This window comes from Thalassovita autumnalis, from assembly GCF_001458255.1.
GTDB lineage: Bacteria > Pseudomonadota > Alphaproteobacteria > Rhodobacterales > Rhodobacteraceae > Thalassobius > Thalassobius autumnalis.
This window is the reverse complement of sequence record NZ_CYSB01000025.1, coordinates 57672-427244: the sequence shown is the minus strand read 5'-3', so window position 1 is coordinate 427244 and position 369573 is coordinate 57672. Positions and strand designations below refer to the sequence as shown.

The 369573-nt window shown below is 59.8% G+C and carries 362 protein-coding genes, 4 tRNA genes and 1 pseudogene (1 of these 367 cut by a window edge); 167 read left to right on the top strand and 200 right to left on the bottom strand.

Annotation, left to right across the window (positions count from 1 at the left end; all coding sequences use genetic code 11):
- Nucleotides 1-713: AAA family ATPase (locus TL5118_RS20905; protein ID WP_082638145.1), on the top strand; the 713-nt coding region annotated here is incomplete at its 5' end.
- A 778-nt stretch (nucleotides 714-1491) separates the two neighbouring features.
- Here the strand turns inward: TL5118_RS20905 and TL5118_RS08085 are convergent.
- Genes TL5118_RS08085 through TL5118_RS08070 form a run of 4 tightly spaced genes read right to left on the bottom strand, consistent with a single transcriptional unit; the run spans nucleotide 1492 to nucleotide 5535 of the window.
- Nucleotides 1492-2544: a hypothetical protein gene (locus tag TL5118_RS08085; RefSeq protein ID WP_058243648.1), complete on the bottom strand. Its 1053-nt coding sequence runs from the start codon at nucleotides 2542-2544 to the stop codon at nucleotides 1492-1494.
- Nucleotides 2541-2951 carry a DUF4383 domain-containing protein gene (locus tag TL5118_RS08080; protein WP_058243649.1) on the bottom strand — a complete coding sequence of 137 codons (411 nt, stop codon included), beginning with the start codon at nucleotides 2949-2951 and terminating at the stop codon, nucleotides 2541-2543. The genes TL5118_RS08085 and TL5118_RS08080 overlap by 4 nt, the downstream gene beginning before the upstream one ends.
- Entirely contained in the window at nucleotides 2948-4432 is a 1485-nt protein-coding gene (locus TL5118_RS08075) for an FAD-binding oxidoreductase (protein WP_058243650.1), read from the bottom strand. Before TL5118_RS08075 ends, TL5118_RS08080 begins: the two co-directional genes overlap by 4 nt.
- Nucleotides 4429-5535 (bottom strand): alpha/beta fold hydrolase, encoded by a 1107-nt coding sequence (locus TL5118_RS08070; RefSeq protein WP_058243651.1) that lies wholly within the window; start codon nucleotides 5533-5535, stop codon nucleotides 4429-4431. The genes TL5118_RS08075 and TL5118_RS08070 overlap by 4 nt, the downstream gene beginning before the upstream one ends.
- 26 nt (nucleotides 5536-5561) lie before the next feature.
- Here TL5118_RS08070 and TL5118_RS08065 point away from each other — a divergent pair, with 26 nt between their 5' ends.
- The gene (locus tag TL5118_RS08065) at nucleotides 5562-5990 is read left to right on the top strand and encodes a hypothetical protein (RefSeq protein ID WP_179945285.1); all 429 of its coding nucleotides are present in this window, start codon (nucleotides 5562-5564) and stop codon (nucleotides 5988-5990) included.
- 494 nt (nucleotides 5991-6484) lie between these two features.
- Here TL5118_RS08065 and TL5118_RS08055 read toward each other — a convergent pair.
- A tRNA-Ser gene (locus TL5118_RS08055) sits at nucleotides 6485-6574 on the bottom strand.
- A gap of 279 nt (nucleotides 6575-6853) precedes the next feature.
- Here TL5118_RS08055 and TL5118_RS08050 point away from each other — a divergent pair.
- From TL5118_RS08050 to TL5118_RS08020, 7 genes are all read left to right on the top strand, one after another.
- A complete protein-coding gene (locus TL5118_RS08050) occupies nucleotides 6854-7708 on the top strand; it encodes a DUF2059 domain-containing protein (protein WP_106404193.1) in 855 nt (284 codons plus the stop codon).
- 236 nt (nucleotides 7709-7944) lie between these two features.
- Nucleotides 7945-8550, top strand: coding sequence for a 50S ribosomal protein L21 (locus TL5118_RS08045; protein ID WP_058243653.1), 606 nt, complete (start codon nucleotides 7945-7947; stop codon nucleotides 8548-8550).
- 22 nt (nucleotides 8551-8572) lie between these two features.
- Complete coding sequence (gene rpmA, locus TL5118_RS20890) at nucleotides 8573-8842, top strand: 50S ribosomal protein L27 (RefSeq protein ID WP_082626283.1); 270 nt, start codon at nucleotides 8573-8575, stop codon at nucleotides 8840-8842.
- Nucleotides 8843-9114: 272 nt separating this feature from the next.
- Complete coding sequence (locus TL5118_RS08035; RefSeq protein ID WP_058243655.1) at nucleotides 9115-9672, top strand: GNAT family N-acetyltransferase; 558 nt, start codon at nucleotides 9115-9117, stop codon at nucleotides 9670-9672.
- 60 nt (nucleotides 9673-9732) lie between these two features.
- Nucleotides 9733-10782 carry a GTPase ObgE gene (gene obgE / locus TL5118_RS08030; RefSeq protein ID WP_058243656.1) on the top strand — a complete coding sequence of 350 codons (1050 nt, stop codon included), beginning with the start codon at nucleotides 9733-9735 and terminating at the stop codon, nucleotides 10780-10782.
- Nucleotides 10770-11876 (top strand): glutamate 5-kinase, encoded by a 1107-nt coding sequence (gene proB, locus TL5118_RS08025; RefSeq protein ID WP_058243657.1) that lies wholly within the window; start codon nucleotides 10770-10772, stop codon nucleotides 11874-11876. The genes obgE and proB overlap by 13 nt, the downstream gene beginning before the upstream one ends.
- Before the next feature lie 59 nt (nucleotides 11877-11935).
- Nucleotides 11936-13198, top strand: a complete 1263-nt coding sequence (locus tag TL5118_RS08020) for a glutamate-5-semialdehyde dehydrogenase (RefSeq protein ID WP_058243658.1) — start codon at nucleotides 11936-11938, stop codon at nucleotides 13196-13198.
- A gap of 13 nt (nucleotides 13199-13211) precedes the next feature.
- Here the strand turns inward: TL5118_RS08020 and TL5118_RS08015 are convergent, their stop codons facing one another.
- On the bottom strand, nucleotides 13212-13703 hold the full coding sequence (locus TL5118_RS08015; protein WP_207383442.1) for a histidine phosphotransferase family protein: 492 nt from the start codon (nucleotides 13701-13703) through the stop codon (nucleotides 13212-13214).
- A 129-nt stretch (nucleotides 13704-13832) separates the two neighbouring features.
- Between TL5118_RS08015 and TL5118_RS08010 the strand changes: the two genes are divergently transcribed.
- The 3 genes from TL5118_RS08010 (at nucleotide 13833) to olsA (ending at nucleotide 15789) form a co-directional block, all read left to right on the top strand.
- Nucleotides 13833-14015, top strand: coding sequence for a DUF3553 domain-containing protein (locus TL5118_RS08010; RefSeq protein ID WP_058243660.1), 183 nt, complete (start codon nucleotides 13833-13835; stop codon nucleotides 14013-14015).
- Between the two features lie 161 nt (nucleotides 14016-14176).
- Nucleotides 14177-14950, top strand: a complete 774-nt coding sequence (gene olsB, locus TL5118_RS08005) for an L-ornithine N(alpha)-acyltransferase (protein ID WP_058243661.1) — start codon at nucleotides 14177-14179, stop codon at nucleotides 14948-14950.
- The gene (gene olsA, locus TL5118_RS08000; protein ID WP_370701671.1) at nucleotides 14947-15789 is read left to right on the top strand and encodes a lyso-ornithine lipid O-acyltransferase; all 843 of its coding nucleotides are present in this window, start codon (nucleotides 14947-14949) and stop codon (nucleotides 15787-15789) included. The genes olsB and olsA overlap by 4 nt, the downstream gene beginning before the upstream one ends.
- A gap of 50 nt (nucleotides 15790-15839) precedes the next feature.
- On the opposite strand, the gene mnmA is transcribed toward olsA, so the two are convergent.
- Entirely contained in the window at nucleotides 15840-16994 is a 1155-nt protein-coding gene (mnmA, locus tag TL5118_RS07995) for a tRNA 2-thiouridine(34) synthase MnmA (protein WP_058243663.1), read from the bottom strand.
- 135 nt (nucleotides 16995-17129) lie between these two features.
- On the opposite strand from mnmA, the gene sciP reads away from it, so the two are divergent.
- The 5 genes from sciP (at nucleotide 17130) to TL5118_RS21710 (ending at nucleotide 22993) form a co-directional block, all read left to right on the top strand.
- Entirely contained in the window at nucleotides 17130-17408 is a 279-nt protein-coding gene (sciP, locus tag TL5118_RS07990; protein ID WP_058243664.1) for a CtrA inhibitor SciP, read from the top strand.
- Between the two features lie 102 nt (nucleotides 17409-17510).
- Complete coding sequence (gene ctrA / locus TL5118_RS07985; protein ID WP_058243665.1) at nucleotides 17511-18239, top strand: response regulator transcription factor CtrA; 729 nt, start codon at nucleotides 17511-17513, stop codon at nucleotides 18237-18239.
- A gap of 83 nt (nucleotides 18240-18322) precedes the next feature.
- Nucleotides 18323-20665 (top strand): NAD-dependent DNA ligase LigA, encoded by a 2343-nt coding sequence (ligA, locus tag TL5118_RS07980; RefSeq protein ID WP_082626285.1) that lies wholly within the window; start codon nucleotides 18323-18325, stop codon nucleotides 20663-20665.
- A complete protein-coding gene (gene recG, locus TL5118_RS07975; protein WP_058243667.1) occupies nucleotides 20662-22752 on the top strand; it encodes an ATP-dependent DNA helicase RecG in 2091 nt (696 codons plus the stop codon). Before ligA ends, recG begins: the two co-directional genes overlap by 4 nt.
- A 118-nt stretch (nucleotides 22753-22870) precedes the next feature.
- Nucleotides 22871-22993 carry a hypothetical protein gene (locus tag TL5118_RS21710; protein ID WP_278044373.1) on the top strand — a complete coding sequence of 41 codons (123 nt, stop codon included), beginning with the start codon at nucleotides 22871-22873 and terminating at the stop codon, nucleotides 22991-22993.
- A gap of 287 nt (nucleotides 22994-23280) precedes the next feature.
- Here the strand turns inward: TL5118_RS21710 and TL5118_RS07970 are convergent, their stop codons facing one another.
- Nucleotides 23281-23733, bottom strand: a complete 453-nt coding sequence (locus tag TL5118_RS07970; RefSeq protein WP_058243668.1) for an iron-sulfur cluster assembly scaffold protein — start codon at nucleotides 23731-23733, stop codon at nucleotides 23281-23283.
- Between the two features lie 48 nt (nucleotides 23734-23781).
- On the opposite strand from TL5118_RS07970, the gene hisI reads away from it, so the two are divergent.
- The gene (gene hisI, locus TL5118_RS07965; protein WP_082626286.1) at nucleotides 23782-24159 is read left to right on the top strand and encodes a phosphoribosyl-AMP cyclohydrolase; all 378 of its coding nucleotides are present in this window, start codon (nucleotides 23782-23784) and stop codon (nucleotides 24157-24159) included.
- A gap of 86 nt (nucleotides 24160-24245) precedes the next feature.
- On the opposite strand, the gene gluQRS is transcribed toward hisI, so the two are convergent.
- The 4 genes from gluQRS to TL5118_RS07945 all read right to left on the bottom strand — a co-directional run bounded on the left by gluQRS (nucleotide 24246) and on the right by TL5118_RS07945 (nucleotide 28767).
- Complete coding sequence (gene gluQRS / locus TL5118_RS07960; protein ID WP_058243670.1) at nucleotides 24246-25097, bottom strand: tRNA glutamyl-Q(34) synthetase GluQRS; 852 nt, start codon at nucleotides 25095-25097, stop codon at nucleotides 24246-24248.
- A gap of 9 nt (nucleotides 25098-25106) precedes the next feature.
- The gene (gene trmFO / locus TL5118_RS07955) at nucleotides 25107-26450 is read right to left on the bottom strand and encodes a methylenetetrahydrofolate--tRNA-(uracil(54)-C(5))-methyltransferase (FADH(2)-oxidizing) TrmFO (protein ID WP_058243671.1); all 1344 of its coding nucleotides are present in this window, start codon (nucleotides 26448-26450) and stop codon (nucleotides 25107-25109) included.
- Nucleotides 26451-26510: 60 nt separating this feature from the next.
- Nucleotides 26511-27833: a cytochrome-c peroxidase gene (locus tag TL5118_RS07950; RefSeq protein ID WP_058243672.1), complete on the bottom strand. Its 1323-nt coding sequence runs from the start codon at nucleotides 27831-27833 to the stop codon at nucleotides 26511-26513.
- A gap of 148 nt (nucleotides 27834-27981) precedes the next feature.
- Nucleotides 27982-28767 (bottom strand): enoyl-CoA hydratase, encoded by a 786-nt coding sequence (locus TL5118_RS07945; protein ID WP_058243673.1) that lies wholly within the window; start codon nucleotides 28765-28767, stop codon nucleotides 27982-27984.
- A 68-nt stretch (nucleotides 28768-28835) separates the two neighbouring features.
- Here TL5118_RS07945 and TL5118_RS07940 point away from each other — a divergent pair, with 68 nt between their 5' ends.
- Complete coding sequence (locus TL5118_RS07940) at nucleotides 28836-29255, top strand: PaaI family thioesterase (RefSeq protein WP_058243674.1); 420 nt, start codon at nucleotides 28836-28838, stop codon at nucleotides 29253-29255.
- Between the two features lie 69 nt (nucleotides 29256-29324).
- Nucleotides 29325-29834, top strand: a complete 510-nt coding sequence (locus TL5118_RS07935; RefSeq protein WP_082626287.1) for a lysozyme inhibitor LprI family protein — start codon at nucleotides 29325-29327, stop codon at nucleotides 29832-29834.
- Nucleotides 29835-29917: 83 nt separating this feature from the next.
- Here the strand turns inward: TL5118_RS07935 and TL5118_RS07930 are convergent, their stop codons facing one another.
- Nucleotides 29918-30151: a DUF1127 domain-containing protein gene (locus tag TL5118_RS07930; protein WP_242601755.1), complete on the bottom strand. Its 234-nt coding sequence runs from the start codon at nucleotides 30149-30151 to the stop codon at nucleotides 29918-29920.
- A gap of 94 nt (nucleotides 30152-30245) precedes the next feature.
- On the opposite strand from TL5118_RS07930, the gene TL5118_RS07925 reads away from it, so the two are divergent.
- The 4 genes from TL5118_RS07925 to TL5118_RS21355 all read left to right on the top strand — a co-directional run bounded on the left by TL5118_RS07925 (nucleotide 30246) and on the right by TL5118_RS21355 (nucleotide 33210).
- A complete protein-coding gene (locus TL5118_RS07925; protein WP_058260777.1) occupies nucleotides 30246-31622 on the top strand; it encodes an aminotransferase-like domain-containing protein in 1377 nt (458 codons plus the stop codon).
- A gap of 172 nt (nucleotides 31623-31794) precedes the next feature.
- Entirely contained in the window at nucleotides 31795-32256 is a 462-nt protein-coding gene (rplM, locus tag TL5118_RS07920; protein ID WP_058243677.1) for a 50S ribosomal protein L13, read from the top strand.
- A 3-nt stretch (nucleotides 32257-32259) separates the two neighbouring features.
- The gene (gene rpsI, locus TL5118_RS07915) at nucleotides 32260-32751 is read left to right on the top strand and encodes a 30S ribosomal protein S9 (protein ID WP_058243678.1); all 492 of its coding nucleotides are present in this window, start codon (nucleotides 32260-32262) and stop codon (nucleotides 32749-32751) included.
- A gap of 315 nt (nucleotides 32752-33066) precedes the next feature.
- Complete coding sequence (locus tag TL5118_RS21355; protein WP_165590030.1) at nucleotides 33067-33210, top strand: hypothetical protein; 144 nt, start codon at nucleotides 33067-33069, stop codon at nucleotides 33208-33210.
- Here the strand turns inward: TL5118_RS21355 and TL5118_RS07910 are convergent.
- The 8 genes from TL5118_RS07910 to nagB form a co-directional block, all read right to left on the bottom strand.
- A complete protein-coding gene (locus TL5118_RS07910; protein WP_058243679.1) occupies nucleotides 33204-33821 on the bottom strand; it encodes a TetR/AcrR family transcriptional regulator in 618 nt (205 codons plus the stop codon). The two genes, TL5118_RS21355 and TL5118_RS07910, sit on opposite strands and share 7 nt — an antisense overlap.
- Complete coding sequence (gene ppk2 / locus TL5118_RS07905) at nucleotides 33814-34683, bottom strand: polyphosphate kinase 2 (protein ID WP_058243680.1); 870 nt, start codon at nucleotides 34681-34683, stop codon at nucleotides 33814-33816. The genes TL5118_RS07910 and ppk2 overlap by 8 nt, the downstream gene beginning before the upstream one ends.
- Before the next feature lie 61 nt (nucleotides 34684-34744).
- Nucleotides 34745-35695, bottom strand: a complete 951-nt coding sequence (locus TL5118_RS07900) for an alpha/beta fold hydrolase (RefSeq protein ID WP_058243681.1) — start codon at nucleotides 35693-35695, stop codon at nucleotides 34745-34747.
- Nucleotides 35688-36623: a homoserine O-acetyltransferase MetA gene (metA, locus tag TL5118_RS07895; RefSeq protein ID WP_058243682.1), complete on the bottom strand. Its 936-nt coding sequence runs from the start codon at nucleotides 36621-36623 to the stop codon at nucleotides 35688-35690. The genes TL5118_RS07900 and metA overlap by 8 nt, the downstream gene beginning before the upstream one ends.
- A 60-nt stretch (nucleotides 36624-36683) precedes the next feature.
- Nucleotides 36684-37544, bottom strand: coding sequence for a hypothetical protein (locus tag TL5118_RS07890; protein WP_058243683.1), 861 nt, complete (start codon nucleotides 37542-37544; stop codon nucleotides 36684-36686).
- A gap of 83 nt (nucleotides 37545-37627) precedes the next feature.
- Nucleotides 37628-37978: a phytanoyl-CoA dioxygenase family protein gene (locus TL5118_RS07885; protein WP_058243684.1), complete on the bottom strand. Its 351-nt coding sequence runs from the start codon at nucleotides 37976-37978 to the stop codon at nucleotides 37628-37630.
- Nucleotides 37965-39152 carry an N-acetylglucosamine-6-phosphate deacetylase gene (gene nagA, locus TL5118_RS07880; RefSeq protein ID WP_058243685.1) on the bottom strand — a complete coding sequence of 396 codons (1188 nt, stop codon included), beginning with the start codon at nucleotides 39150-39152 and terminating at the stop codon, nucleotides 37965-37967. Before nagA ends, TL5118_RS07885 begins: the two co-directional genes overlap by 14 nt.
- Entirely contained in the window at nucleotides 39142-39921 is a 780-nt protein-coding gene (nagB, locus tag TL5118_RS07875) for a glucosamine-6-phosphate deaminase (protein ID WP_058243686.1), read from the bottom strand. Before nagB ends, nagA begins: the two co-directional genes overlap by 11 nt.
- Nucleotides 39922-40061: 140 nt before the next feature.
- Here nagB and TL5118_RS07870 point away from each other — a divergent pair, with 140 nt between their 5' ends.
- From TL5118_RS07870 to TL5118_RS07860, 3 genes are read left to right on the top strand one after another with little or no spacing between them, the layout of a single operon-like run.
- A complete protein-coding gene (locus TL5118_RS07870) occupies nucleotides 40062-40802 on the top strand; it encodes an FCD domain-containing protein (RefSeq protein WP_058243687.1) in 741 nt (246 codons plus the stop codon).
- A 19-nt stretch (nucleotides 40803-40821) separates the two neighbouring features.
- Entirely contained in the window at nucleotides 40822-41502 is a 681-nt protein-coding gene (locus TL5118_RS07865; protein WP_058243688.1) for an N-acetylmannosamine-6-phosphate 2-epimerase, read from the top strand.
- Nucleotides 41495-42391, top strand: a complete 897-nt coding sequence (locus tag TL5118_RS07860; protein WP_082626289.1) for an ROK family protein — start codon at nucleotides 41495-41497, stop codon at nucleotides 42389-42391. The genes TL5118_RS07865 and TL5118_RS07860 overlap by 8 nt, the downstream gene beginning before the upstream one ends.
- Before the next feature lie 27 nt (nucleotides 42392-42418).
- Here TL5118_RS07860 and TL5118_RS07855 read toward each other — a convergent pair whose 3' ends face one another.
- The 11 genes from TL5118_RS07855 to TL5118_RS07805 form a co-directional block, all read right to left on the bottom strand.
- Nucleotides 42419-42940 (bottom strand): GFA family protein, encoded by a 522-nt coding sequence (locus TL5118_RS07855; protein WP_058243690.1) that lies wholly within the window; start codon nucleotides 42938-42940, stop codon nucleotides 42419-42421.
- Nucleotides 42941-43003: 63 nt separating this feature from the next.
- Complete coding sequence (locus TL5118_RS07850) at nucleotides 43004-43945, bottom strand: alpha/beta hydrolase (protein ID WP_058243691.1); 942 nt, start codon at nucleotides 43943-43945, stop codon at nucleotides 43004-43006.
- A complete protein-coding gene (locus TL5118_RS07845) occupies nucleotides 43933-44181 on the bottom strand; it encodes a hypothetical protein (RefSeq protein WP_058243692.1) in 249 nt (82 codons plus the stop codon). Before TL5118_RS07845 ends, TL5118_RS07850 begins: the two co-directional genes overlap by 13 nt.
- Nucleotides 44178-44363, bottom strand: a complete 186-nt coding sequence (locus TL5118_RS07840) for a sulfatase-like hydrolase/transferase (RefSeq protein WP_058243693.1) — start codon at nucleotides 44361-44363, stop codon at nucleotides 44178-44180. The genes TL5118_RS07845 and TL5118_RS07840 overlap by 4 nt, the downstream gene beginning before the upstream one ends.
- Nucleotides 44364-44430: 67 nt before the next feature.
- The gene (locus TL5118_RS07835; protein ID WP_058243694.1) at nucleotides 44431-45582 is read right to left on the bottom strand and encodes an N-acetylneuraminate epimerase; all 1152 of its coding nucleotides are present in this window, start codon (nucleotides 45580-45582) and stop codon (nucleotides 44431-44433) included.
- Between the two features lie 153 nt (nucleotides 45583-45735).
- Nucleotides 45736-46758, bottom strand: coding sequence for an ABC transporter ATP-binding protein (locus TL5118_RS07830; protein WP_058243695.1), 1023 nt, complete (start codon nucleotides 46756-46758; stop codon nucleotides 45736-45738).
- Nucleotides 46751-47755 (bottom strand): ABC transporter ATP-binding protein, encoded by a 1005-nt coding sequence (locus TL5118_RS07825; protein WP_058243696.1) that lies wholly within the window; start codon nucleotides 47753-47755, stop codon nucleotides 46751-46753. Before TL5118_RS07825 ends, TL5118_RS07830 begins: the two co-directional genes overlap by 8 nt.
- Before the next feature lie 5 nt (nucleotides 47756-47760).
- Nucleotides 47761-48675: an ABC transporter permease gene (locus TL5118_RS07820; protein ID WP_058243697.1), complete on the bottom strand. Its 915-nt coding sequence runs from the start codon at nucleotides 48673-48675 to the stop codon at nucleotides 47761-47763.
- A gap of 16 nt (nucleotides 48676-48691) precedes the next feature.
- Nucleotides 48692-49651 carry an ABC transporter permease gene (locus TL5118_RS07815; protein ID WP_058243698.1) on the bottom strand — a complete coding sequence of 320 codons (960 nt, stop codon included), beginning with the start codon at nucleotides 49649-49651 and terminating at the stop codon, nucleotides 48692-48694.
- 72 nt (nucleotides 49652-49723) lie between these two features.
- On the bottom strand, nucleotides 49724-51295 hold the full coding sequence (locus TL5118_RS07810; protein ID WP_058243699.1) for an ABC transporter substrate-binding protein: 1572 nt from the start codon (nucleotides 51293-51295) through the stop codon (nucleotides 49724-49726).
- The gene (locus TL5118_RS07805; protein ID WP_058243700.1) at nucleotides 51292-52041 is read right to left on the bottom strand and encodes an FCD domain-containing protein; all 750 of its coding nucleotides are present in this window, start codon (nucleotides 52039-52041) and stop codon (nucleotides 51292-51294) included. The genes TL5118_RS07810 and TL5118_RS07805 overlap by 4 nt, the downstream gene beginning before the upstream one ends.
- A 173-nt stretch (nucleotides 52042-52214) precedes the next feature.
- On the opposite strand from TL5118_RS07805, the gene TL5118_RS07800 reads away from it, so the two are divergent.
- From TL5118_RS07800 to TL5118_RS07790, 3 genes are read left to right on the top strand one after another with little or no spacing between them, the layout of a single operon-like run.
- The gene (locus TL5118_RS07800; RefSeq protein ID WP_058243701.1) at nucleotides 52215-53123 is read left to right on the top strand and encodes an N-acetylneuraminate lyase; all 909 of its coding nucleotides are present in this window, start codon (nucleotides 52215-52217) and stop codon (nucleotides 53121-53123) included.
- A gap of 15 nt (nucleotides 53124-53138) precedes the next feature.
- Nucleotides 53139-54563 (top strand): sulfatase family protein, encoded by a 1425-nt coding sequence (locus TL5118_RS07795; protein WP_058243702.1) that lies wholly within the window; start codon nucleotides 53139-53141, stop codon nucleotides 54561-54563.
- Nucleotides 54560-55444 (top strand): formylglycine-generating enzyme family protein, encoded by an 885-nt coding sequence (locus TL5118_RS07790; protein WP_058243703.1) that lies wholly within the window; start codon nucleotides 54560-54562, stop codon nucleotides 55442-55444. The genes TL5118_RS07795 and TL5118_RS07790 overlap by 4 nt, the downstream gene beginning before the upstream one ends.
- A gap of 12 nt (nucleotides 55445-55456) precedes the next feature.
- On the opposite strand, the gene TL5118_RS07785 is transcribed toward TL5118_RS07790, so the two are convergent.
- Nucleotides 55457-56206, bottom strand: a complete 750-nt coding sequence (locus tag TL5118_RS07785; protein ID WP_165590029.1) for a helix-turn-helix domain-containing protein — start codon at nucleotides 56204-56206, stop codon at nucleotides 55457-55459.
- 107 nt (nucleotides 56207-56313) lie between these two features.
- Between TL5118_RS07785 and TL5118_RS07780 the strand changes: the two genes are divergently transcribed.
- Nucleotides 56314-57087 carry a phytanoyl-CoA dioxygenase family protein gene (locus TL5118_RS07780; RefSeq protein ID WP_058243705.1) on the top strand — a complete coding sequence of 258 codons (774 nt, stop codon included), beginning with the start codon at nucleotides 56314-56316 and terminating at the stop codon, nucleotides 57085-57087.
- Nucleotides 57088-57149: 62 nt separating this feature from the next.
- Here TL5118_RS07780 and TL5118_RS07775 read toward each other — a convergent pair whose 3' ends face one another.
- The 4 genes from TL5118_RS07775 to guaA form a co-directional block, all read right to left on the bottom strand.
- Nucleotides 57150-58280 (bottom strand): OmpP1/FadL family transporter, encoded by a 1131-nt coding sequence (locus TL5118_RS07775; RefSeq protein WP_242601754.1) that lies wholly within the window; start codon nucleotides 58278-58280, stop codon nucleotides 57150-57152.
- Nucleotides 58281-58408: 128 nt separating this feature from the next.
- Nucleotides 58409-59278: a DMT family transporter gene (locus tag TL5118_RS07770; RefSeq protein WP_370701670.1), complete on the bottom strand. Its 870-nt coding sequence runs from the start codon at nucleotides 59276-59278 to the stop codon at nucleotides 58409-58411.
- A 37-nt stretch (nucleotides 59279-59315) separates the two neighbouring features.
- Entirely contained in the window at nucleotides 59316-60404 is a 1089-nt protein-coding gene (locus tag TL5118_RS07765; RefSeq protein WP_082626291.1) for a glycosyltransferase family 8 protein, read from the bottom strand.
- A gap of 134 nt (nucleotides 60405-60538) precedes the next feature.
- A complete protein-coding gene (guaA, locus tag TL5118_RS07760; RefSeq protein WP_058243708.1) occupies nucleotides 60539-62098 on the bottom strand; it encodes a glutamine-hydrolyzing GMP synthase in 1560 nt (519 codons plus the stop codon).
- Between the two features lie 236 nt (nucleotides 62099-62334).
- Here guaA and TL5118_RS07755 point away from each other — a divergent pair, with 236 nt between their 5' ends.
- Nucleotides 62335-63879, top strand: coding sequence for a trimethylamine methyltransferase family protein (locus TL5118_RS07755; protein WP_058243709.1), 1545 nt, complete (start codon nucleotides 62335-62337; stop codon nucleotides 63877-63879).
- Between the two features lies 1 nt (nucleotide 63880).
- Here the strand turns inward: TL5118_RS07755 and TL5118_RS07750 are convergent, their stop codons facing one another.
- Nucleotides 63881-64195, bottom strand: coding sequence for a DUF6477 family protein (locus TL5118_RS07750; protein ID WP_058243710.1), 315 nt, complete (start codon nucleotides 64193-64195; stop codon nucleotides 63881-63883).
- Nucleotides 64196-64430: 235 nt separating this feature from the next.
- On the opposite strand from TL5118_RS07750, the gene TL5118_RS07745 reads away from it, so the two are divergent.
- Nucleotides 64431-65585: a DUF6456 domain-containing protein gene (locus TL5118_RS07745; protein ID WP_058243711.1), complete on the top strand. Its 1155-nt coding sequence runs from the start codon at nucleotides 64431-64433 to the stop codon at nucleotides 65583-65585.
- Here TL5118_RS07745 and TL5118_RS07740 read toward each other — a convergent pair.
- On the bottom strand, nucleotides 65582-66274 hold the full coding sequence (locus TL5118_RS07740) for a VIT1/CCC1 transporter family protein (RefSeq protein WP_058243712.1): 693 nt from the start codon (nucleotides 66272-66274) through the stop codon (nucleotides 65582-65584). The two genes, TL5118_RS07745 and TL5118_RS07740, sit on opposite strands and share 4 nt — an antisense overlap.
- Nucleotides 66275-66402: 128 nt before the next feature.
- Nucleotides 66403-66954: a peroxiredoxin gene (locus tag TL5118_RS07735; RefSeq protein WP_058243713.1), complete on the bottom strand. Its 552-nt coding sequence runs from the start codon at nucleotides 66952-66954 to the stop codon at nucleotides 66403-66405.
- Nucleotides 66955-67254: 300 nt separating this feature from the next.
- Here TL5118_RS07735 and lipA point away from each other — a divergent pair, with 300 nt between their 5' ends.
- Nucleotides 67255-68208 (top strand): lipoyl synthase, encoded by a 954-nt coding sequence (lipA, locus tag TL5118_RS07730; protein WP_058243714.1) that lies wholly within the window; start codon nucleotides 67255-67257, stop codon nucleotides 68206-68208.
- Between the two features lie 45 nt (nucleotides 68209-68253).
- On the opposite strand, the gene TL5118_RS07725 is transcribed toward lipA, so the two are convergent.
- Both TL5118_RS07725 and TL5118_RS07720 read right to left on the bottom strand, forming a co-directional pair.
- Entirely contained in the window at nucleotides 68254-69144 is an 891-nt protein-coding gene (locus TL5118_RS07725; RefSeq protein WP_058243715.1) for a cytochrome c, read from the bottom strand.
- 6 nt (nucleotides 69145-69150) lie between these two features.
- Nucleotides 69151-69624, bottom strand: a complete 474-nt coding sequence (locus tag TL5118_RS07720) for a c-type cytochrome (protein WP_058243716.1) — start codon at nucleotides 69622-69624, stop codon at nucleotides 69151-69153.
- A 303-nt stretch (nucleotides 69625-69927) separates the two neighbouring features.
- Between TL5118_RS07720 and TL5118_RS07715 the strand changes: the two genes are divergently transcribed.
- Nucleotides 69928-70782, top strand: coding sequence for a LysR family transcriptional regulator (locus tag TL5118_RS07715; protein WP_058243717.1), 855 nt, complete (start codon nucleotides 69928-69930; stop codon nucleotides 70780-70782).
- Nucleotides 70783-70845: 63 nt separating this feature from the next.
- Here TL5118_RS07715 and hpt read toward each other — a convergent pair whose 3' ends face one another.
- Entirely contained in the window at nucleotides 70846-71397 is a 552-nt protein-coding gene (gene hpt / locus TL5118_RS07710) for a hypoxanthine phosphoribosyltransferase (RefSeq protein WP_058243718.1), read from the bottom strand.
- 80 nt (nucleotides 71398-71477) lie between these two features.
- On the opposite strand from hpt, the gene TL5118_RS07705 reads away from it, so the two are divergent.
- Complete coding sequence (locus TL5118_RS07705; protein WP_058243728.1) at nucleotides 71478-71927, top strand: type II toxin-antitoxin system RatA family toxin; 450 nt, start codon at nucleotides 71478-71480, stop codon at nucleotides 71925-71927.
- A gap of 71 nt (nucleotides 71928-71998) precedes the next feature.
- Nucleotides 71999-73327, top strand: a complete 1329-nt coding sequence (locus TL5118_RS07700; protein ID WP_242601753.1) for an MmgE/PrpD family protein — start codon at nucleotides 71999-72001, stop codon at nucleotides 73325-73327.
- 27 nt (nucleotides 73328-73354) lie between these two features.
- On the opposite strand, the gene TL5118_RS07695 is transcribed toward TL5118_RS07700, so the two are convergent.
- The 6 genes from TL5118_RS07695 to TL5118_RS07670 all read right to left on the bottom strand — a co-directional run bounded on the left by TL5118_RS07695 (nucleotide 73355) and on the right by TL5118_RS07670 (nucleotide 78597).
- Nucleotides 73355-73759 (bottom strand): hypothetical protein, encoded by a 405-nt coding sequence (locus TL5118_RS07695; protein WP_058243719.1) that lies wholly within the window; start codon nucleotides 73757-73759, stop codon nucleotides 73355-73357.
- A gap of 70 nt (nucleotides 73760-73829) precedes the next feature.
- Nucleotides 73830-74891: a hypothetical protein gene (locus tag TL5118_RS07690; protein WP_058260776.1), complete on the bottom strand. Its 1062-nt coding sequence runs from the start codon at nucleotides 74889-74891 to the stop codon at nucleotides 73830-73832.
- 240 nt (nucleotides 74892-75131) lie between these two features.
- The gene (locus TL5118_RS07685; RefSeq protein WP_058243721.1) at nucleotides 75132-76310 is read right to left on the bottom strand and encodes an ammonium transporter; all 1179 of its coding nucleotides are present in this window, start codon (nucleotides 76308-76310) and stop codon (nucleotides 75132-75134) included.
- A 151-nt stretch (nucleotides 76311-76461) separates the two neighbouring features.
- On the bottom strand, nucleotides 76462-76974 hold the full coding sequence (locus TL5118_RS07680) for a CinA family protein (protein ID WP_082626294.1): 513 nt from the start codon (nucleotides 76972-76974) through the stop codon (nucleotides 76462-76464).
- Nucleotides 76944-77435: a phosphatidylglycerophosphatase A family protein gene (locus TL5118_RS07675; RefSeq protein ID WP_058243722.1), complete on the bottom strand. Its 492-nt coding sequence runs from the start codon at nucleotides 77433-77435 to the stop codon at nucleotides 76944-76946. The genes TL5118_RS07680 and TL5118_RS07675 overlap by 31 nt, the downstream gene beginning before the upstream one ends.
- Nucleotide 77436: 1 nt before the next feature.
- On the bottom strand, nucleotides 77437-78597 hold the full coding sequence (locus tag TL5118_RS07670; protein ID WP_058243723.1) for a bifunctional 2-C-methyl-D-erythritol 4-phosphate cytidylyltransferase/2-C-methyl-D-erythritol 2,4-cyclodiphosphate synthase: 1161 nt from the start codon (nucleotides 78595-78597) through the stop codon (nucleotides 77437-77439).
- 229 nt (nucleotides 78598-78826) lie between these two features.
- On the opposite strand from TL5118_RS07670, the gene dusB reads away from it, so the two are divergent.
- The 5 genes from dusB (at nucleotide 78827) to ntrX (ending at nucleotide 86075) form a co-directional block, all read left to right on the top strand.
- Complete coding sequence (gene dusB / locus TL5118_RS07665) at nucleotides 78827-79810, top strand: tRNA dihydrouridine synthase DusB (protein WP_058242062.1); 984 nt, start codon at nucleotides 78827-78829, stop codon at nucleotides 79808-79810.
- Nucleotides 79807-80904, top strand: coding sequence for a two-component system sensor histidine kinase NtrB (locus tag TL5118_RS07660; protein WP_082626134.1), 1098 nt, complete (start codon nucleotides 79807-79809; stop codon nucleotides 80902-80904). The genes dusB and TL5118_RS07660 overlap by 4 nt, the downstream gene beginning before the upstream one ends.
- Before the next feature lie 3 nt (nucleotides 80905-80907).
- Nucleotides 80908-82275 (top strand): response regulator, encoded by a 1368-nt coding sequence (locus tag TL5118_RS07655; RefSeq protein ID WP_058242061.1) that lies wholly within the window; start codon nucleotides 80908-80910, stop codon nucleotides 82273-82275.
- 166 nt (nucleotides 82276-82441) lie between these two features.
- Complete coding sequence (locus TL5118_RS07650; RefSeq protein ID WP_242601752.1) at nucleotides 82442-84646, top strand: sensor histidine kinase NtrY-like; 2205 nt, start codon at nucleotides 82442-82444, stop codon at nucleotides 84644-84646.
- 16 nt (nucleotides 84647-84662) lie between these two features.
- A complete protein-coding gene (gene ntrX / locus TL5118_RS07645) occupies nucleotides 84663-86075 on the top strand; it encodes a nitrogen assimilation response regulator NtrX (RefSeq protein WP_058242059.1) in 1413 nt (470 codons plus the stop codon).
- A 36-nt stretch (nucleotides 86076-86111) separates the two neighbouring features.
- On the opposite strand, the gene TL5118_RS07640 is transcribed toward ntrX, so the two are convergent.
- Nucleotides 86112-86558, bottom strand: a complete 447-nt coding sequence (locus tag TL5118_RS07640; RefSeq protein WP_058242058.1) for a hypothetical protein — start codon at nucleotides 86556-86558, stop codon at nucleotides 86112-86114.
- 115 nt (nucleotides 86559-86673) lie between these two features.
- Between TL5118_RS07640 and trkA the strand changes: the two genes are divergently transcribed.
- The 4 genes from trkA (at nucleotide 86674) to hflX (ending at nucleotide 91250) form a co-directional block, all read left to right on the top strand.
- Nucleotides 86674-88050 (top strand): Trk system potassium transporter TrkA, encoded by a 1377-nt coding sequence (gene trkA, locus TL5118_RS07635; RefSeq protein WP_058242095.1) that lies wholly within the window; start codon nucleotides 86674-86676, stop codon nucleotides 88048-88050.
- A 56-nt stretch (nucleotides 88051-88106) separates the two neighbouring features.
- A complete protein-coding gene (locus TL5118_RS07630) occupies nucleotides 88107-89594 on the top strand; it encodes a TrkH family potassium uptake protein (protein WP_370701669.1) in 1488 nt (495 codons plus the stop codon).
- 141 nt (nucleotides 89595-89735) lie between these two features.
- Nucleotides 89736-89972 carry an RNA chaperone Hfq gene (gene hfq, locus TL5118_RS07625; protein ID WP_058242056.1) on the top strand — a complete coding sequence of 79 codons (237 nt, stop codon included), beginning with the start codon at nucleotides 89736-89738 and terminating at the stop codon, nucleotides 89970-89972.
- Nucleotides 89973-91250 (top strand): GTPase HflX, encoded by a 1278-nt coding sequence (gene hflX / locus TL5118_RS07620; protein WP_058242055.1) that lies wholly within the window; start codon nucleotides 89973-89975, stop codon nucleotides 91248-91250. It begins immediately after the preceding gene.
- Between the two features lie 151 nt (nucleotides 91251-91401).
- Here the strand turns inward: hflX and TL5118_RS07615 are convergent, their stop codons facing one another.
- A complete protein-coding gene (locus TL5118_RS07615; protein ID WP_058242054.1) occupies nucleotides 91402-93867 on the bottom strand; it encodes a penicillin acylase family protein in 2466 nt (821 codons plus the stop codon).
- Between the two features lie 74 nt (nucleotides 93868-93941).
- Here TL5118_RS07615 and TL5118_RS07610 point away from each other — a divergent pair.
- Nucleotides 93942-94820 (top strand): annotated as a pseudogene (locus TL5118_RS07610) (NAD(P)-dependent oxidoreductase); the annotation flags it as partial.
- 68 nt (nucleotides 94821-94888) lie between these two features.
- Here the strand turns inward: TL5118_RS07610 and TL5118_RS07605 are convergent.
- The 6 genes from TL5118_RS07605 to TL5118_RS07580 all read right to left on the bottom strand — a co-directional run bounded on the left by TL5118_RS07605 (nucleotide 94889) and on the right by TL5118_RS07580 (nucleotide 101064).
- Nucleotides 94889-95224, bottom strand: a complete 336-nt coding sequence (locus TL5118_RS07605) for a DMT family transporter (RefSeq protein ID WP_058242052.1) — start codon at nucleotides 95222-95224, stop codon at nucleotides 94889-94891.
- 15 nt (nucleotides 95225-95239) lie between these two features.
- On the bottom strand, nucleotides 95240-95857 hold the full coding sequence (locus TL5118_RS07600; RefSeq protein ID WP_058242051.1) for a YitT family protein: 618 nt from the start codon (nucleotides 95855-95857) through the stop codon (nucleotides 95240-95242).
- A 104-nt stretch (nucleotides 95858-95961) separates the two neighbouring features.
- Nucleotides 95962-97176 carry an NADP-dependent isocitrate dehydrogenase gene (locus tag TL5118_RS07595; protein WP_058242050.1) on the bottom strand — a complete coding sequence of 405 codons (1215 nt, stop codon included), beginning with the start codon at nucleotides 97174-97176 and terminating at the stop codon, nucleotides 95962-95964.
- 140 nt (nucleotides 97177-97316) lie between these two features.
- Nucleotides 97317-98552, bottom strand: a complete 1236-nt coding sequence (locus TL5118_RS07590) for a multidrug effflux MFS transporter (protein ID WP_058242049.1) — start codon at nucleotides 98550-98552, stop codon at nucleotides 97317-97319.
- Nucleotides 98553-98731: 179 nt separating this feature from the next.
- Nucleotides 98732-99427, bottom strand: a complete 696-nt coding sequence (locus TL5118_RS07585; RefSeq protein WP_058242094.1) for a DsbA family oxidoreductase — start codon at nucleotides 99425-99427, stop codon at nucleotides 98732-98734.
- Between the two features lie 119 nt (nucleotides 99428-99546).
- Entirely contained in the window at nucleotides 99547-101064 is a 1518-nt protein-coding gene (locus TL5118_RS07580) for a class I adenylate-forming enzyme family protein (protein WP_058242048.1), read from the bottom strand.
- A gap of 76 nt (nucleotides 101065-101140) precedes the next feature.
- Here TL5118_RS07580 and TL5118_RS07575 point away from each other — a divergent pair, with 76 nt between their 5' ends.
- Nucleotides 101141-101767 carry a helix-turn-helix domain-containing protein gene (locus TL5118_RS07575; RefSeq protein WP_058242047.1) on the top strand — a complete coding sequence of 209 codons (627 nt, stop codon included), beginning with the start codon at nucleotides 101141-101143 and terminating at the stop codon, nucleotides 101765-101767.
- A 97-nt stretch (nucleotides 101768-101864) separates the two neighbouring features.
- Here TL5118_RS07575 and TL5118_RS07570 read toward each other — a convergent pair whose 3' ends face one another.
- Nucleotides 101865-101978, bottom strand: coding sequence for a hypothetical protein (locus TL5118_RS07570; RefSeq protein ID WP_058242046.1), 114 nt, complete (start codon nucleotides 101976-101978; stop codon nucleotides 101865-101867).
- Nucleotides 101979-101983: 5 nt separating this feature from the next.
- Nucleotides 101984-103798: an extracellular solute-binding protein gene (locus TL5118_RS07565; protein ID WP_058242045.1), complete on the bottom strand. Its 1815-nt coding sequence runs from the start codon at nucleotides 103796-103798 to the stop codon at nucleotides 101984-101986.
- Nucleotides 103799-104145: 347 nt separating this feature from the next.
- Between TL5118_RS07565 and TL5118_RS07560 the strand changes: the two genes are divergently transcribed.
- Entirely contained in the window at nucleotides 104146-104916 is a 771-nt protein-coding gene (locus TL5118_RS07560) for a 3-hydroxybutyrate dehydrogenase (RefSeq protein ID WP_058242044.1), read from the top strand.
- Nucleotides 104917-104968: 52 nt separating this feature from the next.
- Nucleotides 104969-105994 carry a patatin-like phospholipase family protein gene (locus tag TL5118_RS07555; RefSeq protein ID WP_058242043.1) on the top strand — a complete coding sequence of 342 codons (1026 nt, stop codon included), beginning with the start codon at nucleotides 104969-104971 and terminating at the stop codon, nucleotides 105992-105994.
- Between the two features lie 19 nt (nucleotides 105995-106013).
- On the opposite strand, the gene TL5118_RS07550 is transcribed toward TL5118_RS07555, so the two are convergent.
- The 3 genes from TL5118_RS07550 to TL5118_RS07540 form a co-directional block, all read right to left on the bottom strand.
- The gene (locus tag TL5118_RS07550) at nucleotides 106014-106709 is read right to left on the bottom strand and encodes a DUF502 domain-containing protein (RefSeq protein ID WP_058242042.1); all 696 of its coding nucleotides are present in this window, start codon (nucleotides 106707-106709) and stop codon (nucleotides 106014-106016) included.
- Nucleotides 106710-106849: 140 nt separating this feature from the next.
- On the bottom strand, nucleotides 106850-107755 hold the full coding sequence (locus tag TL5118_RS07545; RefSeq protein ID WP_058242041.1) for a pseudouridine-5'-phosphate glycosidase: 906 nt from the start codon (nucleotides 107753-107755) through the stop codon (nucleotides 106850-106852).
- Nucleotides 107752-108657 carry a PfkB family carbohydrate kinase gene (locus tag TL5118_RS07540; RefSeq protein ID WP_058242040.1) on the bottom strand — a complete coding sequence of 302 codons (906 nt, stop codon included), beginning with the start codon at nucleotides 108655-108657 and terminating at the stop codon, nucleotides 107752-107754. The genes TL5118_RS07545 and TL5118_RS07540 overlap by 4 nt, the downstream gene beginning before the upstream one ends.
- A gap of 354 nt (nucleotides 108658-109011) precedes the next feature.
- Between TL5118_RS07540 and rpsB the strand changes: the two genes are divergently transcribed.
- Nucleotides 109012-109785, top strand: coding sequence for a 30S ribosomal protein S2 (gene rpsB / locus TL5118_RS07535; RefSeq protein ID WP_058242039.1), 774 nt, complete (start codon nucleotides 109012-109014; stop codon nucleotides 109783-109785).
- A gap of 78 nt (nucleotides 109786-109863) precedes the next feature.
- The gene (gene tsf, locus TL5118_RS07530) at nucleotides 109864-110742 is read left to right on the top strand and encodes a translation elongation factor Ts (RefSeq protein WP_058242038.1); all 879 of its coding nucleotides are present in this window, start codon (nucleotides 109864-109866) and stop codon (nucleotides 110740-110742) included.
- A gap of 97 nt (nucleotides 110743-110839) precedes the next feature.
- Here tsf and TL5118_RS07525 read toward each other — a convergent pair whose 3' ends face one another.
- Entirely contained in the window at nucleotides 110840-111628 is a 789-nt protein-coding gene (locus TL5118_RS07525) for an LEM-3-like GIY-YIG domain-containing protein (protein ID WP_058242037.1), read from the bottom strand.
- Between the two features lie 399 nt (nucleotides 111629-112027).
- A complete protein-coding gene (locus tag TL5118_RS07520) occupies nucleotides 112028-112783 on the bottom strand; it encodes a LuxR family transcriptional regulator (RefSeq protein ID WP_058242036.1) in 756 nt (251 codons plus the stop codon).
- Nucleotides 112784-113114: 331 nt separating this feature from the next.
- On the opposite strand from TL5118_RS07520, the gene TL5118_RS07515 reads away from it, so the two are divergent.
- On the top strand, nucleotides 113115-114461 hold the full coding sequence (locus TL5118_RS07515) for an ISNCY family transposase (RefSeq protein ID WP_058242035.1): 1347 nt from the start codon (nucleotides 113115-113117) through the stop codon (nucleotides 114459-114461).
- 69 nt (nucleotides 114462-114530) lie between these two features.
- On the opposite strand, the gene TL5118_RS07510 is transcribed toward TL5118_RS07515, so the two are convergent.
- Together TL5118_RS07510 and TL5118_RS07505 are read right to left on the bottom strand one after the other, a co-directional pair.
- Entirely contained in the window at nucleotides 114531-115256 is a 726-nt protein-coding gene (locus tag TL5118_RS07510; protein ID WP_058242034.1) for a hypothetical protein, read from the bottom strand.
- A 305-nt stretch (nucleotides 115257-115561) separates the two neighbouring features.
- The gene (locus TL5118_RS07505; protein WP_058242033.1) at nucleotides 115562-116782 is read right to left on the bottom strand and encodes an acyl-CoA dehydrogenase; all 1221 of its coding nucleotides are present in this window, start codon (nucleotides 116780-116782) and stop codon (nucleotides 115562-115564) included.
- A 108-nt stretch (nucleotides 116783-116890) separates the two neighbouring features.
- Here TL5118_RS07505 and TL5118_RS07500 point away from each other — a divergent pair, with 108 nt between their 5' ends.
- Nucleotides 116891-117799 carry a LysR family transcriptional regulator gene (locus TL5118_RS07500; RefSeq protein WP_058242032.1) on the top strand — a complete coding sequence of 303 codons (909 nt, stop codon included), beginning with the start codon at nucleotides 116891-116893 and terminating at the stop codon, nucleotides 117797-117799.
- A gap of 53 nt (nucleotides 117800-117852) precedes the next feature.
- On the opposite strand, the gene phoB is transcribed toward TL5118_RS07500, so the two are convergent.
- From phoB to TL5118_RS07445, 11 genes are all read right to left on the bottom strand, one after another.
- The gene (gene phoB / locus TL5118_RS07495; RefSeq protein WP_058242031.1) at nucleotides 117853-118542 is read right to left on the bottom strand and encodes a phosphate regulon transcriptional regulator PhoB; all 690 of its coding nucleotides are present in this window, start codon (nucleotides 118540-118542) and stop codon (nucleotides 117853-117855) included.
- Nucleotides 118543-118545: 3 nt separating this feature from the next.
- Nucleotides 118546-119280, bottom strand: coding sequence for a phosphate signaling complex protein PhoU (gene phoU, locus TL5118_RS07490; protein ID WP_058242030.1), 735 nt, complete (start codon nucleotides 119278-119280; stop codon nucleotides 118546-118548).
- Between the two features lie 12 nt (nucleotides 119281-119292).
- Complete coding sequence (pstB, locus tag TL5118_RS07485) at nucleotides 119293-120090, bottom strand: phosphate ABC transporter ATP-binding protein PstB (protein ID WP_058242029.1); 798 nt, start codon at nucleotides 120088-120090, stop codon at nucleotides 119293-119295.
- Between the two features lie 25 nt (nucleotides 120091-120115).
- Nucleotides 120116-121462 carry a phosphate ABC transporter permease PstA gene (pstA, locus tag TL5118_RS07480; RefSeq protein WP_058242028.1) on the bottom strand — a complete coding sequence of 449 codons (1347 nt, stop codon included), beginning with the start codon at nucleotides 121460-121462 and terminating at the stop codon, nucleotides 120116-120118.
- The gene (gene pstC, locus TL5118_RS07475; RefSeq protein ID WP_058242027.1) at nucleotides 121459-122943 is read right to left on the bottom strand and encodes a phosphate ABC transporter permease subunit PstC; all 1485 of its coding nucleotides are present in this window, start codon (nucleotides 122941-122943) and stop codon (nucleotides 121459-121461) included. Before pstC ends, pstA begins: the two co-directional genes overlap by 4 nt.
- Before the next feature lie 86 nt (nucleotides 122944-123029).
- Nucleotides 123030-124085 (bottom strand): substrate-binding domain-containing protein, encoded by a 1056-nt coding sequence (locus TL5118_RS07470; protein ID WP_058242026.1) that lies wholly within the window; start codon nucleotides 124083-124085, stop codon nucleotides 123030-123032.
- A 462-nt stretch (nucleotides 124086-124547) separates the two neighbouring features.
- On the bottom strand, nucleotides 124548-125585 hold the full coding sequence (locus TL5118_RS07465; RefSeq protein WP_058242025.1) for a substrate-binding domain-containing protein: 1038 nt from the start codon (nucleotides 125583-125585) through the stop codon (nucleotides 124548-124550).
- Between the two features lie 179 nt (nucleotides 125586-125764).
- Entirely contained in the window at nucleotides 125765-126820 is a 1056-nt protein-coding gene (locus tag TL5118_RS07460; RefSeq protein ID WP_058242024.1) for a sensor histidine kinase, read from the bottom strand.
- A 49-nt stretch (nucleotides 126821-126869) separates the two neighbouring features.
- Nucleotides 126870-127397: a gamma carbonic anhydrase family protein gene (locus TL5118_RS07455; protein ID WP_058242023.1), complete on the bottom strand. Its 528-nt coding sequence runs from the start codon at nucleotides 127395-127397 to the stop codon at nucleotides 126870-126872.
- Complete coding sequence (gene gmk / locus TL5118_RS07450; RefSeq protein ID WP_058242022.1) at nucleotides 127394-128044, bottom strand: guanylate kinase; 651 nt, start codon at nucleotides 128042-128044, stop codon at nucleotides 127394-127396. The genes TL5118_RS07455 and gmk overlap by 4 nt, the downstream gene beginning before the upstream one ends.
- A gap of 9 nt (nucleotides 128045-128053) precedes the next feature.
- Nucleotides 128054-128968 carry a YicC/YloC family endoribonuclease gene (locus TL5118_RS07445; protein ID WP_058242021.1) on the bottom strand — a complete coding sequence of 305 codons (915 nt, stop codon included), beginning with the start codon at nucleotides 128966-128968 and terminating at the stop codon, nucleotides 128054-128056.
- 252 nt (nucleotides 128969-129220) lie between these two features.
- On the opposite strand from TL5118_RS07445, the gene TL5118_RS07440 reads away from it, so the two are divergent.
- Entirely contained in the window at nucleotides 129221-129928 is a 708-nt protein-coding gene (locus TL5118_RS07440) for a PAS domain-containing protein (RefSeq protein ID WP_058242020.1), read from the top strand.
- A gap of 101 nt (nucleotides 129929-130029) precedes the next feature.
- Here TL5118_RS07440 and TL5118_RS07435 read toward each other — a convergent pair whose 3' ends face one another.
- A complete protein-coding gene (locus tag TL5118_RS07435; protein ID WP_058242019.1) occupies nucleotides 130030-131397 on the bottom strand; it encodes a class II 3-deoxy-7-phosphoheptulonate synthase in 1368 nt (455 codons plus the stop codon).
- 211 nt (nucleotides 131398-131608) lie between these two features.
- Between TL5118_RS07435 and TL5118_RS07430 the strand changes: the two genes are divergently transcribed.
- The gene (locus tag TL5118_RS07430; RefSeq protein ID WP_058242018.1) at nucleotides 131609-132613 is read left to right on the top strand and encodes a GlxA family transcriptional regulator; all 1005 of its coding nucleotides are present in this window, start codon (nucleotides 131609-131611) and stop codon (nucleotides 132611-132613) included.
- Nucleotides 132614-132625: 12 nt separating this feature from the next.
- Here the strand turns inward: TL5118_RS07430 and TL5118_RS07425 are convergent, their stop codons facing one another.
- Nucleotides 132626-133762, bottom strand: a complete 1137-nt coding sequence (locus TL5118_RS07425; RefSeq protein WP_058242093.1) for a PQQ-dependent sugar dehydrogenase — start codon at nucleotides 133760-133762, stop codon at nucleotides 132626-132628.
- 224 nt (nucleotides 133763-133986) lie between these two features.
- Between TL5118_RS07425 and TL5118_RS07420 the strand changes: the two genes are divergently transcribed.
- The 5 genes from TL5118_RS07420 to TL5118_RS07400 all read left to right on the top strand — a co-directional run bounded on the left by TL5118_RS07420 (nucleotide 133987) and on the right by TL5118_RS07400 (nucleotide 139299).
- Nucleotides 133987-135177, top strand: a complete 1191-nt coding sequence (locus TL5118_RS07420) for an ABC transporter substrate-binding protein (protein ID WP_058242017.1) — start codon at nucleotides 133987-133989, stop codon at nucleotides 135175-135177.
- A gap of 161 nt (nucleotides 135178-135338) precedes the next feature.
- Nucleotides 135339-136121, top strand: coding sequence for an ABC transporter ATP-binding protein (locus tag TL5118_RS07415; protein WP_058242016.1), 783 nt, complete (start codon nucleotides 135339-135341; stop codon nucleotides 136119-136121).
- Nucleotides 136118-136942: an ABC transporter ATP-binding protein gene (locus tag TL5118_RS07410; protein ID WP_082626133.1), complete on the top strand. Its 825-nt coding sequence runs from the start codon at nucleotides 136118-136120 to the stop codon at nucleotides 136940-136942. Before TL5118_RS07415 ends, TL5118_RS07410 begins: the two co-directional genes overlap by 4 nt.
- A 3-nt stretch (nucleotides 136943-136945) precedes the next feature.
- Entirely contained in the window at nucleotides 136946-137956 is a 1011-nt protein-coding gene (locus TL5118_RS07405) for a branched-chain amino acid ABC transporter permease (protein WP_058242015.1), read from the top strand.
- A complete protein-coding gene (locus TL5118_RS07400; RefSeq protein WP_058242014.1) occupies nucleotides 137953-139299 on the top strand; it encodes a branched-chain amino acid ABC transporter permease in 1347 nt (448 codons plus the stop codon). Before TL5118_RS07405 ends, TL5118_RS07400 begins: the two co-directional genes overlap by 4 nt.
- 223 nt (nucleotides 139300-139522) lie before the next feature.
- On the opposite strand, the gene TL5118_RS07395 is transcribed toward TL5118_RS07400, so the two are convergent.
- Nucleotides 139523-140545 carry a YeiH family protein gene (locus tag TL5118_RS07395; RefSeq protein ID WP_058242013.1) on the bottom strand — a complete coding sequence of 341 codons (1023 nt, stop codon included), beginning with the start codon at nucleotides 140543-140545 and terminating at the stop codon, nucleotides 139523-139525.
- 81 nt (nucleotides 140546-140626) lie between these two features.
- Between TL5118_RS07395 and TL5118_RS07390 the strand changes: the two genes are divergently transcribed.
- Nucleotides 140627-141505: a LysR family transcriptional regulator gene (locus tag TL5118_RS07390; protein WP_058242012.1), complete on the top strand. Its 879-nt coding sequence runs from the start codon at nucleotides 140627-140629 to the stop codon at nucleotides 141503-141505.
- Between the two features lie 12 nt (nucleotides 141506-141517).
- On the opposite strand, the gene TL5118_RS07385 is transcribed toward TL5118_RS07390, so the two are convergent.
- The gene (locus TL5118_RS07385) at nucleotides 141518-143068 is read right to left on the bottom strand and encodes a helicase HerA-like domain-containing protein (RefSeq protein WP_058242091.1); all 1551 of its coding nucleotides are present in this window, start codon (nucleotides 143066-143068) and stop codon (nucleotides 141518-141520) included.
- Nucleotides 143069-143537: 469 nt separating this feature from the next.
- Here TL5118_RS07385 and TL5118_RS07380 point away from each other — a divergent pair, with 469 nt between their 5' ends.
- Complete coding sequence (locus TL5118_RS07380; protein ID WP_058242011.1) at nucleotides 143538-144122, top strand: invasion associated locus B family protein; 585 nt, start codon at nucleotides 143538-143540, stop codon at nucleotides 144120-144122.
- An 81-nt stretch (nucleotides 144123-144203) separates the two neighbouring features.
- Here the strand turns inward: TL5118_RS07380 and TL5118_RS07375 are convergent, their stop codons facing one another.
- From TL5118_RS07375 to TL5118_RS07360, 4 genes are read right to left on the bottom strand one after another with little or no spacing between them, the layout of a single operon-like run.
- Nucleotides 144204-145412 carry a beta-ketoacyl-[acyl-carrier-protein] synthase family protein gene (locus tag TL5118_RS07375; protein WP_058242010.1) on the bottom strand — a complete coding sequence of 403 codons (1209 nt, stop codon included), beginning with the start codon at nucleotides 145410-145412 and terminating at the stop codon, nucleotides 144204-144206.
- A complete protein-coding gene (locus tag TL5118_RS07370) occupies nucleotides 145409-145669 on the bottom strand; it encodes an acyl carrier protein (RefSeq protein WP_058242009.1) in 261 nt (86 codons plus the stop codon). The genes TL5118_RS07375 and TL5118_RS07370 overlap by 4 nt, the downstream gene beginning before the upstream one ends.
- A gap of 32 nt (nucleotides 145670-145701) precedes the next feature.
- Complete coding sequence (gene lpxD, locus TL5118_RS07365) at nucleotides 145702-146793, bottom strand: UDP-3-O-(3-hydroxymyristoyl)glucosamine N-acyltransferase (RefSeq protein WP_058242008.1); 1092 nt, start codon at nucleotides 146791-146793, stop codon at nucleotides 145702-145704.
- A gap of 32 nt (nucleotides 146794-146825) precedes the next feature.
- Entirely contained in the window at nucleotides 146826-148451 is a 1626-nt protein-coding gene (locus TL5118_RS07360; RefSeq protein WP_058242007.1) for a L,D-transpeptidase family protein, read from the bottom strand.
- 321 nt (nucleotides 148452-148772) lie between these two features.
- On the opposite strand from TL5118_RS07360, the gene mepK reads away from it, so the two are divergent.
- The 3 genes from mepK to TL5118_RS07345 all read left to right on the top strand — a co-directional run bounded on the left by mepK (nucleotide 148773) and on the right by TL5118_RS07345 (nucleotide 155728).
- Nucleotides 148773-149333, top strand: coding sequence for a peptidoglycan L,D-endopeptidase MepK (mepK, locus tag TL5118_RS07355; RefSeq protein WP_058242006.1), 561 nt, complete (start codon nucleotides 148773-148775; stop codon nucleotides 149331-149333).
- Nucleotides 149334-149633: 300 nt separating this feature from the next.
- The gene (locus TL5118_RS07350) at nucleotides 149634-149870 is read left to right on the top strand and encodes a DUF7933 domain-containing protein (RefSeq protein WP_131727423.1); all 237 of its coding nucleotides are present in this window, start codon (nucleotides 149634-149636) and stop codon (nucleotides 149868-149870) included.
- Between the two features lie 113 nt (nucleotides 149871-149983).
- Nucleotides 149984-155728: a DUF7933 domain-containing protein gene (locus TL5118_RS07345; RefSeq protein ID WP_131727422.1), complete on the top strand. Its 5745-nt coding sequence runs from the start codon at nucleotides 149984-149986 to the stop codon at nucleotides 155726-155728.
- Between the two features lie 72 nt (nucleotides 155729-155800).
- On the opposite strand, the gene TL5118_RS07340 is transcribed toward TL5118_RS07345, so the two are convergent.
- The 14 genes from TL5118_RS07340 to iscR all read right to left on the bottom strand — a co-directional run bounded on the left by TL5118_RS07340 (nucleotide 155801) and on the right by iscR (nucleotide 165009).
- Nucleotides 155801-156022, bottom strand: coding sequence for a hypothetical protein (locus TL5118_RS07340; RefSeq protein ID WP_131727421.1), 222 nt, complete (start codon nucleotides 156020-156022; stop codon nucleotides 155801-155803).
- Nucleotides 156023-156049: 27 nt separating this feature from the next.
- A complete protein-coding gene (locus tag TL5118_RS07335; protein WP_058242002.1) occupies nucleotides 156050-156250 on the bottom strand; it encodes a hypothetical protein in 201 nt (66 codons plus the stop codon).
- Nucleotides 156251-156469: 219 nt separating this feature from the next.
- Nucleotides 156470-156546: transfer RNA gene (locus TL5118_RS07330), tRNA-Arg, on the bottom strand.
- 93 nt (nucleotides 156547-156639) lie between these two features.
- Nucleotides 156640-157860 carry a cysteine desulfurase gene (locus TL5118_RS07325; RefSeq protein ID WP_058242001.1) on the bottom strand — a complete coding sequence of 407 codons (1221 nt, stop codon included), beginning with the start codon at nucleotides 157858-157860 and terminating at the stop codon, nucleotides 156640-156642.
- Entirely contained in the window at nucleotides 157861-158439 is a 579-nt protein-coding gene (locus TL5118_RS07320; RefSeq protein WP_058242000.1) for a YIP1 family protein, read from the bottom strand.
- Nucleotides 158429-158923, bottom strand: coding sequence for a hypothetical protein (locus tag TL5118_RS07315; protein WP_058241999.1), 495 nt, complete (start codon nucleotides 158921-158923; stop codon nucleotides 158429-158431). The genes TL5118_RS07320 and TL5118_RS07315 overlap by 11 nt, the downstream gene beginning before the upstream one ends.
- Nucleotides 158923-160206: a Fe-S cluster assembly protein SufD gene (sufD, locus tag TL5118_RS07310; protein ID WP_058241998.1), complete on the bottom strand. Its 1284-nt coding sequence runs from the start codon at nucleotides 160204-160206 to the stop codon at nucleotides 158923-158925. Before sufD ends, TL5118_RS07315 begins: the two co-directional genes overlap by 1 nt.
- Nucleotides 160206-160961, bottom strand: coding sequence for a Fe-S cluster assembly ATPase SufC (gene sufC, locus TL5118_RS07305; protein WP_058241997.1), 756 nt, complete (start codon nucleotides 160959-160961; stop codon nucleotides 160206-160208). The genes sufD and sufC overlap by 1 nt, the downstream gene beginning before the upstream one ends.
- 85 nt (nucleotides 160962-161046) lie before the next feature.
- Complete coding sequence (locus TL5118_RS07300) at nucleotides 161047-161361, bottom strand: heavy metal-binding domain-containing protein (RefSeq protein WP_058241996.1); 315 nt, start codon at nucleotides 161359-161361, stop codon at nucleotides 161047-161049.
- A complete protein-coding gene (locus TL5118_RS21350; RefSeq protein ID WP_165590028.1) occupies nucleotides 161358-161528 on the bottom strand; it encodes a hypothetical protein in 171 nt (56 codons plus the stop codon). Before TL5118_RS21350 ends, TL5118_RS07300 begins: the two co-directional genes overlap by 4 nt.
- Nucleotides 161525-161932, bottom strand: a complete 408-nt coding sequence (locus TL5118_RS07295) for a hypothetical protein (protein ID WP_058241995.1) — start codon at nucleotides 161930-161932, stop codon at nucleotides 161525-161527. Before TL5118_RS07295 ends, TL5118_RS21350 begins: the two co-directional genes overlap by 4 nt.
- A 3-nt stretch (nucleotides 161933-161935) precedes the next feature.
- Nucleotides 161936-163471, bottom strand: a complete 1536-nt coding sequence (gene sufB, locus TL5118_RS07290; RefSeq protein WP_058241994.1) for a Fe-S cluster assembly protein SufB — start codon at nucleotides 163469-163471, stop codon at nucleotides 161936-161938.
- A 26-nt stretch (nucleotides 163472-163497) separates the two neighbouring features.
- The gene (locus TL5118_RS07285) at nucleotides 163498-164541 is read right to left on the bottom strand and encodes a cysteine desulfurase family protein (protein ID WP_058241993.1); all 1044 of its coding nucleotides are present in this window, start codon (nucleotides 164539-164541) and stop codon (nucleotides 163498-163500) included.
- Nucleotides 164542-164547: 6 nt separating this feature from the next.
- A complete protein-coding gene (iscR, locus tag TL5118_RS07280) occupies nucleotides 164548-165009 on the bottom strand; it encodes a Fe-S cluster assembly transcriptional regulator IscR (protein WP_058241992.1) in 462 nt (153 codons plus the stop codon).
- A 162-nt stretch (nucleotides 165010-165171) separates the two neighbouring features.
- Between iscR and TL5118_RS07275 the strand changes: the two genes are divergently transcribed.
- The 4 genes from TL5118_RS07275 to TL5118_RS07260 are packed head-to-tail and all read left to right on the top strand — an operon-like array spanning nucleotide 165172 to nucleotide 167672.
- Nucleotides 165172-165828, top strand: a complete 657-nt coding sequence (locus TL5118_RS07275) for an alpha/beta hydrolase (RefSeq protein WP_058241991.1) — start codon at nucleotides 165172-165174, stop codon at nucleotides 165826-165828.
- Nucleotides 165828-166067 (top strand): hypothetical protein, encoded by a 240-nt coding sequence (locus tag TL5118_RS07270; RefSeq protein ID WP_058241990.1) that lies wholly within the window; start codon nucleotides 165828-165830, stop codon nucleotides 166065-166067. Before TL5118_RS07275 ends, TL5118_RS07270 begins: the two co-directional genes overlap by 1 nt.
- On the top strand, nucleotides 166064-166531 hold the full coding sequence (locus TL5118_RS07265; protein WP_058241989.1) for a hypothetical protein: 468 nt from the start codon (nucleotides 166064-166066) through the stop codon (nucleotides 166529-166531). Before TL5118_RS07270 ends, TL5118_RS07265 begins: the two co-directional genes overlap by 4 nt.
- The gene (locus TL5118_RS07260; RefSeq protein WP_058241988.1) at nucleotides 166515-167672 is read left to right on the top strand and encodes an HD domain-containing protein; all 1158 of its coding nucleotides are present in this window, start codon (nucleotides 166515-166517) and stop codon (nucleotides 167670-167672) included. The genes TL5118_RS07265 and TL5118_RS07260 overlap by 17 nt, the downstream gene beginning before the upstream one ends.
- Before the next feature lie 29 nt (nucleotides 167673-167701).
- Here the strand turns inward: TL5118_RS07260 and mfd are convergent, their stop codons facing one another.
- A complete protein-coding gene (gene mfd / locus TL5118_RS07255) occupies nucleotides 167702-171181 on the bottom strand; it encodes a transcription-repair coupling factor (RefSeq protein ID WP_058241987.1) in 3480 nt (1159 codons plus the stop codon).
- A gap of 7 nt (nucleotides 171182-171188) precedes the next feature.
- Entirely contained in the window at nucleotides 171189-171761 is a 573-nt protein-coding gene (locus tag TL5118_RS07250; protein WP_058241986.1) for a hypothetical protein, read from the bottom strand.
- A 185-nt stretch (nucleotides 171762-171946) separates the two neighbouring features.
- Here TL5118_RS07250 and hemB point away from each other — a divergent pair, with 185 nt between their 5' ends.
- Together hemB and TL5118_RS07240 are read left to right on the top strand one after the other, a co-directional pair.
- Nucleotides 171947-172951, top strand: a complete 1005-nt coding sequence (gene hemB, locus TL5118_RS07245; protein ID WP_058241985.1) for a porphobilinogen synthase — start codon at nucleotides 171947-171949, stop codon at nucleotides 172949-172951.
- Between the two features lie 173 nt (nucleotides 172952-173124).
- Entirely contained in the window at nucleotides 173125-173682 is a 558-nt protein-coding gene (locus TL5118_RS07240; protein ID WP_058241984.1) for a lipid-binding SYLF domain-containing protein, read from the top strand.
- Nucleotides 173683-173738: 56 nt separating this feature from the next.
- Here the strand turns inward: TL5118_RS07240 and TL5118_RS07235 are convergent, their stop codons facing one another.
- Together TL5118_RS07235 and TL5118_RS07230 are read right to left on the bottom strand one after the other, a co-directional pair.
- Nucleotides 173739-174203, bottom strand: a complete 465-nt coding sequence (locus TL5118_RS07235) for a DNA polymerase III subunit chi (protein WP_058241983.1) — start codon at nucleotides 174201-174203, stop codon at nucleotides 173739-173741.
- A gap of 6 nt (nucleotides 174204-174209) precedes the next feature.
- Nucleotides 174210-175679, bottom strand: a complete 1470-nt coding sequence (locus TL5118_RS07230) for a leucyl aminopeptidase (RefSeq protein WP_058241982.1) — start codon at nucleotides 175677-175679, stop codon at nucleotides 174210-174212.
- A 128-nt stretch (nucleotides 175680-175807) separates the two neighbouring features.
- Here TL5118_RS07230 and lptF point away from each other — a divergent pair, with 128 nt between their 5' ends.
- The 6 genes from lptF to rsmA are packed head-to-tail and all read left to right on the top strand — an operon-like array spanning nucleotide 175808 to nucleotide 183259.
- A complete protein-coding gene (gene lptF, locus TL5118_RS07225; RefSeq protein WP_242601751.1) occupies nucleotides 175808-176947 on the top strand; it encodes an LPS export ABC transporter permease LptF in 1140 nt (379 codons plus the stop codon).
- Nucleotides 176944-178041, top strand: a complete 1098-nt coding sequence (lptG, locus tag TL5118_RS07220) for an LPS export ABC transporter permease LptG (protein ID WP_058241980.1) — start codon at nucleotides 176944-176946, stop codon at nucleotides 178039-178041. The genes lptF and lptG overlap by 4 nt, the downstream gene beginning before the upstream one ends.
- Nucleotides 178038-180200, top strand: coding sequence for an LPS-assembly protein LptD (locus tag TL5118_RS07215; RefSeq protein WP_082626131.1), 2163 nt, complete (start codon nucleotides 178038-178040; stop codon nucleotides 180198-180200). The genes lptG and TL5118_RS07215 overlap by 4 nt, the downstream gene beginning before the upstream one ends.
- Before the next feature lie 4 nt (nucleotides 180201-180204).
- Nucleotides 180205-181431 (top strand): peptidylprolyl isomerase, encoded by a 1227-nt coding sequence (locus TL5118_RS07210; protein WP_242601750.1) that lies wholly within the window; start codon nucleotides 180205-180207, stop codon nucleotides 181429-181431.
- Nucleotides 181431-182420, top strand: a complete 990-nt coding sequence (gene pdxA, locus TL5118_RS07205) for a 4-hydroxythreonine-4-phosphate dehydrogenase PdxA (protein WP_058241979.1) — start codon at nucleotides 181431-181433, stop codon at nucleotides 182418-182420. Before TL5118_RS07210 ends, pdxA begins: the two co-directional genes overlap by 1 nt.
- A complete protein-coding gene (gene rsmA, locus TL5118_RS07200) occupies nucleotides 182417-183259 on the top strand; it encodes a 16S rRNA (adenine(1518)-N(6)/adenine(1519)-N(6))-dimethyltransferase RsmA (protein WP_058241978.1) in 843 nt (280 codons plus the stop codon). Before pdxA ends, rsmA begins: the two co-directional genes overlap by 4 nt.
- Before the next feature lie 83 nt (nucleotides 183260-183342).
- On the opposite strand, the gene TL5118_RS07195 is transcribed toward rsmA, so the two are convergent.
- From TL5118_RS07195 to prfA, 3 genes are all read right to left on the bottom strand, one after another.
- On the bottom strand, nucleotides 183343-183945 hold the full coding sequence (locus TL5118_RS07195) for a DUF4167 domain-containing protein (RefSeq protein ID WP_058241977.1): 603 nt from the start codon (nucleotides 183943-183945) through the stop codon (nucleotides 183343-183345).
- A 245-nt stretch (nucleotides 183946-184190) separates the two neighbouring features.
- Nucleotides 184191-185024 (bottom strand): peptide chain release factor N(5)-glutamine methyltransferase, encoded by an 834-nt coding sequence (gene prmC, locus TL5118_RS07190; RefSeq protein WP_058241976.1) that lies wholly within the window; start codon nucleotides 185022-185024, stop codon nucleotides 184191-184193.
- Entirely contained in the window at nucleotides 185021-186070 is a 1050-nt protein-coding gene (prfA, locus tag TL5118_RS07185; RefSeq protein WP_058241975.1) for a peptide chain release factor 1, read from the bottom strand. Before prfA ends, prmC begins: the two co-directional genes overlap by 4 nt.
- 63 nt (nucleotides 186071-186133) lie before the next feature.
- Between prfA and TL5118_RS20885 the strand changes: the two genes are divergently transcribed.
- Nucleotides 186134-186436 carry a hypothetical protein gene (locus TL5118_RS20885; protein WP_082626130.1) on the top strand — a complete coding sequence of 101 codons (303 nt, stop codon included), beginning with the start codon at nucleotides 186134-186136 and terminating at the stop codon, nucleotides 186434-186436.
- Here TL5118_RS20885 and TL5118_RS07180 read toward each other — a convergent pair.
- The 3 genes from TL5118_RS07180 to TL5118_RS07170 form a co-directional block, all read right to left on the bottom strand.
- On the bottom strand, nucleotides 186380-186760 hold the full coding sequence (locus TL5118_RS07180) for a DUF1499 domain-containing protein (RefSeq protein WP_242601749.1): 381 nt from the start codon (nucleotides 186758-186760) through the stop codon (nucleotides 186380-186382). The genes TL5118_RS20885 and TL5118_RS07180 overlap by 57 nt on opposite strands.
- A 70-nt stretch (nucleotides 186761-186830) precedes the next feature.
- Nucleotides 186831-187799: an agmatinase gene (speB, locus tag TL5118_RS07175; protein WP_058241973.1), complete on the bottom strand. Its 969-nt coding sequence runs from the start codon at nucleotides 187797-187799 to the stop codon at nucleotides 186831-186833.
- 117 nt (nucleotides 187800-187916) lie between these two features.
- Nucleotides 187917-189086: a M20 aminoacylase family protein gene (locus TL5118_RS07170; protein WP_058241972.1), complete on the bottom strand. Its 1170-nt coding sequence runs from the start codon at nucleotides 189084-189086 to the stop codon at nucleotides 187917-187919.
- A 162-nt stretch (nucleotides 189087-189248) separates the two neighbouring features.
- Between TL5118_RS07170 and mazG the strand changes: the two genes are divergently transcribed.
- The 6 genes from mazG (at nucleotide 189249) to TL5118_RS07140 (ending at nucleotide 195220) form a co-directional block, all read left to right on the top strand.
- A complete protein-coding gene (mazG, locus tag TL5118_RS07165) occupies nucleotides 189249-190088 on the top strand; it encodes a nucleoside triphosphate pyrophosphohydrolase (protein ID WP_058241971.1) in 840 nt (279 codons plus the stop codon).
- A 79-nt stretch (nucleotides 190089-190167) separates the two neighbouring features.
- Nucleotides 190168-191184 (top strand): Fe(3+) ABC transporter substrate-binding protein, encoded by a 1017-nt coding sequence (locus tag TL5118_RS07160; protein WP_179945269.1) that lies wholly within the window; start codon nucleotides 190168-190170, stop codon nucleotides 191182-191184.
- 149 nt (nucleotides 191185-191333) lie between these two features.
- A complete protein-coding gene (locus TL5118_RS07155; RefSeq protein WP_058241970.1) occupies nucleotides 191334-192266 on the top strand; it encodes a LicD family protein in 933 nt (310 codons plus the stop codon).
- Nucleotides 192267-192371: 105 nt separating this feature from the next.
- Nucleotides 192372-193313, top strand: a complete 942-nt coding sequence (locus TL5118_RS07150) for a nucleoside hydrolase (protein ID WP_058241969.1) — start codon at nucleotides 192372-192374, stop codon at nucleotides 193311-193313.
- Nucleotides 193310-193756 (top strand): GNAT family N-acetyltransferase, encoded by a 447-nt coding sequence (locus TL5118_RS07145; protein ID WP_058241968.1) that lies wholly within the window; start codon nucleotides 193310-193312, stop codon nucleotides 193754-193756. The genes TL5118_RS07150 and TL5118_RS07145 overlap by 4 nt, the downstream gene beginning before the upstream one ends.
- A 45-nt stretch (nucleotides 193757-193801) precedes the next feature.
- Nucleotides 193802-195220: a protein adenylyltransferase SelO gene (locus tag TL5118_RS07140; RefSeq protein WP_058241967.1), complete on the top strand. Its 1419-nt coding sequence runs from the start codon at nucleotides 193802-193804 to the stop codon at nucleotides 195218-195220.
- Between the two features lie 20 nt (nucleotides 195221-195240).
- Here TL5118_RS07140 and TL5118_RS07135 read toward each other — a convergent pair whose 3' ends face one another.
- Nucleotides 195241-195822: a DUF2238 domain-containing protein gene (locus TL5118_RS07135; protein ID WP_503169807.1), complete on the bottom strand. Its 582-nt coding sequence runs from the start codon at nucleotides 195820-195822 to the stop codon at nucleotides 195241-195243.
- Here TL5118_RS07135 and TL5118_RS21605 point away from each other — a divergent pair.
- The 6 genes from TL5118_RS21605 (at nucleotide 195764) to TL5118_RS07110 (ending at nucleotide 200375) form a co-directional block, all read left to right on the top strand.
- On the top strand, nucleotides 195764-195931 hold the full coding sequence (locus tag TL5118_RS21605) for a hypothetical protein (protein ID WP_242601747.1): 168 nt from the start codon (nucleotides 195764-195766) through the stop codon (nucleotides 195929-195931). The genes TL5118_RS07135 and TL5118_RS21605 overlap by 59 nt on opposite strands.
- A complete protein-coding gene (locus tag TL5118_RS07130) occupies nucleotides 195931-196626 on the top strand; it encodes an endonuclease/exonuclease/phosphatase family protein (RefSeq protein WP_242601746.1) in 696 nt (231 codons plus the stop codon). Before TL5118_RS21605 ends, TL5118_RS07130 begins: the two co-directional genes overlap by 1 nt.
- 169 nt (nucleotides 196627-196795) lie before the next feature.
- Entirely contained in the window at nucleotides 196796-197215 is a 420-nt protein-coding gene (locus TL5118_RS07125; protein WP_058241964.1) for a Fur family transcriptional regulator, read from the top strand.
- Between the two features lie 76 nt (nucleotides 197216-197291).
- Nucleotides 197292-198179, top strand: a complete 888-nt coding sequence (locus tag TL5118_RS07120; RefSeq protein WP_058241963.1) for a DMT family transporter — start codon at nucleotides 197292-197294, stop codon at nucleotides 198177-198179.
- A gap of 201 nt (nucleotides 198180-198380) precedes the next feature.
- Entirely contained in the window at nucleotides 198381-199655 is a 1275-nt protein-coding gene (gene eno / locus TL5118_RS07115) for a phosphopyruvate hydratase (protein WP_058241962.1), read from the top strand.
- 249 nt (nucleotides 199656-199904) lie between these two features.
- Nucleotides 199905-200375, top strand: a complete 471-nt coding sequence (locus TL5118_RS07110) for an MEKHLA domain-containing protein (protein WP_058241961.1) — start codon at nucleotides 199905-199907, stop codon at nucleotides 200373-200375.
- Here TL5118_RS07110 and TL5118_RS07105 read toward each other — a convergent pair.
- Nucleotides 200369-201442, bottom strand: a complete 1074-nt coding sequence (locus TL5118_RS07105; RefSeq protein ID WP_058241960.1) for an NAD(P)/FAD-dependent oxidoreductase — start codon at nucleotides 201440-201442, stop codon at nucleotides 200369-200371. The genes TL5118_RS07110 and TL5118_RS07105 overlap by 7 nt on opposite strands.
- Before the next feature lie 45 nt (nucleotides 201443-201487).
- Between TL5118_RS07105 and TL5118_RS07100 the strand changes: the two genes are divergently transcribed.
- The gene (locus TL5118_RS07100; RefSeq protein ID WP_058241959.1) at nucleotides 201488-201916 is read left to right on the top strand and encodes a cupin domain-containing protein; all 429 of its coding nucleotides are present in this window, start codon (nucleotides 201488-201490) and stop codon (nucleotides 201914-201916) included.
- Nucleotides 201917-201995: 79 nt separating this feature from the next.
- A complete protein-coding gene (locus tag TL5118_RS07095) occupies nucleotides 201996-202448 on the top strand; it encodes a cupin domain-containing protein (protein ID WP_058241958.1) in 453 nt (150 codons plus the stop codon).
- 22 nt (nucleotides 202449-202470) lie between these two features.
- On the opposite strand, the gene pgi is transcribed toward TL5118_RS07095, so the two are convergent.
- From pgi to zwf, 3 genes are read right to left on the bottom strand one after another with little or no spacing between them, the layout of a single operon-like run.
- Nucleotides 202471-204069 (bottom strand): glucose-6-phosphate isomerase, encoded by a 1599-nt coding sequence (gene pgi / locus TL5118_RS07090; protein WP_058241957.1) that lies wholly within the window; start codon nucleotides 204067-204069, stop codon nucleotides 202471-202473.
- A 50-nt stretch (nucleotides 204070-204119) separates the two neighbouring features.
- Nucleotides 204120-204791 (bottom strand): 6-phosphogluconolactonase, encoded by a 672-nt coding sequence (gene pgl / locus TL5118_RS07085; protein ID WP_058241956.1) that lies wholly within the window; start codon nucleotides 204789-204791, stop codon nucleotides 204120-204122.
- Nucleotides 204788-206242: a glucose-6-phosphate dehydrogenase gene (gene zwf, locus TL5118_RS07080; protein ID WP_058241955.1), complete on the bottom strand. Its 1455-nt coding sequence runs from the start codon at nucleotides 206240-206242 to the stop codon at nucleotides 204788-204790. The genes pgl and zwf overlap by 4 nt, the downstream gene beginning before the upstream one ends.
- A gap of 228 nt (nucleotides 206243-206470) precedes the next feature.
- On the opposite strand from zwf, the gene TL5118_RS07075 reads away from it, so the two are divergent.
- On the top strand, nucleotides 206471-207424 hold the full coding sequence (locus TL5118_RS07075; protein WP_058241954.1) for a radical SAM protein: 954 nt from the start codon (nucleotides 206471-206473) through the stop codon (nucleotides 207422-207424).
- A 100-nt stretch (nucleotides 207425-207524) separates the two neighbouring features.
- Here the strand turns inward: TL5118_RS07075 and TL5118_RS07070 are convergent, their stop codons facing one another.
- Nucleotides 207525-208631 carry an anhydro-N-acetylmuramic acid kinase gene (locus TL5118_RS07070; protein WP_058260775.1) on the bottom strand — a complete coding sequence of 369 codons (1107 nt, stop codon included), beginning with the start codon at nucleotides 208629-208631 and terminating at the stop codon, nucleotides 207525-207527.
- Nucleotides 208632-208744: 113 nt separating this feature from the next.
- On the opposite strand from TL5118_RS07070, the gene tyrS reads away from it, so the two are divergent.
- Nucleotides 208745-209998 carry a tyrosine--tRNA ligase gene (tyrS, locus tag TL5118_RS07065; RefSeq protein WP_058241953.1) on the top strand — a complete coding sequence of 418 codons (1254 nt, stop codon included), beginning with the start codon at nucleotides 208745-208747 and terminating at the stop codon, nucleotides 209996-209998.
- 171 nt (nucleotides 209999-210169) lie between these two features.
- Here the strand turns inward: tyrS and TL5118_RS21170 are convergent, their stop codons facing one another.
- The 4 genes from TL5118_RS21170 to TL5118_RS07050 form a co-directional block, all read right to left on the bottom strand.
- Nucleotides 210170-210595 carry a hypothetical protein gene (locus TL5118_RS21170; protein WP_131727420.1) on the bottom strand — a complete coding sequence of 142 codons (426 nt, stop codon included), beginning with the start codon at nucleotides 210593-210595 and terminating at the stop codon, nucleotides 210170-210172.
- A gap of 144 nt (nucleotides 210596-210739) precedes the next feature.
- On the bottom strand, nucleotides 210740-212389 hold the full coding sequence (locus tag TL5118_RS07060) for a U32 family peptidase (RefSeq protein ID WP_058241952.1): 1650 nt from the start codon (nucleotides 212387-212389) through the stop codon (nucleotides 210740-210742).
- 110 nt (nucleotides 212390-212499) lie between these two features.
- Nucleotides 212500-213624, bottom strand: coding sequence for a 3-dehydroquinate synthase (gene aroB, locus TL5118_RS07055; RefSeq protein WP_058241951.1), 1125 nt, complete (start codon nucleotides 213622-213624; stop codon nucleotides 212500-212502).
- Nucleotides 213621-214190, bottom strand: a complete 570-nt coding sequence (locus TL5118_RS07050) for a shikimate kinase (RefSeq protein ID WP_278044372.1) — start codon at nucleotides 214188-214190, stop codon at nucleotides 213621-213623. The genes aroB and TL5118_RS07050 overlap by 4 nt, the downstream gene beginning before the upstream one ends.
- 98 nt (nucleotides 214191-214288) lie before the next feature.
- On the opposite strand from TL5118_RS07050, the gene TL5118_RS21345 reads away from it, so the two are divergent.
- The 5 genes from TL5118_RS21345 (at nucleotide 214289) to TL5118_RS07030 (ending at nucleotide 218920) form a co-directional block, all read left to right on the top strand.
- Nucleotides 214289-214438, top strand: a complete 150-nt coding sequence (locus TL5118_RS21345; protein WP_165590027.1) for a hypothetical protein — start codon at nucleotides 214289-214291, stop codon at nucleotides 214436-214438.
- Nucleotides 214428-215975 (top strand): hypothetical protein, encoded by a 1548-nt coding sequence (locus TL5118_RS07045; RefSeq protein WP_242601745.1) that lies wholly within the window; start codon nucleotides 214428-214430, stop codon nucleotides 215973-215975. The genes TL5118_RS21345 and TL5118_RS07045 overlap by 11 nt, the downstream gene beginning before the upstream one ends.
- Nucleotides 215975-216916: a site-specific tyrosine recombinase XerD gene (locus tag TL5118_RS07040; RefSeq protein WP_058241949.1), complete on the top strand. Its 942-nt coding sequence runs from the start codon at nucleotides 215975-215977 to the stop codon at nucleotides 216914-216916. The genes TL5118_RS07045 and TL5118_RS07040 overlap by 1 nt, the downstream gene beginning before the upstream one ends.
- 112 nt (nucleotides 216917-217028) lie before the next feature.
- Nucleotides 217029-218330: an HlyC/CorC family transporter gene (locus tag TL5118_RS07035; protein WP_058241948.1), complete on the top strand. Its 1302-nt coding sequence runs from the start codon at nucleotides 217029-217031 to the stop codon at nucleotides 218328-218330.
- Nucleotides 218327-218920 carry a nucleotidyltransferase family protein gene (locus TL5118_RS07030; protein WP_242601744.1) on the top strand — a complete coding sequence of 198 codons (594 nt, stop codon included), beginning with the start codon at nucleotides 218327-218329 and terminating at the stop codon, nucleotides 218918-218920. Before TL5118_RS07035 ends, TL5118_RS07030 begins: the two co-directional genes overlap by 4 nt.
- On the opposite strand, the gene TL5118_RS07025 is transcribed toward TL5118_RS07030, so the two are convergent.
- The 4 genes from TL5118_RS07025 to TL5118_RS07010 all read right to left on the bottom strand — a co-directional run bounded on the left by TL5118_RS07025 (nucleotide 218917) and on the right by TL5118_RS07010 (nucleotide 225561).
- Entirely contained in the window at nucleotides 218917-221628 is a 2712-nt protein-coding gene (locus TL5118_RS07025; protein WP_058241947.1) for a Hint domain-containing protein, read from the bottom strand. The two genes, TL5118_RS07030 and TL5118_RS07025, sit on opposite strands and share 4 nt — an antisense overlap.
- A 422-nt stretch (nucleotides 221629-222050) precedes the next feature.
- Nucleotides 222051-224318, bottom strand: a complete 2268-nt coding sequence (locus tag TL5118_RS07020) for a Hint domain-containing protein (protein WP_242601743.1) — start codon at nucleotides 224316-224318, stop codon at nucleotides 222051-222053.
- 846 nt (nucleotides 224319-225164) lie between these two features.
- Entirely contained in the window at nucleotides 225165-225347 is a 183-nt protein-coding gene (locus tag TL5118_RS07015) for a hypothetical protein (RefSeq protein WP_131727419.1), read from the bottom strand.
- Nucleotides 225348-225475: 128 nt separating this feature from the next.
- A tRNA-Leu gene (locus TL5118_RS07010) sits at nucleotides 225476-225561 on the bottom strand.
- Nucleotides 225562-225815: 254 nt separating this feature from the next.
- On the opposite strand from TL5118_RS07010, the gene TL5118_RS07005 reads away from it, so the two are divergent.
- The gene (locus TL5118_RS07005; protein ID WP_058241945.1) at nucleotides 225816-226394 is read left to right on the top strand and encodes a YqaA family protein; all 579 of its coding nucleotides are present in this window, start codon (nucleotides 225816-225818) and stop codon (nucleotides 226392-226394) included.
- Nucleotides 226391-226855, top strand: coding sequence for a disulfide bond formation protein B (locus TL5118_RS07000; RefSeq protein WP_370701668.1), 465 nt, complete (start codon nucleotides 226391-226393; stop codon nucleotides 226853-226855). Before TL5118_RS07005 ends, TL5118_RS07000 begins: the two co-directional genes overlap by 4 nt.
- A 107-nt stretch (nucleotides 226856-226962) precedes the next feature.
- On the opposite strand, the gene TL5118_RS06995 is transcribed toward TL5118_RS07000, so the two are convergent.
- The 6 genes from TL5118_RS06995 to pdxH all read right to left on the bottom strand — a co-directional run bounded on the left by TL5118_RS06995 (nucleotide 226963) and on the right by pdxH (nucleotide 234745).
- Nucleotides 226963-228411, bottom strand: coding sequence for a methyl-accepting chemotaxis protein (locus TL5118_RS06995; protein ID WP_082626128.1), 1449 nt, complete (start codon nucleotides 228409-228411; stop codon nucleotides 226963-226965).
- Nucleotides 228412-228640: 229 nt separating this feature from the next.
- Nucleotides 228641-232264, bottom strand: a complete 3624-nt coding sequence (locus TL5118_RS06990) for a vitamin B12-dependent ribonucleotide reductase (protein WP_058241944.1) — start codon at nucleotides 232262-232264, stop codon at nucleotides 228641-228643.
- Nucleotides 232265-232832: 568 nt separating this feature from the next.
- Nucleotides 232833-232909 (bottom strand) — tRNA-Pro (locus TL5118_RS06985).
- A 108-nt stretch (nucleotides 232910-233017) separates the two neighbouring features.
- Nucleotides 233018-233488, bottom strand: coding sequence for a DUF192 domain-containing protein (locus TL5118_RS06980; protein WP_058241943.1), 471 nt, complete (start codon nucleotides 233486-233488; stop codon nucleotides 233018-233020).
- A 1-nt stretch (nucleotide 233489) separates the two neighbouring features.
- A complete protein-coding gene (locus tag TL5118_RS06975) occupies nucleotides 233490-234059 on the bottom strand; it encodes a cold-shock protein (RefSeq protein ID WP_082626139.1) in 570 nt (189 codons plus the stop codon).
- Nucleotides 234060-234139: 80 nt separating this feature from the next.
- Entirely contained in the window at nucleotides 234140-234745 is a 606-nt protein-coding gene (gene pdxH, locus TL5118_RS06970; RefSeq protein ID WP_058241942.1) for a pyridoxamine 5'-phosphate oxidase, read from the bottom strand.
- 179 nt (nucleotides 234746-234924) lie between these two features.
- Here pdxH and fabI point away from each other — a divergent pair, with 179 nt between their 5' ends.
- From fabI to TL5118_RS06930, 8 genes are all read left to right on the top strand, one after another.
- Nucleotides 234925-235743, top strand: coding sequence for an enoyl-ACP reductase FabI (gene fabI, locus TL5118_RS06965; RefSeq protein WP_058242081.1), 819 nt, complete (start codon nucleotides 234925-234927; stop codon nucleotides 235741-235743).
- A gap of 33 nt (nucleotides 235744-235776) precedes the next feature.
- Nucleotides 235777-236385 (top strand): LysE family translocator, encoded by a 609-nt coding sequence (locus TL5118_RS06960; protein ID WP_058241941.1) that lies wholly within the window; start codon nucleotides 235777-235779, stop codon nucleotides 236383-236385.
- Between the two features lie 9 nt (nucleotides 236386-236394).
- Nucleotides 236395-237135, top strand: a complete 741-nt coding sequence (locus tag TL5118_RS06955) for a L,D-transpeptidase family protein (RefSeq protein ID WP_242601741.1) — start codon at nucleotides 236395-236397, stop codon at nucleotides 237133-237135.
- Nucleotides 237136-237294: 159 nt separating this feature from the next.
- Nucleotides 237295-237813: a xanthine phosphoribosyltransferase gene (gene gpt / locus TL5118_RS06950; RefSeq protein WP_058241940.1), complete on the top strand. Its 519-nt coding sequence runs from the start codon at nucleotides 237295-237297 to the stop codon at nucleotides 237811-237813.
- A 167-nt stretch (nucleotides 237814-237980) separates the two neighbouring features.
- Nucleotides 237981-239180 (top strand): aminotransferase, encoded by a 1200-nt coding sequence (locus TL5118_RS06945; protein WP_058241939.1) that lies wholly within the window; start codon nucleotides 237981-237983, stop codon nucleotides 239178-239180.
- Nucleotides 239181-239227: 47 nt separating this feature from the next.
- Nucleotides 239228-241066: a peptidylprolyl isomerase gene (locus TL5118_RS06940; RefSeq protein WP_058241938.1), complete on the top strand. Its 1839-nt coding sequence runs from the start codon at nucleotides 239228-239230 to the stop codon at nucleotides 241064-241066.
- Nucleotides 241067-241089: 23 nt separating this feature from the next.
- On the top strand, nucleotides 241090-242601 hold the full coding sequence (gene trpE, locus TL5118_RS06935) for an anthranilate synthase component I (RefSeq protein WP_058241937.1): 1512 nt from the start codon (nucleotides 241090-241092) through the stop codon (nucleotides 242599-242601).
- 74 nt (nucleotides 242602-242675) lie between these two features.
- Nucleotides 242676-243221, top strand: coding sequence for an rRNA large subunit pseudouridine synthase E (locus tag TL5118_RS06930; RefSeq protein ID WP_058241936.1), 546 nt, complete (start codon nucleotides 242676-242678; stop codon nucleotides 243219-243221).
- A gap of 10 nt (nucleotides 243222-243231) precedes the next feature.
- Here the strand turns inward: TL5118_RS06930 and TL5118_RS06925 are convergent, their stop codons facing one another.
- A complete protein-coding gene (locus TL5118_RS06925; protein ID WP_165590026.1) occupies nucleotides 243232-244833 on the bottom strand; it encodes a divergent polysaccharide deacetylase family protein in 1602 nt (533 codons plus the stop codon).
- Between the two features lie 141 nt (nucleotides 244834-244974).
- Here TL5118_RS06925 and TL5118_RS06920 point away from each other — a divergent pair, with 141 nt between their 5' ends.
- From TL5118_RS06920 to lexA, 6 genes are all read left to right on the top strand, one after another.
- A complete protein-coding gene (locus tag TL5118_RS06920) occupies nucleotides 244975-245556 on the top strand; it encodes an anthranilate synthase component II (protein WP_058242079.1) in 582 nt (193 codons plus the stop codon).
- Nucleotides 245553-246569, top strand: a complete 1017-nt coding sequence (gene trpD, locus TL5118_RS06915; protein ID WP_058241934.1) for an anthranilate phosphoribosyltransferase — start codon at nucleotides 245553-245555, stop codon at nucleotides 246567-246569. The genes TL5118_RS06920 and trpD overlap by 4 nt, the downstream gene beginning before the upstream one ends.
- A gap of 31 nt (nucleotides 246570-246600) precedes the next feature.
- Nucleotides 246601-247416 carry an indole-3-glycerol phosphate synthase TrpC gene (gene trpC / locus TL5118_RS06910; RefSeq protein WP_058241933.1) on the top strand — a complete coding sequence of 272 codons (816 nt, stop codon included), beginning with the start codon at nucleotides 246601-246603 and terminating at the stop codon, nucleotides 247414-247416.
- Nucleotides 247417-247431: 15 nt separating this feature from the next.
- On the top strand, nucleotides 247432-247938 hold the full coding sequence (moaC, locus tag TL5118_RS06905; RefSeq protein ID WP_058241932.1) for a cyclic pyranopterin monophosphate synthase MoaC: 507 nt from the start codon (nucleotides 247432-247434) through the stop codon (nucleotides 247936-247938).
- Nucleotides 247935-249107: a molybdopterin molybdotransferase MoeA gene (locus tag TL5118_RS06900; protein ID WP_058241931.1), complete on the top strand. Its 1173-nt coding sequence runs from the start codon at nucleotides 247935-247937 to the stop codon at nucleotides 249105-249107. The genes moaC and TL5118_RS06900 overlap by 4 nt, the downstream gene beginning before the upstream one ends.
- Before the next feature lie 91 nt (nucleotides 249108-249198).
- The gene (lexA, locus tag TL5118_RS06895) at nucleotides 249199-249897 is read left to right on the top strand and encodes a transcriptional repressor LexA (protein ID WP_058241930.1); all 699 of its coding nucleotides are present in this window, start codon (nucleotides 249199-249201) and stop codon (nucleotides 249895-249897) included.
- Between the two features lie 10 nt (nucleotides 249898-249907).
- On the opposite strand, the gene TL5118_RS06890 is transcribed toward lexA, so the two are convergent.
- Nucleotides 249908-251950, bottom strand: a complete 2043-nt coding sequence (locus tag TL5118_RS06890) for a ComEC/Rec2 family competence protein (protein WP_082626126.1) — start codon at nucleotides 251948-251950, stop codon at nucleotides 249908-249910.
- A gap of 79 nt (nucleotides 251951-252029) precedes the next feature.
- On the opposite strand from TL5118_RS06890, the gene gltX reads away from it, so the two are divergent.
- Together gltX and gltA are read left to right on the top strand one after the other, a co-directional pair.
- Nucleotides 252030-253430 (top strand): glutamate--tRNA ligase, encoded by a 1401-nt coding sequence (gene gltX, locus TL5118_RS06885; RefSeq protein WP_058241929.1) that lies wholly within the window; start codon nucleotides 252030-252032, stop codon nucleotides 253428-253430.
- A 105-nt stretch (nucleotides 253431-253535) separates the two neighbouring features.
- The gene (gene gltA, locus TL5118_RS06880; protein ID WP_058241928.1) at nucleotides 253536-254831 is read left to right on the top strand and encodes a citrate synthase; all 1296 of its coding nucleotides are present in this window, start codon (nucleotides 253536-253538) and stop codon (nucleotides 254829-254831) included.
- Nucleotides 254832-254898: 67 nt separating this feature from the next.
- On the opposite strand, the gene TL5118_RS06875 is transcribed toward gltA, so the two are convergent.
- From TL5118_RS06875 to TL5118_RS06830, 10 genes are all read right to left on the bottom strand, one after another.
- Nucleotides 254899-255318, bottom strand: a complete 420-nt coding sequence (locus TL5118_RS06875; RefSeq protein WP_058241927.1) for a hypothetical protein — start codon at nucleotides 255316-255318, stop codon at nucleotides 254899-254901.
- 186 nt (nucleotides 255319-255504) lie between these two features.
- Nucleotides 255505-255927: a hypothetical protein gene (locus TL5118_RS06870; protein WP_058241926.1), complete on the bottom strand. Its 423-nt coding sequence runs from the start codon at nucleotides 255925-255927 to the stop codon at nucleotides 255505-255507.
- 191 nt (nucleotides 255928-256118) lie between these two features.
- Nucleotides 256119-256898 (bottom strand): enoyl-CoA hydratase-related protein, encoded by a 780-nt coding sequence (locus TL5118_RS06865; RefSeq protein ID WP_058241925.1) that lies wholly within the window; start codon nucleotides 256896-256898, stop codon nucleotides 256119-256121.
- 65 nt (nucleotides 256899-256963) lie between these two features.
- On the bottom strand, nucleotides 256964-257434 hold the full coding sequence (locus tag TL5118_RS06860) for a cytochrome c-type biogenesis protein (protein WP_082626125.1): 471 nt from the start codon (nucleotides 257432-257434) through the stop codon (nucleotides 256964-256966).
- Nucleotides 257431-259392 (bottom strand): heme lyase CcmF/NrfE family subunit, encoded by a 1962-nt coding sequence (locus TL5118_RS06855; RefSeq protein WP_058242077.1) that lies wholly within the window; start codon nucleotides 259390-259392, stop codon nucleotides 257431-257433. The genes TL5118_RS06860 and TL5118_RS06855 overlap by 4 nt, the downstream gene beginning before the upstream one ends.
- 76 nt (nucleotides 259393-259468) lie before the next feature.
- Nucleotides 259469-260002 (bottom strand): holin family protein, encoded by a 534-nt coding sequence (locus TL5118_RS06850; RefSeq protein WP_058241923.1) that lies wholly within the window; start codon nucleotides 260000-260002, stop codon nucleotides 259469-259471.
- Nucleotides 259993-260604 (bottom strand): holin-associated N-acetylmuramidase, encoded by a 612-nt coding sequence (locus TL5118_RS06845; protein ID WP_058241922.1) that lies wholly within the window; start codon nucleotides 260602-260604, stop codon nucleotides 259993-259995. The genes TL5118_RS06850 and TL5118_RS06845 overlap by 10 nt, the downstream gene beginning before the upstream one ends.
- A gap of 82 nt (nucleotides 260605-260686) precedes the next feature.
- The gene (gene ccmE / locus TL5118_RS06840) at nucleotides 260687-261130 is read right to left on the bottom strand and encodes a cytochrome c maturation protein CcmE (RefSeq protein ID WP_058241921.1); all 444 of its coding nucleotides are present in this window, start codon (nucleotides 261128-261130) and stop codon (nucleotides 260687-260689) included.
- Nucleotides 261131-261278: 148 nt separating this feature from the next.
- Nucleotides 261279-262091: a glutamate racemase gene (murI, locus tag TL5118_RS06835; RefSeq protein ID WP_058241920.1), complete on the bottom strand. Its 813-nt coding sequence runs from the start codon at nucleotides 262089-262091 to the stop codon at nucleotides 261279-261281.
- 44 nt (nucleotides 262092-262135) lie between these two features.
- On the bottom strand, nucleotides 262136-263065 hold the full coding sequence (locus TL5118_RS06830; RefSeq protein WP_058241919.1) for a lysophospholipid acyltransferase family protein: 930 nt from the start codon (nucleotides 263063-263065) through the stop codon (nucleotides 262136-262138).
- 468 nt (nucleotides 263066-263533) lie between these two features.
- Between TL5118_RS06830 and TL5118_RS06825 the strand changes: the two genes are divergently transcribed.
- The 7 genes from TL5118_RS06825 (at nucleotide 263534) to TL5118_RS06795 (ending at nucleotide 269505) form a co-directional block, all read left to right on the top strand.
- Nucleotides 263534-264439 carry a LysR family transcriptional regulator gene (locus TL5118_RS06825; protein WP_058260774.1) on the top strand — a complete coding sequence of 302 codons (906 nt, stop codon included), beginning with the start codon at nucleotides 263534-263536 and terminating at the stop codon, nucleotides 264437-264439.
- Between the two features lie 422 nt (nucleotides 264440-264861).
- Nucleotides 264862-267021 (top strand): phosphoribosylformylglycinamidine synthase subunit PurL, encoded by a 2160-nt coding sequence (purL, locus tag TL5118_RS06820; RefSeq protein ID WP_058241917.1) that lies wholly within the window; start codon nucleotides 264862-264864, stop codon nucleotides 267019-267021.
- A gap of 73 nt (nucleotides 267022-267094) precedes the next feature.
- Nucleotides 267095-267547 (top strand): hypothetical protein, encoded by a 453-nt coding sequence (locus TL5118_RS06815; RefSeq protein ID WP_058242076.1) that lies wholly within the window; start codon nucleotides 267095-267097, stop codon nucleotides 267545-267547.
- Between the two features lie 142 nt (nucleotides 267548-267689).
- Complete coding sequence (locus tag TL5118_RS06810) at nucleotides 267690-267929, top strand: BolA/IbaG family iron-sulfur metabolism protein (RefSeq protein ID WP_058241916.1); 240 nt, start codon at nucleotides 267690-267692, stop codon at nucleotides 267927-267929.
- 169 nt (nucleotides 267930-268098) lie between these two features.
- Nucleotides 268099-268461: a Grx4 family monothiol glutaredoxin gene (gene grxD / locus TL5118_RS06805; protein ID WP_058242075.1), complete on the top strand. Its 363-nt coding sequence runs from the start codon at nucleotides 268099-268101 to the stop codon at nucleotides 268459-268461.
- 40 nt (nucleotides 268462-268501) lie between these two features.
- Nucleotides 268502-268873, top strand: a complete 372-nt coding sequence (locus tag TL5118_RS06800) for a hypothetical protein (protein ID WP_058241915.1) — start codon at nucleotides 268502-268504, stop codon at nucleotides 268871-268873.
- Nucleotides 268870-269505: a DedA family protein gene (locus TL5118_RS06795; protein ID WP_058241914.1), complete on the top strand. Its 636-nt coding sequence runs from the start codon at nucleotides 268870-268872 to the stop codon at nucleotides 269503-269505. Before TL5118_RS06800 ends, TL5118_RS06795 begins: the two co-directional genes overlap by 4 nt.
- Before the next feature lie 76 nt (nucleotides 269506-269581).
- Here TL5118_RS06795 and TL5118_RS06790 read toward each other — a convergent pair whose 3' ends face one another.
- Together TL5118_RS06790 and TL5118_RS06785 are read right to left on the bottom strand one after the other, a co-directional pair.
- Nucleotides 269582-269983, bottom strand: coding sequence for a cell division protein ZapA (locus TL5118_RS06790; protein WP_058241913.1), 402 nt, complete (start codon nucleotides 269981-269983; stop codon nucleotides 269582-269584).
- Entirely contained in the window at nucleotides 269983-270558 is a 576-nt protein-coding gene (locus tag TL5118_RS06785) for a hypothetical protein (protein ID WP_058241912.1), read from the bottom strand. Before TL5118_RS06785 ends, TL5118_RS06790 begins: the two co-directional genes overlap by 1 nt.
- Before the next feature lie 200 nt (nucleotides 270559-270758).
- Between TL5118_RS06785 and tkt the strand changes: the two genes are divergently transcribed.
- Together tkt and TL5118_RS06775 are read left to right on the top strand one after the other, a co-directional pair.
- Nucleotides 270759-272780, top strand: a complete 2022-nt coding sequence (gene tkt / locus TL5118_RS06780) for a transketolase (protein WP_058241911.1) — start codon at nucleotides 270759-270761, stop codon at nucleotides 272778-272780.
- 136 nt (nucleotides 272781-272916) lie between these two features.
- Complete coding sequence (locus TL5118_RS06775; protein ID WP_058260773.1) at nucleotides 272917-273333, top strand: hypothetical protein; 417 nt, start codon at nucleotides 272917-272919, stop codon at nucleotides 273331-273333.
- 99 nt (nucleotides 273334-273432) lie between these two features.
- Here the strand turns inward: TL5118_RS06775 and TL5118_RS06770 are convergent, their stop codons facing one another.
- Nucleotides 273433-274407 carry a DUF808 domain-containing protein gene (locus tag TL5118_RS06770; RefSeq protein WP_058241909.1) on the bottom strand — a complete coding sequence of 325 codons (975 nt, stop codon included), beginning with the start codon at nucleotides 274405-274407 and terminating at the stop codon, nucleotides 273433-273435.
- Nucleotides 274408-274630: 223 nt separating this feature from the next.
- Here TL5118_RS06770 and gap point away from each other — a divergent pair, with 223 nt between their 5' ends.
- Entirely contained in the window at nucleotides 274631-275695 is a 1065-nt protein-coding gene (gene gap / locus TL5118_RS06765) for a type I glyceraldehyde-3-phosphate dehydrogenase (protein WP_058241908.1), read from the top strand.
- Between the two features lie 25 nt (nucleotides 275696-275720).
- Nucleotides 275721-275864 carry a hypothetical protein gene (locus TL5118_RS21340; protein ID WP_058241907.1) on the top strand — a complete coding sequence of 48 codons (144 nt, stop codon included), beginning with the start codon at nucleotides 275721-275723 and terminating at the stop codon, nucleotides 275862-275864.
- A gap of 143 nt (nucleotides 275865-276007) precedes the next feature.
- Here the strand turns inward: TL5118_RS21340 and TL5118_RS06755 are convergent, their stop codons facing one another.
- The 4 genes from TL5118_RS06755 to TL5118_RS06740 form a co-directional block, all read right to left on the bottom strand.
- Complete coding sequence (locus TL5118_RS06755; RefSeq protein WP_058241906.1) at nucleotides 276008-276502, bottom strand: hypothetical protein; 495 nt, start codon at nucleotides 276500-276502, stop codon at nucleotides 276008-276010.
- Nucleotides 276503-276506: 4 nt separating this feature from the next.
- Nucleotides 276507-277001: a pantetheine-phosphate adenylyltransferase gene (gene coaD, locus TL5118_RS06750; protein ID WP_058241905.1), complete on the bottom strand. Its 495-nt coding sequence runs from the start codon at nucleotides 276999-277001 to the stop codon at nucleotides 276507-276509.
- 192 nt (nucleotides 277002-277193) lie between these two features.
- Complete coding sequence (locus tag TL5118_RS06745; protein WP_058241904.1) at nucleotides 277194-277628, bottom strand: CBS domain-containing protein; 435 nt, start codon at nucleotides 277626-277628, stop codon at nucleotides 277194-277196.
- Nucleotides 277629-277754: 126 nt separating this feature from the next.
- Nucleotides 277755-278660 carry a LysR family transcriptional regulator gene (locus TL5118_RS06740; RefSeq protein WP_058241903.1) on the bottom strand — a complete coding sequence of 302 codons (906 nt, stop codon included), beginning with the start codon at nucleotides 278658-278660 and terminating at the stop codon, nucleotides 277755-277757.
- A 169-nt stretch (nucleotides 278661-278829) separates the two neighbouring features.
- On the opposite strand from TL5118_RS06740, the gene TL5118_RS06735 reads away from it, so the two are divergent.
- The 10 genes from TL5118_RS06735 to TL5118_RS06690 all read left to right on the top strand — a co-directional run bounded on the left by TL5118_RS06735 (nucleotide 278830) and on the right by TL5118_RS06690 (nucleotide 286367).
- The gene (locus TL5118_RS06735; RefSeq protein ID WP_058241902.1) at nucleotides 278830-280329 is read left to right on the top strand and encodes a CoA-acylating methylmalonate-semialdehyde dehydrogenase; all 1500 of its coding nucleotides are present in this window, start codon (nucleotides 278830-278832) and stop codon (nucleotides 280327-280329) included.
- A gap of 69 nt (nucleotides 280330-280398) precedes the next feature.
- Entirely contained in the window at nucleotides 280399-280836 is a 438-nt protein-coding gene (locus TL5118_RS06730) for a hypothetical protein (RefSeq protein WP_058241901.1), read from the top strand.
- 73 nt (nucleotides 280837-280909) lie between these two features.
- Nucleotides 280910-281335, top strand: coding sequence for a hypothetical protein (locus TL5118_RS06725; RefSeq protein WP_058241900.1), 426 nt, complete (start codon nucleotides 280910-280912; stop codon nucleotides 281333-281335).
- Between the two features lie 37 nt (nucleotides 281336-281372).
- Nucleotides 281373-281792, top strand: coding sequence for a hypothetical protein (locus TL5118_RS06720; RefSeq protein ID WP_058241899.1), 420 nt, complete (start codon nucleotides 281373-281375; stop codon nucleotides 281790-281792).
- 84 nt (nucleotides 281793-281876) lie between these two features.
- Entirely contained in the window at nucleotides 281877-282329 is a 453-nt protein-coding gene (locus TL5118_RS06715; protein ID WP_131727418.1) for a hypothetical protein, read from the top strand.
- 59 nt (nucleotides 282330-282388) lie between these two features.
- A complete protein-coding gene (locus TL5118_RS06710) occupies nucleotides 282389-282826 on the top strand; it encodes a hypothetical protein (RefSeq protein WP_058241897.1) in 438 nt (145 codons plus the stop codon).
- A 148-nt stretch (nucleotides 282827-282974) separates the two neighbouring features.
- A complete protein-coding gene (locus TL5118_RS06705) occupies nucleotides 282975-284120 on the top strand; it encodes an acyl-CoA dehydrogenase family protein (RefSeq protein WP_058241896.1) in 1146 nt (381 codons plus the stop codon).
- 3 nt (nucleotides 284121-284123) lie between these two features.
- Nucleotides 284124-285155: an enoyl-CoA hydratase/isomerase family protein gene (locus tag TL5118_RS06700; RefSeq protein ID WP_058241895.1), complete on the top strand. Its 1032-nt coding sequence runs from the start codon at nucleotides 284124-284126 to the stop codon at nucleotides 285153-285155.
- 10 nt (nucleotides 285156-285165) lie between these two features.
- Nucleotides 285166-286038 carry a 3-hydroxyisobutyrate dehydrogenase gene (mmsB, locus tag TL5118_RS06695; protein WP_058241894.1) on the top strand — a complete coding sequence of 291 codons (873 nt, stop codon included), beginning with the start codon at nucleotides 285166-285168 and terminating at the stop codon, nucleotides 286036-286038.
- A 131-nt stretch (nucleotides 286039-286169) separates the two neighbouring features.
- The gene (locus TL5118_RS06690; protein WP_058241893.1) at nucleotides 286170-286367 is read left to right on the top strand and encodes a YgaP family membrane protein; all 198 of its coding nucleotides are present in this window, start codon (nucleotides 286170-286172) and stop codon (nucleotides 286365-286367) included.
- Nucleotides 286368-286419: 52 nt separating this feature from the next.
- Here TL5118_RS06690 and TL5118_RS06685 read toward each other — a convergent pair whose 3' ends face one another.
- The 3 genes from TL5118_RS06685 to uvrA all read right to left on the bottom strand — a co-directional run bounded on the left by TL5118_RS06685 (nucleotide 286420) and on the right by uvrA (nucleotide 290530).
- Nucleotides 286420-287121 (bottom strand): GIN domain-containing protein, encoded by a 702-nt coding sequence (locus tag TL5118_RS06685; RefSeq protein ID WP_058241892.1) that lies wholly within the window; start codon nucleotides 287119-287121, stop codon nucleotides 286420-286422.
- Nucleotides 287122-287222: 101 nt separating this feature from the next.
- Nucleotides 287223-287651 carry an NUDIX hydrolase gene (locus tag TL5118_RS06680; RefSeq protein WP_131727417.1) on the bottom strand — a complete coding sequence of 143 codons (429 nt, stop codon included), beginning with the start codon at nucleotides 287649-287651 and terminating at the stop codon, nucleotides 287223-287225.
- The gene (gene uvrA, locus TL5118_RS06675; RefSeq protein WP_058241891.1) at nucleotides 287648-290530 is read right to left on the bottom strand and encodes an excinuclease ABC subunit UvrA; all 2883 of its coding nucleotides are present in this window, start codon (nucleotides 290528-290530) and stop codon (nucleotides 287648-287650) included. The genes TL5118_RS06680 and uvrA overlap by 4 nt, the downstream gene beginning before the upstream one ends.
- 177 nt (nucleotides 290531-290707) lie before the next feature.
- Here uvrA and TL5118_RS06670 point away from each other — a divergent pair, with 177 nt between their 5' ends.
- Nucleotides 290708-293200, top strand: a complete 2493-nt coding sequence (locus TL5118_RS06670; RefSeq protein WP_058241890.1) for a vWA domain-containing protein — start codon at nucleotides 290708-290710, stop codon at nucleotides 293198-293200.
- 194 nt (nucleotides 293201-293394) lie between these two features.
- Complete coding sequence (locus TL5118_RS06665) at nucleotides 293395-293748, top strand: rhodanese-like domain-containing protein (RefSeq protein WP_165590025.1); 354 nt, start codon at nucleotides 293395-293397, stop codon at nucleotides 293746-293748.
- Between the two features lie 18 nt (nucleotides 293749-293766).
- Here TL5118_RS06665 and TL5118_RS06660 read toward each other — a convergent pair whose 3' ends face one another.
- The 6 genes from TL5118_RS06660 to TL5118_RS06635 all read right to left on the bottom strand — a co-directional run bounded on the left by TL5118_RS06660 (nucleotide 293767) and on the right by TL5118_RS06635 (nucleotide 303274).
- Complete coding sequence (locus TL5118_RS06660; protein ID WP_242601739.1) at nucleotides 293767-294984, bottom strand: MFS transporter; 1218 nt, start codon at nucleotides 294982-294984, stop codon at nucleotides 293767-293769.
- A gap of 128 nt (nucleotides 294985-295112) precedes the next feature.
- On the bottom strand, nucleotides 295113-296510 hold the full coding sequence (gene lpdA / locus TL5118_RS06655; RefSeq protein WP_058241888.1) for a dihydrolipoyl dehydrogenase: 1398 nt from the start codon (nucleotides 296508-296510) through the stop codon (nucleotides 295113-295115).
- A gap of 145 nt (nucleotides 296511-296655) precedes the next feature.
- Nucleotides 296656-297246 (bottom strand): DUF924 family protein, encoded by a 591-nt coding sequence (locus tag TL5118_RS06650; RefSeq protein WP_058242072.1) that lies wholly within the window; start codon nucleotides 297244-297246, stop codon nucleotides 296656-296658.
- 126 nt (nucleotides 297247-297372) lie between these two features.
- A complete protein-coding gene (locus tag TL5118_RS06645) occupies nucleotides 297373-298641 on the bottom strand; it encodes an MFS transporter (protein ID WP_058241887.1) in 1269 nt (422 codons plus the stop codon).
- 166 nt (nucleotides 298642-298807) lie between these two features.
- Nucleotides 298808-299860 (bottom strand): tRNA preQ1(34) S-adenosylmethionine ribosyltransferase-isomerase QueA, encoded by a 1053-nt coding sequence (gene queA / locus TL5118_RS06640; RefSeq protein WP_058241886.1) that lies wholly within the window; start codon nucleotides 299858-299860, stop codon nucleotides 298808-298810.
- A gap of 69 nt (nucleotides 299861-299929) precedes the next feature.
- A complete protein-coding gene (locus tag TL5118_RS06635) occupies nucleotides 299930-303274 on the bottom strand; it encodes a YhdP family protein (RefSeq protein ID WP_082626124.1) in 3345 nt (1114 codons plus the stop codon).
- 130 nt (nucleotides 303275-303404) lie between these two features.
- On the opposite strand from TL5118_RS06635, the gene TL5118_RS06630 reads away from it, so the two are divergent.
- The 5 genes from TL5118_RS06630 to TL5118_RS06610 all read left to right on the top strand — a co-directional run bounded on the left by TL5118_RS06630 (nucleotide 303405) and on the right by TL5118_RS06610 (nucleotide 307517).
- Nucleotides 303405-303860 carry a peroxiredoxin gene (locus TL5118_RS06630; RefSeq protein WP_058241885.1) on the top strand — a complete coding sequence of 152 codons (456 nt, stop codon included), beginning with the start codon at nucleotides 303405-303407 and terminating at the stop codon, nucleotides 303858-303860.
- Nucleotides 303861-303893: 33 nt separating this feature from the next.
- The gene (locus TL5118_RS06625) at nucleotides 303894-304730 is read left to right on the top strand and encodes a ferritin-like domain-containing protein (RefSeq protein WP_058241884.1); all 837 of its coding nucleotides are present in this window, start codon (nucleotides 303894-303896) and stop codon (nucleotides 304728-304730) included.
- 265 nt (nucleotides 304731-304995) lie between these two features.
- Complete coding sequence (locus TL5118_RS06620) at nucleotides 304996-306321, top strand: M23 family metallopeptidase (RefSeq protein ID WP_058241883.1); 1326 nt, start codon at nucleotides 304996-304998, stop codon at nucleotides 306319-306321.
- The gene (locus TL5118_RS06615) at nucleotides 306311-306787 is read left to right on the top strand and encodes a bactofilin family protein (protein ID WP_058241882.1); all 477 of its coding nucleotides are present in this window, start codon (nucleotides 306311-306313) and stop codon (nucleotides 306785-306787) included. Before TL5118_RS06620 ends, TL5118_RS06615 begins: the two co-directional genes overlap by 11 nt.
- A gap of 97 nt (nucleotides 306788-306884) precedes the next feature.
- The gene (locus tag TL5118_RS06610) at nucleotides 306885-307517 is read left to right on the top strand and encodes a hypothetical protein (protein ID WP_058241881.1); all 633 of its coding nucleotides are present in this window, start codon (nucleotides 306885-306887) and stop codon (nucleotides 307515-307517) included.
- Nucleotides 307518-307532: 15 nt separating this feature from the next.
- Here the strand turns inward: TL5118_RS06610 and TL5118_RS06605 are convergent, their stop codons facing one another.
- The 7 genes from TL5118_RS06605 to TL5118_RS06575 form a co-directional block, all read right to left on the bottom strand.
- Nucleotides 307533-308066, bottom strand: coding sequence for a DUF5946 family protein (locus TL5118_RS06605; protein ID WP_058241880.1), 534 nt, complete (start codon nucleotides 308064-308066; stop codon nucleotides 307533-307535).
- Between the two features lie 83 nt (nucleotides 308067-308149).
- Entirely contained in the window at nucleotides 308150-308587 is a 438-nt protein-coding gene (gene rpiB, locus TL5118_RS06600) for a ribose 5-phosphate isomerase B (RefSeq protein ID WP_058241879.1), read from the bottom strand.
- Between the two features lie 76 nt (nucleotides 308588-308663).
- Complete coding sequence (locus TL5118_RS06595; protein ID WP_058241878.1) at nucleotides 308664-309248, bottom strand: HNH endonuclease; 585 nt, start codon at nucleotides 309246-309248, stop codon at nucleotides 308664-308666.
- A 306-nt stretch (nucleotides 309249-309554) separates the two neighbouring features.
- Nucleotides 309555-310220, bottom strand: a complete 666-nt coding sequence (locus tag TL5118_RS06590; protein ID WP_058241877.1) for an alpha/beta hydrolase — start codon at nucleotides 310218-310220, stop codon at nucleotides 309555-309557.
- Nucleotides 310217-310849: a DNA-3-methyladenine glycosylase family protein gene (locus tag TL5118_RS06585; protein WP_058242070.1), complete on the bottom strand. Its 633-nt coding sequence runs from the start codon at nucleotides 310847-310849 to the stop codon at nucleotides 310217-310219. The genes TL5118_RS06590 and TL5118_RS06585 overlap by 4 nt, the downstream gene beginning before the upstream one ends.
- Before the next feature lie 14 nt (nucleotides 310850-310863).
- Complete coding sequence (locus TL5118_RS06580) at nucleotides 310864-311628, bottom strand: cobalt-precorrin-6A reductase (protein ID WP_058241876.1); 765 nt, start codon at nucleotides 311626-311628, stop codon at nucleotides 310864-310866.
- The gene (locus TL5118_RS06575; RefSeq protein WP_058241875.1) at nucleotides 311625-312683 is read right to left on the bottom strand and encodes a cobalt-precorrin-5B (C(1))-methyltransferase; all 1059 of its coding nucleotides are present in this window, start codon (nucleotides 312681-312683) and stop codon (nucleotides 311625-311627) included. Before TL5118_RS06575 ends, TL5118_RS06580 begins: the two co-directional genes overlap by 4 nt.
- An 88-nt stretch (nucleotides 312684-312771) precedes the next feature.
- Here TL5118_RS06575 and cobA point away from each other — a divergent pair, with 88 nt between their 5' ends.
- The 3 genes from cobA (at nucleotide 312772) to TL5118_RS06560 (ending at nucleotide 316347) form a co-directional block, all read left to right on the top strand.
- On the top strand, nucleotides 312772-313623 hold the full coding sequence (cobA, locus tag TL5118_RS06570) for a uroporphyrinogen-III C-methyltransferase (RefSeq protein WP_058241874.1): 852 nt from the start codon (nucleotides 312772-312774) through the stop codon (nucleotides 313621-313623).
- Entirely contained in the window at nucleotides 313620-314924 is a 1305-nt protein-coding gene (locus TL5118_RS06565; RefSeq protein WP_058241873.1) for a cobyrinic acid a,c-diamide synthase CobB, read from the top strand. Before cobA ends, TL5118_RS06565 begins: the two co-directional genes overlap by 4 nt.
- Before the next feature lie 178 nt (nucleotides 314925-315102).
- Nucleotides 315103-316347 carry an MFS transporter gene (locus TL5118_RS06560; protein WP_058241872.1) on the top strand — a complete coding sequence of 415 codons (1245 nt, stop codon included), beginning with the start codon at nucleotides 315103-315105 and terminating at the stop codon, nucleotides 316345-316347.
- Nucleotides 316348-316569: 222 nt separating this feature from the next.
- Here the strand turns inward: TL5118_RS06560 and TL5118_RS06555 are convergent, their stop codons facing one another.
- The 4 genes from TL5118_RS06555 to TL5118_RS06540 all read right to left on the bottom strand — a co-directional run bounded on the left by TL5118_RS06555 (nucleotide 316570) and on the right by TL5118_RS06540 (nucleotide 321896).
- Nucleotides 316570-317355 (bottom strand): phytoene/squalene synthase family protein, encoded by a 786-nt coding sequence (locus TL5118_RS06555; protein WP_058241871.1) that lies wholly within the window; start codon nucleotides 317353-317355, stop codon nucleotides 316570-316572.
- Between the two features lie 3 nt (nucleotides 317356-317358).
- Nucleotides 317359-318978, bottom strand: a complete 1620-nt coding sequence (gene cimA / locus TL5118_RS06550) for a citramalate synthase (RefSeq protein WP_058241870.1) — start codon at nucleotides 318976-318978, stop codon at nucleotides 317359-317361.
- Between the two features lie 123 nt (nucleotides 318979-319101).
- Complete coding sequence (cysS, locus tag TL5118_RS06545; RefSeq protein ID WP_058241869.1) at nucleotides 319102-320562, bottom strand: cysteine--tRNA ligase; 1461 nt, start codon at nucleotides 320560-320562, stop codon at nucleotides 319102-319104.
- 359 nt (nucleotides 320563-320921) lie between these two features.
- Complete coding sequence (locus TL5118_RS06540) at nucleotides 320922-321896, bottom strand: DUF3179 domain-containing protein (RefSeq protein ID WP_058241868.1); 975 nt, start codon at nucleotides 321894-321896, stop codon at nucleotides 320922-320924.
- A gap of 221 nt (nucleotides 321897-322117) precedes the next feature.
- Here TL5118_RS06540 and TL5118_RS06535 point away from each other — a divergent pair, with 221 nt between their 5' ends.
- Both TL5118_RS06535 and TL5118_RS06530 read left to right on the top strand, forming a co-directional pair.
- On the top strand, nucleotides 322118-322546 hold the full coding sequence (locus TL5118_RS06535) for a hypothetical protein (RefSeq protein WP_058241867.1): 429 nt from the start codon (nucleotides 322118-322120) through the stop codon (nucleotides 322544-322546).
- Between the two features lie 196 nt (nucleotides 322547-322742).
- A complete protein-coding gene (locus tag TL5118_RS06530) occupies nucleotides 322743-323102 on the top strand; it encodes a GFA family protein (protein WP_058241866.1) in 360 nt (119 codons plus the stop codon).
- A gap of 20 nt (nucleotides 323103-323122) precedes the next feature.
- Here TL5118_RS06530 and TL5118_RS06525 read toward each other — a convergent pair whose 3' ends face one another.
- From TL5118_RS06525 to TL5118_RS06515, 3 genes are all read right to left on the bottom strand, one after another.
- Complete coding sequence (locus tag TL5118_RS06525; RefSeq protein ID WP_082626137.1) at nucleotides 323123-323923, bottom strand: purine-nucleoside phosphorylase; 801 nt, start codon at nucleotides 323921-323923, stop codon at nucleotides 323123-323125.
- Nucleotides 323924-324071: 148 nt separating this feature from the next.
- Nucleotides 324072-324620, bottom strand: a complete 549-nt coding sequence (locus TL5118_RS06520) for a peptidylprolyl isomerase (protein ID WP_058241865.1) — start codon at nucleotides 324618-324620, stop codon at nucleotides 324072-324074.
- Nucleotides 324613-325119 carry a peptidylprolyl isomerase gene (locus TL5118_RS06515; protein ID WP_058241864.1) on the bottom strand — a complete coding sequence of 169 codons (507 nt, stop codon included), beginning with the start codon at nucleotides 325117-325119 and terminating at the stop codon, nucleotides 324613-324615. The genes TL5118_RS06520 and TL5118_RS06515 overlap by 8 nt, the downstream gene beginning before the upstream one ends.
- 137 nt (nucleotides 325120-325256) lie before the next feature.
- On the opposite strand from TL5118_RS06515, the gene TL5118_RS06510 reads away from it, so the two are divergent.
- The 7 genes from TL5118_RS06510 (at nucleotide 325257) to TL5118_RS06480 (ending at nucleotide 332729) form a co-directional block, all read left to right on the top strand.
- Complete coding sequence (locus TL5118_RS06510; RefSeq protein WP_058241863.1) at nucleotides 325257-326441, top strand: phosphoglycerate kinase; 1185 nt, start codon at nucleotides 325257-325259, stop codon at nucleotides 326439-326441.
- A gap of 212 nt (nucleotides 326442-326653) precedes the next feature.
- Complete coding sequence (locus TL5118_RS06505) at nucleotides 326654-327547, top strand: fructose bisphosphate aldolase (RefSeq protein WP_058241862.1); 894 nt, start codon at nucleotides 326654-326656, stop codon at nucleotides 327545-327547.
- Nucleotides 327548-327788: 241 nt separating this feature from the next.
- Complete coding sequence (locus TL5118_RS06500; protein ID WP_058241861.1) at nucleotides 327789-328295, top strand: GNAT family N-acetyltransferase; 507 nt, start codon at nucleotides 327789-327791, stop codon at nucleotides 328293-328295.
- A gap of 244 nt (nucleotides 328296-328539) precedes the next feature.
- Nucleotides 328540-328839, top strand: coding sequence for an FtsB family cell division protein (locus TL5118_RS06495; protein ID WP_058241860.1), 300 nt, complete (start codon nucleotides 328540-328542; stop codon nucleotides 328837-328839).
- Between the two features lie 174 nt (nucleotides 328840-329013).
- Complete coding sequence (gene pdhA / locus TL5118_RS06490; protein WP_058241859.1) at nucleotides 329014-330003, top strand: pyruvate dehydrogenase (acetyl-transferring) E1 component subunit alpha; 990 nt, start codon at nucleotides 329014-329016, stop codon at nucleotides 330001-330003.
- A 20-nt stretch (nucleotides 330004-330023) separates the two neighbouring features.
- On the top strand, nucleotides 330024-331403 hold the full coding sequence (locus tag TL5118_RS06485) for a pyruvate dehydrogenase complex E1 component subunit beta (protein ID WP_058241858.1): 1380 nt from the start codon (nucleotides 330024-330026) through the stop codon (nucleotides 331401-331403).
- Nucleotides 331404-331415: 12 nt separating this feature from the next.
- On the top strand, nucleotides 331416-332729 hold the full coding sequence (locus TL5118_RS06480; protein ID WP_058241857.1) for a pyruvate dehydrogenase complex dihydrolipoamide acetyltransferase: 1314 nt from the start codon (nucleotides 331416-331418) through the stop codon (nucleotides 332727-332729).
- A gap of 381 nt (nucleotides 332730-333110) precedes the next feature.
- On the opposite strand, the gene cysE is transcribed toward TL5118_RS06480, so the two are convergent.
- The 23 genes from cysE to fabD all read right to left on the bottom strand — a co-directional run bounded on the left by cysE (nucleotide 333111) and on the right by fabD (nucleotide 353416).
- A complete protein-coding gene (cysE, locus tag TL5118_RS06475; RefSeq protein ID WP_058241856.1) occupies nucleotides 333111-333914 on the bottom strand; it encodes a serine O-acetyltransferase in 804 nt (267 codons plus the stop codon).
- 129 nt (nucleotides 333915-334043) lie between these two features.
- Nucleotides 334044-337967 (bottom strand): baseplate multidomain protein megatron, encoded by a 3924-nt coding sequence (locus TL5118_RS06470; RefSeq protein WP_058241855.1) that lies wholly within the window; start codon nucleotides 337965-337967, stop codon nucleotides 334044-334046.
- Nucleotides 337968-337984: 17 nt separating this feature from the next.
- Nucleotides 337985-338434: an NlpC/P60 family protein gene (locus TL5118_RS06465; RefSeq protein ID WP_058241854.1), complete on the bottom strand. Its 450-nt coding sequence runs from the start codon at nucleotides 338432-338434 to the stop codon at nucleotides 337985-337987.
- Nucleotides 338431-339315: a phage/gene transfer agent baseplate hub protein gene (locus TL5118_RS06460; RefSeq protein ID WP_058241853.1), complete on the bottom strand. Its 885-nt coding sequence runs from the start codon at nucleotides 339313-339315 to the stop codon at nucleotides 338431-338433. The genes TL5118_RS06465 and TL5118_RS06460 overlap by 4 nt, the downstream gene beginning before the upstream one ends.
- Complete coding sequence (locus TL5118_RS06455) at nucleotides 339315-339947, bottom strand: DUF2460 domain-containing protein (RefSeq protein ID WP_058241852.1); 633 nt, start codon at nucleotides 339945-339947, stop codon at nucleotides 339315-339317. The genes TL5118_RS06460 and TL5118_RS06455 overlap by 1 nt, the downstream gene beginning before the upstream one ends.
- A gap of 13 nt (nucleotides 339948-339960) precedes the next feature.
- Complete coding sequence (locus tag TL5118_RS06450; protein WP_058241851.1) at nucleotides 339961-340605, bottom strand: RcGTA-type gene transfer agent tail tape measure protein; 645 nt, start codon at nucleotides 340603-340605, stop codon at nucleotides 339961-339963.
- A gap of 6 nt (nucleotides 340606-340611) precedes the next feature.
- Complete coding sequence (locus TL5118_RS06445; RefSeq protein WP_058241850.1) at nucleotides 340612-340860, bottom strand: rcc01693 family protein; 249 nt, start codon at nucleotides 340858-340860, stop codon at nucleotides 340612-340614.
- Nucleotides 340857-341192, bottom strand: coding sequence for a gene transfer agent family protein (locus TL5118_RS06440; protein WP_058241849.1), 336 nt, complete (start codon nucleotides 341190-341192; stop codon nucleotides 340857-340859). Before TL5118_RS06440 ends, TL5118_RS06445 begins: the two co-directional genes overlap by 4 nt.
- Nucleotides 341192-341608: a phage major tail protein, TP901-1 family gene (locus TL5118_RS06435; protein ID WP_058241848.1), complete on the bottom strand. Its 417-nt coding sequence runs from the start codon at nucleotides 341606-341608 to the stop codon at nucleotides 341192-341194. The genes TL5118_RS06440 and TL5118_RS06435 overlap by 1 nt, the downstream gene beginning before the upstream one ends.
- A 20-nt stretch (nucleotides 341609-341628) precedes the next feature.
- Nucleotides 341629-342036, bottom strand: a complete 408-nt coding sequence (locus TL5118_RS06430) for a DUF3168 domain-containing protein (protein ID WP_058241847.1) — start codon at nucleotides 342034-342036, stop codon at nucleotides 341629-341631.
- Nucleotides 342033-342359: a phage head closure protein gene (locus TL5118_RS06425; RefSeq protein ID WP_058241846.1), complete on the bottom strand. Its 327-nt coding sequence runs from the start codon at nucleotides 342357-342359 to the stop codon at nucleotides 342033-342035. Before TL5118_RS06425 ends, TL5118_RS06430 begins: the two co-directional genes overlap by 4 nt.
- Complete coding sequence (locus TL5118_RS06420; protein ID WP_058241845.1) at nucleotides 342356-342967, bottom strand: head-tail connector protein; 612 nt, start codon at nucleotides 342965-342967, stop codon at nucleotides 342356-342358. Before TL5118_RS06420 ends, TL5118_RS06425 begins: the two co-directional genes overlap by 4 nt.
- Nucleotides 342968-343059: 92 nt before the next feature.
- Complete coding sequence (locus TL5118_RS06415; protein ID WP_058241844.1) at nucleotides 343060-344244, bottom strand: phage major capsid protein; 1185 nt, start codon at nucleotides 344242-344244, stop codon at nucleotides 343060-343062.
- A 41-nt stretch (nucleotides 344245-344285) separates the two neighbouring features.
- The gene (locus TL5118_RS06410) at nucleotides 344286-344846 is read right to left on the bottom strand and encodes an HK97 family phage prohead protease (RefSeq protein ID WP_370701667.1); all 561 of its coding nucleotides are present in this window, start codon (nucleotides 344844-344846) and stop codon (nucleotides 344286-344288) included.
- 6 nt (nucleotides 344847-344852) lie between these two features.
- Nucleotides 344853-345074, bottom strand: a complete 222-nt coding sequence (locus TL5118_RS06405; protein ID WP_058241842.1) for a GTA head formation protein, RCAP_rcc01685 family — start codon at nucleotides 345072-345074, stop codon at nucleotides 344853-344855.
- On the bottom strand, nucleotides 345064-346308 hold the full coding sequence (locus TL5118_RS06400; RefSeq protein WP_058241841.1) for a phage portal protein: 1245 nt from the start codon (nucleotides 346306-346308) through the stop codon (nucleotides 345064-345066). Before TL5118_RS06400 ends, TL5118_RS06405 begins: the two co-directional genes overlap by 11 nt.
- Before the next feature lie 89 nt (nucleotides 346309-346397).
- Nucleotides 346398-347768, bottom strand: coding sequence for a DNA-packaging protein (locus TL5118_RS06395; RefSeq protein WP_082626122.1), 1371 nt, complete (start codon nucleotides 347766-347768; stop codon nucleotides 346398-346400).
- Nucleotides 347677-348033 carry a hypothetical protein gene (locus TL5118_RS06390; protein ID WP_058241840.1) on the bottom strand — a complete coding sequence of 119 codons (357 nt, stop codon included), beginning with the start codon at nucleotides 348031-348033 and terminating at the stop codon, nucleotides 347677-347679. Before TL5118_RS06390 ends, TL5118_RS06395 begins: the two co-directional genes overlap by 92 nt.
- Before the next feature lie 364 nt (nucleotides 348034-348397).
- Nucleotides 348398-349552: an endolytic transglycosylase MltG gene (mltG, locus tag TL5118_RS06385; protein WP_058241839.1), complete on the bottom strand. Its 1155-nt coding sequence runs from the start codon at nucleotides 349550-349552 to the stop codon at nucleotides 348398-348400.
- A gap of 1 nt (nucleotide 349553) precedes the next feature.
- Nucleotides 349554-350813, bottom strand: a complete 1260-nt coding sequence (fabF, locus tag TL5118_RS06380; protein ID WP_058241838.1) for a beta-ketoacyl-ACP synthase II — start codon at nucleotides 350811-350813, stop codon at nucleotides 349554-349556.
- A 331-nt stretch (nucleotides 350814-351144) separates the two neighbouring features.
- Nucleotides 351145-351378: an acyl carrier protein gene (locus TL5118_RS06375; protein ID WP_058241837.1), complete on the bottom strand. Its 234-nt coding sequence runs from the start codon at nucleotides 351376-351378 to the stop codon at nucleotides 351145-351147.
- 262 nt (nucleotides 351379-351640) lie between these two features.
- Nucleotides 351641-352378 (bottom strand): 3-oxoacyl-[acyl-carrier-protein] reductase, encoded by a 738-nt coding sequence (gene fabG / locus TL5118_RS06370; protein ID WP_058241836.1) that lies wholly within the window; start codon nucleotides 352376-352378, stop codon nucleotides 351641-351643.
- Nucleotides 352379-352474: 96 nt separating this feature from the next.
- Nucleotides 352475-353416 (bottom strand): ACP S-malonyltransferase, encoded by a 942-nt coding sequence (fabD, locus tag TL5118_RS06365; RefSeq protein WP_058241835.1) that lies wholly within the window; start codon nucleotides 353414-353416, stop codon nucleotides 352475-352477.
- A 243-nt stretch (nucleotides 353417-353659) separates the two neighbouring features.
- On the opposite strand from fabD, the gene TL5118_RS06360 reads away from it, so the two are divergent.
- A complete protein-coding gene (locus TL5118_RS06360; RefSeq protein ID WP_058241834.1) occupies nucleotides 353660-355111 on the top strand; it encodes a cytochrome b/b6 domain-containing protein in 1452 nt (483 codons plus the stop codon).
- 196 nt (nucleotides 355112-355307) lie between these two features.
- On the opposite strand, the gene TL5118_RS06355 is transcribed toward TL5118_RS06360, so the two are convergent.
- Both TL5118_RS06355 and TL5118_RS06350 read right to left on the bottom strand, forming a co-directional pair.
- Nucleotides 355308-355886, bottom strand: a complete 579-nt coding sequence (locus TL5118_RS06355) for a YceI family protein (protein ID WP_058241833.1) — start codon at nucleotides 355884-355886, stop codon at nucleotides 355308-355310.
- Between the two features lie 218 nt (nucleotides 355887-356104).
- On the bottom strand, nucleotides 356105-356674 hold the full coding sequence (locus tag TL5118_RS06350) for a hypothetical protein (protein ID WP_058241832.1): 570 nt from the start codon (nucleotides 356672-356674) through the stop codon (nucleotides 356105-356107).
- Nucleotides 356675-357004: 330 nt separating this feature from the next.
- On the opposite strand from TL5118_RS06350, the gene rpsF reads away from it, so the two are divergent.
- The 5 genes from rpsF (at nucleotide 357005) to TL5118_RS06325 (ending at nucleotide 360222) form a co-directional block, all read left to right on the top strand.
- Complete coding sequence (rpsF, locus tag TL5118_RS06345) at nucleotides 357005-357361, top strand: 30S ribosomal protein S6 (protein ID WP_058241831.1); 357 nt, start codon at nucleotides 357005-357007, stop codon at nucleotides 357359-357361.
- Between the two features lie 26 nt (nucleotides 357362-357387).
- The gene (gene rpsR / locus TL5118_RS06340; protein ID WP_008328567.1) at nucleotides 357388-357615 is read left to right on the top strand and encodes a 30S ribosomal protein S18; all 228 of its coding nucleotides are present in this window, start codon (nucleotides 357388-357390) and stop codon (nucleotides 357613-357615) included.
- An 11-nt stretch (nucleotides 357616-357626) separates the two neighbouring features.
- Nucleotides 357627-358244, top strand: a complete 618-nt coding sequence (gene rplI / locus TL5118_RS06335; RefSeq protein ID WP_058241830.1) for a 50S ribosomal protein L9 — start codon at nucleotides 357627-357629, stop codon at nucleotides 358242-358244.
- Between the two features lie 258 nt (nucleotides 358245-358502).
- Nucleotides 358503-359294 carry a LuxR family transcriptional regulator gene (locus TL5118_RS06330; protein WP_082626121.1) on the top strand — a complete coding sequence of 264 codons (792 nt, stop codon included), beginning with the start codon at nucleotides 358503-358505 and terminating at the stop codon, nucleotides 359292-359294.
- A 46-nt stretch (nucleotides 359295-359340) separates the two neighbouring features.
- Entirely contained in the window at nucleotides 359341-360222 is an 882-nt protein-coding gene (locus TL5118_RS06325) for an acyl-homoserine-lactone synthase (RefSeq protein WP_058241829.1), read from the top strand.
- A gap of 200 nt (nucleotides 360223-360422) precedes the next feature.
- Here the strand turns inward: TL5118_RS06325 and tig are convergent, their stop codons facing one another.
- Complete coding sequence (gene tig / locus TL5118_RS06320; protein WP_058241828.1) at nucleotides 360423-361757, bottom strand: trigger factor; 1335 nt, start codon at nucleotides 361755-361757, stop codon at nucleotides 360423-360425.
- Nucleotides 361758-361899: 142 nt separating this feature from the next.
- Nucleotides 361900-362451 (bottom strand): TetR/AcrR family transcriptional regulator, encoded by a 552-nt coding sequence (locus TL5118_RS06315; RefSeq protein ID WP_370701673.1) that lies wholly within the window; start codon nucleotides 362449-362451, stop codon nucleotides 361900-361902.
- 231 nt (nucleotides 362452-362682) lie between these two features.
- On the opposite strand from TL5118_RS06315, the gene TL5118_RS06310 reads away from it, so the two are divergent.
- The 3 genes from TL5118_RS06310 to TL5118_RS06305 all read left to right on the top strand — a co-directional run bounded on the left by TL5118_RS06310 (nucleotide 362683) and on the right by TL5118_RS06305 (nucleotide 366381).
- Nucleotides 362683-363897, top strand: a complete 1215-nt coding sequence (locus TL5118_RS06310) for a trimethylamine methyltransferase family protein (RefSeq protein WP_306345399.1) — start codon at nucleotides 362683-362685, stop codon at nucleotides 363895-363897.
- Nucleotides 363887-364261 carry a trimethylamine methyltransferase family protein gene (locus tag TL5118_RS21750; protein WP_306345398.1) on the top strand — a complete coding sequence of 125 codons (375 nt, stop codon included), beginning with the start codon at nucleotides 363887-363889 and terminating at the stop codon, nucleotides 364259-364261. Before TL5118_RS06310 ends, TL5118_RS21750 begins: the two co-directional genes overlap by 11 nt.
- A 74-nt stretch (nucleotides 364262-364335) precedes the next feature.
- Nucleotides 364336-366381 (top strand): NADH:flavin oxidoreductase, encoded by a 2046-nt coding sequence (locus TL5118_RS06305; protein ID WP_058241826.1) that lies wholly within the window; start codon nucleotides 364336-364338, stop codon nucleotides 366379-366381.
- Nucleotides 366382-366640: 259 nt separating this feature from the next.
- Here the strand turns inward: TL5118_RS06305 and TL5118_RS06300 are convergent, their stop codons facing one another.
- Both TL5118_RS06300 and TL5118_RS06295 read right to left on the bottom strand, forming a co-directional pair.
- Entirely contained in the window at nucleotides 366641-367414 is a 774-nt protein-coding gene (locus TL5118_RS06300; protein WP_058241825.1) for a hypothetical protein, read from the bottom strand.
- Nucleotides 367415-367512: 98 nt separating this feature from the next.
- A protein-coding gene (locus TL5118_RS06295) for a hypothetical protein (RefSeq protein ID WP_165590024.1) crosses the window boundary here: on the bottom strand, nucleotides 367513-369573 show its 3' portion. The gene runs 1365 nt beyond the window's last position; only the last 2061 of its 3426 coding nucleotides appear in the window; the start codon falls outside the window, past its right edge — the gene reads right to left on this strand; the stop codon is at nucleotides 367513-367515.

Genomic DNA, 369573 nt, shown 5'->3' with positions numbered 1-369573 from the left:
CCATGGAACTGGCGCCCCGAAAAAGCCTGAAACCGCCCCGATACCGGACGGATACGCTGGACGTCCAGCCCACATTGATAGTGTTGGATACCTTGGCAGACTTGTTCCCCGGGAATGAGAACGATCGCAGTCAAGCCAGACAGTTTATCGGCTTGCTGCGCGGACTTGCTATCCGGGGAGAATGTGCTGTTCTTTTGCTAGCTCATCCGAGCATGTCCGGCATGAGCTCTGGTTCAGGATCAGGTGGCAATACTGCTTGGAACAACTCGGTACGCGCTCGTCTATACCTTGATAGAGTTGTTATGAGCGACAGCGGTCATCGTTTTGAACCCAACCCAGATGTTCGCACTTTGAGCAACAAAAAGGCCAACTATGGCCGAACAGGCGCTGAATTGCAGCTCGTTTATGATGAAGGCGTCTTCAAAGTTCAACATCAGCCTACAGGTCTTGATGCTCTTGCGGCAGGGCAAAAAGCAGAGCGTGTGTTTTTGAAGCTGCTAGATGCATTTACGAAACAGGGCCGCAATGTATCAGCGAGTCCAAGTTCGACATATGCTCCGAAAGTGTTCGCTCAACACCCTGATGCAGAAAGCTGCACAAAACGCGCCTTAACATCGGCAATGGAGACGCTTTTCGCTGACAACAAAATCAAAGTGGTTGAGGATGGACCACCCTCCAAGCGTCGCAAATATATTGCACGAGCCACGGTTTGAAGGTGGTTAAATGGAGACTTTCCAAACGCCTTCCAACCCTCTTCCAACGGGGGTGGCAACGCGCTTCCAACCTGCTTCCAACCTATGCGCCTACCAACCCCCTTATACCCCCAAGGGGTTGGAACCCCGCCTTGGGGCGGGGAAACCCCAATACTCACCCACGCCGGGTGGCTATTTTGCGCTTCTATTCAGGCAAGTTGCAAGTGGTGAAGCCGAGTGCTTCCAAAACCACCTGGGCCTTAAACTGATCTGTAAAATTCCGGCGCTTCGCCATTTTCGTATCCCTTCATAGGTTTGGGATACAGCTTAGCTAACTGTCCAGTTTTCTGGGGCCACTTCACCTATTCGTGGACCGCAAACACCGAGAGAACATTTTGAAGACTCCACTTTCACCTGCGGCCTGACGGTTCGGAAGATTGGCTGTCCCCAACAAAATCGCGCAAGAGTTCTTAATTGCTTTTTATCATTAAGGGAAATTTGCAAGGCCTGCAGAACCTATCCGGCTTTGGGCTGCGGCAAGCAACCCGGCAAACCTGCCGGAAGGACAAGCCAAGCTCCGTTTCGGTACAACAAACGCGCGAAGCCAGTTTCATCCGAGGTCAGAGTGACAGATGCAATCGAAGTCGCCAAGATCGAAGAACTCTCCGGAATGTTTTCAAGAAGAATTTGAGAGGGGAACAACACCACATAGGCTGGAGCTCCGTCACTTACAAAAGCAACCACTGTCAGAACTCCGATCCACCCCATTAGGACGAAAGGGACGGCCATAAACACTGCTCTAATAGTCATGGATATGCTCCAATTGCTGACCACTGTCCTGCATGGCGCGCAGCGTTTCAGCCAAATTTACCACTTTTGTCATAACCAGATGGCGACTGTCACCGAATCCTTGCCGTAACCTGCTGAAGATCGCGCCGTCCATTGATGGCTCTTGGGCGAGCACCGTAAAGAGAATATCATCATTGCCCGCAATTTCGACGAAGGTCCCGCCTTCGGCGGCCCAATTCCGCAGAAGATGCGTCAGAGCACGGTAGCGTGGTGTTTCGACCTCGAAACCTTCTGCCCCAGCCGACAGTATGGTGACTTCCCCGGATGCCTCCAGCACGGCCTTGTCTACACCGCGTATGATCATGCGCAGTGTCAATTCATCCTGTCCAACCTGCGCCACAGCGTCCGCGATGACGTCGGCGTATGCGGCTTTGACGCCATATTCGACCCCCAAAGCAAAGCGTCTTTCCCGGTCTCGCCAAGCCGTGGTCGCCTTGGCTTTCAATTCGGTACGATCCTTACGGAATTGCCATTTATACCAGGGGACCTGTTGTAAAAACTCGGCATAGTTCTTTGCGTGAGTTGCAGACAAGTCATCCAGTGGCGCGCGCTCATTCCCCCTTAGCGCGGCAAAAAAACGACCAATCGTTTCCTCATAGGCCGCCTTCAACAAGAGTTCAGCCGTGAAACTAACCCCGATGACATAAACCAACTGTTTGGTTGGGCCGTCGATTTCTCCAAGAGCAGACGATGCCCTGCTCAGAGCACATAGCGAAGTCCAATAGCCACCAATCGCGCGAACAAACCTAAACTCATGCGGATCTCCACCAGCAACAACTTGTGCATAATCTTCGTAGGCATGCACAATGTCCCATTCCGGATAGGTCATCAAAGTTCTGGTTTCAGCGCGATGAAATTCCGGTGCGAGCAAGGCTTCATACGGCTCTGGCGCTGCAGATCCTTGGCACATGATTTCCACATAAGCGACTGGAGACAACAAGCCCAAGACAAAGACTAACCCAAGCAACAACAATTGCTTGGTATATCGCCAAAGCCGCTTCACCCGTTGCTTTCACTGCTGCGAAAACCTGCCCAAACAGCAACTCCGCCCAACGCCAAATGGGGCAAATTCGCCAGAAAGCGCGGAAGTGACCAATCTGTTCCAAGCGAGGTGTTTGTAAATATCCCCAAATCCAAGAACCCATACCCCGTAAAGATCCCAAAGATGCCATCACCAAGATAGGCGAGCCCGAAAATAATCAAAAATGCGCGCGCAGCGCGGTATGACAGTATTCCTGCCGCCAACGCCCAGAGCGCCGAAGCAACATGCAAAGCGTCATCATAGATGTCCAAGGCAAAGATGCCGAAAGCCAACCCGTTTTCATCCGTCAAACCAGGGATGTAATTGAGTGACGCCGCAAGCATCAGCGCGCCAAAATAGCCAAAGCATAGTTTCTGTATGTTATTCATAGCCGCCCCAAGTACTGGTCCCAAAGATTGTTCCTCAATACCAGATCAGGATCCAGATCCCGCTTGGCTATTGAGAATTCTTCAGCCCGCGGATAGGCCTTGGTCAGTTGGTCAAGCGTCGCATGAGGTCGGTACGGCAAGTAGTATGCGCCACCAATATCTACAATGCGATCAATCAAGTCACGCGTCATCCGGGCTTGATCGGCTTCACCTCGTTGGGTCAGTTCCTGACTGAATGACATCACTGCGGCAATCCGTGGAACTCTAGCGAACGACAAGACCGATTGATCGTCTTGCGCCACATATCTCAAAGTAACATTCAGAAATTCCTGGTAAGAAGCCGGTATCACCTCGCGACAAGCACCCAAGAAACCGTCAAACGCATCAAATCCAACAAAATGCTCATGCAGAATATCCGTCCGATCCGGGTTGCGATCGTCCAGTGTAACCACCGGTTCATTGATTAGCGAATTCCGGGTCACCTCGCCGCCGCCCAGTGCTGGGCCTACACTGGTTTCATTCCACCACCGAAAGGATTTTAGTGCCTCATTCCCCAATTGCGCGCGGTAAATACGGCTGGCGGCATGGGCCATCCACCCTGACCCAGCTGCAGCAGGCAGGTTCTCCTGGTCGTCAGTTTCGCGATAGGTGATCAATAGTGCCTTTTGGAAAAAGCTTTCCCTTTCCACATTCAATCGCCCGTAGGCCATCGTCACTTCGGGGTCTTCAATCGCCTTTTTGAAACTGGCTGCAAACTCACTGGCGTCCATCAAGTCGAAAGTCGGCACCAGACGGGAGTTTTTGACCATTTCCACCTCCATATCGACCACAACTCCGATCAGACCATACCCCCCCATTCCGAGGTTGAACAAATCAGCATTCTCTGTCGGAGAACAGGTAACCAAATCGCCTGAGGGCAAAACCATCCGAAGCGAACGAACGGTCGACCCCATAGGCCCGTAGGGCACTGGCCACCCGTGTGCGTTCACCGAATAAGTTGCAGCCAAACCAAAGTCGTTGTTGGACTGCATAACTTTGGGAGACCATCCTTTTGGGTCGAGCGCAGCAATCACGTCAGACCATCGTGCTCCTGCATGCGCGTGATAACTTTGGCTGGAACTGTCGATCTCTACACCCGAGTTTTCAAAGGTGATCGCGGTGCCATCGCGCGGGATCGCTTGCGCCCCCATGGAATGCCTGGCCGCGCCAACATTCAGCGGCCGTCCAGCCGCGCGCGCTTCTTTTAATTCACCGCGAATTCGGTCAACCAAAGCTTGATCACTTTCCGAAAAGCGCTGGTGCTTGTGGATCGGAGTCGCCGACAATCCGCTTGCATCGTTCAATATCTTTTCACCGGTGGGCGGTATGATCCGATTGGCACCCGCATATGTTGGAAGATCCGCTCTCAACAAATCTGAAAGCCCCCATCCGATGGCTCCTCCTGCTCCCAACAGGGTCGCGCGGCGTGTCAATTTTTTCATCTCTCACCCTCATTATTGTTCGCCTGTTGTATCAAATTTAAAGCTTTAAGTAGATTTGTTTGAAATGCCTCAGGGGCCTCGATTTGAGGAACGTGGCCCACCCCGTCCAAAACTAACAAATCAGCCCCATTAACAAGGCGAACAAGCTCTTCACCCTGTGATAACGGTGTCACGGTGTCCTCTCGCCCCCAGATGAAGACTATGGGGATCTCTAGGCTGCGCCAATTCTCTTCTCTAGTACTAAGCGCCTGGGCCGGTGATCGAAACAAATTTGGCATCCAGTCGGTCACAGCTTTTGTGTACCCCACTCGAACCATCGGAATTTGTAAAACTGTTACGATTTCCGGTGAGCTTGCTTCTTTAATGTGAATGAAACTTCGTAAGAAACTCTTCGTTAGTAATGGATTAGAAGCCGTGGCAGCCGTTATGTATTGCCGCAATATTTCACTTCGAAGCGGAAACGGAAGAAGATTTGGATCCTTGTGGCTTCCCAAGCCAATAGCCCCATTCACCACAATCATTCCGGATACCAGGTCGGGCCGCAATAAAACTGCTTCCGCCATTGGTCCCGCTCCGAACGAATGCGTCACAACTATTGGCCGTGTGCCAAGCTCCTCAAGAAGCGCGATGATCCGTTCGGCCTGCCGTGCGCGAGTATAGATCCTGTCGCTTGCATGTTCACTCCAGCCAAAAGGAGGTAAATCGAACGCAGTCGCACGATACCCTTGAGTTGCGGCTGTCTCTAATGTTGGCCGCCAAAGCGCAGACCACGCTCCGGTTCCATGAGCAAACAACAACTGTTTTTCTGCCTCAGTGTTGGTGTCGATTAGAAAAAACTTACCATCGCCAGTTGGAAGCAAATACCCATCAGCCGGGAGATTTTTGCCAAATCCCGTCACCTCTCGATTTGCCGCAGCCCAATTGAAATAGACAAGCGCCACCAAGAGCGCTGCGAACATGATGGCGCAAATACGCACAAGATACTTGAGAAGAATTTTAGCTACCGCGATCATAAAACTTGCCCCTAGGTCGGTCTCTTTGTCTAAACCGATATTTCCCAAGTAACGTCGTGTTGTGACGAGTTTGACCGTTTTGGTGGGCATTTTCAACTCTGACGGCGGCGTTGTCGATGAGATCGTTGATTTTGAGGGTTCCGCAAGCGCGCTTTTCGAGCTTTTCGTTGATTTTGGCCCATTTGGGCACGCGCCAAAAAGCCACAATGGCTTCTCTCAGCCTGCTCGATGGTGAAGCCGAGGCTTTGATGAGGAAAGCCATAGAGGCCGCTCTAGGAGGGGATACAGTGGCTCTCCGTCTGTGCCTTGAGCGGATCGCTCCGGTTCGCAAAGATGCGCCTGTTCAGTTTGCGCTGCCTGAGATGAGTTCAGCGGAGGATGCAGCCAAAGCAGCGGCGTCTGTTCTGGCTGCTGTGTCAGACGGAGAGCTAACGCCATCGGAGGGCGCTCATGTCATGTCATTGATTGAGACCTATCGCCGAACGCTTGAACTCTCGGAGCTGGAAGCACGCGTTATAGCGTTGGAGCAAGGCCATGCGGCTTAGCGGACGTGTCTCCAAGTTGGAGAAAAAGACCAGCGGCGCCAGCGGTATTGAGCATCCTTCGGTCATTTTGAGGACTTCGGTTTGGCAGGAGGATGATGGGGAACTCATGTCCGAACCTCATGCCGCCCATGTTCGCACGCCGACGGGGTGGGATTACTTGGCGCATGAGGAGGGCGAAAGCGCAGAGAACTTTAAGAATCGGATTGAGCAGATGACGCTCGATTATCGGCACGAGAACGCGCCGGCGCAGTTCCGCCCGCGCATGCGCACGCGTGCCATAGATCGCAGTTCTACGCCACTTTGTCTCGCTGATCGTCCCGCCGGACAGGCTTGCCTAGGAGCGACCCCGATGCGGCATGGGTATGGAATGTTTGATGGCTAGGCTGTTCCACAGAACGCCAATAAAATCCACCACACTTGTAGGGGTATTTGTAGGGGTAAATTTCTTAAAGTAATCGTAAGTCGTTGTTTTGGAAATATTAAATCGGGTAATTTGGCGGAGAGACAGGGATTCGAACCCTGGGTGGGCTTGCACCCACAACGGTTTTCGAGACCGCCCCGTTCGACCACTCCGGCACCTCTCCGTCCGCTGAGACCGTGGTCTTGGTGTGGGGCGGTTTAAGGAGAATTGCGGGGGGGGGCAAGAGGGATTTTCGACTTTTGTGAAACTTTTTCTGCAAACGTCCCGGTGGGGTGCTTGCGAGGACGGGGAGTGTCTATGGAGCGGGCTGGACCGGACTCAAATGAACGCAGGTGCGTGTCGTTATATAGAGTGGCTCAAGGCGGCGCTTGAGGCCTACGGGGTGTCTCGGCTAGGTTGGGCGGGATCCGCGTGACGTTGCGCGCTGTAGGAAGGACATGTTGTGCCCCAAGTGTTTACCTCAATTTCGCGATCCTGTGCCTCTGCGCTGATGGCGCTTTCTGCGATGGTCTTGCTGGGCAGTCCGGCGGCGGCGGGTCCGCGCGCGGCCGAGATCGACGCGCTGTTTGAGGCGCTCAACATGCCCGAAATGTTCACAATCCTGCAAGAAGAAGGCGAAGCCTACGGCGATGATCTGGCCGAGGAGATGCTGCCCGGCGGCACCGGGCCCGGTTGGCAGGCGGTGGTGCGGCGGCTGCATGATCCGGCCAGTCTGGAAGAGATCATGCGCGCGGCCTTTGAAGAAAGCTTTGGCAATGCCGAGATCGCACCGCTGCTGAGTTTCTTCCAAAGCGAAAGCGGCCAGCGCATCATTGAGCTGGAACTGGCGGCGCGCCGGGCCTTCATGGAAGAAGGCACCGAAGAAGCCGCCCGTGACCAGTTCCGCGGCGTGCAGGAACCCTATGAGGCGCATCTGGCGGCCATTGAGGCCTTCATCGTCGAAAACGAATTGGTGGAAATGAATGTGGTGGGGGCGCTCAACGCCAATATCATGTTCATGCGCGGCCTCATTCAGGGGGGCGCCATTGAGATGAGCGAAGAGGATGTGCTGTCTGATGTCTGGGCGCAGGAGCCGACAACGCGGATGGACACCCATGAATGGGTCTATTCCTTCCTGATGCTGGCTTATGAGCCGCTGAGCACCGAAGAGGTGCAGGCCTATGTGGCGCTGTCGCGCACACCGGAAGGGCAGGCATTGAACCGGGCGCTCTTTGCGGGGTTTGACCGGATGTATGGCACGGTGTCCATGTCTTTGGGGCTGGCCCTGGCGCGGCAGATGGAGGGCGAGTCCCTCTGAACCCGTTTTGGGCCCCGTTTGGAACCCAAGGAAAAAAGGGCTGAAACTGAGGTGGGGCGCGAATAAGTGTTGACTTATCCCCAAGATCCGACAATAAGCGCGATCCTAGGGCAGGGGGAACTCTGCCCTGTTTTGTTGTGATACAGCCCGAAAAGGGCGCGCAGTTCGCGGTGGCATCTGGCCAGAAACGCCCGGCAACGGGGACCATAGAACGCGGAAATCTGAAGGAAATGCAAATGTTTGCGGTTCTGAAAACCGGCGGCAAGCAGTACAAAGTTCAAGCGGGCGATATCCTCCGCGTGGAAAAATTGGCTGCCGACGCAGGTGAAACCATCCAGTTCAACGAGATTCTGATGCTGGGCGGCGACAACATGGTTGTTGGCGCACCGCTGGTAGACGACGCGGCTGTTCAGGCTGAAGTTGTTGACCAGATCAAAGGCGAAAAGCTGATCCACTTCGTGAAGCGTCGTCGTAAGCACAGCTCCAAGCGCACCAAAGGTCACCGTCAGAAACTGACCCTGATCAAAATCACCGACATCCTGGCCTCGGGCGCAGGCAAGTCGGGCGTGAAAGCTGCCATTGGTTCCGGTTCGGTTGCTGCTGCACCCGCCGCCGCTGCCAAGCCGGCCGCCAAAAAAGCTGCTGCACCCGCTGCACCGGCAGCCGCTGAAGCCGCCGCCGACGATCTGACCCAGATCACCGGTGTTGGCCCCGCAGCCGCCAAGAAGCTGGCCGAAGCCGGCATCACCACTTTCGCACAGCTGGCCGCTGTTGATGTCGACGCCGTTGACGTCAAAGTGAAACCCGAGTGGGTTGAACAAGCTGCCGAACTGGCGAAATAAGTAGAGCTCAAGGAGACACCTCATGGCACATAAAAAAGCTGGCGGTTCATCCCGTAACGGTCGCGACTCAGCTGGTCGCCGCCTTGGCGTAAAACTCTACGGTGGCCAGGCCGCCATTCCGGGCAACATCATCGTGCGTCAGCGCGGTACCAAGATGTGGCCGGGTGAAGGCGTCGGCATGGGCAAAGACCACACCATCTTTGCTACCGTCGAAGGTAAAGTCACTTTCCACAAAGGCCTGAAGAAACGCACCTTCGTTTCTGTCCTGCCAGTGGCGGAGGCTGCAGAGTAAGCCGATCGGTTTCGCTTTAAGAAAACGGGGGATCGGCAACAGCCGGTCCCCTTTCTCGTTTTGCGCCGCGAAGATTTTGGCGCAGGTCTTGCCGATCGGTTGTTTGCTCTGAAGAGTTTTGGCACCCTTTTCTTGTTTTGCGTGATCCGGGTTGCCATCTGTTTGACACGTCAGGGGGGTATGTTTGCCCTTTTCGCGAATTGGGACAACGGTTTGAGGAGACCGGACCAACCCAACCTGACGCAAGTTTGTTTGGAGGAGTATTTAGTACGATGCTCGACACCCAGCCGCTGCAGGCGGCAATTGAAACGGACCGGTTTGTTTTGCGCCCTCTGCGCAAGTCTGACAAAGGTCTGATTGAACTGAACAGCGCCGACCTGCGGGTTGCGCGCAACACCCGTACGATCCCGCATCCGCTGCCGCCGGGGGCCATCGATGCCTTTGTCGACCGCGCCATTGATGATGAGCGCAGCGAAGATCTGTGGGCGATTGACGGCACCCTCGTGGGCGGCTGTGAGGTCATGGGCCTCATCGGGCTGGAGCGGATGGACCGCAACCAGAGCCAGATCAGCTTCTGGGTGGCACCGCCGCATTGGAACAATGGCATCGCTTCGGCGGCCGTGGCTGCGATCCTGGAAGAAAACCCGCAAGAGGCGGAAACCATCTTTGCTGAGGTGTTTCAGGACAATCCGGCCTCAGCCCGGGTGCTGACCAACTGCGGTTTTGAATATCTGGGGGACGCGGAAACCTTCTCGGTTGCGCGCGGGGCCAATATGGCGACCTGGACCTACCTGAAAAAACTAAACGCCGACGATCAAAAACAGGCGTAAGCAAAGGGGGATGCGCAAAGCGTGTTGTGCATCCCGCGACCTTTGCGATAGGAGACAGACATGAAATTTCTTGATCTCGCAAAGGTCTATATTCGTTCGGGTTCCGGCGGCAACGGCTGTGTCAGCTTCCGCCGTGAGAAGTACATCGAATATGGCGGCCCCGATGGTGGCGATGGTGGTACAGGCGGTTCCGTCTGGGCTGAAACCGTGGACGGTTTGAACACGCTGATCGATTTTCGCTATCAGCAGCACTTCTTCGCCGACAATGGCCGCCCCGGTATGGGCAACCAGCGCACCGGCGCGGATGGCGGCGATATCATCCTGAAGGTGCCGGTGGGCACCGAGATCCTTGATGAGGATCAGGAAACCGTGATTGCCGACATGACCGAACTGGGCCAGCGTTTCCTGCTGGCCAAGGGTGGTAATGGCGGTTGGGGCAACCTGCACTTCAAATCCTCCACCAACCAGGCGCCGCGGCGGTCCAACCCCGGTCTGGAAGGGGTGGAGCGGACCCTGTGGCTGCGGCTGAAGCTGATTGCTGATGTGGGCCTGCTGGGCCTGCCCAACGCGGGCAAATCTACCTTCCTGTCGGCCACATCAAACGCGCGGCCGAAAGTGGCGGATTATCCGTTCACCACATTGCACCCGAACCTGGGCGTTGTGGGTGTGGATGGTGCTGAATTTGTGGTCGCCGATATTCCCGGTCTGATCGAAGGCGCCTCTGAAGGCCGTGGTCTGGGTGATCTGTTCCTGGGCCACGTGGAACGCTGTGCGGCGCTCCTGCATCTGGTGGATGGGTCTTCGGGCACATTGCTGGAAGATTACAAAACCATCATTGGTGAGATCGAAGCTTACGGCGAAGGTCTGGCGGACAAACCCCGCATCACCGTGCTGAACAAGATCGACACGCTGGATGACGAAGAACGCGCCTTCCTCAAAGAGGAGCTGGAGGCGGTCGTCGGTGGGCCCGTGATGATGATGTCCGGTGTCTCACACGAAGGCACAGAGGATGTGCTGCGGGCACTGCGGGCGCTGATCGATGACAACCGGCTGCGGATCAAACAGGAAAAACTAGCCCAAGAGGGTGAGGAAGAGCAGTGGCATCCCTAAAAGAGGCGAAGCGGCTGGTCATCAAGATTGGATCAGCGCTTCTCGTTGATCGCAAGACGGGCCAGCTGCGCGCTGATTGGGTGCAGGGACTGGCCGAAGATGTCGCCTGGCTGAAAGGGCAGGGCAAGGATGTGGTTCTTGTCTCCTCTGGCTCCATCGCTCTGGGGCGTGGTGTGCTGGGTCTGCCGGCCCGCGATCTGGCGCTGGAACAATCCCAGGCCGCTGCCGCTGTGGGCCAGATCCGTCTGGCCCGCGCTTATGAGGAGGTGCTGGCGCCCTTCGGCATCACCACCGCGCAGGTGCTGGTGACGCTGGAAGACAGCGCCGACCGCCGCCGCTACCTCAACAGCCGCGCCACTTTGGAACAGCTGGTCAGCCTGGGCGTGGTGCCGATCGTGAATGAAAACGATACCGTCGCCACAGATGAAATCCGCTACGGCGACAATGACCGCCTGGCCGCACAGGTCGCCGTGACCGTGGGTGCGGATCAGCTGATCCTGCTATCAGATGTAGATGGGTTCTACTCCGCCAACCCGCAGGTTGATCCCTCCGCACACCGCTATGACGTCATTGACACCATCACGCCTGAGATTGAGGCGATGGCGGGCGATGGCGTCTCCGGCCTGTCCAAGGGTGGCATGATTACCAAGCTGATGGCGGCAAAAACCGCGACCAAAGCGGGCTGCGCCATGGCGATCACCGAAGGCTCGGTCATTCGGCCGCTGCAGGCGCTGGAAAAGGGGGCAAATGCCACCTGGTTCACCGCTCTCGGCGATCCGCAACAGGCCCGCAAACGTTGGATCGCCTCGATGAAGCCCAAGGGCGACATCATGGTGGATGACGGCGCCGCACGGGCACTGGCCACCGGCAAAAGCCTGCTGCCGGCCGGTGTTTCCCTGGTCTCAGGCGCCTTTGGGCGTGGCGATCCGGTGGCGATCCTGGACAGCAAGGGCCACAAGCTGGGGCAGGGGCTGGCCCGCTATGATGCGGCTGAGGCGAGCAAGATCAAAGGCCACCGCTCCGAAGATATTGAGGCGCTCTTGGGCTACCCGGGCCGGGCGGCGCTGATCCACCGTGATGATATGGCGCTCTGAAGGCGGGCGCGCTAGCATAAGAACCCTGAAACCCTGTTTTGTAAAAACGGAATGATCTCATGAAAGACAGCGAAAACATCCCCGCAATGATGCAAGAGCTTGGCCAGCGCGCCAAGGCCGCCGCAGCGGAGCTGGGTTTCGCGCCAGCCGCGCAGCGCCAGCAGGCGCTGGAGGCCGCTGCCGATGCTGTCTGGGCCAACCGGGCCGAGATCATCGCCGCCAACGCCAAGGATCTGGAATTTGGCCGGGGCAAGGGCCTGTCAGACGCGATGATGGACCGGCTGATGCTGGATGAGGCGCGTATTCAGGGTATTGTTGATGGTCTGCGCAATGTTGCCGGTCAGGATGATCCCGTGGGTGAGGTGCTGGCCGAATGGGATCGTCCGTCGGGCCTCAACATCCGCCGTGTGCGCACGCCGCTGGGGGTGATCGGGGTGATCTACGAAAGCCGCCCCAATGTGACCGCGGATGCCGGGGCGCTGTGTCTGAAATCGGGCAATGCGGTGATCCTGCGTGGTGGCTCGGAAAGCTTCCACTCCTCTGGCATGATCCATTCCTGTCTGGTCGAGGGCCTGAAGGCCGCAGGCCTGCCCGAAGCTGCCATTCAGCTGGTGCCCACCCGTGACCGTGCGGCGGTGCAGGAACTACTGACCATGACCGACTACGTGGATGTGATCGTGCCCCGTGGTGGCAAAGGGCTGGTGGGACTTGTCCAGCGCGAAGCCCGCGTGCCGGTCTTTGCACATCTGGAAGGGATCGTGCACATCTACGTCGATAAGGCTGCAGACCCGCAAAAGGCGCTGTATGTGGTGCTGAACGCCAAAACCCGCCGCACCGGCATCTGTGGCGCTGCTGAATGTCTGCTGATCCACCGCGAGATTGCCGAAGGTCTGGGCGCCGATCTGATCCGCGCGCTGGTGGAGGCCGGGGTTGAGGTGCACGCCGGCGCTGGCCTGCAACTGGACGGCACGCTGGCCGCAACGGATGCTGATTGGGGCAAGGAGTTTCTCGACAGTATCATCGCCGCCAAAGTGGTTGAGGATGTTGACGGAGCCATCGCCCATATCCGCGCTTATTCCTCCAGCCACACCGACTGTGTGCTGACCGAAGATGACGCCGTGGCCGATCGTTTCTTTGAACGCCTCGACAGTGCGATCCTGATGCGCAACGCCTCCACCCAGTTTGCCGATGGCGGTGAATTTGGCATGGGGGCTGAGATCGGCATCGCCACCGGCAAGATGCACGCCCGTGGTCCTGTTGGCGCGGCGCAGCTGACCAGCTTCAAATACCTGGTGGTTGGCGACGGCACGACCCGGCCTTAACCGGCCCTAAGCGTTAAAACGTCAGGCTGGCACAGTCCTGTGAGGCGCTGACAACCGGGGTGCGCTGCATCTTTGCCAGCGCCTTGGGCAGCAGGGCAAATTGCACGTCTTTCGGGCTCAACCCGTCTTTGGTGCCCAGCACCAGAGAATCCCAGGTGCGGCCATCCCAACTGATGCGCCGCCCCTTGGCTGTCAGTATCCAGCGGCCGCAGTCCTGGGTGATGGAGATGTCACCGCCTAGCGGCAGGGTGGTTTCCAGACACATCAGCGCCAGGCAGACCGCCTGCACCTCGGTGCGCGGCGCGCTGTCGGGGCCCAGCCAATGATAGGTGATCCGCCCGCCACGCCCTAGATCACCCAGCAGGCCGCTGACCTCAATCGTGCCGATGATTTGCGCGGCACTGGCCTTACCAAAGGCCAGCCGGAAAAACCGGATCCGGGCGTTCACACTGTTCAGGCTTTCCTGCACCAGCTCCAGCTCAGGCGCGGTTCTGGGCGCGGTCATTTGCATCAGCTCCAGCCCGTTGCCAATGGCGCCAATAGGGCTGACAAGATCATGACAGATCCTTGACCCTATGAGTTGTGAAATCTCTTCGTTAAGATCCATGAAAAACTCCCCCGATAGGATCTTTCGATGACAAATATGACGTCTTTTCTTGAACCCGGCATGCGCGTGCGCCATCCGTCGCAGCCTGGATGGGGCATTGGTCAGGTCCAATCCAATATCGGCGGCAAAGTGACCGTCAATTTCCCCGAAGCAGGCAAGGTTGTGATCGATGGCAGCAGAATCGATTTGATGCCGGTCTTTGATGAATGAAGTTCGTTAGCAATTGGTAAACAAGCATAGAGTGAAACACCTTTCTTGCAAACAAGCTTGTGGCGGAGGCGTTGCCAAGCCGTGGGGGCTTGCCTACAACAGCGGCGGAAAGTCAGGGCGCTTTGGGCGCACACTGAGGTGGACAAAGGACGCAAGAAACAATGCATCAGCCTGAATTTTCGACAAAACTGGTCGAAAACGAGGAGGAGCTGCGCGCGGCACAACGGCTGCGTTACCGGGTCTTTGTAGAGGAACTGGGCGCTGGTGGCGCTGAGGTGGATCATGAGGCGCGGTTGGAAAAAGACCGCTTTGATCCGTTTTTCGATCACCTCATCCTGTTCGATCACGCCCGTCCCGGTGCCGAAGAGGACCAGGTTGTTGGCGTCTATCGCCTGCTGCGCGGGGATCAGGCTGCGGCGGCCGGACAGTTTTATTCCGAGGATGAATATGACCTCTCCGTTCTGAAAGCTTCGGGTCGTAAGTTGTTGGAATTAGGTCGATCCTGCCTGGATGTCGACTATCGCGGTGGTGCCGCGATGTATCATCTGTGGAATGCTCTGGCGGGGTATGTTCTGCGGCATGAGGTTGAGATCCTCTTTGGCGTGGCCAGTTTCCATGGCACGGACCTCGCGGCCTTGGCGCAGCCCTTGTCGATGCTGCATCACAACCACCTTGCGCCCGAGGATCTGCGCGTGCGGGCACAGGCTGGGCATTACGCCGCGATGGACCGGGTCGAACCAGCCGATCTGGATCGCCGCGCCGCTATGGTTCAGGTGCCGGCATTGATCAAAGCCTACTTGCGGCTTGGTGGCTTCGTGGGTGATGGCGCCTATGTGGATCATGCGTTTAACACCACCGATGTCTGTTTGATCATGGACACAGACCGTATGAACGCGAAGCAGAAAAGCATTTATACCAAAGAGGTTACCCGGTGAACGTAAAGTGGGATATGCCCGAGGAACCATCGGCGGGGCGGATTTCTGTCGCCGGGTGGATCCGGGTGCTGCTGCGCGGCCTGACCTTAGGTGTACTGGTGTTTGGCGGTCTGTTGATCCTCCTGCTGATCCGCCTGATTGAGCGGCCGATCTACGGGCTGCATCGCCCGCTGACGCCACATATCACCCAGTTCGTCTGTCGCAATGCGTTCCGCATCCTGCAGATGCCCCATAAGGTGCGTGGCGAACGGATGAGCCAGAAAGGCGCTGTGGTGGCCAACCATTCGTCCTGGCTGGATATTTTCACGCTGAACGCCCGCAAGCGGGTGTATTTCGTCTCCAAGGCTGAGGTGGCCGCTTGGCCCGGCATCGGTTGGTTGGCACGGGCCACGGGCACAGTCTTTATCCGCCGGGATCCCAAAGAGGCCAAACAACAGCAGCAGGTCTTTGAGGATCGTCTGCTTGCGGGACATAAGTTGTTGTTTTTTCCGGAGGGAACCTCCACTGACAGCTTGCGGGTTTTGCCATTTAAATCAACGCTCTTTCAGGCGTTCTTTCACGACCATCTGCGCCATGAAATGCATATCCAACCGGTCACGGTGATCTACCGCGCACCAGAGGGTGAGGAGCCGCGGTTTTATGGTTGGTGGGGCGATATGGATTTTGGCACGCATCTGCTCAAGACTTTGGCAGCGCGACGTCAAGGATCGGTGGAAGTGATCTATCATCCGCCCGTACGCGTCGATAGTTTTCCCAATCGCAAAAGCTTAGCCGCCCATGTTGAAGAGGTTGTGCGCTCAGGCATGCCCGAAGATCGGCAGGGGCTGCCCGTAAAATAAGTCACAAAAAAGCCGGGCGCAAACCCGGCTTTGTACATTTGATCAGTGGCTTACGCGCCGCGCCAGATCCAACCACCGCCAAAAATGCGGCTGCCTTCGCCCGCATAGAACACACAGGCCTGGCCGGGGCTCACACCTTCTTCGGGGGTCAGCAGTTCAACCTCAGCCTCGGTTTCCGAGATCGGACGAATGATCGCCTCCCGCGGCGGACGGGTGGAGCGGACCTTGACCTTTAGGTGCCATTCCTTGCGAGAGGTGAAGGCTTCGTCGCCCAACCAGTTGATTTCCCTGACAGGAATGGTGCGCGTGGCCAGCATCTCTTTGGGGCCGACAACCACATGTTTGTTGTCAACGTCCAGCTTCACTACATAAAGCGGCTCGCTGAGGCCGCCGATGCCCAGACCGCGACGCTGGCCGATGGTGTAATGGATCACACCGTTGTGTTCACCCAGCACCCGACCGTCCGCATGAACGATCTCGCCTGGTTCTGCCGCGCCGGGGCGCAGTTTTTCGATGACCGACGCGTAATTTCCGTTTGGTACGAAGCAGATATCCTGACTGTCGGGCTTATCAGCAACGGCCAGCCCGTATTTCGCCGCCAGTTCCCGCGTCGCGTCCTTGGAGGGCAGATGGCCCAGCGGGAAGCGCAGGTATGACAGCTGTTCAGGCGTTGTGGAGAATAGGAAATAGCTCTGATCGCGGTTGGCATCTTCGGCGCTGTGCAGCTCGGGACCGTTGGGGCCCATCATGCGCTGGATGTAGTGGCCGGTGGCCATACAATCGGCCTCCAGATCGCGTGCGGTTTCCAGCAGGTCCTTGAACTTAACCCGCTCATTGCAGCGAATGCAGGGCACAGGTGTTGCGCCGCCCAGGTAGCTGTCGGCAAATTCGTCAATTACCGCTTCCTGGAAGATGTTTTCGTAATCAAGCACATAGTGGGGGAAGTTCATCTCCTCCGCGACCCGCCGTGCATCATGAATGTCGATCCCTGCGCAGCAGGCACCTTTTTTGGCCAGTGCCGCGCCATGGTCATAAAGCTGCAGCGTCACGCCCACCACATCATAGCCCTCTTCCGCCAGTTGTGCAGCCACAACGGACGAATCCACGCCCCCCGACATGGCCACAACCACGCGGGTTTCAGAGGGGGGCTTGGCAAAGCCCAATGAGTTCAGCTCAGTGCTTGGGGCGGTGCTTTCATCCAGCATCGGTCGCGACTCCATAGGAAAGACTGCGAGAATATAGGAAAATTCTAAATAGTCTCAAGGGGGCGTTTCACCACCTGTTAAGACTGAGGCGAGAGACTCACGCCCACATCCGGTCTCAGCAGGAGGAGTGGTGTGATGTATCTTAAGAAATTGGGCGGGCCAAGGGCCGTGACCCTGCCAGATGGCAAACATATGACGCAGGCTGATCTGCCTCCGGTAACCACCACGCGATGGGTCGCCAGTCGCAAAGCGGCGGTGGTGCGTGGGGTGCTCTACGGGCTGATTTCGCGCGAAGAGGCGCTACAGCGATATGCGCTGTCAGATGAAGAATTTCAGGAGTGGGTTGCCGCGATGAGTCGGCATGGAATCGGCGCATTGAAAACCACCAGGTTGAAAAAATTTCGTCAGCCCTAGGTTGTTTTCTCGAGGCGGGTTTGTCGCTAACGGCTGGTTAACCTTTTTGGGTCACTATGGGCTGAGACGACTGTTTTTCCGCGCTGATTTTTGGAGACCATAATGCGTATATTGCTCGTGGAAGATGATCCAAGTACCTCCAAAAGCATCGAACTGATGCTGACACATGCCAACCTGAATATCTATACAACCGATCTGGGCGAAGAGGGCGTCGATCTGGCCAAGCTCTATGATTATGATCTGATCCTGCTGGATCTGGGGCTGCCTGATATGAACGGCCATGAGGTTTTGCGACAATTGCGCCTGGCACGGGTGGAAACGCCGATCCTGATCCTGTCGGGGGCGGATGACACGGAAAGCAAGATCAAAGGCTTCGGCTTTGGCGCTGATGATTACCTGACCAAACCCTTCCATCGTGAGGAACTGGTGGCGCGCATCCATGCGATCATTCGTCGCTCCAAGGGGCATTCGCAATCGGTGATCCGTACCGGCAAGGTGAATGTGAACCTTGACGCGAAAACGGTCGATGTGGCAGGCACCACGGTGCATCTGACCGGCAAGGAATATCAGATGCTTGAGCTGCTGTCGCTGCGCAAGGGCACCACCCTGACCAAGGAGATGTTTCTGAATCATCTTTATGGCGGTATGGATGAGCCTGAGTTGAAGATCATCGATGTGTTTATCTGCAAATTGCGTAAAAAGCTCAGCAAAGCCACAGATGGTGAGAATTACATCGAAACGGTTTGGGGTCGCGGCTATGTGCTGCGCGATCCTGATCCGTCGCTCGCGGCCTCGGATCCGCGGGTTGATCGGCTGGCCCTCGGCGCCTAGGCCCGCGCTGTGCGAAATTCTGCAGTCTGGGCCCCCTGACAGTCTGGACCTCCGCCGTCCCGCGCCCTATCACTTAGGAGAACATGGCGCGAACGTTGCGCCATTTGGCGGGGCAATTCTCCCCGAGGGAAGGCCCTCACCCGAGGGCGCAAAGTGGGGCGCATCAGGTGGCACAACGGGATCAGGAAAAAGCGGTCGCAGACCTTACAGCGGCGCAAGCCGAACAGGAATTGGCAAGGCTGGCCCAGCTTTTGGCAGCGGCAAATACGGCCTATCATGGCGCAGATCAGCCAGAGATCAGTGACGCCGAATATGATGCGCTGAAACGGCGAAATCAGGCGATTGAGGCGCGCTTCCCCGATCTGAAGCGGGCGGATTCACCTAGTGATCAGGTCGGTGCCGCGCCTGGGGACGGCTTTGGCAAGATCACCCATGTGGTGCGCATGTTGTCGCTGGGCAATGCTTTTGAGGATGGGGATGTAGACGATTTCGCCAGTTCAAGTGCTAAGTTTCTGGGCGCAAGCGTGGACAGCCTCAGCTTCACGGCTGAACCTAAAATCGATGGCCTGTCGCTGTCGCTTCGGTATGAACAGGGCCAGCTGGTGCAGGCAGCCACCCGCGGCGATGGCGAAACGGGCGAAAATGTCACCGCCAATGCCCTGACGATTGCAGACATCCCGCAGGTACTCAACGGGGCACCCGATGTGTTGGAGGTTCGCGGTGAGGTCTACATGAGCCACGCCGATTTCGCCGATCTGAACGCCCGCCAAGAAGCGCGCGGCGGCAAACGCTTTGCCAATCCTCGCAACGCGGCGGCGGGATCCTTGCGGCAGCTCAATGCCGAAATCACCCGGGATCGCCCGCTGAAGTTCTTCGCCTATGCCTGGGGGGATCTGTCTGCCCCGCTGGCCGAGACGCAATTTGGCGCGATTGAACGTTTGGCAGACCTTGGGTTTCAGACCAACCCGCTGACCAAACTTTGCGCCAGCCCGGAAGACCTGATTGCCCATTACCGGATGATCGAACAGCAGCGCGCTGATCTTGGTTATGACATCGATGGCGTGGTCTATAAGGTCAATGATCTGGATCTGCAGGCCCGGCTCGGGTTCCGATCCACCACGCCGCGATGGGCGATTGCGCATAAATTCCCGGCTGAATTGGCCTGGACCCATCTGGAGGCGATTGACATCCAGGTGGGCCGCACCGGTGCGCTGTCGCCGGTGGCCCGGCTGTCTCCGGTCACGGTGGGCGGCGTTGTGGTCTCCAACGCGACGCTGCACAACGAAGATTACATCCGTGGCATTGATTCCAAGGGCGAAGAAATCCGCGGCGGCAAAGATTTCCGCATCGGCGATTGGGTGCAGGTCTACCGCGCTGGCGATGTGATCCCGAAACTGGCGGATGTTGATCTGACAAAGCGTCCCGCTGATGCCCTGCCTTTTGCTTTCCCGCAGGTCTGCCCGATCTGTCAGTCGCCGGCGATCCGCGAAGAAGGGGATGCGGTGCGTTACTGCACGGGTGGCATGATCTGTGCGGCGCAAGCGGTTGAAAAGCTGAAGCATTTTGTCTCTCGCAAGGCGTTTGATATCGAAGGTCTTGGCGCCAAGCAGATTGAGATGTTTCATGGTGATGATGCGCTCTGGGTGCGGGAGCCGGCGGATATCTTCACCCTTGCAGAACGGGATCAGGCCACGCTCGCGCGGCTGAAAAACCGTGACGGCTGGGGTGATCAAAGCGCGAATAACCTTTTTCAAGCAATTGAAGAAAAACGAGAAATCCCCTTCGGGCGTATGTTGTTTGCGCTGGGGATCCGCCATGTTGGCGAAACCGCAGCCAAGGATCTGGCGCTGCATTTCATGTCGTTCGATAAGCTGGCCGATACGGCAGATCAGGCCCGCGCCGCAGCGCTGGCCTATCGGCAGGCGGATCTGGCGGAGGAGGCGGAACGCCTGGCCGCCAAATCCGAAGGGCGGCGCGCCCGCATCAAGGAAAGCCGCGACTTAGCCATGGCCGCCTGTGACGTGCCCGAGGCGGCAGCGACCGCCTGGAATGATCTGATCGCGATTGACGGCATCGGCGCCACGGTCGGCCTGTCGCTGACCGATGCTTTTGCAAACCCGGAGGAACGCGCCGCAATTGACCGGCTGGTGGCGCAATTGACCATCCAGTCGCCCGCAGCGCCCACGCAGGACAGCCCGGTTGCCGGCAAAACCGTGGTGTTCACCGGCAAGCTGGAGAAGATGACGCGGGATGAGGCTAAGGCTACGGCAGAAAACCTCGGCGCCAAAGTGGCCGGGTCTGTCAGCAAGAAAACCGATCTGCTGGTGGCGGGGCCCGGCGCGGGATCCAAGGCCAAAAAGGCGGCGGATCTGGGCATTGAAACCCTGGATGAAGACGGCTGGCTGGAGTTGATCAAAGGCCGATGAGCAGTCGCCCCGAACCCCTGTTTCCGCTGTTTGCGGATCTGGAAACGCTACAAGGTGTTGGCCCGAAAACGGCGCAACACCTTGGGGCGCTTCACATTTATCGGCCGCGCGATCTGATCTTCACGCTGCCGCATTCCGGCGTGGATCGCAGCCCGCGCGAAAGCGTCCAGGGCGCACTGCCGGGTGATGTGGTGACGGTTGAGGTGACAGTTGGCGCCCATAAGGCGCCGCGCAACCGGGGTGGGGCCTACCGCGTGACGGTCGAGGATGCGCAGGTTGCCTTTCAACTGGTGTTTTTCCACGCGCGCAGCAACTACCTGCAATCCATTCTGCCGGAGGGCGCACGACGGGTGATTTCCGGCAAGGTTGAGATGTTTGATGGCGTGGTGCAGATGGTGCACCCGGATCACATCCTACCGCTGGAGGAGGCGGCTGAAATCCCGGCGTTTGAACCGGTCTATCCGCTGACCGCAGGTGTGAGCCTGAAACAGATGACCAAGGCGGTGACCTCGGCCCTGAGCCGCGTGCCGAACCTGCCGGAATGGATTGATCCGGAACAGAAAAAGCGCGAAGGCTGGCCCGACTGGCACGCCGCTATCACCGCCGCTCATGGACCTGAACAGGCTGCAGATCTGGCTGCCACCGCACCGGCCCGGGTGCGGCTGGCCTATGATGAATTGATGGCGCATCAGCTGACGCTGGCCCTGGCCCGGTCGCAGCTGCGCAAGGCCAAGGGCATGGTGACGCGCGGCACCGGCGCCAAGCAGCGGCATGTGTTGGCCTCACTGCCCTATAAGCCCACCGGGGCGCAGACCCGGGCGATTGGCGAAATTCAGGCCGATATGGCGGCGTCAACCAAGATGAACAGGCTGCTGCAGGGCGACGTGGGCGCGGGCAAAACGCTGGTCGCCTTTATGGCGCTGCTGACTGCGGTGGAGGCCGGGGGGCAGGGCGTTATGATGGCCCCGACCGAAATTCTGGCGCGCCAGCATATGGAGGGGTTGCAGCCCCTGGCGGAAGAGGCCGGTGTGGTGCTGGAGCTGTTGACTGGCCGCGACAAGGGCAAAGAGCGCAAGGCGAAACTGGATGCATTGGCGCGCGGCGATATTCACATGCTGGTGGGCACCCATGCGGTGTTCCAGAAAGATGTTGAGTTTCAGGACCTTCGTCTTGCCGTGGTGGATGAACAGCATCGGTTTGGCGTGCGGCAACGGTTGGAGCTGGGCAAAAAGGGCGCTGCGGCGGATGTGCTGGTGATGACGGCAACGCCGATCCCACGCTCATTGGCGCTGGCGCAATACGGTGACATGGATGTCTCGGTGCTGGATGAGAAACCGCCGGGGCGTAAACCGATCAAGACCGCCATGGTCTCCACCACGCGGATGGAGGAGGTGGTAAACCACCTGCGCAACGCCGTTAGTGAAGGTAAACAGGCCTATTGGGTTTGCCCGCTGGTGGAGGAGAGTGAGGTCATGGACCTGACCGCGGCGGAGGAGCGGTTCAAACACCTGCGCGCTGTGCTTGGCGACGGTGTGGTGGGGCTGGTCCATGGTCAGATGCCACCCAGCGAAAAAGATGCCGCCATGGCCGATTTCGTGGCCGGTAAGACCAGCGTTCTGGTCGCAACCACGGTGATTGAGGTGGGGGTGAATGTGCCCAATGCCACCATCATGGTGATTGAGCGCGCCGAAAGTTTTGGTCTGGCCCAGCTGCACCAGCTGCGCGGCCGGGTGGGGCGCGGATCCGCGCAGTCGACCTGCCTGCTGCTCTATCAGGCGCCGCTGAATGAAACCGGTGAGAAACGCCTGACCTCCCTGCGGGAGACCGAAGATGGCTTCCGCATTGCTGAGGTTGATCTGGAAATGCGCGGCGCTGGGGATCTGATCGGGACGGCACAATCGGGGCTGCCGCGGTTCCGGGTGGCGGATCTGGAAACCCAGGCGCCGTTGATGGCGGTGGCGCAGAGCGATGCGCGTAAACTGCTGCATGATGATCCCACCCTGGAAAGCCCGCGCGGGCAGGCTGCGCGTGTTCTTTTGTGGCTGATGGAACAGGATCAGGCGATCCGTTTGATTTCAGTGGGTTAACCCTTTTGTTCCACTCCGCGGGGCATTTTGTTCACAAATGTTCTCAAAAAGTTCTTGCTTCGACTCGGGGTATATGAGAACAAATTAGCAACAAAGGTGAGGGAAGGGAGAACACGACATGATCCGCGATATCAAAGCCACCATCGAACGGTCCTCTGACACGCTGCTGGCGGATACGATTGGCGCTGCTGCGCTGGTTGTGATGTTTGTGATCGGTCTGCACCTGCCACTTCTGACCTGAGTTTCTGCCTGCCTGTTCGTGCCGGGCCCGCCGCACCATCTGTCCCCATGCGGTGCAACTGACCTGCCTGTCCTATTTAGGTCCTACGGGAGTGCCTCTTCCTGTTGCGGGATTCCGGAACTGCACACGATCAAGCGACTTTGCCGCCGCCATCCACCCGGATGTGCGGCGGTTTTTTTGTTCAAGGATGTTGCACGGGATAGGGCGCATTTGCCTTGGGCGCGGACATGAAAAAGGCGCCCGCCGGCGCCCTTCGCTTCACTGACATTGGGAATCTGACCCGCAGATCAGGCACAGCTGCGTTCCAGCGCTTGATCAAAAGCTTCCAGCGTGGCCTCCAGCACCAGCATGATCGAGGCGTGGCGGTTTTTGTAATCCCGTGCGGGGATCAGCACCTCCAACCCGTCAAAAGGCGCATCCGGCACCGGGCCTTCGTTTTTCAGCATCTCTTTCAACTGATCGCGGGCCTTTTCCACCATCGATCGGTCCGCACCGATGATAGCGCTGCCCACAACCGAGGCCGCGGCCTGACCCAAGGCGCAGGCTTTCACGTCCTGACCAAAGGCGGCGATTTTGCCGTCCTCCAGCTTGATCTCGACCGTCACGGTCGAGCCACAAAGCGGTGAGCGACGTTTGGCCGTGGCATCCGGCGCATCCAGCTCATCGATATGAGGAATATCGGCGGCCAGTTCCAAGATGCGGGCAGAATAGAGTTTGATCAGGTCGGTCTCGCCGGACATGTCTTTTCCTTTGCTTGCGTTCCTCATAGATAGGGGGCTGAACAGCAGATGCAAAAGGTTTTTCAAATGGCATTCGATCCCAAAGCGCTGAAATTCGATGACAAAGGTCTGATCCCGGCCATTGCACAGGATGCCGAGACCCATGAGGTTCTGATGATGGCCTGGATGAACGCGGAGTCGGTGGCCAAAACGCTGGAGACCGGCAAGGTCACCTATTGGTCACGCTCGCGCCAGAGCTTCTGGGTGAAGGGCGAAAGCTCGGGCCATGTGCAGGAGCTGGTGGATTTCCGCTATGACTGCGATCAGGACTGCATTTTGGTTCTGGTCAAACAGAAAGGCCCGGCCTGCCACACCAACCGCCGCAGCTGTTTCTACACCGCCGTGCGTGATGGCGAGACGGTGGAGTTGATGAGTCCGATGGGGTGATCCCGGGGGTAGGGTAAAGAGTGAGGGGCGTTGCCCCTCGCCGCTTTGCGGCTCACCCCAGAGTATTTTTGGATCATTGAAAGCCGCTAGAGCCCGACCATCTGGCGAATGTCCTGCGGGCTAGCGCCCTCGGCGCGGTAGGTGGCAATGGCGCGAGCATCGTCACGTTTGGCCAGGCGTTTTCCCTGATCGTCGCGGATCAGCCGGTGGTGGTGATAGCGCGGCGTTGGCAGGTTGAGCAGGCGCTGCAGCAACACGTGGATTTGTGTGGCCTCAAACAGGTCAGCGCCGCGCGTGACCTCTGTGATGCCTTGGGTGGCATCATCCAGCACTACGGAGAGGTGATAAGAGGTGCCCATGTCGCGCCGCGCCAGTACGATATCGCCCAGCGTGTCGGGCAAGGTGGCGAGCGCGATCTCATGCTGCGCCGGGTGCTCGCCCGTTTCTTCAAATCGCAGGGGGGCGGGGCCGAGGGCCTCAATCGCTTTGGCGAGATTGAGCCGCAGGGCTTGTTCTGGTATCTCGCCCGGGCGCGGCAGGGCGCGGCAGGTGCCGGGATAGATCAGACCGTCAGGGCCATAAGCGGGCTCAGCGCCTTCTTGCGGGGCGGAAACCGCGGCGAGGATATCGCGCCGATTGCACTGGCAGGGATAGAGCAGCCCGCGATCCCACAGGGTTTGCAGGGCGGCGCGGTATTGCGGCAGGCGATCGGATTGGCGCATCACCGGGGTGGGCCAGCTGAGGCCCAGCCAGTGCAGATCCTCATAGATCTGCGCCTCCCAGGCGGGGCGGGCGCGGCTTTGGTCGATATCTTCGATCCGCAACAGGAACTGCCCGCCGGCGGCCTGCGCCCGGTCAAAGGCCAGCAGCGCTGAATAGGCGTGACCCAGATGCAGCGGCCCTGTGGGGCTGGGGGCAAACCGGGTCACATAGGGCATTGGGTTACCTTAGCTTTGGCCGTCAAGCCATTCCTGGAAAACAACTTTGGCCCGGTCGGTGTAGGCTTTGTAGCGATCCTTGCGGCCGCGACGCCCGCCTTTCAGGCCTTCGACGGGGCGGAACAGGCCGAAGTTTACATTCATCGGCTGGAAGGTTTTGGCCTCGGCCCCGCCGGTGATGTGGTGGATCAGCGCGCCCATTGCGCTGTCTTGCGGTGCGGTCTGCAGATCCTTGCCCAGGATCTCGGCTGCGGCCAGACGACCGGCCAGGAGGCCCATCGCGGCGCTTTCCACATAGCCCTCAACCCCGGTGACCTGACCGGCGAAACGGATGTTTGGGCGCGATTTCAGCCGCATCTGGTCATCCAGCAACGTCGGTGAATTCAGGAAGGTGTTGCGGTGGATGCCGCCAAGGCGGGCAAAGCTGGCGTCCTGCAGCCCCGGGATCATCTTGAACACTTCGGTCTGGGCGCCGTATTTCATCTTGGTCTGGAAGCCAACGATGTTGAACAGCGTACCCAAAGCGTTGTCGCGGCGCAGCTGCACCACGGCGTAGGGTTTGTTGTCCGGATCATGCGGGTTGGTTAGACCGACCGGCTTCATCGGGCCAAAGCGCAGGGTTTCGCGGCCGCGTTCGGCCATCACCTCGATCGGCAGGCAGCCGTCGAAATAGCCGGCGGTTTCACCTTCGTGGAACTCGGTCTTGTCGGCCGCCATCAGCGCGTCGATGAAGGCCTCATACTGGTCTTTGGTCATCGGGCAGTTGAGGTAGGCTTTCTGCTCTTCCTCGGTTTCGCCCTTGTCGTAGCGCGATTGCATCCAGGCCACGTCCATGTTGATCGACTCGGCATAGACGATGGGGGCAATGGCATCAAAAAACGCCAGACGTTCTGATCCGGTTTCGGCCTGAATGGCCGCGCCTAAGGTGGCGGAGGTCAAGGGGCCAGTGGCAAAGATCCAAGTGCCGTCGTCGGGCAGCTCGGTGATCTCACCATATTCGACCGATACATTGGGGTGATCCATCAGCGCCTGGGTGACGCTTTCGGCAAAGGGATCGCGGTCCACGGCCAAGGCGCCACCGGCGGGCAAGCGGTGCTTTTCAGCCATCTGCATGATCAACCCGTTTGCAGCGCGCATTTCCCAATGCAAGAGGCCAACAGCGTTTTGTTCATGATCATCCGAACGGAAGGAGTTCGAACAGACCATTTCGCCAAGGTTGCCGGTCTGATGCGCGAAGGTTTCCACCTCAGGGCGCATCTCATGCAGAACCACCTCAACACCCATGTTGGCTGCCTGCCAGGCGGCCTCGGACCCGGCCATGCCGCCGCCGACGATATGCAATCTTTTATCCATGGGCGCGATGTAGGGCAGATTGATCGTTTTGGAAAGACCCGAAGGGTATCAGAGAGCGCCTCAAGGCTGATCTATCGCCAGGCCAGACGGGACGCTGTCTGGTACGCCAAGGCGGCCGTGTAGGGACGCCTCATCTGTCAGGGCGTCAAGGAAGGCGAGGATCGCGCGCATTTCCGCCTCCTCCAGATCAATGCCGGGCAGCTCATTGGCGGCTGCGATGTCCAGCAGCTCAACCTCATCATCAAGCGCGGCAAAGTCGTTGAGGGGCAGCGGATGCAGCCGCGCTTGCGCACGGTCATAGGTCATCAGGCTGTCGATGGGGCCCATATGGTGCAGCAGCATATGGGTGAGTGTGGAAAAGGCACCGGCATGGCCGTAGGGCGCGGTCTGAGTGACATTTCGCAGTGAGGGGGTGCGGAACCGGTAAAAATCTACCAGCGCGCCGGTCACCAGGTGGCGGCCTGTGTCACCGTAAGGCACCTCACCGCCTTTGCCCGGGCCAATTTGAGGGGTGCCGATGGCGTGAAAATCCTGATCGCTCTGCAACAGGCCCGAATGACACCCTGAGCAGCCCGCCTGCCCGTAAAACAGGGCCATGCCCTGTTGGGCCTGTGCGCTCATCGCGGTGTTATCACCTGCCAGATAGCGGTCAAACGGGCTGTTCACCGCCCGGAACTCATAGGCGATGAAGGCGGCGATGGCATTGGCGATGTCGGGCATTGTGATGGTGCCTGTGCCATTCAGGGCAGTGAAGCGTTGGCGGTATTCAGGGATTGCCGCCACCCGCGCCGCCAGAAGAGCCCAGGCTGCAAATGGATCGCTTTTGGCTACGGCATCAGCCACCGGGTTTTCGTCCGCTTGGCCCGCCATTTCCGCAGCGGACAGGACCGGTAGCATGGCCTGCGCGGCCAGAACGCTGTCGACAGGGCCGGGCAGCGGCCGGTCTGGAGGCATCTGAAACCCAAAAGGCGCCGCGGGATCGGTGGCAACGCGGCCATCATGGAACATGACAGTGACATCGCGTGCGCCAAGGTTCCACAGGGCAGGGGCGTTGCGTGGGATGCGAGCCGTCACTGTTTCGCCGTCGCGCAGCTGGCGGGCCGGGCCAAGGCCGATGCCGCCATCCCCGATCGAGAGAGACATGCCGTCAGAGGTGCCAAGGCTGGGATGGTGACACGTGGCGCAGGCGATCGTTTTATTGCCCGACAGCACAGGGTCATAGAACAGTTTCTGCCCAAGCAGCACTTCGGCTAGATCAGGTTCGGGGAAGGTTGCGTGGGTCGCCGGCCGAGGCAGATCGATAAGATCGCGCTCAGGCAGGTCGGCAGCCAGTGAGAAGCTGGCCGTGAGAGATGTGACGCCGATGGCGACCCAGGCTCGCATGATCAAGAAGCCAGATTTTGGCCTCAATTGAGGCAATAACAGGGGGAAATGCGGCAGGAAAGTGGTCACTTGGAAATAATCGATGTCAATTTTGGAAACATTCTATTGGTTTTCCTGTTGCTGTGCCTCTAGGTCGCGGGCTGCGATCTCACTGATCCCAATCGGGGCTGCGTTTTTCCAGAAAGGCCTGGATGCCCTCTTCGGTGTCGCGATACATCATGTTTTCGACCATCATTTCCCCTGTAAAGGCATAAGCCTCGGCAAGCCCCATTTCCAGCTGCCGGTAAAATGCTTCCTTGCCAATTTTAACCGCGGCGCCCAATTTGCTGGCAACCAATTCGGCCAGGGCGGTGGTTTCCGTGCTCAGCTGATCGGCGGGCACCACTTTGTTCACCAGCCCCAGTTCTGCCGCGCGTTCGGCGGAAATGAATTGGCCGGTTGTCAGCATCTCAAAGGCCTGTTTGCGGGGAATATTGCGGCTGAGCGCCACCATTGGGGTTGAACAGAACAGCCCGATGTTGACGCCATTGACGCCAAAACGTGTGCCTTCGGCCGCAATGGCCATGTCACAGGTGGCGACCAGCTGGCAGCCGGCGGCAGTGGCGATGCCGTGCACTTCGGCGATCACCGGCTGCGGCAGGCGCTGTATGGTTTGCATCATGGTGGCGCAGCGGGCAAAGAGATCGGCAAAATAGGCCTTGCCGCCATCCTCTGCCGCACGTCCCGCCGTCATCTGTTTCAGGTCATGCCCGGCGCAGAACGCCTTGCCCGCGCCGGCGATGACAACGGCGCGGATGCTGCGATCCTCGGCCAGGGTGTCCAGTTCGGATTGCAGGGCTGCCAGCATCTCATCACTCAGCGGATTGAGCTTCTCCGGCACATTCAGTGTCAGCCGCGCCACGGCTTTTGTGTCGCAACGTTCCAAAATCGGCATCTTGTTCTCCTCACCCTGTCACGGCAACTCTAGTCGGCAAGTTCACAAGTGGCCAGAGGAGGTGTGCCATGCCATTGCAAATGACCGCAGCGGAGTTGCAGAATTTTGTAGGCGAAGTTTTTCCACAGGTGAAAGATGACTTTGTCATCGAAGAGCTGGAGGAGATGCGGGTCAAGGTGCGGATGGTCATCGGTGAGCAGCATCTGCGCCCGGGCGGCACCGTTTCGGGGCCATCGATGTTCGCGCTGGCCGATGTGTCGGTCTATCTGGCGGTGATGGCGATGATCGGCCCCAAGGCGCTGGCGGTGACCACCAATTCGTCCCTCGATTTCATGCGCAAACCGGCTGCTGGCGTTGACCTGATTGCGGAGTGCCGTCTGCTGAAGCTGGGCAAAGTACTGGCGGTGGGCGATGTGCTGCTGTTTTCCGAAGGTATGGCAGCACCGGTTGCCCGCGCCGCCATGACCTATTCGATCCCGCCGCGGTGATTGTGTTGTAGTTGAGTTCAATCCAGGATAGTTATCATTTTCATATAGATAATTTTGGGTTGATTTTCAATGTTCGGAAAAACATCTTTCTTGGCCGTCGTCATGATTGCGTTCGGCTCACTTTCGCCGGCAAATGCCTTTGATGCCAGTCGGCATTTGAAACTTGCTAGCTGTGAGTTTGGCGATCCCACGAAGTTCGAAGACTGTGCGAAACTTGAGCGTGAGCGGTGTCAACGTGTCGTCGACAGGCTGAGTCTGTCGACTGCGGGTGGCTTATATGCGTGCGGTGATGAATACGGACAGCAGGCCGACATGCTACTGAATCGTCATTATAAAAAGGCTGTAGCGGTCGCGCGGGAGGCAGATCGTCAGTGGAATGGCCATGTCGAGCGCGAGCAGATGCTACGTGAAGCCCAGCGGAGTTGGATCGTCTATAGAGACAAGACCTGTGAGATTAATGCAAGTTGGCGCCGGATCATGGGGGGAATGGATAGTGTTATAGCTGACTGCGTCGCGGAGCTGAGCATCAAGCAAATTCAGGTGTTAAGCTCTAGCGTGCCATTCGACGAGCCTTGGTGATCTTGAGTCAAAGTTATATCAAACGAAAAAGAGGCCGAGGATCTCTCCTCGGCCCCAGTGACGTTCAAGCGCGGACGGGGATGTCAAGCACGCCAGAACGGGCGACGGGCCTCCGTATAAGCCGCGTCACGTGACAGACCGACATCCATAAGCAAGTGATCGGGCAGCGCACGAAGCGCTTTGCGCGTATGATGTCGGCGATGCCAAACGGTCAGCACAACAGCAAATTTCAAGGCAAGTTGCGCCACGATCGGGGCGGTGCGACCCAGATCATAGGTGATGACGGTGTGGACGGTCATTGTTTCGGCGTTTTGCATTGTATTGCCCTCAATTGTATTGACACAATATAACAAGATGGCTACAGGTGTTGTGATACAAATCTCGATACAATACGTCTAGGAAAACATTGTTATGGGTACAAATTGGGTGCCGGACCTGAGTCAATCCGGAAAATCCAAGTACAAAGCCCTCGCCAACGCGATCCGCGATGCGGTGGCCAATGATCTGTTGTCCAGCGGTGACAGGCTGCCCCCGGTGCGTGAGCTGGCCTATCAGATGTCCGTGACCCCGGGGACGGTGGCGCGGGCCTATTCGGTATTGACAGAAGAGGGCGTGCTGAGCGCCGGCGTGGGCCGCGGCACCTTTGTGGCTGAGGCGGCAACACGCAGCGATCCCTCCCATGAATGGCCGCAGATGCTGTCCCTGCGCAGCCCGCTGCTGCCGGATATGGGGCAGGGCGATATGATCCGCGATGCGATGCGCAAAACCGCTGACAATATCGGCGGGCGCGATCTGCTGAGCTACCCGACACGGGCCATGGATCTGCCCCTGCGCCGGGCCCTGCGCCGCTGGATGTCGGATCTGCCCATCGGGGCCTTCACCGCCGAAGAGCTGGTGCTGACCCATGGCGCACAAAACGCGATCACAACCGTGATGCAGACTGTGCTGACCGGGCCGGAGCCTGTGGTGGCGGTTGAGGATCTGACCTACACCGGGTTCCGGCGGGCGGCGGCCCTGTGCCGGGCGCGGGTGGTCAGCGTGCAAACGGATGAGGAGGGGCCGGTGGTGGCCCATCTGGAAAAGCTGGTGCGCGAAGAAGGCGTGCAGCTGTTTTGTACCTCCTCCGAGGTGAACAATCCCACGGTACGCTTCACCTCCGCCCGCCGTCGTCAGGAAATTGCCAAGCTGGCCCGCCGTCTGGGGCTGCATGTGCTGGATGACGATTGCTATTCGATCGGCAATCATACCGCCGAAAGCTACTATTCGCTGTTGCCGGAACTGGGCTGGTATGTGTCTTCGCTGTCCAAGGCGCTGTCGCCAGCCTTGCGGGTGGGTTATGTGCTGGCGCCGAAAGCCTACGTGCCGGATCTGGAGCGGACGGCGCATTTCAGCTCCTTCGGTTTGGCGCCGCCGCTGACCGATCTGGCGCTGCGCTTCATGGAGGATCAGCGCCTGCTGACTGTGGCCGCGAAGGTGCGGGCGCGGGTCAACGACCTGGTCCGGGTCGCGGTCAATCATCTGGGCGGATATGATGTGGCCTGGAATGAAGATGTGCCGCTTTTGTGGCTGCGGCTGCCCTATGGCTGGCGCACGGCACAGTTTGTCCACGCGGCGGAAAACAGCGGCGTTCTGGTGCGTAGCGCCGAAGAGTTCACCCTGCGTGACGGCAATCCGCCCCATGCGGTGCGCATCGCGGTCAACGGGATGGTCGATCCCGAGTGTTTTGAGGATGGCATCATCCGTCTGGTCAAGCTTTTGGACAATCCGCGCGAAGAAATCGGGGTCTGAGAGGGGTTTGCGGATGGGGTATTTTAATACCTATTTTGCAAAGCATTGATTTCAAACAATTAAATCATCATTAAGTCTGTTGACCGTGCAAATAGGCGCTGTATAACCCCGCAATCGAATTCGGAAATCGGGGTTTGCCCTATTTCCACCACTGAACAAGGGTACTCCCGCGATGAAAACCTTCTCTGCTACTCCGGCAGACATCGAGAAGAAATGGATCATCATCGACGCCGAAGGCGTGGTGCTGGGCCGTCTCGCTTCGATCGTCGCCATGCGTCTGCGTGGCAAGCACAAGCCGTCCTTCACTCCTCACATGGACATGGGCGACAACGTGATTGTCATCAACGCTGACAAGATCCAGCTGTCCGGCAACAAGCGTGCCGACAAAAAATACTACTGGCACACCGGTCACCCGGGCGGCATCAAGCACCGCACCGCGGGTCAGATCCTGGAAGGCGCCTATCCTGAGCGCGTTGTCACCGCAGCCGTCAAGCGCATGCTGCCGGGCAACCGCCTGAGCCGCAAGCAGATGACCAACCTGCGCGTCTACGCCGGTGCTGAGCACCCGCACGAAGCCCAAGCCCCCGAAGTTGTGGACGTGAAGTCCATGAACTCGAAGAACACCCGGAGCTAATCGATGACTGATCAAATCAATTCGCTCGAAGAGCTGGGCGCAGTTGCTGGCGACGTTGCCGAAGCAGCCGTTGAAGTAGAAGTAAACCGTGAGCCGGTTCGTGACGAACTTGGCCGCGCATATGCCACCGGTAAGCGTAAAGACGCTGTTGCCCGTGTTTGGATCAAGCCGGGTTCCGGCAAGGTCACCGTAAACGGCCGCGACATGAGCGTTTACTTCGCCCGTCCGGTTCTGCAGCTGATCCTGCGTCAGCCGTTCGAAGTTGCTGGCGTTGAAGGTGAGTTTGACGTGATCGCGACCGTTAAAGGTGGTGGTCTGACCGGTCAGGCTGGTGCGGTTAAGCACGGCATCTCCAAAGCGCTGCAGCTTTACGAACCGTCGCTGCGTGGCGCTCTGAAAGCCGCTGGCTTCCTGACCCGTGACTCGCGCGTTGTTGAGCGTAAGAAATACGGTAAGCGTAAAGCACGTCGTTCCTTCCAGTTCTCGAAGCGTTAATCTGCTTCCTGGAAGACAAGTTTCAAAGGGTCGCCTTCGGGCGGCCCTTTTTCGTTTGCGTGGCGGCTGCGATTGGGCTTTGTCGATAGCTGGTAGCTTTTTGCCTAAAATTTCAGGCTAATTTATCACGTTAAGCGCCTGTTTAGCTTGTGCCGCGCTCTTTAACCTGACCATTGCACCTATTCAGGGGCAGGAGGGCACGCATGTGCATGCTACCTGCAAATCGTGGGGCCGCTGTCTTAGTGGGATCATCTTGGTGCTACTCTTGGTGCTGGCAGTTCTGGCGCTGTTCGAAGTGGGGGCTGCCAATGGGCGGTGACCACCCTGTCGATCAGCTTTTATGGCGTGACGATTGTCGTCGCCGCTGAGATCGGCACGGCGCAGATCGTCACGGCAGAGAAAACATCAGAGATATTGGAGATTTTGCGGGCGCAGGCGGATCCCGGCAAGGATCACTGATCGCTGTCGATCAGCCCCAACCCCCGCAGGTAGATGCCGATGCCGGTTTCCAGCAGGTCGTCCGGCGGAAAGGGCGATTGGCTGCCGGGGGAGTTTCGGGCAAACAGTTCCACCACGCCGTGGCTCATCGCCCAGACATGGGCGGAAAACATGCTGGCGGGGGGGCGTTTTTCCGGCGGGATATGTTCCGACAGTTCAGTGGCTGCCCGTTCCATCACATCGCGGGCACGTTGCGCAACCGCCGCCAGTTCCGGGGTTTTGTTGACCGAGATTCCGCTTTCGAACATGGCGATGTAATGACCGGGATATTTGCGCGCAAAGGCCAGGTAAGCACGCCCCGTGGCCTCAAAAGCAGCCAGCGCTGAGGGTTGGCCGGACTCGTAGGCATATTGCATCACATCGGCAAAGATCTCATAGCCCTGACGCGCCGCTTCGGCGATCAGATCCTCACGTCCGGCAAAATGGCGATAGACCGCCGCCGGGGTGACGCCCGCAGTTTTTGCTGCCTCTGACAGGGTGAAGCCGGTGGGGCCTTTTTCCTCAATCAGATGCAGGGCCGCTTCGACCAGCGCCTGGCGCAGGTTGCCGTGATGATAGCCGCGTTTAGCCATCCCAGATCTCGGGGCCTCCACAAATCGATGTGTCCTGCGCGCCAAGTGCCTGCGTGTCCTTATGCGAATAGTCCAATCCGGCAAGGACATGGCGAATGGCGGCCAGTCGAGCCCGCTTTTTGTCATCCGAACGTATAATTGTCCACGGCGCAGTCACGCTATGGCTGCGATTTAGCGTTTCTTGGATGGCGCTTGTGTAGCTGTCCCAGCGTTTCAGCCCCTCAACATCGATCCAGCTGAGTTTCCACTGTTTCAACGGGTCGCCTTCGCGTTTCAGGAAACGGCGCAGCTGCTCGCCGCGCCCGACGTTCAACCAGAACTTCACCAGATGGATGCCGTCATCCACCAGCATGTTTTCAAAGGCACCGACCTGGGAAAAGAAATGTTCGCGCTGATCATCCGTGCAGAAGTCAAAGACCTTTTCGACAACGCCGCGATTGTACCAGCTGCGGTCAAAAAACGCGATTTGTCCGGCACTGGGCAGGTGATCGATGTAGCGCTGGAAATACCATTGGGTCTGTTCCACCTCAGTCGGCTTTGACAGGGCGACAACCTTCGCGCCCCGGGGATTGAGGTTTTCACGGAACCTTTTGATCGTGCCGCCCTTGCCGGCGGCGTCGCGTCCTTCAAACACAATTGCAATGCGCGCCCCGGTTTCGCGTGCCCAGCTTTGCATTTTGACCAGCTCAATCTGCAGCGCGGCCATCTCGGCCTCATAGGTTTTGCGCTTGATCTCTTCGCGGTAGGGGTAGCTTGGCGACAGGATGTCATCTTTGCCGGCGCGGCGCAGCTGCTCGCGGATCACTGCGGGGGCATCGGTCTGGTGATACTGGCTGATCGCGCCGTCAAAGGGCAGGGGCATCCGGGGCACTCCGGTCAAAGGACGAGGGTTTATGTCCCTGTAATATGGGGGCTTTGGCGGATTAGCGCAATCCGGCACGATGGGCGGCGCGGTGAATGATGCGCATCACATCTTCGCGCGCCACATGGTGGGGCATATGGCCGATGCCGCGCAGCAGGGTCAGGTTGGAGTCGACGATCTTCTTGGCCAGCGGCATGGCGTGAATATCGACCGAGACCGTGCGATCCGCCTCACCGTGTATGATTTCCGTCGGCGTGGTGATCGAGGCGTAAAGCGGTTCCAAGGCGGCCAGTTCGCGCACCAGATTGGCCCGGTGCAGCGCGTTGGTGCGCAGACACTTGCGGCGCAGGGTCAAGGGCGCGCCGATATGGCTGCCATACCCCAGCGGCGGGCGTTGCGGGGCAAAAACCTCAGCCAGTTCGCTTTGCACTTTGCTGTCGGGCAGGAAGGCGGTGATCAGCGGCGCGGAAAACTGGCTGAGCACCGGGTTGGAGTTCAGCCAGTAATGCAGAGGCATGCCGGGATCAAACGGGTAGGCCGGGGCGCCCAGCGTCACCAGCGCGGCCAGGCGGTTGGGAAACCGCGCAGCCCAGGCCAGCGCAACCGATCCGCCATAGGACTGGCCCACCACAATGGGCAGATGTGCACCAAGGGCGCCGGCAGCCTTTTTCAAAACACGCGCCTGTTCGACGATCGAGTTGTCGGAGGGCAAAATGTCCGTGTAGCCCATGCCAGGGCGATCCATCACCAAAACGCGGTAGCTGCTGGCCAGACGATCCGCCAGCGAATGGGTGAAATCGCGTGAATTGCCCGAAAGGCCGTGGATCAGCACCACATCCGGGCCGCTTTCGCCTTTGACAACCACATGAACCTTGCGGCCGTCGACGTCGATAAACTCTCCTTCAGGCGGAAAGTCTTTTTCCGCCTGAAGCTCTGCCGCGCTGGCGCGGATATGTGTCCATCCGCCCAGACCAGTCAGCAAAACAAGAAGAGTGGTTAGGGCGTCAGTCACGTCTCTCGCTGCCGATGTCGTCCATATTGAACGCGGTTGTCTGGTAAATCTGGTTGATCCAGTTGCCGTAAAGCAGATGCGCGTGGCTGCGCCAGCGGTTCTGCGGATCGCGGGAGGGATCATCCTCGGGGTAGTAGTTCATCGGCACGTTGATTTCGGTGCCCGCCTCCACGTCGCGGTCGTATTCTTCTTTCAGCGTGCCACTGTCATATTCGAAGTGGTTGAAGATATAGAGCGCCCGGTGTTTGGGATCCTCAATCAGGCAGGGGCCCACCTCATCACTGCCCAAAAGCGTCACGAGGTCCGACTTTCCGTCCACCTCGGACTGGCTGATTTCAGTCCAACGGCTGACCGGGATCACGCAGTCATCCGAAAACCCGCGCAGATAGGGCGAGGCCGGGGCGCGGTTTTGATGGCGGAAGCAACCAAAGGCCTTGTGGTCCAGCATATGTTTGGCGACACCGTTGAAATGGTGGATCATCGCCATGCCCCCCCAGCAAACGCCGAAGGTAGAATGCACATTGGTCTGGGTCCATTCAAAGACCTCAGTCAGTTCCTGCCAATAGGTGACCTCTTCAAACGGCAGATGCTCAATCGGCGCGCCGGTGATGATCAGCCCGTCAAACTTCTCACCCGAGGCTTTGACCTCGTCAAACGGGCGGTAGAAGCTGGCCATATGTTCGGCGGCGGTGTTTTTGGTCTGATGTTCACTCATCCGGATGAGTGTCAGCTCAATCTGCAACGGGGTGGCGCCGATCAGACGGGCAAACTGGTTCTCCGTCTGGATCTTTTTCGGCATCAGATTGAGCAGCCCGATTTTCAGCGGTCGGATGTCCTGCCGCATGGCCCGGTCGTCCGACATCACCATCACGCCTTCGCGCGAAAGCACGTCAAAGGCAGGCAGGTCGGCGGGCAGTTTAATCGGCATTTTATCCGGGCTCCTCTGGAAGCATTGGGTGATTACGAAAGTCGAAACCTAGGGTGGGTTTCAGCTGTGCTCAAGTGACTTTGCAATCAACATGCCGAAATCTTCAGCGGATTTGACCGTGGCCACCTCTTCCATGGTCAGCGTGATGCCCCAATTGCGCGCCATCGCCTCATAGCGCGGCTGACGGTGGGCCAGCGCCTGGGCATAGGTCCAGCGGATAAACTCATCAGGGTCGACCTGTTCCGGGGTCATTTTGAACAGGGTCAGATACTCGGTCCAGACCCGATCAAGGAAGGCCGCCTGATAGGACATCGGCTTGGGTGCACGATCAAAGCGGCGGATCAACTCATCGGTATGGGCCTCATCACCCTTCAGCCAGACCAGCAGGGTGTTGTTGGCAAGCGTCTTCAGGATCGGATCGTTGGGATCTTCGGGATCCACCCATTCACAGATCGACCCACCGGTGTCGCAGATGAAATGCGGATAGCCATAAAGCGCCTCAGCACGCTCAATGAAATAGGTGGTGTCCATCAGCGCCTTGATCTCGGCCTGACGGAACTGTTCCTGACGGCGGGTGTATTCCTCATAAGGCAGGCCGCCCTTGGCCGGATCGCCGGGTTTGCCCAGATAGGAAGACACCGGCGTCAGGTTCTCAAAGGTGATGTTGGAGCTGATATGGATCGAATCCGACATCAAGAGTTCCCGCAGGAACGGCACCTTCATAGCCTCACGTTTGGCGTTGTCGGCGATGTATTCGCCCATGTAGCGGGTGCCGATGCGGTAATCGATGGAGTAGTGAAACCAGTCGCCCTGATCGCGCAGAATGTTGGACAGGAAGGTTTTGCCCAACCCCGACATGCCAAAAAACAAGATGCGCTTCTGCGGCGCCTTCAGCCAATCGTTTGCACTGCGATAGATCATGTCTTTCCCCGTATTGCTGCTAGTGTCCTAGCTTTGGCCGCCTGAAGCGTCAATGTTTCAAAGGGGGAAGGCGGCGCCGGCCGCTAAAGGGCCGGTGCCTGTTGCAGCGGTGCCGAGGTTTTCAACATCCGCGCTGGGTCTGGACGACGTTGGAAAATCCGTTCTGTTGGGGGATCTGCGGGCGTTGGGAACAGATCCGTCACCTGCTGACGTGCCGCTGCGACCGGAACAGCGGCGACGATTTCCGAAAATTCGGGGTGGTCACCAAAGTTACAGAGCGATCCGGTGGCTTTGAATTTTTCCCTGTGCGCGGTGTCCAGACCGTCCAGCACAGGGGCAGTGATGCGGCGCAACCCGCTCAGGGTGTCTGGGCTGAGGAAGCCCGGGACGATGACATATCCATCGCGTTCAAAGCGGGTTTTAAGCTGCGACATGTGGGGTGTCCTGTGTCAGATGAAGCTGGCCATCGGCAAGCGTGCCAATGGCGTCAAGGTCTTGGTTGAGAAAGGTTAACGAAGCTGCTGCGCCCTGACGGATCTGGGCCAGATCCGGGCGGCCAATGGCGCGGGCGGGATTGCCAGCTGCCATGCGTAAGGCATCGGGCAGGGGAATGCCCACCTGCTGGACCATATTGCGCAGCGCCTCATCCATCGCCAGATGCGCCCCCGCCAGCGTTCCCTTGGCATCGCTCAACCGATTGCCATCGCGATGAATCTCCACACCATGGATCTGGAACTGCCTGGTCGTGCCGGCCAGCGTCAGCATGGCATCGGTGACCAGACACAGGTGATCGGGCATCAAACGCGCGGCAATGCCGACATTGGCAAAATCAACATGCACCCCATCTGCGATGATCCCGGCATAGAGCTGCCGGGCGGCCAAAACAGCGCCCACCACCCCCGGTTCACGGCTGGTCAGCGGGGACATGGCGTTCCACAGATGGGTGGCGCCGCGCAGGCCTTCGCGGATCGCGCCTTGCATCTCTGCATGGCTGGCGGCGGAATGTCCGGCGAAAACCGTTACGCCCGCATCGCTCAGGCGGCGGATCTGACCCGCCGCGGTGCATTCGGGCGCAAGCGTCAGCAAAAGCGTGCCGCAGGTGCCCTCAGCGGCGCTGGCCTGCAGAAACTGCATGTCCTCAGAACCAAGCGGGCGAATGCAGTGGGCTGGGTGAATGCCGGGGCGGTTGGGAGACAAAAACGGCCCCTCCAGATGCACACCGGCAATGCCCGGGGTGCCACCCGCGCGGGCCTCAGCCACGGCGGCGACGGCCTGTTGATAGCGGGTGCCCTCATCGGTGATGAAGGTCGGCAGGATATGGGCGCTGCCCCCCTGACGGGCGCCATGGGCAATATCCGCGACCGCTGCGGCGTCGGTCTGATCATTGAATTGCACGTCATTGGCGCCATTGATCTGAAGGTCGATAAACCCCGGCGCGGCGATGGCCACCTGCAGGTCCACATCGCCCTGACGGGGGGTGATCGCGGCGACGCGGCCCTGTTGCACCTCAATCACCACATCCTGCAGTGGTTCATTTGAACTGCCGTCATAAAGCTGCGCAGCGGCGATACGCAGATCCTTCGCGGGGCTTAGCGTGTTAGGCGGCATCTTCACGGCCCTCCGGGTGAACGGTGTGGTAATAATCAAGGTGCTGCAGCTCAGCGGCCGCGGCGGCATCCAGAACCACGGTGGTGTTCTGGTGCATCTGCAGGCTGGAGGCCGGGCAGGCCGCGCTCAGCGGGCCCTCGATCATCTGCGCTGCGGCTTTGGCTTTGCTGGGCCCGGTGGCCAGCAGCACGATTTCCCGCGCGTCCAAAATGGTGCCGATGCCCACGGTGATGGCGTATTTTGGCGGTTGCTCCCCCGCCGCAAAATAGCGCTTGTTGGCGGCAAGCGTGGCACTGGTCAGGGTTTTCACCCGGGTGCGCGACGCCAGTGAGGAGCTGGGTTCGTTAAACCCGATATGGCCATTGGGCCCCAGGCCCAAAAGCTGCAGATCAATCGGTCCGTTCGCCGCGATCAGCGCATCATACCGGGCGCTTTCAACATCTGCGTCTGGGGCGTCCCCCCTGGGCAGATGGGTGTGACCCGGTGCAAAATCCGTCTGTGCAAACAGCGTGTCCTGCATGAAGTGATGGTAGGAACAGGGATGATCCGGGGCCAGACCAACATATTCATCCAGGTTTAAGCTGAGGGTTTCGGCAAAAGACACCTGTCCGGTGCGGTAGGCGGTGACAAGCCTTTGATAGACCGGCGGCATCGTGCCCCCGGTTGCCAACCCCAGCCGGGCCTGCGGCTTGGCCCGGACGGTGGTGAGGATCTGCTGCGCCACGCGTTCTGCAGCGGCTTCGGAGGTTGGGAAGATCAGGATTTTCATTTGGTATTACCAAATCCTCTAATTTGGTGCGAAACTGATCTGCTATAGCGGATATTTGGCCAATCGCAAAAGATTTTTGGCAGGTACTTGACCGAATTCCACATTTTGGTATCTCCATATGCAAGAATTCGGAGGCCAAAATGGCAAATGTCGATGATATCACCCTCGCGCAGGCATCCACCGGTGCAGAACGCCTGGCGGAGACGCTGATGGAAGAGATCCGTTCAGGCGTGATTGCGGATGGCGCGCCCTTGCCGTCTGAACGGGATCTTTGCGCCCGGTTTGATGTGTCGCGCCCCTTGGTGCGGGCGGCGCTGATGCAGCTGCAGCTGCGCGGCTACGCCAGTCAGGAGGCCACCCGACGTCCACGTGCCTGCAAGCCAACCGTGGGCCGGGTCTTTGCGGCGGCGGGGGCAGGTCTGCGCGATGTTTTGGGCACGGTGGAGGCCACCGCCCATATGGACCAGATGCGCCAGTTCATTGAGGTTGGGGCGGTGCGCCAGGCCGCGCAGGAGGCTTCGAACCTGCAGCTGGCCCAGATCCACCGGGCGTTGGAACGGTGTTATGCGGCGTTGCAGGATGATGCGCGTTTTGCCCGGGCGGACGCGGATTTTCACCGGGCCATCGTGGCCGTGGTGCAAAACCCGATCCTGTTGGAACTGCACGACCGCTTTGTTTTTGACATGGTGGCCAGCCGCCCCACCGCGCCCGAACGGGTGGAGATGAACCGGCAAAGCTACGAAGAACACCGCCAGATCTATGAGGCGATTGCCGCCAGCAACCCTGAGGCCGCGATGGAGATTATGGATCGCCACCTGTCCCGCGCCTATCGCAGCCGGCTCAGTAAACCCGCGCGCCTGTCCCCAGACACCGCTGGATAACCCGAAAGAAAGCACACCAATGACTGTTTTGACCCAGTTGCGTCAGGGCCTTGTGGCCTCTTGCCAGCCCGTGGATGACGGCCCGATGGATGATCCCCGGATCACCGCGGCCATGGCCCTTGCGGCCGAAGCCGGCGGCGCAAATGGCCTGCGGATCGAAGGGCTGGACAATCTGGCCGCAACCCGGCCTATGACCAAACTGCCGATCATTGGCATTGTGAAACGCGACCTGGACGACTCCGAGGTGCGGATCACCCCGTTTTTGGAAGATGTAGCCGGGTTGGCGGATCTGGGCGCGGATATCATCGCCTATGATGCCACCCAACGCCCCCGCCCAGTGCCAACCGCAGACATCGTTGCGGCGATCAAAGCCGCGGGTAAGCTGGCGATGGCCGATGCGGCAACGCTGGCCGATGGCGTACAGGCGCTGGCGGAGGGGACAGATATCCTTGGCACCACCCTGTCGGGTTATGCTTATGAGATTGCGCCTGCCGGTGCCGGGCCGGATTATTCGCTGATCCGCGCCTACAAAGACCTAGGTGTCTTTGTCATGGCGGAGGGGCGTCTCAACACCCCCGCACGCGCGGAGGAGGCCATGCGGCAGGGCGCTGACTGTGTGACCGTCGGCAGCGCGATCACCCGGGTGGAGCATATCACCGGCTGGTTTGCCGCAGCGGTGGCGCGGGGCGCAGATGACTGAGGTGTCTCAGATAACCGCGCCGTCGGGCGTTGCTGTTGATTTTGGCGGTACCAAAATCTCAGCCACGCGGCTGGTCAATGGCGCGCCGCAGGACAGTTTGAAAGTTGCCACCGACGGTACCGCCTCCGCCGCAGAACAGGTGGCGGCGATCTGTGACTTGCTGGATCAGCTGGCGCTGCAGCCGCAGGAAGTGGTCGGCGTAGCGCTTGCAGGCCGTGTGGACCGGGAGGGCTGCTGGCATGCGCTGAACACCGAAACTCTCAGCGATGTGCAGGCCGTGCCGTTGCGCGCCATGCTGTCAGAGCGCCTGGCGCGTCCGGTCGCCGTGCAAAATGATGCGGTGGCGGCTGCGATTGGCGAATACCACTTCGGTGCCGGTCAGGGCTGTCGCGATTTCGCCTTCCTGACCGTCTCCACCGGTGTCGGCGGCGGGTTGGTGCTGGACGGCCGTCCCGTGATATCGGCGCGGGGGCTGGCGGGGCATGTGGGGTTCACCACCTCAACCCTTGGCGATCGCCGCTGTGGCACGGGGCGGATGAATACGGTGGAAAGCCGTGCCTCAGGGCGTGCGATCGCCCATTATGCCGCTGAAATGGGCCAGGATGGCCTGACCGCCAAGGATGTATTTGAAGCGCATCTTGCCGGCAAGGACTGGGCCAGCGAGTTGATTGCGACCAGCGCCCAAGCGGTGGCTGAACTGATTGGCAACCTGACCTCACTGCTGGATCTGGACCGGGTCGCAATTGGCGGCAGCATCGGCATGGCCGAGGGTTATCTGGATCAGGTCCGCGCCCATCTGGCGGCGGAGCCTGCAATTTTCCGACCTGACGTGGTGCCTGTCGCTTTAAGGGCTGAGGCAGCCCATGTGGGGGTTCTGACGCTGCGCTGATAGACACGAACCTCTAGCCAGAAGGCCCTAGAGCTCCCCGGCGCGGCGGATCTGATCCAGCGTTTCTGGAGCTAAGGGCGTGCCATCCGGGGCCAGGGCGTGACCTGAGAACACCGCCACATGTGCCGGGATCAGCGTGTCGTTCCGGGCCTCCTCGACAAAGATGTGTTTGGTGTTTTTCGCAGGCACATCCAGCCAATTGGGATCGTCCAACGTGCCACTGTAGAGCCCCGCCGCACCGCCAAACCGATCAAAGGTCTGATAAAGCTTGGTGCCGCAGGTGTCGCAGAAATGGATATGGATCGCCTCACCGCTTCCCGCGGAAATATGGGTGTACCGCTTCGGCGTGCCCTGCAGCAGGGCAATATCCGCAGCGGGCAGGGCGGGCTGTGTCATCTGCGCCGCCCCGGTGGAACGCTGGCAAAACCGGCAGTGGCAGATGGTCAGCCGCTCGGGCATTTTTGCAATCTCATAACGGATCGCACCGCAAAGGCAGCCGCCCTGCGCTGTGCTGGTCTTGATCGGATTTGCTTGGTGTGCCTCTGCCATATCTATACCCCCTTGATAACGTTCCGCTATTAGCGCGTCCCAAAGGGGCTGCGGCAAGCGGTTTTATCCGTGAAACGCCGTTTTCAACGCCGCCACATAGTCCCGCAACATCTGCCCGCCGATCACTGTGTTGACGCCCGCCACCTCACCGGCGTGGAACATGCCGGGATAACTGCGAAACGTGGCGGGCACGCCGGCCGCGTTCAGCCGTGCCGCATAATCGCGATCCTCATCATGGAAGAGGTCCACATCCCCCACCGGAATGAAGGCCGGGGGCAGGCCGCTGAGGTCAACGGCCCGCGCCGCCGCAGCCCCTGCCGGGGCCTCAGCCCGCGGGGTGCCGTTCAGATACATCTCCCAGGCGGACAGGCTGTCAGCCCGGCACCAGACCGGGTGATCCACCTCCTGGCCCGAGGCAGTGTCATGCAGGTTGTCGATCATCGGATAGAGCAGCAGCTGAAAACAGATCGGCAGGTTGCCATTGTCGCGATTGTGCAGGCACAGGCCCGCCGCCAAGCCACCCCCGGCACTGGCCCCGCCCACCGCGATGCGGCTGGGATCAATGTTGAGGCGCTGCGCATTGTCATGCGCCCATTTCAGCGCGGCAAAACTGTCCAGCATACCCGCCGGAAAGGGATGTTCGGGGGCCAGCCGGTAATCGACGGAAATCACGGTGCAGTTTGCCCCTTCGGCAAAAAGGGGCCCGTTCCAGGTATCCTCCCCATGGCCCATGATGTAGCCGCCGCCATGCAGCCAGATCAGGCAGGGTTTGGCACCGCCACCCGGCTGTTCCGGACCCTCAAAGATATAGAGGTCCACCGCGCCGTCTGGCCCCTCAATCACCTCTTTACGGGGCAGGGTGCTGCCCCCCATCGGGCGGCTGCCATAGCGTTCGGCAGAGCGTTTGCGGATCAACGCCATCGTGTCGCGCAGGATCGGGATCATCGGGTCATCCGCCACAAAGGTGGTCAGCAGCTCCGGGTCAACGCGGGTCAGTTGGCGCATTCAAGTTTCTCCAAATCGGTGATCCAGTCAGACAGCAGCGGATCCTGCGTCGACCGGAGGAAGTCTGTCAGCCCGGTGCGCAGGTCGTTCAAGTGAACGGCGGCAGCCGGGTCTGTTGCCAAGTTGTGGCATTCGCCGGGATCTTTTGCCAGATCAAAGAGTTCCTCACCCTGACCGCGGTGCCAGATGTATTTCAGCGCGCCGCGCTGGATCATGCGCCAATCGGTGACTTTCATCCAATCGCCCAGCGGGGTGTGCAGAGGGGGGATGGCGTGATGGTGTTTTCAAAACAGAGGCCCTCCGCCGCCAGCCGATCCAGATGCGGAGTTTTGCAGGGCGTCTGACCCAGAAACCCCAAGGTATCCGCGCGCTGCTGATCGGTCAGGATCAGCAGGATGTTGGGCTGTGTCTCTGGCATCGTTTCTAACCTGTTAACGCGCGCCGGCCATAAGTTGGCCGACGCAATTTCTTTTAGAAATGTGTGTTTAGTCGGTGAAGTTTACCTTTTCACCATCCCAGCTGATCAGGAAGCTCCCGGCGCGGGGTTTGCGATCACTGCCTTCGCCACCGACAACCAGCAGGCCATCATCCGTGGTGAATGTGGCGCCATAGGCCAGACCTTCGGGCAAGTCGTTAACCTGTTTCCAGGCCCCGTTGAGGCGCACGTAAACGTCATCATTCCAGGTTTTCGTCAGGCCCTGATGGCTGAACCACTGACCGGCAAAGGCATTGGCCCGCGCGCCGGGGAAGTTGGCGCCACCGGCTACGATCAATGCGCCGTTGGACCAGCCCGCATAGGGCGCGGCCAGACCTTCGGACAGATCATCGCCCGCCTTTGTCGGGATCGGGGCCACCTGTTGCCAGCTGGCGGTATCGCCGCTGAAGGAAACCTGTTTGATCTGTGGCGTGCGCAGGCCCGGTTTGATCTCCCCATTGATCAGCAGGATGTCATCGCCACTTTCGACAAGGGCGGCACCGGTGTTGGGTAAATAGGGATTGTCCCCCAGATCGGCCCATGAATTGGTTGAAATAGTGTAGACCAAGGTCTTGGAATTCCAGCGATAATCACTGGGTTTCATCCCCATGTAGTCATCTACGATCTTTTGCCACTTCTCAGGCTCTGCCTCCTTATCGGTGGTCAGAACATCGTTCAGATACTGATCAAACAGCTCTTTGTTGTAGCCGCCAAAGATGGCAATCCGGTCGTCATCCAGCGCGAACCCCGTGGCGCCCAGCAGGCCCGCAGGCGTCTGGGTGTCCAGCTTGGCCCAGCTGTTGGTGGCCAGATCGTAGGCATGTACATCGGTGAAAATGATCGGCGCCACGTCATCGGCATTGACCTTGCCGGAGCCCGAGAAGACGTAGAGTTTGCCGCCCGCCAGCGCCGAAGCTGCGCCAGATGGCACCGGGCCGGGGAAACTGGCCAGCACCTGCCAGCCAGCGACGGGATCCGCCAGATCCATCGAAAACAGCGCATCGCCGCCGGAACCAAGCCCGATCACCGCCGTGGTGCCGGATTGGCCAGACACGCCGTTTTTGATCGCGGTGGGCAGATCGGGCCAGCTGTTAGCCATGGCCCCGGTGGCGAGAAGGGAGAGGGTTGTTGCAGCAACCCCGCTCTTCAAATTTGCAAACATAATATCCTCCTTAGTTTGCAAGTGGTTAATCTAAATTCCTCACTTAAGTGGCACCCGTTGAACCGCGGGGTCGGGAGAGTGCGGCCGCAAGCGACCGCGCCCCCGGCCAGCGGGTGCCGATAAAACCTTTTTGGTATTTCGGGGGGCTGTGGCTTAGGCCTCAGCCAATTCCCCCGCGTAGTGGCAGGCGGCGAAATGTGGGGTGCCGCCCCGATCGTATTCTTTCAATTCCGGCACCTCGCTGCGGCAGCGGTCCGTTGCAAAACGGCAGCGCGGGTTGAACGGGCAGCCTTTGGGTGGGTTCATCGGCGACGGCACGTCGCCTTCCAGCACGATCCGCTCGGTCTTTTTGTCCAGATCCGCCACCGGGATCGCCGACAGCAGCGCCTGCGTGTAGGGGTGCAGCGTGTCGGCGTAGATATCCTCGGTCCGCGCCAGTTCCACGATGCGCCCCAGATACATCACCGCGATACGGTCGCAGATATATTCGGTCACGCTGAGGTCATGGGTGATGAAGATATAGGTGAGGTTGCGTTCCTTTTTGAGGTCCATCAGCAGCTTCAGCACCTGTGCCTGGATCGAAACATCCAGTGCCGAAACCGCCTCATCACAGACCACCAGCTCCGGATCGATACAGAGCGCGCGGGCAATGCCGATCCGCTGCCGCTGACCGCCGGAAAACTCATGCGGATAGCGATCCATATAATCGCGCCTGAGGTTCACTGCCTCCAGCAGATCGCCAATGATCTTGCGCCGCTCAGCCTTGGACTTCACACCATAGCGTTTCAGCGGATCCTCCAATGATCCAAAGATGGTAAACGCCGGGTTGAGCGAGGAATGCGGATCCTGAAAAACGATCTGTAACTCCTTGCGATAGTTGACCATTTCGCTATCTGGCAATCCGCGCAGCTGCACGTCACCTTCGGCGCCGTGGTAGGTGATCTCCCCACCGGTGGGGCGCACCAGTTGCAGGATCGACTTACCCAATGTGGTCTTGCCGCAGCCGGATTCCCCCACCAGCCCCAGCACCTCACCGCGTTTCACATCCAGGTTGATGCCATCCACGGCCTTTACATGGCCGGTGACCCTTTTGAAGATCCCCGAGCGGACGTCAAACCACGTTTGCACACCGCGCAGCGACAGGATGTTGTCCTGATGGTCCTGAGCCTCAGACATTGTCAAAGATCTCCTTGTAGCGGTGGCACATCACACGGTGGGTGTCGGTGATATAGTCTTCGGATTGGGGCTGCTGGCAGGCGGCGGTGGCGTAGTCACAGCGCGGTTCAAACTGGCAGCCGGGGGGGCGTTCATAAGGATCCGGCGTGGCGCCGCGGATCGATTTGATGTCCTGATCCTTGCCGCGGCCCAGGACGGGCACAGAATCCAGCAGGGCGCGGGTATAGGGGTGGCGCGGGGTGCGCAGCACCTCATCCACGGTGCCCGCTTCGACGATGTTGCCCATATACATGACGGCCACATCATCGGCCAATTCGGCAATCACCCCCATATCGTGGGTGATCAGCATGATGGCGGTGCCGTGCTCTTCTTTTAGCTGGTTCATCAGCCGGAAGATCTGCGCCTGAATGGTCACGTCCAGCGCTGTTGTCGGCTCATCCGCGATCAGGATTTTCGGCGCGCAGGACATGGCCATGGCAATCATCGCCCGCTGCCGCATCCCGCCCGAGTAATTATGCGGGAACTCCTTGGCGCGTTTTTCCGGCATGGGGATGCCCATGTCTGTCAGCAGATCCACCACCTTTTCGCCCCGCGCTTTGGGGCTGAGGTCGGTGTGATATTGCAGTGCCTCGGCGATCTGGAAGCCAACGGTGTAAACCGGGTTCAGCGCAGTCATCGGATCCTGAAAGATCATCGCGATGTCATCGCCGCGCAGCCGCCGCATTTCGGCGCCGTCACGTTCCAGCTGATCGATGCGAATTTCGCCTTCGGTCTCAGAGTGATAGGTGATCGATCCCTGCTCAATCCGGCTGAGCCGCGGCAGAAGCTGCATGATCGAGGAGGCGGTGACGGACTTGCCGCAGCCACTTTCCCCCACAATGCCTAGCGTCTTGCCTTTGCGGATGTCAAAGGACACGCCGTTGAGCGCCTTGTTGCAGCGGTTGTTGGTATAAAAGAAGGTCTGAAGATCCTTCACGGAGAGGGCGAGATCAGTCATGTCGCTTACCCTTGCAAAGTCGGATCGGTGGAGTCGCGCAGACCGTCACCAATGAAGTTCACACTCAGAACAAAGAGCGAGATCACGCTCCCCACAGGCAGCCAGAGCCACCAGTTGTTCTGCAGCACGCGCAGGTCCTGCGCCACGTTCAGGATGTTACCCCAGGTCGGCACCGACAGCGGCACGCCAAGGCCAAGGAAGCTGAGCCCCGCTTCGGCCAGAATGAACATGGCGGTCGACAGGGTTATGTTCACCATGATCGGGCCAAGGGCATTGGGCAGGATGTGTTTGTAGCAGATCTTGACCGTCGGCACGCCGAAGCTGCGCAGCGCCTGCACGTATTCCTCTTCGCGCAGGGACAGCATCTTGGCCCGTGCCATCCGGTACATCGGTGCCCAGCCAGTCAGCACAAAGATAATGATCAGGTTCATTAGGCTTTGACCTGCAATCGATACCAGCAGCAGCACCAGAATGATCTGCGGGAAGGACATGAAGATCTCGGAAATCCGCAGCGCCAGCGTATCAATCCAGCCGCCTTTGTAGCCGGTGTAACAGCCGATCCCAACACCAATTACCGCCGCCATCAGGGCGGAGCCAAGACCGACAAGGATCGAAATGCGGCCGCCGTATAGGATCCGGGCGAAAACATCACGGCCAGTGCGGTCGGTGCCAAGCAGGTGGTCCCAGCTGGGCGGTTTCAGCATGGCGCGCAGGTTGATTTTCTGCGGGTCATGTTCCGTGATCAGCGGCGCAAAGATCGACATCAGCAGGATCACCGAAAAGATCACCAGCCCCACCATCGCCAGACGGTTCGCCATCAGTTTCCGCAGGGCACGGCTGCCTTTGGCGGGCTTCAGCTGCCCGGCCTCTTCCATGGCGCGGATCTTGTCGAATTTCTTATCAAGAGCGGTTTGTTTCATGTCTTTATCCTCCGCCTCAGCCCAGTCGCACGCGTGGGTCAATCAGGGCGGTCAGCACGTCGACGATCAGGCTGGCCATCAGCACGGCAAAGACCGACAGCAGCGCAATCATCATCACCAGCGGGTAGTCAGAGCCGCGCACGGCGCCGATGAACTCGGACCCGATGCCGGGCCATTGGAAGACCTGTTCAATGATGACCGAACCACCAATCAGGGTCGGCAGGCGGAAACCGATCAGCACTACCACCGGGGTCAGGGCCACGCGGAAGCCGTGGATCAGGTTGATGCGCCAGGCCGGCAGGCCCTTGGCGCGGGCGGTGCGGATAAACTCGCGGCTGAGGCTGTCCAACATGGACGAGCGCGCATAGCGCATCACACCGGCGGTCATCATCAGCGACAGCACAATGCCCGGCAGCACGATGTGGGGCAGGCGGTCAAAGAACGTCTCATACCCGGGCAGCAAACGGCCACCGGCGGGCAGCCAGCCCAGGTTCAGGGCGAAAATCAGGATGGCCACAAGGCCAAAGAAAAACTCAGGGATCGACACACCCAGCATGCCAACAACGGTGAGCGCGTTATCGGTGCCCGAGCCGCGGCGCAGCGCCGACAAGGTGCCCAGCACACAGCCGATCAGGGTCGAAAACACCAGCGCAAAGACCGACAGTTCCAACGTCGCAGGCAGACGGTCCAGCACGATGGTCGAGATCGCAACGCCACCTGACAGTGAGTGGCCGAAGTTGCCCTGCACCACATTGGTCAGCCAGATCCAGTAACGTTCCAGGAAGGTCTTGTTCAGCCCCAGCGCTTCGCGCATTTCGGCAAACTGTTCCTCCGTCATCCGGGCGGCGGCTTCGGGATCGATCATATGAGAGACGGCGTCACCGGGCGTCAGTTCAAGGCCCAGATACACAAGAAAACTGATGACCAGCATCATCGGGATGGTGATCAGCAACCTGCGGATAATAAATGTCAGCATGAGGGTGCTCTTGGTCAGAGTGTCTCGCAGCCCCCCGTGAGGGGCTGCGAGGTGAGGTCTGTTTAGGCTAGCTTACTTGCTGGCGGCCTTCGGGAAGGCGTTCATGCGCAGCGAACGGGTGTAGGGGATGTCCGCAGGGACGATCCGCATGTGATCCATCGCTTCCAGCGAGGCCACATCGGCCACCGATTTGGTGAAACCAAAGTCCAGACGACCCGAGGCGGCGTTGGTCACAACGTTGCCGTCGTTTTCACCGCTGGGGAAGGCCACGATCTCATCGATGTTGGCTTCGCCGCCGTGATAGTCCGCGAAAGGCACAAAGCGCACATAGTCGTTCATCTGCACTTCGGCGATCTTATAGGGGCCCGAACCCACCGGGTTCTGCCAGAACGGATGCTGCTGGAACTCAGCCGGGTTCACGTCGCCCAGCAGGTGCTTGGGCAGCGGTGCAAACTGGCTGAAGGTCAAGAAGACGTTCGGATCCAGCTGGCTCATGTTCAGGGTGATCACGTCGCCTTCGACCGACATGCTCTCAATCGCTTCAAAGGTCGACTGGAACACAGCATTGATGCCCGGAACTTTCTTGGCGGTCTCAATCGACCACAGAACATCTTCGGCGGTCAGCGGCGCGCCGTCATGCCAGGTCAGCCCGTCCTTCAGGTCAAAGGTCACGGTCAGACCATCGTCAGAGACCGAGTAGTCTTCGGCCAGTTGGCCACCGGTTGGGGCCAGCGAACCATTGGCGGTCAGCAGACGGTCCAGTCCGATTTTCGAGAAGACATAGATGCCCGGGTTCAGCCAGGGATGTTCAAAGAACTGCGCCGGTGCGGTGTTGGTGTAGAGCACCTCTTTGCCGTTGGCGTCAGGTTCCACAGTCCATTTGGTGATGCCCCAGTCGTAGTTGAACTGGTCATTGCCATACTGGCCGCCGTTGCGGTTCATGCGGGCCGATTCATAGATGAACAGCTGCTGGTAGTAGAGCGGGATATCCGACAGTTTGGTGTTTTCAAAACGCTCAAAATCTTTGAAGGCGTCCTGCTGCACAGCCGGATCGGCTGAGGCATTGATGCGCGCGATCAGCGCGTCACGGTCTGCATCACCGGGCGCATAGGAGCTGCTGCCGGATTTGTAACCGTTGTAGTATTCCTGCAGCGCCAGTGCCGCTTTGGCCCCATAAGCGATGTCCCATTCAATGCCCGAGGTGTCTTCGGCGGTCGGCAGCTTGCTCAGCTGGCCACCCACGTCACCTTCTAGTTTGCGGTAGGTCATCTGAATGCCCACGTCACCCAGGTAAGCCTGCATCGCCACCATCAGGTCGGCGGTCAGCTGGTCCCCGTAGTAATAGACAACGTCCAGAACCTGGCTGTCATCCCAGCCGGCCTCTTTCAGCAGGGCGCGGGCCTTGTCAGGATTATAGCTATAGGCGTTCAGACCTTCGGCCTTGAAGCTGCCGTTGGGGATCATTGAATCCGCAACGATGGCTTTGCCTTCAAACAGGGTGTCCACGATGGTGTCCATGTCGATGGCGTAGGCGATGGCTTGGCGCACCCGTTCGTCCGACAGCTGGTTCACCCGCTCTGCATAGGCAAAGGTTGAGGTCATCCCAACCGCGGCCGCAATGGCCATCCCAAACAGCTTGTTCATTGTGCTTCCTCCTCTTGGATAGCAGACTTCAGTCGGGCACCTGCCTCCGGACCGTGCTCAAGCGCGATGCGGAAATAGGTGCCGTAGTTCCGTGTCAGGTGACGCGTCAGCGTTTCGACAGCCTTATCGGCGTTCTTATCCAGAATGGCCGAGACGATGGCCCGGTGTTCTGCGTTGCTGGCGCGGTTGCGTTCGGGGAAGTCTGGCAGGACCGCACGGTTCTTCATCAATTTCTCAACAAAGGTGTCGTGCAACGCGATGAAGATGGGGTTTCCCGGCACCTCAGCGAGGACCCGGTGAAACTGAACATCTGCATCGCGGAAGGCTTCGACGTCATCCAGACCTGCTTCACAGGCCTCGATTGCTTCGAGCATTTTGGCAATCTGCGCATTGGTGGCATGCACTGTTGTGTAGCGCAGCATGCTGGTTTCCAGAAACAGGCGGGCCTGTTCCAGATGGGCCAAACCTTCGCTCCCCGAGAAGAAGAACTGAGCCGCCTCACCAACCCCTTCCATCACTGTGGTCAGGGTCGGCAGGACAACACGCGGGCGTTTGCCTTTTTCCTGAGAGGTGAGGCCACGACCATGCAGGATGGTCAGAGCTTCACGCACAACATTGCGACCCACGCCGAAGCGTTCACAGAGATCCCGTTCCGGCGGCAGCATTTCCCCGGCGGCAAACTTGCCGGAATGCACCTCCGAAGACAGGTGATTTGCGATTTCTTGAGCCGTCATGTCCTCAGCCATTGCGTCCTCCTCGTGGCCAAAGGTTAGCCGCGATTCTAATTTGGTGTCTACTTTTTTCTTTTTGGTTGACCAAAAATAATTTTCGGACCACCAATGAGGTCGAGAATGAAGCATTTTGGTCCGAATCCCAAGTGGTTTCGTGACCAAATACCCGTGAAAACAAGGAAAAAGTAATGGATATCAACGGTTCAGTCTTTGCTGCCATGCTCACCCCGATGAATGACCAAGGGGATGTAGCGCCGGAAAATGTCGGAGTTTTGGTTGACCATATCCTGTCGCGTGGTGTCCACGGGCTCTATGCCTCGGGCTCCACAGGGGAAAGCGTGCTGCAATCACGCGAAGAACGCGCTGCGGTTTTGACAGCCTTGGCGGACCATGCTGCGGGGAAAACCACGCTGATCGCCCATGTCGGCGCCGCCTCCACCCGCGAAGCGGTGGCTTTGGCAGAACTGGCCGGCGAAAAGGGCTATGATGCGGTTTCCGCCGTGCCGCCCTATTATTACAAACACCGCTATGAGGACATCGTCGCCTATTACAAAGCGATCGCCGATGCCTCGGGGCTGCCGCTGATCATCTACAATATCCCGGCGCTTTCGGGCACCGATCTGTCGACCGACAAACTGCTGGAACTGATGGAAGATCCACGGATCGCCGGTGTGAAATACACCGCGCAGGACCTGTTCCAGTTTGGCGAGTTGAAGAAAGCCGCGCCTGAGAAAAAACTCTACTTCGGCACGGATGAGATGTTCATCGGCGCCGCCGCAGCAGGGGCAGATGGCGGCATCGGCTCCACCTATAACCTGATCGGGGACATTTACCTGGCCGTTGAAACCGCAATTGCCGCTGGCGACGTCGACCGGGCCCGGCGGGCACAGCGCATCGCCAATGACTTCATCGCGATTCTGCTGCGCGCCGGTGTGGTGCCGGGTCTGAAACATTGCCTCAACCAGCTGGGCGTGCCGGTTGGTTCGGTGCGGGCACCATTCTCACCGGTGTCTGTTGAAGCCGCGAAAGAACTGGACGCCTGGATGGCGTCGGTCAACCTGTCGCTGGATCGCGGTGCAGCCGCGATGCTGGACTAAGGGCAGGGGGATCAGATGGCAGTTCAGCGCCCCAATATCGTCTACCTGATGTTTGATCAGGCCAAGGCCTCGGCGATGTCCTTCATGGGCAACACTGAGATTGAGATGCCTTATTGTGATCACCTGGCCGCGTCTGGCTGGGTGTTCGATCAGGCCTATGCGGCGGCGCCGATCTGCACCCCCTCGCGCGCTTCGGTGCACACGGGCATGTTCCCGCAGGTGCATGGCGCGACCTGCCACCAAAACCGGGTGGCTTATAACCTGCCGCAACTGGCGGAGCTGTTGCAGGACGCAGGCTATTACACCGCGGCCCTGGGCCATTATGAGCCTGAGCGCAACCTTAGCCGCGGCTGGCATGAACAGGCGCCGATGCACGAACGCGGCCCGCTGTTTGACAGCTGGATCGCGCATATCAAATCGGGCCGCAAAGATGTGGCCTGGTCTTCGGGTGCGATTGACTGTGAGGCCAAGGATGGCAATTCGGCCCTTCTGACCGATCGCGCGCTACGCATGCTGGATCAGGCTGAGGCCACGGGCCGGCCGTTCTTCCTGCATCTGGCCTATGACGATCCGCATCCGCCCTATTTCGTGCCGCACCCCTATGACACCATGTATGACCCTGACAGCCTGACCCTGCCCGAGGCAGGCGATTCAGCTGATCTGCCCGCCTGGCAGGCCAAAGCCCGTGCAGATGTTGGCACAGAGCTGGGATCCGAGGCAGATTTTCGCAAAGTGCTGGCGGTCTATTACGGCATGATCCGCTACATCGATGATGAAATGGCACGGCTGCATAAGGCGCTGTCTGAAAAGGGGCTGCTGGAAAACACCTGGATCATCCTTGGCTCGGACCATGGTGATTATACCGGGGAGAAGGGGCTCTTTAACAAATCGGAATCCCTATATGGTTGTTTGCTGCACGTCCCCATGGTGATTGTGCCACCCGCCGGCGCCAAGGAGCCGGGACCGCGCCGCATTGAGGACTTGGTCAGCACGGTGGATCTGTTCCCAACCATCCTTGACATGGCGGGCATCACCGCGCCACGAAATCAGGGGCATTCGCTGCTGCCATGGGTGCGGGACGGGCATGAGGCGCCTCTTCGGGACGCCGTCTTTGCGCAGGTCGGCGACTATCACGGCTTCATCGGCACCAGCTGGCCCTCCGGCATGCCAAAGTCCGGTCGTCACCCCAGCCTGACCCATGCGATCCGCACCAAGACCCGCAGCTACATCAATGACCCGGACAATGGCGATGAGGCTTATGATCTTGCCGCCGACCCAAAGGAATTGCGCTGCCTGACAAATGACGGTCAGCCGGATCTGTCAGCAGAATTTGCAGCATTGCAGGATCAGCTTGCCGCCTTTGTGCAGGAGTGCGCGGATCTGAAGGAAGATCTGGGTGTCGTTGATGGCGATCGTGGATTTGTAAAGGGCTGGGAATGATCAAGACGGCGGGTATGGTGGCGCTGAAAGGCGGCATTTTCCAGATGGGCAGTAACCATCATTACCCTGAGGAGGCCCCGGCCCATATGGCCGAGGTGCGCCCCTTTGCCATCGATGAGGCCACGGTCACCAACGCCGAATTCCGCCGCTTTGTGCTGGACACCGGCTATGTCAGCGACGCTGAAAAGGCGATCCCGCAATGCGAAGCACCGGATCTGCCGCCTGAGGCGCGTGAACCCGGCGGTCTGGTGTTTACCATGACCGATCACCCGGTGCCCTTGGGGGATTTTCGCCAATGGTGGCGCTTTGTGCCGGGGGCCTGCTGGTATCAGCCTGAGGGTCCGGGCTCTGACCTGCTGGGCCGCTTGGATCATCCGGTGGTTCAGGTCTCACTCAATGATGCGATGGCCTATGCGGCCTGGGCGGGCAAGGCGCTGCCAACGGAAAAAGAGTGGGAGTTTGCTGCCCGCGATGGGGTCTCCACCGAATATCCATGGGGCGACCAACTGATGCCCAACGGGCGCCGTATGGCCAACATCTGGCACGGTGAATTTCCCCATAAAAACAGAAAGAAGGGTCGGTTTCTGTCCTGTGCGTCAAGGCAGGGACAGCGCAGCCGTTTTGGCCTTTACAACATGATCGGCAATGTGTGGGAATGGACGGTGACGCCCTATCGCAATGGGCATTCCCGGGCGCAATCTGGCGCCTGTTGCACCCCCAGCAGAACGGTTTTGCCGGGGCAAAGCTATGTCACCAAAGGCGGCTCCTTTCTCTGTGCGCCAAGCTATTGCCGCCGCTACCGCGCCGCCGCGCGCAGCCCGCAAGAGGTGCGGTCTACCACTAACCATCTTGGATTTCGCTGCGTTCTGCGGCCGACCTAAATTCTAGGCTAATCATGCCAGATGCCGATGGGCGCGACGATAGCGTCCCGGCGATTGACCATAGTGACGGCTGAAGGCGGCAGACAGGCTTTCGGCGTGGGCAAACCCAACCTGCGCAGCAACATCCGACAGGGTCAGTCCGGTGGTTGTCAGCAGCCGCGCGGCATGGCGCAATTTTAACCTTTGTAAATGACGCCCCGCCGGCGCGCCGTGTTGCGTCCGATGCTCGGCGCGGAAACTGCTTTCTGACAGGCCCGCCAGCGCGGCCACGTCCTGCAGGCTGCGGATCTCGGCCAGCTTCTCCGTTGCCTCTTGCCAGGCGCGATCAACGCGGCTGGGGGGATCGGTTTCGGCAGGTGGTGAAAACCCATCCAAAATGGCCCGTAACAGACGTTTCCGGATCTCCGCCGATGCGTTTTGGGCGGCGTGCCTGTGCAGCAGACGGATCATCGTTTGCAGATTGGCCCCGGCCACCAGCCCTGGACGCAGAAATCCGTGCGGACATGCCAGATCCGGCGCTGTCCAGTCGAAATGACAAATCGAGGCATCCGCCCCCTGCGAGCGCCCCTCAAAGGCAACATCCGGTGCGATCAGCACCCCGTCTGGAGCCTGAAGGGTCAGATTAGCCCCACCAATTCTGATCTGAACAGAGCCGCTATGGATCCACAACAGGTCAAAGAATGGCCAACAGGCCGGACCAATGCCGAACCGCCGGTCAAACCGCCCCAGATCCAGCCGCAATATGTTCAGGCCTGTGTCCACTATCCCCTCAGAGTTCATCGGATTTCCTATATTTTAGCCGATCTGCTCAATAGGGAAAGGGCTTTGGAGAACCTAGGCTGAGGCAGAACAGAAAAGGAAACCCCGAGATGAAAAATGACACCAAACAAGCCGAGAGACCTCTGAAATCTGACTTCGACAGGGATGGATATGTCCATGTCGATGCGCTGTACTCTGCGCCCGAAGTGGCTGAGATCCGGCGTCAATTGGATCGGTTTGTGCGTGAAAAAGTGCCCCAGATGCCCGAGGCGCAGGTCTATTATGAGGAGCGCGCCGACCGCAGCACGCTGAAACAGCTGCAGCAGATGTTTCACTATGACGATTGGTTTGCTGAGATGATGCTGAACGGCCCCGCGCGCCGGATCGCCGAGGAGGTTCTGCAGGATGAGGTTGTGCCGATCAACATGCAGTATTTCAACAAACCTGCGGGCATCGGCCAACCAACCCCGCCCCATCAGGATGGCGTGTTTTTCCACCTCACCCCGTGTGAGGCGGTGACCGGCTGGCTGGCGCTGGAAGAGGTCGATGCGGAAAACGGCTGCATCCACTATCTGCGGGGATCCCATAAGGGCGGGTTTCGCGATCATGGCCAGAGCGGAATGCTGGGCTTTTCACAAGGGATGACAGATTTCGGCACCGAAGCAGATCACGCCAACACGGTCAGTTTCCCGGGCCCCGCCGGCACCTTTCTGATGCATCATGCCAAAACGGTGCATTGGGCCGGCGCCAATAACTCACCCACACGGTCGCGTCAGGCGCTTGGCTTCATCTACTACGCCAAAAGCGCCCAGGTGGATGAGGCGGCAAAAGCGGCTTACCAAAAAGCGCTGGATGAACGGCTGAAAAAGGCGGCGAAGATCTAGACCTGGTAATAAAAAACGGGCGGGGCGTTAGCCCCACCCGATTCTTTTCGCGTCTAAACGCTTTAGAAGCTGTGGCTGATTTTCAGACCAATTGCTGTCGCGGTATTGTCGTCAAAATCGCCAAAGGTCTGGCCCAGAACGCTGGGGTTCTGCGTTTCAGCGTCACCCAGTTTCGCAAAGCGAATGCCGCCCGAGATCGCTGTGCCATCGGTGACCTGATACTTCAGACCCAGTGAGATCGAGGTGTAGCCATCGGTCGGACCAAGGTTGCTCGAGAATCCACCGGTCGACTTCTCATAGCCCAGCGTTACCGAGCCCGACAGTTTGTCGGTCAACTGGCGACCGATGCCAAGGCTGTAGGTGAAGGTATCGTTGTCGTAAGAAAGCAGAGGTGAATTGTCGAGGTTGGTCGGCGAAGCCACATAGGCCGTTGGCGAAATGTCGAAGGCAGTCCACTCAACCCAGCGAACCGACGCCATCAGCAACGTGCCTTCGGCAATGCCAGTTTGGAAATCAAAGTTAACCGACTGGGGGATAACCGTTTCCATTGGGCTGTCGAACACGCCGTTCTCAGTGGTGGTGAAGTTGTGCGTGATTGCCGAGTTGTAGGTCAGTGCTGCACGCAGCGCGATGTCCGGAATTTCGTAAGCCGCACCGATCAGGTAACCCCAATCACTCTCGTTCGTGGTTTCCATCTGATAGCCGTTGAACAACGTGACGTTGCCATTGGTCGTCACGTTGCGGGCACCAGCATGAACCGAGAAACGATCGCTGATGTCGTATTTCAGAACGGCGGTGATCCCGCGCGAGTCGATCGTTGCGTTGGAGCCGGTGTAGGCATATGGAGCCAAAGGATCTACATAGCTGTAGTCCACATCCGCGCCATACGGGCTATCGAGAATGATGGCCGCTGACAGTTTCTCATTAATGTCGGTTTTAAAGGCGAAACCCGGCAGGTTGTAGCTGCCCGTCATGTTCCCCGACGATTGGCCGAGACCCGGCACTACAACGACCGGACCGGGCCCAAAAAGATTATTTACCTGCTCGCCCGATACCTTAGGTTTGACGTGGCCAAAGCTGAACTCAACGTAGTTACCGTCTTCAAAAATCGGCGCAATACTTTGGCCCGACCGGTCGATCCCGCCCGCCTGTGCTGCTCCTGCCGTCAGAGCCAGTACTGCGGCTCCTACCATATAACGCTGCATGCATTCCTCCCCTTCACAAACTTGTGCGTCTGTCAGGCATAGCCAAGCAAGATTCCGCCTGTCAACGCAGCCCCAGCGTAAACTTGTCGCAGTTTGTGGAGAAAGCGATGCTGTGTCTATTTTGGGTTACGTGGCATTTCTGCACGGATGTTGAGGTAGTTCGCGCCAAAAATGACCGCCGCGCCCAGGAACACCCAAGGGTCCAATGCCTCGGCATAAAGCAGCATGCCGATCACCGCGATCAACGGCAGGCGAATGAAATCGATTGGCATGACAACCGTGGCCGGCGCCAGTTTCAGGGCGGTTGTCAGACAGAAATGCGCAACCAGCCCGGCAACAGCAATCAGCACCAGCCAGGGAACGGATTGGGCTGAGGGCAGGGCCACGTCACCGTCATAACCTGCTGCAATTATTCCAAAAACCGCCTGCATCAGCGTCAGATAGAACAGGATACAGGTGATGGTTTCGCTGCGCGTCAACTTGCGGGTGAAGACGGCGGAGCCGGCAAAACCAATGGCGGCAAGCGCGGCAGCCAATTGGCCAACATTCAGGCTGTCGGGGCTGGGGCGGGCGACGATCAGAATGCCGATGAAGCCGATCAGTGCCGCAATGCCACGTGTCCGGGTGATGCGTTCCCCCAGCACAATCGCAGACAGGGCGATGGCCCAAAGCGGCGATGTAAACTCCAGAGCAAAGACCTGTGCCAAAGGAATCACAGTCAACGCATAAAACCAGAGGTTCTGTCCGGCGAAGTGGCTGAAATTGCGAATGGCGTGGGTTCCCAAGTGACGCTTGGTCACGTCACCCAAGTGGCCCGTCGCCGTTGCCACGACCAGTACAATCGCGAAGCCTACGAAGCTGCGGTACATCATGATCTCGAAGGTATCGAGTTCAAAACTGATGGCGCGTCCCGCCACGGCCATGGATGAAAACGAGACAATCGCGCCCGACATCCACAAAATGGCGGCAAAGGTCTGGCTGATCATGCTGGTCGCCCCAAACGGGGCCCCGTGGCACGTGGGCTCAGGCGAATGTAGAGGTCCATTTGTGGCGTTCCTTTTCTGCAATCCGGCTGATTTTCTCTATCATCGGTGGAATGTCCATCCCGGTTTTTGCAGAAAAGGTGATGGCGGCTTGATACCAGGCCCCCAGCGCGCGTTTTTGGAGGGGACTCATCGGGCGTTGCAGAGGCTGGCTTTGCCAGGGTTTGAAGACGCTGCCGGCAAAATGATAAAGCGCCGGATTGTTCTGTGCCCTGCGGTAGGCCGCGCGGATTTTGCTGGGAACAGAAATGGCCCAAAGCCGATCCATATTGGCCAGATTGGCCAGCAGGTTCCAGCGGGCAGAAAGCAGCTGAATGGCGTCGCGCTGGGTGCCAAACAGATAGTTGAACCAATCCTGATCGCAATTGGTCCAGCCCTTGTGATCGTAGATCTGGCTGTAGGATTTGTAGCCATCCAGCTGCTCTGCCAAACCGGCCCGGCGCAGCGCGGGCATATCCACCAGCAACAGGCCGGCGTTGATGTATTGCGCCCTATGCAGGTCGTGTTTTTGCGTCGCGATCACTTGCCGGAACGGCCTTCTACAGGCCACACCAAGGGCGCCAAACCGCGACCAGAGGCCGATTTTATGGTGCAGGATTTCAAAACGCGTGTCCGGCACACCCGCCAGCAGCTTGCCCTCAAGGTCCAGATGGTAAAGCGGCGTCGGATCATCGACAAACAGCGTGTCCCCATCAACGTAGAGGGTTTTGACCTTGGTTGAGGCCAGCGCTGTCATCATCCAATGGGTATAGGGGCGGCCATGTTTCAGATGTGGGTGATCCTGCTGTGGCAGATCAGGGTTAATGTGTTGGGTGATCTGGGCGTCGGGGAACAGCGCACTCAGCGCTTTGATGCCGTGGCTCAGCTCCTCGGCGGGGGCATCTATGTGCACCACCACCGCCACCTTGCCGTGGGTCGCGACCAGCAGCGAATAGATCGAGATCAGCCCCTGCCGCACAAAGCCCGCGTTGAACGCATAGGTGACATGGGGGAAATGGCGACGTTGGCATCTGGTCCTGCTCCTCTGGGGACTGCATGACCGTAAAAATCCGTCGAGGGGGCTGACAATTAAACGTAGGGCCTAATCCGGGCCTATTAAACCGGGGTTTATGTTGCGATTGGGCATGCCGCAGAACGAAATCAGGCGGCGCCCGTTGGGGCGCCGCCTGCGAATTGTTTGCTCAACCAATATGTTAGCGTGGATTATTCCAGCTCAATGGTACCCGGCGGTTTTGAGGTAACGTCGTAGAACACGCGGTTCACGCCTTTCACCTCATTGATGATGCGGGTCATGGTTTCGCCCAGGAATTCGTGGCTGAACGGGTAGTAATCCGCAGTCATACCATCGACTGAGGTCACAGCGCGCAGGCCCACCGCATAGTCATAGGTGCGGCCATCGCCCATCACACCCACGGTGCGCATCGGCAAGATCGCGGCAAAGGCCTGCCAGATCTCGTCATACAGACCGTGCTTGCGGATCTGATCGATATAGACCGCATCTGCTTCGCGCAGGATATCCAGTTTGTCACGGGTGATCTCACCAGGGCAGCGGATCGCCAGACCCGGCCCGGGGAAGGGGTGGCGGCCGATGAAGCTGGCCGGCAGGCCCAACTCGCGGCCCAGCACGCGGACCTCATCCTTGAACAGACCACGCAGCGGTTCCACAAGTTTCAGGCCCATCTTCTCAGGCAGGCCGCCCACGTTGTGGTGCGATTTGATAGTGACCGAAGGACCACCAGAGAAGGAAACCGATTCAATCACGTCAGGGTACAGGGTGCCCTGTGCCAGGAACTCCGCCCCTTCGATCTGATCGGCGTATTTCTGGAACACGTCGATAAACAGCTTGCCGATGATCTTGCGCTTGGTTTCGGGGTCGCTGACGCCCTCCAACTCACCCAAGAACAGATCGCTTTCGTCGGCGTGGATCAGGTTCAGATTGTAGTTGTCGCGGAACATGGCGACGACTTCTTTGGCCTCATCCTTGCGCAGCAGACCGTGGTCAACAAAAACACAGGTCAGCTGATCGCCGATCGCTTCGTGCAGCAGGATCCCGGTGACCGAGCTGTCAACGCCGCCAGACAGGGCGCAGATGACCTTTTTGTCGCCGACCTGCGCGCGAATGTCTTCGATCATTTCCTGACGGTAGGCACCCATGGTCCAATCGCCCGAGAACCCTGCCAGTTTGACAAAGTTCTCATACAGCTTTGCACCTTTCGGGGTGTGGTGCACCTCGGGGTGGAACTGAACCGCGTAGAAATGACGTTTGGTGTCGGCGGTGATCGCGTAAGGCGCATTGGGGGAGGTGCCGTAGACCTCAAACCCCGGGGCGATTTCACTGACGTGATCGCCGTGGCTCATCCAGACCTGTTCGTCGCCGTCCGCGAACCAGCCATCCAGAATATCCAGGCTGTTTTCAGGGGTGACAAAGGCGCGGCCAAATTCGGCGGTGCCGTGGCCACTTTCGACCTTGCCGCCCAGCTGGTGCATCATCACCTGCTGACCGTAGCAGATTCCAAGGATCGGCACACCCAGCTCAAAGATCCCTTCAGGCGCGCGCGGGCTGCCCTCACGGGTGACGCTGTCAGGCCCACCGGAGAAGATCACGGCCTTTGGCGCCATGTCGCGCACAAAGTCGATGGTGACGTTCTGATAGGGGTGGATTTCGCAATAGACGTTCAGCTCGCGCAGGCGCCGTGCAATCAGCTGCGTGACCTGGCTGCCGAAGTCGATGATGAGAAGGCGGTCGTGTGATGTCTGGGTCATGTTTGCCTATTAGGTAAGAGGCGGCGCTGACGCAAGGGGGCGCGTGCTGCAAATGCACAATTGCCGCGTTTAAGGCGCTGATATATGTCGCGCTTTGGAATGAGATGCGGATTTCGCGGGGTTTCAATCGCCGCAATGTCGCTTTTGCGCCTTGGGTGACGTTCCCGGCATCAAGGGGGCGGGCAGGGCGCGTTACATCTTTGTCTAACGTTTGAACCAGCACTTGAGGGGGCGTCATGTCCGAAACAGGAACCCGCAGAAGAGCAAGAGGTGGCGGCGGTGCAGCCCGTCGGGCAGCGCGCAGCGCGGTATCGTTTGAAACCGCCAAATATATTGAGCGCAATATCCCCAACTTCGAGGTTCTGACCGAAGAAGCGCTGGAGATCATTGAGGCCAACGCCGAAACCATTCTGGAAGAGGTTGGCGTCAACTTCGTCAACAACCCCGCCGCGCTTGACCGATGGCGCGATGCCGGTGCCGATGTGCAGGGCGAACGGGTGCGGATCCCCAAAGGTCTGGCGCGCAAACTTTGCGCCACCGCGCCGTCGCAGTTCACCCAGCACGCCCGCAACCCTGAGCGTAACGTGGTGATCGGTGGCAACAATCTGGTGCTGGCCCCGGTCTATGGCCCGCCCTTCGTGCATGATGCGAAAGGGGGCCGCCGCTATGCGAAAATGGAAGATTTCCAGAACTTCGTGAAGCTGGGCTACATGTCGAAATGGCTGCACCATTCCGGCGGTACCGTCTGCGAACCCACGGATGTTGCGGTGAACAAACGTCACCTAGACATGCTGCACGCCCATATGACCCTGTCGGACAAGCCGTTCATGGGCTCGGTCACGGAACCCAGCCGGGCGCAGGACAGCGTGGAGATGTGTGAGATCCTGTTCGGCAAAGACTTCGTGCAGGAAAACACCGTGATGACCTCGCTCATCAACATCAACTCGCCGATGACCTTCGACGATGTGATGATGGGCGCGCTTGAGGTCTATGCGCAGAACAATCAGGCCTGCATCATCTCGCCCTTCATTGTGGGTGGTGCGATGGCGCCGGTTTCGGTTGCGGGCACGCTGACGCAGGTTCTGGCCGAAGGTCTGGCCGGCATTGCCTACAGCCAGCTGATCCGCCCCGGTGCGCCGGTGATCATGGGCGCCTTTGTGACCTCGATCGATATGAACTCGGGCGCGCCGACCTTCGGCACCCCTGAAGCCAGCCAGATCACCTATGGCGCCGGTCAGTTGGCCCGCCGTCTGGGTCTGCCTTATCGTTCCGCGGGATCTTTCTGTGGCTCTAAACTGCCGGATGCGCAGGCCGCATATGAAACCGCAAACAGCCTGAATATGGGGCTGCTGGCAGGTGTGAACTTCATGCTGCACGCCTGTGGCTGGCTGGAAGGTGGCCTTGCCGCTTCTTATGAGAAGTTTGTGATGGACGCCGATCAGCTGGGCGCGCTGCACAAGATGGCGCAGGGCGTTGCCATTGATGACAACGCGCAGGCCATGGATGCAATCCGTGAGGTCGGCCCGGGCGGCCACTTCCTGGGCTGCGCCCATACGCAGGCCAACTTCAAAACCGCCTTCTGGCGTTCGGACCTGTTGGATTACAAACCGTTTGAAACCTGGGCCGAAGAAGGCAGCCGTGACACCATGGCGCTGGCCTCCGCGCGGGTGGAGAAACTGCTGGCCGATTACCAGCAGCCGGCAATTGATCCGGCGGTGAATGAGGCGCTGAACAGCTATATCGCCAACAAAAAGGCCTCGATGCCGGATGTAATTGGCTGATCTAGGCCGGTTCCAACCGCTGAGAGATGTTTGGAGGCGCGCTTTGCAAAAGGCGCGCCTCTGCCATGAGGGCGGTCAGCACCGCAACATGATCGGCAATGCAGTAGTCATTTTGGGCCTGCTGCCGCCGCGCGTTCATCTCTGTTTCCAGATCCAGCAGTTTGGTTAACGCTTTTCGCGGCGTTGGGAGGCTGTCCTGACGCAATATTCGGCTGAGGTGACGTTCGCGCCGATAGGGTGGCAGCCCGTGCCGCGCCGCCGCGGTCAGCAGGCGTGGCCGCTTTAACGTCTTCAAAGCAATCGTTAATTCACACATGTTCCCTCTCCAATCAGGGGTAAGGCGGGCAGCCATACCACAGCTTTTAGGGGTGTTGCGCGCGACGCGAGCAGCGTGCGGCGCCTTTCAGCGTTGTTCACATTTTGGAAACAATGATGGAAACAGTTCTGATTTGTTAACCAATACTTAGATGTCTCACCTCTAGGTTGTGAATTTCACCAAAGGGTAAAGAAATGGTCCGTGCGGCTCGCCGTTTGGGCCAGAGGAGGGCGCAATGTCATGGAACGGGCCTGATCCCTCAGCGGATTGCCTCAACATGCCGGAATGGCTGCCGGTCGATGCTCAGCTCTATCTGGCGCATGTCGAACAGGGGCTCTCGATGCGGCGGCTGGCTCGGGAAAGGGGCTGCCATGCCTCAACCGTTATGCGGCAAATCCGCAAGCTGGAAAACCGCCGCGACGACGGGCTGATCGACCAAGCGCTGTGTCGTCTTGGTCGCCAAGTCACCAAAGGAACCACGCGCCTGTTGCCCAGTGCCCGCCCTCCCGTTGCTGAAAACCAAATGCCACGCCGCTGCAAGAAGGAGCTTGAAATGAACACCGTCCCCTCATTTGACCCGCCCCACAGCACGCCCGACCTGCTGCAGCAGGCTTTGCCCGTTTTACAGGCCCTCACGGCGGAGGGCCGGGTTCTGGCGGTGGCTGCAGATATGGAAAAGGCGGTGATTGCAGGCAGCGATCCGGCGCAGAAAACCGTGGTGGCCCGGGCCTTGGCCGAGGCGCTGGCGCTGCAGGGCTGGATTGAGTGTGACGCCCCCGGCCGTGTGTCGCGCTACCGCCTGTCAGAGGCCGGGCGACAGTTGCTACAGACGCAGCCCAGCGACAGCCCCGCCGCGCCACCGGGCATGGCCGAATCTGCCGCGCATTTTGAGGGCGCACAACCGGTTCCTGCGGGCGCCACCCCGTTTCCCTTGCCCCGTTTCAGCGACAGCCAGCGCCGCAGATTGGCGCAGGGGGAAACCCCGCTGGCCCTGCTGGCGCGCCGTCGTGACAAAAGCGGTCAACCCTTTCTTGAGGAGGCGCTGGTGCAGGCGGGCGAGCGCCTGCGCGAAGATTATGAGTTGGCGCAGTTGACCCAATCGCAGGAGGATCATTGGAACCCGCTGCGGGGCGGCGGTGCTGATACCGCACCCTTGATGGCGTTCGGGCCAGAGGCCGCGCGGGCGCGCACCGCCGCTGCCCTGCATGATCTGGGACCGGGGCTGGGCGATGTGGTGCTGCGCTGCTGTTGTTATCTGGAAGGGTTGGAGACCGCCGAAAAACGCATGGGCTGGTCGGCGCGCTCTGGCAAGATCGTCCTGCGCATCGCGCTGCAGCGATTGCGCCAGCACTATGAGGGGCTGGGGGAGGAGGGGGCGCTGATCGGCTAGCCGCCGAGAACCCAGCCAACACCATAGGCCACCGCAGCACAAAGTCCGCCAATACCCACGGTCTCGACCAGGGCTTTCGGGGCGTTTTCATCGGTGGCCCGCACCCGCAATAGGCCGAGGGCGGTCAAGGCAACCAAGGTGCAGATAATCGCAGTGGTCCACTGCTGCGCAGGCTCAATCCCGATCAGATAGGGGGAGACCGGCATGAGGCCAAAGCATACGAAAGCCACGAAAGTTACCATGCCGTTCAGCGCGGGATTGTCACGGTCTGGCGGGGTAAGGCCCTGATCCAATATCAAAATCTGCGCCGCTGCTGCATCCGTGTTGGTAATCACTGCGGCGGCTGCCTGTGTTGCCTGATCCTCCGCCAACCCTTGTGCGCGGAAGCCTGTGATCAGCTGGGCCAGACCCTGCTCAGGGGCCCTGTCCAGCAGCGCACGTGTTTCGCGCAGGCTACGCCGATAGACCTGATGCTGTGAACGCGCGGAGAGGTATTCGCCCATGCCCATCGACAATGCATCGGCCAGAAGGTTTGCCAGCCCAAACAGGACGACCGCAAAGGCGCCGATCTGCGCAGCGCCATCTGCGCCCGCGCCTGCGAAGCCTGCGACAATGGCAAAGGTGGTGACAATGCCGTCATTTCCGCCATAGATCACCTGTTTCAATGATCCGCGTAAGCTCAGTGCCATTTCGGTGCCTCCTAACGCTTCTGCGTTAATATGGCAGCCAAACGACGCGCGGCAATTGATCCTGCGCAAATGAAAACCCCGCAGCCGTTTCCGGCTACGGGGCTTGCGTCTTTACCTGAGGCGGCAGATTACTCTGCGGCGACCTCGGCACCTGCGTTTTCCAGGTACTTCAGCAGGTTCTCGGGCGAGCTTTCGCCGTAGGGATCTTCGCCGTGGTTGTCGCTGAGGCCCGGCTCTTCGAACCATGCTTCAACAACACCGTTGTTGATGATGGCGGCGTAGCGCCAGGAGCGCATGCCGAAGCCCAGGTTGTCCTTGGCGACCAGCATACCGGCCTTGCGGGTGAATTCACCGGAGCCATCGGGGATCACTTTGACGTTCTTGATGCCCTGCGCTTCGGCCCATTTGTTCATCACGAAGCTGTCGTTTACGGACATGCAGTAGATGTCTTCGATGCCCAGCTCGTTGAACTTGGCGAAGTTGTCTTCGAAACCCGGCAGCTGGTAGGTCGAGCAGGTCGGGGTGAAGGCGCCCGGCAGCGAGAACAGGATAACGCGTTTGCCTGCGAAATAGTCGTCGCTGCTCATGTCCTGCCAGCGGAACGGGTTCGGGCCTTCAATCGACTCGTCACGGACACGGGTGCGGAAGGTCACGTTGGGCAGCTTCTGGCCAGTTTGCATGGATTCGTCCCTTTATTCGAATTTTGACTGTTCGGGCGCCTCTTTATAACGATTCCAAATTAGCGGCCAGATCAGAATGTCGCTGCGGTGCAGAATTGCCGGTGCGTTGGAAAATTGACGCAATGGCAGTCTGTTGGCGTCGCATCCCGTATCGTCTGCTGCAATGCAACATAATACCATGTTTTGAACGCATACCTCCTATGCGATGATGGTACTTCCCCTGCGGCGGCGGTATAGTATGTCGGAATGACCCCGGTGTGATGCCGGGCTGACCAACAGGTTGAAATCAGGATCAAAGACGTGCGTGACCTCAAGATTCCCGAGCAGCGGCATCCCGAAAAGGCCCACCGGCCCGACAATGCCCAGCCAAAGAAACCCGATTGGATCCGCGTAAAGGCGCCCGTGTCTGATGGGTATAAGAAGACCCATAAGATCATGCGCGAACACAAGCTGGTCACGGTCTGTGAAGAAGCAGGCTGTCCCAACGCGGGCGAGTGCTGGTCGCAAGGCCACGCCACCATGATGATCATGGGTGAGGTTTGTACCCGCGCCTGTTCCTTCTGCAACATCGCTACCGGCAAGCCGCCTGAGGCGCTGGACGTGTTTGAGCCGGGCCGGGTTGCCGATGCTGTTGCAAAGCTGGGACTGAACCACGTTGTTGTGACCTCGGTCGACCGCGACGATATTGAAGATGGCGGGGCAGAGCACTTTGCCCAGACCATTCGCGCCATCCGTCATCGCAGCCCCAGCACCACCATTGAAATCCTGACCCCGGATTTCCTGCGCTGTGATCCCAAGGTGCTGGAAGTGGTGATCGAAGCCCGTCCTGACGTCTTCAACCACAACCTTGAAACTGTTCCCGGCCTTTATCCTGAGGTGCGGGCAGGGGCCCGGTATTTCCACTCGCTGCGCCTTTTGCAGCGGGTGAAGGAGCTGGACCCGACCATGTTCACCAAATCCGGCATTATGGTTGGTCTGGGGGAAGACAAACAATCCGTGTTGCAGGTTATGGATGACATGCGCGCTGCGGACATCGACTTCCTGACCATCGGCCAATACCTGCAGCCGACGCCGAAACACCACGCCGTGGATCGTTTTGTGCACCCGGATGAGTTTAAAGCCTATGAGAAAGCCGCTTACGGCAAGGGCTTCCTGATGGTCTCGGCCACGCCGTTGACCCGGTCGTCTTACCACGCAGGTGATGATTTCGCCCGCCTGCGTCAGGCCCGGATGGAAAAACTGGGCCGCGCCTAAGCCGCCCCCGGTTTTACAGGTTAAACCGCCTTCACCGCCCGTTGGTCATTCAACGGGCGGAACCATTTTCAGATAGGCCGCAATGGCGGCGCGATCGCTTTCTGGCAGTTTCGCCAGATTTTCCACCACGGCGGCCATTTCACCACCTGCACTGTCGAAATCAGGTGTGAAGCCTGAGGTGAAATATTCCACCAGATCGGCCTCGGACCAGTCCAGCGCGGCTGGGGTGATGTTGGGAATGCGGCCCTGACCCGATGGATTCGGCGCACCACCTAGCCAGGCGTCATAGTTCACCCCACCCAAAGCGTTGCGGCTGGTGTGGCATTCCCCGCAGTGGCCCAGAACCTCCACCAGATATTGCCCGCGTTGCATCTCGGCGTTGGTCGGCTCCACCGCTGTTGGCTCGCTGCCGGCAAAGAGCAGTTTCCATCCCCCCAGACTGGCGCGGATGGAGAAGGGGAAGCTTACGTCATGGGCTTTGCTTGGCGTTTCCGAGGCAGGAAGCGTCTGCATATAGGCCCAGAGGTCGGCAATATCCTTCATCGAGGTGCGGTCGTAAGACGTGTAGGGAAAGGCCGGGTAGTAATGCTGGCCTGTAGGGCTGGTGCCAAACAGCATCGCATTGGCCAGATCCACGGCCTGCCAGCCGCCGATGCCCTGGGTGGGATCGGGGGAAATGTTCGGCGCATAGAAGGTGCCGAAATCGCTGGGAAAGGCATGGCCGCCCGCAAGGATCAACTTGGCCTCACCGGTGGCATCGGGCGCGGCGTGGCAGGAGGCACACCCCCCCGCCGCAAAGACCAGCGCACCGGCCTCCGCATCCCCCTGCAACCCATCCATCGCCAGCGGATCAAGCGTGGCCGGGCGGGTGAACCAGTAGCCCAGCCCCAGTCCGGCAACCCCCAGCAGGACCAGCCATTTCAACAAACGCAGCACCTGCGGTTACTCTTTAGGGCCGCGGTAGGCTTTGTGACAAGCGCTGCACGCCCCGCCAACGCCGCCCATTGCGGCCTGCATCGCCTCCAACCCTTGACCGGCTGCGCCATCCATCGCTTCGGCGGCGGCCTGCATTGCCATGGCTTTGGCAATGACGTCATTCATGTTGTTCCACATTTCAGGCTTGGCACGGCTGCCGGCCGCGGCGCCTTGTTCACTGCCTGCGGGCCACATTTGCGACGCATCCAGACGGATCAGGGCCAGAAGGCTGCTGGCGGCACCCTGTGCAACAGCGGCGTCATAGTCGGCCTGACCTTTGGCCATATTTCCAAGGATGCCCAGATTAAAGGCATAAAGGGACATCTGCGCTTTGCGGGCTTTGACGGCACCATCAATTGCTTTGGCGTCTTGCGCAATCGCGGGCGCAGACAGGGTTAGGGAAAGGGCAGTGAGGGTGATGAATTTCTTGGCTAGACGCATAATCTGGCTCTCCTGAATGTCGTAAAGGCAAAGTCTCAACATCTGCAGGATAAGCCGAATCCCGCGGTTCTGTCTTCACATCTCTGTCAGGGGGGATGCGATTCTGCGCGTTAGGTTTGTGGCCTGCTAGGTCTTCGGTCGTCTGGGTTGTTCAGATCCCAAAAGGTGCGACAAAAATACACTAATTGGGGGCGCGATTTGTGCCAATCATGCCGCTGTGCCTCGGCTCTTCTTTTCGGCTGCAGTATAATCATTCGCTTAGTTGAAAATGCGCCAAGGCGCACGGGACAAAGGAACAGGCCAGTGCCCAGCAACTGGGAAAACTTTCGCTATGTTTTGACCCTGCTAGAAAGCAGCAGCCTGAGGCGCGCAGCCAAGACATTGCGGTGCGAGCCGACAGAGGTTCTGGTGCGGGTGCAGGCCTATGAGGATTCTGTTGGTCAGCCGCTGTTTGACCGGATCGGCGACCTGATGGAGCTAACGCCCTCGGGGCGTAGGATCGTGTCAGCGGCGCGTGAAGTGATGTCTTCGATGGAAAAGGTCGGGCAAGGGGCCGCGCAGAAATCTGCAAGCGGTGTGGCGCCGATCGCCATATCTACGCTGGACTGTATCAATCAGTATTTGCTGGTCGACTGTATGGCCCGGATCCCCGAAGGCACCCCATTGCCGGTTGTGTCCTTCATGCATGCGCAGGAAGTGCAGCAACTGGATCATCTGGGCACCGAACTGGTGGTGCGCCCCGGTCATGGCATGGCGGATGAGCTGGATTCCGAGGTGGCGGGCTATTTCGACTTCGCGGTTTATGAACGGGCCGATGCCCGCAACAGCTGGCTGGGCCTCTCTGGCGTGCTGGAACGGGCGCCGGCCGCGCAATGGTACCGCGACCATGTGCCGGTCAATGAGATCACGCTTAGTTCTGACAGTTTCGTAACCCTGGCCATGATGGTGCAGGCAGGCGTTGGGCGTGCGGTATTGCCCAGCTATGTTGGGGATCAGTTTGCCTGGCTCAAACGCTATGACATTGAGCTGACCGGCAAGATGATCCCTCTGCACATTGGCAATCATCCCGACTTGTCAGGCATTCGGCGGCTGAAACAGCTGAAGCGTCAGGTGCTGACCAGTCTGCGCCACAGCGAACGTCTGTCCAGTCACCCCTGACCCGGAAATGCAAAAGACCGCCCCTGAGGGAGCGGTCTTTGATCTGTCAGGCAGGGTCTGGCCTCAGGCCTCGTCTTCCTCAACAAAGCGCACCTTGCCGATGAAGGGCAGGTTGCGGTTGCGCTGTGCGTAGTCGATGCCATAGCCCACCACAAACTCATCGGGGATTTCAAAACCGATCCAGTTGGCTTTGACCTCCGCCTCACGGCGTGACGGTTTGTCCAGCAGCGCAATGGTGCGCAGCTTCTTTGGGTTGCGCCCGTTCAGCAGACGCAGCACATGCTGCAGGGTAAACCCGGTGTCGACGATATCTTCAACGACCAGCACATCACGGCCTTCAATCTCCCCCCGGATGTCCTTGAGAATCCGCACCTCGCGGGAGCTTTCCATGTCGTTGCCGTAAGACGATGCCTCGAGGAAGTCGACCTCAACCGGCAGGCCCAGTTCGCGCACGATATCCGCGATAAAGACGAAGCTGCCACGCAGCAGGCCAACCACGATCAACTTGTCGGTGCTGCCAAATTCAAACTCAATCTCACGGGCCAGAGATTCGATCCGGGCAGCGATTTGCTTGGCTGAGATCATTTCGTCGATGACATATGGACGCTTGGACATGAGACCCTCTTGCAATTTCGGCCATACTCTACGAAATGAGCCTCCAAGATACCATGCGAAAAGAGGCTGAGACGCGCGAAATGCCGACCCATTCCGAAACACGACCGCTGCCGCACTCAGCCCAGCAGATGTATGATCTGGTCGCGGATGTCGCCGCCTATCCGAAATTCCTGCCCTGGTGCGCCGCCGCGCGCATCCGCAAGGTCACGCCGCAGGGCGATGGCACTGACCTGATGGAGGCGGATCTGGTGATTTCTTTCAAGGTGTTTCGCGAACGGTTTGGCAGCCGCGTGATCCTGGCGCCGGCAAAGAAGCGGATCGATACCGAATATCTGGATGGCCCGTTCAAATATATGAAGAGCTATTGGGAATTCACCGACCGCGAAGATGGCGGCTGCGATGTCTCTTTCTTTGTCGACTTTGAGTTTAAGAACGCGGTGCTGCAGGGCATTATCGGCGTAGTCTTCAATGAGGCGATGCAACGCATCGTGCGCGCCTTTGAACAGCGCGCCGTTGCGCTTTACGGCTAGAAGTGCCTCACGGAGGGCTTTTCGTTCCAACAGGGCGCGGCTAGGGTTGCACCCCGCAAGGAGAGACGTGAATGCCCAATGCCCAGAATGATCCGATGACTGCAGCCCCTGTAACGGCGGCCCTGGCCCGGTTTGCCGCTGAAACTGTGGAAAACCAAATTCCTGAGGCGCCAATGGCGGTGATGCAGCTTTCACTCCTTGATTGGGTTGCCTGTGCGGTGGTTGGTGCGGATGAGCCGGTCTCCACCATCCTGCGCGACATGGTGTTGGCGGAGGGCGGTGCGCCGCAGGCCACGGTGGTGGGCGGCGGCCAGGTGCCGGCCCGTGCGGCGGCTTTGGCCAATGGTACGATCAGCCATGCGCTGGATTACGATGACACCCATTTTGCCCATATCGGCCACCCCTCGGTCGCTGTGGTCTCCGCCGCGCTGGCGGTTGCGGAAAAACATGGCGCGTCAGGGCGTGCCCTGCAACAGGCCTGCCTGATCGGGGTGGAGGCCGCGACGCGTGTCGGCGTCTGGCTGGGCCGGGATCATTATCAGGGCGGGTTCCATCAGACCGGCACAGCGGGGGCCTTTGGCGCGGCTTTGGCGGCGGCCCGTTTGATGGGGTTCTCAGCAGCGCAATGTGAAATGACCCTCGGCTTGGTGGCCACCCGGGCCTCGGGTCTGAAAAGCCAGTTTGGCACCATGGGCAAGCCCTATAACGCCGGGATCGCTGCCTCCAATGGCGTTGAAGCGGCAGAGATGGTGGCGCGTGGGTTCGTCGCCAAACCCGGCGCGCTGGAACTGGCACAGGGCTTCGGGCCAACCCATATGGGGCAGGGCGACCTGCTGGCGCTGGCGGGTCTGGGACAGGACTGGCTGTTTGAAACTGTCAGCCACAAGTTCCACGCCTGTTGTCACGGGCTGCACGCGGCGCTGGAGGCGCTGCAGGAGCTGATGCCGCTGCGCCCGGAAGAGGTCAGCGTGATTGAGGTCACCACCCATCCCCGCTGGTTGAGCGTCTGCAATCAACCGGCGCCAATGACCGGGCTTGGGGCGAAGTTTTCCTATAGCACGGTGCTGGCCATGGCCCTTTTGGGGCATGATACGGCGCGGCTCGACAGCTACAGCGATAAGGTCTGCGCCGATCCCGCCCTGCAGGCCTTGCGCGCCAAAGTGCGCGTCACCGCTGATGACAGCACCAGCGAAACCGGCACCCGGCTGCGGCTGCAGACCCGCTCTGGCATGTTTGAGGCCACCCACGACCTGATCGCCCCGATGGACCTGCAGGATCGCAAAGCCAAAGTGCTGCGCAAAGCCAAGAGCCTATTGGGCGCAGAGAGGGCGCAGCGGGTAGAGGCGCTGATTGCGAGTTATGCCGATGCGGTGGAATTGGGGGCGGTGTTGCGGGGGTAGCTGGAACGCATCTGGAGCGGCGCGAGATTACAGCTCAGATTTGTCGGGCTTTATGTAGTAAAATAAACCAGCGCCAAGACAGGCCCATAGAAAATGCGCGCTCAGTGTGTGTAATACGATGTTGGTTCCCAAAATTGCATTTGCACAGGATCCGGCAAGCGCCGGAGCGAAAAGAAAGCCGAAGACCGAGCCGCTTGTGACCAATCTTTGTTGTGTGTCTTTAGGCACCTTGAGCAAGTGCGCGGACACGAAGTATGCCAGCTTGGCGCCTATGCTTGTCCCTAGGTAGAGGCTGGCGATCAGGATGATAAGGTCCAGGGCTGATGAGGCCCCAGCGTGCCAGAATACCGCCGCGAGGAAGAGGAGGCCTACTGTGTAGCCAAGCCATCGCAGCAATTTCGCCCGTGGCTGAGATTTAAACAGATTTATCAAAATAGCTGTTTCCCGGTCTGGGGATGACGGTAAAAAACAGCGAAGCGCAGGTGTCGGCCTGAGAAGTTGATCAGTAGTCTTCCCCCACAATTTCAAGAATTCTCAAAATTGCACTGGCTCCTTCAACCACATATGAGGCGGTTTCTGCCTTTTCGATCATGGTCAGGTCAGACCACGTCCGCCCGGCATGTTGGCCTTTGAGGATGAGGGCATCGGCTTCGCCCGTCTCAGCGTTCAGTGTCAGGCTCAACTCATCCGTTTCCATCTGAAGCGATGGGGCGCCGTTGGTCAGTTGCAGCAGTGCTGCTTTCCTTTCAGCCTGCAATTCTGCAATGCGTTGCGCGCGCAGTTGCGTGTTCAGGCTTTGCGCCTTTTGCATTTCTTTTTGCCAGGACCGCAGCGCCACCAGGATGCCGGCACCTGCGCTGATGGGCACCAAAGGGGGAAACAGCACGGCCGCCATGGCGCCAAGCCCTACACTGGCGCCCGCGCCATGGGTCAGGGCCTTGCCGCTGGCCTTAAGGCGCATCCCAATCGGTTTGGTGACATTGTCGGACAACGTCCCGGTCAGGGTCCGCTGCAGATTGGAGGCAAGGATCGGCACCGCATTGGCGCGTTCCAATGAGCTGTTCATCCCGTTTTTCAGCGCGCCTGTCACGCTTGGTAGCGCTTCAATGCTGGTCTTGGCCTTGCCCAATGCCGCGTTTGAGGCAGAGAAAAAGCTCTCGCGTGTCCGTTCAAACAGTGAAGCGGGTTTATATTCTTCGCCAGTGGCTGGGGCGTAATCGGCCAGTACGCCAATCTCCACCTGCGTTTCTGTCAGGGCAGAGTGTTCCAGGCGTTCCCGTGCTGAGGATGCGAGTTGAGCTGCGCGATGGATGGAGCTGTAGAGTTGGTGACGTTCGTCTTCGCTGATCGATTTTATATCATCGATATCAGACAGCATCGTCACTACCGCGATGAAACTGGGGACATGAACCGAATGGAACGCCCTGTTCATACGCCATACCTCGCCATCACGGCGCAGCGCGTTTGAAATGTAGTCGATGTCCTGGGCCAGTGACCCGGTGGCGCGCCTAAACTCAAAATCGCCCTCAGACCGATCTGCGACCAGTGAAGCAAGTTGCGTCAAGTCCTTTAGTCGCTCTTCGTCACGTTCAAAATCTGGCAAATCAGAAGTCCCTCAGCTTCATGTCCGGTTAAGATATGTATCTGCCCGCAAAAGTTGAAGTCTATTCTGAGTCCAAGTGGTTCTGATTTTACTCCGCCAAAAAAAAGCGGGCCTCGTAAGGCCCGCTCAGTCTCTCACCGCCCTTGGGGTTCAAGGGTCGGCGCCACAGGAGAAGAGGGCGCCGGGTGAGTGGAAAATGCGTTACGACGAGTGGTCGTAGGCGCGTTCGCCGTGGGCCATCAGGTCCAGCCCGTTGACCTCGGTCTCGGCATCGACGCGCAGCGGGGTGATCAGGCCAACCAGCTTGGCAATCAGCACCGAGCCGACCAGCGTGAAGACCCCCACGATGACAAGGCTGCCCAGCTGGGCGGCCCAGGACCCTGCACCGAAGGCGGCGATCATGATGGTGCCGAAGATGCCGCCAACACCGTGTACAGCGAAGACATCCAGCGTGTCGTCGATTTTGATCTTATTGCGAATGAGGTTGACCGCTTCCTGGCAGAGGATCCCTGCGACCGCACCGATGATCAGTGCCTCAACCGGACCAACAAAGCCCGAGGCCGGGGTGATCGAGGCGAGGCCCGCAATGGTGCCGGTGACCAGACCCACCAGCGAGGCCTTGCCGTATTTGACCCACTCCCAGGCGGCCCAGGTCAGCGAGGCGGTGGCGGCCGAGATATGAGTGACGGTCAGCGCCATGGCTGCGCCGCCATCTGCGGCCAGCTGCGAGCCGCCGTTGAAGCCGAACCAGCCGACCCACAGCATCGAGGCGCCGATCATCACGTAGCCGGGGTTGTGCGGCGGGGTGGTCTGGTTTTTGCGGGCGCCCAGCATGACGGCCAGCACCAGCGCGGCGATGCCTGCGGTTTCATGCACCACGATGCCGCCAGCGAAATCCTTAACGCCGGTTTCGCCGAAGATGCCGCCATCCGACAGGAAGCCACCGCCCCAGATCCAATGGGTCACCGGTGCGTAGATCAGCAGCATCCAGAGGGCCGAGAACAGCAGCACAAAACCAAAGCCGATCCGTTCCACATAGGCGCCCACGATCAGCGCCGGGGTGATGATGGCAAAGGTCATCTGGAAGGCAAAGAACAGAACTTCGGGCAGGTTGCCTGACAGGGTGTCGGCGTTGATGCCGCCGAGGAACATTTTGCCCAGACCACCCCAATAGGCACCACCGTCGCCAAAGGCGATCGAGTAGCCTGCGACAAACCACAAGACGCTCATCAAACAGGCGATGGCGTAACAATGCATAAAGACACTGAGCACATTTCGTGCCCGCACCAGACCGCCGTAAAACAGCGCCAGTCCGGGCAATGTCATGAACAGCACCAGAGCTGTTGCGACGATGATCCAGGCGGTATCCGCTCCGTTCATGTTTCCGTTCCTTCCGTTCCCATTTCGGCGATGCATTTCAGAAAGGGCGCGAAAGAAAACAGCAAACACTGCAAAAACAGGCTAAAAATCACCCGTTTTGCAAAGTGTCTAAATTTTACGCGAAAATTTTATGCAGATGCTTAATTTGGCATCACACCGTAGTTGCCGCAATTTCCAGCAGGCTGAGTGCTTTTTGGGCGGCGGCCAGGCGCACCTTGGCGCGGCCCTTCGCGCCGAACTCAATGGTTTCGGTGCGGGTTTTGCCGCCCTCATAGGCCAGGCCAAAGCAGACCCGGCCTTCGGGTTTATGTTCGGATCCGCCGGGGCCTGCGATGCCGGTGATGGCAACGGCGACCTGCGCGTCGGAGTGCGCAAGCGCCCCTTCGGCCATTTCGCGGGCCACCTGTTCTGAGACAGCACCATGGGCTGTGAGGGTTTCGGGCCGCACGCCCAGCATCTGCTCTTTGGCGGCGTTGGTGTAGGTGACAAAACCGCGGTCCACCACGGCGGAGGAGCCGGCGATGTCGGTCAGCGCCGCCATCACCATGCCGCCGGTGCAGCTTTCGGCGGCGGTGGCCATCCAGCCGCGTTCCTTCAGCGCGTCCAGTGTGGCGCGGGCCTGTGCCTCGGCGATCACAGGCCCAGCACCCCGTGGCTGAGCCATGCGCCGATCATCACGACGATCCCGGCAAAGACCCCGGCGATCACATCATCCAGCATCACCCCAAGCGCGTCACCGCGCCGATCGGCCCAACCGATCGGGCCGGGTTTGGTGATGTCAAACAGGCGGAAGAACACAAAGGCGGTGACCCAACCGGGCCAAAGCGCCAGCATACCCGCGCCGGAATGGGTGATGCCGATAAAGACCGGGATCAGGGCGATCCATTGGCCGGCCACCTCATCAATCACAATCTCGGACGGGTCGTGATCGTCCTTACCACGGGTTTCAACCGCTGTGGCCCACCAGCCGAGGGCAAAGACCAGTGGCACCGCGATCAGAAAGGCATTCAGCCCGCCAATCCAGAAGATCAGGGCGCCAGCGGGCAGGGCGGCAAGGGATCCCCAGGTGCCGGGGGCCGGGCGCATCAGCCCGGCATAGAAGAAGGTCGCGAGCAGCTTGGTCATGTCATTGCGCCTTGATCAGGGTTGCAGTGGCGATGGCGGCAATGCCTTCTTCGCGGCCGGTGAAACCCAGCCGTTCCGAGGTTGTGGCCTTGATCGACACACGATCCATCTCCATCCCCAGAATGCGCGCCATTTCCGTCATCATCGCAGCGGCATGTGGCCCCACCTTGGGGTATTCGCAGACCAGCGTGCAGTCGACGTTCGAGATGGTGAACCCTTTGGAACGTGCCAGATCAGCGGCGTGTTTCAGGAAAATCTCACTGGCGGCGCCTTTCCACTGCGGATCCGAGGGCGGGAAGTGACGGCCAATGTCACCCTCAGCCATCGCGCCATAAAGCGCATCGGTCACCGCATGCATGCCCACATCCGCATCTGAATGCCCCTGTAGTCCGCGCCCATGGGGGATCTTCACCCCGCAGAGGATCACATGATCCCCTTCGCCAAACCGATGCACGTCGTAGCCATTGCCCAGACGGATATCCATGTGTTCTTCCTTTTTGGTCTGCTCACGCAGGATGTCTTCGGCGCGGGCGAAATCGCCGGGCCGGGTGATTTTCAGGTTGCTCTCCTCGCCCGGAACGATGGCCACGTCAATGCCATGGGCGCGTGCCACTTCAACATCATCGGCGGCCCCGCCGGGGTGGGCATCATGTGCCTCCAGCAGCGCATCATAGTGAAAGGCCTGTGGCGTCTGGGCCCGGTAGAGCGCGCTGCGGTCCTGCACCCCGGCCACCAGCCCTTCGTCCCCCCGCCAGAGGGCATCCACCACCTCCAGCCCCGGGGCTGCGGCCTGATGGATGTCCAGCGTATCAATCAACTGGTCGATCAGATCGGCGGACAGGCAGGGGCGGGCGACGTCATGCACCAGCACCTTGTGCACATCGCTGCCTGCAAGCGCCTGTAGCCCGTTCAACACCGATTGGTCGCGGCTGTCACCGCCAAAACAATGGCTGACCTTCGGGTGACTGGACCATTCAGCCAGATGCGCCACATCATCGGGATGGATGACCAACATCACCTGATCGATGCGCGGATGATCCACCAGCGCCATGAGCGTTTGATCCGCCACCCGCTGCCCGGCCAGAGGGCGCCATTGTTTTGGCAGTCCCGCGCCTGCGCGGGTGCCCCGTCCGGCGGCAACGATAAGGGCGGCTGTGGTCATCTAAGGCTCCGCAACGAAGGGCCGCACATCTGGAGGTGCGGCTGAGGTTAGTTTGTTGCGATCCTGCATAGGCGGAGAGACCGATAAGAGCAACGCTGAGCCTGATCCAGAGGCAATTGCTTAAAAATTAGGCGATTGACATTGGGGTGGCTAAAAACGTAGCGGGTTTCGTTGAAACTCCCTCAATCTCTGGTCTAGCCAGAGAGTAACGCACAAGGATTAAGCAGTCATGCCGCTCAGGCTTGCAGATAAAACCATCACATCCCCGGTCTTTCTGGCCCCGCTGGCCGGAATCACCGATCTGCCGTTTCGCGATCTGGTGTCGCGTTTTGGGGCTGGGCTGGTGGTCAGTGAAATGGTGGCCAGTCAGGAAATGGTTCAGGCCAAACCCGGCGTGCGCGAAAAGGCCGAATTGGGCTTTGACAAGGTGAACACCGCCGTGCAGCTGGCTGGGCGCGAGGCCTCGTGGATGGCGCTGGCGGCCAAGATGGTTGAGGACAATGGCGCCCAGATCATCGACATCAACATGGGCTGCCCCGCCAAAAAGGTGGTGAACGGCTATTCCGGCTCAGCCCTGCTGAAAGATCTGGATCACGCCCTGACCCTGATTGAGGCGGTGGTGGAAGCCGTGGATCTGCCGGTCACCCTGAAAACCCGGCTGGGCTGGGATGACAACCTGCTGAACGCGCCTGAACTGGCCAAACGGGCCGAGGCCGCGGGCATTCAGATGATCACCATTCATGGCCGCACCCGCTGCCAGTTCTACAAAGGCAGCGCCGATTGGGCGGCGATCAACCGCGTGAAAGAGGCGGTATCGATCCCGGTGGTTGCCAATGGCGATATCTGTTCCGCTACAGACGCCCGTCAGGCGCTGGATCTTTCTGGCGCGGATGGGGTGATGATCGGGCGCGGATCGCAGGGACGGCCCTGGTTGCTGGCGCAGGTTGCGGCAGATCTTTTTGGGTCAGAGGCGCCAGAGGTGCCGGAGGGTGCGGCGCTCGCCGATATGATCGTCGCACATTATGAGGCGATGCTGGCTTTTTATGGCATGGATCTGGGGCTGCGTGTCGCCCGCAAACATCTGGGCTGGTATATGGATGAGGCAGGCACCCATACTGCGCTGCGCCGCGCTGTGCTGACCGAAAAGGATCCGGCCAAGGTCATCAAACTGCTGCCGCAGGCCATTTTGCACCCAGAGGAGGCCGCAGCATGACCGGTGAGGCGCAGATGGACGTAAACCTGTGGTCGTCATTGCCCATTCCCGGCGTGTTGATCGACCCGGAGGATCGGATCACCGATATCAATTCCGCCGCTGAAGGGTTCCTGAACACCTCGGCCAAATCCATTCAGGGTGAACCTGTCTGGGACCGCATCATGGTTGATGCCCCGATGGAAGAGGCCTTTGAGCGGGCGCGGGAAACCAATTCGCCGCTGTTTGTGAACGATGTGGATGTGGGCACCGGCAGCCGGGCGCCGCTGCATTGCAATCTGCAGATCGCCCCCCTTCAGGGCCGGCCGGGGCATATGATCTTCCTCATTTCGCCACGCGAGTTGGCAGGGCGGATGACGCAGAGCAATTCGGTCAAATCCGCGGCCAAATCCGCGATCGGCATGGCCGAGATGCTGGCGCATGAGATCAAGAACCCGCTGGCAGGGATCACCGGCGCGGCGCAGCTTTTGTCCATGAACCTCAGCCCCGAAGATCTGGAGCTGACGGATCTGATCGTTGAAGAAAGCCGTCGGATTGTGAAGCTGCTGGAGCAGGTGGAGCAGTTTGGCAACCTGTCTGAGCCAGAGCGGCAAGAGGTCAATATTCACGACGTGCTGGACCGCGCACGACGTTCGGCCCTGCTGGGCTTTGGCGCGCATATGAAGATTGTTGAGGATTACGATCCCTCGCTGCCTATGGCACTGGGGGATCCGGATCAGCTGCTGCAGGTGGTTCTGAACTTGGTAAAGAACGCCTCGGAAGCTGCTGATAAAAAAGGCGGAAACATCCGCCTTCATACCTTCTACGAACACTCGTTCCGCCTGCGGCGTGCGGATGGCACCGGCCAATCGTTGCCGCTGCAGATCGAGATCATCGATGACGGGCCGGGTCTGCCCGAAGACATCAAGGGCGATATCTTTGATCCCTTTGTCTCGGGACGGGAAAACGGCACCGGTCTGGGGCTGGCGCTGGTCAGCAAAATCATATCCGACCACGGCGGCTGGATCTCGGTGGACAGCACCCCCGGCCGCACGGTTTTCAAAATATCTCTGCCGCTCGCAGAGGCGCCAAAGAAGCGCTTAAAAAAGGAGAGCTAACCGATGGATGGCACCGTTCTGGTCGCGGATGATGACCGCACGATCCGTACCGTTTTGACCCAAGCGCTGACCCGCGCCGGCTGTAAGGTGCATGCCACCTCGTCGCTGACCACGCTGATGCGCTGGGTGGCCGAAGGTAAAGGTGATGTGGTGATTTCGGATGTGGTCATGCCGGACGGTAACGGATTGGAAATGTTGCCGAAAATAGCACAGGATCGGCCAGGATTGCCGGTGATCGTCATCTCGGCCCAGAACACCATCATGACCGCCATTCAGGCCGCCGAGGCCGAGGCTTATGATTATCTGCCCAAACCCTTCGATCTGCCCGATCTGATGAAACGCACCGCCAAGGCGCTGGAGCAGCGTCAGCGTGCAGCGCCCGCAGCCCGCGTTGAAGAGGCTGAGCGCCCGGATGAACTGCCACTTGTGGGGCGCACACCTGCGATGCAGTCGCTCTATCGCCTTGTGGCGCGGGTGATGAATACCGATCTGCCGGTGCTGATCGCTGGTGAAAGTGGGACGGGTAAGTCACTGATTGCACGAGCAATTCACGATTTTTCCGACCGTCGCACGCTGCCCTTTGTCACCGTGACGGCCAGTGACCTGCAGGACATCGAGGGCCCATCGCGCAGCCTGGCGCGGGTCAAAGGCGGCACGCTGCTGATCGATGAGATCGGCGATGTGGACGCCGAGGTACAAGCACGCATCGTGCGGATGATCGACAATCCCGGCGAACATGTGCCGCGCTTCATGGCGACCAGCCAGACCGACCTGACCGAAGCGCTGGATCGTGGCGATATTCGTCAGGACCTCTATTACCGGCTGAGCGGTGCAACGCTGATGGTGCCCTCGCTGCGGGAGCGGGTGGAGGATATTCCGCTCTTGGCCGAACACTTCCTGTTGCGGGCAGAACGGGATGGCCAGCCGTCACGTCGCCTGTCTGAGGACGCGATGGAATTGATGCGCAGCTACAGTTGGCCCGGCAATGTGCGCCAGCTGGAACATGCGGTGCGCCGTTTGGTGCTGACCTCCCGCGCTGAAGAGATCACCCGGTCCGAGGTGGAGATGGTGCTGGGCAACCAGCCCGAGATGGAGCCGGTGCTGGGCGGCGGTGATACTGAAAAGCTCTCGGCCTCGGTCGCGCGTCATCTGCGCCGCTATTTCGATTTGCATGGCGCCATGTTGCCGCCCGCCGGGCTATACGCGCGGATTCTGCGTGAGGTGGAGCTGCCGCTGATCGAAATCGCACTTGAAGCCACAGGTGGCAATCAGGCGAAATGCGCGGATCTCTTGGGCATCAACCGCAATACGCTGCGCAAGAAGATCACCGATCTGGATATTAACGTGACACGACGCCGGAAATTGATGTAAAACCGCAACAATGGCGTGGCAAATCGGTTGGAAACATTGGTTTGACCCCCAAATAAAGCGGTTCGTCGCGCAAAGCGACACATCAGAATGAGGGCAAAGCGTGGCCTCCGAGGCACAGCAGAAACGCTCATGGGCGAAAATCAGCCGGTTGCGACGGCAGCGGAGGGTGCAGAATATTGCCACCTTCTGTCTGGTGGTCCTTGCGCCGGTTCTGGTGATCGCCACCTATCTGGTGCTTGGCCCTCTGGATCAGGGGGCGTCGTCATTCTCCCTTCGGGTGATCCTGCTGGCCGATTTCGTCTATGCGATGTTGGTGGCTGCGTTGGTTCTGCAAAGGATCGTGGCGCTGATCGCGGCGCGTCGGGCAAAATCCGCAGGATCCCGGCTGCACCTGCGCCTGACCGGCGTCTTTGCAATTCTGGCGTTGATCCCCACAGTTTCGGTGGCCATCTTTGCAGCCTTGACCGTGAACATCGGCCTTGAAGGCTGGTTTTCGGACCGCGTGCGGCAGGTGGTTGGCACCTCGTTGGAGGCGGCGGAAGCCTATGAGGAAGAGCACCGCCGTGATCTGATGCTGGATATTTCAGCGCTGGCCGATCACATTGATCGATCAAGGCGGCAGACCTTTTTCATGACCGATGGTGATGTGCGGATCGTGCTGGCCCAGGGGCAGGCGCAGATCCAGCGTGGCCTGCGTGAGGCCTATGTAATCGACGGTACCGGCCAGATCCGCGCCCGGGGGGAACGCAGCTATCTGTTTGATTTCGAACAACCTTCCTCAAGTCAACTGCAGGCCGCCAGTGAAAATGGCGCGCAGATCATTGAGGATTGGGAAAACAACGAGTTCCGCGCGCTGGTGCGGCTGAATGAGTTTGTGGACCGGTTCCTGTATATCAGCCGTGAGGTCGATGGTGAGCTGCTGAGCCTGTTGGATGACACCAAAGAAACCGCGCAGTTTTATCAGCAGTTGGAAAGCGAACGCGGACGGGTGCTGTTTGAATTTGGCCTGATCTATCTGGGCTTTGCGGTGATCCTGATCCTGGCCGCGATCTGGCTGGGGCTGTGGTTCGCCGAACGTTTGTCGCGTCCGGTTGGGCGGTTGACTGGTGCGGCGCAGCGCGTCGGGGCGGGCGATCTGGATGTGCGGGTGATGGAAGAGGATGGCGATGATGAAATCGCCATGCTGGGCCGGTACTTCAACCAGATGACCCGACAGCTAAAAGCGCAGCGCGAGACGCTGTTGGAAAACACCGAACAGATCGAACGCCGGCGCCGGTTGTTTGACTCGGTTCTTAGCTCCGTTACTTCCGGCGTTGTTGGTCTGGATGAGGAGGGGCGCGTGACCTTTGTGAACCGGTCGGCAGAACGTCTGTTGGATTGGGGCGAAGACCACGCCAGCCTGGCGCTCTCGGTTGCGGTGCCGGAGTTTGCATCGCTGTTTGAGCGGCTGAAAGCGGATGAGCTGGGCACCCTGCAGGAAGAGGTCAAGGTGACCCGCAACGGTCAGTTGGAAAACCTGCTGGTGCGGATGGCAACGCGTTACGGCGAAGAGGGCGTGCCAGAAGGTTACGTAGTGGCCTTTGACGACGTCAGCGATCTGGTGGCCGCACAGCGTATGGCGGCCTGGGGTGACGTGGCGCGCCGGATTGCCCATGAGATCAAGAACCCGCTGACGCCCATTCAGCTGTCGGCGGAGCGGATCAAGCGTAAATTCAGCCGCCATCTGAACGAAGATAATGCTGACAGCCTGGCGCAGCTTACTGAGGTTATTGTGCGCCAAACCAACGACTTGCGGCGCATTGTTGATGAATTTTCCAAATTTGCCCGGATGCCGGAACCCGAGCGCCGCCCCGAGGATCTGCGCCAGTTGGTGCAGGATGCGGTGCTGTTGCAGCAGGCCGGGCAGCCGGATGTGACGATCACCGCCAATCTGCCAGAGGGGGCGGTTTTGGCCGATCTTGACGCAACGATGATTTCGCAGGCGCTGACAAATCTGATCAAGAACGCCGGTGAAGCTATTGAAAGTTATAACAAAAAATCACCTGATACCCCGATCAGCGGCCAGATCAATATTACCATGTGTGGCGAGGGGCGCAGCGCGGTGATCCGGATTATGGATAATGGCATCGGCCTGCCCGAGGACCGGACGCGGCTGTTTGAACCCTATGTGACCACGCGTAGCGAAGGCACCGGGCTTGGCCTGCCGATTGTGAAGAAAATTATTGAAGAACATGGCGGTACGCTCTCACTCGAAGATGCGCCGGCATTCGAAGAAGGGGCCCGCAGAGGCGCCATGGCAATCATCCGGCTGGGGGTGACCTCCACCGGCAAAGACAGCGAAGACACAGCCGCAACAGAGGCGGCAGAATGACAGACGTGAGGACAAGATGAGTGATATTCTGATTGTTGACGACGAAAAGGACATTCGCGAGCTGATCTCGGATATCCTTGAAGATGAAGGCTTTACCACCCGCCTTGCAGGTAACTCTGATGAGGCGATGAATGAGATCAACGGCGAACCGCCAGCGCTGATCATTCTGGATATCTGGCTCAAGGACAGCCGGATGGACGGGATCGACATTCTGAAAACGGTGAAGCGGGACAATCCGGATGTGCCAGTGGTGATCATTTCGGGGCACGGCAATATTGAAATTGCGGTCGCGGCGATCAAACAGGGCGCTTACGATTTCATCGAAAAGCCGTTCAACATCGATCAGCTGCTGGTGGTGATCCGCCGGGCGATGGAAACCTCGCGGCTGCGGCGTGAAAACCAGAAGCTGCGGCGCAAGGGCAGCAATGAGGCCGAGATGATCGGCGATACTGCCTCCTTCCGTACCCTGGTGGGCCAGCTGGAGAAGGTGACCAAATCCAACGGTCGGGTGATGCTCTCGGGTCCCTCCGGCGTCGGGAAAGAGGTGGCTGCGCGCTACATCCATGCCCAATCCAACCGGGCCTCGGCCCCCTTTGTGACGGTTGGCTGCGCCACGATTGAGCCTGAGCGGATCGAAGAGGTGCTGTTTGGCCGCGAAAGTGCAGAACGCGGCGTGGAGCCGGGGCTGTTGGAGCAGGCGCATGGCGGCGTGATCTTCTTTGATGAGGTTGCGGATATGCCGTTGGGCTCACAGTCCAAGATCCTGCGGGTTCTGGTGGATCAGCAGTTCCAGCGGGTTGGTGGCGCGGACAAGGTGCGGGTGGATCTGCGGGTGATTTCCTCCACAAGCCGCGATCTGGAGGGTGAGATTGCCGCCGGGCGTTTCCGGCAGGAGCTGTATCATCGTCTGAACGTGGTGCCGATCGCCGTGCCTTCGCTGGAAGAACGCCGCGAGGATATTCCGGTGCTTGCGCAGCATTTCATTGAGATGTTCAACCAGACCCAGGGCCTGCCGCTGCGCGAATTGTCCGAGGATGCGGTTGCGCTGATGCAGACCATGCGTTGGCCCGGCAATGTGCGCCAGCTGCGCAACCTGATTGAACGGGTGCTGATCCTGGGCGATGGCAGTGGCGCGATTGAGGCCAAGGAACTGCCGGGCAGCAGCGAAGGGGGCGACAGTTCCGATCAGGTGGTTCTGACCGGCACCTTGGCAACCTTGCCGCTGCGGGAGGCGCGGGAAGTCTTTGAACGGGAATACCTGCTGACGCAGATCAACCGCTTTGGTGGCAACATCAGCCGTACCGCCAATTTTGTTGGCATGGAACGTTCCGCTCTGCACCGCAAGCTGAAGTCGCTGGGGGTCGTGACCACCTCCAAGGCGGGCGCGCGGGTTGCGACAGTGGATAAAGAAACCGCCGAGGCTGAATAAGCCCCGGCGGTCAAATCGTCGATTCAGATGTGGGTGTTAGCTGGGCTCACCCACCTGAAGCTTGCCATTGACCCGCACAACGCAGGACTTGGCGCTGATGCCCTTCATGGTGACCGGCACTGAAACCGAGGTGCCGTTGTCACACATCGGCAGCGACACCTGGCTGTAGCCCTGATCCATCATACATTGCGCTTTCACCCGGCTGCGCAGATCTTCGTTGATGTCCACGGTGTAGGGTTCCGGGCGGGTCCAATAGGTTTCGGTCAGGCAGTTGCCTTTGTCGTCACAGATTTTGCGTTCGCGGGGTTGCGGCGCGGTGTAGCGGATCTGGGTTTGCACCGGCGCATCGCGCAGCGCCTGAACGTCACAATTGGTGATGTCGCGGTCACGGTCCTGCACGCTTTTGCCGGCCTGATGATAGACGGTGTAATTACAGCCGCTCAATAAAACGCCGCAGAGGGCGACTAGGGCGAATCGTTGCATCTATGTCTCCTTTTTTATTGCCAAGACGGTGCCGTGATGGCCCATGTTATTCAATTGCATTGACCGTTTGGGCTGCGCATGCGATGCAAAGCGCCTGATTGCAGGGGAACATGTGATGAAGGTCATCATCTGCGGGGCAGGGCAGGTCGGCTGGCAAATCGCCCGCCATTTGTCTGGTGAAAAGAACGACGTCACCGTGGTCGACAACAATGCCGATCTGGTGCGCCGGGCCACGGATACGCTTGATGTGCAGGGGATTGCGGGCTTTGCCTCTTACCCGGATGTTCTGGATCAGGCTGGAGCGCGGGACGCGGATATGATCATCGCGGCGACCCATTCCGATGAGGTCAACATGGTGACCTGTCAGGTGGCGCATTCGGTGTTTGCCATTCCGCGGAAAATCGCCCGTCTGCGGTCACAAAGCTATCTGACCGCGATTTATTCGGACCTCTACCGGCGTGACCACATGCCGATTGACGTGGTCATCAGCCCCGAACGCGAAGTGGCCGAGGCAGCGCTGCAGCGCATCGCCTCACCGGCCGCCTTCGACACAGAAAAGTTCCTGTCCGGCAAGGCGCATCTTTTGGGCATCAGCATCGAAGAGGGCTGTCCGGTGGTGAACACACCGTTGCGCCAGCTGAACGATCTGTTTTCCACCCTGCGCGCGATTGTGGTGGGGATCCGCCGTGACGGCCGTCTGTTCGCGCCGGAGCCGGGCGATCAGATCTTTGTCGGGGATGAATGCTACATTTTCACCGTGAACGAAGACATCAACCGTACGATGGAAATCTTTGGCAAAGAATCCAAAAAACAGGAACGTGTGGTCATCATCGGCGGCGGCAACGTTGGGCTTGCGGTGGCGCGCTCGCTTGAAGAACGCACCGAACGGGTGCGGGCCAAAGTGGTGGAGCGCAACCGTAGCATCGCCGAAAAAGCCGCTGATATTCTTGAGAAAACCATCGTTTTGCATGGTGACGGTCTGGACGTTTCTCTGCTGTCAGAAGCCAACATTGAACGCGCTGATGCGGTCCTTTGTGTGACGGATGACGATAAGACCAACATGCTGGCAGCGGTACGTGCCAAGGCCGAAGGCTGCCCGATGGCCATCGCGCTGATCAATGACCCGACGCTGGTGCCGATGATGGCACCGCTGGGCATCGATGCCTACGTCAACCCACGCTCAACCACCGTGTCGTCGATCCTGCGCCATGTGCGGCACGGCAAGGTGCACAGCGTATATTCCATCGGCGACGCCGAAGCGGAGATGATTGAGGCAGAGGTGCTTTCGACCTCCCCCATCGCGGGCCGCAAGATCCGCGACATTGAGTTTCCCGAAGGTGTGCTGGTGGGCGGCGTGCTGAAAGGCGACAAGGTGGTGAAACCGCTGGCCGACACCCGAATTGATGATGGGGACGTTGTAGCGCTGTTTTCTCTGGCCTCCGACGTGCCTGAGGTGGAGCGGCTGTTGCAGGTCTCCATCGATTTCTTCTAGCATTCACCAATAGCATAGGGACCCCTGTGATGTGGGCGCGGCTGCTTGAGCAACCATTGTTTCTGTTGATGGCGGGGATTTCTGCGCTGTCGATGTTGGTGCCTGCTGCCCATGCTTTTGCCTTGGAAAACGCTGCTGAGGGGCGGGCCTTTCTCTATTCCGCAGTTCTTGGCGGTCTGATGGTTGCGCTGGTCGGGATCGCCCGGGCCAATCTGCTGCGCCGGCGCGGCGAAATGGGCAATCTGCTGGCCCTGTTTGCCGGGCTTGCGGCGCTGCCGCTGTTTCTGGCGCTGCCGTTTTATGAGGCGCTGCGCACCACGTCCTACCTCAATGCCTATGTGGAGATGGTCTCGGCGCTGACCACCACGGGCGCTGCGTTTTTTGACGCCGATCGCCTGAGTGACACGTTGCACCTGTGGCGCGGCATGGTCGGCTGGATGGGCGGCGCGCTGATCTGGGTGGCGGCGGCGGCGATCCTGGCACCGCTGAACCTTGGCGGTTTTGAGGTCACTGCGACGGCTGAGCCTGGTCAAAGCGATGTGCTGCACGGTCGGTTCGAACGGCCCGATCCCCAGCGTCGGATCATCCGCGTGGCGGTGCAGCTGTTGCCGATCTACATCGGATTGACCGTTGCGCTATGGGTTATGTTGACGATCAGCGGCGACCGGCCCTTGGTGGCGCTGATCCATGGCATGTCGGTGATGGCCACCAGCGGGATCACCCCGTTGCAATCAGCCGGGGAGGCGCAGGCCGGTGTCACCGGTGAGGCGATCACCGCCCTGTTCATGCTGTTCGCCCTGTCGCGGCTGACCTTTTCCACCGACACGATCACCACCTCCCGCCGTGGTCTGCATGAGGATCCGGAATTCCGTCTGGGGCTGGTGCTGGTCGTTGCTGTGCCAACGCTGCTGTTCATGCGCCATTGGGTGGCCTCCTACAGTATGGAGGAGGAGCAAAGCGTCATGGTGGCGCTTCGGGCGCTTTGGGGTGGTCTGTTCACCACGCTGTCGTTCCTGTCGACCACCGGGTTTGAAAGCGTTGAGTGGAAGACCGCGCGCGATTGGTCTGGCCTGCCGACGCCGGGCCTCATTTTTCTCGGCCTGGCGATGATTGGCGGCGGCGTGGCAACAACCGCGGGCGGTGTGAAGCTGCTGCGTGTCTGGGCGCTCTACCTCAATGGACTGCGTGAGATTGAACGGCTGGTGCACCCGTCCTCCGTGGGGCGCGCCCATGGGATGAGCCGCCGCATCCGCCGTCAGGGGGCCTATATCGCCTGGATCTTCTTTATGATGTTTGCCCTGTCGCTAGCTTTTTTCACCATGGTCTTTGCGGGCTACGGATCGGATCTGCAAACCGCACTGACGTTGGCGATTGCCGGCCTGTCGACCACTGGACCGCTGGTCAGCATTGCGCCGGAAACCACGGTGCACCTGTCCTCACTGGCGCCGGTAGCGAAATTGACCTTTGCTGCGGCGATGGTGCTGGGCCGGCTGGAGATGCTGGCGATTGTGGCGCTCTTTACCTCTGGGCTGTTCCGCCGCTAGGTCACCGATTGGCCACAGTGGCTCATGCGAAGATACCCTGTTGATTTTTGGGGTGGAAACTCCTCTGCTGGCGCGACATAGTAGCACCTATTGATGAACAGGGACGCTGGAAAAGCGGCAAATAATAAAAGGTAACCATAAATGGCTTCCGACAAACAGAACCTGCAAGACGCCTTTCTGAACCACACCCGGAAAACGAAAATCCCGGTGACCATCTTTCTGATCAACGGCGTGAAGCTGCAGGGGGTCATCACCTGGTTTGACAATTTCTGTGTGCTCCTGCGCCGTGACGGCCAGTCGCAGCTTGTCTACAAACACGCAATCTCGACCATCATGCCGGCACAACCCATCAACCTTTACGATGGTGAAGAGTCCTAATTGGAAACACATGAACGGATCGCGACCCGCGCCTGGGTTCTGCATCCTGATCTGAAAACCGACAAGAACCGTCGTGAAGCAGACTATGCCTTGGAAGAGGCGGTCTCGCTTGCGGCGGCTTTGCCCGATTTGGAGGTGGTTGGTTCCACCAAAGTGCCGCTGCCCCGCGCGCACGCGGGCTACCTGTTTGGCTCGGGTAAGATTGAGGAACTGAAGCAGCTGCTGAAGGCGAATGAGGTCGAATTGGTGCTGATCGACGGGCCGGTGACGCCCGTGCAGCAACGCAACCTAGAAAAGGCCTGGAAGGTCAAACTGCTGGACCGCACCGGGCTGATCCTTGAGATCTTCTCGGATCGGGCCCGCACCCGTGAAGGTGTGTTGCAGGTGGAAATGGCGGCGCTGAGCTATCAGCGCACCCGACTGGTGCGCGCCTGGACCCACCTGGAACGCCAGCGGGGGGGATTGGGCTTTGTCGGCGGTCCCGGCGAAACCCAGATTGAGGCCGACCGCCGTGCGATTGACGAACAGCTGGTGCGCCTGCGCCGTCAGTTGGACAAGGTGGTGAAAACCCGCGAATTGCACCGCGCCGCGCGCGCCAAGGTGCCGTTTCCGGTGGTTGCACTAGTGGGCTACACCAACGCTGGCAAATCCACCCTGTTCAACCATCTGACCGGCGCCGATGTGATGGCCAAAGACATGCTCTTTGCCACGCTGGATCCGACCATGCGGCGGGTCGATCTGCCCGACAACGGGCCTGAGGTGATCCTCAGTGACACGGTGGGCTTCATCTCGGATCTGCCAACGGAACTGGTCGCCTCCTTCCGCGCCACGCTGGAAGAGGTTCTGAGCGCTAACCTGATCCTGCATGTACGTGACATTGCCCATCCCGAAACCGAGGGGCAGGCGGAAAACGTGCTGTCGATCATGGAGAGCCTGGGTGTGGGCGAAGACACCCCGGTTCTGGAGGTCTGGAACAAGATTGACCTCCTGGACGAGGACACCCGCGAGGTGATGAATGAACGCGCAGACCGTGAAGAGGATATCTTTGCGATCTCCGCGATCACCGGGGAGGGTCAGGGCAAACTGCTGGACGCGGTAAAGGCCAAGCTGGCCTCGGAAACCCATGAAAGCCAGCTGAGCCTCAGCTTTGCCGAGGGCCGCAAACGCGCCTGGCTGTTTCAGGAGGATCTGGTGCAGCAGGAAGAACAGACCGAGACGGGTTTTGACCTCACTGTGCGCTGGACCGCCCGGCAGGAAAAACGCTTCCGCGATCTTTAAGATCAGTTAACCAAATGGTGCGCGCCTTTCCGGCGCGCGCCCTATACCTCGGCCTGACGGCCTCAGGATTTTTTTGAGTATTTAGGGAAGGTGAAAGATGTTTTCATCTTGCCAAAAATACTCAAATCCCAAGCCTTCCGCGAAAACAGAGCTAGTTGACCGGACGCAGCACCGTCACGCCAACGGCGGCCGCGCGGGCCAGATCCTGATCCAGCGACATCGGGATGTATTCGCCGCGCCGCCACAGCTCGCCCAGATCATCATAGTAGCGTGACAGGAAGTGGCCGGACTGCCCGGTGGCGGTGATGAAAACCGAACTGTCTGGATCTTCAAAGTCGTAGACCCCGCGATAGCCTGCGCCGTGAATGTTGCGGAAAGGATCAGCCGCATCCCCGGAGGCCAGGCCGCGCATCAACGTTTGATCACCGCCCGAGGTGGGCTGGCGGATGTTCACGAAACTGCGCAGCAGTGGCACATCACCCAGCACCGGGTGGTCGTGGGCGGCCTGATGCGCCTCGCCCCATTGCAGGCTTTCCAAGGCCTGACCGTAGCGTTCTTCGATCCACAGCAGGGCATCATCCAGCGCGAGGCGTGCCATATCGGTGCAGCTTTCCACCGGGGCGGATTGGATCACGTCGCACCAGATGCTGGCACCATCAACGTCGCGGTATACACGTTCGATAAAAAGCGGCTCCACCTGATTGAACTGATCGGCCAGCGGGCCCAGATCGTCGCGGATCAGACGTTCCTGCAGGGCGCGGACCCAGGCAGCGTAGATCAGCGGTTCGGGCATATGTTCGTTCATCTCACCGTTCCAATTGGCCAGGAGCGCCAGTGCGCGCTGTCTTTGCCTCTCGGGCGTGCCATCAGGGGCGGCGGCGCCGGTGAACCACAGATCCGCCCCGATCAGCGGCAGCAGGGTGCGGGCGGCGGGGCTGACGGTATCCAGCTGGGTTTCGATGAAGCTGTCGCGGGTGTGGACCTGACGGCTTTGCATCAGCCGGGTCCAGCGCTGGATTCGCTGGGTGTCGCCCCAGTCAAAGCTGACATGCAGTGGGAAGGGGCGATCCACGGTCTTGTTGTTGGTATTGCCGACAATGCCGCCGATCGGGTTCACAAACTCTGGGTTGGCGGCATAGGAATGGCTGCCCTGCCAGCGGTTTTCTTCCAGCCAGCCGGGACTGGGCATGCGGCCCTGACTTTGGTGGCCGGATTGGCGACGGGGCATTTTGCCCAGTGTTTTCATGGCGATCTGGCTCTCATCCACCAGCACCATATTCAACGCCGGGGCGACCATATCTTCGCCTGCAGCCATCGCGCCCTGCACGGTGCGGGCATACATGACATTGATCGCCGCGGTGATGGAGCGGTCTTCTTCGGTCAGCGCAGTCCAGTTCAGCGTTGCGACGTGACCTTTGGGGGTGATGGTGCCGATGTCGTTAAAGCTGGCGGGCAGGACCGGGCCGTTATCACTCCAGCGCAGGGTCAGGGTCACGGGTTTCTCTTCGGCGACCTGTAGGATCGATTTGCGGCTGCGGAAGGGCTTGAAGCCCTCGGGCGTGCGGTATTCTTCGGAATTTTCTGGGTTCAGTTCCTCAACATAAAGGTCCTGATCATCCAGATAGGCGGCGGTGATGCCCCAGCCCAGTACGTCTGAGCGGCCCGACAAAACGGCGGGAATGCCCGGGATGGTGGCGCCGATCACGCCGCCCTGTTGCAGCTGCAGCCGGGCCAAATACCAGCTGCCGGGCGCGGTGAAGCCCATATGCGGATCGCTGGCCAGAAGTGTGCCACCCGCGGCGGAGCGGCTGGTGGCGGCGGCCCAAGCGTTGGAGGCGCCGGAGAAACCAGCGCGACTAAAGGGCGACAGCGGATGTTCTGGCAGCGGGGTGGAGGCCGTAAAACGCGGCAGCGTGGCATCAAACAGATCTGCGTAGCGGGGCAGCGCGGCAATGCCAGCCCCAGGCGCATCAGGCAGAATGTCCAGCAGCCGTTCCGCAGGCAGCAAGAGCGAGGTGCGGGCGCGCAGCACTTCGGTGTCAATCTGGCCGGTCAGTCGCAGCGCCATCAGTTTCACCATGGCGATGCTGTCGGCGGGCTGCCAGGGGGCGATTGGCATGTTGAACAGGAACATCTCAGGCGCGCCACGGCCCAGGGCGTTCTGGTTGATCTCATCCAGGCGCGCGTTCACCCCGTCGGCGTAGGCTTTCAGGGCCACCTGCGTGCGGGCATCCTGATGGCGCACCGCCGCCTGCGCCAGCGGGTAGAGGTCAAGCCGGCGCATCACTGTGTCAATCTCAACCGTGCGGGTGCCAAAAACCTCGGACAGGCGGCCCTGCACGGTGCGGCGCAGCGTCACCATCTGCCACAGGCGGTCCTGCGCATGGGCATAGCCCAGGCCAAAGAACACATCCGCATCGCTGGCGCCCAGAATATGCGGCACATTGGCATTGTCGCGCACGATTTCCAGCGGCGCGGAGAGGCCCGAAACCTGCAGCGTTTTGTCGTAATCGGGCAGCGAACGGGAGGCCAGGAAGTAGATCCCCAGCATGGTCAGCACCGCCACCGCGATCATCCCACCGGTCAATCTCATAAGCCACCGGAAAATCAATGCCATGGTGTTGTCCTGTTCACTCTTGCCTTTGCCGCGCTAGCTAGCCACAAACCAAGAGAAACACAAATACCGAGGGGGTAAAAATGGCAAAAGTAGCATTTCTCGGCCTAGGCGTGATGGGCTACCCGATGGCGGGCCATCTGGTGCAGGCCGGTCATGAGGTCACCGTTTACAATCGCACCGCCGCAAAAGCGGAAAATTGGGTGGTAGAGCATGGTGGCGCGATGGGTGTGACCCCACGCGAAGCGGCCGACGGCGCGGATTTTGTGATGGCCTGTGTGGGCAATGACGATGACCTCCGCTCGGTCTGTCTGGGCGATGACGGTGCCTTTGCCGGTATGGCGGAAAACACCATTTTTGTGGATCACACCACGGTTTCGGCCAAAGTCACCGCAGAGCTGTATGATGTGGCCAAGGGGCAGGGCGTGGCCTTTGTGGATGCGCCGGTGTCTGGCGGTCAGGCCGGTGCGGAAAACGGTCAGCTGGTTGTGATGTGTGGCGGCGATCAGGCCGACTATGACAAAGCCGAGGCGGTGATCGACGCCTATGCGAAGCTGTGCAAACGTCTGGGTGACAGCGGCGCGGGGCAGAAGACCAAGATGGTCAACCAGATCTGCATCGCAGGTCTGGTGCAGGCGCTGTCTGAGGGTCTGAACTTTGCCGAAAAGGCTGGTCTGGATGCACGCGATGTTGTCGAAGTGATCGGCGGTGGGGCTGCGGGCAGCTGGCAGATGGTGAACCGTGTGGGCACCATGGCGGATGATGAGTTTGAACACGGCTTTGCGGTGGACTGGATGCGCAAGGATCTGGGCATTTGTCTGGACACCGCGGATGAGATTGGCGCCTCACTGCCGGTCACCGCGGTTGTGGATCAGTTCTACAAGGATGTGCAGGCCTTGGGCGGTGGTCGCTGGGACACCTCAAGCCTGATCAAACGCCTGCGCGCGCTGTCGTAAGACGGGTTCCGATACGAATGTACTGAGAGGCCGGATGGCCTCTTAGTCGTTTTTGGACGGGGGCGCTTTCAGTGTCCCGCGGTTTTCGAAAACAGGTTGATCACCAAAATACCCGCCAGGATCATCGCGATCCCCAGCACCGCGGGCCAGTCAAGCTTCTGACCGAAGACCAGATAGCCGATGATGGCGATCAACACTATGCCTAGCCCACTCCAGAGCGCATAGACCACACCCACAGGCAATGTCTTGAGCGTTAGCGACAGCAGCCAGAAGCTGGTGCCATAGGCAATCACCACCAGAACCGACGGCAGTAGTTTGGAAAACTGTTGGCTGGCCTGCAGGGCCGAGGTGCCGATGGTTTCGGCGGCAACCGCCAGGAGCAGGATCAGATAGGTCTTGGGCATGGGCGGCTCCGGCGGTTAGGTGGCGATATACCAATCTTTGCGGTGGTTGACGGCGATGGTCAGGTTGATGACCAAGGCCCCCAGAAGGGAATAGAGAACCAGCGGAAGGTCAATCACAAATAGCGCCGCCGTGAACACGCCCAGGTCAAACAGCAGCTGCGTATAACCGGCGCGAAAACCGGTTTTTTCCTGAAGATACAGCGCCAGAATGCCGACGCCGCCGAGGGACGCGCCATGGCGGAACAGCGCCAGCAGCGCTGCGCCAGACAACATGCCGATCAACACGGCGCCCAAAATGGGATCCAGCGCCGCAAAGCTCACATAGCCAGGCATCAGGGTTGAGATCACCGACAGCATCGCCACCGCCGTAAAGGTCTTGAGCGTGAAGCGCCAGCCCATCCGCCGGATCGCCAGCCAATAAAACGGCAGGTTGACGACAAAGAACACCACGCCAAACCCATAGCCGGTGACATAGGAGATTAGTACCGCCAGACCCGCCGTCTGGCCGGTGACCAGCCCCAGATGGGTCAGCATCACCATCGCAAACGACGCCATGGTGGAGCCAAAGATCAGCCCCTGTGCATCAGCAAGAAGGCCATGTTTCTGCGGGTTTTTCTGTGTGTTCTCAACCATACATCGGCCTTATCGCTGCGTTGCAGAAAAATCCAGTGGGCAGGCAAGAAAAAACCTCCGGAAGGGATGCCTCCGGAGGTTCTGATTTTTTCAGTGCGGTGGGATTAGCCAACCAGCGCCTTGTTCAGGTTTTCGTCAATCTTCTCAAGGAAGCCCATGGTGGTCAGCCAGCCCTGATCGGGGCCAACCAGCAGCGCCAGGTCTTTGGTCATGTGGCCGGATTCAACGGTGTCGATGATGACCTTTTCCAGCGTTTCGGCAAACCGTTTCAGCTGAGCGTTGTCGTCCAGTTTGGCGCGGTGCTTCAGTGCGCCGGTCCAGGCGTAGATCGACGCGATCGAGTTGGTCGAGGTCGATTTACCTTCCTGGTGCTGGCGATAGTGACGGGTCACGGTGCCATGCGCGGCCTCGGATTCGACAATCTTGCCATCCGGGGTCATCAACTGGCTGGCCATCATGCCCAGCGAGCCAAAGCCCTGGGCAACCGTGTCGGACTGCACATCGCCGTCATAGTTCTTACAGGCCCAGACAAACTTGCCGTTCCATTTCAGCGCGCAGGCGACCATATCGTCGATCAAGCGGTGTTCGTACCAGATGCCGGCGTCTTTGAACTTATCCGCAAACTCGGTCTCATAGATCTCCTGGAAGAGGTCTTTGAACCGGCCGTCATAGGCTTTCAGGATGGTGTTCTTGGTCGACAGGTAAACCGGCCAGCCGACGTTCAGGCCGTAGTTCAGCGAGGCGCGGGCGAAATCGCGGATGCTTTCATCCTGGTTGTACATGCCCATGTAGACACCGGCGTCCGGCGCATCATAGACTTCACGTTCGATCACCTCACCATTGGCGCCTTCCCATTTCATGGTCAGCTTACCGGCCGAGGGGAAATGGAAATCGGTGGCCTTGTACTGATCACCAAAGGCATGACGGCCCACCACGATGGGCGAGGTCCAGCCAGGCACCAGACGCGGCACGTTCTGACAGATGATCGGCTGACGGAACACCACGCCACCCAGAATGTTGCGGATGGTGCCATTGGGGCTGCGCCACATCTTCTTGAGGCCAAATTCCTCAACCCGGGCTTCGTCCGGCGTGATGGTGGCACATTTGACGGCAACGCCTACTTCTTTGGTTTTTTCCGCCGCATCGATGGTGATCTGATCTTCGGTGCGGTCACGCTCTTCGATGCCCAGATCGTAATAGAGCAAGTCCACATCCAGATAGGGCAGGATCAATTTATCCTTGATGAACTGCCACATGATGCGGGTCATTTCATCGCCGTCCATTTCGACGATGGGGTTTTCAACCTTGATTTTCGACATAAGAGGAGTCTTTCGTACCTATATGAGTGCGATATTCTGACGCCTTAATACAGGAAATCTACGGCAAAGGCAATTGCGGTATGCGATGGTATACCGCGCGCAATACCTTTGACCGTAAATCCCTCAGTGCCGAAAACCCCTTATTGCGCAGCCACTGCCGCGCGGGTTTCAAGACGCTGCATCCAAAGCATCACAAAAAGTGCTGCAACCATGGCGATGGTCACCCCGATGGTTAGCGGCAAAGGTGTGCCGTTGAAGGTCAGGCCCACAGGGGCTGCGATGGCGGCGGAGATCACCGTCGCCACCCCGCCCGAGACCGAGGCGGCGGTGCCCGCGATATGGCCCATGGGTTCCATTGTGATGGCGTTGAGGTTGCCAAGGGTCAGGCCCGCGTTGAAGAAGACTGAGGTGATCCAGATCACGAAGACATAGAACATCGCATCCCCCGGCAGACCATTGAGGCCAAAACTCATCCAGGCCAGCGACATGGCGGAGGCGGCAACAACCTGCATGGCCACAGCCACGGTGATCATTCGGCGCATACCAAAGCGCATCACCATCGCCGCGTTCAACAGGCTGGCGGTGCCCGACACCAGCGCCACAACCGCAAACCAGAAGGGGAAGCTGGCGGCGCGGTCAAACACATCGTCAAAGATCGGCTGGATCAGGCTGATCGACATGAAGAGCGTGGCAAAACACAAGGTCTGCGTCGCAATCGACAGGCGCACCGTGGGGTGGGCAAACATCTCTTTGATGGCGCTGCCGATCTTGCCGACCTTAAAGGGGCGGCGGTTTTCAACGGGTAGGGATTCCGGCTGGCGCAGCATCAGCCAGCCCACAGAAAACACCGAGAAGATGATGAACGAGCCGAAGATACCGCGCCACCCAACAAGGCTGATCACCCCAGCGCCCAGCAGCGGCGCAACGGCCGGCACCAGCGTGAAGACCATCATCGCAAAGCTCATGATGCGCGCCATATCGCGGCCCGAATAAAGGTCACGCACAATAGCCAGCCCAACAACACGCGGGGCCGCCGCACCCAGGCCCTGCAGGACGCGGGCGATCAGCAGCATCTCCATCCCTTGGGTCAGCAGCGCCACGACCGAGGCCGCGATATAAAGCGCGGCGCCAATCACGATGACCTTCTTGCGGCCAAAACTGTCAGACAGCGGGCCGGTAAAGAAGGTGCCGATGCCCATACCAAAAACAAAGGAGGTCAGCACCAGCTGCGCCTGGTTCATGTCATCCGGGCTGAGGGCGCGGCCAATCTCGGGCAGGGCGGGCAGCATGGAATCGATCGAAAAGGCGATCGTGGCAAATAGCATCGCCAAGAGGGCGACAAACTCCACGCGGGAGAGGCGGGTGGGTTCAGACATCGGTCTACTTTCACTGGGTTTGCTTGGGCCAGAAATGTGACCCGAGACATGGCCCCGTAATCGCGGAGCACTTATGAGGGTAGCGCGACAGTGGCAGGACCGCTATACGCGCTAAATACGGTATTCATGCAGTAGGCAAGGTGTCGCCGAAGTTGACGAAACAGCCCGCTGGTGTTGCCTTAGGCGCTTGGCGGCTCGGCCTCTTCGTCGGTCTTGTCCACCGCTGCGGCTTGCGCATGGTTTTCGATGATTTCATCGATGACCTTCAGCCACATTTCAGTCGACTGCGCACCGGGCACGGCATGCTGACTGGCCACGATGAAGGTCGGGACCGAACCGACACCCATCTGCCGAGCCGCCTGATCGCGCTGCTGGATTTCAGCGGCATCGGCCTCACCCTCCAGCAGTTTGCGCACCACGGAGGCATCGAGACCCGCACTATCGGCGATATCGGCCAGCGTGTCGGTATCGCCAATGTCACGGCCATCGACAAAATAGGCTTTGAACAGGGCTGAAACCACGGCGGTTTGCTTGCCCTCCAGCCCGGCCCAATGGATCAAGCGATGGGCCTTCAGCGTGTTGGGGGTCACCTTGATCCCTTCAAGGTTCACCTTCAGCCCGGCCTGATCCGCATGCTGCTGCACCGGCATATAGGCCTTCACCGCAGCCTCTTTGCCACCAAACTTGGTCTCCAGATAGGTGCGGCGGTCCATGCCAGCGACGGGCATATCCGGGTTCAGCTGAAACGGATGCCATTCGATCACGAAGGGATGGCCGGGGCGCTGTTCCAAGGCGCGGTCCAGATAGGTCTTGCCAATGTAGCACCACGGGCAGATCGGATCCGACAGGATGTCCAGTTTCACTGCCTGTTCCATTGTATCCAAACCGTCCATTGCGCGCGCTCCTATAGAAGATCGCTGTGCCTAAACGGTTTCGTTCAAAAAGGAAAGATGCAGAACTGCACAGTGGACTTCACTTATTTGCGAAACCGCGGTCATGCCTTGACGGGATAGAGCGATTTCAGGGCCTTACGCGACAGTTTGCCGTTTGGATTGGTCGGCAGCACTGGCAGGTGCACCCAGTCGCGCGGTTGTTTGTAGCGCGCCAGCCGTTCCGAGGCAAAATCGGAAAGAAACGCTTTATCAATGGGTTCCGGGCTGCTGTAAAAGGCCACGATTAGCTTGGTGTCGGCCTTGACCTCAACGTCTGTGACGCCCAGTGCAGTGACGCCGGGCAGGCCTGACAGGGCGGCTTCAACCTCTAGCGGGGAAACGCGATAGCCGCCCGCATTCATCATGTCATCGCCACGACCTGCATAATCGATCTGACCATCCGCACGCATCACGCCGTGATCGCCGGTCAGGAACCAGCCGTCGCGGAACCGCGCCTTTGTGGCGTCTTCGGCGCCGAAATAGCCGAGCATCAGGCCGGGGTCCGTTTCGTGAACGCAGATTTCGCCTTCTTCCCCGACGTTTACGGTGCCATCCTCATTCCGTAGCGCAATCCGGCGACCGGTTTGCGGCTGGCCCAGGGCACCGTCCGTTGCCGGGTGATCGGGGCTGGAGGAGATGAAGGTCGAACATTCTGACATGCCGTAGGCTTCGTAAATCGCCTTGCCCCCGGTCGCACTTGCCCAGGCGGCGCGAATGGCCTCGGACAGTTTTTCCCCAGCCGCCAGACCATGTCGCAGTGTGGGCAGATCCAACTGGTCCTGGGACTGCAATATCTTGCGATAAACCCCTGGCGCAGCGGCAAAAAGCGTGGCGTCATGTTGTTTCAACAGGTGCGGCAGGTGATCCATCGCCACACCTTCGGCGGGGATCAGCGCGGTGGCGCCGACGGACCATGGATCCATCAACCCGGTGCCCAGTGTAAAGGTCCAGTTGAAGGCGCCAGCGTGTAACAGCCGGTCTGTGGGCTGCAGCCCGTACCAGCCCTGATGCATCATCTGCCGCGCCCAGATCGCGCGATGGGCGTGCATCACTGCACGCGGCGTGCCTGAGGTGCCTGAGGTGTAGATGATATAGGCCAGCCGATTGGGATCCCCCATTTCATAAGCGGCCTGCGGTAGGTTGCGCATCGCGGCCAGATCAGCTGTAGTGACGGTTTCAACACCTGCGGGGCAGGCCACTTCAGGATCCCGCAACACCGCACGGGGCGACAGCTGGGCGATCATCTTGGCAACCTCAGCCTCCGTCAGCATTGACGAGGTCGGCACCGGGATCAGCCCGACAGCTATGGCCCCCAGATAGGCGATCGGGAAATCCACCGTATTGCCCAGCCGCATCAGCAGGATGTCACCGGGTTTATAGCCACGTTGCAGCAGGCCGGTGCCTGTGCCGAGAACCGCCTGTTTCAGCTGCGCATAGCTCCACTCTTCGGCGCCGGTGGCGGACAGAACCGCGAGGGCGATTTTATCTGCGTGGTCGTCTGCCGCAGCCAGAACATGGGCGGCAAGATTGAAGGGCGTCGGGCAGGGCGCAAAGGCGCTTTGATCAAAGAGTGCTTGCATATCCCCGGGATAGGCAAAGGCCGGTCTGGTTGCAAGCTGCGTTGCAACATGGGGCGCAGACGCGTATGACAGCGCTATGACAGAACAGATGCCCCAAGGATCGATCGTTCGGATCGCGCGTGAGAACGGCAACCAGGAAAGCCCTGAGCCGCTGGATCTGCCAAGCCGTGTGCGCGAGCTGCGCAAATCGCGCGGTCTGACGCTGGAACAGGCGGCCGGGCAGGCGGGCCTGGCGCGGTCCACCTTGTCAAAGATCGAAAACGGGCAGATGTCACCGACCTATGAGGCGTTGAAAAAGCTGGCGACGGGGCTGGAGATTTCGGTACCTCAGCTGTTCACCCCACCCAGCCGGGAAAAGGTCAATGGCCGTATGGCGTTAACCCGCAATGACGAGGGCACCGGCCACGCCACCGCCACATATGAACATGAGATGCTGGGCGGCAGCCTGACCAAGAAGACCATGCTGCCCTATCGCGCCCGCGTTCGCGCCCGTTCGATGGAAGAATTTGACGGCTGGGTGCGTCACGACGGCGAAGAGTTCCTTTATGTGCTGACCGGCGTTGTGCGGCTTTACACTGAGTTTTACGAACCTGTCGAAATGCGTCGCGGGGATAGCGCCTATTATGACGCCACCATGGGGCATAACGTGATTTCGCTCAGCCCGGAGGATGCAACGATCCTATGGGTGACCTCACTGGTGTAACGCGCAGCCTCAGCACGATCTGAGTACGCGATCTAAGTGACAGCATGTGAAAAAGGCGGCCCCGCAAGGCCGCCTTTTCATTTGGAACCAAGGTGGTTCAGAGCCAGCCCTGAACCCGGCGGGACCCGCCCGAGATATCCTGGCCAATCCCATCAATTGTTGCGCAACCCGCCAGCAGGGTCAGGGTTGCGATGACAAAGAGTTTCTTCATGCCTGTTACTCCTCAGACCACCAAACGTCTGGCGTGTAGCCGATACGGTCGCCATAAATTGGTGTATTTTGCGGGAATTGCAACGTTTTGCGATGGGCGATGCGGGCCGGGCCGCCCGCCCAGAGCGGAATAACGTAGCGACCGGCCATCAACTGACGGTCCAGCGCCCGGGTTGCGGCGGTGAAATCCTCGCTTGAGGTTGCCGTCAGCATCGCCTGAATGGTGGCATCCACAGCGGCGGATTTCATCCCCATCAGGTTGCGCGAACCTTCGATATCGGCCTGCGCCGAACCCCAGTAAAGGTTCTGTTCATTGCCCGGGCTCAGCGACAGGTAGCGCACATAGGGCATCATGTCGAAGTCTTGCTTGTCGCGGCGTTCGGCAAATTGCGCGTTGTCAACCTGGGCGATCTGCATGGTGATGCCCAGACGTGTCAGCCCCTCACGGTAGATCTCCATGATCGACTGGGCTTCTTTGTCGCCCTGACGGATCACCACTTCGAAGGTGAAAGGCGCGCCATCGGCATTGACCAGCGTGCCGTCTTTGACGGTCCAGCCGGCCTCTTCCAGCAGGTTCAGGGCGGCGCGCGTGTCGGCGCGGTTGCGCGGGCTGTCGTCACCTTCGGGCAAGGTCAGACCTTCGATGGTGCCGGGCAGCAGATCCGCGGCGAAAGGTTGCAGGATCTCCAACACCTTGCCGGTGGCGGGGCCCTCTTGCAGCCCAAGGTGCGAGTTGGAGAAGTAGGACTGGATTCGGTTCTGACGGCCACCGGTGACGGTGCCGTTCACATAGGGGAAGTTAAAGGCGGTGATCATCGCCTGACGCACGCGCCAATCCTCAAACACCGGCCGGCGGGAGTTCATCACATAGCCCACCATGCCGGTGGGGCGTTGGTGCTTGATTTCAGATTTCAGCACGTCGCCATCAGAAACGGCTGGGAAGTCATACTGGCTGGCCCATTTTTCAGCATTGCCCTCGCGGTAGAAATTCATCTCTCCCGCTTTGAAAGCTTCAAACAGCACCGACTGGTCGCCGTAAAACTCAATCCGCAGCTCATCAAAGTTGCCGGTGCCTTGGCGGAAGGCCAGATCCTTGCCCCAATACTCGGGGTTGCGTTTCAGCGAGACGTAACGCCCCGCCTCATAGTCAGAGACCACATAAGGTGCCGAGGTAATCGGCACGTCCTGCAGGCTACCATCGGTCAGGGCCATGTCCTGCCACTGTGCTTTCTTGAGGATCGGGCGCAGACCTGCGATAAGCGCCAGTTCGCGATCTTCGACGTTGAAGGTGATCCGTACCGAGCGGTCGCCGGTCTGTTCGATCTTGTCGATCTTTTTCCTGAAGCCGTGGTAGCGCGGATGTCCCTCGGTGCCGAGGGTTTCATAGGACCAGATCACATCTTCGACGGTCAGCGGGCTGCCATCGGAAAACTTGGCCTCAGGCCGCAGGGTAAACTCGACCCAGGAGCGATCTTCGGGCACCTCGATGCTTTCGGCCAGAAGCCCGTAAAGCGTGAAGGGTTCGTCCCAGCTGCGCCCCATAAGTGATTCGGAAATAAAGAAGCGCAGCTGCCACGGCACCGTGCCTTTGCGCACAAATGGGTTCAAACTGTCAAAGCCACCTGTGTTGCCCTCAATAAAGGACCCGCCTTTAGGGGCATCGGCGTTGACGTAAGGCAAGGACTGGTAATCGGCGGGCAGGGCCGGTTCACCATACATTGCAATTCCGTGTTTCGGTGCGGCCTGCAACGCGCTGCCCAACAAAACAAGCGCTGCGGCACTGGTAAGTGTCTTCAGTCGTGGGAAAATCTCTGGTCGCATTCTGGCAACAATCCTACTCTGCCTTATTTTATTTGGACTTAGCCTAATATGGCTTTTGTGTGATTTCAATTTTTTAGCTTGGAACGAGCGGATGTTTTGCTTATAAAGGGATCACTGCTCGATAGGTTTCTTGCCTGTATGAAACCTGCCTCAATAACTTTGCGCCGGCCTTGTGCCGGCGTTTTTTTGTTTTGGGCCTATATTTCTTGGCTCTGCGCGGTTTTTCGCCGAAGGTGCCCTCTCCTTAGGCGGGGCACGAAACATCCCGAATCATCGTAGTTTTGCTGACTCGCCGCAGGGCAGGGGAACGGTTATGCTGCGCCTGCAAAGTAATGGCGAGGGTAAAAATGACATTGCAGGGAAAAACTGCCGTGGTGACCGGATCGAACTCCGGCATTGGTCTGGGTGTGGCGCGGGAACTGGCACGTGCTGGCGCGGATGTGGTGCTGAACTCATTCACCGACAGCGCGGAAGATCACGCATTGGCCGCTGAGATGTCGACGGAATTCGGCGTCACCGTGCGCTATATTCAGGCCGATATGTCCAAGGCCGACGACTGTCGCCAACTGATTGAAAAAGCAGGGCGTTGCGACATTCTGATCAACAACGCCGGCATCCAGCATGTGGAGCCGATTGACAGTTTCCCGGTGGAAAAATGGGACGCGATCATTGCGATCAACATGTCGTCGGCCTTCCACACCACAGCGGCGGCGCTGCCGATGATGCGCGCCGCAGGATGGGGCCGGGTGATCAATATCGCCTCAGCCCACGGTCTGACGGCATCGCCCTTCAAGTCGGCCTATGTGGCGGCAAAACACGGTGTTGTTGGGCTGACCAAAGTGACGGCGCTGGAAACCGCCCGCGAACCGATCACCTGCAACGCGATCTGCCCCGGCTATGTCGCGACGCCACTGGTTGAGGCGCAGATCCCCGACACGATGGAGAAATACGGCAAATCCCGCGAAGAGGTAGTGGAAATGCTGATGGAGCGCCAGCCGTCGAAAGAATTCGCCACCGTGGAGCAACTGGGCGGCACCTGTGTCTTCCTCTGCTCGGACGCGGCAACACAGATGACCGGCACCACGCTGTCGGTGGACGGTGGCTGGACCGCCCTCTGAGCCCGTCAGATCATGTAAACCCCGCAGTCCGCGAAGAGCCGAGGAGAGAAGGATGAAACGGATCAACTTGGCTTTGCAGGGCGGCGGGGCGCATGGGGCGTTTACCTGGGGCGTGCTGGATGTGCTGCTGCAGGACGAAGAGATCGAGATTGCCGGCATCACCGGCACCTCTGCCGGGGCGATGAATGGCGCGGCGCTTAAGGCCGGATTGCTGAACGGCGGCCGTGATGGCGCGCGGCAAAACCTAGATTGGTTCTGGCAGCAGCTAGGCGCGATTGAGCTGCCGGGGCTGGACCTGTGGCTGGGGGCGCTGCCCCCCAGTTGGATCAGCCAGGGGATGGAGGCCAGTTGGCCCTTTATCGCAGCCGATGCTCTACAACGCTTCACCTCACCTTATGCGCTGGGATCGCTTTATGCCCATCCGCTGCGGGGGCTGGTGGAGCGATTGCGATATGATCTGGTCTGCGCCGATCAGGGTCCGGCGCTATTTGTCTGTGCCACCAATGTGCGTTCTGGCAAGGCGCGGGTGTTTCAGGGGGCTGAGATCAGCACCGATGCTCTGCTGGCCTCCGCCTGTCTGCCAACCCTGTTTCAGGCGGTCGAGATTACCGATCCCACCACCGGCACGCAAGAGGCCTATTGGGACGGCGGCTATACCGGCAATCCGGCGCTTTGGCCGCTCTATTCAGGCGATCTGCCCGAAGATGTGGTCATCATCAATATCAACCCGCTGCGGCGCGAAGCCTTGCCGGTCACGCCGCAACAGATCAGCAACCGGATCAATGAGATCAGTTTCAACGCCTCGCTGTTGAGTGAGTTGCGCGCAGTTGCCTTCGTCCAGCGGCTGATTGCGCAAGGCGTGCTGAAACGTGAAGAAAAAAGGGATGTTAAGGTGCATAGGATCGCGGATGATGAGCTGATGAACAGCCTATCGGTCGTCACCAAAAGCTGGCCGGTGCCGTCGGTGCTGTTGCATCTGAAAGAGGCCGGTCAGGCGGCGGCCAAGGCGTTTCTGGCTGAGCATAAAACGGCGCTGAACAGTCACAGCACCGTCGATCTCAGCGAAATGTACGGCTAGTCCGTTTAGGATTTGCTGCTTAGGACTTACTGCGCGGCGGTTGGCTGGGATCTTTGCCGTTTGGATAGACCAGACCGGCTGAAATCACCAATTTCGCGGCATCTTCCACGCTCATGTCCAACTCCATCACGTCTTTGCGCGGGAAATAGAGCAGGAAGCCCGAGGTTGGGTTTGGCGTGGTCGGCACAAAGACGGACAGCAGGTCATTGTCATCTTCACCGGCGCGCTGGCGAATCTCGCCCTTCGCCTCGGTCGAGACAAAGCCGATCGCCCAGATGCCTTTGCGGGGATATTCAATCAGGCAGGCACGTTCAAAGGACCGTTCTGACTGGGCGAAAACAGTTTCGGCGATCTGTTTGACGCCGGAATAGATCGACCGCACCACCGGCATGCGCTGTACTAGGCTTTCGCCAAAGCGGATGAGGGAACGCCCCATCAGACCCTTGGCGATCCAGCCGATGACAACGGTGAAGACCAGGAAAAACAGGATGCCGACACCGCGCAGGTTGATGCCGATATAGGGCTCGGGCTTAAACTGACCGGGCACCAGCGGCAGCACAAAGCCATCAACCCATCCCGCGAAGGTCCACAGGAACCAGACCGTCAGGCCGACCGGGGCGATCACAACGATGCCGGTCAGGAAGGACGAACGCACACGGGCAAACAGCCCCGGTTTGCGTGGCTTTGGGATATCTTCGTCAAAAGGTGTGGTCATTGGATCGGTAGGCGTCGATAGGTGTTTGAAAACAGCGTCAACGCTTACTTAGGGGCTTTCCCCCGCTATCACAATGCATCTTGCGGTAAGTCGGGGAAAAGCAGCATGTTTTTGCGCCTTTAGCGGCGTTTTCTGAAGGATCAGCCTAAGGCTTTGGCGATCTGTGCCGCCAGTCGGGCGTTGTTCAGGACCAGTTCGATATTGGCGGTCAGCGACCGGCCTTCGGTCAGCTCAAAGATCCGCTGAAGCAGGAAGGGCGTGACCTCTTTGCCGGTGATCCCTTTTTCATCCGCCTCAGTGGTGGCGGCATCGATGATCGGGTTCATTTCCGCCTGCGGGATTTCGGCAGCGGCCGGGATCGGGTTGGCGATCAGCTGACCCCCGGGCAGGCCCAGCTGGCCACGCATCTGATGGGCCTTGGCAATGTCTTCGGGTGCATCCATCCGCAAGGGCGATGCCAGCGGCGAAGTCGCGGACCAAAACGCAGGAAAGCTGTCTTGACCGTAAGTAATGACCGGAACCCCTTGAGTTTCCAGCACTTCCAGCGTTTTCGGCACATCCAGAATGGCCTTGGCACCTGCCGCCACAACGCTGACGGGCGTGGCGGCCAGTTCCAGCAGATCGGCGGAGATGTCAAAGCTGTCTTCGGCGCCTTTGTGCACACCGCCGATGCCGCCGGTGGCAAAGACGTGGATGCCCGCCAGATGTGCAGCAATCATGGTGGCGGCCACAGTGGTGGCCCCGGTGCGGCCCTGCGCCATAATCACAGCCATATCGGCGCGGCTGATCTTGGCCACGTTTTTGGCCTGCGCCAGCTCTTCCAACTGGGCATCTGTGAGACCGGCGTGCAGCGTGCCGTTCAAGACGGCGATGGTTGCGGGCACAGCGCCAGCCGCGCGGATTTCATCCTCAACCCGGCGCGCTGTTTCCAGGTTCTGCGGGTAGGGCATGCCGTGGGTGATGATGGTGCTTTCCAGCGCCACGATGGCTTTGCCCTCGGCTTGTGCGGCGGCAACTTCGGGGCTGAGTACAGGTTTGAGGCTCATGCGGGGAGTTCTCCGGATACGTAGATTGCGGCGGCATGTAGGGCGCGCTCCAGCGCGGCTTCACGGTCCATGCCGGACAGTTCGGCGGCCATATGGGCAGCCATAAAGGTGTCACCGGCGCCGGTGATGCGGGTGACCAGAACTTCAGGCGGGCAGGCGGTGATGACGCCATTCGCCGTGCCATCGGAACAGGGCTTGGCCCCGTTGGTGACCAGCGCACGTTTGGCACCACGCGCAACCAGCGCTTCGGCGGCCTCGGCGGAGGTTTCAAAGGTGCGCTGGCATAGCAGGCCGGCCTCTTCGAGGTTCACATAAAGCACCGCCCGGGAATGACGCAGGAAGGGGGTCAGCCGTTCGGCCTTGCCGGGCGAGGCGGGCGCAACCCGGAGATCGGCCTTGGCAAAGGCAGCGTCCGTAGCAATCTCTTCCAAAAGCGCGTGGGTCAGGTTGCCATCCAGCGCGATCAGCCCATCAAACGGGGCCTCACGGGTGCCAAGCGGCCCTTCGATCAGCGGTGTCAGAATGCGCGGGCCAGCGGCCTCCAGCGAATGGGCATCCGCGATGGCGGCGATCAGCCCGTTGGCGCCCTCAATGGCCATATATTGATCTGTTGGCAGATCGTCGGAGCGATAGGCGTGTTCGGTTGACACCCCCAAACGGCCACAGGCCGCCATCAGCTCTTCACCCTCAGGGTCGCGGCCAATTGCGGTCAGCGCCGAAGGGTTCAGGCCAAAGCGCCCCAGCGCCATGGCAATGTTCAGCGCCACCCCGCCGGGGATCCGCTCAATCCGGCCCGGCACATCCGAGCCAGCCCGCATCGCAATTGTAGCGCGGCCCACAACGTCCCAGAGGACGGAGCCAATGCACAGGATTTGCTGTTTCTTATCAGTTGGTTGATCCATGCCTGTTGTCACCTAGACTATGATGTTCAAGCTAAGGGTCGGCGCGAACGGATCACGCTCCCTTTCCGCTGGTTTGACTGTTGGATCTGTTGTAGCAGTCAGCAGGCGAAGCGTCACACCATAGAGAGATTTTTGGCAGGCTCAAGAGGTGTAAAAACGCATGGCACAGGCTGGCTGTGGAAAACTTAGCTTTTCCTGCCCGATAGTACTTGCCACCCCTACAAAACCCGTCTATACGCGCGGCACTTCACAGGCGGGGTTGGGCCCTGCAGGGAGAAATCCTGTAACGGTCCGCCGGTTGGGCGCGTGCCCTTGAAAGCCCCGCTTAGGCACAAACCGGAAAGGAATAAGAGAATGGCTCTTCCTGAATTCACTCTGCGCCAGCTGCTGGAAGCCGGCGTACACTTTGGTCACCAGACCCAGCGTTGGAACCCCCGCATGGGCGAGTACATCTACGGCTCGCGCAACGGCATCCACATCATGGACCTGACCCAGACTGTTCCGCTGCTGGACCAGGCTCTGAAAGTTGTACGTGACACCGTTGCCAAAGGCGGCCGTGTTCTGTTCGTTGGTACCAAGCGTCAGGCCGCTGGCCCGGTTGCTGAAGCCGCTGAGAAATGCGCACAGTACTACATGAACCACCGCTGGCTGGGCGGCACGCTGACCAACTGGCAGACCGTTTCGCAGTCGATCAACCGTCTGAAAGAGATCGATGAGAAACTGGCATCGGGCGCCGAAGGCCTGACCAAGAAAGAGCGTCTGAACATGGACCGCGACCAGCAGAAGCTGCAGGCTTCGCTGGGTGGTATCCGTGACATGGGCGGCGTGCCTGACCTGCTGTTCGTCATCGACGTTAAGAAAGAGTCGCTGGCCATCGCAGAAGCCAACAAGCTGGGTATCCCGGTTGTGGCTGTTGTCGACACCAACTGCTCGCCCGCAGGCGTAGACTACATCATCCCCGGCAACGACGACGCGGCCCGCGCGATCGCTCTGTACACCGACCTGGTCAGCCGCGCTGCCCTGGACGGTATGTCGGCTCAGATGGATGCCGCAGGTGTTGACCTGGGCGCGCTGGAAGATGGCATGGTTGAAGAAGCCGTTGCCGCCGAAGAAGGCGCCGAAGCCTAAGCTTCGTCATCACAGTGACACGGGGCGCGGTTAAGGCCGCCCCCGGAAGTTCAAACATATTACCAAGGAGAGCCTCTCATGGCGATCACTGCAAAGATGGTGAAAGAACTGCGCGATTCGACCGGCGCAGGCATGATGGACGCGAAAAAAGCGCTGACCGAAACCGATGGCGACATGGAAGCCGCGGTTGATTGGCTGCGCACCAAAGGTCTGGCGAAAGCCGCCAAGAAATCGGGCCGTACCGCAGCCGAGGGCCTTGTTGCTCTGGCCGTTGAAGGTGGCAAGGGTGTTGCTGTTGAGGTGAACTCGGAAACCGACTTCGTTGCGAAAAACGCCGACTTCCAGGAAATGGTTAAAGGCATCGCAGCTGCTGCTCTGAACGCCGCTGATGTTGAAGCGCTGGCCGCTGCTGACATGGGTGGCAAAACGGTTGCCGACACCATCACCGACAAAATCGCCACCATCGGCGAAAACATGTCGCTGCGTCGTATGGCATCGGTTGAGGGTGACGTTGTTGCCTCCTACGTGCACAACGCTGCTGCCGCTGGCCTGGGCCAGATCGGTGTTCTGGTTGCGCTGAAAGGCGGCGACGAAGCGTTTGGTAAGCAGGTTGCAATGCACATCGCAGCTGCTAACCCGCTGGCCCTGGGCGAAGCGGACCTGGATCCGGCTGCTGTTGAAAAAGAGCGTCAGGTTCAGATCGACATCGCCAAGGAATCGGGCAAGCCCGACGCCGTGATCGAAAAAATGATCGTTGGCCGCATGAAGAAATACATCGCCGAAAGCACTCTGCTGGGTCAGGCGTTTGTTGTGAACCCCGACCTGACCGTTGAGAAAGCAGCCGCCGAAGCCGGCGCTGAGGTTCTCGGCTTTGTGCGTCTGGAAGTGGGCGAAGGCATCGAGAAAAAAGAAGAAGATTTCGCAGCTGAAGTCGCTGCCGCTGTCAAAGGCTCGTAAGCCCGACAGTCCTGAGGTTTCAGGAATTTCTTTGAACGCCCCGTGCTTGCTGCGCGGGGCGTTTTTTGTGCGGCGTCTGCGCGATTGGGGCCAGATCTTAGATATTGTGGTACCGGATCGGGTTCGCGGCCCCCCGCGCCCGCGGTGCAACTTTCTTCATGTGGTATTTATCTTTCAGATGCTGTGCCGCCTCACGGCCAACAAAGCCGAAGCGGTCACTTTCGGTATCGGGGTCTATCAACCCAGGGAAATTTCTGGCCGTCGCCGGCAGCCATTCGTCAATTTCAAAGACACCAATAATCAGGCCGTTCTCAACCGCAAGAGCGAGTCGTGCTTTGTTTGCCCGGACCTGGCTGATGCGCCAGCTGAATCGCGTAGCGTCATACAATTCATTCTTCCCAGATGAGTGCCGTACAATGATCTCCACAGCCGGATCATCAACAATCGCCTCTTCCGCCATGTAACGGCGAATGATCTCAGAACTATGGGCAACGCCCCGATCCAAAGAGCCATGCCCACCAGCAATGTTGGTGACCGCAGGATAGGCTTCAATAAGGGCGGCCTCAACTTCGTAGGCTGTTTTGTTGTCCAGCCCGTGACGGTGGATCACATGTTGTACCGAAAGACCTGACTTCATAATGTCATAGATCCTGGTCATTTTATCATTGAGGACCGGGCGATCCTCCTCCGCCTCGGCAGTGTTGAGCGTTTCTTTTAGGCCGGCGGCATGGGCGAATACACGATTGCCTTTCCCTTTTCCGACATAAAAAGTTTCGCCATTTCTGGGATCGATTAAGCGATAAACGTAGAAGTTTAGTGCGTCTGATACTTCAGCAGGAAAGGCATTTGGCAGGGTAGGGTGGACCGAATTGGCCGGGGTGGTCATCTTTTATCACTCTTAGGTATTATTTCTGTGGGTTTGTTAAATCATAGGCAGCGCGAACCGGCCACAAAAAAGCGGCGCCGCAAAACATTGCGACGCCGCTCCTTGAAACACCGGATGCACCCCTGGACGATTGGGGATGAGCGGGAGTGCAACCGATAACCGACCTATACGCGACCAATAAGCGTATAGATCGGCATCCGGAAAACCGGACGAAGCAGAGAGCCTTGCAATGACAAGGGGTCCCCTCCGTATGTTCCCTGGCCAAAGCCACCACTCACGGAACTCCTGCAACATGCAAAATACAGCGCCGAAGAGAAAGTAAGGTTTTCCGTACCTTGCGACATCAACCTTCAAGATTCGCGTTAAAACCTATGGTTATCAATGCCGTAGCATCAATTCTTAGGCTTCGATAACAAACATTTGGTTCTGCAGTGCCGCCTTCAAAACCGCCTGTGCGGTGGTCTCAACATTCAGGTTGTCGCGGGCCAGGCGCAGGTGTTTTTCAACCGTGGCAGGCGTGAGCCCCATCAGCAGCGCAATGTCCTGTGTTGTCTTGCCGTCGCCAACCCATTCCAGCGCTTCACGCTGCCGCTTGGTCAAGGTCTGGTTCGGCGTTGCATAGGGCAGGGTCATGATTTTCAGGTGACATACATTGTTCATCACCAGAATTTCGTCGCCATGTTCGGCCCAGACCTTATCAATCTCTTCCTGCGGGATATCGGCCTGCGCAGTCAGCGCAATTGCCCCTTTGGCCCGCGGGGAAATTGATTTAAAACTGATCGAATAACCGGCGGTCACCTGCATTTTACGGTTAAACTCCAGCACGCGCTTCTCACTCTCGCTCAGCGCACCTTGATCCAGCATTTCGCCCAGGATGCTCCAGCTGGCGGCGCCTTCGTTTTCCAGCACCCATTTGACCATAGGGCCATGGAAATACAGGCCTTTGCCCATGAAGACATCTGTGTAGGCCGGATCGTGGTTGGTCAGCACGATGAAATCATCGGGATCCCCAAGCGAGGTGGAGGTGCGGTAACGCGTGAAACCATAGAGCAGACGGTCAAACCCGTAGGAGGCCATTTTGCGCGTGTGCATATCCCAGAGCTCCTCAATACTTTGCGTATTGGTGAGCGCTTGCAGATATTTGCTATTCCTCATTCCGTCCTCGAGTTTTGTTGCATTCCAATGCGTGATGCATGGGGGAAGAGATGCGTCACAGGGGCACACAGGGTATGCGCAAAAAACTTACATCTCAAGCGCGTGTTGTGTCGAGGCCTACAACGCGCCAAATTCAAACTTTGCGATATCAGTGTTGCAGGTCTGTCGTGCTGCTGGGCGGCGTTTCTATGCGGGGTGTCTCTTGGGTGTATCACTATTTACCATAATACTAATTATACGATTTATAGATGTAGCCGCAAAGCGATAATGTCACCCCTGAGCAATTCAGAAGTGTCACTCTCCTCGCATACGGTAGCGAGGACGAGCGGACATGGGATGGGTGATGATGAGCGAGCGCGATTTGAACCGCGTTGAGGTTTTGGCGCAGGTTGGTGATGGTCGGCTGACGGTCGCTAATGCGGCGAACATGTTGGATCTGACAAGGCGGCAAGTGTTCCGGCTTCTCAAGCGATACCGGCAGGATGGCGCCTCAGCGATCCGGCATAAGGCGCGCGGCAAACCTCCAAACAATCGTATCCATCATGCAAAGCGCGATTATGCTCTGAGCCTGATCAAAGAGAATTACCCGGATTTCGGCCCAACACTGGCAGCTGAGAAGCTGGCTGAGCATCACGGGTTCACAGTGTCTCGCGAGACCGTGCGCAAATGGATGATCGAAGACGGCATCTGGCTCTCGCGGAAACAGCGCCGGACCTTCCATCAACCTCGCTTACGGCGCGAATGCTATGGTGAGCTGATCCAGATTGATGGTTCCGATCACCGTTGGTTTGAGGATCGGGGTGATCCCTGCACCCTGCTCGTTTTCATCGATGATGCCACCAGCACCTTGATGGAGCTGCGGTTTGTGAAGTCCGAGAGCACGTTCAGCTATTTCGAGGCGTTGGACAGTTATTTGGTTCAGCATGGCCGCCCAGTGGCCTTTTACAGCGACAAGCATTCGGTATTCCGAGTTGCCAAAGAAGACGCCAGGAATGGTGCAGGCATGACCCAGTTCGGGCGTGCGTTGAATGAGCTGAACATCGAGATCCTGTGCGCCAACAGCTCTCAGGCCAAAGGTCGCGTAGAACGGGCCAACCGCACGCTTCAGGACCGGCTTGTCAAAGAACTGAGGCTGGCAGGCGTTTCGGACATGAAAGCCGGAAACGCTTTTCTTGAAGGCTTTAAGAGCCGCTTTAACGCCAAATTTGCCAAGGCCCCGGCCAAACCGGACAACCTGCACCGGGCGTTGAATGTGGAGCCGGATCGGCTGGCGGAAGTGTTGTGCTGGCGTGAGAACCGCTATGTCGGCAAGCAGCTCACGTTTTCCTATGACCGCAAGCGGATCATGCTCGAAGAGAACGAGCTGTCACGCGCTCTGGTCGGCAAATATGTGGACACCTATGTCTTTGTGGATGGGCGGTTCGAGGTACGCTGGAAAGGCCAAGCCCTGCCCTACAGGATCTTTGATATGGACCAGCGCGTCACCCATGCAGCCATCACCGAGAACAAGCGGCTCGGTGCGGTTCTGGCCTATGTCAAAGAGATGCAGGACGCCGCACCGCCTAAGCCGAAGGTGCGGACAAACTCAGAGAAGATGGGCTACAAGCCGAACGGGCGTCGGCCAGGCAGACCGCCAGGATCGCGGGCCAAGAAGAAGATTGCGCGCGCGGCAGAATAACTCAAGACTGCTGACATGGACGCCTATTACGAGCTCAAACACGCCGAGCAGGATGCGGCAGCTGTGGCATCAGACAAGGCGTAAAGCGGCCTGACCATCGGTTTCGAGTTTAAGGGCTGCGTGCCAGAGTGGCGTCTTGTAAAATGTGCCGTCGTCCCAAATCCTCAGCCCCTCCCGATCTTCCCAAAGCAGGCCGAGCCAACACAGTGGCTGCAAGACGCAGAATTTCAGCGCAAACCGCATGTCGCTGTGCTCTGGATCGTAGCGGTCCTTTTCTTCCCACCCGTAAAGCGTTTTGAGAAGATGTGCTAAGGTACACCCTGCCCGCGCCTCGACGTTGATCACGTTCAGAAAGATGTCCCAGTTGCCCAAGGGGCCACCCCGGGCTTCGATCCGTTCATCATGGATGAAACGATAAAGATAAACCGGAGCGGTCAGATCAAAAAAGACGTCAGATGCTTCCGCCATCTCCCGTCCTTTCTTAGTCGCAACCAGCTTGCCCTTGTAACGACGAAGAAGCTTCAGATGACGCAGCAACCCATGCACCGGGAACAAAGGTGGCATTTTGTATTCATCCAGCACCTTGTTCATTTCGAATAACTCGGTGGCGGTGTAATCTGGCCATTCAAAGTGTTCCGCCGCCCAATGCACAAACTTGCGGTTGAAGGAGCCTGATTGCGTCAGCCCGATCCCGCCGGTTTCGTTGGCATAACGCAACGCAAGCGTCATCCCACGAACCAGCGAAGAGTGTTTCAGGACATCAGCATCTGAGTGAAGTTTGAGCGTCGGAAGCATGTCGCCACGCTATCCTCGACACCACAGACCCGCAATCCGCAAGGCTTTTCAGCCCTCCGATATTTGGGGTCTGCGGGCTGCAAAGCCTTGCTCCTGTCCCTCCCTGTGGTGACGTTTCTGCTTTGCGCAGCCAGTGACATTTCTGAATGGGATTTACAATAGATTGACGGGTAAGACGCTTATCATACAGCAAGCCAATTGCTGAAAATATCAATAAAACAATCCCCTATCGGCCAAACGTCATCGCCTTAACGCAAAAACGGGCGCTCTGTGGCGCCCGCTTTGATCTGTATTCTGTTAAGGCTTTAGAAAAATGCCTGCAGCCCGGTTTGTGCACGGCCCAGGATCAGCGCGTGGACGTCATGGGCGCCTTCATAGGTGTTGACCGTTTCCAGGTTCACCATGTGGCGGATCACACCGAATTCCAAGCTGATGCCGTTGCCGCCGTGCATGTCACGGGCGTGGCGCGCGATTTCCAGCGCTTTGCCGCAGTTGTTGCGTTTGACGATCGAAATCATCTCCGGCGCGGCTTCTGCTTTGTCCATCAGGCGGCCCACTTGCAGGCTGGCCTGAAGCCCCAGCGAAATCTCGGTCTGCATATCGGCCAGTTTTTTCTGGTACAGCTGCGTCTGCGCCAGCGGCTTTTTGAACTGGTGACGGTCAAGACCGTACTGACGTGCGGCGTGCCAGCAGAACTCAGCCGCGCCCAAGGCACCCCAGCTGATGCCGTAACGGGCACGGTTCAGACAGCCGAACGGACCTTTCAGGCCTTCGACATGTGGCAGCAGCGCGTCTTCGCCCACTTCCACGTTGTCCAACACGATCTCACCGGTGATCGAGGCACGCAGCGACATCTTGTTGGCGATCTTCGGCGCGCTGAGGCCCTTCATGCCTTTTTCCAGCACGAAACCGCGGATCTTGCCACCGTGGGCTTCGGATTTGGCCCAAACAACAAAGACATCGGCGATCGGGCTGTTGGAAATCCACATCTTGGAACCGGTCAGCACATAGCCGTTTTCGGTTTTCACAGCGCGGGTCTTCATGCCGGCCGGGTCCGAACCTGCGTCGGGTTCGGTCAGACCAAAACAGCCGATCCATTCGCCCGAGGCCAGTTTCGGCAGATACTTCTTGCGCTGTTCTTCCGAGCCATAGGCGTAGATCGGATACATCACCAGCGAGCTTTGCACCGACATCATCGAACGGTAGCCCGAGTCAACACGCTCGACTTCGCGGGCAACCAGGCCGTAGGCCACGTAACCTGCTGCAATTCCGCCGTATTCTTCGGGAATGGTCACGCCCAACAGGCCCATATCCCCCATTTCGCGGAAGATTTCCGGATCGGTTTCTTCGTTTTCAAAGGCCGACAGAACACGTGGCTGCAGCTTTTCCTGACAGTAAGCCTGAGCGCTGTCGCGGATCATCCGCTCATCTTCGGTCAGCTGCTGGTCCAGTTTAAACGGGTCGGCCCAATCAAAAGCCCCCAGATCGGGTTTATCTTTGGCGCGCAGTGCGGGACGATCGGTCATGTTGGACCTCCAATTCATGAGTTTTCATTACGATTGACGCAGGGATATACCGGGTTTAAGGCAGGATACAGCAATTCTTCCGCATTATGTCATGAGGAAAAGTCATAGATGCCTGCGCCGCGCCGTTACCTGCCCTCTGTTGCATCTCTGAGGGCGCTGGAAGCCCTGGACCGTCTGGGCAGCGCCACAGCGGTGGCCGATGAACTGTCTCAGACCCAAAGTGCGGTCAGCCGTCAGTTGCAGGCGTTGGAAACCCAACTGGGCACCACATTGATCGTGCGCGACCGCAAAATGATGAAGCTGACGCCCGCCGCCAGTGAATATGCCGCGACCATCCGCGACGCCTTGGAAATGATCGCCAAAGCTTCGCTTAAGGTGCAGGTCAATCCAGAGAGCGGATCGCTGAACTTGGCCATCCTGCCGACCTTTGGCATGCGCTGGCTGGTGCCGCGCCTGGCAGATTTCGCCAAGCGGCACCCTGAGATCACCATCAACATGTCGACCCGACTGAAACCGTTTAGCTTTACTGAAGAACCCTTTGATGCAGCGCTACATTTTGGCAATGGCGATTGGTCGGGATGTGAGGCGCTGCGGCTGAAACCTGAAAATGTCGTACCGGTTTGTGCGCCGGATTTGCTGGGGCAAACTGTGGTGGCCCATCCGCGCGATCTGCTCACCCTGCCCTTGCTGCATATCGAAACGCGGCCCTCCGCCTGGGCGCAGTGGTTTGAAAGCTACGGGGTTGAGGCGACGGGCGTGGCGGGGACGCTTTATGATCAGTTTTCTACCATCACACAGGCGGCCTTGCACGGGCTGGGAGTGGCGCTGCTGCCGGATTACCTGGTGGAGCAGGATCTGGCCTCCGGCCGCCTGGTGCATGCCTATGGTGGCGCTACCCGATCGCTGGGGTCATATTTTCTGGTCTGGCCGGTGGAGAAATCACAGGACAGATCGTTGCAAACTTTCCGCGATTGGCTGGCCACGCAGGCCGAGGATGAAGATGCTTTGCCGCGCTAAGGTGGGCATAAAGAAGGGGGCGTAACGCCCCCTGCCCTAATGATCTTTCGGATTTAGCCGAGTGCGTATCCCGCACCACGCACGGTGCGCAGCGGGTCCGATCCACCCTGACGGGTCAGCGCTTTGCGCAGCCGGCCGATGTGAACATCCACGGTGCGGGTGTCGACGTAGATGTCACGGCCCCAGACGCGATCCAACAGCTGTTCGCGGCTCCAGACGCGGCCCGGTTTTTCCATGAAGGTCGACAGTAAACGAAACTCGGTCGGGCCCAGTTTCAACGGATCGCCGCCACGGGTCACCCGGTGGGTTTCGGCGTCTAGCACGATATCTTCGTATTCCAGCCGCTCGCCCACAGTGGCAGGTCGGGTGCGGCGCAACTGGGCGCGCACACGGGCCATCAATTCAACCAGCGAATAGGGTTTGACCACATAGTCATCCGCGCCGGTTTCCAGACCGCGCACCTTATCCACCTCTTCGGATCGCGCCGACAGCATAATGATCGGCACACCGCGGGTTTCATTGCGGGTTTTCAACTGGCGGCAAACTTCAATCCCCGAAACCGAGGGCAGCATCCAATCCAGCACGATGATGTCAGGGTTTTCTTCGGCCACCGACATCAGGGCATCTTCGCCATTTTCGGCCTTCACCACGCGGAAGCCTTCGGCCTCCAGGTTATAGGCCAGCACTTCGCGCTGCGCCGGCTCATCCTCAACCACAAGGACGGTGGGTTGACTGGCAGCCATGGCTTAGACCTCACCCAGATCCGCATCAAAGGAGGTTTTATCCCCCTTGGGGCGGCTTTCGTCAGGCAAAGTGCATTCGACCAGATAGACCACCTGTTCCGCGATGGAGGTCACATGATCGCCCATCCGTTCGGTGTTTTTGGCGATGAAGTGCAGGTGCATACAGGCGGTGATGTTGCGCGGATCTTCCATCATGAAGGTCAGGAATTCACGGAACAGGGCGTTGTACATCTGATCCACATCTTCGTCGCGGGCAATCACATCGCGGGCCAGATCGGCATCCCGCTGGATATAGGCGTCCAGCGCGTCCTTCAGCATCAGCTGCACCTCGCGCGCCATGCGGCGGATCGCGGTGTGGCTGCCGTTGATCGGTGCCATCTGCACCAGAACGCCAGTGCGCTTGGCCATGTTTTTGGCGTAGTCACCGATACGTTCCAGGTTGCCCGAGATTTTCATCACCGACAGGATCACCCGCAGGTCAGACGCGGTCGGCGCCCGTAGCGCGATGATCTGCGCCGCGCCTTCGTTGATCTGGTTTTCCAGAGCATCGATGGCTTTGTCGCTGTTGCGCACCTTTTCGGCCGCTTCTTCATCGCGGTCGTTCAGGCTTTGTGCGGCTTTCAGGATGGCCTCTTCGACAAGGCCGCCCATCTTCATGATCTGCGCCTGAATGCTTTCCAGATCGCGGTCGAATGAGGTGACGATATGGCTTTCGTCTAGAATGGTGTCGCTGTTCATGGTCTGGTTTCCTTAGCCGATACGGCCAGTGATATAGCTTTCGGTGCGGGGATCTTGCGGGTTGGTGAAGATCTGACCGGTGTCACCAAACTCAACCAGATTGCCCAAGTGGAAGAAGGCGGTTTTCTGGCTGACACGCGCCGCCTGCTGCATCGAGTGGGTCACGATGACCACCGCGAATTTGTGGCGCAGCTCGTCGATCAGCTCTTCGACCTGTGCGGTTGCAATCGGATCCAGCGCCGAACAGGGTTCATCCATCAACAGTACCTCAGGTTCGGTGGCCACGGCGCGTGCAATGCACAGACGCTGCTGCTGACCGCCCGACAGGCCAGTGCCCGGCGCATGCAGGCGATCCTTGACCTCATCCCAGATTGCGCCGCGACGCAGGGACTTTTCCACGATCACATCCAGATCTGCCTTGGTGCGGGCCAACCCGTGGATCCGCGGACCGTAGGCGATGTTGTCATAGATCGACTTGGGGAACGGGTTCGGCTTCTGGAACACCATGCCCACCTTGGCGCGCAGCTGCACCGGATCGACGCGCTTGTCGTAGATGTCTTCGCCGTCCAGCAGGATGTCACCGGTGACCCGGCAAATGTCGATGGTGTCATTCATCCGGTTCAGGCAGCGCAGGAAGGTCGACTTGCCGCAACCCGACGGCCCGATAAAGGCGGTGACGGTTTTGGCCGGAATGTCGATCGAGACATCTTTGATCGCGTGGGTGTCGCCGTAATGGACCTGAACGTCCTTAGCGGCGATTTTGGTTTCTTTCTGGTCCACAGAGGCCTCCAGAGCGGGTGAGTCATACATGGCGATGATCCCTTTCTCGCAAGTCTTACCAGCGACGTTCGAACCGGCGGCGCAGGATCACCGCAATCGTGTTCATGGTCACAAGGAAAATCAATAGAATGATGATGCCGCCCCAGGCGCGTTCGTAAAACGCAGGCTCAGCACGTTTGGCCCATTCATAGATCTGGGCCGGCATGGCGGAGTTTGGCGACAGCAGGCCAGCGCTGATGCTGTCCGGCGCATTTGACGCGATGAAACCGATCATCCCGATCAACAGCAGCGGTGCGGTTTCGCCCAAGGCCTGCGCCAGACCAATGATCGTACCGGTCAGAATGCCCGGTGCGGCCAGGGGCAGAACGTGGTGGAACACCGACTGCATCTTGGAGGCGCCAAGCCCCAGCGCCGCGTCACGGATCGACGGTGGTACGGCCTTCAGCGAGGCCCGCGTCGAGATGATGATCGTCGGCAAGGTCATCAGCGTCAGCACAAGGCCCCCCACCAGCGGTGCGGATTGCGGCAAGTGCATGTAGTTGATGAAAACCGCAAGACCAAGGATACCAAAGACGATCGAGGGCACCGCAGCCAGGTTTGAGATGTTCACCTCAATCAGATCGGTGATCCAGTTTTTCGGAGCAAACTCTTCCAGATAGATCGAGGCGGCCACCCCAATCGGCAGGGCCAGCAGAAGCACCACCAGCATCATGAAGAAGCTGCCCATCATCGCCACACCGATGCCGGCCGCTTCGGGACGTTGGTCCGAGGCATCGGCACCGATGATGAAATCGATGTTGAAGGTTTTCTTGACCACACCCGCCGCAACCATCATGTCGACGAAATCCAGCTGAGCGGCTGAGATTTTCTTGTCATTGGCGATGCTTTCGCGGGTCACGCGGCCCTTCAGGTAGCCATCGACACGGCTGTTTGCGAGGAAGGTGAACTCCACCGTAGTGCCGATCCGGCTAGGATCTTCCAGCACGTGGTTGCGCAGGTCAGCTGCCGCAGACTTCGACAGGATTGCCGCCATGTCTTTGGACTTCAGACCGGTTTCCAGCTCCAGCTCAGCAACCTTTTCCTCAAAGGCGGTTTTCAGCAACGGGGCATAGCCGAAGGTTGAGACTTTCTTGATATCCTCAAGATTACGCTCACCTTTTTTGTCCAGCTTGCTTTCCAGCAGCTCCACATTCAGCGTGACAAATGTCTGCTGAAAGGCGCCCAGACCGTTGCTCAGGATGGTGCCGATCAGCACCAGCAGCACCAGCAGGCCTGCGGTGATGGCGGCGATGCCGTAGGCTTTGAACCGGCGCTCCGCGGCGTTGCGCTTTTTGGTGCGCGCATCCACCGTGTGGATCGAGGTTTTCGGCGCGTTTTGCGGGGTTTGCGAAACGTCGGTCATTCGTACTGTTCCCGGTATTTGCGCACGATGTAGAGCGCGAGGACATTGAGGCCGAGGGTCAGCACGAAGAGCGTCAGACCCAGTGCAAAGGCAACCAGCGTTTCAGGTGAGGCGAAATCGCCATCCCCGGTCAGCTGGCTGACGATACGGGTGGTGATGGTGGTCAGCGCGTCCAGCGGGTTGGTGGACAGACGGGCAATGGCCCCTGCCCCCAGCACCACAATCATGGTTTCGCCAATCGCGCGGCTGGCGGCCAGCAGGATCGCACCAACGATGCCGGGCAAGGCCGCAGGCAGCACCACCTGGCGGATGGTTTCGGATTTGGTTGCGCCCAGCCCGTAGGAGCCATCGCGCAGCGACTGCGGCACGGCGTTGATGATGTCATCACTCAGCGAGCTGACGAAGGGGATCAGCATGATGCCCATGACGATGCCAGCGGTGGCAACTGAACGGGCGTCAGTCATCCAGTTGACGCCAAGAACCCCGCCGTCACCAAACATGCGCAGCAGAAACGGGCCGAAAGTCACCAGCGCGAAGAGGCCGTAGACGATGGTCGGGATGCCTGCCAGGATTTCTAGCAGCGGTTTGGCAAAGCCACGCACCGCTTTCGATGCGTATTCTGACAGATAGATCGCCGCGAACAACCCGATCGGAACCGCCACAAACAACGCCACCACCGAGATGTAAAGCGTGCCCCAGAGCAGCGGGAAAATCGCCAGTTCCGAGTCACCTCGGAAGTTCGGGGCCCAGACCGTGCCGAAGAAGAAATCTTTCCAGTCGTGTAGACCAAAGAAGTTCACCGTTTCAAACAACATCGACAGAACGATGCCTACGGTGGTCAGGATCGCCAGCGATGCCGCGCCGATCAGCAGCGCCAGCACAGCGCGCTCCACGATGTTGCGGGCGCGATATTCGTGATGGGTGCGCGCATAGGAGCGGCCAAAGCCGACAATCGCGATTAACAACACGATGATCATCATCGCATTGCTACCGGTGATCGACATGGCGCGGTAGTCCTGCGCGGCCTTCAAAATTGCGGGCTGCACGTCGCTGCCAAGGGCAACACCAACCTCCGCCAAAAGCGCGCGGATGTCAGTTTGCGTGGCGTCCAATGCGCGGATCTCTGCCAGCGTTACAGCGCCGCTTTCACGCGCGATTTCTAGACCTTCGGCGACGCGCTTCACGTCGCTCATCACCAGATCACGGCTGGAGCCTTCGGCGATGACCTCAGCCGGGATCGCGCTGGAAACGGCGGAGTTGATCACCATCGGCTGGATCAGCACCCAGGCGCCAAGAACCACGGCGGAGGGGATCAAAGCGCTCAGGAGCACGTTCATCCCGTAGAAATTCGGAAGAGAATGCAGCAACCGGCTGTCGCCGCCTGCAGAGGCAAGGGCGCGTTGGCGCCCAAGGAAGTAGCCGATCACTGATAGACCGAGCAGGATCAAGACAAGCCAGGAAACGGGCCAAGTAGCAGGCATGGTCTCTCCGAGTGTGTTGGGTTTGGAAATTATTGGGGGCCGCGTAAATCACGCAGCCCCCGTTGTCTTGTCAGCCAGGGGGCTGATTACATGTTGGCGCCCAGAACCTGCTCGTCAGCAACGGCTGCCTGGGTGTCGGCCAGCTCAGGATCGGCAACCAGACCGTATTCGGCCAGCGGGCCGTCAGGGCCGGCGATCTCATCAGCGATGAAGAACTCAGCATATTCTTTCAGGCCGGGGATCACGCCGATGTGGGCTTTCTTCACGTAGAAGTACAGCGGGCGCGATACCGGGTATTCGCCGGTTGCGATCGATTCAGTCGAAGGAACGATGCCCGACATGGTCGCAACGGTCAGCTTGTCGGTGTTGTTCTCGTAGAACGACAGGCCGAAGACGCCGATGCCGTCTTTGTTGCTTTCGATCGAGGCCAGAGTCTCGGTGTAGTCGCCGTCGATGTCAACCGAAACGCCATCGGTACGCAGAGCGATACAGGCTTTCTCAGCTGCTTTTTTCTTGGCTTTTTCGCTGTCGCCCTCGGCGCCGGCCAGGAAGGCGTCGAATGCGCCGGTGGCTTCGCAGCCGGCCAGGATCACTTTGTCTTCGAACACTTCACGGGTGCCGTGCTTGGTGCCCGGGATGTAAGCGGCCAGAGCCTGAGCCGGGAAGTTGGCGTTTACGTCAGCCCAGGTTTTGTTCGGGTTGTCGACCAGCGCGCCGTCGACCAGAACTTTGTCGGACAGGGCCAGGAACCAATCGGTCGGGGTGAATTCGAATTTTTCGCCAGCGATGTCCGAGGCGAAGACGATGCCGTCATAGCCGATGCGCACTTCGATGATGTCGGTCACACCGTTTTCGGCGCAGGCTTTGATCTCTTTGTCTTTGATCTTGCGCGATGCGTTGGCAACATCAACGGTGTTTTCGCCAACACCTTCGCAGAAGCGCTTCAGGCCAGCCGAGGAGCCGCCCGATTCAACAACGGGGGTCGGGAAGTCGAAGTTTTCACCGAAGGCTTCTGCAACGATCGAAGCGTAAGGCAGAACGGTGGAAGAACCGGCAACCTGCACCTGGTCACGAGCGGCAGCGGCGGTTGCGGATACGGCCGCGATGGCCAAGGTTGAGGCGGTCAGTTTCACGAACGACATAAAGAGACTCTCTCCTGATTTCAGTCTTGGGCCATCCCCACGACGGCCACTGAAAGGCGATCTAAGCGTCTTGCACGATGCTTTTGTGACGTGTGTGTAACAGGGATATGACAGATTAAGATTTTGCCGGAGCAAACTGTCATATAGGCGAAGCAAATATCTCTATATCGTTGAAATAGTTTGGTAAATTTTTATCAAGTGTCGCGCCCATCTTTTCTAGAAAGTGCAAAAAACTAGACAACTATTTCGATTGGTAGAGGGGATTTGTGACAGATGTCTGCGAAATATGTCATATTTGCTGCCTTACCGGCGTTCTGGTGAGGGAATTCCGAATCCAATATGACAGCTGACAACAGAAAACCGCGGCCTCCGGGGGGAAGCCGCGGTTTCTGGGGCGCTCAGACCAACAGTTGCAGGCCGAGGCAGTTGCGCCCCTCCCCTGACTGGGGGAACTGGGGGCGCTTAGCTTGAGGCGCCCATGGTCACTTCATTGGTTACCATGTCACGGGTGCTGGCCAGTTCAGGATCCGGCACCAGACCAAAGATGGTCAGGAAGCCACCGGGGCCCGACAGCTCATCCGACAGGACATTCTGGACATATTCCTTGAGGCCCGGGGTCAGCGCGATGTTGGCCTTCTTGACGTACATGAACAGTGGGCGCGACACGAGGTATTCGCCGGTTGCGATCACGTCAGCCGACGGGATAACGCCTTCAACAGTAGCGGCCTGCAGTTCACCGATGTTGGTTTCATAGAATGCCAGGCCCAGCAGCGCGATGCTGCCTTTGGCGCCGCGCATCTTGTCCAGGGTTTCGGTGCCGGTGACTTCCAGCTCCTCAACCGCTTTGCCTTCACGGGTAATCAGGCAGGCTTTGCCAGCGGCTTTGACGTCACCACCATTTTCGGCCAGCAGCAGGTCATAGGCGCCGGTGGCTTTGCAGCCCGCCAGCATCATCTTCTGGTCAAAAACTTCGCGGGTGCCGTGGCTGGAGGCCGGGATAAAGGTGCGGATGCCGAGGTCAGGCAGATCAGCATTTAACTCCGCCCAGGAGGTGTAGGGGTTTTCAACCAGTGCACCGTCGACCAGCACACGTGCGGCCAGGGCCTGATACCAATCGGCCGGAACGAAGTTGAAGGACGGGCCTTTCTTGGCGCTGGCGAAAACCAGACCGTCATAGCCGATGCGCACTTCGATGATGTCAGTCACACCATTTTCGGCACAGGCTTTGATTTCCTTGGCTTTGATTTTGCGCGATGCGGTTGCGATATCCAGTGTATCAGCGCCAACACCTTCGCAGAACCGTTTCAGACCCTTGGAGGAGCCGATCGATTCAACATTGGGGTAACCAAAGTCGTGGTTTTCAACGAACGTGTCGCCGGACATCATGGCGTAGGGAAATACAGTGGAGGAGCCGGCCACTTCGACCGGTTCAGCCAGCGCGGCGGTAGCCGCAATTGCAGTGAACATCGCCGTGGCGGCGGTGAGCCTCTTGAGAGACATGAACTTCTCCTGCTTGGGGTCGGCGGCAAATGGAGGAGCCGACAGGGTACACACTCCGCTCCCCGGAATGAGGAACGGTCGCAGGGCAAAACGGCTTAACTATTGGGCAGTTTAGTAAAAATACGGTATATACATATCTCTGGTAGAATGTATTTTCCGGCCTCGCTTATAGGGGCGAATTACCCTTCCATAGGTAGCAAAACTGAGAAGGTGCTCCCTTCGCCGGGCGTGCTCTGGATCTTGAACCGGCCGCGATGGCGATTGACGATATGTTTCACGATCGCCAACCCCAGACCGGTGCCGCCCATCTCACGCGAGCGGTGACTGTCGATGCGGTAAAACCGCTCTGTCAGGCGCGGCAGATGCACCGCCTCAATCCCCGGGCCGCGGTCAATCACATCCACACGCACGCCAGCCTGCCGCAGCACCGGATCACGGGGGCTTTCGCTAAGCTGCAGGGTGACGGTGTTGTCCCGGCCACCATATTTGATCGCGTTTTCGATCAGGTTGGTGAAGATCTGGCGCAGCTGGTCGCTGTCACCGGGCATGGTCACGGGTTGGTCGGGCAAGTGCCAGTCAACGGTGACATTGGCTGCATCCGCAACCGGGCTCAGCCCCTCCACTGTTTCGGCCAGCAGGTGCCCCAGATCGACATTTTGTGACGGCCGCAACCGCGCCTCGGCCTCGACCTGGCTGAGACTCAAGAGGTCACTGACAAGCCGGTTCATTCGACTGGCCTCATCCCCCATAATCGACAGAAAGCGATCGCGCGCTTTGGCGTCTTCGGCTGCGGGGCCTTGCAGCGTTTCGATAAACCCGATCAGCGCGGTCAAAGGCGTGCGCAGCTCATGGCTGACATTGGCCACGAAATCGCGCCGCATCTGGCCGATGGCTTCGGCCTGGCTGATATCTTCAAAACTGACCAGAACCCCCTGTACATCGCGCAGATCGACGTAGCCGCAGTTGACCTTATAGGTCAGCTCATTTTGCACATCGCGGCCCAGATACCGCGCCTCTTGGGTGCTGCGATTGAGGTCACAGCGTTCAATCGCCTCCAGCACCGAAGGTTGGCGGATCACCGTGATCAGATGGCGACCGCTTAAACCGCCCCCCAGAAGCGCCTCAGCCTTGGCATTGGCGCCGATGATCCGTTCACTTCCGGTCACCAACAGCGCCGGTTGCGGCACTGCCGACAGCAGCGCATGGGCGGCGCTGAACTGGGGATCTTGGGACATGGTGGTTTCCTCAGGCGCAGATCACATCAGGGCGATGCTGCGGTTTCTGTCAGACCGGTTTCAATTCCGCGCGGAACCGGCGCATGTTCAGCTGATAGCCAAGCGCGGAGTGTTTCAGCCCTTCGATCGCTTTGTCGTCCAGCTGACGCACCACCTTGCCCGGTGCCCCCATGACAAGCGAGCCGTCCGGAATTTCCTTGCCTTCGGTGATCAGGGCCCCTGCCCCAATCAGGCAGTTCTTGCCGATCTTGGCGCCGTTCAGCACGGTTGCCCCCATGCCGATCAGGGAATTGTCGCCGATCGTGCAGCCATGCAGCATCGCCTTATGCCCGATGGTGCAGCCCTGACCAATGATCAGCGGGAACCCCATATCGGTGTGCATCACCGTGTTTTCCTGCACATTGCTGCCAGCACCGATGCGGATCTCTTCGTTGTCACCGCGCAGGGTGCAGCCGAACCAGATCGATGTCGCGGTTTCCAACACCACATTGCCGATCACATTGGCATCCGGCGCAATCCAGAAATCGCCATCCTCCGGCGTTTTCGGCGTGATGTCATTCAGAGCGTAGAGCGTCATTGGATGTCCTCAAATTCAGCCTGAAGCGTGCGCACATGCTCCATCAGGGCGGGTTGCTGCAGGCGGCGCAGGCGGGTGGCGCTGACAATGGTGGTCAGCTCCTGAGCGGTTTTGTCCAGATCATCATTGACCAGCACATAGTCATAGCTGCCCCAATGGCTGATCTCATCCCAGCTTTTCTGCATCCGCTTGGCGATCACCTCATCGCTGTCCTGACCACGGCTAACCAGCCGGCGATGCAGCTCTTTGATCGAGGGCGGCAGGATAAAGACCGAAAGCGTATGCGCGCCAAGGGCCGAGTTGCGGATTTGTTGGGCACCCTGCCAGTCGATGTCAAACAACACATCTTCGCCACCATCAATGGCGGTCTGAACCGGCCCTTTGGGTGAGCCGTAGAAGTTGCCGAAGACATGGGCATGTTCCAGCATCTCACCCTCAGCCACATCACGTTTGAAGTGGTCTTCGGTCAGGAAGTGGTAATGCACACCATCCTCTTCGCCGGGACGCGGCTGACGGGTGGTGGCTGAGACGGAAAACCGGATGGTCGGATCCCAGTCGCGCAGCTTGCGCGTCAGGGTCGATTTGCCCGCGCCCGAGGGCGAGGACAGAATGATCAACAGGCCGCGGCGGGAGGTGGATGCGGTCATGGTCTTGGGTTACTCCACATTCTGTACTTGTTCACGCATTTGGTCGATCACGGTTTTGAGGTCCAGACCAATGCGCGTCAACGCGGTATTTTGCGATTTCGAACAGAGCGTGTTCGCCTCACGGTTAAATTCCTGCATCAGGAAGTCCAGCTTGCGGCCCACCGGTTTGCGTTCCTGCAAAAGACCGCGCGCCGCGCCGATATGGGCGTGCAGCCGGTCCAATTCTTCGGTCACGTCAGATTTCACCGCAACCAGCGCCATTTCCTGCGCCAGGCGGTCCTCATCCATCGTATCAACATTCTGCATCACCCGCGCTAGCGCGGCGCGCAGCGCTTCTTCCATCGCCTCTTTGCGATTGCCGATCGCCGCTTCTGCCTGACCGACCAGCGTTTCGATCTCATCCACGGTGCGTGTCAGCACCTCATGCAGGGCACGCCCTTCGTTGCCGCGCATGTCCAGGAATTGCTGCAATACCGGCTCAAACCCTTGCAACACGGCCGCACCAAGCGCTTTGGTCTCTTCCTCGCTGGAGCCCTGTTCCATCACGCCGCGCAGGTTCATCAGATCCACGGCGGTCACCGGGGCCAGTGCGACGCCATTCGCCTCCGCACGGGCGGTGACGGTGGCCATCGCCTCCAGCATAGAGTCGAGCGCCGCGCCGTTCAGGGACAGGCTGCCGCCGCTGTCTTCGCGCTGCACCTTCAGCGACAGGGTGACATTGCCACGCCCCATCGCCTTGCCCAGCCGGGCGCGCAGCGTGGTTTCCAACCCTTCGATCCAATCCGGCACCCGAAGGCGCAGATCGAGCCCCTTGGCATTGACCGAGCGGATTTCCCAAGTCCAGCTGTAAGGGGCCAGTTCCCCTTTGCCAGATGCAAAGCCTGTCATTGATTGCAGCACGTTGTCCTCCGTGGTTGCGCGCATTGATATGGTCACAGCCTGCGCTGCGCAGCAAGGGAGAATACCACTGAGGTGCCTGTCGCCGGGGATCAGACCGTGTGACACTACCCGATCTTTGTAACAGTTCGGTTAACCAATCGAACGGAATTTCGGCGAATTTGAAATAACTCGTGGCATATTAAGGTATCGGTAACCTTTGCTGCCTTAGGGTTTTCTTAACCGCTTTTGGAGGCCGAGGCCCATCTGTTGTTTGGACGAGAGTGATGAGGCGGTTTTATGTTTGAGATGGATCACCACGGCCCCGCAGCGCAGGCGGAGCAGAAAGATAACGTTATCGAAATGTCGCCCTTCCTGTCGGATCGCCGCTTTCCTGAGATTGCTGAGATTGACGCTTATTGGCAGGGCAAACGGGCTGGTCGGGTGATGCCTGCCCGGGCAGATATTGATCCTCGCGGGATTGAGGGGGCGCTGGCCCATTCCTTTATTCTGGAGCGGATTGCACCCGGCATGACGCGGCTGCGGTTGGCAGGGCAAATCTTCAATGATCTTCAAGGGATGGAGGTGCGCGGCATGCCGTTTGGCAGCCTGTTTGCCCCGCATTACCGCAAAGAGATTGATGAACTGGCCGAGGCAGTTTGCGCAAAACCGGGTATCGCTCAGATGACACTCAGCGCCGAACGGGGCCGTGGCAAGCCCCTGCTTGAGGGGCGAATGACCCTCTGGCCGCTGAGTGATGACCGCGGGCACAGCACCCGCATTCTTGGCACGATGTCCTATAAAGGTGTCATCGGTGAGACGCCGCGGCATTTCCAACTGGCCGGCCACCGGTTGCGGGTACTGTCAGGGCATTCCTTGCTGCCGGAACCCCAACAGGCGGTCGGATTTGCTGAGGCGAGCGCAGTCTTTGTGGCGCGCGAGCCTGTCCAAGACATGGCACAACCCATCAGGCCTCCGCATCTGAGGTTGGTGAAAACCGAAGGCTGAATGGTTAACGCCACCCTGAGAAAAACAAATGTGGCAAAAACGAAAAGCGCCCCGGCAATGGGGCGCTTTCGCTTTGCGTGAACTGATCTGTGACCTAGGGCTTAAACAGCCTTGGCGGGGCGATCTTCGCGCAGGGCCGACAGTTCCTCGGCCACCAGGAAGGCCAGCTCCAGAGACTGGCTTGCATTGAGGCGCGGGTCACAGGCGGTGTGGTAGCGATCTGACAGATCCTCTTCGGTGACTTCGCGCACGCCGCCGGTGCATTCGGTCACGTCCTGGCCGGTCATTTCGAAATGAACGCCCCCCGGAACCGTGCCTTCAGCGCGGTGGATCTGGAAGAATTCCTGAACCTCCTGCAGCACCGACTGGAACGGACGAGTCTTATAGCCGGTGGCCGATTTGATCGTATTGCCGTGCATCGCGTCACAGGTCCACAGAACCTTGGCACCTTCTTCTTCAACGGCACGAATCAGACGGGGCAGATGTTCACCCACTTTGCCGGCACCGAAACGGGCAATCAGGGTCAGTTTGCCCTCTTCGTTTTCCGGGTTCAGCTTCTGCATCAGGACCTTCAGATCCTCAGCGGTGGTGGTCGGGCCGCATTTCAGGCCAACCGGGTTCATCACACCACGGGCAAATTCAACATGGGCGCCATCGGGCTGACGGGTGCGGTCGCCAATCCAGATCATATGGCCCGAGCCTGCCAGCCACTTGCCAGAGGTGGAATCAAGACGGGTCAGCGCCTCTTCGTATTCCAGCAGCAGCGATTCATGGCTGGTGTAGAAATCCACGGTCTGCAGTGTGTGGGCGCGATCGCTGTCCACACCGGCAGCGCGCATGAAGTCCAGCGTGTCGCTGATGCGGTTGGCCATATCGCGGTATTTCGCAGCCTTTTCGCCCTCAGTGAAGCCCAGCGTCCACTGGTGCACCTGATGCACATCTGCATAACCACCGGTCGAGAAGGCGCGCAGCAGGTTCAAAGTTGCAGCAGCCTGGGTGTAGGCCTGCAGCATCTTTTTCGGATCGGGAATTCGGGCGGCGGAGGTAAAATCCAGCTCATTGATGATATCACCGCGGTAGCTGGGCAGTTCCACCCCATCGACGGTTTCGGTGGGTGCCGAACGGGGTTTGGCGAACTGGCCTGCCATCCGGCCGACCTTGACCACAGGTACTTTGGCACCATAGGTCAGCACCATCGCCATCTGCAGCATCACCTTGAAGGTGTCGCGGATGCCATTAGCCGAGAACTGATCAAAGCTTTCGGCGCAATCGCCACCCTGCAGCAGGAACGCCTCGCCGCGCGACGCCGCGCCCAGCTGGGCCTTCAGCTTGCGCGCTTCACCGGCAAAAACCAGCGGCGGATATTTCGACAGCTGCGCCTCAACCGCATTCAGAGCGGCGGCGTCAGTATAGTCAGGCATCTGGACCCGTGGCTTGCTGCGCCAGTCGGTTTTTTGCCAATCGTTCATTCTATCCTCCGATCGGGTATTTGGGCGTCGCCTTTCTATATCGAACAAGATCGGGGCTGACCATAAAGGAATTGTAAAAATGCGTGCGCTAACAGGTTCTATTGTTGTTCTAGCAGCGCGTTGTTAAGATTGAGCCATTCGATGTTTGCAACCTCTTGCACCCGGGGCGCAAACCTGTTTCTGTCGTTTCCTCTTTGGCAAGGATACGTCGATGGACCCAAACCGCATCTCGCGCTCTGCCCCTCCGGTCGGAGAGCACCCTAAAAAAGTTGTTTTTGTTCTTCTTGAGCAGTTCACGCTGCTGCCCTTTGCGGCGGCGCTCGATTGTCTGAGGATCGCGAATTACACCGCAGGCAAAGAGCTTTATCAATGGGAGTTACAGGGCGAAGGCGGTGAAACGGTCACCAGTTCATCTGGGGTTGCCTTTAATATGGACAGTGATCTGGGCGAATTGGGCCGTGAAGACCGGCTACTTTTGTGCGGTGGCGTTGATGTGCGTTCCAACACCTCAAAACGGCTGATTTCCTGGCTGCGGCGCGAAGCCCGGCGTGGCATCAGCGTCGGCAGCCTGTGTACTGGCGCCTATGCGCTGGCCAAATCTGGCCTGCTGGACGGCAAACGCGCCACCATTCATTGGGAACATCAAGACAGCTTTGAAGAAGAGTTTCTTGATGTTGAGCTGACCAAGTCGGTTTTTGTGGTGTCCGGCAACCGGATGACAGCGGCGGGCGGCACGGCTTCGCTGGATCTGATGCTGTCCCTGATTGCGGCCGACCATGGCGAGGAGCTGGCGAATGCGGTGGCGGATCAGTTGATCTATTCCTCGATCCGGACCGATCAGGATCCGTTACGCCTGTCGGTGCCCACCCGCATCGGGGTACGTCACCCGAAGCTGAGCCAGGTGATTCAGATGATGGAAGCCAATATCGAGGAGCTGATCAGCCCATCGCTGCTGGCCAAGGATGTTGGCATGTCGACCCGCCAGCTGGAGCGTTTGTTCCGCCGCTACCTGAACCGCTCCCCAAAACGCTATTATATGGAGCTACGCCTGCAGAAGGCGCGCAATCTGCTGATGCAGACGGATATGAGCGTGATCAACGTGGCGCTGGCCTGTGGCTTTGCCTCGCCTTCGCATTTTTCCAAATGCTATCGCTCGCATTACAACACCACCCCGTACCGGGAACGCGGCAGCCAGATGATGAAGGTCGAAGAATAAGGGATCGCGGGATCAGGGGCGCCACAAACGGTAAACGGCGCCATTTCCTTCGCTCAGAAACCAGATGGATCCATCAGGGGCTTCGCGCACGTCGCGGACCCTCTGGGTCTCATTTGTTTTTATCTGACTCACCTGGGTCAGACCTTTGCCGGCAACCTGTGCGATATAGTCAAACTTTAACGAGCCGACAAACAGATCGCCGCGCCATTCCGGGAACATTTCGCCCTCATAAACCATCATGCCAGAGGGCGCGATGGAGGGATCCCAATAGATCAGTGGTTGGCGCATGCCGCGTTTTTCTGTGCCCTCGCCGATCTTACGGCCATCGTAGTGGGTGCCGTAGGAAATGACCGGCCAGCCATAGTTGGCGCCTGCTTCAATCCAGTTCAACTCATCCCCGCCCTTGGCGCCATGTTCCGAGGACACCAGAGCCCCTTCACGGGTGAGAGTCAGACCCTGCGGGTTGCGATGGCCAAGGCTCCAGATCTCAGGCAGCGCGTTGCGGCGCATCTGAAACGGGTTGTCGCGCGGTACGGTGCCATCGACGCGCAGGCGGAGGATCTTGCCCCAATGGGAGCCAACATTTTGCGCTTCACGTGCTTCGCCCATGTCGCCAACTGTCAGGAACAGATGGCCATCCGCGGTTTTCACAATCCGACCGCCAAAGTGGCGCCCGTTCTGGTTTCCCCGCTGCAGTTGGAAAATGCGGAACACACGTTCGAGCCGGTCAGACCCTTCAGGCAGGATCGCGGTGGCCATGGCTGTGCCTGCGCCCCCCGGAACATCCGTAGTGTAGCTGAGGAAGATGCGGCGGGAGGAGCTGAAATCCTCAGCAGCGACCACATCCAGCAGGCCGCCCTGCCCGATCGCGGTGATATCCGGCAGCCCTTTGATCTGCTGACGCGTCCCATCCGGTGCAACTTGCCAGAGGGCACCATCACGTTCAGTGACCAGAAAACCGCCATCAGGCAAAAAGGCCAGCGACCAGGGCACGACGAAACCATCAGCTACCTTATCGATGTTGTACTCCACCGAACGGGCCGGTGTCGCAACGAGCATGACCCAGGCCAGCAACATCAGGCTGAACGAGACGAACCCGATCCCTAGGGGATGCGGCCGGGCCTTTGTCCGGGGTGTCGTCTCGCTCATCTCAGCATCTCGCAGCTTTGTTTCAATCGGGTCGAACATTCAGTGCGGGAAGGGGCCGTTGACTAAGTTTAGTACGCCCCGGCACTCTTTCAACAAACATTCTTATATCTGCCCTCGCGGAACTCAGAATTTGTGATCAAAAACCCCGTTCAAGGGTGCTTTTCTTTTCCAGAATCCGGAGATAGGGTCGAATCCGGACTTAAGTTCCAACTTGGGAGAAAATCATGAAAAAGTTTCTGATGGCTTCGGCCGCGACCGCGCTTATGGCTGGCGGCGCAATGGCAGATGACCACGCTGTTAAACTGGGTATCATCCTGGGCTTCACAGGCCCGATTGAATCGCTGACCCCTGCCATGGCAGGCGGCGCGGAACTGGCGATGAGCGAAGTTTCCGAAAGCGGCAAACTGCTGGGCGGCAAGACTGTCATGCCCGTACGCGCTGACTCGACCTGCATCGACTCAGGCGCTGCAACCGCAGCTGCAGAACGTCTGGTCACCTCGGACGGCGTCAAAGGTATCATGGGCGCTGACTGCTCGGGTGTTACCGGCGCAATCCTGTCGAACGTTGCACTGGCAAACGGCACTGTGATGATTTCGCCTTCGGCGACCTCGCCTGCCCTGTCCGCCGCTGAAGACAACGGCCTGTTCTTCCGCACCGCCCCGTCGGATGCGCGTCAGGGTCAGGTTCTGGCTGACGTGCTGATGGAAAAAGGCATCAGCGAAGTGGCTGTGACCTACACCAACAACGACTACGGTAAAGGTCTGGCGGACAGCTTCGCCGCGGCTTACGCAGCTGCTGGCGGCACCGTGACCACCACCACCGCCCACGAAGACGGCAAAGCTGATTACTCGGCTGAAGTTGGCGCGCTGGCTTCGGCCGGCGGCGACGCGCTGGTTGTTGCAGGCTATGTTGACCAGGGTGGCCCGGGCGTGATCCGTGCGGCACTGGACACCGGTGCATTTGACACCTTCGTTCTGCCCGACGGTATGATCGGCCCGAACCTGGAAACCACCTTCGGCGATGAAATCGAAGGCTCGATCGGCACCGCGCCGGGCAGCGACGCTGCAGACGCCTCGATGGTTGTTGAAAAAGTGGCCGCCACCGGTGTTGATGCTTCGGGCCCCTATGTGGGTGAAAGCTACGACGCTGCAGCGCTGATCATGCTGGCCATGCAGGCCGCAGGGTCGGTTGAGCCGGGCGACTACAAATCCAAAGTGGAAATGGTAGCCAACGCTCCGGGCGAAAAGATCTACCCGGGTGAACTGGCCAAAGGCCTGGAGATCCTGGCAGCTGGTGGTGACATCGACTATGTCGGCGCAACCGCGGTTGAGCTGATCGGCCCCGGTGAAGCCGCAGGCGGCTACCGTGAGATCGAAGTTCAGGGTGGCAAGCTGGAAACGGTTAAGTACCGCTAATCCTTTAGCTTTCCTGTAAAAATTCAGTCAGCCCGGCCCTGTGCCGGGCTGTGCTGCATCAACAGCGGGGCAATCTCGCCCTGCGCGTAAAACCAGACGCGAAAACGCGTCACACCAATCAAACAGGCGCAAACAATGCGCCAAGACGGGGGAACTGCTTCATGATCGTCGTAGAAGACGTCCATAAGCATTTCGGGGGATTTCACGCCGTAGATGGCGCGACACTCACCATCGAAAAAGGCTCCATCACCGGGCTGATTGGCCCAAATGGTGCCGGAAAAACCACATTGTTCAACGTCATCGCCGGTGTCTTGCCGCCCACCTCGGGCCGGGTCACCATGGATGGTGAGGACATCACCGGATTGCCGCCGCATGAGCTGTTCCATAAGGGGCTGCTGCGGACCTTCCAGATTGCCCATGAATTCCATTCAATGACCTGCCGGGAAAACCTGATGATGGTGCCGGGCGGACAGTCGGGCGAAGCCTTGTGGAACACATGGTTTGGCCGCAAACGCATCGCCGATGAGGAACGCGCGCTGCGGGCCAAGGCTGATGAGGTGCTGGAGTTCCTGACCATCAGCCATATCGCCGATCTGAAGGCGGGTGAAATTTCGGGCGGTCAGAAAAAACTGCTGGAACTGGGCCGCACCATGATGGTCGACGCCAAGATCGTCTTCCTGGATGAGGTGGGCGCCGGCGTGAACCGGACGCTGCTATATACCATTGCGGATGCGATCAAGCAGCTGAACGAAGAACGCGGCTACACATTCGTGGTGATTGAGCACGACATGGATTTTATCGAACGCCTGTGTAACCCGGTCATTTGTATGGCCGAGGGCAAGGTTCTGGCCGAGGGCACCCTAGCCGAGATCAAGGCGAACGAACAGGTGATCGAGGCCTATCTGGGCACCGGCCTGAAAAACAAGGACAAGGTGGGCGCATGAGCAACAATCCCTACCAAGACGATCGCGGCAACAAAGATGCTTCGATCACCAAAACAGGCGGGGGCACGATGCAGGTTTCGACCGGCACCGACCACGCCATGAGCACCGATGAGGCCTTTCTGATCGGCGACAGCATGACCGGTGGGTATGGCAAATCCGGCCCAGACATTTTGCACGATTGCACCATTGCGGTGAACAAGGGTGAGATCGCGGTTATCGTTGGCCCCAACGGCGCCGGCAAATCCACCGCGATGAAAGCCACCTTTGGCATGTTGCATCTGCGTCAGGGCTCGGTCCGTCTGGACGGCACAGATATCACTGGCCTGACCCCGCAGGCGCGGGTTGCGGCGGGCATGGGCTTCGTGCCGCAAACCTCAAACATCTTCACCTCAATGACGGTGGAAGAAAACCTTGAGATGGGCGCCTTCATCCGCAAGGACGATTACCGCCAGACCATCGAACAGATCTATGACCTGTTCCCGATCCTGCGCGACAAACGGCGCCAGCCAGCGGGGGAACTTTCGGGGGGGCAACGTCAGCAGGTGGCCGTGGGCCGCGCGCTGATGACCCAGCCCAAGGTGTTGCTGTTGGATGAGCCGACCGCAGGCGTGTCGCCCATCGTGATGGATGAATTGTTTGACCGGATCATTGAGGTCGCCCGCACTGGCATCTCGATCCTGATGGTGGAACAAAACGCCCGCCAAGCCCTTGAAATCGCGGACAAAGGATATGTTCTTGTCCAAGGTCGCAACGCCCACACCGGCACCGGCAAAGATCTGCTGGCCGATCCGGAAGTGCGCCAATCTTTCCTTGGGGGTTAAGACATGGACTTCCTGAACGCCCTTGTGGTGCTTTCCAACTTTGTGCTGATCCCGGCCGTTGCCTATGGCAGCCAGCTGGCGCTTGGCGCGCTTGGCGTGACGCTGATCTACGGTATCTTGCGCTTTTCCAACTTCGCCCATGGCGACACGATGGCCTTTGGCACCATGGTTGTGGTGCTGGTGACCTACCTGTTCCAAAGCTGGGGCCTCAGCCTTGGCCCGTTGCCGACCGCTCTGCTGGCCCTGCCCTTCGGCATCCTTGGCTGTATGGTGCTGGTGCTGGTCACCGACCGCGCCGTTTATCGGTTCTATCGTCAGCAAAAGGCCAAGCCGGTCATCCTGGTGATCGTGTCGATGGGTGTCATGTTCATCATGAACGGCCTTGTACGCTTCATCATCGGCCCGAACGATCAGCGTTTTGCCGATGGTGAGCGGTTCATCATTTCCGTACGTGAATTCAAGCAGATGACGGGCCTTTCCGAAGGTCTGGCAATCCGCACCACCCAAGGCATCACCGTTGTTACGGCGATCATCGTGGTGGCGCTGCTGTTCTGGTTCCTGAACAAGACCCGCACCGGCAAATCGATGCGCGCCTATTCGGACAATGAAGATCTGGCGTTGCTGTCGGGGATCAACCCGGAACGTGTGGTGCTGTACACCTGGCTGATCGTTGCGGCGCTGGCCACTGTGGCAGGCACGCTATACGGTCTGGATAAGACCTTCAAACCCTTCACTTACTTCCAGCTGCTGCTGCCGATTTTTGCGGCCGCAATTGTTGGTGGTCTTGGCAACCCGCTGGGCGCCATCGCCGGGGGCTTTGTGATCGCCTTTTCCGAGGTCACGATCACCTATGCCTGGAAGAAAGTGCTGAAATATCTGCTGCCGGAAAACCTGGAGCCTTCCAGCCTCGTGCAGCTTTTGTCGACCGATTATAAATTCGCTGTCAGCTTTGCGATCCTTGTGGTGGTGCTGCTGTTCAAGCCGACCGGTCTGTTCAAGGGGAAATCGGTATGAGCGAGACAACCAAAAACACCGCTCTTTTCGCGCTGGTGGCGGCACTCTTTGTGCTCTCCGGTATTTTTCAAAGCTGGAATGCCTCGCTGACCATCCTCAACATGGCGCTGATCTCGGCGATCATGGCGCTGGGGGTGAACCTGCAATGGGGTTTTGCCGGTCTGTTCAACGTCGGTGTCATGGGCTTTGTCGCCCTTGGTGGTCTGGCGACGGTTCTGATCGGTGCAAAACCCGTTGAAGGCGCCTGGAGTGCGGGTGGCTTCCAGATCCTGCTGGCGCTGGTTCTGGGGGCCGCAACGGTGGTGGCCACTGTGCTGGTCTACACCCGCCTGCCCGCAGGTCGCACCCGCACCATCGCCGTTCTGGCCACGTTGATCATCGGCTTCTTCATCTACCGCGCGGTGTTTGACCCTGCGGTTGCCGCTGTGGAGGCGATCAACCCGGCGATGCATGGCAACCTGGGTGGTCTGAACTGGCTGGCGGTTGGGCGTGACGCTTCGGTGCGTCAGGCGGATCTGTTTGTCCTGCTGGCCTGGCCGGTGGGTGGTTTGCTGGCGGCAGGTGCTGCCTGGGTCATCGGCAAAACGGCCCTTGGTCTGCGGTCAGACTATCTGGCGATCGCAACGCTGGGCATTGCTGAGATCATCATCGCGGTGATGAAAAACGAAGATTGGCTGGCCCGTGGCGTGAAAAACGTATCTGGCCTGCCGCGCCCGGTTCCCTATGAGGTGACTCTGCAGGACAGCAGCTCCTTCGTGGAGCGTGCAACCTCTCTGGGGCTGGATCCGACCACCGCGTCGACCCTGTGGATCAAGACGCTTTATGCCGGCCTGTTCTCGGTCGTTTTGGTGGTGATCCTGGTGATGGCGCAGCTGGCGTTGAAATCACCCTGGGGCCGGATGATGCGTGCGATCCGCGACAATGAAGTTGCAGCCCGTGCCATGGGTAAGGACGTGACCAAACGGCACCTGCAGATTTTCATCCTCGGTTCGGCCATCTGTGGTGTTGCTGGCGCGATGATGACCACGCTGGACGGTCAGCTGACCCCTGGCAGTTATCAGCCGCTGCGCTTCACCTTCCTGATCTGGCTGATGGTGATTGTTGGCGGGTCTGGCAACAACTTCGGTGCAGTGCTGGGTGGCTTCCTGATCTACTTCCTGTGGATCCAGGTGGAGCCGATGGGCACCTGGTTGCTGGATGCGCTGACCTCTGGCCTGCCGGATGGCAACGCGCTGAAGGAGCATCTGAAAGGCAGTGCCGCCTATATGCGTCTGATGACCATGGGCATCGTACTGCTGCTGGTGCTGCGGTTCAGTCCACGGGGCCTGATCCCTGAGAAGTGAACAGAGTGATCTATGATTGCAGAAGGGCCCCGGATGGGGCCCTTTTTTGTTGGGTGTTTCCATTTGGCGAAGTCACTTGGGGTGGGTGCAGGCAGGCGTTGCCCCACTTTGCATGTTTCACAGAGCGTGTATGCTTGTTTGGGAATCCCGGTAGGGAAGCATGCAAAACCCCTGCCCCTCCCGGAACTCCGGGAAGGTATGGCCAGAGCGTTGAAATCTCGGATTATTGCGTCAGAACAACCAGCGCCAGCGCGCCGAGGGTGACAAAAACAGTGGCAAAAGCCCCGAGCGCCAGGGGCCGCAGCCCTTCGCGCCTCAAAGCCGCGATATCGGTGCCCAGCCCCATCGCAGCAAGCGCCATGGTCAGGAAGAAGCCAGAGATCAATGAACCGGCCTCCAGCGCGGCAACAGGCAGCGCCACGGTTGAGTTCAGCACCATCATTGCCGCAAAGCCGACCACGAAGAGCGGCAGCGGGCTTGGCTTTTTCGCAGAAGGATCAACCGGACCACGGCCAAAACCGGTCAGCAGGACAATCAGCGGCGCCAGCAGCAGGACCCGGCTCAGCTTGGCCATCATGCCCCATTGCTGCGCCTCAGCGCTGTAGCTGTCCGTTGCACCGACAACCTGACCAACCTCATGGATGGCAGCACCGGCCCACAGACCGTAAGCCTGACCGTCCAGACCAAAAGCCATTGCCATCAGCGGCAGACCCAGCATCGACAGGGTGCCAAACAGCGTCACGCAGGCAATCGCGTAGGCCAGATCGCTGTTGCTGCCCGGGCGTGCGCCCTGCACCGCCATAATCGCTGAAGCACCACAGACCGCAGTACCCGCACCGATCAGCCGCGCAAGATCCGGGGCGACGCCCAGCCATCGGCCAATTACCTGCGTTGACCAGAAGGTTGCAAACAGCAGAACAGCAATGCCCAGAAACACCGGTGCGCCGGCCTGCCAGATCTGACCGATGCTCAGCTGCAACCCCAGCAGCACGATGCCCAACCGCATCAGCGGCCGTTGCGACAGGCAGATGCCATCCTCGGCCCAGGTCATCAGCCCCACGGAGTTGCGCACCGCAACACCAAGGATCATCGCAATCACCATCGGCCCCAGCAGGGGCAAATCCACCGCTTGTTTCAGCCACATCGCCCCTGCGGCCAGCGCCGCAACAAGGGCAACACCCGGCAGGTGGCGGATGATATGTTTTGCCAAAGGCAGTTCTGATGGGAAAGTATTCTGGGCTGTCATTGCGATTTTATGACAGCGTTCATCTCATTCTTCTAATTTATTGATCTTGTTAAATCGTTCGATTTTGTCGATGATTTGGGCATGACCCTGGATCAGATCAAAATATTCCTCGCCGTGGCGGAACGTCGCCATGTGACCCGTGCCGCTGAGATTCTGAACATGACGCAAAGCGCCGTGTCCTCCGCCATTTCCACCTTGGAAAGCCAACATGGGGTGAAGCTGTTTGATCGCGTGGGGCGTGGCATTGCGCTGACACAGGCGGGTGAGGCCTTTGTGCCGCAGGCCAGACGGCTGCAGCAGGAGGCTGAGGTGACGCGGCAGGTGCTGGGTGACCTTAGTCAGGAAACCCGTGGGTCCCTGCGCATTCAGGCCAGCCAGACGGTGGCCAGCTATTGGTTGCCGCCCCGGCTGATGTTGCTGCATGAACGTCATCCCGGTGTCAGCATCGATCTGCACGTCGGTAATACTGCCCAAGCAGCCGAGGCTGTTGCCAAGGGTGAGGCCGATCTTGGCTTTGTCGAAGGTGCCCTGCCCGACAGTGATCTGCACCGGCAGGTGGTGGCACGCGATGAACTGGTGCTGGTCATGGCCCGCGATCATCCGATGGCGCGCGCGGAAGACTTCGGCGCCGAGGATTACGTGCAGATGCAGTGGATCCTGCGCGAAGACGGGTCCGGCACCCGCAGTGAGACTGAGGCGCATCTGGCCGAAATGGGCCTGTCGGTTGCCAACCTTGAGGTGGCGCTGGAGCTGCCTTCGAATGAGGCGGTGCTGGCGGCGGTGGCGGCAGGCCCCTATGTGACCATGCTGTCGGCCCGTGCGGTTGGCGCGGCCAAGGGGCGGGGATTGGCCATGCGGCGGGTGACCTGGGTGGCGCATCCCGCGCGGGTCTTTGCGGTGTTGAGCCACCCGAAACGGTACAAAACCCGCGCGGTGCGGGCTTTGCTGGATGTGCTTTGATGGCCGTGACGCTTAGCGGCCCTTGAACAAGCCGCCCAGAACGCCGCGCACCAGACGGCGCCCGGTTGTGCCGCTAAGTTCTTTCACCAGCGCCTTGCCCAGGGCTTCGGTCACCGTGTCCCCACGGCGGTTGCTGCGCAGACTGCGTGAGGAGGACCGCCCAACCCGGCTACCACTGAACCGACGCGCGGCACGGAACTCACGCACCATCGGCTCTGCGGTCTCTTCCTCGGCTTCGGCGGCTTCAGCCTCCTGCGCGGCGGCTTCTGCCCGACGTTTCAGCATTTCATAGGCGCTGTCGCGGTCGATACGGTCCTCATATTTGCCCGACAGATCGGATCCATCGATTACACCCTGCCGTTCTGCTCTGGTGATTGGCCCCAGCTGCGACGATGGCGGGCGGATCAAGGTGCGTTCAACAATGCCCGGCACGCCCTTCTTGGCCAGGAAAGAGGTCACCGCCTCCCCGACGCCGACCTCACGGATCGCCTCCTCGGTGTCAAAGCGTGGGTTGTCACGGTAGGTCTCTGCCGCCATGCGCAGGGCTTTGCGGTCACGGGCGGTGAACGCGCGTAGCGCGTGCTGTACCCGGTTGCCCAGCTGCCCGAGAATATCCTCGGGCACATCGTCGGGGTTCTGGGTGACGAAATAGACGCCCACCCCTTTGGACCGGATCAGACGCGCCACCTGCTCCACCTTATCGACCAGCGCCTTTGGGGCGTCCTCAAACAACAGATGTGCCTCATCGAAGAAGAAGACCAGCTTGGGTTTGTCAGGATCACCCACCTCAGGCAGCTGCTCAAAAAGTTCCGACAGCAGCCACAGCAGGAAGGTTGCATAGAGACGCGGCGCGCCCATCAATTTGTCCGCCGCAAGGATATTGACCCTCCCGCGCCCGTCAGCATCGCAGCGCATCAGATCCGCCAGATCCAGCGCAGGTTCGCCAAATAATTGAGTGGCCCCTTGATTTTCCAGAACCAGAAGCCGCCGCTGAATGGCCCCGATGGAGGCGGTGGAGACATTGCCATAGCGCAGCGCAATCTCACCCCGGTTTGCCCCCAGCCAGACCAGAAGCGCCTGCAGATCCTTAAGATCCAGCAAAGGCAGCCCCTGTTCATCCGCCAGACGGAAGGCGATGTTCAACACACCTTCCTGCGCCTCTGACAGCTCCAGCAGGCGGGCCAGTAGCAACGGGCCCATCTCAGAAACCGTGGTGCGCACTGGGTGCCCCTGGTCGCCGAAAAGATCCCAGAAGGTGACCGGAAAACCCTGATAACTGTAGTCGTCAAACCCGATTTTGGCCGCACGTGAGGTGAAGGCATCATGTAGCTTGGCGGTGGCGCTGCCTGCTTTGGCCAGACCAGCCAGATCGCCCTTCACATCAGACAGGAACACCGGCACGCCCTGCGCCGAAAACCCTTCGGCCATGATTTGCAGGGTCACCGTCTTGCCGGTGCCGGTGGCGCCTGCGATTAGGCCATGCCGGTTGGCATATTTCAGGGTCAGCCCCTGTTTTTCGCCATAAGCCTCACCGCCACCGCCGATAAAAATGGATTCGCTCAATTCAGCCCCCAATGCTGCCTGTATGGTCCGTGCGGCCAGTTCGTACGCAGGACACATACTCTGTTAACACCTTTGCTGCATAGTGACCTGACCCACCTCTCATGTCCATTGCAGGTGGGTGACTTCCTCCCTGTCAGACTGGCCGCTCTGATCGTTTCAGAGCGGCGTCTTTTTTTTGACGAAAAAACCATGCTCTGCCTGTTGACGCTGAGGTTGAAAAATCCTAGCGTTCAGTCAATGACTAAGTCGGCCAGTCCGACGGGGAGCAAAAATATGGAAAAGGGGCCAGTTCGCGGCCCCTTTTTCTATTCGATATTCCAGATATTTGCCGCCCAAAGCTCACGTTAGATACAAAAGTCGGCAGGTTCTTGCTGTTTGCGCGTATTTCGCTGCAGTTTCAGCCTGACAGAGGCTTTCGGCACATGGTAGAGCTTGAGCAGAAAAATGACTTCTTGGGTGGAACCTTTTGATGAACAAACTGTCCAAAACCCTGTCTTTGATGGCAGCGCTGACCCTTGGCGGCGCGGCGCTGGCGCAAGAGACCGCTGAGCAGACCCCGGAAACCGCACAGGACGGTCTGGCGATGGGCACCCCGGTGGAGCCGCAATCCTACATTCGCGAAGAAAGCGGTGATTGGAAGCTGGAGTGTTTCCGCGCCAACCTTGAAACCGAACCCTGTCAGCTGCTGCAGCCGCTTTATGGCGCTGAGGGCAATCAGGTCGCGAATGTTCGCATCTTCCGCCTGCCCGCTGGTGGCCAGGCTGTTGCCGGTGCGATCGTTGCGGTGCCGCTGGAAACCCTGCTGACCGCGCAGCTGACCATCATGGTTGATGCCAACCAGCCGCGCCGCTACCCGTTTTCGGTCTGTGATCCGCTGGGCTGTTATGCCCGTATCGGTTTGACACAGGGCGATATTGATGCGTTCAAACGGGGTGCAGGTGCCATCGTTTCGCTGGTGCCCTTCGTTGCACCCGACCAGCGTGTGGATCTGAAGATGTCGCTGAGCGGCTTCACCGCCGGCTTTGACAAGGTCACCGCCGAGGTCAAACCGTAAAGCGACGTTTTGAACCGCTCTTAAAGAATAGAAAAGCCGCGCGGATATCCTGCGCGGCTTTTTGAATATCGCTGGAGTGATTTAGGCGTTCTTTAGTGCCAGAACCGCGTTCAGCCCGCCAAAGGCAAAAGCGTTCGACAGAACGTAGTCCACCTTGGCCTCACGCGCCTCATTTGGCACAACATCCAGTGAGCATTCCGGGTCCGGCTCTTCATAACCTATGGTTGGGGCGATCACCCCGTCCCGCAGCGCCATGATACAGGCCAGCAGCTCCACCGCGCCGGTCCCGCCGATCAGGTGGCCATGCATCGCCTTGGTCGACGATATCATCAGTTGATCCGCATGGGCGCCAAAAACATCCGCGACAGCGGCGCATTCGGTTTTGTCATTGGCGGCGGTGCCGGTGCCATGCGCGTTGATGTAGCCGATCTGATCCGGGGTAATACCCGCATCCCGCAATGCGCCCGAAATGGCCCGTGCCGCCCCCTGCTTGGAGGGCATGACGATATCGCTGGCGTCAGAGGACATGGCAAAGCCTGCCACTTCGGCCAGGATCTCCGCCCCGCGGGCCTTGGCGTGTTCGTACTCCTCAAAGACAAAGATCGCTGCGCCCTCGCCCTGTACCATGCCGTTGCGATTGGCGCTGAACGGGCGACAGGCGTCTTTGGACATGACGCGCAGCCCTTCCCAGGCTTTTACGCCACCAAAACACAGCATCGATTCAGAGCCACCGGTGACCATTACCTTGGACATGCCCGAGCGCACCATTGTAAAGGCCTGTGACATCGCATGGTTCGAACTGGCGCAGGCGGTGGCGACGGTGAAGCTGGGGCCTTTGAGGTTGAACTCCATCGACACATGGCTGGCGGCGGCGTTGTTCATCAGCTTGGGCACCACAAAGGGATGCACGCGGTTTTTGCCATCCTCATAAACGGTGCGGTAATTGGCATCGAGCGTGGTCATCCCGCCACCCGAATTGCCAAGGATCACGCCCGAGGTGGCTGCCAATTCGCCTGAGAAGCTGAGGCCGGATTGGGCCAGCGCCTCGCGGGCGGCGATCAGGGTGAATTGAGTGAACCGGTCAAACAGGGCCAGCTGCTGGCGGTTGAAGGCCGCCTCCGCATCATAGCCTTTGACCTGACCGCCGATTTTGATCGCCAGCCGGTCAACATCCTGAAACTCCAGCTCACCAATGCCGCATTTGCCCTCGCGCATCGCTGCGAGGGTCTCGGCAACGTTGGGGCCGAGCGCGTTGATCGTGCCTGCCCCAGTAATGACAACCCGGTTCATGCCGCTTGCTCGGCCACCAGTTGTTCGATGCCCTTGATGATTGAGGCCACCGAGGCAATGTCAAACTCGCTCTTTTCCGGCTCATTCGCGTTGAACGGCACCGAAATGTCAAAGGCCTCTTCGATGGCAAAAATGCTCTCTACCAGCCCCAGGCTATCAATGCCCAGATCTTCCAAAGTGCTTTCCAGCGTCACATCCGATGGTTCCAGAACTGCCTGTTCGGCGATGATCTCGATGACCTTATCTTTGATGCTCATGATCGCGGCCCTTCCCTCTGATTGAGGTTGATTTAGTCATTCCCACCCGGATTTGAAACAGCTTTCTGCAACTTAGCGACGTCGCGGAACAGCCGGGGCAGCCGGCGCAGGCCTTTGTAAACCTCAATATGTGTTTCCATTTTCATTGCCGGATAGCCCAGCATGACACGGCCCGCCGGTACATTTGCCAGTACCTTTGTCGCCCCGCCAGTGATCACGTGATCCCCGATGAACAGGTTATCACTGACCCCCGTCTGGCCACCTAGCACCACATTGTGACCGATACGTGTCGACCCGGCGATCCCGACCTGTGCACAGATAAGGCAGTCATTGCCGATCTCAACGTTGTGACCGATCTGGGCCAGATTATCGAATTTGACGCCATTGCCGATGCGGGTGTCGCGCACGGTGCCGCGGTCAATACAGGCATTGGCGCCCAGTTCGACGTCATCGCCGATGCTGACCGACCCGACCGAATGGATCCGGGCGTAGCTTTGCGCCTTGGCCTCACCTGCATCGCCAAGACTGTCGCGGACCTTTTCGATGTTGGATTCTTCTGGCGTCACGAAGGAAAACCCATCGCCGCCCACTGTGGCGCCGGGCTGCGCGATGAAACTATCGCCAATGCGTACGCGGGCGCCGATCTTTACCCCTTCGCGCAGGAAACAGCCCTGCCCCAGAACCGTGTCAGTGCCGATGAAACACTGCGGCCCGATGACCGAACCGTCGCCGATCACCGCACCAGCCGAAATCACGCTGAGAGGCCCGACCGAGACATCGGCGCCCAGTTTAGCGGCGGGGTCAATTACGGCTGAAGGGTGAATGCCTGCCGCGTAGCCCTGACCGGGATCCATCATCGCCGATAGACCCGCCATCGCGAAACGCGGACGCGGTGCAATGATTGCCGCTTTCAGGCCCAGCTGCTGCCAATCCGCGCCCTGCCACAGCATGGCGGCCTGCGCCTGACCTTGCGGCAGACCCTTGGCAAAATCGGGTTTCATCGCCAGCGCCAGATCCTGTGGCCCGGCCATTGCAGGTTCGGCCACGCCACCCACAGAAAGATCAACGTCGCCAAAGGCTTCTGCCCCCAGCGACGCTGCAATTTCTTTGATCGTATAAGTCATGGCCTGCCCCTAATAATCTGTTGGGGCTAGATTTAGCCGCGAACGCTGCCCAAGGCCACCCCTGCCGATTGCAAAGCTTTCCAGATCTTTGCATCACGGCCATAGGTATCACGACGATAGTTCGCTTTGCCCTTCGCAGGCACCACGGCGGTCCGGTAAACGATATGCACCGGCAGGTGCTGTTCCAGATCCACCTGGGTTTCACGGCCGGTTTTCAGGATCCGCTGGAAGGTCTCCTTGGGTGTGGCATCCTGACGGGCCAGCAGCGCATAGGCGAAATCAAACGGTTGATGCAGACGGATGCAGCCATGGCTGAACGCCCGGGTTTCGCGTGAGAACAGCGCCTTCTGCGGGGTGTCGTGCAGATAGATGTTGTGGCGGTTCGGGAACATGAACTTCACCAACCCCAGTGCATTGCGGCTGGAGGGCGGCTGTTTGATGTCAAACGGGAAGTTGGTGGCGCTGAACTGGGTAAAGTCCGCGCCCTCGCGGCTGACGGTCCGGCCAGCGCCATCAATCAGACGCAGGTGACTAACCGCATTGGGGTTTTTCTTCAGCTGAGGCAGGTATTCCTTCACAGCGATCGACCGCGGCACGTTCCAGGTGGGGTTAATCACCATATGCTCCATCGTGTCGCTGAATTCGGGGCTGCGTCGGTCCGAGGAGTTGGCGCCAATCACCGAACGGGTACGGAAGGTGACCTTACCGTCATCCACGATCTTGGCGGTGTAATCGGTGAGGTTTACCCAGATATGACGCTCCCCACGTTCAAAGTTGGTCCAGCGTTCACGCTCCATCGCCACGATCACCGACTGCAGGCGGGTTTCGGCAGAGACATTCAGCTCTTTCAGCGTGGTTGCCCCGGCAACACCGTCTTCGGCAAGGCCGTGGTCGGCCTGGAACTGCTGCACCGCGGCCTGAATTTTGGTGTCAAAGATCTGAGTGGCCGAGCGATCCAGATATCCAAGCGCCATCAGACGATTGCGCAGTTTCACGATCGAGGCGCCGCGATCACCCGGCTCCAGCTTTTTGCCAGGCACGGTTTCGCCCCAGCCGCCGCGGGCGATCACCCCCTGCAAGCGCAGCATCTCCTTGCGCAAGCGCGGATATTCGGGCGAGGCGGGCGGCAGCTGTTTCATCACCGCCGCAGGCTGGCCGGTGACCAGCATCTCCAGATATTCGGCGCCGTCTTTTTTGCTGATCTTGCGGACCAGACCGTCATCGATCTTGCCCGGGATCAAAACACCATGGGCCACATCGCGGGCGTATTTCAGATAGGCTTTGGACAGTTCCACATCGACAATGCCCAGATCGCGCGGCGTCTTGGCGTTGCGCATCATGTCCAGCAGCGCGTTCACATCATAGCGCGCCTGCGGCAGCCCATGGCTGCGCACGTTTTGCAGCACATTGATCAGGGCCTGACGGCGCGCCACGAATTCAGCGCCCTCCCCGGTCCAGATCCCGCCAAAACCATTTTCGCGATAAAACCGGGCCAATTCCCGATCATCAGACGCGGTTTCGGCCACCGCTTGTTTAAAAGCTGTCACCTGTGCCGCAGCAGGCGTTGGCGTCTGGGCCAACATCAGGCAGGCCGCAACGGCCCCCAGGGTCAGCCGTGGGGCAAATCGAAAAAATCCAGAACGAGTAACTGGCTGCATGAGCGCGCTCTCTTTCCCTAATATGTTTAGATCTCTCCCCTCATTGGCGGTTTTTTGCCCGACTGTCCATTCACAAAAGGTTAATCATGGCGTCTGAAACGGCTTTGGCGCAACGCTGTGTCGTGTGGGCGTCATTCAGAATATGTTCACAAAAATTTGCGCAAAAAACCGCCGAGCCCCCTTGTTTGTAGAAAAATAAGCCCTCTGACGGGTTGGTGGAACGAAACTTGTATGTAATATAGCGCCTGCATCTGGGGATGAGATGGCAGGCCTCGCGTAACATCGCGGGCAACACAGGTAAGCGACAGGACGGGCGCTAACATGACGAATACGACTTTGACGCGGCGGGCGGTGCTCGGCGCGTTTGCGGCAACAACCTTGACGGCCGCACCAACCTTTTCCAAAGCCGCAGGGTTCCTGCGTGGCTCCGGCGACATTCGGCGGATCAAAATGTATTCCGGCCGCACCGGCGAACGGATCGACATGATCTATTGGATCGAAGGTAAATACATCAAAGACGCTCTCAAAGAGGTGAACCACTTCATGCGCGACTGGCGCACGAATGATGTGACCTCAATCGATGCGCGCACCATCGACATCATGGCAGCCGCCCACAATCTGATGGATGTGAGCGAACCCTATATGCTGCTGTCGGGCTACCGTTCGCCCAAGACCAATGCGATGCTGCGGTCCAAATCGCGCGGCGTGGCCAAGAACTCGTTGCACATGAAAGGTCAGGCTGCGGACCTGCGCCTGCAATCCCGCTCGGTCACGCAAATGGCCAAAGCGGCGGCGATCTGCAAAGCAGGCGGCGTTGGCCGCTACTCCAGCTCGAACTTCGTGCATATGGATTGTGGTCCGGTACGCACCTGGGGCCGTTAAGGCACAGTCTACCTAAAACTGCTTTTCTCAAGACCCGCCTTTTGGCGGGTTTTTTGTTGTTTTGAAGGCTCAAAATTGCCCGAACAATCCCATTTTTTATGGCTGAAGCTCCCCTTCAGATGCCCCCCTAAAGGCAACTGTCAAAGTTTCGCCAGATGCAGTCACAGAGTTGTCAGGAGGCTGTGAGTATGCTTTTTTGAACAAAGCGGGGCATTTGCAGGTCGCGTAATAGATTTGACGCGATTATTTTGGGGGACAGGAATGGTTTTCTTGGGCAGATTTTTCGGTAGCACAAAGCGTATGGCAGCTGTTGCAACTACACTCGGCAGTCTAGCCTTCGCGGCACCAGCACAGGCAGATCTGTCACTGACCTTCTTCCCGGACGACATCGGGCCGGGCGGCCAGTCCACCGCGACTTTCACGCTGAACAACACAACAGGCGGCCCGCTGTCTGAATTGGCCTTCTCATTGAACCTTGGGGCCAATGTTACAGTTGCTGGTGCCCCGGCAATTGACAGCAGCTGTATGGCACCCTGACCGCCACCGGTGGCGCGTCCACCATCTCCTTCGCAGATGGCGGGCTGGGTATTGGCGAAAACTGTACCATTTCATTGCAGGTCCAGGGCGGCGCGACCAATGGCTTAAACACCTTGACCACCTCGCAACTGTCGTCAGATGCCGGAGATCAGGGGGATGCAACGGATGATCTGACGATCACCGACGGCAAACCATCGTTTACCAAAGCACTTGCCCCGTCCAGTGTCGCGTTGAACGGTACGACGACGATGACCTACACCGTCAATAACACTGCAAACGGGAGCCTTATTACATCGATTTCATTTAGCGAAAACCTGCCAAGCGGCCTTGTCTTCGCCACGCCCACCAATCTGACCACGGACTGTTCTAGCCTCACCCCAACGGCGACAGCTGGGGGGGCAACACTGACTGCATTTGGTGGGTTTGTCCTTGCGGGGTCAGCCTGTACCCTGTCCATTGACGTACAAGCGCAATCTGTAGGTGATTTCACCTTAACTTCTGGTGATATGACTTACTCAACCGGAGGCCCTTCCCAGTCGGCCGGTATAGCCTCCGCAGAACTGACCGTCACGGCGCCCCCTTCGGGCGCGCCGTCCCTGACCCAGGTGTTTTCCGGCGACCCTGCAGCGGGGGGTGAAACCGTTACGTTGTCATTCACATTGACAAACACGGATCCAACAAACCCGGCGACTTTGATCACCTTCACCGAAGATTTTGATACCCCACTGACCGGCACCACCCTGTTGGCAGACGTCACGGATCCCTGTGGCAGTGGCTCATCCATCACCGGTGCCGGCACCGGGACCATGACCTTCGCTGGTGGTTCGTTGGCAGCCCGCTCGCAGTGTAATTTTGATGTCACCGTGCAACTGCCCGCCAGCCCAACCGGTGGGGACTATCTGTTCACCAGCTCCACCGTTCAGGCCGAAGTCAACGGCGACACCGTCTTTTCAGCCAGCCCGGCCAGCGACACGCTGACCGTCAGCGACAATCCGAAACCAACCGTAAGCCTGAGCATCACTGACGTTGCCGATCTTGCTGTTTCGGGCGCAACCACCGCGACCGTTACGCTGACCAACACAGCAGCCGTCGATGCAACCGGAGTCGGGTTCGACCTTCAGCTTAGTCCCCCGCTTTCTGACCTCATTGGCTTGGGAACTCTAGGCGTCGGGACCTGCCCCGCCGGCTCCGTCTCTCAGACCAACACCAACCCGCGCACTTTGTCTTTGATTAACGCGACAATCACGGCCTCCAGCAGCTGTACCTTCGATATCCCAATCACCCTACCCGCCGACCACCCAGCGGGAGATTTCACCCTGACGATTGATGAGCTGACCGGCACCATCGGCGGCAGTGCCTTTGTTGGTGCCGGGGCCTCAGACACCTTCTCGGTAAATGCTGGTATCGCCGACGTGTCGATGCGTAAAAGCTTCGACAGCGTTGGCATTCCGGGTGGCACCGTTGGTGTAACTTATGAGCTGAGCAATCGTTCCCTGCTGCCAGTCACGGATATTGGCTTCACCGACGCTATCGTTGCCGCAGTCACAGGTTCCACGGGGTTCGCTGTTGACACCAACACCTGTAACGGCACGGCGACTGGCGGGTCGACCCTCACCGTTTCGGGCGCCTCAATGGCCGCCAGCGGCACCTGTGAGATCACCGGCACGCTGACACTTGGTGCCGGTGTTTCCGGTGGCAACTATCTCAGCACGACCAGCGATATCACGGCAACGCTTGACGGCTTCTCCCCCGCGACCATCGGCAACTCCGCCGCCTCTGCGACTTTGGAAGTTCAGGAAATCTCTCTTGATTTTGCCTTTGACGACGACTCGGTACTGCCAGGTCAGTCCACGGTTGCTGAGATCACGCTGACCAATAACGGCACTTCGTCAGTGGCGATTACCAATGTGACCACTTCGCTTGTCCCGATCAGCGTAAGTGCGACGTTCGACTCTTCCCTGGTCAACACCTGTGGCAGCGCAGAATCTACCGGTTCGGCTTCGATCTCCTACACTGGCGGTTCGATCCCAGCTGGCAGCTCCTGTACCTACCGCGCACAGATCAGCGTTCCGGCTTCTGCAACGCAACAGGAGGTTCGGCTCACAACCATTGCTTTGGCTGGGACCAACCTGTTTCAAGGCGACAACATCCGCGTGGGTGGCCCCTTGGCTGATGGCGGCACCCTGTCGTTGACCAAATCCTTTGTGGATATGTCGGTTGAAGAAGGTGCAAACACTGATGTGACCTTCACCATCACCAATGAATCGGCAGATCTGGCCGTAAATACCATTGGTTTCAGCGATGATCTGGACGCTTTCCGTTCGGGCACCACTTTGGTCAGCACTGTCAGTGATACGTGTTCGGCAACTGGTTCGGGCCCCGGTGCAAGCATCATCAACTTCTCCAACATCAATCTGGCCGCCGGTGCCAGCTGTGCCGTCACGGTGCGTCTTGCGATGGCCGTGACCGGGGATCTGGGCGATTTCACCAACACCACCAGCGCGATCAGCGGCGATGTGTCTTCGGTGACTGTAACTGGCACGGCCGCATCTGACAGTATCCTGGTGCAGTCCAACGTTGCGCCGACCTTCACCAAGACCTTCCCTTCGGGAACAATCAATCAGAACGGTCAGACAACGGTGCAATACACCATCTCGATGCCGGTCGCTCTTGGATCGTTTAACCAGCTGACTTTTGACGATGCACTTGGCTCGGCGATCAGCGGTGCAACTCTGGTGTCTGTTCCCAGCAATGGCAGCTGTGGCGCCGGTTCGCAGTTTGGCGGCACCGGCACTGACACGATGACCATGCGCTTTGGGGCCCTGTCGGGCGGCGAGAGCTGTACCTTCACCGCCACCATCGGCATCACCAGCTCGCCCGAGGGGGCAGTGACCAGCACCTCAGGTGATCTGTTCAACGCAACCACCGCACTGGTTTCAGGTGCGTCGGCATCGCTGACCGTCAATTCACCTCCCCCGAACCTGGCCCTTGCTTTTGCAGCCAACCCGGTAGATCAGGGCGTTGTCTCGACCATGACCTACACGATCGATGCAAGTGCGGTGACAACGGCTCTCAGCGGTGTTGGCTTCACCAACACACTCCCGTCGGGCCTGGTGATTGCGACCCCTGCGAACGCCGTGAGCTCTTGCGGTGGCACTTTGACTGCAGTCGCCGGAACCGGTTCGGTCACGCTCACAGGTGGCTCCCTGGCGGCCAATGCCAGCTGTACCATTTCTTTGGATGTCGTGGCACAAGCGGCTGGGGCCTATGCGAATACAACCTCGGCCCTTAGCACCAACCTCGGCGATGGCGGTGCAGCCAGCGCCACATTGACCGTAAATGCTGCGCCCCCTCCCGGCTTTGCGCAGGTCTTCTCGCCAGATAGCATGCTGGAAGGCGCAACCTCGACGCTGACCTTTACGATCGACAACTCCGGCGCCTTTGTGGAAGCAAGCACCTTGAGCTTCACCAACAACCTGCCCGCGGGTCTGGTGATTGCCAGCACTCCCAATGTCGCCAACACCTGTAACGGCACAGCAACCGCAGTCGCAGCCTCTTCGGTTGTCAGCCTCACCGGTGGCACCGTTGCTGCAAGCGCCAGCTGTACCGTCTCAGTGGATGTGACCACAGTTGATGATGGCAGCTATGTGAATGTGAGTGGTGCTCTGACGTCGAACCTCGGCAACAGTGGTACCTCCACCGATACGTTGACCGTGAACGCCCCGCCGGTCCCGCCGCTGGCCAAAACCTACACCCCGTCTACCGTCACCCAGGGTGAAGTGACGACCGTGTCCATCAGCATCGACAACTCGGCCGCTTTGTTGCCGGTGACTGCGGTGAATGTAACCGATACCTTTGCCGCCAGCATGACCGTTGCGACGGTGGCAAACACCTCGGTTGGGGCAAACTGTGTGGGCGGCACACTGACAGCAGTGCCCGGCGCCACCTCGGTGACCTATACCGGTGGGTCGGTGACCGCAGGGCAGACCTGTACCATCAGCTATGACGTTGTTGCGCTGAACACCGGGGCCCTGGCCAATACGCTGACCATGACGTCGTCGCTGGGGCCGAACACCGCGCCTGCGACACTGACAGTGAACCCTGCCCCGGCCCCGACGATCACCCATGCCTTTGCGCCAAGCTCGATCGAACAGGACGGGTTCAGCACGCTGACCGTGACCATCGACAACTCGGCCGCCTTTATCGCAGCTGGCAGCCTTGGCTTGCAGGGCGATCTGTCCGCGGCGGTTCTGATTGCCAATGACGGGGCAGCCCGCGTGCCAACCAACAGCTGTGGCGGTACATTGCTGGCGCCCAACAACTCCAACCGGATGCAGCTGTCGGGCGGGAACATCCCGGCACAGGGCAGCTGTGTGATGACCGTTGATGTGACCTCGTCCACCGTCGGCAACTACACCAACACCCTGAGCGGTTCGACCAGCACATTGGGGGCCAGCACCCTACCCGCCCCTGCCGCGCTGGAGGTTGTGGCACGCACCACCGCCGAAGTGATCTTTGAGGTGGCAACGGACACCGATGGCGACTTTGGGTTCGCATCCAGCGAGGCAGCCTTTACCTTCACCCTGACCACCAGCTCAGGCGAAGGCACCGAAGGCCCGATCTCGGTTGATGCGGGCAGCTATTCGGTTTCGGTTTCGCCCCCAAGCGGCACCGGCATCACCGCGATGAGCTGTAATGACAGCGACAGCACCGCAACGCTGGATGGCAGCACCTTCTCACTGGTGCTGGCTGCGCGGGAACAGGTCACCTGTACCATCACCAGCCGTGAAACGCTGCAGCGCACTGTGGACACGATCCACAACTTCCTGCATCGCCGCAGCACGCTGATCCTGGCCAATCCGCCCAGCCGGTCCCGCCGTCTGGAACGGATGAACTCGGCCGGTGTGGGTGGTCAAACGTTGAGCTTTGCGCAGGGTGATATCCTGTCGATGCTGCCGGTGGACTTCGATCCAATGGCCATCAACTCGGGTAACTTCTCACTCAGCGGCTCACTGCAGCAGGCCCGTGAAGCCCGCGCCATGGCGCTGCTGGCGCATGATCCCTACAAGACCAACATGTTTGTTGAGAACTCCAAGTGGGATCTGTGGTTCGAAGGCAGCTACAGCAAGTTTGAGGGCAGCTCGGACTCCGAGGGTCACTTTGGCATCGCCTATATCGGTCTGGATTACGTGGTCTCACGCGATCTGTTGGTCGGGGCATTGGTGCAGTTTGACCAGATGGAGGACAGTTCCGAAATCAACGGCTCCAGCGTTGAGGGGCGTGGCTGGATGGTTGGTCCCTATGTGACCGCCCGTCTGCGCGACAACCTGATCTTCGACGGCCGTTTCGCCCTGGGCAAATCGACCAACGATATCTCACCCTTCGGCACCTACACCGATGCGTTTGAAACCAGCCGCGTGCTGGTCGAGGCCTCGCTCAGCGGGCAGTATCTGGTGCAGGGTTGGACAGTGTCACCAAACGTGTCGCTGGCCTATCTGCATGAAAAGCAGAAGTCCTATGTCGACAGTCTGAACGTCACCATCCCGGCGCAGACCGTCAGCCTTGGTCAGCTGCGCTTTGGTCCCAATGTGTCGCGCCGCTTCACCCAGCCCGATGGCTCCAGCTTTGAGCCTTTCGTGTCACTGGACGGCATCTACACCTTCGGTTCCAGCGATGACATCGTCTCAGCCGAAGCCACGAAAGAGGCAGAGGGGCTGCGCGCCCGGATAGAGGCAGGTTTCACCACCACCAATGAGTACGGCACAAAGCTGAGTGTCCGGGCGAATTACGATGGTATCGGCCTGTCGGACTTTGAAAGCTACGGGGTCTCAGTGAAACTGAACATCCCGCTGCAATAAGCCGAAACAATCAGCGAAAAGGCCCGCCAAAACGGCGGGCCTTTTTCGTTGCAGCGAAGTGTTTCAGAAGCCTCAGCCGCGTGGCAACAAGTCGAACTCCAAGGCGCTGAGCTTCTCGGCGCAAATCGGCTCCACCGCCAGAAACAGCGAACAATCCGCCAGACTTGGTGACGTCATCGAGATGAAATAGCGGTTCAGGTTCCACTGACCGGTATAGGCCTGCCCCACTTCTTTGCCCGCGCGCGTCGGGCTGAAATAGGCCAGCATCAATGGCTGGGCGTCTGGGTTCGGCAAGGCCTTCGCATAGCCCGCGATGCGGCTCTACAACAGCCTCAGATCTTCTTTGTTGATGTCGCAGGAAGTGACAAGCGACAGATCCATGAGAAACCGGAAACAGTTTTGGTATTTGGCTTGAGATTCCAACTCATCAAACACCAGCTTCACATCATCAACACGATGCAAGCCCTGATAGCGGACGAAACACACCTGCTGCGCGGGCGTAAAATGAACCAACGCTGCCATGGGCCTCCTTTCCGGATCTGCCTGTTTCACGCGCGGATGCACAAAGATTAGACAGGATTATCAGGGCGGGCAAACAACTTATGCAGCTTTTTGCAGATAAAGCAGAAAGGACGCGGGAAAGTGATAAACGTTACAATGCATCACGAGAACCCACGGAAAACATGCACGTAGAACTCGTGTATCACCGATCTTGTTGTTGTGATGTCAGCGATGAGAGATTGGCGCACCCATGAGGATTCGAACCTCAGACCTCTGCCTTCGGAGGGCAGCGCTCTATCCAGCTGAGCTATGGGTGCCTGAGGTCTGATTACCCCATGAGAATTCGGGGTGCAATCGGTAACGCCACCTGATGGCAGGTTTTTTTGACCCGCCATCAGAGCTCTGTTTGTTTAGCCGAACAGGTCGTTTGCCAGTTCCAATGCCTCAACCAAAGTGTCGACCTCCGCGCGGGTGTTGTACATCGCGAAAGACGCCCGGCAGGTGGCTGAAACGCCCAGGTGATCCATCAGCGGCCCGGCGCAGTGATGGCCGGCACGCACGGCAACGCCCTTTTTATCAAGGATGGTCGAGATGTCATGGGCATGCGCCGCGCCTGCCATGGTGAATGAGAAGATCGCCGCCTTGCCTTTGGCCCGGCCCTGCAGATGCAGCCAGTTCAACCCGTTCAGACGTTCGCTGGCATAGGCCGCCAGATCCGCCTCATGGGCGGCGATTGCCTCCATCCCGACATCCATCATGTACTCCAGCGCCACGCCCAGACCGATGGTCTGGACGATGCCCGGTGTGCCGGCCTCAAACTTCATCGGCGGATCGTTGTAGATCACCGCCTCTTTGCTGACCTCTTTGATCATGTCACCGCCGCCAATGAAGGGGCGCATTTCGGCCATGCGCTCTTTCTTCACAAAGATCGCGCCGGAGCCGGAGGGGCCATAGAGTTTGTGGCCGGTGATGGCGTAGAAATCACAGCCGATCTCTTCGACATTGACAGGCATATGAACCGCGCCTTGCGATCCATCGACCAACACCGGCACACCTTTGGCGCGGGCGCCGTCACAGATCGCTTTGACATCAACCACCGTGCCCAGCACGTTGGAACATTGGGTGACCGCAATCAGCTTGGTCTTTGGGGTGATCGCATCCAGTACCTTTTGCGGATCCAGATTGCCTGAGGCATCCACATCGACCCATTTGATCACCACCCCCTGACGTTCGCGCAGGAAATGCCAGGGCACGATATTGGCGTGGTGTTCCATCACCGACAGGATGATCTCATCGCCTGCTTCCATCCGCGGCATGGCCCAGCCATAGGCGACCATGTTGATGCCTTCCGTGGTGCCGGAGTTCAGGACGATCTCATCCTCATCCTTCACGCCCAGGAACCGCGCGATGATGCCGCGCACCCCTTCGTATTTCTCGGTCGCGAGGTTAGACAGGTAGTGCAGGCCACGGTGCACATTGGCGTATTCCTCAGCATAGGCCTTGGTGATCGCATCGATCACCACCTGCGGTTTCTGGGCCGAGGCGCCATTGTCCAGATAGGTCAGCGGTTTGCCGTTCACTTCACGCGACAGGATCGGGAAATCAGCACGGATTTTGGCGACGTCATACATTTAGACAGGTCCTACAGGGGCAATGCCCGCAAAAAGCAACAGGAAGGAGAGCGCGAAAGCCGCGCCCAGATGGCCTAGCAGCAGCAATGCAAAGCTTTTGCCCAGCGAGTCAAACCGGTGGGCTTCGTTCAGGAACACCACCAGCATCCAAAAGAAATAGAGCGAGAAGCCAAGGCTCAAGAGCGAGGCGAGCCCCGCGACAATCAGCCCCAGAACGCTGAGCACGGTCAAAACGATCAGCTGCACCGACTGCAGCCAGGTGACCACAACCAGCATCGTCGCCAGATTGCCTTGCCCGCCAAGGGCTCGTCCGATCCGGTCAAACAGCAGGGTCAAACCAACAAACATGCCGCCAGTGGCCAGCGCGTAGCCGATCGGGTTGTTGGTGATCTGTGGCAGGATACCGATCGGGGGCTGGAACGACAGGAACAGCCCGTAGACCATCGCGTTCAGCACTACGACAAGCGCCAGAATGCTCCACCAGACCTGCTGCGGCAGCCCCAGCGCCAGCACCCGAGGGGCCGCGCCTTTGGGATCGCGCAGGGTGTCCACCGCCAGTTGTTTCAGTTCAGGCAGCATCCGTGCCTCCCCAATGGACCTTGACCAGGGCCCCCAGCCAGAACCAAGCGAAGAGGCCGAGCCACAAAATGCCCACCAACGACAGGATTGTCGAGGTACCGATGAACCCCGCAACCATGCCGTAAAACAACATCACCGGGGTCGAGGCCAGGAGCGCCCAGAACAGCGCCAGACGTGACCCATATGAGCTGCCTTTGCCGCCAAAGCCACGCAGCACGATATGCACCACAAAGGCCATCACATAGAGAAACAGCGGCATGATGAAGACCCAGGCCAGCAATGTGGACCCGAGGAGCATGTTCAGCTCCTGCCCTTCCAGATGCGCCTGCCGGGCCAGCCGCGGCCATTGTGCAATGAACACAACAAAGCAACCCGCCATCAGAATGGCCAGCGCCCTATCTTCGCGTTGCCCCATGGCAAGACGCCGGGCCACAACGCGGCCCGGCCCCTTATAGGTGGCGACGATATCTTGCGTCACCGACATCAGCCGCGCCGACGTTCCAGCCAGCCTTCCAGACGGCCAACGATTTCGTCACGCAGCTCTTCGGCTTCGATCTCTTCCACCGCCTCGGCCAGGAAGGCCAGAACCAGAAGATCCGTTGCCTTATCCGTGGGGACGCCACGTGACTTCAGATAGAACAACGCAGCCTCATCAATCGCGCCCGAGGTCGAGCCGTGCGAACAGGCCACATCGTCGGCGTAGATTTCCAGTTCCGGCTTGGCCAGGAACTGGGCGTCATCATCCAGCAGCAGTGACTGACTGATCTGGTAGCCGTCGGTTTTCTGTGCGCCCTCTTTCACAAGGATTTTGCCCTGGAACACTCCGGTGGCACCGTTGCGCAGCACCTTCTTGAACACCTGACGGCTTTCGCAGTTCAGCGCGTCATGGGTGATGAAGACGGTGTCATCATGGTGGAAATCATCGCCGTCGCCCATGCAGGCACCTGCAACATGCGCAATGGCATCATCGCCGGTCAGCTCAATCACACATTCGTTGCGGGTCATCACACCATTTGCGGTCAGCGTGAACGACTTAAACGCGCTTTCGGTGCCCAGACGGGTGAAGGTGTGCGTCGCGGCACGGCGTTCATGGTCGCGGCCTTGGGCGCGGACGTGATTGAACTTGGCGTTGTCGGCAATCTCAACTTCCAAGACTTTGTTGAAACGCGCCGCAGCCGGGCCGTTTTCCAGCAGTGTCAGCGAGGCGCCCTCTTCCAGTTTGACCACATGGTGCAGCACCACATCCGACGCTTCGGCCTTGTGGTAGTAGCTGAGGTTCACCGGGCGCGAAACCTCACCGGTCACCCGGATCAGCACACCATCGGTGGCAAAGGCCGTGTTCAGCGCCGCCAGCGGACGTTCAACCGGGGTCTGGCCGTTGACTTCCAGCTGACCGTAGAGGTCTTTGGCCCAATGGATATCCGGGGCATCGGCAAGGCGGGTGATTTTCAGACCTTCTGCGGCCAAGTCATCGCTGGCCTCGGCGTCAAAGACACCATCAACAAAGACAATGCGCAGCGCGTCGATCGTGGAAAACACCGGCGCTTCATCCGCTTCGAAAACAGCGGCAGGCACAGGTTCGGCCTGTACCAGCGTGTCAGGGCGGGTGTATTTCCAATATTCGTCACGACGGCCCGGCAGGCCCATCGCCCGTACACGCCCCAGCGCGGCCTCGCGCAGCTCAGTCAGCCACGCCGGACCAGCCGGCAGCGTCAGCGCTGCCAGACGGGCCTCGGTTGCGTCCAGTTTGGTTTGCGGCAGCGCCATTATGCCACCTCCGCCAGGATGTCGGCGTAGCCGTTTTTCTCAACTTCCAGTGCCAGCTCAGGGCCACCGGTTTTCACGATCTTGCCGTCTGCCATGATGTGCACGACGTCGGGTTTGATGTGGTCCAGCAGACGCTGGTAGTGGGTGATCACCAGGAAGGAACGGCCTTCGTTGCGCAGGGCGTTCACACCTTCTGCCACCAGTTTCATTGCGTCCACGTCGAGGCCCGAGTCGGTCTCATCCAGGATGCACATCTTCGGCTCCAGCATGGCCATCTGCAGGATTTCGTTCCGCTTTTTCTCACCACCTGAGAAGCCAACATTGACCGGACGCTTCAGCATGTCGGCGTCGATCTTCAGTGTTTTGGCTTTGGCGCGGACCACTTTCAGGAACTCGGCCGAGGACATTTCCTCTTCGCCGCGGGCCTTGCGCTGTGCGTTCACGGCGGTGCGCAGGAAGGTCATGTTGCCCACACCGGGGATTTCCACCGGGTACTGGAACGCCAGGAACAGGCCCAGGGCGGCGCGTTCTTCAGCTTCCATTTCCAGGATCTCTTCGCCTTCCAGCAGCGCTTCGCCGCCGGTGACCTCATAGCCGTCTTTGCCCGACAGCACATAGGAAAGCGTCGATTTACCCGAGCCGTTCGGCCCCATGATCGCATGCACCTTGCCGGTTTCCACGGTCAGGTCCAGACCTTTGATGATCTGCTTGTCCTCTTCTTCAAGTTTGACCTGCAGGTTCTTGATTTCCAACATTTTCGCGTTCCTTTTCCTATCTTCGGGGCGCCCCTTGGGGCGCATCATTTCGCGGTGTCGCGCAGCGGCGCGCACCTCAGTTCAGTTAATCCAGCACCACAGCCGTGCCGGAGGCCGACACCATCAACATGCTGTCGCCAATCACCTCATAATCCAGATCCACACCGACCACAGCGCTGGCGCCTTTCGTGGCGGCGCGCTCTTCCAGTTCACGCAGTGCCGTGTCGCGGGCGTCCTGCAGCTTGCTCTCATAAGCGCCCGAGCGGCCACCGACGATATCGGTGATACCGGCAAAGAAATCCCGCACGATGTTGGCGCCGACGATGGCCTCGCCCACAACAATGCCGCGGTAATCCACGATCTTGCGGCCTTCGACCGCATTGGTGGTGGTGACGATCATTTCTTTTTCCTCAACACGAAAGTAGCAAACATTGACCCGCAAAAGCCCGAGATGAAGGCCAGCCCGATGCCCGCCCACATGCCCGTCATGCTCAGCACCGCATTGGCAACAAAGGCAAACACGGCACAGAACAGGCCGGTCAGCATGGCAGGGATCAGGGCGATCATTTCTTGGCCTCCTGCTCGATCACAGAGCAATAGTGAACGCTGGCAGGCGAATACTTTTCGTTGAAGCGTTCGACGAAGCAGCTGTGCACTTGAGATGCCGAGGCACCAGCAACACCGCGAAACTCCGCAGAACAGTCAAACGCCATTTGAACAAACCGGGTGTAAGTCAACGGATGAGGGCAACTCGAACGCATTCGATATGCTTGATCCATCGTAAACACCATTGCTTTGGCCGCGCGCGCACAGTGTAGATACGGCTCTTTGGTGATCTCACCCCAGGTTTCCGCCGACACTTCCGATCCAGCGCATTCAATTTTTACGAACAACTCCTGAAACTCCCCCGCAAGATCACGGGAGAGTGCAGGCGTCGCCAGCAAAGCAATTGAAAGCGCCAGACGCAGCATCCGTTACCCCACAGAGCCTTCCAGCGAGATGGCAACCAGTTGCTGGGCTTCCATCGCGAACTCCATCGGCAGGGCTTGCAGCACCTCTTTGCAGAAGCCGTTCACAACCAGCGCCACCGCCTCTTCTTCGTCCATGCCGCGCTGGCGGCAGTAGAACAGCTGGTCATCATCCACCTTGGAGGTGGTTGCTTCATGTTCGACCCGGGCCGAGTTGTTCTTGACCTCAATATACGGCACCGTGTGAGCGCCACATTTGTCACCAATCAGCAGGCTGTCACACTGGGTGTAGTTACGGCCATCTTTGGCTTTCGGATGCATGGAGACCAGACCACGGTAGGTGTTCTGCGCCTTGCCCGCCGAGATACCTTTGGACACGATGCGCGACTTGGTGTTCTTGCCAAGGTGCACCATTTTCGTGCCGGTGTCGGCCTGCTGCATGTTGTTGGCAATCGCGATCGAGTAGAATTCACCCTGGCTGTCATCGCCGCGCAGGATGCAGGAGGGGTATTTCCAGGTCACGGCCGAGCCGGTTTCCACCTGGGTCCACATCACCTTGGAGCGAGCACCACGGCAGTCAGCACGTTTGGTCACGAAGTTGTAGATGCCACCTTTGCCTTCTTCGTCACCGGGGAACCAGTTCTGAACGGTGGAGTATTTCACCTCAGCGTCTTCTTCGACGATGATTTCCACCACGGCGGCGTGCAGCTGCGCGGTATCCCGCTGCGGTGCGGTGCAGCCTTCGAGGTATGAAACGTAGGAGCCTTTGTCGGCGATGATCAGCGTGCGTTCGAACTGACCGGTGTTTTCTGCGTTGATGCGGAAATAGGTCGACAGTTCCATCGGGCAGCGCACACCCGGCGGCACGTAAACAAAGGAGCCATCCGAGAAGACGGCCGAGTTCAGCGTGGCGTAGAAGTTATCGGTCACCGGAACCACGGTGCCGAGGTATTTCTTGACCAGCTCGGGGTGTTTTTTGATCGCTTCGGAGATCGAGCAGAAGATCACACCGGCCTTTTCCAGTTCAGCCTGGAAGGTGGTGCCCACTGAGACCGAGTCAAACACTGCGTCCACCGCAACCTTGCGGCCCTCAGACGGCGCGTCCTCAGCGCCTTCAACACCGGCAAGGATCATCTGTTCCTTCAGCGGGATGCCCAGCTTGGAATAGGTTTCCAGCAGCTTGGGATCCACTTCATCCAGCGACTTGGGCTTTTCTTCCATGCTCTTGGGGCGGGCATAGTAATACTGATCCTGAAAATCGATCTCAGGGTAGTTCACCATCGCCCATTTGGGCTCTTCCATTTTGCCCCAACGCTCAAACGCCTGCAGACGCCATTCGGTCATCCACTCGGGCTCATCGTTCTTGTCGGAAATCAGCTTGACGATATCGGTGTTCAGCCCTTTGGGGGCGTATTCCATCTCGATCTCGGTTTCCCAGCCGTATTTGTATTTGCCACCGACCTCGCGAACAGCGTCAACCGTTTCCTGGTCAAGGCCTTCTTTCACCTGATCCATCCCGGTGGGATTGTCCAAAGCAGCCATCTGTCTTCTCCTGTTCGCGTCTTTCGTCACGCCGCGCGGGCGTGGAATTTTTTTCGTTTCTGCAGCCACGTCTCCACGAAGCGCATCACATCTTCTTCGGCCGTCTCCACCCCCAAGGATACCCGGATGGCAGAGCTGGCCACATCTTCGCCATAGCCCATGGCGGTCAAAACCTTGCTGGCGCGCACCTTGCCCGAGCTGCAGGCGGATCCTGCACTGATGGCAAAGCCTGCCAGATCCATTTGCATCACCTGTGTTTCCCCCTTCCATCCGGGGGTGGCAAAGCAGCTGGTGTTGGGCAGGCGGTTTGCACGCTGCCCTACAAAAATAGTATCCGGTGCGGCCTCTGCAATGGCGGCTTCCATGCGATCGCGGATCTGCGCCACCTTATCCCATGCACCGTCCGCCAGATCCCGCGCTGCCGCCTCAGCCGCAGCGCCAAAACCGGCAATACCGATGGTGTTTTCTGTGCCTGCGCGACGCCCCATTTCCTGACCGCCGCCCTTCAGCTGCGCCGCAACATCGGTGCCGCGTTTGATCACCAGCGCACCAATGCCTTTGGGGCCGCCCAGCTTGTGGGCTGAAATCAATGCAGCAGTACAGCCGGACCAGTTGAAAGCCAGTGGCAGCTTGCCAAAGGCCTGCGTCATATCGCTGAGCGCCAGCCCTTCCGGCAGGGTCTGGATCACGCCGGTTTCCGAATTGGCCAGCTGCAAGGTGCTCTGACCTGGATCGGTGACGGTGACCAGACCGTTTTCATCAACGCTGAGGCTGGGATCGATCCAAGCCCCCACCGCGTCATGTTCGACATCTGCACCCTGTAGCTTTTGCGCTGCACAAAACAGCGCAGCCGCCTCTGTTGCAGAGGAGGTGAAGACCACATCCGCGCCATCCGCGCCAAGGGCCGAAGCCACTTGTGCCCGCGCCTTTTCCACCAGCGATTTTGCCGCGCGCCCCTCGGAATGCACCGAAGAAGGATTGCCCGCGATATCCATCGCCGCAATCATCGCGTCGCGCGCCTCAGGCCGCAGCGGTGTAGTTGCGTTATGGTCCAGGTAGACGCGTTTCATCTCAGGTTACTCTTCATCCACCACAGCAAACAGATCCGGCACCGCCGGACAGGGCGCCAAACCGTTGGAGATCACATCCGACAGGCGCGTCTGATGCAGGAAGACATAGACATGCGCCGACAGGCTCTGCCACAGGCGGTTGGTCACCGATTGTGCCTTGGATCCCGACAGCGCACCGGACGCCCCTGCCCCTTTGTGCATGGCGTCTACGGTTTCATCTACTGCCGAAAGAACCTCAACAACGCGGATCTCATGGGTGGACTTGGCCAGTCGGTATCCGCCACCCGGTCCACGCACCGATTCGACCAGCCCGGCACGGCGCAATTTCACGAACAGCTGCTCCAGATACGGCAGCGAAATATCTTGGCGCTTGGAAATTTCACCAAGGGAAACCAATTCCCCTTCCGGCTGCAGAGCGATATCTGCAAGCGCTACCATGGCATAACGGCCTTTAGTACTTAATTTCACAGCTCTCTTCCCTTGCGAACAAGATTGACGATAAGGCTTGCAGGGCTTATCTCGCTTGCACCCGCCCGGTGCAAGGGGCGGTAGTTTAGAATTGTTCTAAAGTGTATGAGGGAATTCGTCAAGAATAACCCGCAGCACAGACGTAAAGGAGACAGGCGACACATGCCCGAGGTCATTTTTCCCGGTCCGGAAGGCCGCCTAGAAGGCCGTTATCACCCGCAGAAAGACCGCGACGCGCCCATCGCCATCGTCCTGCATCCGCACCCGCAATTCGGCGGGACCATGAACAACAAAGTTGTCTATAACCTGCACTACGCCTTTTACAACATGGGCTTCACCGTTTTGCGCTTCAACTTCCGTGGGGTTGGCCGCAGTCAGGGTGAATATGACCAAGGCGTGGGCGAATTGTCTGATGCCGCCTCGGCGCTGGATTACCTGCAGTCGATGAATTCGAACTCGAAACATTGCTGGGTCGCAGGCTTCAGCTTTGGTGCTTGGATCGGCATGCAGCTGCTGATGCGTCGTCCGGAAATCACCGGTTTCATCTCGGTGGCGCCACCGGCCAATATGTATGACTTCTCGTTCTTGGCACCCTGCCCCTCCTCGGGTCTGATCATCAACGGCAGCGCCGACCGCGTTGCGCCACCCTCAGACACCGAAACGCTGGTCAGCAAGCTGCATGAACAGAAGGGTATCACCATCACCCACGAACAGATCGACGGTGCGGGTCACTTCTTTGAAAAGCCCGAACACATGGACACGATGGTTGGGTCGGTTTCCGACTACGTGAAACGCCGCCTGACTGAGAACACCCGCTAATGGGCGTGACCGAGGATCTGGCTGACGCGCTGGCCAAAGACACCATCGAGGCGGCCGAGGCCACCGGCGATGAACGTCTGATCGATGAGGTGGCCAAACAATTGGGCGCCTCATCCCAAACCACGCAAGAGGCCTACATGACGGCCGTGCGGGTGCGGCTGGCGGAAAAACGCGCGCGCAGCTTCCTGCAGGACAAGTTGAAAGACTATCTTGCCAGCCAGAAGGCGCAAAAAGGATGAGGGCCGCAACGGCCCTTTTTCTTTGCCTGATCACCGGCTTTGGCCTGTCCTTCCTGCTGGCGCTGGGGGAACGCGACTGGTTCCACTGTTTCGCCTATGCAGATGGCATTCGACCCCCCATGCCGTCACTGCTGGGCCCGGGTGAACTGATGCCGGTTCTCCTGGAAACCCTAACGCCACCCTTTGGCGATCCCTACCTGTTCCTGCTGCATTTTGCCCCCGGTCTGGTCTTTGCCACCTATTGGCTTGGCCGGCCCCGCCGCCCGCTGCTGATCGCCTATCTGCTCTTCGTGGCTCTCGCCCTTATCCTGTTGCTGCCCATCAGCGGCCAGCATGATTGTGATCGCAAAGGCACCGAAGGGCTTTTCACCCTCTTCCTCCTCGCACCTGTGGGCACTTTGCTGGCCATGAGTGCGGCTTACCTCCCGCAATGGATAAAACCGCGACATGACCCCAAGACTTGATGCGCAGATGGCCTTCCTGACCGAGGCCTGCAAATTGAAACAGGTAGACCGCCAATCGGCGCTGCAGGACCTGTCCCGACCCGAAAACTCGGCCGAACACAGCTGGCACGTCGCACTTTATGCGCTGATCATGGATATCCCCGAATTGGCGCGTGCCGAAGATAGGTTTGACGCGATCAAAATGATCCTGCTGCATGATCTGGTGGAAATCGATGCGGGCGATCATCCGATCCATCTGGATCATGATGCCGAAGCCGTTGCGCGGGCCGAAGCCGCCGCTGCCGATCGTCTGTTTGGGCTGCTGCCTGCCGATCAATCTGCTGAGATGCGCGCGCTCTGGGATCAGTTTGAGGCGGCTGAAACCTCTGCCGCACGGGGTGCCAAACGGATGGATCACGTGCAGCCGATGCTGCAGGCCGCCAACCCCGCCGCACCGTTGCCCGACCATATTGAGGTGGTTGAGGACAACCTTGCCAAGGGGCGCGCCAAAGATCTGCACCAGGATTGGCCTGCCATGTTTGCACAGGTGCGTGCTCGCCTTGATGGCACTGCGCTGCCTGAGGGGGATCTGAGCCAACAGCTTGATTTTCTGAACGAATGTGATCGGTTGAAACCCGTCTACCGCGCCACCCGGATCGCCGGAGGATCGCGGTTTGAAAACTCGGCCGAACATTCCTGGCACCTGGCGCTTTATGCGCTGATCCTCGCCGAACATGCGCCACATGCGATCAATCTTGACCGGGTGATCACCATGCTCTTGCTGCATGACCTGGTGGAAATCGACGCCGGGGATGCACCTATTTTCGGAGATTACGACGTTGCCGCCAAAGAGGCGGAGGAGCTGGAAGCGGCTCAAAAACTCTTTGGCCGGCTGCCCGCTGCCCAAGGCGCCGAGATGCTGGCGATCTGGCAGGAGTTTGAGGCCAATGAAAGCCCCGACGCCGTCTTTGCCAAATCGCTCGACCGGTTTCAGGCCCCTAACCAAAACCTGGCCTCTTCAGGCGGCTCCTGGGTGGATTACAACGTCACCTATGAGATGTTCCTGGAAAAGGTCGGCCATAAAATCGCAAATGGCGCGCCCGCCCTGCAGGATTGGGTAGCCCCGCGGGTGAAGGCCTTTCTGGCGACATTGGCCCAATAAACCAGGACTGGGGGGCGTCGCCCCCATCCTTACCCTTTGGCCTTGGCTTTCAGGCGCTTCTTTTCCTCAATTACCTTGGCGGCCAGATCGCGGGCGATGCCAAAGGCGCCTTTGATCTTGTCGCTGTCGGCCTTCCAGTCACGGCGCACCACGATCTTGTTGTCTTTGACCTTGGCCAGCCCGTTTTGCGCCTGAATATATTCGACCAACCCTTGGGGGGAGGCGAATTTATCATTGTGGAACTGGATGGTGGCCCCTTTTGGACCGCCGTCCAACTTGGCGATGCCAGCCTTTTTGCACATCTCTTTGATGCGCACGATCAGCATCAGCGTGTTGACCTCTTTCGGCAGCTTGCCGAAGCGATCAATCAGCTCGGCTGCGAAACCTTCCAGTTCAACTTTACCGGACAAGCCACTGAGCCGGCGATACAATCCCAGACGCACATCCAGATCCGGCACGTAGTCTTCGGGGATCAGCACCGGCACACCAAGGTTGATCTGCGGCGCCCATTGGTCATCGCCATCGTTCAGACCTTCCAACTCGCCCGCTTTGATCTTGGCAATCGCCTCTTCCAGCATCGACTGGTAAAGCTCATAGCCCACATCGCGCATCTGGCCGGATTGCTCCTCACCCAGCAGGTTGCCGGCGCCGCGAATGTCCAGATCCTGCGAGGCCAGGGTGAAACCAGCCCCCAGCGTGTCGAGTGAGCCCAGCACGCGCAGACGTTTTTCCGCTGTGGCAGTCAGTTTCTGGCGCGGTTTGGTGGTCAGATAGGCATAGGCACGGGCCTTGGATCGGCCAACACGGCCACGGATCTGATAGAGCTGCGCCAGACCAAACATATCGGCGCGGTGCACCACCATCGTGTTGGCCGTGGGAATATCCAGCCCGCTTTCCACAATGGTTGTGGCCAGCAACACGTCATATTTGCCGTCGTAGAAGGCATTCATCCGGTCATCCAGCTCGCCTGCCGCCATCTGGCCATGGGCGGTGATATAGCTGACCTCTGGCACCTGTTCACGCAGGAACTCTTCTATCTCGGGCAGGTCCGACAGGCGGGGCACCACGTAGAAGCTTTGCCCGCCGCGATAATGTTCACGCAGCAGCGCCTCGCGCACGGTGACGCCATCAAATTCACTGACATAGGTGCGGATCGACAGCCGGTCGACCGGCGGCGTGCCGATGATCGACAGATCCCGCACACCGGACAAGGACAATTGCAATGTGCGCGGGATCGGCGTGGCGGTCAGGGTCAACACATGGATGTCGCTGCGCAGCTGTTTCAGCCGCTCCTTATGGGCCACGCCAAAGTGTTGTTCTTCGTCAATGATCAACAGGCCAAGGTTTTTAAAGCGGATGTTTTTGGCCAGCAGCGCATGGGTGCCCACAACCACATCCACCGTGCCGCGCGATAGCCCGTCACGGGTGGCTGAGGCCTCCTTGCCAGTGACAAAGCGCGACAGCGGCCGCACCTCCAGCGGGAAGCCACGGAACCGTTCGGCGAAGCTTTTGTAATGCTGCCGCGCCAGCAGCGTGGTTGGTGCCACGATGGCCACCTGCATGCCAGCCATGGCCGCGATGAAGGCAGCGCGCATCGCCACCTCGGTCTTACCAAAGCCCACGTCACCACAGACCAAGCGGTCCATTGGACGGCCTGAGGTCAGATCGCCCAGCACATCCTCAATGGCGCGCAGCTGATCGTCGGTTTCCTGATAGGGGAAGCGCGCGCTGAAGGCTTCCCAGGCGTGGTGCTGCGGTTCCAGCACCGGGGCTTTGCGCAGCTCACGTTCTGCCGCCACCCGGATCAGGCGATCGGCCATCTCGCGGATGCGCTCTTTCAGCTTGGCCTTTTTCGCCTGCCACGCGCCGCCACCGAGGCGATCCAGCAGCCCCTCATCATGGCCGTATTTGGTCAGCAGCTCGATGTTTTCGACCGGCAGATACAGTTTTGCCGCTTCGGCATATTCCAGCAGGATACATTCATGCGCTGCGCCCGCGGCCTGAATGACCTCCAGCCCCTGATAGCGGCCAATCCCGTGGTCCACATGCACCACCAGATCGCCCGGTGTCAGCGACTGGGTTTCGGTCAGGAAGTTTTCCGCGCGGCGTTTCTTTTGCGGCTTGCGGATCAGCCGGTCGCCCAGCACATCCTGTTCCGAAATCACCGTCAGATCGGGCGTTTCAAACCCGTGTTCCAGCGGCCAAACCGCCAGATGCAGCCCGTGTTTGCCGATGCCTTTAACATCGCGCACGGACACGGCACCGATCAGGTCCTCATCTTCCAACAGCCCCTCAAGCCGCTCCCGCGCCCCTTCGGAGTAGGAGGCGACAAGAACCGGACCCTTTTCCAGCTTGCTGCGAATGTGATCGGCCAAAGCTTCGAAAAGATTGACGTTTTCAAGCTGACGTTCGGGGGAGAAGTTGCGCCCGATACGGCCGCCGGCATCAACCACCCCGGGGCCAGAGGCCTGTGACAGCGCATGGAACTGCACCACCCGGTGATCTGCGATGGCCTGATCCCATCCCGCATCATCCAGATACATCAGCCCCGGCGGCACCGGTTTATAGACCGTATCCAACCGCCCCTTTTGTCCCATGGCATGGCGCCGGGTTTCATATTGATCTTCGATGCTTTCAAACCGGCTGAGGCGCGATGGCGTGACCTGATCGTCCAGCGTCACCGTGGCCTTTGGCAGGTAGTCAAACAGCACCTCAAGCCGTTCGTGAAAGAACGGCAGCCAATGTTCGATCCCTTGGGTTTTGCGCCCGGCGCTGACCGCTTCATAAAGCGGATCATCGGTGCGGGCGGCACCAAATTCGATGCGGTAGTTCTGGCGGAAGCGTCGGATTGCCGGATCGTCCAAAATAACCTCAGACACCGGGGCCAGTTCAACCACCTCCAGCTTTTCGATGGTTCGCTGGCTGACGGGATCAAAACGGCGGGCGCCATCCAGCACATCGCCAAACAGATCCAGCCGCACCGGGCCACCTTCGCCCGGCGGGTAGATATCAATGATGCCGCCGCGGATCGCGTAATCGCCCGGTTCCATCACGGTGGGTGATTGCGAAAACCCCATCCGAACCAAGAAGTTGCGCAGCGCTTCTTCATCAACCTGTGCGTCAACCCGCGCGGTGAAGGCCGCTTCTTTCAGCACTTCACGCGCCGGAATACGCTGCATCGCTGCGCTGACCGTGGTCAGCAGCACAAACTGTTTGGGCGCGCCATGCACAAGCGCGGCCAGCGTCGCCATACGGGCAGCAGAAATATCGGCGTTGGGGCTGACCCGGTCATAGGGCAGGCAATCCCAGCCCGGAAACCGCAGCACCGGCATATCCGGCGCAAAGAAGCGCAACGCAGCCTCGGTTGCGGCCATACGTTTGTCATCACGTGCCACATGGATCACCGGCCCATCGGCCTTGGCAATCTCACGCAGGATCAGCTGGGCGTCGTAGCCTTCTGGCGCGCCGCCGGTGGTGATCTGGTTTGGGCTATGGCTGGATTGGGCCATGGTGTATTCACTTCTGCGTGGGCTGGAGCAGTTCAACAGCCTCAGCTTTGAAAGAGTTATTGTCGAGGTGGCGCACCAGATTGGTGTAGATGCCCCAAACTGAGGTTACGAAGATCGACACCATGCCGATCACTTGGATCCAGATCCGCAGCCGCGACAGGGTGCGGCGCAAGGTAGCACCGCGCTGTTCCTCGCGGGCGATGCGCTGGGCGGCGCGTTGTGAGATCACCCAAACCAGTGTCATCGGGGTGCCCAACAAGGAAAGCGCCTGCGCAATTTCAATGTCATAGCCCCAGCCCAGCACCAGAAGCGAGGTCAGCACAAAACTGCTGAGCACCACCAACCAAGTGCCTGCCACCTCAGCCACATAAAGCCGCCGGGCCACAAAACTATAGGCCACCCGTTCCAGATCTGCCTCGGCCTCACCCTGATGACGTGCAGCGCGGGCCACCATGTCATAGGGCACGCCCAGCACCCAATGGCTGGCCGACGACCACATCACAGCAAGGGCAATCCAGAACCACAGGTTGGAAAAGGACCGCAGGTCCATCATTTCATTCAGGTAGGTGTACCAGGTCAAATTCTCTGCCCCAAAACGCTCGTTTCGACTGAATACTGCGACAGCGCGGCAATTCCTACCCTTGAGGTGCAGGAAATTCCATGCCACCCATGACAAAACGACGGCAAAAATCGGTGCGTTTTCCGCGACCTGTGGGGGCGCCACCGACAAACCGAACCCACAGACGATCAGAAAGGTCCCGCAGCATGTCTTACGCAGGCCAGGCTCCCTACCCGCTCACCCGGTTCCGCCGGCTCCGCCAATCGGCGCAGGTTCGCGATCTGGTGCGGGAAAACACCCTGACCACGGGCGATCTGATCTGGCCGGTCTTTGTGCGCGACGGCGAAGGTGTGGAAGAGCCTGTCACCTCAATGCCCGGTGTTGTGCGCCGCTCGGTTGACAAAATCGTTGAGGCCGCGCGGGAAGCTGCGGATCTGGGCATCCCGGTGATCTGCCTGTTTCCCTACACCGATCCCAGCCTGAAAACCAAAGACTGCGCTGAGGCCTGGAACCCAGACAACCTGTCAAACAGGGCCACCAAGGCGATCCGCGATGCAGGGATTGAGATTGCGATCATGTCGGATGTGGCGCTGGATCCCTACAACATCGATGGCCACGACGGATTCGTTGAGGGCGGCAAGATCCTCAACGATGAAACCGTTGAGGCGCTGGTCAAACAGGCGCTCAGCCAGGCCGAGGCCGGGGTTGATATCATTGGTCCCTCAGACATGATGGATGGCCGAATTGGCGCCATGCGGCGCGTGCTAGAGGAAAACGGCCACAAAGACGTGATGCTGATGTCCTATTCGGCCAAATACGCCAGCGCCTTTTACGGCCCGTTCCGCGACGCGGTTGGCGCCAGCGGCAACCTGAAGGGTGATAAGAAAAGCTACCAGATGGATCCGGCCAACAGCGACGAGGCGATGCGTCTGATTGAACGCGACCTTTCGGAAGGGGCGGATATGGTCATGGTGAAACCCGGTATGCCCTATCTGGACATCTGTCGCCGTGTCAAAGAGCGCTTTGCCGTGCCCACCTTTGCCTATCAGGTCTCAGGTGAATACGCGATGATCCAGGCCGCCGCGCAGAACGGCTGGATTGATGGTCATAAGGCGATGCTGGAAAGCCTGATGTGTTTCAAACGCGCCGGATGTGACGGGGTTTTGACCTATTTCGCCCCCGAGGTCGCGCGGGTTCTGAACAACGGCTAAACCGCCGTTCCTGCCAAAAGCCGCCGAAACCCTGCACAAGCCTTAAAGGGAAGTGACAGCGCCGCTGCCACATTCTATAGTGGTTGGCAGACGACCGGGCACCAGACCCGGCGGAGTGAGCGGGCCGTGCCATTGGCGGGGCCATAGACAACAGGCAATAACGGGCAGATCAAATGACCAATTTCACACGACGTGGCTTTACCCTGGCCATGGCAGGCGCGGGCCTCACCGCGGCCTGTAGCAACGGCGTCGGCGCCAACGGCGGCCCCAAAATCGATGCACGCGTTGATAAGACGCTGAACTACCTCTACTCGCGCTACCCAAACACCCGCGATCTGGCTGAGAAGTCCAACGGTCAGCTGGTAATGCCGCTGATCACCGAGGCCGGCTTTGGCTTTGGTGGCGGATATGGCCGTGGCGCCCTGCGGGTAGATGGCATCACCGTTGATTATTATTCGGCGACCAAAGGCAGTTTTGGCCTGCAGATCGGTGCGCAGCAGTTTGCGCATGTGCTGTTCTTCATGACCGAAGAGTCGCTGATGCGGTTCCGCCATTCCTCGGGCTGGGCAGCCGGTGCCGATGTGGAATATGCGCTGAACGATCAGGGCGGCAACCTGCGGGCGGACACCACCACCGCAACCTCACCCGTTGTGGCGCTGATCTTTGGTCAGGCTGGCCTGATGGCGGGCGCCACCCTGGAAGGTGTGAAATACACCCGCATCATCCCCTGATCGCAAGCGATTGAATTCAAAATGAAAAACGCGCCTCATCCGGGCGCGTTTTTTGTTCATCCGGCTTCGGCTTTCTTTTCCCATCGGCCCGATTCCTCAGACCAATATTGAGCCGCGCAGCCCGCGCCGGTCAGCGCTTTCCACTGGGTGCGCGCGTGTTGCACCGCCTGTTCGTCGAGCCCGTCAAACAGGATACAGACCCGATCCAGCGCCTGCACCTCCTCAGCCGAAACATTCGCGCCGCCGACGGACATCAGGCAGGATGCATCGTTGTCGGCAGCCGTCACCGACGGCCCCAGCAAAACCGGTTGCAGCGCATCCTGCGCGCCACCTGCAACGCCATGCGGCAGGAAGCTGTCATCAGCCCCCTGCCACAGTTTCAGATCCAGATGATGCATCAGCCCCTCATCCGGCCCGCGCACCACCACACGCCACCCCGCCTGCAGGGATTTCTCCAGCAGCATCGGCAGGGTTTGGTCCAGCGGCGCCCGGGTCAGATGATAGAAATATGCAGCACCCATAAAGGTTTAACCCTCAAACTTGTCAGAAACCAAACGGTTCAGCGCCAGAACGCCCCAACCGGTGGACCCCTTCGGCGCATAACGGGTTTCGCCCTTTACGCTGGCCACGCCTGCGATATCCAGATGGATCCAAGGGGTGCCTTCTTTGATGAAGCGTTGCAGGAACTGCGCCGCGGTGATGGAACCGCCTGGACGCCCGCCGATGTTCTTCATATCGGCGATCGGCGATTTCAGCAGATCGTCATAGGCCTGCCCCAGCGGCATCCGCCAGGCGCCCTCACCCTCGGCCTCAGCCGCTTTCAGGAAGCCTTTGCACAGGTCATCATCGTTCGAGAAGACGCCAGCGTTTTCATGGCCAAGGCCAATGATGATCGCGCCGGTCAGCGTCGCCAGATCGATCACACCGGCAGGATTGAACCGCTCCTGCGCGTACCACAGTACATCTGCCAGCACGAGGCGCCCTTCGGCGTCGGTGTTGATCACCTCTATGGTGTCACCCTTCATGGAAGTCACCACGTCGCCGGGACGGGTTGCATTGCCCGAGGGCATGTTTTCCACCAAGCCAACAAGGCCCACGACATTGGCTTTGGCCTTGCGCAGGGCCAGCGATTTCATCGCGCCCGCCACTACACCGGCACCGCCCATGTCCATGGTCATTTCTTCCATGCCGCCAGCCGGCTTCAGGCTGATCCCGCCAGTATCAAAGACAACGCCTTTGCCGACCAGCGCCAGCGGGGCCGCGTCTTTTTCACCACCGTTCCACTGCATCACCACCACTTTGGATGGGCTGTCACTGCCCTGCCCGACACACAGCAGGCTGCCCATGCCCAGTTCTGCCAGTTTGTCCTCTTCCAGAACCTCAACCTCCAGCCCGATGGCTTTCAGCGCATCCAGGCGGTTGGCGAATTCGGTGGTTGTCAGCACGTTGGCCGGTTCCGAGGTCAGGTCGCGGGTGAAGAACACGCCGTCCGCAATCGCCAGCAGCGGGGCTGCAGCTTCGCTGGCCTCTTCGTGTTTGGTGCACATGATGCGGGCCGGTTTTCCCGGTTCGCTGTCGGCGGTTTTGTGATCGGTGAAGCTGTATTCACGCAGCGCGATGCCCAGACCGATCTCTTCCACATGGCGGGTGTTTCCGGCGGCCAGCAGCAGATCCGCGCCACTTTTGGCACGTGCCAGGCTGGTGCCAGCTTTGCGCGCCTCCTCAACCGAGGGGCGGCGCGACAGTTTTACGACGTCTACCGCTTCGGCGGCCAGCCCAACAGGGAAGGCTAGTGTGATCACATCACCGGCTTTGGCCTTGGCGAAACGATCAGCCTCCGCCAGACGCGCCAGGGCGCCACGGGTCAGTTTATTGATGCGGCGGCCCGCCGGATCCAGCTTGCCTTCGCCGTCCACAATCACCGCCACGCGGCCTTCGGCGGTGGCGATCGGGTCCAGTTCTGTGGCTTCAAATGTCACGGAAATCGGTGCAGTCATGGTCTTGCTCCCTCAAGGTGTTTTCAAACATCTAGCGCCGACCCGCCGACAATGCCAGATAGCAGTTTTCCCCCGCCGCAAGTTGCAGTAGTGTCCGGCACAAGAACAAGACTGCCTTGGGGGGCCAATTGTCGAGATTCGACAGATATATGCTGTCGCAGCTTATGGTGCTGTTCGGCTTCTTTGCGCTGGTGCTGGTGTCGATCTATTGGATCAATCAGGCGGTGCGGCTGTTTGATCGGCTGATCGGCGACGGGCAGTCGGCCTTTGTCTTCCTTGAATTTACCGCGCTGACCCTGCCGAATGTGATCCGTCTGGTGCTGCCAATGGCGGTTTTTGCAGGCTCCGTCTATGTCACCAACCGCCTCAGCAACGAATCCGAACTGGTGGTGATGCAGGCCACCGGGTTCAGCCCGTGGCGGCTGGCAAGGCCCGTGGTCTACTACGGGCTGATAATCGGCGTTTTGATGTCTGTGCTGACCCATATGCTGGTGCCGATCAGTCTGGATCAAATGAAACAGCGGGAAAATGAAATCTCTCGCAACATCACAGCCCGGCTGCTGACCGAGGGCACCTTCCTGCATCCGGCAGACGGCATCACCTTCTATATCCGCGAAATAACTCAGGATGGGGCGTTGAACGATGTGTTCCTGTCGGACCGGCGCGATCCAGAGCGGGCGCTGAGCTACACCGCCAATCAGGCCTTTCTGATTCAGGATCAGGGTGTGGTGAAACTGGTGATGGTCGACGGTCTGGCGCAGAGCTACATGGCATCTGACAAACGGTTGTTCACCACCACCTTTGACGATTTCGCATATGATATCAGCGCCTTGCTTGGCAGCCCCAAGAGTGGCCGGCGGGACACCCAGCACCGTCCGACATGGGAGTTGATCGGCCAGATCGATAAGGTTGCCGAAGAAACCCGCAAAAGCCGCGCTTTCGTGGTGGAGCAGCTGCATTTCCGGGTCAATCAGGCCTTCCTCTGCCTCGCGGCGGCGTTGATCGGGTTTTCCACCCTGCTGCTGGGGCAGTTTTCCCGCTTTGGCGTCTGGCGCCAGATCGTCGGCGCGCTGGTGCTGCTGGTGATCGTGAAACTGGTCGAGGGTCTGGCCACCGACGCGGTGCGGGCAAATGCCGAGATGTGGCCGCTGGTCTATGCACCCTCCATCGTGGGTCTTGCGATGTCAGCCGTGATGCTGCAGATCGCCGCCCGTCCACGCGGCCGCCGCCGCAGGGCGCAGCCGACGGGCGCGGAGGTGAGCGGATGAGGCTGGATCTGTATTTTGCGCGGAAATTCGCCACCATCTTTGCCGGCATACTAGGCGTGTTTTTCCTGTTGATGCTGTTGATTGATCTGGTCGAACAGATCAGCCGGTTTTCGGCTCGCGGCATTCCCCTGGGCAAGATTTTTGAGCTGACCCTGCTCAACACGCCAAAGGCGCTCTACGACATTCTGCCTCTAGTGATGATCCTGACCACCATCAGCCTGTTCCTGGGACTTGCCCGCTCGTCCGAACTGGTGGTGACCCGTGCCGCTGGCCGCTCCGCCATGCGCAGCCTGCTGTCACCGCTGCTGGTGGCTGCCATGATCGGTGTCATCGCCGTGGCCGTCTTCAACCCAATCGTCGCCACCACCTCAAAACGCTATGAGGCGCTTTATGAAAGCTATCGCAGCGGCACCTCGCAGGTGTTTTCGATCAGCGCCGAAGGCCTGTGGCTGCGTCAGGGCGGCGAAGGTGGTCAAACCGTGATCCGGGCGTCCCGCGCCAATACCTCTGGCACCATCTTTTATGATGTCACCTTCCTGAACTACCGCTCCGAACAGGGCCCCAGCAGCCGGATTGAGGCCGAAAGCGCCGAACTGGCCCGTGGCGAGTGGCGGCTGACAAATGCGAAGATCTGGCCGCTGGTCGCCACCGACAACCCCGAAGCCGCCGCCGAAGAACGGGCGGAGATGCGCATCGCCTCCAACCTGACCCAGGAACGGATCCGTGACAGTTTTGGCGTGCCCAGCACAATCTCAATCTGGGACCTGCCCGCCTACATTGATCAGCTAGGCGAGGCTGGGTTTTCCGCCCGTCGACATGCGGTTTGGCTGCAGCGCGAACTGGCCCGGCCGCTGTTTCTGGTGGCGATGGTGATGATCGCCTCTGCCTTTACCATGCGCCACAGCCGTTTTGGCCGCACTGGTCTGGCGGTGCTGACCTCGATCATGTTGGGATTTGGCCTTTACTACATCCGCAACTTCGCGCAAATCCTTGGTGAAAATGGACAAATTTCGATTTACATTGCCGCGTGGACACCCCCGGTGGCCGCAGTGATGTTGGCGCTTGGACTGCTATTGCATATGGAAGACGGATGACAAAACGCCAGCTGAAATCCCTTGTGGCCGCTGCGATGATCGGCCTGCCACTTGCCGCGATGCCTGCAGGCGTGGCGCTGGCGCAATCTGCGGCGCTGACGCCTGCAGAAACCACGCAGAACGCCGTTCTGGTGGCCGACAGCCTGCGCGTTGAGGGGCGCAACCTGCTGATCGCTGCCGGCAATGTTGAGGTGTTTCATGACGGCCAGCGTTTGCGGGCCAGTAAGGTCACCTATGACCGCAAAGAGGACAAGCTGACCATTGAGGGGCCAATCACCCTTGATGATGGCAAGGACGTGCAGATCCTTGCCGGGTCTGCGCAGCTGGATTCAAAGTTCGAAAACGGCATGATGCTGGGCGCCCGTATGATCATCGATCAGCGGGTCCAGCTGGCCGCCAACCAGCTGAGCCGCGTCGGTGGGCGTTATTCGCAGCTCTACAAGGTGGCCGCGACCTCCTGCCGGGTATGTGAAACCGGCCGCCCGCCGCTGTGGCAAATCCGGGCGCAGAAAACGACCCATGACACCGCAGAACGTCAGCTCTATTTTGACAACGCCCAGCTGCGGGTGCTGGACGTGCCGATCCTCTGGCTGCCGCGTCTGCGTCTGCCGGATCCCACGCTGGATCGCGCCTCGGGCTTTCTGATCCCGTCGCTGAAACAAAGCAGCCAGTTGGGTCTGGGCATCCGGATCCCATACTTCATCCGCATGGGGGATCACCGCGATTTGACCCTGACACCCTATGTGTCACCCCAAACCCGCACGTTGGAACTGCGCTACCGTCAGGCCTTCCGCAATGGGCGGATCACGGTGGAGGGCGCGGTGTCTGACGACTCGCTAGAAGCGGCCAACCGTGGCTACCTCTTCGGCGAAGGGCAATTTGATCTGGCGCGGGACTTCAAGCTGGATCTGCAGGTGCAGGCGGTTACTGATAACGCCTATCTGCTGGATTATGACTACTCCACCCGGGACCGGCTTGCCTCTGAGGTGGCGATCAGCCGGGTGCGCCGGGATGAGTATATGCGCGGCGCGCTCACCACCTATCAGACCCTGCGTGAAGACGAAGACAATTCGCAGCTGCCGACCATCGTGACCAATGGCTATTGGGAAAAACGCTATCAGCCGCTGCGGTTTGGCGGTGAGCTGACGACAAGTGCGGCCGTCGGCACCCTGTTCCGCTACTCTGATGAGGATATTCTGGGTCGCGATGTCCGTCGCGCCAATATTGCCGCAAATTGGCGTCGTGACTGGATCCTGGCCTACGGTCTGCGGATGGAATACGCGCTGGGGGTTGCCGTCGATGGCTTCTCGGTCGCGCAGGACAGCAGCAGCTCTGACACGATGACTCAGGTCACCCCCAGCACGCAGGTCACCCTGCGCTGGCCGCTGATGAAGCAAAACGCCAATGGCGTCCGCCACCTGCTGGAGCCGATGGCGATGGTTGGCTGGGTTGGTGGCAGCAACGATGGCATCCCCAACGAGGAAAGCACCCGGAGTGAGCTGGACGACGGCAACCTCCTGTCGCTGTCACGCTTCACCGGCGAAGACCGTCGTGAACGCGGCGCACAGGCCGCGCTTGGCCTGCGCTGGACCCGTCAAAGTGACCGGCTGTGGTCCTCGCTGACCCTCGGTCAGATCTACCGCGATGAAGCCCAAACCGAGTTTTCGCAAACCTCGGGCCTCAGCGGGCGCTACTCTGACCTGCTGGTTGCGGGACATCTGAAATTGGACAGCGGCTTCGCCTTCTCGGCCCGTACGCTTTTGGACAACGGTCTGGAGGTCGACAAGGCGGAGGCCCGCGCCGATTGGTCCAACGCTTATTCGGCGGTCTCAGCCTCCTACGTCTGGCTGGGCAAGGACCCGGTGGAAGATCGCACCCAAACCATATCGGAATGGGCCATTGATGGCCGCTACCGCTTTGCCCAGCATTGGACCGGGTCCACCGAATGGCGCTACGATGTGGCGGGTGATAGCCTGGCCGAAGCGAAATTGGGGCTGAATTACCGTAATGAATGTGTGAACGCGCAGCTTTCCCTCTCGCGCCGCTTCACCACATCCACTAACGTCGACGCATCGACATCGGTAGATTTCACCGTGAACCTGACCGGGTTTACCACAGGCAAAACAGATAACAGCTATACGCGCAGTTGCAGGAACTAAAACGATGATGAAAACCAACATGCGACGGATTTTCCTTGCCGCAGCCACCGCAGGCGCCCTGCTGAGCGGTGCCGCCCCCAGCATGGCACAGGGCCTTTTTGCGCCGGTCATCAAAGTGGACGATCAGGTCATCACCCGGTTTGAGCTGGAACAGCGCATTGCCTTTCTGACACTAATCAATACCCCCGGTAATCTGGAAAAGCTGGCCCGCGAACAGCTGATTGATGATCGCCTGAAAGAAGTGGCCGCGCGCAGCATTGGCGTTCAGGTCAGCGATGATGCCATTGCCGGCGGCGTGGCGGAATTTGCCGCCCGTGGCAACCTGAAACCGGAACAATTCCTGGAACTGGCCGCGCAGGAAGGTGTTGAAAAGGAAACCATCTTCGCCTTCGTCCGCTCAGGCCTGATGTGGCGTCAGGTTGTCGGCGCACGCTTTGCCCCGCGCGTGTCTGTCAGCGAAAACGACATTGACCGCGCCATGGATGCGCTGGGCAACCGGGCCTCTGTTCGTGTGCTGCTGTCAGAGGTGGTGATCCCGCTGCGTGAGGGTTACGAAGAACAGATCGCTGAGATCGCCGAGCAGGTGGCGCAGATCGACAATTACGCAGATTTCGCCCAAGCGGCAGAGCGGTTGTCGGCCGCCCGCACCCGCGAAAACGGTGGCAAGCTGGGCTGGTTGCCGATCAACCAATTGCCAGAGCCGCTGCGCCCGGTCCTGCTGAGCCTTGCACCGGCGGAAACCACCTCGGTCATTCCGATGCAGGGCGCGCTGGCGGTGTTCCAGATGCGCGGCATTGCAGAAAACGCCTATCGCGCGCCTGAGATTGCGGCGGTGGAATATGCCGCACTTTACCTGCCCGGTGGCCGCAGCGCCGAAACCCTGGCCGAAGCCGCCCGGATCGAATCCGAGGTTGACACCTGTGATGACCTCTATGGTGAAAACTACGGTCTGGCGCCGGAACGGCTGGACCGCCAAAGCCTCGCCCCCAAAGACCTGCCGCGCGACATCGCGGTAGAGCTGGGCAAATTGGACGCGGGCGAAGTCTCCACCAATCTGACACGCGCCAACGGACAAGAGCTGATCTTCCTGATGATGTGCGGCCGTACCCCGGCACTGGCCGAAGACACCTCACGCGAAGATGTCTCGCGTCAGCTGCGCAACCAACAGCTCGAAAGCTTCGCCAACGCCTATCTGGATGAACTGCGCACGGATGCGCGGATCCAAGAGTGATGACGGCACCAATTGCGCTGACCTGCGGCGAACCTGCGGGCATCGGGCCGGAACTGGCAGTTTCGGCCTGGAATGCCCTTCGCGATGAACTGCCGTTTTTCCTGATCGGCGATCCTACGCATCTGCCAGATGGCGCCAGTGTTGTCGAAATCGCATCCCCTGTGGAGGCCGCTGGCGCCATGGCGCAGGGCCTGCCGGTTCTGCGGCATGATTTCGCCCAAGCCGCCGTTCCCGGCCAACCCGATGCCACCAACGCGCAAGGGGTCATTGATGTGATCGCCCGCGGCGTGGATCTGGTGCAATCCGGCGATGCCTCCGCCCTCTGCACCCTGCCGATCCACAAGAAAGCGTTGCAGGATGGCGCGGGCTTTGCCTATCCCGGCCACACCGAGTATCTGGCTGCGCTGGCCGATGTGGATCAGGTGGTGATGATGCTGGCCTGTGACGCGCTGAAGGTGGTGCCCACCACCATCCACATCGCGCTGTCAGAGGTGCCGAACCAACTGACGCCCGCGCTGCTGCGCAAAACCATAGAAATCACCGATGCCGCCCTGCGCCGTGACTACGGCATTGCAGATCCGGTGATTGCCATTGCAGGCCTCAACCCTCATGCCGGTGAAGGTGGTGCGATGGGCCGGGAAGAGCTGGATTGGATCAACGCGCTGATCGCTGAGATGCAAGGCGAAGGCTTTGCGCTCAAGGGCCCGATGTCAGCCGACACCATGTTTCACGCGCGGGCCCGTCAGGGCTATGACGCGGCAGTCTGCATGTATCACGATCAGGCGCTGATCCCGATCAAGACCATCGGTTTTGATGAGGGCGTCAATGTCACCCTTGGCCTGCCCTTCATCCGCACCTCACCGGATCACGGCACAGCCTTTGACATTGCCGGCCAAGGTGTTGCAAATGCCAGCTCAACAATTGAGGCGCTGCGCCAGGCGGCCATAATGGCCAAGGCTCGCGCCCAAACCCCGAAGGAGCCCGCATGAGCGGCATCGACTCTCTGCCCCCGTTGCGACAGGTCATCGACACCCACGGGATCGCGGCCAAAAAATCGCTGGGCCAGAACTTCCTGTTGGATCTGAACCTGACCTCCAAGATTGCCCGCCTTGCCGGTGACCTCAGCGAATGTGACGTGTTGGAGGTGGGCCCCGGCCCCGGTGGTCTGACCCGCGGCTTGCTGGCCGAGGGCGCGCGCAAGGTTCTGGCGATTGAGAAAGACAGCCGCTGTATGGCAGCGCTTGCCGAAATCTCGGACGCCTATCCGGGGCAGCTGCAGGTGATCAACGGCGACGCGCTGGAGGTCAACCCGCTTGAACATCTGACGCCGCCGATCCGGGTGGCTGCAAACCTGCCCTATAACGTCGGCACCGAACTGCTGGTGCGTTGGCTGACGCCGACAGACTGGCCACCCTTCTGGTCCTCCCTGACGCTGATGTTCCAGCGTGAGGTTGCTGAGCGGATCGTGGCCCAACCCGGCAGTAAAGCCTACGGCCGGTTGGCCATTCTGGCGCAATGGCGCACCGATGCCCGCATCGTGCTGGGCCTGCCGCCCGAGGCCTTCAACCCGCCGCCCAAGGTGCATTCGGCTGTGGTTAACCTGACCGCCCTGCCCGAACCGCGCTTTGAGGCTGATGCAAAGAAGCTTGAAATGGTGGTGGCCAAAGCGTTTAACCAACGCCGCAAAATGCTGCGCGCCGCGCTGAAGGGACTGGCCCCTGATCTGGAGGATCGCCTGATCGCCTCAGGCATCAAACCAACGGACCGCGCCGAAACCGTAGGCCTGGAACAATTCTGTGCGCTTGCCCGCAATTTGTCGGCAGGCTGATTAACCTCGCTTGGCGAAAACGATACCCAAACAAAAAAGGCCCCGCACATCAGCGGGGCCTTTTTTGTCATGTCTGACGTTGATTATTCAGCCGCTTCCGGGGCGTCGGGCGCATCGGGTTGCGCTGGGGCCTCAGCGGCCGGGGCTGCCTCAGCCTCGGGCTGCGCCTCGGCTTTGGGCTTGCGCGGGCGGCGCGGTTTTGCGGTGCGCTTGGGCTTTTCGGTTTTGTTTTCAGGCGTTTCCACCAGGCCACTTTCCTCCGAACCTTCGGTCGGGGTGGCGACGGGGGCGTCCAGCAAATCGGGCTGATCACCGGTACCGGCGGCGCTTGGTGGTGTAGCTGCTTCGCGTTCCTGACGGGCGGCGCGTTCACGATCCCGCTCGGCCTGACGTTCGCGGTTTTGCTGTTCCTGCTGTTCGCGGCGCGCGTCCTGCTCTTTTTGAGCCTGACTCAGCATGCGCAGATAATGTTCTGCATGCTGTTGAAAGTTCTCGGTCGCAACACGATCGTTGGCCAGCTGCGCATCGCGGGCCAGCTGATTGTATTTGTCGATGATCTGCTGCGGGGTGCCACGCACCTTGCCCTCAGGCCCCGAACTGTCGAACACGCGGTTTACAATATTGCCTACGGAGCGATTGTTGTTGCGGTTCGATTTGGACCGCGAACGGGATTTCGAAGATCTCATATTACTGCTGTCCAGCCTTCAAATCTCATCCATGTCGGACCCGCTTCACGCCTCTTGCGCTCTTGTTCCTACCGGGATCACGACATTTGTGGCTTGGCGTTGAGCGGGAGCGTCAGAGCATCCGGCGCCTCAACACCACCTGAGTAGCCGCCAACCCCGCCTGTGACAAGAGGAAAGCGCGAAAAATCACCCCGATAGGCGATTTTTTGGCGCAGCAAGCGCGCTTGGGCTGCCAATTGCCCCAATTACCCCGCAAACACGGCCGAAACCACGCGGTCACGCCCATCCATATCTGGAAGGACGCGAATATTTGCCAGCCCCGCATCGGCAAAGATCGATGCCACATCCGGCCCCTGCCGCCAGCCGATTTCCACCAGGATACGCCCCCCGGGTTTCAAATGGGTTAACGCCCCCTGCGCCAGCACACGGTAGGGTGACAGCCCGTCACCGCCGGGCGTTAGCGCCAGATGCGGGTCATGATTATGAACCTCAGGGCTCAACTCCGCCATTTCCGCCTCAGAAATATAGGGCGGGTTTGAGGTGATCAGATCAAACACCCCCTCCACGCGGGCAAACCAGTCTGACGGCAGAAAGGTGATCCGATCCGTGAGGTCCAGCGCCGCTGCGTTTTGTGCCGCGACAGCCAGCGCGGCGTTGCTGATGTCACAGGCAACCGCAGTGGCCTCAGGCCATTCTGCCAGCAATGTCAGCGGGATACAGCCCGTACCGGCACCTAAATCCAGAATGCGATCAGGCGTCGGCCCTGCCAATGCCTCGGCAATCAGGCTTTCGGTTTCAGGCCGGGGATCCAGCACATCTTCGGTCACCACGAACGACCGCCCCCAGAACAGCCTTGTGCCAATAATCTTGGAAACGGGCCGGCGACGCAAGCGCTCGGCAAGGGCCGCGGCAAAGCGTGCCTGATCCTCCGCGTTGACCTCATCCGGCCCCATCAGCACCAGCCGGTCGCGCGGCACTGACAGAACATGCGCCAGAAGCGCGCGCGCATCACTGCCATCAATACCCGCTGCCCGCAGATCCGCGCCCGCCTGCAACAGCAGCGCCTGCACCGTGATCATGCGTCCATCTCAGCCAGAAGGGCCGCCTGATGATCCGCCGTCAGCGCATCGATCACCTCATCCAGATCGCCCTGCATCACCTGATCCAGCTTATAAAGCGTCAGGTTGATCCGGTGATCGGTCATTCGTCCTTGCGGGAAGTTATAGGTGCGGATCCGTTCAGACCGATCGCCCGAGCCCACCTGCGATTTCCGATCCGCCGAGCGTTCGCTGTCAATCCGCTGCCGCTCCATATCGTAAAGCCGGGTCTTCAGAACCTGCATCGCGATTTCGCGGTTGCGGTGCTGCGATTTTTCCGAGCTGGTGACCACAATGCCGCTGGGCAGGTGGGTAATCCGCACTGCTGAATCCGTGGTGTTCACGTGCTGTCCACCCGCACCCGAGGAACGCATGGTGTCAATGCGGATGTCATTGGCATCAATGTGGATGTCGACATCTTCAGCCTCCGGCAGCACGGCCACAGTGGCGGCAGAGGTATGGATGCGCCCGCCACTTTCGGTTTCCGGCACACGCTGAACCCGGTGCACGCCGCTTTCGTATTTCAGCCGGGCAAAGACGCCCTCACCCTTCACATGGGCTGTGACCTCCTTGATGCCGCCCAGCTCGGTCTCATTCAGCTCAATCACCTTGAACGTCCAGCCGCGCGCCTCGGCGTAGCGCTGATACATCCGCAGCAAATCACCGGCAAACAATGCTGCCTCATCACCGCCCGTACCGGGGCGGATCTCGATCATCGCGGGCCGTGCATCCGCTGCATCCTTGGGCAAGAGCGCCAGCTGCAGTGCGGCCTCGGCCTCTGGCAGGGCAGCTTTCAGCGCAGGCAGTTCCTCCTCGGCCAGATCCTTCATTTCCGGATCTTCCAGCATCAACTCGGCCTCTTCGAGGTCTGAAAGCAGCTGTTTGTAGGCGGTGATCTGTTCAACCACCGGACGCAGTTCCGCATATTCGCGCCCAAGGGCGGCGATGTCGCCACCCCCTTCGGCCATCTGCGCCTCAATATAGCCAAAACGGCTGGTGATCTGCTCTAGTCGGTCCAGTGAAATCATGGGGGACGGTGTTTCTTATTCTGCCGATTTGGTCAAGAGCGCAGCCTGTGCTACCCTGACCGCATGAGATGTTTATTGCCTAAACTTGCAGTGGCGGCTCTGAGCCTGGTTCCCCTGCCCGTCCTCGCCGATGTCAGCAGCGGCGGCAAAACGATTGAGTGTTACTGCACGGATCGCAGCGGCGCGCGGGTGGAACTGGGAGAAACCATTTGCATGCAGGTGGATGGCCGCATGTTTATGGCGCAATGCCAGATGTCGCTGAACGTGCCGATGTGGCGCGAGCTGAGCGCGGGCTGCTTTACCTCAGAGCTACCGCAAAGCCGCAAGCCATTGCGCAACACGGCGGCCGTTGACGCCAAAATCTGACCGACCAAACCGCAGGCGCGCGTAGATCGCGCTGCCCGTCTCGCGGGCCTCAACCGTTGTGTAATCGGGAAACCCCCAAAGCGCGGTGCGGGTGACATAGGTCACCCTGCCCTCCTCCACGGATCCGGCCAGCAGTTTGGTGCGCGGCCAGTCCCGTGCCACTGCATCCAGATCCGCCAGGCTTGCCCCGGTCAGGCGCAGCACACCATTGGGCCAGTCGCGGTCGGCTTGCCCTTCGACCGGGCGGTGCCAACGGGTTGGGTCACTGGGGGCAAAGCGGATGTAGCCCATCGCAACCAGCAGGATCAGTATCAGCCACTTCATCAAACGCCCCTCAGAACGGTGTTTCAAATGCGCGCCGCGACCCATGTTTCGCGGCGCGTTGATCAGGGACTTAGCCCTTGCGCCGCGTCCAGCCCCAAAGGCTGATCAGTTCCAACGCCACATGGGCACCGGCAACGGCCGTGGCCCCGGTGGTGTCAAAGGGGGGTGAGACCTCAACCACATCGCCGCCCACCAGATTGATGCCTGCCAGATCCCGCAGCAGGATCGCCGCCTGACCCGAGCTGAGGCCACCCCAGACCGGCGTGCCGGTGCCGGGGGCAAAGGCCGGGTCAAGGCCGTCAATGTCAAAGGTCAGGTAGCTTGGGTGATCGCCAACGATCTCTTTCACCTGCGCCGCCGCAGCAGCTGCGCCCTGTTCATGGACCGCCCGCGCATCAATCACGTTAAACCCAAGCGAGTCCTCAACCGTTGTGCGGATACCGATCTGGACCGAGCGTTTGGGATCAATGATGCCCAGCTTCACCGCCTTGTACATGAAGGTGCCGTGATCGATCCGGTCATAGTCATCATCCGGCCAGAGGTCGGAATGGGCATCAACCTGAATGACGCTCAAAGGCCCGTATTTTTCGGCGTAGGCCTTCAGGATCGGCAGGGTGATGAAGTGGTCACCGCCCAGGGTGATGGTGCCAACATCGGCCTTCAGGATGGTTCGGATATGCTCCTCCAACACGCCGGGGAATTCGGCGATTTTGGCGTAGTCATAAGCCACATCACCATAATCCACGATGCTCAGCTCACTCAGAGCGTCATAGCCATCCCAGCCGTAGGCAGGATCCGGCGATTGCAGGGCGCTGGCTTCACGAATGGCACGCGGGCCAAAACGGGTGCCGGGACGGTTGGTCACCGCATGGTCAAAGGGCACCCCTGTGACGGCCAGATCCACGCCGGTCAGATCCTTGGTGTATTTGCGGCGCAGGAAGGACGGCGCGCCACCAAAGGTATTTTCATAGGTCAAGCCACGCAGATCTTCGCGGGTAAACGCCTCATCTACTTGGTGTTTTGCATCTTCCAGCGCCATTGTGGCTGCCTCCCTCTATGAGATGGATCTAAATTTGATCAAATTCTATCAAGACCCCCGCCAAGGTCAATGCGGGATCAGCACACGTCGTGCTGACCCCAGGACTTGATCAACAGATCAAACCGGCTGCGCCGTTTCCACCAACTTGGCAAAGAAGGACGCCCCGATCGGGCTGATCTCATCGTTGAAGTCATATTTGGTGTTATGCACCGCAGCCCCTTCACCTGCGCCAAGGAACAGGTAAGCACCCGGCCGCGCCTCCAGCATGTAGGAAAAATCCTCCGCCCCCATTTCGCGGCTGATGTCATCCTGCACATTTTCGCCGCCCACAACCTCACGCGCGACATCCGCAGCAAAGGCAGTCTTGGCGGCATCATTGATGGTGGCGGGATACCAGACCTCATAGTCCAGCTTGGCCTCAACCCCGTAGGCCGGGCCCATGCCGTCACAGATTTCCTGCATCCGCTGCATCACCAGTTTCTGCACCTCCTTGTCAAAGGTGCGCACGGTGCCGTTGATATAGGCGGTTTCCGGGATGACGTTTTCCGCCGAACCGGTGTGGATCTGCGTGACCGAGATCACCAGATCGTTCAGCGCATAGTGGTTGCGGCTGGAAATGGTCTGAATGGCCTGCACGATGCCCACGGCCGCCACAACCGGATCCTTGCTAACATGCGGCTGCGCGCCATGCCCGCCAACACCGGTGATATTGATGTGGAAGGTATCCACCGCCGCCATGATCGGGCCCGGGGTGGTCTGCATCATGCCAAAGGGCACGCCGGGTGCGTTGTGGATGCCATAGACCTGATCGATGCCAAACCGGTCCATCACGCCCTCGTCGACCATGACACCACCGCCGCCGCCATCTTCCTCGGCAGGCTGAAAGATCAACGCAACAGTGCCAGAGAAGTTTTTGGTTTCATTGAGGTATTTCGCGGCACCCAGCAGCATTGCGGTATGACCGTCATGACCGCAGGCGTGCATCTTGCCCTCCACCTTGGAGGCATAGGGCAGCCCGGTTTCTTCGGGCATCGGCAGCGCGTCCATGTCTGCACGCAGCCCAATGACCGGGCCGTTTTCGCTATCACCCTGCCCGCGGATCAGCGCCACAACCCCGGTTTTGGCGATGCCTGTGTGAATCTCGGTGATGCCAAACTCGCGCAACTTCCCCTCAACGAAAGCGGCGGTTTCAAAACAGTCAAAGCCCAGTTCAGGGTTTTCATGAAGGTGGCGACGCCAGGCGGTCATATCCTCGGCGAAACCGGCGATGCGGTTGATGACGGGCATGTCAGGTGCTCCTAGATGTAGTCTCTTGGCGTTGGTCTAGCGCGGATCGGTGGCGATGCAAATGGAGGCATTCGTTCTTCTGCCGCAAGCACCCTTCTGCGGCTTCCCTCTCTGGCGCGCTTTGCCTAATCTGCCGGCAACACCCCGCTGAAGGAGAGCCAGATGACAAGCCCCCGCAACGACGCCCTGATCCATGATCCAAACGGTGGAATGGACCGTCTCTTGGAAATCATGCGGGCCCTGCGCGATCCTGAAACCGGCTGCCCCTGGGACATTGAGCAGAACTTTGCCACCATTGCGCCCTACACGATTGAGGAAGCCTATGAGGTGGCCGATGCGATTGAACGGCAGGAATGGGGTGAGTTGAAAGGCGAGCTGGGCGATCTGCTGTTCCAATCCGTCTTTCATGCCCAGATGGCCGAAGAAGCAGGCCTGTTCACCTTTGATGAGGTGGCCGACACCATGTCCGACAAGATGGTGGCCCGCCATCCACATGTCTTTGGTGACGAAAACCGCGATAAATCGGCCGAACAGCAGACCAAGGATTGGGAAACCATCAAAGCCGCGGAACGCGCAGGCAAAGCCCAGCAAGGCACATTGGATGGAGTCGCAGTGGGCCTGCCCGCTCTGCTGCGCGCGGTGAAGCTGCAAAAACGCGCCGCGCGAGTTGGGTTTGACTGGCCCGATGCCAGAAACGTTCTGGACAAGATCGTTGAAGAAGCCGGCGAACTGGTTGAAGCCCGCGACACGCTGACCCAGGCCGAAGTCGAAGAAGAGTTTGGGGATCTGCTGTTTGTCATGGCCAATCTGGCCCGCCATTTTGAGGTGGAGCCCGAGGCTGCGCTGCGCGCCGCAAACACCAAATTTATTCGCCGTTTCGAAGGGGTTGAGGCCCGATTGGCCGCAATGGGTAAACAGCCGCAGGACAGCACCTTAGAGGAGATGGACGCCCTTTGGGATGCAGTGAAACTGGATGAAAAAGCCGCCAAACTGAATTCCTGACACATTAATTCAGGTATTGACCTGACTGAATTGCTCAGATTTAAGGGGGCCAGCTTAGAACTCCCCATGAGGATCGATCATGTTCAAACACATCAAACGCGCAACGCTCGCCACTCTGAGCCTTGCAATTGCCAGCCCAGCCGTCGCTGCCGAGGTTGTGAATGTTTATTCCTACCGTGAGCCCGAGCTGATCAAGCCGCTGACCGATGCGTTTACCAAAGAGACCGGCATCAAGGTTAACGTGGCCTACCTGAAAAAGGGTATGGTTGAACGCCTGCAGGCTGAGGGTGCACGCTCCCCTGCGGATCTGGTTCTGACCGTCGACATTTCGCGTCTGGCCGCTGTTGTAAACGCCGGCGTAACCCAGCCCGTCAGCTCTGACGCGCTGGAGGCCAATGTGCCTGCCGCATATCATGATCCTGAAAACCACTGGTGGGGCCTGACCACCCGTGCCCGTATCGTCTATGCCTCAAAGGAGCGCGTTGCCGAAGGTGATGTCACCACCTACGAAGATCTGGCCGATCCGAAATGGAAGGGCCGCATCTGCACCCGTTCCGGCACCAACGCGTATAACGTGGCGCTGACCGCAGCGGTAATTCACCACCTGGGTGAAGAAGGTGCGAAAACCTGGCTGGAAGGCGTCAAAGCCAACCTGGCCCGCAAACCGCAAGGCAACGACCGCGCTCAGGTCAAGGCGATCTGGTCCGGCGAATGCGACATCGCGATTGGCAACACCTACTACATGGGCAAAATGCTGAAAGACCCGGAACAGCAAGCCTGGGCCGAAAGCGTGAACATCGTCTTCCCGACCTTTGAAAACGCCGGCACCCATGTGAACATCTCGGGCGTGGCGATGACCAAATCTGCCCCGAACAAAGAAAACGCACTGAAGATGATGGAATTCCTGACCTCGCCGGTTGCTCAGGAGATCTACGCCGAAGCCAACTTCGAATACCCGATCGCACCGGGCACCGAAGCCGACGGCCTGGTCAAAAGCTGGGGCAGCTTCACCGCGGATGAGGTTAACCTGATGGATCTGGCCAAACTGCGCGGCACCGCCTTGAAACTGATTGAAACCGTCGATTTCGACAACTGATCGCGACCTCGATCAAAGCGTGATTTCTGCAGGCCCTTCGGGGCCCGTTTTGCTTGGCGCAGGATACGTCTTGGATGCTTGCGCCCGGCAGGGGGATCGCCTTAGATAGGTTCCTGATTGAGCAGCTATTTTTCCAAACAGGTGACGTTATGGATCGCCCTTCCAAAGCCCTGGTGCAGGCCCGCCGTCGCGCCGAAGATATTCGCAAGCTGGCCCTCGCACACCTACTGACACCTCAGGCAGGCTACCGCCCGCGCGCGATGGTGATCGAGCTAGGCGAACTGGCTGAGGAGCACCCGGAACTGGACAAGGAACCTGCATTTTTGCAGGCACGCATCCTGTCGACCCTGGCCCGCGGCGGCCGCGCTCGTCAGGCACAGAAACCCCTATTTCGCCTCTTTCGCGCCGGGATCGAGGCCGGGCAGCCAGAAACCTATCAACAGTTTGAACAGGTTTTGAAATACGCCTGCCCTGACCCCGACCAGCTGGAGGGGCTGTTTTTCCACCGTTCCTTTCAAGACATGGATCATGATGAGATTTGGTCCGCTGTCGGGGACGGCATTGCAAAACTACAGACGCTGGGGTTTCAGGCCTTCCTCAATTCCGGAACGCTCCTAGGGGTGGTGCGGGACGGCAAGTTGATCCCACATGACGACGATGTGGATCTTGCCTTGGTGTTTGAGGCGGATAGCCAGGAAGAGGCTGCCGAGACCTGGCACAAGATCACGGTACAGCTGGCCGATCAGGGTCTGCTCAGCCCAAAGCCACCGCGCAATCCGGCGATGCGCAAGCTGACCACCGAAGGCCCCTGTAACATTGACCTGTTTCCGGCTTGGGTCCAAGCCGGGCAGTTGTACGTCTACCCCTATTGTTGTGGTGATCTTGCAGCCGATCACGTGTTGCCAACTGAGGTTTGCCCGATCACAGACCTGCCCATTCCGCGCAACGCACCCGATGTTCTGGCCCAGAACTACGGCGACGGCTGGGCGGTCCCCGACCCCAGCTATGCTTTCCCTTGGGCCCAGGCCAACCGCCGCTTCAAAGTATTCCGCGACCGGTTGGAGCAGGTGACCGTACGCTAAAAAATGGCGCGGAGTTTCGCCGAATTTCATCCACTGCCGTAACTCTCCTGTCTGGACATCCGGGCGCAATAAGGTCACTCTCCGCGCTCCATCAAGGAGGCGGATATGGACAAGCGCAAAATCATCATCGACACGGATCCCGGACAGGACGACGCTGTTGCCATTCTTCTGGCGCTGGGCAGCCCCGAGGAGATCGAGGTGCTTGGCATCACCGCTGTGGCCGGCAACGTGCCGCTTTCGTTGACCGAAAGCAACGCGCGCCGCGTCTGCGAACTGGCCGGTCGCCCGGATGTGAAGGTTTTTGCCGGCTGCGATCGCCCGATGGGCCGCCCGCTGGTCACCGCGGAACATGTGCACGGCGAAACTGGCCTGAACGGCCCCGTACTGCCCGATCCCACAATGCCGCTGCAGGAACAGCACGGTGTTGATTTCATCATCGACACGCTGCGCGCTGAGGCATCCGGCACAGTAACGCTCTGCCCGCTGGGGCCGCTGACCAACATCGCCACCGCCTTTGAAAAAGCGCCCGACATTGTTGAAAAGGTGCAAGAAATCGTTCTGATGGGTGGCGCTTACTTTGAGGTGGGCAACATCACCCCAGCCGCCGAGTTCAACATCTACGTCGACCCGCAAGCTGCTGATATCGTGTTCAAATCAGGTGCCCCGATTGTGGTCATGCCGCTGGACGTCACCCATAAGGCGCTGGTCACCCCGGCGCGCAATGACGCCTTCCGCAACATCGGCAACCGGGTGGGTATTGCCGTGGCTGAAATGACCGATTTCTTTGAACGGTTTGACAAGGAAAAATACGGTTCCGACGGGGCGCCACTGCATGACCCTTGTGTGACCGCCTATCTGATCAAGCCCGAACTGTTCAAAGGCCGCCACATCAATGTGGAGATTGAAACCCAGTCTGAGCTGACCATGGGCATGACCGTGGCAGACTGGTGGGGCGTGACCGACCGGCCGGCCAATGCGACCTTCATGGGGGATGTGGACTCTGACGGGTTCTTTGCCCTGATCGCTGAGCGGATCGCCCGGCTGTGACCGCGCTGCGCCTCGCCCGGCCGGATGATCTGGAAAAGCTGTTGCCTCTGGTGGCGGCGTTCCACGATCACATGGGCATCACCGTCAGTCAGGATCATCGCATCGCGGCCCTGATGCCGCTGCTGGAGGGCAGCCCGCTGGGCGTCGCCTATCTGATCGGCCCGCGTATGGCGCCGATCGGCTATGTGGTGATCAGCTTTGGCTGGTCGATTGAGTTCGGCGGTCTTGATGGCACCGTGGATGAGATTTTCCTGCGCGAATCCGTGCGTGGCCGTGGCATTGGCCATGAGGTGCTGAGCGAACTGCCCAAGGCGCTGGCAAGCGCTGGCCTGAAGGCGCTGCACCTCGAAGCGCGTGCTGACGATGAGGCGGCGCAGCGGTTTTACAAACGGCTGCATTTCACCCGGCGGGACGGCTATGTGCTGATGACCCGCGAAAGCTGAGCGAATGGGATTGCCTTTGCTGTGTGGGGCGTTAGCTTGCCCCACATGACCCTGCACATCCCTTTTGACAACAGCTACGGCACCCTGCCGGATCGCTTTTTCACCCGCCAATCCGCAACCCCGGTCAGCGCGCCCACACTCTTGGCCTTCAATCATGAACTGGCGGCTCAGTTGGGGATCACTGCCGGGACTGATGCGGAACTGGCGCAGGTGTTTTCCGGCAATCAGGTGCCAGATGGCGCAGATCCGCTGGCGCAGGTCTATGCCGGGCATCAATTTGGCGGGTTTTCCCCACAGCTGGGCGATGGCCGTGCCCTTTTGCTGGGCGAAGTGCTGGACGCAAACGGAGGGCGCCGTGACATTCAGCTGAAGGGGTCTGGCCGCACCCCCTATTCGCGCAATGGCGACGGGCGGGCCTGGCTGGGGCCGGTGTTGCGGGAATACCTGCTGAGTGAGGCGTTTCATGCCCTTGGCATCCCAACCACCCGTGCCTTGGCGGCTGTGGCCACCGGGGATCGCATTCAGCGCGAAACCGGCCTGCCGGGCGCGATCCTGACCCGTGTGGCCAGCAGCCATATCCGGGTGGGCACCTTTCAGTATTTCTATGCACGCGGCGACTACGACGGTTTGCGCGCGCTCTATGGCTACACCGTCGCGCGCCACTATCCGGCGGCGGACAGCCCCTTGGCGCTGCTCAAGGCAGTGATCGAACGGCAGGTAAATCTGGTGGTGAAATGGATGTCCGTCGGTTTCATCCATGGGGTGATGAACACCGACAATACTGCGCTGTCAGGTGAGACGATCGATTTCGGCCCCGCCGCATTTATGGATACATATCATCCAGTTACCGTCTATAGCTCCATCGATCATCAGGGGCGATATTCTTACGACAATCAGGCCAATATCATCGGCTGGAACATGGCGCAGTTTGCCTCATCCCTGGTGCCGCTGGTTGAAAACAGCGATAGCGCGGTGAAGGAGTTTACAGAGGCGGTGAACGCCATGCCGGCGATGATCCGCGATACCTGGCGCCGAGCCTTTACTGCCAAGATCGGCATTTCCAACCCGCGTGAGGGTGATGAGGTTTTGGTCAGTGAACTGCTGGTCCTAATGGCGAACCAAAGGGCGGATTTCACCAATACATTCAGATCCCTATCCGGCGAAGCTGCACGGGATCAGTTTACCGACCCTACAACCTTTGACGCTTGGGAAGCCACTTGGCGGGCTCGAATTACCGAGGAAGACGCGCCGGAAGCGCTGATGCAATCGGTGAACCCCGCCATCATCCCACGCAATCACCGGGTGGAGCAGATGATTCAAGCCGCGATTTCCGGCGACATGGCGCCGTTTGAGCGGTTAATGCAGGTTCTGGCGCGTCCCTATGAGGATCAGCCGGAGGCGATTGATCTGACCTATCCGCCGCAGCCGGATGAGGTGGTCCAGGCCACTTTCTGCGGCACCTGAAGCTGTTTAGCTTTTCCCGCTTATCGATTGTTTTTACGACTGAAAAAGCGGGGATTCTTTGCGATAAACTCGGCGATCACAGCGGGCAACCCATGGCGTGGGCCGTCATGCGTCAGGTATTTCAGGTAAAGCCATCCGGCACTGGCGCCGATAAAGGCGCCGATCGCGTCCACGATCAGATCCCCCATGGTGTCCATCAACCCGGATTTCTGCATGTTGAGGCCAAACATCTGGTCCATTGCGAATTCAAATATTTCCCAAAACGCACCAATGGTCATCGCAAAACAAAAGGCAAAAAACGCCATCGCGATGGGTGGCGCGGCAAAAGCATTACCTTGGAACATCATGAAAACCAACACAAATCCGATGAGTCCAAAGCCAACGGCGCTGCCGCCATGCATGGCGATATCCCACCACCAGAAGGTTTCGTAGAAATCAAAGGTCTCCCCCAGAAACAGCGTGCCGCCAACGAACAGCACAATCGCCAGAATGAAACTGGGCGGCACCACCACCTCGGCCCAACGCGCCACGAAAAGTGGAGCCATGGACAACATCAGCGTCATCAGTGCAACAAAAGCGGCCGGCCAGTTGCCGACAAACAGCTCGGCCGCAGCGAAAATCAGCAAGATCAGCCAAATGATCCGCGCAAGCAGTGTTTGTTCTCGAAACAGGGTTCACACTCCTCAAATCGATCATATCTTAAAGGTATGATGGTACAGCGTTTTCGTCTGGCAAGCTACAACTTGCAAAAATGTGTGGGGCTGGACCTGCGCCGGCGCCCCGGGCGCAGCCTGCAGGTGATTGACGCGATCAGCGCAGATCTGGTGGTCCTGCAGGAGGCGGACAAACGTTTACCGCCCCGACCCGCCGCCCTGCCGCATGATCTGGTCGAAGATCACGGTTGGCAAATCCTGCCCTTCGGTCAGGTCGATGGCTCCCTTGGCTGGCATGGCAACGCAATGCTGGCCCGCCCGGGCATCGAGTTACTGAGCACCGCCCATATCGAACTGCCGGGGCTGGAGCCACGTGGCGCCATTCGCGCAGATCTGCGGACGCCGCTTGGCCCGCTGCGGGTGGTCGGCACCCATCTGGGATTGCTGCGGCGCAACCGGCACCGCCAACTGGCCGCGATCATGCGCCATCTGGATCAGCTGAGCGACCTGCCCACGGTGATTGCCGGCGATTTCAACGAATGGGGCTCGATGCGGCCGCTGCAGGCCATCACCCACGGCATGACCATCCTGAAATCCGCCCCCAGCTATCCGGCGCCGCGGCCGGTTGCCGGGCTGGACCGCTTTGCCCTCAGCAAAGATCTGCGTTTTGAAAAGCCAACGGTGCATCAGGCCAGACCGGCGCGCGTGGCCTCAGATCACCTGCCCGTCTGGGTCGATCTGCTTGCGGCGTGACATTTGGCGCACTGGCCGGCAAATCCGCTTGCCCCCAAGAGCTGACGCAGGTATCAGCGCCGCCCGCTGCCCCCTGTTGCAGCTACCTGTGGCCAACAGCCACGCAGCGGGCTAAACAAGAACGGCACCACATCAGACCTGCTGGATGTGATCAGATTTGGGGACAGGAATGAGCGAAACGATCATCTCACGCTGCGAAGCCATGGGCCTGCGGATGACCGAGCAACGCCGCACCATCGCGGCGGTTCTGGAAGAATCGGCGGATCACCCCGATGTGGAGGAACTTTATGCCCGCGCCTCTTCCCGCGATCCCCGCATTTCCATCGCAACCGTCTACCGGACGGTAAAGCTGTTCGAAGAAGCCGGAATTCTGGACAAACACGAATTTGGCGATGGCCGCGCCCGTTATGAGGACGCCGAGCGGGAACATCACGATCATCTGATCGATATGAACTCGGGCGAGGTGATTGAGTTCTGCGACCCCGAGATTGAACAATTGCAGGAAAAAATCGCCGAAAAGCTGGGCTACCGACTGAAGGGGCACAAGCTGGAACTCTACGGCGTGCCGATCAGCAAACCGCGAAGCTGACCCACCCTCCTGTCGCCCCTTGTCCCTGTGACTGCAAAGCCCTAACAGGGCTGAGGGAGCAGGAGGAGCGCACATCATGAACAATCTGCAGAGCATCGCATTGATGGTCTTTTCGATGGTGTGTTTCGCCATTGAGGACCTGTTCATCAAACAGCTGACCGGCGTCATGCCCGCAGGTCAGGTTCTGACCCTGCTGGGCGGCGGCGGTGCGTTTTTCTTTGCCCTGATGGCGCGCCGCGAAAGGGCGAGCCTGCTGCCGCCACTGAAAGGCAATGGCGTGCTCTATCTGCGCACCAGCTGCGAAGGGGTCGCGGCAGTGTTTATCGTCTCTGCTCTGGCGCTTGTGCCCCTGTCGACCTTTGCAACGGTGTTTCAGGCCAGCCCGCTGGCGATCACCCTGGGGGCGGCACTATTTCTGGGCGAAACGGTGGGCTGGCGCCGTTGGGCCGCGATCAGTGTCGGCTTCCTTGGCGTTTTGCTGATCATCCGTCCCGGCACCACCAGTTTTGACCCCGCCACCCTGCTGGTTCTGGGGGCTGTGGTGACCATTTCGGCCCGCGATGTAATCTCGCGTCGCCTGCCCGCCGCCACCCGCTCCTCTGTCGTGGCCTTTCAGGGCTTTGGCTCCCTCCTGATCACCGGGCCCCTGCTGATGCTGCTCATGGGCAACGCGCCGGTTTCCCTCAGCGGGAATGACTGGGGCGTCGCAGCGGTAACGATTTTCTTCGGCATGGTCGGCTATTACGCCATCGTGATGGCAACCCGGATCGGTGATGCCTCGGCGCTGGCCCCATTCCGCTACACCCGTATGGTTTTCTCCATGGGGCTGGGCATGCTGATCCTGGGCGAACGCCCCGATCTGATGACCTATCTTGGCGCCGCATTGATCATCGGATCCGGGTTTTACACCTACCTGCGCGAACGCCATCTGGCGCGACAGATTCGGAAAAATGTTAGCGCATGACATTTTTGCAAAAATCTGAGCGAAAACGTCCCAAATATTGGTCTGATTTTGATCAAACCACTGGGGTATTTCCCCTGATTTTCCGCCAATTGCGGGTTTTTCACCACGGGTGAGCGCAAACATGCATCTGCCCCCTTTTCCCCTGTGCCGCAGCGTTCTAAAAGCCGCGTGAACGGTCTTTTTTACAAAGGAAACTGGCCCATGAGCATTATCATCGACATTCACGCCCGCGAGATCCTCGACAGCCGCGGCAACCCCACTGTTGAAGTGGACGTGATCCTAGAAGACGGCACCATGGGCCGTGCGGCCGTGCCCTCGGGTGCCTCAACCGGGGCGCATGAAGCGGTAGAAAAACGCGACGGTGACAAAGACCGCTACCTGGGCAAAGGCGTGCTGGAAGCCGTCGCCGCCGTGAACGGTGAAATTGCCGAAGAACTGGTGGGCATGGATGTTACCGAACAGGTGGCCATCGACCAGGCGATGATCGATCTGGACGGCACCCCGAACAAGGGCCGTCTGGGCGCAAACGCCATCCTGGGCGTATCGCTGGCCGTTGCCAAAGCGGCGGCGGATTTCACCTCGCAGCCACTGTTCCGCTATGTTGGTGGCACCTCGGCGCGCACCCTGCCCGTTCCGATGATGAACATCATCAACGGCGGCGAACATGCCGACAACCCGATCGACATTCAGGAATTCATGATCATGCCTGTTTCTGCGGCCAACATCCGCGAAGCGATCCGCATGGGCGCCGAAGTGTTCCACACCCTGAAAAAAGAGTTGTCCGCGGCTGGTTACAACACCGGTATCGGTGACGAAGGTGGTTTTGCACCGGCGCTGGAGTCGACCCGTGTGGCGCTGGACTTCGTGATGAAGTCGATCGAAAAAGCTGGCTACAAGCCGGGTGAAGACATCTACCTGGCGCTGGATTGCGCCTCGTCTGAGTACTACAAAGACGGCAAGTATGAGCTGGCCGGCGAAGGCAAATCGCTGACCTCGGAAGAGAACGCCCAGTATCTGGCCGACCTCTGCGCCGACTACCCGATCATCTCGATCGAAGACGGCATGGACGAAGATGACTGGGAAGGCTGGAAACTGCTGACCGACAAGATCGGTGACAAGGTACAGCTGGTTGGCGACGACCTGTTTGTGACCAACCCCGTGCGTCTGGCCGATGGCATCGCGCAGGGCGTGGCCAACTCGATGCTGGTGAAAGTGAACCAGATCGGCTCGCTCACCGAGACGCTGAAGGCCGTCGATATGGCCCACCGCGCGCGCTACACCAATGTGATGTCGCACCGCTCGGGCGAAACCGAGGACGCCACCATCGCGGACCTGGCGGTTGCCACCAACTGCGGCCAGATCAAAACCGGCTCGCTGTCGCGCTCGGATCGTCTGGCAAAATACAACCAGCTGATCCGCATCGAAGAAGTGCTGGGCGAAACTGCCGAATACGCTGGTCGTTCGGTCCTGAAGTAAGTTCAGATCACCGAGAAAAGATTGAAAAGGGTGGGCCAGGTGCCTGCCCTTTTTGTTTAAGGGGGTGAGTGCGCGGGTGAGGCTGGGACGCCTCCGGCGGGAGTATTTGTGGAACGTTGAAAGGCGGTTTGGTCGCAGGCCGAAGTGGCGATCTGTTCTGATCTGGCTCGAATGGCACAAGACCCTGCGGCTTTGGCTGGACCTGCGGCGATCCCGGGCCTAAACCACGGGGAAAACATCTGAGGCCTCATGCAGATCCCATCCCCCGAAAACCAATTCCAGGCAGACCATGCCGCATTGATGATGGCGAGCTATGAGCGCCTACTTGGGCGTCCCTTGGCGGAAAGCGCAGAAGCGCTGTATCACAGTGACGCAGTAGTGCTGAGCCATGATGGCGCCGCGGACCCGGTGCTGACCTATGGCAATCTGACCGCACAAACCCTGTGGGAGATGGGCTGGGACCAGCTAACCGCCCTGCCCTCCCGTCTGACCGCGGAGCCCGCGCATCGCGCCCAGCGGGACGCGATGTTTGCCGAGATGCGCGCCAAGGGGTTTATCGAGAATTACCACGGCATACGCATTAGCGCCTCTGGCACCCGGTTTGAGATCCGCAATGCGGTGATCTGGCCGCTGTTGGACGCCGCTGGTGTAAGACGCGGCGAGGCTGCCAGTTTTACCGATTGGCAGGTGCTGCAACCCAACGCGCCCGTCGGTTATTGAAACCGATCCGGGCGGTACGGTTTCAGCAGCGGCGCACGGGGATCATCGTTCAGCTCCTCCGCCACGATCTCAGCCACAATCGCCGCCAGCGTTGCGCCTGAGTGCATCACCGACAGGTAGAGCCCACGCGGACCGATCGCGCCAATCGCTGGCAAGCCGTCGCCGGGCACCGGGCGTGGCGCGACCATGGCTTGTTCCCATTCAGGGCGCAGCGCCGGGAACAACGTCTGCAAACGCGCTTCGGCATCTGCCAGCAAGGGCATCAGATCCGGGATCGCCTCGGCTGTGTCGCCCTGATGGCCGGGTGAGGTTGGGAACAGCAATCGGCCGCTGGGGTCCTGCCGCACCTCCAGCTGAGGCGTGACGAGGATCTGATCCATGATACGGGGCAGCGGGCGGCTGCGCATCAGCACACCGGGGCGGGTCAGCATCGGTAGCTTGATCCCAAGCGGGTCCAGCAGTGCCGCCGCGCCGGTGCCTGCACAGACCAGCACCTGATCGGCGGCAACGGGGCCGCAGGTGGTCTCCACCCCGGCAATCCGGCCTGACCGTTCGATCAAACCGGTGGCGCGCAGCCCGGCAATGACCCTGGCGCCTTTGGCCTGCGCGACCTTCAGGAGCCGCGCCACAACCTCCCCCGTCTCAGCCGCACCTTCTGCCGGGAACAATAGCGCCTCCTCCGGCGCGGTCGCCAGATCCGGCAGCCGTTTCTTGACCTCAGTGGCCGCCATCAACTCCACCGGATAGCCCAAAGCGCCAAGATCGCGGTGCAGCTTATGCAGCCCCTCACCCTGTTCTTCCCACCAGAGCGCCCCCGGCCAGCGCAGCGACAGTTCGGGCACATCGGCCTTCAGGCGGCGCCAGGCCTCCATGCCCGCAAGACGTAGACGGAAGTGATCTTCATCAGCAAAGAAGGACGCATTGAGCCAGCCAAAGCTGCGCCCAGATGCCGCCTGTCCTGGCAGGCCGGCATCCAGAACTGTCACCTCAGCGCCGCGCCGGGTCAGCTGAAACGCCAGCGCAGCCCCAATCAATCCTGCCCCGACAATTGCGATCTTCTGCGCCATCTACTACTCCTGATCTCAGTTACTTCCGAACGCTACAGGTTAGACATGGACGCGCAAGCCATTATCGATCATTTGCAACTGGATCCCCATCCCGAGGGCGGCCATTACCGGCAAACTTGGGTGGCTGAGGCGGGCGAAGATGAGCGCGCCGCCGGCACCAGCATCTATTTCCTGTTGAAGGAAGGTGAACAGAGCCTGTGGCACCGGGTGATCGACGCGGCTGAGATCTGGCATTACTACGCCGGGGCGCCGCTGATCCTTTCGATGGCGGCCAGCGAAGAAGGGCCGGCGGTGGATCACCTGCTGGGCCCGGATCTGGCCGCGGGTCAGGAACCACAGCTGATTGTGCCAATGAACCATTGGCAGGCGGCGCGCAGCACTGGCGCTTACACATTGGTTGGCTGCACCGTATCGCCCGGATTTTTGTTTGAAAAATTTGTGCTGGCGGAACCGGGGTTTAGCATCCCCGGGTGAGGCGCCCGGGAAAACTGCCCCCACGTCACCCCGATACCGTATTTGCCGCAATTCACCAAACACCCTCGAATAATAGGGTATGGATGCAAAAGACCTCATCGACATGCTTGGCCTCTCCCCCCATTCGGAAGGAGGTTACTACGCCCGAACCTGGACAATCCCGGAACAGACCGGCCCGGAACAGACAGGCGCGCTGGCGACCACGATCTACGTGCTGTTTGAACAGGGCGATATCACCACCTGGCACCGCAAAAGCTCTGACACGCTGTGGCATCACTACTATGGTGCGCCGCTTCTGGTGTCCTCATCGCCGACGCAGCACGGGCCGCGGCAGGATCGGGTTCTGGGAACAGATTTTGCGGCTGGCGAACGGCCGCAAATCCCGGTTGGACCTGATTATTGGCAGCGCACCGAGTGCTTGGGGGCGTTCACACTGGCCGGTGTAACCGTTGCGCCGGGTTTCCGGTGGGAGGATTTCACCCTTGCCCCGCCGGATTTCGACATTCCCAAGCTAAAGTCACAGCCCACCTAAGCCGCGCCACAGATCTTACCGGTCAGCTTTGCAGGTGTTGGACCAGCATACGGGTTGATGGATCCTTGCCATCCGGCACCTCTTCGCCCGACAGCACTGGCCCCAGAGCCAGCGCCAGCTCCTTGCCCAGCTCCACACCCCATTGGTCATAGGAGTTGATGCCCAGCAGAACCCCTTCGACAAAGACGCGATGTTCATAAAGCGCCACGATCTGGCCCAGCACAAAAGGCGTCAGCTTGTCATAGATCAGCGTGGTGGACGGGCGGTTACCCGGGAACACACGGTGGCGGGCCTGTCGGTCCAGCTCATCCCCGGTGAGGCCCTTGGCGGCCATGATTTCAGTAGCCTCAGCCAATGATCGACCTTTCATCAAGGCCTCAGACTGGGCCAGACAATTGGCGACCAACAGGTGATGGTGATGGCTTAGATCAGCTTCAAACCCCTGTTTACCAACCATAAATTCGCAGGGCACAATGGCGGTACCCTGATGGATCAGCTGATAAAACGCATGTTGCCCGTTGGTGCCCGGCTCCCCCCAGACCACGGGGCCGCTGACCGATTGCAGATCCGCCCCATCCATGGAAACGCGCTTGCCGTTGCTCTCCATCTCCAGCTGCTGCAGATAGGCGGGCAGCCGTTCCAGCCGCTGTTCATAAGGCAGCACCGCGCGGGTGGCATAGCCCAGCCCCTGATGATGCCACATGCCAACCAGCGCCAGCAGCACCGGCAGGTTCTGACGCAGATCCGCTTTGCGGAAATGATCGTCCATCGCACGCGCGCCGGCCAGGAAGTCTGCGAAATTTTCAGGACCAATGGCGATCATCAGGCTCAGCCCAATCGGCCCCCACATGGAGTAGCGGCCGCCAACCCAATCCTCAAACCCAAAGACGCGGGAGGCATCGATGCCAAAATCAGCGGTCTTTTCGGCTGAGGTGGACAGGGCCGCAAACTGGGCGCCGGGGTCCGCCACCAGTGCCCCCATCCATGCCTTGGCTGAGGCCGCATTGGTCATAGTCTCAATCGTAGTGAAGGTTTTTGAGGCCACGATCACCAGCGTGGTTTCCGGGTTCAACCCTTTCAGCACATCGGCCAGATGCGCCCCATCGATGTTGGAGATGAAGTGACACCGCGGCCCGTTGCAATAAGGTGCCAGCGCCTTCACCGCCATCACAGGACCCAGATCAGAGCCACCAATCCCGATGTTCACCACATCAGTGATCTTACCGCCCTGCCCGATATAGCTGCCGTCGCGCACCGCATTGGCAAACTCTGCCATTCGGTCACGGGTGGCCCGCACACCGGGGATGACATTTTCGCCGTCTACCTCAACCACGGTGCCAAAGGCCGCACGCAACGCCGTATGCAGCACCGCGCGCCCTTCAGTCTCATTGATCTTGGCACCTGAAAACATCGCATCGCGTTTTTCAGCCAGTCCAGCCCGCTCGGCCTCGGCCAGCAGGAACTCCAACGCGTCGCGATCAAGATTGGTTTTGGAATAGTCAAACAACAGGCCGTCGGCGTGGGTCGAAAACGCCATGGCGCGCCCGGCATCTTTGAAGAGATCCAGAATATGACGACCCTGCGTGCGCTTGGCGTGGCTGGCAAGTGTCTGAAAATCCATTGTGTCGCGTCCTATCTTGGCGTTTTGATCGGCAGGTTGTTCAGTGGCTTTTACGGTGCCCAATGCACCGTTGCATTGTCCAGAATGGCACGCACCGGGGCCTCTTCTGCCGTTAGGTGGCGGGCCCGTTCCAGCGCCTCTTTCTTATCTTCGCCCATGATGACGATGTGAAGGTTAATCGCATCACGCAGCACATGAGCCGACAGTGAAATCCGCTGTTCTTCCAGACCCTCGGCGCGCATCGGAACCAAAACAGGCGCATGGGCGTCCAGCGCCAAACGCAGGTTGTCGCCACGCGGGAACAGCGAGGCGGTGTGCATATCCGCCCCCATTCCCAAAAGCGCCACGGAGATCGGCAGTTTCGGCTCAATCGCTGGCGCCAGTTTGGCCACCATATCCTCAGGTGCGTCGGCGTCGGCATAAAGCGGCACCATGGAGGCGGCGCTGGCGTGATCGGTCAGCAGACGTTCGCGCACCAGTTTGGTGTTGGAACGCGGATGATCCTCAGGCACCCAACGTTCATCGCTGAGCATCACATCGACCCGGCCCCAATCCAAATCGGCAGCGCAGAGATCGTCAAAAATCGGCCCTGGCGTTGTGCCGCCTGGCACCACCAAGGTCACACGATCTTCGTGATGCAGAATGCTGGCCAGTTCGCCCGCCAATTTGTTGGCCAGATCGATCGCCAGCATATCGCGGTCAGGGTATTCAACAAAGTTCATGAGCGGATCTCCCTCCAGCGGCGGCCGTCCTGGTGCATCATCGCCAGTGAATCCTCAGGTCCAGCGCTGCCGCTATCGTAACTTGCTGGCCGGTCGCCACGCGCCTCCCAGCCATTGATAATCGGATCGGTCCAGGCCCAGGCGGCCTCCACCTCATCGCCGCGCATGAACAGCGTCTGGTTGCCCCGGATCACATCCATGATCAGCCGTTCATAAGCATCTGTCACAACCTCGGCTTCTGGCCCCAAAGCCTCGGAGAAGGTCATGTCCAAAGGCACATCCACCAGACGCATGCCGCCCGGCCCCGGCTCCTTGATGGTCACATCCAGATCGATGCCCTCATTAGGCTGCAGCCGGATCGACAGGGTGTTGCGGTGACGGCCTGCATCCTCATCAAAAATCGAATGTGGGGTTTCTTTGAAGACCACAGCAATTTCGCTGGCGCGCGCCTTCATCCGTTTGCCGGTGCGCAGATAGAACGGTGTGCCGGCCCAACGCCAGTTGGAGACATGCACCTTCATCGCCACAAAGCTTTCGGTTTTGGACTGCGGATCATTCACGTCCTCAAGGTAGCCGGTACGCTCCCCATCCGCCTTATACTGGCCGCGCACAATGTCGCCCGGCTCCACCGGATCCAGCGCGCGGATCACTTTCAGCTTTTCATCGCGCACCGCATCGGGGTCAAACTTCGCCGGCGGCTCCATTGCGATCAGACACAGAAGCTGCATCAGGTGGTTTTGCACCATGTCCCGCATCGCGCCTGAGCGGTCATAGTATTCACCCCGCCCCTGCACACCGACAGTTTCGGCCACGGTGATCTGAATGTGATCCACATACTGGCTGTTCCACAGCGGTTCAAACAGCATATTGCCAAACCGGATCGCCATCAGGTTCTGTACGGTTTCTTTGCCCAGATAATGGTCGATGCGGTAGATCTGGCTTTCGTCGAAATGCGCCGCCAGCGATGTGTTCAGCGCTTTGGCGGTTTCCAGATCCCGGCCAAAGGGTTTTTCCACCACAATCCGCGTGTCCGGATCGACCATTCCATTCCCATGCAGCCGCTCTGCCAAAGCGCCAAACAGGCTGGGCGCGACTGAGAAGTAGAAGGCCCGCACTTTGCCTTCGCGCATTTTACCGGCCAGTTCTTTCCAGCCATCGGTGCCCATTGCATCAACTTTGACGTAATGCAGCGCGGCCAGAAAGCCCTTAAGCTGATCGGCATCCGGTTTTGGCCCCGGGTTAAATTCAGCCAGCGCGTCCTTCACCAGTTTCTTAAACGCCGCATCATCCATGTCCGAGCGCGCGGCGCCGATGATCTGTGATCCCTCGGGCATCTGGCCGGCACAATACCGGCGAAACAGGGCAGGCAGAATTTTGCGGCGGGCCAGATCCCCGGTTCCGCCAAAAATGACCAGATCAAAGGGATCGACTGGGATGACACGCGAGACCATGAAACTATCCTTGTCAGCGCCTGCCAACCTGCGAAAGCCAGCAAGCTAATTGTGAGTATGTTAGCGCTATCGACGCCCTGATACTTTATCCCTGCGCCACAGTCTAGCATTCAATCCATTTATCGTCGCTGAATTGAATTATCACAATGGCGTCAGCCATATGTGACGCCCTTTCACTGGCGAAACGTGGCATATAAGGTCCCAGCAAGACGCAGTGATGAGGGCGAAATGAAAGATTCCCAAACAGTTGTCGCCAATGAAGGCAAATTCATTGACCCCCGACTGACCGCTGACGGGCAGGCCCGCGCCCATGTCGCCCTGTCCAACCCCGATACGCTGTGGTTCAACACTGGCACGCTGTGCAACATCACCTGTGCCAATTGCTACATCCTCAGTTCGCCCACCAATGACGCGCTGGTCTACCTGACCGTGGCCGAGGTTGAGGAGTACCTGAACCAGCTGGAAGAGCGGCGCTGGAACGTGCGTGAAATCGCCTTCACCGGTGGCGAGCCGTTTATGAACCCCGACATGCTGGCGATGACCGAAGCGGCCCTGCGCCGTGGTTATGAGGTGCTGATCCTGACCAATGCGATGCTGCCAATGATGCGCAAACGCATGCGCGAAGGTCTGATGCGGCTGAACACCACCTTCCCCGGCAAGTTGACCTTGCGGATTTCGCTGGATCACTGGGACGCTGAGGCGCATGACGCAGAGCGCGGCAAAGGCGCCTTTGAAAAATCCCTGACTGGCATGGATTTCCTGCGCGACAACAATGTGCAGATGGCTGTCGCGGGCCGGGCGCTCTGGCATGAAAGCGATGCCGCCGCCCGCGCTGGCTATGCCGCGATCTTCAAGGCACGGGGCTATCAGATCGATGCGGACAACCCGGCCCAATGTGTGCTGTTCCCCGAAATGGACATGAGCGCCGAAGTACCTGAAATCACCGAGGCCTGCTGGGGCATTTTGAACAAATCGCCTGACAGCGTGATGTGCGCCTCGTCCCGGATGGTGGTGAAACGCAAAGGCGCGGCCAGCCCCACCGTGCTGAGCTGCACCCTGCTGCCCTATGACGAACAGTTTGAAATGGGTACCACCTTGGCCGAGGCTGAGGCAGAAGTTGCCCTGAACCACCCCCATTGCGCCAAGTTCTGCGTCTTGGGCGGCGCCAGCTGTTCTGGCTAAGCAGGCTATAGGTTTCGGTGGCTAGGGGCTTTGCCCCTCGCCGCGCTGCGGCTCACCCCAGAGTATTTTTGGAACGATGAAAGCGCCGGTTCCCGCGTGATCAACCGGGGTGGCTGACCGTGCCACCCCCAACAAGCGCCGAGACGCCGGTGGTTTCGGGGCTGGAGGTCGGCAATCCTTTGGCAACACGGATCGCCAGATAGGCAAAGGCCTGCGCCTCCAGCATGTCACCATCCAGTCCAACCGCCTCAACCGGTTTGACAGGGCAATCGATCCCCGCCTGCAGCATCTGCATCATGACCGGATTGTGCCGCCCACCACCAGTCACCAGGATCTGTGACGGTTTGCTGGGGCAATGATCCAGCGCCAACATCACCGCAGTGGCCGCCATGCCCGTCATCGTCGCCGCAGCATCGGCATCACCCAGTTCCCGCACCAGATCCAGCATGTCGGCAAAGGCATCGCGGTCCAGGGATTTGGGCGGGATCTTGGGGAAATAGGCATCATCCAGAAACAGCTCCAGCGCGCCATCAACCACTTCACCCTGCGCCGCCAAAGCACCGTCCATGTCATAGGACAGGCCGCGCCGCTCTTGCATCAGATCATTGATCGGCGCATTGGCCGGGCCGGTATCAAAGGCCAGCAACGCGCCGGGTTCTTCCGGGGAGGTTTTGCGCGGATCAACCCATGTGATGTTGCCGACGCCGCCGAGATTGAGAAAGCACAAAGGTTCCGTCGCCCCGATCCACTTGGCACAGGCGAAATGGAAAAACGGCGCCAGCGGCGCGCCCTGCCCACCCAGACGCACATCGGCCGAGCGGAAATCCCAGGCCACCGGCACGCCCAGAAGTGCCGCTAATACTGCGCCATCGCCGGCCTGATGGGTGCCACGCCCGCCGGGATCATGCGCCAGAGTCTGCCCGTGAAAGCCGACCAAAGCGGCACCCTCAAACCCAGACAGCAATTCAGCATGGGCCTGCACACAAAGCTCCGCCACCTCCGCAACGCCGGCCTCACCGGGCCAGCGCCCTAATCCTGCGCGCAGAACCTCCTGCTCCGCAGCGGAGTACGCGCGATAGCCACTGTCGCCAAACCCCAGGATCGCATGACCGTCGCTTTGCAACATCGCCGCATCCACACCATCCAATGACGTGCCTGACATCGCCCCCAGCGCCCAGATTGGCGCGTCTTTTGCCTGCTCCTGCATTCGCCCCTCAAAGCCCTCACTGCAAAACCCCTGAAAGGGTGCAAATTCACACCTTCCCCCTTGGGTAGATGCAGCTTATACACACGGGCGCAAAGCTGTAAGGGACAAAAGCAATGACCTACCACCCCAAATCGGATTTCATGCGTGTCATGATGGAGCGCGGCTTTATCGCTGACTGCACCGATTATCAGGCACTTGACGAAGCGCTGTGTGAGGGTGTGGTTCCCGCCTATATCGGCTTTGATGCGACGGCAAAATCGCTGCATGTCGGATCGCTCATCCAGATCATGATGCTGCGCTGGCTGCAGAAAACCGGCCATAAACCGATCACCCTGATGGGCGGCGGCACCACTAAGGTGGGCGATCCCTCGTTCCGCGCCGATGAACGCCCACTGTTGGATGAGGCCGCGATCAACGACAACATCAGCGGCATCAAACAGGTCTTTGCCAAATACATCGACTACTCGGATGCCGACAACGGCGCCTTGATGCTGAACAACGCCGAATGGCTGGATGGGCTGAACTACCTGGAGTTCCTGCGCGACATTGGCCGCCACTTCTCGGTCAACCGGATGCTGTCGTTTGAATCAGTGAAATCGCGCATCGACCGCGAACAATCGCTGAGCTTCCTTGAGTTCAACTACATGATCCTGCAGGCCTATGACTTCCTGGAACTGAACCGCCGCTACGGCTGCCTGCTGCAGATGGGCGGCTCGGACCAGTGGGGCAACATCGTCAACGGCATCGACCTGACCCGCCGGGTGATCGACAACCAGATCTTCGGCCTCACTTCGCCGCTGCTGACCACCTCGGAAGGCAAGAAAATGGGCAAATCGGCGGATGGGGCTGTCTGGCTCAACGCCGACATGCGCAGCCCGTATGAGTTCTGGCAGTTCTGGCGCAACACCACCGACGCCGATGTGGGCCGCTTCCTGAAGCTCTACACCGAACTGCCGGTCGAGGAATGTGACCGCCTCGGCGCACTGGCAGGTCAGGAGATCAATGACGCCAAGGTGATCCTTGCCAATGAGGTGACCACCCTGTGCCACGGCGCAGAGGCTGCTGCAGCAGCTGAAGCAACCGCACGTGAGGTCTTTGAAAAAGGCGGCGTCGGTGATGACCTGCCCACGCTGGAGCTCTCCGCCGCGGATCTGGGCGATGGCATCTCCATCGTGCAGCTGATCGTCAAATCGGGCCTCGCCAAATCCGGCAAAGACGCCAAACGCCTGATCAAGGAAAACGGCGCCAAGCTGGATGATGAAAACCTGACTGACGCAGGCCTGATGGTGGACGCCGCCAAACTGGCGCAGCCGATCAAGCTGTCTGCGGGCAAAAAACGCCACGCGCTGGTGAAACTGGCCGACTAAGCCGTCGGAGAGATTGAGAATTTGGAACGCCCGCGCCATGGATGGTGCGGGCGTTTTTTTGCCGGGACTGAGGTAACATCTCCTGTAGAGACAGCACTATTAGCCTACGCTAAGCGGACTTTCCTGCCATTGACGTACCATATTTGAAAGTCCGATTTGGCGATCAGCCTGTCAGTGTCTAATGTAGCCTGATCGATCTATGGTGTCGTTCTGATCGTAGCAAACATACAGACTGTCACCATCTAAAGACATCGCGCTGCACATACCCAAATAGTGAGCTTCGCATTGTTCGCCGCCAACTACGACGATGGTGTCATGCTCGCCGATTAACTCTGCAACCTCGGACTTAGATGTCTCTCGGTTATGCAAGAAATTTTGTCGTAGGTCCTGAACCATTGCCCCACGAGGGCATCGTTGGCGTTGCTGAGAACAGCTATCATCAGTGTTTGCTTCGCATTCCCCATTTGCCGCCCATTCTTCTTTGTTGAAAGTTGCGCCACGGAACGCTTCGCCGGATGACCAAAACAATAGCCCTATGATGACCAACGCCACGGCGAAAATGGAAGATAAAGCTACTAACAAAAGTTTCTTGAGCACAGATTAGCCTCAATGGTGGTTCTCGAAATACCTTCGCATGTAAAGGGAGCTGAGCTCAAGAAAGAGGAAAGCAGACCTTAGCTGCAATACAGAAGTTCGGCACTTTGGGTTCAAAGCCGACCTTAACGGCCACCCGAATATAACCTACTCCATCGCGGGCAATTTCAGCGCCTTGGCCTCGGCCCGGCTCAGCTGCGCGCCCTGTTTGCGGGTTAGCAATTCCTCGCGTGCTTTTTCATACTGCGGGTCCTGCCAGAACATCAGGCAGCCATTGCAGCCGCGGCCGCAGCAGCCTTCGACGCCGACGCGGTTGGTTTTGTGCCGTCGCTCAACGCCGCCTTCCCCGATGGCATCAACCAGCTTGTCGCGCGACCGGCCATAGGCTTTGGGGCGATCTTTGCCGGACGCCTCAATCCCCTGCACCACCTTATCCAGTTTGATCCGGGCCCATTGTTCATCCGTCAGGGCGCGTTCCTTGCGCATCACGGTGTATTCCGGGAATTGCGCACGCAGCCAATCCGTATCCTCATGATCAAACAGCGCAAAGGGCACCCGGATCACCGTCTTGGTGGAGCCGTGAATAACCTCTTTGCGCGCGCCCGTCGCGGCCTCTTCAAAGTCATACATCCGCAGCAGCACAGTTTCCTGCGCGATGGGGGAGACGAACTCCAGCACATCGCCCGCTTCCAGCTTGTTTTTCACCTCAATCAGGAAGGCATCTGCCTCCACCCCGACAACCACACCGGCATATTCCCACTGGGCGATGGCGGCGGTGTGTTCATAATTATGCGCGTGATTGGTCAGCCGCCCCTCATGGAAGGCCAGCGTGTAGCCACGGTTCCCGACCGTTTCCAGCTCCGCCATATAGGGTTTCGGATCCCAATTTTCGGGATCCTCGTAATAGGCATCAATGGCCATGCGGTAGGCGCGGGCCACAATGGCGCAGTAGTATTCAGATTTGCCGCGCCCTTCGACCTTCAGGCAATCCACGCCGATCTTCAGATAATCATCCAGTTTCGGCATGATACACAGATCGCGGGAGTTCATAATGTAGCTGCCACGGCCATCCTCTTCGATCGGCATCAACTCTCCGGGCCGGCAGCCCTCTTCCAGTAAAAACTCAAACATATCAGAATTTTCTGGCGTGATATTCAGGTCTTCAACCGTGCCATCCTTCAGCCGCATCCGCACCTGGTAATTCCAGCGGCAGGAGTTGGCGCAATTGCCCTGATTGGCGCCGCGTTCAGCCATGAAATTGCTCAGCAGGCAGCGCCCCGAGTAAGTCATGCACATGGCGCCATGCACAAAGGCTTCCAGCTTCACATCCGGGCATTTTTCGCGGATCTCAGCCAGTTCGGGATAGGAGACCTCACGCGCCAGAACCACCAAAGCGGCGCCCTGATCCTGCCAGAAATCCACCGACAGCCAGGAACAGACGTTCGCTTGGGTTGAGATATGCAGCGGTATTTCCGGCGCGTGTTTCTTCACATAGGTAAAGACGCCGGGGTCCGCGATGATTAGCCCGTCCGGCTGCACCTTACGGATGGTTTCGATATACTCATCCAGCTTTGGCACATCTTTATTGTGACTGAACAGGTTCAGCGTCAGATAGGCGCGTTTGCCATGGGCGTGGCAGAACGCGACGCCTTCGATCACCTCTTCCAGCGAAAACTGCGACTTGGTGCGTAGGCTCATATCCGGCGTGCCAAGGTAAACGGCATCGGCGCCATAGAGCACAGCCATTTTCAACTTGCGCAGATTGCCTGCGGGCATCAACAGTTCGGAACGTCTCATCTGGGCCTCTCGTTGCGGGACAAGAGGGCCTGATAAACGAATTTCAGCCAGAGAAAACAGGTGTTTTCGCTGTATCTTTACCGGATCTAAGCAGGATCCCTACTGGCGGTTCAGCGCGCCGCCAGAGCCTCTTCCAGAACTGATTTCACCACCGCGCGATCCACCTCGGATGTGACAAAGGCCTGCCCGATGCCGCGGGCCATGATGTAGTTGATCCTGCCATCCTTGACCTTCTTGTCCTGGCTCATCAGATCAATCAGCGCTTCTGCATCCGGCAGATCGCCGGGAATGTCCTTCAGATCCACCTTCATACCCATGCGCGACAGGTGTTCGCGCACGCGGCTTGGATCTTCCTGACTGCACAGACCCAGACGCGAGGATACTTCAAACGCCAGCGCGCAGCCGATAGCCACCCCTTCGCCGTGCAGCAGCCGGTCAGAATAGCCCGTCGCCGCCTCCAGCGCGTGGCAGAAGGTATGGCCCAGGTTCAACAGCGCACGGTCGCCCTGCTCGGTCTCATCCCGCGCAACGATGTCCGCTTTCATCTCAACCGAGCGTTTGACCGCGTAGATCCGCTTGGCCATGTCCCCAGCGGCGGCGTCTTCGGCGTTGGCCTCCAGCCAGTTAAAAAACGCCGCATCGCCCAGCAACCCGTATTTCACCACCTCGCCGTAGCCGGCAAGGAAATCCCGTTTGGTCAGCGTGCCCAGCATCTCGGTATCGGCCAACACCAGCGAGGGCTGGTGGAACGCGCCGATCAGGTTCTTACCCTGCGGCGCGTTGATGCCGGTTTTGCCGCCAACTGAACTGTCCACCTGCGCCAGCAGGCTGGTCGGGATCTGCACAAAGCGCACGCCACGCCGCATCACGGCGGCGGCGAAGCCCACCAGATCGCCAATCACACCACCGCCAAACGCAATGACAACATCGTTGCGTTCAATCTTTTCTGCCAGCAGCCATTCCACCGAACGTTCGAAATGCGGCCAGCTCTTGGTGGCTTCACCCGCCGGCAGCTGCAGGGAAACCATTTCAATATCAGCCGCTTGCAAGCCAGACTTCAACGCATCAAGGTGCAATGCCGCAACATTTTCATCGCTGATCACCGCGACCTTCTTACGCCGCAGCAATGGCGCAATCAGCTCACCCGATCGCGCAATCAGACCGGGACCAACCAGCACATCATAGGCGCGATCCCCTAACGGAACATGAACGGTTTCAACGGTCACAGCGGTCATTTCGGCATCTCCAACACATCAGGGCGCGTCACCAGCGCCTCAACAACTTTGTCACGGGTCATTTCAATGGAATAACTTGGCTCCACCGGAACCTTCAGATCCGCCATCGCATAGATCGGGGCGCGTTTTTCGTATATTTCCGAGAGGGTTGCGAAGGGATCTTCAGTTTTCAGAAGGGGCCGCGTATCTTTATGTTTGACCCGGTTCCACAGAAGCTGCAGATCCGCCTTCAAACAGACCGCCACACCTTTTTCAGAAATCATTTCCCGGTTCCGCTCGGCCAGAAAGGCGCCGCCGCCGGTTGACAGAACGCAAGGCGCCGCAGTCAGCAGCCGCTCAATCACCTGGGTTTCTTTCTGCCGGAAGAAAGCTTCGCCGTCGCGGGTGAAAATCTCAGCGATTTCCATGTTCGCCGCGCTGACAATTTCAGCATCCGAATCGAGAAAAGGCACCCCAAGCTTGGCCGCCAAGGCCTTGCCCACAGCCGTTTTTCCAGCCCCCATCATGCCCACCAGCACAACCGTTTTCTTCAGCTTCCACGCCATGATGCCCCGCCCTTCGGCCAACCTCTGCCGTTTTTTCGATTTCCCGTCTGAATGACGTGATCTTGCGAAAAAGGCCAGTTATAAGTGAAAGAAAATCATCAACAACGGGCAGCAGGACTATGGGGCGTCTTATCAAATGGCTTTTCATCTTAGCGGTGGTGGCAGCGGTGGCCTTGGTCGCTTACGCCTATATCGGGCCGTGGCTGGGGGCTGACTTCTCCCCCAACCAGGAGGAAATCCGACAACAGGTGATTCTGGATGCGGGCTAAACAGCGGCGGCTTTGGCTGACGACAGCGCTGGGGGTGACCCTGGCCATGACAACAGCCGCTGAGGCGCAGGAACCCCTGTCGGCCATCGACTGGCTGAACGATCCGGTAACCGCGCCCGTGATTGATGCTGACCGGCTGAGCGAACCGCCGGTGTCTGAGGGGGCGATGATCCCCGATGTAGCCGTTGCGCCACTGGGACAGGTCACCAATGACGCGGTGGGCCTCCTGTCTTCAAAGGTGACCGGCCTGCCCGCAGATCTGTGGCAATATTCCGCGACCACCTCCTTGATTGAACTGCTGCGCGCCCAAGAGGTGACGGCGCTGCCCTCGATGCAGGCGTTGTTTTACACGCTCTTGCTGGCTGAGGCCGAAGCGCCAGCGGATTCCACCAACAGCAGTCTGTTGCTGCAGGGCCGTCTGGATGCCCTGCTGGAACTGGGCGCGGTTGAGGCTGTGCAGGCCCTGCTGGATCGCACAGGGGCCGGTGACAAGCCGCTGTTTTCGCGCTGGTTTGACGCCACGCTCTTGACCGGTGACGAAGATCTGGCCTGTGACAAGCTGACGGGTGCGCCGCACCTCAGCCCGTCTTACGCGGCGCGGGTCTTTTGCACTGCGCGCAGTGGCGATTGGAACACCGCGGCGCTGACATTGGCCACCGGGGATGCGCTGGGGCTGGTGAGCGAACAGGAAATGGCGCTGTTGCAGCTGTTCCTGGATCCGGAGCTGTTTGAAGGTGACCCGCTGCCGCATCCGCCGGTTCGCCCGTCGCCGCTGATCTTCCGCCTGCGCGAAGCGGTGGGGGAAGCGCTGCCAACAGCGCCTCTGCCACGCGCCTTTGCGGTCGCGGATCTACGCGGAACAGTCGGCTGGAAGGCCAAGATTGAAGCGGCGGAACGTCTGGCCCAAACCGGGGCACTGGCACCAAACCGGTTGCTTGGCATCTATTCAGAACGGCTGCCTGCGGCCTCGGGCGGGATCTGGGACCGGATCGATGCGGTGCAACGGTTCGATATTGCGCTGAAGGCACGTGATGCCAGCGCGGTCGCCCGGACCCTGCCCAAGGCCTTCACCGCCATGCAGGTGGCGCGGCTGGAGGTGCCCTTTGCCAAGCTCTACGCCGAGGAGTTGATCAAGCTGCCGCTCACAGGCGATGCGGCACAGCTGGCCTATCACGTGGCGCTTCTGTCGCCATCTTACGAGACCGCAGCGCAAACCCTGGGCGACGCCCTGCCCGATCAGGCCTTCCTGACCGCGCTTGCCAAGGGCCAACCGGGCTCTGTGCAGGCCCGCAGTGATGTGGAGCGCGCGATTGTACAGGGTTTTGCAGGTCTGGCCCTGCCAGAGGTGTTTGCCCCGGATATGGCGGACCGCCGCCTGGGCGAAGTGATCCTGCGCGCGATGCTGCTCTATCAGCGCGCCATCGCTGGTGAGATCCGCGAACTGCCCATCGCGCTGGCCACTTTCCGCGCCGTGGGGCTGGAAGACACCGCGCGGCAGGCTGCCCTACAGGCCCTGCTGTTGGAGCGGGGGTTCTGATGGCCACTGATCACCCCATGTCACACTGGATCTCCGCCTTTTTGGAGGCGCAGGCAGCTGAGTTGGGCGCGGCGGAAAACACGCTGGCCGCCTATGGCCGGGATCTGCTGGGCTTCAGCCAGTTTCTTGAGGCCGCGCATCAGACGTTTGCAACAGTCACCCGCGATCAGATCGAAAGCTATCTGATCGAATGTGACGCCGAGGGGCTGTCCACCTCCACCCGGGCGCGGCGACTTTCATCGATCAAACAGCTGTTTCGCTTCGCCTTTGAAGAGGGCTGGCGCACGGACAATCCGGCGATCCAAATCTCCGGTCCCGGCCGCAGCAAGAAACTGCCTAAGACCCTCAGCGAGGAAGAGGTGGATCGGCTGCTGTCAGCAGCACGCTGTGACACGCAAGGCACCGCCGCCCGTCTGCGCAACACCTGCCTGATGGAACTGCTCTACGCCACGGGCATGCGGGTCAGCGAACTGGTCTCACTGCCTGTCAGTGCCTGCCGGGGGGATCCACGGGTGCTGCTGATCAAAGGTAAGGGCGGCAAGGAACGGATCGTGCCGCTGTCACCGCCTGCGCGGGATGCCTTGGCGGAATGGCTGCTGGAACGCGATGCCAAGGAAACCCTAGCGCGGCAGGAAAAGGGCACACCGAACAGCCTGTTTCTATTTCCCAGCACCGGCAAGCTGGGGCATTTGACGCGGCACCGCTTCTTCCAGCTGATCAAGGATTTTGCGGTGCGTGGCGGTGTCAGCCCGTCAAACGTCACGCCGCACACCCTGCGCCATGCCTTTGCCACCCATCTGCTGTCCAATGGTGCTGACCTTCGGGTGATCCAAACCCTGCTGGGGCATGCTGATCTGGCCACCACGGAAATTTACACCCATGTGCTAGAAGACCGGCTGAAAGAACTGGTGCTGGAACACCATCCGCTGGCGGAAGAGTGAAAATGCCGCTCCGTGTGCCCTGATGCCCCTTGAACGGGGGCGCACACCACCCCATAACCGGTTAGAGCGTATGGGGTTTGCCTAGCGCAGGATAGATCGGGGATCTCTTCACATGGACGACAGCGCCATTGTCATCGATAGCGCCTTTTGGACCACAGCCGGGGCAATTTTGTTCCTGCTGGTTTTGTCAGGACTGTTTTCGGGTTCGGAAACCGCGTTGACGGCGGCCTCGCGGGGCAAGCTGCGCAGTCAGGCGGACAAGGGATCGCGCGGTGCCGCACGCGCCCTGCGGATCACCGAAGACAGCGAGCGGCTGATCGGCTCGGTCCTGCTTGGCAACAACCTTGTGAATATCCTTGCCACCTCCTTGGCAACCGCTCTGTTTACCAGCCTCTTAGGCGAAAGCGGCGTGGCGCTGGCCACATTGGTCATGACGCTTCTGGTGCTGATCTTTGCCGAAGTGCTGCCGAAAACCTACGCGATCACCAACCCCGAAGCGGCCGCCGCCAAAGCATCGCCTTTCATTGCCATAGTGATCACCGTCTTTGCCCCCGTGGTTAGCGCGGTGCGCTGGCTTGTGCGTGCAGTTTTGCGGGTGTTTGGCGTCAAAACCGATCCCGATAGCCACATTCTTGCCGTGCGTGAGGAAATCGCTGGCGCGCTTCAGCTGGGCCGCTCGGAAGGTGTTGTTGAAAAAGAAGACCGTGACCGCATCCTTGGCGCGCTGGATCTGGGCGACCGCGCGGTGGATGAGATCATGTTGCACCGCAGTCAGATCGAAATGATCAATGCCGACGATGATCCTGAAACCATCGTAGCACAATGTATGGAAAGCCCGCACACCCGCCTGCCGCTGTGGCGCAACGACCCCGATAACATCATCGGCGTGGTCCATGCCAAAGAACTGCTGCGCGCCATCCACAAACGCGCCTTCGGGCCAGAGGCCGGCGGGCTCAAAGACTTTGACATCGGATCAGTCGCGATCCCGCCCTACTTTGTGCCGGACACCACCACGCTGGACGACCAGATGCGCCAGTTCCTGCGCCGCCGCGCCCATTTTGCACTGGTGGTGGATGAATATGGCTCCCTCGAAGGGCTCATCACCCTTGAGGATATTCTGGAAGAAATCGTGGGTGAGATCACCGACGAATATGATGACGAAGCCGAACATATGGCGCAGAAAACCAAGGACGGTCAGTTCATGGTTGAAGGCGCAATGACCATCCGTGACCTGAACCGCGCGCTGGAATGGGATCTGCCTGATGATGAGGCCAACACCATCGCCGGTCTGGTCATTCATGAGGCCCAGATGATCCCGACGGTTGGTCAGGTCTTCTCCTTCCACGGTTTTCGCTTCCGGGTGATCGAACGGCAGGACAACCGGGTCACCAAGCTGAAGATCGGCAAGCTTTGAGCCGGGCAATCCTGATCCTGGCAGCTGGCGCCTCCTCCCGGATGGGTGTGGGGCGCGATAAGCTCATGGAACAGATCGGGGGCACCGCCTTGCTGCGCCTCACCTGCGAAAAGGCGCTTTGCTGCGGAGTGCAGGTTTTCGCCTGCGTTCCCTCCCTAACCCATGACCGCACTGCACTATTGCCCGAAGGCGTGCGTGCCATCCCGGTGCCAAATGCGGCGGAGGGCATGGGCGTTTCGCTGGCGACAGGCATTGCAGCCCTGCCCGACCAAATCACTGACGTGATGGTCCTGCCTGCGGATATGCCAGACCTCAGCGCCGCCGATCTGGTGCGGGTATGGGGGGAACACCGGCAAGGTCAGATCACACGAGGCGCCCGCAACACCGCAAAACCGGGCCATCCGGTGATCTTTCCAAGCGAGTGTTTTGCAGATCTACGGCAACTGTCTGGTGATGAAGGCGCGCGGTCCGTGGTCAAATCCTATGCCGGTCAGGTCCATCTGGTGCCCTTGCCAGGGAAAAACGCCCTGACCGATCTGGACACGCCCGAGGCCTGGGCAGATTGGCGCGCCAAAGCGGGCGGTGTTTAGGAAAACAGAACGCGCACTTCGCGGCTGCTCAATGTGGGGCGGGCGGCATCATAGCCCTCGGCAACCGCCACTTCGGGGAACAGCGCCAGCAGTTCGTCGCGCTGTGCCTGATCCATGCCCGCCAATGTCAGATCGCCCGGCTGGAAACTTTCACTCCAGGCGCCGTCGCTCAGCACGATCTGATGTCGGTCAAACATCAGGTGGATATAGGTCACAGGTGCGGCGGCGCGCTGTACGACCCCGTCCAGGCAGGTCAGCTGGATGGCCGGCACCAGCACCTCATCCTCGCCAAACCAAAGCGCCACCTGCGGGCCCGAGATCAACATGCGGTGTTGCGGTGACACCAGCAGATCGCGCTGCGGCACCCCTGCCCCCAAGGTACCTGCCGGAATGAACACCGGGCGCAATTCGGGCGCGGTCAACTGATCCTGTCGGGTCAGACGACGCTGACCCACCCAGCGGATCGGCTGGAAATGATCATCCCGCGTCATCACCAGATCACCGACCTTCAACTGCCCCGCAGGCCGTTCGCCACGGGTGGTCAGAATGCGGGTTTCCGAGGTGAAGCAGGGCACACGTTTGATGGTTTCGATTTCCGAGAAATGCAGCACCGCGCCATTGTCCCAGACAACCATACCCGCCTCGGGATCAACGGGATCATAGGTGACGGTTGCCGGCCCGATGATCGTCAGCCGATCGCCCACGCTTTCGCCGGTTTCACCGCCAATCACGGTCATCTCAACATCTGGGGCTAGGCTGTCATACTGGATGTGGAACCAATCATCCCCATCCTCACCCAGCGCGAAATCGCCATCGCCTACGCGGAAACCATCATTGCCGTCCCCGCCATACAGCCAGCTGTAGCCGCCGCCACCCACCAGCCAATCGGCGTCATCGCCGCCATAAAGCGTGTCATTGCCCTGCCCGGCCACAAGGCTATCCAGCCCCGCGCCACCGTGCAGCACATCATCACCTTCGCCGCCAAGCAGTGTATCGTCACCCGCCTCACCGTAAACCGTGTCGGACCCGGCACCGGCACTGACCTGATCAGCGCCACCGCCTGCTTCGACCAGATCATCATCCGGGCCAGCGCCGCCAGTTCCGTCACCGGCATCAATGCGGTCACCATCGCCGTCGCCAGTGTAATCCACATCAATGACATCCGCACCCGCCGTGCCATCAATCACCCCGTCCGAGGTGGGCACCGTGCCTGCCAGGCTGGGCAGGCCCATCGCCTCCAACATGGCGGGGTCAGACAGTTGATCCGGGCTCACGCCTACAAGGACGATGCTTTCGGCCTTGGGGAACAACAGCATCGCGCTGCCATCATCGGCCATCTGCATGCGCAGATCACCATCGCCCAAGGGCTCACCGCCCTCATCAGTCATCGCAGACAGATCGAACCGGTCATAAACACGATAGGTGCCATCCGGGTTCAGTTCAGGCAGGCGGAAACCAACAACCGCATCCGCGCCGCTGAAATCGCCCAGCCGCACCGTATCATTGCCGCTGCCCAACAGCAGGTTTTCAACATCCTCGAAAGTGGCCGTATAGGTGCCATCGCTGATCGAACCCCAGCCTTCTAGGCCATGGGTCAGATCCACATCCAGATCATCGGTGATCGCGGTCAGGTCAAGAACGTCACCGGTGACTTCATCAATGCCTTCCATCTCAATGGTATCATTGCCAAAATCGTTTTCCAGCCGAATGGTATCATCGCCATAACCGGACCAGATAAAGTCATTTCCTGTGCCGCCTTCCATCCATTCGTTGCCGAAAGATCCGCGCATCCAGTCATTGCCCGCGCCGCCGAACATCGTGTCCGAGCCGCGGTCGCCGTTCATCCAGTCATCGCCATCCCCACCGACGATGTAGTCGGTGCCGTCAAAGCCTTCGATGCTGTCATTGCCGTGGCCGCCATAGATGTGATCGTTGCCCTCATCGGCGCGGATGGTGTCATCGCCCGCACCGCCGTAGATGGTATCATCGTCCTCACCGGCCAGGATGCTGTCATTGCCATGACCGGCATCGATCAGATCATTGCCGTGTCCGGCAAAAACCGTGTCATTTCCGGCGCCTGCGCGGAACACATCATCGTTGGATCCATCAGCCGCATCATTGGAGTCACGGCGATCGCCATCTACGTCAGGCTCCAGATCGAAGCCCATTTCGTCATCGCCAGAAGTGCCTTCGATGACATATTGCACGCCGCTAGGGCCTTGGTACGCCAGCTCCGCCGCGTTCAGGTCAAACAGACCGTCCGCCACACCCAGTCCGGCCTCATCAAGGTCTTGCTGATGCGGCAAAGTGATCGCGTCACTCTGCCCGGTCAGATCCGCACCCGGCGCGACCAAAACGTCAGACAGCACAGGGGCGCCCGCATCGGGGGAGGTCAATCCAGACAGATCCAGTGCCAGATAGGCATCCCCCATCGCAGTGGGATCCGTGCTGACCGTGGCCACACCGCTGTAGGTATAAAGCGCTGTCGCAGCTAAGTAATCTTCGTGGCTGGCATAAACGGTCACGCCTGTGATGGTGGTCGCATCGGTAAAGCTGCCATCATCCGCGGCATCCACAACCTGCAGAACAACCACCTGCCCGGCACCGAACAGTGCCGCGCCACCAGACACATTCAACTGTCCGGCCGAGGCTGCCAGAAGCGGATTGGCCAACAGGTCATTGCCGTAGATGAAAAACGAACCGTCCATTATGCGTCCTGTCCCGTTGGAGCCACAACGCCATCCCACAGCTGTCTCACGCGCACCACCTGGGTCGCGGGGAAAATGTGCTGGTCCGGCATTATGATCTGCTCGTTATGGTTCATGCCTATACTTCTGAATACGGCCGGACCTCGCGCCATTTAAGCCGCAAGATCCAGGAATTGTGATCGATCAGACCCAATCATTTAGGCAAAAGATGGACAGGTTAACGGCGCTTTTGGACCTTCATGCGGTCAAAGCGGGTTCAACAGGGGATGAAACGAAAAACCGCCCCCCAGCAGCCAAAACACAACCCAAAGGTCATCACACACAGGCTGGGGAGGCGGGAATTTGGGAAAAGGAACAGCCCCCTATTCCTCTTCCGGCGCGGCCACGCTGTGGCGCTGGCCGCGCGCTGCAAACCAAATTGGTTAGCGTTTGAGGGTCAGGATCTGTGCCTCATGCTTCTTCAGCGAACGGCGGGCCGCCTGATAATTGTCCAGACCTTCTTTTTCCTTCAGTTCAGGGAAGAGGGTCAGGATTTCATCGCGCTGATCACGGCCGATACCCTTCAGGGTGTAGTCGCCCGGGTGGAAGCTTTCGGTCCAGGAGCCATCCGACAGCACAACTTCGTGCTGATCAAACATGAAGTGAATGTAGGTGGTGCCCACCACGTTCACTTTGTGGATGCCGTCCAGACCAACCAGATGCTTCGCCGAGGCCAGAACTTCGGTCTCATTGAAGTAGAGGTTCACCTTCTCATTGGTGACCAGAACCCGGTGGTTCGGGCTGACCATCATGTCACGCTCCGGCAGGCCGTTGCCCAGGGCACCTTTGCGGATCAGAACCGGCTGCAGCTTGGGCTGACGGGCCAGATCAATGCCGTTCATACGCTTCTGGCCAACCCAGCGAATTTCCTGGATGCCGTTGTCACGGGTGATGATCTTGTCACCTTCCTGCAAGTCCTCAACACGACGCTGACCTTTCGGCGTCGCGATCAGGCTGCCGGGGGTGAAGCAGGGCACGATGTCTTCGATGTTGGTAAAGGTCGCCGTCCCGGTCACCTCACCATCATCGCCAAGGAACTCAACGGTGCCGTCAAAGCCATTGCCATCGCTGTCGGTCACCAGATCGGTCAAACGGAAAGGACCCGAATCCGACAGATCCAGCGTGTCCCAATCATCGCCTTCAGAGCCGCCGTCGATGACATCGCCCGCATCAGCGCCCACGATGCTGTCGCGATCTGCGCCACCGGAAATCGTATCCGCATCACCACCGCCATACAGCTCATCCGCGCCATCGCCACCGATCAGCGTGTCATTGCCAACACCGCCATAAATCGTGTCTTCGTCAATCTGGCCGTCCAGGTAGTCATTCCCGGTGCCACCTGCAATCAGGTCATCGTCGTCAGCTCCATAAACCGTATCATTACCCGAACCGGCGTTGATCACGTCCATGCCGTTGTTCGGCACCAGATCATAGGCATCAGGAATATTCACTGCATCTGGAAATTCTGGCGACAGCCCCCCATAAATCAGGTCGTCCCCAGAGCCAGAGTTGATCGTGTCAGATCCTTCGCCGCCGATGATAGTATCACCACCGCTGTCACCATAGATCTCATCGGCATCAATACCGCCGTCGATCAGGTCAGATCCCGCGCCGCCATAGATGGTGTCGGCGTCGTCACCTGTCATGATGGTGTCAGCGCCATCGCCCCCATCAACAAAGTCGCGGTCATTTTCGGGATCTTCGTCCGACGGATAGATGCCAGGATACCCAAGATCCGGCAACGCGCCATCAGTCGCGCCGGGGCCAGATACGATCAGGTCTGATCCATCTTCGCCCAGAATAACATCCGAACCATCCCCACCTTCGATGGAGTCATCCCCTACACCACCGAGGACAGTATCATCCCCATCAAGTGCGCGGATGATATCGTCATTGGCTTCGTTTTCGGGGAAGATGTTATCTTCGGCGTCGACCATGTCACCGTCGTTATCGCCAGTGTAGGCCAGATCGATGAGATCGTCATCCTCAGTGCCCCAAACGATCCCGTCGCGTTCACCGCGTGGGTCACCAACATCCACGGTCTCAAAATGGACATCCGAAATGAACACACGCTGTTCATCATCGCCACCATTGGTATAGCGAATTTCGATGTTGGAAATCGGGCCCGCGATCTGCACCAGAGCTGAGGCTTCCGCGTCCGTCGCAGACCAGCTGCCACCTTCCGCCGTCGCAGCGCCACCTGCAACTGCAATATCGGACCCTGGCGTGATGGTTACTGGAACCTCATTGCCATCAGCATCATAGGCGATGATCTCAATGCCATCGAGGTGGCTACCACCCGCATTGAAAGGGTCAGCACCGCCATCCAGATCATTCAAGCGAAAGCTGACGTTCTGTACATTGTCTGTGTAAAGTTCATTGCTGGAAGTGAAGTCCATCGTGACGACGGACGTATCTGACACGCCATCCTCATCGCCGCCATTCCCCAGCAGCTTGAGTGACGAGTTCGGATCAAACGGATCTTCCGCAGCCACATAAGTGTCTGAACTCATGATGAAGGCTTCTGCGCCATCATCGATGCCAGTGAATCCCACCGTTACGTCTACACCGCCGGTGTCAACGGTTGAGGACGCGGCAAGCGCCGAATTATAGGAGCCAAACAAGGACCAATCGAGAACCAAATTTGCCATCTCAACCCTCTTTCATGTCGCGCGGGGGTTACCCCAAGGCGCGCGGCGCGCCCGAGGCGCACCAAAAGCCAAATCAATAATGCTGTGACATCAAAAAAGGCGTGGGCAAAACTCAACCGCCCGGCCGCAACAGTCGCGACCGGTTCTCCCATTCGAGTCGATCTAGCAGGATCAACACAAGTGGCAGTGCCTCACATTCTCTCGAATGCACAACAGTGTTTTCGTTGGCCGCCCCCGCAGCCAGCAGACGTCGCCCCCCAGTTGGGCTCTTTAATACATACTTAAGTAATTGCGCCAGACAAAGGGATGCGGGCCGTCATCTCGCCAATATTCCGTCTAATTTCGTCAAATCCACCGGAAAGATTGACCACGGATCGGGGAATTTCCCGCAGATTTCCCCGCTTTTATTTTCCGCAATGCAGAACAATTCGCGTTTTTTTGGAAAAATCATGGTTAATTCGCCTTTACGAACACCCAAGAGTTGCACGTTTGTTTCCAGACCAAGAACACCACACTGCCGAAAGGTCGCGTCAAATTTTTGCCGAGCAAAATGACGAATTCGTGCCGATTGGTTCCAATTTGTGGGCAAATAGGCCGAAATTTGAAGGATTGACCCAGCAAAGCGCACCAGGCTGGCACCGCTCTTCGAGGAATTTTCGAATCAATTTGACGAAAACAGGGCCGAATCCGGCCGTTTTGCAGTTTGATTCGGGGCGTCACTCTCCCGAAAGGAGGGGCGTGCCACCCTTTGACGCCAAGCGGCCATCATTTGGCCCATGTTTGGAAACCGCAACAACTGTCGTCAGGCGAAGCGCAGGTAACCACCTCCGCCACCCCATCGTCTTTTCAGCCCGGTTCGCCCAAAGCTTCCAATGCCTCAGCCGCTTGCAGATAGCTCGGCGCGCCATGGTCGGCATGCATCTGACGATACCACCGCGCCCAGGGCAGCCGACGCTCCTCAGCAAAGATCTCATGCCACACCGGCCCAGAAAGCTTGATCGTCCCGTCCGGCAACCGTTCCGCTTGCATCATCCATCCCCTTTGTGGCGTCTTATCCCCTTGCTAAGGCGATTTCACAGCGCTGACAATCATCCTGAGCACAGCCCGCCAAAAACAATAAACCCCTGCATTTCCGAAAGGAAAAACAGGGGTTTATATGGTACCCAAGGCCGGACTCGAACCGGCACGCCCGCAAAGGCGGGGGATTTTGAATCCCCTGCGTCTACCATTCCGCCACTTGGGCACGGTGTTTTGTTGATGTACCGCCCCCGCTGCGCGCCGTCCAGAGGCAAAGCGACGTAATCGTGTAGAAAATTCCCGCGCCGCCCACGGGTTCTGCATCCTGGGATCTGGAGTTTCAGGACGATCGCAGCCCGGAATCCGAAAGTCTACGTCCCGTCACAGGCCGATTTCAGCACAGAATTGTGAGGAGGCCGGAAAATCGGTTGACCGTCCCGCAGGGCCATGGCGTAAAAGACACAAGAAATGAGGCGGGGCATGCTGAAAAAACTATATGACTGGACGATGGCCTTTGCCGATCATCCGCGGGCCCTCTGGGTGCTTGGCATCATTGCCTTTGTCGAAGCCTCCTTCTTTCCGATCCCACCTGATGTGCTGATGATCCCGATGATCCTGGCCCGCCCGTCGCGCGCCTGGCTGATTGCCTCGGTTGCACTGGTCGGCTCGGTCCTTGGCGGCATTCTGGGCTATGGCATTGGCGCCTTCTTCTATGAGGAGCTGGGCCGCCCGGTACTGGAAGCGATGGGCAAAGGCGATGCAATGGCCGGGTTTAACGATCGATTCAACTCCTTCGGGTTCTGGCCAGTGCTGATCGCCGGGCTGACCCCTTTCCCCTTCAAGGTCATTACCATCATGTCGGGCTGGACCGGCTTGCCTGTTGTGACCTTTATCGTGACTTCAATCATCGCACGGGCCTTGCGCTTTTTCATTGTGGCGGCTTTGCTGTGGAAATTCGGCGCGCCGATCCGTGACTTTATCGAACGCCGCCTGGGTCTGATGTTCATCCTGTTCATCGTGATCTTGGCTGGCGGGTTCTATCTGGTGAAATATCTATGATGTCTTTTGACCGCAGAAGTTTGGTGGCACTGGCCACGCTGGGTTCGATCACCCTGATCGGTGGCGCCTTCATGTTTCAGTTTCTGGGTTATGCGCCCTGTAAGCTGTGTCTCTGGCAACGTTGGCCCCATGCGGCGGCCATTGCCATTGGCTGTATCGCGCTGACGCTTGGCGGTTTGCGGATCTTTTCCTGGCTGGGAGCTGCGGCGGCGCTGACCACGGGCGGGCTGGGTGTTTACCACACCGGGGTTGAACGCGACTGGTGGGAAGGCCCGACCAGCTGTAGCGGTAGCGGCAACGGGTTGGACATGGGCAACCTCCTGTCCACCACTGGCAGCGACATCGTCATGTGTGATCAAGTGGTCTGGCAGCTGATGGGCCTGTCGATGGCCAGTTGGAACGCCATTGCATCCTTTGTGATAGCCGGCATCTGGATCGCCGCAGCCACCCGCAAGGCTTAAGCTTAGGACGAAAAGAAAATGGCAGGAACGGGTCTGCACTCCCGTCCCTGCCACATCAGACGTAAAACTGCCGCAACAAGGCAAACTGGTTACGTCAAACTCATCTCTCAGACCTTATAGGCCAGCCGGATCCCGCCCCAGTGGGTGCCGTTGACGAAGATCGGCGCCGAGAGGTCTTTCATCATCACAAAGTTGCCGTCACCCATATCGCGGCGATAGGCCTGCAGTAGGAACGGCTTGGTCGAATTACCGGCCGCCAGCCCCACCCGGTCATCAAAGATCCGGCGGTTGCGGCTGTAGCCCATGTTCCATTCGGTCTCGCCGGGGATCTGCGGCATGGAGAATTTCTTGTTATGGGTCGGCAGGTAACCGTCCTTGTTCACTGCGGCGCAGAACACAACATCATCGGCAAATTCCAGCATCTTTTCCTGAAACGCGGGCAGAACGGAATCTGTAAACATGGTGAAGCGCGCCATCACCTGCGCCGGGTCAGAGCCGGGGATCGGCGTATAGTTGCGGTCCATCAGATCCTGGAAGGTGATCCGCCCCGCATTCACCGCATCGCAAAAGGCCTCTGAGATCTGCTGCCCCAGCTCCTGCACCGCGCGGATATAGGGGGTGTCCACCGTTTCAACACCAAGACGGGACACCATGCCGGTGATGCCTTCGGCGTTTTCCGTGATGTCCTGCACGGCGGTGATCGCGTCTTTCAAACTGTTGGAGCTGTCTGTGACCTCTTCCGCCAGCTGCGCGATTGAGGTGCCCACCTCACCGGTGACTTTGCTGATATCTTCGCTGGCGGCCAGAATGTTGCGCTGCGCTTTGGTCATCTGGCCCAGTGTTTCCGGGATCGCTTCGATCTCACTGCCGATACCGTCTGTCTGCTGACGGATGCTGCCAGCGGTTTCGACCGCTTGCTGCGCATCATACATCAGGTCGCGCAACTCTTTGCCCAACTCCCCAACGGTTTCCTGAATTTCACCCGTGGCTTCGCTGGTCAGGTTCGACAGATCCTTCACCTCTTGCGCCACAACCATGAACCCGCGCCCATGACGACCGGCACGCGCCGCTTCGATCGAGGCGTTTAGTGACAAAAGGTTGGTCTTGCGTGAGATATTGTCGACCTCACCTGAAACCGTGGCCACTCGTTGCAGGGTTTCTTCCAGCACCGATAGTTTCTTGAAAATCGCCGAGACACCGTCGATCAGACCGTTCACCTCAGACACCATCGCACTCAGCCGTTTGGAGGTTGCGGAAACAGTTTCTTCGGCGGATCCGGACATTTCGACCGCGCTGCTGGCGCTATCCAGCACCGAACGGCTCTGCGCGGACATCTGTTCAGTTTGTGAGGCCAGTTCCTGAAACACCACCGCTTCGGCGTTTACACGTTCGCTGGTGTCTGCAATTTCCCCAGACGCTGAGGCGAGCGAAACCGACAGCGCGCCGATCCGACTGGCAATCTCATGGATCGCCTCTTGATGCTGCGCCGAAATGGCATCCGGTTCCGTAGGGTTTACCGGGGTCGCTTCATCCGCATTGATCGACTGTAATTCCATGGGTTCCCTCGATTACTCTGAACAGCACTCTTGGAACCTCTAACGGGTTTTTACGGTATACTTTTAGAAATCCTCAATAAACACAGGGAAATCCGACCCATGGTTGCAAAGAAAAGGCCCCCACGCGGGGGGCCAGTTTTGCGAAATGGGACGCTATTTTACCGCCCGATTGTGTTTTGCCTGTACGCCCATTTCGCATCAAGGGTGGGCGCACCCACCCCGGAATTCATCAGCTGCAGCCCGAGGTCGCGCCGCAGGTGTTGCACTTCATGCAGGTGCCGTTGCGCACCAAAGTGTAATTGCCGCAGTCACCGCAGGCTTCGCCCTCATAGCCCTGCATTTTCGCCTTGGATCGTGCATCCAGCGCCGTTGCGGCATCGCTGGCCGGGGCCGTCGCCACGGCGACATTTGCCACCTCTGGCGCCACATCCGTGCTGGTCTGTGGCACCTGCAGCCCCATCAGATCCTCGGGCATACGCTTGCGCAGGTACCCGGTGGAGCTGATCTGCTTCAGCATCTCCAGGGACCGGGTCGCCGCGGTTTCACTCAACTCCTCAACATTGCTGACCCCTTCTTCGACGCCGCGCCCGATGTCATCAAAGGATGCACCCTGCGGTTTCACATGCGCCAGATCGGTGCGATCCAGATAGCTGACCGCCAGTTCCCGGAAGATGTAATCTAGGATCGAAGTGGCGTTTTTGATCGAGTCATTGCCCTGCACAATCCCCGCCGGTTCAAACTTGGTGAAGGTGAAGGCATCCACAAACTCCTCCAGCGGGACGCCGTATTGCAGCCCGACCGACACAGCGATAGCGAAGTTGTTCATCATCGCGCGGAATCCGGCGCCTTCTTTGTGCATGTCGATGAAGATTTCCCCGAGGGAACCATCCTCATATTCACCGGTCCGCAGATACACCTTGTGACCGCCAACAACCGCTTTCTGGGTGTAGCCCTTGCGCCGCTCCGGCATTTTTTCACGGTGGCTGCGCACCAGCTCCTTAACGACGACCTTCTCGATCACCTTCTCGGCCAGCACCTGCGCCTTTTCCTGCGGGGTGCCGGTTTCCAGCACCTCAGCAGCCTCATCATCGTCCTCAATCAAGGCTGCGGCCAGTGGCTGGCTGAGTTTGGAGCCATCGCGGTACAGCGCGTTTGCCTTGATGCCCAAAGACCAGCTGAGCTCATAAGCCGCTTTACAGTCCTCGATCGTGGCATCGTTGGGCATGTTGATGGTTTTGGAGATCGCGCCTGAGATAAAGCTCTGCGCGGCGGCCATCATGGTGATGTGGCTGTCCACACTCAGATACCGCTTGCCCTTCTTGCCGCAGGGGTTGGCGCAGTCGAAGATGTGGTAATGCTCTTCTTTCAGATGCGGCGCCCCTTCCAGGGTCATGGTGCCACAGACATGGTCATTGGCCTGCTCAATATCCGCCTTGCTGAACCCAAGATGGCGCAGCAGATCAAAGGACGGATCGCTCAGCTTCTCCGCCGGGATCCCCAGCGCGTTGCGGCAGAATTCTTCCCCCAGCGTCCACTGGTTGAACACGAACCGGATGTCAAAGGCCGTGGCCAATGCCGCCTCCACCTTCTCAATCTCATTGCTGGTGAAGCCATGGCCCACCAGTGAGGTGTGGTTGATGCCCGGCGCGTTGCCCATGGTGCCATGGCCCACCGCGTAGGAGATGACCTCCTCAATCTGGGCCGAGGAATAGCCCAGGTTTTCCAGCGCTGCCGGCACCGAGCGGTTGATGATCTTGAAGTACCCGCCGCCGGCCAGCTTTTTGAATTTCACCAGGGCAAAGTCCGGCTCAATCCCGGTGGTGTCACAATCCATCACCAGACCAATGGTGCCGGTTGGGGCAATCACAGACACCTGCGCGTTGCGGTAGCCGTGTTTTTCGCCCAGCTCCAGCGCCTCATCCCAGGCCTGCATCGCCAGATGCGCCAACCGCTGATCCGGCACATTGCCCAGATCCAGCGGCACCGGTTTGACGGCCAGATCCTCATAGCCCTCGGTCGCGCCATAGGCGGCGGTGCGGTGGTTGCGCATGACGCGCAGCATGTGTTTCTTGTTGCGCTTGTAGCCTGCAAACGGCCCCAGCTCACCGGCCATTTCAGCCGAAGTGGCATAGGACACACCGGTCATGATCGCCGTCAGCGCCGCGCCCATCGCCCGGCCCGCATCACTGTCATAGCCCAGCCCCATGTTCATCAGCAGGCCACCAATGTTCGCATAGCCCAGACCCAGGGTGCGGAACTCATAAGACAGCTGGGCAATTTCCTTTGACGGGAACTGCGCCATCATCACCGAGATTTCCAGCGTGATGGTCCACAGCCGCGTGGCATGCATGTAATCTTCGGCCTGGAAGGTGCCATCCTTAAAGAAGGTCAGCAGGTTCATTGAGGCCAAGTTACAAGCGGTATCGTCCAGGAACATATATTCCGAACAGGGGTTTGACCCGCGGATTTCACCGTCTTCGGGACAGGTGTGCCAGGCGTTGACGGTATCGTGGAACTGAATACCGGGATCGGCGCAGGCCCATGCGGCATGACCGATATCTTCCCAGAGATCGCGCGCCTTCAAGGTCTTGGAAACCTGCCCGTCCGTCCGGTTCAACAGCGCCCAGTCTTCGTCCTGTTCCACCGCCTTCAGGAAGGCATCCGTCACCCGCACCGAGTTGTTGGAGTTCTGGCCCGAGACCGAGGCGTAGGCCTCAGAATCCCAATCGGTGTCATAGGTTGGAAACTCAATGCTGTCATAGCCCTGCCGCGCGTAATCCAGCACCCGCTTCACGTAGGTTTCCGGGATCGCTACCTTTTTGGCATCGCGCAGCGCCACTTTCAGCCCCGCGTTGGCCTTGGGATCTGTCGCATCTGCCGCCGCGCCATCCCAAGCACGGATCGCGGCAAAGATCGCGTTCAGCTTGGCTTCATGCATCTTGGAGCCAGCGACGATCGAGGCGACCTTCTGTTCTTCTTTCACCTTCCAGTTCACGAACTCTTCGATGTCGGGGTGATCGACATCACAGATCACCATCTTGGCCGCGCGCCGGGTGGTGCCACCCGATTTGATCGCGCCTGCCGCCCGGTCCCCGATCTTAAGGAAGCCCATCAGGCCAGAGGATTTGCCCCCGCCTGACAGTGCTTCCCCCTCGGCACGTAGGGAGGAGAAATTGGTACCCGTGCCAGAGCCGTATTTGAACAGGCGGGCTTCACGCACCCAGAGGTCCATGATGCCGCCTTCGTTCACCAGATCATCCGAAACGGACTGGATGAAACAGGCATGCGGTTGCGGATGTTCATAGGCGGATTTGGATTTGACCAGCTTGCCGGATTTGTAATCTACGTAGTGGTGCCCCTGCCCCGGACCATCAATCCCATAGGCCCAATGCAGACCCGTATTGAACCACTGGGGGGAGTTTGGCGCCGCCCGCTGGGTGGCCAGCATATAGCGCATCTCATCGTAATAACTGCGCGCATCCTCTTCGCTGCTGAAATAGCCGCCCTTCCAACCCCAATAGGTCCAGGCGCCCGCCAGCCGGTCAAACACCTGCTTGGCCGAGGTTTCACCGCCCATCTTGGTGGATTTGCTGGCTGGCACCGACCGCCAGAGGAACTCTGGCACACCTGCCTCTTTGACCTTTTTCAGTTCCGCTGGAACGCCTGCTTTCCGGAAATACTTCTGCGCAATCACATCCGAGGCCACCTGGCTCCAACTGTCGGGAACCTCCACCTCATCCAGTTTGAACACCACGGTGCCGTCAGGATTGCGAATTTCCGAAGCGGTGGTGGTAAATGTCAGCTCCGCATAGGCGTCCTGACCGGATGTGGTAAACTTTCTCTCGATGTGCATCGCTGTGCTGCCCTGTCTGTGGTCTGTCTCAATCCCTGGTCAACGAATGTCGTTGCATTCGTGCCAACAGCAGACCGCGCACATCTTTAGCGCAACGATCCCACCCCCATGAGATCGAAGAAAAACAAAGTGGGGAAACCCCGTTCCGATGAATATGTCCCTGTCACCTGCGGCTACAATATATGGTGCAGCCTGCCGCTGGCCCCCACAAGTTGGCGTATGCACCCATATTCGGTCAACGGTTTTATTTTCGGAAAATTTAATCTTTTTCGTTGACCGAAAGCCCATTCGCACGCGTTGGGTCACAGGATCGCGATTCCTTCGTGAGTGGGGGAAACACGCCACATCGCGCAACGCCTTGCTAGTAAGGGCAGAATTCTGATCGCACCATTCCACGGCGCCAATAGGGCATATTTCCTGTCCAAATCCGCAGAAAATTCAGGAATTTGGCGCAATCCTTGCCCGCAAACTGGACTGCTGCGCCACTGCTGAAAAAACAATCACCCTGCGCGAACGGACACGGCAGCATCGGCCCCGAAGGGCAATTCAGTCTATCGATGGAAGGAAGTGGTCGGGGCGGCGAGATTCGAACTCACGACCCCCTGTACCCAAAACAGGTGCGCTACCAGACTGCGCTACGCCCCGGACCGTGCGTGGGGTCTACCCCGTGTGAACCGGATTGAAAAGAGCGAAATCACCTCCGGGGGCGAGTTTTTTTCACCCGCACCAAAGCGCCCTTTATTCACTGGGATTTTAATCGCAAACCCAGGCGGCACGCGCCTGATCAATCGCCGGATGACGCAGCTGACTGCCCGGCACAATGCCCAGCCCCTCAGCCAGGCCTGCGTTGACTTCCAGCACATGTTGAATCGCATCGCCGCCGGGGATGACCGTTTCATCCAGGGGCACCGCATTATGATGCACATGCTGCACCACACCTGCCCCATCGGCAAAGATCATGTCCAAAGCGATATAGGTGTTGCGCATCCAGAAGCCGACCGCGCGTTCATTTTCATAGACAAATAGCATGCCCGATCCGCGCGGCATAGATTTGCGGAACATCAGCCCCTGCTGCCGCTCGGCGGGATCATCGGCCAGTTCAACACGGAACTGGGCCTGCCCCCAATCCCCACGCAGCTGCACCACATCCTCACGACAGGCCGCCGCGCCGATGGAGGCGCTGAAAAGAGTTGCGGCCAGCCCCGCAAGGACCAGCCGCATCATCTTAGTCATCCGATTTAAGGGCCGCTTCCCAGGCGCAGACCTCTGTCGCCATCCGTCCGCGTTTGCCGTCAATCACCCGCAGGCCGACGGCCTCACCCGGTTGCAGGTCCGCCAGACCCGACCGGCGCAGCACTTCGACATGTACAAACACGTCTTCGCCGCGACCAAAGATATTGGCAAAGCCAAAGCCCTTGCCCTTGTCGAACCATTTGACGCGCGCCGGCTCCAACGGAGCGGTGCGGATCACTTCTGGATCAATGTCTTCGAAATCGGCCAGCGTGGCCCCTTCTGTTCCAAGCGGTGGCTCAATACTGAACACTTCGGTCGCCTGGATCCCACGCTCCGTTTTCTGTACGTCCAGTTCTATCTTCGCGCCATCCGCCACAGAGCTTTGCCCAAAGTTGCGCAAAACGTTGGCATGCAACAGGATATCTGGCCCACCTTCATCGGCGACAACGAATCCGAACCCCTTTACGGGGTCGAACCATTTCACCAGGCCAATTACCCTGCGGGCGCCATCCACTTCAGTTCTCAATGTTTCGTTACCCACATGATCGTCATCCCCATGCATTTCATGTGACATACAACAGTGCTCATGCAAGGCAAAAGTTGATTTTTTTACAACTATTTGCATTTCACGTCACGCGAAAATCACGGGCTCAGGCGGTCTATCTTCCAGTTTTCACTCACTGTTTCACGACGCCAAGTAAAGCGATCGTGGAGGCGAAATGCCCCGTCCGCCCAAAATTCAATCTCAAGCGGCGTGATTCTGTAACCTCCCCAAAAGTTGGGTCGCTTGGGATTTGGACCATGCTGGGCTGTCACTTTGGCCACTTCAGCCATCAAAGTAGTGCGCGAGGCCAACGGACGAGATTGTTTTGACGCCCAGGCCCCCAAACGGGACTTCAAGGAGCGTGAATTGTAATAGTCATCCGCCTTCGGCCCGTCCTCTTTGCTGACGATACCGCGCACCCGGATCTGCCGGCGCAGCGATTTCCAATGCATGACAAAGGCCGCTTTGCCCGCCTGGTCAATCTCACCGGCTTTGGCACTTTCGTAGTTGGTGTAAAACACGAAAGCCCCGTCTTCGATTTCCTTCAGCAGCACCATGCGCGCATTGGGCAGCCCATCCGCATCCACCGTGGACAGCGCAATGGCGTTAGGGTCATTCGGCTCACTCTCTTCGGCCTCAGCCAGCCAGGTCCGGGCAATTTGAAACGGATCATCGCCTGCAAAAATTCCGCTACGGTCACTCATTGGTCATTGGCCCCTTTGCTGGCCTGCCTGGGCGCCGGGCCGCCCGATCTGCACGGTTTCCCCGGGAACTCGCGCAAAGTTGCCGCTAAGGAAGCGAGGCTTGAAGCACCCCCGCCGATCCCCTAAAGCAATTTGCAGGCAATCATTTGGATGGAGAGGGGCCAATGTCAAACCAATTGATGGCAAATTGGCTGATGGCAGGCAAACGCGGCGTGATCATGGGGCTGGCCAATGACAAGTCGATCGCCTGGGGCATCGCCAAGGCCTGTGCCGACGCTGGGGCTGAAATGGCCTTTACCTATATGGGCGATGCCTTCAAGAAACGGGTGACCCCGCTGGCTGACCAGCTGGGGGTGGAGATCATGTTGGACTGTGACGTCTCCGATCCCGCCTCACTGGATGCGGCCTTTGGCGAGATTGAAAAAGCCTGGGGCAAGATTGACTTCATCGTCCATGCCATTGGCTTTTCTGACAAAAACGAACTGCGTGGCCGCTACGTTGACACCAGCCGTGAAAACTTCGCGATGACGATGGACATCAGCGTTTACTCTTTCACCTCGGTCATGCAGCGCGCTGAAAAACTGATGAGTGACGGCGGCAGCGCCCTGACGCTGACTTATTATGGCGCCGAACAGGTGATGCCGCACTATAATGTCATGGGGGTCGCCAAGGCCGCGCTTGAGGCCTCGGTGATGTATCTGGCCGAAGATCTGGGCAAAGACGGCATCCGCGTCAATGCGATCTCGGCCGGGCCGATCAAAACCCTGGCCGCGAGCGGCATTGGTGATTTCCGTTACATCATGAAATGGAATGAGCTGAACGCGCCCCTGCGCCGCAACGTGACCATTGAGGATGTCGGCAAATCGGCGCTCTACATGCTCAGCGATCTGGGCAGCGGTGTTACCGGCGAAACCCTGCATGTGGATGCGGGCTATCACGTGGTGGGCATGAAGGCGGTGGACGCGCCTGACATTGATGTGGTGACGGGCCGCAAGTAAGCCTGCCCCCAGAAAGAAGCAAAGGACGGCCAGATGGGCTTCGGCATTGATCAGATACTCCTGCTGTTGGCAACACAGCTGCTGGCGCTGATCAGCCCGGGGCCTGCGATCATGGCGATCATGCAGCAAAGCTTCGCCCATGGGCGCGGCGTGGGCCTGCGGTTCGGTCTGGGTCTGGCGCTGGCTGCAACACTGTGGGCGGCATTTGCCTTTGCCGGCCTTTCGCTGGTCTTTGCCGCCCTGCCCTGGCTGTTCACCGCGCTGAAACTGCTGGGGGCGGCCTATCTGATCTGGATGGCGCTGCAGATCTGGCGCGGCGCCGATCGCCCGGTCTCAGCGGAGGGACGCAAACGCCTTTTGGGTCTGCCGGGCGGCGTGTTGACCAATCTGGCCAACCCCAAGGCCGCGCTCTACTTCTCGGCCGTTTTTGTCACCATCTTCCCGGATCCGCTGGCACTCAGCTCGCAAGCCTCAATCCTTGGGCTGGTGCTGACGTTGGAGGTTATTGTTTACACGTGTTTCGCGCTGATCTTCACCACCCAGACGGCCAAGGCAATTTATCTACGCGCCAAATCAGGGATCGACCGGCTGTGCAGCGCTGCCATTGGGACGCTGGGGCTGTCACTGATCCTGAACCGGTAGCCGCAGGTGATGCGCCGGCCTCTGATCCTTCTGCTGCTGGCCAGCCTGACGATAAGCGCACTCTATCTGGGCCGCGCCTACCTGCCCGCCCGTATCGCGGAATCGCTTGGGCTACGCGCTGACATCACTGAAATCCGCAACCGGGTCACACCACGGCTGGAGGCTGAGTTTGCCGCCCAGGGCCTGACCTTTGGCGCACCAGTTTATCTGCGGATCTTCAAAGAAGAGGCCACGCTGGAGCTTTGGGTCAAATCGGGTAGCACCTATCAGCTGTTTCGCAGCTACCCGATTTGCACTTTCTCAGGCGGGTTAGGCCCCAAACTGCGCGAAGGGGATCGGCAATCGCCCGAAGGGTTTTATCAGGTCGGGCTCAGCGCGCTTAATCCGCGCTCCAGCTATCATCTGTCTTTTAACCTTGGGTTTCCCAACAGCTTTGACCGTGCCCACGGACGCACCGGTAGCTTTCTGATGGTGCATGGCAATTGCCTGTCGATTGGGTGCTACGCGATGACCGACCCGCTGATCGAGGAGATCTACCTCACCGTTGAAGCCGCACTAAAGGCCGGGCAAGCTACCGTGCCTGTCCACGCCTTCCCTTTCCGCATGACGGAGCCGCGCATGGCGCAGGCAAGCGGGTCCAACTGGATCGATTTCTGGCGTCAATTGGCCCCGGCCTATCAACAGTTTGAAGCCACGCAAGTGTTGCCACAAACCTCGGTCCGGGACGGGCGTTATCACGTGGCCCCCTAAGGGCTCAGCGCCGCTCAACGCCCCAATCCACAGGAAAACCGCCCGCATCTTCGGCTTTTCCTTGCGTCGCATGCCAAGGCACAGTATCGCCCTGTGCTAATCTGAACGTGGCCCAAGCCGCGACACACTCCGTATCTTAAAATCCACATGGGGGAAGCCATGACCGATCGTCTGCCACACGAAAAAGGGTTTCATATCAGCTGGGACCAGATCCATCGCGACAGCCGCGCGCTGGCATGGCGTCTGGATGGCAAAGGCCCGGATGATGGTGCCTGGAAGGCTGTTGTGGCCATCACCCGTGGCGGCATGGCACCGGCGATGATCGTCAGCCGTGAGCTGGACATCCGCACCGTGGATACCATCAGCGTGAAGTCCTACTACTCCGGTGGCGGCGCACAGGATCAGCAGCGCGAAGCCCAGGTCCTGAAAAGCCCCGACCCCGAGCTGATGGGCGACGGCGAAGGCATCCTGATCATCGACGATCTGGTGGACAGCGGCAAAACCCTGGAACTGGTGCGCACCATGTACCCCAAGGCGCATTTCGCCACCGTCTATGCCAAACCCGCGGGTGAGCCGATGGTCGACACCTTCATCACCGGGGTCAGCCAGGACACGTGGATTTTCTTCCCCTGGGACATGGCCCTGCAATACGTTGAGCCTTATCGCGGCACCGATTGATCTGCCCGCTGAACTGGCGATCACCAAGATCTTTGAAAGGCGTCGCTCTGCGGCGCCTTTTTGCATCTTGGCGCAATGCCCGGCTGCACCACTGATTGCGTGCATTATCCGCTTGCCCCTGACTGCGATCCGCCTATCCTCGCCCGCCAAGACCTGAGGAGAGAGCCATGACATTGTCCCGCACCGCCACCACTTTTGCGCCCCCCGTGATGGAGGCCCGGCGCTGGCTGGACGGTGTGGAGTTTGCAGCTGACAGGCCCTTGATCAATGTCAGCCAGGCCGCGCCAGTGGATCCACCGCCCGCACCGCTGCGTCAGGCCATTGCCGATACCGCGCTCAACATGGCCGAGGCGCATCTTTACGGGCCCGATCTGGGCCTACCGGCCCTGCGGGCCGAGGTCGCGGCCAGTGTGTCATCCACCTACAATGGCACCGTCAGCGCTGATCAGGTTGCCATCACCTCGGGCTGCAATCAGGCCTTTTGTGCCACCATGGTCTCGCTCTGCGGTGAAGGGGATGAGGTCATCCTGCCAACGCCCTGGTACTTCAACCACAAAATGTGGCTCGATATGTCGGGGGTGAAAACCGTACCGCTGGCCTGTGGTGAGGGCATGTTGCCCGATCCCGCGCAGGCCGAGGCGCTGATCACAAACCGCACCAAAGCGCTGGTGCTGGTCAGCCCCAACAACCCCTGCGGCGTGGAATACCCCGCCGCGCTGATTGCCCAATTCCGCGATCTTGCGCGCAAACACGGCCTGCCGCTGGTGATTGATGAAACTTACCGAGATTTTCACAGCCGGACCGGCGCGCCCCATGATCTGTTCGAAGATCCTGAATGGGCCGATACGGTGATCCAGCTCTATTCCTTTTCCAAAGCCTACCGGCTGACCGGCCACCGCGTTGGCGCCATGGTCGCCTCACCTGAGCGTCTGGCCGAGGCGGAGAAGTTTATCGACACCGTCACCATCTGCCCCAACCAGCTGGCCCAGCACGCCGCCCTTTGGGGCATGCAGAACCTTGGTGATTGGCTGGCCGGGGAACGGTTGGAAATTCTCGACCGCCGCGCCGCCATCGAAGAGGGCTTTGCGGTGCTGGCCGCGCAGGGCTGGCAGCTGTTGGGCTGTGGCGCCTACTTTGCCTATGTCGAGCATCCCTTTGATATTGCATCAGATCAACTGGCCAAGAACATGGTCAAAGACATCGGCGTTCTGGCCTTGCCCGGCACGATGTTCATGCCCGACGGCGATGCTGAGGGACGCAAACAGCTGCGCATCGCCTTTGCCAATGTGGACCGCGCAGGCATTGCGGCGCTGTTTGACCGGCTGGCAACACTGGCAGACCTTGTGCCGGGACAGGCTTCGGCCTAAACATTCGCGGCAAGACTTTGAACAACCCGAAACTTTAAGGGAATACCATGGCAAGCGGGACGACTTCCAAAACTTTCATGTGGGGGATTATGGGCCTCCTGATCGTGGGTCTCGGCGGTTTCGGGGCAACCAACCTGTCGGGCAACATCACCCGCGTTGGCTCGGTCGGCGATGAGGACATTGACGTCAACGAATATGCGCGTGCCCTGCAACAGGACATCCGCGCGATTGAGGCACAGACCGGTTCCGCCATGACCTTTGATCAGGTGCTGGCCGCAGGTGTTGACCGCGCCGCGCTGGGCCGGCTGATCGGCCAGGCCGCATTGGACAATGAGGCGGCCAAACTGGGCCTGTCGATCGGGGATGAAAACCTCAGCCAGCAGATCGTGCAGATTGACGCCTTTCAGGGTGCCAATGGCTTTGACCGTGAAAGCTACCGCTTTGCCCTCAATCAGGCAGGCCTGAGCGAGATTGAATTTGAAGGCCAGATGCGCGCCGACACCGTCCGCGCCATCCTGCAGGGTGCCGTTGTCACCGGCGCGCCCATGCCTTCGGCCTACGCTGACACGCTGATCGGTTTTGCGGGCGAACGCCGCGATTTCACCTGGGCCCTGCTGAGCGCCGCAGATCTGATGACCGCACAGGTGGAACCCACCGAAGAGCAGCTGACCAAATTCCACGCCGACAACGCCGCTGATTTCACCAGCCCGGCCAAAAAGCGGCTGACCTATGTCTGGTTGTCGCCCGACGCGCTGGTCGCAGGCATCGATGTGGACGAAGAGCGGATCACCGCCCTGTATGAAGAGCGCAAAGATCAGTTCATCGTCGCCGAACGCCGTCTGGTCGAACGCCTGATCTATTCCGATGCTGCTGCCGCTGATGCTGCCAAGGCCGCGCTGGACGCCGGTGAGAAGGACTTTGAAACGCTGGTTGCGGATCGTGGCCTTGATCTGGCCGACGTTGACATGGGCGATGTGACCGCCGCCAGCCTTGGCGTTGCGGGGGCTGATGTCTTTGCCCTGGACGGCACCGGCGTTGTGGGCCCTGTTGAAACCACGCTTGGCCCGGCGCTGTTCCGGGTGAACGGGGTTCTGCCCGGCTCAGAAACCTCACTGGACGAGGCGCGCGAAGAACTGCACGCCGAACTGGCCAGCGATGCCGCCCGCCGTCAGATCGACCGTGTGGCCGAAGACCTGGATGACCTGCTGGCAGGCGGCGCCACCTTGGAAGAGCTGGAAGGGGAAGGCGGCGCTGTGCTGTCCAGCATCGACTGGCACGCAGGGTCCGAAGAAGAGATTGCCGGCTACGCTGATTTCCGCAGCGCCGCACTGGCCGCAAAAGATGGCGATTACCCCGAAGTGATCCGTCTGGATGACGGCGGCATCGCCGCGCTGCGCTGGGAAGCCAACATTGACGCCGCCCTGCAGCCGCTGGAGGAGGTCCGCGACGCCGTGACCGCCGCCTATAAGGCAGAGCAGATCAACATCGGCCTGGCTGCGCAGGGTGAGATCATGGTCAACCAGCTGGTCCAGGGCGCCGGCATGGCCGAACTGGGCCTGACCGCCCGGCCGGAAGCAGACATGATACGCTCTGATTTCATCTCGGAAGCACCCGCAGGGCTGATCGATGAGGTCTTTAAGATGCAGGATGGCGGCGTCACCGTGATCCGCGGCACTGACAGCGTCGCCATCGTCAAACTGGACGCCATCAAAGGCCCCGATGAAAACGATGCTGAGGTCACCGGCTTCCGCACGCTGCTGGCACAACAGGGTGATGCAGGGATCTCGGATGATCTTTATGCGGCTTATGCCCGTGCCATTCAGGATCAGGCCGGCATCTATCTGGACCAGACCGCGCTCAACGCGGTGCATGCAAACTTCCGCTAAGCGGAAAGGCAAAGGACAAAACGGTGGAACTCATCCCCTCCTATGACGATTTCGCCAAAGCCTATGAGGCTGGCGAAAATCAGGTGGTCTACGCCCGGTTGGCTGCAGATCTCGACACGCCTGTGTCGCTGATGCTGAAAATGACCGGCGCGCAGAAAGACGCCTTTATGTTGGAATCCGTGACCGGTGGCGAAGTCCGCGGGCGCTATTCGATCATCGGGATGAAACCAGACACCATCTGGCGCTGCCATGGTGACAAAAGCCAGATCAACCGGATGGCCCGTTTTGATCCAGACGCCTTTGAGGACCAGCAGGGCAACCCGCTGGACAATCTGCGTGCCCTGATCGCCGAAAGCCGCATCGACCTGCCCGAAGATCTGCCAGCCGCCTCTGCCGGGCTGTTTGGCTATCTGGGCTATGACACGATCCGTCTGGTCGAACATCTGCCCAATGTGAACCCGGATCCACTGGGCGTGCCGGATGCAGTGATGATGCGCCCGTCGGTCGTGGCCGTGCTGGACGGCGTCAAAGGCGATGTGACCGTTGTGGCCCCGGTCTGGGTCAATGACGGCCAATCCGCCCGCGCCGCTTATGCGCAAGCGGCAGAACGGGTGATGGATGCGGTGCGCGATATGGAACGCGCCCTGCCCCAGGCCAGCCGCGATCTGGGCGAAGCCGATGTGGTGCAGCCGCCGCAATCGAACTTTGCCAAAGAGGCCTATCTGGCTGCGGTGGAAAAGGCCAAAGACTACATCCGCGCCGGCGATATCTTCCAGGTGGTGCCCAGCCAGCGCTGGACGCAGGATTTCACCCAACCGCCCTTTGCGCTCTACCGCTCGCTGCGCCGCACCAACCCGTCGCCGTTCATGTTCTACTTCAACTTCGGCGGTTTTCAGGTTGTTGGCGCCAGCCCGGAAATCCTGGTGCGCGTCTTTGACAAAGAGGTCACCATCCGCCCCATCGCCGGCACCCGCCCACGCGGTGCAACCCCCGAAGAAGACAAGGCGCTGGAGGCCGATCTGCTGGCCGACAAGAAAGAGCTGGCAGAACACCTGATGCTGCTTGATCTGGGCCGCAACGATGTGGGCCGTGTGGCCAAAATCGGCACGGTGAAACCCACCGAAGAATTCATCATCGAGCGCTACAGCCACGTCATGCACATCGTCTCCAACGTGGTGGGCGAACTAGATGAGGGCAAAGATGCGGTTGATGCCTATTTCGCCGGTATGCCCGCAGGCACCGTGTCTGGTGCGCCAAAAGTGCGGGCGATGGAGATCATCGATGAGCTGGAGCCGGAAAAGCGCGGCATCTACGGCGGGGGTCTGGGCTATTTCAGCGCAGGCGGCGACATGGACATGTGTATCGCGCTTCGGACTGCCATCGTGAAGGACAAGAAGCTCTATATCCAGGCTGGGGGCGGCGTTGTCTATGACAGCGATCCTGAGGCTGAGTTTATGGAAACCGTGCATAAATCCAACGCGATCCGTCGTGCCGCTGCCGATGCAGCGCGCTTTACCCGCGACGGCAACAGCTGACCTTTCTGTCTGAGGCGCGCCTGACGGCGCTGCCTCCGGCGGGAGTATTTTTGGACCATTGAAAGGGGCGCGGCGTGACCCGGGTGATCCTGTTCAACAAACCCTTTGATGTGTTGTCGCAATTCACCGACCGCGGCACCGAGGGCAGCAAACGCGCGACGCTTTCGGATTTCATCGACGTGCCGAAGGTCTATCCGGCCGGGCGGCTGGATCGTGACAGCGAAGGGCTGATGGTTCTGACCGACAATGGCAAGCTGCAGGCCAAAATCTCAAACCCGAAACACAAGATGACCAAAACCTATTGGGCGCAGGTTGAGGGTGAGATTACTGATGAGGCGCTGGCGCGCCTGCACAAAGGGGTGGAGCTGAAAGACGGCATGACCCGCCCCGCCAAAGCGGCGCGGCTGGAGGCGCCTGAGGTCTGGGAGCGGGTGCCGCCCATTCGGGTGCGCAAATCCATTCCCGACAGCTGGCTGGAGCTGACCATTTCCGAAGGGCGCAACCGGCAGGTGCGCCGGATGACGGCCGCGGTGGGTTTTCCCACACTGCGGCTGATCCGGGTCAGGATTGGCGATTGGCATCTGGCCGGGCTGCAACCCGGCCAATGGCGCGACGCTTAAGGCAAGAGGCTCAGTTCTGCGTGGCCTGCAACAGGGCTGAGATCGGCGCCAGCGCAACGCGCGTGGCGCGGTCCTGAAGGCCCCAGAGCAGAAGCGCTGAAATGGTTTCCGCCTGCAGACGCCCAACCATTACCACGCCGCCCGGCTGTTGCCGCGCTTTGAACGCCGCCTGATCCAGGAAACGGCGCATCACAACGGCGCTTTGGCCTTTGTTGTCGAAATCGCGGAACACGGTTGTGGCCGCAACGCCGTTTTTGCTGGCCAGTTTCTGTGCGGTATTCAGCCCTTTGGCAAAGAAAACGACGCCATGGCCGCTTTCCTGCAAGACGGCTGTCACCTGATCTGACACCGCTTTGTCCGATTGCAGCCCGGTGCCGTCACCCTCCATCACGGCTACCGCTTCGGGCAGTTCACGCAGCCCGGCGCGCAGCAGGGTTTCGGTATCCGCGCCAGTGGCCCCCAGCGGAATGTCGCTGAGCGCCAGCACATCAAAGCCCGCCGCGCGGTAGCGTTCCATCCGCGCGCGTGCCTCGGGGCTGGTCACATCCACCGCAAAGCTCAGCGCATAGGGGAAGGCGGCCAAGGCCTCCAGCCCGATGTCACTGTCACCGCGGTCAATCAAAACGATCGACATCAGCGGTTTGTTGTCGGGGTTGCTGAAGTCGGCCGCGAATTTTTCCAGCGGCGGCAGGTCCGGCGCGGGCTCAGGGGCGGCTTCCTCAGCGGTGCTGTCTGGCGTGCGGTCGGTCAGCCGGCTGGCCGGGGTGCCGATACGCGGCGCGTCTGAGACCGCTTCGCCCACTTTTGGCAGCGCGGGTCGTTTCGGCGCCTCTTCTGTTGGGATGGCGACGATCACGGCCGGCTCCCGCTCCTCACTGATCTGAGGACGCGCGGCGGTGGAGGTGTTGGGTGCAGTATCTTCATTCACAACAGGCGCATCGGGCGCGCTTGTCTCAGGGCTGGCCTGCGGTTCTGCCACATCACCCGCCACATCTGACGAGGGCAGCGGGGCAACGGCGCTAGGCTGGCTTTCTGGCGTGTCAGCCGTGGGCGCGCTCGGGGCCGCGCCGCTGGGTTGAGCCGCCTCGCCAGCAGGGACGTCAGGGCTGTCGGCATTGGGCAGCGCGGCCAGTTCCGGCTGATCGGTGCTGTCGCCCACTTCGGGGTTGTTGGGCCGTGCAGGCACTGCCGTTACAGGCGCATCAGCGCTGGCGCTTGGCAGGCTGGGGGCGGTGGCCCGTGGCGTTTCATCCGCAGCGCTGGCAACATCAGGGCTGTCACTGCCACTGGCGGGGGCGCTCAAGGCCACCTCAGCCGTGCCGGTTTCCGGCGCTGTGGCCGGCGTGGTCTCAACCCCTTGGATCCCGGCGGTATCCTCTGGCGCCGGGGCATCGGCGCGCGCCGCTTCGGTGGTGGTTTCCACCGGATCGGCCGCGGGCAGGCTGGTGGCGACATCTTCGCGCGCGCCGTCAAAGCCGCTGCCGGCTGGCACGTTAACATTTGCCGCCTCAGGGATGGGCGTGTTCAGCGTCTGCAATACTGACACAGCGGCCATGCCACCCACGGCCACAACCGTGCCCAAAAGAAATCCGCTAATACTGCTGCGTGCCACGTACGCCCCCTCTTGCCTTGCGATGGGTCGTTTTCCGACCTTTTGACGCCCCTGCCCCCCTTGACGCTGGGGCGCAAGCCTGAACAAGTATACCGCGACTGAAGGGGCGTTCCAGCCCCGCATAGAACAAAGATGGGCGCGATGCTGCTTCTGATCGATAATTACGACAGTTTCACCTATAATTTGGTTCACTACCTGGGCGAATTGGGCGCCGATGTGGTGGTCAAACGCAATGATGCGCTGGATGTGCAGGAGGCCATGGCGATGAACCCGGCCGGGATCCTGCTGTCGCCGGGCCCTTGTGACCCGGATCAGGCCGGCATTTGTCTGGCCCTGACCGAAGCGGCGGCCGCAACCAAGACCCCGCTGATGGGGGTTTGCCTGGGTCATCAGACCATTGGTCAGGCCTTTGGCGGTAAGGTGGTGCGTTGCCATGAGATCGTGCATGGCAAAATGGGCACCATGCACCATGATGATCTGGGCCTGTTCAAAGGCCTGCCCAGCCCGTTTGAAGCCACCCGCTATCACTCGCTGGTCGTTGAGCGTGAGAGCCTGCCCGATTGTCTGGAGATCACCGCCGCGCTGGAAGATGGCACCATCATGGGCCTGCAACACCGCGAGCTGCCGATCCACGGCGTGCAATTCCATCCTGAATCCATTGCGTCGCAGCATGGCCATAAGCTGCTGCAGAACTTCCTTGATATTATGAAAGTACCCGCATGACCGCTTCGCAGATCAAACCGCTTATCTTTGCCGCTTCCGAAGGTCCGCTGAGCCGGGCGCAGGCAGATATGGCCTTTGAGATCCTGTTTGAAGGTCAGGCCACCCCGGCGCAGGTCGGCGGTCTCTTGATGTCCATGCGGGCCCGTGGTGAATCGGTGGCGGAATATGCCGCAGCGGCGGCGCAGATGCGCGCCAAATGCATCCCTGTCAAAGCCCCGGAAAACGCGATGGACATCGTCGGCACCGGTGGTGACGGCATCGGCACGCTGAACATCTCCACCGCGACGGCCTTCGTGGTGGCGGGTGCAGGCGTGCCCGTGGCCAAACACGGCAACCGCAACCTCAGCTCCAAATCCGGCGCTGCAGATGCGCTGGGGCAACTGGGCATTGACGTGATGGTGCAACCCGATGTGGTGGAACGCGCCATTGCCGAGGCCGGGATCGGCTTCATGATGGCGCCGATGCACCACCCGGTGATGAAACATGTGATGCCCGTGCGTCAGGAACTAGGCTGCAAGACGATCTTCAACATCCTCGGGCCGCTGACCAACCCGGCCGGGGTGAAACGCCAGCTGACCGGTGCCTTTGCGCTGGACCTGATTTTCCCAATGGCGGAAACCCTGTTGGAACTGGGCAGCGAAAAGGCCTGGCTGGTGCATGGATCGGATGGCACGGATGAGTTGACCATCACCGGCACCACGCAGGTTGCGGTTCTGGATCAGGGCAAGATCACCCCGCTGGAGGTGCACCCTGAGGACGCCGGCCTGCCGGTCCACCGGCTGCGCGACATTTTGGGAGGCTCGCCTGAGGAAAACGCGGTGGCAATGCGCGCCCTGCTTGAGGGGGAAGCGGGCGCCTACCGCGACGCGGTGTTGCTGAACGCAGCCGCTGCGCTCATTGTGGCGGACAAGGTGAGCACCCTCAAAGAAGGTGTTGAAATTGCCGCAGAAAGCATCGATAGCGGGGCAGCCATGAAGGCCGTCACAACGCTGGCCGCCGTCACCTCCGGGTGATCACACCACAGCTTGAACAGGGATAAAAACAATGAACACCGGCACCGTTCTGGACAAGATCAAAGCCTACAAGCTGGAAGAAGTGGCCGCGGATAAGGCCGCCAAGCCACTGGAAGCGGTGGAGGCTGAAGCCCGCGCCGCCAGCCCCGTCCGCCCCTTTGGTGAAGCGCTGGCCAAAGCCAGCCGCGAAGGCTACGGGCTGATCGCTGAAGTCAAAAAAGCCAGCCCCTCCAAAGGTTTGATCCGCGAAGATTTCAACCCGCCGGAACTGGCCAAAGCCTATGAAGACGGCGGCGCAACCTGCCTGTCGGTGCTAACCGATACCCCATCCTTCCAGGGTGCCAAGGAATTCCTTGTCGCCGCGCGTGACGCGGTCAGCCTGCCGGTGCTGCGCAAGGACTTCATGTATGACACCTATCAGGTGGCTGAGGCGCGCGCATTGGGGGCCGATTGTATCCTGATCATCATGGCCTCGGTCAGCGATGCGCAGGCTGCCGAGTTGGAGGCCGCCGCCTTTGAATGGGGCATGGACGCGCTGATCGAAGTACATGACGCCGAAGAACTGGAACGCGCCACGGCGCTGAAATCCAACCTGATCGGCATCAACAACCGCAATCTCAAAACCTTTGAGACAACGCTGGACACCACCCGCACACTGTCCAAACGGGTGCCTGCCGACCGGATGCTTGTCAGCGAAAGCGGGCTCAACACGCCCGAGGATCTGGCCGATATGGCACGTTACGGCGCCCGCACCTTCCTGATCGGCGAAAGCCTGATGCGCAACGAAGATGTGGCCTCAGCAACGCGGCGCCTGCTGGCCAACCCGCTGACCGCAACTGGCATGTAAGGCAAGGGTGAAGAGATGAGCGGACAAGATACTGGCGGACAGGCTGCAAGCGGGTTGACCCATTTCGACGCCAAGGGCGATGCCCATATGGTGGATGTTTCCGAAAAGGCCGTGACCAGCCGCATCGCCACGGCGGCAGGCTGGGTGCGTATGGCCGAGGCCACCTTCCAGATGATCTCGGAAGGCAAGGCCAAGAAAGGTGACGTGCTGGGCGTCGCGCGTCTGGCGGGCATCATGGGGGCCAAGAAAACCCCGGATCTGATCCCGCTCTGCCATCCTTTGCCCGTGACCAAGGTCGCGGTGGAGCTGGTTCTGGACCCGGACCTGCCCGGTGTGCGCATCGAAGGCACCGTGAAAACCACCGGCCAGACCGGCGTTGAAATGGAGGCACTGACTGCCGTCTCCACCGCCGCGCTGACCGTCTACGACATGATCAAAGCCGTCGACAAAGCCATGGAAATCGGCGGCATTCACGTCACGCTGAAAGACGGTGGCAAATCCGGCCGCTACGAAGCCAAATGATCCCCGTTGCCGAGGCCCTCGACCATCTGTTTTCCCTGACGCCGCAGCTTGGCGCAGAGACCGTACCACTGGTACAAGCCGTCGGGCGTGTGCTGGCCGAAGACGTCACCGCACAGCGCACTCAGCCGCCTTTTGCCGCCTCCGCCATGGATGGCTATGCCGTGCACCGAGGTGAGATGCAGATTGGCGCGCAGTTTGACGTGATCGGTGAAGCCGCCGCCGGATCTGGCTTCAAAGGCGTGGTCGGCAAAGGTCAGGCAATCCGCATCTTCACCGGCGCCCCGGTGCCGGAAGGTGACTTTTTCGTTGTCATTCAGGAAGATATCGACCGAGAAGGTGACCGTATCACCATCGCGCGGGATCCCGGTCAGGGGGACAACATCCGCCCCGCAGGTGGCGATTTCAAAATCGGCGATGTGATTGCGGCACCCCGGCTGGTCAGCCCGTCGGACATTGCGCTGCTGGCCTCGATGAACATCTCTGCGGTGCCGGTGATCCGCCGCCCCGATATTGCGCTGATTTCAACCGGGGATGAACTGGTGATGCCGGGGGAAACGCCCGGCCCTGATCAGATCATCGCCTCCAACACCTTTGGTCTGAAGGCCTTGCTGGACCAGCACGGCGCCTTGACCCGCATCCTGCCGATTGCACGCGATGATGTGGACAGTCTGAAAACAGCCTTTGCGCTGGCCGAAGGGGCTGATCTGGTGGTCACCATCGGCGGCGCATCGGTCGGCGATCACGATCTGGTTGCGCCGGTCTCAGCCGAACTGGGGATGGAGCGGAGTTTTTACAAAATCGCCATGCGTCCCGGCAAACCGCTGATGGCGGGCCGGATGGGTCAGGCGATGATGGTTGGGCTGCCGGGCAACCCGGTCTCGGCCATGGTCTGCGGCGCGATCTTTCTGGTGCCGGTGGTGCAGGCGATGCAGGGGCTGCCAGCAACTGCCCCAACGCGCAAAACCGCCCGCCTCGCCACCCCGATCGGTGCAAACGGCCCGCGCGAACATTACATGCGGGCGCGTGTTGAGGCGGGCGAGATCACGGTTTTCGACAATCAGGACAGCTCCCTCCTGACGGTTTTATCTGCCGCCAATGCCCTTCTTGTGCGCCCCGTACGTGACCCGGCGCGCTCTGCTGGCGAAGAAATGGAATTCATACCTCTTTAACCGCGCGTTCCCCCCTTGTTCCGCAACTCAGTTGACACAAAACAGGAACATGTATAGAACAAACCCAAACCAACAGGCGAGGGTGCGTTCCATGCTGACCAAAAAACAGCTCGATCTTTTGCAGTTCATCCATAGGCGGGTGCAGCAGGATGGCGTGCCCCCCTCCTTTGATGAAATGAAAGAGGCGCTGGACCTGCGATCCAAGTCGGGCATCCACCGGTTGATCACCGCACTGGAAGAACGCGGTTTCATCCGCCGTCTGGCCCACCGCGCCCGCGCCATTGAGATTGTGAAGCTGCCTGAAAGCATGGGCGGGGAAGCAACCGCCGGCTTCAGCCCCAAGGTGATTGAGGGCGGCCGCCCCGAGGCCACCCCGCCCGCTGCGCAGCCTGTTGAGGTGATCCACGCGCAGGAGCTGCCGGTGATGGGCCGTATCGCCGCCGGTGTCCCGATTGAGGCGATCAGCGAGGTCAGCCATAACGTGGCCGTGCCCGGATCCATGCTGACCTCCGGCTATGAGCATTACGCGCTTGAGGTCAAAGGGGACTCGATGATCAACGCGGGCATCAATGACGGTGATGTTGTGATCATCCGCGAAACCCGCACCGCAGATGACGGTGACATTGTGGTCGCACTGGTTGAGGATCAGGAGGCTACGCTGAAAACCCTGCGCCGCAAGGGCAGCAATATCGCGCTGGAGGCCGCAAACCCCGCCTATGAAACCCGCATTTTCCCCTCGGATCGGGTCAAAGTGCAGGGGCGTCTGGTCGGGCTGATCCGCAGCTACTAAAGTAATTCAATCAACGGGTTAGCGGAAATTCTTTTTGCCAGACCCAATGGTTCCACAAACGATCGCCCGCCCTTTGGCGGGCGGTTTCGATTCTGGGGCCCTCTGCCCCGTCAAATACCGCGATGCTGCCTGTCTGTTTCAGGGATTTTGGATCAAAGACCTGACAGGGCAAGGGCTGTTCAATCCGCTGATTGCTGACCAGCCAATCGCCCTTGTTGCACCATGCCCCTGCCGCTGCTTTCTTGCCAGCGATCACCCGCAGCGCCCCCTGCTCCACCGCCACATGCGCGGGCCACAGCGCGGCGGCCTCCTCCTGCGGCATCGGCGCGCCGTCGTTTTCCAGCCAGACGCCGGCAACAAATCCAGACCCACGGGATTTGGACAGGGCCCGCCCGTCAGGTGTCACCACACCCACCAAGCTGCCATTTTCCGCAATCAAAAGATCGGGCCGTTCGCTTTGCATCCAGCCCGCCAAACCCAAGGCGACCAGCACACTGCCGCCCCAGCGCAATCGCCCCTGCCAGAGGATGACACATAAGGCACCGAGGCTGAGCAGCGGCAAGACATGGCTGCCGGGGCTAACCACATGGCGCACCGCCATTTCCTGTACAGATATCCAATGGGCCACCGCCATGATCCAGGCAATCCCCTGCCCCATCAGCCACAGCGGCCAGGCCTCCAGCCCCAAGGGCATCACCACGGCGGCCAGCACAGCCGCGGGCATCACAAAGGCCCCCATCAGAGGCACCGAGGCCAGATTGGCCAAGAGCCCCATCTGCGACACCATGTTGAAATGCGCCGCGGCAAAGGGGGCCGTGGCCAACCCCGCCACCGCTGATGACAAGAGCAAGGTCAAAGGCCCGCCCAGCCTGCCGCGTGCCAGGCGGTTGCTGTCCCGCAGGCCCGCAAAGACCGCGACAAGCGCTGTTGTGGCCGCAAAGGACATTTGAAAACCTGGACTTAACAGGCTTTCTGGTCTCAACACCAGCACCACCAATGCGGCAACGGCCACCGCCCTGAGAGAAATGGCGCGCCGGTCAAACAGCAGTGCCACCAGCATCACCGCCACCATGACAAAGGCACGCTCCGTCGCGACATTCCCGCCCGACAGCAGCAGATAGCCCGCTGCAGCGGCCAGGGCGGCAAGGGCGGCGATTTTCTTCGCCGGGACGCGCAAGCCGATGTAAGGCACCGCTGCCAGCATCAGCCGGACCAGCGCAAAGACAAAGCCGCTGACCAACCCCATATGCAGTCCCGATATCGCCAAGAGATGCGCCAGATTGGCCCGGCGCAGATCCCGCAGCAGATCCGCCGACAATGCGGTGCGATCCCCGGTCATCAGCGCCGCCGCAACGGCGCCACGTTCACCGGGCAAGGCGGTTTTGATCCGCGCAGACAGATCCATCCGCAGCCGCGCAACGCTGCCCTTTGTGGCTGGCTCCAGCAGCAACAGCGGCGTGCGGGCATACCCCACGGCCCCAAGGCGCTGAAACCAGGCGTGACGGCGAAAATCAAACCCGCCCGGCTCGGCAGGGCCGGCGGGTGGCGACAGGTGGGCGGTGACCAGCACACGCTCCCCCGGCTGTGGCGCGTGCCAGTGCTGATCGCCATGTAACGCAACCCGTAAACGGCGCGGTGTCGCCTTCGGGGCCAATCGCGCCAGAACCGCCTGATCCAACGTCACCCGCAAGGCGCCGGAGGCCGATCTATCCAACCCAACCACCCGCCCCTCCACCGGGCCGTAGTAGCGGTTGGTCAGCACCGGGCCCGCCACCAGATGGGCCCGTATCGCCGCCAAGGGCAGCCCCGCCGCCAGCAGCGCCAAGGCCCAGATCACAGGGGCCGGGCCGGATTTCAGCCACAGCGCTAGAATGGCGGCGGCGACAGAGGTCGCAGCGAAGGCCACAAGCAGCAAAGGCGCAGGCTCCACCAGCATCGCGAAATAGCTGCCGATCCCCAGGGCCAGAAACACCGGTGCCCAAGGGAACAGATGGCCGCGCTGGGTCAACAGCAGCGTATTTGCCCTTGCAATGATGTCCGGTAACAGAGCCAAGCCTTGCCCCTAAAGGTTCGCATGGATAGACAGGCGGAAATGATACGATCTTCCTGGTTACCGAAAGGTTAATACCCGCATGTCGACACAAGTCGTGACCCGTTTCGCCCCGTCCCCCACCGGCTATCTGCACATCGGTGGCGCCCGCACCGCGCTGTTCAACTGGCTTTACGCCCGGGGCCGTGGCGGCAAATTCCTGCTGCGGATTGAGGATACGGACCGCGAGCGTTCCACCCCCGAAGCAACCGCCGCCATCCTAAAAGGCATGGAGTGGCTGGGGCTGGATCACGACGGTGAGGTCATCAGCCAATTCGAACGCGCCGACCGTCACGCCGAGGTCGCCAACCAGCTGTTGGCCGAAGGCAAAGCCTATAAGTGCTTCGCCACGCAGGAAGAAATCCAAGCCTTCCGCGATGAAGCCCGCGCTGCAGGGAAATCGACCCACTATCGTTCGCCTTGGCGTGAGGCGGCTGAGGACAGCCACCCCGATGCGCCCTATGTGGTGCGGATCAAGGCACCGCAGGAGGGCAGCACCGTCATCAAGGATGAGGTGCAGGGCGATGTGACCATCCGCAACGATCAGCTGGACGATATGATCCTACTTCGTTCGGACGGCACACCTGTCTATATGCTGGCCGTGGTGGTGGATGATCACGATATGGGTGTGACCCATGTGATCCGTGGCGATGACCACCTGAACAATGCCGCGCGTCAGATGATGATCTATGACGCGATGGGCTGGGACGTTCCGGTCTGGGGCCATATCCCGCTGATCCATGGCGGCGACGGCAAGAAACTCAGCAAACGCCACGGTGCGCTTGGCGTCGAAGAATATCAGGCAATGGGCTACCCGGCAGCGGGCATGCGCAACTATCTGGCGCGACTGGGCTGGAGCCACGGCGATGATGAGTTCTTCACCGATGCGCAGGCGCAGGAATGGTTCGGCATGAACGGCATCGGCAAATCGCCGGCCCGGTTTGATTTCAAAAAACTGGAAAACCTCTGTGGTCAGCATATGGCTGCAACGGATGATGCTGCAGTGCTGCATGAGCTGGAGGCTTTTCTGGCCGCAACCGGCGAAGAGGCGCTGACCGACGCGCAGAACGTAGTTCTACGTAAGGCGCTCTATTGCACCAAGACCGGTGCAAAAACCTTCCCTCAACTCATTGAAAAATCACGCTTTGCCCTGGCAAGCCGGCCAATTGACGTTGAGGAAAAGGCGGCAAAACACCTGGATGATGTATCCCGTGGTATACTGAAGGAATTGACGCCGCATTTGCAAAATGTTAGCTGGACGCGTGACGAACTGGAGGCCACGGCCAACCAGTTTGCCGAAGCGCAGGGGATGAAGTTCGGAAAACTCGCCGGACCGTTGCGTGCCGCTCTTGCTGGGCGCGCTGCTACCCCTAGTGTCTTTGACATGATGCTGGTCCTCGGGCAGGACGAAACACTTGCCCGTCTGACCGACGCCGCAGGCTGACAGCGGGGACCAAACGGTCCCTCCTAAATGCCAAAACGGCCAACAAAATAGTGCAACGCCGCGCGCCCGTCCGGGCGCGCTGAGCCATGTGATGAAGGGAAAACCATGACGGAATCGACCAAAAGCGCAACGCTGACGTTTGACGGGAAAACTTTGGAATTGCCAATGTTCAGCCCCACGGCTGGCCCCGATGTGATCGACATCCGCAAGCTCTACGCACAGGGCGGCGTCTTCACTTACGATCCGGGCTTCACCTCGACCGCGTCCTGCGACAGCACCATCACCTATATCGATGGTAACAAAGGTGAGCTGCTGCACCGCGGCTACCCGATCGATCAGCTGGCCGGTCAGTCGCATTACCTCGAAGTGTGCTACATGCTGCTTTACGGTGCGCTGCCGACCGCGGCTCAGCTGGAAGAGTTTGAGACCACGATCACCCGCCACACCATGATCCACGAGCAGATGCACAACTTCTTCCGTGGTTTCCGCCGGGATGCACACCCGATGGCGATCATGGTGGGTGTTGTTGGCGCCATGGCTGCCTTCTACCACGACTCGACCGATATCTCGGATCCGCGCCAGCGTGAGATCGCATCGCACCGTCTGATCGCCAAGATGCCGACCATCGCTGCGATGGCCTATAAATACTCGATCGGTCAGCCCTTCGTCTATCCGCGCAACGATCTGGATTACGCTGCAAACTTCCTGCATATGTGCTTCTCGGTGCCTGCAGAACAGTATGAAGTGAACCCGATCGTCAGCCGCGCGATGGACCGTATCTTCACGCTGCACGCCGACCACGAACAAAACGCTTCGACCTCGACCGTACGTCTGGCATCGTCCTCGGGTGCCAACCCGTTTGCCTGTATCGCTGCTGGCATCGCCTGCCTCTGGGGCCCGGCGCATGGTGGTGCAAACCAGGCCTGTCTGGAAATGCTGAAAGAAATCGGCTCCGTCGATCGTATCCCGGAATTCATCGAACGCGCCAAAGACAAGAACGATCCGTTCCGTCTGATGGGCTTTGGTCACCGTGTCTACAAAAACACCGACCCGCGTGCGAAGGTTCTGAAAGAATCCGCCGACGAAGTGCTGGAACTCTTGGGCGTCGAAGACAACCCGCTGCTGCAGGTTGCCAAAGAGCTGGAGCGCATCGCACTGGAAGACCCCTACTTCATCGAGAAGAAACTGTTCCCGAACGTAGACTTCTACTCGGGCATCATTTTTGAGGCCCTCGGCTTCCCGACCTCGATGTTCACCCCGATCTTCGCGCTGTCGCGCACCGTCGGCTGGGTCTCGCAGTGGAAAGAAATGATCGCAGATCCTCAGAACAAAATCGGCCGTCCGCGTCAGCTGTATCTGGGTGAGACCAACCGCGACTACGTGGATGTTGAAAACCGCTAATATTCCAGCGGATCAAAGATTTAGGGGTCGCCTTCGGGCGGCCCTTTTTCATTGCGGTGCCAAACCATTAAACCTTCTGCGTGACCAAGGATCGAATAACGTCCTCATGAACGTCCACTTTCTGGGCGATGTCCCGGATGTTGTCGGAGACGAGAAAATCCACATCGGGCCACGACTCCCACATCTTTTGCTGCATTGAGGTCAGGCCACGGCTAATTTCGGTTGGGCAGTAGTATGTTACACACCACGTGGTGCCGGGCTGATAGAACATCCCATAAAGATCTTCCATCTGCCGCCGGCGCAGGTCCAGATCAAGTTCAGCGCTCTGAATGCGGGAGAAATCCAAAACAGAACGCAAGCCGCGCCGGATGAGAGGATCGCGCCGGTAGTCAGCCAACAACTGACTTGTATGAACTGTATGGTGATGACCGAAATAACGCGCATAATGCAGCTGATACTGAGGCAAAACAGTATAGGTCACACTCATCACCACATCCTCTCGAATGAAACTACACAGGCAACCTCAGCTTACAAACGGAGAAAGTGGCAAGTCACTGAAATATTGAGGAAATAACACCCAAGGATGTTTTAACCTCAGAACGGAGCGCTCTTCGCTTGAAATAGGATGATCCAAGGTTACCGCGTAGCATAGCTAGCACGTGTTAAAGATATGTTACGTCGTTGGCCGTTGCAGAATCATATCGACGAAATCCAGCGGCTCGTTCAGGATCTGGGCCAGCTCTTCGCGGGTCTTCGCCACCTGAAAACTGACCCCCTCATATTCCGCCCACATCTTGGCGGTCATGGCGGTCAGGCTTTGGCTGACCTTATTCGGGCAATAGTAGACGATGGGCCAATCTTTCGCTGGATCTTTCAGCAAGGCACACAGCTGATCCATCTGTTGGCGTCTCAGGTCAATGTCAATCTTGGCGCTTGTCAGATGTTCACAGTCGATCATGCAGCGCATACCGGGCCTGACCATCGGATCCAACCGGTAATAAGGCAACAGATCTTCGGTCTGACGTGTGTGATGGTGCCCCTCATAACGCACGTAGAGAAGGCGTTGTTTTGGATAAACTTGATAACTTGCGGGCATTCCACCCCCATGTACTAAGCTGCCTTCACGGCATCACATTTTCATTTTATTCAATGTCTAAATTAAGTGATCCTATGTTGCGACATTTCAAGCGACCGAAAAAGATTTACCTAAAACTCACCTTAAAACGCCGACCTTTCACAACAAAGGGCGCCCCTCATGGAGCGCCCTTTGACAGCATTTGCTTGGCATTAGCGGCCTTCGTAATGCGGCGGGCGCTTTTCCAGGAAGGCCACAACACCTTCTTTGAAATCACGGCTCTGACCGCAGGTGCCTTGCTTGCGACCCTCAAGTTCCAGCTGCTGTTCCAGCGAGTTGTCCCAGCTGCCCCGGATGGCTGATTTGATGTGTTCATAGGCCAGGGTCGGGCCCTTGGCCAGGTGCAGCGCACGGGCTTTGCAGATCGCGGTAAATTCGGCGTCCGGCACCGCTTCCCAGATCAGGCCCCAGTCATCTGCCTGACGGGCCGAGATCTTATCAGCGAACAGCGCAGCACCCATCGCCTTACCCATGCCCATGTTGCGGGTCATCCAGTAGGTGCCGCCAGCGTCAGGGATCAGGCCAATGCGCGAAAACGCCTGCAGGAAATAGGCACTTTCCTTGGCGATCACCACGTCCGCCGCCAGCGCCAGGTTCGCCCCTGCCCCGGCTGCTGCACCGTTCACCGCGCAGATGGTCGGGATCGGGCAGTCATAAATCGCTTTCAGCATCGGGCCGTATTCGTCCCGCAGGGTGCGTTCCAGATCCAGATTGTTGGCATTGGCGCGGGCGCTCAGATCCTGACCCGAGCAGAACGCCTTGCCCGCGCCGGTCAGCACCAGAACCCGTGCCTTGCCCGCCGCTTCTTGCGCCGCATGGGTGATTTCAGCCCGCATCTGGGTGTTCAGCGCGTTCATTTTATCTGGGCGGTTCAGCGTCAAAATCGCCACGCCGTCTTTGGAAATCTCAAGCTTAATTGTTTCGTATTCCATGGGCTCTCCCTCTTCTTGAGTGCAACTTAGGTGACCCAACGGTCAGTTAAAACCCAAACGCGGCGTTATTCGTCGAGAATTTGCTTGAGACGTTCTTTTTCTTCATCTGAGAGGGCCGCGACCACCGGCTCCGGCGTCTTTTCGCGCCGCCGCAGGAAGCTGAAACCGATGCCAAGCCCCAGCACCAGCATGATCGGCCCAGCCCACCACAGGATCCAATTCGCCCCCCGGCTGGTCGGGTTCAGCAGCACATATTCGCCATAGCGATCAACCACATAGTCGATCACCTCACCGTTGCTGTCGCCCTCCACCAGCCGTTCGCGCACCAGCAGACGCAGGTCACGCGCCAGTTCGGCATTGGAATCGTCGATGTTTTCGTTCCGGCAGACCAGACACCGCAGATCCTTGGAGATATCGCGCGCCCGTTCTTCCAACACCGGATCGGCCAGGATCTCATCCGGTTGCACCGCGCCGGCCGGTGTGACGCTCAGCGCTAAGGCCAGCGTCACGGCCATGGGTTTTACGAAACGCATCATTCTGCAGGCACCCCGACAGCTTTGGTTTTGCGCGCGCCAGCGGCGACACGGTGACGGCGGTCAGATAGGCTCAGCAAGCCGCCAAAGGCCATCAGGATGGAGCCGCCCCAGATCCAGTTGGCCAAGGGTTTGTAGTAGCTGCGCACCGCGTAGCCCCCACCTGCCTGTTCGTCGCCGATCACGACGTAGACGTCGCGCAGGAACCCATTGTCGATCCCGGCCTCGGTGGTGGGCATACGCGCCACCGGGTAGACCCGTTTTTCAGGGTTCACGACCGAAATGACCCGATCCCCTTTGCGGATGGTGACCCAGCCCATTGTCGACAGGTAGTTGGCGCCTTCGACCTCCTCCACCCGGTCCAACGACAGGGTGAAGCCAGCGATCTCAAACCTTTCGCCGATCTGAACCACACGGATGTCTTCCTGTTCCCAGGCCATCAGCCCCGAAACCCCAAGGAAAACGATGCCAACACCCGCATGGGATACCGCCTTGCCCCAATCCGCGCGGGGCAGACGTTTCAGCCGGGCAAAGCCGCCTTTGCCGGTGCGCGACCACAGATCAACCGCAGCGCCCGCCACCAGCCAAGTGCCCAGGAACATGCCGATGGGGCCCAGCAGTGTCCGCTCAGTTTGAATGGCCCAGGCCAGCCCCATCACTGAAAGCGCCAGCACAAGCGCCGGGATCAGCGGCTTGAAGCTGCGTGCGATCCGGGCCCGTTTCCACGGCATGATGGCGCCCAATGGCAATAGCAGCGCCAACACCACCATAAAGGGGGTGAAGGCCATGTTGAAAAACGGTGCACCGACCGACAGTTTACGGCCCATCGCCAGTTCGGCCACCAGGGGCCAGATGGTTCCGATGAAGACCACAAAACAGCTGACCGCCAGCAGGATATTGTTCATCACCAGCGCGCTTTCGCGGCTGACCATGGAAAAGATGCCCTTAGCCTCCATCACGCTGGCACGTGCCGCATAAAGCGTTAGCGCCCCGCCCATGAAGACGGCAAGGATCATCAGGATGAACACGCCGCGTTCGGGATCATTGGCAAAAGCATGCACCGAGGTGATCACACCCGAGCGTACAATGAAGGTCCCGATCAGCGAGAAGCCGAAGGCCATGATCGCCAGGAGGATTGTCCAGCTTTTCAGCGCTTCACGCTTTTCCACAACGATGGCCGAATGCAGCAGCGCCGCCGCAATAAGCCATGGCATGAAGGAGGCGTTTTCGACCGGATCCCAGAACCAGAAACCACCCCAGCCCAGCTCGTAGTAGGCCCACCAGGATCCCAGCGCGATGCCGATGGTCAGGAACAGCCAGGCCGCCAAGGTCCAGGGCCGCACCCAGCGGCCCCATGCGGCATCGACACGGCCCTCAATCAGCGCGGCCACCGCGAAGGAGAAGGTCATCGAAAGGCCCACATAGCCCAGATACAGGAACGGCGGGTGGAAGGCCAAACCGGGGTCCTGCAACAGCGGGTTCAAGTCCTGCCCATCCATCGGCGGCATCGCCAGCCGCAGGAACGGGTTGGAGGTGAAGATGATGAAAGCAAAGAACGCGACCGCAATCGCTGATTGCACCGCCAGAACCCGCGCGCGCAGCGTTGGCGGCAGGTTGCCGCCAAACCAGCTGGCACAGGCGCCAAACAGCGTCAGGATCAGCACCCAAAGGAGCATCGAGCCCTCATGGTTGCCCCAGACACCCGACACCTTGTAGAGCATCGGTTTCAGCGAGTGCGAGTTCAGCACCACCAGCTCGACAGAAAAGTCTGACGTGACAAAGGCATAGGTGAGCGCTGCAAAGGAAAAAGCGGTAAGCAGAAACTGCGCATTTGCTGCAGGTTCTGCCAGTGCCATCCAACCCGGCCAGCGCTTTGCGGCCCCGACAAGGGGGACAACAGACTGCACTATGGCGACCAGGAAGGCCAGGATAAGGGCGAAGTGACCGAGTTCTGTAATCATGCCCTTATTATAGGCGCAAGCGGCGGTCCGGCCAATCGCAATCGGCAATAGAAAAGGATCACATTGTCGCGGGGCCTCAGCCTTGATCCTGACGCGCCTGCTGCCAGGCCGCCAACGCCGGATTGTCGGTTGGGGTGGCACGCTCCTCAGCCACGGGTGCCGGCGGCAGCTGCGCAGCGATTTGGGGCAGTTGCGCCAATGTCTGGCCCAGCCGCAGCTGAAACGCCTGCCCCTTCGCCTGATGGCGCGCCCCGAAGTAGAAGCTGACGATCACCCCCAAAAGCCACCACAGCGGTTCCGGCACCAGCGCAATGCCCTGCATCCGGGCCGCAAACCACTGCGGATCCACCATCGCCGCAACAAACAGCGCCAGCGTGCCCAGGGCCAAGCCCGGCCGCGGCAGGCGGTTCAGGCCATCAATCAGCCGGTCAAACAGCCCGCGGCGATCCCGGGCAAACTCGGCCGCGAATTGCTGCAGGGCGGCCTGTTGCATCACCTGCCCGCGCTGCGCGCCGCTCTCCGCGTTTTCACGAAACACCTCAACCGTCCGGCGCATTTCACCAGCGCCGCCGCCAAACAGCCCCTCGAGCATCCGCAGGATCAGCCCCATGCCGCAACCCTCCGGTCAAATTCATCCTGGGTCAGGTGGTAGCGTGGATCGATAAACTCTTCCGCCCGTTTGATCCAGCCGCCTTTGCCGCCCTTGCGGCTGCGGGCGTATTTGCGCGAGGCCGGACGCTGATCGGCCAGCCGGAAATAGTAATTGCGCCGCGCAATCCCATAGGCATCGGCCAGATGCTGCGGCGCCACCCGCGCGGCGGCTTTGGTCGCGGCGACGGTCTGCGGCCCGATCACCCCGTCAACGCTGACCTGCTGACCCATCTGGCCCAGCAACCGCTGCAGGATCTTCACCGCATTGCCGCCTGCGTTGACATACATGTCAAACACAGACGGCTGCAGCACCATCGGCAGCTGATCGATGCCCGGCGCCTGATAGTAGTGTTGCAGGTAGATCTCCACCGCGCGGGTCTTGGTGATGCGGCGCAGGTCGCTGCCATCAACGTCCCCATCGCCATCCAGATCGATGCCCAACCGGCGCAGCGTGCCCAGGGTCACCCCATGTTTGGTCATGCCACCGGGGTCATCGAGGTCATTCACATAGCCCCCTTCGCGGGCCACAATTTCACGTGCGATTTGCCTGACGTCCAACATGACACCCCCCGAAAATGAGAATGACCTCACCCTAGGGGCAATGGGTTAACAGGGCTGAAAGGCGCCGCGCGATACGGGCCTGTTAGGCCTCAGGCTCCACATAAACACCCTGTTCCTTCAGGGCATCCATGACCTCTTTGGGCATGTAGGTTTCATCATGTTTAGCAAGAATTTCAGAGGCTTCGAAGATACCGTTGATGTATTTTCCGGTGCCGATCATGCCTTGGTTTTCCTCAAACAGATCCGGCAGGATGCCGCTGTAGGTGACGGGCACCACACCGTTGCCATCGGTGACATTAAAGGTGATCGCCTGCCCCTGACCGCGCACCAGCGAGCCCTCTTCGACCAGGCCACCGATACGGAAAGTTTCGGAGGCGCTTGGCGGGCTGGCCAGCACCTCGGACGGGGAGCGGAAGAAGTTGATGCCATCGCGCATCGCATAGCCAATCAGACCGGTCGACAGAGCCAGTGCAACGATCGCAATCGCGATCACCTGTATCCGACGTTTCTTTTTCAGGCCCTTCATCTTGCTGGCTCCTTCGCGCGCGTCTGTCTCTGGCTCTTCACTTAACAAATGCGCGTCCCCGCACAAGGGAACGCGCCTGCGACCGATTATCCCGGTTATGCTAGCACAAGCTTTGCCTTGAATGGTGTCGCGGGTCAAACAACCGGCATTATGCCGCGTCGAATTTGATCTCGCGCCGCAGGAACTGGGTGGCGCGGGTCGACACGGTGACCGGGTTGCCGGAGGTCAGGAATTTACTTTCCTCTCCAGCACCCACCATTTTCGGGTGCCGCTCCAAATAGTCGGCAAGGCTTTCGGCCACCAGATTAGCCTGGCTGTAGACCTTGACGCCCTCCCCCAAAGCCTCCTGAAAGATGTCATGCATCAGCGGATAATGGGTACAGCCCAGGATCGCGGCCTCAGGATGGGGCATTTTGCGTTTCAACGCATCCACATGGCTGCGCACCAAAGCGTCGGCCAGGATCATGTCACCATCCTCAATGGCGTCAACAACACCACCACAGGCCTGCGCCTCCACATCCACGCCGATCGCGCGGAAGGCCAATTCACGTTGGAAGGCACGGCTGGCAACGGTTGCAGGGGTGGCAAACAGCGCAACGTGCTGCACCTCCACCTCACGCGGGGGCGAATTGTCCCCCCATTTGCGTTCGGTCAGCGCCTCAATCAACGGCACAAAGACCCCCAGAACCCGCTTATTTTCGGGGATCCACCCCTCTTGCATACGGCGCAAGGCAGCGGCGGAGGCGGTGTTACAGGCCAGGATCACCAGATCGCAGCCCTCGGCCCACATCCGCTCCACCGCTTTGGTGGTCAACCCATAAACATCATCGGCATCGCGCACGCCATAAGGCGCATGGGCGTTATCACCGTAATAGACGAAAGGAACGTCGGGCAGGCGTTTGCTGACGGCATCCAGAACCGTCAATCCACCAAGCCCTGAATCGAAAATGCCAACTGCCATCTATGTGCCTGCCTCTCTTGGTCGGGGCCGCGTGGTCCCCGCTGTTAGCGAGATTGTCGAGTTTCTTTGAACGCCTTCTGACGGGCCAGAAACTCGGCCTTGTGCTTGTCCTCAAATTCGAACCCGTATTCTCGGGTTTCAATCGGTCTTGGCGACAGATCGTAGGTGGATTTGCGCAGGAAATCCATCAGCTCTTTGCTGTCACCGGCCCGTGCGCGGATTTCTTCTGCCTTGATCGGCTCACCCACAACAACCTTCACCGGGGTGTCGACGCGTTTGGCAAATTCCTTGATCAACAGACCCATCCGCAGCGTGTAATGCATGTGGCTGGCGATCTGGAACAGGCGCGAGGTGTTGCCATCAAAGAAGACCGGCACAACGGTGGCGCCGGATTTGGCGATCATCCGGGCGGTGAAGTTGCGCCAATGCGGATCCATCGGGTTTGAGAAGGGCCGCGCCGAGGTGCTGACCGTGCCGCCCGGAAAGATGCCAACAGCACCACCGGCTTTCAGGTATTGTTCGGCCTCTTTGCGGGTCTGCAGGTTCAGTTTGACCGCCGCGCGATCCTCATCAAAGGAAATCGGCAGAACAACCTTGTTCAGATCCTCAGATTTGCGGAACACCCGGTGGGCCAGAATACGGAAATCCCGGTCACGGCGTTCTGAAAGGATATGGCCCATCATCAGGCCATCCAGAATGCCGTAAGGGTGGTTGGCGATCAGGATCAACGGCCCCTCCGCCGGGATGTTTTCCAGCGATCCGCCAATCACATCCAGCGACAGCCCGTAGCGTTCCACCATCACCTGCCAGAAGTCCGCACCGTTTTCCACGTCGCGCTCATAACCAGAGGCACGTTTGATCATACGGATCCGACCGGTCATGTTTTCCAGCGTCCGGATCAGAGCGCGGCCACCTTTGGTGCGCCCCGCATAGGAGTAGGAGATGTCACGAGCGATATGTCTTTTCGAGGCCATGGAGGAGAGCCGCCTTGATAGTTCCTGCGTGTTTGAAAGGGCGTTTAACAGCCCCTGCCCCCTAGTTTCAACAGAAACCGGGAAAATGCGGGGTGGCAAAAGTGTAGCAGCAGAGCCGTTAGCGCCACCGATCATGCACCCTGTGGGGCCTAAGCGACGATCTGAGGCTTGCGCCCGCTCCCAAGCGGGCGGGATCCCCACCGATGCTTTGACGCAGGTCCGTCAATGGAAACTCTCAGCTCTGGCAATCTAAACGATCGAAAGGAGAAACCCGCGCAAGGGGCATAGTCGGTGCCTGCCCCAATGCCCACCAAGACAGCAGAGCTGCTTAGACAGGCCCCATTCTAGGGTCACACATCATAAGCTACGGCGATGAACCTAATCATTTCTTGTCGAAAAATCAGAAAAACGGGTTAATGTTTCAATGGTTTCGTGTAACAGGGCGCTTCACATCGGGAAATTGTCGAAATGGATTGGGACAAGCTTAGAATTTTTCACGCGGTTGCCGACGCAGGCAGCCTCACACATGCCGGTGATGTGCTTCACCTGTCACAATCGGCTGTGTCTCGTCAGGTGCGCGCCCTCGAAGAGAGCCTGAACGCCACCCTGTTTCACCGTCACGCACGTGGTTTGATTCTCACCGAACAGGGGGAATTGCTGTTTGACGCCACCCGCGCCATGGCCAAACGCCTGGACGCCGCCGCCGCGCGGATCCGCGACAGTGAGGAAGAGGTCTTTGGTCAGCTGCGGGTGACCACAACCATTGGCCTTGGCACCCTGTGGCTGGCCCCGCGCCTGCCCAAGCTTTATGAACAATATCCCGACCTCAATATTGAGCTGATGCTGGAAGAGCGGGTGCTGGACCTGCCAATGCGCGAAGCGGATGTTGCCATCCGGATGAAAGAGCCCAGCCAGGCCGATCTGATCCGCAAGAAACTGATGGCGGTTCGGATGCAGCTTTTTGCCTCCAAGGAATATCTGGAGCTGAACGGCCACCCCGCCGCCATTGAGGATATCGGGGAACATCGTCTGGTCTGCCAAAACACAAATTCCCCGCAAGTGGGCGCCAGTTCCAACCTTGTGGGCCATCTGATGACCTATGATGTGAAATCGACCCTCATGGTAAACAACTACTTCGGGGTGCTGCAGGCGGTGGCCAACCATCTGGGAATTGGTGTTCTGCCCAACTATCTGAGCCAGGATTTCCCGAATCTGGTGCGGGTATTGCCGGACGTGCAATCGGTCGAAGTGCCCGTATATCTGGCCTACCCGGAGGAATTGCGGCATTCCAAGCGCATCTCGGCCTTCCGTGACTTTGTTCAGGAAGAGATTATCGCCTACCGCAAACAGATGAAAGATCAGTCAGTTAGTTAGGTTTTGGCTGAGCCATGCATTGGATGCATAACAGCCATGATGCATCTGCGGCATTATGGTGCTTGAACGATTCATTTCTGATGCCTATTTCAGCACTCGACGGTGACGACGATCAAACTCTCGCCACTTTCATACCTCCCTGTTGGACTTTGGCCGAGCTTAGTGCTCGGCCTCTTTTTTTGTCCAATCCCCATTGGCGCAAATCGGGTCAAGCCCATCTTCATCGGTGTGTCTGGCGGCGCGGTTGCGGGCCTCCGGCGGGAGTATTTGGGGAACATTGAAAGCGCTGCCGGGGTGCCAGGAGGCAAAAACTGCGCATCTGCGGCAAAGAAGCGGCGTTTCCCGACCTTTGCCCCCTTCCCCAAATCCGCCCCGTGCCTTAAAGAGGCGCGCAAATAGCGCCTGCTGGAGAGTGACCGGATATGCAAGACCCGAGCCTGACCCCCGAATTGATCGAAGCGCATGGGCTAAAGCCCGATGAGTATGAGCGCATCCTTGAGATCATCGGGCGAGAGCCAACCTTCACCGAGCTGGGCATCTTCTCGGCCATGTGGAACGAACACTGTTCCTATAAATCGTCGAAGAAATGGCTGCGCACCTTGCCGACCGAAGGCCCGCAGGTGATCTGTGGCCCGGGCGAAAACGCCGGTGTTGTAGATATTGGCGACGGTCAGGCCGTCATCTTCAAGATGGAAAGCCACAACCACCCCTCTTACATCGAACCCTATCAAGGTGCCGCCACCGGTGTTGGCGGCATTTTGCGTGATGTCTTCACCATGGGCGCGCGTCCCATTGCGGCGATGAACTCGCTGTCGTTTGGTGAAACCGGCCACCCCAAGACCCGCCAGCTGGTGCATGGTGTGGTCGAAGGCATCGGCGGCTACGGCAACTGTTTCGGCGTGCCGACTGTGGGCGGCGAAGTACGCTTCCACCCGGCCTATAACGGCAACTGCCTGGTCAATGCCTTTGCCGCGGGCCTGGCCGATGCCGATAAGATCTTCTACTCCGCCGCCTCAGGCGTAGGTATGCCGGTGGTCTACCTCGGCGCCAAGACCGGCCGTGACGGGGTTGGCGGGGCGACCATGGCCTCGGCCGAGTTTGACGACACCATTGAGGAAAAGCGTCCCACCGTTCAGGTTGGCGACCCCTTTACCGAAAAACGCCTGATGGAAGCCACGCTGGAGCTGATGCAGACCGGCGCGGTGATCTCAATCCAGGATATGGGCGCGGCGGGTCTGACCTGTTCGGCCGTGGAAATGGGCGACAAGGGCAAGCTGGGCGTAAAGCTGAACCTCGAAGACGTGCCGCAGCGCGAAGAGAACATGACAGCCTATGAGATGATGCTGTCGGAATCTCAGGAACGTATGCTGATGGTTCTGAAACCGGAACTGGAAGCCGAAGCGCGCGCCGTTTTCGAAAAATGGGATCTGGATTTCGCCATCGTTGGTGAAACCATTGCTGAGGACCGCTTCCTCATCCTGCACAATGGCGAGGTGAAAGCCGACCTGCCGCTGTCACCGCTGTCGGGCCGCGCGCCGGAATATGACCGCCCCTGGGTGGAAACCGAAGTGGACGCGGAGCTGGGAGATATTCCCGCGGTGGATCCCATCGACGGGCTGAAGGCGCTGATCGGCTCGGCCAACTACGGGGCCAAACAGTGGGTTTATCAGCAGTATGACTCACAAGTGATGGCAGATACCGTGCAGGCGCCGGGTCTGGGCGCAGGCATCGTGCGGGTGCATGGCACCGAAAAATCGCTGGCCTTCACCTCGGATGTGACACCACGCTATGTGCGCGCCAACCCGGTTGAGGGCGGCAAACAGGCGGTGGCGGAAACCTACCGGAACCTGACCGCCGTGGGCGCCACCCCGCTGGCCACCACCGACAACCTGAACTTCGGCAACCCCGAAAAGCCTGAGATCATGGGCCAGTTTGTTGGCGCGATCAAAGGCATCGGCGAAGCGGTTGCAGCGCTGGATGTGCCGATCGTTTCGGGCAACGTCTCGCTCTACAACGAAACCGACGGTCAGGCGATCCTGCCGACCCCGACCATCTGCGCCGTGGGTTTGATCGAAACGCCGGAACAGGCGATCATCGGCACCGCACGAGACGGCCATGTGGCCCTGCTGGTGGGCGAAACCGCAGGCCACTTGGGTCAGTCGGCCCTGCTGGCCGAGGTGTTCAACCGTGAAGACGGCGACGCCCCGCATGTGGATCTGGCGGCTGAGAAACGCAACGGTGATTTCATCCGCGCCAATGCCGAATACATCCGCGCCTGTTCCGATCTGGCAGACGGTGGCTTGGCGCTGGCGGCCTTTGAAATGGCTGAGGCGGGTGAGGTTGGCGTTCAGATCGACGTGGCGGATCAGGCGCTGCTCTTTGGTGAAGATCAGGCGCGCTACCTCCTGGCCTGTAACTTCGATCAGGCCGAATGGCTGATGGGCGAAGCGGCCAAGGCCGGCGTGCATATCGAAACCGTGGGCAAGTTCACCGGCGATACGGTGAAGCTGGGCGGATCCGCGGCACCTCTGGCTGAGTTGGCGGAACAGTTCCGCGCCAGCTTCGAAGCTGCGGTTGGCTGATCCCATGGCGATCGAGCACCCCAATTTGCCGGTGCTCACTGAAAACTGTGAAAGCTGCGCAGCGCTTTGCTGCGTGGCTTATCCATTTGATGCGGATGAGGATTTTGGCCTTCTGAAAGAGGCAGACAGCCCCTGCCCCAATCTGGGTTGCGATTTCCGCTGCACTATCCACAAAGACCTGAAGGTCAAAGGATTTGGCGGCTGCGTCGCCTATTCCTGCGCAGGCGCCGGTCAGCGGATCACACAGGAGCTGTTTCCCGGTGAAACCTGGCGCGATGATCCCGATCTGATCTACCACATGGCCCACGCACTGCGGGTGATCCGGCCCATCCATGAGGCCCTGTTGCTGCTGCAGGAGGCCGCCAAACTGCCGCTGCCTGCCGCCGCCCTAGACGAAGGTCGCGCCTTGATGGTGGCGATGTGCCCGGCCGAAGACACCTCGGTCCACGATTTCGAAGAACCCGAGGTGCAGGAGGCATTGGCCGATGTCCCCCGCTACCTGCAGTCCCTGGCGGCCTATTTGTGATCTGGGTGACCTAAAACAACTGGACCCGAAAAAGATGCCCCTTCTCTGTCTCTTTTTGACGCAAGCCCCGGGGGGAACGCTTGCACCCGGCCTCGCTGCGCCCTAGATTTCCCTCAAGACCAAAGAACACCCGGAGGGCCCGATGGCCGTATACGCACAGGAACTGGAAGACATGCTGCGCGAGGCGTTTCCAGGCGCCGCTCAGATCGTTGTAGAAGGCACCGATGGCAAACATATGTCCGCAATGATCGTGGATGAGAGCTTTCGTGGCAAAAACCGTGTGCAGCAGCAACGCGCTGTCTATGCGGCGCTGAAAGGCAAGATGGATGGCCCCAACGGCGAATTGCACGCCTTGGCCCTGACCACCAAAGCACCGGAGTGATGGACGAGCTCATATGGTGGCCATTCGCAAAGGCGTTGATACTCATTATCGACCTTGCCTACATGCTGATGGTTCCCATATGTGGCTGCAGAAATTTGCTAAAATATGGACCTAGGTTCTGGCGGGTTGAGCGGCAAATCCGATGGCGCGCCTGGAAACGGAGAATAAGATGACTGACGCAAACACCCGCATCGACGAAACCGTCAAAGCCAACACCGTGGTGCTTTTCATGAAGGGCACCAAGGACATGCCGCAATGTGGCTTCTCCAGCCGTGTGGCGGGCGTGCTGAACTACATGGGTGTGGATTACACCGATGTGAACGTGCTGGCCGATGATGAGATCCGCCAGGGCATCAAGGATTACTCGGACTGGCCGACCATCCCGCAGCTTTACGTAAAGGGTGAGTTTATCGGCGGCTGTGATATCGTGACCGAGATGACCCTGTCGGGTGAGTTGGACGCGCTGTTTGACACCAATGAGGTGGTCTACTCCAAAGACGCCGCCGACAAGATCCGCGAAGCAAACGCCTGATCGGCGCCCCGCACGGGGTCTAAAGGTGCAGGAGGTCTAGATGGCAAAACCACCCGCCGCGCTGCATCGTCTCTGGGTTCATCACAAACCCACAATGATCATGATGGTGGCCGCAATTGCGGCTGCCGTTTTTTTTGGCGTTCAGGTCAATGACCGCGGTCGCGACTGGCGCGATCGCCCGGCAGAGGCCGCCCCGATTGAGCCTTGGATGACCGTGCGCTTTGTGGCTCGCAGCTATCTGGTGCGCCCCGCGCTGATCAGCGATGCCATCGGCGCGGAGAAGATCCGCTGGAAACTCAGCCTTGAGGAACTGGCCGCGCTACAGGGTCGCCCGGTTGAGGATCTGATCGCCGACATTGAGGCGTTTCTGGCCGAACACCGCCCACCCCGCCGTGAGCCGCGCGGGCAATGACCGAGACGCTGCTCACCATCCTGCCGGATTATGGCGCCTATCTGCTGCTGCTGGTGACTTTGCTGTCCTGCCTGGCCATGCCAATCCCCGCCTCCGTGATGATGATCGCGGCGGGCGGCTTTGCCATGGCGGGCGATCTGACGCTCTGGCATGTGGCGCTGGGGGCGCTGGTCGGGGCCATTCTGGGGGATCAGCTGGGCTTTCACATCGGGCGTCTGGGCACGGGCCATGTGGAACGGATGGAGGCCAAGGGCGGCAAACAGGCTTATGCGCTGAGAAAAGCCACCGCGTTCACCCGGCAACGCGGCATTTGGGCGGTGTTTTTCAGCCGCTGGCTGGTCAGCCCGCTGGGGCCTTATGTGAATTTCACCGCCGGGGCGGCCAAAATGGGCTGGATCGCCTTCACCCTTGGCAGCATCGCCGGGGAAGCCACATGGGTGGCCATCTACGTTGGCATGGGAGCTGGCGCGATGGATCAGGTCGCCTACCTCTGGCCGCTGGTGCGCGACGGCATCGGTTTCAACGCTGCGGTCGCTGTTGCCGTGCTCCTCGGCCTGCGCCTCTGGCACCTGCACCGCGCGCATCAGAAACAGGCGGCGTCAAAAGGCGAGACCCCGGTCAAAGCACAATAGCCCGAGGTGGGATCACGCTGTTACAAACACAAAAGGCGCCCCTGTTGGAGCGCCTTTTAACTGAAAAAACAGCGCCTTAAGCCTCGGCTTTCACCTTATCTTCGATATCACCGGCCAGCGCTTCGGCGCGTGCGGCCAGTTCGGCCAGCGTGTCATTGACGATCTGCGGGATCACCGGCACCTCGATACGCTCAGGCTCGGGCGCAGGGGCCTCCTTCAGGGCAGCCAGTTCGGCTTCTTTTTCTGCAAGCTTGGCCTCGATCTCGGCCAGTTTGTCCTCAACCCCGGCGGTTTTATCCGCCAGCATCAGACCCGCCATCAGAAGCATCCGCGCCTCTGGCAGACGGCCGATTTGTTGCGACAACACGCTGGCTTCGCTGTCCAGCATCTGGGCAGCGGAATGCAGGAAATGCTCCTCACCCTCCTGGCAGGAGACCTCAAACGCACGGCCACCGATGTGAATTTCGACCTCAGGCATCAGGCTTGCTCCTTCTCTTCGGCGCGGGTCAGCAGCGGTTCCATCGCGGTGAGGATTGCACCGCCTTCAGCCGCCTCAGCCTGACGTTCCGCCTGCAGCGCGGCCAGTTCCGCCGCCATTGCCGCATTGATCGCTTCCGGGTCGCTGACGCCAGCGGCCGCGCCCTGACGCAGGGCCACACTGCTGCCGCGCAGCTCTGCCGAAGACTGCCGCAGCGCCTGCAGCGCGCCGTCCAGCTCCGCCATGGAGGTTTTCAGATCGCTCATTGCCAGCTCGGCCTCAGCGTCTTTCTTGTCCAGCTTCAGACGCAGGCTTTTCAGCCGCTCTTCCAGCTGCTGATTGGCCAGTTTTTCATCTTCCAGCTGCTGTTTCAGGGTCGCCAGCTCCTCTGCCGTTGCCGCAGCCTCTGCCGCAGTCTCAACTGCATCCGAGGGGGCCTGATCCGCCCCCTGTTCACTGTCGCTCTCTGCCGTGCTCTCCGCCACTGCAGGACGCGCTGCCAATACGTCCACATCCCGGGCAATCCGGTCCAATGCGGCGGTGATGCGGCGTTCCAATTCGCTGATTTCGCTCATGCGCCTTTTGCCTCTTCTTTTCTCAGGGCGCTCGTTTCATCCGCTCGACGAATCAAAATGGCGCCTGTTCAGCCTCAGAATACCGAATAGAGGGGGAAAATGCGCCCCCCAAGCGGTTTTTGGCCCATTGCAGCGCTTGATATTAACGCAAGGGCTGGTATGAGCAGCGCTAACGAAGCCCCGATCAAAGGAAGCCACCCGTGGATATCTCTGCTCTGCGTTCTGCCCACCCGGATCACTGGTCCAAGGCCGCGGCCATCCGCACCCTTACCCTGGATGCGATCCGCGCTGCAAACTCCGGTCACTCCGGCATGCCGATGGGCATGGCCGACGTGGCAACTGTGCTGTTCGAAAAGCACCTGAAGTTCGACGCCTCGGCCCCGAACTGGCCTGACCGTGACCGGTTCATCCTGTCGGCAGGCCATGGCTCGATGCTGCTTTACTCGCTGCTGCATCTGACCGGTTACAAGGACATGACCCTGGAAGAAATCAAGAACTTCCGCCAGTGGGGCGCCAAGACCGCAGGCCACCCGGAATATGGTCACGCCGAAGGCATTGAGACCACCACCGGCCCGCTGGGTCAGGGCATCGCCAACGCTGTTGGTTTCGCCATGGCCGAAGAAATTCTGCGCGGCCAGTACGGCAAGAAGATCGTGGATCACCACACCTATGTGATTGCCGGCGACGGCTGCCTGATGGAAGGCATCAGCCAGGAAGCCCTGGGTCTGGCCGGCCGTCATGAGCTGAGCAAGCTGATCGTCTTCTGGGACAACAACAACATCACCATCGACGGCACCGTTGACCTGTCCTGCCGCATCGATCAGGTGCAGCGTTTCAAATCGGCCAACTGGCACGTTCAGGAAATCGACGGTCACGATCCCGAAGCCATCGACGCAGCGATTGTTGCGGCGAAAAAGGCTGGCAAGCCTTCGATGATTGCCTGCAAAACCCATATCGCACTGGGCTCCGCAGCACAGGACACCTCCAAGGGCCACGGCGCGCTGACCGATGAGAAGCTGATCGCCGACACCAAAGAGGCCTATGGCTGGACCTACGGTCCGTTTGAAATCCCCGCCGACATCAAATCGGCCTGGGAAGCCATCGGATCGCGCGGCGCGGCAGATCGCGCTGAATGGGAAGAGCGTCTGGGCTCCATCTCGGAACGCAAGCAGGCGGAATTCGCCCGCATCTTCGACCGTGACGCGCCCAAGCGTCTGGCCCCGACCATCCGCGCACTGAAAAAGCAGATGAGCGAAGAGCAGCCCAAGCTGGCAACCCGCGCATCTTCTGAAAAAGTGCTGGAAGTTGTGAACCCGATCATGTCCGACACCGTCGGCGGCTCGGCTGACCTGACCGGTTCGAACAACACCAAAACCGGCGACATGGGCATCTTTGACACCGACAACCGCAAAGGACGTTATGTCTACTGGGGTATCCGTGAACACGGTATGGCGGCTGCGATGAACGGTATGGCGCTACACGGGGGCATCCGCCCCTACGGCGGCACCTTCATGGCCTTCACCGACTACGCCCGCCCTGCGATGCGTCTGGCGGCACTGATGCAGATCCCGTCGGTCTTTGTCATGACCCATGACTCGATCGGTCTGGGCGAAGATGGCCCGACCCACCAGCCGGTGGAACATGTCGCTATTTCGCGCGCGACCCCGAACACCTATGTGTTCCGTCCCGCCGACACCATTGAGACCGCAGAAAGCTGGGAAATCGCGCTGACCGCAAAGCAGACCCCATCGGTTCTGTCGCTGACCCGTCAGGGCGTGCCGACCGTGCGGACCAAACACACCACCAAGAACCTGACAGCGCAGGGCGGCTACGTGCTGGCCGACAGCGAAGGCAAACGTCAGGCAATCCTGATCGCCACCGGTTCCGAGGTCTCCATTGCGCTGGCCGCACGTGACCTACTGCAGGCCGAGGGCATTGGCACCCGTGTGGTTTCCATGCCCTGTATGGAACTGTTTGACGCCCAGGACGAAGCCTACCGCAAACGTGTCCTGCCCGCAGGCCCCGTGCGTGTCGGCATCGAGGCTGGCGTGCGTGACGGTGGCTGGGACAAATACCTGCTCGGCAACCGTGGCCGTGAACAGAAACAGGCCTTTGTCGGCATGGAAAGCTTCGGCGCCTCCGCCCCGGCGAACGTGCTCTACGAAAAATTCGGCATCACCGCCGAAGCTGTGGCCGAAAAGGTCAAGGCACTGCTGGGCTAAGCCCGCGGCATCGCCGAAAACAAAAAAAGGCCACGTAACCGCGTGGCCTTTTTCTTTGGCATTGAGTTGGGACATCATTATTATCAGGAAGAGCCCTTACTCCTCAGATCTGGGGCTAAATCTGAAAGGCGCTTAGATGGCATCTCCGGACCTCCTGATCGACGGCATACCGCCCAAGACCCTCGTCACCCTTCCGGAACTAGAAGACCTGGTCGTTGTCGATCGACCAATTGTGTTTTCAATTGGCAAGGCGCAACTGCTTGCACAATTTTCACGTAAAGATAGCGTGTTGATGGTTGAAATTGCCGTGGTTGAACAGGGCGGCGAAGGGGTGCTGCCTACCCTCATTGAAACGATCGAGGCCGCTGCCAAAACGCGACAATACTACGCCATCGAATGGACCGTATTGGCGCGAAACTGTCAGGTCCCAAACCCCAAGCTGATGCGTGTGCTGAAAACACTTGGCTTCGAAGTTCGCCAAACGGTCACCGGCTCAGAATTCTACTGGCACCGCAAATCTATCAACGACTCGCTCTTGAGACGCAGGAGCTAAGGGGCGCTGCCCCCTTGGCCTCACGGCCAATTCCCCCGGAGTATTTAGGGAACGATGAAAGCGCCTTTCAATGTTCCCCAAATACTCACAATTCCGCGCTCAATGGGCTGCAGGCTTCTTTCCGGAAAAGGCGCCGATCAACGGCCCCATCACGCGGGTGGCCAGCGGGATCAGCAACAGCCCCCAGATCAGCCCCAGCACCCCATCCGCAAAGGCGGTGACCGCCCATTCCACAAACCCGTGCAGGTTTTCCGAGACGCCTGAGGCGACCGCGACGGCGATGTTGTGAATGTCTTTGTAGGGATGCGGCATGCCCAGCTCATAAAGCCCGTGGATCATGATCGATCCGCCCACCCAGAGCATCGCGGCGGTGCCGATGATCGACAAAAGCTTCATCAGAACCGGCATGAATTTCACCAGACCACGGCCGAAGCTTTTGGTCAGACCAAGGCTGGCGTTCTGGGCCAAATGCAGACCGACGTCATCCATTTTGACGATCAACGCTACCGAGCCATAAACCGCGATGGTGATCATGATGCCTACAAGGGCCAGAGTGGCGGCCTCCATATAGATGTTGGAGACCTCGATGGCGGCGAGCGAGATGGTCATGATTTCGGCTGAGAGGATGAAGTCGGTCTTGATCGCGCCTTTGACCTTTTCCTCTTCCAAGTGGCCGGGATCTTTGACCGACATATCGGCCTCAATATGTTTGTCACCATGTGGGAAGAGCACGTGGAAGACCTTCTCAGCACCTTCAAAACAGAGGTAGCTGCCGCCAAGCATTAGGAGCGGCGTCACCAGCCAAGGCGCAAAGTTCGACAACAAAAGCGCCAGCGGCAGCAGGATCACCAGCTTGTTGAAGAAGGATCCGCGGGCGATCTTCCAGATGATCGGCAATTCGCGCGCCGGGGCAAACCCCTGCACGTATTTCGGCGTCACAGCGGCATCATCGATGATCACGCCAGCGGTTTTGGACCCCGCCTTGGCAGCCGCGGCGGCGACATCATCCAGACTGGTGGCCGCCACTTTGGCAATCGCTGCCACATCATCCATCAATGCCAGAAGACCGCTCATGAATTCACCTCTTGGAAATGGTCCCCTCAGGGGGGGCTGCAATACGTTAGCGCCAACTTAATCCATTGGTCCTATGACGGAAAGACCATGGTTGCGCCATCGTTAGCGCAACCACCCTATGTTTGCGCCAACATGCTGCAAAACCTGTGTTTTTTATCTTTCCGCAGGTGCAAACCCCGCCTATAGCAGCCCCAAGCAAACCCGAGACAGGAGTCACACTGCCATGACCATCACCGTCGGTATCAACGGATTTGGCCGCATCGGTCGCTGCACCTTGATGCATATCGCTGAAAGCGCACGTGAAGATATCAAAGTGGTCAAGATCAACGCCACCGGCCCGCTGGACACCGCGGCGCATCTGGTGCGCTATGACTCGGTCCATGGCCGTTTCCCCGGTGACGTGACCACCGGCACCGATGAAAACGGTAAAAACTGGATGGATCTGGGTCGTGGCAAGTTTGAGGTCATGTCGACCTACAACATGGATGAGCTGGACTGGAGCGGCGTTGACGTTGTGCTGGAATGCACCGGTCAGTTCAACGACGGTGAAAAGGCCAAAAAGCACATCGAACAGGGCGCCGGCGCTGTTCTGATCTCGGCCCCGGCCAAGAACGTCCAAAAGACCATCGTCATGGGTGTGAACAATGATGAGCTGGTCGCGGGCGACGTGATGATCTCCAACGGGTCCTGCACCACCAACTGTCTGGCACCGCTGGCCAAGGTGCTGCATGAGAAGATCGGCATCGAGTCGGGCATCATGACCACCATCCACAGCTACACCGGCGATCAGCCGACGCTGGACCGTCGTCACAAGGACCTCTACCGCGCCCGTGCGGCGGCCATGTCGATGATCCCCACCTCCACTGGTGCGGCCAAAGCCCTGGGTGAGGTTCTGCCGGCGCTGAAGGGCAAGCTGGACGGCTCCGCTGTACGTGTGCCGACGCCGAATGTCTCGGCCGTGGATCTGACCTTCATCGCAGACCGTGACGTTACCGTGGCTGAGGTCAACGCCATCGTGGCAGAAGCCGCCGCAAATGGCCCGCTGCGGGGCATCCTTGGCTTTGACACCGAACAGAAGGTTTCGATCGACTTCAACCACACCGAAGAAAGCTCGATCTTTGCCCCCGATCAAACCAAAGTCACCGGCGGCCGTCTGGTCCGGGTTCTGGCCTGGTATGACAATGAGTGGGGTTTCTCCTGCCGGATGGCGGATGTGGCGGTGGCCATGGGAAAGCTGCAAAAAGCTGAGGTTGATCCTGAGGCCGTTCGCGGGCATGAATTGGCCTAAGGGCCATTCATCACGGATCAGTTTCATGACCAACCAGATTGCCATCGTTCTTGGCATCATGATCGTCGCCTTTATTGGCGGCGATCTTTTCATGACCGGAGGCGAGACGCTGCTCTACCTCGGTAAGAAGTTTGACGATTTCTTGGAATGGCTGGCGTTCTGGCGCTGAGACGACAGGGCTGCGCTTGCAATTTTATACGCGCTTGAAACCCAATTTTCATTTAGACAGCTGTCTTCGCTACAAAACGATGGGATCAAGACACTTCGGTAAATGATTGAGGGCAGCCCGCGCCGTGGCGCCAGACCATGGGCTCAACAGGGATAGCTGAACATGATACGGCGGATTTCCGGGCGATTGCGCCGGGATTTTCCGGCGTCGCGGCGGCTGGGGCGTTTGTCAGCGGTGACCACCAGATCGTAGCGACAGCCGCGCTGCAGGCGGTTGTGGATATCGGCACGGGTTTGGCCCAGCCAGGGACGCGGAAAGGTCTCTGGCAGGGCAAAGGCGCCATGTGTGGTCAGCACAGCGCCGCAGTAGCCCAGGTAGCTGCGCCGGGGCGCGCGGGAGCGTTTGGCCTCACGCGCGCGGCTTAGCAGGCCACCATCGATGTCTTCCCAACAGTCGCGCGGCGCATCCATCGCGCGCACATCAACAGTGACCACATAGCGGTTGTGGGTGACGGCCCAGATCGCCACGATCAACACCATCGCCCCGGCCGCAAGGGACAGCCACAGGATCAAGCGGCTGACCGGAATGGTGAAAATTGTTTCTTCCTGTTCCGGTGCCTGAATGTCCTGTTTGGCCATTTTTCTACCTGTTGAGTTTCTCCAGCAGCTGTTCACGCACCGCCGGGGTCACGAATTTTGAGATGTCACCACCCAAACGGGCGATTTCTTTTACCAGTTTCGAGGCAATCGCCTGATGCCGGGCTTCGGCCATCAGAAACACCGTCTCTACCGAGCTGTCCAATGCACGGTTCATGCCAACCATCTGGTATTCGTATTCGAAATCCGCGACCGCACGCAGACCACGCACAATCAGCTGTGCACCAACGTCGCGGGCGCAGTCGATCAGCAGGTTTTCAAACGGATGCACAACGATCTCAGTGCCGGTTTGGGCGCTCAACTCGGCGGTTTCATGTTCGATCATTGCCACCCGTTCTTCGAGGCTGAACAACGGCCCCTTGTCACGGTTGATGGCAACGCCGATCACCAAACGGTCCACCAGACCGGCTGAGCGGCGGATGATATCGACATGTCCAAGTGTGATCGGATCAAAAGTGCCGGGATAAAGGCCAATGCGCATGCTGTGCTCCCCCTTGCAGCGCCCTGCCCTAAGGCAAGGCATGTTGGGCCTGAATGTGTTGCGCGCACGCAATATTATTGCGCGGGGAAATGCAAGTGCAATTGCAGCATTTGGTATTTCTACGCAGACAGCCGCCCCCCGGAACGCCACGTCAGACCCGGCCTACTGTGCCAGATCTGACGGGCAGCAGGCTCAGTGCCCCATAATCATGCCTTCCAGCGCGTTACGCTCCATCGACAGCTCTTCCAGCCGGGCAGCCACGACGTCACCAATGGTCACGATCCCCACCAACTCACCATTCTCGGTGATCGGCATATGGCGGAAGCGCCCGTCGGTCATTCGCTGCAGGATCGCATCGGCCGAGTCATTGCGTGAGCCGCAGACCGGGTTTCGGGTCATCAGGTCATCCACCGTTTCCCCCATGCAGCCCGCGCCACGCACCCCAAGGGCCCGCACGATGTCACGTTCGGAAATAATGCCCTCGGCCTGTTTGCCGTCCGAGGAAACCACAACGCCGCCGATCCTTCGTTCTGCCAGGATCTGGGCAACTTCAGCAACACCGGTTCCGGGTGTCACAGTCACCACACCGCTGTCGCCTTTGGCCTTAAGGATCTGATGGACCAGCATGAGCAATCTCCTACACAACAATGATTTGTAGGTTCAGCGTCCCTCACCACAACCCCTGCTGTCAAGGGATCCGCCGCATGAGCGCCTATCCGGATGGCTGGTCGGAGCCCGTCAATGTTCCAACCCTTATTCCTTGCGCCAGTTTTCCAGACGGCTCACTTCGGCCTTCAACCCCTCGCTCAGCGCTGCGGCGAAGCGGTTCATCCGTTCCAGGCGGCGGTCATCCGCATGACGGATCAGATAGAAGCTGCGGGTGAGGCTGATGTCATCGCCCAGAACCTTGCGCAGACGCGGCGCATTGGCCATCGCAAAGCCATGCACCACCCCGATGCCACCGCCGGAGCGGATTGCGTTGAACTGCACTGAGACCGAATTTGAGGCCAGATTGACATGGTCCAGACCCAGCTCAGCCAGGTAATCCAGTTCTTTGTCAAAGATCATATCGGGGATGTAGCCGATCATCCGATGGCCACGTAGGTCTTTCAGCTCCTGAATACGTGGATGCTGGATCAGGTAAGACCGTGCCGCTGCAAGGTAGAGCTTATAGTCGGTGATTTTTTGCACGGTCAGGCGGTTGCTGGCCTCGGGTGCTGACACACCGATCGCCATATCCGCCTCACGTTTGGACAGGTTAAAGACCCGCGGCAGCGCCACGATCTGAATGTCCAGATCGGGGTTCTCCTCAGCGATCTTGTTGCACACCTGCGGCAGCAGGAAGTTAGCACAGCCATCCGGCGCACCGATACGGATCGTGCCGGAAAGGTTGCCCGCCTGCCCTGCCAGTTCCTCCATCGCGCCGCTCATCGCCTGTTCGGCGCGTTCCGCATGGGCCAGCAGCCGCTGACCTGCGTCAGTCAGCGCATAACCTTGGGGTGATTTTGCAAACAGCGGCGCGCCCATCTCTTCTTCGAAGCGCGCCACCCGGCGGCCTACGGTCGCCGGATCCACCTTCAATTCCCGTCCTGCCGCGGACAGGCTTTCCAGCCGCGCCACGGCCAGGAACACCTTCATGTCGTCCCAATTCGGATTCATCACTGCCCCCTCATTTCGCGTCAAAGTCTTGTTTGTTCTGATTTCTTGCCCGTACAGAACTGCGCCGGAGGGCAAGCTGCATTTTTGCAAATCTATTTTGGGAACTTTGGTCTTTCCGAGTGATTTTTGCAAGCCTATGATGCCGGCAATCTTGAAGGAGGACTGTTCCATGCAGGAAATCATGAACTACGTAGACGGTGAAATGGTGCCTGGCACCTCGGGCCGTTACACTGAAAACTGCAACCCTGCGACCGGTGAGCCGGCCAGCAAGGTCCCGCTGGCGACCAAAGAAGAAATGGACGCCATCATTGCCAAAGCCGCAGCTGCACAGCCGGCTTGGGCCGCCACCAACCCGCAGCGTCGCGCCCGCGTGATGATGAAGTTCGGTGCGCTGATCAACGAGCACATGGACGAACTGGCTGAGCTGGTCAGCCGTGAACACGGCAAAACCCTGCCCGACGCGCGCGGCGACGTGCAGCGTGGTCTGGAAGTGGTCGAAGTCTGCATGGGCGCCCCGCACATGCTGAAGGGCGAGTACATGAATGACGGCGGCCCCGGCATCGACCTCTACTCGATGCGTCAGCCGCTGGGCGTTGTTGCGGGCATCACCCCGTTCAACTTCCCCGCCATGATCCCGCTGTGGAAAATGGCCCCGGCGCTGGTTGCCGGTAACGCGATGATCCTGAAACCGTCCGAGCGCTGCCCCTCGACCTCGCTGCGTCTGGCGGAACTGCTGAAAGAAGCAGGCCTGCCCGATGGCGTTCTGCAGGTTGTGAACGGCGACAAAGAAGCCGTGGACGCGATCCTGGACAACGAGGACATTCAGGCTGTTGGCTTTGTGGGCTCGACCCCGATCGCCCAGTACATCTATGGCCGCGCCGCCACCAACGGCAAACGCGCCCAGTGCTTCGGTGGTGCCAAGAACCACATGATCATCATGCCCGACGCAGACATGGACAAAGCTGCTGATGCGCTGGTTGGCGCAGGCTTTGGCGCCGCTGGCGAACGCTGCATGGCGATCTCGGTTGCTGTGCCTGTTGGTGAGAAAACCGCCGACGCCCTGCGCGAACGTCTGGTGCCCCGCATCGAGGCGCTGAAGGTTGGCCCTTACACGTCGGAAGAAGATGTCGACTACGGCCCCGTCATCACCGCACAGGCGAAGGACCGTATCAACGGCCTTATCTCCTCGGGTGTTGAGCAGGGTGCGGAACTGGTCACCGATGGTCGTGATTTCAGCCTGCAGGGTTATGAAAACGGCTACTATGTTGGCCCGACCTTCTTTGACAATGTCACTGCAGACATGGACATCTACAAAGAAGAAATCTTTGGCCCGGTTCTGAGTCAGGTGCGCACCGAAAGCTATGACGAGGCGCTGGACCTGATCATCAAGAACAACTACGGCAACGGCACCTCGATCTTCACCGCAGATGGCGACACCGCGCGTGACTTTGCCAACAAAGTGAACGTCGGCATGGTTGGCATCAACTTCCCGATCCCGGTTCCGCTGTCCTACTTCACCTTCGGCGGCTGGAAGAAATCGGCCTTTGGTGACCTGAACCAGTACGGCCCGGATGCGCTGCGGTTCTACACCAAAACCAAAACCGTCACGGCCCGCTGGTTCTCCGGCATCAAAGAGGGCGGCGAGTTTGCCTTCAAGGCAATGGACTAATTTCTTAGTTCTGCTAAGTTTGACGGCGGCTGATCCTTCAGCCGCTGTTTTTCTTTGGACCATTTTACGATGCCCGCATCGACCACGATCTACCCCGAGTGGAATTTGGTGTTGGTACGGTACTCAGATTACCTTTTAACGATTGAGACCGCTCAGAACTTTGAAAAATACCTGAACCACCGGGATTTCCGGATCAATCAACGCGGCCTGTTTGACCTGAACCGGGTCACCGGCGCGCAGATGGATCTGGTCAAAATGCGCGAGCTGCAGAAATACCGGATGCAAAAAATCGCCCCAAGCGGGGATCCCGTACGCCTGGTGCTGTTTGCTCAAACCGATTTTGGCTGCACCTTTGCCCGCCTTATTGCCAAAACATGGGAACCATCGGGTGCGGAGGTTTCAATTGTAGAAGACAGTGAAGCCTCTGCACTCGCAGAGCTGGAAATCCCCCTCGATGATTTCGCGACCATGGTGCAACAAGACAACTGCCCTTCTGCCGCTGGGTAAATTATTCTTGATTTGGGCAGACTTACCCCGCAAGCTGAGCGCAGAAGAATAACAATACAGGCAGCCCCCCGACGTGACGGTCAGCTTCAAGATCCTGGCGAAAGAAGACATCGTCTATTTCCGTTACAGCGGCCACATTCGTGCTGGGGAAACCAAAGCTTTGCTGGCCGAGCTGACTGTTGATCCTGATTATCACCCGAAATTACAACAACTTGCCGACTTCACCGAAGTTATCTCGGTTGAGTTGGACTATGCCAAGGCAATGCAGGCAATGCGTACCACTTTGGCCGAGTTGAAACAGGTCGACTACCCGCCAACCCCGATCTATCTGGCCCCCACGGATGTGGCGATGAGCTTTGCCAAAATGATCTGCCATCTGTGGGACGGGTTGCCAATGCCGCAGCCGATTATCTGCGAAACCACCGATGAGGCGCTGAGGTTTCTGGATGATCCCGACGGCACGTTACGACAGGTGATCAGTTCCCCCCTGCTGCACTAATCCCCCCGCTTACCCCCCAAGATCCGAAAGACCACTCATGGCCATTGACCTAGACATCCTGTTGCAACGCAATCTTGTGATCATGGTTTGGTCCGGCATCGTAAACGATGACCAAAGCGCCGAGGCGCTGCAGACCTACGCGACCCATCCCGATGCGCGGATTGGTCAGGATATTCTCAGCGACATGAGCGGGGTTGAAACCGGATATTTTGACCTACCTAAACGTTTGGCGCTGCAGGCGTCACTGGACCGGGTTCTAGGACTCGGCGACAAGAACCGCACCATCGTTTACTTTGCGCCAACCCCGCAATCACAGGAATTGGCCGATCAATATGCCGCGCTTTGGGATTGCACACCCTCTGTGACAGCTCATGTCACTGCAAACGAAGCCGAAGCGCTGGCTCTGCTTAAAATTACGGCAGGATCAATCGCGGAAGTACTGGATAGAAATGAATAAATTTGAGCTTTCTACGGTATATCCCGTACTGACCCTTTCGCCTATGAACTGTATAGTTTAGTCCTCGTAAGGTACCGATATCACTTGGTTTCACTCGACCATTTGGGAAGACCGATGCCGCTAGAAATAAGCATTTTGGAAAAATCGGATCTCATGTTCATGCGATCCCACGGATTGGTGACTGACGCGGATTCCATTGCCGCGTTTGAAACCTACGCCACCCACCCTGCGGCCCGCCCGGGGCAAAACATGTTGGCTGACATGTCCGGCATTGAAGAAAGTCGGATCGACTATCAAAAACGGATGGCCCTGCATTCCATCATGGAACCGATCCTAACCATGGGCGGCAAGGCACGCACCTATGTGATGTATGTGCCCGATGGAAAATCCGCTAAGCTGGCCAAGAACTACCTCAGGTTCTGGGAGGCCGTCCCATTGATTGATGTCCATCTGACCGCCAGCGAAAGCGAAGCTTTACTTATACTTCAATTGCCTTATAGGTCTTTTGCTGAAATGATCGCAGCAGAAAAAGACTGACCCCCACGTTTTTTGACTGTGTCTTACCCAAATCACCCTGATTTTTGGAGGACACTAGCGTGCCAGCCGAATTTGAAATCTTTCTTGATCACAATCTGGTCTACGCACGCTATCAAGGTGCCATTGTTGTCGAAGAGATCAGCACACTGATGCTGCGCTACCGCAGCCACGTGGACTATTCCCCACATCAACGCCAACTGATCGATCTGTCCCGGGTCACTCTGGTCAAGCTGGAAATGCCAGCATTCTTGGCGATACAACAACAGGTGTTACAGGCGCAAAACCTGCACGCACCGACAACAAGACTCGTGTTTTTTGCCCCCAATGCCCTGTCACAGGATATCGCCGCAAATTTGCAAAGTTTCTGGGCGCCCTTCCCTTCGGTCCGCGTTTCCATCGCTGAAACCGCCGAAGAGGCCATGCAACACCTGTCGCTGAAGGCGCAGCAAATCCAAGCGCTCATGCAAACCCCGCCGCACCTGAAATCCGCAGAATAATCTCCTTTTTTGCGGCTCATTGCCGTGGCTTTGCCCTTGCAAAACTTCTGTAGGAATTGGAAATTAAACAGGCGTTCAATAATGGACGCCGCATGGGGTTCCCCGTGCCGGCAATGGTTTCGCGCGACACTTACCGGAGGACGAGCCAGTGGATTTTGCACTGACCGAAGAACAATCCGCCATTTTCGACATGGCCAAGGCATTTGGCGAAGAACATATCGCCCCACATGCCCACCAATGGGAAAAAGACGGCACCATCCCCAAAGAGCTGTGGTCCGAAGTGGGCGCGCTGGGTCTGGGCGGCATCTATGTCTCTGAGGAGTCGGGCGGCTCGGGCCTTGGCCGGTTGGATGCCACTTTGGTTTTTGAAGCCCTTTCAATGGCTTGCCCCTCGGTGGCGGCCTTTCTGTCGATCCACAACATGTGCGCCAAGATGCTCGACACCTTCGGCGATGACCATGTGAAGGAACAGTTCCTTGCGCCCGCGATCACCATGGACAAGGTGCTGAGCTACTGCCTGACAGAACCCGGCTCCGGCTCAGACGCAGCGGCGCTGAAAACCCGCGCAGAGCGCAGCAACGAAGGCTACACGCTGAACGGCACCAAGGCCTTTATCTCAGGTGGCGGCTACTCAGACGCCTATGTGGTCATGGTCCGTACCGGCGATGATGGGCCCAAGGGCATCTCCACCGTGGTGGTGGATGACGGCACCGCCGGTCTCAGCTTTGGTGGGCTAGAGGATAAGATGGGCTGGAAAAGCCAGCCGACCCGTCAGGTGCAGTTTGACGATTGCAAAATCCCCGCAGCCAACCTGGTTGGCAGCGAAGGTGACGGGTTCAAATACGCGATGGCGGGTCTGGATGGTGGGCGCCTCAACATCTCAGCCTGTAGTCTGGGTGCTGCACAATCTGCACTGACCGCTACGCTGCAATATATGAGCGAACGCAAGGCCTTCGGCAAATCCATTGACCAGTTCCAGGCGCTGCAATTCCGTCTGGCCGATATGGAGATTGAGCTGCAAGCCGCCCGCACCTTCCTGCGTCAGGCCGCATGGAAACTGGATCAGGGTGCGCCCGATGCCACCAAATTCTGCGCCATGGCCAAACGTTTTGTGACCGAGACCGGATCGAAAGTGGCCAACCAATGCCTGCAACTGCACGGCGGTTACGGCTATCTGGCCGATTATGGTGTTGAAAAGATCGTGCGTGACCTGCGGGTGCATGAGATCCTTGAAGGCACCAATGAAATCATGCGTCTGATCGTGGCGCGGCAACTTCTGGCAGAGAACGCATAACCCATGGCTGACATCCACACCCGTATCGACGGCCAGATCGGCCGGATCACCCTGACCCGTCCCAAGGCGCTGAATGCGCTCAGCTATGAGATGTGCCTTGAGATTGAGAAGGCGCTGGATGCCTGGGCGACTGATGACGCCGTGAAGATGGTTCTGCTGGACGCCGAGGGCGAGCGCGCCTTCTGCGCAGGCGGTGACATCGCCGCCATGTATGAGGCAGGCACCAAAGGCGAATATGAGATCGCCCGCACCTTCTGGCGTGACGAATACCGGATGAACGCCAAGCTGTTCAACTTCCCCAAACCCGTGGCCTCGCTGATGCAGGGGTTCACCATGGGCGGTGGCGTTGGCATTGGCTGTCACGGCTCCCACCGCGTGGTTGGCGAAAGCAGCCAGATCGCCATGCCCGAAACCGGCATCGGGTTGATCCCGGATGTGGGCGGCACCCTGATCCTGGCCCGTGCGCCGGGGCGGATTGGCGAATATCTGGGCGCCACGGGTGGCCGGATTGGGCCAGCCGATGCCATCCACGCCGGCTTTGCCGACTACTTCGTGCCAGAGGAAAAATGGGCTGCGCTGACAGCTGAACTGGCCCAGACCGGTGACTGGGAAGCCATTGATCGCGCAGCAGAAAAATCCCCGGACGGGGTTCTAGCCGGGCAACAAGATGAGATCGATACGCTCTTTGCCGGTGACGGGCTGACGGATGTGTTGAACGCCCTCAACGGTGCGGACAGTGACTTTGCCGCCAAGGCGCTGAAGACGCTCACCCGAGTATCACCGCTTTCTGCTGGCTGCACGATCGAACTGGTGCACCGCGCCCGGGCCACGGACGAGATCAAAAAAGCGCTGGAGCAGGAGTTCCGCTTCACCTACCGGTCCATGGATATGGGTGATTTTCTGGAAGGCGTCCGCGCCCAGATCATTGACAAGGACCGCACCCCCACATGGAAACATGGCAGCCCTGCCGAGGTGACCTCGCTTGAGATCACCCAGATGCTGCTGCCGCTGGGCGATGACGCCCTGAAGATCTGAGGAGACAGACATGAAAATCGGATTTATCGGACTTGGCAACATGGGTGGCCCAATGGCCGCAAACCTAGCCAAAGCAGGCCATGAGGTTGCAGGCTTTGATCTGGCCGCACCGATGCCCGAAGGCGTCAGCAAAGCCGACACCGCCGCAGCCGCAGCCACCGGCGCGGATGTGGTCATCACCATGCTGCCCAACGGTCAGATCCTGCGCGCGGTTGCCGGTGAGGTGATCCCTGCCATGTCCGCAGGCGCTGTGCTCTGTGACTGTTCCACCGTGGATGTCGACAGCGCCCGCGCGGTCGCAGAGCAGGCGACGGCGGCCGGCCTTGGCGCACTGGATGCACCGGTCTCCGGCGGCATTGGCGGCGCGGCAGGCGGCACCTTGACCTTCATGGTTGGCGGCGGCGCGGATGCTTTCGCCACGGTTGATCCGCTGTTTGACATCATGGGCCAGAAAGCCGTGCATTGCGGCGATGCGGGCGCTGGTCAGGCCGCCAAAATCTGTAACAACATGATCCTGGGCGTCACCATGGTCGCCACCTGCGAAGCCTTTGCTTTGGCAGACAAATTGGGGCTGGATCGCGGCAAGATGTTTGATGTGGTCTCCACCTCCTCGGGCTACAGCTGGACGATGAACGCCTATTGCCCCGCCCCCGGCGTTGGCCCGCAATCACCGGCTGACAATGACTACCAGCCGGGCTTTGCTGCTGAACTGATGCTGAAGGACCTGCGCCTCAGCCAGCAAGCCGCCGAAAGCGCCGATGCCGACACCCCGATGGGCGAACTGGCCAAGGCCCTTTATGAGCAGTTTGTCGAAAACGAAGGTGGTCAGGGCATGGACTTCTCGGCCATGCTGCCGCGGTTTGAAAAGCGTGGTCGCGGCTAAGACTGCAATACCCTCAGTGAGGGGCAACCCTGCCCCTCACGGATTTGGGCAATTTGACTCAAATCATATTCAACATATATAATTCATCTTATCATTGTTTCACGTTCATTAAACGGAGGTTGGTAAGACTTATGAATTTCTCTGCGAAAAACGTCGGCAGCACTGACAAATTTCTCCGCGCCGTTCTGGGCACATTACTGATGATCGGTGCATTACTGGGCTATGGCGTCTGGATGTGGATTGGCCTGATCCCATTGGCCACAGCGCTGATCGGCAGCTGCCCGATCTATTCCCTGCTTGGCATTTCCACCTGTTCGGTGAAAAAATAAGACAAAGCCCCGGATGCAGTGTTTATCGCGTTGCCGGGGCTTTCTAGTTTCCTCAGATCACCTGAAGCGATCCGCCACTACTGAGGCTCTTCTTGGCGATATCCGCGCCACCCTGCACCTTCACCGACGCGCCAGAACTGACATCAGCGCTGACAGCCCCCGTGACATGGCCCCGCACCGAAGCGCCCGAACTGGCGTCAAACTGCCCCATGCGACAGATCAGATCGCCGGCCTGAACATGGGCGCCGGAGCTGGCATCGGCCGTGATGGATCCACAGTGCCCCGCCAGTGACACATGGGCACCACTTGAGGCATCGACATCAACCGAACCCTCTGAAATGCCGCGTATTTTCACGTTAGATCCGCTGGAGGCGTCAATCACCAGATCTGCCGTGCCATCGCCCGTCACACTGATGGATGCGCCGGAACTGGCCTCCGCCGCGGTGAGTTGCGGCAGGCTGACGGTGACCACGAATAGATCAGACCGTAGCGCCCCGATCAGCCCCAGCGGCTTCTTGCGCTTGATAATCAACCGGTCACCTTTCTGGCGGATCACCAGACGGTCCAGTTCGCCGCGCAGGGCTTCGGCCTCAACGGCGTAGCCGGTGCCGGTTGTCACCTTGACCTCAACGCCCATCGCGGCGTCGATCCTTTGGAAATCGTCGAAGGCGTAGCTGCGCTCCTCGGAAAATGCGGCCGATGCCAGTGCAATGGCGGCGGCGCTGGTCAAAACAATTGGAACTATCCCACGCATGGGTCCCTCCTTAAATGAACTTCTTCACAAGTAAGTAAATCAAATTAACATTCAAGAGGGCTGTGTAGAATACCTGTTAACGCGGGTTAACAAGCCGCGCATTACGCGCTGGCCAGAACCTGTTCCAGCAGATCGTCAACATAGTCACTCATCTCAATCCGCCGGGCCAGCACATCCGCCACGGGAATCCACGCGGCCTCCTCCGCATCATCAGCGGCCTGTGGCACCCCGGCCAGATACCGGCATTGCACCGCCACCAGATAGTAGTGATGTTTGACCGCGCCGTCACCGTGATGGCCGATCTCATCAATCCCGCCCAGCGTCCGTAAGGGCTCCGCGCGGACGCCGGTTTCTTCCGCCAATTCACGCGCGGCAGCCACGGCTACGGTTTCACCCGCCTCCACATGGCCACCGGGATAGCCCCAAAGACCGCGATCCGGTTCTTTGCGGCGGCGCACCAGCAGCACGTGATCGTCATGCACCGTCACAGCCAGCGCCGCCAGCGCTGGCCGGTTGCTCACCCCGTTCATTCGGCTGCCACCTTGGCGCCTTTCAGCATCGGTTTCAGGTAGTGGCCTGTGTGGCTTTCCGCGACCTCGGACACCTGTTCCGGTGTGCCCTCAGCCACAATCCGGCCACCGCCGTCGCCGCCTTCTGGGCCGATATCGATGATATGGTCGGCGGTTTTCACCACGTCCAGATTGTGTTCAATCACCACAACGGTATTGCCCTGATCCACCAATTCATGCAGCACTTCCAACAGCTTACGCACGTCTTCGAAATGCAGGCCCGTGGTCGGCTCATCCAGAATATAGAGGGTACGGCCGGTCGAGCGGCGCGCCAGTTCCTTACTCAGTTTCACCCGCTGGGCCTCACCCCCTGACAGCGTCGTGGCCTGTTGCCCCACCTTGATGTAGCCCAGACCAACCCGCACCAGCGCGTCCATCTTTTCCCGGATCGACGGCACCGCCTGGAAAAACTCCTGCGCGTCCTCAACGGTCATATCCAGTACATCGGCGATGCTTTTACCTTTGAACTTCACCTCCAGTGTTTCGCGGTTGTACCGCGCGCCATTACAGGTTTCGCAGGTCACATAGACGTCCGGCAGGAAGTGCATCTCGATCTTGATCACCCCGTCACCCTGACAGGCCTCACAGCGCCCACCTTTGACGTTGAAGGAGAAGCGGCCGGGTTTATACCCCCGCGTCTTGGCCTCAGGCAGGCCGGCAAACCATTCGCGGATCGGGGTAAAGGCACCGGTGTAGGTCGCCGGGTTCGACCGCGGCGTGCGCCCGATGGGACGCTGGTCAATGTCGATCACCTTATCAAGATGCTCCAGCCCCCGGATGGTTTCGCAAGGCGCCGGCGTCTGCCGCGCCCCGTTGAGCCGCATGGAGGCGGTTTTGAACAGGGTTTCAATCGTCAGGGTCGACTTGCCGCCGCCCGAGACGCCAGTGACGCAGACAAATTTGCCCAGCGGGAAATCCGCCGTGACATTCTGCAGGTTATTGCCGGTGGCCTTGACCACGGTGACCGCTTTGCCATTGCCCTCACGCCGGTCCAGCGGCACCGCGATTTCACGCGCGCCGCTGAGGTATTGCCCGGTGAGCGAGCTCTTATCCGCTGAAATCTCAGCCGGGGTGCCCTGTGACACGATCTGCCCGCCATGCACACCCGCCCCCGGACCGATGTCAAAAACGTAGTCCGCTTCGCGGATCGCCTCTTCGTCATGTTCCACTACGATCACGGTATTGCCTTGGTCCCGAAGGCTTTTCAACGTGCCGAGCAGGCGGTCATTGTCGCGCTGGTGCAGACCGATAGACGGTTCATCCAAGACATACAAAACACCCGTCAGACCCGAACCGATCTGGCTGGCCAGACGGATCCGCTGGCTTTCGCCGCCCGACAGTGTGCCCGAGTTTCGGCTAAGCGAGAGGTATTCCAGACCCACGTTGTTGAGGAAGCCCAGACGTTCGCGGATCTCTTTCAGGATCGCGCCAGCGATGGCGTTTTTCTGGTCGGTCAGATGCTCCGGCACGGTTTTGCACCAGGCATAGGCCTCACGGATGGACATTTGCACCACTTGGCCGACATGCAGCAGCTCATCCGGGCCACCGTCCGCCGGGCCGATTTTCACCGCCAGCGCCTCTTGGTTCAGCCGGTAGCCGCCACAGGTGCCGCAGGCGCGGTTGTTCTGGTAGCGTTCAAATTCCTCACGCACCCAGTTTGAATCCGTTTCACGGTAGCGCCGCTCCATATTGGGGATCACACCTTCGAAGGTGCGGGTCACCTGATAGACGCGGCCGCCTTCGTCATAGCGGAACAGGATTTCCTCTTTGCCCGAGCCATAGAGGAACACCTGCTGCACCTTCTTGGGCAGGTCTTTCCACTTGGTGTTCTTGTCGAACTGATAGTGTTTCGCAATCGCTTCAATGGTTTGCAGGAAGTAGGGCGATTTGCCTTTGCGCCAGGGCGCCAGGGCGCCATCGTAGACCTTCAGGCTTTGATCCGGCACCACCAGCCGTTCGTCAAAGAACAGCTCCATCCCCAGACCGTCACAATCCGGGCAGGCACCAAACGGCGCGTTGAAGGAAAACAGCCGTGGCTCAATCTCAGAAATGGTGAAACCGCTGACCGGGCAGGCAAAGTTTTCAGAGAAGGTGATGCGTTCCGGATCGCCTTCTTTCGGGGCGGTTTCCATCACCGCGATACCGTCTGCCAGATCCAACGCGGTGCGGAAGCTATCGGCCAGACGGGTTTCCAGCCCCTCTTTCACCACCAGACGGTCCACCACCACATCTATGTCATGGCGGAATTTCTTGTCCAGCGTCGGCGGCGTGTCCAGATCGTGGAACTCGCCATCCACCTTGACCCGCTGGAAGCCCTGTTTGCGCAGCTCCAGGAACTCTTTCTTATATTCCCCCTTACGGTCGCGCACGATCGGGGCCAGCAGATAGGCGCGGGTCCCCTCCTCCATCGTCATCACGCGATCCACCATATCCTGCACCTGCTGCGCCTCAATCGGCAGGCCGGTGGCCGGGCTATAGGGCGTGCCCACACGGGCAAAGAGCAGACGCAGGTAATCGTAGATTTCAGTGACCGTGCCAACAGTTGAGCGCGGGTTCTTTGAGGTCGTCTTCTGCTCAATGGAAATCGCCGGGCTGAGGCCGCTGATGTGGTCCACATCCGGCTTTTCCATCATATCAAGGAACTGACGGGCATAGGCGCTGAGGGATTCCACATAGCGGCGCTGACCTTCGGCATAGATGGTGTCAAACGCCAGCGAGGACTTGCCGGAACCGGACAGGCCGGTGATCACCACCAGCTCATCACGGGGAATATCCACGTCAATGCTTTTGAGGTTATGTTCCCGCGCGCCGCGCACTTCGATTTTCTTCAGATCAGCCATCTTCAGTCCCGAGCTCACCCCAGTGGTGGTAATCCCTAACAGATAGTTGACGCGCCGCGAGTCTCCAACCGAAAAGTGCGAACATTACACGAACATTTTAATTTCGACGTTACGCGCTTTGCCAAAATCTCAAAAAGCGGCATAGTCCTGCCAATTCATTTTGACCGGAGACATTTTATGACACGTTTGCCCACCGCCCTTGCGGTGATCGCCCTTATGGCCAGCCCGCTCACCGCGCAGGAACGCCCTGCCGCGATTTTGGTTCTGGATGGATCTGGCTCCATGTGGGGGCAGATCGATGGCACCGCAAAAATCACCATCGCCCAAGATGTGATCGGCGGGTTGATGACCACCCTGCCCGCGGATCTGGATCTGGGGCTGACGGTCTATGGCCACCGCCGCAAAGGCGATTGCGCCGATATTGAAACGCTGGTGATGCCCGGCCCCGACACCCGCGGCGCCATCACCGGCGCGGTGAACGGCATCAAGCCCAAAGGCAAAACACCCATGGCCGATGCGGTGGTCGCCGCCGCCAAGGCGCTGCGCCACACCGAAGAGGCCGCAACGGTGATCCTTGTCTCAGACGGGATTGAAACCTGCGTGCCTGATGTCTGCGCTGTGGCCCGCGCGCTGGAAGAAACCGGCGTTGATTTCACCGCCCATGTGGTGGGTTTTGGCGTGGATGCCCCGGAAACACTGGCGCAGTTCCAATGTATGGCCGACAGCACCGGCGGTCAGTTCCTCTCCGCCGCCAATGCGGCGCAGCTTTCGGCTGCACTGACTGAGGTGGCGGTGGTAGACCCCACCCCCGAACCCGCGCCGCTGCCCGGATCGCTGATCTACTCGGTGGCCGAAAAACACGGTGAGGCCAGCCGTCGCGTTGATGTGGAATGGTCGCTGCTCAATGAAGACGGCGAGCAGATGATCACCGCCTATCACGTTGATTTTGGCGAACAGGACCTGCCCGAAGGCATCTACACCCTCACCGTCACCCGCGTCAGCGACGGCGCGCGGCAGGAAAAACAGGTGGTGATCCGCCCCAATGCCCGCACTGAGGCGCATTTTGAATTTGAGGCGCCCCTGCCGCAGGTCACCCTGCTGGCGCCCCAAACCGCCGCCGCCGGCGCCACCATCAGCGTGGACTGGACCGGCCCCGATGCGGCGCAGGACTATCTGGACACCGCCCCTGTCGGAGCCGAGGCCCGCACCTATCTGACCTACACCTATACCGAACGCGGCAACCCCACCGCGCTACGGGTACCAGCCCAGCCCGGTGATTATGAAATCCGCTATGTTCTGGGCGACGGCGCACAGATCCTGGCCCGCGTGCCCCTCACAGTAACCCCGGCCGAATTTGCGCTGGAGGCCCCTGCCACAGCCATTGCTGGCGCCACCATTGACGTCAGCTGGACCGGCAGCGGCTATGATGAGGATTACCTCTCCATCGCCAGCGCAGGTACTGCCCCGAACCGGTATGAGGCCTACACCTATGTGCGCAAGGGCAACCCAGCACCGCTGCTGATGCCAACCGAACCCGGCCAATACGAAATCCGCTATATCACCGGGCAGGATACATCGATCGCGGTCACCAGACAGATTGAGGTCACCGCCCTCGCCTTCACCCTCGACGCGCCGGAAAGTGCCACAGCCGGATCCACCATCGATGTCACATGGACCGGCGGTGGCTATGATGGCGACTACCTGTCGGTGGCGGCCCTCGACGCAGCCCCAAACCGGTATGAGGCCTACAGCTACGTGCGCGACGGCAACCCGGCACCGCTGCTGATGCCCTCCGCCCCCGGCACCTATGAGATCCGCTATATCAACGGGCAGGACAGCACGATCGCCTCCTCCCGCCAGATTGAGATCACGGCGTTCGATTTCTCGCTGCAGGGGCCGGAAACCGCCTCGGCCGGATCCACCATAGATGTCACATGGACCGGTGGCGGCTATGATGGCGATTACCTATCGGTGGCCGCCCTTGACGCTGCGCCAAACCGCTATGAGGCCTACACCTACGTTCGCGATGGCAACCCGGCGCCGCTGCTGATGCCCTCAACGCCCGGCACCTATGAGATCCGCTATGTCAACGGGCAGGACAGCACGATCGCCACCTCCCACCAGATTGAGATCACGGCGCTCGATTTCTCGCTCGATGCGGTGGGCAGCGCCCCGCTGGGCGCGACGATTGACGTCGGCTGGACCGGTGGCGGTTACAATGATGACTACCTGACCGTGGCCGAGGTGGGCAGCGATGGCGGCGCTTATCTGGGCTATGTCTATGTCCGCGACGGCAACCCGCTACGCTTCCGCATGCCGGTGATCCCCGGCGCTTATGAGCTGCGCTATATCAACGGGCAGGATGCCTCCATCGCATACAGCCAGCCGATCAGCCTGACCGATGTTGCTGTCACCCTGACCGCCCCGACCAGCGCCAAGGCGGGCAGCGCTATCAGCGTCCGCCATGATGGGCCCGACTATGATGGTGACTATGTGACCTTCACTGAGGTCGGTGCCAATGCGGACGCCTATCTGACCTACACCTACACCCGTGAAGGGTCTGAGTTGCAGGTCATGACGCCGGACAGCCCCGGCACGTATGAGCTGCGCTATGTCACGGCAAACGGCGCCTCACGGGTTCTGGCCCGCCAGACCTTTACCGTGGAATGACCGGCTGGTGTGACGCTGTGACGTGACCAAAAGGCCACATCACGAAAACCTGCAGAAAACGACTAAAAAGCGGCCCTTCGGGGCCGTTTTTCCTGTGTAAGAGCAGTGTGTGCGGGCCGTTTTTTGGCCAATAACCAAGAAAAAGACCAAACCGGATCTTCCCCCGGACCGCCACCAAAGGACAGCCCATGTTCATGTTCCGCCAGCCCCCGTCCCCCTATTTCCGCCCCGAGGATGCGGTGCATCGTGCCATTTCCGGCGGCGCGCTGGTGGTGGATGTGCGTGAGCCCGATGAACTGGCGCGCACCGGCAAGGCCAAAGGTGCGTTGCACATCCCGATGGGACGGCTACGCGCTGCAGCAAACCCACGTGACCCGCTGTTCAACCCGCGTTTCAGCTATGACGGCACCATGGCGCTTTACTGCAGCTCCGGTGGACGGGCGCAAAACGCGCGCAAAATGCTGCAGGATATGGGCTACAGCGATGTCCATGTAATTGGCAGCTTTGACGATTGGATCTCCGCCGGCGGAACCGTTGTGGCGACCTAAGCCACGGCGACGCCGTACTTAGGCCCGGGCCCGCAGCCGCGCCAATCCCAGATGCGCCAGGGCCCCGGCCAAAAGCACCAGCAGCGCCAACATCATCATGCCCACATAGCCCGCCCAAGCGCCGATCATCAGCATGACCGGCGTGCCCAGCGTGTTGCCCAAATTGCCGGTCTGCGCCATCGCGCCATTGGCGGCGGCGCGATCCCCCTCGGCCGCATTCAACTGCGGCACAATGGTAAACCCGGCCCCCTGCACCAGCCCCAGCGCAAAGGCCATCGCCAGACACAGCAACGGCGCCCCCGGCCAGAGGGTCAGCGCCAAAACCACCAGCGCCGTCAGCACAAAGCCAATGACCGCCACCCCGACAGCTGTGGTGTAGCGCAGCAGATAAACCCCCAGCGTCATCGCGCTGACAATGCTCATCAAGGGCATCGCGCCAAGGGTCAGCGCCCGCCATTCTTCCGGAATTGTCGGCGGCAGCAGAGTCAGAAGGCTGACAAAGCAGAAGGTGTAAAACAGCCAGCCCACTGCGGCCGCGTTCACAAACGGGCTGCGATAGATCGCCAGATGATGCGCCAGCAGCCCGCTCAACCGCAGCTCGGGCACCGGATGCGGGCTGGGCGGCAGGGTGACCAGCGACAAAAGCAGCGCAAAGCCAACCATCCACAGACCATGCACCACAAACAGCGCCGCAAGGCCCGCGTGATCCACCAAAGGCAGGCCAAACCAGGCCAGCAGGGTAAAGGCCACGCCGAAAAACGTGCCCCAAAGCGTCATGACAAACCCATGCCAGCGCGGGGGCGCAATCCGGGCAATCAGGGTCGGTGCCGCCACTACAATTGCCAGATGCGACAGGCCTTCAAACACCCGGGCGATCAACAGCCATTCCAGCGCCGCGCCGCCCGCCAACAGGGCCGCCTGCGCCAGCGACAGAACGCCGCCCAGGCCAAGCCCCCAAATGAGGCAGCGGCGCAAGCCGATGCGCGCGCCCAAAACCCCGGCAATCACCCCCAGCACAATACCCACGCTGCCCACCAGCGACAGCGCCAGGCCCAGTTGCGTGCCCGCCTCAGGGTACAGCGCGCCAAGCCGGTCAAAGGTCACACTGATCTTGCCGTATTGCGCTGCAGCGCCAAGGCCGGCAAACCAAATCACCGCCACCAAAAAGGCTGCGCGCCGATTGCTCACTGGGTCACTCAGCGGGTCACGTGACATCTGTGTTTTCGGATCTGTCATTTGGCGGACCCTGCCCCGCAATCGGACCAAGGTCCAGCCCCATTCGGTTGCTCCACCCAAGGCCCGGAACAAGCAAAAAGCCGGACCTGAGGCCCGGCTTTCCGTTTTATTTCAGAAGGATACGCTCCTTAGATGTGCAGCGCCCGGCCATAGGCCGCCAGCACACTTTCGTGCATCATCTCTGACATTGTGGGATGCGGGAAGACGGTTTCCATCAGATCTTCTTCGGTGGTCTCCAACTGACGAGAGATCACGTAGCCCTGAATCATCTCGGTCACCTCGGCGCCAACCATATGGGCGCCCAGCAGCTCACCGGTCTTTTCGTCAAAGATGGTTTTGACCATGCCTTCGGCTTCGCCCATCGCGACCGCTTTACCGTTGCCGATGAAGGGAAATTTGCCAACCTTGATCTTGTAGCCCGCCTCTTTGGCCTTCTCTTCGGTCATCCCGACCGAGGCGACCTGCGGATGACAATAGGTACAGCCCGCGATGGAGCCTGGCTTGATCGGATGCACTTTCTGGCCCGCGATCAGTTCGGCCACCATGACACCTTCGTGGCTGGCTTTGTGCGCCAGCCAAGGCGCGCCGGCGATATCGCCGATGGCATAAACGCCCTCGATGCCGGTACGGCAATATTCATCGGTGATCACATGGGTGCGGTCGATCTGCACACCCAGCGCTTCCAGCCCCAGACCCTCGGTGTTACCAACAATGCCCACGGCAGAAATCACCGTGTCATATTCATGCTTCTCGATCTTGCCGCCCTTTTCGATATGGGCAACAACGCCCTTACCCGGGGTACGGTCCAGTTGCTTGACCATCGCCTTTTCCCAGATGGTCATGCCCTGTTTCTTGAACTGCTTCTTGGCAAAGTCCGAGATGTCCTTGTCTTCCACCGGCAGCACGCGATCCATCACCTCAACCACGGTCGTGTCAGCGCCCAAGGTGTTGTAGAAGCTGGCAAATTCGATACCGATTGCGCCGGAGCCGATGACCAGCAGTTTCTTTGGCATACGCGAAGGCTTCAGCGCATGGCGGTAGGTCCAAACCAGATCACCGTCCGCTTCCAGGCCTGGCAGTTCGCGTGCGCGGGCGCCGGTGGCTACGATGATGCTGGGTGCGGTCAGCTCTTCGGTGCCTTTGTCAGTTTTGACCGAGACCTTGCCCTTGCCGGTGATCGTCGCCTCACCCATGATCGAGGTGACTTTGTTCTTCTTGAACAGACCCTTGATGCCGCCGTTCATCTGCGCGGCAACCTTGCGCGAGCGGTCCACGATAGCATTCAGATCAAAGCCGAACTTGTCTGCGGTCAGGCCAAATTCCTTAGCGCGTTCAAATTGATGATAGACCTCAGCCGAGCGCAAAAGCGCCTTCGTGGGAATACATCCCCAGTTCAGGCAGATGCCGCCCAAATGTTCGCGTTCCACGCAGGCCACGTTCAGACCCAGCTGTGCTGCACGAATAGCAGCCACATACCCACCGGGACCCGCCCCGATCACCACGACGTCAAATGATTTGGAAGCCATCAGCCCCTCCGATTCCTGAATTAGTTTGATATTAAACTATTTTTTTCCACGGAACAACAAACAGAAAACCCCGCAGCGATTTCATGCGCATGCGGGGTCTAACATATTCTTTTTACATCAATTTCTAGAGGCAACGCGCCCCTGATTATGCCGGTGTGGCCACTGCCGCCCGCAGGGCGCGCACCACATCGCCGTAACCGCTGTTGGCAAGGAAGTCCTTTTCCTGTGGTGTGCAATGCCGGTTCAGCGCCTCATTGCGATAGGGGAAACGGCCGAAATCACGGATCACTTTGCGATGCGCCTTGGCGTGCAACAGGTTGCTGGGGCCAGTTTCCGGCATCCGTTCCTTCATCATCCGCACACAGCGTTCCTGATCACACAGGTTTTCTGAATGCATCAGCGGCAGATAGAAGAACTGGCGCGCCGGTTCATCAATCTTCATGTCCCACTTGTGATCAATGGCGATCTTGGCTGCGGCCAGTGCTGCCTTATCCGTCGCAAAGGCCTCCCCCTTGCCGCGGAACATATTGCGCGGGAACTGATCCAGCAGAATGATATAGGCCAAGGCGCCCGACGGGTAGGTCAGCCACATGCCGAACTTGCCCTCCTTCGCCTGACGCCAGGCTTCGCCAAAACGGCTGCGAATGGTGGCATCCAGTTTTTCATCCACCGCATACCAGCCGTCTGGACCCACTTCATCCAGCCAGAATTTCAGAACCTCGTCTGCCCCGACCATCGGTTCCTGAGTTGCTTTTGCTGCCCCGTTCATGCCTGCCTCCTGTTCGCAAACGGCACCCTCGATGACCCAAGGTTAATAACGAAAAACCGTTGAAGAACAGTCAATTTTTGCAACGGTTCTGTATTAATTCCCGTCATTTTGCGCATCGTCTTCTTCGTTTGCGCTATCAATTGCGTATTCCCGCGCAAACTCCACCGCAACCGGCGTCGCTGAGGGCATAACGGGGGTGTATGTTGTGGTGTCTTCGGCCGGAATCGCCGCGCGCTGTGTCATCCGGTAGAGTGCATAGCCCGCCATGGTCAGCATCAGCACCGCAATCACAAAGAAATAGCCCTGCGGCCCGGAAACCGACATGATCCACCCCGCGATCACAGGCCCCAGGATCGCCCCCAGCCCGTTGATGAACACCAGACCACCCGACGCGGCCGCCATGTCATCGGGGTCCAGGAAGTCGTTGGTATAGGCCACCAGCAGCGAATAAAGCGGGTTTGAGGTGCCGCCGATTAGGAAGGCCGCAACCAGCAGGATCTGAAACTGACCACCAAGCGCCATACCCACAACCGCGCCAATGCCGCCCACCAGCGAGACCGCCACGATCAGCACCCGCCGGTCCATCCGGTCCGACAGCCAGCCCAGCGGGTATTGCAGCAGAACCGCCCCAACATAAAACGCCGCCACAAAGATCGAGATCTGCGGCAATGTCAGCCCAACCTCCCCGCCGTAAACCGCCGCCATGCCGAACTGCGCTGCAAAGACACCACCGAGCAAGAACATACCCATGCAGCCCAGGGGGGACAGCTCCAACAGCTCTTTGATCGACAGGGGTTTGGTGGTGTCAAAGGCCGGCGTCGGGGTGATCGACAGCAAAATCGGCGCAAATGAGATGGAAACCAGCACCGAGGGGATCACAAACAGCACGTAGCCCGACGGGTCCGCCACCAACAAAAGACCCTGCGCCGACACGATCCCGGTCATCTGTACGATCATGTAGAGCGACAGCGCCTTGCCACGGTTTTCATTGTCGGCCGCATTGTTGATCCAGCTTTCGGCCGTCACGTAAACGCCCGAGAAACAGAATCCGATCACCACCCGGCCCAGGGCCCAGGCCACGGGATGGGCCAGCACCGGGTAAAGGATCAGCACCGCCGACACCATGGAGGCCAGCGCCGCAAAGACCCGCACATGCCCCACGCGGCGGATCATCTCTGGCGCCATGCGCGATCCGCCCAGAAAGCCGACGAAATAGGCCGACATCACAATCGACATTTCAAAGGTCGAAAACCCTTCGATATCGCCGCGCACACCAAGCAAAGTCCCCTGCAGGCCGTTGCCGACCATCAGGAGCATCAAACCAAGAAAAAGCGCCCAGGCGCTCGACAGGATCTGGATCATTTTCGTTGTCCCAGCTGGGGGGCCCAAGGACGGGGCCAGGATGACTAAACAGAATCGCTGGGTAGCTTAGCATGCCGCCGAAAGATGAGATGAAAACGACCCGGCCGGGTCGTTTCCAATCCGCCGGGGCAGAAAAGTCAGGTGTCGGTTACGGCCAACTGGGGGATCAACCCTTGGGGATCAAAAGCGAGGCATCGCCATAAGAGAAGAAGCGATAGCCCTCAGCCACCGCATGGGCATAGACCTGATCCATCACCTCTTTGCCCATCAAGGCAGACACCAGCATCAACAGGGTCGATTTCGGCAGGTGGAAATTGGTCATCAGCGCATCGGTCACATTGAACTGAAATCCGGGGTAGATGAAGATATCCGTCTCCCCTTCCCAGGCGGCAATCTGCCCCCCGCGCGCCGCACTTTCGATCAGCCGCAGTGCCGTGGTGCCCACCGGGATCACCCGACCGCCCGCAGCTTTGGTCGCGCGCATCTCCTCGGCGGCGGCCTCACTGACCTGGCCCCATTCGGCGTGCATCTTATGGGTGGTCACATCCTCCACCTTGACCGGCAGAAAGGTGCCCGCGCCCACATGCAAGGTCACATGGGTGAAACGGACGCCGCGCGCCTCCAGCGCCGCCATCAGCGCCTCATCAAAGTGCAGCGATGCGGTGGGCGCGGCGACTGCGCCCGCGTTTTTGGCCCAAAGCGTCTGGTAGTCTTCTTTATCCTGCTCATCCGCAGCACGTTTGGCGGCGATATAAGGCGGCAGCGGCATTGCACCGGCCTCGGCCAGCGCGGCGTCAAAATCATCGCCCGTCAGATTGAACCGCAGATGCGCCTGCCCGTCCTCTTTCGCCTCCAGCGTGGCGGACAAGGCGGCGGAAAACTCAATCACCTCACCCTCGCGGATCTTTTTCAGCGGCTTCAGCAGCGCCGCCCATGTGCCATCGGCGCGGGGTTCCAGCAGGGTCACATCCATCTTGGCCCGGGTTGGCCCTTCGGCGCCCAGACGCGGACGTTCCCCAAACAGACGCGCCGGGATCACCTTGGTGTCATTCAAAACCAACCGGTCGCCGGGACGCAGCCAATCGGGCAGATCTATTGCCACCTGATCATGGATCGCTCCGCTGTCACAGACCAGCATCCGCGCCGAGGACCGCGGTTTCGCAGGCCGCGTGGCAATCAGGGTTTCAGGCAGGTCGAAATCGAAATCAGAGAGTTTCATCGGATCCGTTCTTGGGTAAAGGCGGCTTGGGGCATAGGCACATTGGGGCAAAGCCAGATAGGCTTGCGGTTACTGCCCCACCTGCGGCGGTGGGCGGCGGAATATCTCTCTAAACATGCCGGGTGTAAAGAGCGACAGCGGATTGACCTGAACCCGCGGATTTTCGGCCGACCCTTTCAGCAGATAGTTAAAGCCAATCAGCCCCTCGCCCTTGCGGGTCAGAATGGCGCCGATGCCGTTGAACATATAGACCGGCGACAACACACCCTGAAAATCCATCGTGCCCGATTTTAGGTTAAAGATCCCATCCATCGAAATCCCCATGGAGGCCCCCACGGCCGAGGATTTCTGCAACAGCAGTTGCTCCGGGGTCAGGCGGAATTTGGCCTCCACATCGGAAAACATGATGCCGCCGCCCGCCATCTGCTCCAACACGCCAACCACGCTGACCGCATGCAGCAGGCTGGCCAGCGCCGGCACCTCGGTCACCCGGGTGTTAGATACCTGCAGCGTGCCATCGTAATACCCCTGCTGCGTCGCCGGCGACAGGCGCAGCAGCATGTCACCATCGCGCGCCTGTTTCAGCAGCCCGGCCGCTTTGAACACGCCGCCGGCATCTTCGCTGCGGATCTCATAGCTGGCGCGGCTGCCGGCACTGGCCACGCGCCCCGTGATGGCCGCCGCACCGTTGACCCGCGCGGTGAAATCACCGTTCAGTCCGACGCCCGCGTTAAACCGCCCCGTCAGACCGGTCAGGCTGATCCCATCCGAAATGCGCAGCCGGTCCAGTTTGACCTCCAACGGAGTGCTGCCCCCGGCGGTGGAACCACCATTGGCACTGGCGGGCCTGCGGCTCAGATCCACGGTGCCGCCAGGCAGGTTGACCGCAGGTGCGCGGCCCTTGCCCCGTCCGGTCAAGATCACCGGTGCATCCAGCCACCCCCCGGCCTGCACCCGATCAAACCGGGCGCTCTGCAACCCGCCATCTGCCGCAAGCGTCAGCCGCCCCGCAGCGCTTAGCCCCGGCGCACGCAGGGACAGCGCATCAACCCGCACCGGTTTGCTCAGCGCGCCGCGAATGGAAAACTCCCCTTCGCGCGATTGCGGCAAAGACCAGCCAAGCGGCGGCACCGACAGGCCCAGACCGGCCAGATCGCTGGTCAGTTCAAACAGCGGCGGCTGATCCTTTTCCAACAACAGCGTCATCCGCCCCTCACCCGCGCCGCGCAGGGTGCCTTTGGGCAGGGTGATGTTCAGCGCCTCCAGCGCCTCGGGCGTGATATCAACGGTGCCGTACACCTGCGCCTTGCCACGCTCCTCTTTGCTGAGGCCGCTTTCATAAACCGCATCAAAGGGCACGCCATCGACGGTGCCCGGCCCGATGATCACCAGCCGGTCATTGTCCACCGACAGTTCCAGCCGCTCCGCACGCAGCGTCTTTTCCGGCACCAGCGTGGTGCTTTCCATGCCAGCCAGCAGCGCCTCAATCTCATAGCGCACCATTTCCGGCGGCAGCTTCTTTTTCAGCGGCATCCGCAACTGCCCCGTGGCCGCCACCTGCCCGGTCGCGAGATCCAGATCCCTCCCGGCCTTATCAAGGACCGAAAGGGGCGGCAGGTTGAGCAGCGACAGCGCCGCGGTCAGATTGCTGCGTGCTACCAGATTAACCTCCGCCGGGGCGGGTTTGATGGTGATGTCGGGGATAACGAAGGTGGTGCCGGTGATATCGATCCGCCCGCCCTCAGGCGGGGTGATATAGCCACCATCGCCGGTGACCGCGAAACGTTTGCCCTCCAGCACGCCGTGGCCCATGCCCGCCTCAATCGGTGGCAGGTGGCGTGAGTAGCGCACATTGGCATCCTGAAACTCAAAACTGGCAAAGATATCATGCTCTTGCCCGGGCATCTTGCGGTAGGCGAAATGGCCGTTTCGAATGTCCGCATGGTAAATGTTTTCCGCAACCCACTTGCGGTTTTTCACCCGAAACTCCTCAGGCCAAAGCCGCAGCACCGCCTTGGGGTCCAGGGAGGCCGCCTGCGCCGAAACCGACAGCGCCCAGCCATCTTCCGCAGCGCGTGCCCGGCCATTGGCGACCAGCGTCTGACCCTCCGCCTCCAGCGTCAACTCGCCCATGTGCAATTCAAACGGATCCAGCGTCAGCCGGAAACTCATCGCCGCGCGGTCGACCGACACCGGCTCTGGCACCAGACCTTCGGGGGCGGCGGTCAGATCGGTCAGGGTAAATTGACCTTGAAACGCCTCAGGAATGCCCGCCTCCAGCCCCTGCAGCACCGCCTTGCCCTCGGCCTTCAGCGACACCCAATTGCTGTCCACAGTCAACTCATCAAAGCTGAGGCTCTGGCTGACCGGATCAAAGGTGAAGTAACTGCGGGCCGAGCGGAACGGCACCGGTTTCGTCTCCGCCGTGGGTTGGATCACGCCCTCAGCAATCTGCAAGGTGCCGCTGATCGGACCCAGATCGCCCTCTGGCGTGACCGAGCCGCGCAGCGCGCCGGAAATGGGGGCCTGCACCGCCTCCAGCCAGGCGACTGCCGCCGATTGCACCGCAATATCCGGCCCCGGCATATCCTCAAAACTCATCCCGAAGCGCGCAGCCGTTTCGCCAATCTTGCTCTCAAAATTGGTTTCGACCGTGGTGACATATTGGTGCCCGCCCAGCAGCGCCATATCGCCCCGGATGCGCAGATCATCGCCCTCCCGGGTCAGGCTGACGCGGCCGCCATCCACCGTCCAGGCGCGGCCCACGCGGGCATCCTCAAACCGCAGGATCATCGCCTCCGCAGTGACATCGCGCAGGTGGCGCAGCTCATCGCTTTGCATCAGCCGGTCCAGATTGGCGATCAGCTCGGCCGGGCTGGCGGCCTGTTCAACCTCGGGCAGGCTGGCACCGAAAGCCAAATCAAAGGTCCCGTCAGCGCGGCGACGCACAAACAGTTCTGCGCCCGAGACCCGCAATTTGCCCAGCCGCATTTTGCCATCCAGAAAAGGCCGCGCGGCCAGTCCCGTTTCCAACTCGCCCAAGGCCAGGATCGGGCGACCATCTTTGCCGTCAATCTCCACCCCTTGCAGCAGCACCCGGGGCTTCAGACCGGAGGAGACCTCAAAGTTGATCCCCTCAAAGCGCACCTCTGCCCCCGGCACCATGGTGGACAGCCGCGCCTCCAGCCGGCTGTGCATCCAGGCTGGGACCGCCATTTCACGCCCGATCAGCAGCAGCGCTACAATGACCAACGCAATCAGCAACAGCCCCATGCAGCCACAGCCCCACAGGCCCGCGCGCAACAGGCGGCGGCGTTTACGCGGGGCTGCGGGTGCCGGTGTGTCGACGGCTTCGTCGACGGGTTGGTTCACCGGCGCCTCTTTTGGGTCATCTGGCGTCTGTGCGGGCTTCACCGCTTGCGCTCCTGCTGCTCGTCCCTCTCCGCGTCCGCCGCTTGCTGCGGCATTTTTGGGCGGATGACTTTCATCTTCTTGATGCAAGGCTATACCTACTGCCAAGCATATTCAATTTAGAGGACAAGACGTGTCACATAGCCCTGCCCCCGATTTCACTTTGCCGCAGGATGGCGGCGATCCCGTCACCCTGTCCGCGCTGCGCCCGGCCCCGGTTGTGCTGTTTTTCTACCCGCGCGACAACACGCCCGGCTGCACCACCGAAGCCCAAGGGTTCACTGCCATGAAAGCAGATTTCGAAGCCCTAGGCGCCCTGGTGTTCGGCATATCCAAAGACAGTATCGCCAGTCACGCAAAATTCCGCGAGAAGAAGGATTTGGGCATACCTTTGCTGTCGGATGAGGAAACCACCGCCTGTGAGGAATTCGGCGTGTGGAAGGAAAAATCCATGTATGGCAAGAAATTCATGGGGATTGAGCGGTCTACCTTTCTGATTGATGGCACCGGGGCGATTGTACGCGAATGGCGTAAAGTAAAGGTTAAGGGCCACGTCGAAGAGGTTCTGGACGCGGTCAAAGCACTGTGAGACAAGCGCCCCTAGATTGATCCTGAGGGGCGCATGAGCCAGAAAACTCTGACACAGATGGCGGTGGAGGTACTCACCACCGCCGATGGCCGCGCAAAAACCGCGCTGTCACATAAATACGCTGCCGAATGGTTTGCCGCCCGCGCGGCCGGCACCCCGTTGCCCGTGGGCGAAGCAGAACCACCCCTGCGCCCGGCCCGCCCAGAGCAGCCAGAGCTGCTGGATCCCCGCGACGTGCCGCGCCGCCGCCCCGGCAGCCCTGAGGGACGCAAAGCGATCCTGCATGCGGTGGCCCATATCGAACTGAACGCCGTGGACCTGCATTGGGACATCATCGCGCGTTTTGGCCATATCAAGATGCCGCTGGGTTTCTATGATGACTGGGTCAAATCAGCCGATGAAGAATCCAAACATTTCAACCTGGTATGCGACTGTCTTGAAGCGATGGGCAGCCACTATGGCGCGATGCCAGCCCATGCTGGCATGTGGCGCGCCGCCGAAGACACGGTGGATGACATCATGGGCCGCCTCGCAGTGGTTCCCATGGTACTGGAGGCACGCGGGTTGGATGTGACGCCCGGCATGATCAAGATCTTCCAGAACGCCAAGGAAACCGCCACAATCGAAGCTCTGGAGGTCATCTACGCCGAAGAAGTGGGGCATGTGGCCTATGGCTCCAAATGGTTCCATTTCCTCTGCGGCCGTCATGAGCTGGACCCGAAGGACGAATTTCACGCCCTCGTGCGCAAGTATTTCCATGGCGCGCTGAAACCGCCCTTCAATGAGGAAAAGCGCGCCGAAGCCGGCTTGCCGCCCGATTTCTACTGGCCGTTGGCGGACCAGACCCCGGCGAAGGGTCGTCCGGCCTAAGGGACAAACGATACACATACGCATGCGCGTTTTGCGTGCATCCCCCCTGCAACCGCCACCAACCGCGCGTTCTTGGTGGCGGCTTTCTGCCCCCTCTAACCCCTTCTGAATCGGCAAATTTCCGCCAAATCGGCGGAAATACGTCCGTAGTCCGACCCTATTCGTCTAAATTTGTTGCCATACGCGGGGGGGCTGTTTAACACCTTAGCCGGTGGACCTGCCACAGAAACGGGCCACGACGAGTGGGGACAAAGGGGACAGACGGGTGAGAACACGTCTTGCAATCAAACTTGACGCCATACTGGAACCATGGTTCCCCGAGCGTCGTTTATTTCTGCGATCGGACAGCGACACGCGGTTTATCCGCCTGCGACCGGCCACCCAGCTGATTGCCTTCGCCGGCAGCGCGTCGGTTGTGGCCTGGGCGATTGTGGCCACGGCGATCCTGCTGATGGACAGCATCGGATCGGGCAACTTCCGCGAACAGGCCAAACGCGATCAACGCGTTTACGAAAACCGCCTGAACCTGCTGGCCGAAGAACGCGACACCCGCGCGGCCGAGGCCATGGCGGCGCAGAACCGGTTCAACCTAGCGCTGGACCAGATCTCGGACATGCAGAGCCAGCTTCTGGCCTCGGAAATTGCCCGGGCTGAGTTGGAAACCGGCATTGAGGTCATTCAGTCCAACCTGCGTGACACCATGGATCAGCGCGATGAGGCGCGCGGCCGTCTGGCGGTGATGCAGCAGATCGGGGATCCGCTGGGCCAGAACCGCAAGGTCGAAGGCTCTGATGACACGCTGGACTTCATGGTCGCCGCGCTGGCGGACACCGCCGCCGAACGTGACCAGATCCTGGCCGATGCCAAGCAGGCGCTGAAAGATGCCGAAGATCTGGAGTTTCAGATCAAGCTGATGGAAGATCAGAACGATCAGATTTTCCGCCAGCTGGAAGATGCGATGACCATTTCGGTGGAGCCGCTGGACAAGATGTTCCGCGCCGCCGGCCTCTCAACCAAGAGCCTGATCGATCAGGTGCGCTCCAACCACGACGGTCAGGGCGGCCCGCTGATGCCGATGTCCTTCTCCACCAAAGGGGAAGAGCCCTCCGCCGATGAGCTGCGCGCCAACCGGATCCTGCGCCAGCTGGATCACCTCAACCTCTACCGTATCGCCGCCTCCAAGGCGCCTTTTGCCAAACCGGTGAAGGACGCGGTGCGCTTTACCTCGGGCTTCGGCTATCGCCGGGATCCGAAAACCGGCGGGCGCCGCCTGCACAAGGGGGCGGATTTCGCCGGCCCCACTGGCACCCCCATCTATTCCACCGCGGACGGCGTGATTGTTCATGCCGGGTGGTCCTCGGGCTATGGCCGTTTGATTAAAATCCAACATGAGTTTGGAATTGAGACGCGCTATGCTCACCTGTCGAAAATTCGCGTGAAGGTCGGTCAAAGGGTCTCGCGCGGGCAACGCATCGGTGATATGGGGAATACCGGACGTTCAACCGGGACCCACCTTCACTATGAGGTGCGTGTGGGCGGCAAGCCTGCAAACCCAATGATCTATATCAAGGCTGCAAACGATGTTTTCTAAAAGCAAAATCAACGAACCCGGCCCCAAAGCCAGCGAAACTCCGAAGCCCGCAGCCCCCGAAGCCGCGGCGCCCAAGACAGATTTCAAACCCACTGCGCCCAAGGCCAAACCGCCGGCATCGGTGCTGTCTTCGGACCTGCACATCACTGGCAACCTGAAAACCACCGGCGACATTCAGGTCGAAGGCACTGTGGAGGGCGACATCCGCGCCCACCTGCTGACCATCGGTGAAACCGCCACCATCAAAGGCGAAGTGGTTGCCGATGACGTGGTGATCAACGGCCGTATCGTAGGCCGCGTGCGTGGCCTGAAGGTGCGCCTGACCTCGACCGCCCGCGTCGAAGGTGACATCATCCACAAAACCATCGCGATCGAAAGCGGCGCCCATTTCGAAGGCTCCGTTCAGCGTCAGGACGACCCGCTGTCGGGTGGCAAACCTGCCAAGGCGCCCAAAGCCGAAGGCTGATCCCCGGCGGATCCCCAACGGATCTAAGACATTCCAAGGCGTCCCCAGAAGGCATTTCGGGGGCGCCTTTTTCGTTTCTAGCTAATCAGCTTCGGCTATGCTTTATTTTCTGTCCCTTCTGTTTCTATTGATCGCCGCCGCCCTTGGGGCAGCTTGGATCTGGCTCCTCCTTGGGCTGAGGACATCAGGCAAGCGTTGGACCTACGGCGCGCTGGCGCTGCAACTCTCCCTGATCATAACCTTCATTGTTCTCGCAATGGGTGGAGGATGGTCCGCCGTGATCGGTTTCCTCTGGCCACTGCCAACCGCTGTGCTGGTCTCCGACTTGCTCCTACAGCATTCAAATTTCTACGCTGACTTCTACTACCTCCCGCTTGGCGCGGGCCTCTGCCTCGCCTTGATCGCTGCGATCTTTGCGCCCCTGCGGATCTGGACGCCGCTGATTGTAGTGGCCGTTGTAATCCCGCTCGCCCTACCGATGGCAGAGAGACACAGCCGTTCCCTGATGTGTCAGCGCGCCCTCGCCCTTGGCGCATCGGAGGTCAAGCGCCACAGTTTCCTCTGGTCGCTTCGCCACATCCGCACCAGTTTCCTGGGCGAAGCACATGGCCTCACCATGGCAAACGGGCAGACCTACATCTGGAGCTACAAACGCCTTAACTGGTCCCCCGTGGACACACAGCCCTACGCGCAACCCGGTTACATTCAAACCGCCTGCGGCAAGGCCTAGGGCAACGCGGACCCTTCACAGCCCCATCCAGCGCCCAACCCAATCACGCACATAGCCATGATGCGCCGCCCAATCAGCCCATGTCGCCTCTGCCCAGGTGATCACCCGCGCGGCATGCTCCGGCCCGCCCGCAAAAGGCGCAACATCCGCCACAGTCACCGCAAACCGCGCTGGCGGCGCCAACCACTCCAACGTTGCCTTATGCCGCCCGAGCCCCAGCATCACCGCATTCGTCGCCTCCGCACCACGCGGATGGCCAGCCGCGCGATCCTCTAGCTGCACATATAGCCGTGCCAGATGCAGCCCGACCGATTGCACCATCCGCCGCTCTGACCCGTCACCGGGGTGCTGTACCGCATAGGTGTCCACGCTCAGCCGGTGCGTCGCCAACAAAGCGGGATTGCTGTATTCATGTGCCAGCACTGCCGTGAACCGCGCGTAACAGGCGGGACTGGCGGTCATATAGTCATGGGTGGGCCCCAGTTCAGGGTCCAGATCGGCGCCGCAGCCGGGGCAAATCCGCGACGCGTCTGTCAGTTTGGCAGCCATCCCCTAACATTCCCTTAATCAAAACCAAAAAGCGCCCCCAGATCCCTCCGGAGGCGCCCAAAATTTCGCATCGAACAGCAAAATCAGCCTTCGATCATATCCACGCGGGTGGCGTGGCGGCCGCCTTCGAACTCGGCTTCCAGAAAGGCATCGACGATTTCCAGCGCCAGCCCTTCGCCGATCACACGCGCGCCCAGCGACAGCATGTTGGCATTGTTATGGGCGCGGATCATCTTGGCCGAGAACACATCGGAACAGACACCGCAGCGGATGCCCTCAACCTTGTTGGCGGCCATCATGATACCCTGGCCGGTGCCACAGACGATGATGCCCAGATCCGCCTCACCGGCCACAATCTTCTCTGCCGCGGCTTTGCCGTGGATCGGGTAATGGGTGCTTTCGCTGGTCATCGGGCCGATGTCGTCAACCGCCCAGCCCTTGTCCGCCGCATGTTTGGCGATGGTCTTGCGCAGCTCGATGTCAGCGTGATCGCTGGAGATCACAAGGCGTTTGGCGGTCATGGCAGGGTTCCCGATTCCAATGGGTCAAAGATCTGCCGCCTTGGACCAGTTTCAAGCCCAGTTGTCAAACCTCTGCTCATGCCTCCAGCTCGGCGTCCCAGTAGAGGTAATCCATCCAGCTCTCATGCAGCATATTGGGCGGGAATTTGCGCCCCACGTTGTTCAACTCAGACGCGGTTGGCCGCCGCGGCACCTTGCGCAGCGACATGCCCGCCCGACGCAGCGACTTTGACCCCTTTTTCAGGTTGCAGGGCGAACAGGCCGCCACAACGTTTTCCCAGCTGGTAATGCCCCCGGCGGCGCGCGGCACCACATGGTCAAAGGTCAGATCGCCCCGGCTGCCGCAATACTGGCAGGAAAATTCATCCCTCAAAAACAAATTAAAGCGCGTGAAGGCCACGCGCTTTCTGGGTTTCACATAGTCTTTCAACACCACAACCGAGGGGATTTTTATTCGGGTGCTGGGGCTGGCCACTTCGGCGTCATATTCCGCAACGATGTCCACCCGGTCCAGCCAGACCGCTTTCACCGCCTCCTGCCAGGGCCAAAGCGACAGCGGGTAGTAAGACAGCGGCCGGTAATCCGCATTCAGCACCAGCGCCGGGTGCTGTTTCAACGCGCCGCGTTCACGTACAAACTCATGCCTGAAATCGCCATCCATGGGGGACTATCCCTCCTGCCCTAAAAACGGGGCGCAGATCAGGAAGTCACACAGGATCCCCCGATCCTTGCCTTAATTAACACTATATATCCCGGGATCGATCCGACAACCCCCATGATATAGAGTTCTGCTGCTTTATCTCGCTTACGCAGATGACAGCCATATGACGCTGGAAAAAAACAGCAAACGCCGCCTGCCTTGATGACAGACGGCGCTTTCAACGTTTTCAAAATACTCCGGGGGGAATTGGCCGCAGGCCAAGGGGGGCAGCGCCCCCTCACCCATCATCTCCCACAGGACAGGGCGTTAAAGCCCCAGCTTGTCCCGCATGAAGGCCAGCGCCACCGACAGACCATCGGGGGCAATGCCATGGGCGGTGCCCTTCATGATATGGGCGTAAACCTCTTTAAACCCAGCCTCATCCAGCGCTTCGGCAGCTTCCGGCAGCGATTGCACCGGCACCACATCGTCCTGATCGCCATGCACCAGCAGGATCGAAGGTTTTGAGATCGCCTCATCCTTCAACAGATCCGGTGACATCAACCGGCCCGAGAAAGCCACGATGCCGGCAATCTCATCCTCCCGGCGCGGCGCCACATGCAATGACATCATGGTGCCTTGGGAAAAGCCGAACAGCACCATCTGTTCAGGCAGCAGATCCTCATCCACCAACACCGCATCAAGGAAGGCGTTCAGATCCTCGGCCGCCTGAACCATGCCACGCTCGGCCTCCTCCTCGGAGGAGCCATCGATCCAAGGGATCGGGAACCACTGATAACCCATCGGCGCCCCGGCGCAGTTTTCCGGCGCATCCGGCGCAATGAACAGCGTATCGGGCAGGTGATCTGACAGCGGGTCGGCCAGCCCCAACAGGTCCGCGCCATTGGCGCCATAGCCATGCAGGAACACAACCACCGACCGGGTCACCCCGGATTTGGCCTCTTTGCGGCCCGCCTGCAAAACACGTGTCATCTGATCCCTTCCCGTTGTTTGACATGCCTGTAATAGGCAAAGAGCTGACGGGCTGCAACGGCGCGCCAGGGGCTCCAATTTTCGCTCATCTGACGCAGCTCACGCTCTTTGGGGCGCGCCTCCAGCCCGTAAAGATCCTGCGCCGCCACCTGCAGCGCCAGATCGCCGGGGGCAAAGACATCGGCGCGGCCCAGCGAAAACATCGCGTAGATCTCTGCCGTCCAGACGCCGATGCCTTTGACCGCGGTCAAAACCCTGATGACCTCGGCGTTAGGCACGTCGCGCAGGGCGTCATAATCGATACCCGCCTCAGCCAGCGCCAGCGCATAACGCGCCTTCTGCTGTGACAGGCCCAGCCCGCGCAGATCGTCAAAACTGTAGCGCTGCACGCCTTCGGGACTAACACAGCCCGCATCCTGCAGGCGTTTCCAGATCGCATTGGCCGAGGCCACGCTGACCTGCTGACTGACAATCGCTGACAACAACTCGCCAAAGCCATCGGGTTTGCGCCGCAGCGGCAGCGGCCCGGTCACCGCATAGGCCCGTGCCATCGCCGGATCATGCGCCCCCAACCACGCGACGCCTTCGGCCACGCAATCCTCCGTTTCGATGATCCGCCCCACACCCACGGTCCCAACAGCGCTCACGGCATCACGCCCCGCGCTTTGGCCTCGGCCACCGCCCAGTCCAGCGCCTCCTGCACGGTTTCCACCTGTCGGCCCATAGGTTTTGGGGCGGGCTGCGGGGGCCGTGCAATCATGATGACGCGAATGCCCAGCTCCTTCGCCGCCTGCAGCTTGGCCTTACCTGCCGCCCCGCCGGCGTTTTTCACCACCAACGTGTCGATGCCCAGATCGGTGAACAGTGCTTTCTCCTCCTCCACATCAAAGGGCGGACGCCCAGCGATGTAGCGCCCCTGCGGCATCGGGAAATCCCCCTCAGGCAGGTCAACCACCCGCAAGCTGACGTCACTGTGTGACAGCGCCATGAAGCCGGGCAATGAGCTGCGGCCAGTGGCCAGAAACACCTTTGCCCCCGGTGCAATCCGCGCGCAGGCCTCCGCCGCATCCGGAACCGTGGTCCAAAATTCCCCCGGGCCGGGCCGCCAAGGTGGGCGCAGCAGCTGGCAATAGAGCAGATCCATGTCCGCAGCGACACGTGCCGCCCGTTCGCTGATCTGCGCCGCAAAAGGATGCGTTGCATCAAGGATCAGCTTGATATCTTTTCCAAAAAGGAAATCGCGAAAGGCCGCTTCGCCACCAAAGCCTCCCACACGTGTGGGCACCGGCAGGGGTTTGGGCGCCTCGGTCGCGCCAGCAAGGGAGGCGATCGTCGGCACATAGGCCTGATCCAGCCCCTCCGCCAATTTGCGCGCCTCCCCCGTGCCAGCCAGCAACAAAACCGTCATTGCGCCCCCTCGCCATCGGTCCGCGCCAGCAGCTTGCCCGCGCGGTCAATCACAACCACATCACACTCCACCCCGTCGGGCAGCATCTTTCGCACCTCAACCAGCGCCTTCTGGGCGACCATATCGGCCATATCTTTCCCCATGATCTCATAGGCTTGCAGCGCAGTGTTACACTCTCGCAGCCGCTCATCCCCCAGCCAATCGGCCAGCAGATCAAAATCGACTTGAGAGCGGCCCGCATGCAGATCCCGCGCGCCCTGCGCCAGTTTGGTGATCTTGCCGATGCCACCGCCGATGGTGACACGGGGCAACGGATGTTTGGCGATGTATTTCAACATCCCCCCGGCAAAATCGCCCATATCCAGCATGGCGTGATCCGGCAGGCCATAAAGCCCCTGCACCACCCGTTCCGAGGTCGCACCAGTGCAGCCCGCCACATGAGCCAGCCCCTCGGCCCGCGCCACATCCACCCCGCGATGGATCGAGGCGATCCAGGCCGCGCAGCTGAAGGGCCGCACAATCCCCGTGGTACCTAGGATCGACAGCCCGCCTTTGATGCCCAAACGCGGGTTCCAGGTTTTCGCTGCCAGTTCCTCACCTGCAGGGACCGAAACGGTGATCTGAATGTCAGGCGTCTGCCCCAGACGCGTGGCCATTTCCTCCACCGTCTGGGTCATCATCTGGCGTGGCACCGGGTTGATTGCAGGTTCGCCCGGCGGGATCGGCAGACCGGGTTTCGTGACCTGCCCCACGCCGCGCCCGCCAACAAAGACCACCCCACCGGCTGAGGCCTCGACCCGTGACAGAATCAGCGTCCCGTGGGTGACGTCCGGATCATCGCCCGCGTCCTTCACAATCCCCGCCTCGGCCCAGCCTTCGCCCTGGCGCGCCTCAACCACCTCGAACTCAGGCCTTTCGCCACGGGGCAAGGTGATGCGCACCTTTTCGGGCTTGCCTTCGCCCCACAGCATCATCAGCGCCGCCCGCGTCGCAGCGGTGGCACAGGCGCCCGTGGTCCAGCCACGGCGCAATTCTCTGTCGGGTTTCCGGCTCATAAGGCGCGACTATAGGCTGCGGCGCAACCGCCGCCAATATGTCGTTTCCGGACTTCTCTCTCAGACCGCTGCGGGGCATACAGGGGGCATGACTGACTCGCTCACCCTCCCCGCCCACGATTGGCCCACACTGGAACCCGGCTGGGTCTGGCTTTGTGGTGCAGGTCCCGGCGATCCCGGCCTTCTGACGCTGCATGCGGTGAATGCGCTGCGCCAGGCCGATGTGGTGATCTATGACGCCCTGGTGCAGGAGGCGATCCTGGATTGGGCGCCGCAGGCCGAACATATCTATGCGGGCAAACGCGGCGGCAAACCCTCCGCCAAACAGCGCGACATTTCGTTGCGGCTGGTGGATCTGGCGCGTGCGGGCAAGCGTGTGCTGCGCCTCAAAGGCGGTGATCCCTTTGTCTTTGGTCGCGGCGGTGAAGAGGCCCAGACCCTGATCCAGCACGGCGTCAACTGCCGCATCATCCCCGGCATCAGCGCGGGAATCGGTGGCTTGGCCTATGCGGGCATTCCGGTGACCCACCGCGATGTGAACCAGTCGGTGACCTTTGTGACCGGCCATGACCAGACCGGCGACACGCCATCGTCGCTGAACTGGAAGGCCATCGCCGAAGGCGCGCAGGTGCTGGTGATCTACATGGGTATGAAACATGTGGAGCGTATTGCTGGTGAGTTGCTCTCCGCCGGTCGCCCCGCCGATGAACCCTGCGCTGTCGTGTGTTCGGCTACCACCGACGATCAACAGGTGCTGGAAACCACGCTGGGCCATATGGCCGCGGATATCCAAGCCTCCGGTCTGAAACCGCCCGCGATCCTTTGTGTGGGCCGCTCGGTCCTGATGCGGCAGGTGCTGGACTGGCAGGGCCTGATCGCCGGCCAAGCGCCCCGCAACCTCGATCCCCTCGGGCGCGGTCGCCCGGCCGAACAAGCGTGAACGCCGCCACCGCCCCCACGCCCTCGGGCGGGCTGATCATCGCCGCGCCCGCCTCGGGTGCCGGCAAAACCACCGTCACGCTGGCGCTGCTGCGGCTGCTGGCGCGGCAAGGCATGAATGTGCGAGGCGCGAAATCCGGCCCCGACTATATCGACCCCAAGTTTCACGAAGCCGCCTGCGGCCAGCCCTGTCTGAACCTGGACGCCTGGGCGATGTCACCCGACAGGCTCCGTAGTCTTGCGTCTGGCGACGGCACATTGGTGATCGAAGGGGCCATGGGCCTTTTTGACGGCGCCCCGCCCCAGGGCAAAGGCGCGGTGGCCGATCTGGCGCGTCTGTTCCAGCTGCCGGTGGTGCTGGTCGTGGACGCTGGCCGCATGGCAGGCTCCGTCGCACCGCTGGTTTCGGGCTTTGCCCATTTCGACGCAAATGTCACCATCGCAGGTGTGATCCTGAACAACGTCGGCTCCGAGCGGCATGAGGCGATGCTGCGCCGCGCCCTAGCCCCCCTTGGCCTGCCCGTGCTCGCCGCCATGCGCCGCAATGCCACGCTCACCATGCCATCGCGCCACCTGGGCCTTGTGCAGGCGGGCGAACGGGACGACCTCGACCAGTTCCTCGACCGCGCCGCCGATGCGTTGGCCGAAACCCTCGACCAAGACACACTCACCACACTCCTGCGTCCAACCCCCACCAAATCCAAGGCCCACCGCATCCCGCCGCCCGCGCAACGCATCGCCGTGGCCCGCGATCAGGCCTATGCCTTCTGCTATCCGCACCTGCTGGCGGACTGGCGCGCCCAAGGGGCCGAAATCACCTTTTTCTCACCGCTCGCGGATGACGCCGTGCCCGCCTGTGATTTCCTCTACCTGCCCGGCGGTTATCCCGAACTGCACGCCGGTCGCCTCGCCGCCAATTCAACCTTCTTGACCAGCCTTCGCAAAACTGCAGAAACCACTGAAATTTATGGCGAATGCGGCGGCTACATGACCCTGGGTGAGGTGCTGATCGATGCCGATAGCACCGCGCATCAGATGGCGGGTCTACTGCGGCTGGAAACCTCCTTTGCCAAACGCAAATTGCACCTCGGCTACCGTGATCTGACACCACTGACCGGCCCATTCAAAACCCCGCTGAAAGCGCATGAGTTCCACTATGCCACCACGCTCAGCGCCAAGGGCCAGCCGCTTTTTGCTGCCAAAGACGCCGAAGGCAACGCGCTGCCCGACATGGGCCTCAGCCAGCGCCACGGTCAGGCCTGCACCCACGGCTCCTTCGCCCATCTGATCGACCTCGCCTAACCAGATCCCACTACGGCTCAGACGCAACCGCGGCTTTCACCGTTTCAAAAATACTCAAATCCCACGCTCGACCCCCGGCAAAACGTCACGAATGTGCACAAACGCACACCCCAGTCGCAGCCTTCCTGCGGCAGGAGGCCGCTTGCGGGGTTGAACCAATCGGTTTAGCACTTGCCCCATGACTGACGCGATCAATACCCCCGCCCCCGATACCGGCCCCACATCCGACGCTGCGGCCAAGCGCAATGTTGTGATCCTGGTGCTGGCGCAGGCCATCCTCGGCGCGCAGATGCCGATGCTGTTCACCATTGGCGGGCTGGCGGGTCAAAGCCTGGCGTCAAACATCTGTTTTGCCACCCTGCCGATCACCATGATCGTGCTGTCCTCCATGCTGTCGGCAACGCCAGTGGCGGCTGTGATGCAGCGGTTTGGCCGTCGTGTCGGGTTCATGATGGGCACGGCCTTTGGCGCAGCAGGCGCGGTTGTGGGCGCCTATGCACTGTCGATCGCGTCATTCCCACTGTTTCTTGTCGGCTCCTTCCTCACCGGCACCTATATGTCAGCGCATGGGTTCTACCGCTTCGCCGCAGCCGATACCGCCTCGGATGCCTTCCGGCCCAAGGCGATTTCCTATGTGATGGCGGGGGGGCTGGCGGCAGCCATCATCGGCCCGCAGCTGGTCAAGCTGACCTCGGATACCTTCGTGGTGCCCTTCCTTGGCGCCTATGTGGCGATCATCGCGATCAACCTGCTCGGTTCACTGCTGTTCCTGTTTCTGGACATCCCCACCCCGCCGAAACCCAGCGCCGATGCACCGAAGGGCCGCACCCGCTGGCAGCTGATCACCACGCCGGTGATCGCCGTGGCGGTGATCTGTGGCATGGTCTCTTATGCGCTGATGAACCTGGTGATGACGTCTACGCCCCTGGCCGTGGTGGGCTGCGGCTTTGAACAGGACAACGCTGCCGATATCGTCACCGCGCATGTGCTGGCGATGTATATCCCCAGTTTCTTCACCGGGCATCTGATCGCCCGCTTTGGCACGCAGAAAATTATTGCCGCCGGTTTGGTGATCCTTGCGGGTGCCGGTCTTGTCGCCCTGCAGGGGGTAGAGTTGGAAAACTTCTTCATCGCACTGGTGCTTCTGGGCATCGGCTGGAACTTCGGTTTTATCGGCGCCACGTCTCTGCTGGCCGCATCCCACACGGTTGAGGAACGCGGCCGCATGCAGGGCCTCAATGACCTCTTGGTCTTTGGCGGTGTCACCCTGGCCTCGCTGGCCTCGGGTGGGTTGATGAACTGTTCCGGCGGTGAAGCAGCCGTAGGCTGGGCGGCGGTCAATATTGCCATGGCCCCCTTCCTGATGCTGGCTGGCGGCGCGCTGATCTGGCTGATGTTCCAACCCAAGGAAGAGATGGCGTAAGGGGCTGGGCCCACCGGGTCGCGCAGCGAGCCGGTTCGTGCCCGACCCCGCCCCCAGGGCGGGCGCGAATTGCAGCATATCCAATAGCGGCAAACGTAAGGGTAGCTGTCACGGCCTAGGCAGGCGGTGAGCCGCCCTCGGGCTCGGGCACGCCCCTTATGTCAGCGATCAACGAGATCCTGTCTCAACGCGCGCAGCCCGTCGCACAAATCACCAACGGCCTCACCAACGACCGCTGACACTGCGCCACATCAGGCTGAGCCGCCGCTGCGCCTCTGAAGGCATCAGCGTATCATCCAGCACCGCCTCAGGCGTCTTGGCCGCGCGCCGCAGCACCGGACCGGCCAGCCAGCCGCCCAGCAGGGCCGGGGCCGCATCACGGTGAATGTCACCACGCCGCCGCCGCGCCCGGGTCAGACGGTCCAACCCTGCCTCAGCAAGGGCCTGCACCGCCTCGGGTCGGCCATCCAGCAAAGGCACGCGTTTCGCCGCCACCAGCGCCGGTATCGCGCGCAGGAAGTTGGCCAAACCCGCCGCATGGCCGAGATCGCGCACCACCTGCTCATCGCCACCGCCCAGGCCATTGACCGCCACCACAAACAGATTGGCCGAGGTCAGCTGGATATAGCGTTCAAAATCGGCGACATCCTCAAACGGATCTTTGTAGATGTCCCAGCGCCGCGCATCACAAAGCTGATCCAGCAACACCGCATCCTCAGGCCGCATGGTCAGGGCCAAGGCGGTCACCACCTCATGACGGCGCACCACGCCACCTTTGCCAATCTCCTCAATGGCATCGCGCCACCATTGCAGGCGCAATTCGGCGATCATCTCCTCCTGGGTCAGCCAGGGCGCGCGGGCGATTTCGACATTTGCCGCATAAAGCGCAAACAGCAGATCCCGCGCCGCAGGCGGTGCTGCCATTGTGGCCAGAAACCGATCGGGATCGGCACGCTGCACCAGATCCGCGCAGGCCTGAAAATCATCATGCGCCATCGCGTCAGACATCCCTCAGACCGCCGCGTCGCAGTGCAGCAGTTTCCAGTTGATCGCATCCAACAGCGCGTCAAATGAGGCATCCACTATGTTTGGTGACACACCCACCGTGGACCAGCGCCGCCCCTGCCCGTCTTCGCTGTCGATGATGACACGCGTCACCGCTTCGGTGCCGCCCTGGGTTATTCGCACCTTGAAGTCCACGAGCCGCATATCGGCCAGCACTTCGGAATAGCGGCCCAGATCCTTGATCAGCGCCTTGGCCAAGGCGTTCACCGGACCGCGATCACTGCCGGTGTCATCCATCGACTCCGACACGGACAGTTTCTTTTCACCGTCCACTTTGACCACAACCACCGCCTCCGAGAGCGAAACCATGCGATTGTACTTGTTCTTGCGCCGCTCCACGGTGACCTTGTAGCGCTTTACCTCAAAAAACGCGGGCAGTTGTCCCAGCTCAGCCCGCGCCAGCAGTTCAAAACTCGCCTGCGCGGAATCATAGGTGTAGCCCTCACTTTCGCGCGCTTTGATCACATCCAGGATCCGCGCCAGCGCCGGATTGGCCTTGTCGACCTCCAGCCCGGCCTCGGCCAGACGGCGGCGCAGGTTGGACTGCCCGGCCTGATTGGACATCGGGATGATGCGGTCATTGCCCACCGTTGCGGGATCAATGTGTTCATAGGTGCTGGGATCTTTCAGGATCGCCGAAGCATGCAGCCCCGCCTTATGCGCAAAGGCGGAAGCCCCCACATAGGGCGCCTGCCGCTGTGGCACCCGGTTCAGAATGTCATCCAGCAGACGCGAGGCTTTCACCAGCCCGCTCAGCGCTTCCCGGCTCACACCAATGTCAAACTGGCTGGCATAGGGTTCCTTCAGCAAAAGCGTCGGGATCAGCGTGGTCAGATTGGCATTGCCACAGCGTTCGCCCAAGCCATTGAGCGTGCCCTGGATCTGCCGCGCCCCAGCCTCCACCGCCGCCAATGAGCCCGCCACCGCGTTTTCCGTATCATTGTGGGTGTGGATGCCGAGGTGATCACCGGGAATGCCCGCCGCAATCACCGCCGCCACAATTGCCCCGATCTCTGACGGCATGGTGCCGCCATTGGTGTCGCACAGCACCACCCAACGCGCGCCCGCCTCATAAGCGGCCTTCACCGCCTCCAGCGCATAAGCCGGATTGGCCTTATAGCCATCAAAGAAATGTTCCGCATCAAACAGCGCTTCGCGGCCCGAAGCCACGATATGTTCAACCGATTTGGCAATGTTTTCGGTATTTTCCGCCAGGGTGATCCCCAGAGCGGTTTCCACATGGAAATCATGGCTTTTGCCCACCAAACAGACCGAGGATGTGCCGGCATTCATCACCGCTGCCAAGACCTCATCATTGTCGGCCGAGCGCCCGGCCCGTTTGGTCATCCCAAAGGCGGTGAAACGTGCCTTCAGCTTGGGCTTGTCTTCAAAGAACTCACTGTCCGTGGGGTTAGCACCGGGCCAGCCACCCTCGATGTAATCGACGCCCAACTCATCCAGCACCGCAGCGATCTGATGCTTTTCCGGCGTGGAAAACTGCACCCCCTGCGTCTGCTGCCCGTCGCGCAATGTGGTGTCGTAGATATACAGTCGCTCTTTGCTCATTTGTCTGGCTCTTTAGCTTGTTCGGGCAGCGCCCGGCCCGGGGTGGGCGTGAAGCGCCCGCCCTTGGGGGCGGGTCGGGCGCTGCCCGGGCAAGCCCGGGCTGGGTTTCCTAATCTTTGTGGCTTACAAACCGTCCAGCTTCGCCGCGTCAAATCCGGCACCGGGCAGCAGTTCCACCCCCGCCTTGCTCATCCGCACCTCAACCCCGGCGTCCATCAGCGCGGTCTTCAACGCATCCACCGGCGCGAAGTCCTTGTTCTCCATCGCCGTTGCGCGCAGGCCCGCCAGTTTGTCGGCCAACTCATTCAACTGCTCATCTACAAGCAATGTATCGACTACTCCACCGAACACCCACGCGCCCATCTCCGCTTCATCGAGCAGCAGCCCAAGCAAGCGTGCTGATGCAGCGAAATCATCAATCTCAGTTTGATCGACGTCGCTACGCTGACTTTGCAGAATAGACTTGGCCATGCGCCCCAACTCCGTCAGAGCGAGAGAGGTATTCAGATCATCGGCAAGAGCTGCAACAACAGCCTTTGCAGGGCTTCCTGCGTCGGTCGCTGAATTGGACAGACCGCGCCACTTGCGCAGCGTCGCCTCCGCCTCTTTCGCCTTCTTCTCGGTCCAGTCCATCGGCTTGCCGTAATGGGTCGACAGGAAGACAAAGCGGATCACCTCACCGGGCACCCCCTGATCCAACAGATCCCGCACGGTGAAGAAGTTGCCCAAGGACTTGGACATCTTCTTGCCCTCGACCTGCAGCATCTCATTGTGCATCCAGTAGCGGGCGAACTCCGCCTTGGGATGGGCGCAGCAGCTTTGCGCAATCTCATTCTCATGATGCGGGAACTGCAGGTCGTTGCCGCCGCCATGAATGTCAAACGACGCGCCCAGCAGCTCATATGACATGGCCGAGCATTCGATGTGCCAGCCCGGACGCCCCCGGCCCCAGGGGCTGTCCCAACCGGGCAGATCATCGCTCGAAGGCTTCCACAGCACAAAATCCATCGGGTTTTTCTTGTAAGGTGCCACTTCCACCCGCGCACCGGCAATCATGTCATCCACCGACCGGCCCGACAGCGCGCCATAGGCCTTGTAGCTTTCCACCGCAAACAACACATGGCCCTCAGCGGCATAGGCATGGCCCTTGGCGATCAGATCCTCGATCATCGCCACCATTGGTGCGATAAACTCGGTCGCGCGCGGCATGTGATCGGGTTCCATCGCGCCAAGCGCACCCATGTCCTTCAGATACCAGGCGATGGTCTCATCGGACCGCTCGGTGACCAGCTGTTCCAGCGTGCCCTCGGCCCCTGCCTCTTTGCGCGATACGGCCGTGGCATTGATCTTGTCATCCACATCGGTGAAGTTGCGCGCATAGGTGACGTGTTCGGCGCCATACACATGACGCAGCAGGCGATACAGCGTGTCAAAGACGATCACGGGACGCGCATTGCCCAAATGGGCGCGGTCATAAACCGTCGGACCACAGACATACATCCGCACGTTCTTGGGATCGATCGGGGCAAATACCTCTTTCGACCGGCTTTTGGAGTTGTGCAGTTTGATCACTGTTTCCGTCATAGCGTCCTCACACGCGTGCATCATGGCTTCGCGGCGGGCTTAGCAAGATCAACTCATGTTTGGAAGAAGAACAACGGCCCGCCTGAGATGTCTCAGCAGGTAATGCAGCAGATAATAATGCAAATCGTTGCGTTCATGAGGCTTTGATAGCGGCGCAAGTGTCGACACGCAATGGAAATGTCTTATCGGGCACCGTTTGAAGAGACGCCGAACCGGTACAGGAACAGAAATGGGCCCTGAGCATCGCTAACACGCGGCCAGGGGGCGCTGCCCCCTTCATGGCGCCACTACGTTGGCACTAATTCATCCCCCGGAGTGTATTTTGAAACGATGAAACATATTCACTGTTTCAAAAATACTCATTTCACCATCCATTGGCCCTCGGGCCAGAACGCATGAAAGGCAAAGGCAAACATCACATCATGGGCCACATCCTGCCCGGCGCCATCGCGCACCCGGATCGCCCCCACCGCTTTGCCACCCCCAATATCGGCAGTATCCAGGGCGGAGGATTGTTCATCCTCCCAGGTCAGCGTCACGCCGTTCTCCGCAATCCGCTGCTCCGCCCGCAGCCGGTCAAAGGTCCAGGCGGCATCGCCCACCCGCACCACCCGCATCAAGGGCGGTACATCATGCGGCGGGTTCTCCCCACTGTACAGAAACGGCCGGTGTGAACTGTCGTAATTCTGATAGGGGTTCATGCCATAGGCGCGACGGAACGGCGGCTCTGCCATAACCAGCCCCTCAGGATGGGCCTCGCGGAAGGCGGCCCAGCTCTCCATCCAGACCGGCAGCTGGGTCAGCTCCACCCCGGTCAGATCGCCCACGATGCCTGTGCCAAGCGCCTGCTGCCACCAACTCTCGGTTTCGCGGTCATACATCACCATGTCCGAATTGCGCAGCTTGCCCGAGACGCCGAAGGACAATTCGCCCGCCTCAGTGCGCCGGTCAAACACGATGGCCGAGTTGCACAGGGGGCAGAAGGTCACCGCCACCGGAATATCGCCAATCCGATCATTCACAATCTCATGCCACATCAGATAGCGCAGCGGATAGGCGCGCGCCGGCTGGCCCTCCAGCGCCACGGTGATCACGCTTTCGCGCGGTGACAGCCCCGCCTCATCCGACTGACGCAGAAACTGCGGCTCATCCACCGCCGGAATGCCATCTTTGGGCGGCCCGCCCGACAAGATCTCAGCCCAATTGGCCACCGTGGTCTGACTAAAATCCGTCTCCGGCCATTCATGTTGCCAAAAGTTTGGATCAGCGAAGGCAGTCGTGGTGGCGGTGGTCAGGCCAAGGGCAACAGTCAGGGCAGTGAACAGGCGTGTCATGGGCGATCCTCCTGACTGCTACTGTGGCGGTTTTCAGGGCGATGGAAACCCCAGCACGCAGGAATGTGATAGATGGTGACTGCGCCGGACAGCCTGATGCAGCTCGCCGGGGGCGGGCCAATGGATGCCCCCCGCGCCCCACGCAACTTGACACCCCATGGATGCAATAAGAGCCTCTGCAGCAACCCTAACGCAGCCCGTGCTGCCATAAGTGAGTAGCCATGAGACGCATTTTCCATCTTTTCCTAGGTCTTTTGTCTGCCAGCCTGCTGGCTGTCATACTGCTGCCGCTCTTCGCATCGGATTTCGATAAGTTCGCCAAGGCAACGATCAGGGAATTCGGCCACAGATCTGATCCGCAGCTGGTGACCGATGCCGTGCTGCACTATCTGGAAGACAACCAGATTGACGATCCGATCGCGTTCTTCACGGAAAACATGGACAGCACATATGTGATCCATGCGGATGACTCGAACTTGAGTACCACAGATAAAGCTTGGTTTGAAAATGGTGAGGTTGATAGGCGCACATCGTTTACCAGCAAGTACTTTAATCGCGTCCTCACTAATTACAAACTCTGGATAAGAGTACTCGACATGCGTTCTGGGGAACGCAGGATACACGCAAGAATTTATCTAAACGCACCATAAATCTGGGGCCATGTTGCAAGTCGCCAATCTAGTGAATGTGGCGCGTCCATCGGAAATACCCGCATCCCCCCAGCAGCCAGCAAGAGGCGCTGACAGATGTCTCCAGGATCATGAAGATGGCCTGATCGCACTTGACGCCCTGTGGGCAACCTGTTGTTTTCCCGTAAAACCAAACCTCTCTGAGGGAGCTTAGCCAATGATCCAAGGTTCCTGTCACTGCGGCGCTGTGCGTTTTGACTATCAGCGAACAGCCGAAACAGCGGCCTCCTGCAACTGTTCGATCTGCCGCCGTCTGGGCGCCACCTGGATCTATGCCAATGCCGATCAGATCACCTTCCACATGGCCGAAGGCGCCACCCACCGCTACCTGCGCGGCGAAGAAAACATCGGCTTTCACAGCTGCACCACCTGCGGCTGCCCAACCCATTGGGAAAACATGGCCGAGCCAGAAACCGGTCCTATGGCGGTAAACCTCAACCTCTGCGACCCTGAGGAGGCCGCAAAGGTCCCGGTGCGCCGCTTTGACGGCGCCGACAGCTGGAGCTTTATTGATTAGGCCGGATTAACTTGGCCGGATTAACTTGGCTGGGCCCGCGCCCGCAGAAACGCCCGGATGATGCCTTCCAGCTTCGCCGCACCTATAGGGGCCGATGCTTTGGTGTGTTCATGGCTGATATGTTCATGCCCCAGCCCCGCCGCCATATTGGTCACCACGGAAAAGGCGCAGACCTGCATCTCCAGAAACCGCGCCAGAATAACCTCAGGCACGGTGGACATGCCCACCGCATCCGCCCCCAGCAGCTTCAGCATCCGGATCTCTGCCGGGGTTTCAAAGTTCGGCCCGGAATACCAGGCATAAACCCCTGATTTCAGGTCAATCCCCTGGGCTTTGGCAATCTCGCTAAGCTCGGCGCGCAGACCCGGATCATAGGCCTCGGTCAGGTTCACAAACCGCTTATCCGTCTTCTCACCAATCAGGGGGGAGCGGCCCGAATAGTTGATGTGATCGTTTAGCAGCATCAGATCGCCGGGTGGAATATCGGCGCGGAAGGACCCGCAGGCATTGGTCAAAAACAGCGTCTCGACCCCCAGCGCCTTCAACACCTCCAAAGGCAGACGCATCGCCGCCGCATTGCCATTTTCATAAAAATGCTCCCGCCCGCCGAGGATCGCCACCTCACAGCCTTCAAAACGGCCCAGATGCAGCTGCGCCTTATGGCCAGAAACCCCCACATGGGGAAATCCCGGCAGATCCGCATAATCGATGGAAACACCCTCGACATGATCGGCCAGCCCGCCAAGGCCAGATCCCAGAATAAATCCGACCTTCGGCGCCACGCCCGGCGCCCGCGCCCGAATAACCTCTAATGCTGTCATCTCGCCCCCTGTGGCGCCCAGGAAAGCGCCTGTTTTCATCTTGCCAAAAATACTCAAAAACACAAACGCCGCCCCAAGCCCGACTGTAAAGGCCAAAGAGGCGGCGTTTGCCAAAATCACATTGTCAGGCCCGTTATCAGGCCCGAGATCACTCGGTCACGGTGACCTTTTTCATCACATCCGGTGCGCCGACAACCTCACCATTGCGGCCAGCGCCGCGTTTGATGGCGTCAACCACATCCATGCCTTCGGTCACTTCGCCGACGATGGTGTACTGACCGTTCAGATGCGGCGCCGGGGCGAACATGATGAAGAACTGCGAATTGGCCGAGTTCGGGTTCTGGCTGCGCGCCATGCCCACAACACCACGGTCGAAGTTCAGGTCGGAAAACTCCGCCTTCAGGTCAGGACGATCGGAACCGCCACGACCCGCCATGCGCATATCGCCGCCCATCACGCCGAACTGCACATCGCCGGTCTGCGCCATGAAGCCCTCGATCACGCGGTGAAACACCACGTTGTCATAGGCGCCTTCAGCGGCCAGCGTCGTGATCTGTTCAACATGGCCGGGGGCCACATCCTCGAACAGGTCGATCTGGATGGTGCCATTGGCCTCACCCGCGACCGCGATGTTGATGCCGGCAGCGGCGACGGGGCCTGCTGCCAGAACCAGTGCGGCTGCCAGCGACTTATACATCCGCGGCAACCTTCATCGAGATCATGCGATCCGGGTTCGCAGGCGGCTCACCACGTACAATCGCATCCACATGCTCCATCCCCGAGGTCACCTGACCGTAAACGGTGTACTGACCGTTGAGGAAGCTGTTGTCTTTGAAGTTGATGAAGAACTGCGAGTTGGCCGAGTTCGGGTTCTGCGACCGGGCGGCGCCCAACGAACCACGGGCGTGCGGCACTTTGGAAAACTCTGCGGGCAGATCCGGCAGGTCCGAACCACCGGTGCCTGCGCGGCCGGGGTTGTAGTTGTTTTCCATGTTGGCGTGTTCCACATCACCGGTCTGGGCCATGAAGCCGTCAATCACACGGTGGAAGGCAACATTGTCATATTTGCCGGCGCGGGCCAGTTCTTTCATGCGCTCAACGTGCTTGGGTGCAACGTCCGGCAGCAGTTCAATCACAACCGTGCCACCCTTCAGTTCCAGCAGGATGGTGTTTTCGGGATCTTTATACTCGGCCATTTGGGCTTCCTCTCTAATCATCTTGCCCCGATACCTAAGCCCCAAACAGCCAATTGCCAAGCATGAGGTTGACCTGAGCGCCCTCACAAGCGATGACACGCACAACCACAGTGATTTTTCCCTTTGGAGAGCAGAGCATGGCTTGGAAAACCCTTGATGACATGGATCTCAACGGTAAGCGCGTTTTGGTGCGCGTGGACATCAACGTCCCGGTCGCCGACGGCAAGGTAACGGATGCCACCCGGATCGAACGGATTGTGCCCACGGTCAATGACATCATCGCCAAAGGCGGCAAGCCCCTGCTGATCGCGCATTTTGGCCGTCCCAAGGGCAAGGTGGTGCTGGACATGTCGCTGCGCGTCACGCTCAGCGCATTGGAAACCGCGCTTGGCCGCTCGGTCGCTTTCATCGAAACGCTGGAAGGCGCAGAAACCCCGTCGGCCGAAGTGGACGCCGCTGAGGTGGCGCTTTTGGAAAACATCCGCTTCCACCCCGGCGAAGAGAAAAACGACCCCGAATTTGCCGCCCGTCTGGCCAAATTGGGCGATGTGTTCTGCTCGGATGCCTTCTCGGCCTCGCACCGCGCCCATGCCTCCACCGAAGGGGTGGCGCATCACCTGCCCTCCTGCGCCGGTCGTCTAATGCAGGCCGAGCTGGAGGCGCTGGAGGGCGCCCTGGGTCAGCCGGTGCGCCCGGTTGTGGCCGTGGTTGGCGGCGCCAAAGTGTCCACCAAACTGGAACTGCTGGGCAATCTGGTTGCCAAGGTGGATCATCTGGTGATCGGTGGCGGCATGGCCAACACCTTCCTGGCCGCCCAGGGCATCGATGTGGGCAAATCGCTCTGCGAACATGACATGACCGACACTGCGCGTGAGATCATGGAAAAAGCCAAGACCGCCGGCTGTGACATCGTGCTGCCTGCCGACGTGGTGGTGGCCGCTGAATTTGCCGCCGGTGCCGCCAATGAAGTTGTCGCCAATGACGCCTGCCCGGCCGATAAGATGATCCTGGATGCCGGCCCGAAAGCGGTTGAACGCATCGCAGAGGTCCTCGACGGCGCCAAAACCCTGATCTGGAACGGCCCGCTTGGCGCCTTTGAGATTGAACCTTTTGACACCGCCACCAACGCCGCTGCCCAAAAAGCGGCTGCCCTGTCCAAAGCTGGCCAGCTGACCTCGGTCGCGGGCGGCGGTGACACGGTTGCAGCGCTCAACCAAGCAGGGGCCGCAGCAGATTTCACCTATATCTCCACCGCAGGCGGCGCCTTCCTCGAGTGGATGGAGGGCAAAACCCTCCCCGGTGTGGCCGCCCTTCAGGGTTAAGCGCCCTGGCCCAAAAACAACAGGATCTGTCGCAAAACTGCGACGGATCCACTCTAAGATCAGGTGAATTCACCCCATCTTAACACCTTGACCTGAAAGTTTTCCCGTCGCTAGCGCTACCAAGATTGTCAGCCGCCGCGCTGTCGCTTATTGGAGCGGTTGAAAGCAGACCTTTCCTCCACTGAACACGTATTCACACGCAGGACCAGACCATGACAAACCAGACCCAAAGCGAATTGATTGGCACCGGCAACGGCTTCATTGCGGCCCTGGACCAGAGCGGCGGCTCCACCCCGAAGGCGCTGCGCCTCTACGGTGTGAACGAAGACGCCTACACCTCCGAAGAAGAGATGTTCGGCATCATCCACGACATGCGCGCCCGCATCATCAAATCCAACGCGTTCAACGGCGAACGTGTGCTGGGCGCCATCCTGTTTGAACGCACCATGGATGGCGGCATCGATGGCAAACCCACCGCCACCTACCTGTGGGAGGACTGCCAGGTCGTGCCTTTCCTGAAGGTCGACAAAGGTCTGGCCGATGAGGAAAACGGCGTTCAGATCCTGAAACCGATGCCCGATCTGGCCGCGCTCTTGGAAAAAGCCGTGTCCAAAGGCATCTATGGCACCAAAATGCGCTCGGTCATCAGCGCCGCCTCGCCCGAAGGCATCAAAGCCGTTGTGGCCCAGCAGTTTGAGATCGGCAAACAGATCATCGCCGCCGGCCTGATGCCGATCATTGAACCCGAGGTGACCATCTCGATCGCCGACAAGGCGCAGGCCGAAGAGATGCTGATGGCCGAAATCAAGGCCCAGCTGGACGCGCTGGAAGGCGATCAGCAGGTGATGCTGAAACTGACCCTGCCTGAAGTGGCAAACACCTACAAACCGCTGGCTGATCACCCGCGCGTGCTGCGCATGGTGGCGCTGTCGGGCGGCTATGACCGGGATGAGGCCAACACCCGTCTGGCCCAGAACACCGGCATGATCGCCTCCTTCTCGCGCGCCCTGACAGAAGGTCTGTCCGCCCAGCAGGACCAGAACGCCTTCGACGCCACGCTGAACACCAGCGTCCAGTCGATCTACGACGCCTCCGTTGCGGGCTAAGCTCTTTGCTATATATAGAAAAGGCACTCCACCCGGGGCGCCTTTTTTTGTGCCTACCGAATTTAGATGTCGCGCCCGAACCGAGGGGTGGAAGCGAAGCGCCCGCCCCGTGGGGGCGGTTCGGGCGCTGCCAAATCTATGGATTTGGCATGGGATAAAACACAGCTGCCCCAATTGACATCCGTGCCACTTCCCGCAGAACTGTGCCGAACAAGACGCCGCACAAGACCATGAGGCCCCGATGATCATCCGCACCGCCACCGCCGCAGACGCCCAAGGGCTGGCCGAGATTTACAACCACGCAGTTGAAAACACCGTCGCCATCCTCAACGAAACCCTGGTTGACGCCGGAAACCGCGCCGCCTGGGTGGCCCAGCGGCAGGGTGACGGGTTTCCGGTGCTGGTCGCCGAAGAGGACGGTCGGGTGATTGGCTATGCCTCCTACGGACCCTGGCGCCCTTTCCACGGGTTTCGCGAAACGGTCGAGCATTCGGTCTATGTCCGCGATGGCCAGCGCGGCAAGGGGCTGGGCCGGCAGCTGATGCAGGCGCTGATTGATCAGGCCAAGTCGGATGGGCTGCATATGATGGTTGCCGCGGTGACCGCCGGCAATGACGCCTCGATCCGCCTGCACGAAGCGCTGGGATTTGAGGTCACCGCCCGTATGCCGCAGGTTGGCCAGAAATTCGGCGATTGGCTTGAACTGATCTTCCTGCAACTGCGCCTGGATGATCGCCCCTCGCCCTGATCGCCCCTTGTTTGTGCCTTGATTACGTGGGCAAATTGCCGGGCTGCGGGCGGTTTTCACCGTCCAGCCTCCCCGCCCAGCCAAGGCTGCTGCAATTATGTGACACAAGTCCAAGTTATCCCCAGAAAACTGCACTCTCTTTTGGCTAAGGGGATTCACACGGCGAATCACCTATGGCATAGTTCCTGCATCGCCCAAGCAAGAGGCGAACCCGCCAAAACGGCGGGATTTGAGAGGCAGAGCAATGCACCGCAGTAAGCGCAGCACCCTGGGCACTTGGGCCTATTTCACCCTGGCATTTTTGCTGGGCGTCTACTTCACCGTTGCGGCGGTGCAAGGCGGCTATGGGGTCTCACGCCGGGCTGAGATTGAGCGCGAAGCCGCCACGCTGAACCGTGAGTTGGCCGCGCTGCAGGCTGAGGTCAACCGGATGGATAATCTGACCCGCCGCCTCTCTGACACTTACCTGGATCTGGACCTGCTGGATCAGCAGGCCCGTTCGGTGCTGGGCATGATCCGCAGCGATGAATTGGTCATCCGCTGATCTTCTGTTCTCTTTCGCAACATCTTTATGTCAGGGCTTAAATCTTCCGCCTGAACGCGGCTGGATTTTGCCGCGTAACGGGTTGCGATGAATTAAGTCTCGCCCTGCGCATTCGTTTGCTGTATAGAATAGTTTAACGCTAAACTATATTTGCTACCGGGAGGATGACGCCGCATGGCCGCCAAGAAAACCCAAGCTAAATCAAACGTTTCCGCCGAGGAACTGAAATCCTACTATCGGGACATGCTGTTGATCCGCCGATTCGAAGAAAAGGCCGGACAGCTCTATGGCATGGGCCTGATTGGCGGGTTCTGCCACCTCTACATCGGTCAGGAAGCGGTTGTTGTTGGCCTCGAAGCTGCCGCCAAAGAAGGCGACAAGCGCATCACCTCTTACCGTGACCACGGCCATATGCTGGCCTGCGGCATGGACCCCAACGGCGTGATGGCCGAGCTGACAGGCCGTGAAGGCGGCTACTCCAAAGGTAAAGGCGGCTCCATGCATATGTTCTCGAAAGAGAAACATTTCTACGGCGGCCACGGCATCGTCGGCGCACAGGTGCCGCTGGGGGCTGGCCTTGCCTTCTCGGATATGTATCGCGGCAATGACAATGTGACCTTTACCTATTTCGGGGATGGCGCCGCCAACCAGGGCCAGGTCTATGAGACCTTCAACATGGCCGCCCTGTGGAAACTGCCGGTGATCTTCGTGATTGAGAACAACCAATACGCCATGGGCACCGCCCAGAACCGCTCCACCTCGACCGAAGACATCTACACCCGCGGCGCGCCGTTCGGCATCCCCGGGGAAATTGTCGATGGCATGGACGTTCTGGCCGTGAAAGCCGCCAGCGAAAAAGCCACCGCACACTGCCGCGCCGGCAAAGGCCCCTACATCCTTGAGGTCAAAACCTACCGCTACCGCGGCCACTCCATGTCGGACCCGGCAAAATACCGGACCCGCGAAGAAGTGCAGAAAATGCGCGACGAACGTGACCCGATCGAACAGGTCCGTGACCTGCTGCTGACCGGCAAACACGCCACCGAAGAAGATCTGAAGGCGATCGACAAGGAAATCAAAGCGATCGTGAACGAATCCGCTGATTTCGCCAAAGAAAGCCCGGAACCGGCGCTCGAAGAGCTCTGGACCGACATTTACGCCTGATCCCTGAGGAGACACTGACAATGGCAACCGAAATTCTCATGCCCGCCCTGTCCCCCACCATGGAGGAAGGCACCCTGGCCAAATGGCTGGTCAAAGAAGGCGATACCGTAAACTCCGGCGACATCATGGCCGAGATCGAAACCGACAAGGCAACGATGGAGTTTGAAGCGGTCGATGAAGGCATCATCGGCAAGATCCTGATCGCGGAAGGCACCGAAGGTGTCGCCGTGAACACCCCGATCGCCGTGCTGCTGGAAGAGGGCGAAAGCGCCGATGACATCGCCGCCCCCGCCGCCCCTGCCCCGGCAGCAGAGGCCGCCCCGGCCCCCGCAGCAGCCCCGGCACCGGTGGCAACCGCCCCGGCAACCCCATTGGCAGCCCCCGCCGATCTGACCCCGGATTGGCCCGAAGGCACCCCGATGAAACAACAGACTGTGCGCGAAGCCATCCGCGACGCCATGGCCGAAGAAATGCGCGGCGATGAAAACGTCTTCCTGATGGGCGAAGAAGTCGCCGAATATCAGGGCGCATATAAGGTCAGCCAGGGCCTGTTGGATGAGTTTGGCTCCAAACGCATCATCGACACCCCGATCACCGAACACGGCTTTGCCGGCATCGCCACCGGCGCGGCCTTCGGTGGCTTGCGCCCGATTGTTGAGTTCATGACCTTCAACTTCGCCATGCAGGCGATTGACCAGATCATCAACTCCGCCGCCAAGACGCTGTACATGTCCGGCGGTCAGATGGGTGCACCGATGGTGTTCCGTGGCCCGAACGGCGCCGCCGCCCGCGTGGGCGCCCAGCACAGCCAGGACTACGCCGCATGGTACGCGCAGATCCCCGGCCTGAAGGTTGCGATGCCCTATTCGGCCGCGGATGCCAAAGGTCTGATGAAGACCGCCATCCGTGACAACAACCCGGTGATCTTCCTGGAAAACGAAATCCTCTACGGTCGCTCGTTTGACGTCCCGGATATGGATGATTTCACCGTGCCCTTCGGCAAGGCCCGCATCTGGCGCGAAGGTTCGGATGTGACGCTGGTCAGCTTCGGCATTGGCATGCAATACGCGCTGGAAGCGGCGGACAAACTGGCCGAAGAAGGCATCTCGGCCGAGGTCATCGACCTGCGCACCCTGCGCCCGATCGATTATGACACCGTGCTGAACTCGGTCATGAAAACCAACCGCTGCGTCACCATCGAAGAGGGCTTCCCGGTCGCCTCCATCGGCAACCACCTCTCGGCCACCATCATGGAACGCGCCTTTGATTACCTGGATGCTCCGGTGATCAACTGCACCGGCAAGGACGTGCCCATGCCCTACGCCGCGAACCTGGAACGCCACGCGCTGATCACCACCGATGAGGTGATCGCCGCTGTGAAACAAGTGACCTACCGCTGAGGAGCCTGACAGATGCCTATTGAAATCCTCATGCCCGCTCTCTCCCCCACCATGGAGGAAGGCACCCTGGCCAAATGGCTGGTCAAAGAGGGCGACACCGTGTCCTCCGGCGATCTGATCGCTGAGATTGAAACCGACAAAGCTACCATGGAATTTGAAGCCGTGGACGAAGGCGTTGTTGGCAAGATCCTGATCGCGGAAGGCTCCGAAGGGGTGGCTGTGAACACCCCGATCGCAGTTCTGCTGGAAGACGGCGAAAGCGCCGATGACATCGGATCCGCGGCACCTGCCGCAGCTGCAGCTGAGGCGGCCCCTGCGGCTGTCGAAGCGGCAGCTCCCGCCCCAGCTACCGCACCCGCCGCTCCGGCACCTGCTGCTCCGGCCAGCGCGGATGGCTCCCGCATCTTTGCCTCGCCTCTGGCGCGTCGCATCGCGGCCGACAAAGGTTTGGATCTGGCCACGCTCTCCGGCTCCGGCCCGCGCGGTCGCATCGTGAAGGCAGACGTCGAAAACGCCACCGCCGCGCCTGCCCCTGCCGCCGCTGCTGCCCCCGCTGCAGCACCGGCCAAAGCCGCCGCTGCAGCGGCACCCACCGGCCCCTCGACCGACGCCGTTATCAAAACCTACGAAGGTCGCACCTTCGAAGAGGTTTCGCTGGACGGCATGCGCAAAACCATCGCCGCCCGCCTGTCCGAGGCCAAACAGACCATCCCGCACTTCTACCTGCGCCGCGACATCAAGCTCGACGCGCTGTTGAAGTTCCGCTCGCAGCTGAACAAACAGCTGGAAGCGCGCGGCGTGAAACTTTCGGTCAATGACTTCATCATCAAGGCCGTGGCCAACGCACTGCAGCAGGTGCCCGAAGCCAACGCCGTTTGGGCCGGTGACCGGGTGCTGCAGATGAAAGCCTCGGACGTGGCCGTTGCCGTTGCGATCGAAGGCGGTCTCTTCACCCCGGTTCTGCAGGACGCGGATATGAAATCGCTCTCGGCCCTCTCGGGTGAGATGAAGGATCTGGCCTCCCGCGCCCGTGAACGCAAGCTGGCCCCGCATGAATATCAGGGCGGCAGCTTCGCGATCTCCAACCTCGGCATGTTCGGCATCGACAACTTCGACGCCATCGTGAACCCGCCGCACGCCGGCATTCTGGCTGTGGGCGCTGGCACCAAGAAGCCTGTTGTGGGCGAAGATGGCGAACTGACCGTGGCCACCGTCATGTCGGTCACCATGTCGGTCGATCACCGTGTCATCGACGGCGCGGTTGGTGCGAACCTGCTGAAAGCCATTGTCGACAACCTGGAAAACCCGGTTGCCATGCTGGCCTAAGACAAGCATCTGATTTTACACGAGAAAGCCCCGGTGAACGCCGGGGCTTTTTTGATACGTGGGATCGCGCCCGATCCCGGGGGCGGCTTGCAGCACGCGGCGGCGCCTAATCACACGCCAGCACTTAGATCTGCACACCCGATCATATTCGCGCCCGCCCTTGGGGGCGGGGTCGGGCGCGATCCGGTTCGCTGCACGAACCGGAAAGGTTCTCTTCAGCCCACGGGTTCCCTGCGTCCGAACCGCGATGTGGCCTTTTAAGCCTATTTACTCTTTGCCAGCGCGAAACAGCGGCCTTAGGCCGCCGCACCGCGGCCCTATGATGCACAAAACCCCGCAGCCTGCGCCACGGGGTCTCAAATCTCTCAGCAGCGCAAAGGCTTACTTGCCCAGCAACTGATCCATGCTGATCGAGGGCTGGGAACAGCCTGCCTCACCCACCACTTTGGCCGGCACGCCCGCGACGGTGGATTTGCACGGCACCTCCTGCAGCACGACCGAGCCAGCCGCCACGCGTGAACAATCGCCCACCCGGATGTTGCCCAGCACCTTGGCCCCTGCACCGATCAACACGCCGTTGCCGATCTTCGGATGGCGGTCCTCTTCTTCCTTGCCGGTGCCGCCCAGCGTCACCGAATGAAGCATCGACACATTGTCGCCCACAACTGCGGTTTCACCGATCACGATGGAATGGGCGTGGTCGATCATGATGCCTTTACCGATCCGTGCGGCGGGATGGATATCGACGCCAAACATCTCAGAAATCCGCATCTGGAAGAAATAGGCCAGATCGCGCCGCCCCTCGGACCACAGCCAATGGCCGATCCGGTAAGCCTGCAACGCTTGATAGCCCTTGAAGAACATCAACGGCTGGAAAAACCGGTGGCAGGCCGGATCGCGTTCGCGCACCGCCACCATATCCGCCCGCGCCGCCAGCGAAATCTCAGGATCGGCGCGATAGGCCGCATCGGCGATTTCACGGATCAACTGCTCGGACATCTCAGCCGAGGCCAGTTTCACAGCGGTGCGATAGGCCAGAGCGGCCTCAATGGTTTCGTGGTGCAGAATGCTGGAGTGGATCAAACCGCCCAAAAGCGGCTCTTCCTGAACCGCGTCCTCTGCCTCGGCTCGGATCTGCGTCCAGACCGGATCAAGGTCGGTCAAATTGGTTCTGGTTTCAGCCATGTCTACCATCCTCTGAAGTCTCAGGGTTGCCCCACTATACCAGATAGGGCAGCTTGGCAAAACGCAAAGACGTGAAACCTGTCATCACGGTTGGAAATCTGTCCTCACCCACCTTGCTCACTCCAGTGCTCACCCCAGTGACAGATGCGCCGCCACGCCGGGGCCGTAACGGGCTGAGATCTGGCGCAGCTCCACCACATGACCAGATAGCCCACCATCTGCAGCCTGTTCGGCGGCGCTGTAAGTCCAGTCCGGTGTGTTCAACTGCACCTCGCGCAGCACGGTGTCGCCCGCCATAACGCGCAGCAGATAGGCCTCGCTCTCTTCACCCAGCGGCACATCCAGCCCGTCCCAGCTGTCCGCACCAATACGGCTGCGGCGGATCCAGCTAAACCACAGGCTGCCATCCGAAAGCGGCTGGTGGCGCAGATGCACCGGCGCATAGGGGCGCAGGCCGATGCCGGAAAACGCATGGATCTCATGCACATAGGACGGATCGTCATAGCCACGTCGGGCAGATCCAATGCGGAAATGCTGCGCCAGACCCCGGGTGTTTGCCGCCAGCGGCAGTTGTTGCGGCGCACCGTCCAACAGCACCGCATAGGTGCCCAGGGGCCAGGGATCCGCCATCGCGCCTTCGGTGCCCTGTTGGCCACGCAACAGCCCGGTCAGCACATAGCGCCCGCCCTGCCCCTCGGATGCCGCAACGGCACCCGGTCCAACCAGCTCAGCCTCGGCGAATTGCACCAACTCCCACCCCTCAGGGCTGCCATCGCCCAGGGCGATCACATTGGCGCCGGCCAACACCTCCTGCGGATCGCGGCTCTCCAGCGTGCCATAGGCCAGATCCACCTCAATCCGGCCCGCATTGTCCCAGCGCCCCACCGGCCCCTTAGCCAAAGGCGCGCTCAACTGGCCCAGCGTGGCGCGGCGGGCGGTTTCCTGCAGCAACGCGTAGTCACGATCAAAACCCGAATGATAGCAGGCCACAGTGCCGGGCCAGGGTGTGGCCGAAACCGCCAGATGCGGTGCATGCTCCACCTCATCCCCGCGCAGCAGTGGCAGATCCAAAAACAGCGGCAAAACCGGCACCGGGGCGGCAAAAGGCGCGGCGGGCGATCCGTCTTCAACAATGGGCAGCGGCTGATAGAGGGTCTGGTCAATCTCAACCGCCTCCAGCAGTTGCTCACGGGCATATTCCACCCGCTCCACCCGGTAGCGCGCGCCCTGATAGGCCAGCACATCGCCAGCCCCCAGCCCCAGCGCCGAGGGCGGCAGCGCCAGCCGCAGCCGATCCCGCGCCACCCGCGCCTCTGACAGCCAGCGCTCCACCACCTGCCGCCCCTCAGCCCGGCTGAGCGCCATCGGCATTTCCGAGGATGAGACCCCATGCGCCGCCTCATCCGGCAGCACGCTTTCTTCGGAAATCACATCGTAATCCGCGCCAGATTCGACAAAGCGCAGCCGCACCCGGCCGGCCATCTCACTTTCGCCCGCGCGGGACTTTTCGACGCTGCCTTCCAGATCCTCAGACCGGGCCAGGTGATCCTCTGACAGGTCAACATCCACCTCCGCCCCGCGCGAGCGAAACACCAGCACCCCGTCACGCTCCACCGCGTCAAACCCATGCCGCAGCATCAAGGACTGCAGGGCAGCGCGCGCATCGCCCAGCTGATCCACCACATAGCCCCGCACCAGCCCGTGCAATGCGCTTGTGTCGATCCGGCTCACCCCGGCGGCAAAACAGATCTCCCGCACCACTGAGGCGAGCGAACGCGCCGCCCCCCGCCCGTTCAGCCAATGCCCTTGAGCGTAATTCGCCCCGTCTGACCACAAATCCAAGGCGCGCGGAAACACCGGGTAAGGCCGGGCGTCCCAGGCCCAGACAAAGGCGCGCGACATGTCCAGCATTGGCGCGTCATATTCGACCGAGACCGGATTATGCGCAGGTTCCGCCCAGTACCCCAGCATGGCGCGCAGATATTGCATCTGGATCAGGTCATCCCGCGCCCCGCTGGAATAATACGGCAATGCAGATTCCGAGGATTTGGGATCCAGAAACTTATTGGGCTGGTTGGTGCCCTTGTCGATCGCCGCGCAGCCCAATTCGGTGAACCAGATCGGCTTGGACTGCGGCACCCAATCGGTGGGCGCGGACTGTCGCACACCGCCTATACGCTCATGATGCACATTCTGCCACCAGCCGCGCAGATCCTTGACCCGGTAGACCCAAGGTTCACCATGGGCTCCATCACTGATCGGGCTGCGGATCTGCGCCGCGCGCGCCGCATCATGGGCGTAATACCAGTCATAGAGCTCCCCGCCCTCGATGTTGCTGCGCAGGTACTCAAGGTCATAGATCGCCCCCGCCGCCGCATCCAGATGATCGGGGTCCTCCCGCCAGTCAGACAGCGGCATGTAGTTGTCGATCCCGATGAAATCGATCTGTTCATCCGCCCACAGGGGATCAAGGTGGAACAACACGTCCCCCGATCCGTCCTGCGGGTGATAGCCAAAATATTCAGACCAATCCGCCGCATAGCCCAGCTTCACCCCTGGCCCCAACAGGCTGCGCACCTCCACCGCCAGTGCCTTCAGCGCCGCCACAAAGGGGAAGCTACCGCCCGCGCCGCGCAGCTGGGTCAGTCCGCGCATTTCGGACCCGATGCAGAAACTATCCACACCGCCCGCCGCCGCACAAAGCGCCGCATTGTGCAGGATAAACCGGCTGTAGGACCACTCCGCCGGGCCGTGATAACTCACCGCGCCGCCGCTCACCGTGAAATCCGCCGCAGTGACCGTGCCAAAAAACGCCGCCACCTCGGCATCTGCTGCCGCTGTGTCATCCGGGCTGCCGGGCTGGCCGGGGGCCCTTGCGCCAGTGATCCGCCCGCGCCACGGCAGATGCGGCTGATCCGCGGCGCCGTCCCATGGGTTTTCCAACCCGTTGCCAGCGGTCTGCGTCATCAGGATGAACGGGTAAAACATCACCGCTTGCCCCGCCTCTTTCAGCGCTGCAATCGCCTCCAGGACCGAGGCATCCGAGGGCGTGCCGCCATAGATCGGGCGCCCCTCCGCATAGGGCACCAGCCCCGCCGCACCGCGCCCGACACCCGCCACCTGCCAGGCCATATCCTTAGCATCGCCGTCCACGGTTTCCGCCAAGGGGCGCAGCTGGCAATGGCCCGCACGCAGGTCATCACCAAACCAACTGACGATGAGTGAGGTCGCCCGCGCGCCCGGCAACTCCTGCGCCAAAAGATCCAGTGAGGTCTGCAAGTCACTCTGATTGCTGACAGAATTTACATTCGCCACACGCCCGCCATCAACGCCGCTTTTGATCACTGCGGGGTGGGTCGCAAGGGCGTATTCACCGCTGCCGGGCATCAGCGCGACGGCCTGAACGGCATCGGCAGGCTCCGCCTCCGCACCGGTGAAGACCTGATCCGGGCGCAGCACCTCAAAATTGAACTGCGGCACCCGATTGCCAAAGGGCGCCAGATCCAGATCCTCCATAACCACATAGGCGGTGCCGCGATAGGCCGGCACCCGGCCCGCGCCCTCCACCGCCTCCATCTTGGGGTCTGGCAGCTGGCTGTCGCTGCCCGGATAGATCCGCAAGGTCAGATCCTGCGGTGAAATTTCGGTGCCATCGGCCCAGATCCGCGCCACGCCCCCAATTTCACCCTCACAGAGCGCAATCGCCAGGCTGACCGAGTAGCTGTAAGTGCGTGTGCTGGGCCGGCTGCCTTTGCCACCGCGATGGGTCTTGCTGTGTTCTTCAAACTGACTGGCCCAAATGACCGATCCGCCCAGGCGCATCCGGCCATAGACCTGCGGAATGGCGGCGCCTTCGCCCGCACCGGTCAGGCGGAACCGGTCAATGCGCGGGCTCTCCACCACCTCACTGCCGCCCAGCAGACGCTGGTCAATGACCCGGCCCAAAGTGGCGCCAATCGCGCGGCCCACCACCACCGAGGACAGGCCCAAAACCGTGCCACCCAGACTGCCACCAATTGCAGCGCCTGCCGCAGAAAACAAAATGGTTGCCATGACTTACCTCTCACTCCTCAGATTTGGCGCGGGGTCTCAGGCCAGCCAAACCGCGCCACGATCCGGCGCTGCCACGGCTGGCTGAGCGCGGTTTCCACCACCCCATGACCGCTATAGGCATGGATAAAACGCGGCGCCGCGCCGATGGCAGATTGCAGCCCCAGATGTTTGGCCACTGATCCCTGCCGCATGCGAAACAACAGCACATCGCCCACCGCCACCTGATCCATGGTTTTGGCGGTCAAATGCCGCGTCGCCGCCTGCCACAGCTGTTCTTGCCCCTGCGGCTCATCCCAGTCGCGGCTATAGGGCGGCAGCGGCTCTGGCTCAGCGCCATAAAGCGCCCGCCAGACGCCGCGCAGCAGCCCCAGACAATCCGCCCCCGCCCCAAGGCAGGCGGCCTGATGCCGGTAGGGCGTGCCAATCCAGCGCCGCGCCTCAGCCACCACGTGACCCTGCACCGTCATCGCCGACTGCCCCCGTTGCGGGCGGTGCTGGCGCTGGGATCCAGCGTGATCCAGTCATCGCCGGGAATATCGGGAAACCCTTGAAAATTCACGGCGTTGTTGAATTTCAACCGGCAGGTCGAAAACCGTTTGTCACAGCCCGCCACCAGCCGCAGCGTATCACCCGGCGCGGGCAGGATCGGCAAAGGTTCCCACAGGGTGATCAGGCGCCCCTTCGGCCCGGTCTGATCCCGTTTCACCGGCGCGCGCAGCCCAGCCGCCGCACCGTCCAGAACCTGCAGGGCGCCACGGGTGAACCAGCCGTCCTCAAACCCCGGTAACGCCGTGAAGCGCAAGGATGAGGCATCAATCACCACCTCAACCGTCCCGTCATAGCGCAGACCCGGCGTGGCCAGATCCAGCCCACAGGCCTGATCCCCCAGCACCGCGCTGCAGGGTTTCTGAAAACTCCGCCCCATCGGTTCATTGAGCGCATCGGTCAGCCCGCGCAATTCCGCCCGAAACGCCCCGGCGGAACGTTCCAACGCCCCGAAAGATCCATGAAACATCACCGCGCGCTCAGCTGGCGCGGCCCAATTGACCAACCAGCAGGTGACCGCCGCCCCGTCATAACGACCGGCGGCGATATCCACCTCACTGACCTTGGCCGAACGGAGCGCCCCCAGCGCCTCGGCATTGTCGACCGACAGGCCCGTGGCCTGTTGCAGGGCCGAAGCCGTCAGGCCGCTGTCAGCCTCAAAGGTGAGCCCGTCAAAAACCAGCGCGCCATCATGATCGGTGAAGCCCAGCCGCTGCCCATCGCGCCGCTCAACCAGCCAACAGCGGCAGAGCGTGGTGACGCCACTGTCCAGATGCTGTTGTAATTCCTCAGAAATCCGCATCAGACCCGCAGCTCCACCACGGGGACATCCGGCACATCCCCGGCCTGAAATGACGCAACCGAGGCACGGATCTGATCGCTGTCAAAGCGCACCGGCACGTCAAATTCAAACCCCGCCGTGACCTCCGCGCCTGCATTGGGCGCCTCATGCAGGGTGACAAGGCCGGTGGTCACATCCAGATCAAACTGCGCGCCCTCATATTGGGTGACGCCATCGACGGCCAGGATGACACTGCCCGCCACCGGTTTGGTGATCGGGCGCAGGTAGCTCTGCGCGCCGGAGCGGTAGTTTTTCGCCAGTTGAAACGTCGCCGCGGTGCCATCGGCAATGGCAATCGCCTGATCGGTTGGGCGCGGATCGGCCGAGGGCAGCGTCGATTTGAAATCGGCCCAATCTTTCCAGCGGAACCCGTACAGCTGCCCCTGCCGGGCCTCAAAAAACGCGATTAGCGCCGCCACATCATCCAACGACCGCAACCCCAGCCCCGCATCATAACGCCGCCGCGAATGGGCCCAGGGGGTGTTGCGTTCCTCAAACCCATTGGCCAGCGTCACCACATCGGTGCGCCGTTCCGGCCCGCCAACTGCGCCGAAACTCAGGTTTTCGGGAAATCGTTCTTCGTGGAAATTCATCGCCTTACCTCCCTCACCTGATCCGATTTCCCTGCGCCAGTGCCCGGCCCATCTGGGCCGCGATCTGACTGCGGGAGCGTTGGAAACTGGCCACATCGGGGGTGGAGATATTCATCACCACCGTGGCACTGCCTTGCCCCGCAGCGCGCACCCCCAGCTTGCCATCCGGGCCGCGGCTCAATGGCATGATCGCCTCTGGCCCCGCTTCGCCCATCAGCCCCATCCCGCCCCGCATGGCAAAGGTTGTGGGGCCGCTGACCACGCCGCCCTTGGCAAAGGGCATCACACGCCCCTGCGCAAAAGCCCCGCCATCGGCAAAGGGCACAATCGCCCCGATGCCCTGCGCCAGCATGCTGCCGAAATGGTCGGTCACCGGCTTCATCGCGGTGGCATAAACCGTCTGCGAGATGGACTGCGCCAACCCGCTCAGCGCATCCGACAGCCGCGCGCCGTCAAACACCACCGAGTCGAAGGCCCGCCTCAGGCCACGGCTCATGCCGCGTTCCAGCGCCGCCATCTCGACCGAGGTCTGTTGAAACGTGGCCTGCACGCGCCGCAGTTCCTGGCTGAAACTATGCGCCATGCCTGCGGTATCAGACAGGCCCTGCATCAGGTGATCCAGCTGCCCGTTCAGGGTTTCAATATCGTCCGGCTCCATCGCCGCTCACTCCTGTCGCTGTCCCGATGCGCGGGATGATCCGCGATCGGGATATGATTGAAGTAGATCTTTTAACCGGTTGCGATTCATCGGCTTTTCAGATCCGAAATGCCCCAGCATCAGGGCCAGTTCGACCGGGGTCAGCGCCCAGAACTGGTCGGGCATCAGCCGCAATTGACCAAGGCCCGCGCGCATCAATCCCGGCCAATCCAGGGTGCCCTGTCTGGGTGCCTGTTGCCCGGTACCCTGCGTCATCCGTCACGCCCCTCGGCGGCATTTGGCGGGGTGAAGGCCAGGAGCAACAGGCGCGCTGCAATCTGGGCGGCCTGCATCGGGCCACCCGCAATATCCGCCGCCGCCAAAGTGGCCGCATCGCCCTGCCAGCCGCCCCCACGCAGCCCCGCCAGGAGCAGCGCCAGCACATCACGGCTGGAAAACCGCCCGGCCTCAAACCGTTCGACCACGGCGATCAGGCTGTCCTCCTGCAGGGTGGCCTCCAACTCGGCCAAGGCGCCAAGCGTCAGCTTCAACCGCTGCGGTTGCCCGTCCAGAACCAGCGTGACCTCACCTGCAAAAGGGTTCGCCATCAGCTTGCCGCCGTGAAGGTCAGCGCCCCGGCCGAGGCCAGCGACATCTCATAGGTCGCTTCGCCGTCGTGGCTGCCGGCATAGTCAATCGCGGTCAGCTGAAACGGCCCGGTCACCGTGCCGAAATGCGGGATAACCACCTGAAAGTCGGGCATTTCCGCATCAAAGAAGATCTGGCGCGCCCGTTCATCCGTCGCCTCATCCTTGAAGATCCCGGCGCCTGTGATTGCCGCCGAACGCACGCCTGCGCCCGCCAGCAATTCGCGCCAGCCGCCGGTGCTGTCGAGGCTGGTCACATCAACGCTTTCGGCGTTGAATGACATCCGCGTCGCCCGCAGCCCTGCCAGCGTTTCAAACTGACCATCGCCGGTCAGATCGACCTTGATCAACAGATCCTTACCGTTCTGCGCCACCATGATGCGCCTCCGTTTTTTGGTTAACTGTCATAGAGTTGCGCGGTGAAGCGCAGGGTGATGCGGCGACTGTCATCGCTGCGATCGCGGGTTGCTTTGGCCTGGGAAAACCGCAGGCTGACGATGTGCCCCCGGGACATTGGCAGCGGCGCGTCAACCAGTAGGTCACTGACCCGCGCCGCTGCCTGTTTCACCGGCAAAAAGCCGGCGTCCCGCCCCACCACGTGAACCTCAAACACATGTCGCGCGCCCGCGCCGGTCTTGTCTGAACGGGCCCGCGCCTGTTCCGGCCCGATCTGCACATAGCGCTGTGGCAAAACACCCGCTGGCAAGGCGTCAAAAACGCCATCCACCAGCGCGGCCAAATTCGCATCAGAGGTAAGTTGAGCATAAATCGCCTCCTGCAGGGCGGCGGTCAGCGCATAGGTCATGTCGCCACCTCCTCATGCGCGAGGCAGACCAGATAACGGCCGCTGCCGGGGCGTTCATGCACCGCATCGATCCGATATAGCCGCGCGCCTTCGCGCAGGCGCTGGTCAGGCCGTGGCCGCATCGAGGAGCCAACGGGTGCCGCGCGCAGCGTGATTTTCAGCCGGGCCTGTGACAGGCCCCCGGCCTCGCGGCCAGAGCGCATCGCAACCTCGGCCCAAAGCGTGCCAAGCGCTTGCCATGTCACGGTAAATCCACCGGCGCCATCGCTGACCTGTAGCGGGTCTTCCAGCATCAGCTGGCGGGTCAGACGCGGGGCAGTCATCGCGCCACCCCGTCGCTGGCGCCGATGCCACCCAGCCGCATCTGGCGGTGACGTTCGATCAATGCGGTGACACCGAAGGGCATGCAGCCCGCCTTCAGCCCGGTGTCGTCGCGGTATTCGTAATAATGCGCGGCCAGCATCAAAACGGCCTGCGCCAAATCCGGCGGCACCGCGCCCCAGGGGCCAAAACCCGCGGTTAGCCGCACCAGGGCATGGCCACCTCCGGGAATGGCGGGCAAGCAGCCGTTGACCGGCCAAAGCGCCGGGCGCTGGCTGTCGGCCAGCAGTTGGTAGCGGGCTGGGTCCACAACCTCAGCCGTGCCCGTCGCGGTGAACAGCGTCACCGCCTCGATCGCTGTGACCGGGGCCAACGGCAGCGCCTGCGCGGCGGGGGTGGCCCAACGGGTCAGCTGCAGGTCAAAACTGCGCGCCAGAATGGCCTTGCTGATCCGGGCCTCAATCGCCGCAAGCGCAGCGCGTAGGAACGAGGCCAGCAGATCCTCCTGCAGATCCGCCTCGGCAAAGCCGCTGCCAAGCCGCAGATGGGATTTCAACGCCAGCACGGGCAGATCCGCGAGGGCAACAGGGGTCACTTCTGTCAGGGTCATCGGGCTCTCCGTCGCTTGCCTGGCTGTTGGGAGGGTTTGGGGCCGGTCTTGCCCGTCGCGCGGCGATCACACCGCGCGACAGGCAGTCAGGATCAGCTGGCGGCAAAGCGCAGCAGTTTGATCGCGGCGAAGTCACTGACATCGCCGCCCACCCGTTTGGTAGCATAGAACAGCACATGCGGCTTGGCGCTGAAGGGATCGCGCAGGATCCGCAGGTCCGGGCGTTCCGCCACGGTGTAACCGGCAGCAAAGTCACCAAAGGCAATGGCATCCGCGCCGCTGGCGATGTCTGGCATATCCTCAGCGATCACCACCGGATAGCCCAGCAGGCGCGCAGGTTCCCCTGCAGCCAGACCATCGGACCACAGGAAGCGGCCATCGGCATCTTTCAGCTTGCGCACCGCCCCGGCGGTTTTTGAATTCATCACAAAGGCCGCCCCGGCGCGGTACTGCGCGCCCAAGGCATAGACCAGATCGATCAGCGCATCTGCCCCGTTAAATCCACCATCGGCGCCGCTGAGCACATAGCCCAAGCTGCCCCAGGCCCAGCTGTCATTGGCCACCGCCGAATGGGTCAGGAAACCGGTGGGTTTATCCACGCCGTCGCCATTCACAAAGGCCGCGGCCTCAGCCCGGGCGAATTTTTCGCCGATACGACCGGCCAGCCAGCCCTCAATGTCAAAGGCGGCATCGTCCAGCAGGCGTTGACTGGCCTTGGGCAGCGCCGACAGCTCATGCAGCGGGATGGAAATCCGATCAATGGTCGGCGTGCCGGTTTCGGTGGCAGCCGCCTCAGTCGCCCAGCCGTGGCCCAACTCACCCTGATCGATCAACACGTCATAGGAGGTGGCTTCGACCGCAACAACATTGGCAATCGCCCGGATTGAGGCGGCGCCAGTCAACACCGACTGCACCGCCTGAGAGGTGGCGGGATCCACCAGGTAGCCGCCATCGCCGTTCACCGCGGTCGAGAGCGCCTTGCCCTCCAGTTCCAGCCCGCGCAGCCCGTCATCTTCGCCAGAGCGCAGATAGGCGTTGAAGGCCTTCTGATGCGGCACCTCAGGGGCGGCTGCGGCGCTCAGCTGGGGGCGCTGCGGGATATGGGCGGGGGAGTTGGAATTCCGGTCAATCATGGTCAATCGCTCTTCCTGCTTTTCAATGCGGTGATGAACATCGGCCCGAAAGCCGTTGAACGCGCTCATAAAATCCGCGACTGCGGTTTTCACTTCCTGGGCCGGAGACAGATCTTCCCCGGTCCGAGACTCTGCCTCGGTCATGGCATTTCCTTTCGTGAGGGATGGATGGGTCTGGGGGCGCGTCAGGCGCCCGGTTGGCGGATCAATTCGGTTGCGTTTCGAAGCGCAGCGGTGAGATCGCGCCAGTCTCGCGCATCATTCTGCGCCTTTTCCTGCAGCGCTGCGGGCTGCAGCCGCGCAGACGGCAACATGGGGAAAGTCACCAGCGACACCTCCCACAGGTCCAACTGGTGCAGGGCGCGACCGCCGGTGGGGTTTTTGACCGCCTTTTCCGTACGATACCCGATGGAGAGACCATCGATGGCTCCGGCGGCAATCAAGGCCTGCGCTTCGCGGGCGCGCGATACCTCAGGCAAGAGCCGCCCCTTGACCCAGAGGCCGCGCGCATCCTCAGAAATCTCCTCCCACAGGCCGATGGGCTGGGCAGGATCATGCTGCCACAGCATTTTGACCGCGCGTGCCTCAGCCGCCAACTGCTTGAGGGAGGCTGCAAAAGCGCCGGGCATCACCCGATCCCCGCCCTGATCAGGCTGGTGAAACAGGCTGGCATAGCCGCTGATCGTGACCTCACCTTCAACGGATAGTGAATTGTTTAAGCGGGTAAATTTACGTTCCAACATCATCATACCTCAGCCAATGTGCAGCAGCGATTGCAGCGCCTGCGCCAGGATCATTGCGACCACCCCATAGACGGTCAGCCACAGGCGACGCTCCAGCCGCTCCATCTGGTGTTCCAGCCGTTCGATGCGGCGGTTCTGGCCGTCAAACTGCAGTTTCGTCATCCTCTCATGGGCCTCCAGCTTGAGGCCGGGTGCACATTCAAAGGGTTCAAACCGGCGCTCATAGCTCATCATCCGGTCCCTTTTTGGGGGCCTCTGCCGGCTCCTCGACAGTGAGGGCGGGCAGCCCCAGGAGGGCACGTTTTTCCGCGATCGACAGGAAGGCCGCATCGCTGATCCGCTGCCATTGCGCGTCACGTTCAGCGGCCAAGGCGGGCACCTGATCCAGGTCGACCCGCAGGTCCAACGAAGCGGTGACATGCTGCGACAGGAAATCGCCCAGCCGGCCACAGACCTTTTGTACCAGCGGCAACACCGTCAGCCGGTAGAAGGCGCGATTGGCCTCCTGATAGTTGGCGTAGGTGGCATCGCCCGGCACGCCCAAGAGCATCGGCGGCACCCCGAAGGCCAGGGCAATTTCGCGCGCGGCGCTGTCCTTGGTTTTCTGAAACTCCATATCCGAGGGGCTGAACCCCATCGGTTTCCAGTCCAATCCGCCCTCCAGCAACATCGGCCGGCCCGCATTGCCTGCGCCCTGATGGTATTGCGCCATTTCGGCCTGCAGCCGGTCATATTGATCCGCGCTGAGCCCGGCCTGCCCGTCCGCACCCTGATAGACCAATGCGCCCGAGGGTCGCGCCGCATTGTCGAGCAGCGCCTTCGACCAGCGCGAAGCGGCATTGTGCACGTCCAGCGCCTGGGCAGCGGCCTGCATCGGCGACAGCCCATAGTGATCATCCTGCGGATGAAAGGCGCGGATGTGACAGATCGGCGGCAGGTCAGCACGCATGTTGAACCGGTGTTTGCGGCCGTTCACGGCATAATCATAGGCTTTGGGCCAGCCGTCAGCGCCCGGCACCAGCTGCATCCGGTCCGACCGCAGCACGTAAAGTTCACAAAGTTCGCCCTCATGGCCCACGGCCTCCAGATAGCCGTCGCCCGTCAGCAGGATCTGGGCATAAAGCGCCTCAAGCAGTTCAGCGCGGCCCTGCACCGGATTTGGGCGGCGCAGCAGCTCCAGCAGCGGATGGGTCTCATAGCGCTGCAACCGGTCCTGCAACAGCAGTGGCAGCGAGGCGGCGGCCTCGGCGATCAGTTTGACACAGCGAAACCCCACCGGATTGCCTGCAAACCCGTTGCGCGCCAGCGAGGCGGCATCGCGCGGGCTCCAGGTGATGCGACCTGCGCTTTGCAGGGCCATCATCCGCCCGGCCGCGCTGGCCTTTTGCGCCGGGACCGCAGCCACAGCGGTTTCAGAGGCGGTTTGCGGCGTTGTGGCGGTCGATTTGAAAAGCGAAAACACCATTGGGTTCGATTTCTCCTGCTTTTGCCATCTGGCGGCGGGTCAGTTTGTGTTGCGAAACACTGTGACGGGAAATGGTTAACGTCTGTTCACTACAGCGCACGCAGCTGTGGGCGGCGCCAGTTTTGTGCTGGGGTGAGGATCAGATCGGTCAGCGCCCAGACCAGCGCATCCACCCGGTCAGGGCTGCCTTTGCCGCTGAAGCCCTGGGCGGTCATGGCGCACATCTGATCCTCCAGCGCGCCCAGATCGCGGGCGTGAAACACCCGGCCCTGTTCATAAAGCGCCGCCACAGGTTCCGCGCGGGCCACCTTGCCGCGGCTGGCGTGGCATTTGGTAAAGGGCACGGTTGGGTTCAGCTGGCGGATCACGGTTTCCACCAGATCGCCGCCCTGATTGACCTCAGCCACCAGACGGTCAGCACCCCATTTTTCCATCATTGACAGTGCTTTACGGGCCCATTCCGTGGGGCTGGCGGCGCTACAGCTGGCATCCTCCAGCACATAGGCGCGCCAGTCGGGCACCGGCCCGCGGGTGACCGCGCCAACCACCACGATGCCGCAGTCATCTGATCCGGCGTGGCTGCTTACCGGCGGGTCCACCGCCACAACGATCCGGTCCAGATCCGGCACCTGCGCGACACGCAGCGCCTCAAGACCCGCCTGGCGCCACAGCGCGCCTTCGGCGTCCTCCAGCAGCTCACCCGACAGTTCCTGACGGCCCAGCCGGGTGCCGGCATAGCGTGCCTCCACCTCTTCGAGGAAACCACGCGCCAGATTGGCGCGATTGGCCTCGGTCGCGGCATGGGTCACCACGGTGCTGTCGCGTTTCAACAGGTCCTTCAGCACGGTGACATTGCGGGGCGTGGTGGTCACACAGACCCGCGGGTCCTCGCCCAGGCGCAGGCCAAACTGCAGCATATCCCAAGTGTCCTGCGCCTTGGGCCATTTGGCCAGCTCATCCACCCAGGCGCCATCAAACTGCGGACCGCGCAGGGCTTCGGGATCATGGGCCGAGAAGATCTGCGCCTCAGCCCCATTGGGCCAGCGCAACAGGCGGCGGCTGGCGATCCAGTCGGGCCGCCGATCAGGCGGGGAACAGGCAAGGATGCCGCTTTCGCCAAAGACCATAACTTCGCGCGCCTGATCCAGTGTTTCACCCACAATGGCCAGCCGCTGACAGGGGCCGGGATCGCGGGGCCGCGCGCCTTCGACCTGCGCACGCACCCATTCCGCCCCGGCCCGGGTTTTGCCCGCACCGCGCCCGCCCAGGATCACCCAAGCGCGCCAATCGCCAGAGGGCGGCAGTTGATGCTCCATCGCCCAGAACTCAAACAGATAGGGCAGCGCGAGGATCTCCTCCTCGCCCAGTTCATCGAGAAAGGCCGTCTGCAAGGCCACATCGGCGCAACCGATCCAACCGGCAGCGGATCTGATCCCTGGCCCGGTCGAAGTCGACGGCATAGGTGGCCGACTGTCCGGCGCGCTCTTGCTCTCGTTCATGGAATTTCGTCTCCAGTTCCCAGGCGATCTTCAGCCAGTTGCGCAGGTCACTGATCAGGCGCAGGTTGTCCCTGACTGCCCCGTCATCATCCAGACGCACCCGGTATTGCATCGCCTTCATGTCGTGTTTCATTTCACCAAGCAGCTGCCCCACCTCGAGCAGCTGTTCAGCCAGGAGGTCCGCCGCTACGGCCCCCTCGGTCTGGTCGCTGTTGTGCACATTCATCGTGCCCGCCCCCTTTGGATCTGCTGTCCAGTTGGCAAGGAGACTGCCGCACCCAAGCTAAGATCGCGTTAGGGCAGCGTGCGGTGGGGTTTGAGAGAGGGCGCGCAACAAGGGACCGCGATCCGGCGATTTGATGAAAACATTGGACAGCGCACACGATTATTGCCCGGCTCCGCCGGGCAGCGCCCGAACCGCCCCGTTTTGTCGAAGACAAACCTTTGGTTTGATGGGGCGGGCGCTTCGCTTCGCCCCTCGGTTCGGACGCAGACGCGCCTCATTGATGGGTAGAATCAAGATCACACCCAATAAAAAAACCCGCCACGAGGGCGGGTTTTCCAGAATGTTTTATTGTCAGGCCAGCGGCTTAGTTGTTGCTACGCTCTGCCTCAATCGCGCGCCATTTGGCGACGTTGCGATTGTGTTCCGCCAGGGTTTCCGCAAAGGCGTGACCGCCGGTGCCATCAGCCACAAAGAACACGAAGTTGGTGCTGGCAGGATCCAGCGCCGCCTCGATGCTGGCGCGGCCTGGGTTGGCGATCGGGGTCGGCGGCAGCGCGTCGATCACATAGGTGTTCCACGGGGTTTCGCCGCGCAGTTCGGACTGACGCAGACCACGGCCCAGGGTGCCCTGCCCCTTGGTGATGCCATAGATCACGGTCGGGTCTGTCTGCAGGCGCATGCCACGGTTCAGGCGGTTGATGAAAACCGACCCAACCGTGCGGCGTTCTTCGGCCACGCCGGTTTCCTTCTCGATGATCGAGGCAAGGATCAGCGCTTCTTCCGGGGTTTCCAGCGGCAGGCCCTCAACGCGGTTGGCCCAGGCGCTGGCCAGAATGCTGGCCTGTGCGTCCTGCATCCGGTCGATCACCGACTGACGGGTATCGCCGCGATTGACCTCATAGCTGTCAGGTGCCAGCGACCCTTCGGCGGGCAGATCAGCCACCTCACCGGTCAGCACGCCAACCGACTTCAGGCTTTCCACCACCTGCCAGGAGGTCACACCTTCGGCCATCGCGATGCGGTGGCGGGTGTCGCCCCGTTCGGCTGCGGTGGTGAACTCAGCCGGGGTGTCTTCGGCGGCCGGGTTGAAGTTGGCGGTTTCCACGAACCGGCTGGTCGCCGGATCCAGCTCACGCACCAGGATCTGGCTGCGGGTCACGCCGATCCGATAGACCACTTCGGTGCCGCAAGTGCTGGCGCCGCCGCGGGTCAGGATATCAACGATCTCTTCCATCGAGGCGCCATCGGGCACCAGAAAGGCCCCGGCCTTCAGCTGATCGGATTTGCCGGAATAATCCGCGCCGATCCGAAACAGCGAACCGTTGGAAATCGCGCCGTCCTGCTCCAGCTGGCTGGAGACGCGCGACATGTTGGAACCGCTGGCCACCCGCACACAGATCGGGGCCTCCAGCGGGCCTGCGCTTTGATAGCTCTGCTGCCCCCAGAGGATCACACCCCCGGCAAGAAACAGCAAAACAACCAGAAACGTCAGTGCGTTAGAGGCCAGCGCCTTCCACATATCAGTCGACTTTCCCGAACATCACCGAGGCGTTGGTGCCGCCAAAGCCGAAGCTGTTGGACAACGCCACCTTGATCTCACGCTCGACCTTTTTGTTCGGCGCGAGGTCCAGTTTCGGCTCCACCGCCGGGTTGTCGAGGTTGATGGTGGGCGGGGCCACCTGATCGCGGATCGCCAGGATCGAGAAGATCGCCTCAATCGCGCCAGCCGCGCCTAGGAGGTGACCGGTCATCGATTTGGTCGAGGACATGGTGGCCGAGGAGGCTTTATCACCCAAGAGCCGCTCAACCGCGCCCAGTTCGATGGTGTCCGCCATGGTCGAGGTGCCGTGGGCGTTGATGTAGTCAATCGCCGAAGGCTCCACACCGGCGTCCTTGATCGCCGCGCGCATCGAACGTTCGCCGCCTTCGCCATCTTCCGACGGGGCGGTGATGTGATAGGCGTCGCCCGACAGGCCATAGCCCAGCACTTCGGCGTAGATCTTGGCGCCGCGTGCCTTGGCGTGTTCGTATTCTTCCAGAACCACAACGCCGGCACCTTCGCCCATGACAAAACCGTCACGGTCATTGTCATAGGGGCGGCTGGCAGCCTGCGGATCATCAGACCGTTTGGTCGACAGCGCTTTACAGGCGTTGAAACCCGCGATGCCAATTTCACAGATGGCCGCTTCGGCGCCGCCTGCGATCATCACATCCGCATCACCGTATTTGATCAGACGGCTGGCATCACCAATGGCGTGCGCCCCGGTGGAACAGGCGGTCACAACCGAGTGGTTCGGGCCTTTGAAGCCGTATTTGATTGAAACCTGACCCGAGATCAGGTTGATCAGCGCGCCGGGAATAAAGAAAGGTGACACACGACGCGGGCCTTTTTCCTTCAGCAGCAAAGTGGTTTCCGCGATCGACTGCAGGCCACCAATGCCCGAGCCGATCATCACGCCGGTGCGTTCTTGTGCGTCGGTGCTTTCGGCCACCCAGCCGGAATCCTCAACCGCCTGCTGAGCCGCCGCGATACCGTAGAGGATGAAGTCATCCACTTTGCGGCGTTCCTTGGCAGCCATCCAGTCATCGGGGTTGAAGGTGCCATCGGTGCCATCGCCATAAGGCACTTCGCAGGCGTAATCGGTGCCCAGATGGCTGGCGTCAAAACGGGTGATTTTGCCCGCGCCGGACTGACCGTCCAGAATACGCGTCCAGGTTTCTTCCACACCACATGCCAGCGGGGTCACCAGACCCAGACCTGTCACAACAACTCGGCGCATATCTGCTCTCCTTTGCCTCGGCAGTTTGCGCCTTCAATAGCTTGGAATAAGCCCCCGGCGCAAGTGCATGCGCGGCAGTATCGGTGATCTGGCCCATTCTTGCCAATGCAAAAATGACCCCCTTCGGAGATTGCAGCGCATCCGGCACAAAGACAGGAATATCAGGGGGTTCTTGGCTGAAACACCGGGGCCTGTCGCGCGATCGACCCTCATGCTTTCACGGCGCAATCACGCCCTTGTGGGCGGGGAATGCACCCTGCCCCAAGGCCCGCGGCAAAGAAAAACCCCCGCCCGAAGGCAGGGGTTTTAAAAAACTCAAATCAGGATGCGCTTAGGAGGCTTCGCTGATGAATTTAACCGCGTCACCGAAGGTCTGGATGGTTTCGGCTGCGTCGTCCGGGATCTCGATGCCGAACTCTTCTTCGAAGGCCATTACCAGCTCAACGGTGTCCAGGCTGTCTGCGCCCAGATCGTCGATGAAGGAGGCGTTTTCAACAACCTTGTCTTCTTCGGCACCCAGGTGCTCAACAACGATTTTTTTGACGCGGTCTGCGATATCGCTCATGTTCTGTCCTCATTCCTTTGGGCCAATGCCCGATGTGTCGCCCCGCCCGAAGGCTGGTCCAAGTTGGTGCCCAACGCTGCCCATTTCAAGGGTGGCGGGGCAGATTTCGTTCCACTTGCTTTGGAACATTTTCAGGGCCGGATCGCTCCGCCCCCGAAGAATCTGGGAGGCCTATAGCATATGGTGACGCATAGGCAAACGATTTAGCGCATCGGCGCGCACACCATCTATGGTCTGTCTGCCAAAGCGCAACCCTCGCGGCTTAGAGCATCGCCATGCCGCCATTGACGTGCACCGTTGTGCCGGTGACATAACCCGCCTCAGGGCTGGCCAGATACAGAACCGCCGCAGCGATTTCTTCCGGGGTGCCCATGCGGCCTGCGGGGATCTTGGTGTTGATCGCCGCTTTCTGGTCATCGTTCAGCTTGTCGGTCATCGCGGTGGCGATGAAGCCAGGCGCAACGGCGTTGGCGGTGATGCCACGGCTGGCAACCTCATAGGCGATGGATTTGGTCATGCCGACCATACCCGCCTTGGCAGCAGCGTAGTTCACCTGACCGGGGTTGCCGGTTGCGCCCACGATGGAGGAGATGTTGATGATCCGGCCCCAGCGCGCCTTCATCATCGGGCGCATCACGCCACGACACAGACGCATCGAGGAGGTCAGGTTCACATCCAGCACCGACTGCCATTCCTCATCCGACATGCGCATGAAGATCTGGTCACGGGTGATGCCGGCGTTGTTTACCAGAATATCCAGGCCACCCATCGCCGCGATGGCGTCTTTGGGCAGCGCGTCAACCGCAGCCGCATCGCTGAGGTTACAGGGCAGAACATGGGCGTTGTCGCCCAGTTCGGCTGCCAGCGCCTCCAGCGGTTCCACCCGGGTGCCCGACAGGCCCACGGTTGCGCCGGCACCGTGCAGCGCCTTGGCAATGGCACCACCGATGCCGCCGGATGCGCCGGTCACCAGCGCGCGTTTTCCAGTCAAATCAAACATGTGACAGTCCCTCTCTTGTCACTAAGGGCGGTGCGGGCTGCGCCTTTGGCTGGCAAAAGCGCGCGCCCCGCCCGGTTCCGTCCTGTGTGCGCGGCCTCAGGCCAGCGATGCCACAGCTTTTTGTACATCTTCGGGGGTGCCGATCGCGGTGCAGGCAATCGAGCGTTCGATGCGGCGCACCATACCCGACAGCGCCTTGCCCGCGCCCACTTCCCAGATCGCATCAACGCCCTGCCCGGCCATCCAGGCGACGCTTTCGCGCCAGCGCACCGAACCGGTGACCTGATTGACCAGCAGCGAGCGGATGGTGGCCGGGTCAGAAACCGCTTCGGCAACAACATTGGCCACAACCGGCACCACGGGGCGGTTGATGTCGACCTCAGCCAGGGCCTTGGCCATGACCTCGGCGGCGGGTTCCATCAATTGGCAATGGAAAGGGGCGCTGACGGGCAGCAGAACCGCGCGTTTGGCGCCTTTTTCCTTGGCCAGCTCCACCGCGCGTTCCACAGCGGCCTTATGGCCGGAGACCACAACCTGGCCCGGATCGTTGTCATTGGCGGCCTGGCAAACTTCGCCCATGGCAGCCTCTTCCGCGACGGCTTTGGCACCCTCGAAATCCAGCCCCAACAGGGCCGCCATCGCGCCTTCGCCCACCGGCACGGCCTGCTGCATCGCCTGCCCCCGGGTGCGCAACAGACGCGCCGCATCCGAAATCGACAGGGCGCCAGCCGCCGCCAGTGCAGAATATTCGCCCAGCGAATGACCCGCGACATAGGCCGCCTGATCCGCCAGCACAACGCCCTCGGCCTCCAACGCCTTCATCGCCGCCAGCGAGGTTGCCATCAGCGCCGGCTGGGCGTTTTGGGTCAGGGTCAGATCAGCTTGATCCCCCTCCCAGATCAGCTGCGAGAGGTTTTCCCCCAGCGCCGCATCCACCTCATCAAAAACCGCTTTCGCCGCCGGATAGGCATCGGCCAGGGCTTTGCCCATTCCGATGGTCTGAGCCCCCTGGCCGGGGAAAACAAATGCTTTGGTCATTCTAGGCCTCGTCACGATTGTCTTTGACGTGGTGTAAACGTCCCGCGCGCGCTTCACAAGAGAAGAGGCACGCAACCGGCGCGCGCGCCCCGGATTGCCCTGCTAAGGCTTTGTATTTCGTGCCTCCCCGCTCACCGGCGGGTTTCTGCGGACAGGTGCAGAGGATCTGTGCAGGAACAAATATTTATGGTTCGTTTCAATCGGCCTAGCTATCGACGCAACGCATTTGATCCGGAGACTAATATGTCCATCGCCAACTCACCCGACCGCTACGGCAGCATTGCCAAGGCCCTCCATTGGACCACCGCCCTGCTGATCCTTGTGCTGATCCCGATGGGATTTATCGCCAAGAAACTGGCCGAGGCCACCCAGGCTGGCAGCCCCGTCGTGTCGATCGAGGTGCTGACCACGCTGTTTTCCACCCATAAAACTTTGGGGGTTGTGGTCTTCTTTGTAGCCCTTCTGCGGATCCTCTGGGCGCTCAGCCAATCAAAACCCCGCGCCCTGCACCCTGACCGACGGCTGGAAACCCTCGCCGCCGAAACGGTGCATTGGCTGCTTTATGGTGCGATCGTTCTGGTCCCGCTGACCGGCTGGATCCACCATGCCGCCAGCACCGGTTTTGCGCCGATCTGGGGGCCTTTTGGCCAGGACCTGCCCATGGTGGCGAAATCGGAAGCGCTGTCAGTACTGTTCGCTGCCTTCCACTTCGCCGCCGTTGTGGTGATGGTCCTATCTCTTGGCCTGCATATCGCCGGGGCGCTGAAACACCAGATCATTGATCGTGACACCACTCTGGCGCGGATGCTGCCAAACCGCCGCCAGCCGGTGGCACAGTCGGCCCCCGGAGCGGGGCCAGTGTCGATCACAGCTCTAGGCGCAGGCCAATCTACCAGTCACACCACTTCTGACAGCATTGCGCCAGACCCACACCATAAGACCACCGCCCGAACCAGCGCCGCCCTGGCCGCTGTGGTGATCCTCGCCGCCGCCGGCACCACCTGGACCATCGAGGCGCAGGACCACCGGGACACCGCCCCTGCGCAGGCATCGGTTGAACCAAACGTCGCCCCCAATGAAAATGACACCTCCGCAGCAAGCGCTGCCCAACAACAAAATCCGCCGCAGGGGGATGTTGCTCAGGCTGCGCCAGACGCCAATCCAGGGCCTACCGGCGTTCAGAACGCAGATAACGCCCCTGCGGCCTCTGATCTGCCAAACTGGCAGGTTGCCGATGGCGCGCTGACACTATCCATCCAACAGCTGGGCAACGCCGTGAACGGCAGCTTTGAAACCTGGCAGGCCCATATCCTATTCGACCCGGATGCTGATCCTGCCCAAATGGGTGAGATCCGGGTTGAGATTGACATTGCCTCGCTCAGCCTAGGCACCGTTAGCGCGCAGGCCATGGGACCAGATTATTTTGACAGCGCCGCCTTCCCGACAGCGATCTATCAGGCGGATCTTGCTGAAATAGACGGCACCCTGACCGCCACTGGCACGCTGACGATCAAAGACGCCTCGGTCCCTCTTGCCTTCCCTATTGACCTGACCCTAGCCGAAGGCACCGCCACGGCAGCTGGCAGTTTCACCCTGGATCGTCGGGAATTCGGCATCGGCGACACGGTGCCTGATGAGGGGACTTTGGGTTTTGCGGTTGCGCTCTCCTTTAATCTCACAGCGCAGCACCAATAAGGGCGCTGCTATCTAACCAAATTTGATCTGCACTGGCCCCGTCATGTATCGGGGCCAAGCCACGGGACCTTGTCAGAGGAAATCACATATTTCTGAAGACTTCGTTAATCGCCGACTTCGCAATCAGAAAACCAACAAAAAGTCCCGCCCGAGATGCACTCGGACGGGATTTTTTTAGCTTAACCAAATCTTCAGATTATTCGGCTTTCATCGCCTCGATCGAGATCTGCAGCTGAACCTCGTCACTCACGAAAGGAGCGAACTGACCCAGATTAAACTCGCTGCGCACCAAAGTCGTAGTTGCATCAAACCCGGCCCAGGGTTTGTTGGCCATCGGGTGATTGCCGACCTGGTTGAGCTTGGCGTCCAGCACCACAGGTTTGGTCACCCCGTTCAGGGTCAGATCGCCGGTGATCAGCGCTGTGGCTTCGCCGGTGACCTCAATCGCGGTGGAAGTGAAGGTCACAAGCTCATCGCCTTGGGCGTTGAAAAAGTCGGGCGACATGAAGTGACCAAAACGTGCGTCCCAGCCGGTGATCATCGACGCCAGCGGCATGGACACCGACACGCTGGAGGCGGCGGGATCTTCCTGATCGAAGGAAATCTCACCCTCAAAGCCCGAGAACATGCCCCAGGTGGTCGAATAGCCCAGGTGGTTGTAGTTGAAGATCACCTGGCTGTGGCTGGCGTCCAGCACATAGGCTTCGGGTGCGGCGACGGCGGCGGAAGCGCCCAGGCTCAATGCCGCAACTGCGGCCAATACGGAGGTTTTCACGAAGTTCCCTTTCACATCAATTTAGGTGTGTTTTGACACTGCAAAGATGCGAGATAACGGGGGTGAAGCAACCTTGAGCACGCCACAGGACCTGCGCAGAATTGCACAGACGGATCTGCGCCTGTTGCGGAACTCCGCTCATGTCAGCGCAGGTGCCCCACCTGCAAGGGCAGAGCCTGCCCAATGACAAGGTGACTTAGACCAATAAAGAAAGGAGATTAGTTCAGCGTATAGCCCGGGGAATAGAAACGCGCCACCTGAGCAGCAGCATCGCCTTGCAGGCAGATCAGCTCTTGCCCGGTAGCGCTGTGCAGGCAAACTTCACCTGAACCTGTTGAAACACAGTTCAAATCCGCGAGAGCGTAGCGTGCGATGATCTGGGCCCGGCCTGTTTGTCCAACCGAGACCTGACGCAATTCGCCGCCACGCAGGTCAAGTTCCATGGTTGTTGCCTCATTTGTATTGCGGCCCTGACAGTAGAGCGCGAAGCCCGCGCCAATGAACAGGAAGGTAAGACCGGCACGGATCACCTGCGAGGCTGGGGTCGCTACGGCCGCGGGCACCAACCAAAGGCCAAAGGCCGCCAAACAGAGCACCACACCGAAAAAGGTCATCAGGCTGCGCAGGATTGAACCGGCCTGGGCCTGGCTGAGCTGCAGCGCATCCAGCGTCGGGCCAAACCGGCCGGTTTCTACCAGGGGCTCTGCCCGTTTCGGCATCGCCAGCACGGGTTCAACCACCCCATCCGCCATCTGCTGCGCAATCTTGCGCCCGCTTGTCATGTCCATGAAGCCTGTCCCTTTGACCTCTCATTCCCATCCTCTTTACATCTTGGTAAAGCTTGGGGCGAAAATGGGGCGGGATGGCGACGATCCGGTGGTATCCGCACAGCGCCAAAGACCCCGCCAAAGCCAACGCCAAGCTCATCGCCGACGCCAGATCCACGGATGAGGCACTTACATAAGGACCGGGGCCTCAACACAGGCTTGCAACATTGGGCATTTCATCGTAAGAGGCGGCTCCTTCCGCAGTTTAGTTGAACCGCGCAGTCTCTCGTGGATGGGTCGCGGAAGGTCAGGCCCTCCTATGAAATGCGCTTGAAAATGACAGGAGTGCACATGCCGCTTTACGAGCATGTATTCATCTCGCGCCAGGATCTGTCCAACGCGCAAGCTGAAGGTCTCATCGAACATTTTGGCACCGTACTGGCTGACAACGGCGGCAGCGTCGTCGACAGCGAATACTGGGGTGTCAAGACGATGGCCTATAAGATCAACAAGAACCGCAAGGGCCACTTTGCTCTGCTGAAATCCGACGCCCCGGCGCCGGCCGTTCAGGAGATGGAACGCCTGATGCGTCTGCATGATGACGTGATGCGCGTCCTGACCATCAAGGTCGACGAGCACGCCGAGGGTCCTTCGATCCAGATGCAGAAGCGTGACGAACGTGGCGATCGCCGCGAACGTCGTTCGTGATCTCAGCTAGGAAAGGACGCTAAATCATGGCAGCCAAACCGTTTTTCCGCCGTCGCAAAGTATGCCCCTTCTCGGGCGACAACGCGCCGAAAATCGACTACAAAGACACCAAACTGCTGCAGCGCTACATCAGCGAGCGTGGCAAAATCGTGCCTTCGCGTATCACCGCCGTTTCGGCCAAGAAGCAGCGTGAACTGGCCCGTGCTATCAAGCGCGCCCGCTTCCTCGCCCTGCTGCCCTACGCCGTTAAGTAAGGAGAAAGCACATGCAAGTTATCCTTCTTGAACGTGTGGCCAAACTGGGCCAGATGGGTGAAATCGTTGACGTGAAGCCTGGTTACGCCCGTAACTTCCTGCTGCCCCAGGGCAAAGCCCTGACCGCATCGGAAGCCAACAAGGCACAGTTTGACGCGCAGAAAGCACAGCTGGAAGCGCGCAACCTGGAAACCAAAAAAGAAGCCGAAGCGCTGGGTGAAAAGCTGGACGGCCAGCAGTTCATCGTGATTCGTCAGGCTTCTGATGGCGGCAACCTCTACGGCTCGGTCACCCCGCGTGACGCCGCAGACGTGGCCACCGAAGCCGGTTTCACCGTTGACCGTAAGCAGGTTGTTGTTCTGGAGCCGATCAAAGCTCTGGGTCTGCACACCGTTGCAGTTGTCCTGCACCCTGAAGTGACCGTCCACATCGATCTGAACGTTGCACGTTCGGACGAAGAGGCGGAACTGCAGGCTTCGGGCAAGTCGATCCAGGAACTGGCCGCTGAAGCAGAAGCCGAAGCAGAGTTCGAAATCGCCAACCTGTTTGACGATATCGGCGCTGCTGCATCGGATGATGATGACGCACCGGTTGCGGAAGAAGCCTCGGAAGAGACTTCGGAAGAGTAAACGGATCACCTTTGTGACCCGGGCAGCCGCGCAAGACATTGCGCGGCTGTTTCTATTTGCGCAAACTAACCCCCCAGAAACTTTTCGCTATTTTGCGATTCACTCTTGTTAACGCGCGTTCATTTTTGCACTGTCTGGTCAAAACAGCCCCTCAACCCCTTGCCGGTCCGGCAGCTTTGCAGTGCTGCCCCCTTGTTTCCCGCGGCCCCAGTAACGACGTTGTTGTCAAACCGGCATGTACGTGGAAACCGAAGAACAATGGCCCTGATCGACCTGACAGACTTTGAAAGCGATGAGAATTACACCGACTTTCTGACCCGGTTGGGTGATGCGTTAGGGTTCGATCACGCGTCTTATGCGACCACCAGCCTGATCACCGGCGATATTCACGGCTTTACCTCCTACCCCGAAGAATGGGAGCTGCATTACGCCAAAATGGGCATGCAGCGGTTTGACCCAACCCTGCGCGCCGCCATGCTGAGCGTTGCCCCGGTGGATTGGCAGCGACTGGCCAAGACCGATGATTTCACCCGGGTGTTTTTCGACGCCCATGATTTCGGCATCACCGACCGCGGCCTGTCGGTTCCGATCCGCGGACCTTACGGGGATTTTGGCCTGCTCAGCGTTACCCGTGACTGTTCCAAAGAGGAATGGCGCAAGTTCCTTCCAACCGTGATAGGCGATCTACAGATGGCGGCCGTGAACCTACATGACAATGTACTGAATTCTGAGGTGCTGCCCAAGGCGCTGGCCCGCCCGTCGCTGTCCAAACGCGAGCAGGAGATCCTGCAATGGGTGGCCCATGGCAAATCGCAGCAGGACATCGGCGATATCCTGTCGATCTCGCACCGCACGGTAGAGGTGCATATTCGATCAGGCCGCGAAAAACTTGGTGCATTGACAACCGCGCAGGCCGTGGGCCGCGCCATCCGTCTGGGCATCATTCAGCCGGGCCAAACCAGTCATAGTTGCAATAACATCACAACACACACCCAAGACATCAGCAAAAATGCAATCTACGGGAAACCCCTAATGGTTAGATCCCGTTAATTTTGTTCAATATTTCCCCAATGACAGCTGATGGTAGGGGAAAACCATGATTGTAATTGTCGACGCACTCAATCGGCATCTGTTCACCGAGATGCTGGATGACATGTTCAAACTGCGCAAGCGTGTGTTTCATGACCGTCTGGGGTGGGAAGTGGACATCACGGACGGCAAAGAGGTGGATCTGTTTGATGATCTGCACCCAGCTTATTTGATTGCACTGGACGACAGCGGCGAAGTCGTGGGCTGCATGCGAATCCTGCAGACCACCGGCCCGCATATGCTGGCGGATGTGTTCTATGACATCATGGACGGTGAGCCACCGGTGCGCTCAGCCCAACTGTGGGAGGTCACCCGTTTCTGCGTCGACACCGATCGGCTGAAGGCCGGAAAGTCCCGCAATTCAATCTCTTACGTCACATCGGAACTGTTTGTGGCGGCCACTGAATATGGCAAGAACAACGGTATTTTGGACGCCGTGGCGGTGATTGATCCGATCATGAACCGGGTGATGATCCGGTCCCAGAACACGCCTTATGACTATCTGGGCAAGACGGTGCAGATGGGCAAGGTCAAGGCGATGGCGGGGCTTTTGGATTGCACCGATGAGCGGATCAACCGGCTGCGTGCCTTCAACGGGATCGAGGGCGATGTTTTCGCCGAGAATGATGAAGCCGCGCTGGCGCTCTTTGCCACCCGTGCCTCGGCCCCGAAGGCACTGCCGACGCCGACCCACCCCGGGGTTTCCGACTATATGCGGGCCGAGGTTGAGGCGATGCAGACCCCTGCCCCAACCAAGATCGACCTGCAGGATTATTTCGAAAGCCAGATCGCCGATGCTGACAGCCCGGAAGAGCGGGCTGCCGCTCAGGCGCTCAAGCTTGAAATGACCGCCTATTTCCGCAGCACCACGCAGCGCTGCGACGCGTAATCTCCACTCGCGGAGAAGCCGGGGCGGCCCATGTCCCCTCAATACCGGGCCGCCCCACCCAAGGCCAGAGCAGGCAGCGGGACAACAGGCATATCACAGCCGGGCGTTACCAAGGCAGACGGGCGCCCGGCCCCGCTGCAAACAAAAAGGCCACCCAATTGGGTGGCCTTTCCGTTTTAAACGCGTTCAGCGTGGCGGACTTATTCGTCGTCCAGCGCTTCAACGGCTTTCTGCAGGTCGTCTTTGGACACTTCTTTGTCCGAAACCTTTGCGCCTTCCACGATGTGGTCAACAACCTTGTCTTCGAACAGAGGCGCGCGCAGCTGCTGCTGCATCTGCTGGTTCTGCTGAACAAACTCAAAAAACTGACGTTCCTGACCCGGGTACTGACGTGCCTGGTTCATGATCGCCTGGGTCATTTCCGCGTCGGAAACTTCCACTTCGGCTTTCTGACCCAGCTCTGCCAGCAGCAGACCCAGACGCACGCGGCGCTCGGCCAGCTTGTTGTGCTCTTCGGTCGGCTCGATCTTGTCGTGATCGTGGCCTTCTACCTCAGGGTTTTCCTCATGCCACAGCTGGTGGGCAATCTGGCTGGCTTCGGCTTCGACCAGCGACGGCGGCAGATCGAAGGAGACCATGCCGTCCAGCTGGTCCAGCAGGCCACGCTTCAGAACAGCGCGCGAGGCACCGGAGTATTCTGCTTCCAGACGCTCGGACACCTGGGCTTTCAGACCGTCCAGGTCTTCGGCGCCGAATTTCTTGGCCAGCTCATCGTTGATCTCAGCCGCTTTCGGGGCTTTGACTTCTTTGATTTTGCACTCAAACACGGCGGCTTTGCCAGCCAGGTTCTCAGCGCCATACTCTTCGGGGAAGGTGACGTTTACGTCTTTTTCTTCACCGGCTTTCGAGCCGACCAGCTGCTCTTCGAAGCCGGGGATGAAGGAACCCGAACCCAGAACCAGCGGGTAGTCTTCGGCAGCGCCGCCGTCGAAGGCTTCGCCGTCTACTTTGCCGAGGAAGTCAAACACAACCTGGTCGCCGTCTTCGGCCGCTTCGCCTTCGGCGCGGGCTTCGAAGTCCTGTGCGGTTTCCGCCAGCGAGGCCAGCGCTTCGTCAACGGCTTCGGCTTCGGCTTTGACCACCAGACGCTCCAGCGCGATGCCCGAGAAGTCTACTTCCGGGATTTCCGGCAGGGCTTCATAGGACATGGTGACTTTAACGTCGTCGCCTTCTTTCCAGTTTTCGCCGTCAACCATCTCAACAGCAGGCTGCATCGCAGGACGCTCACCGCTGTCTTCGAAGTGCTTGTTCATCGCACCGTCGATGGTTTCCTGCATGGCTTCGCCCAGCAGACGCTGGCCGAACTGCTTTTTCAGCAGCGCCATGGGCACCTTGCCCTTGCGGAAGCCTTTCATTTCGACTTCGGGCTGGGCCTCTGCCAGCTTTTCGTTGACCTTAGCGTCCAGCTCAGCAGCCGGAACAACGATTTCGTAACCGCGCTTCAGGCCTTCGTTCAGGGTTTCGGTAACTTGCATTTGTTTCCTCACAAGGGTGACAGGCCACCCGAACGGTCGCCTGATGAAATTTGCGTCTTACTAAGGCTCCGGGGGCGCGGATTCAAGTCTGAAATGGTGCTGTCTGGGCCTAGATTGACAGGGATTGGCGGCAAAGAGCCACTCAGCCGCCGTGACGGGCGCGGAAACGGTCCACTTCGCGCCTCGTGGGGCGCTGACCGGTGTAGACTTCGATGTAATCCGGCATCCGCGCCATCCGCTGGGTGGGGTCTTCTTCGATCTCCATCGAAATATAGCCGATCTGGGTGTAAAGCATGGTCAGCGCACGCACTTCGGCCTGATCCGCGTCATAGTCAAACCGCAGGAACATCGCCGCCATCGCCTCTTTGCGTTTGGCATCCTCGGCGTCCAGCCGGACCTGCAAAGCGGCATCGTTGCGCGCCCAATTGCGGATCGCCAGATCAAGGCGGGCATCAAACAGATCGCCATCCAGCCAGCAGTCAAACAGGTTGAACAGCGCCTCGGCAATGCTTTCGGCATAGGCTTCGGTGCGGGCGACCAGATTGCCAGTGTTCTTCTGCTCCCAGCGGTGGATCATCGCCTCCAGCAGTTCATCGCGGTCTTTGAAATGCCAATAGAAGGAGGTGCGCGACACCCCCAGCCGTTTGGCCAGCGGCATGATCTTCACCGCATCAACGCCGCTTTCGGTCAACATATCATAGGCCGCCTCAAGCCAGGCAGCTTCGGATCCGGTTTGTGTCACGCTTTGGTCCATGACCTCACAGCTAACAAAGCTGACAGGGATGCACAAGTTTATTGACACATGTGTCGATTCTGTGGACGCATATGTCAGGAAGTGGATCTCGGAAGAGAGATTCCCCACCCCTTTCCCGGATGGATCAGCCCCAGATGGACCCGCACAGCAGCAAGCAAGGAGGCGAGCGCGATGACTCAAGATGTGAAACCCCGCAGAAGAAGCGCACGCCGAAGTACGGGCCGGGCAGACCGTGGCGGGCGCAGCGCCAAGGGTGGTGAGAACCTGCATCTGCGGGTGCCCTATATCACCCGCGGCATCCCGACCTATGATCTGCTGGATGAGGGCAGCCTTGAGAAAATCGAGGCCACAGCCGAACGGTTACTGTGCGAAATCGGGATTGAGCTGCGCGATGATCATGAGGCGATGCGCCTGTTCAAAGAGGCCCGCGCCGAGGTGCGTGAAGAGGGCGAAGACGTCTGGCGGGTGAAGTTCCACCCAGGCCAAATCCGTGAAATTCTGCAAACCGCACCCGAGACATTCACTCAGCACGCCCGCAATCCTGCAAATAACGTGCAGATCGGTGGCGATGCGATGGTGTTGGCACCGGCCTATGGTAGCCCTTTTGTGATGGATCTGGATGAGGGCCGGCGCTACGGCACCATCAAGGATTTCCGCAACTTCGTGAAGCTGGCGCAGTCCTCACCCTGGCTGCACCATTCCGGCGGCACCATCTGTGAGCCGACAGACGTGCCGGTGAACAAACGCCATCTGGATATGGTGCACGCCCATATCCGTTATTCAGACCGGGCGTTCCTCGGCTCAATCACCGCGCCGGAACGAGCCGAGGATTCGATTGAGATGTGCCGCATCCTGTTTGGCGCTGAGTTTGTTGATCAGAACTGCGTCATCATGGGCAATTTCAACACCACCTCACCCATGGTGCTGGACGGTGTGACGGCAGCAGGGATCCGCGCCTATGCGGCGGCGAACCAAGGGTCCATCCACTTGCCCTTCCTGCTTGGCGGCGCGGTGTCGCCGCTGACCATGGCCGGTTCTATCGCGCAATGTCTGGCTGAAACCCTGTCCAGCTGCGCGCTGGCCCAGCTGACCCGCCCCGGCGCGCCGGTGGTGATGGCGGGCTTCCTGTCGTCAATGTCGCTGCGCTCCGGCTCACCCACCTTTGGCACGCCGGAACCGGCACTGGGATCACTGGTGATGGGGCAGCTGTCACGCCGCTGGAAGATCCCGCTGCGCTGCGCTGGCAACTTCTCGACCTCGAAACGGCCGGACGGTCAGGCGATGCAGCAGGCGATGATGTCGATGATGTCCGCCGTGCAGGGGGGGGGCGAATTACATCCTGCATTCGGCCGGGTTCCTCGATGGGCTTTTGTCGATGTCTTATGAGAAATTCATGATGGATGTGGACATGTGCGGCGCGCTGCACGCCTATATGAAGGGGCTGCAGGTGACCGAAGAAACCCTTGGGTTTGAAGCCCTTGCCCAGTTTGGCCCCGGCGAGCACCTGTTTGGCACCGACCACACGTTGCGCCATTATCAGACCGCCTATTGGGACACAGGCTTTAACGACGATCAGCCGTTTGAAACCTGGGATGAACAAGGCAGTGTAGACGCCGCAACGCGGGCCAATGCACAGTGGAAACAGGTGCTGAATGAGTTCGAGGCGCCCTATCTGGACATCGCCAAGGATCAGGCGCTGCTGGATTTCATCGCCCGCAAGAAGGCATCGATGCCGGATGCCTGGTACTGAAAGAGGTGACCTGAAACAGGTGATCTGACGCCGCCCCAAACCCGCATGCCCATAAAGCCAGCCGAGAGAAGACCATGTCCAAAGACCCGCTGCTGCAACCCTACCAGCTGAAGCACCTGACCCTGCGCAACCGTATCATGACGACTGCGCATGAACCCGCCTACCCCGAGGACGGTATGCCGAAAGCGCGCTACGCGGCCTATCACGCCGAACGCGCCAAGGCGGGCGTGGCGCTGGCGATGACGGCAGGCTCCGCCGCGGTCAGCCGCGACAGCCCGCCGGTGTTCAACAACATCCTCGCCTATAAGGATGAGGTGGTGCCCCACATCCAGCGCCTGACCGATGCCTGTCATGAACATGGCACCGCAGTGATGATCCAGCTGACCCATCTGGGGCGGCGCACCGGCTGGAATAAGGGCAACTGGCTGCCTTCGGTCTCATCCTCAAAACACCGCGAACCGGCGCATCGGGCCTTCCCCAAACTGGCCGAAGATTGGGATATTGCACGCATTATCAGCGACTTCGCCGATGCAGCGGAACGGATGCAGGCCGGCGGTATGGACGGGATTGAGGTGCAGATCTACGGCCATCTGCTGGATCAGTTCTGGTCCCCGCTGACCAATGATCTGGAGGGTCCCTACGGCGGCCAAACCCTGGAAAGCCGGATGGCCCTGCCGCTCGCGGTGATTGACGCGATGCGCCAGCGCGTAGGCGATGATTTCATCATCGGGGCGCGCTATACGGCGGATGAGGCTGAGGCGGGCGGTATTACAGCTGCCGAGGGGATCGAGATTTCCAAACGGCTGTGCGACACGGGACAGGTCGATTTCCTGAACGTCATCCGCGGCCGGATCCACACCGATCCGGCGATGACAGATGTGATCCCGGTGCAGGGCATGAAAAACGCGCCACACTTGGATTTTGCCGGTGAGGTGAAGAAAGCCACCGGCATGCCGACCTTCCACGCCGCCAAAATCCCCGATGTGGCCACCGCGCGCCATGCGATTGCGTCAGGCCTGTTGGACATGGTGGGCATGACGCGGGCGCATATGGCCGATCCCCATATCGTGCGCAAAATCGTCGAGGGGCGCGAGGATGACATTCGCCCCTGTGTTGGCGCAACCTATTGTCTTGACCGCATTTATCAGGCGGGCGAGGCGCTCTGCATCCATAACCCCGCCACTGGGCGCGAGCTGGAGATGCCGCATGAAATCGCCCCTGCGACGGTCGCAAAGAAAGTGGTGATTGTCGGCGCTGGCCCCGCCGGGCTGGAGGCTGCGCGGGTGGCGGCGGAACGTGGCCATGACGTCACCGTGCTGGAGGCCCAGCCCGATCCCGGTGGGCAGGTGCGGCTGACCGCGCAGTCCGAACGCCGGCGTGAGATGATCAGCATCATTGATTGGCGCATGGCCCAATGTGCGGCGCGTGATGTGGCGTTTCATTTCAACACCTGGGCGGAAGCAGAAGATGTCACCACGCTGGAGCCTGACGTGGTGATCGTGGCCACCGGTGGCCTGCCAAATGTGGAACTGTTTGAAAGCGGCAAGGAGCAGGATCTGGTTGTCACCTCCTGGGATCTGATTGCGGGCGATGTGAAGCCCGGCCAGAACGTGCTGATCTATGACGAAAGCGGCGACCACGCCGGGCTGATGGCGGCCGAGATCGCCGCGCAGGCTGGCGCCAAGGTTGAGGTGATGACCCCCGACCGCACCTTTGCCCCCGATATCATGGGGATGAACCTGGTGCCCTACATGCGTGCCCTGCAGGACAAGGATGTCACCTTCACCGTCACCCGTCGCCTGAAAGCGGTCGAACGTGCGGGCAACATGCTGAAAGCGGTGATCGGCACGGATTATTCCGATCACCTGTCCGAACTCCACTACGATCAGGTGGTGGTGAACTATGGCACCCTGCCGATGGATGATCTCTATTTTGATCTGAAACCGCTGTCTTCAAATTTGGGCGCGGTGGACTATGACGCGCTGATTGACGGGCAGCCGCAAAATGTGACGCGCAATCCCGAGGGGCGCTTCCAGCTGTTTCGCATCGGCGATGCGGTCAGCGCGCGCAACACCCATGCCGCCATCTATGACGCGCTGCGGCTGATGAAGGACATCTAGCAGCGAACGCAGCCACCATTGAACGCGCACCCCGGTCTGACAGGTACCCTGTCCAGGCCGGGGGTGCTCAAGCAGCACGGCAGACAAAGACAAAGACAAAGACAAAGACAAAGACAAAGACAAAGACAAAGACAAAGACAAACGCCCAGAAGGTTCTGTCCCGGTTTAACAAGCGATTACCCAAAAACAAAAAGGTCTGCAGGTCCGTGAGTACCGGACCGGCAGACCCTAGAACTTAGGGCACCCTGAAAGGTGTGCCTTATTCGACGACGGTATCGTTGTAGACCTGCGTCTGTTTGGCTGCAGCCTGCATGAAGTTGCGGAACTGGTTCGGCATCATCCGTGGCGACACGGCAGAGCCGGAAAATCCGCGGCTGACGAAATCCCGGCGCGACGAATTGCCGAAATAGATGCGGAAACCAGCTTCGACGCTCCACTTCTCAGTGTCGTGGACATAGCCGGCATTGGTGTAAAGCGAGTAGCTGTTGCTGGCGGAGCCAAATCGTTTTTCCAAGGACAGGCTGGTCGTGCCGTCTGTCACGCTATCGAAACTATGTTCGATGCCGACACTCAGGTCTTCAAACGGAAATGCCGTGATCGCGATGCCACCGAAGGTTCCCTCTTGGAAATCATACTGCTGCCCAAAGTAGCCCAGGACTTCATAAGAACCAGAGGAATACACCCCTTCCAGACCGATCTGCTTGGCCGTTGACCCGCCGCCGGATTCGGATTTCATGGCGGTTGCGAAAGCACCAACCTGCCAGTTGTCATCCAGTTCCCAGATGCCGTGGGTGGTCAGGCCGCCAGCAAAATCGCCGTCCATCGCACCTGCCATGGCGTCAATCTGGAAAGAAAACGGCGAGTCGGTCCGCACACGTGCCGAACCGATCACGTAGCTATAGTCGACATCACGGTAGCTACCCACACCGAAATCGACATAGCTGCTGACCATGTCTTGTGCCTGAACAGCGCCAGCGACACTGGTTGAACCAATCAGCGCGGATGAGAAGATGAGCCAGTTTGACTTTGTCATGAAACTTGTAACCGTTCTTAGAGAAGTGCCTTAAAACTTCGGGCGTTGAGCCCATATATTCATACAACGTACAGGCTAACAATAACTTTATCTACTCGTTATTTTTGCAACCAGTCAGCTTCCAGCCCAACGACATCCTCAAATTTGCCCGATGCGCTGCGCTGCAGTTGAGCCACCGCAACTGACGTTGCAGACAAAAGCGGGTGAACGGACGCCCTGAGAACATCCGTCAGGCGCTGGTCAATCCCCGGCGGCGGGGTTGCGGTTGCTTCGTACTCGACCTCAATCCGATTAGGATGCGTCTGTACCAGCCTCAAATTGCTGGCACCAAGGATCTTGGCGAGGTCTGACAGGGTGCGCCCCGCAATCCAGCGCCGATCCCCGTTTGGTAAAACGATCATATTCCTGCGGCGCCCATGCACCTGTTCGATCGTGGGCCCCGAACGGCCGCAGGGACAGGGGCTATCGGCGAGTGTCACATAATCGCCGATCTCATACCTGATAAAGGGCATCGCATAATTGTAGAGGCTGGTCAGGACCACGCGGCCGCTCTGGCCCGGCAGAACCTGCTGGTTATTTTCATCCAGCACCTCCACCAAAACGTTGGAGGTGCAGATATGCAGGCGGCCCTTCTCATGTTCACATTGGACGGCGATCTTGCCAAATTCCTGACAGCCGTAGCTGTCGAGGATCCGAGCGCCAAACGCCTCCTGACAGAGGGCGCGGATCTCCGGCGTGACCACTTCGCCCGCAGTCAGCACATAATCGAAGCGCAGCTTTTCATTGTTGCGCAACCCCAGCCGGGCAAGTTCGGCCACAACAGACGGATAGGTGTTGAGGTAATCGGGCCGGATCATGCCCAGCCAGTCCAGCTGTTGCGCCATCGGTGTATCAACCGAGAGCGAATAGAAGGGGGCATCGGGATTGAAGGTGTTCCAGCTGCGCTGACGTCGCATCCCCGGAAATGCTGCCCCCTTCTCGCCGTAGCTGCGGATCCCTGCATAGCTGCCTGCCATGTCAAACCCGTGCCAGCGATACATACGCTGCGTGACGGAGCGTGTTGCCAGCGTTGCCATCCGGTTCCAACGCACCGTCAAAGGTGAGCCTGATGACCCCGAGGTCGAGACGGTGGAAACCTCCCCTCCTTCAGGTGTTGTGTCGCAGTGCATCCTATCGCCCAGAAGGCGGACGTCGCGCCGTTGCAAAATGGGCAGCGACAGCCAGGCGTCAGGTGAAAACGCGCCGTTGACGAACACATCCTTCAAGTGATCGCGATAAAACGGGCTGTGCGCTTTTGCCTGTTCTACCAGCGCAACCAGCGCGTCCATCTGGGTTTCGGCCAGAAATTCCGCGGGCATGGTTTCAAGCGCTGCCAGCGAGGCATCAATCTGCTCCGCCAAAACCTCGTCTGAGTGAGTGACCTCTTTTTCAAAGGCATGTTCAGAGGCTGCTTTCTGAATCTCGTCGCCTTTGCGCCGCAACAGATCGATCACAGCCTTGGCGTAGGGTTGCGGGGCGTCAGCTGTGCCACGCTGCGTATATGTGGTGATACCGGGGGAGCTGTTGATCTCCAGCACATGCCAGTTGTCGCCTGTCGCGGGTTGGGTCCGATCGCCGATGATCGTGTCCATTGCCCCTATACGCAGCCCTGGGATGGCCGCAAAAACAGATTTGGCGAGTTCATAGTATTCGGGGTGGATATCGCCGCTGCTATCTGTGCCATCCAGATAGGTTGTAAAATAGTTAATCGGCGACAGGGAAACCTGCTGCCCAACCGCTGGCACGCTCTCCAGCTGCAGAGACTGCGAAAACAGATGGTGTACCAAATCAGCCCCACATGCGACGTTGCGCAAGCGACCGGTGCTAGGGATCTGGTCATTAAAGGCCTTGAGCAGTTGCAAAATGGTGCTGCACCCATCGCCTGTGACATCGGCCCGAACGCTTTGCAGGGTGCCGACAATATTCGGCTCGACATAGATAAAGCGCACATCCTCACCGGAGACTGTCTGCTCCACGATGGCCTCACGAAAGCGCCTGAACACCGCCTCCAGCGCATGGGTGACCTGCGCCTCTGTCGCGCATTTTGTAAACACGAGGATACCGCCATGCCCCGCCGCCGGCTTGATACAGACCGGGATGCCCTGCGCGAGGAAGTGGTC

Bases quoted from the DNA above. Each gene is read 5' to 3' on its own strand.
- fabD (WP_058241835.1), bottom strand. From the start codon at position 353,416: ATGACCAAAGCATTTGTTTTCCCCGGCCAGGGGGCTCAGACCATCGGA.
- tyrS (WP_058241953.1), top strand. From the start codon at position 208,745: ATGACCTACCACCCCAAATCGGATTTCATGCGTGTCATGATGGAGCGC.
- TL5118_RS07945 (WP_058243673.1), bottom strand. From the start codon at position 28,767: ATGCCGATTTTGGAACGTTGCGACACAAAAGCCGTGGCGCGGCTGACA.
- pdxA (WP_058241979.1), top strand. From the start codon at position 181,431: ATGACGGCACCAATTGCGCTGACCTGCGGCGAACCTGCGGGCATCGGG.
- mltG (WP_058241839.1), bottom strand. From the start codon at position 349,552: ATGTGGAAGGCGCTGGCCTCTAACGCACTGACGTTTCTGGTTGTTTTG.
- TL5118_RS07890 (WP_058243683.1), bottom strand. From the start codon at position 37,544: ATGATCTATCGCAGTGCAAACGATTGGCTGAAGGCGCCGCAGAAGCGC.
- zwf (WP_058241955.1), bottom strand. From the start codon at position 206,242: ATGGTCTCGCGTGTCATCCCAGTCGATCCCTTTGATCTGGTCATTTTT.
- sufC (WP_058241997.1), bottom strand. From the start codon at position 160,961: ATGTTGGAAATCAAGAACCTGCAGGTCAAACTTGAAGAAGAGGACAAG.
- TL5118_RS06505 (WP_058241862.1), top strand. From the start codon at position 326,654: ATGACAAACCAGACCCAAAGCGAATTGATTGGCACCGGCAACGGCTTC.
- TL5118_RS07595 (WP_058242050.1), bottom strand. From the start codon at position 97,176: ATGTCGAAAATCAAGGTTGAAAACCCCATCGTCGAAATGGACGGCGAT.
- TL5118_RS07390 (WP_058242012.1), top strand. From the start codon at position 140,627: ATGACCCTGGATCAGATCAAAATATTCCTCGCCGTGGCGGAACGTCGC.
- TL5118_RS07745 (WP_058243711.1), top strand. From the start codon at position 64,431: ATGTCATGGAACGGGCCTGATCCCTCAGCGGATTGCCTCAACATGCCG.
- rsmA (WP_058241978.1), top strand. From the start codon at position 182,417: ATGAGCGGCATCGACTCTCTGCCCCCGTTGCGACAGGTCATCGACACC.
- TL5118_RS07705 (WP_058243728.1), top strand. From the start codon at position 71,478: ATGCCGACCCATTCCGAAACACGACCGCTGCCGCACTCAGCCCAGCAG.
- ntrX (WP_058242059.1), top strand. From the start codon at position 84,663: ATGAGTGATATTCTGATTGTTGACGACGAAAAGGACATTCGCGAGCTG.
- TL5118_RS07500 (WP_058242032.1), top strand. From the start codon at position 116,891: ATGCCTGCGCCGCGCCGTTACCTGCCCTCTGTTGCATCTCTGAGGGCG.
- TL5118_RS06865 (WP_058241925.1), bottom strand. From the start codon at position 256,898: ATGGAATACGAAACAATTAAGCTTGAGATTTCCAAAGACGGCGTGGCG.
- TL5118_RS07070 (WP_058260775.1), bottom strand. From the start codon at position 208,631: ATGCAGGAGCAGGCAAAAGACGCGCCAATCTGGGCGCTGGGGGCGATG.
- TL5118_RS07845 (WP_058243692.1), bottom strand. From the start codon at position 44,181: ATGAAAGTCACCGATTGGCGCATGATCCAGCGCGGCGCGCTGAAATAC.
- eno (WP_058241962.1), top strand. From the start codon at position 198,381: ATGAGCATTATCATCGACATTCACGCCCGCGAGATCCTCGACAGCCGC.
- TL5118_RS06390 (WP_058241840.1), bottom strand. From the start codon at position 348,033: ATGAATGTGCACAACAGCGACCAGACCGAGGGGGCCGTAGCGGCGGAC.
- TL5118_RS21340 (WP_058241907.1), top strand. From the start codon at position 275,721: ATGACCAACCAGATTGCCATCGTTCTTGGCATCATGATCGTCGCCTTT.
- TL5118_RS07790 (WP_058243703.1), top strand. From the start codon at position 54,560: ATGATCAAGACGGCGGGTATGGTGGCGCTGAAAGGCGGCATTTTCCAG.
- TL5118_RS06525 (WP_082626137.1), bottom strand. From the start codon at position 323,923: ATGACAGCATTAGAGGTTATTCGGGCGCGGGCGCCGGGCGTGGCGCCG.
- TL5118_RS07405 (WP_058242015.1), top strand. From the start codon at position 136,946: ATGGACTTCCTGAACGCCCTTGTGGTGCTTTCCAACTTTGTGCTGATC.
- moaC (WP_058241932.1), top strand. From the start codon at position 247,432: ATGAGCGGACAAGATACTGGCGGACAGGCTGCAAGCGGGTTGACCCAT.
- TL5118_RS07015 (WP_131727419.1), bottom strand. From the start codon at position 225,347: ATGCAAGCGGAACGGTTGCCGGACGGGACGATCAAGCTTTCTGGGCCG.
- TL5118_RS06795 (WP_058241914.1), top strand. From the start codon at position 268,870: ATGACCGAGACGCTGCTCACCATCCTGCCGGATTATGGCGCCTATCTG.
- TL5118_RS07605 (WP_058242052.1), bottom strand. From the start codon at position 95,224: ATGCCCAAGACCTATCTGATCCTGCTCCTGGCGGTTGCCGCCGAAACC.
- fabI (WP_058242081.1), top strand. From the start codon at position 234,925: ATGGCAAATTGGCTGATGGCAGGCAAACGCGGCGTGATCATGGGGCTG.
- TL5118_RS06700 (WP_058241895.1), top strand. From the start codon at position 284,124: ATGGCTGACATCCACACCCGTATCGACGGCCAGATCGGCCGGATCACC.
- TL5118_RS06465 (WP_058241854.1), bottom strand. From the start codon at position 338,434: ATGACGGTGCAGGGTCACGTGGTGGCTGAGGCGCGGCGCTGGATTGGC.
- coaD (WP_058241905.1), bottom strand. From the start codon at position 277,001: ATGCGCATTGGCCTTTATCCCGGCACTTTTGATCCGATCACACTTGGA.
- TL5118_RS06300 (WP_058241825.1), bottom strand. From the start codon at position 367,414: ATGACAAAGTCAAACTGGCTCATCTTCTCATCCGCGCTGATTGGTTCA.
- rpmA (WP_082626283.1), top strand. From the start codon at position 8,573: ATGGCACATAAAAAAGCTGGCGGTTCATCCCGTAACGGTCGCGACTCA.
- trkA (WP_058242095.1), top strand. From the start codon at position 86,674: ATGAAGGTCATCATCTGCGGGGCAGGGCAGGTCGGCTGGCAAATCGCC.
- TL5118_RS07260 (WP_058241988.1), top strand. From the start codon at position 166,515: ATGACCCCAAGACTTGATGCGCAGATGGCCTTCCTGACCGAGGCCTGC.
- TL5118_RS06825 (WP_058260774.1), top strand. From the start codon at position 263,534: ATGGATTGGGACAAGCTTAGAATTTTTCACGCGGTTGCCGACGCAGGC.
- TL5118_RS07460 (WP_058242024.1), bottom strand. From the start codon at position 126,820: ATGTCCCAAGATCCCCAGTTCAGCGCCGCCCATGCGCTGCTGTCGGCA.
- TL5118_RS06425 (WP_058241846.1), bottom strand. From the start codon at position 342,359: ATGACTGCCCCGCGTCTGACCCGCCAGCTGATGCTGGAAGACCCGCTA.
- TL5118_RS07910 (WP_058243679.1), bottom strand. From the start codon at position 33,821: ATGGCTAAACGCGGCTATCATCACGGCAACCTGCGCCAGGCGCTGGTC.
- TL5118_RS06785 (WP_058241912.1), bottom strand. From the start codon at position 270,558: ATGAGCGAAATCAGCGAATTGGAACGCCGCATCACCGCCGCATTGGAC.
- TL5118_RS08080 (WP_058243649.1), bottom strand. From the start codon at position 2,951: ATGAATAACATACAGAAACTATGCTTTGGCTATTTTGGCGCGCTGATG.
- TL5118_RS07885 (WP_058243684.1), bottom strand. From the start codon at position 37,978: ATGTCGCAGCTTAAAACCCGCTTTGAACGCGATGGATATGTCATCGTC.
- grxD (WP_058242075.1), top strand. From the start codon at position 268,099: ATGACTGACGCAAACACCCGCATCGACGAAACCGTCAAAGCCAACACC.
- TL5118_RS07425 (WP_058242093.1), bottom strand. From the start codon at position 133,762: ATGAGCGAGACGACACCCCGGACAAAGGCCCGGCCGCATCCCCTAGGG.
- TL5118_RS07335 (WP_058242002.1), bottom strand. From the start codon at position 156,250: ATGGCAGCGTTGGTTCATTTTACGCCCGCGCAGCAGGTGTGTTTCGTC.
- TL5118_RS07170 (WP_058241972.1), bottom strand. From the start codon at position 189,086: ATGCCCGTCATCAACCGCATCGCCGGTTTCGCCGAGGATATGACCGCC.
- TL5118_RS07780 (WP_058243705.1), top strand. From the start codon at position 56,314: ATGAAAAATGACACCAAACAAGCCGAGAGACCTCTGAAATCTGACTTC.
- TL5118_RS07670 (WP_058243723.1), bottom strand. From the start codon at position 78,597: ATGACCACAGCCGCCCTTATCGTTGCCGCCGGACGGGGCACCCGCGCA.
- ccmE (WP_058241921.1), bottom strand. From the start codon at position 261,130: ATGAAGGGCCTGAAAAAGAAACGTCGGATACAGGTGATCGCGATTGCG.
- TL5118_RS07590 (WP_058242049.1), bottom strand. From the start codon at position 98,552: ATGTCTGAACCCACCCGCCTCTCCCGCGTGGAGTTTGTCGCCCTCTTG.
- TL5118_RS06535 (WP_058241867.1), top strand. From the start codon at position 322,118: ATGAGACGCATTTTCCATCTTTTCCTAGGTCTTTTGTCTGCCAGCCTG.
- trmFO (WP_058243671.1), bottom strand. From the start codon at position 26,450: ATGGATAAAAGATTGCATATCGTCGGCGGCGGCATGGCCGGGTCCGAG.
- TL5118_RS06830 (WP_058241919.1), bottom strand. From the start codon at position 263,065: ATGGCCTCGAAAAGACATATCGCTCGTGACATCTCCTACTCCTATGCG.
- TL5118_RS07155 (WP_058241970.1), top strand. From the start codon at position 191,334: ATGGATCGCCCTTCCAAAGCCCTGGTGCAGGCCCGCCGTCGCGCCGAA.
- TL5118_RS07925 (WP_058260777.1), top strand. From the start codon at position 30,246: ATGGGTACAAATTGGGTGCCGGACCTGAGTCAATCCGGAAAATCCAAG.
- TL5118_RS07795 (WP_058243702.1), top strand. From the start codon at position 53,139: ATGGCAGTTCAGCGCCCCAATATCGTCTACCTGATGTTTGATCAGGCC.
- TL5118_RS06375 (WP_058241837.1), bottom strand. From the start codon at position 351,378: ATGAGCGATATCGCAGACCGCGTCAAAAAAATCGTTGTTGAGCACCTG.
- TL5118_RS07370 (WP_058242009.1), bottom strand. From the start codon at position 145,669: ATGAGCATCAAAGATAAGGTCATCGAGATCATCGCCGAACAGGCAGTT.
- TL5118_RS06645 (WP_058241887.1), bottom strand. From the start codon at position 298,641: ATGATCCAGATCCTGTCGAGCGCCTGGGCGCTTTTTCTTGGTTTGATG.
- TL5118_RS07585 (WP_058242094.1), bottom strand. From the start codon at position 99,427: ATGGAACAGGCAGTGAAACTGGACATCCTGTCGGATCCGATCTGCCCG.
- TL5118_RS07815 (WP_058243698.1), bottom strand. From the start codon at position 49,651: ATGCTGACATTTATTATCCGCAGGTTGCTGATCACCATCCCGATGATG.
- TL5118_RS06920 (WP_058242079.1), top strand. From the start codon at position 244,975: ATGCTGCTTCTGATCGATAATTACGACAGTTTCACCTATAATTTGGTT.
- TL5118_RS07075 (WP_058241954.1), top strand. From the start codon at position 206,471: ATGAAAGATTCCCAAACAGTTGTCGCCAATGAAGGCAAATTCATTGAC.
- TL5118_RS07465 (WP_058242025.1), bottom strand. From the start codon at position 125,585: ATGTCTCTCAAGAGGCTCACCGCCGCCACGGCGATGTTCACTGCAATT.
- TL5118_RS07095 (WP_058241958.1), top strand. From the start codon at position 201,996: ATGGATGCAAAAGACCTCATCGACATGCTTGGCCTCTCCCCCCATTCG.
- cimA (WP_058241870.1), bottom strand. From the start codon at position 318,978: ATGAGCAAAGAGCGACTGTATATCTACGACACCACATTGCGCGACGGG.
- TL5118_RS07005 (WP_058241945.1), top strand. From the start codon at position 225,816: ATGCTGAAAAAACTATATGACTGGACGATGGCCTTTGCCGATCATCCG.
- TL5118_RS07775 (WP_242601754.1), bottom strand. From the start codon at position 58,280: ATGGTAGGAGCCGCAGTACTGGCTCTGACGGCAGGAGCAGCACAGGCG.
- murI (WP_058241920.1), bottom strand. From the start codon at position 262,091: ATGGCAGTTGGCATTTTCGATTCAGGGCTTGGTGGATTGACGGTTCTG.
- rpiB (WP_058241879.1), bottom strand. From the start codon at position 308,587: ATGACCGCCAAACGCCTTGTGATCTCCAGCGATCACGCTGACATCGAG.
- TL5118_RS07445 (WP_058242021.1), bottom strand. From the start codon at position 128,968: ATGCGCGCAACCACGGAGGACAACGTGCTGCAATCAATGACAGGCTTT.
- tsf (WP_058242038.1), top strand. From the start codon at position 109,864: ATGGCGATCACTGCAAAGATGGTGAAAGAACTGCGCGATTCGACCGGC.
- hemB (WP_058241985.1), top strand. From the start codon at position 171,947: ATGTCTTACGCAGGCCAGGCTCCCTACCCGCTCACCCGGTTCCGCCGG.
- TL5118_RS06420 (WP_058241845.1), bottom strand. From the start codon at position 342,967: ATGACCCTGACAGAAGTGACCCCTGTTGCCCTCGCGGATCTGCCCGTG.
- TL5118_RS07770 (WP_370701670.1), bottom strand. From the start codon at position 59,278: ATGATCAGCCAGACCTTTGCCGCCATTTTGTGGATGTCGGGCGCGATT.
- TL5118_RS21345 (WP_165590027.1), top strand. From the start codon at position 214,289: ATGGGGCGTCTTATCAAATGGCTTTTCATCTTAGCGGTGGTGGCAGCG.
- TL5118_RS07285 (WP_058241993.1), bottom strand. From the start codon at position 164,541: ATGAAACGCGTCTACCTGGACCATAACGCAACTACACCGCTGCGGCCT.
- gmk (WP_058242022.1), bottom strand. From the start codon at position 128,044: ATGACCGCATCCACCTCCCGCCGCGGCCTGTTGATCATTCTGTCCTCG.
- TL5118_RS07550 (WP_058242042.1), bottom strand. From the start codon at position 106,709: ATGACCACACCTTTTGACGAAGATATCCCAAAGCCACGCAAACCGGGG.
- TL5118_RS06500 (WP_058241861.1), top strand. From the start codon at position 327,789: ATGATCATCCGCACCGCCACCGCCGCAGACGCCCAAGGGCTGGCCGAG.
- TL5118_RS07325 (WP_058242001.1), bottom strand. From the start codon at position 157,860: ATGTATGACGTCGCCAAAATCCGTGCTGATTTCCCGATCCTGTCGCGT.
- TL5118_RS07160 (WP_179945269.1), top strand. From the start codon at position 190,168: ATGTTCAAACACATCAAACGCGCAACGCTCGCCACTCTGAGCCTTGCA.
- pdxH (WP_058241942.1), bottom strand. From the start codon at position 234,745: ATGAGTGACCGTAGCGGAATTTTTGCAGGCGATGATCCGTTTCAAATT.
- TL5118_RS07505 (WP_058242033.1), bottom strand. From the start codon at position 116,782: ATGACCGATCGTCCCGCACTGCGCGCCAAAGATAAACCCGATCTGGGG.
- TL5118_RS07230 (WP_058241982.1), bottom strand. From the start codon at position 175,679: ATGACTGCACCGATTTCCGTGACATTTGAAGCCACAGAACTGGACCCG.
- TL5118_RS07525 (WP_058242037.1), bottom strand. From the start codon at position 111,628: ATGACCACCCCGGCCAATTCGGTCCACCCTACCCTGCCAAATGCCTTT.
- gap (WP_058241908.1), top strand. From the start codon at position 274,631: ATGACCATCACCGTCGGTATCAACGGATTTGGCCGCATCGGTCGCTGC.
- TL5118_RS06510 (WP_058241863.1), top strand. From the start codon at position 325,257: ATGGCTTGGAAAACCCTTGATGACATGGATCTCAACGGTAAGCGCGTT.
- sufD (WP_058241998.1), bottom strand. From the start codon at position 160,206: ATGGCGCTGCCGCAAACCAAACTGGACGCAACCGAGGCCCGTCTGGCA.
- TL5118_RS07615 (WP_058242054.1), bottom strand. From the start codon at position 93,867: ATGGCATTGATTTTCCGGTGGCTTATGAGATTGACCGGTGGGATGATC.
- ctrA (WP_058243665.1), top strand. From the start codon at position 17,511: ATGCGTATATTGCTCGTGGAAGATGATCCAAGTACCTCCAAAAGCATC.
- TL5118_RS07510 (WP_058242034.1), bottom strand. From the start codon at position 115,256: ATGCTTCCGACGCTCAAACTTCACTCAGATGCTGATGTCCTGAAACAC.
- trpD (WP_058241934.1), top strand. From the start codon at position 245,553: ATGACCGCTTCGCAGATCAAACCGCTTATCTTTGCCGCTTCCGAAGGT.
- TL5118_RS06515 (WP_058241864.1), bottom strand. From the start codon at position 325,119: ATGGCCGAGTATAAAGATCCCGAAAACACCATCCTGCTGGAACTGAAG.
- lpdA (WP_058241888.1), bottom strand. From the start codon at position 296,510: ATGGCTTCCAAATCATTTGACGTCGTGGTGATCGGGGCGGGTCCCGGT.
- TL5118_RS07655 (WP_058242061.1), top strand. From the start codon at position 80,908: ATGGATGGCACCGTTCTGGTCGCGGATGATGACCGCACGATCCGTACC.
- TL5118_RS07375 (WP_058242010.1), bottom strand. From the start codon at position 145,412: ATGAACCGGGTTGTCATTACTGGGGCAGGCACGATCAACGCGCTCGGC.
- TL5118_RS07970 (WP_058243668.1), bottom strand. From the start codon at position 23,733: ATGTCCGGCGAGACCGACCTGATCAAACTCTATTCTGCCCGCATCTTG.
- TL5118_RS07025 (WP_058241947.1), bottom strand. From the start codon at position 221,628: ATGGACGGTTCGTTTTTCATCTACGGCAATGACCTGTTGGCCAATCCG.
- TL5118_RS07855 (WP_058243690.1), bottom strand. From the start codon at position 42,940: ATGGCAGAGGCACACCAAGCAAATCCGATCAAGACCAGCACAGCGCAG.
- TL5118_RS07660 (WP_082626134.1), top strand. From the start codon at position 79,807: ATGACCGGTGAGGCGCAGATGGACGTAAACCTGTGGTCGTCATTGCCC.
- TL5118_RS06900 (WP_058241931.1), top strand. From the start codon at position 247,935: ATGATCCCCGTTGCCGAGGCCCTCGACCATCTGTTTTCCCTGACGCCG.
- TL5118_RS06530 (WP_058241866.1), top strand. From the start codon at position 322,743: ATGATCCAAGGTTCCTGTCACTGCGGCGCTGTGCGTTTTGACTATCAG.
- TL5118_RS06435 (WP_058241848.1), bottom strand. From the start codon at position 341,608: ATGGTGGCGCAGAACGGTAAGGATCTGTTGATCAAGGTCGATCTGACC.
- TL5118_RS07520 (WP_058242036.1), bottom strand. From the start codon at position 112,783: ATGAGGAATAGCAAATATCTGCAAGCGCTCACCAATACGCAAAGTATT.
- ligA (WP_082626285.1), top strand. From the start codon at position 18,323: ATGGCGCGAACGTTGCGCCATTTGGCGGGGCAATTCTCCCCGAGGGAA.
- TL5118_RS07195 (WP_058241977.1), bottom strand. From the start codon at position 183,945: ATGAGATCTTCGAAATCCCGTTCGCGGTCCAAATCGAACCGCAACAAC.
- TL5118_RS07680 (WP_082626294.1), bottom strand. From the start codon at position 76,974: ATGGCTCAGCCACGGGGTGCTGGGCCTGTGATCGCCGAGGCACAGGCC.
- TL5118_RS06770 (WP_058241909.1), bottom strand. From the start codon at position 274,407: ATGAGCGGTCTTCTGGCATTGATGGATGATGTGGCAGCGATTGCCAAA.
- TL5118_RS07685 (WP_058243721.1), bottom strand. From the start codon at position 76,310: ATGAACGGAGCGGATACCGCCTGGATCATCGTCGCAACAGCTCTGGTG.
- TL5118_RS07110 (WP_058241961.1), top strand. From the start codon at position 199,905: ATGCAGATCCCATCCCCCGAAAACCAATTCCAGGCAGACCATGCCGCA.
- TL5118_RS06990 (WP_058241944.1), bottom strand. From the start codon at position 232,264: ATGCACATCGAGAGAAAGTTTACCACATCCGGTCAGGACGCCTATGCG.
- TL5118_RS06360 (WP_058241834.1), top strand. From the start codon at position 353,660: ATGTCCATCGCCAACTCACCCGACCGCTACGGCAGCATTGCCAAGGCC.
- TL5118_RS07810 (WP_058243699.1), bottom strand. From the start codon at position 51,295: ATGAACAAGCTGTTTGGGATGGCCATTGCGGCCGCGGTTGGGATGACC.
- TL5118_RS06605 (WP_058241880.1), bottom strand. From the start codon at position 308,066: ATGGCTGCCAAACTGACAGACGCGTCGCGGATTTGCCCCGGCTGCGGC.
- lptG (WP_058241980.1), top strand. From the start codon at position 176,944: ATGAGGCTGGATCTGTATTTTGCGCGGAAATTCGCCACCATCTTTGCC.
- TL5118_RS06845 (WP_058241922.1), bottom strand. From the start codon at position 260,604: ATGTTGGACGTCAGGCAAATCGCACGTGAAATTGTGGCCCGCGAAGGG.
- TL5118_RS07735 (WP_058243713.1), bottom strand. From the start codon at position 66,954: ATGCAAACTGGCCAGAAGCTGCCCAACGTGACCTTCCGCACCCGTGTC.
- TL5118_RS07400 (WP_058242014.1), top strand. From the start codon at position 137,953: ATGAGCGAGACAACCAAAAACACCGCTCTTTTCGCGCTGGTGGCGGCA.
- TL5118_RS06670 (WP_058241890.1), top strand. From the start codon at position 290,708: ATGACACGTTTGCCCACCGCCCTTGCGGTGATCGCCCTTATGGCCAGC.
- TL5118_RS06800 (WP_058241915.1), top strand. From the start codon at position 268,502: ATGGCAAAACCACCCGCCGCGCTGCATCGTCTCTGGGTTCATCACAAA.
- mmsB (WP_058241894.1), top strand. From the start codon at position 285,166: ATGAAAATCGGATTTATCGGACTTGGCAACATGGGTGGCCCAATGGCC.
- TL5118_RS06960 (WP_058241941.1), top strand. From the start codon at position 235,777: ATGGGCTTCGGCATTGATCAGATACTCCTGCTGTTGGCAACACAGCTG.
- dusB (WP_058242062.1), top strand. From the start codon at position 78,827: ATGCCGCTCAGGCTTGCAGATAAAACCATCACATCCCCGGTCTTTCTG.
- mnmA (WP_058243663.1), bottom strand. From the start codon at position 16,994: ATGCTGGATGAAAGCACCGCCCCAAGCACTGAGCTGAACTCATTGGGC.
- TL5118_RS06410 (WP_370701667.1), bottom strand. From the start codon at position 344,846: ATGATGTTGGAACGTAAATTTACCCGCTTAAACAATTCACTATCCGTT.
- TL5118_RS07455 (WP_058242023.1), bottom strand. From the start codon at position 127,397: ATGACGCTCTACGCTCTGAATGACATCACGCCGAAAACGCCGGAGGAT.
- TL5118_RS06430 (WP_058241847.1), bottom strand. From the start codon at position 342,036: ATGACCTATGCGCTGACCGCCGCCCTGCAGGAGGCGATTTATGCTCAA.
- mepK (WP_058242006.1), top strand. From the start codon at position 148,773: ATGACGAATACGACTTTGACGCGGCGGGCGGTGCTCGGCGCGTTTGCG.
- pstA (WP_058242028.1), bottom strand. From the start codon at position 121,462: ATGACCGACGTTTCGCAAACCCCGCAAAACGCGCCGAAAACCTCGATC.
- pgi (WP_058241957.1), bottom strand. From the start codon at position 204,069: ATGGATTTTCAGACACTTGCCAGCCACGCCAAGCGCACGCAGGGTCGT.
- TL5118_RS07805 (WP_058243700.1), bottom strand. From the start codon at position 52,041: ATGGCTGAGGACATGACGGCTCAAGAAATCGCAAATCACCTGTCTTCG.
- TL5118_RS07415 (WP_058242016.1), top strand. From the start codon at position 135,339: ATGATCGTCGTAGAAGACGTCCATAAGCATTTCGGGGGATTTCACGCC.
- TL5118_RS07045 (WP_242601745.1), top strand. From the start codon at position 214,428: ATGCGGGCTAAACAGCGGCGGCTTTGGCTGACGACAGCGCTGGGGGTG.
- cysE (WP_058241856.1), bottom strand. From the start codon at position 333,914: ATGGCTGAAACCAGAACCAATTTGACCGACCTTGATCCGGTCTGGACG.
- TL5118_RS07380 (WP_058242011.1), top strand. From the start codon at position 143,538: ATGAACAAACTGTCCAAAACCCTGTCTTTGATGGCAGCGCTGACCCTT.
- mazG (WP_058241971.1), top strand. From the start codon at position 189,249: ATGACAAGCCCCCGCAACGACGCCCTGATCCATGATCCAAACGGTGGA.
- TL5118_RS06860 (WP_082626125.1), bottom strand. From the start codon at position 257,434: ATGATGCGTTTCGTAAAACCCATGGCCGTGACGCTGGCCTTAGCGCTG.
- TL5118_RS06315 (WP_370701673.1), bottom strand. From the start codon at position 362,451: ATGTTGACCGAAAGCGGCGTTGATGCGGTGAAGATCATGCCGCTGGCC.
- TL5118_RS07580 (WP_058242048.1), bottom strand. From the start codon at position 101,064: ATGCAAGCACTCTTTGATCAAAGCGCCTTTGCGCCCTGCCCGACGCCC.
- TL5118_RS06730 (WP_058241901.1), top strand. From the start codon at position 280,399: ATGCCCGCATCGACCACGATCTACCCCGAGTGGAATTTGGTGTTGGTA.
- TL5118_RS06310 (WP_306345399.1), top strand. From the start codon at position 362,683: ATGACTCAAGATGTGAAACCCCGCAGAAGAAGCGCACGCCGAAGTACG.
- TL5118_RS07410 (WP_082626133.1), top strand. From the start codon at position 136,118: ATGAGCAACAATCCCTACCAAGACGATCGCGGCAACAAAGATGCTTCG.
- TL5118_RS06415 (WP_058241844.1), bottom strand. From the start codon at position 344,244: ATGACCGAGGCAGAGTCTCGGACCGGGGAAGATCTGTCTCCGGCCCAG.
- TL5118_RS06855 (WP_058242077.1), bottom strand. From the start codon at position 259,392: ATGATTACAGAACTCGGTCACTTCGCCCTTATCCTGGCCTTCCTGGTC.
- TL5118_RS06615 (WP_058241882.1), top strand. From the start codon at position 306,311: ATGTTTTCTAAAAGCAAAATCAACGAACCCGGCCCCAAAGCCAGCGAA.
- gltA (WP_058241928.1), top strand. From the start codon at position 253,536: ATGACGGAATCGACCAAAAGCGCAACGCTGACGTTTGACGGGAAAACT.
- prmC (WP_058241976.1), bottom strand. From the start codon at position 185,024: ATGATCACGGTGCAGGCGCTGCTGTTGCAGGCGGGCGCGGATCTGCGG.
- phoU (WP_058242030.1), bottom strand. From the start codon at position 119,280: ATGAACAGCGACACCATTCTAGACGAAAGCCATATCGTCACCTCATTC.
- TL5118_RS07215 (WP_082626131.1), top strand. From the start codon at position 178,038: ATGACAAAACGCCAGCTGAAATCCCTTGTGGCCGCTGCGATGATCGGC.
- TL5118_RS20885 (WP_082626130.1), top strand. From the start codon at position 186,134: ATGAGATGTTTATTGCCTAAACTTGCAGTGGCGGCTCTGAGCCTGGTT.
- TL5118_RS06455 (WP_058241852.1), bottom strand. From the start codon at position 339,947: ATGAATTTCCACGAAGAACGATTTCCCGAAAACCTGAGTTTCGGCGCA.
- TL5118_RS07265 (WP_058241989.1), top strand. From the start codon at position 166,064: ATGAGGGCCGCAACGGCCCTTTTTCTTTGCCTGATCACCGGCTTTGGC.
- pgl (WP_058241956.1), bottom strand. From the start codon at position 204,791: ATGAACTTTGTTGAATACCCTGACCGCGATATGCTGGCGATCGATCTG.
- TL5118_RS07350 (WP_131727423.1), top strand. From the start codon at position 149,634: ATGGCAGCTGTTGCAACTACACTCGGCAGTCTAGCCTTCGCGGCACCA.
- sciP (WP_058243664.1), top strand. From the start codon at position 17,130: ATGTATCTTAAGAAATTGGGCGGGCCAAGGGCCGTGACCCTGCCAGAT.
- TL5118_RS08015 (WP_207383442.1), bottom strand. From the start codon at position 13,703: ATGACCGCGCCCAGAACCGCGCCTGAGCTGGAGCTGGTGCAGGAAAGC.
- pstB (WP_058242029.1), bottom strand. From the start codon at position 120,090: ATGTATGACTCACCCGCTCTGGAGGCCTCTGTGGACCAGAAAGAAACC.
- mfd (WP_058241987.1), bottom strand. From the start codon at position 171,181: ATGGCCCAATCCAGCCATAGCCCAAACCAGATCACCACCGGCGGCGCG.
- TL5118_RS07235 (WP_058241983.1), bottom strand. From the start codon at position 174,203: ATGGGTGCTGCATATTTCTATCATCTGACCCGGGCGCCGCTGGACCAA.
- TL5118_RS07435 (WP_058242019.1), bottom strand. From the start codon at position 131,397: ATGAACGATTGGCAAAAAACCGACTGGCGCAGCAAGCCACGGGTCCAG.
- TL5118_RS07870 (WP_058243687.1), top strand. From the start codon at position 40,062: ATGGCAAATGTCGATGATATCACCCTCGCGCAGGCATCCACCGGTGCA.
- uvrA (WP_058241891.1), bottom strand. From the start codon at position 290,530: ATGGCTGATCTGAAGAAAATCGAAGTGCGCGGCGCGCGGGAACATAAC.
- TL5118_RS07835 (WP_058243694.1), bottom strand. From the start codon at position 45,582: ATGTTTGCAAATTTGAAGAGCGGGGTTGCTGCAACAACCCTCTCCCTT.
- TL5118_RS07000 (WP_370701668.1), top strand. From the start codon at position 226,391: ATGATGTCTTTTGACCGCAGAAGTTTGGTGGCACTGGCCACGCTGGGT.
- TL5118_RS07700 (WP_242601753.1), top strand. From the start codon at position 71,999: ATGCCCAATGCCCAGAATGATCCGATGACTGCAGCCCCTGTAACGGCG.
- TL5118_RS07120 (WP_058241963.1), top strand. From the start codon at position 197,292: ATGAACAATCTGCAGAGCATCGCATTGATGGTCTTTTCGATGGTGTGT.
- TL5118_RS07440 (WP_058242020.1), top strand. From the start codon at position 129,221: ATGTTTGAGATGGATCACCACGGCCCCGCAGCGCAGGCGGAGCAGAAA.
- gluQRS (WP_058243670.1), bottom strand. From the start codon at position 25,097: ATGCCCTATGTGACCCGGTTTGCCCCCAGCCCCACAGGGCCGCTGCAT.
- TL5118_RS08065 (WP_179945285.1), top strand. From the start codon at position 5,562: ATGAGATCGTTGATTTTGAGGGTTCCGCAAGCGCGCTTTTCGAGCTTT.
- TL5118_RS07180 (WP_242601749.1), bottom strand. From the start codon at position 186,760: ATGAAGTGGCTGATACTGATCCTGCTGGTTGCGATGGGCTACATCCGC.
- queA (WP_058241886.1), bottom strand. From the start codon at position 299,860: ATGAAACTCTCTGATTTCGATTTCGACCTGCCTGAAACCCTGATTGCC.
- recG (WP_058243667.1), top strand. From the start codon at position 20,662: ATGAGCAGTCGCCCCGAACCCCTGTTTCCGCTGTTTGCGGATCTGGAA.
- fabG (WP_058241836.1), bottom strand. From the start codon at position 352,378: ATGTTTGATTTGACTGGAAAACGCGCGCTGGTGACCGGCGCATCCGGC.
- TL5118_RS07640 (WP_058242058.1), bottom strand. From the start codon at position 86,558: ATGCAACGATTCGCCCTAGTCGCCCTCTGCGGCGTTTTATTGAGCGGC.
- TL5118_RS07130 (WP_242601746.1), top strand. From the start codon at position 195,931: ATGGTACAGCGTTTTCGTCTGGCAAGCTACAACTTGCAAAAATGTGTG.
- TL5118_RS06590 (WP_058241877.1), bottom strand. From the start codon at position 310,220: ATGACACGTGTTTTGCAGGCGGGCCGCAAAGAGGCCAAATCCGGGGTG.
- TL5118_RS06720 (WP_058241899.1), top strand. From the start codon at position 281,373: ATGGCCATTGACCTAGACATCCTGTTGCAACGCAATCTTGTGATCATG.
- TL5118_RS07570 (WP_058242046.1), bottom strand. From the start codon at position 101,978: ATGAAGAAACTCTTTGTCATCGCAACCCTGACCCTGCTGGCGGGTTGC.
- TL5118_RS07950 (WP_058243672.1), bottom strand. From the start codon at position 27,833: ATGCGAGCCTGGGTCGCCATCGGCGTCACATCTCTCACGGCCAGCTTC.
- TL5118_RS06325 (WP_058241829.1), top strand. From the start codon at position 359,341: ATGATTGTAATTGTCGACGCACTCAATCGGCATCTGTTCACCGAGATG.
- TL5118_RS06440 (WP_058241849.1), bottom strand. From the start codon at position 341,192: ATGGCGAACCCTTTTGCAGGTGAGGTCACGCTGGTTCTGGACGGGCAA.
- rpsR (WP_008328567.1), top strand. From the start codon at position 357,388: ATGGCAGCCAAACCGTTTTTCCGCCGTCGCAAAGTATGCCCCTTCTCG.
- TL5118_RS07840 (WP_058243693.1), bottom strand. From the start codon at position 44,363: ATGCCAGAGACACAGCCCAACATCCTGCTGATCCTGACCGATCAGCAG.
- aroB (WP_058241951.1), bottom strand. From the start codon at position 213,624: ATGACCGCTGTGACCGTTGAAACCGTTCATGTTCCGTTAGGGGATCGC.
- pdhA (WP_058241859.1), top strand. From the start codon at position 329,014: ATGGCCGCCAAGAAAACCCAAGCTAAATCAAACGTTTCCGCCGAGGAA.
- TL5118_RS07100 (WP_058241959.1), top strand. From the start codon at position 201,488: ATGGACGCGCAAGCCATTATCGATCATTTGCAACTGGATCCCCATCCC.
- TL5118_RS07140 (WP_058241967.1), top strand. From the start codon at position 193,802: ATGACCCTGCACATCCCTTTTGACAACAGCTACGGCACCCTGCCGGAT.
- TL5118_RS06470 (WP_058241855.1), bottom strand. From the start codon at position 337,967: ATGGCAACCATTTTGTTTTCTGCGGCAGGCGCTGCAATTGGTGGCAGT.
- TL5118_RS07150 (WP_058241969.1), top strand. From the start codon at position 192,372: ATGGACAAGCGCAAAATCATCATCGACACGGATCCCGGACAGGACGAC.
- TL5118_RS06395 (WP_082626122.1), bottom strand. From the start codon at position 347,768: ATGCCGTCGACTTCGACCGGGCCAGGGATCAGATCCGCTGCCGGTTGG.
- TL5118_RS07360 (WP_058242007.1), bottom strand. From the start codon at position 148,451: ATGCAGCCAGTTACTCGTTCTGGATTTTTTCGATTTGCCCCACGGCTG.
- phoB (WP_058242031.1), bottom strand. From the start codon at position 118,542: ATGGCTGCCAGTCAACCCACCGTCCTTGTGGTTGAGGATGAGCCGGCG.
- TL5118_RS06940 (WP_058241938.1), top strand. From the start codon at position 239,228: ATGGCAAGCGGGACGACTTCCAAAACTTTCATGTGGGGGATTATGGGC.
- TL5118_RS06625 (WP_058241884.1), top strand. From the start codon at position 303,894: ATGAGCCAGAAAACTCTGACACAGATGGCGGTGGAGGTACTCACCACC.
- speB (WP_058241973.1), bottom strand. From the start codon at position 187,799: ATGGCGCTGGAAGATGCAAAACACCAAGTAGATGAGGCGTTTACCCGC.
- TL5118_RS06460 (WP_058241853.1), bottom strand. From the start codon at position 339,315: ATGCGGATTTCTGAGGAATTACAACAGCATCTGGACAGTGGCGTCACC.
- TL5118_RS06485 (WP_058241858.1), top strand. From the start codon at position 330,024: ATGGCAACCGAAATTCTCATGCCCGCCCTGTCCCCCACCATGGAGGAA.
- TL5118_RS07470 (WP_058242026.1), bottom strand. From the start codon at position 124,085: ATGTCGTTCGTGAAACTGACCGCCTCAACCTTGGCCATCGCGGCCGTA.
- TL5118_RS06575 (WP_058241875.1), bottom strand. From the start codon at position 312,683: ATGAGCCGGAAACCCGACAGAGAATTGCGCCGTGGCTGGACCACGGGC.
- TL5118_RS06690 (WP_058241893.1), top strand. From the start codon at position 286,170: ATGAATTTCTCTGCGAAAAACGTCGGCAGCACTGACAAATTTCTCCGC.
- rplI (WP_058241830.1), top strand. From the start codon at position 357,627: ATGCAAGTTATCCTTCTTGAACGTGTGGCCAAACTGGGCCAGATGGGT.
- TL5118_RS06520 (WP_058241865.1), bottom strand. From the start codon at position 324,620: ATGTATAAGTCGCTGGCAGCCGCACTGGTTCTGGCAGCAGGCCCCGTC.
- TL5118_RS07275 (WP_058241991.1), top strand. From the start codon at position 165,172: ATGCCCGAGGTCATTTTTCCCGGTCCGGAAGGCCGCCTAGAAGGCCGT.
- lpxD (WP_058242008.1), bottom strand. From the start codon at position 146,793: ATGACTTATACGATCAAAGAAATTGCAGCGTCGCTGGGGGCAGAAGCC.
- lexA (WP_058241930.1), top strand. From the start codon at position 249,199: ATGCTGACCAAAAAACAGCTCGATCTTTTGCAGTTCATCCATAGGCGG.
- TL5118_RS07565 (WP_058242045.1), bottom strand. From the start codon at position 103,798: ATGCGACCAGAGATTTTCCCACGACTGAAGACACTTACCAGTGCCGCA.
- TL5118_RS06955 (WP_242601741.1), top strand. From the start codon at position 236,395: ATGCGCCGGCCTCTGATCCTTCTGCTGCTGGCCAGCCTGACGATAAGC.
- TL5118_RS07040 (WP_058241949.1), top strand. From the start codon at position 215,975: ATGGCCACTGATCACCCCATGTCACACTGGATCTCCGCCTTTTTGGAG.
- TL5118_RS07295 (WP_058241995.1), bottom strand. From the start codon at position 161,932: ATGCTGCGTCTGGCGCTTTCAATTGCTTTGCTGGCGACGCCTGCACTC.
- TL5118_RS06685 (WP_058241892.1), bottom strand. From the start codon at position 287,121: ATGCGTGGGATAGTTCCAATTGTTTTGACCAGCGCCGCCGCCATTGCA.
- hpt (WP_058243718.1), bottom strand. From the start codon at position 71,397: ATGTCCAAGCGTCCATATGTCATCGACGAAATGATCTCAGCCAAGCAA.
- TL5118_RS07860 (WP_082626289.1), top strand. From the start codon at position 41,495: ATGACTGAGGTGTCTCAGATAACCGCGCCGTCGGGCGTTGCTGTTGAT.
- TL5118_RS07850 (WP_058243691.1), bottom strand. From the start codon at position 43,945: ATGCGCCAACTGACCCGCGTTGACCCGGAGCTGCTGACCACCTTTGTG.
- TL5118_RS07930 (WP_242601755.1), bottom strand. From the start codon at position 30,151: ATGCAAAACGCCGAAACAATGACCGTCCACACCGTCATCACCTATGAT.
- TL5118_RS06745 (WP_058241904.1), bottom strand. From the start codon at position 277,628: ATGCTGGTCCATCAGATCCTTAAGGCCAAAGGCGACAGCGGTGTGGTG.
- fabF (WP_058241838.1), bottom strand. From the start codon at position 350,813: ATGCGCCGAGTTGTTGTGACAGGTCTGGGTCTGGTGACCCCGCTGGCA.
- rplM (WP_058243677.1), top strand. From the start codon at position 31,795: ATGAAAACCTTCTCTGCTACTCCGGCAGACATCGAGAAGAAATGGATC.
- TL5118_RS06480 (WP_058241857.1), top strand. From the start codon at position 331,416: ATGCCTATTGAAATCCTCATGCCCGCTCTCTCCCCCACCATGGAGGAA.
- TL5118_RS21750 (WP_306345398.1), top strand. From the start codon at position 363,887: ATGTCTTATGAGAAATTCATGATGGATGTGGACATGTGCGGCGCGCTG.
- cysS (WP_058241869.1), bottom strand. From the start codon at position 320,562: ATGACGGAAACAGTGATCAAACTGCACAACTCCAAAAGCCGGTCGAAA.
- TL5118_RS06875 (WP_058241927.1), bottom strand. From the start codon at position 255,318: ATGAGTGTGACCTATACTGTTTTGCCTCAGTATCAGCTGCATTATGCG.
- TL5118_RS06495 (WP_058241860.1), top strand. From the start codon at position 328,540: ATGCACCGCAGTAAGCGCAGCACCCTGGGCACTTGGGCCTATTTCACC.
- TL5118_RS06810 (WP_058241916.1), top strand. From the start codon at position 267,690: ATGGCCGTATACGCACAGGAACTGGAAGACATGCTGCGCGAGGCGTTT.
- TL5118_RS07820 (WP_058243697.1), bottom strand. From the start codon at position 48,675: ATGAAACAAACCGCTCTTGATAAGAAATTCGACAAGATCCGCGCCATG.
- trpC (WP_058241933.1), top strand. From the start codon at position 246,601: ATGAACACCGGCACCGTTCTGGACAAGATCAAAGCCTACAAGCTGGAA.
- TL5118_RS07210 (WP_242601750.1), top strand. From the start codon at position 180,205: ATGATGAAAACCAACATGCGACGGATTTTCCTTGCCGCAGCCACCGCA.
- TL5118_RS08035 (WP_058243655.1), top strand. From the start codon at position 9,115: ATGCTCGACACCCAGCCGCTGCAGGCGGCAATTGAAACGGACCGGTTT.
- TL5118_RS21605 (WP_242601747.1), top strand. From the start codon at position 195,764: ATGGACAACATCAGCGTCATCAGTGCAACAAAAGCGGCCGGCCAGTTG.
- TL5118_RS07395 (WP_058242013.1), bottom strand. From the start codon at position 140,545: ATGACAGCCCAGAATACTTTCCCATCAGAACTGCCTTTGGCAAAACAT.
- TL5118_RS07540 (WP_058242040.1), bottom strand. From the start codon at position 108,657: ATGGATCAACCAACTGATAAGAAACAGCAAATCCTGTGCATTGGCTCC.
- rpsB (WP_058242039.1), top strand. From the start codon at position 109,012: ATGGCTCTTCCTGAATTCACTCTGCGCCAGCTGCTGGAAGCCGGCGTA.
- TL5118_RS07300 (WP_058241996.1), bottom strand. From the start codon at position 161,361: ATGATCGTCACCACCACCAATGCGGTCGAAGGCCGCAAGATCGTGGAT.
- prfA (WP_058241975.1), bottom strand. From the start codon at position 186,070: ATGATTTCACTGGACCGACTAGAGCAGATCACCAGCCGTTTTGGCTAT.
- TL5118_RS07515 (WP_058242035.1), top strand. From the start codon at position 113,115: ATGGGATGGGTGATGATGAGCGAGCGCGATTTGAACCGCGTTGAGGTT.
- metA (WP_058243682.1), bottom strand. From the start codon at position 36,623: ATGCCGATTAAACTGCCCGCCGACCTGCCTGCCTTTGACGTGCTTTCG.
- TL5118_RS06350 (WP_058241832.1), bottom strand. From the start codon at position 356,674: ATGGACATGACAAGCGGGCGCAAGATTGCGCAGCAGATGGCGGATGGG.
- TL5118_RS06850 (WP_058241923.1), bottom strand. From the start codon at position 260,002: ATGGGGCTGATCCTGCGGATGCTCGAGGGGCTGTTTGGCGGCGGCGCT.
- cobA (WP_058241874.1), top strand. From the start codon at position 312,772: ATGACTGACTCGCTCACCCTCCCCGCCCACGATTGGCCCACACTGGAA.
- TL5118_RS08045 (WP_058243653.1), top strand. From the start codon at position 7,945: ATGTTTGCGGTTCTGAAAACCGGCGGCAAGCAGTACAAAGTTCAAGCG.
- TL5118_RS07800 (WP_058243701.1), top strand. From the start codon at position 52,215: ATGGATATCAACGGTTCAGTCTTTGCTGCCATGCTCACCCCGATGAAT.
- TL5118_RS06555 (WP_058241871.1), bottom strand. From the start codon at position 317,355: ATGTCTGACGCGATGGCGCATGATGATTTTCAGGCCTGCGCGGATCTG.
- TL5118_RS07240 (WP_058241984.1), top strand. From the start codon at position 173,125: ATGACCAATTTCACACGACGTGGCTTTACCCTGGCCATGGCAGGCGCG.
- TL5118_RS08070 (WP_058243651.1), bottom strand. From the start codon at position 5,535: ATGCCCACCAAAACGGTCAAACTCGTCACAACACGACGTTACTTGGGA.
- TL5118_RS06610 (WP_058241881.1), top strand. From the start codon at position 306,885: ATGCTTTATTTTCTGTCCCTTCTGTTTCTATTGATCGCCGCCGCCCTT.
- TL5118_RS07600 (WP_058242051.1), bottom strand. From the start codon at position 95,857: ATGGTTGAGAACACACAGAAAAACCCGCAGAAACATGGCCTTCTTGCT.
- TL5118_RS21350 (WP_165590028.1), bottom strand. From the start codon at position 161,528: ATGATCGCCCTGATCCCTGCCATGCTGACCGGCCTGTTCTGTGCCGTG.
- TL5118_RS06790 (WP_058241913.1), bottom strand. From the start codon at position 269,983: ATGCCTGAGGTCGAAATTCACATCGGTGGCCGTGCGTTTGAGGTCTCC.
- TL5118_RS07125 (WP_058241964.1), top strand. From the start codon at position 196,796: ATGAGCGAAACGATCATCTCACGCTGCGAAGCCATGGGCCTGCGGATG.
- TL5118_RS06740 (WP_058241903.1), bottom strand. From the start codon at position 278,660: ATGAATCCGAATTGGGACGACATGAAGGTGTTCCTGGCCGTGGCGCGG.
- TL5118_RS06650 (WP_058242072.1), bottom strand. From the start codon at position 297,246: ATGGTCGGGGCAGACGAGGTTCTGAAATTCTGGCTGGATGAAGTGGGT.
- TL5118_RS06540 (WP_058241868.1), bottom strand. From the start codon at position 321,896: ATGACACGCCTGTTCACTGCCCTGACTGTTGCCCTTGGCCTGACCACC.
- TL5118_RS06665 (WP_165590025.1), top strand. From the start codon at position 293,395: ATGTTCCGCCAGCCCCCGTCCCCCTATTTCCGCCCCGAGGATGCGGTG.
- TL5118_RS07430 (WP_058242018.1), top strand. From the start codon at position 131,609: ATGGACCCAAACCGCATCTCGCGCTCTGCCCCTCCGGTCGGAGAGCAC.
- TL5118_RS06450 (WP_058241851.1), bottom strand. From the start codon at position 340,605: ATGGAGCCGGACGATATTGAAACCCTGAACGGGCAGCTGGATCACCTG.
- TL5118_RS06305 (WP_058241826.1), top strand. From the start codon at position 364,336: ATGTCCAAAGACCCGCTGCTGCAACCCTACCAGCTGAAGCACCTGACC.
- gltX (WP_058241929.1), top strand. From the start codon at position 252,030: ATGTCGACACAAGTCGTGACCCGTTTCGCCCCGTCCCCCACCGGCTAT.
- TL5118_RS07555 (WP_058242043.1), top strand. From the start codon at position 104,969: ATGAAACGGATCAACTTGGCTTTGCAGGGCGGCGGGGCGCATGGGGCG.
- TL5118_RS06945 (WP_058241939.1), top strand. From the start codon at position 237,981: ATGACATTGTCCCGCACCGCCACCACTTTTGCGCCCCCCGTGATGGAG.
- TL5118_RS08020 (WP_058243658.1), top strand. From the start codon at position 11,936: ATGAAAGACAGCGAAAACATCCCCGCAATGATGCAAGAGCTTGGCCAG.
- TL5118_RS07940 (WP_058243674.1), top strand. From the start codon at position 28,836: ATGCCATTGCAAATGACCGCAGCGGAGTTGCAGAATTTTGTAGGCGAA.
- TL5118_RS06330 (WP_082626121.1), top strand. From the start codon at position 358,503: ATGGCCCTGATCGACCTGACAGACTTTGAAAGCGATGAGAATTACACC.
- obgE (WP_058243656.1), top strand. From the start codon at position 9,733: ATGAAATTTCTTGATCTCGCAAAGGTCTATATTCGTTCGGGTTCCGGC.
- rpsF (WP_058241831.1), top strand. From the start codon at position 357,005: ATGCCGCTTTACGAGCATGTATTCATCTCGCGCCAGGATCTGTCCAAC.
- TL5118_RS07825 (WP_058243696.1), bottom strand. From the start codon at position 47,755: ATGACTGATCTCGCCCTCTCCGTGAAGGATCTTCAGACCTTCTTTTAT.
- TL5118_RS07865 (WP_058243688.1), top strand. From the start codon at position 40,822: ATGACTGTTTTGACCCAGTTGCGTCAGGGCCTTGTGGCCTCTTGCCAG.
- pstC (WP_058242027.1), bottom strand. From the start codon at position 122,943: ATGCCTGCTACTTGGCCCGTTTCCTGGCTTGTCTTGATCCTGCTCGGT.
- TL5118_RS07750 (WP_058243710.1), bottom strand. From the start codon at position 64,195: ATGTGTGAATTAACGATTGCTTTGAAGACGTTAAAGCGGCCACGCCTG.
- TL5118_RS07755 (WP_058243709.1), top strand. From the start codon at position 62,335: ATGTCCGAAACAGGAACCCGCAGAAGAGCAAGAGGTGGCGGCGGTGCA.
- TL5118_RS07270 (WP_058241990.1), top strand. From the start codon at position 165,828: ATGGGCGTGACCGAGGATCTGGCTGACGCGCTGGCCAAAGACACCATC.
- TL5118_RS07420 (WP_058242017.1), top strand. From the start codon at position 133,987: ATGAAAAAGTTTCTGATGGCTTCGGCCGCGACCGCGCTTATGGCTGGC.
- TL5118_RS06660 (WP_242601739.1), bottom strand. From the start codon at position 294,984: ATGACAGATCCGAAAACACAGATGTCACGTGACCCGCTGAGTGACCCA.
- ppk2 (WP_058243680.1), bottom strand. From the start codon at position 34,683: ATGCCCCTGCCCTTTGACGGCGCGATCAGCCAGTATCACCAGACCGAT.
- TL5118_RS06560 (WP_058241872.1), top strand. From the start codon at position 315,103: ATGACTGACGCGATCAATACCCCCGCCCCCGATACCGGCCCCACATCC.
- TL5118_RS07575 (WP_058242047.1), top strand. From the start codon at position 101,141: ATGACAGAACAGATGCCCCAAGGATCGATCGTTCGGATCGCGCGTGAG.
- TL5118_RS07105 (WP_058241960.1), bottom strand. From the start codon at position 201,442: ATGGCGCAGAAGATCGCAATTGTCGGGGCAGGATTGATTGGGGCTGCG.
- TL5118_RS06995 (WP_082626128.1), bottom strand. From the start codon at position 228,411: ATGGAATTACAGTCGATCAATGCGGATGAAGCGACCCCGGTAAACCCT.
- purL (WP_058241917.1), top strand. From the start codon at position 264,862: ATGCAAGACCCGAGCCTGACCCCCGAATTGATCGAAGCGCATGGGCTA.
- olsB (WP_058243661.1), top strand. From the start codon at position 14,177: ATGCATCAGCCTGAATTTTCGACAAAACTGGTCGAAAACGAGGAGGAG.
- TL5118_RS21710 (WP_278044373.1), top strand. From the start codon at position 22,871: ATGATCCGCGATATCAAAGCCACCATCGAACGGTCCTCTGACACGCTG.
- TL5118_RS07560 (WP_058242044.1), top strand. From the start codon at position 104,146: ATGACATTGCAGGGAAAAACTGCCGTGGTGACCGGATCGAACTCCGGC.
- tig (WP_058241828.1), bottom strand. From the start codon at position 361,757: ATGCAAGTTACCGAAACCCTGAACGAAGGCCTGAAGCGCGGTTACGAA.
- TL5118_RS06735 (WP_058241902.1), top strand. From the start codon at position 278,830: ATGCAGGAAATCATGAACTACGTAGACGGTGAAATGGTGCCTGGCACC.
- TL5118_RS06975 (WP_082626139.1), bottom strand. From the start codon at position 234,059: ATGCATGGGGATGACGATCATGTGGGTAACGAAACATTGAGAACTGAA.
- TL5118_RS07675 (WP_058243722.1), bottom strand. From the start codon at position 77,435: ATGACCAAGCTGCTCGCGACCTTCTTCTATGCCGGGCTGATGCGCCCG.
- TL5118_RS06595 (WP_058241878.1), bottom strand. From the start codon at position 309,248: ATGGATGGCGATTTCAGGCATGAGTTTGTACGTGAACGCGGCGCGTTG.
- hisI (WP_082626286.1), top strand. From the start codon at position 23,782: ATGCAAAAGGTTTTTCAAATGGCATTCGATCCCAAAGCGCTGAAATTC.
- rpsI (WP_058243678.1), top strand. From the start codon at position 32,260: ATGACTGATCAAATCAATTCGCTCGAAGAGCTGGGCGCAGTTGCTGGC.
- TL5118_RS08075 (WP_058243650.1), bottom strand. From the start codon at position 4,432: ATGAAAAAATTGACACGCCGCGCGACCCTGTTGGGAGCAGGAGGAGCC.
- TL5118_RS07035 (WP_058241948.1), top strand. From the start codon at position 217,029: ATGGACGACAGCGCCATTGTCATCGATAGCGCCTTTTGGACCACAGCC.
- TL5118_RS07740 (WP_058243712.1), bottom strand. From the start codon at position 66,274: ATGGCACTGAGCTTACGCGGATCATTGAAACAGGTGATCTATGGCGGA.
- TL5118_RS07060 (WP_058241952.1), bottom strand. From the start codon at position 212,389: ATGAGACGTTCCGAACTGTTGATGCCCGCAGGCAATCTGCGCAAGTTG.
- TL5118_RS07830 (WP_058243695.1), bottom strand. From the start codon at position 46,758: ATGTCTGAGGCTCAGGACCATCAGGACAACATCCTGTCGCTGCGCGGT.
- TL5118_RS06980 (WP_058241943.1), bottom strand. From the start codon at position 233,488: ATGATGCGGCTGGTCCTTGCGGGGCTGGCCGCAACTCTTTTCAGCGCC.
- hfq (WP_058242056.1), top strand. From the start codon at position 89,736: ATGGCTTCCGACAAACAGAACCTGCAAGACGCCTTTCTGAACCACACC.
- TL5118_RS06680 (WP_131727417.1), bottom strand. From the start codon at position 287,651: ATGAACGGGGTGAGCAACCGGCCAGCGCTGGCGGCGCTGGCTGTGACG.
- TL5118_RS07545 (WP_058242041.1), bottom strand. From the start codon at position 107,755: ATGAGCCTCAAACCTGTACTCAGCCCCGAAGTTGCCGCCGCACAAGCC.
- TL5118_RS06400 (WP_058241841.1), bottom strand. From the start codon at position 346,308: ATGGTGTTTTCGCTTTTCAAATCGACCGCCACAACGCCGCAAACCGCC.
- TL5118_RS07320 (WP_058242000.1), bottom strand. From the start codon at position 158,439: ATGCTGCCTGAACTGAAACAACTGGCGGTGGACACCCTGCGCGATCCC.
- TL5118_RS06405 (WP_058241842.1), bottom strand. From the start codon at position 345,074: ATGAGCTATGAGCGCCGGTTTGAACCCTTTGAATGTGCACCCGGCCTC.
- TL5118_RS06870 (WP_058241926.1), bottom strand. From the start codon at position 255,927: ATGCCCGCAAGTTATCAAGTTTATCCAAAACAACGCCTTCTCTACGTG.
- TL5118_RS07315 (WP_058241999.1), bottom strand. From the start codon at position 158,923: ATGTCGGTGACGCAAGATATCGTCGCCACCTATAAGGGGCCGGGCCGC.
- TL5118_RS06755 (WP_058241906.1), bottom strand. From the start codon at position 276,502: ATGGCCAAACAGGACATTCAGGCACCGGAACAGGAAGAAACAATTTTC.
- nagA (WP_058243685.1), bottom strand. From the start codon at position 39,152: ATGCCGCCTAACACGCTAAGCCCCGCGAAGGATCTGCGTATCGCCGCT.
- TL5118_RS06775 (WP_058260773.1), top strand. From the start codon at position 272,917: ATGGCATCTCCGGACCTCCTGATCGACGGCATACCGCCCAAGACCCTC.
- TL5118_RS08010 (WP_058243660.1), top strand. From the start codon at position 13,833: ATGACAAATATGACGTCTTTTCTTGAACCCGGCATGCGCGTGCGCCAT.
- gpt (WP_058241940.1), top strand. From the start codon at position 237,295: ATGACCGATCGTCTGCCACACGAAAAAGGGTTTCATATCAGCTGGGAC.
- sufB (WP_058241994.1), bottom strand. From the start codon at position 163,471: ATGGCTGCTTTGGACAATCCCACCGGGATGGATCAGGTGAAAGAAGGC.
- nagB (WP_058243686.1), bottom strand. From the start codon at position 39,921: ATGAAAATCCTGATCTTCCCAACCTCCGAAGCCGCTGCAGAACGCGTG.
- TL5118_RS07720 (WP_058243716.1), bottom strand. From the start codon at position 69,624: ATGCGTCTAGCCAAGAAATTCATCACCCTCACTGCCCTTTCCCTAACC.
- TL5118_RS06445 (WP_058241850.1), bottom strand. From the start codon at position 340,860: ATGACGCAGGGTACCGGGCAACAGGCACCCAGACAGGGCACCCTGGAT.
- TL5118_RS07935 (WP_082626287.1), top strand. From the start codon at position 29,325: ATGTTCGGAAAAACATCTTTCTTGGCCGTCGTCATGATTGCGTTCGGC.
- TL5118_RS06580 (WP_058241876.1), bottom strand. From the start codon at position 311,628: ATGACGGTTTTGTTGCTGGCTGGCACGGGGGAGGCGCGCAAATTGGCG.
- TL5118_RS07020 (WP_242601743.1), bottom strand. From the start codon at position 224,318: ATGGCAAATTTGGTTCTCGATTGGTCCTTGTTTGGCTCCTATAATTCG.
- guaA (WP_058243708.1), bottom strand. From the start codon at position 62,098: ATGACCCAGACATCACACGACCGCCTTCTCATCATCGACTTCGGCAGC.